Here is a 458046-nt window from a genome sequence, read left to right on the forward strand (position 1 = left end):
ATGTAGGTGCCCGGGGTGGGCTGGATTGGGCCGGAGGCGGCAACATCTCCGCTGGCGCCGACGTCGCCGCTACCGCTTATCGACGACGATGCAGTCACTGCGGATGGTCCATCCACGCCGCCTGGAGTGAGATCCAGTTTCGAGGCATTATCGTCATCTTGGTCGAGCCAATCGGGGCGTTGCCTTCCGCGGCGCTTGTCGTTGTAGCGGCAAAATTGAATCGCTAGTTCAACGAGCAATACCAAACAGCAACCGAGTGCGGTCATCGACATGGGGTCGCCACCGGGGGTCATGAATGCCGCAAAAATAAACAGCAACAAGGTAAAAACTCGGCGCTTATCTTTGATCGATTCATACTCGAGAATTCCGACAATGTTGAGCATTGCGATTAAGAGCGGAACCTCAAAGCTAACTCCAAAAACCAGCAGCAACGAAAGGAAGAAGCTGTAGTATCGTTCGCCGCTCAGCGCGGTGATCTGTGTCTCGCTACCGATGCCGAGAAGGAACTCGAGACCGTAATTCATGATCAAGTACGCGAGTACAGCGCCGAAATTGAAGAGGAAGAAAGCGATGCTGACAAAGATGAATGTCCAGCGCTTCTCCTGCTTCATCAGGCCTGGGGTCACAAAGCCCCAAATTTGAGTCAACCAAATCGGCGAAGACAGAATTAAACCAGCGAGTGCACCGACTTTGAGACGCAGATTGAACATTTCAAAAGGAGAAGTCGCGAGCAGTCGGCAAGAACCATCGTTGGAGAAATCGGCGCGATAAGAGGGATCGAGTTCGCAATAGGGGCCGCGAAGCAGCTCGCCCAGCGGGACGATTCCAAATAAAGAATGCTGATACCAAATAAAGCCGATGACGGCTCCAACCCCAATGGCAAGCAAGGAAATGGTTAGTCGGCGCCGCAGCTCTTGAATATGCTCAACCAGCGTCATCGCGCCGTCGTTGTTCCGCTTCCTTTTACGAGCCTTTCGGGCTTTGGAGGCAGAAACCGGTGTTTCTGGAGTGCTCATTGCCACTTTTCTCTATCTACAAGTAACGCACCGAACTAGAAATGCGAATTCGGTGCGTAAGGACCACGTGTAACTACTGCTGTGGGTACTGCTGACCCTGCTGCGGTGGTTGCGGTTGCTGATAAGGCTGCTGGACTGGCTGTTGCAACGGCTGAGCCTGCGGGGCCTGTGGCTGCTGATAAGGCTGCTGCATTTGCTGTGGCTGCTGGACCGGTGGCTGGACCGGCTGAACCTGGTAAGGCTGCTGCTCAATAGCAGGCTGCTGTGGTTCTGGCTGGCCATCATTCTGCATTTCCTTGACTTCAGACTTGAAAATGCGCATCGAACGACCCAGAGAGCGGGCAGCATCGGGAAGCTTTTTTGCACCGAACAGCAGGATAAGTACTACCGCGATGATGATAAGTTCTTGTGGGCCTGGCATATTTTCCTCTTAAGGCTAGGTGGGAAAGTAGAGAGCTATTTAGTTAAACGTTCGTTTGGCTATCATACGCCTTAAGCGCCAAGCTCGCGCGTAGGTGAACCTCGTCACGAAGGCGCTCCGGGGAGACGATTTTGACCTTTCCTCCGGAGGCTAACACAAAGCGTACAAGCCATTCCTCCGACCCCACCGGCATGGTGGCAGAAATCCATCCGGGCCTACTCGGCGCGCCGAGAGTCACTGGATCATAATCTGCGATCCAGGCGTAGTCAGCTGCCACTTCGAGTGAGGCCACCAGCGCGGTGCTGCGGAAGTCAAAAGGGTCTTCGGAATTGAATCTAATCTTTTCCGCGTATGCAGTGGCAGCTTCGTCTAGCACCTGTAGCGCTGTCATACGATCGGCACGGAATGTGCGGTGCTCCCCCAGCTCATGGTCCCAGGCCGTGGCATAGGTTGCGCCTTCTCGCACAAACATGTGGGCCACGGAGACCCTGCGCTGGGCCACGTCATCCGAGCTAGCGGAGCGATAGTTGAAGCGGACCTGGCGGCGGTGATCCATGCTTTCGCGTAGCAGCGACACCGTGTCTGAATCCGAGTCGGCCGCAGTGGCATCAAAGACTGCCCCGACGTCCTCCCCCATGATGTCGCGCAGCTTGGCCGCAGCACTTGCTACTGCGGACTTGTTGACTAGTCCCGGCGTGCTCTCGAGGTTTTCCAGTGCCAGGAGGAGCGCGGCGGCTTCGGTCGTCGTTAAGCGCAGCGGGCGGTTCATCCCGCGGGAGTTTTCGATGCGCACGCTGCGGTAGTCCGCCTCCATATCGACTAGGTCGCCGGGCATCAACCCGGGCAGCCCGCAGCACCAGAGGCGGTTGAGGTCGTCCATAATGTCGCCCGGCTTGCGGCCCAGGTCCCGGGCAGCCTCCATGACGCTGCGTTCCGGATGCGCCTCAAAATATGGCAGCAAGTTGAGCATCCGGACGAGGTCGCCGAGCCTTTCGCTTCCACGTGCCATCTACATCGCCTCCAATGCTGAGATCAGCTCTTGCCGTACGTCCGCAGGCTCCAGCACCACCGCGTGCGGGGCGTGCGCCAGGCAGGCCCGGAGCAGCCACCGCCTATCGACGTCCACCAGTTCCACCACATCCCCGCAAACATCACCTTGCTCGGCTAATTCCGTGCCCTTACCCGGTGTCACCCGCACCCGGGCGGAGACCAATTCGCGACCGCGGCGCAGCGATTCCTCCACAATGTCTTGGAGGTTTGCGTCCGTGGGCTTCGGATGCTCAGCTGTGCCGGAGGCACCAATCTCGGTGATCTTGGTAATGCGGAAGCTGCGCACTGCATCGCGGCCAACATCGTGTCCTACCAGGTACATCCGGCCACGTAGTGGCACTAAGCCCCAAGGATCCATGCTGCGCTGCTCCATAGGCGCGCTCGCGTGCGGGCGGTAGGAAAAACTTAAGCGGGCACCTTTGTTGCAGGAACGCACGATCAAGTCCAAAGTCTGGGCAGACAGTGTGCTCAAGTCCCCGAGGGTGGCAAAGTTTGCGCCGCCAGCTAGGTCGCGGGAGGCGCCGGCCGCGGCGAGCTTGGTCCACCCGGAACGCGCGAATACTCCCAGCTCGCCGCCAGTGCCGCGTTCACCGGCTAATCCCAGCACAGTGGCTTCTTCCGGGGTGAAGGTCACTTCTGGCAGTGAATAGTCGTCCGTCTGGAGGCGGTAGCCAGTCACACGGACACCGTTTTCGATCGCTGCGTCGGCGATGGCTTCAATGGGAACGCCGACTTTGGTTAGTGTTAGTCGATCGCGTCGAAAAGCCTTGTCAAAAGCCTCATCACTGCGGTTCTGGTAACCGGCTACGTTTCGCCGTACCCACGCTGCGGTGAGGAATTGCCGGCCCAAGGTAGAGGCGTTCAGGAATGCGAAGGTCAGGTTGGTCAGCCGCTCCAGGCCGGGATCTTTCTCCGTCACAGTGTCTCCAAAAGTTCCGCTACGCGGGTGTCAACGTTGGCGAAGGGGTCACTAAGCTCGACGATCTGGGGGTGTGGCCCATTGGTTTTCAGTCGCATCCAGTCCACGGTTACGGAGGCTTCTTGTTCCTTCGCACGTTGCAGTACTGCCCCGCGTAGTGCGGCGCGGGTGGTCTGTGGCGCCGTATCCACCGCAGCGGCGATAGCGGCATCGGTGGTCCAGCGGTTAACCAATCCCTTGTCTTGCAGCACGCCGAAAATCCCGCGACCTGGCCGAATGTCGTGGTACATCAGGTCAATCTGCGCAAGTTTCGGGTGGTCTAGATCCCAGCCTGCTTTGTTGACGTACCTGTCAATGAGCTTCTTCTTAATCACCCAGTCAATGTCTCGGTCGACTGCGGAGAAGTCTTGCGTCTGCAGCGCGGTGAGCATGCGCGACCACAGCTCCACAATCCGCTGGAGTTCGGGCAGCGGGGTGCCCAGCTCAGTTTCGGGGCGTTGTGCAAGCCACGCGCTAGCGGCAGTTAGATACTCCTGCTGCATGCACAGTGCGGTGATAGTCCCGCCATTCTTTAGCTCGATGGGAGTGCTGCCAGTGATATCGCGCGTGATCTGGCGAATGGAGGCGATTTCGTCGGCAAGCTCGAAGTCCGGCAGCGGCCAACCCGCCTCGATCATCTCTAGCACTAGTTCCGTGGCCCCGATTTTGAGAGCGAAGGTGGGTTCAGCCATGGAGGAATCGCCGACGATGACGTGGAGACGCCGGTACTTGCTGGAGTCGGCGTGCGGTTCATCACGGGTGTTGATCATCGGTCGGCTGCGGGTGGTCGCCGAGGACACGCCTTCCCACACGTGGTCGGCTCGCTGAGAAACACACCAGCCGGTGCCGAAATGCGAACTGGCACTTCCCAGGTAAGGCCGGTAGATCAAACCCGCGCCGGTGATCAGTTGGCGGGTAATCAGAAAGGGCAGCAACTTTTTGCCCAGGACCCTGAGCACTGCGCTGCGGGAAACGAGATAATTTTCGTGGCAGCCATAAGAGTTTCCCTGGGTGTCCACGTTGTTCTTGAACAGATACACGTTGGCCTTGATGCCTTGTGCTGCCAGGGCGAATTCGGCTTGCTGAGCAAGGTCGTCGACAATGCGGTCGCCCGCCTTGTCATAGTTGAGCAGCTGCGTGACAGAGTCGCATTCGGCGGTGGCGTACTCAGGGTGCGAGCCGACATCGAGGTACAGGCGTGAGGCATTCGGAATGAAAATATTCGAGCTGGAGTACTGGTCCACGATGGGACGGAACATGTAACGGGCGATCTCATCCGGACCCATCGGCGGGACGTTTCCCGGCAGGGTGGCCATGATGCCGTATTCAGTCTCAATGCCTTTGATACGCCTGGTCAGCGCAGCTGCTGGATCCATGGCGGCAGTCTACTCCCCGCCCTTTTGGACGTAGGAACGCACGAATTCCTCGGCGTTGCTTTCCAGGAGGCCGTCGATCTCATCCAGGAGGTCATCCGTGCCTTGAGTGTTGAGCTGCGCCTGGCCGGCGACGCCAAGCTGGTCCTCGCCGTCGCGAGATGGCCCGGAACCATAGGTCTGTGGATTGGTCATGTCAGTCCTTTCTACCCTGTTAAATCTACGCTGCGCGGATCGTCGGCGGTGTACATATCCACCTCGGGCATTTCGATGCGCTCGGGGCCAGATTCGGTGGCCAACACGATGGCATCCCAGCTAGCCGCGAGCACCCTTTCGGAATGCTTGCTCATCATGGTGCCACGGGTATAAGCGCGGGTGTCGCGCGGCGGAAGGGTTTTAGCCCTGCGAATGTCCTCCTCAGTGACCAAGGTATGCATCCGCCCCTTGCGCACTAGCGCGTGGTAGAGGCTTTTGGCGGGGTCGATGTCGCAATATTGCAGGTCAATGAGCTGCAGCTTCGGGTCGTCCCAGCCCAGGCCTCGCTGCACAAATCCCTGCATCAGCGCGAGCTTGGCTGTCCAGTCCAAGAGATGAGCGGTGCTGAGTGGATCTCGTTCCAGCAGGTCGAGCACCTCACCCCACAGCGCGTGCACCTGCTTATCGACGTCCGTGCTAGGGGTCACTCGCTTGCGGTATTCCCCCATAATCTCTAGTGCAGTGAGCAAGCGCCCATCTCGCAACTTCAGCCGGTGCCGCAGGGTGAGGTCCCGGGAAATGTTTTGCACCTCTGCCACTGGCTCTTGTAGTGCTAAGTCTTTAAAGGACACGCCGGACTCAATGGCTGCTATTACCAGTGCCGTCATTCCCATTTTCAGGAAGTTTGCGGTCTGCGACATGTTTGCATCGCCAATGATCACGTGTAGGCGCCCGAAGCGTTCCTCGTCTGCGTGTGGCTCGTCGCGAGTGTTGATGATCCCGCGGTTGAGCGTGGTCTCTAGGGAGATTTCCGTCTCGATGTAGTCCGCGCGCTGGGAGATCTGGAAACCCGGCTGCTCTCCCCTAGCGCCGATTCCCACGCGGCCGGCACCAATAATTACTTGGCGCGTGACAAAGAACGGGATGAGCGCGGCCGCCAGCTGATCGAAGTCCGTCTCCCGGGAGTACAGGTAGTTCTCGTGGCTGCCGTAGGAGGCGCCTTTGCCGTCGACATTATGCTTGTAGATTTTCAGCTCCGGGCAGGGCGCGTGCCCATCCAGCGCGGACGTGTGCTGGGCGCTGAGCTCCGCCACCGCAGCCACGGCGTCCCGGAGAATGAGGTCACCCGCGGCATCGTAAATAAAGGCATCCCACGCATTCGTCGTTTCCGGTGCAGAGTATTCCGGGTGCGCGTGATCGACGTAGAAGCGCGCGCCGTTGCCCAGCACCATATTGGCCACGCCGACCGCGTTGGGATCGACTACCGGCACGGTGTGGTAGCGCTTGAGATCAAAACCGCGCAGGTCACGCAGCGGGTGCTCCGCCTCGTAGTCCCAGCGTGCTCGCCGTGCGCTTATCGACGCCGCATAAGCCACCACCACGTGCGTAGACGTAATGATGGGGCTCAATAGCGGATCGCTCGGAGTCGCAATACCGTATTCCGTTTCCGTTCCCATGAACATGTTCTAACCTACAATCTGCGCTGCGATGACCTTGCCGCCGTGACGACCCGTGATTCGGGCCCACTCATCGGGTTTGGAGGTATTAGGCAAATCCTCGTTCTCCTTATTCTCCGTGTCGATGGCTTGAGCTAAGTGCTGCGCCGTTACCCCTGTTGTTTTACCGGCAAGCTGATCCTTGATGGCGTTCTTCTTTGCGCGGTCCACGATGTTGGCGATCATCGCGCCGGAGACGAAGTCGCGGTAGTGCAGCACCTCTTTGTCCCCGTTCAGGAGGGTGAGCTCCACGAAGGGTTTCGGCTGGAAGAGGTGGGTGACGGCGGCGTCGATAAGCGTGGCAGCTGGGGCGGCCAGCGGGATCTCATCAGTAACATAGCGGGCGAAAATGTCTCGTGCGCCCTCCTCGTTGGGGCGGCTGACGCGGATCTTCACGTCGAGGCGGCCCGGGCGTAGGATTGCCGGGTCGATGAGCTCCTCGCGGTTGGTGGCTCCGATGACGATGACGTTGGAGAGGGATTCCACGCCGTCGAGTTCCGCGAGCAGCTGCGGTACGACTGTGGTCTCCATATCCGAGCTCACGCCTGAGCCGCGTGTGCGGAAGATCGATTCCATCTCGTCGAAGAAGACTATGACCGGGCGGCCTTCGGCGGCAAGCTCCCGGGCGCGTTCGAATATGAGGCGGATCTGGCGTTCGGTTTCACCGACGAACTTGTTTAGCAGTTCGGGCCCCTTCACGTTCAGGAAGTAGGAGCCGCCTGCGATTCCGAGGCGCTCGGCCAGCGAATGAGCGACAGCCTTGGCGATCATCGTCTTGCCACAGCCGGGAGGACCATAGAGCAACACGCCCTTAGGCGGGCTGAGTTCATACTGTTTGAACAACTCGGGGTGTGCGAAGGGTAGCTCCACGGCATCCTTGATGTGTTCGATCTGCTCATCCAGGCCGCCCACATCGGCGTAGGTCACGTCCGGGACATCCTCCAGCGCGAGACGGTGGATCTCCGACTTCGGGATCACCTCGAAGGCGTAGCCACACTTGAGGTCCACCAGCAGGGTGTCTCCAGAGCGCGGCTTGCGCTCTTGATTCAGTGGGGCTTTGGCCAACCGCACGATCTGTTCATCACCGGCCTGATTCGCGACCAGCGCGCGATCCTCGCCGATGCGCTCGTTCAGCGTTGCCAGGATGCCCTCTTCGGTGTATCCGCAGGCCTCCACCACCACGGCGTTATCCCCCAGACGCACCTTCACGCCTGGCGCGAGCTGGGCTTTATCCATCATTGGATCGACCATGAGGCGCATCTGGCGGTTTCCGGTGAACACCTCAGCGGCACGGCCCTGGTCCGCGAAATCGAGGAACACACCATAGGTCGACGGCGGGGTCTTAAGCCCTTCCATCTCTTCATAAAGGACCTGCAGCTTATCCCGACTCGCCTTGAGCAACTCGGCCAACTTAGTGTTACGGACGCTGAGCTCGCGGAGCTTATATTCCAAGCGCCGCACCTCGTTGGCCTGCTGGGCTTCCTCCGGGGTTGGGATAGTCATGGTTCTACCCTAGTTAATTGTCGAATTTCCACCCTCAAATGGAAGGAAAAGGCCGGAAAACTTCCATACGGAGGTGGAAATTCGACCGTTTACAAGGACTCCAGAATTTAGTAAGTTCTCCCCCAACGGGCAGCCGGTTGACACTGATTGTGGGGAACATCAGGTTCTCGGCATTCCTGATTCCTTGTTGCCTGTCTTGTTCTGAGGAGGAAAAGAGTTTGAGCGAGTTCGCTAGGTTGGAAGCGCGGATAGATTTCTTGTCCACGCAGGTTGAACGTCTCGTAGGCATGTTCCAGTCGCATCCCGCACCGTTGACAGAGTTCCGTCGAGTAGCGATGGTTACGGCGCAGACATATCAGCAAGAAATGCACGCCATTAAAGTGATGGGTGCTATTGAATCCTTTCGCCGAGGCACGGTCGTCGATCTATCGGCAGGACTACTACCTTGCCCTGCGGAGACGGTTGCTCTGATGAACGCATGCGTGGATCGGGGAGAAATTGATGATGACGATGAAGTTAAGCTAATTCAGACCGTCATTTCAGGTGGCCCGACGGTAGCACAACAGCTGCGTGAGGCCTGGGACCGCCGACCTTAGAGCGAAGTTGGCCTCTAAAACTAGCCCGGCGAACTTGTTTGGTGATTCTATTCTTTCAAGTAGCTATAATTCCTGCGTCCGACGAGCCAAATTCGGATAGTCCTGCACCACGCCAAAGTCATCAACACTCAGAGTGACATCGACTTGGCGAGTTCCTGATTCATAGCGCACATGATTTTGGTCAAGTGAGGAATAGTATTGGTCGCTGGAGATAACTCGTAGTGAGGGCATCTCAATCCACGCCATTACTAGTGGGGTGCGCGCCACCTTGTGCTCCAGTAGCCCTAAACGTCGAATAGGCATCACGTTGGTAAGCGGACACTTCCCCAAGTCCACATCTAAGGCTTGGGAAAGATCGACGTCCGAAGCGATTCCTGGCCTTGGTAGATCATTTGGCTGTACCCCCGTCTCACTAATGGAATGGCTCCAAATCCCATTGAAATCGCGTTGCAGTTCTAAGCTGCGAGCCCACCTTGAACCATGAACTGCAACGCGTATCGATTGAGTGATCCAGCTTTCGCTAGCATCTAGTTTCCAATTTGCTTGGTACTTCGACGTGTTCTGCGTACCGACAGCCTTAAGGCCAAGATCTAAGAACTCAACGTCACAAGTGTCTCGTTGACTATCGTCGTTGAGACTCAGCCACTGGTAATGTCGCATGACTTCGACGGTAGCGAAATTTATTGGTATTTGGCTACTGGTTCACAGGTTGGGTTTTAGGCAAGTCAAACGTGCAAGAGCGCTAAGAATCCGTGACAGCAGGTCTGGCAGCGACAGAAGGCAAAAGCAAAATCTTTGCTGCCAATTCAAATGGTGGACTGACGCCTAGGAGCACTACCTAGTTGCAATACTAGGCGGTGTTGTTCGTCGTCCTATCACGCTCCTTCCGAGGCTGGAAGGACATGGTTGGGTCCTAGTTAATTGTCGAATTTCCACCCTCAAATGGAAGGAAAAGGCCGGAAAACTTCCATAAGGAGGTGGATTTTCGACAAAGACGCCCCTAACACCCCAGGAAGCATGCTTTCGAATCGAGCTGTTCCCGGTTAAAGGTCACGTTCCCCTGGGTTCTTCCGGTCTTTTGCCCATTTGCGAGCCCAAATTGTGCCAACAATTGCTAGCACTATCAGGAGGATGACGACGCCAATGTAGATCGCTTCAGAAGGCATATATAAATTCCTTTCTATAGTAATGTCCTATGGCATCGCCAGTATAGCGAAACGCTAGCGGCGCCCGCGGCGCTGTGGGCGTGGTGCTACGGTGCCGTCGGCAAGCCTGCGTGCCCAGATCAGGAACGCGGTGTGGGCGTTCATCCGGTGCTCGGGGCGGGTCGCTAGGCCGTCGACCTTCCACTCACGTACGAGTGATTCCCAGGCCTTTGGCTCGGTGAAGCACTTTTGCTCGCGGATGCCTTCCATTACCTTCATCAGCTGCGGCACGGTAGCGACGTAGGCCATGAACACTCCGCCGGGCATGAGGATCTGGGAGCTGACATCGAGGCATTCCCAGGGCGCGAGCATGTCCAGGATGATGCGGTCGACGGGCTGACCACCGAGGTCATCCAGGGTGACTTCCTGCAGGTCGCCGAGCCGTGGTGACCAATTGTCGGGGCGGCCACCGAACCAGCCGTCAACGTTGGATTCGGCGTACTCGAGGTGGTCCTCGCGGATCTCGTAGGAGATCAACTCCCCTTCTGGGCCAATGGCGCGCAGCAGCGCCATAGAGAGCGCGCCGGAGCCTGCACCAGCCTCGAGAACGCGAGCGCCTGGGAAGATGTCGCCCTCCACGAGGATTTGGGCGGTGTCCTTCGGGTAGATCACGGCCGCGCCGCGCGGCATGGACAAGATATGGTCTACCAGCAGGTGGCGGAAGCACAGGTATTGGGCGCCCTGCGCTGCTTCGACAACGGTGCCTTCGTGGCTGCCGATGATGTCATCGTGTTTGATGATGCCGGCATGCGAGTGCAGAACTCCCCCTTCTTCCAGGATGATCGTGAAGTGGCGTCGTTTAGCATCGGTGAGCTGGACGCGGTCGCCTGCCTGGAATGGGCCGGAGTATGCCATGTGGGGGCCTTTCTGTTGGATGTTTAGATCTTAGCGACTCAAGGTCAGGTAAGACAGTAGCGCCTGCTCGAGCCACGCCATGTCCTGCACATGCGCGAGCTCGCGGGCCGAATGCATGGACAGCAACGGGATGCCCACATCGACGGTGTCGATACCCAGGCGGGTGGCCGTAATCGGCCCGATCGTCGAACCGCACGGGCTGTTGTTATTGCCGGCGAACACCTGGCTCGGGACACTCGCGGCGACGCAGGCTTGTTCCCACAGCGCGTGGGTGAGCGCGTTCGTGGCGTAGCGCTGGTTGGCGTTCACCTTGGCTACCGGGCCCTGGCCCAGCAGCGGGTAGTTCACTGGGTCGTGGCGCGAAACGAAGTTCGGATGCAGCGAATGGGCCGCGTCGGCGGAGACACAGGTGGAGCGCGCGTACATCTGTTTGCTCTCCTCGAACCCTGCGCCCAGTGCAGCGGCGGTGCGGGACAGCACGTCTTCCAAGATCGGTCCCGCGGCCCCGGTGGTAGACGCTGAGCCGATTTCCTCGTGGTCAAAGGCGGCGAGCACCAGCACGTCGCTTGCGGAAGTAGTGGCAGCGAGGAAGGCTTGCAAGGAGGCGTAGACGCTGGATAGGTTATCCATGCGGCCGGCCGCGATGAGCTGCTTATCGACGCCAAACAGCGCGCCGCGTTGCGCATCCACGGTGATCATGTCATGGCTGAGGATGTCATCCTTATCCACGCCTGCAGCCGCCGCAACCACATCCAAAACTGAAGTGTCTGGGTGCCCCACGGCGAAGATTGGCTGCGTATGCGCCTGGCGATCCAGCTTGAGGTCCTCGTTGATGCTGCGGTCCAGGTGGATGGCCAGGTGTGGGATACGGAAGTCGCCCGCGGTGGCTACGTTGCGGGTGCTCCCGTCGCGAAGCACGATGCGGCCGGCGAGCGCTAGTTCTCTATCCAGCCAGGAAGCGATGATAGGCCCGCCGTATACCTCAACTCCCGCTTGTTGGAAGTCTGCGCTGCTCAGGTCCCCGCGCGGCTTGAGTTTGAAGCCCGGCGAGTCAGTGTGCGAGCCGATGATGCGGAAAGCATCCGGTTGAGCATCTGGGACCCACCACGCGAGTACGGCCCCGCCGCGAATCAGGAAATGGCCGCCCGGAGTGGCGGACCACGCCGTGGCCTCGTCCTGCTGCGTGAACCCGGCCGCCCTGAGTCGCCGCCCGACCTCGTGCGCCGCGTGGTAGGAACTGGGGCTAGCTGCAATGAAATCCAGGAATGCTTCAGACATACTTCCCAGCTTGCCACGCCTGATCAAGCTGCACTAACAACTGATCCCGAGCGGGTTAAACTATCCCATTATGGCTTCCGCAAAACCACTCGCTCTCTCCCCTTCCCGCGCGTCTGATTACAAGCAGTGCCCGCTGCTCTACCGGCTCCGGGCCATCGATAGGCTGCCTGAACCCAGCACGGTTGCGCAGGTCAAGGGAACTTTGGTGCATGCTGTGTTAGAGGAAATGCACAAATTGCCGCGGGAGCAACGCACTTATCCAGCCGCGGTGAAGCGACTGAAACCACATTGGGCCCAGCTCACGGCGAAGTCCCCTGACTATCACGAGCTCGTCCCTGAGACGGAACTCTATGACTTCCTCGTCGAGTCCCGTTCTCTGCTGCGCGGTTACTTCGAGATGGAGAACCCCCAGGGCTTTGACGCCCACGAATGCGAGATGTACGTGGACGAGGTGCTGCCGAACGGCGTGCCGGTGCGTGGCTTCATTGACCGGGTGGACATCGCCCCTAGCGGCGAAGTGCGGGTGGTGGACTACAAGACGGGTAAAAAGCCTAAACCGCAGTGGAGCCAGGACGCGCAGTTCCAAATGCGTTTTTATGCCCTGGTGTACTGGCGACTCTTTGACACCATCCCAGCGCAACTGCGGTTGATGTACCTGAAGGTGATGGACTCGATGATCCTCACGCCATCGCGGGAGGAACTCGAGTACTTTGAACGTGACCTAGGCGAACTATGGGCCAAGATCGAAGGCGACGGCAAGGCCGGCAGCTTCCGACCGAAAACCTCCAAGTTGTGTGGGTGGTGTCCACACCAGAACCTTTGTCCCGCGTTCGGCGGAACACCACCTGAATACCCTGGTTGGCCGGGTAGCACCGCCGACTAGAACAGGCCAGTGATGCACCCCGTGGCATCGACGTCGATGCCTTCCGCAGCGGGCCGCTTCGGCAGACCTGGCAAGGTCATCACATCGCCTGTCAGCGCGACCACGAAGCCAGCGCCGATGCGCGGAACAAGTTTGCGGACATGCAGGGTATGCCCATTCGGGGCACCAAGCTGAGTTGGGTCATCGGAGAAGGAGTACGGCGTCTTAGAGATGCACACTGGCAGCCTATCCCACCCGTTTTCCTGGAGGTAGCGCAGATCCGCGGCCGCGGCGGCGCTGAGCTGAACATCTGCGGCGCCGTAGATCTCCCGCGCGATAGTGCGCAGCGAGGCCTCCGTGCCTTCCGCGGGGTCATAGAGCGGCGCACTTCGCTTCTCGACGGCCGACTCCAGCACGATTCGTGCCAGTTCGCTTGCTCCTGCCCCGCCCTCAGCCCACACGGTGGTGAGCACGGCCTGCAGTCCGCGTTCGCTAGCCCAGTCTTGGACCCGCGCGATCTCGGCGGCGGTGTCATTGCTGAAATGGTTGAGCGCAATGACTGGCTGCACCCCGAACTTGGCAACGTTCTCGCAGTGGCGCCCCAAATTGGCCAAGCCACGCTCTAGTGCCACGAGATCTTCGGATGCGAGTTGATCCTTTGCTACCCCGCCGTTGTATTTGAGCGAACGGATCGTTGCGACGACGACTACCGCGTTCACCTGCAGCCCACCGGCGCGCGCCTTGATATCAAAGAACTTTTCCGCGCCCAAGTCGGAGCCGAATCCGGCCTCCGTGAGTACGACATCAGCATGTCGCAAGGCAGTGTCAGTTCCGATGAGTGAGTTGCAACCATGGGCGATGTTGGCGAAGGGGCCACCGTGGACGATAGCCGGGGTGCCTCCGAGCGTCTGGACGAGATTCGGGTTGATGGCGTCGCGAAGCAATGCGGTGAGGGCGCCGGTGGCGCCGAGTTCCGCAGCGGTTATTGGCCTGCGTTCGTACGTCTGCCCGACGACGATGCGAGCGAGCCGCTCTTGGAGATCCTTGAGATCGGTGGCCAGGCACAACACGGCCATGATTTCGGAGGCTGCCGTGATATCGAATCCGGCTTCGCGCGGGGTGCCGTGCGTGGGGCCGCCGAGACCGCTGACGATATTGCGCAGCGAACGGTCATTGACGTCGATACAGCGGCGCCACGTGACGCGTCGCGGGTCAATGCCCAGCTCATTGCCCTGGTGGATGTGGTTGTCCACCATCGCAGCAAGGGTGTTGTTGGCAGCAGCAATGGCGTGCAGATCACCGGTGAAATGCAGGTTGATGTCCTCCATCGGGACGATCTGTGCCTGTCCTCCCCCGGCGGCGCCACCTTTGAGGCCCATGACTGGCCCTTGGGATGGTTCCCGAATCGCGACGATAGTGCTGTGGCCGGCGGCGCGCACGGCGTCGGCTAGCCCGATCAGGACGGTGGATTTGCCTTCGCCGGCTGGGGTGGGCGACATGGCCGTGACCAGAATGAGTGTGCCCTTGCGAGGTGTTGCGGGCATGGCGGCGACGTCGATTTTCGCTTTGCCGCGTCCGTAGCCAACCACGAATCGTGGATCCAATCCAGCGCGGTGCGCGATGGTGTCCATGGGCTCGAGGTGGTGTGCTCGGGCGATGTCGGCATCTGATGGATAAGTCATAAGACCCAATCTAATGAAAATGAGGCCCCACCACTGCAAAAGTGATGAGGCCTCGTATCGAAAAGGAATTTCCTAGAGCATGAAGCTACCGAATAGGAAGCCGAAGGCAACAGCGAGGGAAATCGCCAGAGTGCCTGGGATGATGAAGGAGTGGTTGAAGACGAACTTGCCGATCTTCGTGGATCCGGTGTCATCCATTTCCACAGCTGCAAGCAGCGTTGGGTAGGTAGGCAGGATGAACAGTGCGGAAACTGCGGCGAAGGAAGCAACTGCAACCAATGGGGAGACACCGACGGCGAGCGCTGCTGGGAGCAGAGCCTTGGCGGTAGCAGCCTGGGAGTACAGCAGTGCGGCGGCGAAGAAGAGAACCACAGCCAGCATCCATGGGTAGTCATTCAAGATGTTGCCGGACAGGCGCTTGATGTCCTCGATGTAGTGGTTGATCAGCGTGGTACCGAGCCAAGCAACACCCAGCACACAGATACATGCGGACATACCGGAACGGAACACTGGGGTTTGCAGGATGGTATCTGCCTTGATCTTGCAGACCAGGGTGATTACGGTTGCAGCACCGAGCATGATGGCCATGATGGCCTCGTTACGAGGGATCTTCGGATCGCTGATCAAGCCAACCTGGTCAGAAATAGCGGTTGCGTAGAACATCACCAGGATGATCGCGACGAGGAAGATGAGGACGGAAGCCTTAGCACCCTTGATTGGGGCGTAGTCGTGCTTGCCACTTGGTGGCTTAGAGGTGCCGTTAGCCAAACGCTCTTGGTAGATAGGATCATCTGCCAGGTCCTTGCCCAGGAAGTTGGTAACAAAGGCAGTGATGATGATCGCGATGAACGTGGAGAGCAGGAACACTCCGAGCATGGAGACATAGCCGACTCCGAGTGGTTCCATGATGGATGCCATGAAGACCACAGCAGCGGAGATTGGGGATGCGGTGATGGCCATCTGCGAAGCGACGACGGCGATGGACAGTGGACGGGATGGGCGGACGCCACCTTCCTTAGCCACCTCAGCGATGACTGGAAGAGTAGAGAATGCGGTATGTCCGGTGCCACAGAAGACTGTCATCAGCCAGGTCACGATAGGTGCCCAGATGGTGATTTGCTTTGGATTCTTACGCAGCGCCTTTTCGGCGAGGTAGACGAGGTAGTCGAGGCCACCGGCCTTCTGCATCGCTGCGATTGCTGCGATGACGGCCATGATAATGCCGATGACATCAAAAGGAATGTCCTTGATCGTCACCGGGATACCGGTAAGTCCAAGCAACAGGACGCCAGCGCCACCGGCAAAGCCAATGGCAATGGAGCCCAAGCGCGCGCCAATGAAGATGGCCGCGAGGACAATGATGATTTGAAGTGCGAGCACTGGTCTTTCCCTTGGGTTAGGTGAGTTTCGCACGAATCTGGAATCGCCTTGCACAGCTCAGCGGTGGCATTTTTCGCGTGAAACTCGGTTGAAATGGTTTCACTGAAGATATTCAGTTATGGAAGAATGATGGGGTTTGAGCACGCCTTTCGGTAGGAGACCCAAGCCAATAAATCTCCTACCGATCGGCGTTACCCAAGGCGGGCGTCACTGCCAAACTAGGAACGTGACGCCCTAGTACGAAGCTTTTAGTCCTCGTACAGCTTTCCGCGGTACACAGGGTTCATGAGGTTCTCGGTGGAGAGAACTTCGTTGAGCTGTGCCTCGTCCATCAGTCCCTTTTCGAGGACAAGTTCGCGCACGGAGCGGCCGGTCTGAGCGGCCTCCTTGCCGATCTTGTCACCGTTGAGGTGGCCGATGAATGGGTTCAGGTAAGTAATGATGCCGATGGAGTTGTCGACGAACGCGCGGCAGACATCTTCGTTGGCGGTGATGCCCACGACGCACTTTTCGCGCAGTGCCTTGACAGCGTTGGTGAGCAGCGACAGGGACTCGAAGATTGCCTGTGCCAGTGCTGGCTCCATGACGTTGAGCTGCAGCTGGCCAGCTTCAGCGGACATCAGTACGCACATGTCGTTGCCGAAGACCTTGAAGCACACCTGGTTGACAACCTCTGGGATAACCGGGTTGACCTTTGCTGGCATGATCGAAGAACCAGCCTGGCGTTCTGGCAGGTTGATTTCGTTCAGGCCGGCGCGTGGACCGGAAGACAGCAGGCGCAGATCGTTACAGATCTTGGACAGGTTCATCGCGGACTGCTTCACTGCAGCGTGTGCGTGCATGTAGCAGGAGTTGTCGTAGGTTGCGACGAGCAGGTCTGGTGCGCCCTTGATCTCCAGGCCAGTGACCTCAGCAAGAGCAGCCACGATGGCATCCTGGAAGCCGTCTGGGGTGTTCAGGCCGGTGCCGATTGCGGTTGCGCCGAGGTTGGTGGTCAGCAGGATCTTGATGGCTTCTTCCAGGAAGTCAGCTTCCTCGATGAGGCCATGTCCGAATGCATGGAATTCTCCGCCCAGTGTCATTGGGACGGCGTCCTGCAGCTGAGTTCGGCCCATCTTCAACACGCTCTTGAACTCTTCGCCCTTGGCGTTGAAAGCCTCTGCCAGCTCACGCAGCTCGGCAATGTAGTCGAGTGCGGCGTGGTAGATGCCGAGCTTCAAACCGGTTGGGTACGCGTCATTGGTGGACTGGGCCATGTTGACATCATCGTTAGGGTTCAGATCATGGTAGGAGCCCTTTGGCTTGCCCATGTGCTCCAGAGCGAGGTTTGCAACAACCTCGTTGGTGTTCATATTCATTGAGGTTCCTGCGCCGCCCTGGAAGGAGTCGGTTGGGAACTGATCCATGCAGCGTCCATGCTCCAGAATCTGGTCGCAGGCCCATACGATTGCTTCGTACTTGTCCTTAGGAAGCGTCTTGCACTTGCGGTTGGCCATTGCGGTGGCCTTCTTTACCTGGACCATGCCACGAATGAAGTCTGGAACCTCATTGTGGGTCTTGCCGGAGATGGCGAAGTTATCCACGGCGCGCAGGGTGTGGATGCCGTAGTAGCAGTCGTTTGGAACTTCCATCGTGCCGAGGAGGTCTTCTTCGGTGCGGGTGCCTTGTGAGAAATCTTGTTCAGTCACTGGTTGTGTACTCCTTGTACCAGGTTGGTGCAGATTACATATGGTGGGCAGGTGCCCAAGTGTTTGGTTTTCCGGAACTGCTGTGCGGTTTCGGAAACGTTAAGTGTGAAATCGGAAATTGGGGTAGTTCTTAAGCTGGTTCAATAACTAATAATAGCGATCCTATGTGAATTTCCCAATGCAATTCCAACAGGAAGCGCGTTTCTAATTGTGGCATTATGCACGTTTTAGGTGTGGAACTTTTATGAATGTCGAAGCGATAGTCTTTAACAATCGAACGTTGATGAATACTGCAGGTGACGTGTTTCTTAAGCGGACTTTGGGCGGGGCAAATATCGCTTAACCTTATTTTCCCTTAAGTGCTGCTACCTCAAAGTAGGGGTACTTCCGTTTTGCACTTGAAAGGCACGTAAATCCGGTGGCTGCCACCTTTGATTCCCCCTACTCAACGCGAGAAAAACCGTTAGCAGCACCGCTGACTCGGTGTGTTGCTAACGGCTAAGAAAAAGTTCCTTGCGAACTTACATGCGGGCGATCCGGATCTGCGATGCCAAAATCGCCTTTGCTCCCAAGAGTGAGAGTCGGTCCATGATGGAGTTCGCTTCCTTGAGCGGCACCATCGCGCGTACCGCTACCCAATTCTCGTTCGCCAGTGGTGACACCGTCGGACCGGAGAGACCAGGGGTAATGGTGGTGGCTTCTTCCAGTAGGCTGCGTTCGATGTTGTAGTCAATCATCAGGAAGTTCTGGGCGTGCAGGATGCCCTCCATGCGACGCAGGAACACCCGGTGTGCATCAGTGAGATCGATGCCTGCGCGAGCCACCACGACGGCTTCCGAGTCACAGATGACGGGGCCGAAAGGCTCCAACCCCTGCTTACGCAGCGTGCGGCCGGTGGAGACGACATCAGCAATCGCGTCGGCCACACCCAGCTTGATTGAGATTTCGACGGCACCATCGAGCCGGATCACCTCCGCAGTAATCCCCCGGCTCTTGAGATCCTCTCGTACCAGGTTCGGGTAGGACGTAGCCACCCGCAGACCTTCCAACAACTCAACGGACAGCGCAGCGCCACGTGGGCCGGCATAGCGGAAGGTGGAACCACCGAAGCCTAGTGGCATTACTTCCTGGATCTTTGCCATGGAATCGGCGGCAAGGTCACGTCCAGTGATACCGAGATCCAGGTGCCCTTTCGCTACATAGATAGCGATGTCTTTGGGGCGCAGGAAGAAAAATTCGACATCATTGGCCGTATCCAGGACCGTTAATGCCTTCGGATCACGACGCTCCTCGTAGCCAGCCTCGTGCAGAATCTCAACCGCACGCTCAGACAATGAGCCCTTGTTTGGAACAGCAACTCTCAACATAGGTAGCCAACTCCCCTAGAGGTACTTGTAGACGTCTTCGGGCTTCAGGCCACGCTTGACCATGATCACCTGAGTCCAGTAGATGAGCTGGGACATCTCTTCCGCCAGCTCTTCATCCGACTGGTACTCGGCGGCGATCCATACTTCGCCCGCTTCTTCGATGACCTTCTTGCCCAGATGATGCACACCCTTATCCAGAGCGGCAACGGTGCCGGATCCCTCTGGACGAGAGGTGGATCGTTCGAGCAGTTCAGCGTATAGCGAGTCAAAGTTCTTCACGCAACTATTCTTCCACAGCAACGGGCTCTGGGGTGGCTAAGAGGTCGAACCAACGTGCCAGCTTTTCCGGGGTCACCCCTATAAAGGAGGTGCTTCCGTGCAGATCTCGCATATCGACGACCCCAGCCGGGACTCCCCCGGCCGCCGGCAAGCCGATGACGCGGCAGCCCGCGGTGCTTGCTGCAGTCATACCAGCCCCAGAATCCTCAAACACTAGGCACTGCTGCGGCTTCACGCCGAGCCGCGCAGCTGCCGTGGTGTAGATCTCCGGATCTGGCTTACCGGCGGAAACTTCGTTCCCGCAGATGGTGTCGCTAAAGAAATGACGACCAACGGCGTCGATAGCCGGGTCAGCGAGCACACGATTGGTATTGGTGACCACCATCATGGGTGTACCGGCCGCATGCAACTGCTGTAACAGCTCAGCGATGCCGGGGTTTAGTTCCAAGCGAGAGCGCAGCAACTCATCCATCCTGGTAAACAGCCGGGATCGATAACCCTGGTAGTCCGCCTCGGAGACCGTGATACCAGCGTGCTGGGCGCATATCCGGACTGTGTTGGAGAAAGTGCCGCCTATGGTCTGGGCGCGCAGCTCGGGTGTGAGCCTGCGCCCCATGGCTTCACTCATCTCATAGGTGGCGATCTCCCACAGCGGCTCTGAGTCTACGAGGGTGCCGTCCATGTCCCACAAAATTGCTTGATACATATCAAGCAGCCTATACGTTGAAGTACTTTGCCTCTGGGTGATAGAGCACGAAGGCATCGGTGGACTGCTCCGGATGCAGCTGGAGTTCCTCCGAAAGGGACACCCCGATCCGCTGTGGTTCAAGCAACTCCACTAAAGCGGTGCGCGATTCCAGGTCGGGGCAGGAACCATAGCCGAAGGAATAACGAGCGCCGGAATAGTCTAGGTCGAAGAAGCGTCGTGGGTCGGTGGCATCCTGATCCCCGACGTGCAGGTCACCTGGTAGTGCGAGCTCTGCGCGGATCCGGGAGTGCAGCCATTCCGCCATAGCCTCCGTCAGCTGTACCCCAAGCCCATGGACTTCCAGATAATCCCGATAGTTGTTTTCTGCGAAGAGCTCGTTGGCAAAGTCACCGATGGGCTGGCCCATCGTGACGAGCTGGAACGGCAGCACGTCGACCGCGTCGGAAGCGATGAAGTCGGCGATGCACAGGAAGCGGCCACGCTGCTGGCGCGGGAAGCTAAAGCGGGTGCGTTCGGCAGCGTCCCGCTGCGGTTCAGACAGGATCGCCACGTCCTGGCCCTGGGATATTGCAGGGAAATAGCCATAGACGGCTGCGGCGTGGTCCAAGATTCCGGCCGCTTTCAGCCGGTCCAACCACATGCGCAGCCGGGGGCGTCCCTCGCGCTCGACGAGCTCCTCGTAGGATTCATCGGAATCCTTAGCCGGCTTCAGGCCCCACTGCCCCATGAACAGGGCGCGCTCATCCAGCATCGGGAGGAACTCAGCGAGCGAGATCCCCTTGAGGATGCGGGTTCCCCAGAAAGGTGGCGTAGCGCGAGGCACTGCGGTATCGACGTCGGAACGCTCTGGCACGGCAGCGGGTTCGGCCTGCGCTTTCCGCTGCTCGGCGATACGCAAGGAACGCTCCCTCCGTGCCTTGCGTTCCGCCTTCTTTTGCTCGGCTCGCTCCGCTGCGGCCCTTTGCTCGGGTGAAACAGAGCCGCGCTTGAGCGCCATCACAGAATCCATGAGAGTGAGTCCCTCAAAGGCATCGCGCGCGTAGTAGACATCGCCTTCATAGACCTCGTCGAGGTCATGTTCCACATAGCTGCGGGTGAGCGCGGCTCCGCCCAAGAGGATGGGGTACTTGGCTAGTCCGGCAGAATTGAGCTCCTGCAGGTTCTCCTTCATCACCACGGTGGACTTCACCAACAGCCCGGACATACCAATGACATCGGCATGGTGCTCCTCGGCAGCAGCAGCGATGTCACGGATTGGTTGTTTGATCCCCAGGTTGACTACCTCGTAGCCATTATTGGACAAGATGATGTCCACCAGGTTCTTGCCGATGTCATGCACATCGCCCTTCACCGTCGCGATGACTAGTTTGCCCTTTGCGCCGGTGCTATCGGAGGCCGCCATGAAGTCTTCCAAATAGGCCACTGCCGTCTTCATTGTTTCCGCGGACTGCAGCACAAATGGCAACTGCATTTGTCCTGAACCGAAGAGTTCACCCACGGTCTTCATGCCGGCGAGCAGGTCTTGGTTGATGATCTCGATGGGGTCCTTTTCGAACATGGCGGCATCTAGGTCCGCCTCGAGCCCTTGCTTCTCGCCGTCGATAATGCGCTGTGCGAGGCGTTCGAACAGCGGCAGCGCAGCAAGGGCCTCCGCCCGGGCATCCTTGGCGCTGGTGGCATCGACACCTTCAAAGAGCTCCATAAAGACCTGCAGTGGGTCATAGCCCTCGCGTCGACGGTCATAGATCATGTCCAAGGCCACCTCCCGCTGCCGCTCCTGGATGCGGTTCATCGGAAGAATCTTGGAGGAATGGGCGATGGCGGTGTCTAAGCCCGCCTCGATGCACTCATTGAGGAAGACGGAGTTGAGCACCTGGCGTGCGGCTGGGTTCAGGCCGAAGGAGATGTTCGATAGCCCCAGCGTGGTGTGCACATTCGGATGCAGCGCTTTGAGCTGTTTGATGGCCGCGATCGTTTCGATGCCGTCGCGACGCGTTTCCTCCTGCCCGGTGGAGATTGGAAAGGTGAGGCAATCGACGATGATGTCCTGTTCCGCTAGTCCCCAAGTCTGCGTGATGTCCTGGATGAGCCGCTTGGCCACCGCCACTTTGTGCTCGGCCGTCCGCGCCTGGCCTTGCTCATCAATGGTCAAAGCTACGACGGCAGCGCCGTGATCTCGGGCCAGTCGCATGATCTTTTGGTAGCGAGAATCCGGGCCGTCACCGTCTTCAAAGTTGACGGAGTTCAGCGCGCAGCGTCCGCCCAGCGTCTGCAATCCAGCTTCCAATACGGCAGGCTCAGTGGAGTCCAGCATGATGGGCAAGGTGGTGGCCGTGGCCAGCCGAGATGCCAATTCGACCATGTCTTCACGGCCATCGCGCCCCACGTAATCCACACAGACATCGAGCAGGTGCGCGCCATCGCGAGTCTGCTGCTTGGCGATGTCCACGCATTTCTCCCAATCGCCCGCGAGCATCGCCTCCCGGAACGCCTTAGAGCCGTTGGCGTTGGTGCGCTCCCCGATCATCGTGATGCCGGTGTCCTGCGTGAGCGGCACAGCCTGGTACAGCGAGGACACAGTGTCCTCAGGATGCTGCAGCCGTGGCGGCTGTGGCGTCCGCTTGGCGACGGTGGCAGCCAACTGCCGAATATGCTCAGGCGTCGAGCCACAGCAACCACCCACCATGCTCAAGCCGAACTCATCGATGAAGCCAGTTAGAGCAGTTGCCATTTCCGCGGGTGAGAGTGGATACTCGGCCCCGTTTTTGCCCAACACCGGCAGTCCTGCGTTGGGCATAACGCTAACCGGAATTGAGGAGTGCCGGGACAGGTAGCGTAGATGTTCGCTCATCTCGGCGGGGCCTGTGGCACAGTTCAACCCGATGGCGGAGATTCCTAAGCGTTCCAGCGCCGTTAGCGCCGCGCCGATTTCGGATCCCAGCAGCATCGTGCCAGTGGTTTCCACGGTCACGTGACACAGGATCGGTAGCGCCAGTCCCTCGGTGGCAAAAGCGCGTTTGCAGGCCAATACAGCTGCTTTGACCTGGAGCAGATCTTGAGCGGTCTCAACGAGGATGGCGTCGGCGCCGCCGCGGAGCAGGCCGCGCGCGGCTAGTTCGTAGTGATGGCTCAGCTCGTCGAAACGCGCGTGGCCGAGGGAAGGCAACTTGGTGCCGGGGCCGAGGGCGCCGACGACGAAGCGACCAGGAAACTCTGCGGCCACTTCGCGGGCGATGCTCGCGCCGAGGTACGCCAGCTCTTCGCATCGCTGCGCGATGCCATAGTCGGCAAGGTTTGGCAGGTTGCAGCCGAAGGTGTTGGTTTCTACGAAGTCTGCGCCGGCCGCGAAATAGGCGCGGTGGATGCTGGCGACAACGTCGGGCCGGGTGTAATTGAGGATCTCGTTACAGCCTTCTAGTCCCTGGAAGTCACCTGCCACGGACATGTCGAAGCCCTGCAGCTGGGTGCCCATGGCACCGTCGCCGATGAGAATTTTATCGGACAGGGCGTCGAGAAAAGCTGTACTAGTCTTCATAAACTAGACAGCTTAGACTATTCCAGTTCTGGAAGTGCGGAAATTCCCTCAGTATTTGCCGGCGATGCCGCCACTGCCTTGCGGAAGAAAGCATTCAGTTCCTCGCGTTCTTCTGGTTCGACCACGGCATCGGCGTTCTTGGCATTGAATTCTTCGATCGCAGTCACCGTTGCCCCCACCAGGGTGGGAATGGTCTCTGGGTCTGCATCGGCAGGCAGCTGATCAAGCTCGTCGAGGAAAGACTCCAATATGGTGCGCAACTGCGGCAACTGTGCTGGGTCGAAAGGCTGATCCCAGAACTCGCGTTCCTCTTCACGAAGGTAAGAACCGGTAGCGAACTCTTCTAGGTTGGAAATGAATTCGTCGACGTCCGACTGCAACTGTGCTCGAATGCTCATAGCTTTGTATTCTCCCTTAAAAGTGTGACGGGCGCAGCATTAAAGCTTGACGCCTAACAGCGCGTGCACCATGGTACGGATGATTTTTCCTGCTTCGCTATCTCGCTCTGGGGCGGTGTCTGGGACGCTCAACGCCCAAGAGTCCAAGGCGGCCAACGCACGCGGGGTGTCCAGGTCGTCGGCAAGCGCCGAGCGTACCTCGGCAAGCAACTTCTTGGCCACCTCAGCATCGGAGGCGCGGCGCACCGCACTGCGCCAGTGCTCCAGCCGCATCTCGGCCGTGGTGAGTACCGCATCTGACCAATCCCGATCAGCGCGGTAGTGGCTAGCGTACACACCGAGGCGGATCGCGCTTGGCTCGTGGCCGGCTGCAGTCAGCTTGGACACAAAGACCAAATTGCCGAGTGACTTGGACATTTTCACACCATCCAGCGCGATCATTCCGGTGTGTACGTAGTGGGCCGCCATCCGCGGATTGCCGTGCAGGGCCTCGGCGTGTGCGGCGGAGAATTCGTGGTGCGGGAAGATCAAGTCGCTGCCGCCACCCTGAATGGCAAAGCTCTCCCCTAGCCGATTCGTGGCGATGGCGGAACACTCGATGTGCCAACCGGGACGGCCCGCACCAAAGGGGGCATCCCAGCTGGGTTCGCCGTTCCGTGCTGCGCGCCAAATCAGGGCATCGAGCGGATCGCGCTTGCCTGGACGCTCCGGGTCGCCACCGCGCTCTGCGAAAAATGCCGCCATGGTACTGCGGTCATAGCCCGACTCGTAGCCAAATTGCTCGGTGGCGGTGATGCTGGCGTAGATGTCGGGATGTTCCTCGTCAGCGACGACGTAAGCGGCACCATTATCCAATAGCCCCTGCACCATCGTGATGACCTCCGACACGGCATCGATCACGCCGACGTATTCGTCCGGAGGAAAGACCTCGAGATCAGTCATGTCCGAGCGGTAGAGATCAATTTGGCTGGTGCCTAGTTCGCGCCAATCGACGCCATCGCGCTCCGCGCGCTCAAACAGCGGATCATCCACATCAGTGATGTTTTGGACGTACTTGACGGTGACGCCGTTGTCGCGGAGCTGGCGGTACACCAAATCGAAGGCTAGATAGGTTGCTGCGTGTCCGAGGTGCGTGGAGTCATAGGGCGTAATCCCGCACACGTACATGCCAGCCACCCCGTCCTTGACCTGCACCAGGCTTAGGTCCTGATCGGCGGTATCAAACAACACCAGGGGTACTGGTTTGCCGAGCGAAGGATCGATACTGGGAACTACTGGACGTGGCCACGATTTCATGCTTTTTACTGTAGCGTGAGCGACCCACATTCAGGCGACTAAAGGCCCCTAAGGCTGCAATACCCCCATAGCGAGCAGCCCCATGACCAATAGACCTGCTGGAATACGGTACGCCGCGAACCAAGAGAAGGAATTGTTGGACACGAACTTCAGCAGCCACGCGATAGAGGCGTAGCCAACTACAAAGGCGATACCCGTACCCACCAGCAGCTGCGCGCCGGTAGCCGCCTGTCCTGCCTGAGGTGCGAAGGCATCGGGTAGCGAGAACAGCCCGGAAGCCAACACAGCAGGGATAGCCAGCAGGAAGGAGAATCGGGCGGCGACCTCACGATTGAGTCCGGTGAACAGACCAGCGGAGACGGTACCACCGGAACGGGACACACCTGGAATGAGTGCCAGGCACTGTGCCAAGCCCATAATGATGGCGTCTTTCATGGTCAATTCCTCAAAGGAACGCTTCTTGCTGCCGAACTTCTCCGCCACGATAAATACGAAGGAGAAGAGCACGAGCACGGTAGCGGTGATCCACATATTGCGCAGGTTATCCCGGATAGGATCCTTGGCTAAGTACCCCACGATGGCCACTGGCAGCGTGCCCACGATGACCATCCAACCCATCCGGTAATCAAAGCCGCGCTCCGCCTTATTGAACAGGCCCTTAAGCCAACCCCGGGCGATGTTGAAGATATCGCGGGCGAAGTACACCAACACAGCGGCTTCAGTGCCCAGCTGGATCACGGCGGTAAAGGAGGCTCCGGCATCCTGGCCCCAGAACAAGGAGGAAATGATGCGGAGATGGCCGGAGGAACTCACCGGGAGAAACTCGGTGAGACCTTGCACGACGGACAGGACGATCGTTTGAACCCAGGACATGGGTTCCGTAGCTGCAGCACTATTCACCCCTGATACCCTAGCCGGACTTCGTGGCACTGAGCCGATCGACACCTTGGGAGCTGTATCCTAAGTTGCTGTGAAGCAACGTCAACTCGGCACACACGGCCTGCGCGTATCCAGCATCGGTTTAGGCACCCGTGCCTGGGATGCGAACCTCAGCCCGGAAACTGCGGCGCAGGTGCTGCGGCGCTTCGTTTCCGCAGGCGGCACGCTTATCGACGTCACCCCCGCTACCCACTTCGGTGCCGCGCAGCGACTCCTCGGGACAGTCCTCCCCGACTTCAGCCGCGACGACCTAGTGCTCTCCTTATCTTTGGGAGTCGACCCAGAAGCGCCAGTGGGCAGGCGCGTGGATTGTTCCCGGCGAAACCTATTTCGCCAGTTGGACCGGAGCCTCGCCGAGTTGGGCCTGACCCATGTGGACCTGGTGAGTGCGGAGTATTGGGATGGTGCGACGCCCCCGGCGGAGGTTGCAGACACCTTAGAAGCGATCGTGCGTTCGGGTCGCGCTCGCTATGCCGGGCTGCGGGGCTACGAGGGCTGGCAACTCGCAGTGACTCCGTCTCCAGTTATTGCCGCAGCCGGGGCCGAGTACAGCCTGATTGACCGCAGCGCCGAAAGGGGCATTCTGCCGGCGGCGCAGTTCCTCGGGCTGGGATTCATCGCGAGCTCGCCACTCGGCCAAGGCATCCTGACCGGAAAATACCGTGATGGCGTGCGACCAACCGACGCGGAAGTGCTGGTCAAGCTGGATCAACGTAGCTCCCGCATAGTCGACGCACTGGGCACTGCGGCAACCGGGCTCGGCATCGCACCTGCAACCGCGGCCTTAGCGTGGGCGCTAGGGCGACCAGGAGTCAGCTCGACCCTGGTCAGTGTCAGCTCGCCGGAGCAGCTTGACGACGTCCTGCCCGCCGCAACTGTGACCTTAGCAACAGCGATCGTGTCAGCGCTGGATGAGATCTCCGCAGTCTAAATTGCCTTCCTAAGGCTCTGGTAGCCTTGGAAAGCGTGAAGAAAACCCTGCGTATCCCCCTCGTTGCGCTGCTCGTTAGCGGCGCTTGTGGGCTGACATCCTGTACCCCGCCCAATGTTCCAGACCCGCAAAAGCAGGCCCAGGAACAGGTTGCCGCCGACAAGGTTGTCACCGGCGTACTGGGCAACGCAACTCCCGCGCCCTCTCCCGAGGCTAAGGATCCTGCCGGAACAGTGCTGCAGCTTCCAGCTGCGTTTGCGGCGGCGAAGGACGTCGATAATGCAGGCGATGTCTTTGCAGTGCGCTCGGGGAACAAGCTCGCTATCGGTAGCATCGACAAGCTAAGAACCAACTCCTTCACCACGCTCGACATAATGAGTAGCTGTGGGGACATCACTGTCACCGGCGATACTTTCGTGCTGCCCTGCCCGGTACCTATCGAGGGCGGAGCTGGCGGCGGCGCGATCTACTTGATAGACGCCAAGAACCCGAACCTGGAAGATTCGCGCCGCGCCTCAATGAAGTTCACCTCCGCAGCGATGACGTCCACCGGTGAGGTCATCGGTGGAAGTAGCGAGGAACCTGACGTCTATGTGTTCCGCGGCAAGGATTCCGGCGATTCCAAGAAGATCTCTACCGGACGCAAGGCGGACCAAATGGTCGCCAGCGCCGTCAGCGGTACCCGTGATGGCGTGGTATTCATCGACCGCGCGGAAACCGCTATCCAGGGCGTTGACTACCAAAACAACCGCCCCGGGGCCGCACTAAGAATGGGGGTCGGCGTCGGAAGCATCGCAGCAGGTGAAGAAGGACTGTTCCTGGCATCAGACGCCCTCGGCGACCAGTTCGGCGTGTACACCGACGACGACATCCTGATGCTGCACCAGACGATGCGCACGGATAAGTCCCCGTGGGCGATCGCCTGGGACAAGAAGCACAACCTCGCTTGGGTCTCCTCGACCGCCGACAACACCATCACTGCTTATTCCCTGAAATCCGGCGTGCCGGAAAAGCGCGGCTCCTTCTCCTCCATCGCGGACGTCCACAGCATGAGCGTCGATGCGGATGGAAACATCTACGCGCTCTCCAGCTCCGGAGCCGGACTGCAGGTTATTCCTGCGAAGGATGTTGCTGCCGCCGTCGATAAGCCCGCCCAACCTTAAAGGATTCGCCATCGTGAAAAGCCATCCCCTCCGTACCGCGGCATACGAACTCGCGTTGCAACAGATGTTCCGGATGAAGCCGGAACGTATTCATATTCTGATGGCGCAGGGCCTCGGGGTACTGCACCGCCTGACACCGGTGAACCGAGCGCTCAACAAGGTTCTCCCAGTGCGCGATCCGATTCTGGCGCAGACGGTTTTCGGGGTGGAGTTTCCACGGCCGCTTGGTTTGGCGGCCGGATTTGATAAGAACGCTACCTGCGCGGATGCGTGGGCTCCCCTTGGTTTCGGATATGCGGAACTAGGTACGGTGACGGCACAAGCCCAGCCCGGCAATCCAACTCCCCGACTGTTCCGACTGCCCGCCGATAAAGCCATTTTGAACCGCATGGGTTTTAACAACCGGGGTGCGACGTTTGCTGCGGAACAATTGCGGCGGCGGCGTTCGGGCGACGTGGTGGGCATCAATATCGGTAAGACGAAGGTGGTGCCAGCCGCAGAGGCTGTCGACGACTATCGCGCCTCCGCCTCGCTGCTTGGGGACCTAGCGGACTTCCTCGTGGTCAATGTGTCCTCCCCCAATACGCCGGGATTGCGCGATCTCCAGGCTGTGGAGTCCTTGCGCCCGATCCTCAGCGCAGTGCAAGAATCCACCAGCTCACCGGTGCTGGTGAAGATCGCCCCCGACCTGTCTGACGAGGACGTCGATGCTGTTGCTGATCTCGCAGTTGAGCTGGGACTGGCCGGCATTGTGGCAACCAATACGACGATCTCGCGTGCTGGGCTGACAACGCCGCCAGATCAGGTCGCCGCCATGGGTGCTGGCGGTATCTCTGGCGCCCCGCTTGCAGCTCGTTCGCTCGAGGTACTGCGGCGGCTCTATGCTCGGGTCGGTGATTCGCTGGTACTGATCTCGGTCGGCGGCATCACCTCGCCTGCCGACGCCTGGCAGCGCATCGCCGCCGGTGCCACCTTGCTGCAGGGTTACACCCCATTCATCTATGGCGGGCCGGACTGGATTCGCGATATCCACCTCGGCTTAGCGGAGAAGGTACGCGAACACGGTTTCAGCAATATCTCTGAAGCCGTGGGTTGTGGGCTCGACTAGGTTTAGTGCTCTTTGAGGGTGCGAAAGTCGGATCATAGAAGTCGGATTTCGGCGAAATCTCGCACACATAGCAAGTGTGCAGCAGGGTTTTCTTCCGAAATCCGACTTTCATGATCCGACTTTGACCGTGTACGGGGCGGCTGGCGTCGCAAAGCTAGCGGGCTGGAAGAGCCGCGCGACGAAGCACCAGCCCGCACAACAGTGCAACGATGGCATAAGCGGGCAACCACCACTGCTCCATCACGTGAATCGGATCGTTCGGAATGAACCGGCCGCCCACCACGAGTAGTAACGCCACCGCCAGCGCGAATACGCTCCAGGCGCCGCGAGCTTGGCCGGGAGCTGACATTCCAAAGGCTCCCAGGATCGCTGCGGCCGCCAGGATCAAAAGGAAGCGTGGCGTTACCTGGAACGGCATCAAGAAGCCTTCCGTAACTACCTGCACGAAAGTGAAGATGGCCAGCACAATGGCGATGGCGACAAAGGCACCGCCTGCGCGAATCGCGGCCGGAATGGTCGTGTTAGCAGCATCACTCATAGGCGGTTAGCTTAGTGGTTTTCGTGCCAGCCCCACGTGATTGCGCGCCCAAGGGTGTGGAAGTACAGGTTGAACCCCAGCACTGTGGGGGTAGCATCCGCAGGGATATCGAGTTTCTCCACGTCAAGGGCATGCACTGCGAAAAGGTAGCGGTGCGGAGCATGACCAGCCGGAGGATTCGGGCCATAGTAACCGCGCTTACCGGAGTCGCCCTTCAGCGTGACGACGCCCTCGATGCCACCCAAAGTTTCGTCCCCAGCGCCCGCTGGAAGCTCATTCACAGAAGCCGGGATATTAAACACCGCCCAGTGCCAAAACCCAGATGCGGTAGGTGCATCCGGGTCAAAACACGTGATAGCCAGGGACTTGGTGCCCTCGGGAAGATCGGACCACTGCAATTGCGGGGAAACATCAGAGCCACCGAGTTGCTCCGGCTTAAAGGTGCCACCGTCCGCGAAGTCTGAGGAGCTCAGGGGAAAGGAGGGCTTATCGCCAAGCGCCGCGTATGGATCAGGACCAGGGAAACGATCATCAATGTAAGAAGTCATACTTCCCTTATACCTGGGTTAGCTCGGCCTCGGCTAGGATTCCCACTTTTCGTACAGGCGCGCATAGGTACCTGTCCGTGCGAGCAACTCCACATGCGTGCCGTCCTCAATGACCCGCCCCTCCTCCATCACGATGATGCGGTCTGCGCTGCGCGCCTGGTCGAGTCGGTGCGCCACCACTAAGGCAGTGCGCTGCTTTGCGACGGCCGTAGCTGCCGTCTCCAATGCCCGAGCGCTGTCACTACCCGCCTCCGCGGTCGCCTCATCCATGAGAAGTGCTGGTGGATCGACCAGAATGATCCGTGCGAGGGAAATCTGCTGTTGTACCTCTGGGGCCAATTCCTCGGCTCCGGCACCCACTTTGGTCTCCAGCCCCTCCGGTAGCCAGCGGCGCCAAGAAGTGGTGTCGGGGTGGAGGCCGACCTGTGCCAGGGCGGCAAGTAGTTCGGAATCGGAGGCGTTTGGGGATGCGAGGCGGAGGTCGTCGGCAAGCGTGCCCGCAAAGATATGTACCTCTTGGCTGATTAGGACTACCTGGCGGGAGACCCAGGAATCCGGAACCGTGGCGGTGTCGATGCCGTCGATGAGGATGCGACCTTGGGTGGGGCGTTGTAGCCCTGCGATGAGCCCGGCGAGGGTGGATTTGCCGGCGCCTGAGGCTCCTACCAGGGCCGTGGTAGTGCCAGCATCCAGCGTGAGGTCGAGATCAGAAAGGATCGGTGCGGCTCCGGGGTAGGCAAAGGTCAGGCCCTCGATACGGATCTCTGGGCTGCGCTGCAAATCTGCAGGTTCCGTGGCTGAAGGGGGCGCCAGCTTGGCAAGGGCGACGGCGCGGCCAAGGCAGGTCATCGCGTTCTGGATCTCGCCCGCGAAGTACATCACGTTGAAGACATGGATCTCTATGCGTGAGACCAACAGCATCGCGGTGGAAGCGCCGCCCAGAGAGACTTCTCCTTGGTACACAAGCCACGCTGAGAGTGCAAAGCTGCCGAGGATCAGGATGCCGTAGGCAAAGACCCCGTGTCCGGTCAGTCGGTTGAACAGCGGTTCCCTACTAGCGACGGCCTGGACGCTCGCCCAGGAAGTGCGCGCTAGGCGTCGTGAAGCCCAGCTTTGCAAGCCCAGTGCCCGCAACGTGGGTAAACCGCGGATGGTGTCGAGCAGCTGGTTGTTGCGCTTGGCGTCGGCATCAGCCACGGTGTTCGAAGCGGCGGGCAGCAGGAGTGTATTTGCTCGGGCGAGCGGGAACACCAACACTACGGCGAGCAAGAACACGAGGAAGAAGCTCCAATGCACCAGGGTGATCGATACCAAGGTGAAGGGGAACATCAGCGCGGTCACCACCACACGCACACCCATGGTGGTGACCATGCGGACGGCGGCGTCAATATCTTTGGTCAGTCGCGAGATAACGTTGCCGGTACCCAGCTCCAGCATGTCGGGAACGAGCGCACGCAATGCAGCTGATAAAGCAGCCTCGCGGACATCTACAGACATGCGTCGCGCGCGTGACTGCAAGAGGAACTGCCCGGTCGCCCGGCCAGCGGCTTCGACGGTCATCGCGGTGGCTATTAACACCACCAGCTTCAGATAGGCGGGACTGCCAGAGCCGAAGAATGGTACGGATGCGTGGTTGATGACGTCGACAAGCTGCCCAATCAGCGCGGTGGCGGACATCATGCACAGCAAAGTGGCGAGAAATACTGCGGAGCTAATCACCCACCAGGTGGCGCGAGGACGGGCCGGCAGCGTTTTTAGGTAGCGCCCGATCTCGGTGATGCTGGCTGGATTCATGGTCGGGCCTCCTCGGCATCGAAGTCGCGGACACGATCAGCGACCGCGATCCAACCGCGAGAAGTAGTCAACACCACCGTGAGACAATCGCGTCGCAACTCCCGGGTGTGTTGAGCTACCCGATCTAGGGTCACGGAATCCAAACCGGTAGTTGGGTCATCAAGCACCAAAACTTGCGGGTCCAAGGCCAATGCTCTGGCGAGCGCGACACGCTGCCGCTGACCGCCGGAAAGATTGAGTCCGGCCTCCCCAATCGGCATGGCGGGAAGCTCACCATTATCGCCGAAGCCACCGAGCCGGCGCACGATGTCGCTGCAGGAGGCAGCCCTTAGCGCCTCGAAAACCAGTGGCGCGGTACCCGTTGGATCGATATTGTCCGCCAAACTGCCCTCAAACACGTGGGCTGCATGTGGTGGCCGCAGGCCTCCGAGCCGCGCCAATTCTGCCTCCGCACGCTGTCGGGCGGCAGGAGTCTCCGCAAGCCAGACTTCGAGGCCTATTGTGTCTGAGTGCGCCAATCCCGCTTGCTCCTCTAGGGGGCTAGCTGCGGTGGCGAGATCGATGATGCGGCTAGCGGAAGCATTCGCGCGGGCCCAGTATTCGGTGAAGAATCCGAGGGCATGGCCAGTCACCGTCAACGCAGGTGGCGCCAACAGCGTGACCGTGAAGAATTCACCCGGCGTGATCCGGCCACTTACGGCGTACCAACCGGCGAAGGCTAACACCGCGATGTTGGCAGTAAGGGGTACGAGCTGTCGCAAGAAAGTAGTGATCGCGGTGACCTTCGCATCTTGCACCATGGTATCCAGTGCAGACCGCGCCGCCGTCTGGAACTTGCGCTCGCTCTCGCCGATGGCGCCCAGACCCTTCAAGACTCGGGACCCCTGGGCGAAATCGGTGGCCAATGACACTGAGGCCGATTCTGCAGCACGGCGTTGCGAGGAGACCTGGGAAATTGCTTTGCCGGTGAAATAGGAAGCTACCGCAGTGCCGACCCCGCCCGCCAAAATGATCAGCGCTAGGACCGGCGAAAACAGGCTCACGACGACGATCGCTGAGGCCATGTAGGTGACCATTGCCAAGGGGAAGTTCAACACATACTTGACGTCGCTGAGCTGTTGGACATCCTCATCGGTCGTGTTCAACAACTCGCCCGGGGTCTTAGAGCTCCGGGTTCGAATGAAGCCGCTGATTAGTTCCAAACGCCGATCATGAGCAACCCGGAAGCTGGAGAGCGTGGTGAGTGAGTCAGCCGTCGCGTCGACCAAGAACATAAACAGCAGGGCCGCGGCTACTGTTGCTAACGCGGTACACACCTGGGCGACATCCGGTTGTGGAATCACCCGATCGAGGCCAAAGCCAATAATTCGCGAGATCAGCGCCGAATTCACTGAAGAAACACTCCAGGCAACAACCAACACCCAAAAGGCGGTCCGGTGGCTGGTCAGCGTCTGCCGGACAAGCTTGCTGGAGCTCGGATTGTTGGCAAGGAGGGACGCTGGGGTTTGTCCCGGCTGCTCCGGCACAAACCACGCCCACGTCCGCAGGCGCGGCGGTACTTTCGCAGGATGGGTGAACATGAGAACTGAGGATACCCTAATTACGTCCGTGGAACTTAACCTGACCTGCCGATTTGTGTTGCAATTCAAAATCAGGCTATTGTTTACGAGTGCCCAGCCGCAAGGCTGAAAACAAACACCCTGCCCGGGTGGCGGAATGGCAGACGCGCTAGCTTGAGGTGCTAGTGTCCTACTAATGGACGTGGGGGTTCAAGTCCCCCCTCGGGCACAGAAATAGGCGCCGAATACCCTTGAAAATACAAGGTGATTCGGCGCCTTTCTTATGCGCAGTGCCGGGCGCCCCCCCTGACTCTCCTGTCAAGAAAGCGCAGCCCGCAGTTCGTGCCTACTAGAAGCTCGAGGAGCCACCCGCACCGCTGAAGCCAGAGCTAAAGGTTGTGCTGGTTGCACTGCTATTTGCGGTATTTTGCGTCGCGATGGCGTCGCTATGCCATGTCTGCATCGCCCAGAATGGTACGAAGTTGCTGTAGCCATATCCGGGGCGGTAGTTCTGCTCGTAAATTGTAGGGACGCTCGGCTGGGAGGAAGCATCCTTAACATCGGAGAACTGCTGCTCCTTCAAAGCTGTCAAGGCGCTTTGGTAGTCGTCGAGTAGCATTGCGTAGCGCTCGAGGAAGTCCGGAGCAGTACTGCTTTCGAGTAGCCGCTCGGCATCTGTGTGCGCAGCTGCGAAGCTCTGGTACAACCCGGAAGAGGTGTCGGCGACGCTTCCTTGCGCCGCGAGGATGTCCTTGCGCAGCGCAATGACTTCGCTTTCTCGCGTGGTTTTATCCCCGTGTTCCAGTTTGAACAGAGTGTCAATGTTGTCCTCGGCATAGCTGACCTGCCGAGCGACCGTCGCGGCTGCACCAATCTCGGTAGCGCGTGAAAGAATCTGCTCTGGTTCCGAGCTGGCAGTAAGCCCTCCGAAGCTCTCGACCTGCTCATGCAGGTTCAAGAAACGATCACGCACCTCGGCCCACTCGGAGCGCATCTGCGCATGCGCTAGCGGCGAGGTCAGGGAGTTAGCGCGGATATCAATACCGTCTAGACGGCCCGCTAGCTCGCCATACTCCTTGGAGATGAAATCTAGGTCTTCTCGCGCGGCAGCGAGGATTTGTTCCCGCTTGCGTCGGGTAGTTCCCACAACGGCCGCGCCCGCTGCCGCTATTGCGGCTGCCCCGCCGCCGCCTCCAAGCACCGCAGCCCAGCGGTTCTCCACCGCGTTGTCATAGCGGGTGTCTGCAAGCCCCGCAGTATCGGTCGCCATGCTCGCGCCCGCGAAGAGGCCCGCAGGGATGTTGTTGTCCTTCACCCCTGGTTTGATTGCATCAAGGCTGTCATCCAAGTGGCTGCTTTCGCGCAAATCCAACTGGGCTGCGACGTCCTCGCCAGCGTTGATGAACGCTCCCCGGGGGTCGAGGCCTACTCCGACGATGAGGACGCCGTCTGTGAACTTGTCCTTCCCGATCAAATCGGGTCGGTTATCCCGCAGGTACTCCTCCAGCGTGTCTTTGACGTTGTCCTTGTTCTTGGCAAAAACAATGTAGTGCAGCTGCTGGACGGTGTCCGGGGCTTGGATGCGAGGGGCCTCGTGTAGCATCCGCGCCTCGTCTTCGGCGCTTAAAACGTCCTCAGGGTCGTGGATCTCAGTCTTCTGAATCGCATGCATCGGTGCCGTTATAGCGTAGTCCGCTCGTTCGGGCGCATCGGTAGTAGCAAACAGTGCGCCGCCCACACCTCCACCGACAAGCAGGGCTGACAGCGCGGTGCCGGCCATGATTTTAGAGACAGTTGTTCTGGGCTGAGCGGTCATGAGACCACTGTAACCGGTGTGGTTGACTGGAAGCCATGGCTATCGATCCCGCCGAACTGCGTACGTGTTTGAAAGTCCTGGAGCAGGCCGGCTCTTTGGACGCTACAGATGAGGATTCGCTGACGCTGCAACGGGCGGTGGCGAAGCTGTTTAAGCAGGTGAAGAAGCGGCGTCGTGAAGCAGCGAAGCAAGTCCGGCGGGAGGCAGATGCGGCGGTGCTTTCCACAACCGCAACCGCGAACCCCGCGCGTATCGACGACGAAACCGCCGGCCTGCTCGTCCGCCCCGTGGGCGCAGCACCTGTTGCCTTAGAACGCGGCGCGGTGGCAACACCACAGGGTTGGGCGGGGGCGCTCTACCGTCCGCAGAACTGCTACGTGTGCAAGCAGCCCTACACATTGGTAGATTCCTTCCACCACCAGTTGTGCCCCGAGTGCGCGGCTGATAACCGTGCCCGCCGCGATGCCCGGGTCGACCTGAGGGGGCGACGTGCGCTGCTGACCGGAGGCCGAGCGAAAATCGGCTTATACATCGCTTTGAATCTGCTTCGCGACGGAGCCGACGTCACCATCACGACGCGTTTCCCGCGCGATGCGGTGCGTCGCTTTTCTGCAGTGGGCGACTCGGATGAATGGCTGTCACGTCTGCACGTGGTGGGTATTGATCTTCGTAACCCGGTTGCCGTCGCCGACCTCGCAGATAACGTTGCTGCCGCCGGGCCTTTGGACATTTTGATCAACAACGCAGCCCAAACCGTGCGGCGCTCCCCTGGCGCCTATTCGAGTCTGGTGGACGCGGAAGCCGAGCCGCTAACTGAGGCACAGCGTGGCGTGGACCTGCAGGCCTTAGGCGCCTCCGCGGATCTGCACCCGGCCGCGCTGGTCGGTGGCTCGGAAGGTCCTGGCTTTGCAGGACCTGGCCGTGCAGGACCTGGTTTTGCTGGGCAGCTGGCGGAGTTGGCGATGCTCGGGGGCTCCTCCTCCCCAGCCCGCGTAGCCGACGGCACTGCGGTGGATGCTGGCGGTCTGATCCCCGACTTGGTGTCCCACAATTCCTGGGTAGCCACGGTGGGCGAGGTCGATCCACTGGAGCTGCTAGAGGTGCAGCTGTGCAACCAAACCGCCCCGTTCATTCTGATCAACAGACTACGCCCTGCATTAGAAGCCTCGACTTTTAGACGCAAGTACGTAGTGAACGTTTCCGCCATGGAAGGTGTCTTCGGGCGGGGCTATAAGGGGCCGGGACACCCGCACACCAACATGGCCAAAGCCGCATTGAACATGCTGACGCGGACAGCTGCGGGGGAACTTTTCGAGCATGGCATCCTCATGACTGCCGTCGACACGGGCTGGATTACCGACGAAAGACCGCACTCCACCAAGTCACGGCTGGCGGAGGAAGGATTCCACGCTCCCCTAGACTTAGTCGACGGTGCAGCTCGGGTGTACGATCCGATTGTGCAAGGTGAAAACGGCGTCGACCTCTATGGCTGCTTCTTGAAGGATTACAGGCCACATCAATGGTAACTATTAGACCCGCCACTGCGGCCGATGTTCCGGACGTCGCTGCGCTCATGGCAGCTTCCTTTTCCGCCGACGACGCGATCACCCGGTATTTCAAAGGCCTTCCCGGAATCGGTACCGCGCAGCACGAATCCGCTTTGGCAAAGCTCTTCGCGCAACAGCTGAGCATTGAATACCTCCCCTTAGGGCGCGTGGATCTTGCCTATGAGAATTCCGAGCTGCTCGGCGCTGGCTGCTGGTATCCGCCCGATGCGCCAAGCCCAACTGTGCGGGACTATTTCCGGATGTTTGGTCGGCACGCTCCCCTGATAATGGCCCGGGAGTGCTACGCGGACATGTTCACACCGCGGCAACCGCATTGGTACCTATACACGTTGGCAGTGGCGCCGGCTGCCCAGGGGCGCGGCGTGGGCTCGGCGTTGCTGTCCCACGGCCTCGCGCGTGCCGACGACGCGGACATGCCTTGCTATTTGGAGGCAACAACGCCCGATTCCCAGCGGCTTTATGAGCGTTGGGGGTTTGTAGCGCAAAGAGAAATCCCCACTCCTGGCGCGCAGCCAAATGAAGTGGGGATGTGCCGAAACGCTAGTTAGTGCTGCTCGTTCGGGTCGTTATCGGCGTCTTCTTTAGTCTTATGAACCGTACCTGGCTTGTGATCAGGTGCAGCGTAGATTGAGTACACCTTGAGCTCCTCGGTGCCTTCATTAATCACGTTGTGCCACTTGCCGGCAGGGACAAAAATAGCCCAGTCGTCTTCAACGACCTGGTCAATGTCGAGGCTATCTGCGGAGTCGCCAATCATGACATGGCCCTTACCGGCCTCTACGCGCAGGAACTGGTCATGATCGTCGTGAACCTCTGCCCCGATCTCGCCGCCTGCCGGTATGTTCATCACGGTCATCTGGAGGAACTTGCCGGTCCACAGCGTGTCGCGGAAGTTCTCGTTGTCCGTGGTGGCTTTCTCGATATCTAAGACGTATGGGTGCGGGCCGTGATCCTGCAACAAATCGGACATCTGGTTTCCTCCTGTGTGAGATGGATTCTTTAACTACCAGTGTAGGTAAAACTGCTGAGACTTGTGCTGTTCGAACATATGTCCGTATTGCTTGTGGAATGTGTCTGGTGGTGAATTGACAATTAGAGCCATGAAGAGTTTCGAACAGATTGCCGAGGTGATCGATGCTGGCGTATGCGGCCAGCTCGAGGTCCTCGCGATGCTGGAAACTCATGGTTGCGGACCGGACCACCTGAAGAATCTACTGCTCTCCCTAAGACAGTTGCAGCGACTAACCGAGCTGACCAGCATCAGTTTGCTGCGGGAACTAGAACAACGCTCCGGCTTTCATCCAAATTCCCGAAACAGTCGCAACAAGATGATCTACGCGGGCAGATTCAGCCGTGGCGAGCTGCGGGACCTCACCCGCCTCAGCGCCGAGCTTTTCGACGCCCCGGCCGCCCTCACCCATCCCGACGGCAAACAGGCAACAATGCCGGCAACCCGTTCTGGGATGGCTGCTGGCGCTTTTGGGGTAGCTTCAGCCATGGAGATCGCTCGTGTACTGGACCAAGTACCCGCGAACACGCCAGCCGAAACGCTGGCATGGGTGGAAGGTACCTTGGCGGAGATAGCAACACAGCTAGCCCCGGAAGACCTCCGCAAGGCAGGGCTGAAAATCCTGCAGGGTCTGAACGCCGATGATGAACCAGCCGACGCGGAACGGCAACGGAAACGCGACGCTACTTTGTCCGGCCAAGGTGCAAACCTGATGTCGGGACTCAAAGTGACAGCCACTCCCGAATTGGATGCCCTATTGCGTAGACTGTTCGCAGATTACGGTGGCCCGGGCGATCTTCTGCCCACAGGCGAAAAGGACGCAGATACCCGCACAGCCGGTCAACGCCGACACGATGCACTCGTAGCGGCCTTGGCACATGCACTGCACCGCAATGGCCCGATGCCGCCGACCCGGGGCTGTAGCACAGTGGTTGCGACGATGACTATGGAGCAGCTGCGTGCAGCAGCGGGGATAGTTCCTAGCGACGTGGGAACCATGCTGCCCGTTCGTGATCTCCTGCGCCTCGGCGCAGACAAGAACGCCTTCCTCGCGATCCTGGACGACGACACCGGAAACCTCATCGAACTTGGGCGTAGCAAGCGCGCGGCTGATGTCTATGCCTATCTCGGGCTTGTCGCAGCCCAAGGCGGAGACATGACACCAGGATCGGGACCTACCAGCAGCACTGTGCGAAATGCATCATCTAACAGCGTGGCGCTTCGGAGGCAAAACCAGTGGCGAGAACTTGATGCTGGTAGGCCACCGCACCCACCGCAACATCGACGATGAAAAATCCAACCCCGACAAATGGTGGACCTTCTGTTCGGACAGCGGCCAAATGCTATGGCGCCCGCCGCGCGGACAATCCCCCGGGCGGGAAGCACAAGCGAACTTCAATCCCAGTACCTGGTTCAATCCAGGACAGGCACTAAGATTCGGGCTGCACACCCCTGCTGCGGTTCCGCCATTCCAGCATGCTGCCTAAGCTACTCGGAGGCGTGCTCGTCAAAAGCTCGCAAAATGCGTTCCGCAGCGAGGGTCGGGGTGATCTTGCCCGTGCGCAACTGCTGCTCGACATCAGTGCGTGCTGCCACTACTTCTCTGTTGGTAGTCAGTCTTTGCAACAGCGTCTCATGCACCATCGACCACATCCAACCAACCTGCTGCTCACGCCGCCGCTTCTCGAACTCCCCGGCCTCACGCATCACACGGTTGTGCTCCAGAATGTGCTCCCAGAACTCATCAATGCCACTGTGATCAACCGCGGACATCGTCATTGTCGGCGGGTGCCAAAGCTCCTTCTCACTCCGAACCATCCGCAGCGCTGCCTGCAACTCCCGGGCAGCTCGCTTCGCGTGTTTGACGTTCGGACCATCAGCCTTGTTGATCGCAACGATTTCCGCCATCTCCAACACCCCCTTCTTGATGCCCTGGAGCTGGTCACCAGCCCCAGCAAGCGCCAAGAAGGCAAACACATCCACCATCTGCGACACAGCCACCTCAGACTGTCCCACGCCCACGGTTTCAACGATGATCACGTCATAGCCCGCTGCCTCAAACACCACCATCGATTCCCGCGTCGCCTTAGCCACACCGCCGAGCGTGCCAGCAGAAGGCGAAGGTCGAATAAACGCATTATCCTCCGCAGACAACTTCGACATGCGGGTCTTATCGCCAAGAATCGAGCCGCGTGTCTTAGTAGACGAGGGGTCGATCGCCAGCACCGCCACCTTGTGACCCTTGGCAATCAGCTTCATACCGAGGGCCTCAATGGTGGTCGACTTGCCCACACCCGGCACACCGGTCAGCCCTACCCGCAACGCGTTCCCGGAATACGGCAGCAACCGAACCAGCAGTTCCTGCGCCAACACCCGATGAGCAGGGGCGGTAGATTCCAACAGCGTCACCGCCCGGGCGATCTGCGTGCGGTCGCCAGCGCGGACGGCGTCGTAAAGCTTATCGACGTCGATACGCTGGCGCGCCCGCTTGACCATCTCCGGGGCGACCGCCGTCTGCGAGCCGAGATCAGTACCGGCGGTGGTGGTCAACGAGCCAAGCGAGTGCTCGAGAAAGCCGTTATCCACGGTGAATCCACTCCTAAAGTGCTTGCTAAATAGCGCAGACGGCGTACCAGCCTCACCTGAAGCTCGTACGCCGCCCTTGGGGAAAACTTAAGCGTCGACCTTCAGATCGAAGCCAAGATTCGCTGACAGCTTAGTCAGCATGTCGATCGCAGAGTCCGCGATGACCGTACCCGGAGGGTAGATCGCCGCGGCACCCATGTCATAAAGCTCCTGGAAATCTCCCGGAGGGATAACGCCACCGACAATGATCATGATGTCCTCACGACCCAGCTTTGCCAGCTCCTCCTTCAGCGCAGGCACCAGAGTCAGGTGACCGGCCGCGAGGGAGGATACGCCCACGACGTGAACGTCCGCGTCGACGGCACTGCGTGCCGCTTCCGCAGGGGTCTGGAACAGCGGTCCGACATCCACATCCATGCCGAGGTCGGCGTATGCGGAAGCGATAACCTTCTGACCGCGGTCATGGCCATCCTGGCCCATCTTGGCGATGAAGATACGCGGACGGCGACCTTCCTCAGCCTCAAAGGCATCAGCCATTGCGATCGCCTTGGTGACGTTAGACACCTCGCCTTCCTTTCCGACCTCGTCCTTGTACACGCCGGACAGGGTCTTGATCTCAGCCTCGTGGCGGCCGAAGACCTTCTCCAGCGCCATGGAGATCTCGCCCACAGTCGCCTTCGCACGGGCAGCATCGACCGCGAGCTTGAGCAGGTTGGAATCCAAATCGCCGGCTTCGCGTTCCTCGGTAGCTGCGGCACTAGTGAGAGCCTCCAACGCATGCTGCACATCGGCCTCATTGCGCTCAGCACGCAACCGATCGAGCTTCTCCAGCTGCTCAGTGCGAACCTTGGAGTTCTCGACCTTCAGCACCTCGATCTGCTCGTCTTCCTCGACGATGTACTTGTTCACACCAATCAGCGCCTGACGGCCCGAATCGATGCGAGCCTGGGTGCGCGCAGCAGACTCCTCAATGCGCAGCTTAGGAATTCCCTCGCTGGTCGCCTGGGCCATGCCGCCGGCTTCCTCAACTTCTTCGATGTGCTTACGAGCGCGCTTGACCAGCTCGTTAGTCAACCACTCCACGTAATAAGAGCCAGCCCAAGGGTCAACCGGGCGGACCGTGCCAGACTCCTGCTGCAGCAACAACTGAGTGTTACGAGCGATACGAGCCGAGAAGTCAGTAGGCAGCGCCAGCGCCTCATCCAACGCGTTGGTGTGCAGCGACTGGGTGTGGCCCTGGGTTGCAGCCATGGCCTCGATGCAGGTACGAGAGACGTTATTGAACACGTCCTGCGCCGTCAGCGACCAACCAGAAGTCTGCGAGTGAGTACGCAACGACTGAGACTTAGGGTTCTTCGGGTCGAACTTAGCCACCAGCTCGCTCCACAACAGACGGCCAGCGCGCAGCTTGGCGATCTCCATGAAGGTGTACATCGAAATACCCCAGAAGAAGGACAGTCGTGGCGCGAACTTGTCCACGTCCAATCCGACATCTTTACCGGCGCGAATGTACTCGATGCCGTCGGCAAGCGTGTAGGCGAGCTCGAGGTCGGCGGTCGCGCCCGCTTCCTGGATGTGGTAACCGGAGATGGAGATGGAGTTGAAGCGCGGCATCTTCAGCGAGGTGTACTCGAAAATGTTCGAGATGATGCGCATCGACGGCTTCGGCGGGTAAATGTAGGTGTTACGAACCATGAACTCCTTCAGAATATCGTTCTGAATGGTTCCGGCAAGCTGCTCGGGGGCGACGCCCTGCTCCTCAGCAGCCACAATGTAAAGCGCAAGGATCGGCAGCACAGCGCCGTTCATGGTCATGGACACGGACACGTTTCCGAGGTCAATGCCCTCGAACAGTTGGCGCATGTCCAGGATGGAGTCGATGGCCACGCCAGCCATACCGACGTCGCCAACAACGCGCTCGTTGTCAGAGTCGTAACCGCGGTGGGTTGCCAAGTCGAAAGCGACCGACAGGCCCTTCTGACCAGCAGCCAAGTTACGGCGGTAGAAGGCGTTGGATTCCGCAGCCGTGGAGAAGCCAGCGTACTGACGAATCGTCCAGGGCTGGTTGGTGTACATGGTTGGGTATGGTCCACGCATGAACGGTGCGATACCTGGGAAGGAATCAATCGGGTGCCCCGCGGCGGCGGCATCGTCACGATCGGCGCGGGTATATACCCGCTTGACGTCGATCCCTTCCGGGGTGGCCCACACCTTGTCTGCGGTAGATGCAGCAGGTGCGTCGGTGTTCGGTGCAGCGTCCGAGGTGCGCGGCACCTCAGCAAAATTCGGGATGGTGGTCATGATTCCTCTCACGCTCCCAGCTTGGAAAGCAGGTCGGCCAGTGTCGACGCTGCATCGATCTTCATATTGACGTAGCCATCTGGTTGTACTTCAGCGGCCGCGAAAGACTTCTCTGCGCCGGCGACCAGGATTGTGCCTACGCCAGCTTCGCGCAGCGCCTTAACGACGTCCACGCCCGTGGCTTCATATTCCTGATCGGTGCCACACACCACCACGATGTCGGTGGCCTGCGCGGCGGCCGCGAATTCCTCGGTGCCAGGAGTGAGCTGACCTGGGTTCAACGTCTCTATGCCACCAGAAGCCAACAGGTTCGCGGTGAAACCAGTGCGCACATTGTGCTTGGCCAGCGGGCCAATAGGGATCATCCCGATCAGCGGGCGCTTACCGTTGGCCTCCAAGAAGGCGTCGGAGCGGTTACGCAGCGCCTCAAACTCGGCGGCCCAGCGGCGCACTCCGAGTGGTTCCTTGCGCAATTCGGCGGGTAGTGGCTTCTCGCCGAGGTTCGGGAACTCATTGATGCCGGTGACCTTCTTCACGCGGTGCGCAACATCCTTGCGAACCTGCTCGAATGACGCCAGCAGCTTCGCCTGTACATCGGCCTGCGCGGCCTGATATCCACCAGCAGCTTCAACAGCAGTGAACTCTTCCCAGGCCTTCTCTGCCAATTGCTGGGTCAAAGACTCTACAAAGTAGGAGCCGCCCGCAGGGTCAACCACGTAGCCGAGGTGGGATTCCTCTAGAAGCAACAGGTTCGTGTTGCGTGCGATGCGCGCGGCGAAGACCCGCGAGGTGCCCGGGAAACCACCCGCGATAGCGTGGTCGAAAGGCAATACCTCCACGTCAGCTGCGCCACCGACACCCGCGGCGAACGCAGCGACGGTCACGCGCAGCATGTTCACCCAGGGGTCTCGCTGGGAGAACATCGCCGGTGCGGTCTGGGCATGCTGCGGTGCGAGAGCCGCCCCAGGTGCGCCGAGGACCTCGGCTACTCGCGACCACAAGGTGCGAGCCACGCGGAACTTAGCGATCTGCTCAAACTGGTCGTCGGTTGCAGCGAAGCGGAAGGAGATCTGCGCCAGCGCATCTTCGACCGACAAGCCGGCTGCTGTGAGTGCGCGGACGTATTCGACGCCAACTGCGAGAGCGAATCCGACTTCCTGCGCGTCGGTAGCGCCCTGGTTGCTGAAGGCCACGGCGTCGACAAGCAGCGTGCGCATCGTGCCAGCGTACTGCGCACTATCGACGGCCAGCGCCACTGCCTGATCGAGGCTCAGGGACTCGGCGCCCAGCAGAGGCGCGGTGAGTGGGGCTACGGAAAGCTCGAAACGGGCGTTGTCTGCCAGCTTCTTCAGCTCTGCTGCTGCAGCACCTGCGTCCTTGCCTGCGATGACGCGAACCTCGACGAGATCGAGGAGCACATCCTTAAGCACAGTCTCCAGATCGGAGGGGCGCAGTCCTGCGGTGAGGTCGATGACCAAGTCAGTGGTGCCATTATTTAGCGCGTGCAGGATTGCCTTGTTGGTGGCGGCTGCATCACCGGCGGTACCGGAGGCAATACCACCGAAGGTTTCAGTCACTCCCCACCCGATCCTGTCACCGGAGGTGTTGACGCCACCGCGGGTGTATGGGAACACCCCGGGTGCAGACACCTCGGCCTGCTCATCGGCGCGAGTGTAAAGCGGGTTGACGTCGATACCCTCTGCGGTCGTGTGAACCAGACGGGTCCACACATCCATTGGAACATCTGCGATGTCCTTCTTCTGTACACGTGCAAACACCTTGGCTACTGCCTTGTACCACTCCTGCTGATTCGCTTCGAAATCTGCAGGCAGCGAGGTATTTACCGCGTTCGACTGTACATCAGTCACTACGGACCTTCTCCCCTTGTGCGTCACTTTAAGTTGCATAACTAGTCACCGCGAGCCAAAAACCACACCGTAGTTGCAGCTCACAATTACCCTCAAGTGTACCGAGGAGCGCACCCGTGCGTGCCGCGTTCGGGCAGACACACAACATGGTTAACCCCGCCCGACGGCAAAATCCCAGTTCAAAAGCTATCGCCCGGGAAACAAGTTGGGGCAGGTCACAATACACCCGCGCGCCGATGCTCTCTGACAGCGCTTGCCCAGGATAACCTAGGACTTTGTGCAGACTCCTCGTCCTACTTACTGGCGCTTCGTGGCCTTCGGCGCTTTTCTCATCGTGGGCATCATCCTCGCCCTCACGGTGGAACTGCCCAGCCTGGAGCAGCTCCGCCGGTGGACGTCAGCGATGGGCCCCTGGGCGTTGCTGGGATTCTTCGCGCTATACGTGGTGATCACCCAATTCCCCATACCGCGCACCGCGTTGACTGTGTCAGCTGGAGTATTGTTCGGGCCGGCGTTGGGAATTTGCCTTGCACTGAGCGCTACGACGACAGCAGCGTTCCTCTCCATTACCCTGCTGCGCGCGCTCCTCGGCACTGATACGCGAGCTGGTTCTTGGACCGAAAGGCTTGCTACGAAGCACCGCGGACACAAGGCGATGACGAAGATTAATGCGCGCCTGGCCAGCCGTGGCTGGCTTTCGATCTTCAGTCTGCGGTTGATCCCCGGAATCCCCTTCTCAGTACTCAACTACGCAGCATCATTTACCCCGGTAAAAAGGCGCGACTTCACCATCGCCACTTTGTTTGGCTCTGCCCCTTCGACTGTCATTGGAGTGTTGCTCGGCGACTCGCTCACCAGCGGTTCCAACTCACTGGTCGCAGTGCTGCTAGGTTGCCTGGTGGCCGCCGGGTTCCTGGGGCTCCTGTTGGACATATTGCTGCCAGTCAAGCCGTCAGAGTAGACTTAACTGCATGTACGCCATTCATGCTCGTTATCGAGGACGTGCCGTCCGTAGGGCGGAACTCGTGAGCCGCTCTGCGGAAGCCCTCTCCACCCTAGAAGGTGTCGGGGTCTTTGAGGTCATCGGCGTTGAGGACATCATCGCGATTGTTAACACGCCAGAAGCCGTCGCGGATACCTCGATGGCGCTGCTTTCGGCGGGCGAATGGGCAGTCGGAATCGGGATTGTTCCGGACAGTATGAAGCAGGCTGCGGACGTCGCAAAGCGCATGGCCACCTCAGCGCTCGGCTCGCGGGCACGCAGTGGCGTCGTCAAAGCAAAGTTGCAGGCGCCGCGAGGAGCGAAAGAAGAGGCCACCGCGTGGGCGAACGATATTTCAGCATGCTTCCTGTTGCTAGCAACAGTCCTAGCCAAGCGCAGCACCGAAGGGCGGGAAGCCACCTCGCTCATGCGCCGGGGCTACAACCAAAACGAGGCCGCTGCAAAGCTGGGCATCACCAAACAGGCGATGTCCCAGCGGCTACAAGCGGCCGGGTGGCAAGCCGAAACTGCCGGATGGCAGTTAGCGGTTAACCTCTTGGCTCGTGCTCAGGAGTTCCGCCCTGCTCCGGCCGAATGAACTCGCCGTAAGGCTGCTGAGAGGTAGCTTCCGGGGAGATCATTGGGAACTCTGAGGCTACCGGGGTGGAGTTGGAGGTTTCTGGCACTGGACGCTTTCCAGCCAACTCCGGAACTTCCGGCTCTACCGGCTTATTGGCCACTGCGTTGGCTGCGGCAACAGCAGCTGCAATCTCTGGATCAGACTCGGTATTGAACCACTCTTCAGTGTTGTCTTCGGTAGCCAATTCGCGGGTGGCATCGGTTACTTCAGTCGGCTCGAAGCGGAATACACCGTCATCATCCTTCTTGGACATAGCCCGGGCGAACTGCTCGAGGGAATCTCCGAACTGGCTCGGAACCATCCACACCTTGTTGGCGCTCCCCTGTGCCATCTTCGGCAGCTTCTCCAGGTATTGATATGCCAATACCTCGGGAGTCAGCTGTGCAGACTTGATTGCAGCATTAACCTTTTGGATCGAGCGCGCCTCACCCTGTGCCTTGAGGTACTTGGCTGCGCGTTCACCTTCAGCGCGGAGGATCATCGCTTGACGCTCAGCTTCGGCGGAAAGAATCGCGGCGTGCTTCTCGCCCTCGGCGGCGAGGATCTTGGCTTGCTTCTCACCTTCGGCGGTCTTGATGTCCGCCTCGCGCTGGCCTTCTGCCGTCAGAATCGTAGCGCGCTTCTCACGGTCTGCTTTCATCTGCTTTTCCATCGACTGCTGGATCGATGGTGGCGGATCAATTGCCTTCAGCTCCACGCGGCTAATGCGCAGACCCCATTTCGTGGTCGCAGCATCGAGCTCACCACGTAGGCGACGGTTGATTACTTCACGGGAGGTAAGGGTTTCTTCCAGCGTCATTCCGCCCACGACGTCGCGCAGCGTAGCGGTAGAAATCTGTTCCACACCCACGATGTAGTTGTCCACGCCATAGATAGCACGGGCGGCATCGTTGATCTGGAAGGTCACCACGGTGTCAATCGCAACCGTGAGGTTGTCCTGGGTAATTACGGCCTGCGGTGGGAAGGACACGACGCGCTCACGGGTATCCACCTTCGCGCGCACCCGGTCAATGAACGGCACCAGCAGCGTAATGCCACCGGAAACGGTACGGGTATAGCGGCCAAGTCTTTCAATGACCGCTGCCTCGCCCTGAGGGATCAACGCGATGGATTTAACCAGCACGATGACCACAAAGAGCAGGATGACGGCAAGAGCAATAAGCCCCATATCAAAGCTCCTTAAACACGACGGCCGTTGTGCCATCGATACTGACAACGTGGACGCGTTCGCCGACTGCGAACGTTTCAGTGGGAACGAGGGAGCGGGCTGACCAAATGGATCCATCTAGACGGATCTGCCCCCGACCCGCATCGACGGACTCGAGCACCTCTGCGGTCTGGCCTACCAGCGCTTTAGGAGAAGTATCCAACACGAGATCCCGCCGCATGTGGCGATTCAGGACAGGGCGGACAAAAACCAGCAGAGCCACTGCGCACACCGCGAAGCAGGCTACCTCAGCCCAAACCGGGACGTCGGCAAGCGCGATACCCGCAGTCGCCAACGCGGCACCGGCCAGCATCAGCATGGTGAATTCGCCAGCAAGTAACTCGGCCGTGGCTAGAACCACGGCGACAATAAACCAAATGAGTGTTCCCACACCACCAAACTACCTAAGAGTCCAGCCATATGTGGGAGGCTTAACGAAAGTCAGCCTTAGTAAGTTCCGGGACGGTCACCCAGTCTACGAGCTTCTCGACGGCCCCAATTAGCGTCGGATCGAGGTCTCGAAAGCTCTCAACGGCGTGGAACACCCGATTCCATCCTTCGCGCGGATCGCCCCACCCCACGCGCTGACAGATTCCGGTCTTCCAGTCCTCGCCATAAGGAACCTCCGGCCACGCCCGCAACCCAAGCTTCTGTGGCTTCACAGCCGCCCAGATATCAATGAAGGGATGGCCCGTCACAAGCACATGCTCTCCGACGTCCGCGACCAACCGGGTTTCCTTGGATCCGTGAACCAGGTGGTCTGCTAGCACCCCCACGCGTCGTCCTGGGCCGGGTTGAAACTCCGCTAGGCGCTCGGGCAAGTTGTCTAAGCCCTCGAGATACTCCACGACGACTCCTTCCACCCGCAGGTCATGGCCCCACACCTTTTCCACGATGGCGGCGTCGTGAATGCCCTCGACCCAGATCCGCGAGGGGGCCGCCACTTTCGCTTGCACGCCCGCAACCTTCCTTGAACCAGAATTGGAACGCGACGGGGCCTGCTTCGGCACAAAGCGGGTGAGACTCACCCGCTTACCCTCGACGAGGAATCCGCCCGTAACCAGCTTGAAAAGACGTTCCCGACCTTGTCGGTCCTCCAGCCGGATGAAGTCGCCGTCGTAGGTGCGCTCAAACCCGGTGACGGCGCCAACAAAGCCGTCGCTCAACACCTCCACTACGAGGCCAGGCTGCGCGGGGACCGTGGGATATGTGGGGCGTTGCTTGCGTTTGTGACCGGAGAAAATATCGCCAGAGTAGGGATCAGTCATGGAGAAATATCCTATCGGGTAACTTGATTGAATTATGGATCACCGCGCCAACGTCTACTCGCCGCTACAAAACACTGCTATCTGGGTCGCAGCTTGGCTCTACGGCGAAATTTCTACCGATGAGTGTCTGGATGCCCTGCGTGACCTCGGTGGGCCGCACCTGCTGGCGCAACCGGGTTCGCAGGATATCGGCCAGACCGCAGAGCTCCTGCGGCAATTCCGCGCCGCTGCACTGGAGGAGGGGGTCACCTTGCAATTGGCGTTGTCTGGGCCCGGCGATGCTCCGGGCTTGCGTGCGGGTTCTGCGGCTATGACAGCGGCCGTCGCTAGTGGCATCGGCGCTCTCATCATGCCCGGAGCTTTCCCACACAGCCGCATTTTCGTGCCGGTGGCCAGCGCCGTAGGCACTCAGTGGCGTATTTTCGAGGAATCTGCCCCGCTGCCCGCCCCGGCGTACCTTTCCCCGGGTGATGCCGATTTGTTGCTAGCCGACGCCACCCGCCAGGCGGCCACACTGATCGAGAGCCAGCGTTTTTCGACGCCCGACCTCCCGAATCCCCGGCTGACTATCGGCACCCTGGCAGACTTCTACGACACTCCTGGGCTTCCGCATTGCACGCCGCCGCGGGCCGCCAAACTCTTTGCGCGCGCGGACCAAGTCTCCGCAATCATCGAAGCTGTGACTACCCGCATTGGGGATCATTCCTTGGATCCCTTCCTGCTGCCACTAACCAGGCAAATCCGCCTGGCTCGCATGGCCGGAGTGGACTATGCCGTCCGCGAGCTTGCCCGCCTTTAATTAGCTAGCAGTCGGACGCCGCGCCGGCCGACAACAGTCGGCAGCGCACGGCGCACCGTCGACAGTGCAACCTCGGCCTGCAACCTTGCCCAACTTCCGGAGCTGCGCGAGCCCTGCGTGTTCCGCGAGCAACTCGACGACCAGTTCAGTGAACTCAGGGGTCGGTCCCACGGTGTTCACCCGGATTACTTGTTGGCCATTAGCCTTGGCGGCGTTGATCAACTCGGTGTCTAAATCCCACACCACCTCGATGTGATCGGAAATGAATCCGACCGGACAAACCACCATCGTTGCCACCCCGCGCTCATGCAGCGCCTGCGCATGGTCCACAATGTCTGGTTCCAGCCATGGGATGTGCGCAGCTCCGGAGCGTGACTGCCACACTAAGTCATAGTCAGAGATCCCCACCTCCGCAGCGATCAAGCGCGCTGCTTCAGCCACCTGGCTTGAGTAGAGTGGGCCGTCCGCGGGCGTACCGGAGGAATTGTCCGCGGCCAAAGGGATGGAATGCGCGGTGAACACCAGGCGGAAATCTCCGTCGCCAAGAGCGGCAATGGATTCTTGTACGAGGCGCGCGTTGGCGGAGATAAACAGCGGGTGGTCAAAGAACTGCCGCAGCTTAGTAAACGTCAGTTCCGGCAATTGCTGTGCTGCGAGCTCTGCGCGGATTGCCTCGATGTCCTCGTCATACTGTCGGCAACCGGAGTAGCCACCCCATGCCGAGGTTGCGAGCACAGCGACCTTGCGATGGCCGTCGCGAGCAATGTCAGCTGCCGCTTCGGTTCCGAAGGGATGCCAGTTACGGTTGCCAAAGTAGATGGGCAGCCCCGGTACTGCCTCCTGGAGCTTTGCGATGATCTCGCGGTTCAGCGCATTTAGCGGGCTAACGCCGTCAAAGTAGTAGTAGTGCTCGGAGACTTCATCAAGACGCTCTGGGGGAATTCCGCGGCCCCGCGTGACGTTTTCCATGAAGGGTCGGACGTCCGCCACGCCTTCGGGCCCGCCGAAGGACAACACCAAAAGTGCGTCGAACGGCAGGCCCGATATGAGCTCCTCGTTGTTAATCATGCAGACAAGGATACTGCACCGACGTTAGAGCAGACGCACCGCGTAAGGGCTCATGCCACTCCAGCGAACCGGGTTGATGGACACGGTGGATCCGGATTGTGGTGCTTCGATCATCATGCCGTCGCCAAGGTAGATCGCCACGTGATGTTCGGCGTTCGGTCCATAGAAGATGAGGTCTCCGCGCTGCATCTCGCTCGGACTGACCTTGGTGCCGTGCTCGTACTGGTAGCCGGTGTAGTGCGGTAGTGAGATACCCACGCCGGCGAAAGCATAGAGAGTCAAACCTGAACAGTCGAAACCGATCTTGTTGTAGTCGCCGTAGGAGTCAGCCACGCCACCATCACGGATGCCTTGTGTCGGACCGCTCGCGTCGCCGCCGCCCCAGGCATATGGCAAACCGAGCTGCCCCTTGGCGCGGGCGATTACTGCCTCGACCTTTGCTGCGCGTGTACCAGAGGCTACGGTGCCGGGCGCAGCACTGTCGGATCCTGCGGAACCTGCGCCCGATGAAGGAGTACCAGTGCTTGCGCCGGCGCTTTCCTGTGCCCCGCTGTTCTCCTGTGCAGCTGCACCTGGAGTTGCGCCCTGATCGGCAGCTTCAGCAGCAGCCAGGGCGGCTGCAGCGGCCGCCGCTGCGGCGGCCGCAGCGGTCGAGTCTTGGTTTAGCTGCTGTTCCTGCTCGCGTTGGGTCTGCGCCGCCTGCTCAGCGGCAGCTGCTGCGGCCGCCGCTTCCTGCGCCTGGCGCTCGGCTTCCGCGCGTTCGGCTGCAGCGGCAGCTTCGGCGCGTGCCTTTGCTTCTGCTTCAGCCTGCGCACGAGCACGGGCTTCTGCCTCAGCTTTCGCCTTAGCTGCGGCAGCTTCCGCTGCGGCCTTTTCTGCAGCCTTACGAGCTTCTTCTGCCTTAACGAAGTCGGTGTATTCCTTGCGCTGTTCGTGAAGGGTGCTGCGGTTTGCCTTGGCCGCTTCGAGGCGGGCCTTGGCCACGTTACGTTCTTCGATCAGCTGCTTGTGTTCGGTGGCACGTTGCGCCAACAAGGCGGAGTTGGCATCGAGTGCTTGCTTAGCGGCGATCTCCGCTTGGCTTGCCTCAGCTTCCCGCGCTTCGGCAATACGACGCTTTTCGCGGAGGTCTGATTCCTTGTTCGCGGCTTCAGCGCGCAGGCGATCCAATTCCTCGATTGCAGCACGCTGCTTAGCAGCATTGGAACGAAGGTATGTCTGCCGTGCCAATGCGTCTTCGGTATTTGCCGTGCCGGCGGCACCGGCGACAGCTGGGTTAGCAGCACCACGGCGGTACGCAGTACGCGAGACCTCGTCGAGCACCTGTTGCGCCTGCTCGATCTGCTTTTGGGTCTCGTCGAGGTCCGCACGCGCCGCATCGACGTCATCGCGGGCCTTCTTGGCTTCCGCACGCGCGTTGGCGAGGTCTACGTTCGCCTTGTTTACGGCTTCGCGAAGTCCGCCCATCTCATTTTCGAGGGTTGAGACTTCAGATTCTTTCGCGGAGAGATCAGTGGCCAAGCGCGAGACATCGCCGTTGCCCGCAGACACCGCGCTTTCGGCAGCACCGATCTCTGCGTCGGAGGGATTTGGTGGCGCGACCGGTTCAGCCACAGCGGGCACAGTGCTTAGCGACGCGCAGCAGGCGGCAGCTGCCACCCAGGTGCGCGCCTGCGACATGCGGGCTTGCGACATTAACTTCGTTGCCACGTGAACTCCATTCCACCACCGATGGCTGCAAGCAGCTCATTGAAGGTGTCTGAGACAAGATACGGGTAATACGTGGGCTCACATTCCTACCGCTAAACGACGCTAATCAAGCTTATCCCCTTGACCTTCGCGCAATGCTTCCCCACATCAGCGAATTGGGACGGAGATTAACTTTTGTGAAGCGTGCAGACTCATGAGCCGACATGGACACGATAAGTCACAATTGTGCAAATTCAACACTCGTAACCCAGAAGTCACACTAGTAAAGACCAGTCCCATGACTAACTTAGTGGGACTGGCCTGCAGAAACATCTAAAGTTCAAACAGAAAGTGAAATATGTCACATTGTGTAACATTTGCCGTGTTGCGCGGAATATTTGCCGCTCAAACTGTTATCTAACAGTGACCTCTTTGGTCAAGCGTGAGTGCTTGACCGTGCAAAGTAGGCGCTAACAAGGATAGCGAGTAGTAGTGCTACTGCTATGGCGATGTTGATGTACATCCACGGGTACTGCTGCGTATTGAGCGTGTCCACGAACTCCCGCGCTCCGCTCGCTATCTCCGGGTTCGCAAAGAAGTCATACTGCGCTGCTTCAATCTGAGCGCGAGAATAGTCGTGACTGACGATCGCCCCGGAACCGGGCGTGCGGACGATGATTGTTTCAAAGTCGGTGGTGTTCAGAAGCTCTTGCGCAACGTCGCGCGTTGCCGCTGCCCCATTGGGGGTGTGATCCAAGAGCACGAAGGCGGTCTTGCCAAAGCCGGACTCGCTGGCGTGGCGGCTGACGTCGACAAGCTCAGGCTCCAACGAGGGGTACTCGAGGCCGAGCTTATTAATGGCCACACTGTCAGCCTCGATCTGACTCCGTAGCGAGTTCAGATCCACATCCTCAGGAATCATCCGGTCCGTTTCGTTCGACAATAATGCTGGTGTCCTAGAAGTTTAGTGTGGGATCAAACTCCCTCCTAAGTGACGCGCCCAATCAGCCCCGAATTCCACGTAGGCTCAAAGATGGACGGCAACGGTAACAGCCCAACTACCCATTCAGGGGGCGCGCGGAGGGAAATACTCCCAACAGAACGCCCGTACTGTTAAGCTGTCTGACAGACGAAGGCTACTTTAAGCCTCCCGTTTACTCACCCATAATTAATAGGAAGTGGAGCTGACTGTGACGACAAGCAAGAACTCCTTCAATGCTAAGAGCACCCTCGAGGTTGGCGACAAGTCTTACGACTACTTCGCACTCAACGCTGTGCCAGGCATGGAGAAACTGCCATACTCTCTCAAGGTTCTCGGAGAGAACCTGCTGCGTACCGAAGATGGCGCGAACATCACCGCTGACCACATCAACGCAATCGCCAACTGGGATGCCGCTGCTGAGCCAAGCATCGAGATTCAGTTCACCCCTGCCCGCGTGCTGATGCAGGACTTCACTGGCGTTCCTTGTGTTGTCGACTTGGCAACCATGCGCGAAGCAGTGAAGGTGCTCGGCGGCGACCCAGATCAGGTCAACCCACTGAATCCTGCCGAGATGGTCATCGACCACTCCGTCATTGTTGAGGCCTTCGCCTCCAAGGACGCCCTTAAGACGAACGTTGCCATTGAGTACGAACGCAACGAAGAGCGCTACAAGTTCCTCCGTTGGGGCTCCAAGGCATTCTCCAACTTCCGCGTTGTTCCTCCAGGAACCGGCATCGTCCACCAGGTAAACATCGAGAACCTGGCCCGCGTTGTCTTCGACAACAACGGCCTGGCTTACCCAGATACCTGTATTGGTACGGACTCCCACACCACCATGGAAAACGGCCTGGGCATCCTGGGCTGGGGCGTGGGCGGCATCGAAGCCGAGGCAGCCATGCTCGGCCAGCCAGTCTCCATGCTCATCCCACGTGTCGTCGGCTTCAAGCTGACCGGTGAAATCCCTGTCGGCGTCACCGCTACCGACGTCGTTCTCACCATCACCCAGATGCTCCGCGAGCACGGTGTGGTCCAGAAGTTCGTCGAGTTCTACGGCAACGGCGTCAAGTCCATCCCACTGGCAAACCGCGCCACCATCGGCAACATGTCTCCGGAGTTCGGCTCCACCTGTGCGATCTTCCCGATCGACGAGGAGACCACCAAGTACATGCTGCTCACCGGTCGCCCAGAAGAACAGGTTGCATTGGTCGAGGCTTATGCCAAGGCTCAGGGCATGTGGCTCGAGGAAGACGCTCCAGAAGCTACCTACTCCGAGTACCTCGAGCTGGATCTGTCCACAGTTGTTCCTTCCATCGCTGGCCCGAAGCGTCCACAGGACCGCATCTTGCTCTCCGAGGCCAAGCAGCAGTTCCGCAAGGACCTGGCTAGCTACACCGAGGACGAAGTCTGCACCGACGAGTCTTTGCCTGCAAAGCGCATGGAAGCTGAAGGCGAAGCCAACAGTGATCAGAGCGAGACCAACCAGGTCACCGACCTGAATGTCTCCCAGGCTGGCAACGGTGAATCCGCTGCCATCGGCCGTGCGGGTCGCCAGTCCAACCCAATCACCGTGACCTCCCCTAAGGGCGGCGAGTACACCCTCGACCACGGTATGGTTGCCATCGCCTCCATCACCTCTTGCACCAACACCTCTAACCCTTCTGTGATGATCGGCGCTGGCCTGATCGCACGCAAGGCTGCCGAGAAGGGTCTCAAGTCCAAGCCTTGGGTCAAGACCATCTGTGCCCCTGGTTCCCAGGTCGTCGACGGCTACTACAAGCGCGCTGACCTCTGGAAGGACCTGGAGGCCATGGGCTTCTACCTCTCCGGCTTCGGCTGCACCACCTGTATCGGTAACTCCGGCCCGCTGCCAGACGAGGTTTCCAATGCGATCAACGCGAATGATCTCGCAGCTACCGCAGTGCTTTCCGGTAACCGTAACTTCGAAGGTCGCATCTCCCCTGACGTGAAGATGAACTACTTGGCTTCGCCAATCATGGTCATCGCTTACGCTATCGCCGGCACCATGGACTTCGACTTCGAGACCCAGGCCCTGGGTCAGGACCAGGATGGCAACGACGTCTTCCTGAAGGACATCTGGCCTTCCACCGAAGAGATCGAAGCTACGATCCAGCAGGCTATCTCTCGCGAGCTCTACGAAGCTGACTACGCTGACGTCTTCAAGGGCGATGAGCAGTGGCAGAACCTCCCAACCCCAGAGGGCAAGACCTTCGAATGGGATGAGAACTCCACTTACATCCGCAAGGCTCCTTACTTCGATGGCATGGAGCTCCAGCCAGCTCCGGTCTCTGACATCAAGGGCGCTCGCGTGCTGGCTAAGCTGGGCGATTCGGTCACTACCGACCACATCTCCCCTGCTTCTTCCATCAAGCCGGGTACCCCTGCTGCGCAGTACCTGGACGAGAACGGCGTGGAGCGCAAGGATTACAACTCCCTCGGTTCCCGTCGTGGTAACCACGAGGTCATGATGCGTGGCACCTTTGCCAACATCCGCCTCCAGAACCAGCTGGTTGACATCGCCGGTGGCTACACCCGTGACTTCACCAAGGGTGGCGAGCAGGCCTTCATCTTCGACGCGTGCCAGAACTACAAGGCCGCCGGCATCCCGCTGGTCGTCCTTGCTGGCAAGGAGTACGGCACCGGTTCTTCCCGCGACTGGGCAGCTAAGGGCACCAACCTCCTGGGCGTCAAGGCCGTTATCACCGAGTCCTTCGAGCGTATTCACCGTTCGAACCTCATCGGCATGGGTGTCATCCCACTGCAGTTCCCTGCTGGCGAGTCCCACGCTTCGCTGGGCTTGGACGGCACCGAGACCTTCGACATTGAGGGCATCGAGGAACTGAACAACGGTGTGACCCCTAAGACGGTTAAGGTCACCGCAACCAAGGAGTCCGGCGACAAGGTCGAGTTCGACGCTGTTGTCCGCATCGACACCCCAGGTGAGGCTGACTACTACCGCAATGGTGGCATCCTGCAGTACGTGCTGCGCAACATGATCAAGGGCTAATCTGCCTCGTTGATCTCTAGTTCTGGGGCTGTCCACGGCAGGTCGCGATAGCAATCGTGGCCAGCCTGGGCAGCCCCAGGGCATTTCTTTAGAAACTTTTCCGCGAAGGAGCGTTGATTTAAGCATGCCTAGGGTTAGCAGTGCTGATCTCGAAGAACGCCGCCACGAGATCCTCGAAGGCGCACGCAAGTGTTTCGCGGAGCACGGCTATGAGGGCGCTACCGTGCGCCGCCTCGAAGAGGCCACCGGCAAGTCCCGCGGCGCAATATTCCATCACTTCGCGGACAAGGAAACCCTCTTCCTTGAAATCGGCCGCGAGGATGCCCTGCGTATGGCGGAAACCGTTGCCGAAGAAGGTCTAGTACAGGTTATGCGCGATATGCTGGCCTACCCGGACCGCTACGACTGGCTGTCCACTCGCCTCGAAATCACCCGCCTGCTGCGTACCGACGCCGCCTTCCGCGCACGCTGGCAGGAGCAACAGGCCGTGCTTGACGACGCCGTTCGCCGCCGCCTCCAAGCAAACGCCGATGCCGGAACGATGCGTACCGACGTCGATTCAGAGGTGCTCTACCTTTACCTGGAGACGATGTTCGACGGCCTGACTGCGAAACTCGCATCAGGGATCGAAACCGCCGCCTTCTCCCCCGTTCTAGACCTCGTGGAAGCCTCAGTCCGCCGGGACTAGTGCAGCGAGGTAGCGCCGCGCGATGAGTCGTTGGAGCAGCCTCGCGAGGCTGCCACCCAGCTGAGTCACCCACGATGCTGGACGAGAAAACGCTGCACATTCAGCCCAGACCGTCCCATCTTCCAGCCACACTCGGAAGGATTCCTCCCCGGTCTCGAGGTGCCCTGGCAAAGTTCCATAAGCCACGCAGGCGTGGGTATCGGACTGGGTTGTATGAATAATCCAACAGCGTTGGCGCAGGCAGCCAAGGTGGAGGGTGATGATTTTGCCGTCGATAAGCGGTCGAAGACGCACCGCACGTTGCATTTCCCATGCCAGCAGCCGCCTCCGAGCTTCGCGGAAAGTAGCCTGTCCGTGTCCAATTTTGCGGCGGATCGTGAAGCAATGCCAGCCCTGGCGGGTGAGTTCGGCTTGGTGTGGGTCGAGATCGAGAGACCAGCCAAGAAATTCTGCTGGATATGTCACGGGCGCCATATTCCCCATACTAGACTAAGCGGTATGTCTAAGTTTCTGCTGGTCCAGGCGCGAGAGGGCGCAGAGGTTCTGAGTTCCGAGTATCAGGACTTCCTCAAGTCCACTGGGCTGCGCGCCGAGCAGCTAGACCGCTTCGTCCTTGATTCAGCTACCTCCCGCATTCCTTCTGTTGCGGACTACGCTGGTGTTTTCTTAGGCGGTAGCCCCTTTAACGTCACCGACGCTCAGCAGTCGGAAGTGCAGCTTCATGTGCAGCGCGAAATGTTGGCGCTGGCGCAAAGCCCGATCCCCACCTTCTATGTCTGTTTTGGCTCGAGTTTGCTCACGCAGTTTTGCGGTGGCGAGGTGCGGGCCGAGTTCGCTGAGGACGCCGGTGCCACAAAGGTCGCACTGACCCCAGCCGGACAGTCCGATCCGCTATTGCGCGCCGTGCCACAACAGTTCACGGCGCTGACGGGACATACGGAAAGCGTCCACGAATTGCCGGAGGGATCGATACTACTGGCCACCGGCCCCGCATGTCCGGTCCAGATGTTCCGCCTGCACGATTCGACTTGGGCGTGCCAGTTTCACCCCGAGATGGATGCAGCCGGACTGGCGGCGCGGATGCGCTTCTACCTGAACAACGGCTACTTTGACCCGGAAAAGCTGGAGGAAATCATCACCTCACTTGCAAGCGTCGATACCACGCACGCTCATCAGATCATGCGCAACTTCGTGGCGATGTGCGCTAGCTAGATCTTGTTCGCTGCACAAAAGCGGTAGTAGTCGCTGTTATCTAATAGCGCTGCTGCTGCTTCGTCGACTATCACCGTTGCCTTTGGGTGCAGTTGCAGGATTGAGGCTGGGCAGTGCGCGGAGAGTGGGCCTTCGATCATGTCGCGGACTGCGTGAGCTTTGTTGGCACCGGTAGCGATCAATAGCAGGTGGCCCGCCTTGGAAATGGTGCCGAGTCCCTGTGTAAGCACATGGACCGGTACCTGGCTTTCCTCGCCGTCAAAGAAGCGCGCATTGTCCTTGACCGTCTGTGGATGCAGCGTTTCCACTCGCGTGCCAGAGGTGAGGGAGCTCGCGGGCTCATTGAATCCGATGTGGCCATTGCTGCCGATGCCGAGCAGTTGGATGTCCACGCCACCAGCAGCCGCAATAGCGGCGTCGTAGGCTGGTCCCTCCGCGTGAATGTCTCCGGCGAGGCCGTTGGGGCTGTGCACCTGCGCGTCGTCGATGTCGATGTGGCTGGTGAACTCCTCGCGTATGAATCGGTAGTAACTCTGATCATGCTCACGCGGTAGCCCGATGTATTCGTCCAGCAAGAACGCCTGCGTGCCGGCAAAGCTGATCTGCCCGGATTCGCACCTGGAAATTAGTTCGCGATACATTTGCAGCGGAGTTGATCCGGTTGCTAAGCCGAGGACAGCCCCTGGGGTGACGTAGCTGGCCATGATGTCGGCCGCGTGTATCGCGACCTCTGCAGCGGACTGCTTAATGAGGATTTCCATGTCGGCACTTCCTGACAGTTAATTATTTGCTAAATCCAATTGCGGACTAATTTAATATATTGTCAACTGCCGGAAAGTGCTCGTTAGTAGCCCCGTTAGTGCACTATTTCTTTCGCCCAAATAGCGCATAAGCTGCTGGGCCGAAGAAGTCGATCAAGCTTAAACCGAACCACATCCACTTCGATCCCCGCGTTCGCTCTTTCGGCGTGTGGTAGATGAAGTGCCACACCACGAGTTTCTCCAGGACTTCCCAGGTGACAAGTCCGATGATCAAGCGCTTTGCTGCGGGACTCAGATCCGCCCAGCGCGGTTTCCTATGCTGCTCACTATCTTTACTCATAGCTTTAGTCTTACCACTGCTCGCAGACGCGCTAATGTTGAGAGCATGTATGCAATCATTTCCGTCGCCGGCCCCGACCATTCGGGCATTATCGCCGCCGTTGCCACTGACCTCGCGGCCATGGATGTCAATATCCACAATGTCTCCCAGACGATCATGGAGGGCTATTTCACCATGATCCTGCATGTTGCCTTCGACGAGTCCAAGTTGGATATCGTCACAGTGCAGGAACACATGACGGCCGTCGGCAAGCAACAAAACCTGGCCATCCGGGTACAGTCCGAGGCGCTTTTTAACGCCACCACTGAAATTTAACGGGCGGCCACCATGAACTTTGCACAGCGCAGCCACGCCATTTGGGACACTATTGAGATGATCCAGCAGTACCGGCTGGACATTCGTACCGTGACGATGGGCATTAGCCTCCTTGATTGCATCCGTGGCACCATGGCGGAGACCTGCGACGCCGTCTATGACCGGCTGACCACCCAGGCGCAAGATCTCGTGAGCACTTGCGAAGGCATCGAACGCGAGCTTGGCATTCCCATCGTCAACCGACGCATTTCGGTCACCCCGATCGCACTCCTCGCAGCATCTGTCGAAGGCAGCCCGGTAGAACTCGCGAAGGCGCTGGACCGTGCGGCCAATGAGACTGGCGTCAACTTTGTGGGAGGCTTTTCTGCGCTCGTGGAGAAGGGCGCTACCTCCGGTGATCGCCGCCTCATCGACGCCATCCCAGAGGCACTCACCGTCACCGAACGCGTGTGCTCTTCCGTCAACGTGGGCACCTCCCGCGCAGGACTCAACATGAACGCCGTCAAGCGCATGGGTGAAGTGGTTAAGGAGGCCGCAGAGCTGACCAAAGACCGCAGCGCCATCGCCTGTGCAAAGCTCGTCGTGTTCGCTAATTCTGTGGGCGATAATCCCTTCATGGCGGGGGCTTTCCACGGCATTGAGGAACCTGACTGCGTGGTCAGCGTTGGCGTGTCCGGGCCGGGTGTGGTCGCCCGCGCCCTCGAGCGCATGCCTGCCGACGCCTCCCTGGATCAAGTCGCAGAGGAGATCAAGAAGGCTGCTTTCAAGATCACTCGCGCGGGACAGCTCGTGGGCAACCTCGCTTCCGAGCGCCTCGGCGTCCCATTCGGCATCGTGGATCTCTCGCTGGCCCCGACCGCCGAAGTCGGCGACTCCGTGGCTAACATCCTCGAGGCGATGGGCTTGGACCAGGTAGGCACCCACGGCACCACCGCCGCGCTTGCGCTGCTTAACGACGCCGTCAAAAAAGGCGGCATGATGGCCTGTTCCCGCGTCGGTGGCCTTTCCGGTTCCTTCATCCCGGTCTCAGAGGACAAGGGCATGATCGACGCCGTCCGCGCCGGCTCCATCTCGATCGACAAGTTGGAAGCGATGACCGCGATCTGCTCCGTCGGCCTGGATATGGTCGCTATCCCAGGTGATACGAGCGCTGCACTGATCTCCGGCATGATTGCCGACGAAGCAGCCATCGGCATCATGAACCATAAGACCACCGCCGTGCGCGTCATCCCGGTGCCGGGCACGCAGCCGGGCGACGAGGTCAACTTCGGCGGTCTGCTCGGATATGCACCGGTCATACCGGTGAACACCGTGGGCAACACGCAGTTCATTCACCGTGGTGGCTATATTCCTGCGCCGGTGCACGGGTTTAGGAACTAGCTTGACCGAATTTGTGGATCGAAAACATGATTTTAAGCCCTAAACCAATGTTTTCGATCCAGTAATTCGACATTCCAGGCCAGCCTTCACGGCTGGCCATTCGCTTTTCACCATTGAGTACAACACCTGATCATCCAGTACGCCGTTCCTGAGGCGGGCGCTTGCCCGGATGATGCCATCGAGTTTGAAACCCACCTTCTCGATCGCTCGTTGAGACTGCTGGTTGCTCCACTTGGTGCGGATACCCACCGCCTCACACCCGAGTGTTTCAAAGGCATGCTCTAGGAGCAGCAGCTTCATTGCGGGATTGGTGTCTGTGCCTTGGGCATCGGCGGAGATCCACGTGTACCCGATTTCCAGGCGTGGTACTTCGGGTTGTAGGTCATAGTAGGCGGTCACGCCCAGCGCTTCGCCGGTAAATGCGGAGCGCACGGCAAAGGGGATCATGGCTCCGGTGTCGCGGCGCTGCAACTTGCCCTCGATATCGGCATGCATGCCCTCGGGAGTCGGCGTTGAAGTCCAAAACGCTTCACTGAGGTCCCCCACGGCCCGCTGCAACTCCGGCGTGTGTGCGACGCTCAGCGGCTCGAGACGGACGTGGTCATTAGCAAGGGTGAGGGTTGGGGAAATCCACATAGGTTAAGGATACTTGCCGATTCTCCGGCTCGAAGCCTGCACAAAGTGCGGGCAAAGTGCGGGCAAAGCTGCCAAATTGAGTGCGGCTTAGCGCCGTTTATGCTGGACGCCTTAAGCTAGTTCCACGATTTCCATGTACTCGTCATTCCACAGGTCCTCGGTGCCGTCGGGAAGCACGATGACGCGTTCCGGTTCCAAGGCCTTCACAGCGCCCGGGTCGTGGGTGACCAGCACGACGGCACCGGTGTAGGTGCGCAGCGCGTCAAGAACTTGCTCGCGAGACTGTGGATCGAGGTTGTTGGTCGGCTCGTCCAGCAGCAGCACGTTAGCGCGCGATGACACGAGCGATGCCAATGCAAGGCGGGTCTTCTCACCGCCGGACAGTGTGCCGGCTGGCTGGTCTAGTTGCTCGCCGGAGAACATGAAGGCACCGAGGAGAGAACGCAGGTCCTGCTCCCCCGCCTCCGGGCACGCATCGATGGTGTTTTGCCACACGGATTTCGCGGGATCAATGGTGTCGTGCTCCTGCGCGAAATAGCCGATCTTCAGACCGTGACCAGAAACGATACCGCCTTCGCCGTCAGTGCGTTCCACCCCTGCGAGCAACTTGAGCAACGTGGTCTTACCAGCACCGTTGAAGCCAAGCACGACGACTCGTGAGCCCTTATCGATGGCCAAGTCCACTCCCGCGAACACCTCGAGGGAGCCATACATTTTGGTTAGTCCCGTGGCGTTCAGCGGAGTCTTGCCACACGGCGCTGGCTCTGGGAACTGGATGTGAGCCACGCGATCTGCCTGGCGCAGATCATCGGTGGAAGAAACCATCTTCTCGGCGCGGGCGAGCATCTGTTTAGCAGCTGCGGCCTTGGTAGCCTTAGCTCCCAGCTTTGCCGCCTGAGTTTTAAGCGCAGATGCCTTCTTCTCTGCGTTGGCACGCTCCCGACGTCGTCTAGCTTCGTCGGTGGCGCGGGCATCCAGGTACTTCTTCCAACCCATGTTGTACACGTCCGCTTCACTGCGGACGGCATCGAGGAACCAGACCTTGTTACAGACCGCTTCCAGCAGCTCCACGTCGTGAGAGATCATGATAAGACCGCCCTCGTGCTTGGACAGGAATTCGCGGAGCCAAGTGATGGAGTCTGCATCGAGGTGGTTCGTAGGTTCATCGAGCAGCAGCGTCGTCTGCGAACGACCCGAACCTGCGGTGGCGGCAAACAGGATTTGCGCGAGTTCTACACGGCGACGTTGACCACCGGAAAGTGTCTTGAGCTGCTGGTCGAGGACTCTTTCAGGAAGTCCCAGGGCGTCGCAAATGCGGGCCGCTTCAGCATCCGCCTCATAACCACCGAGGGAATAGTACTGCTCCTCAAGGCGGGAGTACTTATTCACGGCCTTATCGCGCACCGCATCGGTTCCGGTTTCGATGAGCTCCTGCTGTCGCTCCATTGAGGTCTTGAGGCGATCCAAGCCGCGGGCAGATAGCACGCGATCCCGCGCAGTCTGGTCGATATTTCCTTCGCGCGAATCCTGCGGCAGGTAGCCGATCTCCCCGGAACGCACTACTTTGCCGCCATAAGGCTCCCCTTCACCAGCCAGGATGCGCATGGTCGTCGTCTTGCCTGCACCATTACGGCCGACCAAGCCGATCCGGTCGCCGGGTTGCACACGCAGGTGCTGGCCGGGGGCGTTGAGCAGGGTGCGGGCGCCGACGCGCACTTCCAAATCTTCGGTGACAATCACAGCAGGTCAGTATAGCGTGTGAAGTATGAGTTCCTACGACCTGATCATTGTTGGCCTCGGCCCCGCCGGTGCTTACCTCGGCCACCGCGCGCATGCCCGGGGCCTCAAGGTCTTAGGTGTAGACAGGAAAGACGCCTGGGATGCCACTTATGGCGGTTGGGTCGACGAGCTACCGGGCGTGCCGTTGTACAGCCGCACAAAGCCTACGGTGCGCTTCGGCGGCGTCGGTCGTGTTCTCGAGCGCGAGTACGCGATTATTGATGCCGATCGCTGGCGCAGCCAACTCCTCGACTTCCCCATCGTCATCGGCGAGGCGGAGATCAGCAACGCCAACAGCGTGCTTATCGACGGCCAGAAGCATCTCACCGACGTGGTCGTCGATGCTCGGGGCATGTCCTACGTAGCGGGCCAACCACTGCAACAGGCCCTGGGCTGGTTCATTGATTCCGCTCCTGATGCCTGGATGGATTTCCGCGAGTCCACCTTTCTCTATAGCTTCGACACCCCGCGCGGCCGGGTCGTGGAGGAAACTTATCTGGCCATTGCTGACTTCCATTCCTGGGGAGAGTTGGAAGGCGCCCTGAGCCGTCGTTTCCCGGGGAAGAAGCCACGGGAGGTGGAGCGCGTGGTGATCCCGTTGGGGCGGCCACCGGCGTCGAAAAGCGCACTGCCTTTCGGTGCCCGCGCGGGATTCATCAACCCCATCACCGGGTTTAGCCTTGCCACGGCAATCCGCATGGCAGAGCCCACGCTGGACGCGCTGTGGGGCCATGGCACACTGCCCTGGCGCACTCGGGCTTTCCGCGCTGACCGACACCTGGCCGAGCTGCTGCAACGCGCTTTGCTCAACCTCGAGCCACCACGGGTGCAGCACTTGCTGCGCGCCCTGCTGCGCTTGCCGACGCCACTGCACCGCGACTTCCTGCAGCTCGGCAATCTCCGTGGCACCCTGGTTGGCATGGCGCTGGTTTTCGCGCAGGTGCCACTATCCACCAAGCTCGCCATCGTCCGCGCGTTAGTGAAAGGTTAACTTCATGGCCGATATCGGACAGGACTACTACGTTGCGTACACGCTGAACTCGGGACAGCAAGGTCGCATCAATTTAAGGTTTATGCGCGAACCTAGTCAGCGGGATGTGGCCGCCGAGTTGGAAAAATACGGCATCGAACCGAAGGAACTGAAAGCTACTTTCCACGAGCCGGTACACCGGGTGGGCCATGCGCCAACTCCCGCAATGCAGACTGTCCAAGGGCCGATCCAACCCCAACTTGCGCAGCCGAAAAAGCAGCGCGGGTGTCTTTCCACGTTCCTGAAGATCGCCCTCGCACTGTATCTCTTCGGCATTATGGTGGAGATCCCGAATGGCTTTAGCGCCATGGAAGACGGCGAAAAGCTCGCTTCCGCGCCAGACGCACTAATGCTGTGCGGCACGGTAGCGAGCCATCGCTCAGAGGCGGACATCTGGCATCCCGCATACCTAACTCAATACGCAGGATGCATCGCCGGGGTGACCATCGGTCAGGCGAAGCAGAGCTAGACCGAAAATCCTAAGGCCCGTAGCTGATCGCGACCATCTTCGGTGATCATGTGTGGGCCCCATGGCGGCATCCATACCCAGTGCAGGGTCATTTTCTCTGCGACGCCGCCGCCCACGACAGCCTGCTCGGCCTGTTCCTCAATGACATCAGTCAACGGGCATGCCGGGGAGGTCAGCGTCATGTTGACTACTGCATGGGTGCCCTCGACCATGTAAACGTCGTACACCAAGCCGAGGTCAACCACGTTAATGCCCAACTCAGGGTCAATGACGTCGCGCAGGTATTCCTCAACGTCAGCTGCCTTAGCGAGGTCCGCTTCGGACTGCTCGGGCTTCGGTGGTACCGGAGGCTTCGTGTCCTCCGGTGCGGGGGTGTTCTCTTCGCTCACTTACTTCTTTCCTTCCAAAGCTTCAGCGGTGGCCGCTTGGAATGCTTTCCACCCCAGGAGGGCGCATTTCACGCGGGCCGGGTACTTGGACACGCCGGCGAAAGCAATGCCATCACCAATCACCTCGGCATCACCTTCGACTGTGCCGCGTGAAGTCACCATCTCTTCGAACGCGGCCAGGGTTGCCATTGCTTCTTTCACCGGCCGACCGACGATCTCCTCCGCCATCACGGAGGTCGATGCCTGGCTGATGGAGCAGCCCTCGGCCTCGTAGGAGATATCTGCCACGGTCTCCCCGTCTTCAGACAGGTGCACCCGCAGCGTCAGTTCGTCGCCACAGGAGGTGTTGACATGGTGCACCTCGGCACCGAAGGGCTCTCGCAATCCGGCGTGCTGAGGGTGCTTGTAGTGATCCAAGATCACTTCTTGGTACATCTGCTCTAGCTTCATTTACGCTACTCCAAAGAATTCCTGCGCATGCCGGACTGCTGCTACCAGCCGGTCCACCTCTTCCATCGTGTTGTAGAGGTAGAAGCTGGCGCGAGCGCTCGCTTGCACTCCCTTCGCGCGGTGGATAGGCCATGCACAGTGATGACCAACTCGAATGGACACGCCCTGATCGTCTAAGACCTGACCGAGATCGTGCGGGTGAATACCGTCAACGGCAAAGGAAATGGCACCGCCACGACTTTCCGCGGTACGGGGTCCGAAGATGTGCAGTCCATCGATCTGCTGCAGCTGCTCCAACGCATACTCGGTGAGTGCATGCTCGTGTGCTGCGATGTGCTCCATGCCGATTTCGGTCAAGAACTGCACTGCAGCACCGAGACCAACCACCTGAGAGGTCATCTGCGTCCCCGCCTCAAAACGCTGCGGCGGCGGTGCATAGGTAGAACCGTCCATACGCACTAGTTCAATCATCGAACCACCGGTGAGGAAAGGCGGCAGCTGGCGCAGCAATTCTGCGCGACCATATACCGCACCCACACCAGAGGGCCCACACATCTTATGGCCGGAGAAAGCAGCGAAATCGACGCCAAGAGCATGGAAGTCCACCGGCATGTGTGGCACTGATTGGCAGGCATCCAGTACGGTCAACGCGCCGACGGCCTGTGCACGACGCACCATCTCGGGCACGTCAGCAACCGCGCCGGTGACATTGGACTGGTGGGTGAAGGCAACAACCTTCACGGAATCATCCAATTCCAGCGAATCCAGGTCAATCCGGCCGTCGTCAGTGGTGGCGTACCACTTGAGCGTCGCGCCGGTGCGGCGGCACAGTTCCTGCCACGGCACCAGGTTGGCGTGGTGCTCCAGCTCCGTGACGACGACCGTATCACCCTCACTCACAGCCAAGTCGCCCGCCCGCTCATCGCCGAGGACATAGGCCACCAGGTTGAGCGCCTCGGTGGCATTCTTGGTGAAGGCGAGCTCTTCCGGCGCTGCGCCGACGAACGCCGCAATTGCAGCGCGCGCAGACTCATAAGCATCGGTTGCTTCTTCGGCCAGCGAATAGGCTCCCCGGTGCACCGGCGCGTTGGTGTGCAGCACAAACTGCTCTTCCACCCGCCATACCCGCTCCGGGCGCTGTGAAGTTGCACCGGAGTCGAGGTACGTCAGTGGCTGATCACCGCGTACCTTACGGCGCAGGATGGGAAATTCCGCCCGGATCGCCTGAGTGTTCAGCGATCCGTCGGAATGTGTCAGTGTGGCCATTACAGGTACTGGTCGTAGCCGTTTGCCTCAAGCTCATCAGCAAGCTCAGGGCCACCAGTGGTGATGATTTTTCCGTTGGCAAACACGTGCACGTAATCAGGCTTGACGTAGTTCAGGATGCGCTTGTAGTGCGTAATCATCAGCACGCCACCGTTCTCGCGTTCCTGGTACTTGTTGATGCCCTCGGAGACTACGCGCAGTGCGTCGACGTCGAGACCCGAATCGGTCTCATCCAGCACGGCAAACTTCGGCTTAAGCAGACCGAGCTGTAGCACCTCATGGCGCTTCTTCTCGCCACCAGAGAAGCCCTCGTTGACCGAGCGCTCGGAGAACTCCTTGGAGATAGAAAGTTCTTCCTGGGCTTCCTTAACTTCCTTCACCCAGTCGCGCAGCTTAGGGGCTTCACCGCGAACGGCAGTGGCGGCGGTACGCAGGAAGTTCGCCATGGAGACACCCGGTACCTCTACTGGGTACTGCATTGCCAAGAACAGGCCGGCGCGGGCGCGCTCATCAACCTCGAGGTCGAGGATGTTCACGCCGTCGAGTAGCACCTCGCCGCCAGTGACCTCGTAGCGAGGGTGGCCCGCCAGGGTGTAAGCGAGAGTGGACTTGCCGGAGCCGTTAGGGCCCATGATGGCATGGGTCTCACCGGAGTTGATGGTGAGGTTGACGCCGTTCAGGATCTGCTTTGGTTCAGCGTTGTCGTCGGAAGGCAGCACCTGGGCGGTCAGGTTACGGATTTCAAGAGTGCTCATATGTCGTTCCTTGTTTTAAGTTTGATTAAAGTTCGGTGCCGTCAAGTTCTTGCGCGATCTTGGCTTCCAGCAGTTCGCGGGTGGCTTCACCCGGAATGCGACCAATAACCTCGGAGAAGAAGCCGCGGACGATCAAGCGACGGGCATCATCAGCTTCGATGCCGCGAGACAGCAGGTAGAACAGCTGCTCGTCATCGAAACGACCCACGGTGGCAGCGTGACCTGCACCGGCGATTTCACCGGTTTCGATTTCCAGGTTCGGCACTGCATCAGCGCGTGCACCCTCGGTGAGGACAAGGTTACGGTTTGCCTCATAGGTGCTGGTGCCTTGAGCGTTGGCGCGGATGAGCACATCTCCCACCCATGCGGTGCGGGCCTCGGTGCGCTCGGTGCTGGGATCGCCCTGCAGAGCGCCCTTGTACAACACGTTTGACTTGCAGTTCGGGTGTGCGTGATCCACCAATAGACGCTGTTCAAAGAACTGTCCATCATCGGCGAAGTAGACACCGAGGAGTTCGGCGTCGCCACCTGGGCCTGCGAACTTCACCTGTGGCACCAGGCGCACCAAGCTGCCACCGAATACGGCAACGGCGTGACGCAGCACAGCATCCCGCCCGACGAGGGCACGCTCACCTGCGAGGTGCACCGCATCATCAGCCCAGTCTTCGTGGACGACAACGGACAAGCGCGCATTATCGCCAACGATGTACTCGTGGTTATCGGAATGCGTGCCGGAACCAACAAAGTGCAGATTGACCAGTGCTTCCGCGCCTTCTTCCACGATGATCGTAATTGCGCCGAAGGAGGTGACGTCCGCGCCGGAGCCGCTGACGGTGATGTTCACTGCATCCGCGTTCACGCTGTTCTTGGCAAAGGTAACCACGGTTGCTTCGCTCATGGCAGTCCATGCCTGAGCCGCGGTGCGATCCACTGGTGCACCCGCCTGACCGAGGCGAGGATCGTCTTTAGTCACGGTTTCAACACTGATGCCGCTTGCCGATTCCGGCAGTTCGACGGCTACCTTCGAGGCGACTGGCGTCGCGAAGCTGCCGTCGTGCAGGCCACGCAGGCGACGCATTGGGACGAAGCGCCACACTTCGTCGCGGCCGTGCGGAACCTCAAAGTCCGCGACATCAAAGGAGGAAAATAGGTCTCCCTTGGTGTCGTGGTAAGTGGCGTTTTTAACTCGTTCTACAGGGGCGGTCATTGCGCTTAGCCCACCGATCCTTCCATTTGCAGCTCGATGAGTCGGTTGAGCTCAAGGGCGTATTCCATTGGCAGTTCCTTGGCGATAGGCTCCACGAAGCCACGCACAATCATCGCCATTGCTTCATCCTCGGCCAGGCCGCGGGACATGAGGTAAAACAGCTGGTCCTCGGAAACCTGGGAGACCTTTGCCTCGTGACCGAGCGAGACGTGGTCGTTGCGGATGTCATTGTAAGGGTAGGTATCCGAACGCGAGATGTTATCCACCAACAGCGCGTCGCACTCGACGTTAGAAGTCGAATGGTGCGCGTCCTTGTTAATCTGCACCAAGCCACGGTAGGCGGCACGTCCACCGGCGCGGGCCACAGACTTAGAAACAATGTTGGAGGAGGTGTATGGCGCCATGTGCACCATCTTTGCGCCTGTGTCCTGGAACTGGCCTTCGCCAGCAAAGGCGACGGAAAGGACCTCACCCTTAGCGTGTGGGCCGGTCATCCAGACTGCCGGGTACTTCATGGTCACCTTGGAGCCGATGTTGCCGTCGACCCATTCCATGGTGGCGCCTTCTTCACACTTGGTGCGCTTGGTCACCAGGTTGTACACGTTATTCGACCAGTTCTGGATCGTGGTGTAGCGGCAGCGGCCACCCTTCTTCACGATGATTTCCACCACTGCAGAGTGCAGGGAATCAGACTTGTAGATCGGCGCAGTACAGCCCTCAACGTAGTGAACATAAGCGTCCTCGTCCACGACGATAAGGGTGCGCTCGAATTGACCCATGTTCTCGGTGTTGATGCGGAAGTAGGCCTGCAGCGGGATGTCCACGTGAACGCCCTTGGGCACGTAGATGAAGGAGCCACCCGACCACACGGCAGTGTTGAGCGCGGAGAATTTGTTATCGCCGGAAGGGATGACGGTGCCGAAGTACTCGCGGAAGATCTCTTCGTGCTCACGCAAAGCAGTATCGGTATCGACGAAGATGACGCCCTTTTCTTCCAGGTCCTCGCGGATCTGGTGGTAAACCACCTCAGATTCGTACTGCGCGGCAACGCCGGCCACTAGGCGCTGCTTTTCCGCCTCCGGGATGCCCAGCTTGTCATAAGTATTTTTGATGTCCTCGGGCAGATCCTCCCAGCTGGTGGCCTGCTTCTCTGTGGAGCGGACGAAGTATTTAATATTGTCGAAGTCGATGCCGGAAAGATCCGCACCCCACTTCGGCATTGGCTTCTTATCGAAGATCTCGAGCGACTTCAGACGGCGCTCCAGCATCCACTCTGGCTCGTTCTTAAGCCGGGAGATGTCCTTAACTACGGCCTGGTTCAGACCGCGCTTCGCTGCGGCACCAGCGGCATCTGGGTCGTGCCAACCGAATTGGTAGGCACCGATGGAGTCAATGATCTCTTCGTCGGTGAGTTGGGCATTGACATCGCGTTGGTTAATTGCCTGCGTCATCAGCCACTCCCTTCCTGTGCTGGGATGTTTCTTTGGGTGAGTTGTTAATAGGAGTCAGTGGAATGTTGGTGGTACAAATGCCGTGACCATCCACAATGGTGGCCAAGGGCTGGATATGCTGCCCGAGCAGCTCCGCGATCGCACGGTGTTCGGCCTCGCATAACTCCGGAAATTCCGAAGCTACGTGTGAGATCGGACAATGGTGCTGGCAGAGCTGCACGCCACTGCCTGCGTTGCTTGTCGACGCCGCATAACCCGACTTCACGAAGGCATCAACGATGTGCTCGGTGGTTTCCTTCACGGAGTCGGCCGATTCACCGGCCGGAGAAATCCCCGCCACGATGCTTTCGATCCGCTTGCGAGCAAATGCCCGCACTGCCGCTTCCCCACCGGTTTCCCGGAGTGCCTCCAGTGCGGAGGCCGCCAAACCGTCGTAGTCGTGTCCGAATTGGCTACGTCCCTTATCAGTAAGGACGTATTCCTTGGCTGGTCGGCCACGACCCCGAGTGCTGCCACCTCGCGTGGCGGCCACCATTGCTAACCCTTCTGCCTCGAGGTTATCGAGGTGCCGGCGCACGCCAGCAGCGGAGAATCCAAGGTGATCGCCAAGATAAGAGGCACTGCACGGCCCATGCTTGAGCAGGGTGACCAGAATGTCGCTGCGCGTGCGTCCTTCGAGTCCTTCTGTTCGAGCCAAGACCGTCACCTCCTTGTACCACTTTCCATGTCTTTATCTATTAGACAACACAAGTGTTCCGTAATTCGCCGTTAAAGTCCAGCGGTAGGACACAGACACGTCGAAACGGTCGCAGACTCGGCTCGAGTAGAATTTGGCTCCGTGATACTTTCCAGTGAAACTCGCCCCCTCGGGTGGCTCAGGAATGCCCTGCCCCGGCTGGGTAGTCCAGGTTCCCGCTCTGCTGAGCTTCACGACGACCGCGCCCTCGATGCGCGACAGCTGAACTTTACTGAGATCGAAAGATTCGCCACGCTCCGGTGGATCGGCACAGTTGGTTCGCTCATGGTCGGGATGGGCGCTTTGGGCGCTGGCGCCTTCCCGGTAGTTGACAATCCCTATCCACACTTTCCGGGCGGCGAGATCCTCGCCCGAATGCTGACTACCTCATCGATCATCACGTTGATCGGCGTCGGTTTTCTGGTCCTCGCCTGGGCGCTGATGGCTCCTTTCGTCTCCACCACGCTGGCCGCCCCTATCACGGGCACTCGCGAGAATGCTGCCAGAGTGAGCATGAAAATGCTGCGACGCACCTTCATTGCTTGGGTATTGCCAATCTCCTTGACTACCCCACTTTTTACGCAAGACATCTACTCTTATCTGGCACAAGGTGCGATCGTTGCTGCCGGAATGGATCCCTACTCTGGTGGCCCGATTGACCTGCTCAGCCCCGATAATCCCTTGGCACGCAGCGTTCCCTTCATTTGGGCACACTCGCCGTCCCCCTACGGTCCTGTAGCCCTCGCGATCGCTGCTGGAATCAGCATGATTACCAACAACAGCATCGTGCTCGGGGTGTTAGCGCATCGCTTGGTGTCGGTGCTGGGCCTAGTGGCCGCCGCCTGGGGCGTCGTCAAGCTGGCGGGGCGGTGTCGTGTGTCCAAACATGCGGCGCTGTGGCTCGGCATCCTGAACCCACTGTGCCTGTTGCACCTGATTGGCGGGATTCACAACGAGGCCATCCTGATCGGTTTCATGCTGGTCGGCCTGGAGGTCGGTCTCCGGGGCGTGGATCGCGGCCCCCGTAAGGGCGCAGTACTTCTGGTAATTGGTGCCGCTCTGATCACCTGTGCGGGGCTGGTCAAAGTCACAGGTTTCATCGCGCTTGGATTCCTGGGGATGGCCCTAGCGCGCCAACTGTTGCTGCGCGGCTTTAATAAAATTTTCGCGCTAACGGTCGCAGCGGGCAGCATGTTGGCTGTGTTGGTGGCTACCACAGGGCTGGTAACAGCGGTATCCGGGATCGGGTTGGGCTGGATCACCGGGCAAGGCGGCGCCGCCACTATCCGCAGTTGGATGTCCATCAGCACGGATGTCGGCGTCATCGCTGGCGCTTTGGGCAGCTGGCTGCAGCTCGGCGACCACACCGAGCAGATGTTGGTGTTCACCCGGGCGGTTGGCGTTTTCATCGCCGGGCTCTTTATGCTCCGCATGCTGCTGGCCACGCTCTACGGCCGGATTCACCCCGTTGGTGGCCTTGGCGTAGCGATGTTCGTCATGGTTGTCCTCTTCCCCGTCGTACACCCCTGGTACCTGCTGTGGTCGCTGGCGCCACTCGCTGCATGGGCAAACCGACCGCTATTTCGTGTCTTGGCAATGGGATATTCGGTGATTATGAGCTTTTTCGTCTTGCCTCGTGGACTACGGCTACCGCCCGTGACCGTACTCAGCATCTATTTCGGCGCTGCCGTGCTGTTCGCGCTCTTGTTGTGCGCCCTATGGTGGCTGTTAAAGCGTCGCGGCATCGTTGGCCTACACTGATTCCTTGTGAACGCTCCCGATATCGCCTTGTCTTTGCGCAACGTGCGCAAGACTTTCGGCTCTACCGTCGCCGTCGCGGACTTAAGCTTCGATGTCCCCGCTGCGTCTGTGCTGGCTCTCCTCGGCCCCAACGGCGCAGGCAAGACCACCACGATCGAAATGTGCGAGGGTTTCCAAACCCCGTCGAGCGGTGAGATCCGGGTGTTGGGGCTCAACCCAGTCACCCACACCGATGAGGTGCGACGACGCATCGGAATTATGTTGCAAGGTGGCGGAGCCTATCCCGGTATCAGGGTTGCAGAGATGATGCGGCTAGTGGCGTCGTATAGCGCTCGCCCGCTGGACCCGGATTGGTTGCTAGAGCTGGTGGGGCTGGGTGAGCACCGCCGCACCGCTTATCGACGCCTCTCGGGAGGGCAACAGCAGCGCCTGTCCCTTGCACTCGCACTGGTCGGCAGACCCGAGCTAGTTTTTCTTGATGAGCCAACCGCGGGCATGGACGCACAGTCCCGGCTCCTAGTGTGGGACCTCATCGCGCAGCTGCGTGCCGACGGCGTTGCCGTGGTTCTCACCACGCATCTCATGGATGAAGCGGAAGCACTGGCAGACCAAGTGGTGATCGTGGATCGAGGCAGCGTCGTTGCCTCCGGAAGCCCAGCTCAGTTAATGCGGGCGCGCGCCGAACAACTTTCCAGCGTGCACCTAGAGACCATGGCCAGCCTGGATGTACCAGCGATGGAGGCGGCGCTGCGAGTCGCGGGCGCCACGGGTACTCTCACTCCAATTCGTCCGCAGGCTTATCACCTGGAAATCCCTGCCACACCGGAGTTGCTCGCAGTTGTTACTGCCGAGGCGGCGCGCCAAGGAGTCCTGATCCGAAACCTGGGCGTCGATGCAACCTCCCTGGAGGAAGTCTTCCTCGATGTCACCGGCCGAGAGATGCGGAGCTAACACCATGACCCAGCAGTTTAAGTCAGGCAGCTTCACCCCTGATCCCGCGCGGGCGGGAATGGGCGCCATGATCGGCTCACAGGCTCTCATTGAAGCAAAACTCTTCTTGCGCCACGGTGAACAGCAGCTGCTTTCCCTCATCATTCCGCTCGGTCTGCTGATAGCGCTGTCCTTAACCACCCTGTTGCCAGGTGAGAAACCAGTTTTCACAGTCTTTCCCTTTACTCTTGCCGTCGCTGGCATGAGCGCAGGTTTTACCGGCCAGGCAATTGCTGTCGCCTTCGATCGCAGATACGGCGCTTTGAAACGAATCGGGGCTTCCGGAGTTCCAGCGTGGACCATCATCTTTGGCAAGGTGGTCGCGGTCCTCGGCGTGGCACTAGTACAGACGTTGATCCTGGGGAGCGTGGCCTTAGTGCTCGGCTGGCGCATGCCTTTGGGCGGGATTGTCCCCACAGTGCTGGCTATGGTGCTCGGCGTGGGCACCTTTACCGCAATCGGATTGCTGCTCGGCGGCACGCTGAGCTCAGAGGTTGTGCTGGCAGTGGCGAACACCGCGTGGTTCGTGCTTCTCGGTGCTGCGGCCTACTTCGTGCTCCGCGGTGGCGGCACTGTGCCCGGATACTCCCTGGCGATCCCTTCCGTGGCCTTTGCCGACGCCCTTCGGCAAGCCTTCCACGGCACCATCGCCTGGCTGAACTTGCTGAGTCTCGCGGTATGGGCGGCTGTGAGCTCCGCCGCCGCGATCCGGCTATTCCGGTTTAGCTAGCGGGCAGTAGCCCCACCCGACGGTGTGGCAAGACTCTCACCGTCTCCGCCGGCATCAATGCGGGCTTCCAGAGCCAACCAGATAAGATAAACAACCGTGAATACCGCTACCCCACAACGCCGAATCGCCGCACCAAAGGCGCAGCTCGGTTTGGCCCTTGCAGTCCTCATCGGTGAAATCGCCATTACATTTACCGGTGCAGTTGTTCGAGTGACCGGCTCCGGTTTGGGCTGTGATACCTGGCCGAATTGTCACGAAGGATCACTGATCCCTGTCGAAGGCGCGGCGCCCTGGATCCATCAACTGATCGAGTTCGGTAACCGCGGGCTCGCGGTTGTACTTGGCCTAGTCGTTGGTCTTTTGCTGCTCGCCGTGTATCTGGCTGGCCGGCGCAGCGTCGTGAAGGCCCATGCTTGGTACCAGCTCATTGGCGTCATCTTCCAGGCAGTGCTCGGTGGCATTTCGGTGCACCTCGATCTGAAGTGGTGGGCGGTTGCGATCCACTTCCTGCCTTCTATCATCCTCATCTGGCTCGCGGCGCTGCTCTATGAGCATGTCAAAGCCCCAGACGAGGGCCGCGACGAATGGCGCTACCCACGTCCGCTGCGCTACCTGGCCGTCGGTTCTGCTGCGGCCCTTTCTGCTGTCCTGATCACCGGCACCATGGTCACTGGCGCAGGCGTGCACTCCGGCGATTCCACCAAGGGCATGGAAGGCCGCCTTGAAGTCGACATCGCCGGAATGGCCCATGTCCACGCCGGATTCATGTACCTCTACTTGGGGCTGACCATCGGACTGGTGGTTGCACTCATCACGGTTCGTTCCTCTCAGCGCTCCCGTAAGCTCGGCTACTTGCTGATTTTCTTCATCGTGCTACAAGCAGCTGTCGGCATGATCCAATTCTGGTTCGGTGTCCCACGGTGGACAGTGCCGTTCCACGTTGTCCTCTCGGGCGTCGTCACCGCGTACACTGCGCTGCTCTACGCAGCCGGACGCGAGCGCGTCGCTTAGCTAGCCGCGCAGCCGTTCGCGCCAACCGCGCAGCTTCAACAACAGCCATGCGGCCCCACCCAACAGCAGAATCAGCAGCACAAACACCAACGCCGGCGCAAAGAGCGCCGCGCCGGTGAGTGAGGCCGCCGCAACATTTTCAGCAGTGGAGGCTACTGGCGCACCAAAACCTAGCGTCCCCGCATTAATGGCTGGCCGCGAGGTGGACTTCATCAGATGCATAATCAACGCGATCACAAATCCCGCAGCCAAAAGACCCCAGGTCTTAGGGTTCGAGAAGGTCTCCGTGGATGAAACCGTTTGGTCCCCGAATGCGGAAGCGAACATCAAGCCGCCAGAGGTAGGTCGCACCAAAGTCTGGATCACGTCATTAACGGAGTCCACGGCCGGAATCATGTCGGCCACTAATTCGATCAGCAACAAAACGCCCACCACGGCTAACAAGATGGGGTTGCTGAGCCACACCCACCCTTCGGGGAGCGTCACGAGCTCCGTATAGCGCGCCAGAAGCCCGAAGGCCAGCAGCGGGATGTAGGCGTTGAGCCCTGCGGACGTGGCCAAACCAATGGCAGCTGATAAACCCATGTTGATAGTTAAACATAAAAGTGCCCCAGCTGATATCAATCAGCCAGGGCACAATGAGGGTCGGCTAGAACAACACGGTACGCAGCGGTTCTAGAGCCATAATCGCGTCGATAGAAAGTGCAACAAAGAGCACTGCCAAGTAGTTATTGGACAAGATGAACAACGCCAAAGGCTTAGTTTCCTCGCCCTTACACACCTTGCGGTGCAGGGAGGTCGCCATCACGATGAACCAGATGCCAGCGATTACAGCAGTCGCAGCATAGACCCAGCCAGCAGCAGGAACGAGCAACAAGGTGGTAATCACAGTTGCCCAGGTGTACCAGACCATTTGCCGGGTTACCTCGTGCGGCTCCTTAACCACGGGGAGCATGGGCACGCCAGCAGCCTTGTAATCCTCTTTGTACTTCATCGCCAGCGCCCAGGTGTGGGGTGGAGTCCAGAAGAAAATGACCATGAACAACACGACGGCTTGCCACCAGACATAGGGAGAACCAGCCGGTAGGTTGTCTTTAATCACAGCCCAGCCAACGACAACTGGCATGCAGCCAGCTGCGCCGCCCCACACGATATTCATCGGTGTGGAACGCTTCAGCCACTTGGTGTAGACGAAGATATAGAACGCGATGGTCAGCATGACAAACACCGCAGCGAGCAAGGAGTGACACAGCAACCAAAGCCAGAGGAAGCTCACGATGGTGAGCGTCCACGCGAAGATCGTCGCGGCACGATTGGAGACTGTGGCCTTTGCGAGCGGACGCTTCTGGGTGCGTCCCATCACCTTGTCGATATCAGAATCGGCGACCATATTGAAGGTGTTGGCGGCAGCTGCACCCATCCAACCACCAATGACGGTGAGCAAGACTAGACCTGCATGATGTTCGCCACGGTCCGCCTGCAGCATGGCAGGGATTGTTGCCACCAGCAGGAGCTCAATCACCCTTGGCTTCGTCAGCGCAATGTAAGCCTTGATTGTCTCCAAGGATGTCCCTCCAGCACAAATGTCAGTATTTTCGCCGCATTTCGACACCACGAGCCCGTCGTTATTCAAGGCTTCACCAACAGTAGTCGGATCTGGAGCCCAATTAGTTCCCGAGTGTGGAAATGCCAACTGAGCCATGGTATCGCCTAGCACAGCAGAATGCCGAATCGGAACCCCAGTTGGGGCTTTCCACTAAACTGGATCCTGTTTGCACCTCTGGCAAGTTCGGGGTGCCTTATAAGTTGAATACCACCTGGAAAGAAGGAACCTATCGTGGCATTGTCGCCGGATCTTCAAGCTCTTTTTAAGCGCACCTATCCAGCTGACTGGACCGAGCTAGATACTAAGGCGGTGGATACCACACGCGTTCTTGCCATCGATGCAGTCCAGAAAGTGGGCTCCGGCCACCCAGGTACCGCAATGAGTTTGGCACCCCTGGCGTACACCCTCTACCAGCGCGTCCTGCGGCATAACCCCACGGACGACCAATGGTTAGGGCGCGACCGCTTCGTTCTCTCCTGCGGGCACACCTCCCTCACCCAGTACATCCAGCTGTACTTGGCTGGATTCGGATTAGAAATGCCGGACCTACAGGCACTGCGCACCTGGGACGCATTGACCCCTGGACACCCCGAATTCGGCCACACTAAGGGTGTGGAAATTACCACCGGACCACTCGGTCAGGGTCTGGCTTCCGCCGTTGGCATGGCAATGGCTGCCCGCCGCGAGCGGGGCCTGCTCGAGCCAGAGGCGGCTCTAGGTGAGTCCATTTGGGATCACCACATTTACGTCATTGCTTCCGACGGCGACATGCAGGAAGGCGTCACCGCAGAAGCTTCCTCACTCGCCGGTACCCAGCAACTAGGCAATCTCATTGTGTTCTGGGATGACAACCGCATTTCCATCGAAGACAACACCCAGATCGCTTTCACCGAGGATGTCTGCGCCCGCTACCGTGCCTACGGTTGGCAAGTGCTCGAGATCGAAGGTGGCGAAGACGTCGCAGGGATTCTCGCAGCAGTAGCAGAAGCCAAGGCCGACACCCAGCGTCCGACGTTCATCCGGCTGCGGACGATCATTGGCTACCCCGCCCCTACCCTTATGAATACCGGCGGTATTCACGGCGCGGCACTGGGCGAAGAAGAGGTTGCTGCGACCAAGCGCGAGCTCGGTTTTGACGTCGATAAGCACTTCCACATCGACGACGACGTACTTGCCCACACCCGCAAGGCTGCCGAGCGCGGCGAAGCCATGCAGTCCGAGTGGCAGCAGCGTTTCGACGCCTGGGCCGCCCAGTACCCAGAGCGCAAGGCCTACCTCGAACGCACCCAGGCCCGGGAATTGCCTGCCGGTTGGGCCGAGGAATTGCCAACGTGGGATGCCGATCCCAAGGGCGTAGCCACTCGTAAGGCTTCGGAGGCCACCCTGCAGGCGTTGAGCAAGTCCCTGCCTGAGCTGTGGGGCGGCTCTGCCGACCTTGCCGGCTCAAACAACACCGTCATTAAGGGTGAGAAGTCCTTCGGCCCAGAGGAGATCACCACCGAGACGTGGACTACCTCCCCTTATGGCCGCAACTTGCACTTCGGTATCCGTGAGCACGCCATGGGCGCGATCCTCAACGGTATGGCGCTGCACGGCCGCAACCGGCCTTATGGCGGCACCTTCCTCATCTTCTCCGAGTACATGCGTCCGGCCGTGCGTCAGGCCGCGTTGATGGGAATTGATACCTATTACGTCTGGACGCACGATTCCATCGGTCTCGGCGAAGACGGCCCAACCCACCAGCCCATCGAGCAGCTCGCGGCGCTCCGCGCGATGCCGAACCTCAGCATTTTGCGCCCCGCTGATGCTAACGAAACCGCTGCGGCTTGGAAGTGTGCCCTCGAGGCACCTGCCGGCCCAAAGGGCCTGGCGCTCACCCGCCAGAATGTGCCGGTGCTGGAAGGCACCAAGGAGAAGGCCATGGCCGGCGTCGCAAAGGGCGCCTACACCCTGGTGGACACTGCGGGCACCCCTGACATCATCCTCATGGGCTCGGGCTCTGAAGTCCAGATTGCGGTTGAGGCAGCAGCCGAACTGGCCAAGGATGGCATCAAGGCGCGCGTAGTGTCCATGCCGTGCATGGATTGGTTCCTGCAACAAGATCAGTCCTACCGGGAGGAAGTCCTCCCAGCTGCCGTGCCAGCCCGAGTATCCGTGGAAGCCGGGATTGCGATGCCATGGCACCAATTCCTGGGTACCCAAGGTAAGGCAGTTTCCCTCGAGCACTTCGGCGCATCCGCCGATTACCAAACCCTGTACCGCGAGTTCGGTTTGACCACTGAGTCAGTTGTGTCCGCAGCTCGCGAAACGCTCGGCAACTAGCCGATGCAGAAAGAAGATACAACTATGACCCAAGTAGAGCTACTAGCAAAGCTAGGCACATCCGTCTGGCTCGATGATCTCTCCCGGGACAGCCTAGATTCCGGCACCCTCCGCGAAATCATCGACACCACCGGCATCGTGGGCGTGACCACCAATCCTGCTATCTTCGCCAGCGCGATGAGCAAGGGCAACGCCTACGACCAACAGCTTGCCGAATTGAAGGCCCAAGGCATGAACGCTGACGAGGCGGTTTATGAGATGGCCATCCAGGACGTACGCAATGCCTGCGATCAGTTCAGCGATATCTACGAAGCAAGCAACGGCCAGGATGGCCGGGTTTCCATCGAGGTAGATCCCCGCCTGTTCCAGGACAAGGATGCCACCCTCGCGCAGGCCCGCCAGCTCTACGAACGCGTCGGCCGCGAGAACGTCATGATCAAGATCCCGGCCTCATTGGAGTCGCTGCCAGCAGTCACCGAAGCACTTGCAGAGGGGATCAGCGTGAACGTCACCCTGATCTTCTCCGTAGCCCGCTACCGCGAGGTCGTCGGAGCATTTATCGACGGCATCAACCGCGCCCACGAGAAGGGCCTCGACATCTCAAAGATCCACTCCGTGGCGAGCTTCTTCGTCTCCCGCGTGGATACTGAGATTGATAAGCGCCTCGATGCCATCGGAACTCCAGAGGCATTGGATCTCAAGGGCAAAGCCGGACTAGCAAATGCTCACCTGGCATATGCTGCCTTCGAGGATCTGCTCCTCGCTGACAACGTGCTGCCAGCCGGAGCCAATGTCCAGCGTCCACTGTGGGCGTCCACCGGTGTGAAGAACCCGGATTACCCCGCAACGATGTACGTCTCCGAACTGGCAGGCCCACACACCGTGAACACCATGCCAGAGGCAACGCTGCGCGCGCTCCTGGATTCTGATGTCTTGCACGGCGATACCCTTTCCGGCCGCCAGGTAGAGTCCGAGGAGCTTTTTGCCAAGGTTCTCGCCGCCGGGGTGGACACTGAGGACGTGTTCCGAGTACTCGAACAAGAGGGCGTGGACAAGTTCATTGCTAGTTGGAGCGACCTGTTGATTTCGATCGAGGGCAAACTAGCATAAGATTTCTTTCACGTACTGTTTTAGCCGTCGGAAGGAAATCAGCGTGGCAGCAAGCACCGGACAATGGGTGAATCCATTAAAAGATCCCCAAGACAAGCGCTTGCCGCGCATTGCTGGCCCTTCCGGCATGGTCATCTTCGGTGTGACGGGTGACCTTGCCCGCAAGAAGCTGCTGCCCGCGATTTATGATCTCGCCAATCGCGGCCTGCTGCCTGCGGGCTTTTCTCTTGTCGGTTTTGGGCGCCGCGAATGGTCCAAACAAGACTTTGAGAATTATGTCTACGAGGCGGTCATCGCCGGGGCTCGCACTGAGATCCGCCAGAATGTTTGGGAACGGCTTGCGGACGGTATGCACTTTGTTAGTGGTGCCTTCAATGACGACCTCGCCTTCGACAGCCTTGCGGCACTGCTTGCCGACCTCGATTCTTCTCGCGGTACCGCCGGCAACTGGGCCTTCTATCTCTCCGTTCCCCCAGACTTCTTTGACGACGTAGTCAATCAGCTCGATCGCTCCGGAATGGCCCACGGCACTGACTCTTCCTGGCGTCGCGTCATTATTGAGAAGCCTTTCGGCCATGACCAAGACTCCGCTCGGGTCCTCAACCAGGCCGTCAACGCGGTGTTCCCAGAAGACTCGGTGTTCCGTATCGACCACTACCTGGGCAAAGAAACCGTCCAGAACATCATGGCGCTGCGCTTTGCCAACCAGCTTTTCGATCCGCTCTGGAACGCGAACTTTGTGGACCATGTCCAAATCACCATGGCAGAGGACATCGGACTGGGCGGCCGTGCCGGCTATTACGACGGCATTGGCGCTGCCCGAGACGTGATCCAAAACCACCTGCTGCAGCTGCTGGCACTCGTGGCCATGGAAGAGCCGATCACCTTTAACCCTCGTGAATTGCGGGCAGAAAAGATCAAGGTACTGCGTGCAACTGCGCCGGTGTACCCGCTGGCAAAAACTACTGCACGCGGCCAGTACACCGCAGGTTGGCAGGGCTCGGAGCGCGTCGTCGGGCTGCGCGACGAAGAGGGCTTTGACCCCGAGTCCGGCACCGAGACCTTTGCCGCATGTACGTTGCACATCAACTCGCGGCGCTGGGCGGGCGTCCCCTTCTACCTGCGCACCGGTAAGCGGCTCGGCAGGCGCGTGACTGAGATTGCCGTCGTGTTCAAGCAGGCACCACACCTGACTTTCGATGAATCGACCACCGCGTCCCAGGGGCCGAATGCACTGGTCATTCGCGTGCAGCCCGACGAGGGCGTGCTGATGCGCTTTGGCTCCAAGGTTCCCGGCTCGACCATGGAGGTTCGTGACGTCAACATGGATTTCGCCTATTCTGAGGCCTTTACCGAGGAATCTCCCGAGGCCTATGAGCGCCTCATCCTCGACGCGCTGTTGGACGAGAACTCCCTGTTCCCGACCAACGAGGAAGTCGAGTTGAGCTGGGCTATCCTCGATCCGATTCTGGAGTATTGGGCCGGGCGTGGCAAGCCGGAGGACTATCCCGCCGGTACGTGGGGCCCTGAGAGTGCTGACCGAATGATGGCCCGTGAAGGCCGCACGTGGCGACGGCCATAGCAGAAGGATTCTGGACATGATTTTTGAACTTGCAGACACCAGCACCCGGGACATCGCGAAGCAACTCGTCACGATTCGCGAAATGGGCAACCAGGTCACCACTGGCCGCGTCCTGACCCTGATCGTGGTTACAGACACCAGCAGTCCCATCGATGACATCCTGCACTCCATCAATGACTCCTCGGGCGAGCATCCCTCCCGCGTGCTGGTCCTGATCCGCGGCGATGTCACCGCCACCACGCGCCTCGACGCCGAGATCCGCATCGGCGGCGACGCCGGTGCCTCCGAGATCATTATTATGCGGGTGAGTGGCGAGATCACCGAACACTTGGCCGCGATCGTCACTCCCCTGCTGCTTCCCGATACCCCTATCGTCGCGTGGTGGCCCACGAGCGCCCCGAAGCAATTGGCTCATGATCCTATTGGCCAGATCGCCCAGCGGCGCATCACGGATGTGGCCTACGATCCAGACCCCACCGCCGCGCTGTCCCGCCGCAACCACTACACCCCTGGGGATTCGGATCTCTCCTGGTCACGACTAACCCCGTGGCGCGGTGTCTTGGCCTCCGCATTGGATCAGCCACCCCACGAACAGGTAACCTCCGTGGACATTCATGGGCCCAACGACCCGGCCGTTAATGTGGCCGCTGGCTGGCTCGCCGATCGCCTCGCAGTGCCAATCCGACTGCACCGCACTACCCACGATTGCGAGTACCGCGACCAGAGTGGCGAATGCTGCCACCCGATCTCAAAGATCGAACTACACCGCAGCTCCGGCACGGTCATCGTCGCGGTCAGCGACGCCCACACCATGTCTGTCCAGTTGCCGGGTTGTCCACCTTCCCTCGTCGCGGTTGGGCGCCGCGCCAACTCTGACTGCCTGGCTGAGGAATTGCGCCACCTCGATCCCGATAACGCTTACGCCAAGGCGCTGCGTGGTCTCTACCGAGTACAGGAGGTCTAAGAATGGACGTCATTAATGTTTCTGACCTCGATGCCCTCATCCAGCGCGCCGCCAGCGACACCATCGCAAAAATCGCTGCTGTTCAGGCCGGAGGCGGCGTGCATGGCGACGGCATCGCCCGCGTGGTGCTCACCGGCGGCGGTGCTGGCATCGGTGTCCTGCGCACTCTCGCTGAGTTCGACGCCGCAGCCACTGCGCAGGCGGAAACGTTCCCGGCACTGCGTATCGATTGGTCACGGGTGCACGTGTTCTTCGGTGACGAGCGCGCCGTTCCTGTGGCGCACCCTGACTCCAATGAAGGCCAGGCACGGGAAGCGCTACTAAACCACGTTCCCGTCAATCCGGACTGGGTACATTCCTACCGGCTCGGTGAGATGTCCCTAGAGGAATCAACTGCTTGGTACGAACAAGAGCTGGCCACCTGGGCTCCGAAAGGCTTCGACCTGCACTTGCTCGGCATGGGCGGCGAAGGCCACATCAACTCCCTCTTCCCGCATACAGCTGCCGTGCGAGAAGACAGCAAACTCGTGGTGGCGGTGCAGGATTCTCCTAAGCCACCGGCTACCCGCGTGTCGCTCACCTTACCTGCTGTCCGCAGCGCGGATGCGGTGTGGTTGTTGGTCGCGGGTGCAGAGAAAGCTGTGGCTGCCGGTCATGTGATCGCTGGATCGAGCCATGTGGATTGGCCCGCTGCAGGGGCGCAGGGCCGGAAAGACTCTCGCCTATACCTCGCGCAGGATGCTAGTCTTCACTAACCTCGCACAGCGAAGGAGCCCCTCTCCCTTAATGGGATGAGGGGCTCCTTAGTGCTTAAGGGCTTAGCTGTAGGCCTGCAGCAGGTTCAGACCGATGATGCACGCGATCCAAATCACGGCAGTGATGATCGTGAAGCGGTCGAGGTTCTTTTCCACCACGGTAGATCCCGCCAGGTTCGACTGCATGCCACCACCGAACAAGCTCGACAGGCCGCCGCCCTTACCCTTGTGCAGCAGGACCAGAATGGTCATGATGACGCTGGCTGCGACAAGGATGATCTGTAGTGCGAGAGCCATGTTTCAATGATCCTTCATAAGTGAAAAGCGATTAACTTCAGCCATTGTACACGTGGCACATCAGCTGAAGTTAAACGACTCGCATAGCGAATTAGACTGCGGCTGCTGCTGCAGCGCAGAGCTTGGCAAAGTCCTCGCCGTCGAGCGAGGCACCACCGACGAGGCCACCATCAACATCCGGCTGGGAGACGATCTCGCCCACTGAATCCGTCTTCACGGAGCCACCATAGAGGATCCGCATACCGTCTGCGACGGCGTCGCCAGCCAGCTCACGCACGGCAACGCGGATCGCAGCGCACACTTCCTGGGCGTCCGCTGCTGAGGCAACCTTGCCGGTGCCGATCGCCCACACTGGTTCGTAGGCAATGACGGTAGTAGCGAGTTCCTCGGCGCTGAGCCCTGCCAGGGACTGCTTAGTCTGCTCGACGACGAACGCAACGTGCTCCCCTGCTTCGCGTACATCCAGCTTTTCGCCGACGCAGACGATTGGAGAAATTCCGTGTGTCAGCGCGACCTTCGCCTTAGCAGCCACAATCTCGTTAGTTTCAGCGTGGTACTCACGGCGCTCTGAGTGGCCGACGACCACCCAGGTGCAACCAAGTGCCTTGAGCATTTCAGCGGAGACCTCACCGGTGTAGGCGCCGGACTCATGCTGGGAGATGTCCTGCGCACCATAGGTGAACTCTAACTTGTCGCCGTCGACAAGCGTCTGCACGGAGCGGATGTCGGTGAACGGCACCATCAGGGCAACGTCCACCTTCTCGTAGCGGTCCTTAGGCAGGGAGAAGGCCAGCTTCTGTGCGGAACCGACCGCCTGCAGGTGGGTCAGGTTCATTTTCCAGTTGCCGGCAATAAGTGGCTTACGGGTCATGTTTCTACTACCTTTCTATGCCAGCGCTGCGACGCCGGGAAGTTCTTTACCCTCGAGGTATTCGAGGGAAGCGCCACCACCGGTGGAAATGTGAGAGAAGCCGTCTTCATTCAGGCCGAGTACGCGGACGGAAGCAGCGGAATCGCCACCGCCGACCACAGAGAAGGCGCCAGCAGCGGTTGCATCGATGATTGCCTGTGCAACGCCGCGGGTGCCATCGGAGAACTTCTCGAACTCGAAGACGCCCATCGGGCCATTCCAGAAAATGGTCTTGGCGGTGCTGAGCACCGCAGCGAACTTCTTGACGGACTCCGGTCCGATGTCCAAAGAAAGCTGACCTGCTGGGGTGTCTTCCAAGCCGGTAATGGTCTTCTCGGCAGATTCCGCGAACTCTGGTGCCCATGCGAGGTCCACCGGCAGGTTGATCTTGTCGCCGTAGCGCTCGAGCAGGTCCTTACAGGTATCGATCATCTCTTCCTGCAGCATGGACTTTTGTACGTTGTAACCCTGTGCAGCGAGGAAGGTGTAGCACATGCCACCACCGATGATGAGCGCGTCCGTCTTCGGAGCCAGTGCCTCGATCACACCGAGCTTGTCGGAAACCTTTGAACCACCGAGTACGACAACATAAGGCTGTGCAGGCTCATCGGCGATCTTCTTAAGAACCTCAATTTCCTTCTGCACCAGGCCGCCAGCGTAGTGTGGCAGGCGCTGCGCGACGTCATAAACGGAAGCCTGGGCACGGTGGACCACGCCAAAGCCGTCGGATACGAAGGCACCATTGTCGCCGGTCAATGCGACCAGCTGATCCGCGAATGCCCCGCGTTCGGACTCGTCCTTGGAGGTCTCGCGCGCGTCAAAACGGACGTTTTCCAGCAGGAGGACGTCGCCATCGTTCAGGCCGTTGGCCCGCTCATGGGCGTCCTCGCCAACGACGTCAGCAGCCAGCGGAACGTACTGACCGAGTGCCTCAGACAGTGCCTCAGCGACCGGCGCCAGGGAGTACTTAGGATTGACTTCGCCCTTAGGTCGGCCAAGGTGCGCCATGAGGATGACGCGGGCTTCGGCTTCTACCAGTGCTTTAATCGTTGGCAGCGAAGCGTTGATGCGGCCAGCATCGGTGATATCGCCTTCGTCGTTGAGCGGGACGTTAAAGTCCGAACGTACGAGCACGTTGCGGCCTGCGACGCCTTCGGTGAGCAGGTCGTTGAGGTTCTTCATTAGTCACAGTCTCCTGAATTGTTGCTGCGAGTAAAAAATGTGGTCCAGATAGGCAGCTGGCCCGCAGCCTCTTACAGGCGCGGGCCACTGCTTAAAGTCTAGCGAGGATTAGATGCGCTCGCCGACGTATTCGGTCATCTTCACGAGCTGGTTAGTGTAACCCCACTCGTTGTCGTACCAAGAGACAACCTTGACCTGGTTGCCCATAACCTTGGTGAGGCCGGAGTCGAAGATGGAAGCGTGTGGATCGGTGACGATGTCGGAGGAAACCAGTGGGTCCTCGGAGTACATCAGGGTGCCCTTGAGTGGGCCGTTTTCTGCGGCTTCCTTCATGGCAGCGTTGATTTCTTCGACGGTTACTTCACGAGAAGCCTCGAAAGTCAGGTCGGTAGCAGAACCGGTGATCACTGGGACACGCATTGCGAAGCCGTCCAGCTTGCCCTCGAGCTCTGGGAGAACCAGGGAAACTGCCTTAGCTGCACCGGTGGAGGTAGGAACGATGTTCACTGCAGCGGCGCGGGAACGACGCAGATCCTTGTGCGGAGCGTCGTGCAGGCGCTGGTCGCCGGTGTAAGCGTGGATGGTGGTCATCAGGCCCTTGACGATGCCGAACTTGTCGTTGAGCACCTTTGCCATTGGAGCCAGGCAGTTGGTGGTGCACGATGCGTTGGAGATGATGGTCATCGTCTCTGGGTCGTAATCAGTGTGGTTCACACCGACAACGAAGGTGCCGTCAACACCGGAACCGGGTGCGGAAATGACGACCTTCTTGGCACCAGCGTCGATGTGGGCCTGTGCGTCTTCCTTCTTGGTGAAGAAGCCGGTGGACTCGACGACTACGTCTACGCCCCACTCGCCCCACTTCAGGTTCTTTGGATCGCGCTCGGCGGTGACGATGATCTTCTTGCCATCGACGGTGATGGATTCATCATCGAATTCAACGGTCTTGCCCAGGCGACCCAAGATGGAGTCGTACTTCAGCAGGTTTGCCAGGGTCTTGTTGTCGGTCAGATCGTTAACTGCGATGATCTCGATGTCCGAGCCAGTCTCCAGGACAGCGCGGAAGAAGTTACGTCCGATTCGGCCAAAGCCGTTAATTCCCACACGAATGGTCACAATGTTCTCCTTTAGTTAGGGTGCTGTGCCACGAGAATGCCGACCGACTTTCGGGCCGCTGCATCCGCGTCTGCCCCAAGCGTACCTACGCAATCACTGACGTGCAGCGAGAAAAGCCCATTGCAGCCCTGCCCGGTTTGGCCCACCCCCACAAAAGACCACATATTCGGGCATATTCTCACATAACTTAGTTCGGGCTTGTGGTGTGCCCGGAGTCGCCTGCCGTGTGGCCAGGGAAATAAGCCCTTAGCTGCGAAGAACCGCCACCGAAAGGTACCCTAATCTGGACAGTAAGCTATGTATCTTTTGAAATGTTGTGTGACTCTAGACACAGGCTAGAGATCTTCGAGCAACTCTTCCGTAACAGCCGAGTTTGTATCCGGCAGCCCCATCTCCTCGGCACGCTTATCAGCCATCGACAACAGTCGACGGATACGGCCGGCAACAGCGTCTTTGGTCATCTGCGGGTCAGCCAGTCGGCCCAATTCTTCCAGCGAAGCCTGGCGGTGAAGCACCCGCAACTGGCCGGCTTCGGCAAGGTGCTGCGGGATGTCATCGCCCAGAATCTCGAGGGCTCGCTCAACCCGTGCCGCGGCAGCGACAGCGGCCCGCGCGGAACGTCGCAGGTTGGCATCATCAAAGTTTGCCAGGCGATGCCCGCCGCTTTGCTGCTGCTTGCGTTCGCGATGCTTCTCCCACTCCAAACGAGTGCTCATAGCGCCAATACGCGTGAGAAGCGCGCCAATGGCTTCCCCGTCACGGACGAATACTTTCTCACTGCCCCGGGTTTCCTTGGTCTTAGTGCTGATGCCAAGGCGGCGAGCACACCCCACCAACGCCAAGGCTGCTTCCTGCCCTGGGCATTCGATCTCCAAAGAGCAGGTACGCCCCGGTTCCGTCAACGTACCCGCGGCTAGAAAGGCACCCCGCCACGCTGCCTCGGCATCCGAAACGGTGCCGGAAACCACCTGCGGCGGCAATCCGCGCACCGGATGGCCGGATCGAGTAATCAGTCCGAGCCTGCGAATAACCTCATCCACGCCATCGCTTATGCGCAACACATAGCGGGTGGATTTACTCATCCCGCCCGGGCCGATCGTGTGGATCTGCACCTGCTTGTGATACAGCTCGGAAAGGGTTTCCTGCACCCGACGAGCGGCCCCAGAATTGTCGAGCTCAATCTCCAAAATGTTGTGGCCCGCAACCGTCTCCACGGACCCCGCGAAGCGTACTATCGCAGCCACCTCCGCCACTCGTGCGGACGCCCTGCTTACAGATACAACTGCCAACTCGTCTTTGACCTGCGCGGTGAGCGTCACGAAGCTTCTCTCCTGGTTTTCACATAGATGGTTGCGGGATGAATAAACACTCTAGTCTGCAGGCATGAGGCGCAGCAGTGATCGGGCTAGCTTTTCCGGCGCATGACGATCAGTGACCTCGCCGTTGTCCCGGAATTTGCGCACGTCATCAACCTGCACCACTGCGCCCATAGCCGCAGCAGCACGCTCCAGGTGACTTAATGCAGTGGAATCGATCGGCATCGCCCGATCCAGTAGGAAGCGGTCAACTCGCAGTTCCGGCGCGTGCTGGCGAAGCATATGCACATGACGTTCGATGGAGAAGCCGGTAGTTTCCAGCTGCGTGTTGGAGAGATTCAGGATCACCACGCGCAGCGCCTGCGACTCGTTAATGGCCGCCACGATGTCCGGCACCAGGATGTGCGGAATCACGCTGGTGAACCACGACCCCGGACCGATGGTGAGCAAGTCAGCATCCTGAATGGCCGCCAACGCCTCCAGAGAAGCTGGCGGGCGATCCGGCAACAGTCGCACCCGGCGCACCTCGCCGGGGGTGGTTGCCACCGCGACTTGGCCCCGCAGGTTGCGGATTAGCCTCGGGTCGTCGGAAAGCCCAGCGACTTCAGCCTCAATCTCCAGCGGCTGTGCGCACATCGGTAGCACCCGCCCATAAGAGCGCGTGAGCTTTGCGACGACATCCAGCGCCGCTGTCTCATTGCCGAGCACATCTGTCAGGCCTGCGATCAGCAGATTGCCCACGGCATGTCCGGCTAGCGCCCCGGTGCCTGCGAATCGATGCTGCAGCAGCTGCTCCCACATCATCCCTTCCGCGTCGTCCCGGGCGAGCGCGGACAGCGCCATCCGGAGATCTCCGGGCGGGATCTGTCCGAGTTCCCGCCGGATGCGTCCTGATGAGCCACCGTCATCGGCAACCGTGACGATCGCCTGAATATTCGGGACTTGTAGGATCCGCGCTGCTCGCAGGGTCTGGAATAGTCCGTGTCCGCCGCCTAAACACACCATTGAGCGTAAGTGTTCAGGTAAGGAGACGTCCTCGGAAGGCATGATAAACCTCGTTAGTATCAGTGGCTAGTGATGAATAATTAGCTAAGTTTAATGTCGCGATGGATAACAGCCACTTCAAGTTCGTTGTTTTGTGACAAAATTCGCCCGATCTCCTCTGCCATTGCAACGGAGCGGTGGTGTCCGCCGGTGCAGCCGATGCTGACGGTAACAAAGCGCTTCCCCTCCCGGCGGTAGCCGCGCACCATGGTGTTAAACATGCTCACAAAGTTGTCAATGAACTCGCGGGCGCCCTTTTGTGCCAGCACATATTCGGAGACAGGTGCGTCTGTACCGCGGAACTTGCGCAAGTCCCCCACCCAATAGGGATTCGGCAGAAAACGAACATCCAAAATCAAGTCGGTGTCATGCGGGGCACCGCGTTTGAAACCGAAAGACTGCAGAGTCACATGCTCCTTGTTGGAGGTAACACTGTAGAAACTGGATTCAATCGCACGCCGCAAGTCATGAACGGACAAGTCCGAAGTATCGATGACGATGTCCGCAATTTCCTTCACCTCGAACATGGCCTGGCGCTCGCGGGAAATCCCGTGCTGCAAGGTATCTGGACCTTGCATCGGGTGGGTGCGGCGCACGGAGTCGAAGCGGCGCACGAGAATGTCATCGCGGGCTTCCATATACAAAATAATTGGGCGTTGACCCCGGGCGTCTAGCTCGTCGATAACCTGAATGAGGTTGCCGCTGAACGGTCGGGATCGCACATCCGAGACCAGTGCCAGCCGCTCCACCGGCGAGTCCTCGGCCAAGCACATCTGCACCATGTCCAAGATGAGGGCGGACGGTAGGTTCTGCGCAACATACCAGCCCATGTCTTCCAGGACCCGGGCAGCAGAATTCAAGCCAGCGCCAGACATACCGGTGATAAGCACCGGCATTTTAGTACCGTTTTCTTCCTTTTCGGCATGTTTGAGTACCGCGCCACGGGTGCGCTCGTCGTCGGCTTCCGGTGTTACTACGATGTCCGCGGAAGTCGGAAGTCCATTGGTCACAGGTTCCCCACTGCGATCGGCTTGTGTCATGCTCACAGTGTAGCCCGGGAAAATGCATCTGCGTAGCGCTCAGGTAGCGCTCTGTTGTAACTTTTCCACAACCTTCGCCGCTAGGTTCGGCCCGAAGCCCTTGACTTGTTCGATCTCCTCCTGGGTGGCGGAGCGCAGCTTCTTCACCGATCCGAAATGCTTCACCAACTCTGCCTTGCGTTGCTGCCCCAATCCGGGGATGTCGTCCAGCTCGGAAACCCGCAGCCGTTGGGAGCGCTGCTGCCGATGAAATGTGATCGCGAAGCGGTGCGCCTCATCACGAATGTGCTGCAAGAGATACAGCGCCTGAGAGTTTCGTGGCAGGATGAGCGGGTCTTCCTCTCCTGGCAACCACACTTCCTCGAGGCGTTTCGCCAGTCCGATGAGCATGACGTCGTGTACACCAAGCTCCTCAAAGACCTCCTGGGCGGCATTGACTTGCGGCAGGCCGCCGTCAACGATGTAAAGCTGCGGCGGATATGCGAATCTCTTGCCGCTGACGGAATATTCCGTGACCTGTTCGTCGGCAAAGCGTGTGCCGTCAAATTCCTCGGCATCAGGCACCGCAGTTCGGTCCTGGTTGTGGCGCAGGAAGCGGCGCCTAGTCACCTCCGCGATGGAAGCGACATCGTTGGAGTGCCCATCGCCGGCAGCCTCTTTGATCTTGTAGCGCCGGTAATCGGACTTCTTGGGCAAACCGTCCTCAAAGACCACCAGGGATGCGACGACATCGGTGCCCTGAATATGTGAAATATCGGTGCATTCGATACGCAGCGGGGCTTCTGACATCAGCAGAGCTTCTTGCAGTTGCTGCAGCGCAGCTGAGCGGGTAGTTAGGTCACCTTGCCGCTTCAGTTTGTGCTGTTTGAGCGCCTCCACCGCATTCTTTTGCACCGTCTCTATGAGCTCATGCTTATCGCCGCGCTGCGGGACCCGCAGATGCACTGGGCCACCCCGCAGCTCAGCTAACAAGTGTTCCAGTTCTGCGCTATCAGCGGGGGCAGCGTGGGTGTAGATCTCCCGCGGGATCTCTGCGCCGAGGCGCTCGCTGTCAGCCTCCTGCGCCAGTCGATCCGCAATCTCGTTGTAGAACTGCAGCAAGAAGTTGCCCAAGAGTTCTGCGTCGGGGCTATCGCCCGCCTCTGCCACCTGCGCTGGCTTCTCGACGACCCAGCCACGCTGTCCGCGCACGCGACCGCCCCGGATATGGAACACCTGGATGGCTGCCTCTAACTCATCTGACACAGCGGCGATCACGTCAGCGTCGGTGCCGTCGCTCAACACTATGGACTGGCGCTCCATCACCTTGGCGATCGCCCCCAGGTCATCCCGCAGTCGCGCTGCACGTTCAAAGTCGAGCTGCTCTGCGGCAGCCGTCATCTGCTGTTCCAACTGCTTAGTCACGCCCGCAGTATGGCCGGAGAGGAAAGAGATGAGACCCCGCACGATCTCCATGTGCTCCGGAGCAGTGACCTTATCAACGCATGGCCCCGCGCACTTATCGATGTAACCGAGCAAACACGGCCGCCCGAGCTGAGCATGCCGATTAAACACGCCTTTAGAACAGGTGCGCATCGGGAAAACCCGGGTCAGCAGATCGAGAGTTTCTCGGATTGCCCAAGCGTGTGAGTAGGGCCCGAAGTAGCGCACCCCTTTGCGCATGGGACCGCGATAGACATAAGCCCGCGGGAAGGGCTCATTCAGCGTGATCGCCAACATGGGATAGGACTTATCGTCGCGGTACTTAACGTTGAAGCGGGGATCGTACTTCTTGATCCAGGTGTATTCCAGCTGCAGCGCCTCGACTTCACTGCCAACTACCGTCCATTCCACACCAGTGGCGGTCTGCACCATTTGGCGGGTGCGCGGATGCAGTTGAGTGAGGTCTTGGAAATAGTTGGATAGCCGAGCACGTAGGTTCTTGGCCTTACCCACGTACACCACACGGCCAGCGCCGTCCCGGAAGCGATAAACACCCGGCTGCGTGGGGATTGATCCAGCGGCCGGGCGGTAGTCGAGCGGGTCTGCCATAGGCTTAGTCTTCCGGCATGTACTTATCTTCGAGGCCGCGGAAAGCTGCTACGGCCTTCACCACGCGCGCATTATCCCCAGCCTGAAAAGCCCACATCGGGACGTATTCAAATTCGGGCAATTCCAGGCGGGCCATACGGTCGCCCTTCGGGAACGCCAGCCCGTACACCACGGACCATGGATAAAACCGGGTGCCAATGAAGTTACGGACTTCCACCCCATCGGCGTTGGCCCGTACCCGCGGACGACGCAGATGATAGGCGAAGAAGGAAATGACCAGGCCGATACCGACGAAGGCGAACTTGTCCACGAAGGTGACGGCAGCACCGGTGTAATCCATTCCAACCACCACAGCCATGAAAATGTGCACCGCCATGATGATGGCGATGACGATCCACGACATCCGAGCCAAGTACTGTGAGCGCAGCTCAAATTCCCACGGCTTCAGTGTTGTTGTGACCGAGTCGAGCGCTGCCAGCCGCTCGCGCTCCTTTTCCAGTTCCGACACAGGTTCCATCCTTCTAGCCCAGTTGTGTATCAGTCAAGCTTAGCCGTTGGCCTTGCGAATCTGGGAAAGCACCAGTGCGGTATGCAGCGCAGCCACCATAGATTCGCCACCTTTATCCTCCATCGCACCGGCCACGCCGCTCCGATCCACCGCCTGTTCATGCGTCAGCGTAGTCAGCACACCGTTTCCGATCGGCGTCGCAGTGTCCAATGCAATCTGGGTGAGTGCCGCAGTGACGGATTCGCACACGTACTCAAAGTGCGGGGTGCCGCCCTTGATCACGCAACCAAGCGCGACCACGGCGTCATAACGCTGGGCCAGCTCTTGTACTACTACGCCGAGCTCCAGTGCGCCTACAACGCGGTACTCGCTTACCTCCGCGCCGCATTGCATGCCGACGGCCACCGCGCGGGCATGTAGCTGATCGCAGATCTCGGCATTCCAGGAGGCAGATACCACTGCGACGCGCAGGCCGGTGGCGTCGACAAGCTGCAGTTCTGGGCGTCCCTCTCCACTCATGGCTGCTCCTGCAACGCGTCTTCCAGTCCCGGAATGGCGTGCCCCATGCGGTCTCGCTTTGTCTTTAAGTACGTGATGTTGTCCTGGTGAATATCCACCGGGATCTCGGTCCGACCACTAATGCTGATGTCGTGGCCGGTTAGCCCAGCACGCTTGTCTGGGTTGTTCGAGATCAGGTTCATCGTCTTGATGCCCAAATCGTGCAGGATCTGGGCGCCGGTACCAAATTCCCGTGCGTCTGCCGGGAGCCCCAGCTGGAGGTTCGCGTCGATGGTGTCGGCCCCGGAATCTTGCAAGTGATACGCCTGCAGTTTAGCCAGCAGTCCGATACCGCGGCCTTCATGCCCACGCATGTAAAGGATCACGCCGCGCCCGGCATCTTGGATCATCTTCATGGAGGCGTGGAGTTGCTGGCCGCAGTCGCAGCGCCGCGAGCCAAACACGTCACCCGTCAGGCACTCGGAGTGGACACGAACGAGGACGTCCTGTCCCCCGTCGCTTTCTGGATTTCCTACCACCAGCGCCACATGCTCCATCTGGTTAATGGTGCTCTGGTACCCGATGGCGCGGAATTCGCCGAAGTCAGTGGGCAGGCGGGTTTCCACTACGCGCCGAATCTGGACCTCGTTGAGTCGTCGCCACGCAATCAGCTGCTCGATGGAGATCATCTTCAGGCCGTGCTTGTCACAGAACTTTCGCAGTTCTGGCCCACGCGCCATGTCCGTCGGGTCATCCTCGCTGACTACCTCGCACAGCACGCCGGCTGGGCGCAGGCCCGCCATCCGCGCCAGGTCCACTGCGGCTTCAGTGTGTCCGGCTCGGATCAGCACGCCACCTTCGCGGGCGCGGAGCGGCACCACGTGTCCGGGCCGCGTGAAGTCGCTAGGGCCGAAGGCCGGGTCGGCCAGCCGACGCAGCGTCTCGGCCCGCGCGGTAGCGGAAATGCCGGTGCTACCAGTATTGGCATCCACAGTGACGGTGTAGGCCGTACCACGCGCGTCCTGGTTGTGAGCGATCATCGGGGGAAGCTGCAAACGATCCGCGTCCTCTTCCGTAAGGGAGGAGCAAATATACCCGGAGGAGTAGCGCACCATAAACGCCACTAGCTCGGGCGTTGCCTTTTCGGCTGCGAAGATGAGGTCCCCCTCGTTCTCGCGGTCCTCATCATCAACCACCACGACGGCTTTGCCGGCGGCGATGGCGGCGATTGCATCTTCTACGGAGTCCAACTGGACCTGCTTGTTAGTTTCTTCGGTACTTAACGTAGCCACGCTGTCCTAGCCTAATCTCAAGTGAAACCTTAACGGTCAGTTGCCCTTACTTAGCTCTGCTTGGTGCCGAGCATTCTTTCCACGTATTTAGCGATGACGTCTACCTCCAGATTGACCACCGCCCCAATTTCCAGCTTCCCGAATACAGTCTCTGCAAGCGTCACCGGGATGAGGGACACTTCAAAAAAGTCGGCGCCAAGGGTTGAAATAGTCAGTGACGTTCCGTTGATGGCGATGGAGCCTTTTTCCACAACGTAGCGGCTGAGCTGCTCCGGGAGGGCAAAGCGTAGTACATCCCAATGCTCCGAATGCTTGCGACTCAGTAGCGTGGTAGTGGCATCGACATGGCCTTGCACAATGTGGCCGTCGAGACGCGCGTTCACTGACGCTGCACGCTCGAGGTTGACGCGATCTCCCACCCGCAGGGTGCCCAGGCTGGAACGGTTGAGCGTCTCCAGCATGCAGTCCGCGGAAAACTGGGTGTCACTGAGTTCTGCGATGGTCAGACACACGCCGTTCACGGCGATCGAGGCACCCAATTGCGCATCACTAAGTACCGTGCGTGCGCTGAGGGTTAAGCGAATAGAATCACCCAAATCGTTGATCTCGGCTACGGTGCCCAGTTCTTCAATGATGCCCGTGAACATGTCTATTGCCCTCTACTTCCCTGCGACGTCGGCCACAATGAGCACGTCGTTTCCTAATTGTTCAACCTTAGCCAATTTAAGCCGAATCAGGTCTGAAATGCCTGTCTCGCCCGTCAGGCTCAGCACCATCGGCGCGAGTCCCGCCCCCAAAAGTGCTGGGCTGATGTAAGCGTGTAGCTGGTTCACGAGCCCCTGTTGGAGCGCGCCACCAACTAGCGTCGGTCCCCCCTCGATCAAGATGTCACGCGCACCGGCTTCCCAGAGCGCATTCAGCGCCTGCGCCAAAGTGTCAAAGCGCGCTACGTCAGCGGCCACCAAGTGCGCATCGGCAGGCAACGCCCGCTTGCCGACGACCACCCGCCGGGGCTGCTTCGGATAGAGATTCCCGGTTTCCTCCCGCGCGCTCAGTCGCGGATTGTCGGCGAGTACGGTTCCTGTCCCAACGATGATCGCGTCTCTGAGCGAGCGGTCTCGGTGGGCGTGAGCGCGAGCCTGCTCGCCCGTGATCCATTGGGAGCTGCCGTCCTGCGCGGCTGAATAGCCGTCTAGGGTGCTCGCGGTCTTCACCGTCACGTGTGGGCGTCCGGTTCGGACCGAATGCAACCACGGCTGGAGCGCAGCTACCTCGATGTCGAGGAAGGTCGTCGCAACGCCGCAGTTACGCAGGTATTCCGCACCGCCGGCTGCCAGCGGGTTCGGATCTGCTGTGGCGTAGTACACCTCGGAGACACCGGCGGCCACCAACGCATGCGAGCAGGGCCCTGTCCGCCCGGTATGGTTGCAGGGCTCCAGCGTGACCACGGCACTGGCGCCACGCGCACGCGCACCCGCGTTCCGGAGTGCTACAACCTCAGCGTGTTCTCCCCTGCCCTGCCCTGGTGGTTGCGTCGATCCAGTGCCCAGCAGCTCACCCTCGGGGCTGATGATCGCGCAGCCCACCGGCGGGTTTGGCGAGGTTGTGCCCCGCACATGATCCCCCGCCGCCAGCGCCGCGCTGAGGGCTAAATCAACTGCTGTTGCGTCCACGCTATGACGCCAGTGCGCGCAGTTCTTCGATGGCCGCAGCCGGATCGGCAGCGCCATATACTGCAGATCCCGCGACGAAAGCGTCGCAGCCAGCTGCTGCAGCTTGGGCGATGGTGTCCTTGTTGATGCCGCCGTCGATTTCAATCAGGGTGCTCAGGCCCTGGCCGTCGATTAGTTCCCGCAGCGCTCGGACTTTATCCAGTTGCTCCGGCATGAAGCTCTGGCCACCAAAACCGGGTTCAACGCTCATGACCAGCACAAGATCGAACTCGGCGATGATGTCGAAGTAGTCCTCGATGGGAGTTCCCGGACGTAGGGAAAAACCGGCCCGAACCCCTAGCTCCTTCAGTCGGCGCGCGAGTGCAACCGGCTCCGAAGTGGCCTCTACATGGAAGATCACACAGGAGGCTCCCGCGGCGACGTAGTCCGCCACCCACTGCTCTGGATTCTCAATCATCAGGTGCACATCAAGTGGCTTATCGGTGCAGCGGTGTACTGCCTTGGTGACGTCCGCGCCGAAGGAGAGATTCGGCACGAAATGCCCATCCATCACATCCACGTGGATCCAATCCGCGTTGTCGGTGGCGCGGAGCTGCTCACCAAGGGCGGAGAAATCCGCCGCCAGGATGGAGGGAGCGATGATGGGGCGAACGAAGTTATCTACAGGCATGTTCTCCATCATATCTAGCTTGGGCGCTGCAAGATGGCGAAAAACATCGCATCCGTCCCATGACGGTGGGGCCACATCTGCACCGACTTCTCAAATCCCGCATCCGTCATGCCACAGGCAAGCTCGTGAGCATCCAGCTCCACTACCCCTAGTTCAGCAGTTGCCCGCTCCACCACCTCACGCGTCTCCCGAATGTCCGGCGAGCATGTGGAGTACACGACCACGCCGCCTGGCCGAACGAGGTTAATGGCCGAGCTGAGCAATTCGAATTGGAGGGTGCTCAACTCAGCGATATCGCCTGGCTTCTTCCGCCAGCGTGCTTCCGGGCGTCGGCGCAAAGCGCCAAGACCGGAGCAGGGGGCGTCGACAAGCACGCGGTCATAGCCCGGGCTCAAACCCGGGTCACGGCCGTCCGCGACGTGAACCTTGACCGGTAGTTCCCGGACGATGTTCTCTATCAGGCGGGCGCGATGCGGTGCGACTTCCACAGCGTCCACCTGGGCACCGTCAATGCGGGCCAGCGCCCCAATCAGCGCGGCCTTACCGCCCGGCCCGGCACAGAGGTCGAGCCAGCGGCCCTGATCTGGGCCGATCACGGGCGCCTCCGCGAGTGCGCGCGCAATGATCTGACTGCCCTCGTCTTGGACGCCCGCCAGCCCTTGGCGCACCGCTTCTACCTGGCTCGGGTCCCCGCCGTCCAAATACACGGCATAGGGAGAGTATTTTCCCTCGGTTCCGCCCGACATCAGGGCAAGCTCCTCTGCGGAAATCTCGCCCGGGCGCGCCACCAAGTGCACGACGGGACGCTCGGAGTCTCCGACCAAGGCTGATTCGAGCTCTCCTTCGCTAAGCATCTTGGCAAAGCTCTCCACAATCCACTGCGGGTGCGCGGTACGAAACGCAAGTGCCGCGGTCGGATCACTGGGGGTGAGGTCCGCCAGCCACTGCTCCGGAGTTTTGCGGGTGATGCCACGCAGGATCGCGTTGGCAAAGCCTTTGGCGCGCTCATGGCCGGTACCTTCGACCATGCGGACGGTCGTATCTACCGCAGCATGCGGCTCAACCCTGGTGTACAACACCTGGTATGCGCCGAGACGCAGCGCATCCGCGATCTCCGGCTCGATTTCGCGGAGTGGCCGGGAGCTGGCGGCGTCGATTACCGTGTCAAGCACCCCTTGAACGCGCAGGCTGCCGTAGGTAAGTTCGGTGGCAAAAGCAGCATCGCGCCCCGAAAGCTGCTGCCCCCGCAAGGCCTTAGGCAACAACAGGTTGGCGTAGGCTTCGTCGGCACGCACCGCCCGGAGCACCTGGAAGGCCACAGCGCGGGGCTTATCGACGCCGGCAGCAACAAGCCGCGACACCAAATCGTCCTTGTTACGCTGCCGTGTGGTTCCCGTAGCCCGGGACTTAGGGCGCTGCTGAGACTTGTTCGACTTCGACTGCGTGGATTTTGCACTTGCAGGCTGAGGCTGGCCACCTTGCTTTGTGCGGGCTCGGAAACCCCCGGGATTATTAAGACTCATGCGTAAACACCGTATCCTCACCTAGCTGTGCACCGCGTGCCCAATCGGCCGCGCGCATCATCTTCTTTCCTGGCGGCTGGATTGCCTCAATAACCAGGTCATTCGTTCCGGTACCTACGCGTACCTCAGTCTTGGACACCTGTAGCTGCCCTGGCCGGAGCGTGTCTTCCTCGGTGCGCAGGACTGTCCCCACCTTGTAGCGCTGCCCTTCCAGGGCGGTCCACGGGCCGGGTGCGGGCGTAAATGCGCGGATCATTCGATCGATAGCAAAATCTGGGGTGTGCCAATCGATCTGGGCATCGTCCTTGGTGATCTTTGCGGCGTAGCTCGCTTCACCGGCCTGTGGGACGGCGGAGAGCTGGCCGGCCGCTAACCCATCCATGGTCGCCACGAGCAGGTCACCACCGACGTCGGAAAGCCGGGTGAGCAGGTCCTCAGAAGTATCGCTCGGTTTAATGGCCTCAGTGACTGTGCCGAAGACTGGCCCGGTATCCAGGCCTTCCTCGATACGGAAGGTCGAGGCACCGGTGACATCGTCACCGGCTTGAATGGCTGCCTGGACCGGAGCTGCGCCACGCCAGGCCGGCAGCAGGGAGAAGTGCAAGTTCACCCAGCCGTGCGGGGCGATATCAAGCAGATCCTTGGTCACCAAGTTGCCGTAGGCCACCACGGGAATGCAATCGGGTTGCAACTCATGCAAACGGGTACGGATTGCTTGTCCATCCGCAGTATCAGCCTTCAACGAGGTCGGTTTGAGCACCTCGATGCCGTGCTCAGCAGCAAGTTCTGCCACTGGAGAGGGATGAAGCGTGCGTCCCCGCCCCTTCTTCGCATCCGGTCGGGTCAGAACCGCCACTACCTCATGCTCGGAAGCAAGCAGCTTCCGTAGGGCCGCGACCGCGGGTTCTGGTGTGCCAGCAAAAATCAGACGCATATGTTCCTACTTAAACCACTCGGAGTTTCGGATTTCAGCCATTGCTTCTTTACGCAGCTCTGGGGTCAGTCGCTTGAGAAACAGCACCCCATCCAGGTGATCCGTTTCGTGCTGCACGCATCGGGCCAGCAGGCCCTCGGCCTCAAAGCTCACCGCTTCCCCATGCTTATCCACGCCACTAACTGCAACGCGCTCATAGCGCTCCGTATCCTTAGAGATGTCCGGGATGGACAGGCAGCCCTCAATCCCAAGCTGCATCTCCTCGCCAATCGGCTCCCATACTGGATTGACCACATGTCCCCGCGCCCCTGGCGTCTCGTGGGAACAGTCGTAGACAAACACTCGTCGAGTAACCCCGATTTGGTTCGCGGCCAAGCCGACGCCCTGGTAATGATCCATGGTCTCGAGCATGTCCTCGATGAGTGTAGCGAGAGAATCGTCGAACACGGTGACCTCATCGGCCTGCGTGCGCAGCACCGGGTCACCGAACATGCGGATGTCACGGATTGTCATTGGGGGTAGCCATCTCCTTGTCATGAGCCTTTGGTTGTCCGATTCATCTTAACCCGCGCAGGCAGCCACCCCGGCTAACCGATATTGATCGGGTCAACCTGCACCCGCAACGGAGTCTGATCCTTCAGCGCTGCACGCGCCACCAGCCCGGCCCGCAAGGCCTCACCTAACTCGTTGCGGGGCCCGAGCGGTACCCGCACGAGATAACGCTGTGGCGGGCCAAAAGTGTCCTCATCGTAGGTACCCGGCAGCGTGACTCCTACCGGAAGATCGACCGGTCCGAGGACCTCCGCCGCGTCCGGCAACTCCAGCAGTTCAAGATAGGCCTCCACCGAACGAGTAGGGCCGTCCACCACTGCCATATGGACCGTCGGCGGCAGCGAAACCTCCTTGCGCTGATAGAGCTCTCCACGGGCAGCCCACACTGGGTCCCAACGCACCAAGGCCTGAACAACCTGTAAAGCGCTATCGGCAACCACGACGACTTCCCCGCCCTTGGTGTGTGACTGCACCAGTGCCGCAGCACCCAGCCACTTTGCCAAGGCATCTTCATTGGCACGCAAATCTTCCCGCCCCAACAGCGCCCAGGGATCCAGCAACAAGGCCGCCCCATAGCCACCTGGGACGGGCGGCTCCGCGCCGGGCGTAGCGACGACAATGGCAGGCCCCGCGGGTACTTCTTCCAGAATTCGGGAGCCCCCGGAGGCCAACACTTTGACTCCGGAGAATGCGCGACCTAGCTCTTCCGCAGTCCGCTCATTGCCAAGCACTACTGCACGAATTTTCCCAGAACCGCAGTTGCCGCAGCGAAATCTCAGTTCGGGGCGGCCGCACCAGCGGCAGGTGATCACCCCTGGCGAATCGCCCGTTGCTGTTGGTACGCCGATCGGGCCGTTGCAGTGCCGGCAGCGCGCTGGGGCTCGACAAGTGCCGCAGCTCAGCGTGGGCATATACCCCTTCCGCGGAGTTTGCACGAGCGCCGGCAACCCGCGCTCCAGGGCGGCACGTACCGCCTCGTAGCCGATCCGCGGGATACGGGAAGACCTAGCTCTAGGGTCGCGCTCGAGTTCCGCATCGCTATCTCCCACCGCACGGATGCGCGGCATATGCCTGCGTGCCGTATCCCGCGCTGCGACTACGTCGTGTGCCCACCCGGTTTCCACCAGCAGTTGGGTTTCGGCACTGCGGGAATATCCGCCCAACAACAGCGCGCAGGCCGATAGCTGACTCTGCGTAGTCAACACCTCTCGGGCGTGCGGATAGGGAGCACGGGGATCAACCAAGTTCTCATCGTGATCGAACATCAGCGCCGCCAGCCGTAGATTCTGCACCGGGGCAAAGGCAGCACTCCGGGTGCCAATGACGATGCGGGCCTGACCATGCAGAATTGCTAAAAATCTGCGATAGCGGGCCTGCGGGCCCAGCGCCGCAGTCAATACCGTAATCTGCTTGGCACTAACATGCTCACGGAGGGCCTGCTCAAGCCTGTCGACATCACGTTGATCAGGAAGAACAATGAGTACCCCACCGCCGTCGATAGCAGTCTTTGCCGCCAGTGCGGCTAAGGAGCGCTCCCACGGTATCCCCGGGCACACCTGCCAGGCTGCGCGTGCCGTCGCTCCGGCGAGCACTGCATCGACAAAGGAAGGCCCATGGACGTAGCTGGCCCAATCGGACATGTCAGGTTCCTGCGTCGCACCAAGTTCCGGCCAGGGCGCGGTCGTATCTGCGCTTTCTGCGCCCGTGTGGCGGGCAGGTATCGCCGAGCGGATGACATCGGAACGCGTGCCGGCATAGCGCGCACACAACGCCTCTACGAGTGCTGCCGTCTGTGGCGGGTAGACAATGTCCGGGGAGATGACGCGCTCCAACCAAGCCAGTTGTCCCTCATGATCGGACTCTGCGAGTCTTTCGAGCAAGATGGCGTCGACAAGCCTGCCCGCGAAGCGGATCCGCAGTCGGACACCGGGGCGCGCAACTTCATCCAGCTCGGTGTCCACCCGGTAGTCGAAGGTGCGATCTAGATGGGCAAGCCCCAATAACGGCAAAACCCGCGCCACAGGCAAGTGCGCGGCTGCGGTGCGGGTCTTGGGCATAGCCATGGATTTTACATTAGATGCCAGCGGCGGTGCGGAGTTGCTCGACGCGGTTCGTCTGCTCCCACGGTAGGTCGAGGTCGGTGCGACCAAAGTGTCCATAGGCGGCGGTCTGCGCATAGATCGGACGCAACAGATCTAGCTCACGGATGATGGCGGCCGGGCGCAGGTCGAATACCTCGGTGACGGCTGCCTGAATGTTCTCATCACTAAGGCCTGCACATGCGGTGCCGAAGGTCTCCACATACAGTCCGACTGGCTTGGCACGGCCGATAGCATAGGCCACCTGGACTTCTGCGCGCTTGGCGAGCCCTGCTGCAACGATGTTCTTAGCCACCCAACGCATCGCGTAGGCTGCCGAACGATCCACCTTGCTCGGGTCCTTGCCGGAAAAGGCACCGCCACCATGGCGCGCCATGCCTCCGTAGGTATCCACGATGATCTTGCGGCCTGTCAATCCCGCATCGCCCATCGGACCACCGGTAATGAAAGAGCCCGAAGGGTTGACCAGCAAGTTCAGGTCATCGGAAACATAGTCTGCTAGGCCTGCATCCGCAATGACCCAGTCCACCACGTGTTCCTGGAGCTGCTCCCGCAACCACTCTTGGGTGCAATCTGGGTCATGCTGCGTGGAAATGACGACGGTATCCAAATGCCTCGGCTGGTCATCTTGGTCATAAGCGAAGGTGACCTGAGTCTTTCCGTCCGGACGCAGCTTTGGCACGATGCCCGTTTTACGAACCTGCGTCAATCGACGCGCTAGGCGGTGCGCCAGCGCGATCGGCAGCGGCATGTATTCCGGGGTCTCATCAGTGGCGTAGCCGAACATCAAGCCTTGGTCGCCGGCACCGGCACGGTCATCGTCTTCGATGTCGTCGCCGCCATTGCGGGCCTCCTGAGAGTTATCCACGCCAGCGCCAATTTCTTGGGACTGCTCACCAATGGCTACGGTGACACCGCAGGTGGTGCCGTCGAAGCCGACTTCCGAGCTAGTGAAACCGATTTCGCGAAGTTTGGTGCGCACTAGCGTCGGGATCTCTACATAGCCGGAGGTGCGTACCTCGCCCACAATGTGAACCAGGCCCGTGGTGACAACGGTTTCCACTGCAACGCGAGCTTGTGGGTCGACGCTGAGTAGTGCGTCCAGGATCGTGTCCGAGATGGCATCGCAGATCTTGTCCGGGTGGCCTTCGGTGACAGATTCACTGGTGAACAGCCGGACTGCCGAATGTGCGTTAGTCAAGGTGCTTCTTTCAAGAGTAGTGTAATCAACTGCACCCCACAGTAGACCAAGCTGTCTAAGAAGGCAAAATTTTCACTATCTCATCGATGATTGCGTCAGCGACCTCGAACTTCGTCCCATTCGGCACTTCGACCGGGTCCTTCGCGGGTGCCAACAACCATCCTGCATTGTCCAGCTGACCGAACACTTTGCCGAGTCCGACCTGATTGCACATCAGCAAGTCGCAGCCCTTGCGAAGCAGCTTTGCCTGGGCCAACTCCAGTGGCTCATGATCAGCCGAGCCCGTCTCCGCGGCGAAACCGACGATCACGCTCTCCCCCAGCTCCCCGGCCGTGCGCCGACGCACAGTGCTCGCCAAAATATCTGGGTTTTCCACGAGTTCAAGTCGCATAAGGGCATCATCATCCTGCCCCTTCTTCATCTTCGCATCCGCCTCCGCGGCCGGCCGGAAGTCCGCCACCGCCGCCGCCATGATCATGATGTCCGACGTAGCAGCACGCTTCTCGACGGCAGCAGCCATCTCCCGCGCCGACACCACCCGCACTACGTCCACCCCAAGCGGAGTATGCAACTGTTCCGTATGCCCCGCAATGACTGTGACAGCTGCCCCGCGTTGCGCCGCGATCTCGGCCAAAGCGAACCCTTGGCGACCAGAAGATCGATTGCCCAAAAAGCGCACCGGATCCAGGTTCTCCTGGGTACCACCGGCGGTGATTAACACCGAGCGCCCGGCTAGGTCGCGCTGCAGCGGACCCCGTGCGGACACGGTCAGTGCGAGATTGGCTATTTGCTCTGGCGCTGGCAGCCGCCCCGGACCGGAATCCTTACCTGTCAGTCGCCCGTGCGCTGGGTCTAAGACAGTGATGCCACGAGAGCGCAGCACTTCGACGTTATGAACGGTGGCGGGATTGCACCACATCTCGGTGTGCATTGCTGGGGCGATCACCACCGGACAGGTAGCCACTAAGCAGGTGGCGGTGAGCAGATCGTCGGCACGACCAGCAGCCAAACGTGCCATGAGATCAGCGGTCGCCGGGGCAATGACAACAAGGTCCGCTTCCTGGCCTACACGGACATGCTGCACTTCCGAGACGGCATCGAACACGGTTGTCGAGACGCGGTTGCCCGACAGTGCCTCGAACGTGGCCGCGCCGACAAAATTCAGCGCTGCAGGGGTGGGCACCACGGTGACATCGTGGCCCGCTTCCTTAAAAAGGCGCACGAGCACACAGGCCTTGTACGCGGCGATACCGCCGGCTACTCCAACAACGATCTTCATCTGTTTAGACACGACCACTAGCCTACCGGCTCTAGAAACACGAAAGGCGCCCTTTCGGGCGCCTCTTAGGCTTTAGCCTTCTTCGTGGTCCAACATGCCACGGTTAATTTCTCGCAGCGCGATGGACAGCGGCTTCTCCTGTGGTTCTGGAGTAACCAGTGGGCCGACGAATTCAAAGACTCCTTCGTCCGCCTGCTGGTAGTAGCTATTGATCTGGCGAGCGCGCTTGGCGGCGAAAATCACCAGAGCGTACTTGGAAGAAACCTTATCCAGCAGCTCGTCGATCGGTGGATCCGTAATACCCACTGGCTGGTCAAATACTGCAGCAGTGGTGGCGTTTTCGTTGCTCACTTGGGTCACAAACACCTTTTCAAAGGTTGAAAGATATGGGTATAAATAATGCGGGCTTCTATCTTAGTCAGCCCGCATCTCATTTCGCTAATCCTGCTGTTAGCTGGGACTTCCTAGCAAAATGTTGCTTATCGCTGCCACGGCCTCGTCCACGTTGTCATTAACCACAACGTGATCGAATTCTTCTTGAGATGCGAGCTCAAGCCGGGCCGTTTCAAGGCGACGAGCGATAACGTCTTCAGCTTCAGTTCCCCGACCCGTCAAGCGTTCCACCAGCACTTCCCAAGAAGGAGGCGCGAGGAACACAGTCTGAGTCTCGGGCAGTGCCTGCACCACGTTGCGCGCACCTGCAAGGTCTACCTCTACGAGCACGGGACGCCCCGCCTCGAGAGCCTCGAGCACGGGACCCGCTGGGGTACCGGAGCGCTGCAAACCGCCGTGAATATCTGCCCATTCGAGCATTTCACCACGGTCGATGTGTGTCTGAAACTCTGCTGGGGAGACATAGAAGTAGTCCACCCCATGTACTTCTCCGGGCCGTGGCGCACGAGTCGTCATGGATACGGAAAAGTACAGACCGGGAACTTCGTCACGAAGGCGATGAACAACCGTCGACTTTCCGACGGCGGAGGGACCTGCAAGTACTACCAGGTTGCCCCGAGTGTTATCGCCGGTCATGTGGATTAATCGTCCTCGGAGAAGCCGAAACGCTCAAGCAGTGCACGGCGCTGACGGTCACCCAGGCCACGCAGACGGCGGGTCTGAGCGATCTCGAGCTCTTCCATGATCTCCTTAGCCTTGACCTTGCCTACCTTTGGCATAGCCTCGAGCAGTGCGGAAACCTTGGTCTTGCCAATGATCTCGTTGTCCTGAGCCTGGTCAAGAACTTCCTTCAGGTTGGTACCACCGCGCTTGAGCTTTTCTTTCAGCTCAGCACGTGCCTTGCGGGCCTCAGCGGCCTTGGCGAGGGCTTCTTTACGCTGCTCGTCAGTCAACTTTGGAAGGGCCACGGGTTCCTCCGATTCAAATAAATTTACAGTTTCTGGGCACCAGGATGGTGCGGTTTTCTTGCCACTGAAAACCACGGCAAAGATAGTGTTATTGCCAGTTTTCAGATTAGCTTCGATCAGTCTAGCACTACTTGGGCAAAACCCGTGGTGACACGGGAATAACTGCATGTCGTTAAGCGCCAACATAAGAAAATAGACCCGGGATTTTCCCAGGTCAACTATCGGTTTGTTAGTTCGTTATGGCAGGAAAATCCCTGGCGGCGCGCAGCGCAGCCGCACGCAACTTCTCCACATCCGGCCCAGCTTTGAGTACCGCACGCGAGATATTTGGGATCGCCATGGCCTCCACGCCGCGCGCCAGGCGCGCCACGTCCTCTGGGCCACCACCCTGCACGCCTACGCCCGGCATGAGCACAGAGCCACCTAGACGAGACAGGTCGGGGGCCTTCGCCAGCGTTGCACCGACAACGACGCCTACATTTCCCGGGTTGCTGCGGCCACAGTGCAGCGCATTGATCGCGCCTACTTCATCGACGATCTGTTGCGACAGCGTTAATCCAGCTGCATTCCGGTTGTCCTGAACCTGCTTGCCCTCCGGGTTCGAGGTCGCTGCAAGGACATACACGCCCTTTCCATGCGAGTTTGCCAGCTCGAAAGCGGGTTGCAGCGCGCCCACGCCCAGGTAAGGCGATACGGTCACTGCGTCGCAGACCAAGGCAGATTCCGGGTGCAGCCAGGCCATCGCATAGGCGGCCATCGTGGACCCGATATCGCCACGTTTGGCGTCGGCAAGCACCAGCGTGCCCTTTTCGCGCAGCCCAGCGATGGTGTCCTCAAGGATCTCATACCCCTTGGCGCCGTAGGCCTCGTAGAACGCGATCTGTGGCTTCACCATGGTCACGGTGTCTCCGAAGGCCTCCACACAGATCCGGGAAAACCGGGCCACCCCTTCGGCGGATACCGGAAGTTGCCAGGAATCCAAGAGTGAAGGGTGCGGATCAATTCCCACGCAGAGGCGGCCACGCTGGGCAGCTACCTCCAATAGTCTGCTACCAAAGGTTCGTTGCATACTATTTTCCGCCTACCGAATGATCGAGTTCTTGCAAGGCGCGCACACCAAGTTCACCAGCGCGCAGCGCCTCAATTCCCTGCACTGCGGCAGTGACCCCCTGAACGGTGGTGACCAGTGGCACGCCCGCGTTGACCGCGGCCGCACGAATGTCATAGCCATCGTGACGGGCACCAGCGGAGCCTGCCGGGGTGTTCAGGATGAGATTGATCTCACCCGAGTTGATCTTGTCCACGATGGACTTAGCACCCGGGTTCTCCCGCGCCTCACCCTGCTTCAGGACGGTCTCACATGGCACGCCATTGCGACGCAACATCCCGGCGGTACCGGAGGTAGCCAGGATCTGGAAGCCCAAAGACGCCAGGCGCTGAATCGGGAAGATCAAGGTGCGCTTATCGCGGTTAGCTACCGAAACAAAGACAGTGCCCTCGGTGGGCAGCTCGCCGAAAGCTGCAGCCTCGGCCTTGTTGTAGGCCGCACCGAAGTTATCAGCCAGGCCCATGACTTCGCCGGTGGATTTCATCTCAGGGCTGAGCAGAGAGTCAAGCATCGTACCGTCTGGGCGGCGGAAACGATTGAATGGCAGCACAGCTTCCTTGACAGCGATGGGTGCGTCCAGTGGCAAAGAACCACCGTCATGATCGCTTGGAATCATGCCTTCGGCGCGTAGTTCGGCAAGCGTTGCCCCCAGAGAGATCCGGGAGGCTGCCTTAGCTAGTGGCACGCCGGTCGCTTTGGACACGAACGGTACGGTGCGCGAGGCGCGCGGATTCGCCTCGATGACGTAGAGGATGTCGTCCTTGAGGGCGAACTGCACGTTCATTAGGCCCTTCACACCGATGCCGTGCGCGAGCGCCTTAGTGGATTCCCGCACCTTGTTGATGTCCTCGATACCAAGCGTCATCGGAGGCAAGGCGCAGGCCGAGTCACCGGAGTGAATACCGGCTTCCTCGATGTGCTCCATCACGCCAGCAAGGTAGACCTCTTCCCCATCGCACAGTGCGTCAACGTCAATCTCGATCGCATTATCCAGGAAGCGGTCCACGAGGACCGGGTGGTCCGAGGTGATCTCGGTGGCACGCAGAATGTAGTCCTGCAGCGAGGCTTCGTCGTAGACGATCTCCATACCGCGGCCACCCAACACGTAGGAAGGACGGACGAGCACTGGGTAGCCAATCTCGTCAGCCACGTCACGAGCTTGTTCGAAGGAAGTAGCGGTGCCAAACGCAGGAGCAGGCAAGCAGGCCTTGCGCAGTACTTCGCCGAACTCGCCACGATCCTCGGCTAGGTTGATGGACTCCGGGCTAGTGCCGACGACCGGAACCCCAGCGTCACGGAGCTTTTCAGCCAACCCGAGCGGGGTCTGTCCGCCCAGCTGCACAATGACGCCCGCCACAGTGCCGGACTGGCATTCTGCGTGGTAGACCTCCATGACGTCTTCAAAAGTCAGTGGCTCGAAGTAGAGTCGGTCCGCGGTGTCGTAGTCGGTGGAGACGGTCTCTGGGTTGCAGTTGACCATGACGGTCTCGTATCCGACGCGGGAGAGCTCCAGCGCTGCGTGCACACAGGAGTAATCGAACTCGATGCCCTGGCCAATGCGGTTCGGGCCGGAACCCAAGATGATGACCTTTTCCTTCTCCGTCTGTGGCGCAACCTCAGACTCAGCTGCCGGGTCCATCTCATAGGCCGAGTAGTGGTACGGGGTCTTCGCCTCGAACTCGGCGGCGCAGGTGTCCACTGTCTTGTACACCGGCCGAATTCCCAACGACCAGCGCAAGCGGCGAATGCCGTCCTCACCGGCGAACTCGGGGCGTAACGCCGCAATTTGACGGTCGGACAGGCCAAGGAACTTGGCCCGCCGCATCAGCTGCTCGTCGAGCACGGGGGCGTCGATAAGCTGTTGGCGAAAGTCAACCAATGCCTTCAGCTCGCCGAGGAACCATGGGTCGATCCCCGAGGCCTGGTATACCTCGTCGATGCTTGCGCCGAGACGGAGTGCCAGTTCAGCATCGTAAAGTCGGCCTTCGGTCGGACGCTTGAGGTCCTCCAGGATGGCAGCAACGTCAGTGGCGCGCTCACCGGCGAAGCTTTCGTCGGAAACGGTCCAGAAGCCGGCCTGCTTGTTCTCTAGGGAACGCATGACCTTGCCCAGGGCGGCGATGTAGTTGCGCCCCAGCGACATGGCCTCGCCCACGGACTTCATCGTGGTGGTGAGGGTGTCATCGGCGCCGACGAACTTCTCGAAGGCAAAGCGTGGTGCTTTAACGACGACATAGTCTAGGGTCGGCTCAAAAGCCGCTGGCGTGACGCCGGTGATGTCATTGGTGATCTCGTCCAGCGTGTAGCCGATGGCCAGCTTCGCTGCGATCTTTGCGATTGGGAAGCCAGTGGCCTTCGATGCCAGCGCGGAGGAACGAGACACGCGCGGGTTCATCTCGATGGTGATGATGCGACCATCATTCGGGTTGATGGCGAACTGGATGTTGCAGCCGCCAGTGTCCACACCCACTTCCCGGATGATGGCAATGCCCTGGTCACGCATCAGCTGGAACTCGCGGTCGGTCAGCGTCATCGACGGTGCTACGGTGACCGAGTCGCCGGTGTGAACACCAAGCGCATCAACGTTCTCGATGGAACAGACCACAACCACGTTGTCGCTGCCATCGCGCATCAGCTCGAGCTCGAATTCCTTCCAACCGAGGATAGATTCCTCGATGAGGACGTTGGCTTCCGGGGAGGCTGACAACCCGCCACCGGCAATGCGCTCCAAGTCTTCGTCGTTGTACGCAAGACCGGAACCCAGCCCGCCCATGGTGAAGGATGGACGTACCACCACTGGCAGTCCGAGCTCTGCGACAGCCTCGTGTACTTCATCCATGTTGTGGCAGACGCGGGAGCGCGCGGACTCGCCGCCGATTTTGGCCACGATGTCCTTGAACATCTGGCGGTCCTCACCACGTTGAATTGCCGGGATGTCGGCGCCGATGAGTTCTGCGTTGTACTTCTCCAGCGATCCGCGGCGGTCCAGTTGGATCGCGGCGTTCAACGCAGTTTGACCACCCAGGGTCGCCAACACGGCATCGATGGGATGGCCCTGCTCGATTTCCTTCTCAAAGATCTTCTCGATGTACTCCGGCTGAATTGGCTCGACGTAGGTGTGGTCGGCGAATTCCGGGTCCGTCATGATGGTGGCCGGGTTGGAGTTGATCAGTGTTACCCGCAGGCCCTCCGCCTTCAGGACGCGGCAAGCTTGGGTACCGGAGTAGTCGAATTCACAGGCCTGGCCGATGACGATCGGGCCGGAACCGATGACCAGGACGTGCTTAATATCAGTGCGCTTTGGCATGGTTTACCTTTCGTGGTCTATCGGTTTACTTAGAGCCCAGGAGCTCAAGGAACTGGTCAAACAGCGGGTTGGCATCGTGCGGGCCAGCGGCTGATTCTGGGTGGTACTGGACGGAGAATGCGCGGCCGCTCTTGAGCGCGACGCCTTCAACGGTGCCGTCGTTCAGGCAGGTGTGCGTGACGTGGGCCGGGCCGAAAGGCGACTCAAACTCCTGACCTGCCTCCCCCTCCAGCGCGAAACCGTGGTTTTGGGAGGTGATATAGATCTTGTTAGTCAGGTGATCAAGCACCGGAATATTCACACCCCGGTGGCCAAACTTCATCTTGAAGGTGCGCAATCCGAGCGCACGACCCAAGATCTGATTGCCGAAGCAGATACCGAACAGCGGCAGGTCTGCTTTGATGATCTCGGAGACGATAGCAACCATGCTGTCCGCAGTAGCCGGGTCGCCCGGGCCATTGGAGATGAACACGCCATCCGGGTTGTATTGCTTGATGTCCTCGAATGGGGTGTTCGCCGGGACAACGACGGTGCGAATGCCGCGCGCAGCAAAGTTACGCGGAGTCTGGGACTTAATACCCATGTCATACGCGACGACGGTAAACGCGGTCTCCCCGTCGGGTTCTAGTACATATGGCTCTTTGGTGGACACCTCAGCTGCTAAATCAGCACCAGCCATCGAGGGTTGGGACTGCACGATCGCCAGCAGTTCAGTCTCCGGCCGCAACGCGTCATCACCGCTGAAGATGCCGGCCGGGAGGGAGCCATGGTTTCGTAGGTGCCGCACCAGTGCGCGCGTGTCTACGCCAGCAATGCCGATCGTGCCCTGCTTCAGCATCTCCTCCGGCAGGGATCGCTTCGCGCGCCAATTGGACACCTGATGGGCCAAGTCGCGAATTACCAGGCCGGCGACCCAGATCTGGTTGTCATGAGACTCGTTGTCTTCATCGTTCCAGCCGGTGTTGCCGATCTGTGGGGCGGCGGCGACCACAATTTGGCGATGAAACGATGGATCCGTCATGGATTCCTGGTAACCGGTCATCGCCGTGGTAAACACTGCCTCGCCGAGAGTGGTGCCGGTTGCACCGAAGCCGGTGCCGCGGAAAGTACGGCCGTCGGCAAGCACCAAGATTGCAGGAACGTCCGTTGCGGATGCGTTGTGCACTTTTTCGCCTTTCGTGGTTTGGGGAAACCAAAGTGTGAGTGTGTTGCTAAGTGTAAGTCTGCTAGTTAGCCGAGTGCGCGCGGTAGCGTGGTGGCACCCTCGTCACAGGTGACGTGACCTCGAAGTATCGTCGTGGTGACCCTGGTATGAAACTCCATACCCTCATAAGGAGTGTTCTCGCATTTGGAATCCATGTCCGCACCACGAGCAATCCAGGAGGTATCCGGATCAACGAGGGTAAGGTTGGCCGGCTCTCCGACGGCGATTGGGCGGCCATGCCCGGGCAGCCGAACGATCTCTGCCGGACGCTCTGACATGACCTTGGCTACCCAGCGCCAGTCGGCTTGTCCGGTACGGACGAAGGTGTCCGCAATAATAGCAAGCGAGGTTTCCAGCCCCAGCATTCCGGGGCGAGCGTGCTCGAACTCAACACACTTTTCTTCCGAGCCATGCGGAGCGTGGTCCGTGGCAACGCAATCGATGGTGCCGTCGAGCAGCGCTGCTTGCAGTGCCTCGGTGTCGTGTTGCTCGCGCAGCGGCGGGTTCACTCGGTTGACACCGTCATAGGTCTCCAGGCGCGCATCGGTCAACGTCAGGTGGTGCGGGGTCACTTCGGCGGTGATGGGGATCCCCTGCGCTTTTGCCCATTTGACTAGCTCCACAGAGCCCGTGGTGGAGAGGTGACAAATGTGCATCCGCGTGCCGTAGTCGCGGGTAAGCAGCGCATCCCGGGCGACCACGGATTCTTCGGCGGCGCGGGGCCAGCCGCGCAACCCCAGGCGGGCCGCAACTTCGCCCTCGTGGGCTGGCGCGCCGTCCGTGAGGCGAATGTCCTCGCAGTGTTGTGCCAGCAGAACGTCCTGGCCCTTGGCGTACTCAATCGCACGACGCATGATCAAGGGGTTATCCACGCACTTGCCGTCGTCCGAGAACATGCGCACTTTAGCCACGCTACGAGCCATCATGCCGTATTCGGTGAGTTCCTTACCTGCGAGCCCCTTGGTGATGGATCCGATGGGATGCACGTCGCACAGCCCGATGGCCTGGGATTTCAGCCAGACGGACTCAGCGATGGTTGGTTGATCCATTACCGGCATGGTGTTGGCCATGGTGAATACTGCGGTAAAACCGCCCTTCGCTGCAGCCGCGGAGCCGGACGCTAAAGTTTCGGTGTCTTCGCGGCCTGGTTCCCGCAGGTGCACATGGATATCCACCAGCCCGGGCAGCAGCACCTGGCCGTGGCCGTCGATAGTGCGGTCAGCCGCGCAGTCCAGGTGGGCACCGATCTCGGCAATATCGCCACCCTCGATGAACACGTCTACTGGCTCGCCCTCACCGTAAGGGCGCACGTTGCGCAGCAGGAGTGTCTTATCGGTGATGGGGGCAAGTTGGCCGGTGGCTGGAAAATTTGTGTTCGTCATTGCGGGTTAGCCTTCCGTACCGATGAGGGTGGTGAACAGTACGGCCATCCGCACGTGGACACCGTTGGATACCTGTTGGAGCACCGCGGTTTGCGGGGCATCTGCAACGTGGTAGTTCATTTCCATGCCACGCAGCATCGGCCCAGGGTGCATCACGATTGCGTGCTTCGGCATGCTTGCTGCGCGCGCCTTGGACATGCCGTAGAGCGTCGCGTACTCGCGGTGGGAGGGGAAGAAGCCGCCGTGCATGCGTTCCTGTTGCACACGCAGCATCATCACAACGTCCGCGTCTTTGATTTCCTCGTCCATGTCATAGCCGAAGCGCACCGGCCAGGTCTCTACCCCGGTTGGGAGCAGCGTTGGCGGGGCGATCAGGACCACTTCGTTTCCGAGGGCGGCGTGCAGATCCACGTTGGAGCGGACTACTCGCGAATGCAGGCAGTCACCCACGATGACCACTTTGAGGCCGGTAATACGCCCCAGTCGCTGCCGCATTGTCACGGCGTCGAGTAGCGCCTGCGTCGGGTGCTGGTGCGCGCCGTCACCGGCATTGATTATCGACGGCCCTTGCGTCCCCTCCGGGCAGAGCCACTGCGCAACCTGCTGCGCTGCGCCAGAGGCAGGATGACGCATGATGATGGCATCCGCGCCTATCGCCGCAAGGGTGGACGCGGTGTCTTTGAGGGATTCCCCCTTCTTCACGGAGGAACTGGCGGCGGAGACGTTGATAACGTCGGCGCTCATCCACTTGCCAGCAGTCTCGAAAGAGGAGCGGGTGCGGGTGGAATTTTCGTAGAACATGGTGAAGATGGTGCGCCCGCGGAGCGTCGGCAGCTTCTTCACCTCACGCCCTTCGAGTGCTTCCCGGAATTTGTCGGCCTCATCCAGCAGGCCAATGATCTCCTCGTTGCTGAGATCGGAAATGCTCAGGAGGTGCTTCATGCCTTAGCTTTCTCGCGTAATGGTGACCGCGTCGCGGCCGTCGATTTCCTGCAGCCACACAGTGACGTCCTCGCCCTTCGCCGTGGGCAAGTTCTTGCCCACATAGTCGGCGCGGATTGGTAGCTGCCGGTGTCCGCGATCCACCAGGACCGCGAGTTGGATCATGGCCGGGCGGCCTTCATCGCGCAGCGCGTCCAACGCCGCGCGAATGGTACGGCCGGAAAACAATACATCGTCGACCAAGATGACGGTGGCTTCGTCGATGCCGTCTTCCGGCATGAACGTGGGTAGTAATGCGCGATGCGGTGTCGATCGCAAGTCATCACGATACAAGGTGATGTCTAAGGATCCGGTGGCAACGCGGACGCCGGAAAACTCTTCGATCTTTGTGGCCAGGCGCTGTGCTAGCGGCACTCCGCCTGAAGGAATTCCGAGCAGGATCACTCGTGGGCTCCCTGGCGCGTCCAGGGCTGTTTTCTCAATAATCTGGTGCGCGATTCGCGCGACGATTCGGCTGACATCTGCTGCAGACAGCAGTTCAGTTCCATCGTTGTCGCTCATCGTGACCTCCTTCCCCGCCTCTCTGTGCGGACCATTAAAGGATGTCTCTATGCTTAAAGGACAAGGCTCATGGTAGCACCACTATCCGAGCTCCACTACCATTCCTTCGAAAGGCATGAAAGATGAGCTTCACCACCACGCAGTTCGTGCCCTTTGACCGCAGTGAGGTGTGGCAGTGGCACACCCGATCGGGTGCCATTGCCCGTTTGACTCCCCCGTTTTTACCCATGACGCCGATCCGCCAGGCCGCTAGTTTGGCCGATGGCACCACAGTTTTCGCCTTCCCGGCTGGCTTGAAATGGGTCGCCCGCCACGAGGTAAGTTCCTACCGCCGCGAACGGCAATTTGTTGATGAGTGCGTTTCAGCCCCAATCCGCAAGTTCGCTCATTGGCGGCACGAACATATTTTTGCTGATGCGGACGGCGGAATGACGCTGTGCGACCGTGTCGAAACACGAGTGCCTGCCGCTACGCTGCGCGCTGCCTTCGCCTATCGCCAGCACCAGCTCCTCGCCGACCTCACTGCGGGCGCGCGCCTGCGCTCTCTCGGCGACGCCCCCGTCCGCGTAGCGATGACGGGATCCCGTGGCCTCGTGGGCCGAGCCCTCACCGCCTTCTTGACCACCATGGGGATCGAGGTAATCCAATTGGTTCGCTCCGGGGCAAAGGAGGGCCAACGCCTGTGGGATCCGCCCTCCCCTGCGCCGGATCTCTTGACGGGTGCTACCGCAGTGGTCCATCTTGCCGGCGAAGCGATCGGAGGCCGGTTTAGCGACTCTCATAAGCAGAACCTGCGCACGTCCCGTATTGAACCGACTGAAAAACTAGCCCAGCTTGCCTCAGCTACTCCCAGCGTGAATACCTTCGTTTCCGCTTCAGCCATCGGCATTTACGGTCCCAGCTGTGGCGCAGACGGCCCGGTTGACATCACGGACCCGCCCGGGGAAGGCTTTCTTGCGCAGCTATGCACCGACTGGGAGGCCGCCGCAGCAAGCTGCACAAAGAGAACTGTGCTCATGCGCACCGGACTCGTACTTTCGGGTCGCGGCGGCCTGTTACCTGTGTTCAAAGCACTGTTTTCCGCGGGACTTGGGGGTCGACTCGGCGACGGCAACCAGTGGATGTCCTGGATCAGTATTGAGGACTTGGTTTACGCCTACGCCGCCGCAGTATTGGATCCCACCTGCACAGGCGCAATCAATGCGGTATCTCCCCAGCCAGTAACTAATGCTGAGTTCACAGCGCAGCTGGCGACGGCCTTAAAGCGCCCGAAGCTGCTGAGCATGCCGAGCATCGGCCCGAAACTACTCCTGGGCAACGAAGGCGCCATGGAACTGGCACTCGCTGACCAACAGGTGGCATCCTCGTTGGAACACCTCTCCTATCCGACACTGGAACACTGCCTGCGTCACGAGCTAGGCGGAGAAAGGCTCGCTGATGAGCACTAGCGTCACCCTCGAGCGCGTCGCGGCATTCTTCACCGCTGAAGGTTTGGGATACATCCCGGATCCGGAACAGGACGCAGTACTAAGCGGCTTCGATGACGTCGCAATCGCCGTGTATGTCCGGGAGATACTCTTAGTCAGTGCGCAATGGCGCGCACAGGCCACACCGGCGGAGGCTAGCGCACTGTTGGAGGCAGCAAATGAGTGGAACGCCGGGCATCCCGCCCCGATCGTGTTCCTGGCTGAGGAGGACGGGGTACGCGTCCAGTTCAAACGCGGGATTTCTCTCCTCGACTTAGATGAGGAGCAGCTGAGCTATTTTCTTGCCAGCTCCATCAGCGCAATTGCTGCCGCCTGCCAGTGGTTCGCCCAGAAATTCCCCGCACTAGTTACTTGGGAGAGCCATGAATGACGTGACACTGCCCCGCTTGCTCGAGACAATGACCAACCTCAATGTCCAGCTCGCTCCCACAAAAACACCGGGGTTGTGGGCAGCTAATCTCAACGGCCAACTATTCCAGTTTGCGCTCATGCCGTCCCAAGCGATCGTTCGCGCAGATCTGCCCGGTGCCGTGAGTCTCTTGCGTTGCAATGAGATCAACGCCAGTGGTTTGCTGGTCTCCGCGGCGGTAGTAGCGGACATGGTCCGTATCGAGCACACCTTCCCCACCGCGGCCGGGCTAGCCGACGCCCAGCTGAAGACCTTGCTCAGCCAGGCCATCGATCACATATTTGCGGCGATTAGGACGCTGCAACCCTAGCCTTTTCTGTCGCAATATCGAAGTTCGCTGCAGGCCATTCGAGGTTCATGTCTCGCAGCGCACCCAGTAGCAAGAAGCGCACCACCATACGGGCATATGGTTTATTGTCGCTCGGCACCACGTACCACGGGGCAAGCTCAGTGCTGGTGCGCTCAAAAGCGATGCGATATGCCTCCTGGTATTCCTGCCAGTGGCCACGCTCATCAACGTCACCCGGGTTATACTTCCAGTACTTCGCTGGGTTTTCCAGGCGCTCAATCAGGTTCTCTTTTTGGAACTCTGGGGAGATGTGAAGGAACACTTTGATGATGCGAGTGCCCTGCTTGATCAGTGCTTCTTCGAAGTCGTTGATCGCGCCGTAGCGGCGTTCGATTTCCTCGGGGCTCGAGAGTTCGTGCACGCGATGCACGAGGACATCCTCGTAGTGTGAACGATCGAAAATTCCCACCTTTCCCTGGGCTGGCAGCTCCTTTTCGATGCGCCACAGGAAGTCATGCGCCAGCTCCTCCGCGGTGGGCTTGCCAAAGCCGGCAATGTGGACGCCCTGTGGATCGAGCGGATCGAGCACATGCTTGACCACGCCGCCCTTGCCGGAGGTATCCATTCCCTGCAGAACGATCAGAACACTACCGGGGTTGTTCCCCGCCCGAGCGTTCGCGTATAGCTTCTCCTGCAGTTCGCGCAGTTCTGACTCGATCGCCGCAGTCTGCTTCTCGACGTCCTTTTTGTCCCCCTTGAACCCCGGGGTACTCCCTGGTTCAATGCTGATGTCGGTGGCGCGGAGGGCGCGGGCTTCTTCTACCGTGAACTTACTCATGTCACGAGGTTACCGGAATCATCGCAACCCCCGAACCCCTTTTGCCGAGGTTCCCTGGATATCGAAATATTCGGAAAGCTATTACCAGGAAAGTTCGGCAAAAGGGGTTCCCCCAGAACGCGAAAACCCCGCCGTAGCGGGGTCATCATGGAAAGCAGACTAACTTAGTCTTCTGGTTGCCCAGAGTCTGCTACCGGAGCTGTGGCTTCGGCAGTCAACTCCGTGGCGTGGCTGAGGACGTCGTCAAGCACAGCGTTGATGTACGGTGGCGCGACATCAGTGGAGTACTCGGCGGCAAGCTCAATGCCTTCCACCACGGCGGTCTTGCGGGGCACGTCCGGGTTAAAGAGCAATTCCCAGGTGGACATGCGCAGAATCGCGCGGTCGACGGCTGGGATGCGTTCGAGCGTCCAATCCTCGGCGAGGAAGCGGGCGATGGCGGAATCGATCCGGTCGAGTTCTTCCGCTACGCCAACAACGATCTGACGCGTGTAGCTAGCAACTGGCGCAACCGGTGGTTCCGGCAAACGGGCTAGCTCGACGCGATCGTCGACGATGGCCACGGGATCCACGTCGCGGGCTTCCGCCTCGAACAGGATGTCAACTGCGCGGCGACGCGCCTTGTAGCGCGCGCCGTGACGCTTGTAATCGCTCATTAGTTGTTGACGCGGGAGAGGTAAGAACCGTCACGAGTGTCAACCTTGACCACGTTGCCGGTCTCGAGGAACAGCGGCACCTGGATCTCAGCGCCGGTTTCGAGGGTAGCCGGCTTGGTGCCACCAGTGGAGCGGTCGCCCTGCAGGCCTGGATCGGTGTGTTCGATCTTCAGGTCCACGGAAATCGGAAGCTCAGCGAACAGTGCTTCGCCCTCGTGGAAGGACACCTGGACGATCATGTTCTCGAGCAAGAACTTTGCGCCTTCACCCATGAGGTGTGGAGCAAGCTCAATCTGATCGTAGGTCTTGGAGTCCATCAGGACGTAGGAAGAGCCGTCGAAGTACAGGTAGGTCATGTCACGGCGGTCAACGTTTGCGGTCTCTACTTTAACGCCGGCGTTGAAGGTCTTGTCGATGATCTTGCCGGAGACCACGTCCTTGAGCTTAGTGCGCACGAAGGCTGGGCCCTTGCCTGGCTTGACGTGCTGGAACTCGATGATCTGGTTCAGCTTGCCTTCCATCTTGAGCACAAGGCCGTTCTTAAAGTCAGCGGTAGTCGCCACGAATTTCTCCCTCTATAGGTATTAACCCGAACATTCTACAACACAGTGAGTTCTTTAGACATCACGGTGATAATCTCTGGCGCGCCGGAGCTAATGATGAGCGTGTCTTCGATGCGGACACCACCCAGCCCCGGTACATAAATTCCCGGTTCGATGGTCAGCGTCATCCCCGCCTCCAGCACTCCTTCTCCACTCTGCGCGGCATAAGGCGCCTCATGGACATCAAGGCCCACCCCATGGCCCGTCGAATGCACAAAGTACGCGCCGTAGCCGGCCGCAGCGATCACCTCTCGGCAGGCTTTATCGACGTCCACCAATTCCGTACCCGGCGTCGCGGCCGCAATTCCTGCCTCCTGTGCGGCGAGCACCGTCTGATAGATCTTGCGCATTTCAGCGTCCGGCTCGCCCACTACGAAGGTACGGGTCATGTCGGAATTGAATCCGCGGTCGTGCGCGCCGAAGTCAATGGTGAGAAAGTCACCGTCCTGGATGACGCGGTCCTCAGCACCGTGATGCGGCTTTGCGCTATTGCTACCGGAGGCCACGATGGTGTCAAAGCTGGGACGCTCGGCCCCGGCGGCGCGCATCAGATACTCCAACTCTGCGGCAATGTCCCGCTCGCTACGACCACGCAGCTCACCTTCCAGCAGCTTTTCCAAGCTCGCGGTGGCTAGGGCAGCAACTTCCCGCAGCCGGTCCAAGGAAAGTTCGTCCTTGACCAAGCGCAGTTCTTCGATCACCCCGGTAACAGGAACGAGCACAACATCCTCGCCTGCTGCTTCTTTGAGCCGCTCTAGCTCGGCGACGGACACATAGTCCGCTTCGAAACCTACGCGACGTGGCCCCTGTACCTCAGACAACAGCACCTTCGCACTATTACGCTCGATGAGCGCCTCAAGGTCCGGAACCTCCGCGGCGATCTGCAGGGTATAACGGCCGTCGGTGCAGATGCGTGCGGACAAATCCTTGTTGACGAGCAGCGCCGCGTTAGAACCTGAGAAATTGGACAGGAAGCGTACATGGGTCAGGTGGGTTACCAACATGGAGTCGATGCGTTGGCCTGCAAGTTTGGCGGCGAGGGCGCGACGACGGTTGGAAAAACGGGTATCGGCGAAACTCAGCATGTGGTTTATCGTACTTCTTCCGCCATGCCACGTAGGGCTAATTCATAGCCTTTTGTGCCCAGTCCCGCGATAACCCCCTTTGCGATTGGGGAAAGGAAGCTGTGCTGCCGGAAGGGTTCCCGAGCGTGCACGTTGGAAATATGAACCTCGATGAACTCGACTTCCACCAGCGCGTCGCGCAGCGCCACTGAGGTATGGGTGTAACCGCCGGGGTTGATGATCACCTGCCAGCCCTTTTCGGCTGCCTCATGCACCCAGTCGATCAACACGCCTTCGTGATTGGATTGTCGGCACTCTACCTCCAGCGCCAGCTCGGCTGCTACTGCGCTGATGCGCTTTTCGACGTCGATAAGCGTGGTCGCGCCGTAGATCTCCGGCTGCCGCTTGCCCAAGCGGTCCAGGTTCGGCCCATTCAAAACTAGGATCATGCGTTCATCGCCTTAAATGCGTTGCGGAGTTCTTCCTTGCTCACGTCGCTGAGACGGGTGGTTTTGCCAACCTCGGTGATCGCGACGAAACGAATGTTGCCATCACGGTTCTTCTTATCCCGCATCATCGCTGTATACAGTTCCTCGAAGTCGCCGTCGTAGCGCACCGGTAGCCCGGCCGCAGAAATGATATCCAGGTGGCGCTGTAGCAGCTCTGGACCAAACAGTCCCCGTTGCTGCGATAAGTGCGCGATAAAGCTCATACCCACGGCGACCGCGTTCCCGTGCCGCCAGCGGTAGTTTTCCTGCAGTTCCACGGCATGGCCGAAGGTGTGCCCGTAGTTGAGGATTTCGCGCAGCGAGCTCTCCTTCAGGTCGGCCGAGACCACGCGGGCCTTCACTGCGATGGCGCGCTCGATGAGTTCCTGCAGCTGGTTGCTCGCTCCGGCTTCGTAGATCCGCAAGATCTCCTCGTCCGCAATGAAGCCAGTCTTGATGATCTCGGCGGAACCCGAAACGAGCTCTTCCTGCGGCAGCGTGTCCAGGAAATTGAGGTCCACGAACACCGCGCTTGGCTCGTGGAATGCGCCCACGAGGTTCTTCCCTGCCGCCGTGTTGATGCCGGTCTTGCCACCTACGGCTGCGTCCACCATCGCCAGGAGCGTGGTGGGCACCTGGACAACGCGAATGCCTCGCATCCAGGCCGCAGCGATGAATCCTGCGACATCAGTGGTAGCACCGCCGCCAAGCCCGAGAACTAGATCGCTTCTTCCAAAGCCTTTGTCACCGAGAAAATCCCAAGCACGCTCGCACACGGCGAGAGTTTTACCGTCCTCAGCGTCCGGGATTTCAAATAGATGGGCCTCGGCATTCCATGACTGGGCGAGCTGTGTGGCCTGCGCACGCATGACCGGTTGATGCACGATGAGCACCTTGGCCGCCGGCACCTGCGCGACCTGTTCGAGTACGCCACGTCCGATGGTGACGCGATAAGGCGCGGCGCCGTTGACCTCGATGATGCTCATTGATTCTCCAGGTAGGACAGAATTTCAGTGACTATCTTCTGTGGGGTGGAATCGCTGGTGCGCGCCTTGAAGGTTGCAACCTCTTGATAAAGCGGGCGGCGGGAATCCAGGATCTCGCGATAACGAGCCTCCCGGTCCGCGGCATGGAGCACCGGCCGGGTAGCTTCCCCACTCGTGCGTTTGAGGCCTTCGGCTACTGAAACATCCAGCCAAATCACCTCGCATTCGGCCAGCAGGTCCCGCGTCTGTTGGCTCAGCACCGCGCCACCGCCGAGGCTAATCACGGCGTTATGCTGCAGCGCCGCCGCGACGACGCTTTCCTCCACGCGCCGAAATTCCGCTTCGCCGAGCTCGGTGAAGATCTCGCCGCAAGACTTGCCCAGTTGCTGCTCAATGAGCGCATCCGTGTCAACGAGCTCCACATTGAGGGCGCGCGCTAATCGACGCCCAATGGTGGACTTCCCCGCCCCCGGCGGGCCTACAAGCACCAAACTAGTCATGTGCTGCTCCTGTACCGAAAGCCAAACGCTGCGCGAGGTAATCCCGGTAGGAATCAATATTGCGTTTGGTCTCCACCAGGCTGTCTCCACCGAACTTCTCAATCACCGCCCGTGCTAGTACCAAGGCCACCATGGCCTCGGCCACCACGCCGGCTGCCGGGACAGCGCAGACATCGGAGCGTTGATGGATCGCACTGGCGGCGTCACCACTACTCATATCCACCGTCTTCAGCGCGCGGGGCACCGTGGAGATCGGTTTCATCGCTGCACGTACTACCAGGGTTTCCCCGTTGGTCATGCCGCCCTCGAGACCGCCCGCGCGGTTGCTCTCCCGCTGCACTCCGTCTTCGGAACGCACAATTTGGTCGTGGGCTTGGCTCCCGCGGCTGCGGGCTTGCTCAAAACCGTCGCCGATCTCCACGCCCTTGATCGCCTGAATGCTCATGAGGGCAGCCGCAAGCTGCGCGTCGAGACGCGATTCGCCCGAAGTGTGCGACCCAAGTCCGATAGGCAGTCCCTTGACCACCACCTCAACAACACCGCCTAGCGTGTCCCCGGCTTTCTTAGCTGCCTCGATCTCCGCGATCATCTCGGACTCAGCGTCTTTATCTAGCGCACGCACCGGGGATTCGTCTATCAGGCCTTGTTGCTCGACGTCCGGCAGTGCGCCGCTGTAGCGGAATCCGCCGATGCCGACGACATGGGAGATTACCTCCACGCCCAGTGCTTCCCGCAGAAAGTTGCGGGCCACGGTGGCGGCTGCCACGCGGGCCGCGGTTTCACGCGCCGATGCGCGTTCCAGCACGTTTCGGGCATCCGCGAAGTTGTACTTGAGCATCCCGGAGAAGTCCGCGTGTCCAGGACGCGGGCGGGTAAGCTGCGCGCCTCTACCGGAAGCAAAGGCTTCCTGAACTTCTGCGCTGTCCAGGTCCACAGGATCGGCGGACATGATGGTGGTCCACTTTGGCCACTCCGTATTGCCGATCATGATGGCCAGCGGGCTGCCTAGGGTCTGCCCCAGGCGAACGCCGGTCAGTAGCGTGACCTCATCGGCTTCGAACTTCATTCGCGCGCCGCGACCATATCCAAGGCGACGCCGCGCCAGTTGCTGGGAGACCTCTTCTGAGCTCAGTGGAACGCCAGCCGGCATTCCCTCGAGCATCGCGATGAGGGCCTGGCCGTGCGATTCCCCTGCAGTAGTCCATCGAAGCATGCCCATCATTCTTTCACGCTTGTGCATACCTTTCAAATATCCGCCACCAACAAAAAGGTGGCTGCCAGCATAGACGGGCCATGCGGCACTGATCGAGTTCTGAAAACCACACATGCCATCAGACTCAGCACTGAAGCGAGCAGGATCACTAGTAGCAATTGCACTACCCCTTCCCGGGCTGCAACCACGCCAAGGCTAATGGCCAGCTTGGCGTCACCGCCGCCAATGCCACGCCCGAGATACAACAACGCCCAGCTGGCTCCCCACCAACTACCAGGAAAGACCACGAGCGCCACCAGGGCCGCCGGAAGCGTCAGCAGATTAGGCAGCCTACGGAAACAGATGTCCCAGCCACACAATGCGGTGGCCCACAGGAATACCCCCAACCCCATGGGTTTAGCTTAGGCCGAGGTGCCCCTCCAGCGCAGCACGCATACGTTCTTGTGGTGCTGGTTCCCCAGTGAACAGCTCGAACTGTGCATAGGCTTGATAAGCCAACATGACATGCCCGGCGACTGCTGGGAGCTTCTTCTCCCTGGCCTTTTTGATCAGTGGCGGTGGCCAAGGACTGTAGGAGACGTCGAAAAGCGGGGCCGAAACGTCGAGCGCAGCTGCCGCGCTTCCCGGCAGGGTGGAGATCACGATGTCGCTAGCAGGCACCTCGCCTAGCGGGACCCAAGGCACGCCGAGTTCCGCACCGCGGTCGCTCCGGTTCATCAGCGTGATGTCGTCACAACCTAAGCTCCGTAGCGCCCAAAGCACCGCACGAGCGGTACCACCACCGCCGATGAGCACCGCCGTTTTGGGGCTAACACCGAGCTCCGCGATGGCACCGAGCACGCCGTCAACATCCGTGTTGTCCGCGTGCCACCCGTGTCGAGTCCGCACCAAGGTATTGGCGGATCCGATCTCGCGGGCACGATCAGTGGCGGTGTCCGCCACTTCAAGGGCCGCAAACTTGCAGGGCATAGTGACCGAATAGCCCCTAAAATCACGGTCGAGCACAGCGGGCAACTGCTCAGCAGTGCATTCCTTCTTCACGTAGTGCCAGTGCATGCCCAGCGCGGCGTAGCCGGCGTTGTGCAACACCGGAGAAAGCGAATGCTCAATCGGGCTTCCGAGGACCGCAGCGAGTTCCATTAGCGGTGGCTATCCAACACGCCGTTGTCAATGGATTTTTGGGTATCGCGTTGATGGTCTTCGAAGGAGCGGTTGAAAACGGTGGTACCGTCGCGGTTGATCGTGACGAAGAAGAGCCAGTCTCCCTCAGCCGGGTGCTCCATCGCTTCGATGGCTTCCATGGAGGCGGCGGAAATCGGGGTTTCCGGTAGCCCTTCCTTGGCGTAGGTGTTCCACGGGGTCTCCCGCTTACGATCCTCGTCCCTGGTAGCCACTTCGACGTCCTTCAGGCCATAATTGACCGTCGAGTCGAACTCTAGGCGCATAGGCTCCTTGAGGCGGTTCAAAATAACTCGCGCTACCTTGTCAAAATCGCCCTTTGGCGCCTCGCGTTCTACCAAGGAAGCGGCAGTGAGCAACTCGTATGGGGATAGGCCAATCGCCTGGGAGCGGCTCACGATTCCGGAATCCTCGTACTGCTTGGCGGAGCGGGTAATCAGGTCGGTAAGGATCGCAGTGGCATCATGCTCAGGATTGATTACGTACTGGCCAGGAATGATCAGGCCTTCCAGACGCTTGGGGTCCGCGCCACGCTTCTTCACCGGCTCCAACGCCCACTGTGGCACGCCGAGTTGTTCCGGCGCAGTATTGGCGGCAACCTGCTCCAGATCCGCAACCTTGACGCATTTTTCGTGTGCACACGTGACAGATTCAATGCTGGAATAGATGCCCTGGCGTTTCTGGCCGCCTACTACCTGCACGTCGCTCAGGGTTTGGCCACCAGGGATCTGCAACAGCTCTACTTTGTTCTGTGGGTCGACGAGAGCTGCCACCGCGTCTTCGGCGGACATTTGCTTCTGCACCCGGTAGAAACCGGGAGTGACGTTCGCAGCGTCGGAGTTTTTGCTTGCGGCGCCCTGGAAAGCACCATTGGACTTCACCACGCCGAGATTGACGAGCTCCGGACCGAGTTCCGAGATGCTCTTGCCTTCTCCGATTTCTACCAGCACGGTTTCTCCATTTCCGCTGCCCGCAAAATCGCGGGTGCTCGGCGGGTTGGTACGCAGGTAGCCGACGTACACGATGGTGCCGATGAGTAGCAGCAAACAGGCGACGAGTACTGCCAAGCCCCGCTCGCGGCGCTTTCGATACTTCGGTTCCATTCTCATAATCTCTCCAAATATCGATGTCGGGCATCCAACCAGGACTGCAAGATCTCCACCGCTGCGACCTGATCGATCACAGCTCGGGTTTCCTTCTCACTACGACCTGCGGCGTGGATGGCGTTCAGCGCGGCAACGGTGGTGAGCCTTTCGTCCCCGAGTTTGACGGGAATGTCCTTGCGCCGCTTGATGCGGAAGGCGATGTCCTTGGCGTGCCGGACACTCTTCGAACCTTGCCCACTGAGGTTGCGAGGCAACCCCACGACAACCTCGACGATATCGTGCTCGGCGATGATGTCGAGCAAACGATCAATGTCACCGGCGTCGCGATCCTTGAGCCCAGTTTCACGCGGGACTGTCTCCAGCGGCATGGCAAGGGTCGCCTCACGATTGGAGTAGGCGACCCCGATCCGGACGGTACCGACGTCGATGCCTAATCGACGTCCTGCCCCGGGGTCGTTTTCCCCAGGAATATCCGGCTGCACTGTTGACATGAAACTCAACTTATCGTGTTCGGGCGCTCGTGTGGGCGCTAACGAGGCGTGTCTTCCAACTCCTTCTGCACCGCAGCGACGGCGCTCTGGAAGCCAGCCGCCTTGTTACCGGCGCCTTGGGCCATGTCTGGCTTGCCGCCACCGCGACCATCAACATACTGTCCGATGAGTTTCACCAGGTCTCCGCTCTTGATTCCGCGGGCGATGGCGGACTTAGTTGCTGCAACGATGTAAGGCAGCTTCTCCCCTGCTGCGACGCTGAGCACGATCACGGCGTCACGATCAGCAACCCGGTTCTTCAGGTCCGTCGCGATGCCCCGCAGGTCGCCAGCCTCGACACCGGCAGGTAGCTGAGCTGCGACCAGCGCGAAGCCGTTGATATCCTGCGCCTGGTTGGCATATTCGGCAGTCTTAGCCATCAGCTGGGCGCGACGCATCCGCTCGACTTCCTTCTCGGCCGCCTTCAGCTTCTCCGTGAGCTGGGCGATACGCTCTGGAAGCTCCTCGGAAGGCGCCTTGAGCGAACTTGCCAGTCCGGCTGCCAGCGCCCGCTCCTTGGAAAGGTAGCTGAAGCTGTCCAAACCGGAGTAGGCCTCGATACGGCGAACACCAGAGCCGACGGAGCTTTCACCCAGCACCGCTACCGGACCAACCTGCGAAGAGTGCGTGACATGGGTGCCACCGCACAGCTCCATCGAGAATGGCCCACCGATTTCCACCAGGCGTACTTCGCTGCCATAGTTCTCGCCGAACAGCGCCATAGCGCCCATGGCCTTAGCCTCGTCGAGGGAGGTCTCAATGGTGTTAACCTGCCAGTCAGTGTCCACGGCCTGGTTAGTGATCTGTTCGATCTGGTGCAACTGCTCTGGGGTGAGCGCATCGGTGTAGTTGAAGTCGAAGCGCAGGTAACCCGGCTTGTTCATAGAACCTGCCTGAACGGCAGTTGGGCCGAGCACCTGGCGCAATGCGGCGTGAATCAGGTGGGTTGCGGTGTGCGCCTGGCGCGCGGCATGACGCCACTGCTTATCGACGGCGGCGGTAACCCGCTCCAGCCCCAATTCGCCTTCCTCAACCACTGCGCGGTGTACCCACAGCTTCTTGCCGATCTTCTGTACGTCGCCAACCCGCAGCACAGCGCTACCGGCCTTGATCAGGCCGCGGTCTCCCAGCTGGCCACCTGCTTCGGCGTACATCGGGGTGACGTCAAGGATGACTTCAACTTCTTGCCCAGCGCCGGCCGCACTTATCTTCTTGCCGCCAGATATCAGGCCGAGCACCTGGGCCTCGGCTTCGAGATTCTCAAAGCCCACGAATTCCGTTGGGTGCTGATCAACCCACTCGCGGTAAACAGAAAGATCCACGTGACCATGCTTTTTAGCCTGGGAATCTGCCTTCGCGCGGGCCTTCTGCTCAGCCATTAGGCCATGGAAGCCTGCCTCGTCGACGGTGAGGCCAGCCTCGGAAGCCATCTCCAAGGTGAGGTCGATTGGGAATCCATAGGTGTCGTGGAGGGTGAACGCTTCGGCACCGGCGATGGTGTTGTGACCGGAAGCCTTGACCTCGGCTGCCGCCTCTTCAAAGAGCTTGGTGCCGGATTCCAGCGTGTTGAGGAAGGCCTTTTCCTCGTTCACAGCTACCGCGAGGATACGCTCGCGGGAGCCCTCGATCTCCGGGTAGGACGGGGTCATAGTGTCCATGATCGTGTTCATGAACTCTGCCATTGTTGGGCCGGTAGCACCGAGGAGTCGCGCGGAACGGATGATGCGGCGCAACAGGCGACGCAGGATGTAGCCGCGCCCCTCGTTACCTGGGGTGACACCATCGAGGATGAGCATCATGCCCGTGCGGGAGTGGTCCGCGATGACTCGGAAGCGAATGTTGTCCTGGTTGTCCTTGCCGTAGGCCGCTCCGGTGAGCTTCTCGGCGGCGTCGATGACCGGGCGCAGCAGGTCAGTCTCGTAGACATTGTCGACGCCCTGTAGCAGGCAGGCGATGCGTTCTACACCCATGCCGGTATCGATGTTTTTCTTTGGCAGCGGACCAAGGATCTCAAAATTATCCTTGCCGATGCCCTCGCCCCGCTCGTTTTGCATGAAAACGAGGTTCCAGATCTCCAGGTAGCGGGAGTCATCCGCTTCTGGGCCGCCATCCTTGCCGTACTCCGGGCCACGGTCATAGTAGATCTCCGAACACGGGCCACAGGGCCCTGGTACGCCCATGGACCAGTAGTTATCGGCCATTCCTAGGCGCTGGATGCGCTCGGTAGGGATACCTACCTGCTTGTGCCAGATATCGGCGGCTTCGTCATCATCCAGGTACACCGTGACCCAGAGTTTCTCGGGGTCGAAGCCGTACCCACCCTCAGAGACGGGATTCGTCAGCAGCGCCCACGCATGCTTGATGGCGCCTTCTTTGAAGTAGTTGCCGAAGGAAAAGTTGCCGGCCATCTGGAAGAAGGTGTTGTGACGCGTGGTGATACCCACTTCTTCAATGTCCAGCGTGCGCACGCACTTCTGGATGCTGGTGGCGGTTTCAAACGGCGGGGTCTGCTGGCCCAAGAAATAAGGCTTGAAGGGCACCATGCCAGCGTTGACGAAGAGGAGGTTAGGGTCGTCCAGAATCAGGGACGCGCTGGGCACCGCGGTGTGTCCGGCGTTGACAAAATGCTGGGTGAATCGTTCCCGGATTTCGTGGGTCTGCACGACGTATTTCCTCGCTTTGTGGGTCGATAAAGTTACGGGTTACTACATTACCCGCTGTTGCGCTACGCCCTGCAACACCCTTTAGTTCCCGCCGCGCACAATCCGCCGCAATCGGCCGATAAACTCCGAGAGGCGCTTTTCTGCTCCATGCGTGGTGGGCTCGTAGTACACCGCAGCGCGCAGTTCCTCCGGCAGGTACTGCTGGGTGACGATTCCCCGTGGATCATCGTGCGGGTACTGATACCCGACCGCATTGCCGAGCTTTTCCGCGCCCGCGTAGTGTCCATCCCGCAAATGCGGTGGCACCACTCCGACTACGCCCCTGCGGACGTCGCCAAGCGCGCGGTCAATGGCCACATATACCGCGTTGGACTTCGGCGCCGTCGCCAGATGAACCGTGGCGTGGGCAAGGGTGATCCGCGCCTCCGGCATCCCGATGAAGGACACGGCCTGGTATGCGGCGATGGCGGTTTGCAACGCCGTCGGATCGGCCATCCCAATGTCCTCGCTGGCATGAATCACTAGGCGCCGGGCGATAAAGCGTGGGTCCTCTCCAGCATCGATCATGCGGGCCAGGTAGTGCAGCGCCGCATCAACATCTGAACCTCTGATGGACTTGATGAAGGCGGAGGTGATGTCATAGTGCTGGTCGCCGTCACGGTCATAACGAGCCACAGCCCGGTTGATGTTCTCGCCGACAATCTCAGGGGTCAATTCCCCGCCGTCTGGGACAGCTTCCGCTGCTGCTTCCAAATAGGTCAGTGACCTGCGGGCATCGCCGCCAGCCAGCTGTACGAGCATCTCGATCGCGGTGTCAGAGGCGGTGATGCGACCAGCTAGGCCACGGGCGTCGCTCAGCGCGCGACGCAACACCTGCTCAACTGCTTCCGGTGCCAGCGAGTGCAACTGGATCAGCAACGAGCGAGATAGCAACGGAGCCACAATAGAAAAAGACGGGTTTTCCGTGGTGGCGGCAACAAGCAGCACGGTGCGGTTTTCCACGGCAGCGAGCAGCGCGTCCTGTTGGGTCTTGGAGAAGCGGTGGACCTCGTCAATGAACAGGACGGTGCGCTGGCCGTGGATGAGATCGCGGCGCGCCTGGTCGATCACTGCGCGCACTTCCTTTACCCCCGAGTTCAGCGCAGACAGTCCAACGAAATTATCTCCGGTGGCCTCGCTGATAAGGGAAGCAATGGTGGTCTTTCCCGTCCCGGGCGGACCGTAGAGAATCACGGAGGCTTCCCCGGAGCCTTCGATGATTCTTCGCAGTGGGCGACCGGGGCCAAGTACGTGCTCCTGCCCCATCACTTCATCCAGGCTGCGCGGTCGCATCCGGACCGCAAGCGGCGCATCGTGATCAGGATGGAAGTATTGCTCCGCCGCGCGGTTCGGCTCGTCCGGAAACAATGAGGATTGGCTCACGGGGCTACCCGTCGGAATCGCTCAGGCGCTCGGCGATGGTGGCGGCGAAATGCTGAATAGCGGCGAATCGACCGTCTTCCCACCTAGCAGCGAACCTGCTCAACGCCTCAAAGGTCTCAAAAAGGTCCTTGCGGGCCATGCGACCATGGTCAGTGCCTTCGGAAATGAAGTCCGCGGTGAACAAGTTGAACTCAGCGTCAATGTCCGCGGAGATCATCGCCTCAAGCTCCGGCGATACCTCAGCACCTAGTTCGCTGGGCTGGGCAGTGCCTACCAAAGACACCGCCTGGTTCATGGAGCCGTGGTAGAGGTAGGCCACGCTGGCGAGCGCCCAACCCACCATGGCCGTCACGATCCGGGCACCACGCCTATCGACGTCAGCAGCGCTCGGCCACAATTCCCTGGTCTCCCGAGCCCAGGCTTCAACAAAGGCGTCTACTTCCTCATCTGTGATGATCCGCGCGGATACGAACTGTGGGAAGCCTGCGATCACGCAAGCAACGTCGAAAGTGAAGTCCCGGAAGCCGGCCCACTCATAGTCCAGAAAGTAGGTGTGTCCGGATTCGATGATGTTATCCGGGGAAAGATCAAAGGGAGTGAAAGCGCGGTGCTGACCGGACATCAAGCGTCGCTTCGCCTCACGAGCAGCGTTGTGCACCTCGGGGGTCACCTCAACGCCGGACTGTGCGATCAGTTCTAAGCCGTTGTCTATAGAGGCCAACAGCGACATCTCGCGCAGGTTCTGCAGGTAGGACGTGTCCGGATGTGCTTTGAGCATTCGGCCCAACAAGACCTCAAAATCTGCTTCCCGCAGCGCGGTGCCCACCTGCAGTTTGCCCAGGGCACGCCCTAGGTTGCGCAAGGATTGCTTCCGGACCGACGCATCGCCGCTAGAGAGCAAGTCTGCGTAGGTTTCACCGTCGCCGATATCGGTGATCACCAGGATGCGGTGGTCTACGTCGTGTGCAAGCAACAGTGGCCCGGGTCGCACATCCGCACTGAGGGAATTGGTGAATTGGTAGGCAACAATTTCCCGAACCAAGGCGGCATCATCAATGGCGTCTTCCGACGCTGGCACGAACTTGACCACTACGGTGCGCTCTTCGAGGAATGGCGAGGTACCTACGCGTACCCGAATGACGCGCGCGGAACCGGAACCACTCAGCACCTCCGGGTCCGTCAAGACCTGGGTGCCGCCGAATCGACGCGAAAGCAGCTCGGCTGCAAGCTCGATAATCTGCGAATCCGTAGGCATCGCCACGTCCTCCTTGAAGGCCTATAAGAGAATAGCTGTTATTCTCCCTGATTGATTGTGCCCTAGTCTTTAGGCAGAAAGAAAGTGGTATCGCTCATGGCGAACACCACTTTCCCTTGCGGGAACTGTGATTACCAGGCTGGGATACCCGCATTACCCGCCTCGTTGGTGCCGTGACTTTTAGCCTTCGGCAGGCTCTGCAGCCTTCTTCGGCTTGGCGTCAATTCCCGCTTCTTTGCGCTGTTGCGGGGTGATTGGGGCCGGAGCATCGGTCAGTGGGTCCACGCCGCCGCCCGACTTCGGGAAGGCGATGACGTCGCGAATCGAGTCATAGCCACCGAGCAGCGAGACGATACGGTCCCAACCGAAAGCGATGCCGCCGTGTGGTGGAGCGCCGTAGGAGAAGGCCTCCAGCAGGAAGCCGAACTTCTCACTGGCTTCTTCCTCAGTAATTCCCATGACGGCGAAGACACGCTCTTGGATATCCTTGCGGTGAATACGGATCGAGCCGCCGCCGATTTCATTGCCGTTGCAAACGATGTCATAGGCGTAGGCGGTCGCTTCGCCTGGGTTCTCATCAAAGTTATCCAGCCACTCTGGCTTCGGAGAGGTGAAAGCGTGGTGAACCGCGGTCCACTTCGAGTGTCCGAGTGCCACGTCGCCGGAAGCGGTAGCGTCTGCAGATGGTTCGAAGAGCGGCGCATCAACGACCCAGGTGAAGGCCCAGTCGCCGTCCTTGATCAGATCCAGCTTCTTGGCGATCTCACCGCGGGCTGCGCCGAGCAGTGCGCGGGAGCTCTTGGCGTCGCCCGCCGCGAAGAAGATGCAGTCGCCGGGCTGTGCGCCAACGTGAGCTGCGATGCCTGCGCGCTCTTCGTCGGTGATGTTCTTGGCAACTGGGCCGCCCAACTCGCCATCTTCGCCGACCAGGATGTAGGCCAGGCCCTTAGCGCCACGCTGCTTGGCCCACTCCTGCCAAGCGTCGAGCTGACGACGTGGCTGCGAAGCGCCGCCTTGCATAACGACGGCACCAACATAGTCATTCTTGAACACGCGGAAGCTGGTGTTCTCGAAGAACTCGGTGCACTCCACGATTTTGATGTCAAAGCGCAGATCAGGCTTATCTGAGCCGTAGTACTTCATGGCATCTGCGTAGGTCATACGTGGGATCGGTGTGGTGACCTCGTAGCCGATGGTCTTCCAGACTTCGGTGATGACCTGTTCTGCCAACGCAATGACATCGTCCTGGTCGACGAAGGACATCTCAACATCCAACTGGGTGAACTCCGGCTGGCGGTCCGCACGGAAGTCTTCGTCGCGGTAGCAACGAGCGATCTGGTAGTAGCGCTCCATGCCGGCAACCATGAGCAGCTGCTTGAACAGCTGTGGGGACTGTGGCAGGGCGTACCAAGAGCCCGGCTTCAGGCGTGCAGGAACGAGGAAGTCACGCGCACCTTCTGGGGTGGAACGGGTAAGCGTTGGGGTTTCAATCTCAGTAAAGTCATTTGCGTCGAGCACGCGACGAGCCGCCTTATTAACCTCAGAACGCAGGCGCAGCGCACTCCCCTGGGATTCGCGGCGGAGATCCAGGTAGCGGTACTTCAGGCGGGTTTCTTCGCCGACCTCGCCGGAATTGGACTGGTCATCGATCTGGAATGGCAGCGCTGCAGCCTCATTGAGGATCTCCAGCTCGGTGACATTGATTTCAATATCGCCGGAAGCGAGATTTGGATTCTCGGATCCTGCTGGGCGAGCTTCAACAACGCCGGTGACGCGGAGACAGAACTCAGAGCGCAGGTGGTGAGCGCGCTCAGCGACCTCACTCTCACGGAACACGACCTGGGCTAGGCCCGAGCGATCGCGCAGGTCAATGAAGATCACGCCTCCATGATCTCGACGGCGGGCTACCCAACCGGTCAGGGTGACGGTTTGCCCAACAGTATCTTTACGGAGATCCCCCGCGAGGTGCGTACGCAGCACTTAAGATCGTGTCCTTCCAGCGAAAGCTTCAGTCGTTAGTTTTACTCGGGTTAGTCTACCCGCGTCAGTGTAACAATTGAGTGATCGGCCTTGGGTTTTGAAGAATTGTTGCGCCGACTGCACACTCGATATGGAAAGATTGCATTATGACTTTCCGTGAAGACTTCCAAAAGGACGGTAACCGCGCCCGACGCGGCGGTAGCGGAGGCGGACGACTCGCAGCCGGCGGTGGCATCGGCACTTTGCTGATGGTGGGCCTGTTTCTACTCCTCGGTGGCAACCCAGCAGACATCGGCCAGGTCCTAGGCCAAGACCAGCAACAGTTGCCTGCTGGACAAGAGCAGTCCGATGGTTTTGATAACTGCCAGACTGGCAAGGACGCGAATGAGAACGTGGATTGCCGCGTCGAATTAACCGGCCAATCTATCGACAAGGTTTGGGAGCGGGTCTTGCCAGAACAGGCCAACATCCAGTACACCAAGCCGGGACTCGTGAATTTCAGGAACACGACGATGACTGGCTGTGGTCAAGCTAGCGCCAACACCGGCCCGTTTTACTGCCCCGGAGACCAAACTGCATACTTCGATATCTCTTTCTTTGACACGATGACCCAGTTTGGCGGCGAGAACGCCCCATTGGCTCAGGAGTACATTATGGCCCATGAGTTCGGCCATCACATCCAAAATTTGGAAGAGACCCTCGGCCTGTCAAACTACAACGATCCAGGTGCAGACTCTAACGCTGTCAAGATCGAAACACAGGCAGACTGCTACGCAGGAATCTGGGCGCACTACGCTGACGACGATCCTGAGTTCGGACTCGAGACCATCACCGACGCCCAAGTTGAAGATGCAGTTCGCACCGCCGCCGCTGTTGGCGACGACAACATCCAAAAGCGGTCTGGTGGCCAAGTCCGTCCCGACCAGTGGACGCACGGTTCTTCCGAGGAGCGTGCCAACGCCTTCCTTACCGGATACCGGACGGGCTCGATGAAGTCCTGTGACACCTTGGGGCGTGGCGTTTACAAGTAATACTCCAGCCGTTCAACAGCTAAAAAGGGGCGCAACCACGTGTGGTTGCGCCCCTTTTACACTGGAAACACCAGGAGCTTGGAAGGTTAGATGTTGAGCTCTGGGTGCAGCTTTTCTTGACTGATCATCCGATCACGCCACGCCGACAGGCTCGTCAAGGCGAGCGAAACGGCAAAGACGCACAGCAGGATCATGAGCGACTGCTCGAAGCGACCATCCCAGTGTGAATGTCCACCGACGATCATTTGCCGGAATAGGTTCACCGAGTAGGTAATCGGATCATAAGTGTGGAACCAGCGCAGGAATGCCGGCTGGGTCTCAGGTGGGTAGAGACCGCCAGAGGAAACCAGTTGCAGGGCCATCAGCATGATGCAGAGCAAGCGGCCCGCCGAGGTGCCGAGGATCGCATTGATCGCCTGCGTCACGGCCACGAAGGTCATCGATACGCCAACAAGCGCGAGCCAGAATCCGAGGGGGTGAACAGCGTTGATCCCCAGCAACACGTCGAGGACAAACCAGACTGCGCTGGCCTGCAGCGTGCCGACGACCATTCCCGGCAGCCAAGAGGACAGCGCCACTCGGAACGGATGCATCCCAGAATCGATCGCACGCCGCTTCAGCGGACGCAGCACCATGAACATCATCGTGCCACCGAGGAACATCGCCAAGGAGGCGAAGAACGGGACCAGACCGGGGCCGAACTTGGTGAATTCTTGTCCAGCATTATGGGTTTGCACCATTTGTCCGAGAGTCGTTGAGGCCGCGTCGCGCTTTTCTTCCCCGAATTGCGGAACCTGGTCTGCGCCCTCGCGCAGCTTCAGACTGAGGGAGTCAGAACCCTCATCTAGTTGGACCAGCCCGTCTCTTAGCGCTGAGGCGCCCACGGAAAGCTGGGTGGTGCCGTCGACAAGCCGGCTAGTGCCGTCGGATAGTGTTTGCGTGCCGACGAGCAGTGCCCCAGATCCGTCCGAGAGCTTCGCCAACCCGGAGGCCAACTCCTGCGATCCGGATTGCGCGCGCGTCATGCCAGAGCGGTAGTCCGAGTTTGGATCGCCCAGCTGATAGGCCAGCGTCTGCGCGCCACTTTGCAGTCGGTGCAGGTCCGAGGAGATCGGTGATGCGGGTCCCACACCTTGAGCGTTGATCGTGTTGACGGTGGCATCGAATTGATTTGCCAAGTCCATCGCGGCCGGGATACCCAACGCGCGCAATTGCGCGGAAGCGTTGATCAACGGGGCCACAATCTGCTCTTGGGTCGCAGTCGCTGTGTCTGCCTTGGCAACGATTTGGTCTACGCCCGCGGAGATTTGGCTGGCGCCGTCGCCAAGCTGAGTCGTCGCGCCAGACAAGGTGTCCATGCCAGTCGATAGCGTGGTTGCACCTGCTGCGGCCTGCTTGATCCCGCCGTCGAGTTGACCGGCACCATCGACGAGTTTTTTGGCGCCCTCGTCGAGCTGCGCGGATTTGGAGGTCAGTTCGCTAGTGCCATCGGCCAACTTGTCCGAGCCTTCGCGCGCCGATCCGACTCCTTCTGCCAGCTGGGCGGAGCCATCGGCAGCCTGGTTCATGCCGGCACCGATGGTATTGAAGCCAACCAGCAGCTGGTCGGTAGCCTTCTTGCCTAATTCGGCGTCAATGGTAGCGATGACCTGATTGGTGACCTGATTGCCGAGCATGGTGGCGATGAAGCCGTTCGCATTGTTGTACACAGTAGCGATTTGCGCCGCATGCGGTTGGTCGGTATCCACGCTAACTACTGAGGCAGAAAAGTCTTTCGGCAGCTCCAGCGCAAAGTAATAGGTACCGTCAGCAACGCCCTGCGCAGCTTCTTCCGCCGTAGCGGCGGTGAAACCAACTCTGTCATTTTCGATCAGCTTCTGTTGTACTTGTTCACCTGCGTTGATTCGCTGACCGCGCGCCTCGGCGCCCTCGTCGGAGTTCACTACGGCGACCGGGAGATCTTTGAGTCCGGTGATCGGGTCCCAATACGCCCAAGGAAAGAGCCCACCAAAAATCAAGGGTAAGAGGGTGAGTACGACGAACGCCGCCCGGGGCAGCTTACCGGTGGCAAAGCGCCGAATTTCCGATCCAAAATGGAAGAGGTTCATGTCTTAGGCCTCCGTCCCCATCAACGAAATGACAGTGTCGAATTGCGCTTGGTTATCCTGGTTGGTGGATGCCACCAGGACTGGAGCCACCTGCGCCAAGGCGCGGAGTTGCTCGATGAGTTCACTGCGAATCTCCAGGCTGCGAACCTGGTCGATATCGTCGATTACAACTAGCGCGGGTGCCGGACGAGCTAGCACTGCCAATGCAACTCGCAGGACGAAGCGGTGGGTCGGGTTTAGCTTGCCTACGTGCTGCGCCGGGTCGAGGTCTAGGTCGAAGAGTTCACAGATGTGGGCCCATTCAGGAATATTGGCTATGTCGCGCGGCGTGCTGCGGTACCAGGGTTTAGTCCATGCGGAAACTTCACGCACGTAGGAAGCCACGCTGACGTTGCGATCAAGGCCATCGATATCGGTCACACCGGCCAAAGCGGTACGACGCGCGATATCACGCGGGCGAGAGTATTCCTCGCCATCGGCAACCAAACTCACCGTTCCCGCTTTGGGTTTCATGCGGCCAGCAATGGTCAGCATCGTCGTGGTCGCGGAGGCTTCCCTACCCGTGTAGAGCAGGTTGAGGGGTGTAGCGAGGTCAAAGTCAGGTACTGCCATTCCCGTGGAAACGGTCAGCCCGGAAACTCGGAGAAATTCGCTCTGTTCGGAACTGGTCATATACAGCTTTCCAGCAATTTAAGTGGAGGGTGGACTATCAGTTATGCTCGAACCATCTTGCACCTACCCAGGCTGCAAAAGCAAGCCGCGAAAGGATCACCATGCGCTCTGATGCTCTGCGACGTAGAGAAGCCATCGTTGCCGCCGCCCAGACGGTATTCGCTCACGGGGCAAACTCCGGAACTCTCGAGGATGTCGCGAAAGTAGCAAAGGTCGGCATCGCAACGGTCTATCGAAACTTCAAGGACAAAGATTCCCTGCTCATCGCCTCGCTCGGCGAGCTGCTGGGTCGCATTATCGATGTCCAAACTGCTACCCTCGCGTCTTTCCAACAGCACCCCGACACCGCGCTGCGACGCTACGCACATGACCTTTACAACTTAGGCCTAGCGCCACTGATCGTGAATGTATCCGAGGAATCTGTACACGAACTGCTCCCACACTTCGCAGACACTCGCGCCAAGCTGATCAAAAACAACCGCGCCATCGTCGGCCTAGCCCGTGACAAGCAGCTCATCCGGCCTGAGATTTCCTCCCGATTCTTCATTGCGGGCCTCATTCAGGCGGCGCGCCCACCCGCGCAATCGCTCCTGTTTCCTGTTGAAAACCTCGAGCGACAGCTGATCGACACTTTCTTGGCCGGGCTACACCCTGGGACTTGCCATAGCATTGAGGAATGACGTCTCGTGCAACCACATTCCTGGCTTTCTTCAATGACATTGAAGCCCACTTACGCACCACCCTCAAAGCTAAAAACTCAGACGGGTTTGCGTGGATGGTTCGCCTTGCCGCACGCAAACAGCTCGTTACAGAGCAACAATCCAACATCCTGCAAGAGTGTGCCGAGCTCCGCAACGCCATTGTGCACGGCAGTTTCGTCGACGGTGAGCCGATCGCAGATCCCCGCGAGGATGCGATCAGCACCCTGAGCGCCATTAGAGATGCACTCGTCGCACCAGTTACCGCGCTCCAAATCCTCGGCCCCAAGCCAGTGCAACATCTCTCTCCCACTGACAGCATCCTGGAAGCCTTGCGCTTGATTCAGCAGAGCAACATTTCCCAGTTTCCGCTTTACCACGACGGAAAATTCGCAGGGCTGCTCACCACCAATACGATCGCGCGCTGGGTGGCAAATGACCTTGACGACGACAATCGCCTGGATGCAAAAACTGTTGCCGATGCACTGAAATATGCGGAACACAGCGAACACGTGGAGTTCTTCAGCAGGGATACATCCGCGACCAGTGCGGTAGCCAAGCTCATGCACCCGGATAGCGCACAATTTGGACTCATCACCGAAACCGGGCGTCCGCATGAAACTCCGCTGCGCGCCATCGGCCGATCAGATTTATCACTCCTCCACGCGGCGCTGTACAACGAACAACCTGGTGGACAAGATTCCCACTAACACTTATTGTTGACGCTACAACAATAAGTGAAATGAGGAAGCATGCAGTTCGGAATTTTTAGCATCGGTGACGTCACCACCGATCCCACCACCGGGGAAACCCCCACCGAAGCCGAGCGCATTCAAGCGATGACGGCTATCGCACTGAAAGCAGAAGAAGTTGGGCTTGATGTATTCGCCACCGGTGAACACCATAATCCGCCTTTCGTTCCTTCTTCCCCCACCACACATCTCGGGTTTATAGCAGCGAAGACCGAAAATCTGATCCTTTCCACTGCAACCACGCTGATCACTACGAATGATCCGCTGAAAATTGCGGAAGACTTTGCATTCCTGCAGCACCTCGCTGGTGGCAGAGTTGACTTGATGATGGGGCGTGGCAATACTGGTCCGGTCTATCCCTGGTTCGGGAAGGACATCCGCAAGGGCATCCCCCTAGCCATTGAGAACTACCACCTATTGCGCCGTCTGTGGCGCGAAGAAATAGTCAACTGGCAGGGCGAGTTTCGCACCCCGCTACAGGGCTATACCAGCACGCCCGCCCCACTCGACGGCGTTCCGCCTTTTGTCTGGCACGGGTCCATTCGATCTCTTGAAATCGCGGAGCAGGCAGCCTTCTACGGCGACGGCTTCTTCCACAACAACATCTTCTGGAATAAGGAACACACGGCCAAGATGGTGCACTCCTACCGACGTCGCTTTGAAAAGTACGGGCACGGCCGCGCCGACCAGGCAATCGTTGGACTCGGCGGCCAGATCTTTGTCGGCGAGTCCGAAGCTGCCGCAAAGCAGACCTTCCGCCCCTACTTTGATAATGCCCCCGTGTACGGCCACGGCCCATCACTTGAGGAATTCACCGAGGTCACTCCGCTGACCGTCGGCACGGCAGAGCAGGTCATCGAACGCACCATGCAGTTCGCTGATTGGGTTGGGGACTATCAGCGGCAACTTTTCTTGATCGACCACGCGGGGCTGCCACTAGAGACGGTCCTGGAGCAGATCGAAATCCTAGGCCGCGACATCGTTCCGGAACTCCGCCGCCGCATGGAAGCTCGACGGCCCGAGCACGTGCCATCTGATCCGCCGACCCACGCAACACTCCGCGCGCATCCAGATTCCCCGCACTTTAGTGTGATGCCTGGAAAGGAAAACTAATGCACAAATTGGTCGTCTTGAGCGCGGGTCTGTCTTCTCCTTCCGCGACCCGAAACCTTGCCGAGCAAATATCCGGTGCGGTCACCACGGCAATATCCGCCCGCGGCGAAAGCGCAGCACTCCAACACATTGAGCTCCGCGACCTCGCAGTAGAGCTGGCGCAGTCACTGACTTCCCCCGGTTTTACCCCCACTCAGCTCCTTGCCGCCCAGGAAAGCGTCGCGGATTCCGATGCGCTGATAGCAGTCACCCCAATCTTCAGCGCCAGCTATTCCGGGCTATTCAAGACGTTCTTTGACCTCCTAGACAAGGATGCTCTGCAGCACAAACCCGTACTCCTCGCCGCAACAGCTGGCACCCCACGCCATTCGCTAGCGCTCGAGCACGCCATGCGACCACTGTTTAGTTACCTACGCGCCCGCACCATGCCGACGGCAATTTTTGCAGCGACGGAGGATTTCGGCGGTAGTGAACACCTTGGTAGTCGTATCGCTCAAGGAGCCCGGGAACTGGCAGACACCGTGGTGTTAACTAGTGGGTCCGTTGGCGGGCTCGGCGGACCTTCGTCCGTGGCTGGTAATGCCAGCGACATCCCAGCTGGGTCTTTTGCTGATTTCCTCAGCCGCTACAACTAGAATTCCGGCTATGACTATCAGCGCGATTGATTTGTTCAGCGTCGGCATCGGGCCGTCCTCCTCGCACACTGTTGGACCTATGCGGGCAGCAGCCAGGTTTATACAGCTCTTGGAGGATGCTGGGGAACCTGCCACGCACATTGTCGTCGAGCTGCGTGGCTCTCTTGCCGCAACTGGCAAGGGCCATGGCACCGATCGCGCCGTCTTAATGGGGCTGATGGGCTACAGCCCAGAATCAATTCCTGTCGATGCCTCTCCTGCCTATGGCGACATCATCCCCACGACCGGTACTTTACCCAACGGGGCCAGCTACGAAATCAGCTTTGAGATCGAACCACTGGCAGAACACCCCAATGCGCTTGTCTTCCACTGCGGCAACAGCAGCGAGACCTACTTCTCCGTTGGGGGTGGTTTTATCCTGTCCAGTAAGGAGTACCGCGCCCAACACGGACCGGCCGGTCTCGGAGCCGGTGTTGCTACTACCAATCGCGCCTCCACGATTCCCTACTACTTCACTTCCGGGGCGCGCTTGCTCCAACTGTGTCATCGCTCCGGCAAAAGCATCGCCGAGATCATGGCCGCTAACGAGGCAGAACTCCACGGCGCCGAGAAAGTCGCGGAGCACCTCGACCGCGTGTGGGACACCATGCGCGCCTGTGTCAGCGCTGGCATCTCTACCACCGGTATTTTGCCGGGTGGCCTTGAAGTAGAGCGCCGTGCACCTGGCATCTACCAGCATTTGTTGCGCACCAACTCCAATGCCACCCCGGATGCATTCGGGGCAATGGAATGGGTCAATCTCTATGCGCTTGCCGTTAATGAGGAAAATGCTGCCGGGGGACGCGTCGTCACCGCGCCTACCAACGGCGCAGCCGGCATCATCCCGGCAGTGATGCATTATGCGCGGGATTTCCTGCCAGAATTTACCAGGTCCCGGGCCCGAGAATTCCTGCTCACCGCCGGCGCTATCGGCGTCATTATTAAAGAAAACGCCTCTATTTCCGGCGCGGAGGTTGGCTGCCAAGGCGAGGTCGGCTCCGCCGCGGCAATGGCCGCAGCGGCCCTCACAGAGCTCTTGGGTGGCACCCCGGAACAAGCCATCAACGCTGCTGAAATCGCCCTCGAACACAACCTAGGACTGACATGCGATCCCGTCGGTGGACTGGTGCAAATTCCATGCATTGAACGCAACGCCATCGCCGCGGTCCAAGCGATTAACGCAGCACGACTGGCCAACTTGGGCACCGGCGTGCATCACGTCTCCTTGGACGACTGCATCCGAGTCATGGCAGACACAGGTCGAGACATGATGAGCAAGTACAAGGAGACCTCCCTGGGAGGCCTCGCAATCCAGATCGGGATGCCGGTGAACCTGACATCCTGCTAACTAGCCAAGCAGGGCGCGCAGCTTATCGACGACACCGTCCACAGCGATATCCTCTTGGCTGTGCTCGGCCAAATCCTTCAGGGCGATAGTGCCGGCCGCCAGTTCGCGGTCACCGAGCACGAGCGCATAAGCTGCGCCAGCCCGATCCGCGCCCTTCATAGCGCCCTTCAGTCCACGATCGCCGTAGGACATGTCCGCAGAAATACCCGCGACGCGGAGTTCATTGATGAGCTGCACCATGCGTCGCTTGGCATCGGCACCCATGGCGACACCATAAACCGATACCCGGGAACCCGAAGCAGCCTGCTTTTCCTCTGCCTTTAGAGCAAGCAGCGCCCGGTCGACGCCGAGTCCGAAACCGACGCCAGAGAGTTTTTGGCCACCAAGCTGGGCCATCAGGCCGTCGTAACGCCCGCCGCCGCCGATGCCGGACTGGGCGCCGAGGCCATCGTGGACGAACTCGAAGGTGGTCTTGTTGTAGTAGTCCAAACCGCGCACCATGCGTGGATTGATCTGATACGGCACCGCCATGTCATCCAGCATGCCCAGCACGGTTTCGAAGTGTGCCCGCGCATCGGCCGAGAGGTGATCCAGCATCAGCGGTGCCTCGGCCAGCATTTCCTTCATCTCTGGGCGTTTATCATCCAGCACGCGCAAAGGATTAATGTCAGCGCGACGACGAGTTTCCTCATCCAGCGGGAGCCGGAACAGGAATTCCTGGAGCTTCTCACGATATGCGGGACGGCAGGTATCGTCGCCCAGGCTGGTGAGCTCCAGGCGGAAGCCACTGAGACCGATGGAACGGAAACAGCGATCAGCCAAGGCGATTACTTCGGCGTCCAGGGCGGGATCATCCACGCCAATGGCTTCCACACCAACCTGCTGCAGCTGGCGATAGCGTCCGGCCTGCGGGCGCTCATAGCGGAAGAACGGCCCGGCATAAGTCAACTTGACCGGCAGCGCGCCACGATCCAGTCCGTGTTCGATCACTGCGCGCATCACGCCCGCGGTGCCCTCGGGACGCAGCGTTACCGAGCGGTCGCCACGATCGGCAAAGGTGTACATCTCTTTGGACACTACGTCGGTAGATTCACCGACGCCGCGCGCAAACAGACCCGTCTCCTCAAAGATCGGGAGTTCAATGTGCTCGTAACCAGCCAACTGCGCCTGATGGGCGAAACCATTCCGAACGGCTAGGAACTCCGGGGATACCGGTGGCACGTAGTCCGGCACGCCCTTCGGCGCAGAAAATGGTTGGAATTTCTTTGCATCACTCACGAGTGAAAACTTTACCCTGTGCTACCGCAGTTGTAGCAGGAAGGGGTTGTTAGTGCGCTCAGCACGAATTGTGGTGGCTGGGCCATGGCCAGGCAGTACATGCAACTGGTCATCGAGGGTGAGCACTTGCTCCCGCAGGCTGGTGAGCATGTCACTATGCTTTGAAAATTCCAGATCAGTTCTTCCGATTGAGCCCTTAAATAGCACATCTCCGGCAAAACACACATGCGAAGGAGTGTTCACCAGCAACACGCAGCCTGGGGAATGCCCTGGTGCATGGCGGACCTCAAAGTCCACCCCTGCCATCGAAACGGTGTCTGCGTGATTGAGCGACCGCAGGTCGGCGATAGGGGTCATGTTCTCGGCGTCGAAAAGCTGGCGTGTTTCCGCGCTGACTCCGGCCCCCTTGTCCAACATGAATTCATCGTCCGGATGAATATAGACGGGCACGTTGTACCTAGCAGCCAGTGATCCGGCATCACGAGTGTGATCGATATGGCCATGTGTGAGGAGGATGGCTTCGACATCCCACCCGCCTTCGTCGATCGTTTCTACTACGCGCTCATGCGCGTGCATACCTGGATCAACGATCACGCATCGACCTTCGTTCGACCAGATATAACAGTTCGTCTGGAACGGACCAGCGGCAAATCCCATGATTTCCATGCCCCCTACCCTAACCAACTTCACCGCTCCGCATGCTTTTCGACGTCAATCGGCAGCGCGCCTACCCGCAAGCACGGGTATCCAGTGCAGTAGAATCAATACGCATTTGACCGAGTAACCAACGGAAAGCAAAGGCACAAGTGACTTCTAACAAGGAGCGTCGCGTCGAAGCGATGCAGAACCTCGACCGCGAGCTGAAGCGCCGAGAGCGCGCCGAAAAGACCAAACCACTGGGAGTGATTGTGATGGCTGCGGCAGTGATCCTGGCACTGGTCGGCGGTATTTGGTTTGCCGCTACGCGTGGCACGGAGCAGAAAGAAACCAGTGCGCAGGAGTCCACCTCGCAGACACCGGAGGTTAAGCCACTGGCGATGCAGCGTGCCACTGCGCTGCCAGAGACGGTTGATTGCACTTACACGCCACAGGGCACGCCTGCTAAAGAAGTTGCCCTGCCGACGAATACCACTGGGGTCAAAACCACCGGCAAGGTGAACCTCACCCTGGAGACCTCCGCCGGCCCGATCGGCATGGAACTCGATCGCGCTGCTTCTCCTTGTACCGTGAACGCTATCGAACATCTTGCATATAATGGCTTCTACGATGACACCATTTGCCACCGCATCACTACTAGCGGCTTGTTCGTTCTGCAGTGTGGTGATCCTTCCGGAACTGGTGCCGGTGGTCCTGGCTTCCAATTCGCCAATGAATACCCGACTGACGAAATGCCCGAGGCACCACAGGTGCTCTACCCACGCGGCTCCATTGCGATGGCAAACTCTGGCGTTGACACCAATGGCTCCCAGTTCTTCCTCAACTACCAAGATTCCCCGTTGCCTGCCAACTACACCTACTTTGGACAGATCTCGGATGCGGGCCTGAGCACCCTGGATCAGATTGGGGCCAAGGGCACTGCAGATGGTGCTACGGATGGCGCTCCGGCAGCGGAAGTACGCATCACCAAGGCAGCACTCGGGTAACATTAGTCACATGCTTACCAAGGCCTATTAACGACTTGGTAACGATAGCCTGGCTGGGAGGATCCATCTTTCCGGCCACCCGGCTAGGCTCAGCAATATTCTCACAGGTGAGCTGGTCTCCGCCTGTTACAGCACTCCCCTAGCCGCGCTCAACTTGAGAGCTGATGGGGCTGAAAAACTACAGGCAACCTGTTGCGCGAAACCGCAGGCCAGATTACGCTGTTTAAAGGTTCACCGCTTCTTTAGACGTAAAGGAAAACTCATGAAGCTTATCTCCCGCAAGGCCATCACTGCGACGATCGCCGCAGCTGCAATCTCCACCGCTTCCCTCACTGCCCCAGCAATGGCAGAAGAGACCCCAGCTCCAGCCGCTCCTACCGCGGATTCCAGCACCAACTCCGGTTCTTCCGACACCGACTTTGCAGGCCTTTCTTCTGATTTCTTCATCAAGAAGGACGAAGATGGCAAGCCACAGGAGATGACCGGCGCTGAGAAGTTCAAGGAAATCATCACCATCGTCACCGGTGTTGGCGCCCTCTTCGGTGCCCTCGTTACCATCAACAACAACATCGGTCGCCTGATGAAGAGCTTCCAGATGTAAGTTTTCCGCTATTCGGCCCGCAGAGAAGAACATTCTCCGCGGGCCGTTGTGCTGTGTGCCTGCTGTATCTTGCGCAGCTAGCCGCCGGAGGTAAGGCGGTAGACATCGAACACGCCCTCCAGGTTGCGCATTCTTCCCATCACCGAGCCGAGCTGTTTGGTGTCGGAGACCTCAAAAGTGAAGCGTGCGACGGCGACGCGGTCATCGGAAGTGTGAATATTCATTGCCGTGGTGGTGAGGCGTTCTTCGTTAATCACACGGGTAATATCTACGAGCAGTCCGCTCCTATCGAGGGCTTCTAGCTGCAAGTTTGCGGAGAATACGCTCTTGTTTTCCGTGCTCCAGGAAACGCTGACTACGCGCTCCTTTTCCTCGAATAGGTTGGTGGCGTTGGTGCAATCAGTACGGTGCACCGACACTCCGCCGCCGCGGGTGATGAAGCCGAAGATCTCATCACCCGGCACCGGCATGCAACACTTTGCGAGCTTGGCGGCCACGTCCGGGCTACCTTCAACGAGGATGCCGGAACCAACTGCACCGGCGTTATCACGCGCCGCGTTCTTTGCGCCCACCAACTCATTAAAGGGAGTCCGAGCAACGAGGACATCCTCAGCGTCTTCATCATCACCGAAGTAAGCGGTGAGCTGCTCAATGACGCTCTTGGCCGAAACGCGACCATCGCCAATCGCCGTGTAAAGCTCGTCTACATCCTGATAGTTCAGGACAGCGGCGACTTCCTTCATGGAGTGAGCATTAAACAAGCGATGCCGTGGCATTCCGCCCCGCTGGATCTCCACCGCCAAGGCATCCCTACCGGCCTCCAGAGAGACTTCACGACGCTCCTTGGCAAACCACTGCCGAATCTTAGCCTTGGCGCGCGGAGACACCACGAACTTCTGCCAATCCCGGCTCGGCCCGGCCGCAGGGTCCTTGGAAGTGAAAATTTCCACCCTGTCCCCCGATTTGAGGGCGGATTCCAGCGCCACCAGCTTCCCGTTTACCTTGGCGCCGATACAGCGGTGCCCAACCTCGGTGTGTACGGCATAGGCGAAATCCACCGGGGTGGAGTTCACCGGCAGGTTCACCACGTCGCCCTTAGGGGTAAAGGCAAAGATCTGCTTGGTGCTCAGGTCATAACGCAGAGAATCGAGGAACTCGTTAGGATCGGCGGCTTCCTTCTGCCAATCCAGCAACTGGCGCATCCAGGCGATCTGTTCGACCTCGTTTTGTTCCCCGCTGTGGCTGCCCTTAGTTTCCTTGTAGCGCCAGTGGGCCGCAATACCGAACTCGGCGTTGTAGTGCATCTCATGGGTGCGCACCTGCACCTCGAGCGGTTTACCCCCGGGGCCGATCACGGTGGTGTGCAAGGACTGGTAGACCCCGAAACGCGGTGCAGAAATATAGTCCTTAAAACGGCCCGGCATTGCCGAGTAAAGCGCATGAACGGCGCCGATAGCAGCGTAACAATCATGGATATTGTCCACCAGGATACGAATGCCCACGAGATCGAAGATTTCATCAAAATCACGACCCCGCACGATCATCTTCTGGTAGATCGACCAGTAGTGCTTCGGCCGTCCGGCCACCTCCGAGTCGATGTGGTTGTCTTTCAAAGTGCCGGAGACAGAATCGATAATCTCGGAGAGGTAGCGGTCACGTGAGGGCGCTCGATCTGCGACCAAGCGGACAATCTCGTCGTACTTCTTCGGATAGAGGATCGCAAAGGAGAGGTCTTCTAGCTCCCACTTCACTGAGGCCATACCCAAACGGTGTGCTAGCGGCGCAATTACCTCCAGCGTTTGTCGGGCCTTCTTCGCCTGCTTCTCCGGAGGCAGAAAGCGCATTGTGCGCATATTGTGTAGCCGGTCAGCAACCTTGATCACCAAGACACGGGGATCCTGGCTCATGGCCACGATCATCTTCCGGATCGTCTCCGCTTCCGCGGAGGCCCCGAGGGCGACCCGGTCGAGTTTGGTCACGCCGTCGACAAGCCGCGCGACCTCTTCGCCGTACTCAGCGGTGAGGTCTGCAATGGAGTAGTCGGTGTCCTCGACAGTATCGTGCAACAATGCCGCCACCAGCGTCGTGGTGTCCATGCCGATCTCAGCGGCGATTGTCGCCACAGCCAGCGGGTGCGTCACATAAGGGTCGCCAGATTTACGGAACACCCCCTCGTGGAGAAGCTCAGCGGTGTTATAGGCCCGCTGCAATAGCGCCGCATCAGCTTTGGGATGGAACTGCCGGTGAATGCTCAGCAGGGGCTCCAAAATCGGATCAACTTTTGCGCGACCACCCGTGAGACTGCGCGCCAATCGGGCAGACATGCTCCGCATGTTCACTTGCTGCTTTTGTTGCTTACGCTCAGCCATGTCCTGCCCCTTCGTGCTTGTCCTTCTATGCTACCCATCACAACCGGTGGGCTTTGCCAAAAGGGCTATTCTTCACCCAGCACCACGACGGGGGTATCACCAAGGCGTTCCCTTCCGCCCAAACCAGGTACTTCCAGCACGACAACGTATCCGATGACTTCCGCGCCACATTCTTCCAGCAGATCGCGCGCGGCCACCAAGGTACCGCCGGTGGCGAGAACGTCGTCGACAAGCACCACCTTCTTGCCTGCAATTTCGATGCCGCTGGCAGGGATCTCCAGCGCTGCGGTGCCATATTCCAAGCTGTACTCACGGCGGTGTACCGGTGGCGGCAGCTTGCCTTGTTTGCGGATCGCAAGAATGCCCTGCTTGAGCTTATAGGCAACAGCCGAGCCGAGCAGAAAACCGCGAGCATCCAAACCACCAATCAACTCAGCGCCCATGTCTTCCGCTGCCGCAGCTAGCTCGTCGACAATCACGCTGAAGCCCGCTGCACTAGCCAATACGGGCGTCAGGTCCTCAAAGAGCACCCCTTCGGCAGGGAAATCCGGTACCAACCGCACTAGGTCTGCTAAGGCCTCGCGGGCGGAGTTATATTTGGTGGTCATTTCGATTTCCCTTCTACCCAACGCTCCATATTCCAGCCGATGCCGGAGGAAGAGGTATTCGGCACCACATTCGCGATGCGATTGTCATAAACAATAGTGCGTGGCTGCGCGGCCAGCGGAACTGTGTCCGACTCATCCCACAGCTGCTGCTCGGTCGCCCGCAGCTTTTCGACGTCATCAAGCCCGCCATCCACATGGCCGTAGCCTTGGTGCGGGTCTACGGCGTACAGGAAAGCATCCAGCTCGCCGGCGAATTCTCGCTGACCTCCTGGGTAATCTTCCATCCGACCGACATCCCCCAAGGACGCCCCCTCTGAAGACGCATCAACCACGTTGATACCCGCAGGTGCGCAGGAGGAAGCGATCGCGGCCACCATAGCCTGCTTGCGTGGGTCTGGGCCGGTGTAACCAATCCGAATAGTCTGACCACGCAACCTTTCTGCCTGCCCTAGATCAGTATTGTTTTTCTCTTCGATCAAGGATTTCAACTGTGTGTTAACGGGATCAGTAGCCGTGGTCAGCCGGGTGGCTACCGGGGTTACCTCTACCCCTGATTCCGCGGAGGAGATCGCTGCAATATCGCTGCGATTAATGCAGGCGGCGAAGGCACGCCTGCTTTCTGCATCCGCAAAGACACCAACATTGGCCAGGGACAACAACTCAGTCATATGCCCTGCTGCGTACTCGACTTTGAAGCGGTTCCTCGGATCATCCCGGTTAACCCACGGCACGTCCTTTACCCCAACTAGGTCCGCGATCTCCAGACTGCCCGTCTCATTGGCTGCGTTAAGGTCAGCGTTCTGTGGCCACACCATGATTCTTTCGAGGTTGGCGGAATCGCCATGGAAGTTCTCATTGCGTACTAATTGCACCTCGCCGCTTTCCCCCACAGATTCAATACGGTAAGGGCCCGCAGAGACTTGCAGCTCCGGGTCGAATTCTTTCAGGCTGAAACCCTGATTCCACACGGTGGCCACCGGCATCAACGCGGCGGGATTATTGGCTTGCAACAAGGATACGAGCTTCTGTTCGTCCAGCCCCAGACGATGCCCCACAGCATGAGCTGGCACAACGGTGCCTGGGCCGAAGAGCTGTCGCCAACGCGCGCCCATGTTCTCCTTGAAAGTGACGGTGAATTTCTTCGCCCCCGGTTCACAGTCCAATTTCTCTACTTGCGTCATCAGCGGCGCGTTGGAGTCGAACAGGCTCGGATTGGCTCCGGCCTTATAAGCGAGTAGAAAGTCGGTGCAGGTGATTGGCTTCTCGTCGGAGTACTGCGCCTCCGCGTTGATCGTATACACGACCTGGGTGTGTGCACCCGGCAATAATTGCGCAGTTGCTAAATCCCGGTTGGGGATCATTTGGCCGTTGGGACCGGTGATGAATACCGGCGGGAATAGCTTGCCGCCGAGCAGATCGCTATTGGTGGAGGCACCGACGATTGTTTGTGCATTCGTGGTGAGCAGCGGTGATCCGACTGCATAGCCGAAGTGGTCAATAGCGGCGCCTGGAAGCCCTTGTGTACAGCTCGCGAGCGTAGTTGCTGCCACGGTTAAAGCAGCAACCGTGGCGCGACGCCGCGCACGCTGTTGCGTGCCTCGGACAAAAGCTTTCCACCCAAACATGAATTCCTTAGAGTTCGATCGCATCTTGACCGCCTTCAGTATAGTGCTGCCACGTCACAAAACTTCCTCCACCCAGTTCATCGGAGCTTAGCGCGCGGAGGATGAAACGCGAGCGGCGAGTCCACCTCGTGTGAACCCGCCGGCTTGCTGTGTTAGGGGCAGCTATTCCCCCGGGCGCCAGGTGCGACCGTTGCCTTTCTTCTCCCCCACCGGATTAATATCCGAAGCAGGGGCCGCCACGGAAGCCACCTTGTGGGCTGCCACAGGTTGCGCTTCTGGTTCAATGCCATGGTCAGCTTTGCCAGCGCGCAGCTCAAGAACCGACTGCTCGTGCGCCCGCATCTTCTTTTGGCGACGCTTGAGGCTCACCAGGATCGGAGTAGCCAGGAACACGGAGGATAGTGCGCCCTCCACAACGCCGATCAGCTGAACCAAAGCGAGGTCCTTTAGCGTACCTACGCCCATCATCCACACCGCGACGATCATCAACGCGATGATCGGTAGCGCTGAAATAATTGTGGTGGAAATAGAACGCATGACGGTCTGGTTGACGGCCAAGTTTGCTTGTTCGGCGTAGGTTCTGCGCCGCGAGCCCTCGAAACCGGCGGTGTTTTCCTTAACCTTGTCAAAGACCACCACGGTGTCATACAGCGAGAAGGACAGCACCGTGAGCAGGCCGATCACCGTAGCCGGCGTTACCTCGAAGCCAACGAGGGAGTAGATTCCCGAGATCACTACGATGTCCACCAACAGCGCTGCGATGGCAGCGATGGACATGTCGCGTTCAAAGCGGATCATGATGTAGATGAATACCAGCACCAAGAACGCCACCATGGAGATCAGCATGCGGTTAGTGATGGTGGATCCCCAGGATTCGGAGACGGTGGAGTCACCGACCGCGTCCGGTGTTGCGGCGCCCGTCTGATCCTTCGGCTGGAACTTCTCGAAGAGCGCACTGCGCGCCGCGGAGATTTGTTCCTCGGTCAGCCGCTCTGAGTTGATCTCCACCATGCGGGAATCGCCGGCACCGACAACTTGCACGAGCTCCGGGTTAATTCCGGTGGCACCATCAAAGACTTCTTCTACCTGCTCAATGCTGTAGCCAGCGTCTGGCATATTCATCTTCGTGCCACCCTCGAAGTCGATACCGAGGGAGAAACCACGAATAGCGATCAACAGGATGCTGATAGCCAAGGCGGCGGCGGTGATGCTGTACCAGAGCTTGGTTCGGCCAATGAAATCGATGCCGCCTTCGCCGGTGTAGAGGCGGCCGAGTGTTCCCTTGCTCATTAGATCTTCTCCTCTACCTTGTACTGTTCATCCAGTTCGCCTGCTTCTCGACGCCTATCCGCAACCTTCGTGACCGCGCCCAGGCCGTTCACGGAAGGGTTAGCAAACCATCGCTTCCGAGAAGCGAGGATGACTAACGGCCCAGTCAGCAAGAACGTCACAAACAGGTCGAACACCGTGGTGAGGCCTAAGGTGAACGCGAAGCCCTTCACCTCGCCGACAGCCAGGATGTACAAGACAACGGCAGCGATCAATGAGACAAAGTTGCCGGTCAGTACGGTGCGCTTAGCAGAATCCCACGCGCGTGGCACCGAAGAGCGGAAAGTGCGGCCCTCGCGGATCTCGTCCTTGATGCGCTCGTAGAACACCACAAAGGAGTCCGCTGTGGTTCCGATACCAATGATCAACCCAGCCACACCTGAGAGATCCAGCGAGTAGCCGATCCAGCGACCGAGCAGAATCAGGGAACCGTACACCAGGAGGCCAGAGGCAACCAGGGTGAACATGGCCAACACGCCGAATACGCGGTAGTAAGCCAGCGCGTACAGTGCCACGGCGATCAAGCCAACTAATCCGGCGATCAGACCGGCCTTGAGCGAAGCCGTGCCCAATGATGCTGGAATTGTGGTGGTGGTGCCACCACGTTCCCCGTTTTCACCGGCGAAGCTGAGCGGCAGCGCGCCATATTTGAGGTTGTTCGCCAACTCCTGGGCCTCTTGTTCAGAGAAGTCACCAGTGATGGAGGTTGCGGATCCAGCCGGTGTGGGGCTCTGAATCACTGGGGCGGAGATGATGGCGGAGTCGAGAGTGATGGCCACCTGACGCTGCAGGTAGTCCTGGGTCACCCGCGCCCAGGTTGCGGCACCTTGCTCCGCACCTTCGGACTTGAAGGAGAAATTGATTTCCATCTGACTGGTCTGCGGATTCAAACCGCCAGCAATCTGCTTATTGGCATCAATCTCATTGCCCGTCAGGCGCTTGCCGCCTTCCTGCTCCCCGACCAGTAGCGGAGCAGGCTCCAAGATGTACTTCTGGCCCGTTGCGTCACAGGTAACAAAGGGCTTAGCCGGATCATCTGAACCAGCCAAAGGATCGAGCTCCTCGCCGCACTGAATCAGGGAGGCGGCCGCAAACTGCAGATTCGCATCCTCACTCTGGCGATCGCCACGCAGCATCTCCGTGATCTCTTGACGGCGCTTCGTAGCCTCTACCGAGTTCGCGGGCTCTGCTGGAGCAGATGCCGTAACGGTCTTGGCTTCATAGGGCGCTTGCCCTTCCGGCAGGCTCTGATTGAGAGAATCTACCAAGGCCTTGAGCGACTGATTGGCCTGCTCAGGCTTGAGAACGCCTTTTTCTACCCAGCGGTTAGCCATCTGTGCGCCAACATCCAACACCTGTGCCGGGTCAGGAGTGCCGGGCTGGGCTACGGGGCGGAACAACAACTGCGAGGTCTGTCCGAGCGCACGCGCCTGGCTGGTGTCTTCACCGGGTACCGTGATGACCAAAGTATTGCCATCAGTTACCACGTTTGCACCGCTCACACCCATGCCGTTCACACGGTTTTCCAGAATCAACCGCGCCTGGGCGAGCTGTTCTTGGGTGGGTTCTGTTCCTTGGGGAACCAGGGTCACGCGGGTGCCACCCTGTAGATCAATACCCAGCTTTGGATTGAGGGATCGATCGCCTGTGAACATCACCAGCCCGTACACGGCAAGCAGGACCAGTACGAACAAGCCAATTGCTTGCTTCGGCCACGTGCGACTCCGTGCTGGCCGCCCTGAACTGCTAGACACCAAGGTTCTCCTTTTAGTTCGGCCACCACCGCAATCAGCAGTTGTGGCCGGAGATAGAAAATAGTCCGACGCTTCATGCTACGTCATAGCAATAAAAAACCGCTGCGACACCCCTTAGGACATGCTGCGCTTAGCCTAGGGTGCTGTAGCCGCCAATGGCATCTGCCGGCGGTTCCAGATCCAGATGTCGCCAGGCTGTGGCCGTCGCAACGCGACCGCGCCCTGTCCGCGCAATGAGGCCCGCCCGCACCAAGAAGGGCTCGCATACCTCTTCCACGGTGCCGGGTTCCTCTCCCACAGCAACGGCCAACGTATTCAGACCGACGGGGCCGCCACCGTGACCACGCACAAGGGCATCGAGGACGGCCCGGTCAAGACGATCCAGACCCAGCTCGTCAACATCGAACACAATAAGCGCCGCCTTCGCAGCCCCCATGTCGATGTGCCCATCCGAGTGCACCTCAGCAAAATCGCGGACGCGACGGAGCAAACGGTTGGCGATACGCGGAGTGCCACGGGAACGAGAGGCAATCTCACCCGCTGCATCCGCGTCGATGGACACACCCAGGATGCTGGCTGCGCGAGTCACCACCTTCGTAAGATCGGCGTCGTTATAAAACTCCATCTGAGCGACAAAACCGAAACGATCCCGCAGCGGTCCGGTGAGCATGCCCGAACGCGTGGTGGCGGCCACGAGGGTGAACGGTGCGATCTCCAAAGGTATCGATGTCGCGCCCGGCCCTTTGCCCACGATCACGTCGATTCGGAAGTCCTCCATCGCCATGTACAGCATTTCCTCTGCTGGGCGCGCGATGCGGTGGATTTCATCGATGAACAGGACATCGCCTTCGATCAGGTTCGAAAGCATGGCGGCAAGGTCACCTGCCCGCTCCAAGGCGGGGCCCGAGGTCATCCGCAAGCTAGCGCCAAGTTCCTGTGCCACGATCATCGCCATGGTGGTTTTACCCAAGCCGGGTGGTCCAGAAAGCAAAATATGATCCGGTGCTACCCCGCGATTCTTCGCACCGGTAAGCACTAGGTCGAGCTGACTGCGCACTTTCGGCTGGCCGATGAATTCGTTCAGGCTTTTCGGGCGAAGGGTCGTCTCAACATCAAATTCGCCATGCTGTCGCTTCGCATCGATGCTGGATGTCTCCGAACGCCCGGCGGCTTTGGCTGCCACATCGGCTGGCAGGGCAAACTCTGTCTTCTCAATGTCTGACACGGTGGCCTACTTCCGCCCCAGATGTGCCAAGGAAAGACGCAAGGCGGTAGAGCGGTCCGCATCTGGGTGCTCGGAGAGCACGTAATCGACCGCAGCGCTGGCATCCTTTTCACTAAACCCAAGGCCGAGCAACGCGCTAACGATGTCGGCGCTGGCGGTGTGTGTCGGCGCTGGCGCGACGCTCTCGGCGGCTGCGGGCGTCGCAAAGCCGGTGACCTTGTCTTTCAGATCTACGATCATGCGCTCCGCGGTGCGCTTGCCGACGCCCGGGATGCGCTGCAAACCCTTGGCATCACCGCTCGTGATGTAGTTTGCGATCTCTCCTACGGAGTACATCGCCAAGACGGCCAAGGCCAAACGCGGGCCGAGCCCCGAAACACCTTGGAGCGTAGTGAACATCTCGCGCGATTGGCTATTGCTAAAGCCATAGAGGTTCATCGCGTCTTCGCGAACTGTCATCGTGGTCAGCACCCGAGCAGTTTCACCACGCCTGAGTTCCGCGAGGGTCTGCGGGGTGGCCATGAAGTAGTAGCCGACTCCCCCGCACTCAATCACCGCACCACCCAAGTCGATGGCGACAACGGTTCCGTTCAACGATGCGATCAAGAGCTACTCCTTGGATGGGCGGCGGAATGTGAAATAGTTGGGTGCTCGACGCGACGCTGCCTACGTTGTTCGTTGAAGCTGGCCTTAGCTTGGCCCAGCTTGCCGTTCTGAGCGCGACGCTGGCGTGCAATCTGTTCTTCGGTAATCTTCTGCCTTTCCAGCATAGGGGCACGCCAACAGTGACAGACCGCAAGGGCGAGTGCGTCGGCAGCATCCGCGGGCTTTGGCGCCTCCGCGAGCCCTAAAATGCGAGTAATCATGATGGTCATCTGCTTCTTGTCGGCTCGACCGTTGCCGGAAATGGCTTTCTTGACCTCACTGGGGGTGTACATATGCACCGGCAGGCCGCGTTCTGCAGCGGCGAGCACCAACACACCGACGGCGTGGGCGGTGTGCATAACTGTGGAAACATTGCCACGCTCAAAGATGCGCTCAATAGCGATGACGTCCGGCTCATACTCCGTCATCCATTCCCGAACCGCAGTACTAAGTCGAAGCAGACGTTCCGTCAGCTCGGCATCTGCGGGAGTGCGCACCACCCCTACGGAAATTGGGTACACAGCACGGCCAGGGCCGGACTGTACCACCGAAAGGCCACAGCGTGTCAGCCCAGGGTCAATCCCCATTACCCGGATGCCAGCGCTCAACGGTTCTCCCTGCCTCGGCCCTTATTGTTACCCAACCAACTATATAGCACACAATTTCGAAACGTGGACTCGCCACGCATGAAAAAAGAGGGAACCATCCGGTTCCCCCTTCGCTAGCGCCAGGAGCTAGTCTTCTAGCTGCGCCAAGACCTCATCGGACAAGTCCATGTTCGTGTAGACATTCTGCACATCATCGGATTCCTCGAGAGCATCAATGAGCCTGATGATCTTCTTGGCACCCTCTGCGTCCAGCGGGGACAGCACCGAGGCGCGGAAGTCGGAGTCGGAATCGTCGACATCAATACCGGCGTCGACAAGCGCCTCCTTCACTGCGGTCATATCGGAAGCATCGCAGACAACTTCAAACTGGTCGTCGAGGGTGTTGACCTCTTCCGCACCCGCGTCCAGAACCGCCATCAACACGTCGTCCTCGCTGAGCTCATTCTTCTTCACCAACACAATGCCCTTGCGGGTGAACATGTAGGACACGGAACCGGACTCCGCCAGGTTGCCATTGTTCTTGGTGAAGGCAGTACGCACCTCAGTGGCAGCGCGGTTACGGTTATCCGTAAGACACTCAACCAGCATTGCTACGCCGTTCGGCCCATAGCCTTCGTACATGATGGTTTGCCAGTCGGCGCCACCAGCTTCTTCGCCGGAGCCACGCTTGCGGGCGCGCTCGATGTTGTCGTTAGGAACAGAGGCCTTTTTGGCCTTCTTGATCATGTCATCAAGAGTCGGGTTCGCTGACGGATCACCGCCACCAGTACGGGCCGCAACTTCGATGTTCTTGATCAGCTTGGCAAATTCCTTACCGCGCTTGGCATCGTTTGCTGCCTTCTTGTGCTTGGTAGTAGCCCATTTGGAGTGGCCTGACATATACCTACAAACCTTTCGTCGGAACGCACATCACACTGTGCCCGTGCTGGCTGCTAAGTATACGCGCAGGAGCGGGAAGAAAATTAACCGGACTGGCCCGCGGCCGCCACAATCTCTGCGAAATACGCATGCACTCTCGTGTCCCCGGAAACCTCCGGATGGAAGGAGGTGGCAATCACGTTTCCAGAGCGCACCGCTACAATCGCCCCCTCCGCTGGCCCGCTAGGCACCCGGGAGAGTACTTCCACATCTTCCCCGACTCGCTCCACCCACGGGGCGCGAATAAAGACGGCTGGCACGCTGCCCGCAATGCCACGAAAATCTAGGTCCGCCTCGAAGGAATCCACCTGGCGGCCGAATGCATTGCGCCGAACCGTGATGTCCAAGGCGCCCAGGTTATGTGCATCCGCGCGGGTATCCAGGATTTCATTGGACAATAAGATCATGCCAGCGCAGGTCCCGTAGGCGGGCAGCCCATCCCGCAGCGCCTGGCGTAGCGGTTCGAGCATTCCCCCCAGTTCCAGCAACTTAGACATCGTGGTGGATTCGCCACCCGGCAGGATAATGCCATCAAGCCCTGCCAGGTGTTCAGTGCGGCGGACTTGCCGAGATTGGACGCCAAGTTCATCCAGCATGCGCTGATGCTCTGCCACACCGCCTTGTACTGCAAGAACACCAATTAACATTGCGCTATTTTCCTTCATCGTAGTTGAGGGTTTTCATCGGAATCTGCGTCGTTCCTGGCTTGAGCAGGCGGGTCAGTCCCTCCTGCGTTACGACGGCAACCAAATGCCCACTCTGGTCAAAAATACGTCCTTGGGTCAGTGCTCGGCCATCGGAGGCAGAGGGCGAAGTCTGGTCATATAGCAGCCACTCGTCGGCACGGAATGGACGCAGGAACCACATGGCATGATCGAGCGAAGCTTGCATGACCTCCACTCCGGGGTGCGGCACAAGTGCGGACTGCAGCAGCGTCATGTCGGACATATAAGCCAAGGTGCACACATGGAATGTTTCATCATCAGGAAGGGGCGTTTTCGACTTAAACCACACCACCTGCTGGCTGGGGGTGTACTTATTGTGCTCGAAAGCGGTATCCGGCACGACCCGGATGTCCCACTCGCTCCATTCCGTCAACAGCGCCCGAGAGCGTGGATTCATCGCTTCGGGATCCACCACAATGTCTTCTGGATCCGGCACATCGCGCATGCGATCGGTGTGCTCGATACCGACATCGCCTTGACGATGAAAACTCGCCTGCATGATGAAGTTCGGTTCCCCGTCTTGCATGGCCTTCACCTGACGCGAACAAAAGCTCCGGCCATCACGAATGCGGTCAACCAGGTAAGTAGTAGGCTGATCGGATTTACCCGGTGCTACAAAGTACCCATGCAGGGAATGCACTTTGAAATCTGCTTCCACCGTCCTAGTGGCCGCCACTAACGCTTGCGCCGCTACCTGGCCTCCGAAGGTACGGATAAATGCGGTAGGCACTACTGGGCCACGATAAATATCCCGGTCAATTCGCTCGAGATTGAGGACGTCAGCAATCGCCGCCACTTAGCCACTCCTTGTTCATCTGCAAAAACTGCGCTTGTTCAACCAATACACTACGGCTCCAGTACTCTCTAACGCTATGTCCCCTCAAAAGCTCTATGCATCCTTGGCAACGGCCGAAATGCTCACCTGGGCACTGCTCTTAGGAGGCATGGCCCTCAAATACAGTGGTCTCACTGCGTTAGGGGTGCGCATCGCCGGGCCGATTCACGGCTTCACATTCCTCTGCTTTGGCGCAGTGACAATCCTGCTCTGGATCAATAACCGCTGGCCCGCGCGCCGCGGCATCACCGGCTTGCTCAGTACCCTGATTCCGTTTTGCACTGTGCCTTTCGAGCACTCCGTGAAGAAGGCCGGGCTTATCGACGCCCCTTGGCGCTTCCGAGACACGAATGAAAAGCCACAGGGGTTCTTTGAAAAGATCCTCGCGATGATTGTGCGGCGCCCGCTGCTAGCTGCGGTGCTAATCCTGCTCCTGATCGCCATCCTTTTCACGATTTTGCTGGCACTCGGCTCACCGCTAGAAGCACTGCGAAACTAGTGTTCCGCAAGGACAAAGTCCGCCGTACGGACGAGAGCGTTTCAGCTCCGCCCGCACGGCGGACTCTTTGCTAGCGCTGCTAACTACCAGCCACGCTCAGACAGGCGGTGAGGTACTGGTTCATCGTCGACATTGATGCCGACCATGGCTTCACCCAGGCCGCGGGAAACCCGAGCAATGGTGTCTGGGTCGTCAAAATTCTGGGTTGCCTGAACAATGGCCTTAGCGCGGGCCTCCGGGTTGCCAGACTTGAAGATGCCGGAGCCGACGAAGACTCCCTCGGCGCCGAGCTGCATCATCATTGCAGCATCGGCAGGGGTGGCAATGCCACCAGCGGTGAACAATACGACTGGGAGCTTTCCAGACGCAGCGACTTCGCGCACGAGTTCATAAGGTGCCTGCAGCTCCTTGGCTGCCACGTAGAGCTCATCCTCGGCCATAGACTTCAAGCGGTTGAGCTCGGCGCGGATGGTGCGCATGTGAGTGACGGCATTGGACACGTCACCGGTGCCTGCTTCGCCCTTCGAGCGAATCATCGCAGCGCCCTCGTTGATACGACGCAGTGCCTCACCCAGGTTGGTGGCACCACACACGAAAGGCACGGTGAAATCGAACTTGTCGATGTGGTTGCTGTAATCGGCTGGCGAGAGCACCTCGGACTCGTCGATGAAGTCCACACCCAAAGACTCCAGCACCTGCGCTTCCACGAAGTGGCCGATGCGCGCCTTTGCCATCACAGGGATGGATACTGCACTGATAATGCCTTCGATCATGTCCGGGTCAGACATGCGGGAGATGCCGCCTTGGGCACGAATATCGGCTGGTACCCGCTCAAGGGCCATGACAGCCGTTGCGCCGGCGTCTTCGGCGATCTTCGCCTGCTCAGGGGTGACCACATCCATGATCACACCGCCCTTCAGCATTTCCGCTAAGCCGCGCTTCACGCGAGCAGTGCCCTGTGCTGGTTCCTTATTTGTCACGACGGTGCCGCCTCCTGTATTTGCAAGTCAAAATCTTCGACTTACCCCATGTTAAACGCATCTAAATGCCAAGGGGAAGTATCCCCTAGCTTAAGACTTCAATTCGAAGTACACGGGAAGCCGAGCCGTGCCGCCAAGCCGGAGTGCTTGCACCAGCGGTCGAGTTCTCACAGCCCGGGTATCAGTGACGGCTTCATTGTAAAAGCGGTGCGCAAGCTGCACACGCGTGGCCGCGTCCGCGATCGATGGGTGCGTGCTGGTGGTAGCTTCCATGAGGGCGCGTTCGGCGGCGGCACGGTCGTCGAAAAGCGGCGGTTCGAGCCCAATGAGCTGTGCGTTTCGCGCCAAGGGTGCGGCCTGTGGGTCAAGCGCTTCAATGAGGGCAGCGCGTCGATCGAGGGCCGAATGCAAGAAATGCAGCGCGGCATCGACACGAATGTGGAGGCGATTAAGCCGTTGAGCCGTGAAGTACATCCACGCCAGTGCGAAGGTCAGTACGACGGTGACAAGGATGGCGAGTAGCCACATCATGATGCACCTCGCAACCGGACGGGGGTACCATCGGCAACAGTTTCATAGACGCGCAGGATGTCCGCGCCCACCCGAGACCAGTCGTAGCGCTGCGCCCGGATGCTGCCCCGCGCCCGCAGCGTTTGTCGACGCCCCTCCTCCGCCAACACTCGATCCAAAACGCACGCTAAATCACTTGCATCCCCGTTGCGAAAAATCTCCCCGCAGGGTTCAGCGGATTTCGCTTGCAGCACATCTTGGAAAGCTTCAAGATCAGAGGCCACGACAACTGCCCCAGCGGCCATAGCCTCTACGAGGACGATCCCGAAGCTCTCCCCGCCGGTATTCGGGGCCACATAGACATCCGCCCGCCGCAACAGTTCGATCTTCTTTGCTTCGCTGACCTTCCCCACAAAGTCCACGTTCGGAATATCTCGGCTAGCGCCCGCTCCAATCACAGTGAGATGCAGGGGCTGGCTGAGCAGTGGTAGTGCGGCTAACAGCACGTCGAGGCCTTTGCGAGGCTCATCAATCCGGCCCAGGAAAACCACCTCGAGGGGGCTGTTGACCGGTGTGCTATCTGCCGCAAAGTTCCCTACATGCACCCCGTTCGGTATGAGCACGGGGTCTCCCCCCAATTGCTCGACCTGCCAGCGCCGCGCCATTTCTGACACCGCGATACCGCCGCGAATCTTCTCCAGCAACGGGCGTAAGCCAGCAGCCGCCAGCCTAAGCAACAGAGATTCGGCAGCGGAGGCGTGATAGGTAGCAACAATGGGCCCCTGAGCTAGGCTCAACGCCTGCAAAGAATAGCTCGGCGCGTTAGGTTCGTGGATGTGGAGGACATCAAAATTGCCGTTGCTGATGAAGCTCTTGAGTTGTCTGCTAACGCGTGGTCCTAAGGAAAGTCGGGCGACTGAGCCGTTGTAAGGCACGGCTACCGAGGGACCTCCCCGCACCACAAAATCTGGGAGCTCGGTGTCATTCGCGGCAGGTCCGATGACAGATACCTGGTGGCCCTGCTCGATAAAGTAATGGGCTAGGTCAAGGATGTGAGCCTGAACTCCCCCGGGTTCATCGAAGGAATAAGGGCAGACGAGTCCGATGCGCATGCCTCTTCCCTCCTATTTCCGACGCCTATCTTTGAGCCACAACGGCTGCAGCATATGCCAATCCGCCGGATGGGCTTTGATATTACGCTCAAAGTGCGTGGCAATGTCTTGGGTGGTGGAAACAAGGTCGCTGACCTCTAGCGCTGCGGAGATGCCGAGTCCCCAGCCATCGGGTGTGAAGTAGATATCCGCGACATGCAGCGCTGCACCGGTCTGTCGTGCCAACTCTGCGGGACCTGCCGGGAAAGTAGTTTCCTCCCCGAAAAACTGGACAGGAACGCCCGCCTGCTTAAGGTCGCGCTCCCCCAACAAACACACAATGCCACCTCGTTCTAGAGCCGCTTTGAGACGATCGAAAGGTGCGCCATCGCCCTCATGTCCAATTACCTCGAAGCCAAGGGCGGTGCGGTACTCCACAAAAGCGTCAAAAAGCACCTCTGGTTTGAGTCGCTCGGCCACAGTGGTGAACCCGCCGACATGATGGACGAGCCACACGCCGGCCATATCCCAGTTGCCTGAGTGTGTCAGTGCGATGACAGCGCCCCGGCCCGCGCTGAGCGAAGCATCCAGGTGCTGGGCACCGGTGACGCCACGTTCTAGCTGCTGCGAGAGTCCGGCACGTCGGGAAAGCCGCGGTAATTGAAAGGCCTCCGCCCAGTAGCGCGCATATGAACGCATAGCTGCTGCCACGAGCTGCTCCGTGACGGCGGTTTCTCCCACGACGCGTGCTAGGTTCAGCCGCAACTGCGCGACAACCGATTCCCGCCGCGCCAACCGCGATGCGCTGAACTCAAAGGCTTGGCGCACAACCGAGCTCGGGAGTAGTCCTAAAAACTTCCAGGCGGCGATGTACCCAACTGCAGCGGGGTCTTTGGATCGAAGCGCTCCGAGCAGCGTCATGAAGCCGCTTCCTTAGAACCAGCTGGCGGCGCCACAAACTCGGTTGCGATGGGATCACGGGCGGCCATAATTAGACGTTGGACAATAGTGATCAGTGATCCGACTGCCAATAGCCACAGTGCAACAACTAACGCCCATGGCAGGCCGAGCCCGGCCATCCCAAGGCCAAGCAGCCCGAGAATCAGCCGTTCCGGCCGCTCAATGAGCCCGCCAACAATCTTGATCCCGCCTGCCTCAGCGCGAGCCTTCACATAAGAAATCACCTGCGAGGACACCAGCACGATGAAGGCTGCGATAACCACATGCTGCGGGGCCTGATTCTGATAGATGAGCCACCATAGAATCACGCTGAACAACACGCCGTCGGTGATGCGATCGCAGCTGGCATCCAAGGTTGCGCCGAAGGTGGTGCCGCCGCCGCGCAGCCTCGCCATCGTCCCATCGACCATGTCGAAGGCGGTGACGAGACCCGAGAGCAGCGCGGCCAAGAATAGATGCCCAGTTGGCACCAATACGAGGACGATTGCACAGGCGATCAGCGTGCTTCCCACCGTCACTACGTTGGGGCTGAGCCCAGCCTTGAGTAGCGCACGTGCGACGGGCTCAATGATGACTGCAGCTGGTTTTCGACCATGGACGCTAAGCACGGGTTACCTTCAATCTGCGTTAATTCTGCTCGGGAGAATCCGGGGCTGCCACACCGGGAACATCGCTACGAGAAGCCCATTCGCTAGCCAGTATTCGACGGGTATCACTCAGTAGTTGTGGCAGCACCTTAGTTTCACCCAAGACAGTCATGAAGTTAGCATCTCCGGACCACCGTGGCACCACATGCAAATGCAGGTGATCACCGATCGAGCCTCCAGATGCTTTACCCAGGTTGAATCCCACGTTAAAGGCATCCGGATTGGACACCGCCTTCATCACCTTAATCAATGCCTGGCTAAAACTCATGAGCTCCGCAGACTCCGCGGGGCTTAAGTCCTCTAGGTTTGCGACCTTGCGATATGGCACCACCATGCAATGCCCAGAATTGTAGGGAAATAGGTTAAGCAGGCAATATACCTGCTCGCCCCGGGCCACGATGAGACCTTCCGCGTCGGGAAGCTTCGGGATATCCAAGAAGGGATCCGTGGACTGCACCCCACGGGGCTTATTGGTGACGTAATTCATCCGATAAGGCGCCCACAATCGCGACAGGCGGTCCGTGATACCCACGCCCGTATCGACGAACGTGGGCTCTATACCTGAATTATCGACGGGCACCGAGATTTTCCTCGTTAGGTTGCTCGTTCACACGATCGCGCACCCAGTTCGAGATCAACTCGACGGCTTCAGCCACCGGGACACCGTTAATCTGCGTGCCGTCGAGGAATCGGAAGCTCACAGCATCCGCCTCCACGTCCCGTGCACCGGCTAGCAGCATGAATGGGACTCGTCCCTGGGTATGGTTGCGGATCTTCTTCTGCATGCGATCATCGGAGGTATCGACGTCGGCACGCAGTCCTTTGGCACGCAGCTGCTTTGCGACGTCCTCAAGGTGCTCCGAGAAGTCGCCGGCCACCGGAATGCCGACCACCTGCAACGGTGCCAGCCACGCCGGGAACGCACCAGCATAGTGCTCCAGCAGCACGCCAAAGAAGCGTTCGATGGAGCCGAACAATGCCCGGTGAATCATGATCGGGCGCTGTTTGCTGCCATCCGATGCTGTGAATTCAAGGTTGAAGCGCTCCGGCAAGTTGAAGTCCAGCTGCACCGTAGACATCTGCCAGGTACGGCCGATGGCATCGCGTGCCTGCACAGAGATCTTCGGGCCATAGAATGCGGCACCCGCAGGATCCGGCACGAGCTCAAGTCCGGAGTTGGTAGCCACCCGCTGCAGGATGTCCGTGGACTTTTCCCAAATCTCGTCGGAGCCGACGAACTTATTCGGGTCCTTGGTGGACAGCTCTAGGTAGAAATCATCAAGGCCATAGTCCTTCAGCAGGGAGATGATGAAGTCGAGGACACTGGTTAGTTCCTGCTCCAGCTGATCTTCGGTGCAGTAGATATGGGCATCATCTTGGGTGAATCCGCGGGCGCGCGTCAGTCCGTGAATAACGCCGGACTTTTCGTAGCGGTAGACCGTGCCAAACTCAAACAGGCGCAGCGGCAGCTCGCGGTAGGAACGACCGCGAGAGGCGAAAATGAGGTTGTGCATCGGGCAGTTCATTGGCTTGGCGTAGTAGTCCTGGGGCTGCTTAGTGCAGTTGCCCTCTTCGTCATACTCGCCGTCCAGCTGCATGGGCGGGAACATCCCGTCGGCGTAGAAGTCCAAGTGACCCGACTTTTGGAACAGGTCACCCTTGGTGATGTGTGGCGTGTTGACGAAAGAATAGCCGGACTCAATGTGTCGGCGGCGGGAATGCTCTTCCATCTCCAGGCGGATGATGCCGCCCTTAGGGTGAAATACCGGGAATCCGGAGCCAATCTCATCCGGGAAGCTAAACAGATCCAGCTCGGAGCCGAGGCGACGGTGATCGCGCTTTTCTGCCTCCGCCAGCATGGTCTGGTACTCCTCCAGCGCTTCCTTGGATTCCCAGGCGGTGCCGTAGATGCGCTGCAATCCAGCTTTAGACTGGTCGCCGCGCCAATATGCAGCCGAAGAACGCGTGAGAGCGAAGGCCGGAATGTATTTGGTCGTTGGCACGTGTGGGCCGCGGCAGAGGTCGTACCACTCTACTTCTCCGGTACGTGGGTTGACGTTGGAATATGCCGTCAATTCCCCGGAGCCTACTTCCATGGCTTCATCAGAATCTGGGTCGACATTGCCCTTGTCGTCGATAAGCTCCATTTTGAACGGCTCCGCGGCGTATTCAGCCTGGGCTTCTTCGATGGAGGCGTAGGCCTTACGTTCAAACTTCTGGCCGGACTTGATGATCTTCTTCATCGCCTTTTCGATGTTTTTCAGATCTTCCGGCGTGAAGGGCTCTGCGACATCGAAGTCGTAGTAGAAGCCATTGTCGATGGCGGGTCCGATGCCCAGCTTGGTGCCGGGGAAAAGCTGCTGTACCGCCTGCGCGAGCACGTGCGCGGTAGAGTGACGGATCACGCCACGGCCGGCATCAGTGTTCGCTGGGATGGCGGTGAACTGAGTGTCCGTAGCGGGAACGAAGGAAAGATCCTTGATCTCACCGTTAGTGTCCTGGGCTGCGACAATTGCCTCAGGGCCCTTGTTCGGCAAATCCAGTTCGCGCATTGCGGCTCCGACCGCGATACCTGCGGGAACCTGGAATGAAGTCATGGTGGTCACTATGTGGGCGCTCCTTATGCGCTTGAGGATAAACGGCATACCTGGCCGTTATCCAATCGAGTTTTCCCTGCACTTATCGGGCCTACTATCGTCACGAGGTGCACCAACCTAGACTAGGTCGGCGCACCTCGAACGTGCCATTCAAAGCTGCTATTAAGGAATTCTACTCGCTCGACTACTTCTCCAGCAGTCCGGCACCCCAATAACTAGTTTCGGTGACTCCTGGCGGGATGAAGAATACCGCGGAACCGATGTGCTCGATCCACTGATTCAGCCGGTCCTGCTCATCGAGTCGTTCCTGAATCGGCTCAAATTGCTTCCGTGGATCCTTCTGGAAACACACGAAAACTAGTCCTGAGTTCGAAGTTTGCTCGCTGCCAGGTTCGACCGGGATGTCATAGTTATAGGCACGTCGCAACAAACGCTGCTCCGGATGATCCTTGGGTGCAGTCGCCCGCGCAATATGACTTTGCCTGTCAATGACCGGCAATCCGAACTCGTCAGTCTTATCAAAGTCCGGGGTATCAAATTCTTCATTACCGGTCAGTGGTGCGCCGTTATCAAGACGACGTCCCATGGAGACCTCACGAGAAGGTCGGTCCAGGATTTCCCAGGTATCCAGGTTCATGCTGATGCGGCGCACCACCATGACGGAGCCATTGATGGCCCACTCGGGACCATTGTCAATCCAAACCTGCTCGCGTTGCTTCTCCTCAGTGTGGGGATTGATCGTGCCATCCACCTGGCCGAAGAGGTTACGCGGAGTGTCGCTCGTCGTCTTGGCCCCGTAAGCGTGTAGGAAGCCTTGCTGCATCCATCGGGTTGCTACATAGTCGATTCCGGCGCGGATCATATGGCGAGTCGCGTGCGCGAGCGCCATCGGATCGTCGCTGCAGAACTGCAAAACGACGTCTGCTTCGCCCCACTGGGGATTCAGCTTGTCCCGCTTGAAAGCCTTAATAGGCTTGACAAACTCGGGAACGTCTTCCCCGATGATTTCGAAGAGTCGAGCGCCAAAGCCACAGGTTATTGTGAGCTTGGACGGAGCCATGGTGAGTTCGGGTTCGAGGTCACCAAGCGGGGTTTCCCCGGAAGTGAGCCGACGAGCGTCCTCGGTCCACAGTTTCATCAGCTGGATGACGCGCTTGCGATCCACCTCGGGACGCAGGGTGAATGCCACCAGGTTGAGGTGTGCTTGACCTGGCGTCGTTACGCCTGCTTGGTGATCTCCCGCAAAGGGTTCGACCATTGCAGCGAGCTTGATCGGTTGTTGATCACCATTGGCGAGGTTTACGTCAGGCGCAGCACACGACGCGACTACCCCACCAGCCACTGTGGTGGCCGATGCGGTGAGGAAGTCGCGGCGAGTAATGCGAGATTTCGACATATTTCTTAGTGTGCCATCGGTGCGGAAGTCATGCCGCTGTTGCCCTGAACGCCACCGTCTGGAGCGTAGTTTTCGCCACCGGAGGAGATGGTGCGAACCTCAGAGTTGATCTTCTCAGACTTGCCGTTGGAGAAGTTCAGGGTGACTTCGAGAGAGGAACCGGCCTCGATTGGATCGGTGACATCCATGATCATCAGGTGGTCGCCACCTGGCTTGAGGACGTATTCGCCGCCGGCCGGAATGGTGATGCCATCTTCCTTCATCTGCATGACACCGTTGACAACCTCATGGATTTCATGCTTGCCAGCGTTGGTGTTGGTGCTGAAGGACGTCAGCTTGATGTCTTCCTTGGTGTTGTTCTTCAGGGTGCCAAAGATACCGGTCATTTCCTTCTCAGCAGGCTTTGCCTTGACGAAGGTGTTCTCGAAGGTGACGCCCTCAGCTGCAGCAGCCTTGCTCTCGGAAGGAGCCTTGGTTTCAGACTTTGCGCCCTCTGCTGGCTTTGCAGCGGATGTTGCGGTGTCAACCTTGGTTTCCGAATCCTTCTGGGTGTTGGTGCAAGCACCCAAGGACAGCACGGTCAGGCCTGCGACGGCGAGGGCACTGATCTTCTTAATGTTCACGTTCATAGTTTTTTCTTTCTGTGAGAAAGGGCGAGAATCACACCTACTGCAAGCGCGATGAAGGCAATGGTGCCTACAGCCAAGTAGATGTAAGAATTGTTCGATCCAGCAGCTTCCCGCTGAGTTTGATCATCGATGACTGCGGTGGACTGAGCGTTCGATGACGCATCGCCCGCCACCTTGAAGGTGGTCATTCCGCGAGTTGCGTGACCATCCGACGAAGTGATCTGGAAGCCAATTTTGTAGTTGCCAGGCTTTGCCGGAACATCCGCAGGAATCTGAACCCGGACCAACTGGTTCTCCAACTCCGGTGCAGTGGAGAGAAGAACCTCACCAGTATCTTGGTTGCTTAATGCGATGGTGTTGAAAGATTCCTTAGGGATACCCGAAAACTCTAATTCGAGAGTCTTTGGAAACTCCGCAACCGTGGCACCATCACCGGGGGTTGATCGCATCACCACGTCATGGGCTGATGCATGAGGTAGACCGCCTCCGACGATTGGAGCGAGCAGGACGATACCGGATGCAAGCGCGGCTTTGAATGCTTGTTTCACTGCGTTCCTTCCCCCTCCACTGGTCGATACTTCGCCCTAGTTATTTGATAGGGCTCGGCAAACGGTCTGGGTACTAGTCGGAAGGGTGCTGCATTAAGTTCCCAGGCATTTTTACCTTACCCCCAATCCCCCGCCAGACCATACACCCCACCGCACCGCTTATCGACGCCCACAGCCCCTCACCCGCAAGGCGAACCGGCCTACACTAAGACCGTTATCGCAGGTGCGCCAGCTCCCCTGGGGAAGAAGCATGAACATTGGCCTTAGCTACGGGCGCTTGCTATCTCAACTTTCTAGTCCGGCCTGAGTAAACACAGTTCTATCAACTGGCACCCGGTTAGAGGTCGGTGATGCCGCTCAGCGTCCAACCGCAGCAACTGGACTCGCTACGCCTGACCTCGAGTGTTGATCAGTGCGTTGGGTGGACACTGATCGTCTTCGCAGTTACGGCTCCCAGACTTGCTAAACTCAACGAACATTTATCGACAAACATTTCCACAGCCACTAGAAACCCCTCCGCTTCGGACTTCCGGGCGAAGAAGCGAAATCAAGACCGGCTTGTAACCTTGTTGAAATTCCAGATCTTCAGAAAGCCAAAACTTTGAAAAGAACTCTACTTATTTTGTCCGCAGCAGCCCTTTTGTCAGGCTGCAGCTCGATCACAAACGCACAGGCTCCGGAGACTGCTTCCCCGACGGCCGTATCGCCGTCGACAAGCACGCCCACCCCTGAAGCCCCAGCAGTAGGCGAACAGCCGCAGCCAGCCGAGGATGCCCCTTGCCATTAAGCAGCAAGATCTGCTGACTGCACCCTCCTAGGGGGTAGAAAACAAAGAATCCCCACACCAGGACGGGTGTGGGGATGTTCGAATTTGTGGTCCCAGCTGGGATCGAACCAGCGACCTTTCCGGTGTGAACGGAACGCTCTTCCACTGAGCCATGGGACCTTGTTTAGCGTCGCTCATCAGCGGTGTTAAACAACTAAGAAGACAATGTAGCACCACAGCGCAGAGATTTAATAATCGCCCCCTAGAGCAGCGAATTACCTGACATTGCGCTTGAGTTACATCGCCGTAACTTAGATTTTTACCCGCTGTACAGGCGATTTGTGCTGGATAGCGAAGTAGCGCTAATGTTTGTGTTCGCACCAAACAACGTTTCTTTGTTAGGTGTATGCGGATGTAGCGCAGTTGGTAGCGCATCACCTTGCCAAGGTGAGGGTCGCGAGTTCGAGTCTCGTCATCCGCTCTGGTATTTTTCTACTAATACCTAAAGGCGGGAATTTCCTGCCACGGTGGAATGGCCGAGTGGTGAGGCAACGGTCTGCAAAACCGTGCACACGGGTTCGATTCCCGTTTCCACCTCGCAATTTAGGCGCGTTTAGCTCAGCGGGAGAGCGCTTCCCTGACACGGAAGAGGTCACTGGTTCAATCCCAGTATCGCGCACAGAATTCTTCGGAGTTCAATGCGGATGTAGCGCAGTTGGTAGCGCATCACCTTGCCAAGGTGAGGGTCGCGAGTTCGAGTCTCGTCATCCGCTCAGGTTATAGCAGGCCGGTTCAATAAGGTGGATCGGCCTGTTTCGTTATTCTTGGTTCTTATGATCACTTCACTCATTGGCCCTACCCTCCCCGTCGGTGAACCCGAAGTACGGGCGATCGCAGTGATAACCGCAGACGGCCAGGCAAGCATGTCCGGGACGTCGCAAAGCATGGGCAGCCCGTTGGACGCACAGCTATTGCAGGAACTGCGGCAGTGGGCAGACGTGGTGCTCGTCGGCGCGCAGACCGCACGTGCCGAAAACTACGGGGGTGTGGTGAGCACTCCGGAGCAGCGCACCCGTCGACAGCAGCGGGGACAAAAGCCCGTACCACCCATCGCGGTTATCACCCGCAGCCTGGATGTCCCGCCCCAACTGCTTGCGGGTTCTGGCACTCCACCTCTGCTACTGAGTCCACACGCAGCAACGCACCCCACCGCGACCGTGGTGCAAGTGCCGGAGGAAGACTACATTCAGGCGCTGCACCGGCTGGGTTTCGCAAGGATCGTGGTCGAGGGCGGGCCGAGTATCTACGCAGCGGCACTAGCAGGACGGGAAGTGGACCTGCTGCATCTGAGCATCGACCCGACGCTGGCGCTGACTACCCACACGCCGCTGCTGACTGTCGACGGCGATACTCACCCCCAACGCCTCCAACTCGAATCATGCATGAGCGATCCGGATGGTTGCGTATTCCTGCGATACCGCTGCCGATAAAGTGTGTTGCGCACTCAACAGCGAAGTCCGGTTGATACGGTTATCAAGTGACCGCAGCATTATCGAGAAAGCTTGACCGACTCTGGGTTTCTGGCGACCCCACAGCCCCCCAAGAGCGACCCGCCAAGCCTCGCCGTACCCCTGTTGACCTGTGGGGCAACTATGCACTGTGGCCGATCGCAGTCTTTCTAGTATTCCACCGCGTCTTTGTCCTCGCCGTCAACGGGAGCGTCACGGATGACTTTTCCACCGTCTACTACGCCCTCAGGCGTTTCCACGAAGGCGTGCCCGTCTATAACGAGACCTACCATTTCGTGGATCCGCACTACCTGTACTCCCCTGGCGCCACGTTGTTCCTTTCTCCGCTGGGCTTGCAAACAGATTTCACGGTGGCCCGCACGATCTTCATCGTGCTCAACGCCCTCGCTATAATCTGTGCCCTCGGGCTGTTGACCCGGCTTTTCGGCTACAGCTTGCGTAGCCTGATTTTCCCGGGAGCCATCGTGGGGGCCTTCCTTACGGAGGCGGTGCGCAATACGCTGGTGTTTTCCAATATCAACGGCTTGTTGCTCCTTGCGCTGGTTGGCTATCTTTCCTTGCTCTACCGGGATCGACGTTGGGCCGCGGGAGTGGTGCTCGGCGTTGCAATCCTCATCAAGCCGATCTTTGCGCCGCTACTCTTTCTGCCTTTTGTGAAAGCTAATTGGCAGACAATTGTTTCAGCCCTCGCTATCCCGGTGTTCTTTAACGTTTTGGCGTGGCAGTTCGTCCCCCAGGCCGGCGACTACGTCACGCGCACGATGCCTTACCTCGGTGAGGTTCGCGACTTCGCCAATTCTTCCCTGCCGGGCATTGCCACCTACTTTGGCATGCCGAACTGGCAGGAGAAGTTCTGGTTCTTGGTCTTCGCATTCATCGTCATCATTGGCCTCTTGGCGCTGCTACGTTATCGCAACAGCCAGCCGTTATTGTGGCTCGTATGCACCTCCAGCCTGCTGTTCGCCGGGGTGTTCTTCCTGTCCTCACTCGGCCAGATGTACTACTCGATGCTCCTCTTCCCGCTCATCTTCACCGTCCTGCTTCCCCGCTCACCGATGCGCAACCCGATAGCCTGGATCGCCGCTTATGGCTTCTTGACCGCCGACAACTGGAACTCGGTGGAGTGGATCGACACTGGCCGCTGGTTCACCTTCCTGCTGCCTACCGTTGGCTGGGCCCTGATCCTGGTGGTCATCTCCGTCACCGCGGTAATGTGGGTGCTTTCCGAAGTCCCAGTAAGGAAGGCGAAGGCACATGACCGACTTCAAACTGCTTAACGACGTCGACTGGCGCGAACGCCTCAGCGCCGAGGAATACCATGTCCTACGCGAGGCCGGAACCGAGCCACCCCATGTAGGCGAATACACCAACACTACCGCCGCCGGGATCTACAGCTGTAAAGCCTGCGGCTGCGAACTCTTTCGTTCCGATACCAAGTTTCAAGCGCACTGCGGTTGGCCCGCATTCTTCAGCCCTTTGGCTGGCGACCGCATCATCGAACGCAGCGACGACTCCCTCGGCATGCGACGCGTGGAAGTTCTCTGCGCGAATTGCGAGTCCCACCTCGGCCATGTCTTCGAGGGCGAGGGGTATCCCACCCCGACGGATCTGCGCTACTGCATCAATTCGATCTGTTTGAATTTCGAGCCCGCGGAATAAGTTTCGGCACAAGTATGATTTCACGATCATGATTAGCAGAGTAGAAAACCCGCTAACTATTCGTTGGCGGGCTCATTACTTTGTAAATCATGATCGTGAAATCATGATCGCGGAGCCGCTTAAGGCATTACCTCGATGATCTCCGCGATATCCGCTACACGACGCCCCGAGAAGAACGGCACCTCTTCGCGAACATGCAAGCGCGCCTCGGTGTAGCGCATCTGGTGCATGAGGTCGACGATGCGGTGCATTTCCGGTGCCTCGAAAGCCAGCAGCCACTCATAATCGCCGAGCGCGAATGCCGGGACGGTGTTGGCGCGTACGTCTGGGAATTCACGCGCGGATTGGCCGTGTTCGGCCAGGATACGACGACGCTCCTTGGCATCCATTAGGTACCAATCGTAGGAACGGACGAACGGGTAGACGCAGATCCAGTCGCAAGGAGCTTCACCCATGATGAAGGATGGCAGGTGGGAGCGGTTGAACTCGGCTGGACGGTGCAGTGAAGTACCGGTCCAGAACACCTCGGATACCTGGCCGAGAACAGTCGTACGACGGAAATCGTTGTACGCCTTCTGGATGTCCTGGATTTCCTCGGCGATGAACCAGATCATGAAGTCAGCCTCGGCGCGAATGGCACTGATGTCATAGATGCCGCGGACGGTGACTACCCCGGCTGTTTCGAGCCCCTCGAAGAAAGAGCGCGCTTCAGCGATGATGTCCGCACGCTCATTGCCCAACGCCCCGGTCAGCACCTTGAATGTTGCGAACTGGGAATAGCGCTGCATGCTGTTGAGCTTTTCGAAATCCAACTTTTCAGCCATCGAAAAGGGTGTCCTTTCTCCTGTGAGTATTTCTCCCGACTATATCAACCTTTAGTTGGACACTTCTCGCGCAGCACCGGGGCGTCGATAAGCAAGCCTCAATCGGCGCGCCTTCACCACTGTGCGGGGCCGGATAGATAGCTTAAGAACCTGTGAGTGACACCGAAATTCGAACCCTAGCTTCGGCCTCGTCCAAGCAACCGGCAACTACTCCCGAGGCATTCTCGGCGGCAGTTGAATCGATGCACCGCGCGAACCTTCGGCCCGAGATCTCCCTAGGGACGATCCGGCCACCACAGCGCCTCGCACCGTTCAGTCACGCCATCGGCCTGGAGGTAGTTCACGCCGACACTGACATGGTTGCTGCCGAAAGTGAAGGCGACGCATTCGGGCGTCTCATCCTACTCCATGATCCGAGCGCCGAAGACTCTTGGGACGGCGACATGCGCCTGGTGGCCTATATCCAGGCCGACATGGATGATGCGGTTGCCGGGGACCCATTACTGCCCGACGTAGCGTGGGAGTGGCTCACGGAAGGCCTCGAGGAATCCGTAGCTACCTTCAGCAATCTCGGCGGCACCGTCACTTCTACGGCCTCTGTCCGCTTCGGCGATATCGGCGGCCCCCCACGCGCTTTCCAACTTGAGCTGCGCGCCTCGTGGACCGCTAAGGCTCATGACCTGGCGCCCCACGTGGAGGCTTTTGCCCACGTGCTCGCCAACGTTGCGGGTCTGCCGCCGGAGGGTGTTGCCGATCTCGGCGCACCAAGCTAGTGGATCTCATTCCTCTCCTGCATCCCAGGGACGGACTACCAGCGGTAGCTCACTCCCCTGCTGAGTTTCAAACGGCTGCGGCTCAACTGGCCCAGGGGCGTGGCCCCATCGCGATAGATACCGAGCGTGCCTCGGACTTCCGCTTCGATGACCGAGCGTTCCTGGTGCAACTGCGTCGCCAAGATGCCGGCACCATTCTGGTGGCCCCAGAACCGGACCGCAGTGCCTTCAGCGCCGCCTTCGCTCCGGTTCTCAACGGCCGAGAATGGGTGCTCCACGCCGCTAGCAGTGACCTGCCCGCCTTGAAGCTGCTTGGGCTCACCCCAGGAGTAGTCTTTGACACCGAGCTCAGCGGCAGGCTGCTGGGTTTCCCGAAAGTCAACCTGGGCGCGCTCATAGCCGAAGTCCTCGGTTTTGAGCTCGAAAAGAGCCACGGTAATGAAGACTGGTCTACCTGGCCACTCCCTGAGTCCTGGCTGAACTACGCGGCCTTGGATGTGGAGCTCTTGCTGGAGCTTGCCGACGCCCTCACCGAGCTGCTCGATGCCGAGGGCAAGCTGGGCTGGCTGGAACAAGAGTGCGCTTATACTGTCGCCAACACCAAGGTTCCCCACCCGACGTGGACGGATCTTAAGGGCATCGGGCGGTTGAAGAAGCCCGAACAGCTGCTCATCGCGCGTTCGCTCTGGGAGCGTCGACAGGCGGTGGCCGGGGAAAAAGATCGCGCCCCACACCGCATCCTGGCCAACAAAGCCTTGGTAGAGCTCGCCTATTCGCTACCGACCTCCACGAGCGCGATCCGGGCCGCACTGGGACGGCGTGGCTCCAACCCTGAGTTCGTGGCGCGGCTCGCACAGACGATGCGTCAAGCCCGCCGGAGTCCCAAAGCCACCTGGCCCAAGGCACACAAGCGAGACTTCAACATCACCCCTGCACCTCGCACACTGTGGAGCAGTTCTTTCCCAGAGGCTCAAGAAGCGCTTGCGCACGCACGGGAATTGCTCGCGGAGCTGGCAGCAGAGACGAATACCCCGGTCGAAAACCTATTGCAGCCGGCTATGCTCCGCGAAGTTGTCTGGCACAGCGTGATCACTCGGCGCATCAAAACGAGCGCCGAGCTGGACGCTTACTTAGCCCAGATCGGCGCTCGGCCTTGGCAACGCGAACTCTGCAGCTCGCTGCTTGCCGAGGCGCTTGTCTAACCGTCCTCTGACGTTGCCGTCAGCTCTTCAATCCATTCGGTTGCAGCTGCCACAATGCCCGGAGCATCCATGCCCAGCTCTTCCAACAATTGGCCACGCGAAGCGTGCTCTAGGAACTTCTCCGGTACCGCGATGTGGCGCACTGGGGTGTCGATGCTAGCAGAGCTGAGAGCCTCGCTGATCAGGGTGCCGATACCGCCGTGCATTACGCCGTCTTCGATGGTGATGACTATGTCATGGTCGTCGGCAAGCGCAACCAGCGACGGCGCCACCGGGACCACCCAGCGCGGATCCACGACGGTGACATTGCAGCCAAGTTCGGAAATGGCTTCGCATGCGGTGAGCGCATCAAGAGCGGTGCTGCCGGTGGCGATGATCAACACACTCGGCGTATCGTCTGCGGCATCGACTTCGGCGTAGCGCAGCACGTCCACACCATCGGCGAGCTGTTCCACAGCCACTACATCCTCAGGCAGGTTGCCTTTAGGGAAACGCACCACAGTCGGGCCGGTGCTGATGCCCAGGGCTTCCTGGAATAGCTCCTTCAGCTGCGCACCGTCGCGCGGAGCTGCGATACGAATGCCAGGAACGATGCTGAGCAGAGACAAGTCCCACACGCCGTTATGGCTGGCGCCGTCGGAACCAGTAATGCCAGAGCGATCTAATACGAAGGTCACCGGCAATTTCGTCAGCGCCACGTCCATGAGCACCTGGTCGAAGGCGCGGTTCATGAAGGTGGCGTAGATGGCCACCACCGGGTGCATCCCGCCGAGCGCTAGGCCGGCTGCCGAAGCGACGGCGTGCTGCTCCGCTATACCCACGTCATAGAAACGATCTGGGAACTTCTCCCCGAACGCCGCAAGGCCCGTCGGGCCCGCCATGGCGGCGGTGATAGCCACGATGTCCTCGCGCTCTTCAGCTGCCTCGATCAGTGTCCGGGAAAACACACCCGTCCATGACGGCCCGGACTTAGAGATAGGGTCACCAGTCTTCGGGTCGATGACGCCGGTAGAGTGCATCAGGTCTGCGGTATTCGCCTCCGCCGGAGCATAGCCGCGCCCCTTTTCCGTCACCACATGGACGATCAACGGGCCTTCGTATTCCTTCGCATACTCGAAAGCGTGCTCCAGAGCCTTCAGATTATGCCCATCAACCGGGCCAACATATTTCATGCCCAGCTCGGGGAACATCTCCGTGGTAATCACGGTGTTCTTCACGCCTTCCTTGAAGGCATGCATGACGTCGAAAGTTTTGCGCCCCACCCATCCCATGGAGTTCAGCGTGGATTTGCCCTGCTCCATGACGCGGTCATAGAAGGGCTGCATTCGAAGCTCTGCAAGATTCTCTGCGAAGCCGCCGATGGTTGGCGAGTAGCTGCGGCCATTGTCATTGACCACAATCACCACGTTGCTCTTCTTGTCCGCGGCGATGTTGTTCAGCGCTTCCCAGCACATGCCACCCGTGAGGGCGCCATCGCCAACGACGGCAATGGTCTTGTTCTGTTCGACGCGCTTATGAGCGGCCGCCTTAGAAATGCCATCGGCGATAGATAGCGAAGCCGAAGCGTGGCTGGACTCAGTCCAGTCATGCTCACTTTCGGAGCGGCTGGTGTAACCAGACAGCCCGCCGCGCTGACGCAGGGTATCAAATTGATCCCAACGGCCCGTGAGGATCTTGTGCACGTAGCTTTGATGCGAGGTGTCGAACACGAACGGGTCGCGTGGTGAGTCGAAGATCCGGTGCAGCGCAATCGTCAGCTCCACCACACCCAGGTTGGGGCCCAAATGACCTCCAGTAGCGGAGACCTTCTCCACGAGGAAGTCCCGGATTTCACCCGCCAGGACGGGAAGATCATCTGGATCAAGCGCCTTAAGATCTGCAGGCGATGAAATCCCTGCGAGAATACTCATTTCTTTCATCAAGACACCTTCTACCTAAACGACTTCTTTGGCTTCGGCAAGCTCCGCACTACAAGTGCGACCGAGCCGTGCTGCGGCTTCCTACTAAGTCACGGCAGCAAAGTATTTCCCGCAATGATACGCGCATAACCCAGGGATCAGCCATAGGCTAGGCCTTAACGAGCAAACTAAACGTCTCGCTATGGTGCGTTCCTGGGAAAGCATTAAACTGTGTGAGCTTTTCCAACGTGTACCCCGCCTGCGCCCACACCGCCAGATCGCGCGCAAAGGTCGCAGGATCGCAACCAATGTGTAAAACTGCTTCCGGCTGACGCGCTGCGATCGCGGAAATAACGTCGGGGCCGGCACCCTTACGTGGCGGATCGAGGATCACAACCTGCGGGTCCGTCAAGTGATAGATCTGCTTCGCCACGTCACCGGTAACAAAATCGACCTTTCTCCCTGGCAGCGCCTGGCGCCCAATCTTGGCGGCCTGGGCGGAAATCTCTACGGAGATCACCTTCGCGTTCGGGATAGCCCGCAACACGGCAGGCACGAACAGTCCGACACCGCCATAAAGATCCCAGACCACGGGTTGTTTAGCTTCAAACTCAAACTCGGCTAGCCACGCTGCGGCAATATCAGCGTATGCCTGCGGCGCCGCCACATGGGCTTGCCAGAAGCTCAATGGGGACAGGTTAAATGTCACATCATCCACCTGCTGTTGCAGCACATGTTCCCCGTCGACGTGCTTGGACACGTTGCCAACGCTACGCCCACGGGCTGCTTTCGGCGCCTCCACCACTGTCCGGTTGCCTGCAGAATCGACGGCGACAATCAGTTCAGAACGCGGGCTAAACCGTGCTGCTGGCGCGAGGAGATCATCGAGCACACCGGGGGCAGCCTGCGCGCAAAGCTTGCCGACGACCACGTCATTCGAAGCGCTAGCCCGGAAACCTGCCCTGCCTTGCTCATCCACGCCGAGACGAAAACGAGTGCGCCAACCCTGAGTTGGACTCAGGTCAATCGATTCAATTTCTGGGTACTGCGCAAACCCACCGATTCGCTCGAGTTGATCCCGCAGCACGCCCGCCTTTAGCTCCAATTCCAGCTGTGGCGAGACTTCGCTGTAGTCACAACAACCGGCACCGGCTGCTGCCGCTGGACAACGGTGCGAGACGCGGCCTGGTGCAGCTTGCACGACTTCGAGGATGCGGCCGCGAGCGAAGCGCTTCTTGACGTCGAGAAGCTCGACTAGTGCGGTGTCACCCGGGACGCCGCCACGGACGAAGATGACCATGCCCTCGGCGCGCGCGACGCCCTCCCCACCATGCGCAGCGGAATCGATGTGGACGGTGAGCTGTGCGCCGGAGGCAAGAGCAGGCATGGTGCGTGTTACTACTTTTCTGTGGAAGTGGGATGAGCGGCTTCAACCGCTTTGTTAGCTCGCCGTACTGCCCACACCGTGATCAGTGTGACTAGACCGGTAAGTGGCCATCCCATGATGAGTTTGACGACGGCCAAGGTGTTAGTCGCGTCTTGGTTATAAAGATTGTTCTGCACAAAAAACCGCGCAAAGAACACTAGGGACCACGCTACCGTGGCGAGGTCATATAAGAAAAGCGCCGGTCGCACTTTGCGCCAGGACATGTCCTCGCCGTTGATGCCCTTCCAGATCACACCGACGGCCGGCCAGCGCAGGGCTATCGAAAGCAGGAAGATGATCCCGAAGGCGAGGGACACCCAAATGCCGTACAGGAAATATCCCTTTGCATCGCCGGTGAACCAGGCAATAGCCGCGCCGATCGCCACGCCAAACAAACCCGAAATCGCAGGTTGCAGATTCTCTTTGCGCACTATGCGCCACACGAAAATCGCTGCGGCAACCGCCAACGCCGCGCCCAACGCCGGAAGCAAGCCAAAGCGGTTGTTCACCGGCACCAACACCAGAATGGGCAAGGTCGAAGACACCAGACCACCTAAGCCACCCATTTGCTCGAGCAGCGTTGGCTCTGCCTTCTCCGCTGGAGTAACTACTGTTTCGGCGCTCATTCGGCCTCCGGCTTTCTTGCGGCTTCGGCACGCATTTGTTCAAGAGCGCTTCCGGAATCTAAGTGCGCATCCTTGAGATGCTCATCATGACGTGGCGGTGCTATTGGCTCCGTCTCCGGCTCGGCAGGGGCAGTCTCGCTGGGCTGTTGCCCGGCTGTGGCTTGCGTGGCTTCTGCTGCTGCGCGCTCCTGCATCGCCTGTTGCACTTGCGCAACCAAGGCCGCTGGCATCACCACTGGCAGCACTGTACCGGCAAGCATCGGCTGCTCACCACGGTAAACAAAGGTGCGGGCGATTACTTCCCGGCCAAGTTCGGCAAGGTCCGCCGCTGACTCATTCGGTGCCGCCAGCGTAATGCGCAGTGTCCACCGGGAGCCTTCCACCCCGATCATCCGGATGGTGGCGTGTTCGCTCAACCCGACAATCTCCTGGCCCCAGGGGCCGTCCTCCAGGCTCGTCTGAAGTCCATCTCGGTTCATCCCAGCGACGATCTCAGGAATCGACTCCTCCCAGAGACCGCCTGATGCGGTCGAGGCGAAGGCCACTGGTGTGATGCGGCCCGGACGAGTCACAATGTGCATCATCCGCGGCCCCTCGGGTCCCATCTCCACCTGTACTTCGGAAGGATCCGGCATCGGGATCTTGATGGATCCGAGATCCAAGGTGCCATGGGAAAAGTCGCTGAAATCATAGGACTGGATGTCCACGCTATCGCCGTCGAAAGGCCCGTATTCCGGCACGGTTACCTGAGCAGTTGCGGGCTTGTCGACGTCCGCTGCTGACGGTTCTGATTGAACCTCCGGGTCCTCCGCAGCGGCGTCCTTCTTAGAAAATGGCCACATGGTCGTTTCTTCCCTTCCTAAACGCCGGTCGAACCATATCCGCCTGCGCCACGGACGGTGTCATCTAGTTCGTCCACTTCTTCAAAATCAACGAGCTCGACGCGCTGGACAACTAACTGCGCAATCCGATCGCCACGTTCGATAACGACCGGAGTACTTGGGTCAAGATTGATCAAGCACACCTTGATTTCTCCACGATAGTCGGCATCAACGGTGCCTGGCGTGTTGACGATCGAAAGCCCCTGCTTAGCGGCGAGGCCGGAACGTGGATGAATCAACCCGACCGTGCCGAGTGGCAAAGCTATGGCAATGCCGGTTCCGATGAGGACTCGTTCCCCCGGCGCGATGGTTGCTCCACTTGCTGCATGCAAATCGGCACCGGCGTCGCCACGATGGGCGCGCTTAGGAAGGGGTACGCCGGGATCGAGGCGCTTGATCTGGATGGATTGTGGGTACGTAGCTTCAGTCACGACTCCTACAGTAGCCACTGCTCGTGGACTAGTTGGCTAAGCAGGGCGCTCTAGTAGAGTGGTTATCCGTGAACACAACTGCCAACTCAAACTCATCCAGCAGCGAAGTGCTGTATCAGGAACAGCAATGGGTCCCGTGGTACTGGTGGCTCGCCGCAGTTGGTATAGCTGCGCTCACCGCTGCAACCATTGCCCGCAACCGCTCTGACGTATGGTTTTGGGTGCCCTTCCTGCTTTTCTCGGCCTTGGGCTGCTGGGCGCTGTGGCAACTATCAAGCACCAGGCTGAAAGTCGAGGAAGACCCAGACGGTCTGCGATGGTTAAGCATCAAGGGTGCCAACCTGCCGGCTACCGTAGTTTCCCGTTTCCTGGCTGTGCCGGCGACCGCCAAGCGCAATGCGATGGGCCGTCAGCTTGACCCATCCGCATTCGTGGTTTCCAAGAGCTGGATACCGGAAATGGTCATGCTGGTGTTGGATGATCCGGAGGACTCCACCCCCTATTGGCTGATCACCACCAAGAACCCTGAGGCAGTACTGACTGCCTTCCAGCAGTAGCGCACATACAGGCACGCAAGCGGTGGGCGACTCGGATAACTTTCGAGTCGCCCACCGCTTGTTTTTAAAGCAATTATGCGCAGTCTTGGCAGATCAGGGTGCCATCCGGCTCTTCATGGGAGATGCGGTTGCGTCGCTGTACCAAGAAGCAGCTGCCGCAGGTGAATTCGTCCTCGCGGCGTGGCACCACTGTCACGTTGAGCTCTTCGCCGGACAGGTCCAACGCTGGAAGGTCGAAGGGTTCGACGGTGTCACCATCGTCATCCATGTCATTGACAGTGTTCTCGGCGGCCTTCAATCCTTCGAGGGAATCGGTCTCCAGTTCGTCGTCGATGCGGCGACGGGGTGCGTCGTAATCGGTAGCCATGCCAGTTAAGGTCCTCTTAAAGTCAGTAGGTCACAGTCAACCCAGGGAAACTGTCGTTCGGTATATCGACGCGGATATTAAAACAGTTTTGCGCAATTGTCATCTTTCGCCACGCCGCAAGCGCCCTGTTAGACATCTCCTACTACTTTAGACCGTGGGTTTCGCCACCCCACCGGCGTACCTCAACTGCCGATCGACTGGGCTCCACCTGCGCCTTCTAGGCATTGCCAGAGCTCGTCGAAGATTCCGGGCGCTGCCACAAACGTCAGTTCCCCACTCTCGCCGACACTCGACAGTGGGGGGATGTGAACTACCGCCCCCGCTTCCTCTGCTATCAAACTGCCTGCGGCATAATCCCACGCATTGAGACCATGCTCCAGGTGCGCATCAACTTGCCCGCTGGCGACGGCGCACAAATCCAAGGCGGCACTGCCCATGCGGCGGATATCGCGGACTTGTGGCAGCAGCTTCGCGACGAGCGCTGCCTGGCGTTCCCGTCGAGCAGCGGAATACCCAAATCCGGTAGCTAGCAGGCTCTGAGACACCTGCTGCACCTCAGTACAGCGCAGCGAGCGGATCTCACCACCAGCGCTTAGTCTTGCCCCGTGTCCACTTGCCGCACTGTAAAGCTCATCTGTGCTGACATTGATCACAGCACCCGCCACAACTTTTCCGTCCTGCGCTGCGCCGAGCGATACTGCGAACTGCGGGATGCCATAGAGGAAGTTCACGGTGCCGTCGATCGGATCAATGATCCAGGTGACTCCGGTAATGGAGGCATTTTCGCTCCCCTCCTCCCCAACGACGCCATCACCGGGTCGGAGCTCTGCCAGTTTCGCCACGATCAGCTCTTCAGCGAAAGTATCCACGATGGTGACTGGGTCAACTGCGGATGATTTGGTCTGGGTGTATTCGGCAACATTGCCCAACTCGGCACGTTTGGTGGCGATCGCGGCAGCCGCCTGCTGCGCTACCTGCTCAGCAACGCGCTGCAATTCCAGAAAGTCAGTCATGCCCCCATTGTGTCTTGTTTTCTTCCCCCGCGCCGGAGCATGAAAACTTGCCTACAATAATCCCCATGACACAGCTTGGATTTGGCGTAGACGTGGGCGGCTCCGGGATCAAGGGCGGGGTTGTCAACCTGGAAACCGGCGAGCTAGCAGGAGAACGGATAAAGATCCTCACCCCTAAGCCTGCAACCCCGGAGGCGGTAGCTGACACCGTTGCGCAGATCGTGAGCCAAGCGGGATGGGACGGACCAGTCGGAATCGCACTGCCCTCCGTGATCAAGAAGCAACACGCCCTAACCGCCGCAAATATCGACCCGAGCTGGGTGAACACGGACGTCCACGAACTCTTCGGCCGCTACCTGGCTGCCCGAGAGATTTCTGTGCTTAACGACGCCGACGCGGCGGGACTAGCGGAGGCAACATTCGGAGCCCCGGAAGCTGCCACTGGGGCCGCAATTCTGCTGACCTTCGGCACTGGCATCGGATCCGCATTCCTCTTGGACGGCGAGCTATTTCCCAATACGGAACTTGGGCACATGATCGTCGACGGCAAAGAAGCGGAAAAATACGCCTCCTCCGCAGCCAAGGAGCGCGAGGAGCTCAGCTATTCCAAGTGGGCCAAGCGGGTGGATATAGTGCTGCACGAATATGAGAAGCTCTTCCAGCCCGCAGCATTCATTGTTGGTGGGGGAATTTCCCGTAAGCACGAAAAGTGGGTGCCACGGCTCAGCGTCGAAACGCCCGTCATCCCAGCGCAGCTACGCAACCAGGCGGGCATCGTGGGCGCGGCTATGGCCGTCGAGAAGCACCTAGCTCCCTAGGCGCTATGGCGGGGTCAAAGCACACCTATGCCGGAACTTGCTCTATACTGGCGTGTTGACCGTTGACTTCAGGTATGCATCGTTTAGTCCTTAGTTGTTTTCGCAGCTTATTGCGACAAAATGACCACAATCACTAGATGACATTCGATGCGCTTGATTTCTGCACAACGCTGGGTGCACTTAAGCCGCGAGTGGACTAATTGCTCGCACGGACCCAGCACTGGACGAATCATCAAGGCGAAAGGGCGTACGTGTCAGCCACTGAATCTCCTGATTTGGCGCAACCTGAAGGTACCGCTGAGAAGAAGACCGTTAAGAAGACCGCACGAAAGAAGGTCGCTAAGAAGACTGCCCGCAAGGCCAGCCCACGTGTGGCCAAAGCCGTAACGGAGCCGACATCGGTCGCCGAAACGGCTACCGCGGCGAGGGTCGATGCTTCCACGGACACCGTTGCAGACACCCCAATCAAGACGGCTGCCAAAAAGACCGCCAAGAAGGCCACTAAGAAAACGGCCAAGAAGACGGCTAAAAAGGCAGCTAAGAAGACTGCGAAGAAGGCGACGAGAAAGACTGCCACTCCAACGCAGCCAGCGGCTCCCGCCGATCCTACTGAGGAAGATCAGCTTGCCGGCGACCAGCTAGCCACGGACGAAGACAACGATGATTTTGTTGCCGAACCCGAAGAAGTACTCGCTGACCTCGTAGATGACGAGGAAGAAGAGACCGCCGTCGACAGTGACGATGAAGAGGAAGATGGTTCCTCTGTCTGGGATGAGGACGAATCCGCCGCGCTGCGACAGGCCCGCAAAGATGCCGAGCTCACCGCCTCCGCCGACTCGGTGCGCGCTTACCTGAAGCAAATCGGTAAGGTCGCGCTGCTGAATGCGGAACAGGAAGTATCCCTAGCCAAGCGCATCGAAGCTGGCCTCTACGCCACTTACAAGATGGAGCAGCTTGAGGAAGCTTTTGCTGCCGGAGATAAGGACGCCAAGCTCACTCCCGCTGTCAAGCGTGACCTTCGGGCCATCGCTCGCGACGGCCGGAAGGCTAAGAATCACTTGCTCGAAGCCAACCTGCGTCTTGTTGTCTCGCTGGCTAAGCGCTACACCGGTCGCGGTATGGCTTTCTTGGATCTGATCCAAGAAGGCAACCTCGGTTTGATCCGCGCCGTGGAGAAGTTCGACTACACCAAGGGCTACAAGTTCTCTACTTATGCCACCTGGTGGATCCGACAGGCAATCACCCGCGCGATGGCTGACCAAGCCCGCACCATTCGTATTCCGGTGCACATGGTGGAAGTCATTAACAAGCTCGGGCGTATCCAACGCGAGTTGCTGCAGGATCTCGGCCGCGAGCCGACCCCACAAGAGCTGGCTAAGGAAATGGACATCACCGAGGAGAAGGTACTGGAGATCCAGCAGTACGCTCGTGAACCTATTTCCCTGGACCAGACCATCGGCGATGAGGGCGATTCCCAGCTGGGTGACTTCATCGAGGACTCCGAAGCTGTCGTGGCTGTCGATGCCGTCTCCTTCACCCTGTTGCAGGACCAGCTCCAAGATGTGCTGCAGACGCTCTCGGAGCGCGAGGCCGGCGTGGTCAAGTTGCGCTTCGGCCTCACTGACGGCATGCCACGTACCTTGGATGAGATCGGCCAAGTCTATGGCGTGACGCGCGAGCGTATTCGCCAGATCGAGTCTAAGACGATGTCGAAGCTACGCCACCCATCTCGTTCCCAGGTGCTGCGCGACTACCTAGACTAGGTACACCTAAAACGCCCAGAACCGGCCACAACCAATCAGTAATACTGATGTTGTGGCCGGTTCTGCTATCCAGAGCGGCTAGCCAAAGGTGAGTTACTGCCCTAACTCTTTTTCTAGTACCCCGTTCATGCACTCCTCCTGCTGGTCCTGTGGCAGCGTGGAGCACTCCATGAGAGCTGGCATATCTACTTGGTTTCCTGCCCACAATGTGAAGCCGATAGCACCGGCAATGAACAAAGTCGACAAGATTGAGATAATCAGCGCGGCAATAGACATCCCCTTCCGGGAGTACATAGGCGATGCTTTCTTGGACTTAGCCAATGCGATGACAGACAGCACCAAGCCGACGAGTACGAATACCCAGGAAACCAAAATGCCCAGGAGTGTTAGCGTGAGCAGCAACCCCACTATTGATATCCCGAGTGCCCAGGGAGCCACACCGTTTTTTGTTTCGGGCTGCGAGTGCTGCTCGTAGCCGCCCGGTGCCACATAGTTCGGGGTTACCCCGTAGGTTTGTGGCTCAGCCATTGGATTCGAGGAGTATGGGGAACCCAGATTTCCATCTGACTGCGGGGTCGTACCATTGTCGTACGGGTTGGTCATGAAATGACAACCTTTCACAAGCTAATCGGGATCAATTCCTAGCGCTTTACTTTAGTGCGTTGGCGGCTGCTGCGGTAGCTGCTTCGGATACGATAGTGCATCAATTTGATCAGCCGAGTATTGCGCGGGAAGCCCTTTAGCCCCGTAGGACAGCCTGCGATGTAACCACTCAAATGGCCCCGGGACACCAAGCTTCTCCAACACGTAGGCCAACACCACAGTGATCAACCAAATCAGCGCGCCGATAGCAGTCGCCTGCGCAGCTCCCTGCCCCTGGCTGATGCCCAGGGTGTAGGGCACCACCAGAATGAGACCGAGGATCGATTGCATCACATAACCGGACATCGAGCGTTGCCCGAGCGCCTTGATCGCGAGCAACGGCTCCGGCAGCTTCTTGCCGTCGTTGAGCGCCCGCTGCAAAGGTGCGGATGCCAGCGCGATCATAGCTACGATCCCTGGACCGGTGAACGGACCGAAAGCATTGTTAACAATAGACAGCGGAATCTCCCAGCTGGTTGGCAAAACACCGATCCCCGCTAAGCCCAATGGCAAACCTACGATCACCATGATTGCCACTGCCACCGCCGCGGCTTTCACTAGCAGCCCGCGATGCTGCTGCACGTCCGTCAGCCAGCCCCGGCGCGCCGCTACAAAGCCGACCAGCATTAGTGGGCCGAGCATCGGAATAAGAGCTGCGAGCATCAACGGTGTCAAGACGGCTGCCAACGTGCCCGAGCCTAGCTGCGAGAGATAGGAGCTGCCCCCAAGGAGCCCAGTGCCGCCGGTGTTCGCGCCACTGGCGACGAACTGGTCCATAGGAAAGAGATTTCCCAAAACCACGACCAGCGCTGTGAGCGCTAGATAATACAGACAGTTCAATCCAGCGAGGACTCCGGCGATGATCAATAAGGTCTTGTCCTTTACGGCAATCAAAGTGGAGAGCAGCATCCCCATCAGGCCATATGCCAGCATGATGTCCCCCCAGAACAGGAAGATGCAATGGATGACACCGAACAGAGCCAAGAATCCGTAGCGGCGCACGATCACTCTTTTCGCCTTCGCCAGTGGGAAGCCACGACGATACAGACTGAGAGAGATCAGCCCTACTCCGAAGCCGAGCAGCGTCGAAAACATCGGTAAGCCTCGGACATGGAAGAACATCGCCCCGAAAACGACAGCAATTTTGTCCCAGAGTTCACCATCCACGACGCCACCCAGGGTGGAAGCCGATTCCGGATTCTCCACACCAGACCAGGCCATGGTGAAGTTGGCGCCGGCAATGCCGAGCAGTGTGAGCCCTCTGGCCATATCTGGCGCGAGGATTCTGGGCCTGGTTTGCGCCGTCAATTGTCCCGGCGGCTGGCTGACCGGTGGCATTGGCGATGCCGCACCCGATAGGCCTTGATTCATAACATGTACCCTTCGAATTGAAATTGGCTCTCAATTGTTTCAGGTTAACAGAAGTTTTGCACTACCACTTGCGCAAATAGGCAATCCGATCCTTTAGTTGCTCAGCGGTACACAGCGCGGTGGGAGGACCACCGCAAGCATTACGCGCCTCGGTATGAATAGCGCCGTGTGGGCGTCCGGTGCGCGAAGAGGTGATGGACACCAATGCGTTGAGTTCCTTGCGCAGTTGCGGGATCTCTTGGCTAGCAATGTGACTGCCGGACGTTGCCTGTCGTCCCGGGGATTCTTCCGCCCGCTGCTTTTGTTCCGCAGCGCGGGCTTCCACTTGTTCTGCTTGCCGCTGACGGAGTAGAGCGCGCATTTGTTCGGCGTCGAGAAGCCCGGGCAGCCCCAGGTAATCAGCCTCTTCTGCTGAGCCGGAGAAGGCGCCGGTACCGTAGGTGGAGCCGTCGTAGATGAGCGAATCTAGCTCGGCTTCCGCCCCGAGCGCCTCATAGGATGGGAGGTCATCCTTTTCGTTCTGTTGCTTGTTCGCCTCCGCGAGCAGCTCGTCATCCCAGCCCTCCTTCGGACGATCTGGTTTACCTAATACGTGATCCCGCGAAGTCTCCAGTTTGGCGGCCAAGTCCAAGAGCACGGGTACCGACGGCAGGAACACCGATGCAGTCTCCCCCGCCTTACGCTTACGAACGAAGCGTCCGATCGCCTGGGCAAAAAACAACGGCGTTGAGGCAGAGGTGGCATAAACACCCACCGCGAGCCGTGGCACGTCGACGCCTTCGGAGACCATGCGGACCGCAACCATCCACTCGCTAGTGCCTGCGGAGAATTCCGCGATGCGATCTGAGGCTCCTACCTCGTCGGACAAAATCACCGCTACCGGGGTATCTGAGAGTTTCTCGAGGATGCGCGCATAGGCGCGTGCGGTGGTTTTATCGGTGGCAATCACCAAACCGCCAGCATCAGGAATATTCGCCCGCAGCTGTCGGAGCCGAATGTGGGCTGCCTGCAGTACCGCAGGGATCCACTCGCCCCGCGGGTCCAGTGCAGTTTTCCAGGCTCGTGCCGTTTGCTCCGCGTTGAGTGGTTCACCGAGGCGGGCAGCGTACTCATCTCCGGCGGAATCTCGCCAGCGCGCCTCACCCGAGTAGGCCAAGAACACTACGGGTCTTACGACGCCGTCACGGAGCGCATCCGAATAGCCGTAGGTGTGGTCGGATTGTGAAACCAGGTGCCCTTCCCCGTCCTCGACGTATCGCACGAACGGGATTGCGGAGTCATCGGAGCGAAAAGGGGTACCGGTGAGCGAGAGGCGTCGCTCTACGTCCTCGTAAGCCACTCTGATTCCGTCACCCCAACTGCGGGCATCACCACCGTGGTGAATCTCGTCCAGAATCACCAGCGTGCGCCGCGCCGTTGAGATGGCGTGATGCTTGTAGGGGTGCATCGCCACCTGCGCATAGGTGACCACGATCCCCTGATACTGCGGGTTCACCACGCCTGAGCTGTTGGAAAAGTGGGGATCGAGTGAGATACCGACCCGCGCCGCCGCTTCGGACCATTGAATCTTCAGGTGCTCTGTGGGTACCACTACGATTACTCGATCAACTGTCCGGTTACTGAGCAGCTCGGTGGCTACCCGCAGCGCGAAAGTTGTCTTTCCGGCACCCGGGGTTGCCACTGCAAGGAAGTCTTGTGGCTTCTGCTCGAGATACTTGGTGAGTGCCGCTTGCTGCCACTGGCGTAGGTTACTGCTCACTTCTTACGTAGACCTCGGTAAATCCGCTCACAATCAGGGCAGACGGGGCTGCCGGGCTTGGCTTGCTTGGTCACTGGGAAGGTCTCGCCACACAGTGCCACCACCATCTTTCCGTTGACTGCGGAGTCGATGATCTGGTCTTTCTTGACGTAGTGGAAGAACTTCGGGGTGTCGTCGCTAGTCCCGGTATCTTCCCGGACGTCGGTCTTTTCGATGGTCTTCGTTAACGTGCTCACGCTACCTATCATGCCCCATGGTGGTTGCGAGGGTGGCAACGGGATTAGGCTTAAGAACCATGAGCAAGGATAACGACGGCAAGAAGCGCGCTTTCGCTTTTCGACGTCCAAAACCAGAACTCATCACCGACGCACGCCTCTCCCCGCTGGAAAACTGGGAGCACCGTAAACGTGTCTATGCATGGTTGCAGTTTTCCCGGATCCCGTTTTTGCTGGCTGCGGGAGCAACCTACATGTGGCTCCATAATTGGATCCTCGCCACCATTTTGTTCGCCATCTCCATACCGCTTCCGGGCATTGCCGTCGTGATTGCCAATGGCGCTGGCGAGCCCAAGGACGGACGCCAACAGCAGGTGTATAAACCGCAGGTTGCGCGGGCACAGCGACAAGCAGAAAATCAAGCACTATCCGGGCCAGTTCACCGCGAGCTCTCCGCTGGGGAATCGGCCGCCAATGATGAGAAGCCACCGACCATTATTGAACACGAATAGCCAACTCAACTGAACTAGAAGGAGTCGCCTCGGTGACCTCTCCCTCGGCGCTGAGCGCCATCGCACCAGCTCTGTTCTCGGCATTGCGCCAGCACAACTACACTGTTTCCGGAATCTCTGATCTGCTCGGCGAGGCTGGCACCGCAGCCTGGCACCGGGGTGAACCTGCTGCCGTGCGCCGACATTGCCCGGAGCATTCCAACCTCGGGCTGTTGATTCGGGCTTTTCTCCTCAAAGATGTTGTTCCCACAGCTCGTCTCAACGAACTCATTGGCGCGCCAACTGTAGCCGCGCTGTGTGACGCTGAGGGCCGCATCGCTTACGACGTAATCCCGCACGTGATCAATGACGTAGACCGTTGGGTATTTTCCGACATCGATGCTTCTCTCACCCAGCGAATCCCCGGCCCCGATCATGTCCTCGGTGTCGGTGCGGCTTCGCTTTCCCTGCTCAACACGGTTCCGTTGACTCCCGTGGAGACTCTGTTGGACCTGGGCACCGGTTCCGGCGTTCAGCTCCTGGGGCAACTGGGCGTCGCAAAGCACCTCAGCGGTACTGATGTTCATAACCGCGCCCTAGACTTCGCGCGGGCTACGCTGGCTGACCAGGACAGCATCGAGCTGCTGCAGGGTTCGTGGTTCGCGCCAGTTGCCGGACGTCGCTTCGACCGCATCGTAGCCAATCCCCCGTTTGTTGTGGGGCTGCCAGAGGTGGGACACGTCTATCGCGATTCGGGCTTGAACTTAGATGGAGCTAGTGAGCTGGTCGTGTCTAATCTGGTCGATCACTTGAATGTGGGCGGCACCGCGCATGTACTCGCAGCATGGGTGCACAAGGACACTGAGCGCTGGCAGCAACGCGTCGCAGCGTGGTTGCCAGATACGGGTGTCTGTGCCTGGCTTATTCAGCGGGATGTTGTAGCTCCAGAGATGTATGTGGGCACCTGGTTGCGCGACGAATCCATCGATCCACGCAGTCCGGAGGGCCAAGAACGCACTGCAGCGTGGCTCGATCATTTCGTGCGCCACAATGTCACCGGTATTGGATTTGGATACGTCGCACTGCAGCGCATCGACGCAGACTCCCCCGCGGACATCCTGGCCGAGGAACTGCACCAAGACTTCAGCGATCCGCTGCGCGAAGAAGTCAGCGAGTTTTTCACCCGTTCCGCCTGGTTGCGCACGGTCGATGCCGATGACATCCTCACCTCGCGCTACATGCTGCGCCCCACCGTGGCCAGCGAAGAGGTCCGTGTACCCGATGCTGACTCCGGCATGGGTCTTACTACCGCAGTGCGCCGCCTCACGCGTCTCGACGGCCCGAGGTGGAGCCACGAAGTGGATGAGCATCTGGTGTCAATCATCTCGGGAGTACATCCACAGGGCCTTTCCTTGGGAGAGATCGTGGAGCTATACGCCATGGCTAATGGGCTCGACGTTACTGTGCTGGCCCCAGCTGTGGTCGGAGCGGTTATCGATCTTGTCCGCCACGGTTTTCTGATTCCGGCCGAATTGTTAGGAGAGTAGTCATGCGGGCCGTGTTAACGAGAGTTTCTTCCGCCAGTGTCTCCGTGTCCGGTGAAGTTGTCGGAGCGATCGAATGCTCGGACACGGGCGGCATACTCGCCTTAGTCGGAGTGGGGCGCGCGGACTCCACTGAGGCTTGGCAGACGGTAGCCCGCAAGATTGCAGAACTGCGCATCCTCGCTGGTGAGGTTTCCGTAGTAGATGCCGGCGCCCCAGTGCTCGTAGTCAGTCAGTTCACTTTGCATGGCCAGACTGCCAAAGGCCGCCGCCCATCGTGGAGCGATGCCGCACCGGGTGAGATCGCGCAGCCGGTCATCGCCAAGATCGTAGCTTATCTGCGCGAGCGTGGCATCGAGGTGGCTGAGGGACAATTCGGCGCAAAAATGCAGGTATCTAGCGTGAACGAGGGGCCCTTCACCGTCATTGTGGAGGCCTAATCCGAGCACGATCGGAAAAATTTCAGTCCCGGGAACTTATTTCTGTGGCCACGCGTTAGGCAGGGTAGAACCTACGACGAGCAGGAGGCACTTATGACTCAACCGTCCACGCAGGAAAATGCCGATGTGGAAGTTGATCGCGGCAGTCGTCGTGGTCACTCCAACGACAATCCTTCCGCCGACCTCGTCCGCGTCTACCTCAATGGTATCGGCAAAACTGCTCTGCTCAGCGCAGAAGAAGAAGTGCAGTTAGCGCAGGACATCGAGGTCGGCTTATACGCGGAACACCTCCTCAAGAATGAGGCAGATTCCCTTACTCGCGCCAAGAAGCGCGACCTCAAAGTATTGGCAAAGGAAGGCAAGAAGGCTCGTGCTCACCTGCTCGAAGCGAACCTCCGCCTAGTGGTCTCCCTGGCCAAGCGCTACACCGGCCGTGGCATGCCACTGCTGGATTTGATCCAAGAGGGCAACCTTGGTCTGATCCGTGCCATGGAGAAGTTTGATTATTCTAAGGGCTTTAAATTCTCCACTTATGCCACCTGGTGGATCCGGCAAGCTATTACCCGTGGCATGGCCGATCAGTCCCGTACTATCCGGCTCCCGGTACACCTGGTTGAGCAGGTTAACAAGCTCTCACGGATTAAGCGCGAGCTGTACCAGAACCTCGGCCGTGAAGCCACCAATGAGGAACTCGCTGCGGAATCCGGCATTGACGAGTCAAAGATTGAAATGCTGCTGCGCCAGTCCCGCGATCCAGTAAGCCTGGATATGCCAGTAGGCGCGGACGAGGAAGCTCCGCTGGGCGACTTCATCGAGGATTCCGAAGCCACCGACGCCGAGACTGCCGTCGTCGCTTCCCTACGCCATTCGGACATCCGCACCGTCTTGGACACCTTAGAGCAGCGTGAACAAGATGTGATCTGCTTGCGTTACGGTCTTGATGATGGTGTGCCTCGTACGCTGGATCAGATTGGGCGAAAGTTCGGATTGTCCCGGGAACGGGTCCGCCAGATTGAGCGGGAAGTAATGGCAAAGCTTCGCGACGGCGAACGCGCCGACAAGCTCCGCGAGTACTCCCTCTAATAACCACTTGGCTTGGGGCCCTGCCTTTCCGCTTGAGAAGTTTTCTCCGGAAGGCAGGGCCCCAAGCTTTTGTCATCTTTTTCTTTTGTTCGCCTTGAGTCGTGTGCGGTACGCCGCTCAACAGCAGCAAATGAGCTAGAATTAGGCGAATCCTTAACCGGTTGAATTGGCGCACCAGCGCCAGGCCGTAGCCAGCAGCACTAAATTTGCTTGCTTTGAAGTCTCGTGAAAGGTCGATGTTCTTGAAGGACTTGGTCGATACCACCGAAATGTATTTGCGGACCATTTACGAGCTCGAGGAAGAGGGGGTTATCCCGCTGCGCGCCCGCATCGCGGAGCGACTAGAGCAGTCCGGACCTACCGTCAGCCAAACTGTTGCGCGCATGGAGCGCGACGGGCTCGTCCAAGTCGCTTCCGACCGCAGCTTGAAGATGACCGCTGCTGGCCGGGATCTAGCGATCGCAGTCATGCGCAAACACCGCTTGGCAGAGCGGCTGCTGACCAACATCATCGGCCTCGACATCGAAAAGGTTCACGATGAAGCCTGCCGGTGGGAACACGTAATGAGCGACGAGGTCGAGGTTAAGCTCGTCGAAGTGCTTGATAACTATGCCACCTCTCCTTTCGGCAACCCCATTCCGGGTTTGGAACAGCTGGGGGTCAAAGACCCAGGGGAAACACTCGGTCAGCGCATCATTGATCTGCCTTTGAACAAAGAGCTGGCGGCCAAAATTACTCAGATCAATGAGATCGTCCAGGTGGCGGAAGAGCAGCTCAATGCACTGTGCGAAGCTGGCATCAAGCTTGGCTCCGCAGTCACGGTGACGAATCTCAGCGAGGGCGCCCGCATCGACATCGACGGCAAACACGTAGTCATCCCTGAGGACCTCTGCCACGCCATCCGAGTCAACCTTTCCTAGGAGAGTTTCGCCCCATGAATGTTTTGGTCACCGGCGGCGCCGGATATGTCGGTAGCGTCTGCGCACATGTACTTGTCGAACAAGGACACAACGTCACCATTTTGGACAATTTGGCTACAGGAAATCGTGCAGCCATCCCCACCACCGCTACCTTCATCGAAGGCAATGTCTACGACAAAATCGATGAGGTTTTGGCAGCAGACAACTTCGATGCAGTACTACATTTTGCTGCCAGGTCTTTGGTCGGCGAGTCAGTGGAAAAGCCAGACGAGTATTGGCAAGACAACTTTGTCACCTCACTGCGCCTCTTAGACGCGATGCGAACCCACGGCGTGTCCAACCTGGTATTTTCCTCCACTGCAGCAACTTATGGCGAACCAGAAGTGGTTCCCATTACCGAGGATATGCCTACCGCACCGACCAATCCTTATGGCGCAACCAAACTCGCGATTGACTATGCCATCACTTCCTATGCGCATGCTTTCGGCCTAGCAGCTACCAGCCTGCGTTATTTCAATGTCGCGGGAGCCTATGGCACAGTCGGCGAGAACCGTGAGGTGGAAACCCACCTGATCCCGCTGGTCCTCCAGGTTGCGTTGGGGCACCGGGATAAGATCATGATTTTCGGCGATGATTGGCCAACCCCAGATGGCACTCCGGTACGCGATTACATTCATATCCGCGATCTCGCAGACGCCCATCTCCTGGCCATGGAATCCAATGCCACCGGGCAGCACCGAATCTTCAATCTAGGCTCCGGCGACGGCTACTCCGTCCGTCAGGTGATCGACGTATGCCGCGAAGTAACTGGACATCCGATCCCGGCTGAAATTGCACCGCGCCGTGCGGGCGACCCAGCCACGCTCATTGCCTCATCCCAGCGCGCAAAGGCCGAGTTAGGTTGGCGACCAACCCGCACTGATCTGCGGACTATCGTGGCCGACGCATGGGCATTTACATCCCAGCTAGGCGAACGCGCGCACAGCGCGCGACGCTAACTCTCCACCACGCTGCCCCGCAGCGAGGCTTCTGCCAAGAGTGAACCCTCGTGGCAAGCCTCGTGCAGCATCGGCATAGCACCGTAGTACAGCGCTTGCGTCATGAGGGCCGCTAGCCGATGCTCGTCGTCAGCAGCATAGGCCAGCTGGAGGGCCTGCGATACCCGGTAATGCAGACCTAGGTAGGAGGCGGAAAGAGCAGCTGCGCATAGCGCATTTGCCTGCAACGTTCCTGTACCTGTGCGTGCCAACGCCACTGTCAAAGTGAACAAGGCTTCCGCGTAGGGCGACACCGCCCATTTCAACGTGCAGTCACGCAGCTTGGTGTTGCCAAAGTACACAGCCAAAGTTTCCAACAGCTCAATGTCCTCCAGCAGATCCGCTACGCTGAGCTGCTCGTGGATAATCGCGTCGATGTGCTCTTGGAAGTCATCCAGAATTGAGTCCACCATCAGCTCGGCCTCCCGCGGTTCGCTACTTTCGACGGCGCTAATGAGGCTCTCGCCTTGGCGCACCGCAAATTCACTAAACATGCGACGGCCCGCATCGCTCAGTTCTGGGTGTGGCGCTGTGAGGAAGGCATAGCTCGCAGTCCGATCGATTTCCGGCAGCTCGCCCCTGCGTACGAAGTCCACCATGGCGGGAGCAGCAACAATTTCCGCGACATATCCCCGATCCCAGCAGTCTTTAGCGCTTGTGTTGGGGCCCAAGGATACGGTGCTCTCCCCCGCTACCCGTTGATACCGCGCTCCAGAGAGAAGTTCGACAACATGCCACACTGCGGCAAGAGGAATGTCCTCTATAGCGCAACGCTCTGCAAGCATGACTCCAGCATCCGCGGCCCGGGGTGACCCAATGACTGCAGCGAACAATAGATCTGCGCCCAGTTCATCTAGGAAGGTCAGGAAGTTGTGGGTCAGCAGGTCAGGCAGGTCCACTCGCAACATTGGCCCCAGTTCATAACGGCATTGGCCATGCTCGGGGCCGGATCGCTCAAAGGCAAAGATGACTGCGCACTCCTGCGGGATGTAGCCAAGCGCCCCAGGAATATTAGATAGAAGGAAACCGGGTGTGTTTTCTGCATTGTGTGTCATGACTACGCAGTCTCCGCTGTGTTCCCGACACTTGCTTGTTCCTTGCTCGGGCTAACACCCAGATCTGTGGAATTGCTGGGTTCTCCACACCCTCCGTTTCGTGTCGAGTCCCATTTTTTGCCCGTAGTCTGGAATAATTCGTGGATTACAACGGTTACATCAGTTACAGCAATTCGACCAAGAAACTAAGTATGGTCGAAGTATCACTGATTGAAGGAGGACTCACATGACCGAGCGCGAATATCCGCGTCGCTCAGCCCGAATGTACGAGCTTGAGTATCCGGCACCTGAGGTCTCCAGCGAGGGCTCACACGGCCCTACGCTTGTCGTCGCGCTGCAGGGCTATGCAGATGCTGGTCAGGCTGTGGAATCAAGCGCACAGCACCTGCTCGATGCCCTCGACCACCGACTCCTGGCCACGTTCAATTCGGATGAGCTGATCGATTATCGTTCGCGGCGCCCTCCGGTGACCATCGAACGCAATGAGGTGGTTGAGTCCGAGGATCCAGAGCTGAACCTGCACGTCGTGCGCGACAACGCTGGCGCCCCGTTTTTGCTGCTATCCGGTCCGGAACCGGACCTGCGCTGGGATTCTTTCACCAACTCGGTCGCTGACCTGGTAGATCGTTTTGGTGTCCAGCAGACGATCTGCTTGTACGCTGCTCCCATGGCGGTGCCGCACACTAGGCCCCTGGTGGTATCGGCGCACGGCAACGCAAAGGAGCTACTCGAGCGGCTCTACGCCATCGACTCCCGTATCACTGTGCCGGGTTCTGCTTCGCTGCACTTAGAACGCAAGCTCCACAAGCGCGGCAGGACAGTCGCAGGCTTCACTGCGCACGTGCCGCACTATCTTTCTGCCTCAGACTATCCGGAGGCCACCGTGCGGCTTCTCGACGCCCTCGCCACCGCTGCGAATCTCAAGTTCCCTCTTGCTGCCTTGGAAGGCGATGCCGAGCGCGTCCGTGTGCAGGTTGAGGAACAGGTCCAAGATTCCGGCGAAATCCAAGCGGTAGTACATGCGCTGGAACGTCAGTTTGACGAGGAAATGGAGCGCTACCGTTCCCGGCATCTTAACGAGATCTTGCCCGGAGAGTCCTCGATTCCCTCCGGCGAGGAAATCGGTGCCGAGTTCGAACGTTTCCTCGCGGATTTAGAGGATGATGATGAGGACGAAAGCGGTCAGCCCCATGGCTAGCTAGCCTCCTAGTACGCTGGGTCAGGTGAACTTAAGCCAGATGTTGCCTGACCTCAGTGAAGTACCCGAGTCGCTTTTTGATGAATCCATTTTCGATTCTTTCCTTTCTTGGACGAAGCAGAAGAACATCACCCTCTACCCTGCTCAAGAAGAAGCATCCCTCGGGGTACTCGCAGGTGACAACGTCATCTTGGCAACGCCCACTGGCTCCGGCAAGTCCATGGTCGCCATTGCGGCGCATTTTATTGCCATGGCTCGTGGCCAGCGGAGCTTCTATACCGCCCCCATCAAGGCACTGGTGAGCGAGAAGTTCTTCAGTCTGTGCGATATCTTCGGCCCCGAAAATGTGGGAATGATGACAGGAGACGCAACCGTTAACGGCCGCGCCCCAATCATCTGCGCTACGGCAGAAATCGTGGCAAACATCGCTTTGCGCGACGGGGTGAACGCTGACATCGATCAAGTGGTGATGGACGAGTTCCACTACTACTCGGAACCCGATCGGGGTTGGGCATGGCAAGTCCCGCTTCTGGAGCTACCTAAGGCACAGTTCCTGCTTATGTCGGCCACACTCGGAGACACCAGCTTCTTGGAGCGCGATCTGCAACAGCGAACCGGACGCACCACTAACGTCGTCTCCGGTGTACAGCGCCCAGTCCCCCTAGAGTTTTCCTATGTGTACTCCCCCGTCCACGAGACGATCGAGGAACTGCTCAGCAGCGGGAAGTCACCCATTTACGTGGTGCACTTTACACAGCGGGAGGCCACCGAGCGGGCGCAGTCTATGACCTCCATGAAGGTGATCACTGCGGAGGAAAAAGAGCAGATCGTGGCCGAGATCGGTGACTTCCGCTTCACCACTACCTTTGGAAAGACTCTGTCTGGCTTATTGCGTAAAGGCATTGGTGTGCATCATGCGGGCATGCTGCCGAAGTATCGACGCCTCGTCGAGAAGCTGGCACAGACCGGCCTACTTAAGGTCATCTGCGGTACCGACACGCTGGGGGTCGGTATTAACGTGCCGATCCGCACCGTGTTGTTTACTGGGCTCACCAAGTTCGATGGCAGCAAGATGCGTATGCTCAAATCCCGGGAATTTCACCAGATTTCAGGTCGTGCTGGTAGGGCCGGCTTTGACACGATCGGCACCGTAGTCATCGAGGCTCCGGAGCATGAGATTGAGAATTACCGACTCCGGCAAAAGGCCGGTACCGATCCGGCAAAGCTGAAGAAGATCAAGAAGAAGGTCGCTCGAAAAGGCGAGGTCACGTGGACCGCCAGTACTTACGAACGGCTTATCTCAGCAGATCCGGAGCCGATGAGCAGTCAGTTCCGCGTGTCCACGTCGATGCTGCTCAACGTGGTTGCCCGGCCTGGGGACGGCTACCAGCACATGCGGCAGCTGCTCAGGGGCAACCACGATACCCGGACGAAGCAGAACAAGGACATCCTCACTGCGATCGAATTGTTCCGCGGACTGCTCAATGCTGGCATCGTGGAAAAGGTTAGTGAGGGCACGGATTCCGAGGGGCGCACTTACCACCTGACTGCGGACTTGCAACGGGATTTTGCCTTGAACCAGCCACTGGCGCCCTTTGCACTCGCAACCCTGGAGCTGCTTGACAAGGAGTCCGAGACCTATGCTCTCGATGTGATCAGCGTGTTTGAAGCGATTCTTGATGATCCCCGCCAGATCTTGATCGCACAGCAGAAGGCAGCGCGCGGCGAGGAAATCGCCGCCCTGAAGTCGGAGGGCGTCGACTATACCGAGCGGATGTCCATCGTGGAAGACATCACGTGGCCGAAGCCGCTAGAGGACCTCCTGGAGGGCGCCTACGAAGCCTATTCCAAGGGCCACCCGTGGATTCGGGAGTTCGATATTTCCCCTAAGTCCGTTGTACGAGACATGATCGAACATGCCATGACCTTCTCGGATGTCGTTGCCACCTACGGTGTTGGCCGTAGTGAGGGCGTGGTACTGCGCTACTTGACTGACGCCTGGCGAACATTGCAGCACTCAGTACCTCAGGAATATCTCACGGAAGAGCTTGAAGATGTTGTCGTCTGGCTTGGCGAAATGGTCCGCCAGGTTGACTCCTCGTTGGTTGACGAGTGGGCACTGCTGGCAGACCCAGACGCACCAGTGTCTGCTGATACCGTGGCTAGAGAGTTGGCTTTCGGTGTGGAAGATCCAACGGCGCTGTCTGCTAATCCGCGGGCGCTGAAGATCATGATCCGCAATCAAATGTTCCGCTTGGTCGAGCTTTTCGCGTTTGAGCGTGAGGAAGAATTGGCCGCTGCCACCGCCTATCTGGATGAAGCACCGGATTTCGGTGCTGCAATGGACGCTTATTTTGAGGAGTATGCCGATCTGGATGTTGGACCTGCAGCGCGTGGGCCACAGTATTTCTCCCTCGCGACGACAGGGCGACTGTGGCGCGCCGAGCAAATTATGAAAGATCCTGCCGGTGATAACGCTTTCGCATTCATAGCAACAGTGGACCTTGATGCCACGGATAACGCAGGTGAGGTGCGGCTCAGTAGCTTGGAACTGAGATTTAGCTAAGTTAAAACCGCAGTTTAATTCACTATATTCAGACTGCTACAACCGCCGAATCTGGCATCATAACGGCAGGTCACCAACCAATGCTCTTTTGTTGATAACCTCTTTTATGAGGAGTGATTAAAAACAAGTTCTCAGCCGTAACTCAATTGTTACCGAATGTTGATACAGTTTGTCCATTGATTCGATATAAGTTGTGATGTTTCGCAACCTCAACGCGCCAGTCCAGACTGACCGCCGCGTCCCTCCTGCCCTTGGGGTAGAGCAGATCGAATCCGATATTTAAGCACCGTTAAGGATAAGTACATGGCATCTAGAGGCTACCGCCCCACTTTGGCCCAATTGCGCACCTTTGTGACAATTGCGGAAACTAAGCATTTTGGCACTGCGGCAGCGAAGCTGAGCATTTCACAGCCTTCACTGTCTCAGGCCTTGGTGGCTCTTGAGACGGGGCTTGACGTCCAGCTGATTGAGCGTTCTACCCGCCGGGTGATCGTCACCCCTGTTGGCCAGTCGCTCTTGGCTGAAGCGAAGGCTACCTTGGATGCGGCAGACAAGTTCCTCGCCCACGCGCAGGGAGCGGACGGTTCTTTGGCCGGCCCACTCACCGTGGGAATGATCCCCACGATCGCCCCATATTTGCTGCCGAACTTCTTAAAGCTCCTGAGCAAGGAGTTTAAAGATCTGCAACCAAAAATCGTCGAGGCCCAAACCGAGCAGCTCATCAGCCAGCTCCGCGACGGCCACACCGATGTCATCGTCATTGCTGTTCCGTCTAACAAGCAGGGCATCGTAGAGATTCCGCTCTACACTGAACGCTTTGTCATCGCATTGCCAGCTGGCCACGAGTTGGCAGGCCAGACTGGTCTCACCCTGGATGCGCTGAAGGACCTCAATCTGCTGCTGCTTGACGACGGCCATTGCCTGCGCGACCAGGTGGTTGATCTCTGCCGGCTCGTCGATGTCCATCCCACCACCACTCGCTCCGCTGTGGCTCAGGCCTCCAGCTTGGCAACCGTCTTGCAGTGTGTCGCTGGTGGCCTCGGTGCAACTCTGATTCCACAGTCTGCGCTGTCTTGGGAAGGTAACCGCCCGGGCATCGCTATCGCTCACTTCGCCGATGATGTGCAGGCCGAACGCACCATCGGATTGGCGTTCCGATCCTCCTCGCACCGCGCTGAAGAGTTCAACCAGTTTGGTGAGATTGTGGCACAGGCTTTCGCAAGCACTATTTAGCAGCTATCATGCGCCTTCGGGCTAAGATTGTGCGTAGTTATGAGTACCCCAGAAACTTCGCCCGCGGCGCCTAGCAAGCGCGAGCTGTATCAGCGGCTCGACTCCCTCAGCATCAAAGACAGCGCAGCGTTCCGACGTCGACTAGCAAAGGCCCGCTCCCCTAAGGCCCTCACCGCAATCGGCGCAGATATTGCAGCTGCTGCGGTGCGTCTGGCGGCACGGCGCGCCACCATTCCCGAGGTTTCCTATCCGGAAGCCTTGCCGGTAAGCGCACGAAAGGGCGATATTGCGGAACTCATTGCGCAACATCAGGTCGTCATCATCGCCGGTGAGACGGGGTCGGGTAAAACCACCCAGATTCCAAAAATCTGCTTGGAGCTCGGCAGAGGCGTGCGCGGTCTCATTGGACACACCCAACCGCGTCGTTTAGCGGCTCGCACAGTCGCGGAGCGCATCGCCAGCGAGCTGGGTCAAGACATCGGCGAATCCGTCGGCTACGCGATTCGTTTCGACGATCGGGTGGGTGACCAGACGGCCGTCAAATTGATGACTGATGGCATTTTGCTCGCGGAAATGCAGCGCGACCGCAAGCTACTCGCCTACGACACGATCATCATCGACGAAGCTCATGAACGCTCGCTCAACATTGACTTCCTGCTCGGCTATCTTAAGACTTTGCTGCCGCAGCGCCCTGATCTAAAAGTCATTATCACCTCTGCCACCATCGATCCAGAGCGCTTTGCCGAGCACTTCTGCGACGCTGCCGGGGATCCGGCCCCCATCATTGAGGTTTCCGGACGCACTTATCCCGTCGAGGTGCGCTATCGCCCGCTTATTGCCGAGGTATCCGACAAAACAGTGGATATAGATCCCCTAGACGGCCTCCTTTTTGCCATTGAGGAGCTAATGGCCGAAGGTTCCGGCGACATCTTGTGCTTCTTCTCGGGCGAGCGAGACATTCGCGATGCGATGGAAGTGATCGATAAGCGTCGCTTCAAGGGCGTCGATGTGGTGCCACTTTTTGGTCGCCTATCCAACGAAGAGCAACATCGCGTCTTTGCACCGCATTCTCGGCGTCGCATTGTCCTTGCGACGAACATCGCAGAAACCTCGCTGACTGTTCCCGGTATCCATTACGTCATCGATACTGGCCTGGCGCGCATTTCCCGTTACTCCACCAGAACCAAGGTGCAGCGGCTGCCCATTGAACCCATCTCACAGGCCAGCGCCAACCAGCGTTCCGGCCGTTGTGGGCGTGTAGCTGATGGCATCGCGATCCGCCTGTATTCGGAGGAAGACTTCCTCTCCCGCCCCGAATTTACGGATCCCGAGATCCTGCGCACTAACCTTGCTAGCGTCATCTTGCGTATGGCCGCACTGCGCTTGGGTGACATAGCAGACTTCCCCTTCGTACAGCATCCCGACCACAAGGCGATTCGCGATGGGCTGATGCTACTCCATGAGCTGGGTGCTATCAGTCAAGGTGAAGAAAATGGGGCACCCCAGCTCAGCGACATCGGCAAGCAAATCGCCCAAATCCCGGTTGATCCGCGTATGGCCCGCATGCTGGTGGAGGCACACCGCAACGGTTGCCTCGACGCTGCCATCATCGTGGTTGCAGCGCTGACCATTCAAGATGTGCGCGAACGCCCGCTAGACCACCAAGCACAGGCTGACCAGCAACATGCCCGATTCAAAGACACCGATAGCGATTTCCTGAGCTACCTCAAGCTCTGGGACTACCTCCAGGAACTCAGCCAAGAGCTATCAGGGAACCAATTCAGGAAACGTGTCCAGAAGGAATTCCTCCACTACCTGCGTATCCGGGAGTGGCAGGATCTGGTCCGCCAACTACGTGGCATTAGCAAGGACATCGGATTCAAAAGCGCAGGCCTGGCGACCACAGAGGTCACCGCCCGCAACGACGATGCCTTGCACCAATCGCTATTGGCAGGGTTGCTTTCCCACATAGGTCAGCGCGAGGGCGATACCAGGGAGTTCTTTGGGGCCCGCGGCGCCAAGTTCATGGTGTTTCCCGGATCAGCACTTGCGAAGAAGCCGCCTGAGTTTGTCATGGCTGCTGAACTTGTGGACACTTCGCGACTGTGGGCGCGAGACGTGGCGAAGATCGACCCACGCTGGGTGGAAACCCTGGCGGCGGACTTGCTCAAGCACCAGTATTCGGAGCCACATTGGTCCACCAAACGCGGCGCAGCAATGGTGTACCAAAAGTCCACACTGTTCGGTGTGACGATCGTCGTCGATAAACTGGTGCCCTATCACCGCGTCGACGCCGTCGCTGCCCGCGAAATGTTCATTCGCAATGCCCTGGTGGAGGGCAATTGGTCCACCCACCATAAGTTCTTCCACGACAACTCGGCAAAACTCTCCGAGGCTGCCCGTCTAGAAGAAAAAACGCGGCGCCGTGACCTCTTAGTCGACGAGGAGGCACTCTTCGGCTTCTACGACTCCCGACTACCAGAATCAATCACTACCGCCCGCCACTTCGATTCCTGGTGGAAGAAGGCGCGCCAGCAGGATCCTACGCTCCTCGACTTTGACCCGGAGAAGCTCTTAGCCGCGGGTGCTGCTGAAGTGCAGGAAGAGCAGTTCCCGGACACGTGGCAACAGGGCTCACTTGCCTTCGATCTGGAATACCACTTTGAACCCGGCCATCCCTTCGACGGCGTCACAGTGAAGATCCCGGTGCCACTGCTCGCCGGTGTCAGCCCGGAGGGTTTTGACTGGCTAGTCCCCGGACTGCGCCTAGAGCTGCTCACAGAACTCATTCGTTCCCTGCCGAAGCCGCTGCGCCGCACTGTGATCCCGGCACCAGACTTCGCGGCTAGGGCGCTGCCTGAACTCAAACCCTATTTTGGAAGAATTGCGACGCAGCTCGCGGAGATTCTCCGTGGCTTCGGCGCGGTGGGTATCAACCCGGGAGATTTCAGCGAATCGAAATTGCCTGCGCATCTGCGGATGACGTTCGCTGCCGTCGATAAGCGCGGCACGATCATTGATTCAGACAAGAATCTTTCCGAGCTCAAACAGCGATGCGCTGGCAAAATCCGCAATTCTGTCAGTAAAGCAGCGCGTCGGGGCCAGCAAGTCGCACCACCAGCGGCGAAGTGGAGCACCACCGAACACGGCACAATCGCCGACCAAGTAGTGACGCGTATCGATGGCCAGAACGTCGTCGCTTACCCGGCACTAGTGGTAACTAAGCAGGGCGTAGCTATCGAAGCGATGCCAACCGAGGCAGACGCACAACGGGCAATGATTACCTCCACGCTTACTCTCCTACTGCGCGAAATTCCGGTACCAGGCAAGAACATGGCGAACGGACTGCCGCTCAAACAACGCGTGGCTGTAGACAACTATCCGCACGGGCAACTTCCCGGGCTGATTGATGATGCGCGCGTAGCCGCGGTACGCGATTTGATGTTTGAGCACGGGGGCCCAGTGCGCTCTCCAGAAGAGTTCGAGCAACTGGTTGCTACGATCAAGCCTGAGGTTCCGGGCCGGGTACGACAACAGATCGTCGCACTAGCGCCTGCACTCGTGGATTTCATCAGCGTCGATGAGGAAATCGCAGGATGGACTGGCGAAGCGATCGATGACATGCGGGCCCAGCTTGCTTTCCTCTTGCCACAGAACGCACTGAGCGTTCATGGTGTTGCCAGGCTCAAGCATCTGCCACGCTATATGAAGGCGATGCTTCAGCGACTCGATGACATGGATCGGGACCCGGATCGGGATGCCATGCTGCAGGAACAAGTCGCGCAGTGCGAAGCCCAGCTTGCCAAGAAGCTGGCGGCTCTTCCTATTGGTCGCGATAAAACTAAAGAGGCCAAGGATATCTCTTGGATGCTGCAGGAGTTGCGGGTGAGCCTCTTCGCTCAACAACTGGGAACCGCTCATCCCGTATCCGCAAGACGCATCGAGAAGGCCATCATGAAGTTGCGCTGAGCAGCGCTGGTGCGACTGTGCTTCGCTAGTCTTCCTGCCGCGCTCTACGGCGCATCAACCGGATCTCGGATTCGAAATCGTCAGCGCTATCAAAGGATTTGTACACCGAGGCAAAGCGCAAATAGGCCACCTCGTCGAGTTCACGCAGTGGTTCCAGGATCGCCAATCCGATATCGTTTGCGTTGATTTGGCTGCTGCCATGGCTACGTACTGATTCTTCGACTTCTTGGGCGAGTCGCTTCAGCGCGTCATCGGAGACGTCGCGCCCCTGGCAGGCACGTCGAACACCGAGGATAACTTTTTCGCGGCTGAAGGGTTCTGTGACGCCATTCCTTTTGATCACCAGAAGGACGGCCTTTTCCACTGTAGTGAAGCGTCCCTCGCAATTGGCGCACTCGCGCCGTCTCCGAATAGCAGCCCCGGCGTCAATCACACGCGAATCAATCACGCGCGAGTTGTTGTTGTGGCAAAACGGACAATACACAGTGCACTCCAGCCCAGATAGGTGATCATTTTGCTTCACACGCCAGTAAGCCGGAAGCGTGCGTCAACAATCCTAGCCAGCACTTCTTCGGAATTCGAACTTAGAGGCGCTACTTGGCCTGGACAGTTGCCAACTGGGTAGCAACAGTAGTTTCCGTATAGGGCTGCTCCACGGCCGGTTCCGCCATAACCATGCCGATCACCGCGGCCAACCCTAAGATTCCCCCCAAAGCAATCTGCGCAAGAGACTCCTGTCTCTTTGCTCGTCGCATATCCCGAGGTGACGTCCGCGGATGGTCAGCATGTGAAGCGCAGGTCGCCCGGTGTTGGACGGTGTAGCGAGTACGAACCTGGACGCCGGGGCGAGAATACTCTCCGTTCCATGTTGCTGCTGGCGGTACTACCCCACCACCCAAAGAGCGCTGCGGTGAGTAATTTGCTGTGCGTGCTGAGATCATGGTCATAGCGGTTCCTTTTAAAAAGTTGAGGTGTTGTGGTCTAAAAGCTAGTGAAGGGTTCGGACAGCAACTCTTAGACCTCGTTCACATGTTCGAATTTAGTTGCTATGTTCGATTTTTAGCACGGTTATGTTCGAATGTCTAGCTTTGGCCCATATTTTCGAAATTGTTCAGTATTTCCCGCCAGGAAAGCTGTGCTACCCGGACTTTTCTTGTTATGATCGAACTAGCTCTAGAACACTGGGGCTGCATGCAATTTCGCACGTTTTCGAACACGTTCGTCTATTCGCCCCAAAGATTCGCAGGAGATTAAACAGACATGGCCCCCACTAAGCGCAACTCCCCGCAACCCAAGCTCACAGACCGGCAACGCCGCATCCTTGAAGTAATCCGCGATGCAGTGGTGTTGCGCGGCTATCCACCAAGCATCCGCGAGATTGGCGATGCCGTCGACTTGCAGTCGACTTCTTCCGTGGCTTATCAGTTGCGTCAACTCGAGGAAAAGGGCTACTTGCGGCGCGACCCCAACAAGCCCCGCGCAGTGGATGTCCGCATCATGCCGGGCATGGATAAGCCAAAGGCGGGGCCAAAGCCTGGCCCCAAGTCAGCTAAGGCCGGCAAGCCAGAGTCTGCTTCCCCCGCCCATTTCATTCCTGTCGTAGGGAGCATCGCCGCCGGTAACCCGATTTTGGCGGAGCAAAACGTCGAGGATTACTTCCCCCTTCCTGCAGAAATCGTCGGGGACGGCGAGCTTTTCATGTTGCAGGTAGTGGGACTATCCATGAAGGATGCAGGCATCCTAGACGGCGACTGGGTGGTCATCCGTTCCCAGCCCGTTGCCGAAGAGGGTGAATTCGTCGCTGCGATGCTCGATGGAGAAGCAACGGTTAAAGAGTTCCATCGAGACTCCACCGGCATCTGGCTGCTACCTCACAACGATGCGTTCGCGCCTATCCCCGGCGAAACCGCGCAGATCATGGGCAAGGTCGTCTCCGTGCTACGAAAGCTGTAATATGCAGGCATTACACCCCTTAAGCAAGCCTTAATGCGGTTAACCCCACCAACATGACCGGTTTTTAACCACGTTTAGGGGGTCAGACGGAGCTCTTCACTGTGGGATATGTCCGGTACGCCCGATCGGACATTGGTTTTGTGGGACACTATATGGAGTTTGCAACGTGTTTCGTCACACCCCAGACGAAGCCGCGGGACACGTGATATCCCGCTTCACGTGTTCACCCCCCAACCAAGGAGTCCCATTTTGTATGCAGAAGAGCGCCGACGCCAGATAGCCTCGCTGACTGCTATCGAGGGCCGCGTCAACGTGACCGAGTTAGCACAACGGTTTGATGTCACTGCGGAAACTGTGCGTCGCGATCTCGCCGTACTGGCTCAAGACGGCATTATTCACCGCGTGCACGGTGGCGCTGTAGCTACACAGAGCTTTCTAACTACAGAGTTCAGCCTGGACACTCGCTACAAGTCTGCCTCTAGCGCCAAAACCGCCATTTCCCGCACCGCGCTCGATTTCCTCCCCTCCCGCAACGGGGGAATTTTTCTTGATGCCGGTACGACGGTATCCGCGCTCGCTGAACTCATTGTGGATCATCCCAGTGCGCGCCATTGGTCAATCGTTACCAACTGCCTCTCCATTGCGCTGAATCTAGCTAATTCAGGCATCGATGAAGTTCAACTTCTCGGCGGCACAGTACGTGCGATCACCCAGGCAGTCGTCGGCGATACTGCGCTACGCACCCTCGCTCTCATGCGCGCCGATGTCGCTTTCATCGGCACAAACGCACTCACCCTCGATCACGGACTGTCTACTGCAGACTCCCAAGAAGCCGCGGTCAAGCGGGCAATGATCACCAACGCGCAGCAAGTAGTTGTGCTGTGTGACTCCACCAAGTTGGGTAATGATTATTTGGTCAGTTTCGCGGGAATCGACGACATCGACGTTGTGATTACGGATTCCGGGGCCCCACAATCTTTCGTCGATGCCTTGCGTGAACGCGAAATTCAGGTAATCATCGCATCATGATCCTTACCGTTGCCACGACCCCCGAATTGTTCCGGACCTCCCACCTGCAATCTGAGCTGTCGTGGACAGAGGTCAACAAGCTGACCGAGGTTGCGATCGTACCCGCCGGCGGTGGCGTCAACGTTGCTCAGGCCCTGTATTGTGCCGGCGCGGAAACCTCCGTGATCGCCCCCGCCCCGGAAGTGAGCCAATTCAGCCGAATGCTGCAGCTGTTTGGCCTACCGTTCGACCTAGTGGATGTCCCAGGCCCCGTGCCAGTGCGCTACCTGATCGATGCGCCGGATGGACAACTACTGCAGTTCGTCGATCCCCCGATGCACCTCAACGTTGCCCAGCTGGCCATGCTGCGCGACTTGTGCGTGACGCAGGCAGAAACAGCCGAATGGGTTGTCCTAGCGGGCGTGCTACCGGACATTGCCGATGCCACCTGGTACGTAGATATTATTCGCGCCTTGCGCCTGTACCATCGCAACACCAAAATTGCCGTCTCCACCTCGAATCAGGCTTTACATGCGGTATTGCGGCAGGTATACACCACCAAGCCAGACTTCCTGGTCATTGATGGCACCAGCGTGACTGAGCGCTCCAGCGTCGATGAATGGTTCACCACGCTTCTCGACGCCGAAGTCCCCCACATCCTCATGTGCTGGGATCGGGGCGACTTTGAATTGTTTTCCCGTGGGCGTCGATACGCAGGCGCCTACAGTGGCACACCCGGTAAGCAGTGGCTGCCTTGGATAGACGCCGCCCTTGCGGGCGCGCTGCTCAAAGACGTGGAGAAGGACCCCGTCGCCGCCCTGACCTCGGCGCTGGCCTACGCAAACGCACCGATAGGCGACGCCCAACGCGCTGTCCCGACCCCAGATGTCCTAGCGCCGGAACACGTCAGCGTGCGCGAGCTTTAACCTGCGAGGAGCTCCGCAACCGCTGCTCTGGCCTCTTGGGCACCCGAAGCATCAAGCGCAATTTTCGCCGCTGCTTCACATACCTCCAAGTCGGTTTCCGCCAGCTGCGCACCAACGCCAGCGACAGAAGTAGCTGCGGCAGACAGCGAAGAGACACCCAAACCGGTGAGCACGCAGGCAAGGTGCGGATCAGCCGCTGCTTCACCACAAACACCAACCGGAGTCTGCGTCACCTTCGCCACCTCACAGGTATGTTGGATCAACCGCAGCACTGCCGGCTGCCATGGGTCGGTGAGGTAGGCCAGTTCTGGGGAGAGTCGATCCGCTGCCATTGTGTACTGGGTGAGATCGTTGGTGCCGATAGAAACGAAGTCAAGATGCGGCAACAGCTTATCTGCCATCAGTGCGGCAGCTGGGACTTCGATCATCGCCCCCGCAGTCAGACCACGCTCCCGACACAGGCCAGCGAACCATTTCGCTTCGTAGGCAGTGGCAACCATAGGGGCCATCACCCAGGTAGGAGCATCGGCGGAGCGGCCGGCCTGCTGCGAGGCAAGCGCAATCGCATCCAGCTGACGATTCAACATTTCCTCGTTCTTGCGGGCGATGCGCAAACCGCGAACGCCCAGTGCTGGATTGTCCTCATGCATCATAGAGGCGAAAGGAACTGGCTTATCGGAACCAGCGTCGAGGGTGCGGACCACGACTTTCGACGTCGGGAAAGCTTCGAAAACGCGCTGATATACCTCAGCCTGGTTAGCAACAGAAGGCTCAGAGGTCGCCGAAAGGAAGCACAATTCGGTGCGGAAAAGCCCAATTCCTTCTGCTTGGGAGTCAGCTGCGATGCGGGCGGCGTTGCCATCCTGAACGTTTGCCAACAGCTGCACGCGGTGCCCGTCCTTGGTCTGAGCGGGACCGCGCCACTGAGCTACCTTCGCTGCCCGCTCTTGGGACTCCGCCACTTGTTGGCGGGCTTCTTCCTCCGCAACCCCGGTAACCACGGTGCCGAGGGTGCCGTCAACAAGCACGGCCACGCCTGATTCAATGTCCTGCAGACCATCGCCAGCGGCGACAATACACGGCACACCCAGCTGGCGCGCAATGATCGCGGTATGGCTGGTCGGGCCGCCCAGGCGCGTCACCAACGCAATGAATTTGTCCGTATCCAGCACTGCGGTATCCGCAGGCGAAAGATCGTCAGCAAAAAGCACCACCTCCCCGTCAACCTGTGGTAGCCCGGGCTCCTGCTCGCCCTTGAGTTCAGCAATGACGCGGTCCCGGATGTCGCGCAGGTCGGTGACGCGTTCTGCCATCAGACCGCCGGCTTTCTCGAACATTTCAATAAACTTGCCCGTTGCTTCCACCACGGCGAATTCTGCTGACTGGCCAGCGACAGTCGACTTACGAACCGCCTTGCGCCAGCCGCGGTCACGAACCATACCGGCAGTAGCCTTGAGTACTTCCGCAGCATTACCCGAGACACGGGAAGCGCGTTCTTCTAAGCGACCTGCAACGATGTCCGCTGCGGCGGTAAAGCGATCTAATTCCGCAGCGCGGCTGTCCTCAGCAATTGGCTGCCCTGGGGTCGGCAGCTCTGGGCGTGGTGCAATCCACACTGCTGGAGCGAATCGCACGCCTCCAACTACCGCTGTGCCTTGAACTGTCAAATTATCTTGCTGCTCGGTCACGTATATCACCCGTCTACGAGGTAGGAAGTAGCTTTGATTAATCCTAACACCCGCATGTGGTTTTATGTTTGAAACACATGTCACATCTGTTGACATTCCAACACTGTTCGTAGATATGCTGGTACTGAACAACACAAAGAAATCCGCGAGCTAGTCCAGATCACATTTTGTTGGCCCGAGTTCTTTCCGCTCGAGTTCTTGCAAAAGAATGAGGCAACCATGCTGTCAGCACCAGAGCGCCAAGCTGAAATATCCCATACGACTAAAACCACCGGCCACGTCAGCGTGTCCCAGTTGGCCACTCACTTTGGCGTCACCCCGGAAACCATCCGGCGTGATCTCAAATCTCTGGAGAGCCGTGGTCGCCTGGTCCGCGTCCATGGTGGTGCAGTGTCAACCACCGCAAGCTCTGGTGTGGAAGTTGAGTATGGTTCCAATGCACTCGTGAACATGGAGCAAAAGCGCCGCATCGCGTTGGCAGCGTGGAACCGCATTTCAGCTGAAACCAGCATTTCTAGCCTCAGCATCGATGCCGGTACTACCACCCTTGAATTCGCCCGTGAAATGGCTTCAGCAAGTCAGCTTCACGGCATTGCCCCGTTAACGGCGATCACCAACTCTATTCCGGTGGCTAACCTTACTGCCGAATTTGGCCTGACAAATGTGCACGTGGTGGGCGGTCGTATTCGCCCGATCACGCGGGCGATAGTGGGCGACCACACGGTGCTGGAAATCGAGCGCCTCCGGACCGACTTCGCAGTGATGGGAACTAACGGACTTTCTTCCGACCACGGTTGTTCAACCCCAGACCCTTCCGAGGCCGCAGTGAAGTCGGCGATGATCAAAGGCGCACGCAACGTCATGGTTCTCTGTGACTCAACCAAACTCCAGAAGGACTACCTCGTCACTTTTGGCACCTTAGAAGACATCAACATCGTGGTCACAGATTCGGGCATTGATCCGGATCACCGTGACCGCCTCGAATCGATTGGAATTGAGGTAGTCGTTTCATGATCCTTACTTTCACCGCTAACCCCAGTATCGACTGCACACTCGAACTCGATACCGAACTCAAGCGCGGCACAGTGCATCGCCTTCACAGCGTGAGCAATGTAGCGGGCGGTAAGGGCATCAATGTCAGTGTTGCCGCCCACCGCGCCGGAAAGGCCACCCTGGCGGTCTTCCCCGCTCCAGCGGATGACCCCTTCATCCGTCTCTTGCTAAAGACGGGCGTTAACTACCAATTCGTCACCAGCGAAAGCGGAGTAAGAACTAACACCACCGTCACGGAGCCCGGCGGCGCAACCACCAAACTTAACGGTCCGGGCCCAGCGCTGCCTGAAGCGGTTGTTGCGCACTGTGAGGAAACCCTAGCCCTCAAAGCTGAAGCCGCCCACTGGTTGGTGCTCGCCGGCTCCTTGCCACCGGGTGCCCCCAAGAATTGGTATGCGCAGCTTGCCGACGCCATCCGTACCGTCAACCCAGAAACCAAGATTGCCATCGATACCTCTGATGCCGCCCTTAAGGCGTTGATGGAAAATCTAGAGTTTGCTCGCCCCAACGTGATCAAGCCCAATGGCGAAGAGCTCGGCCAGGCGGTAGGCGTCGACGGCGAAGACCTGGAGGCACAGGCCGCTGCAGGCAATTTCATCCCCGTCGTCACCGCTGCCCGGAAACTCAACCAACGTGGCGTGGAATTTGTATTGGTAACCCTCGGTGCGGCGGGCGCTGTGCTGGTTTCCGAGAATGGTGCCTGGGCTGCGACTCCGCCCCCGACCGAGGCGGTGTCCACTGTAGGTGCCGGCGATAGCTCCCTAGCGGGATTCGTCATGGCGCATGGTGATGGACTTCCGCCCCAGGATTGCCTGGCCACTGCCGTGGCGTATGGCTCAGCAGCCGCCTCCCTGCCTGGAACCCAAATTCCTGCGCCGGAAGACCTCCGACTGAACCAAGTAACCGTCTTTCCCCTCGACCTTCCGTCAACCTAACTCAGAAGGACCCAACTAATGACTGCTCAAGTAATCTCCACGGAGCTCGTCAGCCTCGATCAAGACTTCGGCACTACCGCCGGCGACGTGATCAAGAACATCGTAGCTACCGTCGCCACCGCTGGCAGGACTACAGCGCCCGAGGTATTGCAGGCTGATGCCGAAGCCCGCGAGTCAAAATCCCCGACTGGCTTCCGGGGTCGCATTGCTATCCCCCACTGCCGCACCTCAGCGGTTTCTGAACCGACGTTGGCCTTCGCGCGTCTTCAACCAGCTGCTGATTTCGGTGGCCCAGACGGCGACGCTGACCTCATTTTTCTCATCGCTGCACCTGAAGGCAGCGGGAAAGCACACCTGAAGATCCTTTCCACCCTCGCACGTGCATTGGTCAAAGATGAGTTCGCCGCCACCTTGCGCTCCGCTCAGACTGAAGCTGAGATCGTGGATCTGGTAAATGAGGTGCTGCACCCACAGCAGCAGGAAACGAAAGCTGCCCCTGCCGCTGGCGTCGACAAGCAGGTCACTCGCCTCGTCGCCATCACTGCTTGCCCCACTGGCATCGCTCACACTTATATGGCCGCGGATTCACTCACCCAGGCGGCCGGAAAGCGTGAAGATGTTGAGATCAACGTAGAAACCCAAGGTTCCTCCGCTGTCACCCCGCTGCCTGCCGACGTCATTGAAAGCGCCGACGCCGTCATCTTCGCCACCGACGTGGGAGTGAAAGACCGCGAACGCTTCGCCGGTAAGCCTGTCATCGAATCCGGTGTCAAGCGCGCCATCAATGAACCAGAGAAGATGCTGGATGAGGCCGTGGCCGCCGCTCAGAATCCGAACGCCCACCGCGTCAGTGGCACCACTGCTACAACAGACAGCAGCGAATCCGCCAGCAAGCTCGGCTGGGGCAAGCGAATCCAGCAGGCTGTGATGACTGGTGTGTCCTACATGGTGCCCTTTGTCGCCGCCGGCGGCCTGCTATTGGCCCTTGGCTTCCTCATCGGCGACTATGACATGGCCTCGGGGTGGAAGGAAATTGCCACCGGTTATTCCTTCAATAACCTGCCGGGCCATACCGTAGCTATCGACGGCGTCGACACCGAATTCCGCCGCGCCGGCCTCGCCCTCTACTTAGGCGCAGTATTGTTTGCCACCGGCCAGGCGGCCATGGGGTTCATCGTCGCTGCGCTATCTGGCTACACCGCATACGCACTTGCTGGCCGTCCTGGAATCGCACCGGGCTTTGTCGGCGGCGCCATCTCCGTCACGCTGGGCGCAGGATTCATCGGCGGTTTGATCACCGGTATCATGGCGGGCCTGATCGCGTACTGGATCGAGAACTGGAAGGTGCCACGCATCATCCAATCGCTGATGCCGGTGGTGATCATCCCGTTGCTCACCTCCCTGGCCGTCGGCCTGGTCATGTTCCTCTTCCTGGGCCGCCCATTGGCCGCCATCATGGAAGGACTGCAGACCTGGCTTGGTGGCATGGCAGGCAGCTCCGCCGTCGTCCTCGGTATCGTTCTCGGTTTGATGATGTGCTTCGACCTGGGTGGCCCTGTGAACAAGGCTGCCTACCTCTTCGCCACCGCCGGACTTTCCACCGGCGATCAAGCCTCACTGGAGATCATGGCCGCTGTCATGGCTGCCGGCATGGTGCCACCGATCGCGCTATCCCTGGCCACCTTCGTTCGGAAACAACTGTTCACCCCAGCCGAGCAGGAGAACGGCAAGTCCGCGTGGCTCTTGGGCCTGTCCTTCATCTCCGAAGGAGCCATCCCATTTGCGGCGGCGGACCCCTTGCGGGTAATCCCATCTATGATGCTCGGTGGCGCAGTCACCGGTGCCATCTCCATGGGGCTCAGCGCAGGATCTCATGCGCCACACGGCGGATTGTTCGTCTTGTTCGCCATCAACCCGGCATGGGCATGGCTACTTGCGATCGTCGTTGGCTCCTTGGTCTCAGCTGTCGCAGTTGTGGCAATGAAGCAATTCTGGCCCAATAAAGCAGTTGCCGCCGCTAACGCTTAACCTTAAGTTTTTCACTACACTTGCGGACAAACGCCCGCAATAGAAAGGACCGTGCACATGCACTCCACCACCGTAACCGTTGGATCCGCCGTTGGACTCCACGCTCGCCCGGCTACCATCATCGCTGAAGCTGCTGGCGAGTACGACGAGGATATCTATCTCGCGCTCGTCGGTGAGGATGACGAAGAGCCAACAGATGCTGCTTCTTCTCTGATGATCATGGCTATGGGCGCTGAGAAGGATGACCAGGTAGTGGTCTCCTCCGAAAACGCCGAAGCTGTAGAGAAGATCGCAGCTTTGATCGCCAAGGACCTCGACGCTGAGTAGTCCCACAGCATAAAAGAAATCCTAGGAACCGCATCGTTCCTAGGATTTCTTTTATGTAGCAACTATTAGCTGAAGCGTCCGGCGAGCCGGCCTTCCCCGATATGCAGATACAGCCAGCGCAGTATCGGATAGATCACGATGATGCCTGCTGATCCCCAGGCGATGCCTTCCAACTCGATGCCAAACACAGTGAGGGTGAGATTGCCGATGCCCGCGACTAAAGCCACAGCGGCGGCAGTGAGGTTAACCGGATCATTGAAGTTCACTTGGTTGTCCTGCCAGATGCGCACGCCGAGCATGCCAATCAAACCGTATAGAACGATGGTGGCGCCGCCCAGCACCCCAATGGGGATGGTGAAGATCAACGCACCGAACTTTGGGACGAACGCCAACATGATAGCGGTGAGCGCAGCGACCCAGTAGGCTGCCGTCGAATAGACCTTGGTTGCAGCCATCACCCCGACGTTCTCTGCATACGTGGTGGTACCAGAACCGCCGAAGCCACCGGCCAGAGTTGTAGCCAACCCGTCGGCGATCAGAGCATCGCCAGCGAGATCGTCTAAGTCGCGGCCGGTCATAGCAGACACTGCCTTCACGTGACCCACGTTTTCCGCCACCAGCACGATGATCACCGGCAGGGTGACCAAAATGGCTGAGATCTTGAACTCGGGGCTATGGAAAGTCGGCAGGCCGAACCACGCCGCCTGCCGGATGGTCTCAGCAGTGCCCTCAGCAAGGTTACCGGTCACCGCTGCGAACACCCAGCCAGTGATGACACCGATGAGAATTCCGAGCCGAGCGATCATGCCACGGCCAGCGACCGTTGCAACGAGGATCGCACACAGAGTAACCGCAGCAACCAAGGGCTGATCCCCAAAGTTCTTGGCAGCGGTTGGTGCCAGATTGAGTCCAATCAATGCCACGATTGCGCCGGTAACCGTGGGTGGCATAACTGCATCGATGACCCGCTTGCCGGCCACCTTTACCACCACGCCGATAGCAGAGAGTGTCAGGCCAGCGACCAAAACTCCGCCGATCTGAACACTGATCCCCTCAGCCTGCGTTGCCATGAGCGGCGCGATGAAGGCGAAAGAACTACCGAGATAAGACGGCAAGCGGTTGCGGGTGATCAGGAGGAAAAGTATGGTGCCCAGCCCTGAGAACAACAACGTAGTGTTGACCGGGAATCCGGTGAGAGTTGGGACCAGCAGCGTTGCCCCAAACATGGCGATAACATGCTGCATGCCGATGCCAATGGTGCGGCCCCAGCTGAGGCGTTCTTCGGGCGCAACTACTGCCCCGGGGTTGATAGTTTTCCCGTCACCATGGACGGTCCAGCGCATTAGTGTGCTCACGTCTAAACATTATGGGTGCTGCGTGGGCAATCAACCAAACGAGAGCTAGCTACAGGTCCGGTTCCACCACGAACTCGGAAAGCTCTGCGGCCAGGGATTGCGGGAGCCGGACGTCGAGAAGCGTGCCCGACTCGGTGTAGGTTTCCGACAGCACAGTGGCTTGAGTATGCAGCCGAGCGACAACATCTCCGCGAGTAAACGGCAACTGCAGATGCACATGTGCATCCAGTGAGTTTAGGAAAAGCTCGATGCGTGCCTGCAGCTCCGGGATCCCCTCACCGCTTTGAGCAGAGACAAAGACTGCCTGGTCAAGGGAGTGACGCAGCTCTGCCAAGGTCAGCGGATCCGCCTTATCGATCTTGTTGACCACAATGATCTCAGGTGGGGCTTCTACGCCAGACTCACGAACAATGTCAGTAATGACGACGTTCACAGCTTCGATCTGCTTCAACGGGAAAGGATCGCTGCCATCGACTACGTGCAACACGAGGTCCGCGTCCACTACCTCCTCGAGCGTGGAACGGAAGGCTTCCACAAAGGATGTCGGAAGATGGCGCACGAAGCCGACCGTGTCGGTGAAAGTAACGGTGCGGCCGTCGGCAAGCTCAGCGCGACGGGTGGTGGGGTCAAGGGTGGCAAACAGTGCGTTCTCCACCAACACGCCCGCGCCTGTCATTGCGTTAATTAGGGAGGACTTGCCCGCGTTGGTATACCCAGCGATAGCAATCTGGGGTGTGGTGCTAGAACGACGGCGTGAACGCTTTGTCTCACGCGTCGTCTTCATGGAGACGATCTCCTTACGCAGCCGTGACATGTCAGCGCGCAATCTACGGCGGTCAGCCTCAATTTTGGTTTCACCCGGACCGCGCAAACCAACGCCTCCATTGGAACCAGCACGACCACCAGCCTGGCGGGACAAATTGCCACCCCAACCTCGCACCCGGTTAATCAGGTATTCCATCTGGGCCAGCGCGACTTGCGCCTTGCCTTCTTTGGAGGTGGCGTGCTGCGCGAAGATATCCAGAATCAGCATCGTGCGGTCGATGACCTTAACGTTCAGCGCCTCTTCGAGCGCGATCAACTGACTCGGGCTCAGCTCGCCATCACAAATCACGGTGTCCGAATCGGTGGCAACGATGATGTCCTTCAGCTCGCGCACCTTACCCGAGCCGATGTATGTGCCGGAATCGGGCTTATCGCGCTTCTGGTACAGCACATCGGTGACCTCGGAACCGGCGGTTTCCGCGAGAGCGCGAAGTTCGGCCATGTTGGCCTCAATCTCCGCCGTCGTACCTTCTGTCCATACGCCGACGAGGACAACGCGTTCCAGGCGCAGCTTACGGTACTCAACGTCGTAGCCTTCGCGGTGCTCCGTGTCTCGGACCTGGCCGCCACGTGTGAGCTTACGACGCGCGTCACGAGCTTCTAGGTCTAGATCGCCCACAGTGGGAACGTCTTCCGCTACCGGAATCAGCTCGGTGAGATCCACGCCTTCGTCCACCGCGGCAACAGGTTCCCGGTGATCTTTAAAGGCGGCACTGAGTAGGTCTTCGTGATTGTTATTCGTCATTGCGTTCCATTGTGTCATGTCAACGGTTGTTGCAGCTAATACGCATCCGGCGGGGTATGTCCTTATCTCTTTGGCTAGCGGTTTAGACTTAAGGTCATGACACGTGATCTTTTGAGTATCGGCATGAAATTCGATCGTTGGCAAGATGCCGTAGAAGCGGCCATCGCATCTAAGAAACTCGAGGTTATCGGCGAAGTCCGCGACGGCCAGCTCATTGAGTTCACGGATGCTTCCGGGGCCCAGATGTTCATTTTGGCCGCCGAGCCCTTCACCACCTTCGCCGGCTTCAAGGCTGATTCAGTACACGATGCACACGTCAGCATGATCAATGACGTGCTGGCACTGTGTGACATTGTTAACGACGAGGGCTACCACCAGGTCTCCGTCGCCGCTAACCTCGCCCAGGGGCCACTGCTCGTAGAGGAGCCGACCCAGGAGTGGCAGCGGCTGCAGCTCTCCGCATTAGCAGTGGATGCCACTGTCTACTCTTCCGCAGCCGAAGCTTCGGCAGCAGGTGTCACCCCGGGCGAGATCCGGAGCAAGGGCGCGGAGATCATCAATTCGGGTTCTGCTGACCTACCTGATGCCTCCGCTATCCTCGCCGTGGAGATCTTTGGCGCCGCCCTGCGCACCAATGAGCTCACTGGTGAGCAGTTCCTGCATGCTGTGGCCACCTCACCATTCCATATCGACGTATGCCTGCCAGCCGGCGAGGTTCCCGCCGATGGCAGCGTGGTTGCTGGCACTTTCTTGCTCTCCGGGCAGATCAAGGCGCCCGCTGGCTGCGGTGGCGACGGCGGTTGCGGTTCCGGTGGTTGCGGCGGTGGTTGCGGCGGCCACTAGCGTGCCGACGCCCATGGCTAGCAACCTGGGCACATTCTGATACAGAAGGAGGTTGAGTGCTGTGCCAGTCTGGCTATTACTGCCGGTCTTAGCCGTCTGCCTCCTTCTGATTTGGCTGCTCAAGGTTCCGGGCCTCGTTCTATCCTTGGTTATCCTCGGCTTGTTTGCTAATGCTTATTCACGTCGAGCTGGGGCCGGGGAGCTCTCCGCAACACTGGCTGCAATTGAACTCAGTGCTCGCGACATTTCCGATGTCCTGGATGAATTTGATGAATTCTGCACCGGTGCCGACGCAGAGCAACTCGCAGATCGCACCCTACTGCGGCCCGCGCTGGCGGATAAAGACTGCACCGTACCCGCGATCGCAAGCTTTCACGAGGACTACGCCAACGCGCAGCGATACCTCCACCGCTTACCTGCCCGGCTGGCCGCACCGATGTCGCAGCACCAGGCGGCGCACCTGCTAGAAATCACTGACGAGCGCGCCGCAGTGCTACGACAAAGTTGGGTCGCAGCGCGCCGTGCGGCCCGCGAACTCGGCACGAATTAGTCGCGGTCTGAGTCAATCGCAGCGGGCGCGTTCTCCAGCACTTGCAGCGCCTGGCTGAGGGTATCCCCGGCAGCATCTAACCAGTGAGTCCTTTTGTCTCGGTTGAACCATGCCCGTTGGCGTCGTACATAGCGGCGGGTGCCGGTGATGGTCCGCTCAACGGCCTCTTCCCAAGACAATTCCCCCTCTTGCGCTGCCAGCACCTGCGCGTATCCAATCGCGCGGCCTGCTGTGGAATCCGAGACCAGCCCCTGGGAACGCAATGCGTCCACCTCTGCAACCAAACCGCGCTCGAACATCATGGTGGTTCGCCGCTCGATGCGCGGATTGAGCCATTGGCTTTCAGTGCGCAGTCCTAGCAAGGTAAGCCCCCAGCGCGGTGGCTTGTTGATCGGTGGCTGGCTGGCAGCGAAAGGCTGCCCGGTAAGCTCGATAACCTCTAGCGCGCGGACGGTGCGGCGCGGATCATTGTCCTCGATGATTGCTGCGGCGGCGGGGTCCACTGCTGCTAGTTCTGCGTGAAGGGCCGCTAGCCCAATTTCCGCCAGTTGTTTTTCATACTTGTCACGCACACTCGGGTCGGTCGGCGGGAACTGCCAGTCATCTACGAGCGACTGCAAATAGAGCATCGACCCGCCCACGAGAATTGGTGTTTTACCCCGGGCGATGATGTCCTCCGCGCAGACCAGGGCGTCATGTTGGTAACGAGCCACAGAAGCGGTCTCGGTCACGTCCCACACATCAAGCATGTGATGCGGGATGCCCTCTCGCTCTGCGACCGTCAGCTTGGCAGTACCGATATCCATGCCGCGGTACAGCTGCATGGAATCGACATTGATGATCTCCCCAGCGAAGCGATGCGCTAACGCAACCCCTAGGGCTGATTTTCCGGAGGCGGTAGGCCCCACCACTGCAATTGGCTTCATCGTCATTCCTTCCACCAGGCTACGTACCGGCCCACACCGTGAGCTTGGGAGCTTGCCACTACCTCGGCGTGTGCCGGTTTCAATTCACGCAAAGCGAGCCAGGTTGCTGGCTCTACTATTCCATCTGCCCGCAGCTCGGCAGAACTCGGCCACGCTACTGCGCCTCCACGCAGCACCTTTAGACACCATTCGTGACGCTGCTGCGCGCCTGGCAGCAGTGCCAGCGGCGCGGCTGCGCTCAATCCGGCCGGGCCATCGAGTGCGTACAGCACCAGTGTGTCAGTGGTGATAGCAACCGACTCGCCGACGGTAATCGGCAGCTCGCACCCTTTGAGCACATACCGCTGCACAAGTTCCGCCAGATGATTACCCGCACCGACATTGCACTGCGGGGCACCCCAGGCTCGAAAGCGCCCGGTGTGGGCGGTGTAGGAGCGCGGGTCCCTGCTACCAACCAGGCTTATCGACGTCACCGGGTACGCAGCACTGGTGGCGTCGATAAGCTCGCGGATGCTGCGCAGTAGGCGGGCGCTATCTGCGTCCCCGATCCCCAACTCGGGCACAAGCGCTGGTGAAGAGGGCATAAATATGACGGGCACCTCATCACTCTAGCGCGCGGAGTCGTTTTGTTAGTGGAGTATGCGCGGGCCCGGTACTAACCGGCTAAACTGAAAACCTAAGTTTCTATTGGCAGCCGTGTCGCGCGGCAAGACACCGAAGGACGTTCCCATGACAACTCCAACTCCAAAGCCTGGCCCACGCCCTGGGCCTCGACCTGGGCCACGCCCGGGTGCTCGCCCAGGAACACAGGCTGCGAAAGGTGGAACACCACCTGTGGTGCCAGTTGTTGCGACTTCGGTGACCACCAATGATCCAGCTAAGTGGGGTCGGATTGCGGACAACGGTGATGTTTTTGTCAAGACTTCTGCCGGCGAGCGGCTGATCGGTTCTTGGCAGGCCGGCACCCCTGCGGAGGGTCTTGCTCACTACGGCACGCGTTTTGATGACTTGGCAACCGAGGTTGAGCTTCTGGAAGCTCGCCTGATTGCTCATCCCGACGATGCCACGAACATCCGTCAGGCCGCCACTGACTTGAAGAAGACCTTGCCGGAGGCCGCTGTCATTGGAGACATCGCTGCCCTTGACGAGCGCCTAGACGCAATCGTCGCTTCTTCGGAGCAGGCCGGTGAAGCTGCCAAGGAAGCCAAGGCAAAAGCTCGCGAGCACGCCATTGCTCGCAAGGAGGCCCTCGCCACCGAAGCCGAAACCATTGGGGACAGCTCCACTGAGTGGAAGGTTGCTGGCGACCGACTCCGGGAGATCCTGGAGGAATGGAAGAGTATCCGCGGCATTGATCGCAAGACTGATGATGCCTTGTGGAAGCGCTACTCCCGCGCCCGTGACTCTTTCAACCGGCGACGTGGCTCCCATTTCGCCGAGTTGGATCGGGGTCGCGCCGCCGCTCGCAAGGCCAAGGAGGCCCTCGTTGCGCGGGCTGAAGAACTCAAGGACTCCACGGACTGGGCGGAAACCGCCCGTTCCTTCCGTGACCTGATGACGGAGTGGAAGGCTGCCGGCCGTGCACCGCGAGAGATCGACGACAAACTGTGGAATGCTTTCAAAGCCGCACAGGACTTCTTCTTCGATGCGCGTTCCGCAGTCAATGATGAACGCGATCGCGAGTTCCAGGACAACGCAGCAGCGAAAGACGCGCTGATCGCCGAGTACACCCCGCTCATAGCCCCTGACAAGGACCTTGAAGGTGCCCGTCGCAAGCTGCACGAGTTGCAGGAGAAGTGGGAAGGCATCGGTTTTGTTCCCAAGAATCGCATTCGCGAATTCGAAGAAAAGATCGGCACCTTGGAAAAGCTAGTGGCAGAGGCAGCAGATGCTCAGTGGCGTCGCACAGATCCAGCCGCACAGGCCCGCGCTGCCCAGTTCATCGAGCGTGTCAATGACTTCACCGCGCAGGCAGACGCAGCTGCAGCTGCCGGCAAGACCAAGAAAGCGGAAGAACTGCGTGCCCAAGCTGCCCAGTGGCAGGAGTGGGCCGACGCAGCCGTCAACGCGGTGGAAGACCTCTAAATGTTCTTAGCCCAACTAGCGGAGCCCAATCCCAGCGAAGAGCCGGCGGATATGCTCCGCTCTTTGGCATTAATGGCCAACTTCGCAGCGCAAGAAATCACAGGCCACACCGATGCCTCACGCGGTGTCAACGAGCTCTTCGACGCGCTCGCCAACCCTTCGCCGCATGCCCGCACAGTAGTCCTTGCCATGCTGCCGGAATCCGCACGCCCGCTGTGCCAAGCAGCAGCCGACAGCAACTCAATCCCGCTCCTGCCCTGCACCGGAACAACGCCGGACCCGGAGGCCCTTGGTTGGCTGATTATCAACCTCCCGCTCGCCGACAACACCCACACCATGGAATTGTCCATCGTCCTCGACGTGGAGCTACAACCGCTCCCGGGAGACTTAGCAGGTGCGGAAGCAGCGGAGGTCGTGCGCGCCCTACTGGAGGCAGCTGCCTCGCTTGCCCCGCGCTATGGGCGCACGGTGCTCCAGCTGTGGCAACAACACAGCCTGACTACTAATGATGCGCTGGCACCGCTCTTCCAGGACTGCGGCTTCGAACAAGCACTCACCCAAGTAGAAAGTGTGCTCAGTCTCCCCCTCCCCGGGAAAACGACGGACACAAAAACCTTAGGCTTTGCCAACGAGGACTTTCCGGAAGAGCTACTGCCGAGTGTGGCTGCGCTGTATCAGCAGGCCTCTGCCGATCAACCCTTCGGAATGCTGCTCGTCGAAGAAGCCCCGTGGGATGAGTCACGACTGCAGGAAGCGACCTCGCACTTTCGCTCCTTGGGCACCAGAAACTACCATGCCCTAGCATTGTCCCCAGCGGGGCAGGTCTGTGCGTTGTCCGAGGTCTGGATCCACGAGGGATTCTCCGCAGAGGTTGCAGTGCAGGGCTTGACGTATGTGCTTCCCGAGTATCGCGGTCAGGGCCTCGGCGAAGCGCTAAAGCGCCGCGCCCTAGCCATCCTGCAGGAATCCTGCCCCAGCGTGCAGCGAGTGTATACCGCTGTGGCAACAGAAAACGCTGCCATGCTTGCGCTCAATCGCAAACTCGGCAGCGTTCCGGTGGGCTATGCCAGCGCGTGGCAGCGCAAGCTTGAAAACTCTTAGTCAGTAGGCTGCTGATCCTGTCCGGCAGCCCCAGCGCGACGTTCCGCGCTGCGTGCCCGGCGGTCGTCGATAGGCGCGCCGGTGGCGTTCTTGTTCTCCGCCATCTTCGAAAGCTGCACCTTAGCCACGGGATCGAGCTCGACTTGCTTACGCCGCTGCGCTGCGATCTCTTCCTGTTCATCGCTGACCAGGGTGACTACGTTGTAGAGGCCATAGACCACCAACAACACGGCGAGAGCCGCCACAATCAACCCGGGTCCCGGACCGTATCCTTGATCGCGGGTCTGTCGCATCCAGATTGCGAAGATGGAATAGAACATCGAAATTCCGGAGAAGAACCACGCTACCTGCGCAATCCGGGTGGACTTCAGAAAGTATGCTGCCCAGGTCAGCGCCGCTGGCCCCAGCGCACAGAGCAACACAAAGGCGCGTTCTGGCACTGCGATGCCATAGTCAACAGAGCGCTGTGAAAATAGTGCGATATCTAGGCCAGTGATGTTACCGGTGTAAGGCAGAAACCAGCTGACCACGATGATGAGTGATCCGGCGAACAAGGGCACTCGGTACCCAGACATGTCCAGCCGCCGGGCAGCTTGGCGCTCCTGCTCCGCCAATTCTTGCGCACTATTTTCCGCTGAATCACTCACTGCTTTGCTCTTCCTGACTTCTTGGAGATATTGCTTTAGGCTCGTCTATCCAACTTAGTGGCTGGAGCAGCATCCTTGGGTGGCCGGGGTTGGCTCGATACCCACGCCAATCTTCGGCAGCCCTAAGGTTACGCCGATGGGGGCAGTAGTCGGGACCCGGCCCGCCGCCGACATATCCCCTGCTTTAGTACGCCGGTGTGTGAGAACCCCATCATCGGCGATCAGGAAGTACGGGGCCGCGCCGGTCAGTTGTACGGTCACCACATCGCCCGGTCGAATCTCGCTCTCAACATTGCCCTGGGGCGCGAAGTGCACTAGGCGGCCATCTCGGGCCCGGCCAGTGAGGCGATTCGTCTGATCATTCTTACGGCCACCGTCCGCCTGTACCAGGAGTTCTACTTCCGTCCCCACCAGGTTTTCGTTTTCTTCCCGGCAGATCCGTTCTTGGAGTTCAAGGAGGCGTTCATAGCGTTCCTGCACCACTTCCTTCGGAACCTGACGTTCATACTCCGCCGCTGGGGTACCCGGACGCGGGCTGTACTGGAAGGTATAGGCACTGGTGAAACGCGCCTTTTCGACGACATCGAGGGTGGCCTGGAAGTCTTCCTCGGTTTCCCCTGGGAAGCCGACGATGATGTCTGTGGTGATCGCGGCATGCGGAATTTTCGCGCGCACCTCATCAAGGATTCTCAAGAATTTTGCGGAACGATAGGAGCGCTTCATTTCCTTGAGTACTTTGTCCGAACCGGACTGCAGCGGCATGTGCAGCTGCGGACAGACGTTAGGTGTCTCTGCCATTGCGTCAATGACATCCGAGGTGAATTCCGCTGGGTGCGGGCTGGTGAAGCGCACGCGCTCCAGGCCCTCGATGTCCCCGCAGGCGCGTAGCAGCTTAGAAAAGGCAGAGCGATCTCGCTCCAATTCGGGGTCAGCAAAATTGACACCGTAGGCGTTGACGTTTTGCCCGAGCAGCGTCACTTCGGACACCCCCTGGTCCACTAGCGCTTGCACCTCGGCGAGGATTTCCCCCGGCCTGCGATCTACTTCCTTACCGCGCAGGGAAGGCACGATGCAGAAGGTGCAGGTGTTGTTGCAGCCGACGGAGACGCTGACCCAGCCTGCGTAGGCGGACTCGCGCTTCGCAGGTAATACGGAGGGAAATTGCTCGAGAGAGTCGACGATTTCTACCTGCGCTTTGTCATTGTGAGCGGCTCGCTCCAACAGCACGGGCAGGGACCCGATGTTGTGCGTGCCAAAGACAACGTCCACCCACGGCGCTTTGCTCACCACGGTTTCTTTGTCCTTCTGCGCGAGACAACCGCCTACGGCGATCTGCATCCCCGGGTGGTTGTCCTTGACGCCTTTAAGCGTGCCGAGGGTGCCATAAAGCCGCTTATCAGCGTTCTCTCGTACCGCACAGGTATTAAACACCACTAGATCTGGTTCATTGCCGTCGGGGACCGGAGCATATCCTGCTTCCTCGAGCAGGCCGGACAGCCGTTCGGAATCGTGCACATTCATTTGGCACCCGAAGGTCCGGACCTCGTACGTTTTAGTATTTTGTTGCTCCAACACGGTAGCTCAGTCTAGTGCGGCGCGGGTGGGATCCTAAATCGGGTATGGCCAGCTCCCGAGCGGGGTTACTTTCCACTTTGAATGTGACGAACACTACTCTATAGTTGTGCCATGACTAGTGACCTACAACACCCAATGATCTCCATGAAGGGCGTCAATAAGTACTTCGACGACTTCCACGCTTTGAAAGACATCAACCTGGAAATACCCAAAGGCCAGGTTGTCGTCGTCCTCGGCCCCTCCGGTTCCGGCAAGTCCACGCTGTGCCGCACTATCAACCGGCTCGAGACCATTGATGAAGGCACGATTCACATCGACGGCACGCTGCTGCCTGAAGAAGGCAAAGACCTCGCCAAGCTGCGTGCCGACGTCGGCATGTGTTTCCAGTCCTTCAACCTCTTTCCACACCTCACCATCAAGGAAAACGTCTCCCTTGCGCCTCGCAAGGTTCGCAAGATGAGCAAGGTGGAAGCGGACAAGCAGGCCCTCAAACTCCTGGAACGAGTTGGGATTGCGGCACAGGCTGAGAAATACCCGGCGCAGCTTTCCGGTGGCCAGCAACAGCGCGTTGCCATCGCCCGCGCCCTGGCCATGCACCCACACATCATGCTTTTCGACGAGCCAACCTCGGCCCTCGACCCGGAAATGGTCAACGAGGTTCTCGAAGTCATGACCGACCTGGCCAAGGAAGGCATGACCATGGTCTGTGTAACTCACGAAATGGGCTTCGCGCGCAAGGCCGCACATCGGATTCTCTTTATGGCCGATGGTGCCATCGTGGAAGACAGTGACCCAGAGTCCTTCTTCAACAACCCACAGTCTGATCGCGCCCAGGACTTCCTCGGCAAGATCCTCGGACACTAGGGGCCCGCTATGAAACTATTTCGATCTTGCGCGGCAGCCATAAGCGCCGCAGCATCGCTGTTCGCATTGGCTGCCTGTGGCAGCTCAGAGCCACGCAGCGTCTTAGACAGCATTCAGTCCGGCGAAGTGATCCTGGGTACCAAATATGATCAGCCGGGCCTCGGTCTGCGGCACCCCGACAAATCCATGTCCGGCCTCGACGTCGATGTGGCCACCTACGTGGTCAACTCGATCGCAGCGGAAAATGGTTGGCAGCAGCCACACATCACGTGGCGCGAGACGCCATCGGCACAGCGCGAGACGCTGATCAAGAACGGCGAGGTAGACATGATTACCGCGACGTACTCAATCAACGCTAACCGCGCTAAAGCCGTCGATTTTGGCGGACCTTACCTCACCACACATCAGGCCTTACTTGTCCGTGAAGAGGATGATTCCCTCAACCAACTCACTGACCTTGCCAACGGCCGCAAGCTCTGCTCCGTGACCGGCTCTACCCCAGCGCAAAAGATCAAGGCCGAGTTGCCGGGTGTCCAGTTGCAGGAATATGACTCCTACTCTTCTTGTGTGGAAGCTCTCCACCAGAAGAAGGTAGACGCCCTGACCACGGATGCCACCATCCTCTACGGCTTCGCCGCGCAATACGACGGCGAGTTTAAGGTCGTCGAAATGAATAAGGCCGACGGTAAACCGTTTACCAACGAGCGTTACGGCATTGGTCACGCTAAGGGAGACAAAGCCTCCACCGAAGCCATCAACAAGGCCTTGGAGAAGATGTACAGCGACGGCTCCTTTGACCGTTTTCTGAAGGAAAACTTGGGCGATGACGCTCAGGTTGTCGAGCAGGGTAAGCCAGGCGACCTGTCGTTCCTGGACGCCAAGTAGTTAAGGGGAACACATGGACACCTTATGGACCGATCTGGAGCCCAAACTCATCTTGGCGTTTTGGGTCACTATCAAACTGACCTTCTTTTCTGCCATCGGCTCAATGCTGCTTGGCACGATCTTGACCGCGATGCGCGTCTCGCCTGTCGCCTTCTTACGCTCTATCTCCACCGCCTACATCAATATCGTTCGCAACACCCCACTGACACTGATCATCCTGTTCTGCTCCGTGGGCTTGTACCAGAACCTAGGCCTGACTTTGGCGCCGGAGAACGACAACTTCATTAAGAACAACAACTTCTGGCTCGCTGTATTGGGATTTGTGTTGTACACCTCGACATTTGTGGCTGAGTCCCTGCGTTCGGGCATCAACACAGTCCACTTCGGTCAAGCAGAGGCAGCTCGTTCCCTGGGATTGACCTTTCCGCAGATCTTCAGTTCCGTGATCTTTCCCCAGGCACTGCGCGCAGCTATCGTGCCCCTGGGCAACACACTGATCGCGCTAACGAAGAATACGACCATCGCCTCAGTCATCGGTGTTGCGGAAGCCTCGCTGCTGATGAAGTCCACGATTGAGAACCACGCAAACCAGCTGTTCTTGGTATTTGGAATCTTTGCGCTGGGATTCATCATTCTCACCCTCCCGATGGGTCTTGCCGTCGGCTCGCTCTCTAACCGATTGGCGGTGAAGAAGTAAATGTCTTCTGTACGCGCAACAGTCCTTTATGATGCCCCCGGCCCCAAAGGTCGTCGATTCAACATCATCATCACCATCGCTACTTTGCTGGCGGCCTTGGCCGTCGCAGCTTGGGTGATCAACATTTTGCACGTCAACGGCCAGTTGGCCGCTGATAAGTGGACCCCGTTCCTGAAGTCCACTACTTGGACGACGTATCTGCTGCCAGGCCTGTTTGGCACACTAAAGGCCGCCGTGGTTTCCATCATCCTCGCCTTGGCTATGGGCGTGGCACTCGGACTTGGTCGACTTTCGGAGAGCGCCATCGTGCGGGGCTTCTGCGGAATAGTCGTAGAGTTCTTCCGCGCCATCCCAGTGCTCTTGTTGATGATTTTTGCTTACCAGCTCTTTGCCAAGTACGCCGTCTTCCCATCCTCCCAGCTGGCGTTCGCGGCAGTTGTCTTCGGCTTGACCATGTACAACGGTTCCGTGATTGCAGAGATTCTGCGTTCCGGCATCAAGTCGCTGCCGAAGGGGCAGGTGGAGGCCGCCCGTGCCCTGGGCATGTCCCATCGCCAAACCATGTGGTCCATCCTGTTGCCACAGTCGGTTGCAGCAATGCTGCCGGCAATTATCTCCCAGATGGTCATCGCGCTGAAGGACTCTGCCCTTGGGTACCAGCTCGGCTACATCGAAGTGGTCCGCAGTGGCATGCAGTCTGCGTCTTACTACCGCAACTTCCTTGCCGCGCTGGCAATCACGGCCATCGTGATGATCATCATCAACTATGCGCTCACCACGCTGGCAGAGCGCATCGAACGCCAGCTCCGCGCTGGTCGTGCCCGTAAGAACATTCTGGCCAAGGTTCCGGAGCACCCATCGCAGGGTCTGGAAACCAAGGACAACGTGAATGTGGACTGGCACGACCCAGCGCACAAGGACCTCCGGCCGATCACCGAATAGTCCTTTTAAGTGCCGATGCCCCACCGCAGGAATTGCGGTGGGGCATCTTCAATTTTTAGCGTAGTTCTTGAACGCGCTCGTCGAGCACCTGCTTAGCGATGCTGAAGCTCATAGATTCGCCATAGCCACGCCTGGCCAGCTGTCCTACTACCCTACGGAGCAGCTTGTCGTATTCTTTGCGGTCATTCGGCGCTGTCCGGATGGTGCGAACTTTCTTCAGCGCTAGGTCGCGCGCCATGCGGGATTCGTCTTCGTGGTCGATGCCTTCCAGTGCCTGTTCGCGAAGTTCCGGCGCAATCCCTTTGGCGATGAGTTCTAGCTCGAGAGCGCGCCGGGATTTCCCGCGTGCATGATGCCGTTGACGCACCCATTCTGCAGCAAAGACTTCATCGTTGAGCAGGTCGCAGCGCACGAGGTCTGCCACAACGTCGGAGACCAAGGCTGGTTCAAACTCCGCGGCAAGCAGGCGCTGCCTAAGTTCATGGATCGACCTGGCCCGCTGATCTAGCAAGAGCAAGGCACGATTGCGCACCCGCGCCTTGTTCTTTTCGTATTCTGCGTCGAATAAGGGCTCTGCACCAAGGTCTGCCATGCTCTCGCGCAGAGCCGCGATCTTCTTCGCGTTGCTGTCATGCTGGTTCACTGTGCGAAAGGCGGCTATTTCTCCGCTGCAACATCGTCTTCGATGTCAAGGTCATCGAAGTCAACGTTCGGGATTACATCGATAGGCTCATCTGAGAGCTGATCTTGTTTATCAGCGTATTTGCCGAAGCCGATCTTCTGGTAGATCTTATCCTCCAGTTCGTCGGCAAGATCGGGATTTTCCTTGAGGTTGATGCGCACTTTTTCCTTGCCCTGCCCGAGTTGTTCCCCTTCGTAGGTGAACCAAGAACCGGACTTCTTAATCACGCCGTTTTCCACTGCGAGGTCAATGATGGAGGATTCCCGGGAAATGCCCTCGCCGTACATGATGTCAAACTCGGCAATCTTGAATGGTGGTGACACCTTGTTCTTCACCACTTTGAGGCGGGTCCGGTTACCGATTGCGTCCTGCCCGTCTTTGAGGGTTTGGATACGACGGACGTCGCAACGCACGGAGGCGTAAAACTTTAGCGCCTTACCGCCGGTGGTGGTCTCGGGAGACCCAAACATCACGCCGATCTTCTCACGCAGCTGGTTGATAAAGATGGCGGTGGTGCCGGAATTATAGAGCGCACCAGTCATTTTGCGCAGCGCCTGCGACATCAAACGTGCCTGAAGACCGACGTGAGAATCACCCATCTCACCTTCAATTTCCGCCTTTGGAGTCAATGCGGCAACAGAGTCAATAACGATGATGTCGATGGCACCGGAGCGCACCAGCATGTCCGCAATCTCCAGCGCCTGCTCACCGGTGTCCGGCTGGGAGACGAGTAGCTGGTCCGTATCGACGCCCAACTTTCGGGCATAGTCGGGATCGAGCGCATGCTCAGCGTCAATGAAGGCGGCAATTCCGCCCGCGCGCTGCGCCTGCGCCACTGCGTGCAAAGCCACAGTGGTCTTACCGGAGGATTCTGGGCCATAGATTTCCACCACACGGCCTCGGGGAAAGCCACCAATGCCCAGCGCAATATCGATCGAGGTATTTCCAGAAGAAATCACCTGGATAGGCGGGCGGGAGTCGTCGCCGAGCCGCATAACAGCGCCTTTGCCAAAGTCCTTCTCGATCATTGCCATCGCGGCATCGAGGGCCTTTTGCTTATCGCCGCCGGCACTAGGGCTTACTTTAGACTTCTTGGTTGCCATGTTGAAATTCCTTCTAATGAGCTAGAAAATATTTATCCGTCTATATAATTAGACTGCTTTACCCCGCCAAAAGGTTGCATTGGCTTTTCGGAAACCATCTTGTCAGCGGCTAAGCATTGAACAGGTCTGAGCATAACCATCCCGGCGGACACGTTCCCATAGTACACAAACGGGTGTTCGATTGCAGTTCAACATGTGGCGTGCCGTCACCCACTCAGTAATCCTCGCCCAGCCAGCGACTTTGTGGAACTTCGAAGTCTCGACAGAGGGCCCACCAAATCCTTCGCATATCAACGCCTTGTTCGAGAAGTTGTGCAGGAGTTGCGCCGTATTCGGCCAGCACATGAGATGACACATGCTGCCTGCCAAGGACAGGTCCAAACTCATCCGCCACGAGTTGGTGAAACTGGGCTAATCGCATGCGTCAAACGATAGCGCAGGCGGAAAAGATCTAGGCACTGTACGCGCAAAAATCGCTGAGCAATATCGATAGCTAACCCACCCTGTTGCTACAGTAACTAACTGTATCCGATCACTGAACGGCGTTTAACGCACTAAAGATCGCGACAGCCCTATTTCCATTGGCCCAACTCCCGAAGGAGGAGCCCCGTGAGCGGTGCTTCATCATCAAATTCCAGCATGCGCGACCTTGCCTACATCGCGGTATTCGCCGCCTTGATCATCGTCTTCGCATTCGTTTCCATCCCCGGTGCAGCGGGCGTGCCGATCGTGCTTCAAAACGCGATCATCATCCTCACCGGCCTAGTGCTCGGCCCTAAACGCGGCGTTGCGACGGCGCTACTGTTCCTCCTTCTTGGCCTCATCGGATTGCCTGTCCTTGCCGGCGGCCGTTCCCTACTTCCCGCCCTTGCTGGTCCGACCGTAGGCTACATCGTCGGCTACGTCATTAGCCCCTTCGTTGCCGGTCTGATTGCCTACCGCCCAGCAGCCTCCAAAGCCGCCCGCACCGTGATACTCAGCATCGCAGGTTTTGTGGCATTGCTCGTCCAGTACGCCTGTGGTGTCGTTGGCCTGATGATCGTGGCGCACATGACGGTGAGTGCCGCACTCACTGCGCAGCTCCCCTTCATCCTCCCCGACGCAATCAAGGTGGCAGTAATGGTGGCGGTAGCTTCCGGTGTCCACGCAGCCTTCCCAGATCTCATCCGCCGCAAGTAGATGTCACACATCCACTTCGATCAGGTCAGCGTCAACTTTGATGAGCGTCACGTTCTCCAAAACATCAACCTAGAGCTTCCCGAACGCCGTATCGGCATCATCGGCGCCAACGGAGGTGGCAAGTCCACTCTCATCCGGTTAATCAACGGGCTGGGGGAACCGAGCAATGGCCGCGTGCTTGTCGACGACATGGAAGTTTCAACCAATGCCCGCGCGATTCGGCGCAAGGTTGGCTTCGTCTTCTCGGACGCAGAGAACCAAATCATCATGCCAACGGTCGCGGAGGACATCGATTTCTCCCTCCGGCGACTAAAGCTATCCAAGCCGGAGCGCCAAGCCCGCGTCGATGACATCCTCGAGCGTTTCGGACTCTCCAGTCACCGAAATGCCTCGCCACACACGCTCTCAGGTGGACAAAAGCAGCTCCTAGCCTTGGCAGCCGTGCTCGTGATGGAACCCGAAGTGATCATCGCCGACGAACCGACTACCCTGTTGGATCTGCGCAATCGAAATAAGATTGGCGCGGTATTGGCAAAGCTGCCGCAGCAACTGATTGTGGTTACGCATGACCTGGAATTCCTCCGCGGCTTTGATCGGGTGCTGTGCCTCGACGGCGGCGCGGTGGTAGCTGACGGCACACCCGAACTGGCGATCAGCCACTATGTCGACCTAATGACTAAGGCCCACTAATGCCCACCGTGCCCCTCGGCGTATACGTGCCCGGCGACTCGCTCATTCACCGCGCCCGACCCGGCTGCAAGTTCGGTGCTCTCATGGCGTTCATCCTCTGTACGTCTATCTTCATCAAGAGTCTCTCCTGGGCGCTAGCCGCTTTGCTTTTGCCTTTGCTTGGTTACGTCCTCGCAAAGATTCCAGTTCGAGTTGCTTGGCAACAGCTGTGGCCAGCGGCGCCGATCTTGCTGATGCTTTTTGGGTTTCAGTGGTGGCAGCTTGGATTCGCTGCGGCCGCAGTAATCGTCCTGGTCATTTACGCAGCAATTGCAGCAGCTACCCTGCTCACACTGACTACTAAAATCAGTGCGATGATGGATGCCATCGCTGCAGCGCTGGAGCCGTTGCGCCGCTTCGGAGTCCCAGTGGACAGCATTGTGCTTGCCGTGAGCCTCACCATCAGGCTGATCCCGCTCCAGCTCGCCACGGTTTTGGCGGTACTCGATGCCCGCAAAGCGCGGGGCGCAGACTTCTCATTGCGGGCCCTCGGCACTCCGGTGCTGATTCGCTCGATCAAGCGTGCCCGCGACATCGGCGATGCCCTTATTGCTCGTGGCGCCGGGGACTAACGCAAAAATCCCGGTTCCACAGAACCGGGATTACTTGCTGTGTGGTGCGGATTACTCGCCGCGAAGCTCGCGCATCTTCTGAGCAACAGCGTCGTCAGCGGCGGAGTTGCCACCCGTAATGGACTGCTGTGGCTGACCGGAGGTCAGTTCACCGGACATTTGGGCGCGAATCTGCTCAAGGCGGGAGTGTCCAGCCATCTGGACGCCTGCCTGCTCAACTTCAGCCATGCGACCCTCGACGGAGTTCTGTGCCAGCTCAGCCTGGCCAAGGGCATTTGCGTAGCGACGCTCAATCTTCTCTCGCACCTGATCCAGATTCGGGGTGTTACCGGAGGCAGTCAACGAGTTCATGGACTTGATGGAATCCGAGACCTTCTCCTGCATCTTGGCCTGTTCCAACTGGGACAGCAGCTTGGTGCGCTCGGCAACCTTCTGCTGCAGCTGCATTGCATTGCGCTCCACAGCCTGCTTGGCTGCTGCAGCCTGCTGCAAGGCCTGATCGTGCAGCTGCTTGGTATCTTCCACAGACTGCTCCGCGGTAACCAGCTGCGCAGCAAAAGCTTCGGCGGCATTTTCGTACTCGGTTGCTTTAGCTGTGTCGCCGGCTTCTCGAGCCTTATCGGCGAGCTGGAGGGCCTGACGGGTGTTGCCCTGGAGCTTTTCAATGTCCGCCAAGCGACGGTTGAGCTGCATCTCCAGCTGACGCTGGTTGCCGATCACTGCGGCGGCTTGCTGAGACAGGTCTTGGTGCTGACGCTGCGCATCCTCAATCGCCTGCTGGATCTGAACCTTAGGGTCAGCGTTCTCCTCAATCTTGGAGTCGAACAGCGCCATCAAGTATTTCCATGCCTTGACGAATGGATTTGCCATGAGAGTAAACCTTCCAAAGTTGTGATCAGGCACTTAAGCCCAATTATTTTCAATGCCACAAGTGTACCCGCTGTCTGTCAGGACGGCGCGGGATAAGGTGCTGAAACTATATCGTGGCGAAATCCGGCTCCGCGGACCTAATAGCCATAGATCCGGCAGCCTCGATCAAGATGTCAGACACGCTCGCTCCCAGTGCATGGCAAACGGCCGCGAGCAACTCAGAGGACACTTCTTTGCGCCCGCGCTCCAACTCGGAAAGATACCCCGGGGACACGCTGGACATTTCGGCCAGCTCGCGGAGAGTGATACCCCGGTCGGCTCGGAAGGCGCGGAGAGCCGCGCCCAAGGCTTCGCGCAGCAACGGCTCGGCAACGGGCTTTTCTAGAACTGCAGTGTAGGTAACCATCGTTTAATACAACGCCCGCGGGTGTTGTTTAGTTCCCTCCCAATTGCTGAACTAGATACTCGACCGCAAATTCCGCCGCTCGCAGGCGGATTTCATTTCTGTCTCCGTCGAGTACGGGCTCTGGCTTACTGGCGCCGGGACGCAGCGCCCAACGGATATGCTCCGCCGGCAACACCTGGATGCTCTCCTCGAATTCCGGTCCGGCAACCCCCAGCCATACGACGCCTGCAGGGTGTCCTTCTTGGCTAGCGGGTCCCGCCACCCCAGTCAGGGCCAATGCCCAATCGGAGCCCAAGCGATCCCGGGTCCCAGCAGCCATCGCCGCGGCACACTCTGCGGAGACGGCGCCATGGTCGTCGATAAGCGATGCGGGCACCCCGGCTAGCGCCGTTTTTAAATCGTTGGAATAAGTGATGAGTCCACCCACGAGTACATCGCTAGCGCCTGGAACATCGGCAATGCTGCTGGCAAGCAAGCCAGCTGTGAGGGATTCGCAGGTAGCGACGGTAAGAGAACGCTCTTTGAGCGCACGAACCAGGGCTGCCTTAGACACGGTTTTCCTTTCGAGAATCGAGGATGTATTGAATACCGGTGACCACTGTGACGATCACAGCAGCACCCATAACCAGCTGCGCGAGCAGCCATGCCCAACCTGGCAGTGGCATTAGGTAGAGCGCTACTGCCAAGCTCTGCAGCGTCGTCTTAATCTTGCCGCCCTTCGACGCTGGCACCACCTTGCCCTGTCGAAGCTGGAACATCCGCCAGAGGGTGATGCCAAGCTCGCGGATCACTATCACCACAGTCACCCACACGGGCAAGACACCAACGATGTTGAGCGAAACAAAGGCGGAGATCATCAGCGCCTTGTCAGCTATGGGGTCCGCGATTTTCCCGAAGTCCGTGATGAGGTTGTGCTTACGGGCAATGTCGCCGTCTAGCTTGTCCGTGATCATCAGCGCGACGAAGCACAGAAACGACCACCACATCCAAGTGGTATCGCTATGGTCGGCCTTGAGCACCAGCCAAACGAAGAGCGGAACTGCGATAATGCGCAGGCTCGTGAGGACATTTGGCAGATTCCAGTTGGAAGTCTTCTGATCACCGTTCACAAGGCACCACCCTACCCGCTCAGCGTTACAGAACTACTGTTGAGCATGGCGGGTTTAAGCCTAAACTTGGGAGCCATGACTTACTTCGCAGTTAACTACCAGTACCCCGCAGATTCCGAAGCCATAGCAAGCACCCGCCCGGTGCACCGCGAATTCCTCGGCACCCTCTTGCAGGAAGGCAAGCTCGTAGGCTCTGGCCCATTCCTGGATTCAGACGGCGGCGCTTTGATCATCATCAAGCTCGCCGAAGGCGCAACCGTCAGTGATGCCACAGAGCTAATGGACAAGGACCCCTTCACCACCGCAGGGCTGCTGGATTCCCGGAGCATTCGCCCCTGGAACCCAGTGCTGAACATCTTTAGCTAGTCACCGACTTCTTACAGCAAAGTCGCCCGCATCCGAAAGCAAACTCAGTTGCTAAAGGGGCGGGCGGGCTTTGGGGTTGGGGTCTAGACAGTGTCGTCCTGAATGTCCTTCGCGGTATTCCACTTCGGCGGGATCGCACCTTGTGCTTCATCGCGCTTCGTCTTGATCACGGAGGCGATGGTGGTCAGCGCCAACACACCGACGATCACGAAGAGCGAGACGAGAGTCGGGATCTCCACAACATGCAGGTTTTCACCACCGTTAATAAACGGCAAGTTGTTCTCGTGCAAAGCATGCAAGATCAGCTTGACACCGATGAAGCCCAGAATGATGGCCAAGCCGTATGGCAGGTAGACCAGGCGGTCAATGAGGCCATCGAGCAGGAAGTACATCTGACGCAATCCGAGCAATGCAAAGGCGTTGGCCGTGAAAACGATATACGGCTCTTGGGTAATGCCGTAAATTGCGGGGATTGAATCTAGCGCGAACATCACATCAATCATGCCGATGGCCACGAGGCAGACAAAGAGCGGTGTCAGCGCGCGCTTACCCATGTGACGGATCCACAGCTTGTCACCTTCATAGGTCGGGGTGACGTGAATGACCTTTCGCAGCGTCTTGATGATCCACATATCCGAAGGATCGGTCTCCGGCTGGTCCGAGACTTCATCGATGATCAGCTTGATTGCCGTGTACAAGATGAAAAGTCCGAATAGGTAGAAAACATCGGACCACGCGTTGATCACGGCAGCGCCCAGCAGGATAAAGACCAGGCGGAACACCAACGCCAGCACAATGCCGATCAGCAACACCTTTTGCTGATACTTGCGCGGAACCTTGAACGAGCCCATGATCAACGCGAACATGAACAGGTTGTCCACGCTGAGCGCTAGCTCGGTGACATAGCCGGTGAAGAACTCCATGCCGTGCTGGTGGGGGTTCCCCGGCTCACCCCAGGTAAACCAAAGGAATACACCAAAGCCGCAGGACAGCGCCATGTAGAACAGCATCCAATAGGCGGATTCCTTCATCGACGGCTCGTGCGGCTGCCGCACGTGGGTGAGAAAGTCGAAAACGAACAGGCCTAGCACCACAATTCCTGTGATGCCCCATGTCATCGCGTTTACTTCCACTATAAAGACCTCCGGTCTGATCGGTTGACGAAACTGACCGGAGGTCTCCCCCGCCCACACTGCTGAATGCTGCTGGGTGGCATGACCGGGAGCCCGTTTCTGGGGCAGCCGTGCTGACGATCAATGCCGGGAATTGGGGTACTCCCCTCCAAGACGAAACACCACTTTAGCCGATGGCAGCTGATGTGTCACAAACCACGCTGGGTTGTCCGCAACTTAGTGAGCACGAAAGGTCCCCTATGGACGCCGATAACCCCGGTAGCTTCTTGGGAAAGCTATCGGGGTTATCGGGTAGGGAGAACACTAGAACATGCCAGTTCCCGGATTTGCTTGGACAACGCGGGTGGCGGAAGTGTCGGCTGGGCTATCGACGTCGTTAAGCTCGGGATCGATATCCACATCGTCCTCCCAACCATCTTCCTTTGGCGCTTCGGCAGGGTCTGCCCCCTTCAGCATCCACAGGATGGTGTCCAGCTCGTCCGGCTTTACCAGCACCTCCCGGGCCTTGGACCCCTCGGAAGGGCCCACCACGCCGCGGGTTTCCATCAGGTCCATGAGGCGTCCGGCCTTAGCGAAACCGATTCGAAGCTTGCGCTGCAGCATAGAAGTAGAGCCGTGCTGGGAGGTCACCACGATCTCGACGGCAGCCAGCAAGTCCTCCAAATCACCTCCGATGTCGTCGTCGATCTCCCGCGCAGACTCCGAGGCCTTTTCTTCAGTAACACCCTCGGCGTAGTTTGGCTCTGCCTGATCCTTGGCAGCATCCACCACTGCCTGGACTTCTTCGTCCGTCACATAGGCGCCCTGCATACGGATTGGCTTACCAGCTCCCTGCGGGATGAACAGCCCGTCGCCCATACCGATGAGCTTCTCGGCGCCGCCCTGGTCCAGGATGACGCGTGAGTCGGTAAGGGAGGAGGTAGCAAAGGCCAGCCGTGATGGGACGTTGGTCTTGATAAGACCGGTGACTACATCGACGGAAGGACGCTGCGTAGCGAGCACCAAGTGGATACCGGCCGCGCGAGCCTTCTGAGTAATGCGGACGATAGACTCCTCGATTTCCTTCGGAGCAGTCATCATGAGGTCCGCGAGCTCGTCGACGACACACACGATGTAAGGGTACGGGCGGTATTCTCGCTCAGATCCTGGTGGCGCCGTGATCTCGCCAGACTCGACCTTCCGGTTGTAGTCCTTAATGTGTCGCACACGCGTGGACTTCATATCCATGTAGCGCTGCTCCATCTCCTCCACCAGCCAGTTCAGTGCTGCTGCAGCCTTCTTCGGCTGGGTGATGATCGGGGTGATCAGATGCGGGATCCCCTCATAAGGTGTTAGTTCCACCATCTTCGGGTCAACCAGAATGAGCCGTACTTCTTCCGGAGTCGCACGCGTCAGCAGTGATACCAACAAAGAGTTCACGAACGCGGATTTACCGGAACCAGTTGAGCCTGCGACGAGCAGGTGTGGCATCTTCTGGATGGAGTGGGAGATGAAGTCGCCTTCAATGTCCTTGCCCAGTCCGATGAGCATCGGATCATGGTTACCCACCGTCGCTGGTGCGTTAAGGACGTCGGCAAGCCGCACCATCTCACGGTCCGCGTTGGGCACTTCAATTCCGACTGCCGACTTGCCAGGGATCGGAGCCAATAGGCGCACGTTGTCGGTCGCGGCAGCATAGGCGAGATTCGACTGCAGATTGGTGATCTTAGAGACCTTAACGCCTGGGCCGAGTTCAACCTCGTACCTCGTTACTGTCGGACCACGGGAGAATCCGGTTACCACGGCGTCCACATTGAATTCGCGGAAGACGTCGGTGATTGCCTCGATCATGCGGTCGTTGGCAGCCGAGCGGGTTTTTGGTGGTTCGCCCGGAATCAATAGGTCAGCGCTCGGGAGTACATAATTGCTATCCACCTGACGCGGTACTGGTGGCGGGGTGTCTTTGGATAGTTCACTCTTCGGGGTCGTGGCTTTGACCTTGGCCGGATCAATTCCGGAACGGGCGATAATCGCGTCACGGATTGCTTCCCGGCTCGCGGCCACCGCATCTGGCGCTTCCTCGACAGCCTCGGAACGTGGCAGGACGGTGGTCGGCTCGGTGGTTACTGCGGGGAATTCGTCCGTGTCAGGCTGCGGCGCAGGAACCTTCCGTGCGGTTGCTGCGTTGCGACGCGGCGCTGGAGGCGCTTCCTCTTCTTCATAGAGATCGACGGGCGCAGCCACAGGCTTCTGCTTACCCATACGACTAAATAGTGAAGGCTGAGGATCCTCGTCAGCGTCTTCCTCTACTGGGTAATTGTCGATCGGACGTGAGCTGCGGCCGGAGCGCACCCGCGGGGCGCGGGCAAGCTGTTCGATCTCATCATCAGCGCTACCGTATCGGTCATCTTCATCCTCAGCATCCGATGCCGCGCTGGCGTCATGGAACCCGAGAGCCTCAACCAAGTAGTCTACGAACTCACGCACTGCCACCCCAGTAGCGCGCAGGGCACCGTAGATGATGACCAAGACGAGGATCGGGATAGCTAGGTAAGCACTAAATCCTGCCGCCAAGGGTCCGCCAACGATGTATCCCAGCGCGCCTCCGGCCGCTTTCCGTGCACCCCAGTCAGCCGGGTTACCAGCAAAGATGTGCACTAGCCCCAACATACTGAGGACAATGAGGACTGTGCCTAACACCACTCCAGTGTTATTGCCTGCTCGCGGCGAATGCCCCAGCATCAGTGCCACTGCGAGGGCAACTAGAGCAACGGGAAGCACGAGGGCACCGGCGCCAACGGCGAGATGTGCAATTTCCGCAATCCATGCGCCGATTGGACCCGCGACGTTGAACCATACTGTGGCACCGAGGACCACTGCCAGACCGATGAGGGAGAGGCCAATGCCGTCGGCATGCTCGCCCACATTGAAGCTGCGGCCACCTGGCTGCTCTTCGCCTTCATGCTTATTATCTGCCACGTCTGCGTCCTCCCCATGGTTCCGCTTTGTCAACATACGGGCAGTGCCGCCCATCCCCCGAGCGGTTGCCCCAAAGATCGTTCCCAGCCCCGAGCCTACAGCTCGGAAAGCGCTGCCAGTGCGTTCATGCGACGTTTCGGCAGCACGTGACGCGGTTGTGGTGCGTAGTGCGACTGCGGAGGCGCCGCGACGCGAACTGGCAGCCGGGCCAGTTTTACGCCGTGAACCTTTCGACGACTTGGGGCTTGTTGAGACAGACATAGCCCAAACTCTAGTCGCTCACAGCACTCTAGTCACACGCGCCACACCGCTATCTGGCAGGTTTTATAGCGAGGAACGCACCACTTTGGTTGCATCTCCCACAAAATCAAGCCCTTCGGCTGGACGTTGGTAGGTATAGAGCAGTAGTTCGCCCACCGCTCCTCGGATCTGCACTTTGTCTTCGGCTGAGACGGAGCCGGTGGAAATAGGAACGAATCCAGTCGGACACAGCTCAACGCGACACGAAGAAGCACGATACATCAGCTTTAGTGTGCGCAGGGCGGCATAGAGTTCGCGTTGATCGGCCGTCGACAAGCGGCGCGACATAAGCCCGTTTGCCCGCCGCAGATCTTCATGATGGATGAAGTGCTCGGCAACATTTGCTCGACCGTCGAGCAGCCGCCACACGCCGACCGGTCCCCTCCCCCACTGCTTAACGACGTCCATAAAGGGGCGCTCCAGTTGCCGCTGCATCGCGCGTTCGGTTAGTCCCGCCAGTGCTGGAATGAACATTCCGGCCGCTGCGAGCGGGGAACGCTCTCTAATTAACAGGTGCGCGGCAAGGTGATCAGCGGTCCACCCCTCGCATAGCGTAGGTGCTTGTGGACCGAGCTGAACAAAAGTATCGACGAGTTCCTGACGTTCCCGTGCTGCAAATGACATGCGCCCCAGTCTAAGGAAAACTCCTAGGACTGGGGCGCCTGCAGACAAGCTTGAAGAATTACAAGCTTGGTCTAGCGTGCTCGAGGTCAGTATCGTCAACCACGTCAGTTTCAGCGGTCATCGGCACAACGGTCGGCATGATGAGTGGCTTACGACGCCACTTCTGCTCCACAAAGCGGGATACCTTCCGACGGACCTGCTGGGCGATGCGGTACGGATCGTTCTCGCCTTCGCCGGCCTGCTCCATCATGATGTTTTCTACCAGCTCTGCGATTTCCGGCATCATTGCCACTGCATCCTCGGAGAAGCCGAAGGCGCGAGCGGTAGGGCGCTCCAGCAGTCGGCCAGTGCGGTTGTCAATGACAGCAGTGATGTCGATGACGCCACCTTCGCCCATGGACGTACGATCCTCCAGGACCTTCGCATCAATGTCACCCATGGTGACGCCGTCGACGTACAGGTTACCGACTGGGATCTGGCCGACAACGGATGCGCGACCGTTAACCAGGTCTACTACCACACCGTTTTGGGCGAGGACGACGCGATCGCGTGCCACGCCCGTGGAAATAGCAAGTTCCTTGTTAGCACGCAGGTGACGCCACTCGCCGTGCACCGGCATCGCATTCTTCGGACGCACAGCGTTGTACAGGAAGAGCAACTCTCCGGAATAACCGTGGCCCGAGGTGTGCACCTTGGCATCACGACCGGTGATCACAGTAGCGCCGATCTGCGCCAACATGTTGATGACGCCGAATACGGCTTCCTCGTTACCAGGAACCAGGGAGGAAGACAGAATGATCAAGTCGCCATCGCGAACCGTAATCTGGCGGTGCTCGCGACGCGCCATGCGGGACAGCGCTGCCATTGGCTCGCCCTGGGTACCGGTGGTAACCAGCAGCACCTTGTGCGGTGCCATTTTGGCTGCTTCATCCATCTGGATGATGGTGCCACGAGGGGCCTTGAGCAAGCCCATCTTCTCCGCGATTTCCATATTGCGGATCATCGAGCGGCCATTAAAGGCCACCTTACGACCCGAAGCAACAGCGGCATCGATTGCGGACTGCACGCGGTACACGTTAGACGCGAAGCAGGCGATAATCACGCGCTGCTTGGCTGTAACCACCAAGCGCTTGAGGGTTGGACCGATTTCCGACTCAGAACCAGAGACACCCGGAGTGGTGGCGTTGGTGGAGTCACAAAGGAATAGGTCAACTCCTTCATCGCCGAGGCGAGACATCGCTGGAAGATCGGTCGGACGGCCGTCGGTTGGGGTTTGGTCCAGCTTGATATCGCCGGTGTGAACCACCATGCCGGCGCCGGTCTTGATCGCGATGCCGAGGCACTCTGGAATGGAGTGATTCACAGCGAAGAAGCGCAGGTTGAATGGCCCGCGGTTCACGTTGGACTCTTCATTAACCTCGATAAGCTTCGGACGCTGGCGGTGTTCCTTCGTCTTGGCAGCGATCAAGGCCAAGGTAAAGCGAGAAGCAAGGATTGGCAGGTCGTGGCGCTGCTTAAGCAGCCACGGGATCGCACCAATGTGGTCCTCGTGGCCGTGTGTGACCACAAGTGCTTCCACCTTGTCCCACTTGCCCTCCATGTAGGAGAAGTCCGGGAGAATCAGGTCCACGCCTGGCTCGCCAGAAGATGGGAACAACACGCCACAGTCGACGATGAGCAGCTTGCCTTTGTACTCAAAGACGGTCATGTTACGACCGATTTCGGAAATACCGCCGAGCGCAACAATGCGCAGGCCGTCCTTCGGTGCCTGTGGTGGCTCTGGCAAACGTTCGGTGAGGTCTGCGCCTTGCATGGACTTCACAACATTGCGACGTCCGCCGCGGTTGTTGTTCCCGCTGTTGCTATTGTTCCCGTTTGAGCCGTTGCCATTTGAGCCGTTGTTGTTAGCGCCGTTGCCACGGCCACGACCACGGCTGCTGCGACGATTGTTCGAACGGGAGCGATTACGACCGCCCTCTCCGTTCGAGCCGTTATTCTCATCAGTCTGCTCTGGCTGGTTGGCCGGCGCGGAATCGCTAGCAACCGGGACCTCTGGCGCCTGGAACTTGACGGCCTCTACGGCCTCTGGTGGGCCAGCTTTGCGGGTCACCTTGCGAGAGCGATTTCGTGGTTCGGTCATATTTATAGGACTCCAGCCTCTTCTAAATCTTTATGGAGTGCCTCGATCTCAGCATCGTTTGCAGCGACCTGAGGAAGTCGAGGATCTCCGACGTCAATGCCCTGCAGTCGCAGAGCAGCTTTACTCATACTGACTCCACCCAATCGAGCTTGCGCACCAAAAAGTGGAAACAGCGTGGCGTTGATTTCCCGCGCACGGGCGAGGTCGCCGTCCTCGAAGCTTGTGTACAGCTCACGCAACAAGCGCGGAGCCGCATGTCCAACCACAGAGATGAAACCTGATGCCCCAAGGCTCAACCATGGCAGGTTAAGTGGGTCATCTCCTGAGTACCACGCAAGACCAGTTTGAGCGATCAAATCAGTCGCGGCGCAAAGGTTACCCTTCGCATCCTTCATCGCCGTAATATTCTCATGGTCAGCCAGACGCTTAATGGTATCAGAAGTTATCTCAATTGCTGACCTGCCGGGGATATCGTACAAACAAATTTGTAGATCGGTTGCATCCGCGATGGCGATAAAGTGCTGATATACGCCATCTTGAGAGGGCTTTGAATAATACGGTGTCACTGCGAGCAGCGCGTCTGCCCCCGCGGCGGCGCTTGCCTTCGCCAAGTCAACCGAGCCCTTGGTGCAATTCGTACCGACACCGGCCACGATCTTAGCTCGGTCCCCGATTTCTGCACGCACTGCTTTAATCAGCGCGATCTTCTCGGTAGCAGTCGTCGTGGGCGATTCCCCAGTGGTGCCCGAGATAATCAGGCTATCGATGCCGCTATCAACCAGGTGGGCGGCGAGTTGCGCCGCTTTGTCTAGGTCCACCTCGTGGTTCTCATCAAAGGGCGTGACCATGGCGACGCCGACGGTACCGAATGTTTCCGTGCCTGTCTTTGCTGCGAGACCGGTATGTGTAGGCATGGTTTCTACCTGTACTTTCTTGTTTCTGTTGTCGTTTACTAAAAGTCAGTTACGTATGGGCTCGTCGCCATTTCCGAACCATCATGCAGCTTTGCGATGTCAAAGTCTCCGAACACCACTGGCGCCTCTTGCTGTAAAACTTTGAGACATTCCACTGCAACTTTACGGATCTCAACGTCCGCATGTTCGGTGGCACGCATACCGATGAAGTGACGCCAACTGCGGAAGTTTCCGGTCACCACGATGCGCGATTCAGAGGCATTCGGCAAAACGGCGCGCGCAGCCTGGCGAGCTTGCTTCTTTCGCAGCAGCGCGTTGGGTTCCTCGGCGAGCTTCTCATCCAATGCGTCGAGTAGCTCGTCGAAGGCAAAGCGAGCTTCATCGACAGCCCGGTTGAACAGGCGCATCAGGTCCTCGTCCGCGGCAATGAGCGGTGGGACCACGACGTTGGTCTCCTCCGGATGAACAAAGCGCTGGGAAAGCTGGGAGAAGGAGAAGTGACGATGCCGCACCAATTCGTGCGTCGCACTGCGCGAAATACCGCGAAGATACAGTGTTGCAGTCGCGTGTTCTAGGAGCGCGGTGTGCCCGACCTCCATGATGTGTCGCAGATAGGACGCGTTCTCGGCAGTGCGCGGGTTCGGCTTATCAAAGCTCTCATAGCAGGCCCGCCCGGCGAACTCGACGAGCGCTTCACCGCCGGAGGCATCGGTGTCCCACTTGATGTCTGCTGGCGCAGTGAAGTTCGAGCACGCGATCAATTCCACGCTTAAAGGTACGGCCTTCGCCATGTCAGTAACTCCTCCTTCCGCTCAGATGTCCAGGTAGTGCTCAAGGCCAACGGTCAGCCCCGGATTCTTGCCCACTTCACGACAACCGAGGAGCACACCCGGCACAAAAGAGGTGCGGTCATATGAGTCCTGACGAATGGAAAGTGACTGGCCTTGCGTACCAAAAATGACTACCTCATGCGCGACGGTGCCTTGCATACGAACCGCATGCACTGGGATTCCATCGATGTCAGTGCCCCGCGCGCCGTCGAGCGACTGGTTGGTGGCGTCAGGCTGCGGCCCCATGCCCGCTTCTCGACGAGCATCAGCAATGCCCTGCGCAGTGTGAATGGCGGTCCCTGAAGGAGCATCCAGTTTGTTCGGATGGTGCATCTCTATTACTTCGGCAGACTCGAAGAATCGCGCAGCCTGCTTGGCAAACTCCATGGTCAGGACAGCGGAGATGGCGAAATTCGGGGCGATCAATACGCCAACCCCTGGGTTTTTGTCCAGCCAGCCCTGGACGGTAGCGAGGCGTTCCTCGTTGAAACCGGTGGTACCAACTACACAAGAAATTCCGTGGTTAATGCAGAATTCCAGGTTTTCCATCACGACCTGGGGCGCGGTGAAGTCTACGATGACCTGAGCGTCGGCGTCGACAAGCTGTTGCAGACTGTCATCGCGATCAATCTCTGCCACCAAGGACAGCCCCTCAGCTGCGGTTACTCCCTCAACCACGGCCTGTCCGACTCGCCCTTTTGCGCCGAGAACGCCGACTTTAATGTCACTCATCTATGCTTCGCCTTCCTGTGCGGTCTATGCTTTCACAGTCTAGTCCTCCACTATAGACGCCATTTATTAAGACACTCTAAACCCTGTTAATTAGAAGTGATTTAGATCTTGGCTAAGCTCATTCAAATGAGATCTAGCATCCTGTCAAGAAGGCTCGCTGGCTTTGCCGGAGTGATCCTCCTACTGCTCATCGTGGGATACGCTACTGGCCACTTCACATGGGCCGTCCAAGCCAGCATCTTTTCGGTGGTCTTTTGGGTTTTCGCGTTGGCGATCAAAAAGGTGATCTTCTTCGGGGAAGAATAAGGCACCGTTGCCAAGTCCAGGGCCGGAAGCCTAAACCATATTTAGAAAAACGGCGGCCTCCCCAAGCATGTGCTTAGCGAGGCCGCCGATGCAGCGAAAACGTCTAGGAGATTAGTCCTCAGACTCCGCAGCGTCATCAGAAACTGGAACCAACGAGATCTTACCGCGGTTATCAATGTCCGCGATCTCAACTTGGATCTTCTCGCCCACGTTAACTACATCCTCAACCTTCTCGACGCGCTTATCGCCACCGAGCTTGGAGATGTGAACGAGACCGTCGCGACCTGGCATCAGGGACACGAAGGCACCGAAGGCAGTGGTCTTCACCACGGTGCCCAAGTAGCGCTCGCCTACCTTAGGAAGCTGTGGGTTAGCGATGGCGTTGATCTTCTCCATCGCAGCCTCAGCGGCCTCGCCGGAGGTAGCGGAAACGTAAACCGTGCCGTCTTCCTCAATGGAAATATCTGCGCCGGTCTCTTCCGTGATCGAGTTGATGGTCTTGCCCTTAGGCCCGATCAGCTCGCCGATCTTGGATTGTGGGACCTTCACCGAGGTGATGCGTGGTGCGAGTGCATTCATCTCGTCCGGAGCATCGATGACCTCAGCCATGGTCTCAAGAATCGTGATGCGGGCATCGCGTGCCTGAGACAACGCAGCGGCGAGCACCTCAGAAGGAATGCCATCCAGCTTGGTGTCCAGCTGGAGAGCAGTCACCAAGTCGCGGGTGCCTGCGACCTTGAAGTCCATGTCGCCGAAAGCGTCTTCGGCACCGAGAATATCGGTGAGCGCGACGTAACGGGTCTCGCCGTCGACTTCGTCGGACACCAGGCCCATGGCAATACCAGCAACTGGAGCCTTCAGTGGCACGCCGGCGTTGTATAGCGACAGCGTTGAGGCGCAGACCGAGCCCATGGAAGTGGAGCCGTTCGAGCCGAGAGCTTCGGACACCTGGCGGATCGCGTACGGGAACTCTTCGCGAGACGGGATCACTGGGATCAACGCACGCTCAGCAAGCGCACCGTGACCGATCTCGCGGCGCTTAGGAGAGCCGACGCGCCCGGTCTCACCAGTGGAGTATGGCGGGAAGTTGTAGTGATGGATGTAGCGCTTGGACCTTTCAGGAGTCAGCGAATCAATCTGCTGTTCCATCTTGAGCATGTCTAGCGTTGTCACACCCATGATCTGGGTTTCGCCGCGCTCGAACAAGGAAGAACCATGCGCGCGAGGGATGAGGTCTACCTCGACCCCCAAGTCACGGATATCGGTGATGCCACGGCCGTCGATGCGGAAGTGATCAGTGAGGATGCGACGACGTACAACTGCCTTCATGACAGCGTTGTAGGCAGCACGAACTTCCTTCACTTCTTCTTCGTCAAACTTCGCGACGATCTCTTCCATGTATTCATTAGTGGCTTCGTCGCGCTCCTGCTTACCCTTGAGGGTCAGCAGCTTCTCGAGCTTCTTAGCAGCCAGCTTTTCCACTGCCGAGTAAATCTCGGAGGTGTACTGCGGGAAGAGTGGGAACTCTTGGGTTTCCTTCGCGGCGGCGTCGGCAAGCTTAGCCTGAGCGCGGCAGAGGATGTCGATGAACGGTTTTGCAGCCTCGAGGCCCTCGGCAACTACCTCTTCGGTAGGAGCTGGTGCGCCAGCCTTAACGCGCTCAATGACAGACTCGGTAGCGCCCGCCTCCACCATCATGATGGCGACATCATCGACCTGCTTCTTGCCCACCTTCTTGGAGACAATGCGGCCAGCTACCACGATTTCGAACAGCGACTGCGCATGCTGCTCGTGGGTTGGGAACGCAACCCACTGCCCCTTCGGATGCTCCTCATCAGCGATCAGCGCCATGCGCACGCCGCCGACTGCACCGGAAACCGGAAGGCCGGACAACTGGGTTGCAGCGGAAGCGCCATTGATAGCGAGCACATCGTACATGTCCTTGGGATCCATGGACAGAACAGTGATGACCACCTGTACTTCATTGCGCAAGCCCTTAACAAAGGTCGGACGCAGCGGACGGTCGATCAGACGACACGCCAAAATTGCCTCAGTAGATGGCCGACCTTCACGACGGAAGAAAGACCCCGGGATGCGGCCAGCGGCGTACATCCTTTCCTCAACGTCAACGGTCAGTGGGAAGAAGTCAAAGCCTTCGCGCGGTTGGTTGGATGCGGTGGTAGTAGCCAACAGCATCGTTTCTTCATCCAGGTACGCAGTTACTGCGCCGCCAGCCTGTCGAGCCAGCTGCCCGGTTTCGAGGCGAATAGTGCGGGTTCCGAAGTCACCGTTGTCGATAGTTGCGGTGACACCGTAGGTGCCAAACTCAGGGTCTTGATAGAAAGCGACATCGCTCATGTAGGCGAGTACTCCTCTTTACGTTCGTCTTGCGTGGCGGTCATCGGTGCCGCCAATTTTGTGTCCAGGTTTATAGACTGCCCGTTATCCTACCATTTGGGACGACAAATCCGGGTGTGCTCCCCGCCACTGCTTTTCGACGCCACCAACCAACGCATCCCGATGGCCGAGCGAACCCCGCTCACCGGGGACTAGCCGCGCGTCGCGATTGCCCGCAGAACCCCTTTTGCCGATCTTCCCTGGATGCCACCGATTACCAATAACGCCGACCTGCAAAGTTCGGCAACAAGGGTTCGCACAACCCATCGGCACGCCCCACCCCGCACACCCATACAACACAAAACGCCCCCACCGTAAAAACGGCGGAGGCGTGAAGCTTTAAGAAAATTATCGACGCAGACCCAGGCGACCGATGAGGTCACGGTAGCGCTCGACATTGTTGGCAGCCAGGTACTTCAGCAGGCCCTTGCGACGACCAACGAGCAGCAGCAGACCACGACGAGAGTGGTGATCGTGCTTGTGGAACTTCAGGTGCTCGGTCAGGATCTGAATGCGCTTGGTGAGCATTGCGATCTGAGCCTCTGGAGAACCGGTGTCGGTCTCGTGCAGGCCGTACTCGGCCAGGATTTCCTTCTTCTGCTCAGTAGTAAGAGCCATGGAGTTTTCTCCTTGTAGTTATTTCAGTCCGCATGAAAGAATCCGCTTGCAGGGCACGCGGGGCCAAACTGCTGCGAACCGCAGTAAAGACCATCGACCAACTTAGCACGCGGCGGGGTTAGGAGCGAAATCCTCCCAGCCGGGTCATGAACTCATGATGGAAACGTTCTTTCTCCACCGCCACCGCAACTCGCGTGACCGCTCCCTCGGGTCCGCGTTTAGTGGCGTCGCCAATGGTGCGCCCGCGGGTTGGGCCCGTGGTGTCCACGGTCAGATGGATCGGTAGGAAAAGTGCCAGCGTAGGATCCACCGCTACTGCCACTGCGAGCGGATCGTGCAGGCCACAGCCACCGAGTTGTGGCGAGGTCGTGGCATAGGCATCGATGTAGTAATCAGTAATATCGGCGAGGAACTCGGCACGCTCCCCTGCCCCACGCCATTGCGCGGTGTCGGACTTGCTCAGCAAAGTTTGCAGGGTGACATCAAGCCCGATCATGGTGACATCCATGCCAGATCTGAAGACCGCATCTGCGGCGTCGGGGTCCTGCGCAATATTGGCTTCACTCCACGCGGTGACGTTTCCCGGGACCGTGAGTGCACCGCCCATGATCACCACTTGGGTCTTGGCAAACGCTGGATCACGTTGCAAGGCCAGCGCGAGATTGGTGAGTGGGCCCGTGGCAACGATGATGAGGTCATCATGAGTGGCAGCTGCTTCAACGAGAAATTCGATGGCATCCGGCGCTTCACCGCTCAGGACAGGTACTGCGACGTTAGCGATGCCGTTTTCGCCATGAATGAAGCGGGAAATGTCCAGTACTTCGAAGGAGTCCGCAGCAATAGCGTGTACGGCCCCGGCATAGACGGGAATGTCGGATCGTCCGAAGAGCTGCAAAATCGCGCGGGTATTGGCCACCCCTTGCGCTGTGGTGACATTACCGAAGGTGCCGGTGATCCCGATCAGTTCGATCTCTGGGGATGCCAGTGCGTAGGCTAGCGCCAGCGCATCGTCGATTCCCGTATCGAGGTCAAGAATTACTTTCACGCCAGGATCTCGCGAATCTGCGCAATATCGCGCTCCATTGCTTCCAGCAGTTCGGCCACCGATTCGAACTTCAGCATGCCACGCACGTGCTGTATGAACTCCACGGTGCAATCATGCCCATAGAGGTCCGCATGGCGATCCAGCACGAAGGTTTCCACGCTGCGGCGGGCATCACCGAAGGTTGGATTCGTTCCTACCGAGATCGCCGCTGGGTAGCGCACGCCGCGTTCCATATCGCCGTCGATTGGCGCTTCGGAGTCGATGAGGAACCAGCCGGCGTACACGCCGTCCTGTGGCAGGGCTGCCGATTCCGGAAAGTACATATTGGCCGTCGGGAAGCCTAGCTCAGCCCCGCCGCGACCTGCACCCCGGGCCACCATGGCGGAAACGGAAAACGGCCTTCCCAGCACTACCGCTGCGGAAGCGACATCGCCGCCGGCTAGGAACTTGCGCACATTCGTGGAAGAACAGCGGATGCCATCTACCTCCAGCAAGGGCTGCACAATCACCTCGATGCCATGCGCGCGTCCCAGCTCAATGAGAGTTTCGGTATTGCCTGCTGCTTTATGGCCGAAGCGGAAGTTCTCCCCCACAACAACGCACCGTGCGCGAAGCTTGTCTCGCAGGATAGTCGTGAAAAATTCTTCCGGTTCGAGTGCAGCCAAGTCACGCGTAAATTTCAGCGCAAGCATGTGCTCTAAGCCCTGGGCCGAGATTAGTTCTGCGCGATTTTCCAGGGTCCCGAGCAGGGGCGGCATGGAATCAGGGCGAATCACCGCAGTGGGGTGCGGATCGAAGGTCATCACCACAGCGGGCAGACCGCGCTGCGTCGCCTGCTCCCGGGCGGCAGCTATCAGGCTTTGATGCCCCCGATGCACGCCGTCAAAAACTCCGATGGTGACCACAGACCCACTCAGGGTGTCCGGGATTTCTTGAAGACCATGCCAAATATCCACGGCTAAAGATTACGTCATAGACTAAAGCGCATGTGTGATCCCTTGGCTAATTCTGGAATCGTGGTCGTCGATAAGCCTGCCGGCATGACGAGCCATGACGTCGTGGCGCAGCTAAGGAGGGCTTTCGGTACGCGGAAGGTGGGGCATGCGGGCACGCTCGACCCGATGGCTACTGGAGTGCTCGTTGCGGGGATCGAGCGTGGCACGAAATTCCTCGCGCACATGGTGGCGGAGACCAAAACCTACGAAGCCACCATCCGCTTAGGCAGGTCCACCACCACTGATGACCGCGAGGGCGAAGAGCTGCAGCTCTCAGATGCCTCCGCAGTTGAGGACACCACCATAGCTGAGCATATTGCCGCGCTCACTGGTGAGATCATGCAACGCCCCAGCTCCGTGAGCGCCATTAAGATCGATGGTAAGCGCGCCCATGAACGGGTCCGCGCTGGCGAAGATGTTGTCCTGCCAGAACGACCAGTCACCGTGTTTAGCTTTGAGGTCTTGGATCGGCGTCGCGAAGGCGCTTTCTACGACCTCGATGTCAGCGTCCATTGTTCCTCCGGCACTTACATCCGTTCCCTTGCGCGCGATCTGGGCGAGAGGTGCGGGGTGGGCGGACACCTCACTGCCCTGCGTCGCAGCTCAGTCGGACCCTTCACCTTGGAGCACGCCCGCACACTCGCAGACATCAAGGAAGACCCGCGTCTGTCGCTTTCCCTGGACCAGGTGTTGGCGCTGTCCTACCCCATCCTTGAAGTCACCGCGCAGGAAAGCGCCGACCTTGCGATGGGAAAGTGGCTGGAACCGCGTGGGCTGGCAGGCGTCCACGCCGCTGTCGGGCCGGATGGCAGGGCCGTCGCCCTGGTGAAAGAGCAAGGCAAGCGCTTATCGACGGTCTTCGTCGCGCGCCCCTCAACGCTCTAGCGCGCTCGCTTAGGACACCGCGGTAGTGGCCACCACATAGCCATCCTGAACGACCCAGCGTCCCGAAATGAACGGCACTGGGGTCGGTCGCACGAGCAGATAGGACACGAAGGTCCCGTCATCACGCAGGTCAATCTCGGCCTGGTCAAATCCCAACCAGCGGTGAGTGAGCGGGAACCAGGCCTTGTAGGTGGCTTCCTTGGCGCAGAAAAGCAGGCGATCCGCGCATTCGATGCCGTTGTCTCGCAGCCGGTCGAGCTGTTCCAATTCTCCGTCACGGGCGATGGAACCGATCACTCCCGGTGGCAGTGGCTCTGCCGGCTCCGCATCCAGCCCCATGGAGCGCACCAGCAACCGCGGTGCTACTACCGCTGCCCGGAAGCCTTCGGTATGGGTCAGGGATCCGCTCACTGAGGCCGGCCACAGTGGCATCCCGCGCTCACCGCGCAGGATCGGAGCCCCAGTATCTCGACCAAGCTCTTTCAGTGCCTGGTGAGCGCACCACCGAGCATCGCCGAATTCTGCCTTACGTACATCCACGGAGTGGGCAACAAGTGCGCGTTCCAGCGGATGCAACGCGTAGAAATGGTCCAAGACAGTCGACTGTGGGCCCGTGGTGTGGGTCGCGAAACGGGCGGAGGCTGGGAACAGGGATTTATCCAGCAATGTCCACCTCCATGACCGGGAATGGCCACGGCCGGTCCGGTGGCAGCAATTCCCACTCCCGGGGATAGCCCAGCGAAACCTCAATGTGCGGTATGCCAGCTACTTCAACGATGCCTGGCATGTGTAGATGCCCGTAGATCACCGACTTCGCTTCGTAGCGTTGCGCCCACGTCCTGGTATGTCTGGTGCCGCACCACAACCCGATCTCCGGGTAAGCCATCATGTTCACTGGTTCCTGAACTAGTGGCCAGTGATTCACCAGAATCGTCGGACCGCTGACTCGGCCCAGACGCTTAATCGAATAGGCCAGGCGATCCCAACACCAGGCGCGGACATCCACGAACGGGGCGATGGCAAACTCATCGGTCATCACCACTTGTACATCGTGTGCCGCTTGCACCGCCTGTTCTACGGTCACCCCCTGTTTGCGGAAGGAGTAATCATAGAGCGTGAACAGCGGAACGATGGTGACACCGCCAAATACGGGAAAAGGATCCTCGGGGGTTAACACATCGATAAGCCGACAGCCTTCAACGAGTTCATCGTATTTGTCTCTGCCTTTGGCCCGATCCCCACTGCGGGAAAACAGCTCGTGGTTTCCCGGTACCCAGATCACGCAAGCAAATTTTTGGCGTAGCTTGCCCAGGACCTGCAGCACCAACTCCGTTCTTTCGGCGACATCACCCGCTACGATGAGCCAGTCCGAAGGATGGCGCGGGTTTATCGAGGCGATCGGGTTCGCGTTCGCTTTCACCGCCGCATGCAGGTCAGAGACGGCCCATAGCGTTTGTACTTCTGCCATTGCGTCTCTCCCTCCCAAGCTATCCTTTTGATTATGCCTCAACATTGTGCTTCGTGAACTTTAGCCCACTTCATACTCCGGAATCGCCAGATTACGGCAATTGCGCGGAGCACAATGAAGCTCGCCAGCCCACACCACACTCCTAGGATGCCCCATCCGAACGCGAGTGACAGCCAAACTGCTGGGAGAAATCCGCACAGCGCGGCCGCCATGGTTGCGTTGCGCAAAAACGCCGCGTCAGAGGCACCGAGCAACACACCATCCAGGGCGAACAACACTCCGCCGATCACGACCATGCCACACATGAGCAACCATGGACCACGCATCGTGGCCAACACGTCTTGATCCTGAGTGAAGATGCGGGGTATCACCCACGTTCCGGCGAGCAGCGCGGCACCGAGTCCGGCGGCCAGGAGCGTCGAGAAGCGCACGATCTTTTCGCCGATGGCGCGAGCAGTGCTTATCGACGCCGCCCCCAACGCCGACCCAATCAGCGCCTGCGCCGCAATGGCCAAGGAATCCAACACCAGGGTCAGGAAGGACCACAATTGCAGGAGAATCTGGTGCGAGGCCAGCGACACCGCCCCGAACCGACCTGCCACTGCTGCTGCAGACACAAAGGACACCTGCATCAGCAACGAACGCAAAATCAAGTCCTTGCCCATCGCCAACTGCTTGCTGATGATGGACCAGCGTGGCAACCAACTGCCCTTATGCGCCTTGAGCAGCGCAGCAAAGAACCCGAGGAAGGTGATGGTCTCCCCCACCAGATTCGCCCAAGCCGAACCCACGATGCCATAGTGCTGCACCAGGATCGGAACGAGCGCAGCACTGGGGATCACACCTGCGAGAGTAAACAACAAGGGCAGCCGGGTGTTTTGAATGCCGCGCAGCCAGCCGTTACCAGCCATAGTGGCCAGAATCATTGGGATGCCCAGCGAGGCCACCCGCAACCACTGGGTAGCTTCACTAGCCACTACGCTGTCCCCGGCCAACCAGAGTGAGAGTGTTGGCGCGGTGAACCATACGAGCAGTGACAATAGCGCCCCAACAACCCCCGCTACCCAGGTCGCCTGCACTCCCTCCAGCACGGCAGCGCTCTGTTTCCCCGCACCAAACAGGCGTGCGGCCCGCGCAGTAGTGCCATAGGACAGGAATGTCAGCTGCGTGGTCACCTGTGCCTGAATCGTTGTTGCGGCCCCCAGCGCAGCGAGGTCCGTCGAACCCAGCCTGCCGACGACGGCAGTATCAAGCAGCAGGTAGATCGGCGTCGCTGCCAGCACGCCTAGTGCGGGCAGTGCTAGGCCCAAAATTTGCCTAGCGGTTACTTCTTTAGGATCACGTTTGGCCATTTAAGCAAGCGTGACCTTTGTAGCCTCACGCAGGAGCGCGCCTAACACTTCCTCCACTGTCCCTTCTTGGGTATATCCGGCGGCACGCAGGTGTCCGCCACCGCCAAGGGCACCGGCGATCAGGGAAACATCAAGATCACGCGTGGTGCGTAGTGATACTGCGAACCAACCAGGGTGATATTCCTTGAGCACGGCGCCAAGATCCGCGTTATCCAGGCCCCGTACATACTCCACGAGGCTTTCCACCTCGGAGGTAGAGCGCCCGGCGATTAGATCGTGAGAAGCAATCAACACCGCCACCTTTAAATCCCCGGCCTGGTGGACAGCGATTCCACCAAGGACGCTGCCGATCATTTTCAGGCCGGCGATGCTGATGCCGTCGATAAGCTCGCCGGCAATCTCACGAGTGTCCAAGCCGCAGGCGACCAACTCGCCCGCCAGCGTGTGCATACTTGGTCTGCCCCAGCGAAAGCTGCCAGTGTCCGTGACCAGGCCGGCATACAGGGCATGCGCGATGTCCTTGGTCAGTGCAACGCCAAGGTCAGCAAGCCATTCCCGCAAAATAGTAGTGGTGGATTCCGCCGCAGAATCCAGCAGATTCACTGTGCCAAAGCCCGCGTTGGAGGCGTGGTGATCCACCATGACAACCGGTAGCGCTGCTTCCTGCAGCTGCTGGCAAAAGGCACCCGTGCGATCGATGGAACCACAGTCAACCACAATGACGAGGTCTGCTGTCGGCAGGTCCTGGGCGCAAGTGATGTCATGTGCACCAGGAATGCTCAGCAGATCCTCCCCAAAAGGGCAGGACTGTCCGATCCAACCACTGGTTTCCTTGCCCAAGCCCCGCAATGCCAGCGTCAAAGCGCACACGCTGCCGATAGCATCAGCATCGGGACGGATGTGCCCGATGACGGCTATTTTTTCGGCGGAGCGCACCAAAGAACTAGCGGCGTGGAACTGCGCCTGGGTAGTCATAGGTTATTCATCCTTATATGGCTGCGGATCGCCAGCTGGCCGGGCACCCTCGGCGAGTTTACGCAGCTCTTCATCACGCTGGCGCGCTTTTTCGAGCAGGGCCTCCATGTGCGCCGAAGCTTCCGGAACGGTATCGAGCTTAAAGCTCAAGGTCGGGGTAAACCGCACTCCTAGCTGATCGCCTACGGTCTTTCGGAGCTGGCCACGCGCACGGTGCAGTGCCTCGGCGGCAGCCTCAGTATCAGGGGCTTCGTCCACCGTGGTGCCCCGGACAGTGTAATAGATCACGGCATCGTGGAGGTCTCCGCTGACGGTGCAGTCGGTGATGGTGACAAATTCGAGCCGACGGTCCTTAATATGCAATTCCACCGTTGATGCAACGATCTGCAGGATCCGCTTGGCAAGTCGAGCTGCGCGAGCATTATCAGCCACGTCAGTCATCCCCCTTCATTTGTTCTGATTGACCTTGTTAAGTCTACTTAATTAGCGTGCTAGGAAGCTAAACAGGCACCCGGCCCAACTGGGCTAGGTGCCTGCTTGGCATGTGAGTATCCGGTGGCGAACTAGTCGCGCGGAACCTCAACCATTTCATAGACCTCGATGGTGTCCCCGACCTGAATGTCTGGGTAGGACAGCACCATACCGCACTCGTAACCGGCGGTTACCTCGGTAGAATCGTCCTTTTCACGACGCAGCGAGTCGATGTTGGTCTTTTCCACGATGACGTTGCCGTCGCGGATGAGGCGGGCCTGAGCGTTACGACGCACCTTGCCCGACTCGACCATACAACCTGCGATGAGGCCGACAGAGGAAGCCTTGAAGATGGCACGGATTTCAGCCTTGCCAACTTCGCGCTCTTCGTAGATTGGCTTGAGCATGCCGCGCAGGGCCTGCTCGATCTCCTCGATAACGCGGTAGATAATCGAGTAGTAGCGGATCTCCACGCCTTCGGCATTGGCTTCTTCCGTCGCCTTGCCTTCGGCACGCACGTTGAAGCCGATGATGACGGCATCAGATGCGGCTGCCAGCGAAACGTTGGTTTGGGTAACTGCGCCAACACCGCGGTCGATGATGTTCAACTGAACTTCGTCATCGATCTCGATCTTGAGCAGTGCTTCTTCCAGTGCTTCTACAGAACCGGCATTGTCGCCCTTGAGGATCAGGTTCAAGGTAGAAGTTTCCTTGAGCACCGCATCCAGGTCTTCCAGGGAGACGCGCTTACGGGACCTAGCAGCCAAGGCGTTGCGCTTACGGGCGCTACGCTGGTTGGCGATCTGACGTGCCACGCGGTCATCTTCAACCACGAGGATGTTGTCACCAGCACCTGGGACTGAATTCAGACCCTGTACCTGTACCGGACGGGATGGGCCCGCCTCGACAACGTCCTCACCATATTCGTCAACCATGCGACGAACACGACCGAAGGCATCGCCGACGACGATGGAATCACCGACGTGCAAAGTGCCGCGCTGGACGAGGATCGTTGCCACTGGGCCACGACCGCGGTCCAGGTGAGCTTCAATAGCAACACCCTGTGCATCCATTTCCGGATTCGCACGCAGATCAAGGGAAGCGTCTGCTGTCAGCAGCACGGCTTCCAGCAGCGTTTCAATGTTCGTGCCCTGCTTAGCAGAGATGTCCACGAACATGGTTTCGCCGCCGTACTCTTCTGGAACGAGTCCGTATTCGGTCAGCTGGCCACGGATCTTCTCCGGGGTGGCGCCTTCCTTATCGATCTTGTTCACTGCCACCACGATTGGGACATCTGCTGCCTGAGCGTGGTTGATTGCTTCCACAGTCTGTGGCATGACGCCGTCGTCTGCAGCAACAACCAGAATCGCGATATCCGTAGACTTCGCGCCACGGGCACGCATCGCGGTAAAGGCCTCGTGGCCTGGAGTATCCAGGAAGGTGATCGTACGGGACTGATTCTCGAGGTGAACCTCTACCTGGTATGCACCGATGCCCTGGGTAATGCCACCGGCTTCACCCTTACCGACGTTCTCCTTACGGATCGTGTCGAGCAGGCGGGTCTTACCGTGGTCGACGTGACCCATGACGGTGACCACTGGTGGACGCTGCGCGAGGTCATCCTCATCGCCTTCGTCTTCACCGAACTGCAGATCGAAGCTCTCCAAGAGTTCGCGGTCCTCATCCTCTGGGGAGACGACCTGAACCTTGTAGTTCATTTCTTCACCGAGCAGCATCAAAGTCTCTTCAGACACGGATGCGGTAGCAGTGACCATTTCGCCGAGGTTGAACAGCGCCTGTACGAGAGCTGCAGCGTCTGCGCCGATCTTCTCTGCGAAGTCAGCCAAGGAAGCACCGCGTGCCAGTCGCAAGGACTGGCCCTTGCCGTCCGGCAAGCGCACGCCACCGATGACGTTTGGTGCCTGCATTGCTTCATATTCGCTACGCTTCTGACGCTTCGACTTACGACCCCTGCGAGGTGCGCCACCTGGACGACCGAAAGCACCAGCGGTACCACCGCGACGTCCGCCGCGAGCGCCGCCTCCGCCGCCACCAGGACGGTTGAAGCCACCTGGGCCGTTGTTGCCACCCTGGCCGCCGGAGCCGCCACGGCCACGTCCGCCGCCAGCTGCGCGCGATGGCATCTGGCCTGGAGTAGGCGCGTTATTAGGCATCATTGCTGGCGATGGACGACGTCCGCCGCCCTGACGTTCTTCAGAACCGCCCTGCGGACGGTTGCCGCCCGGACGTCCCTGGTTGCTACCTGGACGTGGACCGCCCTGACCTGGTCGGCCTTGGCCTGCTCCGCCACGGCCGCCTGGACGAGGTGCTCCGCCGCCTGGGCGTGGGCCACCCTGACCTGGGCGTGGTGAGTTGGCGCCTGGACGAGGCGCAGGTCGCTCGGATCCGCCACCGGTAGAGAATGGATTGTTTGCTACGCGAGGTGCGCGGCCACCGGGCTTCGGCCCTGGCTTTGCCATTGGACGAGGCATAGCGCCGTCCTGTGCTGGCTTCGCTGCGGCCGGCTTTGGAGCTCCTGGCTTAGCGCCGGCAGCTGGTTTTGGCGCGCCAGGCTTGGTCGCAGCAGGTTTCGCAGCGCCAGGGGTTGGTGCCTGGAATGCTGGCTGCTGCGCATTGCTTGCAGCTGGCTTCGACGCACTGGCAGCAGGCTTTTGTTCGGCCTGTGGGGCAGCTTGTGGTGCTGGCTTGGCCGCGCCAGGTTTTGGAGCTCCTGGCTTAGCGCCGGCAGCTGGTTTTGGCGCGCCAGGCTTAGCCGCAGCTGACTTAGCAGCGGCAGGCTTACCGGCAGCAGCCTTTGGAGCTTCTGCAGCACTGACACCTTTCTTTTCGTAGTACTGCGCCATCTTCTTCACCACGGGTGGTTCGATGGTGGAAGACGCAGTTTTTACGAACTCGCCCTGATCTTTCAGGGTTCCGAGCAGTTCCTTGCTGGTAATACCGAGCTGTTTCGCCAACTCATGTACACGTAGCTTTCCGGGCACTTTTCTCCTCTATGTTTTCTAGAAGTCTCCAAGGCCCTGGAAAGGGTGTTTGGAAAGACTTCTAGGTGTCTACCTTGACGTTCATCGCTGATGCTTCATCGTGTGCTCATCAGTGCTGTAGTCTTCCTTCTTCGATGTCGGGTCCAGCAACAATAGCTGTGATGTACTCGCGTACAGGACCTGTGTCTGGGTTTCCAGACACCCTTAACGCCCGCCCGAAAGCGCGACGCTGTTCAGCAATTTCCAACGCGTTAAGCGTCGGAGTAATCCATGCGCCCCGGCCGGGAAGTTTTCTTTCCGGATCGGGCACCACTGTGTTCGGCTCTGCCGCGCTAGAAACAACGCGCAGCAGGTGTACATCGGGAAGAACTTGCTTTGTGGCAATGCAGGTACGCATCCGCAAACTCTGCACTAATGGCTGAGTTTGGACTTGTCTCATGCACTACCCTTTCTTCACGCATCGAACATGTAGCTGAAAATGGCAACAAGAAATCGCCAGCCCGCGCACGGGCCATCCACTACTCTACGCCACAACAGCCAAAAAGTTAACCCACGGTTCACCCGACACGCTGGTGGCTGTCACACTATTCCGCGTCAGAACGGATATCGATCTTCCAACCAGTCAGGCGAGCGGCGAGGCGAGCGTTCTGCCCTTCTTTACCGATGGCCAAGGAAAGCTGATAGTCCGGCACCGTGACCTGCGCATGCTGTGCCTCTAGGTCGATTACTTCGACGCTTACCACCTTGGATGGCGCGAGTGCATTGCCCACATATTTTGCTGGCTCATCGTCAAAGTCGATGATGTCAATCTTTTCGCCACCGAGCTCGGACATGATGTTGTTCACGCGCTGCCCCCGTGGGCCGATGCAGGCGCCCTTGGCGTTCAGGCCCTTGACCATCGCACGGACCGCAATCTTGGTGCGGTGGCCAGCTTCACGGGCAATGCCCATGATTTCCACTGCTCCATCGGCAACCTCAGGGATCTCCAGCTCAAACAGCCGGCGCACTAGTTCGGGGTGGGTGCGGGACAGGCTGATCTGTACGTTGCGCGGCTGCCGGTTGACCTCAACAATGTAGGTCTTCACTCGATCACCGTGGGCCAGCTTCTCACCAGGAATTTGCTCACCAGGAAGCAGCAAACCGTCCTGACCATCCAGTTCGGTGCCGAGGTTGACGACGACGATGCCGCGTTCGTTGGCAATGGCATCTGCCTCTACGCGACCGGAAACGACGGTGCCTTCCAGGCCTGAATATTGGTCAAAAGTCTGAGCAGCTTCCGCTTCGCGCAGCTTTCGGATGATCGCGTCTCGCACCGACAACGCGCCAACACGACCGAAGTCCTGTGGGGTGTCATCAAATTCGGAGACAACGTTTCCCTCTTCGTCACGCTCGGTGACGATCACGGAAACATCACCGCTGACCTGGTCAATATCGATGCGGGCATTCACATCTTCATTGCCAGCAGACGCCTTGTAGGTCTCGAGCAGCGATTGCCCAATCGTCCAGATGAGCTCTCGAACTGGGACACCTTTGTCCTTCTCGATGGCCTCAAGAGCCTTGACGTCAATATTCACTTGTTTTCCTCTCGCCACGCAGTGGCTTTGTCGTACGTCTTGCCGACGATTTCTGCTTCGTCAGCGGGAACATTTGAGAATTCAATTTCTACCACTGCTGGCGGCTGTGATGCCAATTCGAGCTCGCGGACACTGAGATTTTTTCCCTCGCGAGCGATGAGGACGACGTGGGTTTCGGCGTCGTTAAGCGCGCCGATGCGGGCAAACTCTTTCTGATCGTCCTGGGTGAGGACGACCTTGCGGCCCCGATTGCGGCGCCAATGCCGCGGCGCAGTCAACGGCGTATCGACGCCCGGAGTAGACACCTCAAGGTTGTAACCAGGCCCAAATGACACCTCACCGCGCTCCTCGGCGGCATCCAAAGCTTCCGAGACTTCATTCGAAATGACCTCAAGCAAATCAAGATCCGGACGAGAGTCACTGTCTACCGCAATAGCGACGACCGATTTCGCACCAGCCTTCGTGATCTTGATCCCCTCTAAATCCACGCCATGCGAAGCAAGGAACGGGCTGATAATTTCTGTAATTTTCTCTGCGGTAGGAAAAGCCATGGCTACCACCATAGCGCGTACTCCCAGGTAGACTGAACCGCTGTGAAACTACGCCTGCTTGCCCTCACCACAGCCTGCGCGCTCGGACTCAGCGGCTGCGCCATTATCGCGCCACCAAAACCGAACAAACCATTGCAAGCGGTAGCGGAAAGCGCGCTGAACGACTCCGCAGGCCTCGCCGAGACCGACGCCTCACTATCAGCCCTGCGCAGCGAACAAGCACAAGCTCTGTTCGCAGAAATCGCACGCCTATGTGGACGCAACAAAGAAGGCGCTACACCACCCGAATGCGTCCTCCCCACCGCTGACGCCACGCCTTCCACCGGCGATGCAACATCCTTAGCCACCGCCGCGCAGGAGCAAATACTCGCACAACTCGACGACTTCCCCAAGGAATCTCTCCCCCGCGTCTTCGAGGTTTACACCCAGCTCGCTCCCTACACCGCCGAGCGCAACCCCGGAGATGTCCCCACCAAGGACACCAAATCCGTGGATGCCATGCGGGCATGGGAAAACTCGGTCATCTTTGGGCTGGATGTAGCTTTGGCGTTTGCAGGTAACGCCACGACAGACATCGAAGCAGCGGTCGAAGTACACAAAGAGATCGCGAATGCCCTCCCTGCGGGCGAAACCCCCGCACCGACTTCGTATGATCTCAGCGGATACCCACACGTCAGCGACACCGACTCCGCCCGCGAATTCATGCAGGCAGTGCAAGCCGACAGCGTAAAACGTTGGAGCATTTCCGCAGCCGAAACCAAGGACCCCAGCTGGCGGAAATACGCGTTAATTCAGGCCGGAAACGTGGCTCGATTGGGCTAAGGCTTGGTTTTGGCGCCGCGCGCGCCGAACCTACTTAAGCAGTTCGGCTACCTTTGCCAAGGCATCGTCATAAGCGATTTCTAAGGTCTCGCCGCCTCGGATACGCACCTCGACGTTGCCATCAGCGAAGGATCGTCCCAGGATTACGGCGACCGGCATTCCGAGTAACTCGGCATCCTTGAATTTTACGCCTGGGGATACTTTTGGACGGTCGTCGATAAGCACTTCGATGCCGGCTTCGGACAGTGCTTCAGCCAAGGACTCGGCGGCCTCCGTAGCTGCGGCATCCTTGTTTGCCACTGCCACGTGCACCTGGAATGGCGCGACTTCGGCCGGCCAGACCAGTCCCTTTTCATCATGCATCTGCTCGGCGAGCACTGCGATGAGCCTGGAGACGCCGATACCGTAGGAGCCCATGGTCGGGATCGCGGTCTTGCCGTTTTGATCCAGGATCTGGACGTCGAACGCCGAGGTGTACTTGCGGCCAAGCTGGAAGATGTGGCCGATCTCGATGCCGCGCTGCAGGGTCAGGGTGCCCATGCCGGCCGGCGCTGGGTCGCCTTCGCGGATTTCCGCAGCTTCGATGAAGCCGTCCGGAGTGAAGTCGCGGCCGCACACCATGCCCACGACGTGGTGGTTAGCCTGGTCTGCGCCGGTGATCCAAGAAGTACCTTCCACCACACGCGGGTCGGCGAGGACACGGACACCGTTGTCGGCCAGAGCCTTCGGGCCGATGTAGCCCTTAACCAGGAATGGGTTCTTGGCAAAGTCTGCTTCTTCAGCGAGTGCCACTTCAGCAGGCTCGAAGGCCGCTTCGAGGCGCTTCATGTCTGCTTCACGGTCGCCTGGCAACAGGACTCCGGTGAGCTCCCATTCTTCGCCCGGCTGCCGGACCTTCACCACGAGGCACTTCAAAGTGTCCTTCGCTTCAGCCTCAATGCCGGCAGATTTAGCCCACTCGACCAGCGCGTCAATGGTGACAGCGTCCGGGGTTTCATGAATGACGGCCTCCGGCTGGCCCTCGATTGGTCGTTTTTCGCCAGGCTGCGTCACGACGGCCTCAACATTGGCCGCGTAGTCGCCATCGGTGGCGGAAACGAAGGTGTCTTCGCCGTTCTCGGAAATCGCCAGGAACTCTTCAGATGCGGAACCGCCCATGGCACCGGAGGTGGCGGCACAGATGGCGTACTTCACGCCGAGGCGGTCGAAAATACGCTGGTAGGCCACGCGGTGCTGCTGGTAGGACTCCTCCAGGCCTTCGTCGCTCATGTCGAAGGAGTAGGAGTCCTTCATCACGAACTCGCGGCCGCGCAGGATGCCGGCGCGAGGGCGTTCTTCATCGCGGTACTTGGTCTGGATCTGGTACAGAGTGACCGGGAAATCCTTGTAAGAGCTATAGAGATCTTTCACCGTGGCGGTGAACATTTCCTCATGGGTCGGGCCGAGCAACATGTCGGCGCCCTTGCGGTCCTTGAGCCGGAACAGACTGTCGCCGTATTCGGTCCAGCGGTTAGTCACCTCGTAAGGTTCGCGTGGCAGCAGTGCCGGGAAGGACAGCTCCTGCGCGCCAATAGCGTTCATCTCCTCGCGGACAACCGTTTCAATGTTGCGGAGGACTCGCAGGCCCAGCGGCAACCACGAGTAGACTCCCGGGGCGACGCGGCGGATGTATCCGGCGCGGACGAGGAGCTTGTGGCTAGGGACTTCAGCATCTGCTGGATCCTCACGCAAGGTGCGCAGGAAGAGCGTGGACATACGAGTGATCATGGTTGATAAATATACCGCGCTAGTCAAAGGGAACGAACACGAGATACCAAGAATCTCCCAGGTCGCGTCGTAACTCCATATGCTGCGGCACCTCAAGCCCGCCTGGTGCGTGTACGACGTAGTAGGAGTCTATGAATCCGCCCCCTAAATCGAAGGCCGGGTTACCTGCCACATCTGTGCAATAGATATCTCTGGTTAGGCCGGCGGTACTGGGGCATTGGCCTGCGGCTATAGCGTGTTCCAAGTCGGCCTGGATGACAGGCCAGTGGATCCTCTCCGAGATGCCGAGGCCTAGCACGAGCGCAGCAAAAGCTAGCACGAGCAAGGGCCATATCAGTGATCGATAGATTCGCTTCCCCGCAATCGAAACCACGATCACGGTTAGATAGAGCACTCCGAAAACCGGGAAAGCCAACATGAGGCCAATGAACCAAAACGCATGCGCGCCTCCTGGGACACTTGCTTCATAGAACAGGAACACCAGGCAGATTGTTAAAGCCACAGCCATAACAATCTCCACAACCACCGGGATTTGCTCCCGCGGGCCTGAAGCCTTCAAGCAGCCCACCTCCTACTACAGTATGACCCATGTTGATCGTGTTGCCTCCTTCGGAGACGAAAGCCTGGGGCGGGGATGGCCCGGCGTTGGACGTCGATAAGCTCAGCTTCCCCGAACTGAACACCGTGCGTCGAGACTTGCTGCGGATCCTCTCGCACATGACGGATGCGCAGGCTATGAAGAATCTTGGCCTGTCAGAAAAGCAGCTGGCCGAGGCCGTCGCGAATCGCGAGCTACTCTCCTCTCCCACGATGCCGGCGATCCTGCGCTACACCGGCGTGCTTTACGACGCCCTGTGCGCCGAATCCCTCCCGCCAAGTGCCCTCGACAAGCTCGCCGTCGGTTCTGCACTCTTCGGCCTCGTGCGCGCCAACGACATGATCCCCCACTATCGTCTTTCTGGCGGTAGCAAACTCCCCCGCTCCACCAAAACAATGAAAGCGCGCTGGGGGACCCGCATCACAACGGCGCTGTCCGCAGAAAAGGGACTGATCGTCGATCTGCGCAGTGGCACATACCAGCAGCTCGGCCCCGTAAAGGACGCAGTCACTGTGCGCGTGGAAAAGGACGGCAAGGTAGTCAGCCACTTTAATAAGCACTACCGCGGGCTAGTGGCGCGGGAGTTGGTTTTGGCAGAGCCTTCTCATTCCGTGGAGCAGGTTATAGCGGTTCTAGAAGCTGCTGGTATGAGTGTTGAACGCCGCTCTCACTGGGAGTTATGTTTGATTGTGTAGATGTCACAATTAAACTACTGCACTATGACTGCAACTTCATCGCACCGATTTCGGTTATGGTTCCTCATCACGCTTTTGATCGGCATTGCCGGAATCGGTTTCGGAGCGAATGAATCCACCTCTAGTTCAGTAGATCGTTTGCCAGAGGGATTCGACTCAACCTTCGTTGCCCGTGAAATGGCCAAAATTCCAGGTGACGAGACCTCTGCCGCTATTGCAGTTCTCAGCTTTGAGGACCCCGCAACACTTGCCAGCCTTCAACCCTTGGCGAATGAACTCGGCGGCCCGGTGATCCCGGCGCAAGACGGCACCGCCGCCATGATTCCTTTCGAAGTCCCAGACGGTACGAACGCGGCAGATAAGCAAACCATCGAGGAACTCCGCGCCAACCTCACTAGCAAGCTGCCTGAGGGAGTGAGTTCCCAGGTCACCGGGCCGGTTGCTATCAGCGCGGATCTGGCCAATGTGTTTTCTGGCGCGAACTTCATGCTACTGGCGGTGACGGCCACGATTGTGGCGGTGTTGTTGATCGTCACTTACCGTTCCCCATTCCTGTGGTTGTTGCCTCTCCTCATCATCGGTATTGCAGACCGCTTTGCCACTGTGACCTCTACGCATCTGTTGCATGCGAGCGGCGCAATTGCCGACGAATCCACCTCAGGAATTTTGTCGGTGCTTGTGTTTGGCGCGGGCACTGACTACGCACTGCTGCTGATTTCTCGTTATCGCGATGAACTGCACAATCACGCAAACCGATTCGCCGCCATGCAGGCATCCTGGTGGCCGACCACCAAGTCGATTGTTGCCAGCGCGTCGACAGTGATGTTGGGGATGCTTTGCCTGTTGCTTTCGTTGGTACCAGCAACTCGTGGCCTTGGCCTCGCCTGCGCATACGGCATCGTCGTAGCTGCCTTGTTTGCGATTTTCGCATTGCCAGGCATGCTCGTCCTCTTCGATCGCTGGATCTTTTGGCCTAGAGTGCCTCGCAACGGCACCGAGGTTCAACACGGCGCCGTCTGGGACAAGGTTGGTGGCTTAGTGCGCAAGCGCGCTTACGCGGTCATGAGCATCGCGATCCTACTGTTAGTTGCCGCTGGCACCTTGCTGATCGGTGCCCGCGTCGGTCTCTCCACGACCGAGCAGTTCCTGGATACTCCAGAATCTATACAGGCCTCCGCTACTTTGGAAACAAAATTCGGTGCCGATGCCACACCGGCAAATGTCTGGACCCAGGATCCGGAAAGAACCACAAAGGAAATTGAAGGTCTCGGTGGTCGAGTGATGAGCACCAGGTCCGGTGATGGCTACGAAATCCTTATGGTTTCTGGTCCCGGACCTGCAGAGCTACGCAGCACGCTAAGCAACGCCAAAGTTGGAGGCCCCGAGGCGGAAAACATCGATAGCATTGCCAGCGCCAAACGTGATCAACGGGTAGTGTTCCCGCTTCTTGCTTTGCTGGTGACCCTTGCGCTCGGCGTCCTCATCCGTTCAATCACAGCGCCGATCATCATGGTTGCCACCGTGATATTGACGTATTTCTCCGCAATGGGCATATCGTGGGTGCTGTTCACCCAGGTCTTTGGTTTCAGCGCCATCGCGGAAACTACCCCGCTGTATGCTTTCGTCTTCCTTGTCGCTTTGGGCGTGGATTACAACATCTTCTTGATCACCCGTGCCCGCGAGGAAGCCGATCGCATTGGTACCCAAGAAGGTGTATTGAAAGCTTTGTCTGCAACAGGCGGTGTGATCACCTCCGCTGGCATTTTGTTGGCTGCAGTATTCGCAGCGCTTGGGGTGCTGCCACTAATCGCACTCGCCCAGATGGGCGTGGTGATCTTCATAGGCGTGCTCATTGATACGCTGCTCGTTCGTACCGTGGTTATGCCGGCGATCGTTACCAAGATGGGTGATAAGTTCTGGTGGCCAGCCAAGGTGAATCGCGCTCAATCACCAGCCATTGCCTGAAAAAGGACTACTCCCCTAGTCCTACGACTTCACCAATGACGATCACAGCGGGCGGCTTCACGCCGTTGTCGACCAACGCAGCTCCCAATGACCCCAGGGTGGTCCGGAACCCGGTCTCAGCAGCAGTGGTGCCTTCCTGAATCACCGCGACAGCAGTGCTGGCAGCGCGACCGGCGTCGATAAGCGCGGCAGCGATCGCCCCACCGTTCTTGACCCCCATGATCACCACGAGCGTGCCCCCCGTCTGGGCGAGCGCTGGCCAGTTGTTCAGTGAGCTCGGGTGGCCAGGCGGAACGTGGCCGGATACAACGGTGAAGGAATGCACCATGCCACGTTGCGTGACGGGGATGCCAAATACTGCGGGTACAGAAATCGCGGATGTCACGCCCGGAACAACCTCGCAGGTAAGGCCGGCCTCGGCGCAGGCTTGGACTTCTTCAAATCCGCGGCCGAATACAAAGGAATCGCCGCCCTTGAGCCGAACAACCCGACGCCCAGCAGCAGCATAAGAGACAATTAGCTCATTGATCTTTTCCTGCGCCATCTGTCGCCCATAAGGCAGCTTGGAACAATCAACTACCTCTTTAGTGGAGATGTCACACAGCTGCTTCAGCTCGGAGGTAGGCCCAAGATGGTCCGCGAGGATCACGTCGGCTGCCTGCAGCCGGTGCATCCCGCGCACGGTAATCAAATCCCACGCACCTGGGCCGCCACCAACCAGAGAAACTAAGGGCGAATCAGTCATGGACAACTACTTTAGTAGGTTCGCTACACGCAGCTAGGAAACGCTCCACCGCTTGTGGCACAGCTGCCGGGTGAACATGCAGGTAAGAAGCGTGAACGTTGCCTTGCACGAATCCTTCCCGCCGCAGCGACCCATCCCATGCTTTCCACCCCCACGCCTGTGAAAACCCTTCGGCCAAAGCGGAGACCAGCGCCGTGTGGTGAAACTCGTGACCAATGATCCGCTCCCCTGCCCGGTACAGCACGCTGTCCGCCAACACCACTGCCTCGCGATATCCGAGCACTAGCCTCCTGCGCATCGCAGCATGGACAGGAATTACGCCGAGCATCGGGTGTGCATCTAGCGAATCTGCCAGCCACAACAGCCCGGCGCACTCGGCGTGGACGGGTTTGCCGGCCGCGACGTGGGCACGCACCGCGGCGCGCAGTTCGCTTCTCGACGCCAACAGCTCCACATGCTCTTCCGGGAAACCCCCCGGAATGACTAGTCCTTCGCATTCTGGCAGGGGATCTTGCAATGGATCGAAATCGACGACCGTGGCTCCTGCGGCCGCCAGCAACTCACGATGCTCGGCATAGGCGAAAGTGAACGCGGGTCCGCCTGCCAGTGCCACGCGGACCGGAGTTTGCGGGGCCACTGCCGATTCCGGCGACCATGCCTCGCCGTCATAACTGCAACGCGCCAATTCAATCAGAGCGTCCAAGTCACAATGCTGCTCTACCAGCTCCGCCATCCGCTCGACAGCATCCCGAGCTGCTTGTCCGTGTTCTGTGGCAGTAACCAGGCCCAGATGCCGGGATGGCACCTCGATCTTCTCAAAGCGAGGCAAGGCTCCGAGTACCTGTAGACCTCGAGCCTCGATAGCCTCGCGGCACACCGCCTCGTGGCGCTCGCTGCCTACTTGGTTCAGAATCACGCCAGCAACCCGCACCCTGTCGGAGAAGCTAGCAAAACCATGCACCAGTGCGCCTACGGATTGGCTCATTCCACGCACGTCCACGATCAGTACCACGGGCAGCCCTAATTCGGAGGCGATTTCTGCCGTGGAACCAGCTGGGATGTCCGAGTGGGAGTCGGTGATGCGGCCGTCGAAAAGCCCCATGACGCCTTCGACCACGGCGATGTCAGCCCCCGATGCGCCATGCGCGTACAGCGGACCAATGAGTCCTGGGCACATGACGGAATCCAAATTGCGGCCTGGCAAGCCGGTGGCCAAGCCGTGATAACCAGGGTCGATATAGTCCGGGCCGACTTTGAAGGGGGCGACTTTCATGCGTCGAGCCAGCGCCGCCATGAGCCCCGTGGCGATCGTCGTCTTCCCGGTCCCCGAAGCTGAAGCCGCGATGACCAGGCCAGGAGTTACCACTCGATGCCCTTTTGTCCCTTGCGTCCCGCATCCATCGGGTGCTTGATCTTGCTCATCTCGGTGACCAAGTCAGCGGCCTCGATGAGCTTAGGATCCGCATCGCGCCCAGTAATCACCACGTGCTGTTTTCCTGGCCGGTTGGCCAGGGTTTCCACCACGTCGTCTACATCAACCCATCCCCATTTGATCGGGTAGGTGAACTCGTCGAGCACATAGAAGTCATGTTCTTCGGCTTGTATGCGGCGCTTGACTTCCTCCCAGCCCTCGCGGGCATCGCGCGCATGATCCTCGTCGGTCCCCTGTTTCTTGGACCAGGACCAGCCCTCGCCCATCTTGTGCCACTGGACGCTACCTGGCTCCAATTCGCCGAGTCGCTTAAACACCGATTCTTCGCCAACTTTCCACTTCGCGGACTTCACGAACTGGAACACGCCCACTTTCATGCCTTGGTTCCATGCGCGCAGCGCCATGCCGAAAGCTGCCGTGGACTTGCCCTTTCCCGGGCCGGTATGCACCGCGGTGACAGGCAGGTTTCGACGCTGGCGGGTGGTCAAGCCGTCATCAGGAATGTTTGCGGGGTCAACTTTTCCTTGGGGCATGGGGTCCTCTCTGGTTTTCCAAGTTAGAACGTGAAGATGCAGGCTAAGGCGCTAGCTCGGCCCCGTGCGGCCACCGAACTCGGCGACTATTATCTTGGTCATCCTCATCATGGTCTCATAGGCATTCGGGGCACTCATCAGCTCCCCGAAGTTCGCCGGGATAACCTGCCACACCAGACCAAAACGATCCACGCACCAACCGCACGGTTGTTCTTGCGCGGCGAGGCCGTCCCACAGCTGATCAATCTCCGTTTGATCCTTGGCCTGGATAAGGAAGGAGATGCCACCATCAAAAGTGAAATCCTGCGGGACGCCGGAATCCATGGCGGTGAACCACTGCCCTGCCAGCTGAAACTCGGAAAACATGACCTGGTGCGGGTCGTCTGGGTAGCTGACACGACGTCCTACTGCGGAATCAGCAATGAGCTCGCAGTAGTAATCGACGGCCTCTGCACAGTGCCCTTGGGCGGCACCACAGAACATCAGCGCGGGGATGATATGTGGCCGGGGCTCGTTCTCTGGACGGGTGAGGATGAGCTGCCAATTTAGGCCGTATTTGTCCTCAACCCAGCCATAACGCTGGCTGAAGGGGTACTCGCCGATATCCATGAGGATCCGGCCTTCCCGCGCCAAGGCAGACCACAATTGGTCGTTGTACTGCTCGGCATCCGTGAACTCAGCCGGGTCGACGTTGACCATGAAATTCACTGCCGGGTTCGGGCGGTAGTGATCATCCGCATTGATCAGCGATAGCTGCAGGCCAGCGATCTCCATATCCACCATGAGGTCCTGCCCCGCAAGGTGTTGCTGAAAATCGGGTAGGCCTTCCGTGGGGTAGCTTTGCGAACCGCAGATTCTGGCCGAGCGGAAAACACCGGTGTAGAACTCCGCCATCTCCCGGGCATTGCCGTCACACCAAATGTTGGGGATGATCTTCTGCATAGTACTGAGGCTACCGACTAAATGGCATCGATGATGCCGGCGACGGAGTCCGCATTGAGTTCATCGAGGGTGATGCACACCGCGCCCAAATCCTGCGCCAAAGTCTGAGCGAGGCCCAGCCGAATGCGACCGCCCTGCTCGCAGTCAACGACCACGGACGCTGCAATACCGCGCTGTGCGATGATGCCCGCAGCCTGGCGCATGCCGCTGTCTCCGGAAGCGCCGGTCGCTCGGCCGTCGGAGAGCACGACCAGAATAGGCTCCTTGCCGGGATCCCTGCGGTACTCCCGCTCGATGAGGTCATGCGCCATGAGCAGTCCCTCTCCCAATGGGGTGCGGCCGCCAGTAGCAACATCGCTCAATCTGCGGACAGCAACATCAATCGAGCTGGTCGGAGGCAGAATCAGCTCCGGGGTGTTGCCGCGCACGCTGATGACTGCCACTTTATCGCGACGCTGGTATGCATCCGAGAGCAGCGAGAGGACCGCTCCTGTCACCGCAGAGAGGCGATCTCGGCCCGCCATGGACCCAGAGGCATCCACGAGGAAGACGATAAGATTCGAACGTTTGCCGCGCCGGAGCTGTCCACGCAGGTCTCCCGGGCGAAAATCGATTATCTCGCCGTGAATCCGGGCGCCCCGTTCGGCGGCGGCGAAGACGCTGCCGATGAGGTGTAACCCATGGCCGTCGCGACGCGCGCGCACGCTGGAGCCCACGGTCGACCACGCCGCTGATCGACGCCCCGGCGCACCTATCTCACTGAGCGAACGACGCCGCAGTACTTTTGGAGCGAAACTGGGCGCCGGTGTCGGCGCTACCTGCCTTTCCATCCGCATCCGGCGTCTCTGGCACGTTTCCTTCAGTGGGCTCTGCAGGCTCACTTGGGTCATCCGGCAGCTCTTCATTGAGCGCATCGTTTAATGCATCGTCGAGCTGCTGTTCGTCTACACCCGGCTCGTCAAAAGGATTGCGACGCTTCCGGTGTGGCAACGCCAGCTGGGCCGCCACCCGAATATCTTCCTCGCTCACGCTCACAGCATTGCGCCAAGCTGCATGAGCGACGGCCGCGCGCGCAATCACCAGGTCAGCGCGCATGCCATCGACGTCGAAGCTCGCGCACACACTAGCAATCGCGCGCAGTGCCTCGATGTCCAATTCGATCTCGCCGACCCGATCCCGTGCAGTCTGGATCCGGGCACTGATCTCGGCTGTGTGCTCCGCCCATTGCTGCGAGAAACCGGCTGGGTCCTCTTCGAAAGCCAAGCGACGGCGCATGATTTCCGTGCGCGTGTCCACCTCACGGCTGGCCGCAACTTCCACTGCGAAGCCGAAGCGGTCCAACAACTGTGGCCGAAGCTCCCCCTCCTCCGGGTTCATCGTCCCTACCAGGACAAAGGATGCCGGAGAAGAATAGGAGATACCGTCGCGCTCGATACTGACGTGGCCGGTGGCCGCGGAATCAAGCAAGGCGTCGATCAGGTGGTCTGCCAGCAGGTTGACCTCGTCGACGTACAACACGCCACCGTGTGCCTGTGCGAGCAGACCCGGCTGGTACTCGGCTTTGCCGGTGGTGAGCACCTTTTCGACGTCAATGGAGCCAATCACACGGTCCTCGGTAGCACCCAAGGGCAGGTTGATCAGTGGTGCGTCACCGAGAAGCGCTGCGAAGGCACGAACGGTGGTGGTTTTGGCGGTTCCCTTTTCGCCACGCACGACGACGCCCCCAATCCGGGGCGAAATCGCGTTGAGGATGAGAGCGAGTTTGAGTTGCTCTTGTCCTACTACCGCAGCGAACGGAAAGCCCGGATTGGGGGCGACAGTCAAGGTATTTAGTCCTCCAGCTTGAGAGTCTTCTGCGTGCGCTGCCAGACTTCCTGGAAGAGCTGCTTATCGCCGGAAAGCGATACGCCATAGGTCGGGACCATTTCCTTGAGCTTTGGTCCCCACTCGATCATGCGGTTGCCGAAGCATCGCTCTAGGACCTCGATCATCGCGGATGGTGCGATGGAAGCTCCTGGAGATGCGCCGAGCAGGCCAGCAATAGTGCCGTCGGAGTTGTTGATCAGGGCGGTGCCGAACTCGAGGGAGCCGAACTTAGGGAAGCCAGCTGGCTTGATGATCTGGACGCGCTGACCAGCGATGACCAACTCCCAATCCTCGGCCTTAGCGGTTGGCATGTACTCGCGGAGGGACTCCAGGCGAGCTGCCTCGTCCTTCATGACCTCGGTGACGAGGTACTTGGTCAAGCCCATTTCCTGCACGCCGACGCCCATGTAGGAAGGCAGGTTGCCCGGACGCATCGACTTAAACAGATCCAAGTAGGAACCCGCCTTGAGGAACTTAGGGGTCCACCCGGCATATGGTCCGAAGAGCAAGCCCTTCTTGCCGTCGATAACGCGGGTGTCCAAGTGTGGGACAGACATTGGTGGGGTGCCAACGGATGCCTGACCGTAGACCTTGGCGGCGTGCTGCTCGATGAGTTCCTCGTTGGTACAGCGCAGCCAAGCGCCGGAAACTGGGAAGCCACCGTAGCCCTTGATTTCCTTGATGCCGGACTTCTGCAGCAGTGGCAGCGCCATTCCGCCAGCGCCGACGAAGACGAAGTTCGCCTTCACCGTCTGCAGGTCACCGGTGTGGACATTCTTGACGGTGACGAGCCACTTGGCGCCGTCTGCCTTGATGTCCTTCACCTCGTGCCCGTAGCGGATTTCGGTGCCGCCCTTTTCAGCGGCGGCGAGGAACTGCTTGGCCTGTGCACCATAGTTGATGTCGGTGCCGTTGTTGAACCAAGAGATGTTGACCTTTTCGGCCTCGAAGTCGCGGCCCTTTGCCATCAATGGCAGGAACTCAGCGAACTTAGCATCGTCCTCGGAGTATTCCATCCCCTCGAACAAAGTGTGCTTGGAGAGCTTCTCGTAGCGCATCTTGATGTACTTAACTTGGTCATCGCCACGGCCGAAGGAAACGTGAGGAACCGGGTTGATGAACTCGCGGGGCTCGGTGAGAATGTCGTTTTCCACCTGGTGCGACCAGAACTGACGCGAAACCTGGAACTTCTCATTGATGTTCACAGCCTTGGAGATGTTCACTTCGCCGTGCTGCAGTGGGGTGTAATTCAGCTCGCAGAGTGCCGAGTGGCCGGTACCTGCGTTGTTCCACGGCGAGGAAGACTCTTCCGCTGGCTGATCCAAGCGCTCAAAGATTACCTGAGACCAAGTTGGCTCGAGCTGCTTAAGCATCGCCCCTAGCGTGGCGCTCATGATACCTGCGCCAATAAGGACTACATCTGCCTCGTCAGTTACCTTTGCGCTTACTTTTGCTTCGGACACTGTAGCTCAACTTCTTTCATCAACTATGCAATTCATTTAGAACCTGGAACACCGAAAATCCGCCTAAGCTTCTACTTGCCGCGGACCCGGTATGCCAAGGTGGACTTCCATTCCCGTTGCCGATTCCCTGTGACCGACAACTCGTCCGTTAACCCTCAACCTTACGCCGAAAGAATGCGTCATTGGGAAAAGACCGGGATAAAACCTAAGTTTTTAGGCGCCATTTCTCCCCCATTCGCCGTTTCTAGCTCACATTTTGAGCTGGTTCTTTGCTCAGGTTTGCTGCTATTCGCGGCGAATTTCACCCCCAAAAGTCGCCAGCGCCATTCCGGAAAAGCGCCCCCTGAAACCGCGGAAAACTCTTCTGTTAGCAGCGTTCTACATCTGATTCACGGGAAAGTTTTCCCTCTTCGCCGGAGGTCTTGGCCAGATGCCAGACGGGTCGCATAACCTTGGGTCAAGACAATCCCATGAAACTAGCCGTCGATACGCGTGGCGCTAGCGTTCTAGACAAGGAGCTTCCGTGAGCAAGCATTACGACATCATCATTATCGGAACTGGTTCCGGCAACTCCATCCCCGGCCCGGAGTTTGATGACAAGTCCATCGCGATTATTGAAAAAGGCACTTTCGGTGGCACTTGCCTCAACGTCGGCTGCATCCCTACGAAGATGTTCGTCTACGCAGCAGATATCGCTCGCGCCATCGACCATGCTGACCGCTATGGCATCGCGGCGCACCGCACGGCAGTGGATTGGCCATCGATCGTAGAGCGGGTTTTCACTCAACGCGTGGATCTCATCGCAGCAGGTGGTGAACAGTACCGTCGGGGCCCGGAAACCCCGAATGTTGATGTGTACGATCGACACGCATCCTTCACCAGCCCCAACACATTGAAGACGGGCCAAGGCGAAATGGAATGCGAGATCAGCGGCGACACCATCATCATCGCAGCCGGCTCTCGCCCGCATATCCCGGCCGCAATCGCGAACTCCGGAGTGCGCTTTTACACCAACGAAGACATCATGCGCATGCCTTCGCTGCCACGTCGAATGACCATTGTTGGTGCAGGCTTCATTGCCTGCGAGTTCGCGCACGTCTTTTCCGCGCTCGGCGTCGAGGTCACCCAATTGGTGCGCTCCCACCGCATGCTACGCAGCATGGATGAAGACATCGCCACAGCCTTTTCCCGCGCCGCCGAATCTCAATGGGAAGTCCGCTATGACTGCGAGATCACCGGCGCACGCGGCCAGGAAGGCGACCTGACGCTGCAGCTTAACGACGGTAATAGCCTAGAAACTGATGTCCTCTTGGTAGCTACCGGGCGCACGCCAAACGGTGACCAAATGAACCTCAGCGCCGCTGGGATCGAAATGAACGGTACCGCCATCAAGGTCGATACCTTCGGACGCACGAGTGCCCCAGGGGTGTGGGCGCTTGGCGACGTGTCCTCTCCTTACCAGCTCAAGCACGTTGCCAATGCAGAGATGCGCGCAGTACGCCACAACGTGTTACACCCCGACGACTTGCGGGAAATGCCCCACGACTACGTCCCTTCTGCGGTATTTAGCAACCCGCAGATCGCAACTGTTGGGCTCACTGAGGCGCAGGCCCGCGAGCGCTACGACAACATCACCGTCAAAATCCAGAAGTACGGAGACGTTGCCTACGGTTGGGCGATGGAGGATACGGATAGCTTCGCCAAGCTGATTGCCGACCGAACCACCGGACGCTTACTGGGCGCACACATCATCGGCCCGCAGGCATCCACCCTGATCCAGCAGCTCATTACCGTGATGGCTTTCGATCTTGACTGCCGAGACGTAGCCACCAAGCAGTATTGGATCCACCCTGCCCTGCCGGAACTGATTGAAAATGCGCTGCTCGGATTGGAATTCGAGTAAAGAAGCGGTGGCGCTTTGCTTTCAGCCGTTGCCGTAGTGGGTTGGTACGTTGAGGGGAACTTAGCAAGAATTCTTGTATCTCGTATACAACACTTGGTAGGCCAAGTGCATGATGGCGTTCTCCTCCTAGTTGGGTAGTGAACGCAAGCTTTGGGTGTGCCGGAGGTCGAGTTGTAGGTGTTCTTAACTCCCAGTTAATGAGATTGAAATTTGCCGTAGCAGTTCTGAGCGCAGTTTATAGATTGAGGCACATTGAGTAACTTTTGGTTTCCACTTTTAATCCTGGTGGGTGCAGCAGTAGTATCCATCAGTGCTGCTGCAGCTACCAAGACGCAAAAGCCGAAGCATCCATTGGTGGAGCGATCATCAATATTGGGCTTTTGGTCATTCCTAGTTGCGACTGCATTTTACATTGCTGCAGCTGTTACCCTTTTTCAGGAGCGAACCATCCTTGCAGCAAGTTTAGCGCTGGTAGGGCTTCTTGGCTGCGCCATAGGATGTGGCACCACACGGAAAAGTGCATAACCACTGCGATCCGAAATCGACTCGTAAGCTAGGCAACGTTCCCGATATCACGGATGAGCCCCTGCCCTGATAGCTCAATAGCCTTTCCCGCACTCGCGGGGGTTTTCATGTACGTTCTAGGCCGCTGGCTAGCCATTTCCGTAGTGTAAGCAGCGTGTCCTTCGTACTTGTAGCTAGCATCGATGCCCTTCATGAAACTTGCGCGTTCAAGTGCTTGTTCTGATAGGGCCCCTGCAACAGCGCCTTAATTTCCATGTCTTTGACGGGGCTTCGCTCCATTGCCAGTAGATAGTCCTCTTTTGAGTTTTTCGTCCGATCGAGGCTTCCCCACCGGTATCAAAGCGCAACTTGCACTTTGAGTATCCTAGAATTCTGCCGCTCTGGTGGGTTTGCTTCTCAAATCCACCGGTGACTTCCTCAAAGCTTTCTTCTCTGTGTCATGCGCAGGCAGCCGTACGGTGTTCCCTGCTAGTCCTTGTGTTTGTTTCCGGCACGGTTGTTGTCCTTCAAGAGCTTCTAACTCACCGCTAAAAGTCGCAGGTAGGCCTCTTCCCGACCTGACTTTGCCCACAGCGAATTCTCTTGCTCGCTGCGCGCACTTCGCCACACATCGGCGCATTCAACGATGCCCATCGTTTGCCTTCCCTGCCAGTGACTTAGATATCATCTCAGCGTATTCCGAAGCCGGTCCCGCTGCAGTATCAACTGTGTTTAGCTTTTAGCCCCAGCCACTTTCAGCAGCTCATCCAAATCCCACGCCGCCTCAAGAGCATCCGCGATCAGATCCAGCTGCCGTAGCCGCTCGGCTTGGAAGGACACGTCTGGGGCAACCTGGAACCCGGGTTTGGCGGCTGCAGCGGCCACCCATTCCAAGAATTCCCGTCGGAAGGCATCGTTTTCCAGCTGGCCATGGCGGTGGGTTCCGCGCAGCGACCCCCGGGCGGCGCCTTCTGAACCAATCCATGGTTTCTCTGTAGAGCGTGCTACTTGCCCATGATGTACCTCGTAGGCGCCTCCATCGTGCTTGATCAGTGTCTTTTCGGGAGCAAAGGCAATATCGATATCAAACAGACCGAGGCCTGCGGTGGTGGAGGAAGATTCTACTGGGTCGTCGATAAGCGTGCACATCATTTGGAACCCGCCGCAGATGCCGAGGGTCGGGAGGGTACGGCTGGTCACGGCCTCCGCAATCCCTGTCGAGCGCAACCACTGTAGGTCAGAGACGGTGGCTTTGGAGCCTGGTAGGACGACGAGATCGGCATCCGCGATGAAGTCCGGATCCGCAGACCAGGTGACGCTGACGCCCGGTTCGCAGGCCAATGCCTCAATGTCCGTGGCATTGGATACCCGCGGCAGCCGGACCGCTGCTACACGCAGGTGTTGGCTGCCCAGTGCACGGGTCTGGGGACCGACGCTGGTGCCGACGACCGATTGCAGGGAATCCTCGGCATCGATCCACAGGCCTTCGATAAAAGGCAGCACCGCGACGGTCGGCACGCTGGTCAGGTCTTCCAGCTGCACCAGCCCTGGGTCGAGGATGCTTTGATCGCCACGGAATTTGTTGATCACAAAGCCTTTGATGCGTTCTCGATCCCGGGGCGCGGAAATGAAGTAAGTGCCGTAGAGGTGCGCGAGTACTCCCCCGCGATCGATATCGCCAACGATATAAACCGGCAAGTTAGCGGCTTCAGCGAGCCCGAAGTTAGCTACGTCAGTCTCACGCAGATTGATTTCCGCAGGGGATCCCGCCCCCTCACAGATCACTAGTTCAAAGCGTCGTTCCAAATCCGCGAGACAATCCGCCGAGACTTTGCGTAGGTGGGCACGGTGTTCGATGTAGTTTCGTGCGCTCACGCTGCCGCGCGCTTGTCCGCGCACCACCAGTTGCGACGTCCGATCCGAACCCGGTTTGAGCAGCACCGGGTTGAAATCTACGGAGGGCTCTAATCCGCAGGCCAGCGCCTGCAGTCCTTGGGCACGGCCGATTTCTCCCCCATCAGGGCACACCACCGAGTTGTTGGACATGTTCTGCGCCTTGAATGGCGCGACTCGGATTCCACGTCGGGCAAGGGCGCGGCACAAACCAGCCACGACTACCGATTTACCCGCGTCGGAGGTGGTACCGGCGATGAGGAGCGCAGACACTTAGATGTCTTCGTCTGGGAGGGTCAGAATTTCGTTGCCCTCGTCGGTAATGACGATGGTGTGCTCGAACTGCGCGGTGAACTTGCCATCGCGGTTCTGCACCGTCCAGTCATCATCCCAGATGTCGTAGTCCAGGGAGCCCAGGTTGATCATCGGTTCGATGGTAAGTGTCATTCCTGGTTCAAGGAGATCGGTGTAGACGTCGGAGTCGTAGTGCAGCACCACCAGCCCGTTGTGGAACGTTGGGCCGACACCGTGACCGGTGAAGTCACGCACTACGTTGTAGCCGAAGCGCTTGGCATAGGACTCGATGACTCGTCCGATCACGTTGACCTGCCGGCCTGGTTTCGCCGCTTTAATGCCGCGCATTGTGGCTTCCTTGGTGCGTTCGACCAACAGCCGATGCTCCTCCGAAACCTCGCCGGCCAGGAAGGTGGCGTTGGTATCTCCGTGGACACCATTTTTGAAAGCGGTGACATCGATGTTGACGATGTCCCCCTCTTGAATCACCGTGGTATCGGGAATTCCATGGCAAACAATCTCGTTGAGGGAAACACAGCAAGACTTGGTGTATCCCCGGTAGCCCAAGGTTGATGGGTAAGCACCGTGGTCGCACATGTACTCGTGCGCTACGCGGTCGACTTCGTCGGTAGTGACCCCTGGCTGCACTGCCCGCCCTGCAAGCACTAGCGCATTCGCAGCGATCTTGGAGGCTTCCCGCATGGCCTCGATTACCTCTGGGGTCTGGATGAGAGGCTCCCCCATTGCCTCTTGGACTTCGGACTTCCAAGCATATTCCGGTCGTGCGATGTGGTTCGGAACGGTCCGGATGGGGGTTGATTGTCCTGGGGTTAATTTTCCGCGCGTACTCATGTAATACATGCTAGCGCGATCCCAGTTATGGCTTGTCACCGCCGTCGACGGTTTTGAAGAAGTGGTCGGTCAACGCCACCGCGGACTCAGATCCGCCGCCGTTAACGATGAGGGTGGCAAAGGCAACATCATCTTCGCGATAGCCGGCGAACCACGCATGCGATCCTCCGCTGAACTCCGCTTCACCGGTCTTGGCATAAATATTGCCACCCGTTTGGCCCATGCCGCGAGCGGTACCAGAGGTAACCACGGAACGCATCATAGACCTTAGGTTGTCCAGCACTCCGGGGTCCGGTGGTGAAACTTGCTCGTCCACGGTCGTCTCATGTCCAGAGATCAGCTGTGGCAGTGGCGTCTTTCCTGCAGCTGCGGTCGCGGCGACGAGCGCCATGCCGAAGGGGCTCGCCAGGTCTTTGCCCTGGCCGTAGCCTTCGTCAACGCGCTCCATGAACTCATCACCACGCGGCACGCTACCTGTCATGGTGTCCAAACCCGAGATGTGGTAATCCAAGCCGAGCCCGAAGCTCTTGGCCATATTCTCAAGTTCTCCCGGCGCAAGACGGGAAGACATGTCAGCAAAGGTGGTGTTGCAAGACTGCGCGAATGCGTCCTCAAGCGAAGTATTGCCGCGAGAGAAACTGTTGTAGTTGGTCACGATGCGCGGCCCGACTTCCATGCTGCCCGGACAGGGCACCGTCGTACCCGGGGTGGCCCCTTGGTGCGCCATGCCTGCCGACGCCGTGATGATCTTAAACGTCGAGCCGGGCGGATACTGGCCCATCAGTGCAGGGTCACCGTCCTCATCAGCGGCACGGGTTTGCGCCACCGCGAGGATCTCGCCTGTCGACGGCCGGATGGCCACCATCATCGCCTTCATCCCTTGGCGGAGGTCAACCGATTCCTGCGCTGCTTGTTGCATGCGATGATCCAGGCTGATCTTCACGGCGGGGGCGAGCTGTGGCTCGTGGCGTTCAAGCGACTCAATGGCGGCGCCGTTTTGGTTCACCACTGCGATCTGCCAGCCGTTGGCGCCTTGTAAATCATCGGACACGATTTTCTCCACGCGGGACATGATTTCCGGCGCAAAGGTGGGGTCGGTGCGCACCATCGCGGCCTCTTCGTTCACAATCACCCCGGGGATACCACGGAGGTCGTCTGCGACAGCTTTGCCCTCCGGCCCGCCAATGACGGCAACGGAATACCTACCCTTGTGATCTGCAAGGTTCTTGGACAGTTCTTGCTGGTCAATCTTCGGCACCGCCTTGTTTTGTGCGTGTGCATTATTGATTGCAGTGGCCACACGAGCGGCAGCGCCGGTAAGGTTCCCGGCTTCATCAGTGTTGATCAGGATGCGCTGGACGCTCCCAGGCTTGAGAACGTCGGCTCCGTCTGCACTGACCACGCGGGATTTCTCCGCTTCGAGGGCTCGCAGCTCGAGGTGCTGGTTGTTGCCTAGCTTCGGATGGATCACCGTGGGGAGGAATCGAACTTTCCATTCCTCTTTGACCTTGGTGAGGGTCATCGGGGCATCATAAGTGAAGTTTCTTTCGCGCGGGAGCCGCCAGTCCATGTGGATATTCGCGTTCGCGATGGTGTCTTGATTCGTTACCGACGTCACAGCAGCATCGAGGCCTTCCGCCTGCATGCCGTCGATAGTGGCTTTGAGCAGCTGTCGTGTTTGTTCGGGGTTATCTGTCAGCGCCGCCGCCGACTCAACGTCGCCACGCTCGACGGCAGCCACGAAGTCTTCCGCAACGGGGTCGGCAACATTCGGTTTTGGGGTGCACGAAGACATCGACGCAGCCACCAAAGCCCCAACCACCAGTACGGAAAGCTTCTTCATAAAAACGAATCTAACAGGCTCTTTTAGGTTGTTTGGGTACCTCTACGGCGTGTATCGGAAGATCCCCCGCTTTCGTAGCATGACACAGAAAAACTCGGCCGACGGATTTCATCCACTTCGGCCGAGTACACAGAGTCTGTTACTTGGTGATGCTCACCGTAGGAGCGCCAGTCACCGTGGTGTCTTCCATGGTTTCTGCAATCTTCATTGCCTCTTCAATCAGGGTTTCCACGATCTGGGACTCAGGGACGGTCTTAATAACCTCGCCCTTAACAAAGATCTGGCCCTTGCCGTTGCCGGAAGCAACACCCAAGTCAGCATCGCGAGCCTCACCTGGACCGTTAACTACGCACCCCATCACAGCAACACGCAGTGGAACTTCCATCCCCTCGAGGCCAGCGGAGACTTCTTCAGCCAGCTTGTACACGTCCACCTGGGCACGACCACAGGACGGGCAAGAGACGATTTCTAATTTGCGAGGACGTAGGTTCAGCGACTGCAGGATCTGGTCGCCTACCTTGATTTCTTCCTTCGGATCCGCAGACAGCGAGACGCGGATGGTATCGCCGATACCTTCTGCGAGCAGCGCACCAAAGGCCACTGAGGACTTGATGGTGCCCTGGAAAGCAGGACCTGCTTCGGTAACGCCCAAGTGCAACGGGTAATCAGACTTCGCCGCAAGTTGCCGGTAAGCCTCGACCATGATCACCGGATCATTGTGCTTAACCGAAATCGCGATGTCTCCGTAGCCATGCTCTTCGAAAAGCCCGGCTTCCCATAGTGCGGATTCGACAAGCGCCTCTGGGGTAGCCTTCCCGTACTTGTCCATGATGCGCTTATCCAGCGAACCAGCGTTGACGCCAATGCGAATGGGGATGCCCGCATCGCCGGCGGCCTTGGCTACTTCCTGCACTCGGCCATCAAACTCCTTGATGTTGCCCGGGTTAACACGCACTGCGGCGCATCCGGCATCAATCGCGGCGAAGATGTACTTCGGCTGGAAGTGGATATCTGCGATCACTGGGATCGGAGACTTCTTAGCAATGATCGGCAACGCCTCAGCATCCACCGTCTTCGGGCATGCAACACGCACGATGTCACAACCCGAGGCCGTCAGCTGAGCGATCTGCTGCAGGGTGGCATTGATATCGTGCGTTTTCGTGGTGGTCATGGACTGCACCGAGATCGGGTGATCGGATCCGACACCCACCTTGCCGACCATCAACTGGCGCGTCTTGCGGCGCGGTGCGAGGGTTGGCAGCGGTGCATCTGGAATTCCGAGGCCGATTGGGGTTGACACGTGAGGTGCTCCTTTGAAAAACACAAGAATTAAGTGGTCACTACTCTACCACCGGGCCATCAGACATCCGCGACGCAACTAGCCAAATAAGCGAACCGGATTGACGATATCCGCCACGATCACCACTACGCCTAATACCAACAAGGTGCCCGTCATGACGACTGTCAAAGGCATGAGCTTGGTGTAGTCCGCAGGGCCCGCTGGAGCCAGGCCCCGCAGTCCGCGCACCCAGTCCCGGAGCTTCTCCCACAACACGACGGCAATATGTCCGCCGTCGAGAGGCGGCAGTGGAATCAGATTGAACAGAGCCAAGAAGAAGTTCAGGCTGGCCAGCATCAACAGGAATGTCGCCCACTGGGCACGCTCTGCCATTTCGCCGCCGACGCGGGAGGCACCGACCACGCTCATCGGGCTGGTGTCCGCGCGCTCAGCGCCGAAAATCGATGCGAGCACTCCGGGGATTTGTGCTGGCATGGCAGCTAATCCATGCACGGTTGCGGAGATCATTTCACCGGTGAATGCAAAAGTCGCTGGAACCGCAGCTAGTGGGTCGTATTTTTTGATGGCGTCTTTGATAGGAGCCGCGGTCACTCCCATGACACCGACAGTGATTTTCTGGCCGTCCTGGGTTTCCCGCTCCACAGCCGGCACCACGACCGTGATGTGCTGGCGTCCTCCGGCGCGCTCAATATCAACCGCAACGCTTTGCCCCGGCTTGTCCATCACGATCTTGCGTACGTCCATGAAGGTCGGTACTGACTGGCCGTCGACAGCCAAGATCTTATCCCCCACCTTGATGCCGGCAGCCGCAGCGGGACCTGCATCCGTGCACTCCGGTGTGACGCAGGTAGTCTCCCCCACAACCGGGCTGAAATCAGCCTTCGGGTTGGGCAGCCCAGAGCCGACCGCCACGGCGTACAGCACCACTAGCCCGATGAGCATGTTCATTGCCACACCACCAAGCAGCGTCGCGATGCGCGCCCACCAGGGCTTATCAACCATTGCGTAAGGCTTTTCTTCCGGGGTGACCTCATCAATGGCAGTCATTCCCGCAATGTCGCAGAAACCGCCTAGCGGAACTGCTTTCAGGCCATAACTAGTGTGGCCTTTAGTGAATTGGAAGACAGTAGGGCCGAACCCGATGAAGTAACGACGCACTCGCATCCCACAAGCCCGCGCAACCCCCAGGTGGCCGAGCTCGTGCAGGGCAATGGTCACGGCAATACCAAGAGCAAACAGGAATACTCCCGCAAAATAGCTCACTTAAGTGTTCTCCCTAATTATGTGTCCAAGCTGTCCACGACCTCGTTTGCCCTTCGCCGGGCTTCGGTTTCCGTCGCGATGACATCGTCGACGTTTGACGGTACACCAGCGAACTGATCGGCAGCTGAAAGTACCGCAGCAACAGTGTCCACGATGTGTGGGAACTTAATTCGCCCAGCAAGGAAGGCCGCCGCTGCCTCTTCATTCGCCGCGTTGTATACGGCTGGGAATGTGCCGCCCGCGCCGACGGCCTCCCTAGCCAGTTGGACCGCCGGAAAAGCCGCATCGTCGACGGGCTCGAAGGTCCAATTCATTGCATCCGTGAAATCAAGCGCGGGTTGCGCCCCTGCTACCCGGTTTGGCCAATCCAATGCCATGGAAATTGGGAGTTTCATGGAGGGGGGCGAGGCTTGCGCGATGGTGGCACCATCATGGAAGGTCACCATCGAATGGATAATGGACTGCGGATGCACCGTGACGTCAATGAGCGCTGGATCCACCCCGAACAACAGGCTGGCCTCAATCAGTTCCAGACCTTTATTAATCAGTGTCGCCGAATTCAACGTGTTCATCTGCCCCATCGACCAGGTCGGATGCTGCGCAGCCTGTTCCGGAGTAATCTCCCACATTTCTTCGCGATTCCATCCGCGAAACGGGCCTCCGGAGGCGGTAAGTACAAAACGCGCCACCTCGTCCCGGCGCCCACTCATCAAGCACTGCGCCATCGCCGAGTGCTCGGAGTCCACTGGTACTAACTGCCCAGGCTGCGCACGCTCCAGCACAATGTGTCCACCGGCGACCAAAGACTCTTTGTTTGCCAACGCCAGGGTGGCACCCCGATCCAGGGCCGCCAAGGTCGAACGCAGTCCCATCGAACCGACGAGTGCGTTCAGGACGGTATCGCAATCGATGGCGTCGACAAGCTCATGGGCATGCTCCAGCACCCGGCCGCCGAGTGCCTCAGACACCTGTGCTGCAGCTTCGGGACGCGCAACACAGACCTGCGATGCGCTCAGCCCCAACTCTCGCGCCTGCTTAACGACGCCCTCGGGATGCGCACCTCCCGCAGCGATGCCGACGATCTCGAATTTATCCGGATTCTCCGCCACCACCTCCAGGGCCTGCGTGCCGATTGATCCGGTGCTCCCCAAAACCACGATGCGCTTTTTCACGCCCTCCATTGTTGCACCCGGATGAACAGCTCAAACATGAAGTTGACCACTTTTGGGTGTAGCGTCGCTGCGATAGGACAGGGTCGTTGTCGAGTTTATGGGCTGCGGGCCCTACAATATGCGAAGATATTAAAAACGTTTTCTCACTGAAGGAGCTATGAGCGTGGCTGGTTCTCACAAGATTGAGCCTGAGGTTCACAATGGCGTGTCTACCCTAGACGAGCCATCGGCAGCGTGGGGCTGGCACAACATCGGACGTCGCCCAATCCAAATCGCTGGTTGGATCTCCGTGGCATTCCTGCTCGGCATGAACTTTGGTAACCACCGTGGCCACGTGGAGACTATCTGGTTGATCGCAATTGCTGCACTGATCGCCATTGGACTGCTCCTCCAGCTTTTCCAGCCAAAGCTCTCTCAGGTGCGCACCGTTACCGCACACAACAAGCCACAGGATCACGTAGAGCCACACTGGACCTACGATCAGCACGCCATGACCGGCACTTACGCTGGCCTTTCTGAATCTCAGATGCGTGCGCTCAACGTGGATCCTGTGAGCGTTAAGGGCGAGCTTCGGGCCTAATTCTTCAGCTAAATCCCCACTCCCCGTTTCCGGTGAAGTGGGGATTTTTTTCTGCCCAGTATCAGTTCACCCAGGCCTTAACCTTCTGGAAAATCTCTGGATAGCTGTTTGCTAGCTTGCGCGAAGTCAGGTGGATAGTGACTAGGTAGAACACCACCGCGAGCGCCAGCATCAGAACTAGACCGACGACTTTCAGCAGCATATTCTCCATGACAAAGCCCGCGATCAACAAGCCGGCACCAGGGACTAGCGGTATCCATCCGAGCAACAATGCACCAAAGCTGGATGCGAAAGCAGCGCTGGAGTATCCGGACTTATCCTGCCAAGGATTAGTGCCTGGTTTCGCAGTGGCGAAAGGATTATGCACACTGAAAATCAGGCCAAAGGCTGCGCCATTCAATGCAGCAGCTACAGCAGCACCAGAGACCCACCAGGCGATGCTGTCCCCCTTGGCGATGACTAACATGATGGCGCAATAGACTGCCACCGCTACCCAGACGATTCCAGCCATCGCAAGATGCCTGCTGACAAGCAGCGTCTTCGCCGGCAGCCCAGTAACGATATGCACCCAGTTAGCGGGGCCGTCATAACCAAAATCATTTGAACTCACCGCAGCGCCGAAATAGGCCATGAGAAAAGCCCCGACATAGAGCTGGGACGGACCGATCGTCACCCCCTGGATCAGGAAGACTGCGGCGAAAAGCGGGAAGATCGCCAAAGAAGCGGTCAGCTTCGCGTCTCTGCGCACATAGCGGAAGGCGCGGGAGTAGATCATGCCACCCTGCGTGCGCGGCGCCCAAGGCATCAACAAGGTCTCGGAAGGCTTGAAGTCCGCCGCTCCCTGTTCCGCAACGATCGGTGCTGCTAATCGACGGGCGATGGTGCGCTGCCACGCCCACCAAATCCCTACCAGGCTGAGCACTGCAATCAATAGCTGCATCCCGGCGGCGCCATATTTGCCCGCTGCCATCGAAGAAACCACGGCTGGCGCTGCCGCGATGGGGGTCCACTGCGCTATTTCACCGAAGGGACCAAGCGGGAACACACCATCCTCCGGCAACATCTGCATAACAAGGCTATAGCCGATGATAAAGACAAAGCCGAGCACTGCTGAGATCATCCCTGAGCGTTCCTGGCTCCGGCGTCCGCCACCTGCCGAAAGCAACCCCGTCACCAGCTGCCCTGCAAAGAGCGTGATCGCAAGCTGCAGCACGAGCATTGGCACCACTACCCAGCCAAAACCCAACATCGCTGCCCCAAACACCATCGAAATGATGGTGAATGACAAAGCAAGTACCCCGCGACTTTGCATCAGGGTGGCTATGGCACAGGCTTGGATCAGATCCTTTGCCGGCAGTGGCAGCACGGAAAAGCTCTCTGGGATGAGATTATCCTCCGCGCTCGGCATGGCGAAGCCCGCCAGCAGATATGACAGACAGCCGATTCCTAAGAGAGCGGGAAACGCGGTCACCACGCCCTCGTGTAGGTTAGCGGCCGTCGCCAGATAGATCCCGATGGCCCCGCCCACGGCGTAGACCGTGACCAGGATGATCATGAAAGCCTGGCGTGGGTTGTGTTTGAGGTTGCGTCGCCACAGGGTTGATTGGAGTTTCAATAGGGTCTTAGTCATCGCTCTTCAACCACCCCAAGGCCTCCGCAGCGAGGTCACCTCCGCCGACGAGCTGGACAAAGACTTGTGTGAGGGTGGAATCTCCCCGCACTTCCGCAACGTGTCCTTGCCGCAGTACTTGACCATCCTTGATGATGGCGACGTGATCGCACAGTCCTTCCACGAGCTCCATCACGTGGGAAGACAACAACACCGTTCCGCCAGCGGCAACATAGCGTCGCAGAATCTGCTGGATCACTTGTGCAGAAGCCGGGTCCACCGCCTCCAATGGCTCATCAAGGATGAGCAGCGGCGGGTTGTGCAGCAGTGCCGACGCCAGCAGGATTTTCTTAGTCATGCCCGCGGAATAGTCCACGATTTGTTTGTCTGCCGCCGGGGTGAGCCCGAGCGCGGCCAACAACTCGGTGGCGCGTTGCTGGGTAACTTCTGGCGGCATACGCCGGAGACTGCCCAAGTACTCCAAGAATTCGCGTCCTGTGAGCCGATCGAACACGGGCATTCCGTCCGCAAGCAACCCAAACCGTTGCTTGGCTTCCATACCCTGTTCCCAGATGTCGAAGCCACAGATACTGGCGGTACCAGCATCTGGACGTAGCAATCCGGTGGCCATGGAAATCATTGTGGTCTTTCCGGAGCCGTTAGGCCCAACTAGGCCGTAAATGCTGCCCCGGGGAACTTTGAGGCTCAGGTCATTTACCGCGACCTGGGTGCCAAAGCTCTTTCTTAAATTGCGAACTTCAAATGTAGCCTCAGTCATAGGCTACAGCCTAATGAAATTATCGTTCTTCAGCTGCCAACTGGCCACAGGCCGCAGCGATCTCCTGGCCGCGGGTGTTGCGCACGGTACACGGCACACCTTGTTCACTGACCCGCCGAACGAATTCGTCCTGGCGGTCCCTCGGCGAGGCATCCCATTTAGAACCAGGGGTTGGGTTCAACGGAATCAGGTTGACATGGACGAGGGGGCCGAGCGCCTTGTGGAGCTTCTTCCCCAGCATGTCTGCGCGCCAGCCCTGGTCGTTGATGTCTCGGATCAGCGCATACTCGATGGAGACGCGGCGTCCCGACTTGTCCGCATAATAGCGGGCAGCGTCCAACACCTCAGTGACAGTCCAACGATTATTCACCGGCACGAGGGTATCGCGCAGCTCATCATCAGGGGTGTGAAGAGAAACAGCGAGGGTGACGGAGAGCTCTTCATCAGCAAGTTTGCGAATCGCTGGCGCGAGTCCGACTGTGGATACGGTGACATTGCGCTGGGAAATACCAAAGCCCTGTGGGGCAGGCGAGGTAATCTGACGTACCGCAGAAACCACGCGCTTATAGTTGGCCAGCGGCTCCCCCATCCCCATGAACACGATGTTGGAAAGTCGACTCCCTTCGGCCTGCATCGTCGCCGCAGCGGCGCGCACCTGGTCGACGATCTCCGCGCAAGATAGGTTTCGATCCAAGCCCCCTTGGCCGGTAGCACAAAATGGACACGCCATACCGCAACCTGCTTGGGAGGAGATGCACAAGGTAGCGCGGTCCTTGTAGCGCATCAGCACAGATTCTAGAAGTGTGCCGTCATGCAACTTCCACAGGGTTTTGGTGGTCTCACCATTGTCAGTGGAGATCTCTCGAACCGATGTCATCAGTGTTGGGAAGAGTGCTTCCTTCACCTTGGCGCGAGCTGCTTCCGGGAGATCTGTCATCGTCATTGGATCGGCTTCTAGCCGCCCATAGTAGTGACGTGCAATTTGATCAACACGGAACTTCGGAAGTCCAAGTTCCTGCACCGCCGCAATGCGCTCCTCAGCAGTGAGGTCAGCGAAGTGTTTCGGCGGCATGCCACGCTTTGGGGCGTTAAATACGAGAGGGATTTCAGCCATAGTAGCCCCCATCTTTCCACGTATCCCGCTGAGCGCCAATTGGCGATTTTCCGCCACACCGCGTTCAATATAAGGCATGACTACTCCGAACAACGATGACTTAACTCAGTATGACGCTCAACCGGACGACGCTTCGCAGCCACAGAGTGCGCCCGCAACGGACGTCGAAAAGCGCGTAGAACCAAAGCAGACTAAACCAACCAAGGTCAACAGCTCGCTCGCAGGAGGCACGTGGGTCGCGTTAATCTTCGGTGCGCTGCTACTTATCCTGCTGCTGGTTTTCATCATGCAGAATCAGCAGAAAGTTGATCTGAACCTGTTTATGTGGACCTTCCAGTTCCCGGCTGGTATCGGGTTCCTGCTCTCCGCGATTTCCGGTGCCCTGATCATGGCGCTGGTCGGCGGTGTGCGCATGCTTGAGCTGCGTCGCCAGGTTAAGAAGGCTTATAAGTCCTAAAGTCCTAGGTCAGGCTGAGAATCAGCCATGTGACCATTGCGGATGGCAACATGCCGTCCAATCGATCCATTAGTCCGCCGTGCCCTGGAAGCATGGCGGACATGTCTTTAATCCCTAGCTCTCGTTTAAACTGACTTTCCACCAAGTCTCCAAGCGTCGCGCATACCACGAGGCCAATGCCAAGCAGCAACCCGAGCCACGCTTGCGCGCCCAGCAGAAAATGCACCGATAGTACCCCCGCGATGCTGCCTAGAATGATGGATCCGGCGAAGCCTTCCCAGGACTTCTTGGGGCTCACTGCCGGAGCCATTGGGTGCGTGCCAAACATCACGCCTGCAATGTAGCCGCCAACGTCCGAGGCGATGACGCACAGCATAAAAGTGATGATGACCATGCCATAAGGCACGCCGGGCCGCTCGATGAGGGAGAGCATCGCGGCGAAGGAGCCGAAGAACGGGATCCACGTCAGCACGAAGATTCCCAGCGACATATCGCGCAAGTAGTTTTGGGGGGCGGTGTTATGACCGTGATGAAACAGTCGACCGAACATCAGCGCCAACACACTAGTAACAAAACCGGCCACTAATCCGGTGGTACCGAAGGGCCAGGAAAGCCACACCATTGCTTGTCCCCCGATGAGGAGCACAGCGCGCTGCAGGACATAGCCGTGTTCTTTAAGTCGCGCATGAACTTCCCAGGTAGCCACGAACACAGCCGCAGCCACGAGCGGGTACCACGCGAACGTGCTGACAAATATCGACAGCAAAACGAGGGTTGCCAAACCCACGCCTACCCCGATGGCCTGTTTTAAGTCTCGACCAGCCGAGTTTTTGGGTCGAATATGCTCCACGTTCGCTCCTACATAAGAAAAGCGCTGCATGATTAACAGCGCAATGGTTCATGGCAGGTAGGACTAAACCTCCATGAGCTCCTTTTCCTTGGCGGCTACCAGATCGTCCATTTGTGCGACGTACTTCTGGGTTACCTTATCCAGTTCCTTTTCGGCTGCGACAACTTCGTCCTCGCCTGCGTCGCCGTCCTTTTGCAGCTTCTTGAGCTGCTCCATGCCCTTACGGCGAATGTTGCGGATGGCGATCTTACCGTCTTCACCCTTGCTCTTAGCCAGCTTCACCATGTCTTTACGACGCTCCTCAGTGAGCTGCGGGATAGTGACGCGCAGTACCTGACCATCATTGGTTGGGTTGACGCCGAGATCCGAGTTACGAATCGCATTCTCAATCTCGTTCATCACAGACATCTCATATGGCTTAATCAGCAGCATGCGTGGCTCTGGTACTGCGATAGTGGCCATCTGAGTGATCGGGGTCAAGGTGCCGTAGTACTCCGCCATGATGCCATTAAACATTGCAGGATTTGCACGACCGGTGCGGATGGTGGTCAGATCCTCACGGGTGTGCTCGACCGAAACGTTCATGCGTTCTTCGGATTCAAAAAGGATTTCGTCAATCATGCTGTTCCTCAAGTCTCGTCGTTAGTTAGCGCTAGTGTTTTAAGATATCAGGAACGAACCAAGGTTCCGATACTCTCGCCGCGTACCGCCCGGGCGATGTTGCCGTCAGTGAGCAGGTTGAACACCAGAATCGGCATCTTGTTATCCATGCACAAGCTGAAAGCGGTGGAATCAGCCACCTTCAAGCCCTTTTCAATGACTTCCTGTGGCGTGATTTCGGTGTACATGGTGGCCTCAGGGTTGGTGCGAGGATCATCGGAGTAGACGCCATCCACGCCTTTCGCCATGAGCAGCACCTCACAGTCGATTTCGAGGGCGCGCTGCGCAGCGGTGGTATCCGTAGAAAAGTATGGCATGCCCATGCCCGCACCGAAGATGACTACTCGGCCCTTTTCAAGGTGACGCTTTGCCCGCAGTGGTAAATAAGGTTCGGAAACTTGGGCCATGTTGATGGCAGTCTGCACGCGCGTCTCTACGCCCTGCTTTTCCAGGAAGTCCTGCAGAGCGAGACAGTTCATGACGGTACCGAGCATGCCCATGTAGTCCGAGCGCGCGCGATCCATGCCACGCTGCTGTAGCTGCGCGCCACGGAAGAAGTTTCCGCCGCCGATGACTACACACACTTCGGTGCCTGCTTGCGCGATCTCAGCGATCTGCCGCGCGACGTTTTGCACCACGTCTGGATCAATACCAACGTTTCCGCCGCCGAACATTTCACCGCCAAGTTTCAGCATCACTCGCTTGTATCCTTGGCGCTTGGTTGCGGAATCCTCCGACATGAATGTTCTACCTTCCTTTTGGGCGTTTAACTAGGAACAGTTTACATGGTTTACACACGAAAAAAGCGCCCCGCACGCTTGGTACGGAACGCTTTGATTGAGCACTGGATTAGTGCTGGCCAACCTCGAAGCGGGCGAAGGAAGTCAAAGTAACTCCGGCTTCGTCCATGAGCTGCTTCACGGTCTTCTTGTTGTCAGAAACAGAAGCCTGCTCGAGCAGGGTGACATCCTTGTAGAAGCCGTTCATGCGGCCTTCCACGATCTTTGCGACGGCTGCCTCTGGCTTGCCTTCTTCGCGGGTGATCTTCTCCTGAGTTGCGCGCTCCTTCTCAACAACGTCAGCCGGGACGTCTTCACGAGAAAGGTACTGTGCCTTCATCGCAGCAACCTGCATGGCAGCAGCCTTAGCAGCGGCCTCATCATCACCGGTGTAAGCAACCATGACACCAACTGCTGGTGGCAGGTCAGATGCACGGTGGTGCAGGTAGACGGCGATCTTCTCACCCTCGAGGGTAACGGCGCGGCGCAGCTCGAGCTTCTCGCCGATCTTTGCGGACAGCTGCTGGATAGCCTCTGCAGCGGTCATGCCGTCAACCTCAGCGGCTGCAAGTTCTTCAGCGGAGTTTGCCTTTACTGCAGCAGCAGCGTCAGCGATCTTGGCGCAGAAGTCCTTGAACTCAGCGTTCTTAGCAACGAAGTCGGTCTCAGAGTTGATCTCGACCATGGTGTTGCCGGAAACAGCGACCAGGCCCTCAGCAGCAGTGCGCTCTGCACGCTTGCCGACGTCCTTAGCGCCCTTGATACGGAGCAGCTCGACAGCCTTCTCGAAGTCACCAGCGGTTTCTTCGAGAGCCTTCTTGCTGTCCATCATGCCAGCGCCGGTCATTTCGCGCAGCTTCTTGACATCTGCAGCAGTGTAGTTCGCCATGTTGGGGCGATCCTCCTTGATTTTAGAAGAAATTTTCCTTGTTGAAGTCTAGCTTAGAGTTCGAAAAAGTGCGCGCAGCGGGTGGTCAAAAACGAGCCAGAACTACTGAACAAAAGCACGTCTTGTATAACCAACTATCTTCGAAGCAGCCTTGTGAAGCTACTTCCTCAAAATAATACGTCACCCTGCGTCCACGATCGTCGGAGTTGTTATCACATTGAAATGAATTTCACTTGGCTTCCGCGCATAGTCTGACGACTGTCAACCCAAGACAGTACTGGTGTTTCCATTGTGGTTGCTACGCCGGTGGCAACCGCTCTCGCTGCAGAGGCTTCCCTAGTAGGCATTTGTGGCGCTTGGGGCAATGGAATTCGGCTGTTCCCCACTGGAATGTGCTGGTCTCAGTAACCAAGTGAGAGGATGAAAGGGATTGAAAAAGAAGCTCTTAGTTCTTTGGGGGCTAGTTTCTGTCGGATTCTGCGTCTACGCAGTCTTTCATCCAGAAACCATCCTAAGCCGCATAGCAAGTATCATCGCTGCCATGTTTATCATTGGGACTACAGCTTACTTGGTAACGCACAGCAGTGAGTTCAAATAGGAAAATTCATACCACGTCTCGAAAGAGATCTACCCCCACCCCATAGAATACAGGGTCAATGATAACACCCATGGTTTTCGTCACCCTCTAGGTACATTTTGACAAGTAAAGCATGGGGCGGGGTAATCTCCAGGTGCACCAACTAGCCGTCCAGCAAATGATCGCCGGCTAGTTTTTCTCGCTATGCGGCAATTGCCTGTGGCTGGATTCTCAGAAAGTTCTGGGTTTTTAAATCGCAGAAACAACGTTTTTACTTCCGTCGCGCTTGACAGAGGGTCAAGTCCGGTGGAGTGGTGTACGAACCCTTTCGGTCTAACAGGGATTACGGTCTGAGTTCGGGCCCGGCACAGTCCTTTGCACAAATCTCATTTGGGCCTGGCGAACGTCTTTGTCGGATTATGGAAGTCGGAATTAGGGCGCAGATCTGTCAACCTGATTGTTTTATTCACTTTTCGCCCCGAAATCCGACTTCCCTAATCCGATTTACAGCGCAGAACGCGAAAAATCCCCTTGCGCCCGTAAGCACAAGGGGATTTGAAAGTACTGTTTTACTCAGCAGCCTTTTCTTCAGCTACTTCTTCGGTTGCCTCAACCTTAGCGGCGACCTCTACCTTTGCAGCAGGCTCTTCCTTTGCTGCAGGCTCTTCCTTCTCGCCTGCGGCATCCTTGGCTGCGGCGAGCTGACGCTCTTCGCGAGCCTTCTTGCCCTCTTCCACAGCGGTGGAGATGACGCGGGAAAGCAGTGCGGTGGCGCGGATAGCGTCGTCGTTGCCTGGGATTGGGAAGTCAACTACGTCTGGGTCACAGTTGGTGTCCAGGATAGCTACCACAGGGATGGACAGCTTGTGAGCTTCGCTGATGGCGATGTGCTCTTTGTTGGTGTCGATAACCCACATTGCGGAAGGAAGCTTGCTCATTTCCGCGATGCCACCGAGTACACGCTCCAGCTTGGTGCGCTCACGGGTGAGCATGAGGATTTCCTTCTTGGTGCGACCCTCGTAGCCGTTCTCGGCTGCGTCCATGGCCTGCAGTTCCTTCATGCGGTGCAGACGCTTGGAGACGGTCTGGAAGTTGGTCAGCATACCGCCGAGCCAACGGTGGTTCACGTATGGCATACCGACGCGATCAGCCTCGGTAGAAACAGCTTCCTGAGCCTGCTTCTTGGTGCCAACGAAAAGGATGGTGCCACCGTGTGCAACGGTTTCCTTGACAAACTCGAAGGCCTGATCGATGTAGGTCAGCGTCTGCTGGAGATCGATGATGTAGATACCGTTACGATCGGTGAAGATGAAACGGCGCATTTTTGGGTTCCAACGACGGGTCTGGTGTCCGAAGTGGACGCCAGCGTCGAGAAGCTCGCGCATGGTTACAACTGCCATGGGTGCTTCCTTTCAAGTAGAAGTTTCGGTTTTAAAAGTTGTGCAGGTTTTTCTCCTGCTCCTAGCGACCAAGCCGCAGCACAACACCCGGTGAAAATCCACAGGGACCTCGTTGCGCAAGACTGTGTTTGGACGCGCGTAGTCAATGTGCGGACACACTGCTAGGGATCACTTTAGCGGTTGGCACCGGCTTTTCCAAATGAACACGACCGATTCTCCACAGGTCAGGCGACTTTAGCCCCAAACGCACCATCTTCCACAGCTTTGGCGCCACAACGCTTGTCGACGCCCACTCAACGCATCACCCTAGTAGCCATGAGACTCTCCTGGTTCCTGGTAGGACTGCTGCTAGTTTTCGCGTTGCCAGATCCTGCCCATGCTTATGTTTCCCCCACCACCGGCGCTGCATTTGTCCAAGGGATCCAGCGCCCTTTTGACAAACCGGAACGCAATTGGTTGCCAGGGCATCGAGGAGTAGACCTCGCCGCTCCGCCTGGCAGCCCAATCCGAGCCGCGGAAACAGGGGAAGTCGTGTTTGCGGGAAGCATCGCCGGCAAACCCACCATATCCATTCAGCATGGGGACGGCATCCGAACTACATATCAGCCTGTACACCCACATGTTGCGGCAGGAATGTCGGTGGGCAGCGGCCAAGTCATCGGCACACTAGCAGGCTCAGAGGGGCTGCATTGGGGCGCGCTGCAGGCGAAGGATGACTACATCAATCCGCTCTCGCTACTTGATGCCCCAACGATCCGGCTCAAGCCCGTGGATGCGCCTGATCAAAAGCCGCTTTGAGCCGATCGGCGCTGACGTGGGTGTAAATCTGGGTGGTTTGCAAAGAGGAATGTCCCAACATTTCCTGAACTACACGCAGGTCGGCTCCTCCGTCCAACAAGTGAGTCGCGGAGGAATGTCGCAGTCCGTGCGGGGTGAGTCCAGAAATCCCGGATACTGCAGCAGCCTGTTCTACTACTCTTCGCACCTGACGTGGGTCAATCCGTTTTCCCCGCACCCCGACAAAGAGAGCAGCTTCCCCGGCAGCCGCTAACTCTTTCCTGCCCGATCCCAACCATTGCCCCAGGGCATCAGCAGCCGCAGCACCAAAGGGCACGACGCGCTGCTTGTTCCCCTTACCTGTTACCCGTGCGGTTTTTGAGCTCAGGCTCAAGTCATCCACATCGAGGCCCACAAGTTCTCCAACGCGGATGCCTGCGGCATACATGAGTTCCAAAATGGCAGAATCGCGCAGGAATTCAGCCTCTGAGTGCGAGGCCGCATTCCCCATCAGCTCCCCTGCTTCCTTGGCAGCCAAGACCCGCGGAAGATGACGACCCGGCTTCGGACTCACGAGGCGAGCTGCAACGTCAGTTTCAATCTCTCCATGTTTGACCAGCCAGGAAGAAAACCCCTTCACTGCAGCTGTCCGACGGGCAAGAGTAGATCTGGCTTTCCCTTCGGCCACGGCTTGTCCAAGCCAGGCACGCAAAGCAACGAGCTGAAATTCTGCGGTTGAGGGCACAACCTCTGCCAGGAGTGTCAGATCGCTACGGTAACCCTTGACTGTGGCCGGGGATTTTCCTGCGACCAAGTGGAGCGCTTCGCAATAGTCGTCGATAAGCGGTATTAATGCAGCCATGACACTCCAAAAGCAAGTGGCGGCACGACTTTTTGTCGTACCGCCACTACCTTGAACTCACCCATAATGCATAACCTTAGCGCGCGTCGCGTGCAGGTGGTTGGAGGTGCCACACTGCCCACAACTAGTAGGAATGGTCGGAGTTGCAGAACCAGCCCGAACTACAACTCCTTCACTTAGGCTTGCCTAACCTATGTTAGGTTGCCGTTTCTAATTACGCAAGGTTTTTGTTGTGTTATTTTTCTGCGAGATTATTCCGCGCGCCTCCACTGGCTCCCCTCCCGCTCTACTACCCCACGTTTAGCCAGGTCAACGAGCAAATGGACGGTAAGTTGAATACTCAATCCCGCATTCACAGCTATGTCCTCTGCCTTGAGCGCAGTTTCAGACATCGCGTCAAACACACGCATTTCATTCCTTGACAGGGTTTGAATCTTGTCAGCTGCAAACTGAATTTCATACTGTGCTTCAACGTCTAGCTTCCCCACCGCCGATAGCAGCTGCCGGATTTCATCCGCACTGACCACCAACTGCGCGCGACCATTGCGGATTCGATCATGACACCCTAGCGAGCCAGCGGTGGTGATCGGTCCTGGAACGGCCATTGTTACCCGACCAAAACCTTCCGCCCAGGTCAACGTATTCAACGCTCCCGAACGCCACGCGGCCTCTACCACTACAGTCCCCGCAGTCATCGCTGCGACCAAACGATTTCGCGTAAGGAAGCGGTGTCGCGCCGGCGGAGTACCAGGCGGATACTCACTAATAATCGCACCGTCGCCTGCTACACGATCGAACATCGCAGAGTTCGCCTGCGGATAGTTTCGATCCAACCCGCAAGCCGCAACCACTACGGTTTTTCCTCCTGCGGAAAGAGCAGCGTTGTGCGCCAACGCATCGATGCCCAAAGCGCCGCCCGAAACAATCGTCCACTGATGAGACGACAACCCCGAAACCAACTGGCGAGTAGCCTCCGCTCCATAACGCGAGTGCGCGCGGGTGCCCACCACAGCTACAGACTGCGCAAGCAATTCACTCACATTGCTTCCCCGCACCCACAGGGCATGCGGCGGAACCGCGTCCTCCTGCACCGAGCGCGCACAGTCACTCCTACCGGAGGCAGCGAAACCGAAAGACTGCGCAAATTCTGTGGACGGCCATTCCTGACATTCCGGAGTGAGCAGACGCCCACCTAGTTGCTGGATATGCGCCAAGTCCTGGGCTGATTGATCCAAAGCGTATCGTGCCTGTGTTTGTCCCAACAGGTCCCCAATCCATGACTCTCGACGCTTTATCGCCTGTGCAATGGCCTCCACATCCCGGCCTTGAGCAAGAAGTCTCTGGAGTGTCCGGTTAGGACCTTCCAAACACCGTGACAGATAGGCCCATGCCTGCGCCCGCGTCGTCATGCTGCCTCCAATCCACCGGAATGCAATTCAATAGCACGTGTCACTTCATCTAGTCCGGGACAAGGCGTACCCGCGAGATCGGCCAACGTCCACGCCACTTTGAGGGATCTGTCTACTCCGCGCTGGCTGATGCTGCCGTCGGCAAGCAGCGCAGACAGATACGCCATGGCGACGTCATCGGCCACAAAATCCCGTCGCAGCCGGCGCGGATCAATGCGCGCATTCAACACACCCCACCGATGCTGCGCCCGCTCCCGTGCCGCCTGCACCCGTTCCGCGATGCAGGCCGTTGGTTCTGCCTCCCCGCCCAACACTGACCCCTGCGAATAGGTACGAACGCATAAATCAATGCGATCACGCAGCGGGCCGGAAACGTTGCTCAAATAGCGACGACGCGTACTAGCGCTACAAGTACAGGCGGGTGCCTCTTCTGCCCCACACCGACAGGGATTAGCTGCAAGGACTAGTTGCAATTGCGCTGGAAACACCACCTCGCGATGCTGGCGCAACAATCGGACTTGGCCGGCTTCTAGTGGGACGCGCAAGCTATCAAGCACCTGCGCGGGAATCTCGCTGACTTCGTCCAGAAACAACACCCCATGATGTGCCAAGCTGACAGCGCCCGGCACAGGGTGTCCGGAACCACCACCGAGCAACGCTGACTGCGACACACTGTGATGTGGTGCCACGAAGGGAGCTGCTGTAACCGGCCCGTTGAAACTCAAACCGGACACCGAATGCACGGCTGTGGCCTCAATAACCTGTTCTGGACCCAACGGCGGCAGGAGCCCCGGCAGACGAGCAGCGATCATCGATTTTCCCGATCCTGGAGGGCCCACCAAGAACAAATGATGCCCGCCTGCCGCTGCGATTTCAGCACCGAGCCTGGCGTCGGGCTGCCCCACCACATCCACCATGTCCGGCTGTTCAGGAGCTGTTTCGTTTAACAGCTGCGGCCGCTGCAGGGCCGGCATCCCCATCATCCATTCGGCTAGCTCTTGCAGATGCGAAACCAAGAGGATATTTAGTCCCGCTAGCAACGCTGCCTCAGCCTCATTACCTGCCGGTACCATGGCAAGAGACATCCCGCTTTCTCGAGCGGCGATCAACGCTGGAAGAACTCCGGGCACAGGCTTTACCGAGCCATCTAGCCCCACCTCACCCAGGATCATGATCTCTGAAAGGTCGATCTGAGTGGTTGCGGAGAGCACCGCCGCGCATATGGCCAGATCGAAATGGCTCCCCGACTTTCTAATATCTGCGGGAGACAAATTGACCACGAGTTTGGTTTTGGGCCATGGAAGTCCAACGTTAAGCATCGCAGTCTTAAGGCGATCCTTGGATTCCGCCAGCGCCGCCCCCGCAAGACCGACGATGAACATCCCGGGGAGCCCAGGGCCGATATTGGCCTCAACTCCAACGGGCACCGCGCTGACTCCTACAATCGTCGCGGAGTTGGTTTTAGCAAGCGCCACAGTCAATCCCCTCAAAGTGTTGCACGGTGCCTTCATCGAGGAGGAACACTAGGACGTCGAAGCGCACTTCCCGGTAGGGCTGCCCCTCCAACCATCGTGCGGCGGCGCGCTTGAGCCGCGAGAATTTTCGAGGTGTCACTGCTTCTGCTGCCCCGAAGTCAGCTGTAGACCGAGTCTTGACTTCAACAAACACCACCTGCCCGTTCAATTGAAGGATAAGGTCAATTTCACCGCAGGTGTAGCGCACGTTGCGCCCGAGAATAATTCCACCTCGGTCAAGAAAGTAGTCAGCTGCCTGTGCTTCCCCAAAACTGCCGAGCTTTGTTGTCACTGTGTCCCCCAAGTACGTGATCGTGCAATATCACCTGGGACGATTCCATAGGAAGTAACAAGGGACGGCTGCGAGCAGTGCCTAACTGTGGATGACCCCCGCTATCCACAGCTGCGCAGTGTCAGGGCATACTCCCGCTTGACGCTGACTAATTCATCGTCCCCATCATCGGCTCATAGACTTCGGTGGCTTCGCACTAACCGAAGCCCAGGTGTTCGGCTGTACACACCGATTCCACAATCTTGCTCAGGGCGCAGCGTGCTTTCCGCCACGGCATGAGATCATCACCGGAGAGCTCCCCAGTAATGTAGCGACATGCAAGATCGACGGCGTACGGATCAAGGGACTTGAAAACTGGGATCGTATCCCCTGCCCCTAGTTCTAGTCTGGGATGATCATTTCTGGCTTGTCGAGTTCCTCGATGTTGACATCCTTAAAGGTGATCACGCGGACGAAACGCACGAAACGGGCTGCGCGGTACATATCCCACACCCAGCAGTCAGACATGCGCACTTCGTAGTACACATCGCCACCAGTAGTGTGCGGGATAAGCTCCACTGCATTCGCCAGGTAGAACCGGCGCTCCGTCTCGACGACATAAGAGAACTGGCTCACCACATCGCGGTACTCGCGGTACAGCGACAGCTCAACTTCGGCCTCGTAGTTTTCCAGCTCTTCAGCGCTCACCGTGTCTCCTTTTCACCTAGCCAATGTGCATGTGCTGCAGCAACGTTGGCATAACTATAGCGGTGAATGGGGCTTGCACCTTGGCGGCGCACCGCGTCCATGTGCACCTTCGTCCCGTAGCCCTTGTGAGCCTCAAATCCATAGCCCGGAAACTGCTGCGCGTACTCCGCCATCAGGACATCGCGGGAGTGCTTAGCTAGGATGCTGGCCGCGGAAATGCACGGCGCGTAAGCGTCTCCCCCGATAATCGGTAGTGAAGGCTGAGTGAGGCCGGGTACGCCAAAGCCGTCGATAAGCGCATAGGCGGGCCGCAGCTCCAACCTGGCTACTGCGCGCCGCATGCCGGAGATGTTTGCGTGCTGGATGCCCCATTCGTCCACAAATGTGGCGGGAAGATGCACGATGCTCCAGCTAAGCGCCAAGTTCTGGATAAGCGGAAACAACCGGGCGCGACGCACCGGGCTGAGCTTTTTGGAATCGTCTAGCCCAGCCAGTTCCTCCGGCAATGTCGTCGGCAAGATGCAGGCCGCGATAGTGATTGGTCCGGCACACGAACCGCGACCAGCTTCATCAACCCCAGCAACGGGGCCAAAACCGGCCGCTATGAGCGTTTGCTCGATCATGAGCTAGTGCGGATCGCTATTGAATATCCAAATCCTCGACCGCGCCGATGCGGTCAAACGGCAACACGATCGCCTGTACTTTGCCCACAATATTGTCGCGCGGAACGGTACCCTGCAGCTCGTCAGCGAGGTGGAAGCGGGAGTCGGCCGAATTAGTGCGATTGTCTCCCATGACAAAGTAATTGCCTTCCGGGACTTTCACAGGGCCAAAGTAATCGCCACTGCATGCCTCGGAGCCACGCTGCGGATTCGCCGGGTAGGTCGGCGGCTGGAGCTGGTAGGAAGAATCGACAAGCTGACCGTTGACCTTAATGCCCTCGTCACCTGCGAGGCACTGAACTTCCTGACCGCCGGTGGCGATAATACGCTTGACCATATCGTTTTCATCGGGCGAGGTCAGCCCCACGTAGGAACCTAGGTTCTGCAGGCCGCGCAACAAACCGCCTGTGTCCTGCTGACGGAAAGAACTATTCCACGAATCAGGGGCTTTGAAAACCACCACATCGCCTGGCTCCGGCTCGCTCATGCGATAGGCGATTTTGTCCACATAAATGCGGTCACCGGTACACCCGGGGCAACCGTGCAGCGTAGGTTCCATCGACTGGCTGGGGATCACATAGAGGCGTCCGATGAATGTCTGCACGAGCGCAATGAGGATAAAAGTCATGACGACAACGAGCGGGATCTCGATGTACCACGGGGTTTCTTTCTTTTGCTTGCGTGCAGCTGGTTCAGTCATAGTCGGAAACTTTACCAGCAGAGTGCGGAGTTTCTTTGCAGCACGGCATGCGTTGGCGCCGGGACTAGCGAACCATTGTTGCCGAACTCCCCTGGATGTCATGCGTTTTCAATAACAGGGACCTGGGAAGCTCGGCAAAAGGGGTTCGCGCAAGCTCAGTGCGCAACAAAAGAACCCCAAGCCACCACCTGGGTGGACTTGGGGCCCTGAGGAAAACGCTGGTAACTAGCGCTTTTCCTTGATTTTCGCTGCCTTGCCGCGCAGGTCGCGCAGGTAGTACAGCTTCGCACGGCGAACGTCACCGCGAGAAACAACCTCGATCTTCTCAAGGTTTGGAGAGTGAACCGGGAAGGTACGCTCTACACCGATGCCGAAAGAGATCTTGCGAACGGTGAAGGTTTCGCGGATGCCGCCACCCTGGCGACGAATGACGACGCCTTTGAAGAGCTGGGTACGGGTCTTGTTACCTTCGATGACCTTTACGTGGACATCGAGGGTGTCGCCGGCGCGGAATGCTGGAACATCCTCGCGCAGGGATGCTGCGTCAAGCTTGTCAATGAGGTTCATTGATTTCCTTTTACTTTGATGAACAGAGGAACCTAGCGGCATTTTCCCTACTGGGACGCTCGTGCTGGTTCGTGCCCGAAACATAGAACTGGACTAGTATGCCACCTGCTGCGACTATCGACCAAATCCTGCTTTCTTCAAAGCCTCAGCCATCGTTCCGCCAGCGGGTGCTTGTCGACGCCCATTGCCACGTTGCTTCCCGCCTTGCGCCTTGTGCTGGCGTGGTCCGGCTGCCCGTGGTGCAGCCTTCTGAGACTCTGCTTTCCGCTCGGGTTCATCATTGAGCCGCAGGGAAAGCGAAATTCGCTTCCGCGCTTCATCCACCTCAAGGACGCGGACCTTGACTACCTGGCCGCTGCGCACCACCTTGTGCGGATCATCAACATAGCTATCGGACATGGCGGAAACGTGCACGAGGCCATCTTGATGCACTCCGACGTCCACAAAGGCGCCAAAGGCGGCGACATTTGTGACGGTACCTTCCAGAATCATTCCGGGTTTGAGGTCAGAGATCTTTTCCACGCCTTCCTTGAAGGTGGCGGTTTTGAACTCGGGGCGCGGATCTCGGCCGGGCTTTTCCAGCTCGGCGATGATGTCGGTGACCGTGGGGATGCCAAACTGCTCGTCGGCAAAATCTCGCGGATTCAGCGACCCCAACACCCGTGAATTGCCTATGAGTTCAGCGACCCCAAGCCCGGTTGCCGCTGCGATCTTCTTCACCACTGGATACGCCTCCGGGTGTACGGCAGAAGCATCGAGCGGATTCTTAGCGCCAGTGATGCGCAGGAAGCCCGCACACTGCTGGAATGCCTTCGGCCCGAGGCGTGGCACCTTTTTCAGTGCTGTGCGAGCAGCAAAAACGCCATTTTCATCGCGGTAGGTCACAATGTTCTCGGCCAAGGCCGGGGTGATCCCTGCTACGCGTGTGAGCAACGGCGCCGAAGCGGAGTTGAGATCCACTCCCACGGCGTTCACCGCGTCCTCCACCACGTTGTCCAAGGCGCGCGCCAACGCAGTCTGGTTCACATCGTGTTGGTATTGTCCCACGCCGATGGCCTTTGGATCAATTTTGACCAACTCTGCCAGCGGGTCTTGGAGCCTGCGGGCAATAGACACCGCTCCACGCAAGGAGACATCCATGTCTGGGAATTCCGCAGCAGCCAGCGCGGAGGCGGAGTAGACCGAGGCTCCTGATTCGGACACTACGACCGGGGTGGGCTTCTTGCCACCAGCCTGCTCGATCAGCCCGGCGATCTCTCCAGCCAGCTTCTCCGTTTCCCGCGAAGCCGTACCATTGCCTACTGCAAGCAGATCTACCCCGTGTTCGGCAACCAATGCCGCCAGGTTTTGCACCGCCTGCGACCACTGATTCTGTGGCTGGTGCGGATACACGATGGAGGTCGCCAAGACCTTTCCGGTCTTGTCCACCACTGCGCATTTCACGCCATTGCGGAATCCAGGATCGAGGCCCAGGGTGGCGCGCTGGCCTGCGGGAGCGGCGAGGAGCACATCGCGCAAGTTCTTCTTGAACACTTCAAGCGCGCCCTCCTCCGCTTTCTCCTTTAACCGCATCCTGGTGTCTAGGCCAGCAGAGATATAGAGCTTGGTCTTCCAGCCCCAGTGGACTGCGTCATTAATCCACCGCGTATCGCCAAGCCCGAAACGTCGCTTGATCAGGCCCTCGAAGTAGTCATCATCCGCGTCCAGGTTCAGGTGGAGTACTCCCTCTGCTTCGCCCCGCAGCAATGCGAGAATTCGGTGCGAGGGCAGCGTGTGAAATGGCTCGGTGAACTCGAAGTAGTCCTTGAACTTTGCCCCTTCGATTTCTTTACCTGCAATAACGCTCGCCTGCATCGCTCCTCGGCTGTACATCTCATCCCGCAGCTCACCAACGAGGTCCGCATCCATGGCAAAACGATCGATGAGGATCGCCCGGGCACCTTCCAGGACTGCCTTGTCATCTGCGAATCCCTCGCTGTGGAAGGCAGAAAGATCGGGAGTGCCCTCAGCAATTAGCTCATCTACCAGTGGTTCCAACCCAGCCTCGCGGGCACTGTCTGCCTTGGTCTTACGACGCTTCTTAAACGGCAGGTAGAGGTCTTCCAAGCGCGCTTTGCTACTCACGCCGTCGATAAGCGCGCGGAGATCATCGGTGAGCTTGCCCTGCTCCGCAATGGCCTTCAACACGGCGGCCTTGCGTTCTTCAAGTTCGCGCAGGTACGTCAGGCGTTCTTCAATAGTGCGTAGCTGCGTGTCATCAAGGCCACCGGTGACCTCTTTGCGATAGCGGGCGATGAAAGGCACGGTGTTGCCTTCATCGAGCAGTGTGACAGTGGCTTCGACTTGTGAGCGATCGATTCCGAGTTCTTGGGCGATGAGGGAAAGCATTTGTTCATGGTAGCGCCTCCCCTATCTAGCTAAGTCGGCACCCCCGAATGCCACTTAAGTGCCTGCAAAACGGTTCCCAAACATGAACTTTGTCTCAACTGCTACCCATCTTCGCAGGCCGCAGATTAAATCAAAGTTAAGCACTAATGAAAGGAAGTACAGATGGATTCTCAGGGAATCTCTCGGCGCCGGTTCTTAGCAGGCAGCGCCCTAGCCACCACCGCAGGACTGCTCGCAGCGTGCAGCTCCGGCACTTCAGAAACGAAGGCCGAGGCCAAATCAAGCGAGACCGCGGGTGCGGGGTCCAAGACGGACTACAAATCAATCTCCGGCAAGCTCGTCATGCTAGCAACTGGCGGCACCATCGCCAGCCAGAAGGATGCCTCCGGCGCGCTCGTCCCTACCGTTTCCGGTGAGGAACTCCTGAAGAAGGTGTACGAGAAGTTCGACAAGAGCAAGCTGAGCATCGAGGTCCGCCAGGTAAGCCAGCTGGATTCCAGCGCGATGACTTTGAAGGACACCGACAACATCCTCAAGATGGTGCACGAGACCCTGAAAGAAGATGGTGTCACTGGCATCATCGTCTCCCACGGCACAGATTCCATGGAAGAATCTGCCATCGCCATCGACACGTTCTTGGACACCGAGCAACCAGTGGTGCTCACCGGTTCGATGTTCCCGTTCGATGATCCAGATACCGACGGTCCAGACAACCTCACTCTCGCAGTGACCGCCGCGACAGATCCAAAGAACAAGGGCAAGGGCGCCTTCATCGCTTTCGGCGGGAAGATCCTGCATGCGCGTGGCGCCTTCAAGATGGATGCCTCCAGCAAGGATGGCTTCGACACCAACGCCAAGGGTGACGTCAAGCGACCAAAGGCATTGGAACTCAAGCCACTGGATGGCACCCGCGTCGACATCATCGCCGCCTACCCAGGTGCACCGGGTGAGCTAGTCAAAGCCGCAGTAGACTCCGGCGCAAAGGGCCTAGTCATCGAGGGCATGGGCTCCGGCAACGTCGGTGGCGCGATCGCTGACGCGATTGTCGACGCCGCCGGCAAGGGAATCCCAGTCGTGATGTCCACCCGCGTGGACAAGGGCCTAGTTGAGGGCACCTACGGCGGCGCCGGTGGCGGCGCTACCTTGGCTGAAAAGGGCGTGATTGGTTCTGGCATCCTCCGCCCGGGACAATCCCGCATCCTCGTTGTTGCTGCGCTTGCTACCGGTACTGATGTGAAGGAACTGTTCCCACAGGACAAGTAGTACTAGTTTTTCCAAGGCCCCCTTGTTGCGCTCGCTTTCCGTTCTGATACGCGCAGCAAGGGGGTCTTGCGCATGCATTGCTCTGGAAAATACGCCCCGCGAAACCGCGAAAAGCCAGCCCAAACTAAAGGATGGATATCCATTTCGCGGGGAGGATTTCCCGTGGTGGACAGCGGTTCACAACAAGGCCCTGGTTACCGGTGGCTCGGGCGGAAACGGAAAAAGATCGTTCAGAGACCGGCGCTAGGCTACCTGGCGTTGCTGGCTATTGTGTGGCTTTCCCACTGCCGCACCGTCAATGCACGTCGCCCAAAACCTACGGACACCCCGGGACATCGCAAAGCCGAAGATCTGCGAACGCTGGGCCGATACAGCGAGCCCGCAGCAGGTCAACCTCAACTACAAGGGATCATTGTGGCTCGTCCAAAAGGTCTGGTCGACGCTCTCGTGTCCGCGCCAGCGACTGTTCGTGGCGCCACTGCTCCACCAGTTTGTGATTCCCCGAGAACAAGACATCCGGCACCTTAAGCCCGCGCCATTCACGCGGCTTGGTATAAGACGGGCCTTCGAGGAGGCCATCGGAGAACGAATCTTCTTCATGCGAGGATGCGTTCCCCAACACGCCAGGGATCAGACGGACGATCGCCTCGGTGATCACCAAAACTGCTACTTCCCCACCGATGAGGACGTAGTCGCCGATGGAGACTTCTTCGACCCGGTAGCGGTGCGCAGCATCATCAACCACGCGCTGGTCAATACCCTCGTAGCGGCCGCAGGCAAACACGATATGTTCTTCACTCGACCAGCGGCGCGCTAAATCTTGTGTGAACGGCTTACCTGCGGGAGTCGGGACGATGAGCAGAGGTTTGTCTGACTCGGGAATATCCGTACCGTAGCCAGCAAATTCCCGACCACTTAAGTCATCATGCCGAGGTTTATCGGCATGCGGCGTGGCGGAATCCAATTGCCATCCGGCAGCGCGCCCCTGGCTGACGTCGTCAAGCGCCGGCCCCCATACCGTCGGTTTCATGACCATGCCCGGGCCACCACCATAGGGGGTGTCATCCACGGATTTGTGCGCGTCGGTCGCCCAATCGCGCAGGTTGTGGACGCCTACGGAAAGGATGCCTTTTTCGATTGCCTTGCCAAGCAATGCATGACGCAATGGCCCGAGATATTCCGGAAATATGGTGATGACGTCGAGGCGCATTAGAGATCCAGCAGTCCTTCGGGTGGTGTGATGGTGGCTGTACCCGCTTCGAGATCAACTTCCGGCACGATTTCAGCCACAAAGGGGATCAGGACTTCTCGGCCTGCGATTTCTACTTCCAGCAAGGACTGCGCTGGACCGTGGCTGATTCCGGTAACGGTACCGATCTGTTTGCCGTCTAGGATCACGTGCAAGCCCTCGAGCTCATGGTCGTAGAAGCCGTCATCTTCATCGTAGATTGGGTCTGCGAAAAACTTCGTTCCGCGCAGCGAATCCGCAGCGGTGCGGTCTGGGATCTCCTCGAACTTGATGAGCAGTCGGCCCTGATGCTCCCGAATACTGGCGATGGTTAGTTCGTGTTCTTTCTTACCCTGCGTACCATGCAGTACTTCGCCGACAATATAACGCAGGTCAGGGTCATCGGTGGTTGCGTCCACCACTACTTCGCCACGGATCCCATGCGATTTCACCACTCGACCAATCATCAATTCCATGCTGTTTACTCTAGCGCAGCACCAAAAACTGAGTAGACTGAGTAGCATCCCGAAAACTGATAAAACTGAGTCAGATCTCGAAACCTGAGTAATCTGAGCAGCGGAGGAGAACTGTGCACAACCCGTTTACCCCTACTTTTGGGACCTCGCCTTCACATCCGGTAGGACGCCAAGAAGTGCTCGTTGCTTTCCAGTCTGCGCTGGATCAGGGGCCAGGCGCCCCCAGTCGCGCGCTATTGTTGATCGGCACCCGTGGAGTTGGCAAGACGGTACTCCTGAATGAGCTCGAGGACACTGCCCGCAGCAACGGCATGCACGTTATCAGCGAAACTGCCCTACCCGGCCTACTTTCTCGGTTCACCGACGACCACCTGCCTGCGCTACTCCGCGACATCGACCCCCGCGCGACCGGCACGAGGCTCACCGGTTTTAGCGCGCCAGCAGGGCTGGGCGGGGTGCGCACCGAACGCGTCGAGAAGCATGAGCCCGATCCAGGGCTGCGCAGCTTGCTTAACGACGTCCTGAGCCACGCCACCAATGGCCTCTTCCTCACCGTTGACGAGGTCGGGCGCGCAACGGTGGACGAATTGGCTGAACTGATGGCAGCCATCCAGCATCTCTTTCGAGAAAACAAGAATATCACCTTCGCAATCGCCGGACTGCCCGAGGAAGTCAACGCCCTCTTAGATCACCCCGGAATCACGTTCTTGCGCCGTGCTGACCGTCATCTTTTAGGCGCGGTTACCCCGGAGGATGCGCTCCGAGGGCTGCAAGATCCTGTGCGAGAAGCAGGCGGATCCTGGGATGCAGCAGCGCTGCAGACAGCCATGCAGGCCACTCACGGCTACCCGTTTCTCATCCAGTTGATTGGCTATCATTCCTGGAATCGAGCTACTGACGGAAAGCTTGACCTTGCCGCCGCACAGCGCGGCATCGAGCTCGCGCACGCTGAACTGGGCAAGCTGGTCCTCGAGCCGGTGCTCTCCCGTTGCACAGAACTCGAGTTGGCCTTTTTAACGGCCATGGCTGAAGACGATGGTGATTCAAAGCTGGCGGATATCATCGAGCGTATTGACCGCAGCGCAGACACCGCGAGCCAGTACCGTCGCCGATTGATCGACCGTTTCATCATTGTCCCGTCCGGTCACGGCCTGCTCCGCTTTGCCATTCCCGGGCTACGAGATTTCCTGAGGAGGAAGCAGGACGCAGCGCCTATCCCCTTTTGGTGAGTACACACACAGCGATACCTGCTCATACAAAACGCCCCCTACCCAAACAATTAAATGTTTGCGGTAGAGGGCGGATGCCTAGCAGGAATTACTCTGCAGCAGCTTCTTCAGCGGCCTCTTCTGCAGGAGCTTCTTCGGTAGCCTCTTCAGCAGCGGCTTCCTTTGCAGCTTCCTCAGCGGCAGCCTTTTCAGCGGCTTCCTTTTCAGCAGCAGCCTTGGCGTCTGCTGCTTCCTTAGCCTTGCGCTTCTTCTCGGTGATTGCCTCAGCGGTAGGAGCGTCGGCAGCCTCTGCGAGAGCCTGGTTGAACAGGTCAATCTTAGCTGGCTTAGGCTCGGCAACCTTCAGAGTGCCTTCTGCACCCTCGATGCCCTTGTACTTCTGCCAGTCACCGGTGATCTTCAGCAGAGCCAGCACAGCCTCGGTTGGCTGTGCGCCAACGGAGAGCCAGTACTGAGCGCGCTCAGAATCGATCTTGATGACGGATGGCTCAGCCTTTGGCTCGTAGATACCGATGTTCTCGATAACCTTGCCGGAGCGCTTGGTGCGGGAGTCAGCGATGACAACGCGGTAGTGCGGGGTACGGATCTTGCCCATACGCTGCAGCTTGAACTTAACAGCCATGTGTATTCCTTCTAGTCACTGGGCAGTACAGACACTGTGTTCTTTTAACACAGCCGGTTCAACCCTTCATTTGGTCTGCGTGTGACGTCTTCGTTCGGCCGGAGCCGGAGGCGAAAATTACGCAGGACTCGACTAGTTTAGACCAGCTGGCCATTCAGCTCCAAACTGCCGTGCGCCGTGAGCGCCCGAGTAGCTGTCATCCGGCGATGGAGCTGCAATAACACGATCGTCGCGACGCTGACAAAGATCACATCGGCTACGGAAACCAGTATCCCCATCTCAGTCTGGTTCAAATCCTGCAATCCCAACACCCCAAAGGTGACAAAGCCGAGGTTATTACCTATGTGAAGTGCCATTGGAGCCGCCAAACTTTCGGTCCGATGTGCTAGGAACCCGGCGCACAATGCAAACCAAGCAATAGCTACCAAACCAAGTGGGCTGTAGTCATGACCGAAAACAAAGAGTGGCATCGGTATGAGGATCGCAGCTATTGGCGACCGCGTCCACGCCCCGATAGCCTGCCCTAGAATACCCCGGAATACCAGTTCCTCGGCCACCGATTGCAGGGGAACCAACAAGAAACAAGCGAGGAGCAAACCAACATCGAGGTGAACCTCCCCCGCAGGTTCTACCGCAGCAACCACGATGGAGACCAACACCGCCAAAGCCAGCACCACTATGCTGCCAAAACCAAGGTAGCGCCAGGAAAAACTACCAGTAACTGAAAGTAACGTCCGCCACCGGTGTCGCCGTACAATTCGAGCGCTCAGGAGCGCTGCTGGTGCGAGTACTGCGAGAAACAGCATGCCGCAAACGAATACTTCCAGCTGATACATATCCATCGATTCTGCAAAGCCGCGTCCAACAAAGCCTGAATCGCCTAAAAGTGCGCTGATGCCAGCGAGCGCACCGAGGCTTAATCCCAGGAATACGGCGCTGAATAGCAAGAGGAGAACAAATTCTAGAATCGGGTGCCACCACCGACGGCGGCTACAAATAAAGAACGTCATAGCAGCCAACTTTCCCCGAAGTTGATATCACTACGCATCAGTCATTTGGCCACTGTTTTTCATACTTTCGGCCGACACTAGCTCAGCCGCACCGGCGTTATAGTTAGGCCTTATGGTCATAGAAGCACCCCGCCCCCGCTGGAAAGTTGCCACAGCTATCAGCTGGGGACTCGGCCTGTTGCTGTACCTGTTCATGCTGCCGGTGATATTCAATTTTCAAGATATTGCTGCGCTCCCACCGGAGTACGTAACACCCCGGATTATCTTCTGGTTAGCACAATTGCCTACCGGCATTTTCAGCTTGGTGTGCCTTCCGTTCCTGCTACGGAGCAAGGGCGAACAACAGGGGGGCTACCTACTCGGCGCCGCCACCGTGTTCTGCGGCTGGTTCAGTGCGCTTGGGGTCATCGCAGGGCTTTATGCTCTCGTGCAGTTGGCGTCGAAGCGCACGGTCCGATCGATGACTATCGGAGCGATAGCTGCGCAGTTGGGGGCAGCGGCCAACTTGGCCGTGGACCCTGACAAGTCCGATATCGTGCCGGTGCTCTGGACCACCTTCTTGCTGATACTTGCGTGCATAATTGCAGGTACTGCCAAAGGAAAGCGGCGTGAAGCGGCGGAACTGCTCTGGCAAAAGGTCCAGCTTAACGAAGCAATCTTGCGTGAACATGAGGCCATGGCACGCTACGATGAGCGCCTCAACATCGCCCGGGATATGCATGACAGCCTGGCGCATCGCCTCAGTTTGATCACACTTCATGCCGGGGTGTTGGAGTTCCGAAACGACTTGCAAGCAGCGGAGTTGCAGCACCAAGCCAGCACCATTAGCGAACAAGCGAGAGCGGCAGTGACTGATCTCCAAGAAGTGCTGTCCGTGCTGCGGACCGAACCGGACCTCGTTGATCCGCGAGTCACCATAGCTGAGCTCGTCGAACAAGCACGCAGCGCAGGGACTCACATCGACCTCAGCATCAGCCCTAATGCTTCCCGAGCGCTGGAGAATCTTTCTACTGCCGCCAAGCACACCGCGCACCGCATGGTGCAAGAAGCACTAACTAATGCCCGAAAGCATGCCCCGCAGGCGCCCGTCTCCGTCGATGTTGTGGCTGACGATGCGCTGCGGATTGCAGTTAGTAATCCTTCGTCCGCACCGGATACCCCTATGGGGAAAGGCCTCATTGGCCTGCATGAACGCGCGACCTTATGCGGCGGTAAGCTGAGCGTAATTCACCACCCTTTCACCGTCACCTTGGAGTTGCCATGCCAGCAATCCGCGTTGGAATAGCTGATGATGAAGCTCTCATGCGCCACGGTCTCCGCATGCTTATCGACGGCGACCCCCACGTCACCTGCACAGGAGAAGCCACGAATGGCAAAGAAGCCCTCTCGCTCGCCCCGCACTGCGACGTTTTGCTCCTTGACTTGCGCATGCCTGTGCTCGACGGCTTAGAGGCGCTGGAATTCATCGTCCACCAGCCGAATGCTCCAAAGGTCTTGGTTTTAACTGCCTTCGACACCGAGCACAATGTTCTCACTGCCCTGCGGCGTGGAGCTACGGGATTTCTCCTCAAAACGACTCCCCCAGCCCAGCTCATTGGAGCTATCCACGCGGCAGCAACTGGTCAACCGCTTGTGTCACAGCAAGTCCTCCAGTCTCTACTCAACAAAGCCACCCCAACACCGCAGGACCCGCGGCTAAATAAGTTGAGTGGCCGCGAAAGGGACGTCGCAAAGCTCATTGCGCAGGGAAAGAGTAATGACGAAATAGCGCGTGAACTCTTTGTTTCCTTATCCACAGTAAAAACGCACATCACACGCATCATGGAGAAACTCGAGTGCAATAATCGCGTATCAATCGCCATCGCCGAGCTCGGGTCCAGCAGGTAGCCGGACATCAGATTTTCCACTACAGCGATTTAGGTCAGTAGAGTTTTAGCCTATCCCTGTCCATTGCTTTGAATTAGGCGCTGATGTCACAGAAGAAGCAGTCCAAAGACTATTCAGAAATCCTGTCGCATATTCCCCATCCGCGATCCCGCGTGCTCGTCATTGGCAGCCACTGCGGTGAGCTGGTGGAAAGCCTGGCAAGCCAATGCGGAGAACTCACCTGTGTTGACACTGATGGAGCCGCGCTAGCTGCTGTTCGAGCACACGCCACACTCATTCATGGAGATTTTCGCAGCCTTGAGTTGCCAGAATTCGACTACATCGTTGCAGTCAATTCTCTGAACCAGTACGGAGAAGACCACGCATTCCCGCGCATTGAAGCACTGCTTTCAGACCGCGGCCGAATTCACTTGATCGGGCAAACCAGCGATTCGGGTTTCTTCGGCCGCAAGGGCAAGCAACCGGTGAATCCAGCATTCCCTCCTCGGTTTAAGTTCCGCGAGGTACGCGCATTCGCACGGAAAAACTTCCATCAGTCCATTAACTGTCAAGCCCGCCTGGGCGGATATTGCATCCAATGGCGCCGATCCGGCGAAAGCCGCGGATACCAATCTGGGACTACACGGTCTACGTTGTGGGACTGGATCAAAGCAATCGGCACGATATTCAACGCGCTGCCCTGACGGTAGCGGCAGAGGTGGCGATACACCCCTACCGCATCATCACTTATCGAACTTGAGCTTGTTCAAGTCAATGTTCTCCATGCCTTTAGGCATCTTTGGCATGCCCGGGATACCCGGCATACCTGGCATCCCCGCGCCACCCATCTGCTCCTGCATTTTCTGCAGTTCTTCCATGGAAGGCATGCCGCCAGGCATTCCTGGCATGCCGCCACCTGGCATCTTTGGTCCGCGATTCTTGATCGGCTTCTTCTTGCCGCCCTTGCCCTTGCGGGTGGTGCGCTTCTTCTTAGTGGCAGAGCCGCCGCCCATGGCGCGCATGCCCATCTGCCCGGCCATCTTGCCCATCATCTTCTTGGCCTCGAAGAACCGCTCGACCAGATTGTTCACATCGGACACAGCCACGCCAGAGCCCACAGCAATGCGCTTACGGCGAGAGGCATTCAGAATGTTCGGGTTCGCCCGCTCAGCTGGCGTCATACCTCGAATGATGGCTTGGATGCGATCGAGCTGTTTTTCATCCACCATGTCCGCCATATCAGACATTTGCTTACCACCAGGCAGCATCTTCAAAATGTTGCCAATCGGACCGAGCTTACGAACCATCAGCATCTGATTGAGGAAGTCCTCAAGAGTGAGCTCCCCCGTGCCCATCTTCTGGGCGGTGGCCATGGCCTGCTCGTGATCCAGCGTCGCCTCGGCTTGCTCGATCAGGGTGAGCATGTCGCCCATGCCCAGAATTCGGCTTGCCATGCGCTCGGGGTGGAAAACATCAAAATCCTCGAGCTTTTCGCCGGTGGAGGCGAACATGATGGGCTTGCCGGTGACTTCACGGATGGACAGCGCGGCGCCACCACGGGCGTCGCCATCCAGCTTGGTCAGCACCACGCCGGTGAAATCGACACCGTCACGGAAAGCCTCTGCGGTTTGGACCGCGTCCTGGCCGATCATGGCGTCGATGACGAAGAGGACCTCATCGGGGTTCACCGCGTCGCGGATGTTACGGGCCTGCGTCATCAAGGTTTCGTCGATACCAAGGCGGCCGGCGGTATCCACGATGACGAAGTCACGCTGCTGACGCTTCGCTTCCTCAATACCCTGGCGCGCCACCTCAACCGGATCCCCATGCGAGGTACCCATCTCGTGATCAAGGGTGTCCATAGCCGTGCCCGGATCGGGTGCAAAGGTCGGTACCCCAGCCCGCTCACCGACAATCTGAAGCTGCTGCACCGCACCCGGACGTTGTAGGTCGCAGGCAACCAGCATCGGGGTGTGCCCCTGCTTGGTCAGGTGCTTGGCCAACTTGCCGGCAAGGGTGGTCTTGCCCGCACCCTGCAAACCAGCAAGCATAACGACGGTCGGTGGATTCTTCGCCAGGGTGATGCGGCGCGTCTCACCGCCGAGAATCTCAACCAGCTCTTCATTAACAATCTTAATGACCTGCTGAGCTGGGTTTAGCGCTTCAGAAACCTCTGCCCCGGCAGCACGTTCCTTAATGCGCTTGATAAAACCGCGCACAACCGTTAGCGAAACGTCAGCCTCTAGGAGAGCAAGACGGATCTCACGCGCGGTGGCGTTGATGTCCGCTTCGGACAGCTTGCCCTTGCCTCGAAGACCCGTGAGGGCTGTTTGCAGGCGGTCGGACAAAGATTCAAACACGTCTATGGCTCCCTAGTGGTCAGCTACTACAACTTTCCGTTCAACTCTAGTCGCCGATTCTTTCAGCGCGAAGTTTGGACATTCTAAGGCTTCCGAAGTCGGCTACCTTGCTTGCTACTTGCGTTCCCCCAAAGGACCCAGGTTAAACGTCATCCCTCAACTTCTTCATTATCTCGAGAGAAGGGCCGTTTGATGAGCCTCCATAGAAAATTGATGCCCCTCCTGGTCGCCGGACCACTTTTCACGCACTGATTTGCAGGCCACGACAGCAGAAGCTCCTCAAGAGCAGTTCGCAGTTGTGGCTATGGACAACGCACCAACTAGCGCCACAGACAATCCGCCCTTCGTCCCGGTCCGCCAAGCACAACAAGACCCGAGAACTAATGGCGGAGCCCTATCGGCCTGAAGAGATGCGATCAAAACAACAGAACGATTGCCGTAGCTCTCGATGATGTTGATTCGCATGACTACTCCACGCCCACTGACTTCCTGCCTCTCGACGATAAATCTCGGGCTCGCCTAGAATCACTAGCGCACCGACAAGGATTGAAAAACAAGCTCAACGGCTTATTATGGACAGGTCAATCAGGATGGCGCACACCTCAATATGAAACTTAAGCTTAGCTAGTTCCATAAACTCAACCCGTGTGATCTATCAAATTTGATTCGTATCCCCTTTAAAAGAAGCAGTTACAAATAGATCACGCTCCGGCCACAATACAATGTCAAACATTGCTAGATCCCCCCCCAGCACAGTCGCCAGCTAGCATCAGAAGTGGATCTGATTTTCATGAATCATATTTCTTTCAACGCTCTCAAGAAGAGTGTGAAAACAGCAGGCGAAGACTGTCGCGCAGCTGCCAGGTTCGCTGGCGCTGTGGCGGCAATTGCAACTGCTCACGGGATTTATCCGAATGCTCGCACGGTGCGGGTCAACATTAGTGGAGGAGCAGCTCATTGTCTGTAAAACCGCGGCGCGAAGCGCCATTTTGGGTTCTTTCAGTTGTAGTTCTAATAATTGGCATCTGCCTGCGGATCTACAGTGGTGAACCATTCGATCTTGGATTCATCATCTTCATGGCGGTGTTGTGCATAATGCCACTAGTTGGCGCCCACTTGGGCTTGCAGATAAAGAAAGAGCGAAAACAGCAGCATTAATGCAAAAGTGGAGTTGCCAGCTGCAACCCCGCACCTCTTCGTCTGCGGAATAACACCCGAAGGGCGCATCCTTAGAGCGCTCCGTCGCCACGCTCCCCTGTCCGCACTCGGATTACGTCTTCAACATGGGTGACCCAGATCTTGCCGTCGCCCACCTTGCCTGTGCGGGCAGATTCCAGTATCGCCGCCACCACTTGGTCTACGTACTCGTCATGAACGAGTACTTCGATCTTGGACTTTGCCACATATTCCGGGTTGTAGTTCGCGCCGCGATAAACCTCCTTGTGGCTCTTTTGATTTCCGAAGCCCTGGACATCGGTGACCGTCATGCCATGGCAGCCAAGACTGCTCAGTGACGCGCGGACGTCGTCAAGCATAAAGGGCTGAATTACTGCACTGATGAGTTTCATTTGCTATTTACCTTCCATTCCGAGGGCATCGTATGCGGTTTCACCGTGGACGTGGGCGTCGATGCCGCCGTGCTCCACATCGCGGTCGACGCGCCACCCCATAGTCTTTTCCAAGATCCAGCCGATGACTGCGGTGACGAGACCCGCGTACAGCATCGTCAGAGCCGCCACCACGATTTGCACGATGAGCAGTTTGAATCCATAACTCGGGTTTCCGGTGAAGATACCTTTGCCATCGGCAAAGAAGGCCAGCCCGATTGTTCCCCAAATACCCGCGACGAGGTGAACACCGACAACGTCGAGGGAATCGTCAAATTTGAAACGGAACTTGAGCGCCACACCAAAGGCAGCCAGCATGCCACCAATGAAGCCTAAAATTATCGAGGTTAACGGGGTAAGCACACCAGCAGCAGGGGTAATCGTCACCAGTCCAGCCACGACTCCGGAAGCCGCGCCGAGAGAGGTTGCGTGGCCGTCGCGAAGCTTTTCCGCTAACAACCACCCCAAAATGCCGGCGGCCGCCGAAGCCGTCGTGTTGAGCGTCGCTAGGCCAGTGAGCCAACTGGCACCGTGCGCCGAGCCGCCATTGAAACCGAACCAACCAAACCACAACAGCGAGGCACCTAACATGACGATCGGGAGATTGTGTGGACGGTGAGCTGAGCGCATAAAGCTGTGGCGCTTGCCGACGCAAATCGCTAACAACAACGCGGCTGTGCCTGCCGAAATGTGAATTGCTGTGCCACCCGCGAAATCAACTGGTGGCACTGCCGCTTCGTCACCATGCGCACCAAACATCCAGGCAGCAACCGAATGCGCGTGCTCAGAGAGCAATCCACCGCCCCACACCATGTGTGCGAGTGGGAAATAGACGAAGGTGGACCAGGCACCAGTGAACACCAACCAGGTACCGAACTTCACACGATCTGCAAGCGCTCCCGAAATCAAGGCACAAGCAATCACAGCGAATGTGAGCTGGTATCCGATCTCGATAACCGTTGGATACCCAAACTTGGAAATCAGCGGCATCCCGTTGACGGAAATCGCATCGTGTAAGCCAAAGAACTGAAAAGGATTGGCAAAGATGCCGCCAATGTCTTGGGAGCCGTAGGAAATCGACCAACCCCACAGGATGTACACAACGGTCACTACACCGAGTGAGCCGAAGGACATCATCATCATGTTCAGCACCGACTTTTGGCGGGACATGCCGCCGTAAAACAGCGCAAGCGCAGGTGTCATGAGGAGCACCATCGCGGTGGACACCAACATCCACGAGGTATTGGCAAAGACTTCCGTGTTCATGACGGGCCTTCTTTCTCTGATCTTGGGGCCCATCATTGACCCAATGCAGAAATCCTAAACCTGCAGTAACCGAGCTGAAGTTCTTTTATTCACGAGTCCGCAACATGCAAAAGCCCACGATCTGGACGATGTAAAAGTTCATCCATATCGCGGGCTGAAAAACGTGGGCGATGGCTGCTAAGCCAGCAAGGCGTCCACGAAGCTCTCCACCTCGAAGGGCGCGAGGTGATCTGCGCCCTCACCGAGTCCAACGAGTTTGACGGGCACTCCCAGCTCCTCCTGGACCTGGAATACAATGCCGCCCTTAGCAGTGCCATCGAGTTTGGTGAGCACAACACCGGTGATATCTACTACGTCCCGGAAGGTACGCGCCTGCATCAAGCCGTTCTGGCCAACGGTAGCGTCTAGCACCAACAGCACCTCGTCTACCTTTGCCTTCTTCTCCACCACGCGCTTGACCTTGCCGAGCTGGTCCATCAGACCGACAGAAGTGTGGAGGCGACCTGCGGTATCGATGAGCACAACATCCGCTTGAGTTTCTACGCCCTTAGCCACTGCATCAAAAGCCACCGAGGCAGGGTCTGCGCCTTCTGCGCCTCGCACAGTTTCAGCGCCCACACGGCGTCCCCAGGTCTCCAGCTGGTCCGCGGCCGCGGCACGGAAAGTATCGGCTGCGCCGAGCAACACTTTGTGCCCCATCGACACCAAAACGCGGGCAAGCTTGCCGGTAGTAGTGGTCTTGCCGGTGCCGTTGACGCCGACGACCAGCACAACTGCTGGTTTACCCTCATAAGGCATCGCTTTGATGGAGCGATCCAGCTCTGGCTTTCCCACCTCGATGAGGGTTTCGCGCAGCATGGCTTTGGCCTGTTCTTCGGTTTCCACACCCCGAGCCGCGATCTTTTCACGCAGGCTTTCCACAACCTTAACTGTGGTTGCTGTACCGAGATCAGCCATGATCAGCTGATCCTCGATTTCCTCCCAGGAGTCCTCATCCAGGTCACCAGCAGTGAGCATGCCGAGCACAGACTGGCCAAGGAAATTATTGGACTTTGCCAGTTTTCCGCGCAGCTTGCCCAAGCGTCCGACAGCAGGTTCGATCTCATCGAGTGGTTGCGGTGCCGGAGCCGGAGCAGTGTCCGGCACGGGGGTCTGTTCGAGTGCTGCTTCTGCGGCATCGACGGTTACTGCAGCGGCCTCGGCAGCTTCTTCGGCTTCCTCAGCAATCTCTGGTTCCGCCGGCGTTTCGACGTCCTTAACATCCTTAATTTCTTCTGCTACCTCTCGAGCAAGCGGGGTGGTCGCGGCAGTAGCAGCTGCAGCAGCAGGTACCTCAGCACCGGTTTCTTCTTCCCTGACCTGATGCGTTTGCTCCGCAGTGGCCTGCTCAGAAACTTCAGCTTCCGGCTTTGGAGCCGGCACCTTTTTCAGCACCATGTCCGTGGCCGTTTTAGGCTCCGGTTGTGCTGCTGGAACTGGTGGCATGACTGATGCTGCGGCCTGCTGCTCTTGCGGCTGTACTGCGTCTAAGCGTTGGCCGTCCAGGAGCTCAGGTTCTTTATCCTTGGCGGGCGCAAAGTTGAAACCGCCAGCGGCCTGATAGTTGCCACTCTTTTCCTCACGCGTCAGCTCTTTCGGCTGCTCTTCCTTGGTGAAGGTAACGGTTTTGTCCTTTTTGCGCTTGTTTCCCAGCACGATCATGATGATGACAGCTAGCAGTAGCGCAAGGACAACAAGGCCGAGGATCAGGTAAGTGGTATTCATCATGGTTTCCATAGTGTCAGCAAACCTCGGCCCGCTGCCACTTATCCCGAGGCGGGTGGGGTAACCGGCTGGCAATTCAAGGAAAAGCTTTCCAACCGTGGCAGTCGGCTTTTGAGATGCTCGCCCACGTGATGACGCAGGTGCGCCATGTCGGCCACGGTGGCGTCGGGCCGCATATCGACGTCCGCTTCTACCCACAGTTGGTGGCCCAGCCAGCGCGCTCGGATGTGCTGCACCCCGCTCAACTCTGGGTGTTCTGCCAGCTCTTCCTGGACGGTATCCACGATTGCGGGGTCGCTGCCGTCGAGAAGCCGCTGCAGTACGGACCGCATGGAGCTGAGTAAGACCCCGAGAACCATCACCCCAATGAACAGTCCGATGGCCGCGTCGAGCTGCGAAAAACCGAGCCAGGTTCCTACTACACCGAAGATGACCGCAACTGAGGTCAGGGCATCGGTGCGCGCATGCTGGCCTTCCGCAATTAGTGCGGCCGAGCCCACACGCCGCCCCGATCGGATTCGGAACTGCGCCACTGCTTCATTGCCCAGGGCTCCGATGATGGCGGCGGCGAGAACCCATCCGGAGTTTGCCATGTCGCGTGGGTGCCGGAGGGCATCAAATGCGTCGATAAAGATCAACACCACCGAAACCGCAATCACCAGCCCGATAAATAATCCCACTAGGTCCTCGGCACGCTTGAAGCCGAAGGTGTAGCGCTTGGTGGCCGGACGCGTGGAAATCCGGAGTGCAATGATGAGCGGGATGGTGGTCACGAGGTGGCCAATATTGTGAATTGTGTCTGCGAGCAACCCGACCGAACCACTGATCGCGACTATGACCACCTGCAGCAACGCGGTTGCGGCCATTCCAGCCAAGCTGAGCCACGCGGCGCGGATTGCCACTTTAGTAGCCTCTGTCGAATCGCTGATCATGTCGGCATGATCATGAGAGTGCGGCAGGATAGCGTGCCGGAAACGCTGCCATAAGCCGTGCTCATCACCGTGCGCGTGCGCATGTGTGTGCCCATGCTCATGGTCGTGCGTTGCTGGTTGCGTCAACATAATTTAAGTATCTGCATACATGTGCAGATACGCAAGTAGTTATAGTAAATATATGCACAAGCACGACACTGTCCACACTCCAGACATGATGCATGCCAACCTGGCGGCCGAGTCCTTTCGCATCCTCAGCGACCCAACTCGGATCCGACTGATTTGGTTGCTGCTTCAAGGCGAGTTCAGCGTCGGACAACTGGCCGAACTACTCGAGGTCTCCCCTTCTGTAGTCAGCCAGCACCTTGCGAAACTCAAGACAGCCCGACTGGTGAACTTCCGACGCCAAGGCACCTTCATGTTCTATTCCGCCGATGACGAACACCTGGAGCTTCTGCTCAGCGAAGGGCTTTCCCACGCCGAGCACGTCGCTGGCGACGTCCACGGCAGTGAGCCCCACGCATATCGGCACATGCTGCACAACCGCCGTCGACACGAGGCCCACGACGGCTAATGCAGCAGCTATAGCACTTACATCCCCGGGTACTTTAGGGCCAGGACCATGGCTTCCGCTGAAATCAGGTCACCGGTCACTAGATCCGGAATGACCTCCGCGAGTGCAGCCCACGCTGGGGCAGCCTTCAATAGGAGCTTTGGTTTACCGATCAGCCCATGCGCATGCATACGCGCCGCGAGAGCAAAGACAAGCGAGGCTACCGGCGCAAGCGCCCAGTGGTTTTCCCGCGAATTCGTATCAACACCGTCCAGCTTGTCAAAACGCACCCGCGCAGAAGCGTACAACGCACGATTGGTGCCTTTGAGCGCCCGCAGCGTACTCACCATCGTCTGAATAACCGTTTCATCAGACAAGATCGCGGTGAGCTCCGTGCGGCGATGGAATGCCTCCATGACCGCAAGTAGACGTGCCGAATCTTCCATGATGGCGCCCGGCACAATGTCGCCTTGACCAAACAGGACACCAAGAAGCGCCTGCTGTTGGGCCGCATCCATGGCCGCTAGCTGTACCGTGCCGCGATCAATACAAGCAGTATCCAAAGTGGTGTCCCTGCCAGTAGTCAGTGCCTCTACCAGGCGTTTACCTGCGATCTCTTCCAATTCTTGTAATACAGGACGAGTTGATTCTTCTGACTCGAGCAAAGCTGGCAGCTTGCCCATCAGCTCCAGCGCTCCGATCCATGGCGTGCGGTGGCGATCCACGGAACTAGCTGCAGTAAATGCCCCCAAAATCAAACCAGAAGAGATAATCCGGCCCGGCTGTTTTTCGGCTGGCACCAAGGAGGCCGAAAGGGCCTCCAACGCAGCACCAGGGTTCGCGGACAAGGCAGAGACCACCGACGCCCGGTTCTGGTGATCGCTGTTCCAGCTGCTCAGATAGTCCCACAGCACTGGCAACACCTGCGGGTCACTCGGCGCCGTTTCCTGTTCCCCCGCTAGGAACGCAGAAAGCTGCGCGAAGGACTCAGTCTGTTGGGAGAAGAAGCCTGGTTGTGCCACGCGGACCGCGGAGGCGGTTGGCGCATAAGGCGCCCGCAGAGTGTTGAAGGGGTCGTTGGAATGGATGTCTAGGAGCACTGGACCGGCGTCGATAAGCGCGGCAGGCAGTGTGGTGCGTGCACCTGTCAGTGGCAAGGACAAAGCAGGCACCCATGGCGCAGTTTCCAGCCATACCCAAGCCTCGAGGTCACGACCTGCAATAAAGCCTTCCAACACCAGCTCACCGCCGTCGAGACTGACATCGGTGTAGTGCGGGGTGCTGTCAATATCGGCCAGGTTTACCGACGCCCGCTTCTTGCTACGTGCATCAGTCCATTCCAATTCGAGGCGTCCGGTGAGCATCGTGGTGGCCGGAATCATGCAGGTGTAAGTCACACCGTCCTCGGAAGCGAGCTTGACGGTACGAACCGGCGCGCCGTGGTGGTTACGCAGTGTGACTGTCGGCCGCCCGAGGTCACGCCCCGCACGAATGCGCAGCTCCCGGGTTGGGTCAAGGTCTGCCGCGCGGCAGGTAATGCGAGTGGTGCGCCACAGCGCAGGCTTGCCGACGAGCGGTAGATCAAACTGCAGTCGTGGCGGCGTGAAACGCAAGGGAAGCTGATCGCCTACCTCAGTGGTCACCGCAAAGGTTGCCTCAGCGGCGTTGGGAGCGACCTCAATCTCAGCGGGGCTGACCTCAAAAGGCTTAAACGTCGGCTTAACCAGCAGTACGGCGGTGCTGAGGCCACCCGTGGCGGGAATACGAACAGAACGGACCAGGCCAGCGAAATCGGTGGAGGCGGCCATCCCCTCGACGATGGCATATTCATGGCGGAATGACTCGTTACGCGGGCCGCGCAACCGAACCAAGTACTCGCCTACCCAAGGATCCTCATAGGCCTCAGGATCGAAGATCTCGAAGCTGCCGCCCTCAGCTGGTACCTCGAGCGGTTCTTCTTGCATGACTTCCTCGCCGGCTGCGCCGACACCGCCGAATGAAGAAATCGAGAGATACCAGATCTCATCTGAACCAGACAACGTAGGTGGGAAATCCACCAACAAACTTTCGTTGTGAACCGGCAGCCCTGCTGCAGTGCTGATATTTTCAATAGCTGGCGCTGGGTCTCGGAAGGTCACACGCTGTCGCGGATTGATGGAGCGAACCGGACGCACTGGAGAGACTTGTTGGCCAGGCCGAAGGAGCTGCAAAGAATCAGCTTTGGAGGTGTCCAGAACATGACACGTCCAAGACTCCCAGCCTTCGATCTGGAAGGACTCCACCTCAGGAAGTTGCTTAGAGGTCACCACATCCACGAGTTCGGCATCCGCCGGGGCGAGGACCTGCAATGCCGCATAATGCAACGAAGCCTTAGCCGTAATGTTGTGCCCCTTGGGGGTAAACACCAAAACGGGGTCTTCGGAGTTGATCACTGGGACGTGCCAGGTGATGCCGTTGGTGGAATCATGCACCGTCAGCTCACGAATCGGATTATCCAGGGTGATATCAAGTGACTCTGTGTAGGGAGAAGTATCGCCCCAAGGCCGCCCAGTGCGGAAGATTCGGGTCGTGCCTTCCACGCTGACACGCCAGAGGATCTCATCACCGTCTGGCACTTGCTGCTCCGGCAACCGGAGACACACCTTACGCCGCACTGCATCCAAAATGACGCGGGGGCGCAGTTCACGGGTAGCAACTCCGACCGCGGTGCGACGTCCTTCAGTTCCAGCGGGGCGCTCTTTGAGCTCCTCCACCACCGAATCATTCACCAGTGGCGCCAACGTCAAATGCGAGCGGTCGCGGTCCAGCCAAGAAGTGGGATGTTCCACGGAGAAATCACGGACGGCAGCGATATCAGCAAACAGTTTTTGGTGATGCTCGCACTGCGGTATATCCAGCTTCGCAGGATCCTCGCCGTTATCCAGGGCCTCCAGAACATCAGGAATTTTCGCGCTGGTCACGCCGGTATGAAGTTCCAAGGCCGCTACGGGGTCTGTCCCGACCACGAGCAGGCCGACCTGTTCAATCAGTTGAAGTGCACAGCTTGCCACCACTTTCGAGTGGTGGGCGGGGATTTCCAGCCCCGCACAGTACTCCTCAAAGAGGTGATCTCGTTCCACCATGCGCGACGCGCGCTTGATCAAAGTGGTGGTGGTGAGCGCGGGCATCACTGATAACAGAGCAGCAAAGTCCGCCCCAGCGGACAGCTGGCGTCGGACGAATGTGCCGAAGAATCGCTCGATGCGCTGCAGCTCATCCCGGGAAAGGCTCGAATTTGGGAAAAATTCGATGTCGGCTAGCGTTTGTGCTAATTCCAGTTCAGTTTGGGATGCCCACCCGAGGAGAGAATCCTGTAAATCAGCAATAGGCCTAGCGCCGCTCAATGTTGTTCCTTTCGTAGCCTGCCACTTAAGTTGTAGCAGGACTCATGCGCTGGCTAATCACGCGGGTTACACCATCGCCCTGCATCGTCACCCCGTAGAGGACGTTAGCCACGTCCATCGTCGGCTTTTGGTGAGTAATCACGATGAGCTGTGAGGTTTCTCGGAGCTGTTCAAAGAGGTTGATCAGGCGACGCAGATTGGTATCATCCAGTGCCGCTTCCACCTCATCCATAACATAAAACGGGCTTGGGCGCGCCTTGAAAATTGCTACCAGCATGGCCAACGCCGTGAGAGATTTTTCGCCACCAGAAAGCAACGTGAGCCGCTTGACCCGCTTTCCTGGCGGGCGGGCCTCCACCTCGATGCCAGTAGCGAGCATATCTTCTGGGTCGGTAAGCACCAAGCGTCCCTCGCCGCCGGGGAATAGCGTGGAAAAGACTGCCGGAAATTCTCTTTCGACGTCGTGCCACGCATCGGCGAACAGCTGCAGGATCTTGGCATCCACGTCCTCGATCACGTCAGAGAGGTCTTTGCGAGCTTTCTGGACATCCGCCAATTGCCCTGCCAAGTATTCATAGCGCTCTTCCAACGCCTTGAATTCCTCGAGCGCCAACGGGTTCACTTTGCCTAAGGAAGCGAGCGCTTTCTCCGCCTTCTTCAAGCGTGCATGCTCTGCAGCCTTGTCAAAGTCCGCATCCGGCGCATACTCGCGGAGCAGCACCTCCACTGGCACTCCCAGCTGATTTTCGGCCTGGGACTGTGCTTCCTCAATGCGAACTTGTGCCTGTGAACGAGCAATATCGGAGGCATGCTTTGAATCGCTGAGCTTGTTCAACTCCAATTGGGCGGCATGGGCGGCATCTTTAGCCGCTGCCAACTTGGCGGAAAAAGCGGCCTTCACCTCGGCCGTTTGCGTGCGCTGTTGTTCTGACCTGCTCAGCGCCTCCTGCACGCGGTCCTGGATCAAGCTGGCATTGCGTTCCACCGCTTGAGCTAATGCAGCGGCGGATCGACGCGACGCCATGGCCGCCTCGTGCCGCGCCTTAGCCTGTCTTTCATGCTGGGCCTGTCTGCGGAGCTGATCGCCACGCCCACGGGACTGCCCGGCGCGCTCTTCGGCGGTGCGCAGTGCCAGGCGGGCTTCCATATCCATCGCTTTGACTTGTGCGAGCGCGGTTTGGGCTGCGTCGCGCTCCGCGGTGGATGGTTCTTCCTCCTCGTGTTCCTCCACTCGGGCTAGCCGATCCAGGGTTTCGTCGAGTTGCTGTTGTGCCTCAACTGCGCGCAGTTCGGATTGTTGGACTCGCGCGGCCATCCGTTGGTGTTCATTGCGGCTAGCCTCGGCTTGTTTGTGCAGGCGTTGTGCGTCGCGCTGCATTGAGTCAACGAAGGTGTCATGCTCGCGCAGTGCCGACTTTGCACCCGCGGCCTGAATACGAGCTTCCTCTGCTGCTTGCACGGCGCCTTCGAAGGTCCCGGCGATGTGGTTGAGTTCTTCCCGCGCTTGTGCCAATTCAGCACTGGCCTCCGCAATGTGGGCAGCTGTTTCCACGCTTGTGGATCCACTACCGAGCGCCACCCAACCCTCACCGCGTAGGGTCCCGGCTGGGGTCACCGCACGCAGGCGAGGGTCCTGCTCAACTACTTGCAGCGCAGTGCTTGCGTCGGGGGTTAGCACGACGTCGGCGAGTAGGCGCGTGAGGGCTCGGGCATAGCGCTTATCGACGTCCACATGATCCAGCAGCCAGCTAGTCCCCTTCGGCAGCGTTGCTTCCATCCGCCATTGCTTTTGCTGGGATGCCTCGATGAGCACGGTTCGGGAGATTTTGTCCGGGCTGAGCTGCGCTAGGGCTTCCTGCAGGCTCTCACCACTGAGTGCTTCACCTGCTGCGCCCAGCGCGGCCGAGAGAGCCTTCTCTATGCCTCGATGCGGAGTGATGAAGTCAGCGATTGGGCCCCAATTGTCTAGCTGCACGGCTTGTTTTGGCACAGTCTGCTTGAGCGTGTCGATGCGGGATTCCCACTTCGATACTGCGCGTTCCAGGTCCCGCTGTTTGCTGCGCAGCTGCTCTAATCGAGACTCGGCGGCACCGGCTTCGGCAGCGGCCCGGGTGTGGGCTTCCTCGAGTGGTTGACGTCGAGTAGCCAGCTGCTCCAACTCCTCCGCGACAGCTCGCTCTTCAGTGCTCGCCTGCTGCGCACGGGCGAGGGCTTCTTCCAGCTGTTCGGTCAGCCTTTCAGCTTCGCTTTCGCTACTTGCTACTTGGGCACGGTGGCTTTCCTCGGCTGCTAACAGCCTGACGACGCCTTCACGCCGATCCGCAATCGCCCGTACCCGTGCCAGGTGTTCTTTATCGGCGCGCTGCAACGCGTCCTCATGATCTTCAACCTGCTCGCGGATTGATTCCAAACGTTCACGTGCGATAGCAACTGCTTGATCCAGTTCAGCCTGCTGCTGGTCAGCCTGTTCTGCGCGGCCCTCTAAGTCCTCTGGGTCGGGTCCGTTGTAGGGTACCTCTGGTTGGGTGCGAGCGCGGTCGGCCGCGATACGCACGGTTGCAGAAACCCGCTCTGCCAACGCTGATAGTTGGAACCAGAGTTGTTGGGCGGCATCGGCTTCTTCCGTCGCCCGCTGTAGCAGAGCTTCGGTTTCTAGTTGCTCCCCGGTTGCTTCCTCAAGACGCTCTGTGACCTCTGCGACCTGCTCCGCCAGAATCTTGGTCTGGTTGTGGGCATCACTGAGCTTGGCTTCTAGCTCGCTCAAGTTCGCGGCCGCCAGCCGCAGCTTCGCGTCGCGCAGATCCGCTTGTACAGTGGCAGCGCGCTGCGCGGTTTCTGCCTGGCGAGCAAGTGGTTTGAGCTGGCGTTTGAGCTCCTCAGTAAGGTCGCTGAGTCGGTCAAGGTTTGCTTGCATGCCGAGGAGCTTGCGCTGCGCCTTCTCCTTGCGACGGCGGTGCTTGAGCACACCCGCTGCTTCTTCGATAAAGGCGCGGCGTTCCTCGGGGCGGGACTCCAAGATCTGGGCGAGGCGCCCCTGTCCCACGATGACGTGCATTTCCCGGCCGATACCGGAGTCGGAGAGCAGCTCCTGCACGTCCATCAACCGAGCCTTGGCCCCGTTGATTTCGTATTCGCTGGCGCCGTCGCGGAACATGCGTCTGGTAACCGATACCTCGGAGTACTCGATCGGGAGGGCCCCATCCGAGTTATCGATGGTCAAGGTCACCTCGGCGCGGCCCAGCGCCTTGCGCTCCCCCGCGCCGGCGAAGATGACGTCCTCCATTTTGCCGCCGCGCAGGGTCTTAGCTGAGTGCTCCCCCATGACCCAAGCCAGCGCGTCTACAACGTTGGACTTGCCAGAGCCGTTCGGCCCCACCACCGCGCAGATCCCGGGCTCGAACTTCAGGGTCGTTGACGAGGCAAAAGACTTGAATCCTTTGAGGGTCAGCGATTTTAGATGCACCGCTTGATACTAACAAGCAGGGTTCTAGTATTCACGCAGGCTGCCGCGCTAACCCTGGAATTCGGCGTTGTACTTCGATGTGTTCCCCGCAGCGCTCCCGGGAGGAGGCCGTGTCCGATTCCGGCACATACGGCGAATCTCCCTGCCGCTGCGCCCCCATCCGATCCTGCAACTTGAGGATTTCTGCGAGGAGCTGCTTCGAGGCAGGGAGATTTGAGGAATTTTGATCAGCAAGCTGATTGCGCAGCCGGCGTTTAACGCATATCGAACCCGGTAGCTCCACGTGGCTGCGACCACTGCTCGATCACGGCTTCTACGATTCCAGGCGCCTGGGTGCTTCTCAACCACGCCAGGAGATCTTCGCACTTTTTGCGATGACCTTCCGCCACCACGCACACTCGACCATCGCTGAGGTTAGTGGCGCTTCCAGCCAAACCTAGTTCGAGGGCGCGGGAGCGAGTGTGCCAGCGAAAGCCAACGCCTTGGACGTGTCCCAGCACAAACACAGTCAGTCGGATCACCGGTGGGTCAGTGGGTCAGAACCGTCCCAGCACTCCATGCCTTCCCAGCCACGGATGCCCTTGACATCGTCGCGGTGGAAGACGGGATTGAGTCCTTGTTTGCGCTGTTCTGCGAAGTTCTTGAGCAGTGCCACCGCAATTCCGCCCATGGGCAAGATAGCGATGAGGTTGACTGTTGCCATCAGACCGGAGAAGGTATCAGCCAGCGCCCACACGAGTGGCACGGAGCCCATCGCGCCGCCGAAGACGCACAATGCCACCAGCGCGCGGAATCCGTTCAAGACCAGCTTGGATTTAGTGAGGAACTCGATATTGCTCTGGCCATAGTAGTAGTTGCCAATCACCGAGGAGAAGGCCAAGAAGATGATGACTACGGTGAGGAAGTGGATGCCCCACTCGCCCACGTTAGATGCCAGAGCGTTCTGAGTCATCTGCATGCCGGTGAGTTCTTCATCGATGTCACCGCGTGCCAAAAGAATGATGAACGCAGTAATCGAGCACACGATCACGGTGTCAAAATACACACCGAGAGTCTGAATTAGGCCCTGCTTAACCGGGTGAGACACAGATGCGGTTGCGGCGGCGTTCGGAACAGAGCCCATACCAGCCTCATTGGAGAACAATCCGCGCTGTACGCCCTTCATGATCACGGTGCCCAGGGTGGCGCCTGCGAATTCGCGGATTCCGAAAGCGTGGGTCCAGATGGACCAGATCATGCCCGGGATTTTGTCTGCGTTGATACCGAGAACGAGCACACCGATAACGATGTACATAACGGCCATAAACGGCACTACTACCTGTGTGAAGCTCGCGATGCGCTGCACACCGCCAAAGATAATTACTGCGGTTAGCAGTGCCAGCACGATGCCCACGGTGACCTTTGTCGTAGCGGGGTCAGCGTCGATCGATGCCACCATCGCCTCGGAGATGGAGTTCGACTGAACTGCGTTGAATACGAAACCATAGGTCACGGTGATGAGCACGACGAACAGCACGGCTGCCCACTTCTGCTTCCAAACCTTGGTGATGTAGTACGCGGGGCCACCACGGTAAGAAGAGTGATCCCGCACCTTGAAGGCCTGCGCCAGGGTGGATTCTACGAATGAGGTTGCGCCGCCGATCGTGGCGAGCATCCACATCCAAAACACTGCGCCCGGACCGCCGGTCGCGATGGCGATGGCGACGCCTGCTACGTTGCCGGTACCTACTCGGGAGGCAGCGGAAATGGTAAATGCTTTGAACGCCGAGATACCTTTTTGGCCCTCGGAGATTTCTGACGGTTTCTCAACAACCGCCTTAAACATGTCCGGAATGTAACGAATCTGCACTAGAGCCGTGGTGATACAGAACCACACGCCAGCACCAACAAGGAGCACGAGGACGAATTTCCAGTAATGCTCGTTAAATGTATCTACGTAGGTTTGGATGTTTTCCATATACGTAGCGTAATGGCAAAGTTGTTCTGCGTTTAATCGTTCCGCAAATTTTTATTCAGGCGCTGTTTAGGGTCTGCAATCAGCGCTACCACTTTGCTGCAAACTATTGATCAGACGCTAGTAGCGCAGCGTCTATCCGCTCCCCGTACCCCCCTGCTGAACGAAGACCTCCAAATGCCGTGTTGCCCACCGTATTGAGTTGAAATTCTTGCTAAGCCGATGCGGGCCAGCTGGCTCCAGGTTCCCAACTCCAAATCTCGGCAGCTCCTCGAACAGGGCATCTATTTCGGCCATCGCTCATGTGCCACAGCAGTCCTACGAGTGACTTTGCTGGCGCCGTCGCAACGCTTGCCGACGGGTGTTCGGCTCCTCCTGGTAGCGCACCGAGCCGCGCGACAGCAGGTTTTGTTGCAAGAATTGTGGAACCCAATAGTGCGGGCAGCTGGAGCAAGCCCCGCTGAGGCTCTACTACCTAGCACTACCATCGCATGGTTCGAGCTAGTGGCAAACCGGCTCAACGCTATCCATCCACCCGCTGGCACTGCGGGCAAAGGTGTGATCCCCGACCCGCAAATTGTTCGCGCACCATAAGCGTCCCGCAGCGTTTACATGGCTTCCCTTGCTGCCCGTATGCATTGAGCGACCTGGAGAAGTACCCCGACTCTCCGTTGACATTGACGTACAAGGAATCGAAAGAGGTCCCGCCTTCTGACAAAGCACGCTGCATCACATCAATGCCCGCCCGCAGCAAAGCGGTGATCTCCGCGAGAGACAATGAAGAAGCAGCCTGCTCGCCATGGATGCCCGCCTGCCACAGCATCTCGTCTGCGTAGATATTGCCAATTCCGGATACCACGGTTTGGTCGAGCAGCACTCGCTTAATAGCAGAGCGTCGAGCATTAATCCGCGCTGATATGGCAGAAAGGTCCAGCGCCGCATCTAGAAGGTCAGGCGCGATATGAGACACCAACTCCGGCACACCATCCACTAACTCACTAAAGTGCCAGTATCCGAAGGTGCGCTGATCTACGAACCACAGCTCTTGGCCGTCATCAAGCGCAGCGCTGGCGCGCAGATGCTTGTGTGGCGCGGTGCCAGCGGTCTTGACCAGCATCTGGCCACTCATGCCCAGGTGAATGAGTAGTGCCTCATCCGCGGCGCTCAGCCAGAGGTATTTGCCCCGCCTATCGACGCCCGTAATTTGCACTCCCCCAAGCCGCGCAGCGAGTTCGACTGCCCCACCAATCTGCCGTCGCGCTGCCCGCGGATGCATAACGGACGCAGACACGATCTTTCGACCGACGACGTGCGGAACAAGCCCACGCCGAACGACTTCGACTTCGGGAAGCTCAGGCATTTAGCGGATTGCGAGGTAGGCCATGTGGGCGGCCTGCTGCTCGGCAAGCTTCTTGTTCGGCCCAGTGCCAGTGCCCTTGCGCTCACCGTTGATCACCACGTGTGAGGTGAAGGTCTGCTCGTGGTCTGGGCCGGTGAACTCAGATTCGTAGACAGGCGCCGGTAGCTTCTTCTCAGCCACCTTTTCCTGCAAAGTAGTCTTCCAGTCCTGGTGCAAGCCCTTTGCGGAGGCAGTATCAATTTTGTGTTTGAACAGCCGCAATACCACTTCCCGGGCGACTGCAAACTCATGCTGGATATAGATGGTACCGAGAATGGCTTCCATCGTGTCCGCGAGGATCGAGTCCTTTTCGCGCCCATCAGTGGAATCCTCGCCCTTGCCAAGCAGGATATGTTGGCCCAAATTAATCTCACGCGCGATGTCGGCCAGGCCGTAACGGCTAACGATGCTGGCTCGCATCTTGGAGATGTCAGACTCCGCGCGGTCTGGGTACTGGTGGTACAGCTGCGTTGCCACGGACAGTCCGAGCACGGCGTCACCCAAGAACTCTAGGCGCTCATTGTTCGGCAGCATGCCGTTTTCATTGGCAAAACTGCGGTGTGTCAATGCCAGACGCAGGTTCGTCTCAGTCAATTCCACCCCGAGCGCTGCTAGCAGCGGCGTGTGATCGACGGCAGTAAAGGCCGCGTCGAGGGCTTCTTGGCCGGTGACGCGGCCTTTCTTACGACTCACTTAAACTTCTCCAGTCCAGCCCAGCGTGGATCTGGGCGTTCGTCTTCTTCGCCGGAAACTCCATCCGGCGCGGGGACCTCAGCGTCACCGCATTCGAGACCAAAATAATCGCACACTGGATTAAATGGCAGGTCCAAGCCAACGGCGTCGATGAGGCTTTGGGTTAGGTCGATAGTGTCGCCAGCTACCTGTGGGACATCATCGTCATCTTCGGCGTCTTCGCCTTGGATGAAGGTGTCCGTAGCCGCAAAGACCTCGTTCACGGACACTTCATAGTCCGGATGCAGCGTGGTTAAGCAGCGGGAGCACTGTCCGGTGAGCGTCGCAGTGACCGTGGCATCGACCATGATGCCCTCGCCCAGCGGGGTGAGTGTTGCATCGACAGTGACCGGAGTGCCTGGTTCAATCGCGATCATTTGCACGCCGATACGCTCATCCGCCTGCCCTGACTGGGTGCGCTGCTCCGGCATTCCGCTACCTCGCAGCAGCTTCACGACGTTAAATACTAATGGTGAGGACACTTAGATACTGTCCTCTCGGGGCTGCGCACCAACGGCACCTGCACCACGACGCAATGCTGCGCGGTCACGAGAAACTGCCCGCAAGGTTCCGGAAAGGGAATCCTCGAATTCAGCGAGCTTGTTGTCCACAAAGGCATCGCACTCTTGGCGCAGGCGGTTGGAATCGGTATGCGCCGCGTCAACTACGCGATGCGCCTCCTCGTTTGCACGACGAACCACTTCCGATTCGGAAATCAGACGCTGTTGCTCAGCGAGGCCTTCTTCAACGGCTCGATCGTAGGAATCACGGGCCTGAATCTCTAGGCGCTCTGCTTCCGCGGTGGCGCGATCGACCAAGTCATCAGACTTGCGGCGTGCTTCCTCAACGAGTCGGTCTGCTTCATCTTGTGCCTTAGCCACCATGGCGTGGGCACGATTCTCGGCATCGCCGAGCATCATTTCAGAGTCCTGCCGGGCACGGGATACCAGGTCGGTGGCCTGCGCATCCGCATCATCCACAATGTCCGCCGCACGATCCTCGGCGCCACGGATAATTTCATCACGTTGATCGAGGACGTCTTGTGCGTCATCGATTTCCACGGGTAGTGCGTTGCGGAGGTCGTCGAGAAGCGCCAGCATGTCGTTGCGGGGCACCATGCAGTTTGCGGTCATCGGCACGCCATAGGCCTGCTCGACGGTCTGAACCATTTCATCCAAGGCTTCGAATACGCGGTACATGGTTCCTCAGCTTACCTACCCGATCACACAATCCCGGGGCACACGCGTCAAGCGTGGGAGTTCTTTTCACATATCGCCCCTCCATAACAGCGGATAGCCATGGCTTCTCGCACAACCCCTTCCCTGCTGTGTCACACCTCACTTGACAGTCCAACTTGAGGAACAGTAGGTTTAGCAATATTACGCAAACGTTTGCATAGTCTATTACCTGCACAAAGGAGGAAAGCTAGTGAGCTCGCCCTCCAACCTCAAGGACGTTGCAGCTGCTGCCGGAGTTTCTATCTCCACTGCATCCCGCGCGCTAGCAGATAAACCCTCCATTTCTGTGACCACCCGAAATCGTGTGCGTGAAGTAGCTAAAGAGCTCAATTACCAGCCCAACGTTCAAGCCCGCGGACTACGCAACTCGCGCACCAAACTCATCGGGCTCGCTATCCCCACGCTGAACAACCCTTATTTCGCCACCATGGCCGCCACCATTCAAAAGTGCGCCACCCAGCATGGCCAAACCACCCTCATCACCACCAGCGACGAAGATCCTGTCCAGTTCGAAACTGCAATCCACTCACTGTCACAGATGCGGGTTGACGGCATGATCGTTGTCCCCAGCGAGGACTGTGCGGAACTACTACGGGACACCCGAGATGCCGGCACTCCCATCGTCCTGATTGACCGCACCGTCCCCGAAACCAACCTCGATGCCTATGTCTCGGATCCACTGCCGGGTCTTCGTGCCGCGTTGCGGACGCTGCAAGAACTCGGACACACGCACATCGGTTTCCTCTCCGGGCCGCAATCGACATCAACAGGAGTGGCCAGATTGGCGGCGTTTAACGCGGTGTGTCAAGAACTCGGCTTGGGCGACACCGAGGTATATCCCGGTGGTTACGAGGTCACCCAGGGAATCGAAGGGGCGCGCGAGCTGCTCAGCCGGGGCGTCACCGCGCTGATCGCAGGAGATTCGATGATGACCTTCGGCGCGCTGGACTACTGCTATTCCACGTCCATCGCGGTTGGTACTGCTCTTGCTTTCGTGGGCTTTGATGACCTGTTCTACATGTCGCTACAGCCCACGCCGATTTCGGTAATCGACCAAGACGTGGTGGCGATGAGCACACGGGCCCATGCTGGCCTCTGCGAGCTTATCGACGCCAAGAGACCGCAGCCGCCTCCTGGCGACCTTGCAACCACGTTCATCCCCCGGGCGACTACTTGCTGCGGGCCCCACGAAACCTCAAGGAGGTGAGCCAACCAGATGTCGAACACAACACCAATCCTCAGGCTAGAGGAAGTGACAAAATCCTTCGGCCCCGTAACCGTCATCGACGGTGTCAGCATTGACGTCCGGCCGGGCCAAGTCCAAGCGCTGCTCGGTGAAAATGGCGCTGGAAAGTCAACGCTGATCAAGATGATGGCTGGTGTCTACCAACCAGACTCCGGGCGCATCATCGTTGACGGCAAGGAAGTACACCTGCCTAACTCTAAGGCTTCCGAAGCTCTCGGTATTGCGACCATCCACCAAGAATTGAACTTGGTCCCCACGATGACCGTCGCCGAGAACATCATGCTCGGTCGTACGCCATCACGCTTTGGCTTGGTCAATTTCTCTCAATTGCGTCGCCAAGCACAGGCCGCGTTGCGCCTCATCGGGCTCGACGTCGATTTGGACACACCAGTTGCTGAGCTCGGCATCGCGCGGCAACAGCTGGTGGAAATCGCCAAGGCACTGTCGATGAACGCCCGAATGCTGATCCTCGACGAACCGACTGCCGCGCTCACCGGCAAGGAAGTCGATCAGCTCTTCTCCGTGATCGCGGATTTGCGGGCAAAGGGCGTGGGTATGGTCTTCATCTCGCACCACCTCGATGAGCTCGCACGGATCGCAGACACGATTTCCGTACTACGCGACGGCGCTTTCGTCGCTGAAGTACCGGCGCACACACCCGAGGATGAGCTCGTTCGGCTGATGGTCGGCCGTGACATCGCGGACCAGTACCCACACGTTTCTCATCAACCTGGCGCGCCGCTGTTGGAGGTTCGCGAACTGAGTTCACAGGGGGCGTTCAAAGACGTCAGCTTCACTGTGCATGCTGGTGAAGTAGTCGGCTTGGCAGGACTCGTCGGGGCCGGCCGCACAGAAGTCGTGCGCGCCATCGCGGGCGTAGACAAGGTCGATTCCGGCACAGTGATCGTCGACGGACAGCGTCTAGCTTCCGGCAGCATTTCCAAGGCAATCGCACAGGGCATCGGGCACGTCCCCGAGGATCGCAAGGGCCAAGGCCTAGTTTTAGATGCCACCGTCGGTGAGAACCTTGGCTTTGCCACACTACGGTCCACCAGTACCTTCGGGCTGGCTGACCGCCGCGGACAAACCAGTCGCGCCACCGAGGTCGCAGACAAGCTCCGCATCCGGATGGCCAGCATCCACCAGCCGATCCGGGACCTGTCCGGTGGCAACCAACAAAAGGCCGTGTTTGGCCGTTGGGTGCTCGCGGGGTCGAAAGTGCTGCTGCTCGACGAACCAACCCGTGGCGTCGACGTCGGCGCAAAGGTAGAAATCTACAACATCATCAACGAGGTCACAGCCGCCGGCGGTGCCGTACTCATGGTCTCCTCGGACTTGCCAGAAGTCCTCGGCATGTCCGATCGCGTCCTCGTGATGTCTGGCGGCGAGGTCGCCGGGGAACTACCACCGACCGCCACTCAAGATGAGGTCATGACCCTTGCTGTCGCCAACCTCACCAGTGCTGTTAACACCAATTCAGACTCAGACCAGGAGCTCTCCTCATGACCACCACGAAGACGCCTTCGCACCGCGTACTCAACTGGATGATGAACAACGGTGCGCTCGTTGGCCTCATTGTTTTGTGCGTAGCGTTGTTCATCGCCACCCCGCACTTCCTCACGGTGAACAACTTCGTCAACATCGGTATCCAAGCAGCCACAGTTGCGATCTTGGCATTCGGCATGACCTTCGTCATCATCACCGCTGGCATCGACCTCTCTGTTGGCTCCGTCGCCGCACTGGGAGCTATGGTCTCCGCCTCCTTCTTTGGCAGTACTTCGCTTCCTGGCTGGGTCACTTTGCTTATCGGCCTGATCATCGGCGCGCTGGCCGGCATGATCTGCGGTATGGCCACCGCCTTCGGCAAGATCCCCTCCTTTATTGCCACTCTTGCCATGATGTCCGTCGCCCGCGGCGCAACCTTGGTTATTTCCCAAGGCTCACCGATGCCGACAGCTGATTCCGTGAACTTCCTCGGCTCCACCGTTGGCGGGGTGCCCATTCCGATTGTGATGATGGTGCTGGCGGGCCTGATCTGCTGGTTCATCTTGGAGCGCACCGTCCTCGGCCGCTCCATGTATGCGATTGGCGGCAACCTCGAAGCAGCGCGGTTGTCTGGTCTGCCGGTAAAGAAGATTCAGATCACGGTGTTCGCGCTTTCCGGCCTGTTTGCCAGCCTCGCTGGTCTGGTGATGGCCGGCCGTCTTTCCTCGGCGCAGCCACAAGCTGGCGTGGGCTATGAGCTAGATGCCATTGCGGCCGTCGTCATTGGCGGTGCTTCCCTAGCCGGTGGTTCCGGAAAGGCAACTGGCACCCTGGTGGGCGCGATGCTCCTCGCTGTCATCCGCAACGGACTCAACCTTCTGAATGTCTCATCCTTCTGGCAGCAGATTGTCATTGGTTTGGTGATCGCACTCGCCGTTGGATTCGACGTAATCCGAAATAAGACTGCCAACTAATCCCCCTGTCTTCCCACACAGTTCTCGAAAGGAACCTCATGTCCATCGCACGCAAGTCCCTCGCTATTGCCTCCATTTTCGCCCTGTCTTTCAGCATGACAGCCTGCAACCGCGGTGAGGCCGGCCAGGATTCCGTCACACTGGCACTGTCCACCCAATCCAACCCATTTTTCGTAGAACTGCGCGACGGCGCACAAAAGAAGGCCGATGAGCTGGGCGTGAAGCTCAGCATCCAGGATGCGTCCGATGACGCCTCCACCCAGGCAGACCAGCTCAAGAATGCAGAGACCTCCGGCTCGGGCGTGGTCATTGTCAACCCAACCGACTCCGACGCTGTTGTCCCATCCGTGAAGTCCCTCAACAACGCCAAGATCCCAGTGATCGCCGTTGACCGCTCCGCAAGCGAGGGCGAGATCGCATCCTTCATTGCTTCTGACAACGTCGCTGGCGGCAAGCAAGCTGCCGAAGCACTGGCGAAGTCAATCGGCGAAGAAGGCGAAGTACTGATTCTGCAGGGCATTGCCGGATCCTCCGCTTCCCGTGACCGTGGCAAGGGCTTCGAAGAAGGTATCTCCGCCTTCCCGAACATCAAGGTTGCGGCGAAGCAGACCGCCAACTTCGACCGCACCGAAGGCCTGAACGTCACCACTAACCTGCTGCAGGCACACCCCAACGTCAAGGCAGTCTTTGCTGAGAACGACGAAATGGCACTCGGCGCTATTGAGGCTCTGGGAGCGAAGGCAGGCAAGGAAGTAAAGGTATTTGGTTTCGACGGCACCGCTGACGGTATTGCAGCCGTCGAAAAGGGCTCGCTTGCAGGAACCATCGCACAGCAGCCAGCTGAGCTGGGTGCACAGGCCGTGGAGCAGGCCAAGGCACTTCTCGACGGCAAGGACGCTAAGAAGGAAATCCCGGTTGAGGTCGTGACCGTAGATTCCTCCAACGTTGCTGAGTTCAAATAATGAAGACGCTCTGCGTAGTTGGTTCCATCAACGCTGACCTATTCGTCCAGGTACACCGCCACCCACAGCCAGGCGAAACTCTGCTTGGCTCCGGCGGGGACATTTTGCCTGGCGGTAAGGGAGCAAACCAAGCAGTAGCCGCAGCGCTGCAGGGAGCCCGCGTTCGTTTCATCGGCGCGGTTGGTGACGATGCGTACGCAGAGTCTGCGCTCTCCCTCATGCGTTCTTCCGGTGTGGACTGCTCCCACATCTCGCAGCTAGCGCAGACAACCACCGGACTTGCGATCATCACTGTGGCTGAAGACGGCGAAAACACGATCATCGTCGTGCCAGGTGCAAACGCAGCAGTAGACGGCGATTTCCTGGCATCCCACTCAGTGTCGGATGCAGAAATCCTGCTCCTACAAGGCGAGATTCCGGCCGAGGGCTTCGCCGCTGCGGTGGCGCAAGCGAGCGGACGAGTCATTATCAACTTGGCGCCTGTCATCGACGTTGATCGCGCAGCGCTTCTCCGCGCTGACCCCCTGGTTGTCAACGAACACGAAGCCGGCCTCGTTATGACTCAGCTCGGCATTACTGCGCCGCAGTCTGAGCCCGCAAACATGGTGAGTGCGCTGCTCGATGCCGGTTTTGCTTCCGTTGTTCTCACTCTGGGCGCCAAGGGTGCCCTGCTCGGCGATAGTGCCGGGCTCACCGCCATCCCGTCGCCATCGATCACGGCGGTAGACACTACCGGGGCTGGTGATGCCTTCACTGGGGCGCTGGCAGCCCAATTGCTGGCTGGCCATTCGCTCCGTACTGCGGCCCAACATGCCGCTCGTGTCGGTGCTTATGCTGCCACCAAGCACGGCGCTCAGCCGTCATACCCTTCCCTATCCGATCCACTACCGGAGGTCCACTGATGCGCAAGTTGGGCATTTTGAACGCGGAGCTAGCCGCTGCAATCAACCAGCTCGGGCACACAGACACCTTTGCGGTGGCTGACTGCGGGTTACCTATCCCCAGCCATGTACCAGTAATCGATTTGGCGCTGGTCTTTGGCATCCCGAGGTTCAGTGAGGTGCTGGCAGCGCTACGGGAAGAGGTAGTGATTCAAGAATCGCTTGTCGCTGAAGAGTCGCCTGAAGAAGTAGTGGCGCTCTTCAACGGGCTGCCCCTCCGGAAGGAAAGCCATGAAGAGCTCAAGGCGCTGCTCAGCGACGTCAAGTTTGTGGTTCGCACCGGAGAGACCACAGCCTATGCCAATGTCATCCTCACTTCAGGAGTGGCATTCTAGCGTGGCCGTTCAGGTCCCATGAGCACACTAATGGCCCGCTTCCGATCACTGCAGCTAAGCAGGGGACAGGAAGCGGGCCGATTTTTTGTCGGTGTTAGATAACGCCCTGTGCGAGCATTGCGTCAGCAACCTTCTTGAAGCCTGCAATGTTGGCGCCGATTACGTAGTCGCCTTCGTGACCGTATTCTTTGGCCGTCTTGGCAACGTTCTGGAAGATGCCCGACATGATCTTGTGCAGCCGCTCGTCGGTGTACTCGAAGCTCCAGGAGTCACGGGAAGCGTTCTGCTGCATCTCCAATGCGGAGGTAGCAACGCCACCGGCGTTGGCAGCCTTACCTGGACCAAAGTGGATGCCTCGCTCGCGGTAAACCTCGATCGCCTCCGCGGTGGATGGCATGTTTGCGCCTTCTGCGACGAACTTACAACCGTTGTCTGCCAGCGCCTTGGCGTGGGAGCCACCGAGCTCATTCTGAGTGGCACATGGCAATGCAACATCACAAGGTAGATCCCAGATGGATCCTTCTGTGTGCAGCACGGCGCCTTCAGTCTCGTTAACGTAAGCGGTGACACGCTCGCGGCGTACTTCCTTGATTTCCTTGAGCTTGGCAACGTCAACGCCGTTAGGCGTCTCTACCCATGCCGTGGAATCGGAGAACGCGATGACAGTGCCGCCCAGCTCCTGTACCTTTTCGATGGCGTAGATGGCCACGTTTCCGGAGCCGGAGACAATAACCTTCTTGCCTTCGAAGGAGGAGCCATGTGCCTCGAGCATTTCCTTGGTGAAGTACACCAGGCCATAGCCGGTGGCTTCGGTGCGCACCAAGGAACCACCCCAGGCGAGGCCCTTACCGGTGAGAACACCGGATTCATGCTGGTTTGCCAGGCGGCGGTACTGCCCGAACAGGTAGCCGATCTCACGTCCGCCGACTCCGATATCGCCTGCTGGCACGTCACGGTATTCGCCGATGTGGCGATGCAATTCGGTCATAAAGGACTGGCAGAATCGCATGATCTCGGCGTCGGACTTGCCCTTGGGGTCGAAGTCGGAACCGCCCTTGCCGCCGCCGATTGGCAGACCGGTCAGGGAGTTCTTGAAGATCTGCTCGAAGCCGAGGAACTTGATGATGCCAAGGTTGACAGATGGGTGGAAGCGCAGGCCGCCTTTGTAAGGTCCGATTGCAGAGTTGAACTGAACACGGAAACCACGGTTGACCTGGACTTCACCCTTGTCATCAACCCAAGGAACACGGAACATCAGCTGGCGCTCTGGCTCGCAGAGGCGCTGGATGAGTCCGTAGTCGGCGTAGTGTGGATCCTTTTCAAGCACGATCTTGAGGGAGTCGAGTACTTCGGCAACAGCCTGGTGGAATTCTGGCTCGCCGGCATTGCGCAGCAGAAGCTTGTTGTAATAGTCAGAGACTTGGGCCTCGATAGAAGACATGCTGCATTCCTTTCGGTATTCGCGCAGCCTCACAACCCTTGTTCTTCCGGGGTGCAATAATGGCTTCTACCCCGGGCAAGAATTGCGATTGCCGCGGATGTTGATAAAACGACCACCTGCAAGTGAATTACTTCAGCTAACAACGTGACGGTGAAAACTTTATCAGAATATTCGTGGCGGCTTTTCCCAGAAATGAGCCACAGGCCAGAATTCGGCCGTTTTTGAGATGTGGATCACAACTGGAAATTGCCTGGCAAAACGTCAAAAAGCACACTGACCATCTCATATGGCGGATGCTTTTGTTGAACAAAGTTCCATAACGTGAGAATAAAACTCCAACCGCAAATATACAACAGATTGGATATTATGCATACGCTTCGCGTGTTGATCGCCCCAGATTCTTTCAAAGGAACAGCAACCGCTCCCCAGGCCGCCGAGCTCATCGCTATGGGAATCCAGCGCGTGCTCCCCGACGCCACAGTCACCCTACTGCCGCTTGCCGACGGCGGTGAAGGCACCGCCGCCTGCTTTGAGGGAAGCACCATCACCCTCCCCACCACCGATGCCGCAGGCCGCCTCACCGAAGCGAGTTACGTCTTTAACGATGCCTACCCAGAGGCTTTCATTGACGTTGCCGCCGCCTCTGGGCTTCCAGCTGTCGCCGACTGCCCAGTCCCAACCACCGGCGACACCTATGGCACCGGAGTGCTGATTGCTGACGCTGTTTCTCGCGGCGCCCGCAGAATTACGCTGGGCCTGGGAGGCAGCGCCACCGTCGACGGCGGTTCGGGAATCCTTGTTGCTCTCGGCGCTAGCGCAATGGATGCCGCTGGGAACCCACTACGGCAGGGTGGCGCAGCACTGAAAGACTTCGACCATTTCGATACTGCCCAGCTCAACATCCCCGCCGCCAGTGTGGAATGGGTACTGCTCACAGACGTAACCTCCCCTGCTATCGGCCCCAACGGGGCCGCAGCAGTTTTCGGCCCCCAAAAGGGTGCCTCCCCGGAAGATGTTGCTGTTCTGGATAAAGCGCTGGCCACGCTGTGTGAAAAATGCGGAATCGACCCCACCCGACCCGGTTTTGGCGCTGCAGGGGGCCTACCTATCGCACTCACGTGGCTGTCCGCCATCATGCATGGCACAGAATCCGCCATCAAGGTGCTCCCCGGCGCACAGGTGGTCGCCGAATCCATGGGCCTGGTAGAACACTTGCACGAGGCTGACGTTGTGATCACGGGCGAGGGTTCGTTTGACGAGCAATCATCTCGCGGCAAAGTTACGGGCATGGTCTTGGAACTCGCGGCGAAACAAGGCACGCAAGCTGCCATCGTCGCCGGCCGGTTCAAGGACTCCCCCGCCACTGACGTCCTCACGGCCGAGCTCATCGATGCCGACATCAACACCCAGCTCATCGATGCTGGAGAACGCATCGCCCGGCAGCTTAATACTTAAGTCAGTGACGGATTTCCACAACCCAGGGATAGTCAGCTGCGATCTCAAACTCCTGCTCGTTTTCCAACAACGCCGGTTCTGCAGGCAGGTCGGCGTGTGGGGTAAGGAGCCGGGCAAAAGTCATCGCGGTGTGGTTCAGATTGTTGGGAGCCTGCACCACGTATCGAGCCATTCGATAGTCGTCGACATTGCCCTCGACTTGGGCGCGTAGCTGCTCTGCAACTTCAGCAGCTACGACGGCCTCGCCGTCGAGTAGCGCGGTGAGCTTCATGGTGCTGGCAAGTTTCTCAAAGCGTGCTAGCAGGGAGGTAATCTCAGACTCGGGAACGAGGACATCGAAAATAATCTCAGGCATAAACTCAGCGTAGCTAATAAGGTCGATAAGTATGAGCACACCTTTTCTCAACCGCCCTACCCCGCTAATCACAATGGCCGATGGCACATTGAAGCAGGTCAACCCTCTCACGGGAACCGAGGTGTGGACGGTGCCCGGTCGTGGCAATCGCCCCCTCTCCACACCTGCAACCGACCCGCGGGAACTCAGCGAAGAGGATCATCGCGCGGCGTGCGCCTTCTGCTCCGAACGACTCCTGCAAACTCCACCAGAAAAGGCGCGGGTGGTGCTGGAAGAGGGAAATTGGGTCACCCGGCCGGGCTTGCTTCCAGGACAGCTTGCTAGCAGCACCGCAGAGTTTCGCCGCGTCCCCAACCTTTTCGAAATTGTCTCCTACGACTACTGGCAGGAGAACTACGGCTATGAGATGGACGCAGAAACTGCCCTGAGGATGCACGAATACCTTGCTGATCCGGAAGGCCGGGAGCACGTTTTTAACATCGTCAAGACACGTTTGCGGGCTGCCGGCAAAAGCGAAGCAGAGCTGGAGGCCCTCACCGAAGAAGAACTGGTAGATCGCGCTGACAGCTACTTCGGTGGCGGGCACGATCTGATTATTGGGCGCCGCCACTTTATCGACGGCGCAACACACGACTCACAGTTGGCGTCTTCAGGCACCCTTAGCGTCGCGGAACACCGCGCGATGATTCGCTTCACCACAGAAGCCATCGCCGACCTCTACTCCCGCAACCGCTACGCGCCTTATGTCGCGGTTTTCCAGAACTGGCTCAAGCCCGCCGGAGCTTCCTTTGACCATCTGCACAAACAGCTGGTTGCCATTGATGAGCGGGGAGTTCATGCAGAGGCGGAGATTTCACGGCTGCGGGCAAACCCGAATATGTACAACGAGTGGGCGGTAGACTACGCGAACTACCACAACCTCATCCTTGCTGAGAATGATCACGCGGTGGCTTTCGCCGGCTTCGGGCACCGTTACCCAACGCTAGAGGTCTACTCGAAATCAGCAACCCCGGAGCCCTGGCTGCAGACCACAGCGGAGATCAACGCTATGAGTGATCTCATCCACGCCTGCCACGCCGCCACCGGCGCCAACGTGCCTTGCAACGAGGAATGGCACCATAAGCCAATCGACCTAGATATTCCTATGCCATGGCGCGTGATGATCAAGTGGCGTGTCTCCAACCTCGCAGGATTTGAAGGCGGCACCAAGATTTACCTCAACACGCTTTCACCGCAGAACATTCGGGATCGCGTAGTACCGGAACTGTTCCGACTCCGCGAAGAGAACCGAATCGCCCCGACCGTCCGCATTGCCACTGAGGCGAACGTGGAACGAAACTCCCTCAAGTACAACCCCATACTGCGGGGTTAGAGGTCTAAAGTTAAGGGTATGTCCGAAATCACTTCCATCCTCGCCCAGTCCACAGTCGATCTAGGGTGGCAGCGCGAATTCTATCGTGATCTGCACACCCACCCTGAGCTATCCATGCAGGAAAAGCGCACAGCGCAACAAATTCTGCGGAAGCTAGCAGACTTCGATTGCGAAGTGATCTCCGGTATCGGCGGCTATGGCATTATCGCAATTTTCCGAAACGGCGCCGGACCTACCGCGGTCATGCGCGCCGACTTTGATGCCCTTCCTGTAGAAGAAAAGACCGGTATCGACTTCGCCTCCGTTGCGGAAGGTGTCACCCCACAGGGAGTGCGCACAAAGCTGATGCATGCCTGTGGCCACGACATGCACACCACTGCCTTGCTTGGCTGCTGTGCGCTTCTTGACGACCTGCGCGAGCATTGGTCTGGCACCTTTGTCGCCCTATTCCAGCCTTCTGAGGAAAATGGCGCCGGCGCGCTCCGCATGGTCCAGGACAATCTCAAAGAGGTCATGCCACGACCAGATGTGGTATTTGGCCAGCATATTGGCCCTGGCGCCGCCGGCACCATCAGGTCTATGCCAGGTCCAGCGCTCGCCGCTGCAGATTCCATTCGAATCAAGATCTTCGGCAAGTCCTCTCACGGATCAATGCCGCACCTTTCCATCGACCCCACTTTTGTGGCGGCCATGGTGGTTGTGCGTTTGCAAGGAATCGTCGGGCGAGAAATCCCTCCATCGGAATTCGCCGTCATCACCGTAGGTACCTTGTCCTCCGGAAACTCGAACAACACTATCCCTGAATCGGCATATCTGGTACTGAATTGCCGCACCTACAATGACGAGATCAAGAAAGATCTCTACGCCGCCATTGAGCGCGTGGTCCGCGGCGAATGTGCGGCCTCGGGCTGCCCACAGCCCCCGACTTTTGAGTACACCAACCATGCCCCACTGACAGACAATGACCCTGAGGTCTTCGCACGCGTCCGCAGCAACTTTGATGCAGTCTTTGGGGAAGACTCCGTAGACGGCGCCCCCTGGACCGCCTCCGAGGACTTTTCCCAGATTCCGCGGGCGTATGACGCCCCATATTTGTACTGGATGCTGGGTGCCACACCGCGGGAGCAATGGGAGAAAGCGGTAGCTACTGACCGAATCGCGGAGGATGTCCCCTCGAACCACATGAGTACGTTCCTGCCAGATTTTGAGCCCACAGTCACCACCGCGAATAAGGCAGCGGCAACCGCTATCCTGACGTACTTGGCCATCTAGGGGGCTACTCACTCGGTAACGGGAGGGTGCGCAGTACCGCGAGTGTCCGCAGCAGGTGCTGCGTTTGTAGTTCTACGCATTGGTCCACGTCTGCTTCTTCAAAGGCTTCAATCAAAGCAGCGTGGTCCTTGGCACCTGAGCTGAACAACTCCGGCTTCGATTGGAGGGCGACGCACACGTAGGGAGCAGCTGCGAGGGAGAGGTTGAGTACGATTCGGGAAGTCCATGAATCGTCGATGCACATCAGCGCGCAGTGGAATTCCCGATCAAGGTCGGCGTAGAGCACCGGATCCGATTCCGCATTAAGACGGTGCATCATATCTTTGGCACCGGAAAGATCTTGGGCAGGTCCCTCAAAGTATTTGCGGATGAGGATCGGGTCCAGAATCGAGCGGAGGTGATACACCTCTTCCGCTCGTTCCAGACTGAACCCCGTGACCGTCGTGCCTTTATGAGCTTCGGACTGGGCTAAGCCGTCTTGTTCCAAACGGCGTATTGCTTCTCGAATCGGGGTCACTGAAACCCCCAATTTCTCAGCCCAGTCTGATTGGACAATATGAGAACCTCCGGGGAGTTCCCCGGAGGTGATAGCGCGACGCAGCTCCGTGTAAGAAAACTCGGCCTGCGTCATAGGGGTGCGTCCCCGCTCGAAGGTCACCGAACTCATACGGTTTACCCTACTCCGCGGGGTTCATTAATAGAACTTCACCAATTCCAGCTCAGCCGGGTTGGGTAAGAGCTGATGCCGTGGCACAACGCGGACGGTGTACCCAAGCTGACCTGGCTCGTGAATCAGCAGCTCAGCCCAATAACGCCCTTCCCCATTGTCCTGCATCGAGACGACGGTGGTGTCCACTAGATTGCCCTCGTGATCCAGCGCGCCGAAGACCGCTTGGACGTCAACATCGCGTCCGGTCAGCATGCCCAGCTCCACGTCCACAGAGATACTCGCTGTTTCTCCGGCGGTAACAGCGCGGTTGGTATCGGAAGCGTTCCGCAGCTGCAGATCAGCCAGACGGAGGTTTGGCCAGGACTGATACACCCGTTCTTTCCAGTTCACGAACTGCTCTGCGGCATCCGGATCGCGCATCACCAGTCGCGCAGCGTGATTTGCAGGACGGTAGTACTGCTCGGTGTAATCACGCACCATGCGGGTGCAGCTGACCAGTGGCGAAAGCTCCGTCATGGAACGGCGAACTATGTCGAGCCACTCACGAGGTACCCCGGCTTCGTCCCGTTCGTAGAACTTCGGCACGATCTCATACTCGAGGAGATCATAAAGTGCTTCTGCTTCTAGCTGATCACGGAACATCTGATCATCTGTCTCCACCGTCGGAATGGTCCAGCCATAGCCCTCTTGTGGCATTTCGTCCCACCAGCCATCGGAGATAGACAAGGTCAAGCAGCCATTCATCACGGCTTTCATGCCAGAGGTTCCGGAGGCCTCCTGCGGCCGCACCGGGTTATTGAGCCAGATATCTGATCCGGAAACCAGGTAGCTTGCGAGCCCGATGTCATAGTCCGGTAGGAAGAGGAAGCGATCGCGCACGCCGGCTTCGTCTGCGAAACGAACGATTTCCTGCATCAACTTCTTGCCACCCATGTCATTGGGGTGTGCCTTGCCCGCGATGACGAACTGCACGGGACGCTGCTCGTTGAGCAGAATCTTGCGGAGTCGCTCCGGGTTTTTCAGCATCAGCGTCAGACGCTTATAAGTGGACACACGGCGCGCAAAGCCGACGGTGAGAATATTCGGATCCAACACACGGTCGGTCCAGCTCAGCTGGGCTGCGAACTGGCCACGTCGTATTCCGGATTGTTTGATCGCTTTGCGTGCGACGCGGACGAGATCCCCACGCAATTTGTTGCGTACGCCCCACAGCTCTTCATCCTCAACCGCGTCCGGGTTGCTCCACTCGTCGGCAACTGCCAGATCCTGGCCTTCGGAAAAGCGTTCGATGATCGCGCGCATTTCGGGTTTAGTCCAGGTAGGCAAATGTACGCCGTTGGTGACCGAGCCGATTGGGACCTCTTCCGGTTCAAAACCGTTGTAGAGGGCAGCGAACATGTGGCGGGAGACCTCACCGTGCAGCTTTGCGACGCCATTGGCGTGCTGCGATAGCCGCAGGCCCATATGCGCCATGTTGAATCGGTGCGGGTCTGCCTCAGCGCCCAGGGAAAGACAACGATCCAGCGGTACGCCTGGGACGAGGTGGCGTTCCTCCGGCAGTCCTTCACCCAGGTACCGTCGGACCAAGTTCATGTCAAAGCGGTCGATGCCTGCTGGCACTGGGGTGTGGGTGGTAAAGATGCTGGCTGCGCGCACCTGGGCTAATGCAGCATCGAATGTGGCCCCTTCGACCATGCGCTCGCGAATCCGCTCGAGGCCTAAGAAGCCGGCATGCCCTTCATTGAGGTGGGCAACTCGTGGGCGGGCCAAGCCACGGGAATCACAGAATGCATTGACAGCACGCACGCCGCCGACGCCAAGGACTAGTTCTTGGCGGACTCGGTGTTCACTGTCGCCGCCATAAAGCCGGTCAGTGACATCCTGCATGTCCGGCGGGTTGTCTGGGATGTTGGTATCGAGCAGCAACAGTGGGACGCGCCCTACTGCAGCCACCCACAGGGCGATAACAATGTCGCGTCCCTCTGGGAAAGCGACGGTGACTTTAAGCTGCTGGCCCTTCTCATCAAGGACTTGTTCCACCGGAAGCAGATTCGGGTCGTGGTACTCGTAGTGCTCCTCCTGCCAGCCATCGCCGGACAGGGACTGAGTGAAGTAGCCGTAGGAGTACAACAGTCCGACGCCGATAAGCGGGACACCAAGATCGGAGGCTGACTTCATGTGGTCGCCGGACAAAACTCCCAAGCCACCGGAGTAGATCGGGAGGGAGGGGTGAATACCGAACTCCATTGAGAAGTATGCAGCAATCGGATCTGCCGGACCGAGGTCGCTTTCGCCTACGGTCGCTTGGTCCTCAATCTGATGCGTCGCATGGCTGTTTTGGTACCAGAAGGAGGATTGCAGGTAGGAATTAAGATCAGCTTCTTCAGCATTGACACGCTCGACATAATCCCGATCTGCAGCGAGTTCGCGCAAGCGCTCCGAGGAGGCCTCCATGAGCATCCGGCGGGGATTCTCATCGAAGTCGCTCCATCGGGTCGGATCGATTTCACTGAAAAGGTCGCGGGTTTCTTGGCGCCAAGACCAACGCAAATTCATGGCGAGGTGCCACAACGGTGCGAGGGCCGGCGGGACGCTTTGAACAACGTTGATGGTGTTTGAAGGTTTCACGCCCTTCACTTTGCCACAGAACGAGGAAACCGCGACCGGAACAGAAAAACTAGTACTTCACTTCGCTCACGTCTTCGCCAAGCATGTGGACGTGAATCATGTTGGTATTGCCTGGTTCTCCAGGAGGAGTACCTGCCACGACAACCATCACATCGCCGACTTGGTAGTCGTCCATAGCCAACAGCGCTTTGTCTACTTCCACCATCATGTCGTCGGTGGTGCGCACCGTTGAACACAAGAAGGTCTGCGCGCCCCACGTGAGAGCAAGCTGGGAACGAACTTCTACCTGCGGGGTGAACACCAGCAGTGGCAGCGAGCTGTGCAAACGTGCAAGTCGCTTAGCGGTATCGCCGGAGGTGGTGAAAGCAACCAGTGCCTTCGCATTCAGACGCTCTGCGATGTCACGCGCCGAGTAGGACAACACGCCCCGCTTGGTGCGCGGAATGTGGCTGAGTGGTGGCGTGGAACCGTTGGATTCCGCAGCTGCCACGATGCGAGCCATCGTGCGAACCACGTTCTTAGGGTCCTTTCCCACGGAGGTTTCGCCGGAAAGCATCACGGCATCTGCGCCGTCGAGCACAGCGTTGGCAACGTCCGAAGCTTCCGCGCGAGTCGGGCGGGAGTTTTCGATCATGGAGTCCAACATCTGGGTCGCCACGATCACTGGCTTAGCATTCTCTCGGGCAATTTGAACCGCCCGCTTCTGCACGCCGGGGACATCTTCCAACGGCACTTCCACGCCGAGGTCACCACGGGCCACCATGACAGCGTCGAAAGCCAGGATGATGGATTCGAGTGCTTCAACTGCTTCTGGCTTCTCCAGCTTTGCGATCACCGGCACGCGACGATTCTCTTCGTCCATGACCTGGTGGACTAGCTCGATGTCCGCTGGGGAACGGACGAAGGACAGTGCGATGAAGTCCACGCCGAGCTGCAGGGCGAAGCGGAGGTCGCGGATGTCCTTCTCGGATAGCGCAGGCACCGAGATGTTCATGCCAGGCAGGGAAACACCCTTGTTGTTGGAGACTGGGCCGCCCTCAGTGACCTCACAGATGACGTCATCGCCTTCCACAGCGATGCAGACGAGGCCAACCTTGCCGTCGTCGACAAGCAAGCGATCACCAGGCTTGGCGTCCTTAGCGAGCTCCTTGTAGGTAGTGGAGACGCGGTCATGCGTACCTGCTACGTCTTCAACGGTGATGCGGACCGTCTCGCCGGTTTCCCACACAGTGGCACCGTCCACGAAACGACCGAGTCGGATCTTAGGGCCCTGGAGATCGGCCAGCACGCCGATGGCGCGACCAGTCTCGTCGTTTGCTTCCCGTACCCAGCGGTAGTTCTGTTCATGGTCGGCATGATCGCCGTGCGAGAAGTTCAATCGCGCGACATCCATTCCAGCCTTTGCTAAACCAAGGATGCCTTCTTTAGAGGCGACTGCCGGACCGAGCGTACATACAATCTTTGTTCGTCTATTCACGCCCCCCACCCTAGTCCTAATGGGGGTACACGGCTACAAGTGTGACCCAGGGCGGTCGGATCCGCTGGTTGCTTGTCGACGTCCCAACCAAAAGAACATCACAATTGCGACCAAGAAGAGAATTCCTGAGGTGAAAGTATTCACGCGTTGGCCAAGGATGAGCGTCGCCGGATCACTGCGCATGAGCTCGATCCAGAAGCGGCCCGCGGTATAGCCCGCAACGTAGAGCCAGAAGACTCGGCCACGATCCAGATCGAATTGCTTGTCAGCCCAAAGCAACAAGAGGCAAATCAGTACGTTCCAGATCAGCTCATACAGAAAAGTCGGGTGCACCACATCGATCACTTCACCGGTAGAACGGCCGGTCAGCGGCGCCAGCGCACCGTTAGCATCCACGCGGTAGTAGATCTCTAAGCCCCACGGCAAGGTGGTCGGGCCACCGTAGAGCTCTTGGTTGAAGTAGTTCCCCAACCGTCCAATGGCTTGGGCCAAGATGATCCCGGGGGCGGCGGCGTCGAGAAGCGGTGCGAAGGGCAGTTTCCGGACGCGCATCATCACCCACACGCACAGCACACCGAGAGCTACTGCTCCCCAAATTCCCAGGCCACCGTTCGTCACCTTGAGCGCATCGACTGGGTTGCACGTGTCACAAAAATATTGATCATTATCAGTGATCACATGGTAGATTCGGCCACCGATAATTCCGGCCGGGACAGCAATGAGTGCCGCGTCCAACACGACATCTGGATTACCGCCACGGGCTAGGTAGCGTCGCTTCGTCAGCCAGATTGCCACGAGGATTCCGGCAACAATGCAGAGCGCATAGGCGCGGATCGGAATGCCACCGAGGTGCCACACCCCTTGCGGCGGCGAAGGTAGGTACGCGAGATTCATCACGCAACTAGTGTGCCCTAAAGATGGGATACGCGCTGCCACTACCCCAGGATTAGCGCGTGGTCGGAGTGGCGGGATGCTGGCCGACGGCAACCATCGTGCGCACCAGCCGGAGTGGCTCTGGAGCTGTCACCAGGCTTTCCCCGATCACCACAGCATCAGCACCAGCACTGGAATACCAACGCAAGTCCTTGGGGGTGCGTACCCCGGATAAGGCCACACGAATCGTCTCTCTCGGAAGCCCAGGAGCGATCTCACCAAATGCTTTGGGGTTCATCGTCATGGAATGAAGGTTGCGGGCGTTCACGCCTACAACCGAGGCTCCGGCCTGGATGGCCCGCGAGGCGTCGTCCGGGGTTTGCACCTCTACAAGCGCCGTCATCCCTAGAGACTCAATGCGATCCAGCAATGACTCGAGTCGAGGCTGGTCGAGCGCGGAAACGATGAGGGGAACCATGTCGGCCCCGTAGTAGCGTGCCTCATGGATCTGGTAAGGATCGACGATGAAGTCTTTGCTCATCACCGGTACGGACACCGCTGCACGCACGGCAGCGAGATCTTCGAGCGAACCCATGAATCGTCGACGCTCAGTCTGGCAGCCGATCATGCGCGCGCCGCCGGCTTCGAATTGCATAGCGAGTTCAGCGGGGCGTTCAATCTGAGCGATTACACCATGGCAGGGGGTGGCACGCTTGATTTCGGCGATGACGCCACAGCCTTGTTGCAGGAGGGCGCCGCGAGCGTCACGGGGCGGATCAACCGCCTTGGACATCGCCTTGATTTCCTTGAATGGAACCAACGACTCCCGGTAGGCGACATCTTCCACTACGCCCTGAATGATCTGCTCAAAGATGGACACGAGTATCTGTCCTCTCGCTTGCAAACCCAGGGAAAAGTTGGTGCACAAAACTAAGGCTAGTCGCTAGCCCTACCGGTTTAAAAATCGTGGCGTGCGGTAGTCGGGTCTACATCAGCGTCTAGGGCATCCCACATCAGCCGGGGCGAATCGGGGTCTTCGGCTAGGTCTGCCTCCAGTCGTTCCTCGCGAGCTCTCTTGGTTTCATAGGCATTGCGACGCACTCCGTCTTCCCCAGGCTTCATCACCAGCAGTACTGCAGCGACCAGCGCCAATGCGCATCCCAGCAAAGCCAAAGCTGGCCCGAGATGCTGCACCTGAATGTTGGTGAGCTCAGCCCAATCTGTGATGATGATCGGTTTATTCTGCTGTTGGGAAGCCGCCCCGGAAGTAAGCAGATCCTTCACCCGCTGCGGGTCCGGTTCAGTGGTCAGCAATTGCAGCGGGTGCCAGCTCGCGCCTATAGCTGCGAGCCCCGCAATGGCGGCGACGATTCTGCGAGCGATACGACGCAGCACTAGCGTTGCGACGACAGCAGCTACCAGCACCAAGGCAACGGCCGTCATTTCGGTAGACCACACCGCCCCCGGCAGATTATGCACAGCTTCCCCGGACTTATCGTCAAAAGCAGCGACGCTGAGCCACGTCAGTCGCGAACTCGCCCACACCACGGCTGCGCCAAGGGCAAGCAGAAGAGTAGCTAATTTGCGCATGGTAGTTCCCGATCATCAAAGCACGTGCGGGATCCAGTGTGGCAGGCGGCGCCAGTTTGCCGGACAACCATCAACAACGTATCTCCATCGCAATCTGCAGCTATGCTTACTACCTCTTGCACATGACCAGAGGTCATACCCTTGATCCAGTATTCGTTGCGGGATCGGGAGAAATAGGTTCCTTGGCGCGTTGCCAAGGAATACGCCAGGGCATGCGCATCCATCCACGCAAGCATCAACACCTCTAGGGTGCCCGCAGCCTGGACGACGACCGGGATCAGGCCGGCATCATTGAATCTTAGTTTTGCGGCAAGCTCGGGGGCGAGCTCGAAAGTAGCCGGATCACTCATCGACGCACCTCATATCCGGCGTCGGCAAGCTGGTCTTTTACTTCGGACACTGTCACGGTGCCAAAGTGGAAGATCGTAGCAGCGAGTACTGCATCTGCCCCGGCGGCCACCGCAGGTGGGAAGTGTTCAGCTTTACCGGCACCGCCGGAGGCGATCACCGGGACAGACACCACTGCCCGCACCTTGTGAATCAGCTCGACATCAAACCCATCTTGGGTGCCGTCACCATCCATGGAGTTGAGCAGGATCTCCCCTGCCCCCAAATCCGCCCCACGACGTGCCCACTCGACGGCATCGAGCCCTGCGGACACTGTGCCACCGTGCGTGGTGACCTCGAAGCCGCTGGGCATCTGCGCTGCCCGGCGTGCATCTACGCTCAGCACGATGCACTGGGCGCCGAAGCGCTGGGAGAGCTCTGAAATGAGCTCAGGGCGACTGATAGCAGAAGTGTTAATGCTCACCTTGTCCGCACCAGCACGTAGTAACTCATCCACATCCGCTGCACTGCGCACTCCGCCGCCTACAGTCAACGGAATAAATACCTGTTCCGCGGTGCGACGCACTACGTCGAGCATTGTGCCCCGGCCTTGTTTGGAAGCGCTGACATCGAGGAACGTGAGCTCGTCTACGCCCTCTTGGCCGTATCTGGACGCAAGCTCCACTGGATCGCCGGCATCGCGCAGGTTGTCAAAGTTAACTCCTTTGACAACTCGGCCACCGTCGACATCCAAACATGCGATTACGCGTACTGCTACCGTCACACCTTCTCCTCTTTCCGGATCTCGTCGATGGTACTCAAGATCTCATTGTGTTTGGCAGCTACCCCGGCGATAACACCGGTGGCCCCTATCCGCCAGGGGTGTCCGTCCAGCCCTGTGGCCACGCCGCCGGCTGCTTGGACCAAGAGGACCCCAGCAGCGTTGTCCCAAACAAAGGGGCTAAACGTCACCGCTGCGGTGAAAATGCCGAGCGCGACGAAGGCAAGATCCACCCCGACTGAGCCTGTGACGCGCAGGCGGGTGTCTTCATCGGCGAGTTTGGCCAACAACTCGTGGCGTAGCGCTGAAGACATATCGTGTCTCCTGTCGGCCACGATGGAACCATAACCGATCTGCACTTCCCGCCGATGCGGGTGTGCAATTGGCGGCTGTGGTTTTCCGTTCAATAGCAGCGGAGAACCGGCAAAGGCGGTGAGTCTTTTGTCTAAAGCAGGGATCGAGCAGAGCGCTACCACGGGGGCACCGCGGTACAGCAGGCTGACCAGAATGGCACACATCGGATTGCCCGCTACATAGTTCGCGGTGCCGTCGATGGGGTCCACCACCCATACTGCTTCGTCCTCGAGGCTGCCACCGCCCTCCTCGCCGTATACGGGGATTCCGGTGATTGCGGTGAGTTCTCGGCGCAGCAGCGCCTCAATACTGAGATCTGAGGTAGTGGCAAAATCCCCACCGGATTTGTCTACGCGCTCCGCAGTGCCCATACCGGCTAAGAAGATTCGTTCGGCATCATCGACCACCGCTTCTGCGATGGCGAGCAGCATGCGTGCGTCCATGAGCGTTGTACTCCTATTGGCCGGCCACCGCGGCTAAGGCTTGCTGCAACGTGAAGCGTCCCTCGTACAAGGCCTTGCCGATGATGGCGGAATCGATTCCTTCTGCGCGATACTGCGCCAGTGCGGTGACATCTTCAAGCTTAGAAATGCCGCCGGAGGCGACGACAGGGGCATCGGTAGCAGCCGCGACGTCACGCAGGAGGTCAATGTTAGGGCCACTCAGGGTGCCGTCCTTGGAGACGTCCGTGACCACGAAGCGGGAACAGCCTTGGCAAGTCAGGCGCTCGAGAACTTCCCAGAGATCGCCGCCGTCAGATACCCAACCGTTGCCACGGGTACGCCACTCCCCGTCAACTTCTCGCACATCCAACCCGATGGCTACGCGGTCACCGTACTTTTCGATCACTCCACGACACCATTCGGGATTCTCCAACGCAGCAGTGCCGATGTTCACCCGGCGCGCACCGGTTCCTAGCGCGCGTTCCAGCGAAGCATCATCGCGGATGCCACCGGTGAGCTCGACATTGATGTCAAGCTTGCCGACGACCTCAGCCATCAATTCATGATTCGACCCGCGTCCGAACGCCGCATCTAGGTCCACAAAATGGAGCCACTGAGCGCCCTGTTCCTGCCAGTTCAACGCGGCCTCCAGCGGGGTGCCATACACGGTTTCGCTGCCTGCCTCGCCTTGGTGCAGCCGCACGGCTTGGCCATCAACTACGTCAACTGCCGGAAGAAGAGTGAAAGTCATGGTTAGCAGTCTATCCCGATTGCTACGCCTGCCGCCCTATAGTTGTCCTACCCAATTTCGAAGCAACTGCAACCCAACATCTCCGGACTTCTCCGGGTGGAACTGTGTGGCCCACAGCGCGCCATTATCGACGGCCGCAACAAAGCGATCCGATTCGTGCGTAGCCCACGCTACCTGTGGCGCAGTGGTCAAACCATCGCCCTCGAACTCCCAGGTACGCACACCATAGGAGTGCACGAAATAGAATCGATCTTCCGGCGCAATCTGCGCAAACATTGGTGAACCGGCAGGCGCCTCCACGGTATTCCACCCCATGTGTGGGAGCACCTGTGCCTGTAGTTTTTCTACGGTCCCGGGCCATTCGCCACAACCGCTTGCCTTCACACCGTGTTCTACACCGGTGTCAAACAGGATTTGCATACCTACGCAGATGCCCAGCACTGGGCGTCCCCCGGCCAGCCGCTCGCCAATCAAACGAGGCCCCTGCACTGCTTGCAATCCCCGCATGCACGCATCAAATGCACCGACACCGGGCACCAGCAGGCCGTCGGCAGCGAGGACGACGTGTGGATCTTTGGTCAGGGAGACTTCAGCCCCGACATGTTCCAGAGCACGCTGTGCCGAGCGAATGTTTCCAGAGCCATAATCCAGCAGGGCGATCTTCTTCATGCTGGATATCTTAGCTACTTCCGCTTCGTCCGTGGTCGTGCGATCCGCCGGGCGGCGCTGACCTGACGCAGGCGCGCCCGAATATTGCCCGATTCCGTAATGCGATGGCGTCCCAAGAAGCTATCGAGCACGGTGGCCACGAGCCCCAGCAGCATTAGTCCCGCAGCAGTGGCAAAGGCACCCGAATAGGCAAATGCGGTAGCCACCAAGCCCAGAGCAAAAGATCCGATTCCCGTTCCGGAGTCAAAGGCAATGTTCCACAGCGCAGAAGCTTCAGATACTCGGTTACGAGGCAGCCGGGTGAACATCATCAGTAGCGCTTCGTTCTGCACCGCGCCAAAACCGCCGCCGTACAAGATTGCGGCGACAAACAGCCACCACACCGGCCAGTCATTGAGGACCGTGGCGGACATCAACGCTAGGCCTGCGGCTCCAGCAAAGAGCGCTGGTGCCATGACTCGCCCCGCTTCACCACGCCGGTCTGCCACTACCCCGGCCAAATAGCGGAAGACCATTTGCGCCGCGCCCACGATGGAGAGCACAATTCCGGCGAAAAGGGCCCCGTTGAGTGCATCAGCCTCCCGGACTGCGGCCGGCAAAAACGAGGAAACCACACCGAAGCCCATTGAGGTCACGCAAATTCCGATCGCAGGGACGGTGACCAGTTTCCAAGTGGCAACCCGTGGCGCCGGGCTAGCCCCTGCAGTTTCTTCCAAAGCATGAGCAGGAACGGTGGGTTCGGGCTTGATGCGCGGGATAGATAGACACATGAGCGCTGCCACTAGGGCGACTACTGCCCCGAGGACATACACCACGGTGAAGCTGACATTTTCTGCCAGGTACAAACCCAAAGGCAGAAAAATTAGCTCGGAAAAACCCACTGCTAGCCCCAACATGCCGGACGCTTTGCCGAGGAATTTAAGAGGCACGAGCTCCGCGATCAGCGCGGACTCTGCCACCGTGAGCGCGCCAAAGCCAACACCGCGAATCGCGGAGATAAGCAGGACCGGCAGCATACTGACGCCGAGCGCGTAACCAACAGCTGGCACTCCGAGTAGGAAGGCCGCCACGCTCATCACGGGCACATAACCGAATTTCCGGCACAGCCCGGGAGTGAAAGTTTGGGTGATCACAGTCGCGGCCATGAAAACACCGGTGGTAGCCCCGGCGAGTGCATTCGATCCACCTGACTGAATAACTGCCAGGGGCACAATGGGAAGCAGCAAAGACCAGCTGCCAAAGGCCGCGCCGACGGCGATGATAGTGGCTAGGAACCCCGGGCTCTTCCACATGCTGGACAGGTTGTCCAATTCCGCTCGAGTCAGAGTCGGGTTCTTCGCCTGCTTCACCACTTAAGTCATTTCCCCTATCAGCCACAACACTGCGGCGGTCACCGCGATGGCAGCTGCTAGCCCCATCACGTACGTCATTTTCTTGTTTTCAGCCTTGTATGCCGACCATGCCCCACCGACAAGCAGACCTGCAACGATGAACAGCAGATAGACAATCGCATAGTTGGGCTGACCGGCACTAGCAGCCACTGTAACAACTTCTTGCATCGCTTACAGGGCACCCTTGGTGGACGGGATGCCACTCTGTCGTGGATCCAGCTCAGTGGCTACGCGCAAGGCTCGCGCGACGGCCTTAAACTCGGCCTCCGTAATGTGATGCGGATCGCGTCCGTAGTGGCAGCGAACATGCAGCGTAATACGGGAATTGAGCGCCAGGGTTTCAAAGAAGTGCTCATTGATGACGGTCGCGTAGTGGCCGCCGATCACCTGATGCACCATATGCTCTGGTTCGCCGGTCATGACAAAGTAAGGGCGGCCGGAAATATCGATGATCGCTTCGCACAGCGTCTCATCCATCGGCAGCTGTGCGGATCCGAAACGGCGAATCCCCTTCTTGTCTCCCACAGCCTGCAACAATGCCTGGCCGAGCACAATGGCGGTGTCTTCAACAGTGTGGTGGGCATCGATGTGGGTATCGCCCTGTGCACGGACCTTTAGGTCGAAGGAGCCGTGCACGCCAAAAGCGGTGAGCATGTGATCGAAGAACGGCACACCGGTGTCAATGCTGACCTGGCCAGTGCCGTCGAGGTTGATCTCCACAGTGATATCCGATTCACTCGTGGTCCGTGTCGCAGTGCCAATGCGCATGTTAAATTCCCTTCGCTGCGGCCCGGAGCAGGGCATCGTTTTCTGCTGGTAATCCGATCGTAGCGCGCAAGTGCCCAGCCACACCCACGTCGCGAATCAGAACACCCTCAGCTAAGAACTGCTCCCATGCTGCTTTCTGGTCGTCGAATGGTCCGAAAAACACAAAATTGGATTCGCTGGGGACAACTGTGTAGCCCAGCTCTTGCAGCGCAGCAACGACGCGCTCGCGTTCAGCAGCGAGCTTAGCTACGGTCGCCAGCGTGTCGTTCCGGTGGCGCAGCGCCACGATGGCCGCTGCTTGAGACAAGGTGGATAGGTGGTACGGCAAGCGCACCAGCATCACAGCTTCGATGAAGGCAGGGTCGGCAACGAAGTAGCCAAGCCGACCCCCCGCAAAGTCGAATGCCTTGCTCATGGTGCGTGAAACCACCAGCTTATTAGGATATTTTGCCAGTAAGGTAGTTGCCGATGGGGATGGCGAGAACTCTGCATAGGCTTCATCGATAATCACAATGCCCGGCGCTGCGCTGAGGATGCGCTCAATATCCGCTATGGAGGTCACGTCTCCGGTGGGATTATTCGGCGTTGTCACGAAAATAACGTCCGGCTGATCCGCTGCAATTCGTGCTAAAGCCGCATCCATATCAATGCGGAAGTCCTCCCCGCGCGGCACCCCGATGAACTCGGTGTAGGTTCCTTGGGTAAGGATCGGGTGCATCGAGTAACTAGGAACGAATCCCATCGCAGTGCGACCAGGCCCTCCGAAGGCTTGCAGGAGCTGCTGCAATACCTCGTTGGAGCCGTTGGCGGCCCACAGGTTCTCTCGGGTCACTTCCACGCCCGTTTGCTGCGAAACATAATCAGCTAACGCGTCACGGAGCGCTACTGCATCCCGCTCGGGATAGCGGTTGAGGTCGGCTGCGGTCTTCGCAACTTCCGCGACGAGGTCGTCGATAAGCGCCTGGGACGGCGGGTACGGATTCTCGTTGGTGTTGAGCCGAACATCGACATCCAATTGCGGCGCGCCATAAGCCGACTGACCACGAAGTTCCTCGCGCAGCGGAAGATCATTGAGGGAAGTCATCTTTAAGGCTCCTGAATGCGGGCCTTGATGGCCTCGCCGTGTGCTGGCAATTGTTCTGCGTCAGCCAACGTGATGATGGTTGGGCCAATGTCTCTAAGGGCAGCTTCGCTGTACTCCACAAAGTGCATCGGCTTGAGGAAGGTATGCGTGGACAAGCCTGCAGCATAGGCCGCGGACCCCGAAGTTGGCAGCACATGGTTGGATCCAGCTGCGTAATCTCCGAGGGGCACCGGGGCGTACTCGCCAATGAATACGGCACCTGCGTTGCGGATGTTGGCGGCTACATAAGCATCGTCCGCGGTGTGGATCTCCAGGTGCTCGGCAGCATAGGCATTGGCGACGGCGATGGCGTGGTCAAGGTCGTCGACAAGCACAATTCCGGATTGCTCCCCTTTCAGCGCCTGGGCGACGCGGTCGGAGTTGCGAGTGACGCCATAGCGCTGTTCGATCTCGCGGTCCACGGCGCGCGCAAATTCTTCGGAGGGCGTAATGAGCACGGATGCAGCCATGACATCGTGCTCGGCCTGGGAAATCAGGTCGTAAGCCACATAGACGGGATTGGCGGTGTCATCGGCGACGATCGCAATTTCAGTCGGTCCAGCCTCCGAATCGATTCCCACTACACCGCGCACGCATCGCTTGGCGGCGGTGACGAAGATGTTTCCCGGTCCGGTAATCATATCCACGGGGTCGAGGGCTGCGTCACCGTAGGCAAGCAGCGCTACCGCTTGTGCTCCACCGACGGCCCAGATCTCCTCGACGCCTAGGAGCGCACAGGCGGCAAGAATAGTCGGGTGCGGCCAGCCACCACAGTCTTGTTGCGGCGGCGAGGCGACGACGAGCGATTCCACGCCAGCTTCCTGCGCCGGAACTACATTCATGATCACTGAGGACGGGTACACTGCGTTGCCACCAGGAACATACAGCCCTACGCGCTGCACCGGCACAAATTCCTCGCGGACGACGGCGCCGTCCCCGAGCGTGACCGTTCCTCCCGCGGGCTTCTGCGCTGCATGCACTGTGCGCACCCGATCAATGGCGGTTTGCAAAGCTCGCTTGATTGCAGGGTCCAGGGTGGACAGCGCTTGCTTGACGACGTCCGCCGGTACTAACACGGACTGTGGCGTCACCCCATCAAATTTCTGACCATATTCCAGAGCCGCAGCGGCGCCACGCTGTTTGATATCGTCAACGATCGGCCGCACCGTGTCGTGCACAGCATCGACATCCATTTGGGCGCGTGGCAGGGTGCGTCGCAACACACTCAAGCTGGCCTGCTGTCCCCGCACATCAATGGTGCTTAGCATCAGGTTTAGCCTCCTAGTTTCAAGGGCTGGTCGTTGGACTGGCATACTGGTAGATCTAGTTCATTCTAGGTGTTGGCGGGGCTCATACCTTAAACTCGTGGTGACTTAATCGGCTGGTTGGCCCATTTCAGGGGCACAGCAGGCCGAGTACCGCCAAAGTCAGTATAGTTTCCAACTTGCTGCAAACTATACAGCCGGCGTGGAGAGGAGGAACGATCATGGCCGACCTCAGTGCAGACGACGGATCCGAGTTCATATTTGATCCAGGCGGACAATACAGCGAGGACCCTGGGGATATAGTCATGTTCCCCACCATTGACACCCTGGTAGCTGCGGCAGCGCACATCGGAATCAACATCATTGAAGGCGCTGACCGTATTCTCGCGCCCTGGGAATTTCACCGGCAGCTCTTTGCCATCGTCACCCACCCTAGGCCAGCAATTCTGTGCATTTCCGAGCTCCGGTGCCCTATCAACATGGCCCTCATGGATCAGGTTGTCACATTCGTGGAAACCTGGAATTCCGAACGGATCAACCCTTCGGCCGCCATGTATATGACGGATGACGGTGACTTGACCCTCAAATTCAGTACCTACTTCCCTTTGGCCGCCGGGGCATCCTTTGCCCAGGTAAGCGACTTCATGCTCCGCAGCTGCGAAGTTACCGAGATGGCGATGACTCAGCTCATCGAGCAACTCGGAGATAACATCTTCTCCTTCGACGACCTCATCGCAGCCCGCGACGACGACAAAGCGCTGCGCCAACCGCTGCTGCATCCGCGCAACATCGACGGCGATCCCGACACGCATTTCGAAGATCCCACCACGATGGAACTATTCCTGGATTCCGCAGAACCACCAGCGGTATTCAGCGAGGAGCTGGAAGAAGTTTCCATCGATCTCATCGCCTCCGCGTGGGCAAAACGCGGCATTGACAACGTGGAAAAGCACGAGGACTTCATCATCACGGGGATCAACAACATCCTGATGGCGGCCTTCATTGACAACGGGCCGTCGATTTTGTTGCGCGGACACTGGGACTGCAGCTTTCCCGCCGAGCAACATTTAAAGGCGTTCCTGATCAGCAATGACTGGAACCGTACCTCAACGTGGACGCGTGCCCTGTGGGTAGAGGAAGAAGAAGGATTGCAGCTTCGGGTGGAATGTGCCCTGCCCACCTCCTATGGTCTTACCGCGGATCAGCTGGCTGAAGTCGTGAACGACTCCACCCAAGCGATCCTGAAGGCCATTGACCTACTCAGTGTGGAGATCAGCGGCTCCTCGGCAGTGCACTGGCCCGAACAATAGGCAGCAGAGGGCTTATTCGAAGTCGAGCCCTAAATCTAGCGCCCGAACTGAATGCGTCAGCGACCCAACCGCGAGATAGTCCACCCCGCATCGGGCGACATCGGCCGCGCGATCAAGGGTGAGACCTCCGGAAACTTCGAGCAAGGTGTCCGGAGAGAGCGCGTTCCGACGCTGTACCGCGACTTGGACCTCCCAAAGATCGAAATTGTCCAGCAGGATCTCATCGGGGTTGACGGTGAGCAACTCGTCCAACTGCGCCAAGGTATCCACCTCCACCTCACACCACGTGTCAGGATAATCGTGCCGGACTCGACGCAACGCCTCCGAGACAGATCCGGCGGCAGCAACATGATTGTCCTTGATCATTGCGCAATCACCCAAGCCCATGCGGTGGTTTTCACCGCCTCCGGCCCGCACCGCATATTTTTGCAACTCTCGCATACCTGGAAGAGTTTTGCGGGAATCGCGGATCTTAGTCTTGGTTCCGCTGACTGCGCCGACCCAGGCTGCCGTTCCGGTAGCCACCCCACTGAGATGAGTTATGAGGTTCAGCAGCGTACGTTCTGCGGTGAGCAACTGCGCTGTGGGGCATTCGATGGTGGCAACCCGCTCGTCAGCGGCGACCTTTTCACCGTCGGACACGTGCACCCTAAGGTCAAAGGACATGTCTGGATCCACCAGCTCCAAGGTGGCAGCAATAAGCGCAGTTCCAGCTATTACACCTGGCTCGCGGCTCACTATGTGGGCGACGCTGCGCTGTGTCTCACCAACGGTAGCCATCGTGGTGATATCCGGGCCATGAGCGAGGTCTTCTGCCAGCGCGACTGCAATTACCCGGCGTGCGTTTTCCATATCGAGTACTAGTTCTGGCATTATTCGCCACCGCCTGGCTTTCCGATCGCAATCATTCTGGTCACGCTGGCCCGCGCCAGTGTGGCCAACTTCTCTGGAACATCCACTTCATCAGTGCCGTCGGCCAAGCACTTCAGCAGTGCAGCCGGGGTGATCATCTTCATGAAGCCGCATTCGGCTCGATGATTGACCGGCTGAAAGTCTACGTTTGGCGCTGCCTTTTTGAGTTGATGCAGCATGCCGAGTTCTGTTGCTACGAGGACAGTGCCGCCACTTGCCACCGTCGGGGCCGAGGCCAGCATATCTCCGGTAGACAACATGTGTACTCGCTTAGAGTCGATGTCTCCTGCTCCGGCGAGATATATCGCGGAGTTAGCACAGCCGCACTCGGGGTGGATGAACAATTCGGAATGTGGATAGGCGTGCACGGCATCTTCGAGTTGGCGGGCACTGATGCCCGCATGAACATGGCATTCACCGGCCCAAGTCCGCACGTTCTTTCGTCCGGTCTCTCTGATGACATGCGCACCGAGGAATTGATCCGGACAAAACAAGATTTCAGTTTCGGGATCGATGGCAGCCACCACATCGACGGCATTTGATGAGGTGCAGCAGACATCCGTCAGCGCCTTCACCGCGGCAGTGGTGTTGACATAAGACACGACCACCGCCCCCGGGTGTTCCGATTTCCACTCCTGCAGCTGCTCTGCGGTGATGGAATCTGCCAGGGAACATCCGGCTGCCGCATCCGGAATCAGGACGGTCTTTTCAGGCGATAAGATTTTTGCGGTTTCTGCCATGAAGTGCACGCCACAAAAGACGATGAGATCCGCATCCGTGTCAGCGGCGATACGAGAAAGCGCAAGCGAATCACCGGTGTAATCTGCAATGTCTTGGATCTCGGGTAACTGATAATTGTGAGCCAAGATGACGGCGCCGCGCAGCTCTTTGAGTCGCTGGATTTCTTGGCGCCAAGCCTCGTCTGCGACGACTCCCGTGTACCCATTATCAGTGCTGGTCACTGCGCCACGAAGTGGCGAATCGATTCGTTTGAGCCGACTGTGGCGTGAAGTAGGTGCTGACATGTCCGCACTGCCCCTTCGTCGCTAAACAGTAAAAATACAATCAATGTGAAACGTTAGCATGCGGTTCTTCGGCTGCCAGCTGGGTGTGCGATCCCGTCTCTGTCAGTGCAAAAGCTGCCGACGCCCAAAAGCCAAACATCGCAGTATATGGCGCTAACAGCAGCCCGATTCCGGGCCTAATGGCGGGCAGGTAGGTAATAACGGAGCCGATCTGCAGGGTATCTAGGTCTGGTGTTCCTACCAGGTGCTGTGCCAGCTGCGTCCCAAGGAAGTAGCACACGAGCGCGCCGAGCCACGCCACGCAGCTGGTCCACAGCATGGTCATAACCCCAAGATTTTGCCTCGCGCGCTTGGCGGCGAAGATGCCGACGATCAAACCGAGGCCAGCGCAGAGCATGGCAAGCACAGCGAAGGTGCTGAACTCGGGATTAGTGGCGCTTTGAGCGGGGTCTGTGAGTTCAACGCTGCCGCCGTCGCTTACCGTTCCGCTAATCGACGGCCGCCACAACCCCCACCCCACGCCACCGAGGCCAAACATCACCATGGTGACGAGGAAAACTTGAGCATAGAAACCGATGATCGGCGGTACTCGAAGTCGGGAGTCTGAGGTGGCGGTGGCGTTCATAGTGCCACCGAGTTTAGCGCTCGAGAAATTTGGAATCGACTGCGCCGTGCCGCGAGCAGCTAGCATCCCACCCATCAGGCCGCACCTGCACCACTATTCGACGGCCACAGATTTGGCAGTAACGCGGAGCTTCCAGTCCGGCACGTGCGCTAGGGGAAAGCTGGATCTTCAACTCTCCTGCTGCAGGGATCTGCTCGCCGGTGTTCGGGTGAAACTTCGGCGCAGCACCGGTGAGCAGGGCTTCTAACAACTCGGTATTGTTCGGAGTTCTCACACGAACACCCTAGACCGTTGCGTTGAGGGCTTTGATAGGCAGACGCAGCTTGCCCATCATATCTAGGTCTTGTTCGAGTGGTCGTCCGAGCGTGGTGAGGTAGTTGCCCACGATGATGGCGTTGATACCGCCAAGCAGCCCCTGCTCTACCCCTAGGTCGCCGAGAGTGAGCTCTCGCCCGCCTGCGAAACGAAGGATCGTTTTTGGCAGCGCGAGTCGGAAGGCACCGATTGCACGCAGTGCGTCCGGTGCAGGCATCACTTCCCGGTCAGCGAAGGGGGTGCCCGGGCGTGGGTCAAGGAAGTTCATTGGGACTTCTGTGGGCTGGAGCTCTGCGAGATCTTGGGCGAACTCCGCACGCTGCTCCAGGGTCTCTCCCATCCCTAGGATGCCACCGGAGCAGACTTCCATCCCGGCATCGGCAACCATTGCAAGGGTGGCGCGTCGAGATTCCCAGGAATGAGTGGTCACTACGTTTGGAAAGAAGGAGCGCGCAGTTTCCAGGTTGTGGTTATAGCGGTGCACCCCGGCCTTGGCCAGCCGGTCGACCTGTTCTTGGGTGAGGATACCGATGGAGGCAGCCACCTCGATGTCTACCTCGGACTTGATTGCGGCGACTGCTTGTTCCAGTTGTTGAATGAGCTTCTCGTCGGGCCCCTTAACCGCAGCGACAATGCAGAACTCCGTGGCGCCAGTCTTGGCGGTTTGCTTGGCAGCGTCTACGAGAGCAGGAATATCCAGCCATGCTGAGCGCACTGGGGAATCAAAGAGCCCGGATTGCGAACAGAAGTGGCAGTCTTCCGGACAGCCGCCGGTCTTGAGGGAAATGATTCCCTCCATCTCAACTTCTTCGCCACACCAGTTCAGGCGGACCTCGTGAGCCAGCTCGAGCAGTTCGGGGATTTTTTCCTCGTCGAGCTGCAGTACGGCAAGGGTTTCTTCCTTGTTCAGTCCTTCGCCGCGTTCCAGTACTTTGGTTCGGGCCAGTTGAAGAATGTCGGTGCGGGTGGCGTCAACGGTCGCGGTGGTCATGGGCTGCTTGATCCTTAGGTGCGTGGGGATGGCAGCGCTGAACTAGGCAGCGCGCAAATTGTGTACACGCTCACACTACACCGCAACTTGAACTGTGTTCAAGATTGGGTGGTTCTCACAATCTCCCCTAACGGCACAACTTCCATTGCCCCTGCTCGGAGCGGAATCGCATTGTGTTCGTCGCGGATTCTCCAGCACCGGTGACGGTAGTAACCGCCGCGGATGCCGAATCCCCGTCAACGATCATGTTGTTCACGCCAGTTACCTTCGTCGCGTCCTGCTGGTAGCCCGGAATCTGCGCCAACGGCGCATCTGGAACGCCTTGCAGACTGAAGGCCTCAGGCCCTCCCTTTTCATTAATGAGCTCAGAACACATACTGTCCACGAAGGTGTTCATGTAGCCGTGCAGGGTGGTTTGTTCCTCTTGGCGCTTGAGCATCGCGGTAAGGTCCGCAACTTCTTCGTCGCTCGCTGGCCGACCACCTGCCAGCGGCTCCACCTGTACCGAATCAGCAGGCTGTTGCGGCAGACCACCATCTGCATTCGGCCCTTGCTCCGCAGTTTCAACTGGAGTTACCTCAGCAGTAGGCTCCGCCGTATTCACGGGTGCCGTCGTCGTAGCAGCTGCCACAGCAGCGCTTGAGCTGCTTGCACTAGCCGCTGCAGTGCTCTGCGCAACTGCGTCCACGTCCTTTTCATCGCCACAGGCGGTGAGCGCAAAAGCGGTGACCGCGCACACGCCCATCAGAATGGCCGTGGACTTTTGTGTCTTAAGCGCTGCATTCACGATCGCGGAAACTCCTTGAAATAGATCTAACCTGAGATGAAAGTCATTCCAGTGTAAAGGCACAACTCAACTTCAGCCACCGGCACCAATCTAAGTGTGACCGGCCTCCACACCACAATGTCTGCGCACCATCTATTCTGGAAGCCGTGCAATTAACCCGCGAGAGCATAATTACGGCAGCGATCGAGATTCTTGACGAGTATGGCTTGGGCGATATGACCATGCGTCGGCTAGCGAAACATCTCAAGGTGGTGCCCGGCGCCCTCTACTGGCATATCCCCAACAAGCAGTCCCTGATCGAAGCGATCGCAGCGCAGATCTTGGCACCGGTTTTGGATACTGCGGGCGTCGAAAAGCAGTCGGCGCTGGAGTTATGTGCACGCCTGCGGGCCACAATGATCGCCCATCGTGACGGCGCCGAAGTTGTCAGTGCTGCGCTGCCCGTCGGCACCATGGCACAGCAGCTTATCGACGCCCTGAATGCCACCGATACTTTGAGCAAAATGCCTCCTGACACGTCACAAACCGTCGCCATTACCTTGTTGAACTTCATAATGGGAGCGACGATGCACGAGCAATCAACGAAGCAATTGCAGGCAGCGATTGGCGCCCAAGCTGCAGCTGAAAGCAGTTACGAGAAACAATTCCATGCTGGTCTTGAACTAATCCTGGCGGGTGTTTCTGTCCTTGGCTAGGTAAGGTATTTCACATGACTGAACCTCAGACAACCACCCGACAAATCTGGCCCGGAGACGCATACCCACTCGGTTCCACCTATGACGGGGCGGGAACAAACTTCGCGCTGTTCTCGGATGTTGCCGAGAAGGTTGAGCTGTGTCTCATCGACCGCGATCAAAACGAAGAGCGCATCGATCTTGAAGAAGTAGATGCCCACATTTGGCATTGTTATCTTCCTGGCGTACAGCCTGGACAACGCTATGGCTACCGCGTTTACGGTCCTTATGATCCTGCCAATGGTCACCGCTGCGATCCCAATAAGCTCCTCGTAGATCCTTATGCCAAGGCTTTCGACGGCGAGTTTGACGGCCACCAGTCTTTGTTCTCCTACGACATCAACAACCCTGATGATCCCAACGCGCGCAACACTGAAGACTCCTTGCTCCACACCATGCGCTCCGTGGTTATCAACCCGTTCTTCGATTGGGCCAACGATCGCGCCCCGAAGACCCCGTACCACGAGACCGTGATCTACGAGGCTCATGTCAAGGGCATGACGATGACGCACCCTGATGTCCCGGCAGAACTGCGTGGCACCTACGCCGGTCTCGCACACCCGGCCATCATTAACTATCTAAAAGACCTCGGTATCACCGCCATCGAGCTCATGCCGGTCCATCAATTCCTGCAGGATGACCGTCTGCGCGACCTCGGACTGCGTAACTACTGGGGTTACAACACTTTCGGTTTCTTCGCACCACACCAGGACTACGCCGCCGCTACCAAGCCCGGAGGCGCGGTCTCGGAATTCAAGGGAATGGTGCGCGCTTTCCACGAGGCAGGCATCGAAGTCATCCTCGACGTGGTGTACAACCACACCGCCGAAGGCAACCACATGGGCCCGACCATCGCTTTCCGCGGCATTGACAATGAGGCCTACTATCGCTTGGTTGACGGCGACCGCCAGCACTACATGGACTACACCGGCACCGGTAACTCTCTGAATGTGCGTCACCCACACTCGCTGCAGCTGATCATGGACTCCCTGCGGTACTGGGTCTCCGAGATGCATGTCGACGGCTTCCGCTTCGACCTCGCATCCACCCTCGCCCGCGAGTTACACGACGTCGATCGCCTCTCGGCATTCTTCGACCTCGTCCAACAGGACCCCATCGTCTCCCAGGTCAAACTCATCGCAGAGCCCTGGGACATCGGCGAAGGCGGTTACCAAGTCGGCAACTTCCCGCCGCTGTGGACCGAATGGAACGGCAAATACCGCGACACCATGCGCGACTTCTGGCGTGGCGAGCCAGCTACCCTCGGAGAATTCGCATCCCGACTCACCGGCTCTTCCGATTTGTACGCCAACAACGGCCGTCGCCCTACCGCATCCATCAACTTTGTGACCGCGCATGACGGTTTCACCCTGAATGACCTGGTCAGCTACAACGAAAAGCACAACGACGCCAACGGTGAGGGTGGCCGCGACGGAGAATCCCACAACCGCTCGTGGAACTGCGGCACCGAGGGACCCACTGAGGATCCAGAAATCCTCAAACTACGCCGCCAGCAACGCCGTAACTTCCTGACCACTCTCCTGCTCTCTCAAGGCACCCCGATGATCGCACACGGCGATGAAATGGGACGCACACAACAGGGCAATAACAACGTCTACTGCCAAGACTCCGAACTGTCTTGGATCGACTGGACTCAGGTCGAAGACAACCACGACCTCATCTCCTTTACCCAGCGACTCCTCGAGATCCGCCGCGACCACCCTGTGTTCCGACGTCGCCGCTTCCTCGCGGGCGGTCCACTCGGCGATGACATGCCCGAGCGCGATATCGCGTGGCTGAACCCAGAAGGACGCCTCATGACTCATGAGGACTGGGGTTTTACCTCCGGCAAGTCGATCATGGTCTACCTCAACGGTAACGCCATTGCTGAGCCAGATGACCGTGGGCAGCGCGTGGTCGACGATTCCTACCTGCTTTGCTTCAACGCCTACCATGAGGACATCGACTTCACCCTGCCGGACGCTCGTCTCGGCGGAAGCTGGAAGCTCCAGATCGACACGACGGAGCAAACCGGAATCCCACTGAGTGACGAGGTTTTCGAAGCTACGGGCCATCTGGTCGTCCCTGGTCGCAGCGCCATGTTGCTGAAGCAGATGACACCGCCAGTTCCAGCAAGAGACAGCGCAACAGCAGCGGAAGAAGCTCCGGCCACTCCCGTTGCTGAGAGCACTCCGGATAGCCAGTAGACTCGAAAGCTAAGTTCGGCTCCCCGCGCACAGCAGCAATGGTACTGCCCGGCGTAGGGAGTTTTCCGGTAACCCACAGAAGAGGATTTTTGTGATTGCAGCGCACGGTGCCCGCGTTCAAGTAACTGCAACCAGCGTGGAAATTAATTACTCCCCGCTGATGGAGGCGCTGCAGTATCACTCCGCATCCGTGCCGTTGCACACCATCACTGATGTTTCTGTACAAGAGCCCTCCGATCTACTCAGCGGATGGGTCCACCTTGCAGGTGCTGATGTGAGCGTCACTTTCAGCCCGCGACAGCGCGAGCAGGTCAGTGCCCTGATAGCTGACATCTCCGCAGCGCGCGAAGGTAAAGCACCTACCTCGCAGGGCGCAGTACGCGGGATGAACTTTGTCGCTTTCGACGTGGAAACCGCAAACGCAGATTGGGGATCCATCTGCCAAATCGGAGCCGTAAAGTTTATTGACGGCCAGCCCACCGATTCAGTCTCCTGGTTGCTCACCCCACCCCCTGGGCTCGAACACTTCGGTGAGGACAACATCGCGATTCACGGGATTACTCCAGATCAGGTCGCTGGCCAGCCAGACTTCCCTACTCGCCTGTCACAACTCACCGAATTCGTTGGTGACCTACCGCTGGTCGCTCACAATGCCCAGTTTGATTTCACAGCACTCTCCCGAGCCAGCCTTGCTTGCGAGATAACTCCCCCAACGATGATTTTTGGGTGCACCCTATTGCTAGCTCGTGCCGCCAAACTCGGACTAGCCAATAATCGCCTACCCACGGTGGCTGCCGGCTTAGACGTTGACCTCACCAAACACCACGATGCCACGGCGGACGCTGCCGCCTGCGGCGGGATCTTCGTCGCACTCGCCCGGCGCGCCGGTTTTGCCGGCAGCTGCCAAGAATTTATGTATTCCAACGGGTTCACTATGGGAATCCTGGAGCCGCATCGTGTTTACCCAGTCTTGCGCGATCGCAGTGGTGCTGGAATCGCATTACAGCGCAAAAAGCTCGGCGCAGATCCGACCCCAGATGACACAGCTGCAGCGATTGCTTCGCCTGAAAGCTCCACACCAAAACGCCAACCTGCGCCCTGGTCACGAGTGTCCACCCCGGAGGTTATTCCCGAGCCAAACACCGACGCGGACCCCTCCGGTGTGTTGTTCGGCCAGTGTGTCACTCTCACTGGTGATTTCGAGCCTTATGAGAAGGGTGACTTGTGGAAGCGAATCGCCCAGTCTGGTGGCAGCGTGGGGAAGAACGTCACCAAGAAAACTACCATCCTGGTGTGTGGCCCCTGGGCTACCAAAACTTCTAAGCAGAAGCGCGCCGAAGAACTTCAGGAAAAGGGCCAAGACATCGCCATTTGGACCGACAAGGAACTGTTCACAGCGCTGGGTCTAAACGAGCAACCGCCGTTCTAGCAGAAATAATCCGCTCCCCGATGGAACCTTTTGCAGTGCTGGCTCAGTCTATATAAGTAGAACCGTTTTCTCGCTAATTGGGGGTTAGTGAAAATGTCTACCGCAGTACTGCATAAATCCAACACCACGATCGACACCAACCACTTAAGTTTTGCCCTTTGCAGAACCGAGGAGGTGGACGCCGCGCTCAGCGACTCCGCCTTCGCGGAATCACCCGCAACGGTGGCATTGTCTGCCGAGATCAGAGTGGGATTTCGGGATCCGCACGCCAACTCGGAGACACTGCTAAGCCACCGTGCGTTATCTGACCTTGGGTTTACCGCCTTGAAAGCCTGGGATTGCGTGGCAAAAGGCGTGATTCACCGAGCAACGGAATTGGGGGCCGCACGCTTCTTTGTCCGCAGCATCAACGCCACTGGAACCGCGATACAAATCCGTCCCAGTGTTGGAGACGACTCGACCTGGTTAGCACACCCCGAGTTGTTCTCCCGGTTGCTTGGTTGTGCTCGTCAGTATCTCAACACTACGTGCATTCACTTTTATTATTGCGGTCCTCATTTCCTCATAGCCGTCAATTCCGCGCTATCTGATGCTGACCTACCGGCACTACCTGGGGCAGTCGGACCACTGATGTACCACGAGGGGTTTCCAGAGCTCATTTCCACCCGCTAACCACGCCCTTTGATTCCACTAGGGGGCACTGCCGGTTAGTTGCTGACAGCAAAGCCGGCCAAACCTACCTAAACTTGTAGCGGTATTCACGTGCGTGCCCCTGACAACGGAGGAATTTGATTCATCATGCGTCGCCCGATCACCGCTACTTACCGCCTGCAGCTGCGCGGACCAAAAGCCGAAGAATCTGGTCGCGCATTCGGGTTCGCTGAGGCCGCAAACCAGCTCGAGTATCTTTCCGCGCTAGGTGTTTCCCACGTCTATCTGTCCCCTATTTTGACCGCGGTTCCAGATTCGAACCACTCTTATGACGTTACCGATCCAACGACGATCAACCCTGAGTTCGGTGGCATGGCGGGGTTTCAGGACTTCGCGGCACAGGCCCAAGCGGCCGGAATCGGGATCATCATCGACATCGTGCCGAACCATGTGGGCATCGCACAGCCGGAGCTGAACACATGGTGGTGGGACGTACTTAAGAATGGTCAAGACTCGCAGTATGAGCACTTCTTTGATATCGACTGGCACGAGGACAATGGCGCTGACGGGAAACTAGGACTGCCAGTGCTGGGCGCGCATGGCGACGAAGAGAAATTGGTGCTGGATATTTACGAGGACGAGACGGTCCTGCGCTACTTTGATCACATTTTCCCGGTGGCACCAGGCACTGAAGGCGATGACCCCATCGCGGTGTATCAGCAGCAGTCTTACCGCCTGATGTACTGGCGTGACGGCGTGATCGGGTACCGACGCTTCTTTTCGGTCAACGGGCTAGCTGGCCTCCGCCAGGAAGACCCACTTGTGTTTGAACACACGCACCAGGTGCTGCGCGAACTGGTTGCCCTGGATTTGATTGACGGCGTGCGCGTGGATCACCCAGACGGATTGGCCAATCCTTTCGGCTACATCAAGCGCCTACGTGACGTTGTTGGCCCAGATCGCTGGTTGATCATTGAAAAGATCCTTGGGGTGGAGGAGCCACTTGACCCCCGTCTTCCCGTAGACGGTACGACCGGTTATGACGCTCTCCGCGAGTTCGATGGGGTCTTCATCGCCCGTGAAGGCGTAGACACGCTGTCCATGCTAGCTATGCAGCACACCGGTTCCCCTTGGGACGCGGCTTCGCTGGAAGCTAACGAGCATGCGTTGAAGAGTGAGGTAGCACAGAGTGAGCTGGGCACCGAGGTCCGGCGCCTCGCCCGCGCGATCCGCCGTGACAATTTTTCCACAGCAGGGCCGCACGTCAGCGAAGAACAACTCATCGCGTCCTTGGTCGAGTTGGTTGCATTCATGCCGGTCTATCGCGCCGACTATATTTCCTTGTCCCGTACCACTGCCACTGTGATCGCCGAAATGGTGCAGCGCTACCCTTCACACCGCGATGCGCTCGATATCATCGCCGCAGCGCTGCTTGCCGACGGCGAGGCGGCGACCCGCTTCGCGCAAGTCTGTGGTGCGGTGATGGCTAAGGGCGTGGAAGACAAGATGTTCTATCGCGCCTCACGGCTGGTAGCCCTCCAGGAAGTCGGAGGCGCGCCCGGAAGGTTTGGCGTCTCAGCGGCTGAATTCCACATGCTCCAACACGAGCGGGCTCTCCTGTGGCCTGCCTCCATGACTACGCTTTCCACCCACGACACCAAACGTGGCGAGGATGTTCGCGCCCGAATCATCGAAATCTCCGAAGTACCGAGCGAGTTCGCTGAGTTCATCACCAAAGTCACCGCGATTACCCCGCCCCCAGACGGCGCAACGGGTCACTTCCTGCTGCAAAACTTGGTGGGCATTTGGCCGGCTGATGGCGAGCCAAGCGATACCCTTCGCAAGCGATTCCAAGCTTATGCGCTCAAGGCTGTGCGCGAGGCTGGCGTCCACACCGCGTGGACGGAGCCGAATGATTCTTTCGAATCTGATGTTGCCCATTGGGTCGACGCGCTTTTCGACGGTCCTGCCACTGCGCAGCTCAACGAGTTCGTTTCCCTGCTCGCCCCAGCTGCCACGACGATCTCCTTGGGACGCAAGATGCTACAACTCATCGGACCCGGAATTCCCGACATTTACCAAGGCAACGAGTTTTTCACCGACTCTTTGGTAGATCCCGACAATCGCGCTTTTGTCGACTACACCGCTCGGAGCCAAAAGCTGGGCATATTGCAGGAGAACGGGGCCCTTGATGCTGAACTAGCTGCTGATGCCGACATGGCCAAGCTTGCCGTGGTCAATGCTGCATTGCACACCCGACTGGAACACCCAGAATCCTTCGAAGGCGCCGACTACCAAGCTGTGTACGCCGTTGGCCCAAATGAGACTCACCTGGTCGGCATGGCTCGTGGAAAATCTCAGCGTGACTTGCAGGTCATCGCAGTCGCAACCCGCAAGCCTATCCAGTTGGAGCGCGCCGGTGGCTGGGGAGATACCACCGTGACCCTGCCAGCAGGAACCTGGTGCGACAAACTATCGGGGCGCGAGTTCAGTGGTGACGTTTTAGTAAGTCAGCTGCTGGAAACCTTACCCACCGCGTTGCTTGTGCTGGTGAAACACTAAATCATGAGCCAGAAACGTATCTCCCAGCTCGGATCGGTTTACCACGAGTGGGTGCGCCATCACCCCAACGCTGCCAGCGATTTCCGCGAGGTGATTGAGGAACTACTCGTGGATGCCGGTGTGTCCTTTGACCGAGTTGCTGCCCGGATCAAGACGTGGCGGTCGCTAAAGACCAAAGCCATGCAACGCCACGTCAACGGAGCCTTCGAGTATCCAGATCCCTGGCGCGATGTGAAAGACATCATCGGTATTCGCATCACCACTTACTTCTCTGCCGATATCCCTGTTGTTCTTGATGTGCTGAGCCAGGCCTTCACGGTGATCAAGAGCGTCGATAAGGCGGCGGAGACTCGTATCGCGGGCGATTTTGGATACGGTTCTTACCACCTGATCGTCCAAGTACCGGAAGATGCAGAAGACCTCGCTGAGTACCGTGGCATGACTTTTGAGGTACAGGTCCGTACCGTCCTGCAGCACGCCTGGGCAGAATTTGAACATGACATTCGTTACAAAGGTGCCCAGACCCTAGACCCGCGAGTGGATCGTGCATTTACCCTCGCCGCCGGATTGATTGAGCTTGCTGACCAGCAGTTTGACCAAATCGCCCGGATTCAAGGCGAAGCTCCTGCTCCGGCGGATGAAGTAGAACTCACCGCAGAGACCTTGCCAGGAGTACTTGCGATGCTCGTCGGCAACCGCTTCCCGCGCTCACGCTCCGAGTACTACTCTTGGCTCGAAGAAATCCTGGCAGCAAACGGCATTACAACCGTTAGCGAGTTGCGCACTTTGCTCTCTGACCTCGACATTAAGGTCGTGGAGACTGCGATGAAGTACCAGTTTGTTCCAGGCCAAATCCGCATCATCGATGACTTGCTACTGCGTCGTTTCGGCCAATTGCACATCGATCGCACGAAGGATTCTGGACGGCATGCATCCCAACGCACTAATCGCTTGAAAAATCGCTTGAATACTATGGTCGCCGCCGGGATTGCTGAAGAAAACGAGTAGGTTTATAGTCAACACATAAGCCGCATAGATACATAGGAGTCAAACCTGATGGTTTCCACGTTGCATGATTTCCCTCAGCTCGCCGATGCGCTGCATGTTTGGGCGCTGACCGTTGCTGATTTCTTCCGCGAGCGTGGCATTGATTTCCCACCAGCGGACTGGGGACTGAACATGTAAGTTCAGCCTCGCCCCATGAGGCGGTCGATCTCCCGGCGTTCCCGCTTAGTAGGTCGGCCCGCGCCTCGTTCCCGTTTCGGGATCGAGGCAATTATTTCTTTCGGCGGTGCCGGTGGCGAGTGATCCACGTAGCAGGTACGTGCGATTGCTGCCCCTACCCGCTTCTTAATGGTCTGCACCACCTCAACGTCGTGTTCCCTATGGTCCACCCATACTCGAACTCGATCCCCCGGCACTACTAGCTGAGACGGTTTTACTGCGGTGCCGTTAAGTTTGATGTGTCCAGCTTTGCAGGCCTCGGCCGCTGCCGAACGGGTCTTCATGAGCCGTACCGCCCACACCCACGCATCGATGCGTGCTGATTCCACTGTTAGAGCTCTTCTAGTACTCGTCGCGGTAGTTAACTATTTTCTGTACACGTCGGTAGTTAATGAAGCCACCAATGACGGCCAGCACCAGCCCCACCACCAGGAAGGCGGCCTGATCCGCCATCAACCACAGCGCGACGCCACCGCCGAGGCCCGTAGCGACTGCCAGGACACCATTGCGGGAGTATTTTCGCACTGCGGCCTTGCGTTGTTCGATTGGGTTGCGTGGGTACTGTTGCATCGTCATGGCATCAACTTTAGCAGCGTAAATCAATCCATTCTGAGCCAATGAGCTTGGTGTCAGCCCGCCCCTGGGTACTTTCGGCGAGCATGGCATCTAGCTCTGGCCGTTGCCCGGGTGACACGCCAATAGACAGCACCACCTTCGCGCCGTATTCAGCATCGACGACGGCAAAGTCATGTCGGCGTAACTCCGCTTCAAGTTTGCCGGCTACATCGTGCCCGACCTCCAAGCGATACAATTCCCGCAATCCGCGGCTTTCGCTGCGTACTTGCTCCAGCGTCAACTGCGTAGATTCAGAGTAGGCGCGGACCAACCCGCCGGTACCCAGCTTGATGCCCCCGAAGTAGCGCACACTGACCGCGACCACATCCAGCAACCCACTTCCCCGCAGCACATCGAGCATCGGTAGCCCTGCGGTACCTGATGGCTCACCATCGTCGCTCGAGCGCTCGACAGGATTGGCATGAGCAACGTGATACCGGAACGCGCTGCAATGATGTCTCGCATCTGGGAATTGCGATTTGATCTCCGCGATAAAAGCCCGCGCTTCTCCTTCGCACGTAGCCTGGGCGATGAACCCGAGAAATTTGGAACGCTTGATTTCGAATTCGCTGCGGAATACCTCGCCCTGCGCTGGGCGTCGATAGATAGTTGGCTGCATCTTAGGGCCTAGAGCTGTCCACGATGAACGAGGCAACACAGGTCTGTGCGCAGTGTAGTTGGATCGATGTCCTTCGTCGGCTGCGTAACGTAACTTTCCCAACAGGGGCCGGCGACTTCCCAGCCCGCCGCATGTAATTCACTAACAAACTGCATCCACTCCACGGCCAGACCTTGGTAGGAGCCGAGATAAGTGTGGCAAGCTACGAGTCCGCCCGGCAGCACCGATCGGACGAAACTGGGGTGCGCCCCGTGCAAGGTGCCCGGAAATCCCAATTCCACATCTACGGTTTCTGCCATTCGAAGGTACACAGCGGTAGCGGGTCCGGTGGGACTTACCTCGCCGGCAGCGATGGCGGTACGAAAAGCAGCGAAGGCCGAATCATAAAGTTCAGCGATACCTTCGGGAGGAACGCCGTTACGTGTGAGCACCACGGTTGGCACTTGTTGTTCCTCGCACACGTCAAATTCGGCCACAGTATCGCTCATGGAGACAAGGCTACCAACCTGGTGCATCAACGAACCTCACTGCAGTCGCACTGGTTCAGGTTTCCCAAGTTTCCCCTTAGTGCCATGCCAGGTGATGGTTTAGCCTATGAAGTATGTCTGTTTTTGAAGTGTGGGCCCCAAACGCTACCGATGCTGCTGTGGAGGTGGATGGAACAAGCTACCCGATGCGCGCTAGCGAACACGGGTGGTGGACCAGTGACGTCGAAAAGCACCCCGGTCAGCGCTACGGTTTCTCGCTTTTCGACGGCACTAGCTGGTCTCCCCTGCTTCCTGACCCACGCTCCACCGCACAGCCCGATGGCGTGCATGGCCTGTCACTGGTCAGCGAGCAAGGATTCGATTGGAGCGACCAGAACTGGACGGGCCGCATCCTTCCTGGACAAGTGATCTATGAGCTGCACGTTGGCACATTCACTTCCGAGGGCACCTTCGATGCCTTGATAGACAAGCTGGACTACCTGCGTGAACTAGGTGTCACTACGATCGAGCTCATGCCAGTGCAGCCCTTTGCTGGTGACCGCAACTGGGGTTACGACGGCGTCCTCTGGCACGCCGTTCACGAAGGTTACGGTGGCCGCCTTGGCTTTAAGCGTTTTATCAACGCAGCGCACAACGCCGGCTTTGCAGTGATGATGGATTGCGTCTTCAATCATTTCGGCCCTGAAGGCAACTACAACGGGATGTTCGGCCCGTACACCCAGCCGAGCAACACCGGCTGGGGAGACACCATCAACCTGATGGGCTTCGGGTCCGATGCTGTCCGTGCGTACATTCAAGACGCGGTCCGGATGTGGTTCGAGGAATTCCATGTGGACGGCATTCGGCTTGATGCTGTTCATGCCCTTTATGATCCTGGCGCGATCCACCTGCTGGAGCAGCTGACTTACCTCAAGAATGACGTCGAGGCCACGACGGGGATCCCCCGCGTTCTGATCGCAGAATCAGACCAAAACGATCCCCGCCTGGTTTCCGCCCAGCAAGCGGGTGGCTATGGCCTTGATGGGCAGTGGATAGACGATGTTCACCACGCACTCCATGCGCTGGTGTCCGGGGAACAACACGCCTACTACGCGGATTTCGGCACTACCGAGGTGCTGGCAGAAACTCTAAAGAACGTATTCCTACATGCGGAAACGTTTTCTACCTTCCGTGGCCGCACCCACGGACGTCGGATCGATACCACTATCGTCCCAGCCTCCAAGTTCGTCACCTACACCACCACTCATGACCAAGTAGGTAACCGCGCAGCTGGTGACCGGCCATCTATGAATCTGACGCCGGAGCAACAAGTGTTGAAAGCTGCGTTTGTGCTCTGTGCTCCGTTTACCCCAATGTTGTTTATGGGTGAGGAGTTTGGCGCGAAGACACCCTTTTGTTTCTTCGTATCCCACTCTGATCCCAAGTTGTGCCGCTTGACCCGGGAAGGCCGCATGAACGAGTTCAAGCGCAATGGTTGGGATGAGGGGCTGGTCCCTGATCCAGCCGACCCCGACACCTTTGAACGCTCCCGACTCGTCTGGGATTTTGATGCGGAACAAGCCGGGATTTTGGAGGCCTACCGCACGTTGCTTTCACTGCGGCAGGAACTGCGCCTTGCTCGCCCATATTTGGAGCATTTGGACGTGCAATACGGCGAGAGCTGGTTAGCGTTCGGGCACGAGGACGTGCGCATCGTGGCGAACTTCTCCGCCGCGCAGGTGCGCGTACCTTTCGGTGGTGAGCTGCGCTATACCTTCACCGCGCCCCAGGTAGGACAGTTCGAGACTGTTCTCGACCCGTGGGGATTCGCGATCCTCACCTAGGTCAGAAATTCATATTCCGATGTTCCGGGCTCAAGCTGCTGGCAGTAGATCTTGGAGGCTGTCATGCGTTCCAACAGCGCGGCAAGGTCGCTTGCTTTTCCTAGCTGAATGCCCACCAGCGCTGCCCCAGTGTCCCTGTTGTTGCGCTTGAGGTACTCGAAGCGGGTGATGTCATCCTCAGGGCCGAGGACGTCGTTGAGGAAGTGGCGCAGCTGGCCGGGCTCCTGCGGGAAGTTCACCAAGAAGTAGTGCTTCAGTCCCTGGTGAACGAGGGAGCGTTCTACGATTTCGTTGTAGCGCAGGACGTCATTGTTGCCCCCGGAAATGATACATACGATCACTTCGCCCGGTTTGATCGCGAGCGATTTCAGGGCAGCTACTGACAGTGCTCCCGCCGGCTCCGCGACGATGCCCTCGTTTTGATATAGGTCGAGCATCTCAGTGCACACTGCCCCCTCGGAGACCGAGACCATGTGCAATCGTGAACGCTGCTTATCCACCACCTGGTAGTTCAAGTCTCCGACGCGTTTTACTGCCGCACCATCTACGAAGGGGTCTATGTCTTCTAGGGTGATCGGCCCGTTGTTCTGCAATGCCGCTTGCATGGATGCTGCGGTGAGCGGCTCTGCGCCAATAACTGCCGTGAGTGGGGCCATGTCTCGCAGGTAGGACAATACTCCTGCAAGCAGGCCACCACCGCCGACTGGTACGACTACGGAATCCGCGTGTTTGCCCAAAGCCGTGAGCTGGGAGAGGATCTCGGCTGCGACAGTGCCCTGCCCGATGATGGTGTCACGAGCATCAAAAGGCTCCACCAAAGTCGCCCCGGTCTCGGCGGCGTAGGCACGCGCGGCGGCGGCCGCCTCATCAAAGCTTGCGCCCCTCAACTCGAGTTCCACTGCGCCCTTGCCGTGCACCAAGATGCGACTGAGCTTTTGCTTCGGGGTGGATTCTGGCACGAAGATGCGGCCCGTTATGCCCAAGGACCGGCAGGCATAGGCGACGCCTTGAGCATGATTTCCGGCAGAGGCCGCTACGATTCCAGCGGCGCGCTCTGCTTCGTCCAACTGCACGATGTTGTTGTAGGCTCCGCGGATCTTGTAAGAGCGCACATCCTGCAAGTCCTCCCGCTTCAGGTAGACCTGCGCCCCGGTTGCTTCGGAAAGTCGGGGGCAGTATTGCAGGGGGGTGGGTGCGATCACTGCGGAAATTCGTGCCTGCGCCAGTTGAATATCTGCCGCGCGGATGGCGGCGTTTTCTCCAGCGAGGGACGTATTTTCCTGAGTTAAGTGATCGGTCATGATCACATCCTACCCTCCCCACCGCCCGCCTAGTGGGATAGGTATCCCACAAATGGATTATGGGGTCTGTATTCTTCACAGGGAACAGCGCGGTATCGAATGCAGTCATTCCACGCTGGGCGCTCCTAACCCAGGATTCCCGGCCCCATCGTCGCCTTGAGATCGCCCATGAGATTGCCCGAGCGGTTTACGCGCAGATGATCACCGAGGACCAGCATCGTCGAATTATTGCCGTCGACAAGCTTGAGGTAAACGTCGGACTCGCCAGCGTTGGACAGCAGCACCTCTTTCAGACGGGCGATATTCTCCATCGTGCACTGATCGGTACGCATCACCAGTTTGAGAGGCAAACCCGAACCGTTTCCGGCACCGAGCTCCGGTGTTTTCAAGTCATCACAAAACAGGCTCATGCGATCATCGCGAATGGAGATGTGGGCCTTAGCCAGGATGATGTTGTCCTCAACCAGTTGCGTTGCCACAAGGTTATAGATCTTGTTGAACACCAGGAGCTCCACGGAGGCACCATTGTGATCCTCCACTGTGACGATCGCCCACGGTGAACCGTCCTTCTTGCTAAAACGCCTATCGACGGCCGAAATAATGCCACCGATAGTCACCTCCGCCCCGTGCCGCAGCTCCCCACCCAAAATCGTGGTGAGCGCCGTATCGGTTTGCGCCGCGAGGGCCTCCTCGAAGCCATCCAGCGGGTGGCCGGAGACGTACAGGCCGAGCATCTCCCGCTCCAGTGCTAGCTCATGCTTGCGCTCCCAAGTATCTTCTGGGACCTGCACTGCGAAGAAGTTCTCCGCCTCCCCGTCTTCGGAGCCACCGAAGCCAGCAAAAAGATCGAATTGCCCCTTGTCGGCCGCCTTCTTGGTGGCGGTTACGGAATCCACCGCGTCCTCATGCACCAGCATCAGCCCCTTGCGGCTGTGCCCCAGAGAATCAAAGGCTCCGGCCTTAATAAGTGATTCGGTGACACGCTTGTTGCACGGCACGGTGTCGATCTTGTCTAGATAGTCTGAGAAGTCCTTGAAGTGCCCCTTTTCCGCACGCGAGGCAACGATGGACTCCACCACATCTTCGCCAACGTTGCGGACAGCACCGAGGCCAAAGCGAATGTCCTCGCCAACAGCCACGAAGTCCAGCACGGACTCGTTTACGTCTGGTGGCATCACCTTAATGCCCAAGTGCCGGCAGTCTGCGAGATAGATAGCCGACTTGTCCTTCTTGTCAGACACCGAAGTAAGCAGCGCCGCCATATATTCTGCGGTGTAGTTGGCCTTGAGATACCCCGTCCAAAAAGACACCAAACCATAGCCTGCAGCATGGGACTTATTGAAGGCGTAGGCAGCAAAAGGCTCGATGGTGTCCCACAGGGCCTTGATCGCTTCCTTGGAGAAGCCATTGGACAACATGCCAGCCTCAAATGCGACGAATTCCTTCGCCAACACTTCAGGTTTCTTCTTACCCATGGCCTTACGGAAGCCATCTGCTTGGCCCGCTGTGTAATTGGCAACCTTCTGGGAAATACGCATGATCTGCTCCTGATACACGATCAGGCCGTAGGTATCCCCCAAGATTTCTTTGAGCGGCTCCTCCAATTCCGGATGGATCGGTTTGATCTCTTGACGGCTATTCTTACGATCGGCGTAGTCCAGGTGAGCGTTCACACCCATCGGCCCGGGACGGTACAGCGCAAGTGCCGCAACGATGTCATCGAAGCCGGTGGGCTCCATACGCTTGAGCAGTTCCCGCATGCCACCGCCATCGAGCTGGAACACACCCAGGGTGTCGCCACGAGCAAGCAGTTCATAGGTTGCGGGGTCATCCGTGGTCAGGTTTTCCAGGTCGAGTTCAATGCCACGGTTGCGCTTAATGTTCTCGAGCGCGTCACCAATCACGGTCAGGTTTCGCAGACCCAAAAAGTCCATTTTCAGCAGGCCGATTGCCTCGCAGGCCGGATACGGCCAACCGGTAATGAGCGCTCCGTCCTGCTGCCGCTTCCACATCGGGATGCAGTCTAGGAGCGGGACGGACGCCATGATCACGGCACAAGCATGGACACCAGCCTGACGCACCACGCCTTCGAGGCCACGAGCCGTCTCATAAATCTTGCGAACATCCGGATCAGTCTCAATCAGGTTTCGCACCTCGCCAGCCTCGCCATAGCGCGGATGCTCCGGATCTGTAATTCCGGACAATGGGATGTCTTTAGCCATGATCGCCGGCGGCAGCACTTTGGTAATACGGTCTGCCATCTGATAGCCAGCCTGGCCGAACTGTACGCGAGCTGAGTCTTTCAGTGCCTGCTTGGTCTTCACCGTTCCGAAGGTAATCACCTGGGCGATCTTGTCCTCGCCCCAGCGCTCAGAGGCATAACGAATCATTTCGCCGCGACGACGGTCGTCAAAGTCGATATCAATATCGGGAGCGGAAGGTCGTTCCGGGTTGAGGAAGCGCTCGAACAGCAGGTCGTGCTCGATCGGGTCAATGTTGGTGATCGTCAGCGCATAGGCCACCAGTGCGCCTGCCGCCGAGCCACGCCCGGGGCCCACGCGAATACCGATGGATCGGGCGTGCTTGATCAGCTCCGCCACGATGAGGAAGTAAGAAGGATACCCCTTCATATCAATGACTTTGATCTCGTACTCAGCACGATCGATGTATTCCTGTGGAACTTCTTTACCCGGGAAACGATCCTGCAGGCCCGCCATCACTTCATGATGCAACCACGTGGTCGGGGTTTCACCTTCCGGAACATCAGCGACCGGCATCCGGTCGTGTGGGTGAGCTTCCCAGATCTCGCTGTAATCCTCCACACGCTCCGCGATGAGCAGGGTGTTATCGCAGGCCCCAGGGACAGTGTGGTCCCAGCCGGCCCGCATCTCTGCGGCGGTTTTAATGTAGTAGCCAGTACCATCAAACTTGAAACGATCCTCGTCATGCAGGGTCTTGCCGGTTTGCACACACAGCATCGCCTCGTGAGCCTGGGCCTGGGATTCGAGCACATAGTGGCAGTCATTGGTCACCAGTGGCGGCAAATCCAGCTTCCGGCCGATCTCGAGCAATTCCGCGCGCACCCGGTTTTCGATGTCCAGGCCATGGTCCATCAGCTCAAGGAAGTAATTTTCTTTGCCGTAAATGTCCTGCCACATCGCGGCAGCCTCGAGAGCTTCATTGAACTGTCCCAGGCGGAGCCGAGTCTGAACATCGCCCGATGGACATCCAGTGGTGGCGATGATGCCAGAGGCGCGCTCCGCGATAATCTCCGCATCCATACGTGGCCACTTGCCCAGCTGGCCTTCGTAAGAGGCCATCGAGGAAAGGTAAAACAGGTTCCGTAGCCCCTCAACGTTTTCTGCCCACATCGTCTGATGGAGATAGGCGCCCGAGGCGGAAACGTCATCGGATTTTTGGTGCGGTTCTCCCCAGCGGATGCGTTGCTTGTTCAGGCGTGACTCGGGCGCAAGATAGGCTTCGATTCCAATGATGGGCTTGATGCCGGAGGCGGTCATCTTCTGATAGAAAGCATCGGAGCCATACATATTGCCGTGATCTGAAATACCAACGGCAGACATACCTTGGCGATTCACCTCATCAGCCAACATATCGATCTTGGCCATACCATCGAGCATGGAATACTCAGTGTGATTATGCAGGTGAACGAAGGAAGAGTTGCCCATAAAGGGTGAGTCTACTTAATCAGGGGCGTCGATAAGCAACCGGCTTCGGCTATCCTCATTGACCTGCCTACACACCGGGCATCCCGCCACCGCCAGCAGTGCTGTGCCCCAGTCGAAAGCACCAGTAAAGCCGCAAATCAGCGATCGAACCGGGGTAAGGTCTGTGCTCATGTGGTACGCGGTCTTGGCTTATCTAATGTGGGGCGGTTTCGCCGCCTACTTCCCACTCCTCGAGCCTGCGGCTCCCGTGGAGATTCTGGCGCACCGCATTGTGTGGACCGCCGTGGTGATGGTTGCCCTGATCTTTGTCACCAAAGCAGCGCAAGAACTGCGACGCGCTGACCGAGCTACCTGGCTCCTAGTGGTACTTGCTGCAGTGTTCATCGCGGTGAATTGGCTGACCTATGTCATCGCTGTGAACTCCGGGCATGTTGCCGAGGCCGCATTGGGATACTTCATTAACCCCTTGGTCAATGTCGTGCTAGGCATGCTGGTGCTCCGGGAGCGGCTGCGTCAACTGCAGCAGCTCAGTGTGGCTATTGCGGCGATTGCCGTCATTGTGCTGGCTGCGTTGTCCGGGCAACCGCCGCTTATGGGACTCACACTCGCGTTCTCCTTTGGCATCTATGGCTTGATCAAGAAGCGGATTCAGCTCCCCCCGGAGGCCTCGCTGGCAGCGGAGACTGTGGTGTTGTTTCCGGTGGCGCTGGGCTATCTCGGTTACCTCACGCTGCAGGGCACGTCAACGTTTACGGGGCACGGCGCGGGACATGTCGCGCTCCTGATCTCCTCTGGCATCATCACCGCGCTTCCACTATTGCTCTTCAATAAGGCCGCGCAACTCATCCCACTGTCGACCATCGGAATGCTCCAATACATGACGCCAACCATGCAAATGCTGTGGGCAGTGTGCATCATGCACGAGCAGTTGGAGACGGTGCGCTGGCTTGGCTTCGGAATCATTTGGGTCTCGGTGGGTATTTTCCTCACCGACATTTGGCTACAGCGCCGAGCAACGCGCGCTAATCGACGGCAACCGGCCTGACACCAAAGCGCCCCCAAGCTGCCCCTTGCGGCAATACCTCGATTGCGCCAAGCTGCGGGTTGTCAGCCAATCCGCGGAAGAGTTCCGCATCGTCATAAGCGATCACCCCGACGATGTTCTTCGCAGGCGGGGTCCAGCGCTCGAATACCTCGATTCGGGTTTCCGGGGCAACGGGTTCCGGAAGTGCTTGCGGCTTTTCGTCTGCAAAGACCGCCCCACCCACGCGTTTTAAGTGGAGCTGCTCAACAAGCGCCCCGGCGCGCTCAGCTGACAACGGCTCTGCGAAAGTAATCATCGCCCAGGAGGTTCCGGAGGCTCCGACTAGGCTGTGGTCAGCGCGCTGCTGATACTGGCTGTAGCTCTCGCCAGTATCTTGACCGAGCACGTCGCCGTTTTTCAGCATCGGTTTGGAGGTGCGATCATCAAAGCTGGCCATTATCACAGCGCCGATGATTAACAAGGTGCAGAGCAGTGCCAGCACCTTTCGCACTCTGGCCGCTGTCATGAGCGCAGCTCATCCAAGGCATGCTGGAGATCTGGTGGATACGGCGATTCAACTTCCATGTAGCGGCCGTCGGCGGGATGGTGGAACCCGAGTTTCACCGCATGGAGCCACTGTCGCGATAGTCCCAAGCGCTTGCTGAGCTTAGGGTCAGAACCATACATCGGGTCGCCACAGCACGGATGGTGGAGGGAAGAAAAGTGAACGCGGATCTGGTGAGTGCGCCCGGTTTCTAGGTGCACCTCAAGCAAGGTTGCTTCCCGAAATGCCTCGATGGTTTCGTAGTGCGTCACTGAGGGCTTACCGCCGGTGGTGACGGCGAATCTCCAACCAGCTGAAGGATGCCGACCGATCGGGGCATCGATGGTGCCCGTGAGCGGATCCGGGTGGCCTTGCACCAAAGCATGGTACGTCTTCGACACGGTGCGATCGCGGAAAGCACGCTTGAGAACGGTATAGCCACGCTCCGAGGCGGCCACCACCATCACTCCCGAGGTACCGACATCAAGTCGCTGCACAATCCCCTTGCGTTCCGGCGGGCCCGAAGTGGAAATTCGGAAACCCGCGGCGGCCAGTCCACCTACTACGGTCGGGCCTTCCCAACCGACAGTGGGATGCGCAGCCACACCGACGGGCTTGTTCACCGCAATGAGATCCTGATCTGAGTAGAGGATATCCATCCCCTCGACCAATTCTGCCTTTGGGAGTAGGGGTTGTTCCGGTTCCGGAAGCGTGACATCGAGCCACGCGTCGGCGCTGAGGCGGTCGGATTTTCCGACGCTACGGCCGTCGACAAGCACATCGCCGGACTCGGCCAGCTCTGCAGCTATCGTGCGGGACAGGCCCAGGAGCTTAGCCAATGCCGCATCCACGCGCATCCCTACGAGGCCTTCTGGCACTGGTAACTGACGGTTCTCACGCATGCTGCTCCTCTCTAAAAGCGCTGATGATGAAGCAGAGCACACCAACAGTGATACAGGAATCTGCAATATTGAACACCGCGAAGCTACCCACCGAAATGAAATCAACCACGTGGCCAAAGTAGAAGCCAGGCTCCCGGAAGAGCCGGTCGATGAGATTTCCCAGGGCGCCACCTGCGATGAGGGCGAGTCCTGTGGCCTGCCACGGCTGGCGTACTCGGCGGGCAAACACTGCGATCCCCAAAACGAACACCAGCTGGATGGTGGTAAATAGCCAGGTCGAGTTCTCCCCCATCGAGAACGCCGCACCGGGGTTGAACAGCAGGTAGAAGCGGAACCAATCGCCAAGGATTGGCATAGCAACCCCGGGGTCCAGAAGGTTCAGCATGATGGCTTTGGTGCCTTGATCCACCGCTGCCGCCACGATGGCTATCGCCGCCATCGGAATAACATAGCTCCTACCTGTAGCACTCACGCGTTCCATCATTCCCTATCTCGGGGTGGATTTTCTATTCGGTCCTCACCAGCAGTCCTGCCCGAACCTAGTACCGTAGTCACTTATGAAGAAGTCGCTCGCGTCCTGTCTCGCCGTCACCCTGTCCGTTTTTGCGCTCACTGCGTGCGGTAATGATGCCCCACAGCCAAGCGAAGAAAAGGCGGTGTCGTTGCCGGTCGACGCCCCCAAGGTGGCGCTTATCGACGCCGGTGTAGGCGACGCACAGGTCCTGGCCTTTCACGATTCCGGCGCAACCCAACAATCCGCGATTGAGATCTCGGATGGTTTTGAACAGGGCACGGGTACCGCGGCGGATATTGCTGCCGAACCTGCCACTGATGCCAACGTGGATACGCTGAAAGCCACGCTCGATGCCGCTGTCTCTGCGCAGTCTCCCCGAGATGTCACACTCAAGTTGCTCAGCCCAACCCACTCTAAACCCGAGTTTGCGTCGGATATCCAGTCGACAGAGGGTTTCGAACTCGCCTGGACCGGCCAACCAACAGGACGCGCTGAGACGGTCAGGCTGTCTGCCCCAACTGCAGCCACTGATCAGGGCCGTGCGATCGCCGAGCTCTATTTGATGAAGCTGTTGGCGCAGCCGGTGATTTTCCCCAGCGAACCCATTGCTCCAGGCGCAAAATGGACGGTGGAAAACCGGGTCACTGGTGATTCCACGATGCTACGCAGCACTACGTACACGTTGAACTCCCGCGAGGGAGATGTCGCAGATATCGCCGTGGAAGTCTCCGAACGCCCGGCAGTAGCTGCCTTGAGCCTGGCTGATCAAGGCCTCAATTCTGAACTTAAGGTTGTGGGTACCCACTCCACAGGTTCTGGCTCATTACAGGTAGACCTGCGGAAACCGCTGCCGGTAGCTGGCTCCGTTGACCTTGCTACCCGAGTGCTTTATGGCGAGGATGACAAACCCGCGCGTGTTTTCCAGGATTTCATTTCCAAAATTGACTACTCCTAGCTAGAATTTAAGTCATGGCATTTTCCTAATACCCCGAGCAACCATCCGCTTCGACCTTAGGAAACTCAGTTATGCCTTCTTTCATTAAATCCGACCGCGTCAGCTTCTCTTATCCTGACCGCCGCGTCCTCACTGACATTTCTTTCACCGTCAATGCTGGCGAGATCGCAGGCCTTATCGGAGAAAATGGTGCCGGGAAATCCACCCTGCTTTCGTTGCTTGCAGGCGGAAAACCGGATGCTGGCACCTTCGCTGTCCCCGATAGGCTCGGCTTCATCACACAGGAAACCACCTTGGCGTTTGATTCGCCGGTCGGGGCGCTTATCGACGAAGCCGTCGCGGAGATCCGGCAGTTGGAAACGGAGATTGAAGAGCTCAGCGCCGCGATGTCCACTCGTGATGTCACCGAGGAATTCGATCGCGCGCTTTCTCGGGCTGAGCAGTCTCAGCTATGGTCACTGGATTCCCGAATCGAGCAGGTACGCGCGGGCCTCGGCCTCAGTGATATCGATCCTGCGACTCCGATCCATCAGCTTTCCGGTGGTCAACGACGTCGTTATGCACTGGCGGCGCTCCTCCTGCGTCCCGTAGACGCCATGCTGCTCGACGAACCAACTAACCACCTCGACGATGCCGCCGTGGACTTCCTGATGGCCGAGCTCGCCAGCTTCCCGGGCCCCATCATTGCGGCTAGCCATGATCGCTGGTTTCTCGATCACTGTGCCACAGACATCATTGATCTCGACCCCGCGCTCGGTGCCGAGGGCGGCTACGGGGAAGATTCCCGGCAAGGTGCGTTGTTCCACGGTTCATTCAGCGAGTATCTTGCCTGGCGAGCTGCTGCCCGCACCCGCTGGGAACATGACTATTCCATTCAGGAGCAAAATCGCTCTGAGCTGGAAGGAAAGCTCGGCATTAGCGAAGGCGACATCTTTCACTCCACAGAGGCCAAGTCTGAAACGCGGGTGTCCCAGAAGTTCTTTGCAGACCGCGCCGCTAAGACTGTCGGCAACCGGCTCAAAGCCACCCGGAATCGCCTCGAGGAGTTGGAGCGCTTCGAAATTCCGCCACCACCGCCTAAGTTGTCCTTCACCGGAGCGTTGTCTGTGGCTTTCAAACCCCGCCCAGAGGCCCTGCTCCGCCTAGATTCGGTAGCCGTTACTGGGCGGTTGCGGACGGTGAAGCTGGAGATGTTTGCGGGCGATACTCGGCTCGTCATCGGCCCCAATGGTGCGGGTAAATCGACGTTGCTGGCAATTGCTGCGGGGCTGCTCTCCCCGGACTCTGGCGAGCGAGTGCTAGCGGAGGGGGTGCGGATCGGATACCTGACACAGGACTCTGAATGGGAATCGCTGGAGGCGACTCCACGCGAACTTTGCCCAGAACTGGTCGAGCTTGGGCTGCTGGATGAGGATCGCATGCACAAGCCACTGCGGGAGCTATCTCTGGGACAGCAGCGTCGCGTAGCGATCGGCATGGTGTTAGTTGACCCACCAGAAGTCCTGCTTCTCGACGAGCCCACCAACCACATCGCCTTGGCTCTAGCGGAAGACCTGGAACACGCACTCGTCAACTACCCGGGCGTGTGTCTGATTGCTAGCCATGACCGCTGGCTGCGTAACCGCTGGCCGGCAGGCATAGTTGAGATTTCACCGCTGTCTGCTGACAACGAGATTTCTTGAAGATTCCTCCCCACAAACAACAGATCCCGCCTTCGGCCACATTGTGGACCGGGCGGGATCTCGAAGTTAGGGGTTTAATTCTTTAACGGGCAGGTAGACATCCCGAGGGCTCGATATAGCGGACAAAACCCTGCTGCTGCAGTAACTGCCATAAGTACTGCCAGCGCCCAGAGGATCACCTGCAGGGGGCCGGTAGCAACGGTTGCTGCACAAATACCAGCAACGATAGCGAGCACACCGCGAAGAGTGCGGTCAATGGTTCCTTCGTTTTTAGTCATGCAGAAATCTTAGAACGCTTTGACCAACTTCTAACTACATAGAGATAGATGTCACGTCCTCATCAGTGTCCTCGTGATCACACTTAAGGAGTTGGGGTAGCGGCCTGATCCTTACACATTGCCGGAACCTGTTCGGGAGCAACCGTGTTGGTGATCAAAGTACAAGCCCAGCTCTGGGAGAGCTTCCAGGTGCCACCATCGTAAATAAACTCCACATTGTCGGCGGCCTGTGGCTCACGGTCTGGAAGGCTGAAGTTCACCGTCGCAAGAACAGAATCTGGGGTGTAGCCAGGCAGGATCGGATCTACTACCTGGAAGTCTGCGCCGGACTCGGCCTTAGACTTGGTCATGGTTTCAAAAAGCTCTGGCGCGGTATCGCCACCTTGAACGGTTACGATCTTCTCTTCCACACTTGCGCTCGGATCAGTTGCCTTAGCCAGCACAGCGTTGAGGTCCGCAGCGCTTGGCTGAGCCGGAGCTGCCCCCTTAGCGGAGGTCGACTTAGCAGCGGAGGAAGTCGATGTTTTGCTTCCTGAGGCATCGTCGCCGGAACAAGCGGTGAGGGAAAGCGCAGCGGCGAGGACGGCTGCAGCAGCTGCTGTGGTGGAAAACTTCAACGAAATCTCCTTGTAAGTAATGGGCGGTGAGCGATTCTCGGGCTATGGGTCTATACAAAACTCACCGCAGGCGTGTCGACGATAATAACACGTGTAACTTAAGTGTCCCTAGGTAAAACCTGTGCCCGCAAGTGTGGCACCCTAGTGGTATGTCTGCTGAGAACGCGCCTTTAAAAGTAGTTGTGCTCACCACAGGTGGCACAATCGCCTGCACAACGGACGAGCACGGTGTGCTCAACGCCACTGTATCTGGGGAGGATTTGCTCCGGCCAGTTGCACGTCGATTCGCGCCTGGCACCATCGCGGTGGAGGTACGTGAATTGGAGTGCATCGATTCTTCCACCATGACGTTTGCAGATATCGACGCCATAGTGAACGCTGTCGGCGATGCACTCCGCGATCCGAGCGTTTCCGGTGTTGTGGTCACCCACGGCACCGACTCTATGGAAGAAACCGCCGTAGCCGTTGATACCTTCCATAATGACTCTCGGCCAGTGGTATTCACCGGAGCGCAAAAGCCCTTCGATCACCCAGAAGCCGACGGCCCGAACAACCTGTTCGAAGCGCTCATCGTGGCAAGTGATGCCTCCGCACGAGACATCGGCTGTCTTATCGTATTCGGACGCGCCGTCCTCCCGGTTCGGGGCGCCACCAAGTGGCACACCACTGATGAACTAGCATTCGCCACGAATGGGCCGGAAGAGCCCACTCGGCCGGATCCAGTACCGGCCACTGCGCTAGCCAAAGTCAATGTTCCAATCGTCACCGCCTATCCCGGTGCAGGACGAGAAGTTCTGGATCTTTATCGCGAGCAGGGCGTAGACGGCATCGTCGTCGAAGCCATGGGATCCGGCAATGTTGGGTCCGTGTTTTCTCAAGGGCTGACCGAGGTGCTCGCTGCCGGCGTCCCCGTTCTGATTAGCACCCGCGTTCCACGTGGCGAAGTGGCTTCCACATACAGTGGCGCCGCAGAGTTGGCTCAAAAGGGCGCCTTGTGGAGCAGCTACTTCCGGGCGCCGCAAGCTCGAGTCTTGCTCGCCATTTCAGTTGCTAGTGGCCGTCACCTGGCGACTCTTGTGTAGCAAACCAATCTTCCCAATCCAAGCTATCTAGCGGATCGGCTGCCACCAGGTCGGGGTCATCGATGGCGAAGCTGCGCGTCTTCCCCCGGTCGGTGCTTCTGGTTTCAAAACGCACGGATACCACGCCGTGTCCTGCCCCTTGTACCCAGCCGTGCCCGAATTCGGGATGGTACACATCTTGCGTGCTGTGCCACACCGCGTCCCCGGCCGGGCTGGCGGAGGTACTACTAGTTACCGACACCACTCCTCCCGCATTGGTGTCTCTCACCCCAGCCTCATATTCCTGCGACTCCACTACCACGACATTCTGATCCAATTCAGGAAACAGCACGTCTTGACGCTCGGACTCCAACCCAGAGAAGGACACTCCGATGAGCCGGATCGGACCTACTTCCTCTGCGTATCGAGTTAGCTTGCGCGCGCTTGCATGCAAGGTGCTCAGGTCGTCTGTGGCATAAGGCAGCGTAAGTGAGCGGGATTCGCTCGCGAAGGTAGCCAGTTTTGTCTTCACTGTTACCGTCCGGGCGCCACGGCCGTCGCGAAGCAACCTCCGGTGCGCTGATCGAGCCGAACGTTCTACGGCGGCATCGACTTGCGCACGCGTGGTGAGGTCCTCTGGATAGGTGTGTTCCGCCGATACTTGTTTCGCCTCGGCACGTGGCGCCACGGGTCGGTCATCGTTTCCGCGGGCAAGATGCCACAATGCCACACCGACATTCTTGCCCAGCGAAATCTCCACGTCCCTGCGGCTCATGGCCGCAAAGTCCGCAATCGTCGCCACGCCTTGTTGTTTGAGCTTCGCCTCCGCAACGGGGCCGATCCCCCATAATTTGCGCACTGGCAGGGGATCAAGCAGCTCATGCTGCCGATCCACTGGCACTACAAACACCCCGTCTGGTTTCGCCTCGCCGGAGCCGATCTTGGCAAATTGTTTGCCGGAGCCCGCGCCTATCGACGCCGGTAGCCCTGTTTCCGCTTTGATCAACGCACGCAGCTCCTCGGACCACTCGCGTACCTCTTCTGGGCTCGCCCCGACCAGCTCCGCTGGCTCCATAAATCCCTCATCAATGGAGAGTTGCTCGACGATCCCTGCCCGCGCCCGAATGATCTCAAATACCCGGCGCGAAGCTGTTGCATATACCGCGTGGCGTGGCTGGACTGTGACTACCCCAAAACCGACCAATGCCCGTGCTTGGTACATGGGCATCGCACTCTTGGCACCGAATGCCCTTGCCTCATAGGAAGCGCCCGCCACTACCCCACGGCCGGACAGTCCGCCGACGAGCACAGGTCGGCCACGCAGCGTAGGGCGAGTCAATTGTTCGACGGAGGCGAAAAACGCGTCCATATCGATATGTAGCACCCAGCGTTGCATGCTTTTCAGCATAACTGGGCTTAGATTGCTGGCAATCGCCGCGGGTTTAACCACTTATGAGCAAGCTCAGGCCCATGGCTGCTACAGATGGCTCTCCCCAGCCAAGCGCCCGCGCACTTATGGGTCTGGACTTGTGATTCTGGAGTTAAAAATCAAGCTTGGAGAGCAGCTTCTGCGCCCGCTCCTTCGTAGCATCGTCATCACGCGGCCCTGCAAACAGCTCATCAAGGTCTTTGGTGGTGATACCACCGGAGATCTGATTGAGTGTGAGTCGATCCCGACGTTGCAGCGCAGTCTCCCGAAATACTGGCACAACATTCTGCGGCAACTCTGGGCCATCGTAGCCATTGCAACCAGTGGCGTTCGAAGGGTCGGTAGCCATCATCGTGTTAGGTAGTGACCCGACCATCGCCTGGTAGACCTTATCGCGCCACGTGCCATCGTTGGGATCAAGTCCCTTTTCCTTATCGCGCTGATACTGCGCTGACAGCTCCTGCGCCAGTGCGGGATCGAGGTAGAACAGCAGCTCCCCAGTGCAGCCGAGCACTAGGTCGGCATCTCCGCTTTGGAGACGCTCGAGGCGCGGTTTTCTATCAGAAGCGGTTTCTGATTCCAGGTATGCTTCCTTGCCACTGCGCACAAAGGCCCCGGTAACTACCTCCCCCAAGGCCTTTTGTTGGTATCGGTCACCGTTGATGGAAACAGTGATCGAATCTGTTTCTGCTTCGCGTGGCCTAGCGGAAGGCTGGGGCGTGCCCCCAGTCACAGTACTCCCCAGCAGCACCAACGCTGCTAATCCGAATGTCAGCCATTGACGCAGCGGCATGATGCCACTTAAGGAGGTGCTGCTCGGCTGTTGCATTGTTTGTTCACTCCGAAGGGTGGGAAGATTGACTAGGTCTACATCTTACGAGAATCAGTTGCTTTCACAATTCTTTCGGCAATTGCGCGCTGCTGTCACTTGACCACTTGGTGGCCTAGAGTTGTAAAGTCTTCTTGTTTTTAGTCGCAGTTTCACATCGCGCTTGACCCACTGGGTCAGGGGAAAGGGAATTTTATGGCGAATAATTTCCCGCTGTCCAAACGGCCACGCTCACTAGCGGTGCCGCTATCGGAGTCCCCCGAAGCACTGAGCAGGTTGCGGATACCGGCAGAAAGAGCGATCGAACGCTGTGTGGTCTATCGCGATGGCAAGCCCGTACGCGGCGCGTTCAACTACCGCGAAGCGTTGGAGGAGGTTCGCCGTACTGGTGAGGGCTACGTGTGGCTGGGACTCTACGAGCCGGACCAACACCAGATGGTGTCAATCTCTCAAGCCTACGATGTCCACGATTTGATAGTTGAGGATGCCGTCGGCGCTCGGCAGCGCCCTAAGGTGGAACGCTACGGTGACCAGTTCTTCTTTGTCATCCGCAACGTGAAGTACACCGATGACGCGATGGTTAATAACGCCAAAGAGATTATCGAAACTGGCGAGGTCCAGATGATTGTGGGCCCTGATTTCATTATCACTGTTCGCCACGGTGAACAGTCCACAATCACTGGACTCAAGAAACGCCTGGAGCGCGACCCTGAACAGTGTGCGCTGGGACCCTCTGCCGTGGCTTGGCTGATTGCGGACGTGCTTGTCGACGACTACATCCGCATCGCCCGACTGCTTTCCAACGACGTCGACGAGTTGGAGAACGAGGTCTTCTCCCCCGACTCCAGTTTCGACATTGAACAGATCTACCGTCTCAAGCGAGAGATCCTAGAGATGCGTCATGCCATCGACCCCCTGGCACCAGCACTACGTACGTTGACCGCAAACCAACACGGGTTGCTTTCCGAACAGATCAGTAGCTACTTCGTGGACGTGCTGGACCATGAAATTGCTGCCATGGATCACATCGCCTCGCACGACGAGCGGCTGTCTTCGCTGATTAACGCGGGTGTGGCAAAGGTATCTATTCAGCAAAACGCAGATATGCGTCGCCTGTCCGCCATAGTTGGTATGGCCGCGGTCCCGACGATGATCGCCGGCATTTATGGCATGAATTTTGAGAACATGCCAGAACTGAAGACCCAGTACGGATACTTCATCGTCCTGGGTTTGATGTTGCTGTCTGTTTTATTCATGTGGGCGTTCTTCAAGAAGAACAAGTGGCTCTAGTTACTCGGCTAGCTTTCCACCTAGGTTCGCGCGGGCGATGACATCTCGCGCGACGCGGGCGTGTTCAGGGGAACACAGGACGTCATAACGCCCCGCCACAATTTGGGTTCGGGAACTAAAGTCTCGTTTTCCCTGAGTGCTGGCATAACTAACGGCAGCAGAGACTACGCCAAAGACCACGCCCATGATGATGCCAACAATCAGCGGTGCGAGCCATGCGTCGTTGAACAAGCCGATGAGTAGACCGAAGAACACGCCCATCCACGCGCCCGAAGCTGCGCCTCCGGCAAGAACTCGGCTCCATGTCAACCGCCCGACTACGCGCTCTACTTCCATGAGGTTGACGCCTACGATAGTGAGCTCACTAACCGGAAAATCACCCTTATCTGAAAGCATGTCCACGGCCGCTTGGGCTTCCACGTAGGAAGTGAAGCTGCCGACGGGCCAGCCGGTCGGCAACGGGCGGGGATCGAGTGGTGTGGGGCCAGCGGTAGTCATCGTTTATTCCTTCAGGGGTTTATTGTGCTTCATCGGAACAACGCCTAATGCCTGGCTTTGGTTCCACTTCTTAAGAAGCAACCCCAGTGCCGCACTGAAGTAGAATGGCACGTTATGAGCACTACTACCCGCGTGTACGCTGGCCGCCTGAATGGAATGATCGTCCGTGGCCCCGATGCCGAAGCGATCGGCAGGGTACGCGACGTGGTGGTCAGCATCCGGCCCACCTCACATCTCTCCCGCGCCCTCGGCTTGGTGGTGGAGATGACCAACAAAAGGCGCATCTTCGTGCCATTGTTGCGGGTGGCCGATATTGCCCCAGCGGACATCACCTTGGCCACCGGTTCGGTATCCATGCGCCAGTTCAAGCCGCGCTCCGGTGAATCCACCGTTTTGAACGACCTCATCGGGGCAAAAGTTCATATTGATGATCCAGAGCTTCCACAACTGCATGGCAAGCCGGTGGAAATCGCGGACGTGGAGTTGGAGCGCACGCGCACGCGGGACTGGGTCATCTCTAGACTCGCAGTCTTTGGCGAGCGTCCAAAGTTTGGCCGTCGAGCCGACCTGCATGTAGTTCCGTGGTCTCATGTGTTGGGAGTGACTGCGGGTGGCCTAGGTTCCACCGATGCTACCGCGCAGATTATCGCCTCTTTCGACGACATGCGCCCAGCGGACATCGCTACGGTCATGCATGAGATGCCTACGCTGCAGCGGCATCAAGTGGCTGAGGAACTCGATGACGAACGCCTCGCCGACATCATCCAAGAGATGCCGGACGATCACCAAGCAGAGATCATTGAGTCCTTGGACATTGAGCGCGCAGCAGACATTTTGGAAGAGATGGACCCGGATGATGCTGCCGACCTGCTCGGCGAGCTGCCAGATGCTAAAGCAGATGTCCTGCTGGAGTTGATGGATCCTGAGGAGTCGGCTCCTGTTCGTAGGCTGATGACTTTCTCCCCCGACACCGTAGGCGCCCTGATGACACCAGAGCCGCTAATCCTCACCCCACAAACGACGGTGGCGGAGGCCCTGGCTATGGCTCGGCACCCGGATTTGCCCACCAGCCTCAGCTCATTGATTTTCGTCTGCCGGCCGCCAACAGCCACCCCAACCGGCAAGTACCTGGGCTGCGTCCACCTGCAGAAACTACTAAGAGAACCCCCCAGTTCACTCATCGGTGGCATTCTAGATCCGGACCTGCCTCCGCTTTATGCCAACGACACCCAGGAAACTGCGGCGCGCTACTTTGCGATGTATAACCTTGTCTGTGGCCCCGTGCTTGACGACGACAAACACTTGCTCGGCGCAGTCGCCGTGGACGACCTCCTCGACCACCTTCTGCCCGAAGACTGGCGCGAAGTAGGTTTGCGACCAGACCCACATTCTTCCGAATCGACCACCGCTGTACAGCAGTAAAGGAGGCCTCCCGTGGCTGATAAGCGCGCGACACTAGACACCCCAGCCGTCGGCCAGCGCCGGAGTCTCCTGCGCGTTGATGCGGACGCTGTGGGCGCCTTCGCCGAAAAAGTCGCTCGACTTTTCGGCACCGGTGAGTATCTGTTCTGGCAAACGATTTTTGTCATTATCTGGATCGCACTCAACATTGGTGGTTGGGCATGGAGTTGGGATCCCTACCCGTTTATTCTGCTCAACCTAGCTTTTTCCACCCAAGCTGCCTATGCAGCACCGTTGATTCTGCTGGCGCAGAACCGCCAAGAAGACCGCGACCGCTTAGTTCTTGCGGAAGATCGGCGACGTGCAGAAGAAACGAAAGCTGATACTGAGTTCCTCACGCGTGAACTCGCAAGCGTTCGCATCGCGATTGGTGACAATGTCACACGCGACTACTTAAGACGAGAGTTGGAGGAACTCGGCAGCGTGCTCGAGCGCATTGAAGCCAAACTTGATGATGAGTCTGCAGCTCGAATCGCGCGTGACCACGATGCCGCACTTACCGATGGTTCCGAACTCTCCGAGCCCCGCCATGGCGATGTGGCAGAAAAGTCCTCAGACGCAAGTTCGGACGAGTAACCGCGCGCGGTACGATGGGCTCCGTGAGTACAACGATTGCTGAATCTAAAGTCCGCGAGGCCCTCGCCCGCGTCGACGATCCCGAAATCGGGAAACCAATTACTGAGCTCGGCATGGTGAAATCAATCACTGTCGATGGCAACGATGTTGCAGTGGAAATCTATCTCACCATCGCTGGCTGTCCTATGAAGACGACGATTGTGAACAACGCAGAAGCCGCTATCAAGGACATCGAAGGGATCGGTGCCGTACGCGTCAGCACTGACGTGATGAGTGATGAACAACGGCGTGAGCTGCGCACTTCACTACGCGGGCACGCTGACACCCCAGAAATTCCATTCGCAAAGCCTACGTCCACGACGCGGGTGTTCGCCGTTGCCTCCGGCAAGGGCGGCGTGGGCAAGTCCTCAATGACGGCGAATCTCGCGGTCGCATTGGCGCAGCGCGGCCTGCAGGTAGGTGTGCTGGATGCCGACATCTACGGGCACTCGATCCCTGGCCTTTTTGGCACGACTGAGCGCCCCACCGCTGTCGACGACATGATCATGCCGGTCCAGGCACACGGCGTAAAGATGATCTCCATCGCGCACTTCACCGAAGGCAACGCCCCTGTGATGTGGCGTGGCCCTATGCTACAACGGGCCATCCAGCAGTTCCTCGCCGACGTCTTCTGGGGCGATCTTGATATCTTGCTGCTCGACTTGCCGCCAGGTACAGGCGACGTCGCTATCGCCGTAGGCCAGCTCCTACCATCAGCTGAGTTGCTCGTAGTAACTACTCCGCAGGTCGCAGCCGCCGAAGTAGCCGAACGGGCAGGCACAGCCTCCCTGCAGACTCACCAGAAGGTGGCAGGCGTCATCGAAAATATGGGGGCTATGGTGCTCCCCGACGGATCCACCATGGATGTGTTCGGCAGTGGCGGAGGCGAACAGGTGGCAGAACGGTTGTCCACTTTGACCGGCTCGGATGTCCCTTTGCTTGGTCAGGTTCCGCTAGATCCCGCGCTACGCGTGGGCGGCGATAGCGGAGACCCAGTAGTAGTCTCTGCACCAGACTCCCCTACCGCGAAAGCCATCTTCGCGATTGCGGAGGCGCTACAGGTACGTCGCGAATCCCTCGCAGGCAAACCCCTCGGCCTGGGGGTCACCGCCGAGTAGCGGCGCAACTTAAAAGCAAATTCGCCTGCATTGTGGATCCCATGCAGGCGAATTTGCTTTCAGTGCAGTTTGAGCACCCAACTCAAACGACGTAATTTTTGTGGTTAGGTGATGTCTGCCCAGGAAAATCCGGCGCTAGCTGGCGGATCTTTCCGGTCGTCCTTCGGAGTGTCTGGGCGTTCTACCTTATTGGTTTCCGGCGACGTCGTGGTGGCAGGGTCAGTGTCATACAACTCAGCTCGAGCGCGTTCAGTGCGTCCGGCCGTATCCTCTTCAGACATGATCTTCTTGGGGTCGAAGGCGTCGAAAATGGAGTCATCGCCGTCGAGAAGCGTCTTGGTCAGCGCAGCTCGCGGCCCCAATTTGGTCAAGGTGGCTAGCTCCGCAACGGGTTTCCGGAAGTCATCAAACTCCGATCCAAACTCATCGCTGAGGTCAGCTTTCGCATTATTAATGGCGGCCCGGGCAGCATTCAGCGCAGCTCGGACATCCGTAATGACCTTCGGGAGTCGCTCGGGACCAATGATGATAAGCCCGACCACAAAAATGACGAAGATTTCGCCCCAACCTACATCGCTAAACACTGTTCCTACTCTAGTCTGCTTTGCGGAGGTTGTCGTGCACGCCCAGCGGCTGCGCGCTATTTACCTTGATTTCGACGCACGGCACGGTAGAACACCTCAACACGATCAATCAGTGTTTCCCCTTTAGGGTGCGCTACTTCTTGTGCATCGGGCCCCTCTGGGCAAGACTGCGCAATTGATGTCAGCTTAGCCATCAGCGTCGAAGGTACAGAGATATCTTCCTCGGCAGCCTTGCGTAGCTGTTCGGATGCGCGTCGTTGCTGGTTGACCTCGGCGCGACACTCTACACAGTGCACCAAATGAATGCGGGCACGGTTCATCGCTGTGGAGCTCAACTCATTGTCCACAAAGCCAGCTACTGCTTCAGAACTGAGGTGTTCGACCGAGGCGAATTCGCGATGCCCGCGCTTACTCCTTTTGGGAAGTCCATGGGGAATGGAAATCATGCTGCGTTGTCGCCTCCTTCCTCACTCTGAATGGTCTACTGGCAAGTACTTCCCAGCCTAACCTCTTGTGGGGAGAAGGAGCTGCGCTGCTTCATTCGTCTTAGCCGCGGCTTCCAAATATGTCCTGATCTGAGAACGTCCACGGTGAATCCGGGAGCGAACTGTTCCCAATTTCACACCCAGCGTATCGGCGATTTCGTCATAAGACAGCCCCAATACGTCACAGAGCACCACGGCTACGCGAAACTCTGGGCTGAGTAGATCGAGGGCTTCCTGCAATACTGGGTCCAAGTTAGACACCGAGTATGCCTGCTCTGGGGTGAGATCGGTTCCCGGAACGCGGTCATAGTCCTCTGGCAAAGCTTCCATTCGAATCTTGCTGCGATGGCGCACCATGTCCAAGAAAAGATTGGTAGTGATGCGGTGCAGCCAGCCTTCAAAAGTGCCCGGCTGGTAGTTCTTCAAGGAACGAAACACCCGCATAAAGGTTTCTTGCGTGAGGTCCTCAGCATCGTGCTGGTTTCCTGAAAGACGATACGCCAGGCGGTACACACTGTCTGCGTGCTCCGCCACGAGTTCCGCCCACGTCGGCATATCCGCGTGGCCAGCGTCGAAGGCTGCAGTCCCCGTCAGGGGTGCTGTCTCCTCGCCCAAAACTGCATCTTCAGGGCCAACAGCTGCTGGCTCGAGCGCATATGTGGACTCAAATGGACTCATAAGGGTATTGTGCCTGATCTTTCTGTCTCAGCACCACTTTTACTTTCGCTAGCCTTCTGTAGCTAGCTCACCGCGGTGCGCTCAACACTATGTATAACTGTAGCGGGTGAGACTTTGTTCCACTTTGCCCTAAAACTAGCTGAGTAACTAGTTACTTCTTGATAACGTTCCCTCATTGATCTCAACTTGCCCACCAGTCACAACTTGCGACGATACGGCACGCAAATCAACCACCTTGGCTAGGAAGCGACCTAAACTGAGCTTTGTGACTGATACTGCCCTGGAAGCCCTACGTTCCTACATCATCGACACCACTGAGACTTCTCCTGCCTTGGAGACTGCGTTGCAGCACGCGGAGGAGTTTCATTTGCGCATTCCAGATGCGATTACGGGTTCCCTCCTATCCACCTTGGCAGCGGGCGCCAGCACCCCTGCAGCCGCTGGCGCTATCGCCGTTACCCCTGCCGCTGGAGTTGTTGGCCTATACCTGCTCAAAGGCCTTGGCGAAAAGGGACACTTGACGTGTATCGACCCCGAGTCTGAGCATCAACGCCAGGCGAAGGCGTGTTTCCAGGAAGCAGGCTACCGTCCCGCAAAGTATCGCTTCCTCCCCTCTCGTCCACTCGAGGTTATGGGCCGCCTGGCCAACGATTCCTATCAGCTGGTGTACGGCGACGTTGCACCAGTTGATCAGCGGGCATTCTTCGATTCTGCCTGGCCGCTGCTCTCTGCGGGAGGGGTATTGGTGCTGGCTGATTCGCTTCTCGACGGCACGGTATCTGACACCAGCCGGACCGACCGGGATACAGCAGCAGCCCGCGACATGGATGCTTATCTACGGGATCTCCCCGAGACACTGGTAACTCGGCTACCACTTGGCGCCGGAATAACTATCGTCCACAAAGCTGAATAGCTTACTGCCACAGGTAGATTGACTGCGACATAACAAAAGCCGCGACCATTCAGGTCGCGGCTTTTACGTTACTATCCTAGCTTTATACGCGCTGATTCTTCCCTACGCATACCACGCCGCCAGCGGAGATGGTGAAGCGGGAGGCATCGCGCTCGTGGTCCACGCCGATGAATTCTCCTTCGGAGACCACCACGTTCTTATCGAGGATTGCATGGCGCACTACGGCCCCCTTGCTCACCCGGACACCTGGCATGAGAACTGCGCCTTCAACGGTTGCGCCTTCTTCTACCACCACGTTGTTGGACAACACAGAGTTGCGTACAGTGCCACCGGAAATGATGCAGCCGGATGCCACCATCGAGGATTGAGCTATGCCGCCTTGCACAAACTTTGCTGGCGGGAAATTTCCATCCTCTGTGGAATGGATCGGCCAACGTCGGTTGTACAGGTTGAACACTGGTAGCACGGAAATGAGATCCATGTGGGCTTCATAGAAGGCATCGATGGTACCGACGTCACGCCAGTAGCCGTTGTCCCGCTCCGTACTTCCGGGAACGTCATTGGCAGAGAAGTCATAGACGTGCGCTTCCCCCTTGTCCACGAAGTAAGGGATGATATCCCCGCCCATGTCATGATCGGAGTCATCGTTGAGCTCATCGGCAGTCAATGCCGCGATCAGTGCATCCGTGGTGAAGATGTAATTGCCCATCGAGGCATAGGTCACCGCAGGGTCATCGGGCGTGCCCGGCGGGTCTGCCGGCTTTTCCAAGAACTCAGTGATGTTGCCGTCTGCATCGGATTGGATACATCCAAAGGCCGTTGCTTCCTCACGCGGAACGCGAATGCCCGCAACCGTCACCGACTTACCGGACTTAATGTGATCATCCAGCATCTGGCGGGGATCCATGCGGTAAACGTGGTCTGCGCCAAAAACGATCACGTAGTCAGGGTTCTCATCGTAGATGAGGTTGAGGGACTGCAGGATGGCATCGGCAGAACCGGTGTACCACCGCTTGCCCAGGCGCTGCTGAGCAGGAACCGGAGTGATGTACTGCCCAGTGAGGCCGGATAGCTGCCACGACTGGGAAATGTGCCGGTCCAGGGAATGCGACTTGTACTGGGTCAGCACGCAGATCTGCATGAATCCGGCGTTGACCAAGTTGGACAGCACAAAGTCAATTAGGCGGTATGTGCCGCCGAATGGCACCGCCGGCTTAGCGCGGTCTGCCGTCAGCGGAAATAGACGTTTGCCCTCGCCACCAGCGAGAACGATTGCTAGGACATGTGGTTGAGTTCTCACATCTTCCAACGTAATCGGAAATGAGTCGCTGCGCAGAGCCACGTGAATGTTTTTATCCCGCTTTACTGTCATCCCCACAACTGCCTGCGGTTTTCCAATAAACAGCAAGCAATTCTTAACTTCCAATGACTGTTTTCCGCCCCCGTTTGGCACCACCCGCTCGTCGTTTTCCCACATGGTCTGCGCCCACGCACGGGAATGGCTACATTCGGAAGTATGCGAGTTGGAATGATGACCAAGGAATACCCGCCCGAGATCTATGGTGGCGCTGGTGTGCACATTGCGGAGCTCACCCGCTACATGCGCGAAATCACTGACGTTGATGTGCACTGCATGGGTGCACCGCGTGAAGAAGCCAACGTTTACGTTCATGGCGTGGATCCTGAGCTGCAGGACGCTAATCCTTCGATCCAGACTCTTTCGACTGGACTGCGGATGGCTCATGCGGCAAACAATGTGGACGTGGTGCACTCGCATACGTGGTACGCAGGCCTCGGCGGCCACCTGGCTGCCCGCTTGTATGACATTCCGCATGTAGCAACTGCGCATTCCCTAGAACCCCACCGACCATGGAAGCGGGAGCAGCTCGGTGGCGGCTACGAGGTGTCTTCTTGGTCTGAGAAGAATGCAATGGAGTACGCAGATGCGGTTATTGCCGTGTCAGCGCGTATGAAAGATTCAATTCTCGATGCTTATCCGCGTATTGAGCCAGATAAGGTCCGCATCGTTCTCAACGGCATTGACACCGAACTGTGGCAGCCTCGCGCTACTTTTGCTGAGAATCCGGCTTCCGTGCTTAGCGAGCTAGGCGTCGATCCTTCGCGGCCTATCGTGGCATTCGTTGGGCGCATTACTCGCCAGAAGGGCGTGGGCCACCTAGTCAAGGCCGCCAAGCTTTTCGACGACGGTGTGCAGCTCGTCTTGTGCGCCGGAGCTCCGGATACCCCAGAGATTGCTGCGGAAACCAAGGCGCTGGTGGAGGAACTCCAAGCACAGCGCGACGGCGTTTTCTGGGTGCAGGACTTCCTGCCCAAGGACAAGATCCAGGAGATTCTCACCGCTGCAGATACCTTCGTGTGCCCGTCGATCTACGAGCCACTGGGCATCGTAAACCTTGAGGCCATGGCGTGTGGCACTGCCGTTGTTGCCTCTGATGTCGGCGGCATTCCGGAGGTAGTAGTCGATGGCACTACCGGCACCTTGGTGCATTATGACGAAAACGACGCGGCGGGTTTCGAGCGTGGCATCGCCGAAGGCGTCAACAAGATGGTTGCTGACCGCGAACATGCCAAGAAGATGGGTGAGGCTGGTCGCCAGCGTGCGGTCCAAGACTTCTCTTGGGCAACTATCGCCCAGCAAACCGTTGACGTGTACCAGTCGTTGATGTAGCCAGGTCGCCTTAAATCGCAGCGCGCCCGGGGGATTCCCGGGCGCGCTTGCGCTTTCAGCAGCACCGGCATCCCTGCCGCGGGTTATGAAGTGACAGCCCCAGCGGTGGTATCAAACTGGAACACGTTCGCGGAGGTAGTTCCTCCACCCACCTCACGGCAAGATGTTTCTTGTGGTGAATCCGCTGCTCAGGCGATTCCAGTCGCGGAGGGCACCACCCCGGCATAGGGAAAATCGGTACTCTGGAAGTGTCCATATGCCCGACCTCGCTAGCGCAGCGTGCCCGGCTCATTTGAGCTAACGGCATGCTGCTTGGCAGAAGGAAAGTCTATGAATTACTTCACCCATCGTCCGGAACTTCACATCACTCCCGAGCAGGGAGTTCTTAACGCTCCCGCAGGAGTTTTGCGCAGCCACGGCACTTGGCATGTATTCCACCAGTACCAGCCAACCTTAGACTCCCCTGCGCGATGGGCACACCAATATTCAGATCAACAGCCTTTTGATTGGGATATCTGCGATGATGTCATCGCGCCGGTAGCTGGTGAAGTAAAGGTTCGCGCGGGGGCAGTGATCGGTACCCGTAGTGGTGCTGTCGAGCTCTATTTCACCTCGATTACTCCCGAGGGCACGTCGATCCATGTCGCCACGATTGATGACATCGATGAAACCCTGGCCGATATTTCTGACGACGCGCTCTCCGTGGACAAAAATGTGCGTCGCATCGGACAGGTCGTGGGTGACCAAGGTGAATACGTAGATTTCCGTTCCCCTAGTGTGGTGGCACGTTGGGACCACGACGCCGTCAGCGGTGAGCCGCTTAAAGGTTGGTTCATGCTCGCCGTATGTGGCGACCAAGATCATCCACGATTGATGGTGCTTGATTCTTATGATCGCCGTGAATGGAATCTTCGCGGTCCTCTTAGTTTCGACGGCACGTCTGGTCTCGAAGCTGTACAGCGGCTGGTTAGTCCCCGCATCATCCGCCTCCAGGACGAGGTGGATAGCGTGGTGTATGACATCCTCTTGGTCACTATTGAGCATGAAGGCATCGATATCTCGGGTTACTTGGTAGGACAGCTCACCGGCACCACGTTCAAGGTGACGACTTCCTTCACACGACTTGACTTCGGCCACGATTTCACTCGCCCGCGTAATACCAATATTGCACTGCCTGACACTTCGGATTCGCCGGACTTCACCACCGCAAATATCTTCGGCTTGATGAATGGCATCGGCCGCTTTGATGACCCGAGTGCGCACTTGAGCCTTAAGGAAGAAGGCTGGGTGAATTGCCTTTCCCTCCCCCGAGAAACCACGCTACAAAACGGCCTGATCTACCAAACGCCGGCAGCAGGGCTTTCGGCTGCCATCCGATCGTCTGACCGGGCGTGCATGTTCACCGCGCTCATTGATGCCTCTGAAATAGATGCTGAGGTCCGCGTCGAGCTTATCGACGACCAAGGTCGTGTCGCTGCGCTCGTAACTCATCAGGGCGATATTTTGACTCTGGATCGCTCGATGAACCCGAACCACACCGGCGATCACGTTGCTGAAGGCCCCCTGATCGCCTCAGACACGGACGCGATTACCGTGATCGTGGACGGCTCGACTGTGGAAGTTTTCGCCGACGGTGGAGCAATGACCATGGCAAGCCGCGTCTACACCGAGTCCCGAATCGTGGAGTTCCGGGCAACGGCCTACGGAAGTGCTGTCATCGAGCAACAGTCCTCCATTTTCCCGATCGATTAGTCAGTTGATGGAGCGCTACGGCGAAGTCGCGTAATCCGGGCTTTCGCCGTGACGGTCATCTTCTCAGGTAGCGCCGCAATCCGTTCTGCTAGGACTTCTGCGGGAATGTGGCGGGCAGACGGACTCATCCCGATTTGGGCGGCGATCGAATCCCGATCCAGTTCCATCGGGAACTCGATTTCCTCGTCGTTCCCGATTCGCTCGAGGTACCCCTCTGCTTTTTCTAAGAGGTGCTCTACTTTGCCATCTGCTACCCCAATAATGCCGAGCGGTGCTCGAAGTTCATCCAAGTGACCTGGGTGCGCTGTGAGCACAACAACTTGCCCATCCTTCTTCAAGACTCGGGCGAACTCCGCCGGATTACGCGGGGCGAAAATCACGGTCACAATGTCAACGGACTCGTCTCTGATGGGTAACCGCTGCCAAGCATCGGCAACCACTGCCCCAACCCGAGGGTGGCACTTTGCCAGCATTTTTGCCGCTGGTACGGAGATATCAATGCCGACACCACGTGCATCCGCAACATCATCCAAGGCATGCGCTAGGTAGTAGCCCGTACCCGCACCGATTTCCACAATTACTGGATGCTGCTCTTCGCTCACACCACTTTGCTCTAAGGCGTGGTTAACGTGTTCGGAAACCGCCTCCACGAAGGGGGCAAAGTGTCCTTGGCCGAGGAAAGTTTCTCGGGCAGCCACCATTGCGACGTCATCGCCCTCGTGTTTGAGCCCACCGCCACCGACAAGGGTGACATAGCCTTGGCGTGCGACATCATAGCTGTGTCCAGAGGCTGCGGTGATGCGGTGTCCGTCGTCGACAAGCTCGAGCGGAGTTCCATCAACTGGGTCTGCGAGGACATCGATAACGTGTTGCAGCATGGGCGATTCTCCTTGTGCTTAAAACGAAAACGAACGCCACAATCTGGTGATTGCAGCGCCGCTAGTAGGTGGTTAGTTAGCTAGACACGTCGACAAGCAAGGCGCCGAGTTCTGCGGCTTCTTCCTTATTGAGTTCCACGACGAGTCGTCCGCCACCGTCCGTGGGGATGCGCATAACAATCTTGCGGCCTTCTTCGACTGCTTCCATCGGACCGTTACCTGTCCTTGGCTTCATAGCTGCCACGATGCGTCAGCTCCCTTTCTTATGCTGTTGTTCTTAACCAACCAGTCTAGGCCAAAACTGCGCCGACCGAAAGGAAAATGCAGCAAAATGGCAGGTCATCACTGTGCCTCGGGTACTCAGGTAACAGGATCAGACAGTTGGGGTTGGCGAATTCTTCGCGCCTGGCTGCAGCTACAGTGCGGAGCGTGCTTCCTCGAGCTCTGCAACAAGCTGAGTGATGACGGCATCGACCTGATCTTGGCGATAGCCGCGAATGACAGTGTCAAAGCGCACAGCTGCGAAATTGTGATGGGAAATAGCATCACGATTCAGCTCTTGCAGTGGCAATGTATCCACCAACGGTGGCATGACTTCGCCGCGCCCCAGTAGCTTGCCAAAAACAATGGAGAGCAGGGCAACTACGATCACCAACCCAATGATGTACAACAGCCAGGTCACAGCCAGAACCCCCTATAGATGCGAAAAAGGTACGCGCTTTTCTTAAGAAAGCGTAGCAAGTGGCGGACGATCCTGAGCGCGCGCCACCGTCGAGATGCCCGGGACTCGGTCAAGGACGGTGCGCGTAACCACCTCCGCCATCGGCGCGAGTTCAGCTAATGGCCGATTCCGATGCCGGCGTACTCCGAGATCCACCTGCGCAATCGCAGCAACACCAAAGGCGAGATAGACATCAATGAGTAGTCCGATCTCCACGCCATAACCAGCGGCAAAGTAGCAAGTACGTGCCACCGATGTGCGCAATGCATACTCACCCGATAGTGGTTGCCTGATCTGCGCCAACTCTGGAAACAACGCACGCAGGAGTGGCTTCGCGGTCAGCTCAGTTACGCGACCGCCACCGGTGGGGCTGCTGTGGAGGGGGCGTCGATAATGCGCTTTAACCAGGTGCACCCCAGGGTTCCGAAACGGTTGGATTAAGTCGCGCACGATATGTGGCCGCGGTTCAATCAGGTCAGCATCGATGAATACTACGAAGTCTCCGCGCGCTACATGCACGCCCCGCCATAGCGCCTCGCCTTTGCCCGGACGAGTCGAGTGGATTGGCATCGCTTCCCGCCAATCCACTACACGGGCTCCTGCTTCACGAGCCCGGCGCGCAGTGTCATCCGTCGACTCAGAATCGATGACGATAACCTCGAGTGGGTTGTCTGCGAGCGCCAGCGTTACCACGCGGGCTACTGTGTCTTCTTCATTGAGCGCCGGGATAATCACGCTCGTCCGACTCAGCGTCACACCAAACCTCTCACGCATTGCACCGGTGCCGCAGCTCCGCTGATCGCCCCGGTCATGCGAATCACGTCGACGGTTTCTGCGACGTGATGCGCACGAAAGGCCGCCACTCCGCGGGCTGCAGCCCAGGCAGTAGCGGCGAGAGTTCCAGCGACGCGCTGCTCGACGCTCCTTCCCACTGCTTCACCGACAAAGTCTTTATTCGACAGCGCCATTAAAACTGGCCACCCGGTCGCAACAATTTCATCCACGCGGCGCAAGAGTTCGAGGCCATGGAAGGTGTTTTTCCCGAAGTCATGCGTTGGGTCAATCAGAATTGAATTCTCCGGCACCCCAGCAGCTACGGCGCGTTCAGCTAGTGCAGTGGTTTCCGCTATGACTGCTGCTACCACATCGTCATAATGCACCCGATACGGGCGCGTGCGCGGGATTGCGCCACCGGTGTGGGAACAGACGTAGCCCACTCGGTGTTGGCCAGCGACGTGGAGTAGCTCGGGGTCGTGACCGGCCCAGGTGTCATTGATGAGGGTGGCTCCGGCAGCGATAGCCTGTTCGGCAACGTCGCTGCGCCAGGTATCCACCGAAAGGGTCACATTCGGAAAATGCTGGTGTGCCTGTGCGATGAGCGGCACCACCCTATCGATTTCGGCAGCAGCATCGACGTGCTCCCCTGGGCCGGCCTTGACCCCGCCGATATCAATGATTTGTGCCCCAGCCGCCACCGCATCTGCAACTGCTGCAAGCGCAGCTTCCTCGGCAAAGGTGGCCCCCTTGTCATAAAAGGAATCCGGGGTGCGATTCACAATAGCCATCACCACGGCGAGCTCGGGGTATTCGGTGTGCGCGAAGTTGGAAGGAAGTGCTGGCATTGGGCTAGACGTCGCTACGCCCCGCGGCTACCTCGGACGGGTCCAGCCGGTCACCGGTTGCCAGGCGCCCCTCGCTACGGATCTGCTTGTGGCTAGCCACGATGTACTCGATTGCTTCGTCGACAGAGTCTGTGACCATGAAGAGCTTCGTATCCTTCGCCGCGATCATCCCCTCGGCAACCAAGCGATCTTGCAACCAATCGATGAGGCCGGACCAGAACTGCGTGCCAAGCAACACGATTGGGTAATTCGTGATTTTTCCGGTCTGCACCATGCACAGTGCTTCAAAAAGCTCATCCAGGGTGCCAAAGCCACCTGGTAGGCACACGAAGCCCTGGGAGTACTTCAGGAACATCGTCTTCCGGACAAAGAAGTACCGGAAGTTCAGCCCTAGATCGACCCAGTCGTTGAGTTGCTGCTCGTGAGGTAACTCGATGCCGAGCCCGACTGACAGGCCGCCCGCCTCCGAGGCGCCGCGATTGGGGGCTTCCATCAGTCCGGGGCCACCGCCGGTGATCACTGCGTACCCCGCCTGGACTAACTCCTGGCCTATTTTGAGCCCCTGTTCATAATAGGGATGGCCTTCATGTATCCGGGCAGAACCGAACACTGTCACGGCCAAAGGCAACTCCGCTAGCGCGCCGAAGCCATCAACAAACTCACTTTGGATGCGCAGCACACGCCAGGGATCAGTGTGCAACCAGTCAAGATTGTGCTGGTGGTCCAACAGACGCTGGTCGGTTGTGCTCTCTTGAGGACCGGAATTGCGTAGAAGGACTGGGCCGCGAAGCATGCGCTGTTTGTCCTCCGTTGGGGTTCTGCTTGGAGCCACGATAAACCTTCCTGGACTGGCCGACTATGAAAGTACTGCTCTATCGACGCTAGTCGGTTTCTTGCTGATTCGCCCTTCGAATAGCTCCTGCGAAGTTCTCGGCGTAGGAATTTGTCGGTGAGACAGATGCGAAAGCGAGATATCCGCAGCCAAGCCTTAGACTGGGCTATATGACAATCTTGGGTGCTCAAGCCGACGGAATCGCTAATATCGCCGGGGACGGCACCGTATTGGATACGTGGTACCCGGAACCTGCTTTAGTTGAGCGCACAGCCGAGACGCTGCCGCCAACCGGAACCGTACGCTTGGGCGCGCAAGATCTGAGCCCGCAGATGCTTTCTCTGGTGGGGTTGGACGAAGACCGCATGGTAGAGCAGGTGGCAGTTCGAACCACAATCGCTGATCTTTCGGAGCCTCCCGTAGATGCTCACGATGTCTATCTCCGGCTTCACTTGCTCTCCCATCGCAAGGTAACGCCAGGCATGATGAACATGAACAATATCCTGTCTTTGCTTTCCACCGTGGTGTGGACGAATAAGGGACCGTGCTTGCCGACGAACTTCGAATATGTTCGCCAGGCGCTGCGCTCGCGCGGCCTCATCCACGTCTATGCCGTAGACAGACTCCCCCGCATGGTCGATTACGTTGTGCCATCTGGCATCCGTATTGCCGAGGCAGAACGTGTCCGCCTCGGCGCTTACCTTGCACCTGGTACCTCTGTCCTACGGGAGGGTTTTGTCTCTTTCAACGCGGGCTGCCTCGGACCGTCAAAAATCGAGGGCCGCTTGTCATCCTCCGTGGTTATGGGAAAAGACTGCAAGATTGGCTTGAGCGCCGTGCTGATGGGATTGCAAGACCCACATGGTCTCCGGCTCCCCCTCCGCATCGGCGATAGCTGCTCTTTCGGCGTCTCCTCCGGAGTTATCGGAGTAGACTTGGGAGACTACTGCCATATCGGCACGAACCTCGTGTTGGAGCCCGACACTCTGCTCTACTTCCCAGACACAGACTCCTTGGCTCCTGCAAAGACGATCGCGGGCCAGGATCGCTGGGCGGTCACCAAGGAAGCGGGCCATCCGGAACCGGTAGCCCGCCGGGTCAGCATTGATCCCGCTGCATAAAATCGCCGTCACCTCACCCCCACTTTGGGGCAAATGGGACGCGTCGTCCCATTTTCTGGACCAGATTTTCGCATTGACTTGGTGAATGTTATGCATGCACGGAATAGTTGAGCCATGACATCCGTGGATAGCACACAATCAAGCTTGGGTCAGGGCCTGAAAACTCGGCACCTGACGATGATGGGTCTCGGCTCCGCCATCGGCGCCGGCCTATTTCTAGGAACGGGCGTCGGCATCCAGCTCGCTGGCCCTGCCATTCTTCTCGCCTATATCATCGCTGGCATCATCGTCATCTTCGTCATGCAAATGCTCGGAGAGATGGCGGCAGCCCGCCCCGCCTCTGGTTCTTTTGCCACCTACGCTCAAATGGCGTTCGGCCACTGGGCCGGATTCACACTGGGCTGGTTGTACTGGTTCATGCTGATCATGGTCATGGGCGCAGAGATGACCGGCGCTGCCGCAATCATGGGCAGCTGGTTTGGCGTGGATCCCTGGATCCCCGCCCTTGCGTGCGTGGTGTTATTCGCTTTCGTCAACCTGGTGAACGTCCGCGGCTTTGGTGAATTTGAGTTCTGGTTCGCGTTCATCAAGGTCTTCGTCATCATCGCATTCTTGATCATTTCTTTCCTCATGGTCTTCGGCTTGCTGCCAGGAACTGACTTTGTGGGCACCAAGAACTTCATCGGAGATCACGGCTTCATGCCTAATGGCATTGCCGGTGTCGCGGCAGGCCTCCTCGCCGTCGCTTTCGCGTTCGGCGGTATTGAAATCGTCACCATCGCCGCCGCCGAGTCTGAAAAGCCTTCGGAGGCCATCGCAACTGCGGTACGTTCGGTGATTTGGCGCATCTCCATGTTCTACCTGGGCTCTGTTTTGGCTATCACTTTCCTCTTGCCTTTTGATCGGATTGGTGGCGCCGAGTCTGCAGCCGAGTCTCCGTTCACGTTGATCCTTTCTGATGCCGGCATTCCGGCAGTCGCCACCATCATGGAGATAGTGATCGTGCTCGCCCTACTGTCGGCTTTCAACGCCCAGATTTATGGCACCTCGCGTTTCGTCTATTCATTGGCCACCAAGGGCGATGCTCCCGCTTTCTTTGCTCGCCTAAACTCCGCCAGAGTGCCCAACAACTCGGTCCTCCTCTCAATGGTCTTCGCTTTCCTCTCCGTGGCACTGAATTACTGGAACCCAGCCGGCCTGCTGGAATTCCTCCTCAATGCCGTGGGCGGCTGCCTGATCGTGATTTGGGTGATGATTTCACTGAGCCACATCAAGTTGCACCGCGAGATGGATGCCAATGGTGAACTTTCAGTTCGCATGTGGGGCTTTCCATTCTTGCCTTGGCTCACCGTGGTGCTGCTCCTCGGGCTTACTGCGTTGATGCTTTTCGATGCATCGGCCCGTGCCCAGATCACCTCAGTCTCCGTGATTACCCTCGCATTGGTAGCCCTCAGCTTCACCACCAAGAACAAGGGAAAGATCTAGCTTCTCAGTTCCCAGTTGAAAGGGTCGGCGCCAGCATCTTTGGCGGCCGACCCTTTCGCACTTAGCACCTGACCACACTAGGCTTTGTGTGTTATCTCTAACGCAAGAAAGCGAAGGCAACTTATGTCCCAAGAGGCCACCCACTTAGGATCCGGCTTGAAAGTCCGCCACCTAACCATGATGGGACTCGGCTCCACCATTGGCGCAGGGCTGTTCCTCGGCACCGGCGTCGGAGTTAAGGCAGCGGGGCCTGCAGTGCTCGTAGCGTATCTTTTTGCCGGCACGATCGCGGTATTGATCATGCGGATGCTCGGCGAGATTGGCTCCGTGGTACCGGCTTCAGGCAGTTTCTCCGAGTATGCGGAAATGGGCATCGGACGTTGGGCTGGATTCGTTCAAGGCTGGTTGTATTGGCTGGCCACCGTAGCGGTGCTCGGTGCAGAACTTACCGGCGCTGCGACATTTGTCGGTGGCTGGTTTGATGTCGCCCCTTGGCTGCCAGCGCTGCTTTTCGTTGTGTTTTTCGCTGCGGTCAATCTGCTGCGGGTAGGAACCTTTGGCGAATTCGAGTTTTGGTTTGCATTCATCAAGGTTTTTGTCATTCTCGCCTTCCTTGTTATCGGCGCACTGCTCATCTTTGGGCTGTTGCCGGGTCATGCCGCGCTGGGCACGAGCGTTTTCCTGCAGGACGGCTTCATGCCGAACGGCATCGGCGGCGTAGCGACGGCCATCCTCGCCGTCGCTTTCGCCTTTGGCGGCATCGAGGTCGTGGCCATCGCAGCCGCGGAGTCTGAAGATCCTGAACGTTCTCTCATCGGTGCAGTACGAAGCACAATCATGCGCATTTCAGCGTTTTATCTCGGTTCCGTTCTGGTGATCACTTTTGTGCTACCTTGGGCATCCTTGGGCAAAGCTAAAGGTGCCGCAGACAGTCCGTTCACCCGCGTGCTGGAGACCGCCGGCTTGCCGGGCGTGGCGACGGCCATGGAAGTGGTGATCGTCCTCGCATTGTTATCTGCCTTTAACGCCCAGATCTTCGCTAGTTCCCGAATGCTCTTCTCTTTGGCGCGCCGCGGCGAGGCCCCTAAGGTGTTTGCTCGCGCTTCAGTCCAAGGCGTCCCACTGCCCGCTATCATCCTCTCTATCGTCCTGAGCGTGGTGATGGTCGCGTTGAACTTCGTGGACACTGGCTGGTTGCTGACCTTTATGCTGAACTCTGCTGGCGCTTCCCTACTGATCGTGTGGGCGTTCATCGCTGTCTCCCAACTTTGTTTACGCCCGCGACTCGAGCGCTGCTACCAGCTGTCTGTTCGGATGTGGGCTTACCCAGTGCTCACCTGGGTAACTATTCTCGCACTCGCTGTTCTGGCGGCCCTGATGTTGAGCAATGCCGATGCACGCGCCCAGCTCGCCTCCGTTGCGATCATGGTGACGGGGTTGTTCATTGCAAGTCTGATCAACGCAAAGGTGGCGGGAGCATCGCCCTGGCAGAAGCGGGCCTTACCCGCTGAATAGTTCCCCGCTAATCGCCGCTGGTTCCACAGTAAAACTGGAACCGGCGGCCTTTTTAGTAGACATATTGCAAACTATCCTTTACACTATGACTACAAAATTAATTACATAGTAAGGAGTTGGTTACATAATGGTGGAAGAACTTACCGCCAATATGGTGCGCAAACTAAGGCGCTGGAATGAGCTCTCCCAGAGCGACCTGGCTGACAAAATCGGGGTTTCCAGACAGACAATCGCCAACATCGAAAAGGGGAACTACTCCCCTTCCGTCCATCTCGCCTTAGACATCTGCCACGTATTGAACGAAACAGTCGAGCGCGTCTTCGGCCGCGAACAAGAAGGGAACTAACACAATGGGTCTCAACGATCGCATCATCGAGCGTTCAGAGAAGTACTACGCCGATGAGTTTGAAAAGCTCCAAGCCCATAAGTCAGCCACCGTGGGCAGCTTCTGGAGCTCAATGTCCTGCATAATTGTCGCCCCGATCCTGGCATGGAGCCTTCCGGATGAGCTAGTAAACCTGTCATTCCTAGCGCTTTTACCTAGCTACGTGGGGATCTTCACCAGCAACAGTTGGCTCAAGCGCAGTGTGGTACGCCCGAAAATCCAGGGCTTTAAGGACCTGTGGCGCTGGGAATGGGCGCTCATGGTTGGCGCACTCACCGCGTGGCTCGCAGCACTGTTTTCTAACCACGAAGGCGATGCCGCTTACGCCGTCGGTGGCATCGTCGGAGCAGTGTCCACGGCACTGGCGTTGGCGTTCCTGATTCCAATCATCACTCAGAAACTCCACGATAGGGACCAGATCCGCCTGGATGCAGAGCTGGAGGATTAACTAGGGGTTTCAGACAGCACAATGTGTGTGGGCTTCCGGGTGCGGAATGCCCACAGCTTGTTCACGATGAAATTCACCGGCATAGCAACCAGAATCGAAATCGCCTGCGCCCAGTAGAAGCGGTTCTTCAGCCCAGAGGAATCGTCCAGAAACTCCGGCAGCGCCAACGGCGAGGTCGGATTGAGCATCAGAGTAGTAACAAACATCTGCACCAAGAAGGCCAGTAAACCTGTGGCTAAAAACGGGAAGAATCCCCGCAGCCAACTACGCTTCTCCAGATTGCCAAAGGTCCACGACCTGTTGAGCTGATAGTTCCAGAGATTGGCCACCAAGAATGCGATGGCCTGGAACACGTGATAACCGCGAATATTGAAGGGCGTGCCCACTATGTCAATGACAGCATCGTGGTATGCGGGCCCGCCCGTCCACAGCGAGATCTTCATAGCAAGCGCTGCTACCAACAGGTTCACGGGAACGCCGGAGCCGCCCACGATGCCAAACTTAATGAATTGGCTGGTGTTCGTCTTAAGACGATCGCGAAACACTGGAACGCTATTACTCAACAGTCACTCTTCTTACACGGCGGACAGGACATATCCGTTAGATCCTACTACCCGACCTGCCAAAACCCGGGATCGGCAAGCTGTGGCATAGTCCACACCTTAGGCTCGTAATTGGGATAAATCCCCAGTTCAAGCTGAGAAGCGCACAGTTTGAGTTGCTCAGAATAGTTATAGAGTTGCAGCTTTCCCGCAATCGGATAGGTATCATCGCCTTCAATCGGCGCCCCAAGAAATGCACACAGCGCCCGCAATTGATGCGTGAACCCGGTCTGTGGCTCCAATTCCACCAACCGTCCACCCACTGTGCGCACCCGAGTCACCGTCATAGTGCCAGACCCCACCTCGACTGCCCTTTTACCAGGCTGCTTCCGCATCGGCACCGACACCGTCTGCCACTCCGCGAAGCCCGCCAGTGGCCTGGTAAGCAGCGCATGATAGCGCTTGCGCACTGTTCTTTGCGCAAATTGTTGCTGGTAAAAGCCCCTGGTCGCCGGATCGCTCGAACATGCCAGCAACCCACTAGTCATGCGATCAAGACGATGCAGTGGCACTATTGCGTCGTTGCGCAGCCGGATACGCAGGCGGGTCTGCACCGTTTCACGCTGGATCCGCCCATTGCTAGTCGACGGCACAAACCCAGGTTTCGCTACCACGACCAGCCCAGGAAGCTCGTCCACAATCACTTCCTGAAATGGGATTGTGGGCTCGGGTGGAACAACCGGATGAAACCACGCCAGTACGGGACGTTCCAAAACCGTACCAGCAGGGATAGCCTCGCCGAAGGCAAAGGGACTATCTCCCGCGCGACCAGCCACATATTCAGGACAGTCAGGCACTACTCCGCTGAGCATGACCCGCTGCGGGGAGATTCCCTCGCGCGCAGGGAGCGGACAGTCACGCATGAAGCTAAGTCAGGATACGCTCGACAGCTGCTGCGATGTCCTCGTCCGTCGCAGACAGGGCGATTCGAACGTGCCGTTTGCCCTTGGGGCCGTAGAAGGAACCGGGCGCTACCAGAATTCCGCGCTCAGCGAACCACGCCACCGTCTCCTGGCAATCCTCTCCCCGAGTTGCCCACAGGTAGAGGCCGGCTTCCGAGTCATCAATGTCAAACCCAGCGGCAATGAGCGCCTTAAATAGTGCCAGTCGGCGCCGAGAGTAGCGAAGCTGCTGGAGTTGTTCTTGTTCGTCGTCGCAAAGCGCTGCGATCGCCGCTCGTTGCACCGGCCCTGGCACCATAAAGCCAAGATGTTTTCGCGCCAGCCCGAGCTCCGCAATCAAGGCGGGATCGCCGGCGAAGAATCCGAAACGATAGGACGCCAGGTTGGAGGACTTAGACAAGGAATGCAGCGCCAACAGACCAGTGAGATCGCCGCCATTGACCCGGGGATCCAGAATTGAGATCGGCGGATTCGTATCAGACCAGCCCAGACCGATGTAGCACTCATCGGAGCAAACAATCACACCGCGCTGCTGTGCCCAGGAGACCACCTTCTTCAGGTGTTCTAGGCCAAGCACCTTTCCGGTGGGGTTTGACGGAGTGTTGAGGAACAGCAGCGCTGGGGTTGCCGGTCCGAGCTGGGTCAACGAGTCCGCCCGAATCACGCGACACCCGGCAGTCAACGCGGCAACTTCATAAGTCGGATAAGCCACTTCAGGGATGACCACCGTGTGCTGAGCACCGAGGCCCAACATCAATGGCAATAATGCCACTGCTTCTTTAGTCCCGACCACGGGAAAAAGATATTCGGGTTCCATTCCCGGAACATTGTGGCGACGTGCCAGCCAGTCGACTGCAGCTTCACGGAGACCGGGGATGCCTTGGGTAGGCGGATACCCCGGGGCGGCTGCCGCATTGCTGAGTTCCAGCTGAATGCCCGGCGCGATGGCGTCGACAGGCGTGCCGATCGAAAGGTCGACCAAGCCACCGTCGAACTGGGCTGCCTTTTCCTTCGCTGGGGCAAGAGTGTCCCAGGGAAATTCCGGCAGCCTGTTGCCAAGAGGAACGCGCGGGCTAGCAGGCATTATTCAGCAGCCTGCGGTGGAAGCTTGGCGACGAGTTCTGGGTCGAAATCTTGTGGGCCGAGCTTGGCGGCACCACCTGGTGAGCCAAGGTCATCAAAGAATGCAGCATTGGCATCGTTGTACTCGACCCACTCATCAGGGACATCATCTTCATAGAAGATAGCTTCAACTGGGCACACTGGTTCACAGGCACCACAGTCTACGCATTCGTCCGGATGGATGTACAAGGAACGCTTGCCCTCATAGATGCAGTCAACAGGGCATTCTTCGACGCAGGCCTTGTCCATTACGTCGACGCAAGGTTGTGCGATGGTGTAAGTCATTTGTTTCTTTCGAAAATCGGTACCCAGGAGTGGGAGATGGATTCTATTGTGCCACTTGCGGCTTGAACGTCGGCCACAGACCCCCGGCGATTCCGGCGGCCAGTAGCGCTAAGCTGCGTGGGTTTGACCCCACTAGGATATCCCCTGAAAAGCTCACCCAGAAAGTCAGTGTGAGAAAGCCCAGGATCCATGCAACTAGTGGGATGAAAAACACGCTGAAGTTTGTAGACCATAGGCGAGCCGTCTTGGTGAGCACCATGTTGAAGAGGAAGGCGATGAGGATCGGATACGGCAGTGGCACATGCTGCCCGCTAGGCAGAGCGATCCAGGTACCTAGGTAGACAACTTCTAGCAGCACACTCATCAACGCGCCCAGCGTGAGCCACAACATGCCAAAGACGACTTCACCGCGCGAGTGATCGGAGTAAACGAAGGGCTTCTGATCTACCACGACACTCCCCCAGCTAGCTCGGAAAGTACGGTCCCCTTAGCGACGGGTGTTCCGGCGCCGATTTGGTAGTACTCGCAGCGCAAGAGGGGCTGTGCGATGAGGTTACTCAGTGCAAATACCGCGAGCGCATTGTTGGTCTGACGCAAAGTGGCGGTAGCGGCGAGCGGGTTTACCGCGTTCATATCACCGTCGGCGATCCACAGCTGAGTCGGGTGAGCTTTCATCGCGCGGAGTTTCGCGGCAACAGCAACATCGCTGAGCTCCAGCCGCACATCGTGCCTATCGACGGCCGCAAGTTCCCCCGCAGCAGCGTGCCGCCACCCTGTGGGGATCTCGCTAATGTCTGCAAGCCCAGCTTCAAGAGCGTGGCGATCCGTCACTGCCCAGTAAATCCGCTGGGTTTCATGGTGCTCAGCCGCAGCGTGCGTAATCTCGTGCGCCCGAATATGGTCAGGATGACCATAGCCGCCGTCTGGCCCATAGGTGATCGCGATGTGGGGCTTGAGGGCGTCGAAAAGCTCGCTGAGCTGCTGCACCGCGACATCGCCGGAATGGATAAACGCACGGGGTGAATCATTGGCGGGGTCACCGATCATTCCGGAATCACGCCACCGACCAGCACCGCCGAGGAAAACACCCCGGACATCTAGGTGCCGCAGGGATGCCTGCAGTTCTCCGATGCGAAACCCACCTAGTTGGTCGGCTTGATCGGCAACGAGCTGCTGGAAGGGCTCACCAATAACTTCGCCCTGTTCACCAAGGGTGCACGTGACCACCGTGACATCGGCGCCACGATGTGCGAGATCGGCCAATGCACCGCCGGTCCAAATGGCCTCGTCATCTGGGTGTGCATGCACCGCAACGACGCGAAGCCCCGTCAAATCCCGCATCATTTCTCTTTCCATTTATGCGCGGTGGACAACACTGAGGAGTCCGCCACCACGGGCCACTGGTCCAATTGAGGAGCAGGACCTACAATACCCGAGCTCAACACGTCTACTCGCTTATCTCGCATGATCGGAAGCGAGAGCATTTCGGCACTGTTCAGCTCTGTCACATACGCATGGATTTCTTCCTTCGACGCATTGCGGGCTAGTGCCTCAGCGAAGTATTGTTCGGTGTTCTTGTCGCACCACATTGACAGGTTGTCCGCGACGATACCCTCAGTCGCGCAAGAATATCGGCCCGCAGCTGTGAGCGCATCATCGGGTTGACGTTGCCACCCTACAACTAAGTCCACTTCCCCCTTGGAAATCCGCTGCGCAGTAATATCTTTAAAGTCCGTTTGGATGATCTCTACGCTGAAGCCAGCCCGGCGCAGCATGTCTGCGATAGCGATCGCACCATCCCGGGAACTGTCCTCTGCAGGATCCACCGCAATTTTCAAAGGGCGACCCAAGAGCTGCTGCGCGCTTGCAATTGCGGCCTCATCCCGCGGGAGTGGTCCCGCTTGGTATGAATCTGCCAGTGCCAAATCGGAGGATCGGCCGGCGGCGAGCCGGGCCGCCAGCGGCACGTCGATCGCGGACGCGATGGTCTTGCGCAGACTTGCATCGTGCAGAGTCGCAGTATTAAAACTCAAACCAAGTACTGAATCCCGATCCACCGTTCTTACCTGCAGCCCCTGGGCTAGTCGCAACGAATCCAAAGTAGTCTCAGCCGGGGTCAGATGCGCAAAACTCAACTGGCCGGTGCGCAGCATCTCAGCAGCCTGACTGACATTGGTGGTTTCTCGGAAGGTCAACAGTTCCACGTCGGCGGTATCTTTACCCCAAAAACGGTCATTTCTCGCAAGTTCGATCACACCACGACGCCGATCAATGGTGCGCACCATATAGCGACCCGCAGAAGCTGGCACTTGCGTTGCCATCACTCTGTCAAAGGACTCCGTGCCGATGGACAGTAGGTGGCTAGGCAGAAGATTTTGAAAAAGCTGTTGCCAAGCATCGATGCGCCGACTGAAGTCAACGGTCACGAGCTTGCCGCCTTCGGAGGTGCGCACGTCTTTCATTGCCTGGTAACCCGCCGGATCGATCACGCCGGGTTGAGACCTGAGGTTGCTCCACAGGTAGTGAAAATCCGCTCCGGTGACGGGCGAGCCATCGGACCACTGTGCTTCGTTCTTGATCCGGTACTGCACTGTTTGCACAGCGCCCGGACTCGGCTCGATTTCCGCAGCCGAAACCAACAGATCGGAATTCATATCACCGTCATAAAAAGCGCTCGGTAGCACGAGTTGCGCAAGCGATTGCACGAAAGCCGAATCATCTGCAAGCAGGTGCGGGTTGAAACCATTGGTCACCGTATCAATACCGATCACCAGCTCTTCCCGATTCTTCTTATCCGCTGGCACCTCTGGAGTCACCGTCACCTGCGCAGTGGTCGGCGCGTCCTCTTGCTGGATGGGGGCGGGGCCAGGCTGCGCGGCGCAGCCAGCAGCAAGCGTAGCGACGGCAACAGCAGCGCCAACTCGAATCGAAGGAAGCTTCATTTCTCTATTGTTACCACGCTGCGTGGGTTGAGCTTGTGACCAAGTAACACAATTGTCACACCGCCTAAGACTAGGAGGCTTAGGGCGACCCGGAGTGAGCTGACCGAAGCGATTGCGCCGATGATGGGGCTCGCCGTCAAGAAGCTAATCCGCATCAGCCAGGAAACGAGTGTCAGACCGGCGCCAGCTGAGACTCCCGGGAGCGCTGCACCAGCAGCGAAAGCACTGGGCACGATGGTCGCACACCCAAAACCCGCAAGACCTAAGCCTAGGTACAACAGGGCTGTCCCTTGGCTGAATATGGCAAGCACCGCGCCTACCGTGATCAATGCACCACCGAACTGCGCGATTCTGACTCTCCCCCAGCGGTTAATCATTGGGTCTCCGGCAAAGCGGCCGATGCACTGCGCGCTCAGCATCAAAGTCAAGGCAATACCTGCGTCAGCTACTGGCACCCCAGCCAGTTGGTGCGCGATCAGTGGTGCCCAGCTGTTCGCGACTTCCTCCACAATGGTGCCACTCATAGCTACCACCACGATGGGCAACACTAGCCAGAGCGTTTGTAGGTTTCTGGGTTTGCCCGCTTTTTCCTCCGCGACGTCGGCAGGCAGCGCGCCCGTCATGCGCGCCCCCACTGTGGCCATGACGACCGCAACCACAGCTGCTAGCAACAAGTGATGCGTCATGGCGACTTCGCCCACAGCAAGGGTGGCCGCCGCCCCGCCGAGAGCGGCGCCCAGACTCCACATGGCGTGGACACTAGACATGATCGAAAATCCGACTTTGTCCTGTACCTTCACCGCTGCCACGTTCTGTGCTACATCCACGATTGGATCCACAAACCCCAGGGCGAGCAATAACACTGCCAGCATCAGCCCACTGCTCAGTGTGCCACCCAAGCTCAGTAGAGCGGCCATGACAGCCGTTGCACCGATAACCGTGTTCTGCGGCCCAAACCTCTTTACCACCGGAGCTGGGACAGTGGAAGACAGGATCGAACCAAGCGCAAAGCAGGCAACGGTGAGGCCGAAGGTGGCCTCGGAGAGCCCCCATTCCCGCATCAGGGTCGGGTACCAGGGCAACAAGCTCGCAAAAAGTGCGCCGTTGCTTGCAAACATCAGCCCAACGCCGATGACAGGGGTGAGTTTTAAGGAATCCATTAGCAGCCAGTGTATGAAAAAATTCCCCCGCCGGAAACGGCGGGGGAAAGAAAAGCAAACTACTTATTCAGCTGCTTTTGACGGGACCGGGCGCGGTTACGCTCGGTCGCGTTGAGGATCACCTTTCGGACGCGAATGACGTCAGGGGCAACCTCGACGCACTCGTCACCGCCACAGAACTCCATGGCTTCTTCCAGGGAGAGGTTGCGCGCTTTAGCCAGCGTCACCGTAGCGTCCGCGTTTGCGGAACGCATGTTGGTCAGCTTCTTTTCACGCGCGATGTTGATGTCCATGTCTTCATCGCGGTTATTAGCGCCGACAACCATGCCCTCATAAGCTTCGGTGCCTGGCTCAACAAAGAACTGGCCGCGGTCAGCAAGCTGGGTCAGCGCGTATGCGGTGATCTGGCCGGTACGGTCAGCAACGAGAGAGCCGGTTGCGCGTCCCTTGATTTCGCCAGCCCATGGCTCGTAGCCCTCGGAGTAGTGGTTAGCGATGCCGGTGCCACGGGTTTCCGTCATGAAGGTGGTACGGAAGCCAATGAGGCCACGGGCAGGAATCTTATATTCCATGCGTACCCAGTCGGAGCTGGTGTTATCCATGGACAACATCTGCCCCTTACGAGCAGCCATGAGCTGCGTAATCGCACCCTGGTACTCGGATGAGGTATCGATGACCATGTGCTCGTATGGCTCGTAGGTCTTGCCATCGATGATCTTTGGCACAACCTGTGGCTTACCTACCGTAAGTTCAAATCCCTCACGACGCATGGTTTCCACCAGGATGGACAGGGCCATTTCGCCACGCCCCTGAACTTCCCAGGCGTCCGGACGCTCAGTCGGAAGAACGCGCAGCGACACGTTACCGATCAGTTCCTGGTCCAGGCGAGCCTTGACGACACGGGCGGTGAGCTTATCGCCACCACCGCGGCCAGCCATCGGGGAGGTGTTGACGCCGATGGTCATGGAAATTGCGGGCTCATCGACGGTGATTCGCGGCAGCGCCACTGGGTTGTCAATGTCGGCGAGGGTATCGCCGATCATGATCTCGTCAATACCGGAAATGGCAGCGATGTCGCCTGCGATAACTTCATCAGCTGGCACACGAGTCACGCCGACAGTACGCATAAGTTCGGCGATTTTAGCCGTCTTGATGTGCTGATTGCCCTCGGAATCGTAATGGATCCAAGAAACCTGCTGCCCCTTCTTCATCTTGCCCTTGAAGATACGGATCAGACCGATGCGCCCTAAGAAGGTAGAAGAGTCAAGGTTGGTTACGTGTGCCTGCAGCGGTGCATCCAGCTCTGCAGAAGGCTCTGGGAGGACATTATAGATGACGTCGACAAGCGCGTCCATGTTCTCGGCCTCAGGAGCGTTGCCATTGCCGGGGTTCTCGGTGGAGCATTTGCCCTCTCGGCCAGAGGCGAAGAGTACTGGGAGGTCAAGGAGCTGTTCAGCTGCTTCGGCGGCCTCTGGGTCTTCGATGGTTGCCGCGAGCTCGAGGAGCAGGTCCTGGGACTCTTCGACGACCTCGTCGATACGTGCGTCGGGGCGGTCCGTCTTGTTCACACAAATGATCACTGGCATCTTGGCAGCAAGTGCCTTGCCGAGCACGAAACGGGTCTGCGGCAGTGGGCCTTCAGAGGCGTCGACAAGCAGCACCACGCCGTCCACCATGGACAGTGCGCGCTCCACCTCGCCGCCGAAGTCGGCGTGGCCAGGGGTGTCGATGACGTTGATGATCAGGTCATGACCATCTTTGCCGGCCCCCTTGCGGCGGATGGCGGTGTTCTTGGCCAAAATGGTAATGCCTTTTTCGCGCTCCAGATCACCGGAGTCCATGACACGGTCGGTAACTTCGCCGTGGTCGCCGAATACGCCGGACTGCTCCAGCAATGCGTTGACAAGTGTGGTCTTGCCGTGGTCAACGTGAGCGACGATGGCTACGTTACGGAACTCTGTTTGTGTCACTAGCGAAAATCTCCATCAAACTTCGGGCGTGACCTGTCTATTTACAGGGCACATACAACGGGACTCAAGCGTACTCCTCACCTACCCTTCAGCGCACCTTTTAGGTTCAGGCGTAACGGCGCCGTGACTTTTCCCGACACCTTAGTTAGAGGGACCACCCGGAAGTTTGAAACTGAAGGGGCAAAAGTAGCGTTTTGTTGCTAGAGTGCAAACTGTGACTTTTGAGGTCGCTACCCCCTATGAGCGAAAGAGAGACTATTTGCCGTGCGTGCACTGACCCGCAGACTCGCCCCAGCGATGTTCGCACTACTGCTGAGTGCAGCCGTAGTGCCGCCTGCGCACGCCACGCCGCTTACCTCTTCCCCAGTTGACCACCTCGGTCGCCCAGCGCCACACATCCTCCAACAAATGGAGAACTTTGCAGGTCAGCCTTGGGTGCCTGAGGATGTACGCAACGCACTGCTCGCAGCAGTCGGTTTCTATCGAGACGGCGGCGAAGGCGGGGTGCCTTTGCCCGAAGGCGGACCGAATATCAACCAGTTCATCTGGCCCACCGTCTCAGCTAGCTGCATCAACGGTAATCTTTCCGCCACTGGCACGGCCATCGCAGTGCCAGGACCAGCAGAACTGCCCCTTCCCGGAGCCAAAGCCGGAGAAACCGCTTTTGTCTTCACCGCGCTAGGAACTCCGGCGGCTGCGAAAGAGCAAAGTGGCATGTTTGTCCACTGGGTCAATCTCAACACTTTCCGTGTTGGGGTCACTCCGCTCACTAACACCGGCCTTAACCCGGAAGGGCCAGCCACTCTGACCGGTGTTGCAGGGACCGGATCCGGCCAGGTATTGGCATGGCTCGACGGTGGCGTAACACTCACCGACGACGCCGGTGCACCCACCAACACCTGCAATTTCGCCCCAACCGCTACCTCATTCTTCGTTAGCTAGCCTAAGGAATCGATCACAATGACTGAACTCCACCCAGTGAAGCAAGAGACCTTTGACGTCCCCGCTAACACCAACATCGACCCAAAGGGCTTCCTACGCGAGGTGGACACCTACTTAGAGACCGAATTCGGGCTCTACATGGCCCGCGGTGCCAATCATCCAGAATTCGGCTACTTGGAGAGTTGGCTCCTTCCTTCCCTGAGTGTGCGAGTGAATAAATTCCACTACCGCCCCGGCTACGAGCGCAACCAAGACTTCTATATTGATGTTGCAGCTATCACCGTGTCAGACGAAAAGTGGCACACCCGCGATTACTACGTGGATCTCATCTCCGTGACCGGCGAGCCGGTGGAGGTAGTGGATATCGACGAACTCGCGGCGGCAACCTCAGCAGGCATTATCACCGCCGATGAGGCAGAAAAAGCCATCGAAACGACCCTATCCGCCGTTGATGGCATTACCCGCGCTGGCGACGACGCCATGGGCTGGCTCACCGCCCGCGGCATCGAACTGAGCTGGGCACCAAGCGTCACTCTGCTGCCAGCATCATGAGCGTCACCGTCTATCACAATCCACGCTGCTCCAAGTCTCGCGCAGCACTGACATATCTGGAAGATCACGGAATCGTCCCCACGGTAGTCCACTACCTCAAGGAACCGCTAAGCACGGCAGAGCTGGCCGAATTGTTCAAAGAAGCGGGCATCAGCCCACATGACGCCATTCGTCGCGGCGAGCCCGTATACCAGGAACTAGGCCTTTCCACCGAAACCTCGAACGAGGATGTCCTCGCCGCAATGGCAGCACACCCAATCCTGATTGAACGCCCGATTGTGCGCACCCTGAAGGGCGTCCGCATTGCCCGGCCCACAGCGCTGATAGCCGAGATCATCTAGTCTGCCCGGGGATCAGCAGACCTCAAAGTCCGCGATACTCCGACAATCAAGCACCACGTCCGGGGTCGGCAGCTGCGCGAAGTGCGCCTGCTCTTGTCGCGCCCACATCTCCCACCACTGCGCAAACTCCGGATCCCGCGCCAGCGCCCGTTGCCTTCTTATCGATGCTGGGCAACGCAACACAATGCTGAGTACCGCGCCCCGGAGATTGGCAGCGCGGAGAGTGTCTGTTGTCAACGCCCCCACGCCTTCCAGCACTATTGGCTCATCGACATCCACAGGCGCCCAATCCCCGCGACTTCCTGCCACCCAATCCCACCTAAAGAACCCAGGATTCTCCGTCCGCAACACATCGCTGGCAGCAAGACGAGAACCTGCAGCCAAACCATTCCAGCCCGGATACAGGTCATCCATGTGGACCAATTGCCACCCCAATTGGCCTGCTACCCGCTGCGCAAAGGTTGTTTTTCCAGACCCGGAGCGTCCGTCGATCAAGATAGTGCGAGTACCTGGCGGCAGTTTCATCTCAGGCTCCTAGGAAGCGGAACTCGCCCGCATACACTGATACAACAATCGCGATGATGCCGCAGCACAAGGCTCCGCTGAGTACTAAGGCATCGCGCGGACCCGCCGTCGATAAGCGAGCCCAGGAGCGCTGCGTCGGCCCGCCGAAACCACGCGCCTCCATTGCGGTAGCCAGTTTGGTGCCGCGCCGAATCGCGAGCACCAACAACGCAAAGGCCATGCCGAAGGCCCCTTTGATGCGGCCCTGATCCGCTACCCCCCGGGCGCGACGAGCACGAGCAAGCGCAGACCAATCGCGCTGGAACAGGGTCATCAGGCGCACCCCAGCCACGCTGGCCACCACAAAGCGCTGCGGTAGCTTCAGCACCTGAGCTAATCCATCCCCCAATTCTGTGGGGTCGATCCCGCGGCTCAGTACGATCACCGGCAACGCTACCGCCAACACGCGCAACATGATTGCCAGTGCCAGCTCAAGCGAATTATCTGTCACGTGGGCGAACCAGAACGCGAAATACTCATGTCCTTCCGGCCGCCCGTACAGTGCCATCGACAACCCAGCGATGGGGGTGGCAAGGAGTATTGGCCAGGCTTTTCTCAGCAAGGAGAGCCACCCCAAGCCACACAGTGGTGCAAACACAAAGATGATTCCCAGCGCTACTGCAGCCGAGACCCAATCCACGCTGAGCAGCAGCGGAGTTGTAAATAGCACCAGCGCGCCAATTCTAGTCACTGGATTAGTGCCACTTAGGATATTCAAGACACCCCCACCTCAATTCGGTGGTCTCCGAGCAGAGAAATGAACAGCTCATCATGGGTGATGGCGGCAACACTCACTCCGGTATCGGTCAGTTCACGCAGTAGGGTGACTACGTCTAGGAAAGTGCGCCGGTCCTGCCCGAACGTGGGCTCATCCAGAATCACGATGCCTGGCGAGGAAATCAGGGCTGTGGCCACGGAAAGGCGGCGCTTCTGCCCACCGGATAGCGTGAATGGGTTCGCCGCCGCCAAGTGCTCGAGTCGCAGCCGTTCGAGCAGCTCCATTGCACGCTGCTTATCGACGTCCGCTGCATCCGGGGCCGGTTGCCACGGCCATCGCCGGCGGCTTTGAGCCGCCAGAACTCGGGGTGCTACCAGCAGTTCATCCAGAACGGAGGTGCTGAGAAATTGATGCTCTGGGTCCTGAAACACGAAGCCGATCTGGGTAGCCAGCTTCGCGGATCGCCACGTGTGGGGCAACCCGGATTGCCCAGCTGCTCGAATCGTCCCCCCGAGCGGAGGCAGCAAGCCTGCCAAGGTCAAGGCCAAGGTACTCTTTCCGCTGCCATTCGGGCCTGTGATCACGGTGGAATTGCCGGCGGGCAGCCGCAGCGTGTGCGGTTGCCCTATTGGCCGAGCCCACCCCGTGCTGAGGTTCTCTGCGCTCAATGCAGACTCGGTAGCTACTGGTCTGCGCCCAGAAAGTTCGATCCTTTGCTCGGGAGCCACGAATTCTTCCGGCACCCAGATCCCGTGGGCGGCCAAATGCTTCCCCTGCTCCGGCAGCACCTGCGCTAACGGTCCATCTGCGAGCAGACCACCGGAGCTGGAGAGCACGATGGCACGATCGGTGATCCCTTGCCACGTTTCTACTCTGTGTTCCACCACGATCAGAGTCGCACCCGTTTCCGCGGTGATACGGGCTATCGCCGCACGAACCTCTTGAACGCCGATTGGATCCAGGTTGGCAGTTGGCTCGTCGAGCACGATGATCTGCGCTCCCATAGCGATAATTCCTGCCAAGGCCAAGCGCTGCTTCTGCCCACCGGAAAGCTCGGCCGTGGGATGGTCGAGTGGCAGCTGGAGGCCAACGAGGGCCAAAGCCTCCGGCACTCGGCGCCAGATTTCCTCGCGGTCTACCCCTAGGTTCTCGCATCCAAAGGCAACGTCATCCCCGACTCGCGAGGCGATGACCTGCGCATCGGGGTCTTGGAGCAGCATGCCTACCTTCCCGCGGGTGGCAGCGACATCGCGGGCATCGCTACCTGCAACCTTTAGGCTTCCAAACCAATCGCCTTCGTCCTCGCCGCCGAGCACTCCTGCTATTGCGGCCAATAGCGTCGATTTGCCGGCTCCGGATTCTCCCAGCAGCAGAACTCTTTCGCCAGGGTTAATCCGGAAATCTACGTCGCTCAGCGCGGGCTTCTTGCGCCCTGCATGCCGCCAGCCAAAACCGCGGGCCGTGACACCAGCGCCCTCGTGTGGACTCATCTAGACCAGCGCGCGGTTTTCCCGGCCTGCGGCAAAACGATCAAGTGCGCCGGTTGCTGCAAGCGCCCGCATCAGCAACCAGCCAAGAAGTCCAGCGAGTATTGCACCGCTGATAGTCAAAGAGCCAAGGTAAAACAGGTTGTACGATGCACCCTTGGCCAAGTTGCCGAATGCTACTAGCTCGAGGAGAAATGCTCCCCATCCAGCTCCGATTCCGGCTGAAACTGCGTTGATGAGTCCGAAACGCCGGTAGAGGAAGATCGCGAATATCAACTCCGAGCCCAGCCCCTGCGCCAAACCTGAGTAGAGCGTTTCAATTCCCCACTGGTTGCCCATAACTGCGGATACGATGGCAGCAAGCACCTCGACGAAAAGCGCGGCACCCGGCTTGCGGATAATCACGCCACCGAGCACCCCGCCCAGCAGCCAAATGCCCGCAACGAGTCCACCGAAACCCGGGGTGAGGGCGTTGAGGGCCTCGTACCAGGCGTATCCCACCGAGTTCCACACCCAAAAGATCAGGCCACACGCAACACCCAGTACTACTGCCACGAGGATGTCGACGACACGCCAAGACTTTGATTGATTCATTGAGCTACTCCCTTTCGCCGGAATTACCCGGATCAGGTTCATACGGTTCGCGCACAATCTCGCGCATCTCAGCCCGGTTCAGTCTCCGAGCACCCGTGTTGGTGAATGTTTTCTCTTGCTACTCTAACAGCCGCTATTGGCTGGTCCCAGCTTCGCCATTGGATCGGCGCCATTGCACGTGCAGTCCATCCTTGGCCCCAAAGCGAACGAGGTGCTTGCCGACCACCTGTTCAAAGCGTTCGATGAGTCGTTCTGGCCCTTCAATGTGGATGAGCAGTGTTTGTTCTGCCGCAACAAAAGAGACGTGTACTTTGCCTTCGAAGGCTTTCTTCGGGTTTTCCGAGGCTTCGCCCTCGCCTACGAAGCTGAGATCTCCGCGGGCATCATCGTCACTCCAATGACCATCGTTGTGATTGCCGAAGTGCGACACTAGCTGCTTTGCGTACCGCGCGGGGCGGTCGGTGGCGACCCGAGCGGTCGACGTTCCATGAAGTTCACCGTACATGCGCACCGAGTGTACTTAAGCTGGGTTAATCCCGCCTAATTGTTGTACAACTTTGTATGTTGTAAACATGACTGCACATGAATTGCACTACCCCAACGTTGCCTTGGTCATTGAAGGGGGCGGCACCCGCAATTCATATACTGCCGCAGTGATTGACCGTTTCCTTGCTGAGAACATCCGTTTTGGGTGGGTCGGCGGAATTTCCGCAGGTACTTCGCACACGGTTAACTACCTATCTGGTTCTCGCCAGCGCACCCGCGAGGCCTTCACTGACATGCCAGCCTCTGCGCAGGCAGGTGGCTGGGGATCCTTCTTGCGAGGCCGCGGCTATTTCAACTCGGAGTACATCTACGAGACCTCTACGGCCCCAGACCAGAGGTTTGCCATTGATTTCCCCGCGTTTCAGGCCAACCCGACCCCATTTCGCATTGGTTCGGTACGTGCAGATACTGGAGAGATGGTCTATTGGGGCCGCGAGGATATCTCAACACAACAAGATCTGGCGCAACGGGTGCGGGCTTCCTCTACGATGCCGCTCATCATGCCCATGCCGATCATCGCCGGAATCCCCTATGTCGACGGCGCTCTTGGCCCAACTGGCGGAATCCCCCTCGACGCTGCCCAAGCGGACGGCTTCAGCACCTTCCTTGTGCTGCGCTCGCAGCCACGCGAGTACATTAAGCCGACCATCACCCGGCCTCAGCTGATCCGCCGCGCTTTTCGACGCTATCCAGCAATCGCCGAGGCCCTAATTGCTCGCCCGGCACGCTACAACCGCACCCAACAGGAACTACTATCCCTCGAGGCATCTGGTGACGCCTACATGTTCTCCCCTAAGAACATGCTCGTAGGCAACAAGGAACGCAATTTGGCAAAGCTCCAAGCCTCATTCGCTGCGGGTGAAACTCAAACTGAAGAAGAATGGGATGCGATTCTTAATTTCTTGAAAGCCAGCAATCGCTGAAAATGCAGATAGAATGTCCCCTTGTTCGTTATTTTCCATCTTGATGAAAAGGAACTGATATGGCTGGTGGACTTGCTGCCCTACTCGACGATGTTGCAGCTATTGCCAAAGTCGCCGCGGCTAACGCCGACGATGTAGCCGCAGCCGCCGCCAAAACCAGCGCAAAAGCAGCAGGCGTCGTGGTCGACGACGCCGCTGTCACCCCACAGTATGTCGATGGCATCTCCCCAGCCCGCGAGCTGCCCATGATCTGGCGCATCGCCAAGGGATCACTAGTAAACAAGCTGGTGATCATCCTGCCGATCGCCCTTGCACTCTCAGTGTGGGCTCCTTGGCTCCTCACCCCAATCCTCATGTTGGGTGGCTCCTTCCTGTGTTTCGAGGGAATGGAGAAAGTGATCGAGAAGTTCTCCGGAGAGCACGTTGACCCAGAAGAAGCAGTTGAGAAAGAACCTGCAGATGAGGACAAACTGGTGCGCAGCGCCATCACTACTGATCTCATCCTGTCTGCGGAAATCATGGTTATTTCCCTCAATGCGGTAACCCATTACGGGTTCTGGATGCGCACAGCGGTCCTAGCTTTAGTCGCTATCGGTATCACGCTCCTGGTCTACGGCGCCGTCGGACTCCTCGTGAAGATGGACGACGTCGGGTTAAAAATGGCATCTCGTAAGAACCCGGGATCCCAGAAGTTTGGTCGCGGTTTAGTAGCGGCAATGCCAAAGGTTCTCGCAGTCATCGCAGTAATCGGCACCTTTGCCATGCTGTGGGTCGGTGGCCACATCATCTTGGTCGGTCTCCACGAACTTGGCTGGTCCGTGCCCTATGATTTCGTTCACCACATGGAGACCTTGGTTCCTGCTGGTTTCCTGCAGTGGTGCGTCAACACCTTCTGTTCGCTCATCATCGGTGGAATCTGGGGTGCGATCATCGCACTCATCATTCATGTGACACCGTTGAAGCGTTCCCACTGACCGGGGGCTGCTAAGCCACCAGCAACAAACTCAACGCCATCACTGCCATCCCGATGATCAGGCCGTAAACGGCAGCGTGGTGCTTTCCGGTGGCCACGGCAGTGGGCAGCAGCTCGTCCAACGAAATAAAGACCATGATGCCGGATATTGCCCCAAACGCGATTCCCATTGTTGCTGGCCCCAGGAACGGCAACAGGACGAGGAAACCAACGAGTGCGCCAATTGGTTCCGCGAGGCCAGTGAGCATCGCCCACATGAAACCTTTGCGACGAGAGCCTGTGGCTTGCCAAATGGGAATTGCCACCGAAATACCTTCCGGTATGTTGTGAATCGCAATCGCGAAAGCTACCGGGAGCGCAATGCTTAGGGATTCAGTTCCGGAGAGGAAGGTAGCGAAGCCCTCGGGAAAATTGTGGATGCCGATAGCCAAAGCCATCAGCACTCCCATTTTCCGAAGCTTCGCAGATTCTACAGCCGCCTCATCATGGGGTTCGTGAGGGTTGACGGCTTCTGGCACCAATCGGTCGATGATGGTGATGAGCAGCACTCCGCCGAAGAAAGCCGCGACTACTGCCCAATTGCCGGCCTTGTCCCCCACGGCCGTAACGAGATAGTCCTTCGCCGTCGGCATCAGCTCCCAGAAAGACACCCACAGCATCACGCCAGCAGAAAATCCTAGTGCCGAAGCAAGGAATAACGCGGAAGGCTCCTTCTTCTTGAGCACGACGAGCCCACCAATGGCCGTCGATAAGCCGGCAGCTAGGGTGAGCGCGAAAGCGAAAAGGATCTGGCTAGTCATGATGAAATCTAATAGAAGCAGGCGCAGATATCCGCGGGCAACTCGACAGCTTCACGAGGTCGCAGCTTCGGCGGCCGGGCTCAATGTGTCTTCCAAGCCACGGTGCTGGGAAGACGGGAGCAGTTAGCCACCAATCTTGAAATCGCAAACATCGCCATCCTGCATGACGTAGTCTTTGCCTTCCATACGCATCTTGCCCTGAGCCTTAGCTTCAGCGATGGATCCTAGCTCATCAAGATCGGCGAAAGAGACAATCTCGGCCTTGATGAACTTCTTCTCAAAGTCGGTGTGAATTACCCCGGCAGCCTGTGGCGCAAGAGAACCCTGTTTGATCGTCCAAGCGCGAGATTCCTTGGGGCCAGCAGTGAGGTAGGTCTGCAGCCCGAGGGTGGCAAAGCCCGCTTTGGCAAGCGAGTGCAGCCCTGGTTCGTGCTGACCAACGGACTCAAGCAGCTCAGCAGCTTCTTCTTCGTCTAGTTCAAGTAGCTCGGTTTCAGTCTTCGCATCAAGGAAAACACAGTCCGCCGGAGCAACCATGGCCCGCAACTCGGCTTTGCGCTCCTCATCAGTGAGGACCGCTTCATCAGAGTTGAACACGTACAGGAATGGCTTCGCCGTCATCAAGTGCAACTCGCGGACGAGGGCTAGGTCAATCTCCCCAGTCTTGGCAGCAGAGAACAACGTGCGGTCATCCTCAAGAATCTCCTGCGCCTTTTTGGTAGCTGCAACAGCATCGGCGAGGGTCTTATCCTTTTTGGCTTCCTTCTCGAGGCGCGGCAAGGCCTTTTCAATGGTCTGCAAGTCAGCAAGAATCAGCTCGGTATTAATCACCGAAATGTCAGTAGAAGGATCAACACGGCCGTCGACATGGATGACATCATCGTCGGCAAACGCGCGCACCACCTGACAAATGGCATCAGCCTCGCGAATGTTGGCAAGGAAGGCATTGCCCATTCCTTCGCCTTGGGAAGCTCCCTTCACAATTCCCGCAATATCCACGAAGGATACGGTCGCAGGCAGAATCCGCTCAGAGCCGAAGATCTCAGCGAGACGCTTCAGACGAACGTCTGGCAGTTCCACCAGACCGACATTTGGCTCAATGGTCGCGAAGGGGTAGTTCGCCGCCAAAACGTCATTACGGGTCAGGGCATTAAAGAGGGTTGACTTACCGACGTTCGGCAGACCGACAATTCCAAGGGTTAGGCTCACGAGGAACTATCCTAGCAACTGGATGATTCCCGGCGGTCGCACGTGGCCGTCTATAGGACTAGAATCCGCTAGAGTTTCGGGTACAGCCCCTGCGCCATGCAAAGGAGAAGCACGTGAGTGAATCGGAGCCGACTCAGGTTTCAGGCTTCAGCTCTGTGGGCGACGCTCCGTGGACTTTCGAGGAATTGGAACGTGGACCGCATGTTGATCGCTCGATCATCATTGCGGAAGGTCTGAAAGAGTTCGCGAGCTGGTGCCTGCGACTACTCATCATCGCTGCAGCGACATACATGGTGTGGTTCGTGGGCAAGCAAGTATGGCAAGGAATCCTTCCGGTGGTTTTTGCCATCATCGTTTCTTCTGTCCTGTGGACGCCCACCAAGTGGCTCCGCGACCGCGGACTCCCCGCTGGTTTGGCTGCACTGATATCAATTGTCTCCACGCTGGGAATTTTCGGCGCAGTCATTGCCGCCATGGCCCCGAGCATCGGTAGGCAATCACAGACGCTTTATTTGCAAACCTATGAGATGCTGCTCCAAGCACAGCTCACACTGCAGGAACCACCGTTCAACTTGGATTCTGAGGACCTCAATGACCTCTTTTCCAACTCCATCTCCTGGCTCCAGAATCAGTCCGGGCAGATTGCCACCGAGGTATTTTCCGGCTTAGGCACGATGTCCATAGTCGTCGTCACGCTCGGTGTGGTGTTGGTGCTTACCTTCTTCTTCCTCAAAGACGGCGACCGTTTCCTACCTTGGCTCCGCGGGATCACGGGAGAACGGGCGGGTTTGCACCTGACGGAGCTCCTTTCCCGCATGTGGAAGACCCTCTCCGGCTTCATCCGTGCCCAAGCCGTCGTTTCGCTTGTCGACGCCATTTGTATCGGCACCGGCCTGGTTCTGATCGGCGTTCCTATGGCGCTCGCACTAGCAACCCTGACCTTTTTCGCCGGATTTATCCCGATTGTGGGAGCGTTCGTCGCCGGCGCACTGGCGGTGCTCATCGCGCTAGTCTCCCTCGGGGTGACCAAGGCTCTACTGGTACTAATTTTGGTCGTCGCAGTACAGCAGCTCGAGGGCAACATCCTCTCCCCGATGCTTCAATCCAAGGCCATGAATCTGCACCCGGTTATCGTTCTGCTCTCAGTAACCCTGGGCGGCAGCCTATTCGGCATCATCGGGGCCTTCTTGGCAGTTCCAGTCGCAGCGATGATCGCAGTATTCTTCCGCTACCTCAACGACATCATTGCGCTTAAAGTCGGCGAAAAGACCACGGAAGAGATTCAGTTCGCCACCCAAGACTCCGAGATGCAAATCAAATGGGTCGCGGAGTTTGGCAAATTATTCCGCGACGGCGGGCTGCAAAAACTGCTGCCACAACGCCAACCTGCGGCGGCAGCCACGATAGCAGCCGAGGAAGATGATGCCAAGGATCTGGTCGGCAGCATGCTGAATCGAGCAGGGAAAACAACCAAGAAACTAGCACAAACGTTCCCCAAAATAAGGCGAAAATAGTCTTGGTGTCCGGAGCGTGTGCCACAGTGGAGCCATGAACTCCACCGTGGCATTGTTTCTTTTCCTCGTCCTCGGCCTAGCACTAGGATTCCTGCTGGGTTGGTCTAGCCGAGGCAACCGCACCACAGATTCCCAGGCTGATCGCCTTCGAGAGCTACTCAGTGCGACATTGAGCCAAGAAAACGCGCAGCACGCGCTCCAATCGGGTGAGCTGGTGCGCAATCAGGTCAGCCAAACCCTCACTCCGCTAGAAAAGGCCGTAACCGAGTTGAGCGGACAGGTGCACCAATTCGAGGTGGAGCGGGCAGAGACATATTCGCACCTGGCGTCTCAAGTCCAAGCCATGAGTCGAACGTCCATGATGCTCTCTGATCGAACCGAGAAACTAGTCACCGCACTGCGCGTCCCGCAGGTTCGAGGCAGGTGGGGCGAAATGCAGCTGGAACGCGTGGTCGAGCTCTCCGGAATGGTGCGCCACTGCGACTTTGACACACAAGTGTCCGACGGCAACGTACGTCCCGACATGGTCGTGCGGCTCAGCGACGGCCGCAACATCATCGTCGACGCCAAAGCTCCCTTCGTCGCCTACCTGGATGCCCTGGAGACAACAGATCCAGAGGAGCATCAAGCGCACCTGCGCCGGCACGCACACCACCTCCGCACACATGTAAATCAGCTTTCCGCGAAAGACTATGTGCGTAGCTTTCAACCGACCCCAGAGTTTGTTGTCCTATTTGTTCCGGCGGATCCTTTCCTTGATGCAGCGTTGAACGTGGACAATGAGTTGTTGGAATATGCGTTTTCCAAGAATGTGGTGATTGCCACCCCAACGACGCTGGTGGCATTACTTCGCACTGTCGGGCTCGGCTGGCAACACAGTTCGCTCAGCGACAAAGCCGCCGAAATTCAACAGTTAGGAAGCGAGTTGTTCCAGCGCCTAGGCACGTTGGGCGATCACATTTCTCGGGTGGGAAATTCGCTGGACAAGGCGGTAGTTTCTTATAACTCAGCTATCGCTTCTCTGGAAAGCAGGGTATTTGTCACGGCCCGTAAACTCCACGAGATGGAGGTGCTGCCGCACCAGACTGCAGAGCCTGAGCCGTTGCCAACTGTGGATTCTCGGACTCGGGAAACCCGGAATTAGGTACCGTCTCTCAGGCGGGGTGTTACCTACATAAGGGTCAAAATCGGTAACATGTCTGATCGTGCCCCAACCAACCGCAACCGCCGCTCCAGCGAATCGCCATCAAGCCCCGGCGAGGGTCTCTGGGCTACCCATTTGGACCGCGCTGTCCATTTGCGTTGCAGCTTGTTTGACTGGCCTTCTGCTTAGCATCAGTGCGGGCGAGCTCGCCTGGCCGTTCATCCTCTGTTTTGGACTGGCAGCGATTGCAACCGCAGTGTTCGTCCGACTAGATAATGTCTTCAATATTGTGGCAGTTCAGCCACTACTTTTCGGGATATTCACCCCAATCACAGCTTGGATAGTAGCCAAGGGCAATATCTCCGGCGACTCGGACCCGTGGTCAAAGACCATGATCCTGTCGGCTGTGTATCCCTTAGCCATGTTTTTCCCAGCACTAGCGGGAATCAGTCTCGCGTGCATTGCCGTCGCATGGTGGCGAATCAATCGCGCGAAACTTAAGTACAAGCAGGATGTTGCGCGGCTTGAGCGACAGCGCAAATCGGCAGCGCGTCGCGAACAACGCAATCGACAGACCGTCACAAGGGTGCGCGAAATGAATCGCCGGCCGCGCCGGAGCGAGGATTCAGGCACTCAACGTGTGCCATTTTCGCAGTTAATCAAGGACGTAGATACCCGTGCCGAGCGGCAACGCTTTGCACGCGAGGCCCGGGACGCCCAACGAGAGCGTTCCTACCGCGCATCAGCAGCGCGCTCTAAATCCGGCAGCGCTAACCCGGAACGTAGCCAGCTTCCTCGGATCGACCGCGCTCAGCGGCCGCAACAAAAATCGGCTCCTCGCCGAAACGAGAAGCCGACCGGCAGGCCGTCGCTCAGCGACGACCTCTACAGCTAACGCTGCGCTCGGTTCGCTGGGCGCAGGTCCCGTGGCAACGAAAACACGATCTTCTCAGCTGCAGTGACAACCTCTTCTACGTCGTGATAGCCGTATCCTTCGAGCTTCTCTAGTACGTCTCGCACCAAAATTTCCGGCACAGAGGCGCCCGAAGTAATCCCGATCGTTTTCACGCCTTCCAGCCACTCTTCTTGCACCTGTGACGCGAAGTCAACTAAGTAGGATGCCGATGCACCATTTTGCAACGCGACCTCTACCAGACGCTTGGAATTCGAAGAGTTCTGCGAGCCCACCACGATGACGAGATCGCACTTAGGCGAGATCGCCTTCACGGCTACTTGTCGGTTCTGGGTGGCGTAGCAAATGTCGTCGCTTGGAGGATCGATGAGGTTGGGGAATTTGGCCTTGAGCAGCGTGACGATCTCCATTGTCTCGTCTACCGACAGTGTCGTCTGAGACAGCCACACCAGCTTCTCATCGGGACCGAATGATAGCTTCTCAACACCTTCTACGCCGTCGACAAGATGCACGACGGCTGGTGCTTCGCCAGCGGTTCCTTCTACTTCTTCGTGGCCTTCGTGACCGATGAGGAGGATCTGGAAGCCGTCTCGAGCAAAGCGTTTGACCTCATTATGAACCTTCGTGACCAGCGGGCAGGTAGCGTCGAGAGTATTGAGGCTCAGTTGACGCGCTTCAGCATGCACCGCCGGGCTTACGCCGTGCGCGGAGAAAACCAAATGCGCTCCCTCTGGAACTTCGGTGGTCTCTTCGACGAAAATCGCACCTCGGTCGGCCAAAGTATCCACAACGTAGCGGTTATGCACAATTTCCTTGCGCACGTAAACCGGTGCACCGTATTTGTCCAGCGCACGCTCAACTGTTTCCACTGCGCGGTCCACTCCAGCACAGTAGCCACGGGGGGCTGCGAGCAATACTTTCTTAGCTTTCGTTTCCGTCATGGTGCCTAGCGTACCCAGAGCACCCTATAAACGCCTAGAATCGCGGTTAGCCATGTCTTAAATGTTGAGCAACTTCTAAGTGAAGGAGGAGAATGAGCGAGGCATCCACCGCCGATAGTCCGTGGCCGGTGCGCGAAGTCAACGCCAAGGTAAAGGCGTGGATCGAGCGACTGGGCCACATTTGGGTAGAAGGACAGCTCACCCAGGTCAACGTAAAACCAACCTGGAAGCTCTCCTACCTGACGCTGCGGGACCCAGAAGCCGAGGCGAGTGTGCAGGTAACTTGCCCTACTTCGCTGATCCAAAACTTCCCCACCCCGCTCAAAGACGGCGACCGTGTGGTCGTCTACGGAAAGCCAGCATTCTATGCAGGGCGTGGTTCCTTCTCACTCTGGGTGACGGATATCCGCACGGTGGGCGTCGGAGAGTTGTTGGCCCGCATCGAGCGGCTGCGTTCCCAGCTCGCACAGGAGGGGCTTTTCAACGCCGATCGGAAGCAGCCCCTGCCCTTCTTGCCGAACAAGGTTGGCCTCATCACCGGCCGTGGATCCGCGGCAGAACGAGATGTCCTTGCAGTTTCTCAATCTCGTTGGCCTGCGGTGCAATTTGAAGTCATCAATACTGCAGTTCAAGGCGCAAGCGCAGTGACCGAGATTATTGCGGCGTTGGAGAAGCTCGATAAAAACCCCGACGTGGATGTCATCATCATCGCTCGCGGTGGTGGCTCTGTGGAGGACCTGTTGCCTTTTTCGGAGGAAGCGCTACAAAGGGCTGTTGCGTCCGCTCAGACGCCAGTAGTTTCCGCGATCGGCCACGAGCCTGACAATCCGGTGCTGGATAACGTGGCCGATCTTAGAGCAGCGACGCCGACAGATGCTGCGAAACGCGTAGTGCCCGATGTTGCCGCCGAACGGCAACTCATAGTCGAGCTCCGATCCCGTTCCCAAGCTGCCTTGCGTGGCTGGGTCGAGCGGGAGTTGCGCGGCCTGCAACAAATGCGCAGCCGGCCAGTGCTCGCAAATCCCTACACTCAGATCACTCAGCGACGAGATGACGTGGAACGGGCACGTACTCTGATTCGGCGTGATATCGCAACACTGCTGCGTACCGCCGAGGCCGAAACGGCCTCGTTGCGGGCACGAGTAGCTACCCTCGGCCCAGCGGCGACTCTGGCCCGCGGATATGCGGTAGTACAGGTCGTGCCGCGCGATGGATCAGCCCCCGAAGTAGTGACGACTATCGAGCAGTCTCCACCGGGTAGTCAACTAAGAATCCGCGTGGGTGATGGCTCCATCACCGCAGCCGCAATGAGCACGAATCCAGCCGTTTAGGAAAGGTTTATCACCATGAACACAGATGTCATCGGCTCCGGTACCGCCGGCGAAAACGCGTTTCCAGCTGTCGAAACGCTCAGCTATGAAGCTGCACGAGAGGAACTTGTGGAAACTGTCAAGATCCTCGAGCTCGGCCAAATGGGGCTCGAGGAGTCCTTGAAGTACTGGGAACGCGGCGAGGCCCTTGCCAAACGCTGCGAAGAGCACCTTGCGGGTGCTGCGCAGCGGGTGGAAGCTGTAATCAACCGTAAAGACGACTAGTGCTTCAACGGCTGGGCCCGCAGGCTGGCGCGAGCTAGCTCCGCGAACTCGGCCTCACTAGCCGTTCCGGAGAGGATAAGACGAACATCTCCCAAGTCGGCAGCCCAAGCATCCCGTACGTTGCGTTCGGCTGAGGTATAGACCTCAAATCGCTGACCATCAATGTCCTTGAATTCTTGCTGGGTACGCCCGTGCTCGTCAATATCCTTGACGGCTTTATCCAACGGCTGATCAGTTTGCAGCAGCTGTAGGTATGCCCCCTGCGTTGTTACCCAGCCAACCACCGGAGCTGGCGAACGATTCACCGTAGTACGGCGGGCTGAGTTGCTCACCCAACCATCTGGAGTTTCCGGCAGCCGAACAGGAAAGTTCATCGCACGTGCTTCCATGCCTAGGACTTGCGCTGCATCGACCTTTTGCACCGGCCCGTTTTCTGGAGCGCCACGATCAAAGCTACACATGCCCGTGAAAGCGACGGTGGGAACCATAAGGCCCACCACTACAAGCAACGACAACACAATGTCGCTGGTGTTTTGAAAAAGACGAGGTTTCGAGTCAGCCACCAAGACAGTATGGCAGATCAGCCAAAGGGGTGGTTAGCTGTGTCCGTCGATAGGCATAACTGCCAACTCCCCTAATCCGGTGGTGCAATCCGGACACAAACCGAGGATTGTTTGGAACAATAGAGACATAGCCATTTGTTATGACATCTTTGTTCCACTGGTGCTTAGCAAAAGGCAGTACATCATCATTCCTTAGCCACGTGGAGGCTCGCAAGTATGAACACCCCTGAAATCCCAGATCGTAACCTAGCAATGGAGCTTGTCCGCGTAACTGAGGCTGCCGCATTGGCTTCAGGACGCTGGGTTGGTCGCGGCATGAAGAACGAGGGTGACGGCGCAGCTGTCGACGCCATGCGTAAGCTCATCAATTCCGTGACCATGAACGGTGTCGTCGTCATTGGTGAGGGCGAAAAGGACGAGGCTCCGATGCTGTACAACGGCGAGAGCGTTGGCACCGGCGAAGGCGCAGAAATTGACATCGCGGTCGACCCAGTCGACGGCACCACCCTCATGGCAGAAGGTCGCCCAAATGCGATTTCCGTCCTTGCGGCCGCAGAGCGTGGTTCTATGTATGACCCGTCTGCTGTTTTCTACATGAAGAAGCTGGCTGTTGGCCCCGAAGCTGCGGGCAAAATTGATATTCAGGCACCTGCTGCCCACAACATCCAAGTGGTTGCTAAAGCTAAGGGCATCGCTTCCTCCGATGTGACTGTCGTGGTGCTTGATCGCCCGCGCCACCTGGACCTCATCAAAGAAATCCGTGAAGCCGGCGCCAAGGTCCGCCTGATTTCTGATGGTGACGTTGCCGGTGCTGTTGCAGCCGCCCAGAACTCGAACTCCGTGGACATCATGATGGGCACCGGTGGCACCCCAGAGGGCATCATCACTGCTTGTGCAATGAAGTGCATGGGTGGCGAGATCCAAGGTATGCTCGCGCCGAAGGATGACGCTGAGCGTCAGAAGGCGATTGATGCTGGCCATGATCTGAGTCGTGTGCTCTTGACTAATGATTTAGTCTCCTCCGATAACTGCTACTTCGTAGCAACCGGTGTCACCAATGGCGATATGCTGCGTGGCGTTTCCTACCGAGCCAACGGAGCAACCACCCGTTCCTTGGTCATGCGTTCAAAGTCCGGCACCATCCGATACATTGAGTCCGTCCACCAGCTGCAGAAGCTGCAGGAATACTCCGTCGTGGATTACACTCCTTAAACCCTCGCGTCCCCCAAGCCCGTCTACCAGCACTCGCTGTAGACGGGCTTCGTGGTGTTGTATGTCGCCCCGAATCCACACGCTACGGGCGACGGCTGAACGCTGTTGAGATGCACAGCATAAAAGATGGCAGTCCGCCACACTGGATGACAGTTTTAAGCCATACTGGAAGAAGTGGCTGTGGCGCTGCCAATGGCCAACCAGATTGTTTTACCCATCGACAAAAGGTGAAAATATGACTGAGCAGGAATTCCGTATCGAACACGACACAATGGGCGAGGTCAAGGTACCTGTCAACGCTCTGTGGCGTGCTCAAACCCAGCGAGCCGTTGAGAACTTCCCGATCTCCGGCCGCGGCTTGGAAGCCCAGCAAATCCGCGCCATGGGCCTGCTCAAGGCAGCATGTGCCCAGGTCAACAAGGACAAGGGGCTGCTGGCACCTGAGTTCGCCGATGCGATCATCGCTGCAGGCAAGGAAATCGCCGAGGGCAAGCATGACGCAGAGTTCCCTATCGACGTCTTCCAGACCGGCTCTGGCACTTCCTCCAACATGAACGCAAACGAAGTGATCGCGTCCATCGCGAAGGCCAACGGTGTGGATATCCACCCTAATGACCATGTCAACATGGGCCAGTCCTCCAATGACACCTTCCCTACCGCGACGCACGTCGCAGCCACCGAAGCAGCCGTCAACGATCTCATCCCTGGTTTGAAGGTGCTGCACGCATCCCTAGCCAAGAAGGCTACCGAGTGGAAGTCCGTAGTTAAGTCCGGCCGCACCCACCTGATGGACGCTGTCCCAGTAACCCTGGGCCAGGAGTTTGCAGGCTACGCTCGCCAGATCGAAGCTGGTATCGAGCGCGTGGAGGCTACGCTGCCACGCCTGGGTGAGCTGCCTATTGGTGGCACCGCAGTCGGCACCGGGCTCAACACCACCGCCGATTTCGGTGAACTTGTTACCGCAGAACTTAAGAAGCTGACCGGGGTGGCAGAACTACGGGAAGCCAAGAACCACTTCGAGGCGCAGGCTAACCGCGACGCCCTTGTTGAGTTCTCGGGCGCAATGCGTACCATCGCAGTTTCCCTGAATAAGATCGCCAACGATATTCGCTGGATGGGATCCGGCCCGCTGACCGGACTGGGCGAGATCCACCTCCCAGATCTGCAGCCTGGTTCTTCGATCATGCCAGGCAAGGTCAATCCAGTGCTCTGTGAGACTGCGACCCAGGTCGCCGCTCAGGTCGTCGGTAATGATGCTGCAGTCGTTTTCGGTGGTTCTCAGGGGGCTTTCGAGCTCAACGTGTTCATCCCGATGATGGCTCGTAACGTCCTCGAGTCCGCACGTCTGCTGGCTAACACTTCTCGTGTCTTCGCCGAGCGTCTTGTTGACGGCATCGAGCCAAATATCGAGCGTATGCGCACCTTGGCCGAGTCTTCTCCTTCGATCGTGACCCCACTGAACTCTGCAATCGGCTACGAAGCTGCTGCAAAGGTCGCGAAGACCGCGCTGAAGGAAGGCAAGACCATCCGCCAGACCGTCATCGACCTCGGCCTTGTCGACGGCGAGAAGCTCACCGAGGAAGAAATGGACAAGCGCCTGGACGTCCTCGCAATGGCTAACACTGATCGCGACACCTTCTAACCAGCACGCATCACCGGCCCGCACTTTCTGTGTTGGGCCGGTTTTATTTTTCTTTAGCGCTTATCGGCTGAGACCCCGAAGGTCATTTCTGCGAGAATTTTCGCTTCGGATTCTTTGAGGTAGCGGGTTAACACAGTTGTGGCTTTATCCACGTCGCCTTTGATCAGTGCTGTCAAAATCTCTCGGTTTCGCTCGACGAATGGCCGGTGCATTTCTTCGACACTGGCTACTGCGAGAAAGGCCAGCCGGGCGTGGGCCATCACTAGGGTGAGGTTTTCATTCAGTCGCGGGATCCCGGCTAGTGAAACCAGATGATGATGAAAGCTGTTGTTTTGCGTTCCGACTTCGGACCACTTGCTGTGGTTGGCAGCTCGTTCTGCTTCAGTGACTGCCTGGTTCATCCCACGAAGCGCTGTCTCGGTGCGCGCAACGTCAAGACCGAAGTATTGCAAGGCCCCTAGTTCGATGAATCGCCGGTAGGCGAATAGTTCGACGATATCCCGCGCGTCCAGTGACCGCACGAAGACGCCGCGGTGCGGGATTTGTTCGATGAGACCGTCTCGTGCAAGAAGGCGGAATGCTTCCCGCAGTGTGTTACGGGAAACGCCTAGTTCTGCGGCCAAAGGGATCTCCAGGATCTTTCCACCCGGCGCAAATTGACCCGAGAGGATCTTCTCTGTGATCTGCCGGGCTAATTGGATTGGGGTCGCGGTCATAATTTAATGTTAACGGTTTTGTTGGCAGTGTCACCCTTTTCCGCAGAAAAGCTCACCTCATTATTTGATTGTGTCCCATGCCACTATTGACTAGTATTGGGGCAAGAATTGTTGAACAACGAATGTGATGATTGGAAGTGAGCTCCGATGTCCTCCCCCACCCTGAGCGCTGCAGCGTCTGGCGCAGCAAAACGCAGTGCAATTGTCGGCGCTATCTTCCTAATGGCTACCAGTGCCATCGGCCCCGGCTTTTTGACCCAAACCGCAAAGTTCACCGGCCAGCTTGGCGCGGCTTTCGCCTTTGCCATTCTCGTCTCCATCGTCATTGATATTGCCGTCCAAATGAACGTATGGCGGGTCATCGGCATTAGCGGGTTAAGAGCCCAAGACCTGGGCAATCGAGTAATCCCTGGCCTTGGCTGGGTGCTAGCTTTTCTCATTGCTACCGGCGGCATTGTGTTCAATATCGGCAATATCGCTGGAGCAGGTTTGGGCACTGATGCTTTGCTCGGGGTGAACGTCAAGATCGGCGGCACAGTCACCGCAGCGCTGGCAATTGCCATCTTCCTATTCCAGCGCCTCGGCGGTGCCTTGGATAGGTTCTTGGCTCTGCTTGGCATTTTGATGCTCGTATTGACGCTCTACGTAGCCATCGTGTCTCATCCCCCAGTGGGGCTAGCACTGAAGAATTCGGTGCTTCCAGAAAAGGTTGACTTCGTCACCATCACCACCCTAGTTGGGGGTACTGTGGGCGGCTATATCACCTATGCTGGAGCTCATCGAATGCTCGATTCGGGCGTTTCCGGCCCGGAAGGGGTGGCCGAGGTTTCTCGTTCATCTGTCACGGGAATCTTGCTAACCGGCGTCATGCGAGTCCTCCTTTTCTTAGCTGTACTCGGCGTTGTCTCGGCTGGAATTGACATTGTCGGTGCAAAGAATCCTGCCGGAGCAGCATTTGAAGCAGCAGCGGGCGAGGTCGGCATCAGGATTTTCGGTATGGTGCTGTGGGCGGCTGCGCTTTCTTCGATCATCGGCGCTTCTTACACTTCGGCGACCTTCCTGGTTCCTAACAAGCCGGAAAGCAAACGCCTGCAAAACCTGCTGACTATTATCTTCATTTTGATCAGTACCGGTCTGTTCTTAGTGCTGGGCACTGCACCAGCCACCTTGCTGGTGTTCGCCGGGGCCTTCAATGGCCTCGTATTGCCCATTGGTTTCACCATGATCATGTTCGTCGCGGTCTTCCGCCAACGAGATTTGCTCCAAGGTTATGCATACCCAACGTGGCTCATCGTGCTCGGCGTCCTCGGAGTCGCTGTTGCCTGGTGGTTAGCCTGGGTATCTTTCGGTGGCGTCTTCGCCCTGCTCAAGTAGCATTGTAATTAAGGAGCTTGTTGTGATTGATCTCAATAGTGACCTCGGCGAAAGCTTCGGCGCTTACTCTATCGGCAATGATGTTGCGGTACTCGAGCTAGTGTCCAGCGCCAACATTGCAACTGGTTTCCATGCGGGCGATCCGCTAGTAATGACGCGGACGGTGAAGAGCGCCGTCGATAATGGCGTCCGCATCGGCGCCCATGTTGGATACCGTGATCTGGCAGGGTTTGGCCGGCGCAATATTGACTACGATCCGGCACTGTTGCAGGCAGAGACGACGTATCAAATCGGGGCGCTACAAGCGATCGCACGGCAGTTTGGCGCCGAGGTAGCATACGTCAAACCTCATGGCGCCCTCTACAACTGCATCGCCCACGATGAAGTGCAGGCGCGAGCAGTCATCAGCGGCATCGCAGCAGCTGATCCGCAGCTTTCCCTCATGGGCCTTGCTGGCTCCCGTGTCCTGGATTGGGCCAGAGAGCACTCCTTAGGAACGATTGCGGAAGGCTTCATTGACCGGGCGTATACCGCTGATGGCACACTGGTTTCGCGTAGTGAGCCCGGCGCGATCCTGTCGCCGGAGTTGGCAATCGCACAGGCCCTTCGTCTCGCCCAAGGCGAGGAGATCACTGCGATTACGGGAGAAGCAATCTCGGTCCCTGCGGATTCTCTCTGCGTGCATGGTGATAATCCGGCTGCGCTCGAGCTGGTTCGTCGCATTCGCCAAGAGCTCAAGGCTGCAGACATCGAGGTCGGGCATGCGCGTTAATCCCTGCGGTGAGAGCGCACTGCTTGTCGACGTCGATAGCGCAGATGCGGAGCGAGCGGGCCTCGATATCCTGCATACCGTCCTTCGCCTGCAGTCGATTGTAAAGTCTTGGGACCTCCCCGGAATCGTGGATGTCATTCCAGCCGCACAGACCCTATTGCTTGAGCTCAATATCGCCCTCAACTCCCCCAAAGACGTCGCGTCGAGGCTGATCCAATGCGACCTTTCTTGTGAAACTTCCCTCGCCAGTACCAGCACGAGTATCGAGGTCCCCGTGCGCTATGATGGCCCAGACCTAGCCTCACTAGCCGAGCGATTCGGCATGAGCACAACAGCGCTAGTCCGACGCCACTGCGACACCATTTGGACGGCTGCCTTTGGCGGCTTCGCACCCGGTTTCTGCTACCTGATCGCAGATCACCCCTTGCCCAATGCACCCCGGCTGGAAACGCCCCGTCCCGCGATTCCGGCTGGCTCCGTCGGGCTAGCAGGCAGCTTTTCCGGCATATATCCACAGGCTTCCCCAGGGGGTTGGCAGCTCATCGGCTCCACGCCGCTCACCCTGTGGGATCCATCCAATCAGGATCGCCCGGCGCTCATCCGGCCTGGTGACCGTGTCACGTTTGTTGAGGTGCCTTAAGGATGTTGCGTGTTCTCGAAACCGGGCCACAGTTGCTCTTCCAAGATCGCGGCCGCTCCGGGGTCGGTAGTCTTGGGGTGGCTACCTCTGGGGCTTTTGACCGAATGAGTGCTGCCCGCGCCAACCACGCGATGGGGAATCAGCCTGACGCAACCGTCTTGGAGGTACTTTTCGGCGGAACCGAGCTATTGGCGCTCCGGGATGTCCAGGTGATTATGACTGGTATGAAAAGCCGCATGCTCGTCACTAACGAGGCTGGGGCGCAACGGGCGCACTACTCCAATTCCATCATCGATCTCGGCGCGGGTGAGCGACTTAGTATTCTGCCCGCAGATGTTGGCATGCGCGGCTACCTTGCAGTCCGAGGCGGTTTTCAAGCTAAACAAGTGCTCGGATCCGCCTCGCACGACGTGATGTCTCACCTTGGCCCGGCACCCATTAGCAAAGGCGAAGATTTGCCGATCGGCGATGCGATCGCGGATCCAGCTTGGTGGCCCCTACTTCGCGATCTTCCATCGCTATGGCCTCCGACACGCGTCCACGACCTCACTGTTGTCCTCGGCCCCCGCGCCGATTGGTTCACTGCGGAATCGATTCAGTCGTTCTTCAGTCAAACTTACGAGGTAGCAGCCAATTCAAACCGGATCGGGATCAGGTTCGGGGGCGATAGCCCACTCCAACGGCAGCAAACGGGCGAGTTAGCAAGTGAGGGGATGACGCGCGGAGCAATCCAGGTTCCGCCAGAGGGCTTCCCCATTGCGTTCGGACCCGATTATCCGGTTACCGGCGGTTACCCAGTCATCGGTGTCCTTACCATGCGTTCTTCTGACTATTCCGCACAGCTCAGCCCAGGCGATCACGTGCGCTTCCATCCCCTAAAGGTTAGGTAAATCACAACCAAACCCACATAATCACACATTTCACTGAATGCAATATTGCACCCAGTGCATGCAGGGCGTAAGTTTGTAGCCATGACACCAAACTTACGTGAGCAAAAGCGCCGGGCCACTCGCTCGGCGATTGAAGATCACGCCACGCGACTCGTGGCTGAAAACGGCTTCGAGTGTGTCACCGTCGAAGATATCTGCGCAGCTGCGCAGATATCCCGGCGAACCTTCTTCAACTACATGGAGTCCAAGGAAGCAGCTGTACTCGGCTCCCCGCCGCGCGAACTAGCAGAGCGCGACATCACTGCTTTTCTGGCACAACGACATCCGGACCTCACCTCCGCGATACTGAATCTGGGCTTTGACCTGTTGCTCGGCACAGCGCTGGACAGCGACAACGCGGGAGTTTTACTGCGGCGTCGAAAAGCGATCCGCCGCGACAACCCCCAGCTATCTTTCACGCAACTTAGCTCCTTTGTTAGCCGTCAAGAAGCGCTCGCACGAACTACGGCGTTGTACCTAGAAAAATACGATGCAGACCGCATTCTTCCCAGCCAAACGCTTGCATACGAAGCTCGATCGCACGTCGCAGTCATCACCGCGGCGATTCAACTGGGCGCCAAGCATTGGATGGACTCCCCTTCTTCGCAATTGACAGAACTCAAGGCGATGTGCGACCAAGCACTCGCCGACATCCGCACTCTCACCTCAGAAAGGAGGCCGCAGTGAACGAGCAAGCCACAGCAGAACACAAAGTGGGCTTGATCATTGGCGCGCTGATGATCGCGATGCTAATGAGCTCACTTGGGCAAATGATCTTTTCTACCGCGCTGCCTACCATCGTCGGCGAACTTGGTGGAGTTAACCATATGTCGTGGGTCATCACGGCATTCCTCCTGGGACAAACCATCGCACTGCCAATCTTCGGCAAACTCGGCGACCAGATGGGGCGCAAAGGCCTCTTCTTGTTTGTAGTCATCCTATTTATGCTCGGCTCCTTGGCTGGTGGCCTGGCAACATCCATGAGCCTGCTCATCGCAGCTCGCGCTGTGCAAGGCATCGCCGGTGGTGGACTCATGATCCTTTCGCAGTCCATCACCGCAGAAGTCGTCAGCGCACGCGAGCGCGGCAAGTACATGGGACTGATGGGTTCCGTGTTTGGTGTCTCCTCCGTGCTCGGCCCCGTACTCGGCGGCTGGTTCACGGACGGCCCCGGATGGCGCTGGGGGCTATGGCTCAACATTCCGCTCGGACTAGCAGCCTTGGTGGGCGCAATGCTCTTTCTCAAGCTTCCCCATCGCAAACGCGTCGGGCGATTCGACTTCCTCGGGACCATTTTCATGGCTTTGGCAACGACCTGCCTGATCCTCTTCGTCACGTGGGGAGGACACGAATACGACTGGGATTCGCCAACGATTCTCGGTCTCATCGCTGGCACCCTCTTGTTCGGTGCGGTTTTCATCATCGTGGAATTGCGTGTGCCCCAGCCGATTGTGCCGATGGTCTTATTCAAGAACCGCAACTTCGTCCTCACCACAATCGCTGGACTGTGCATCGGCATCTTCATGTTTGGTGCCCTAGGTTACCTGCCGACTTATCTACAAATGGTGCACTCGCTGACCCCCACCGCAGCCGGGCTCATGATGACTCCAATGATGGTAGGGCTCATGGGTACCTCTATCCTCACCGGAAACTTGGTTACTCGGACCGGCAAATACAAATACTTCCCCATCGTTGGTTTGCTGATTGTTGCCGTTGGAATGTTCCTACTCTCGCAGCTCACCGTCACCGACTCCTTGATTCAGGTCGGCTTTGACTTCTTCATCTTTGGCGTTGGGCTTGGATCTGCGATGCAGATCATCGTGCTCATCGTGCAAAACTCGTTCCCAATTACGCTCGTGGGCACAGCAACGGGCGCTAATAACTTCTTCCGCCAGATCGGTGGCTCTCTCGGAGCCGCTCTCGTAGGCGGGCTATTTGTGGGTAGGCTGTCGGACGGTCTGCACGAAAAGGTGCCTGCTGCTTTGCAATCGATGGGAGCAGCTGCAGCACCATTCGCCGAGCAGTTTGCAGGGGGCGCGGGTAATCAGAAGCTGACTCCAGCTCTTGTCACCGGGTTCCCGGAACCACTGCAATTGGCCATCCAAACCGCCTATAACGATGCTCTCACCCCAATCTTCCTTGTCCTGCTGCCATTGGCAGTGTTCTCCGCCGCGGTCTTAGTCGCAGTAAGAGAAGAAAAGCTGAAAGAAACTATCTCGTGAAAACAAAGCGCGAAAAGGTGCCATCCACGATGACACCAGAGCAACAAAAGACTGCTCGCTGGGTAATGACGGCCCTCATGGTATCGATGCTGCTCGCCTCCCTCGACCAAATGATTTTCTCCACCGCTTTGCCCACGATTGTCGGCGAGCTCGGCGGAGTTGACCACATGATGTGGGTCATCACCGCCTATTTGTTGGCAGAAACCATCATGCTGCCGATCTACGGCAAGCTCGGCGATCTTATCGGGCGCAAAGGCCTCATGATCGCAGCGCTTTCCATCTTCTTATTGGGCTCTGTACTGGGCGGTCTCGCTCATTCTATGCTGCTGCTCATCATCGGTCGCGCGGTTCAAGGCATTGGTGGTGGCGGCCTCATGATCCTCTCGCAGGCCATCATTGCCGACGTCATTCCCGCGCGCGAGCGTGGCCGCTACATGGGTGTCATGGGCGGTGTGTTCGGACTTTCCGCAGTCCTCGGACCGCTGCTCGGAGGCTGGTTCACCGAGGGGCCAGGTTGGCGTTGGGCATTTTGGATGAACCTGCCACTTGGCGTAATCGCGATCGGCATTACCATGTGGATGCTGCGCATCCCGGCCAAGAAGGTGCCTTTCAAGTGGGACTACCTCGGCACTGTTCTCGCAATCATCGCCACGACCGCGCTCGTACTGTTTACCACGTGGGGTGGCTCGCGCTACGAGTGGAGCGATCCGGTCATTCTTGGACTTATCGCTATCACCGTCGTAGGCGGACTATTGCTCGTCGTTGTCGAATTGCGTGCAAAGGATCCGCTTATCCCGCTGAACTTCTTTGCTAATCGCAACTTTGCTTTGACGACGGCCGTCGGCATGGTTCTCGGAGTGACCATGTTCGGTGTGCTCGGTTACCTGCCGACGTACCTGCAGATGGTGCACAATATCAATGCTACCGAGGCAGGCTACATGATGATCCCCATGATGGTAGGCATGATGGGCTTTTCTATCTGGTCCGGTGCTCGCATCTCCGCTACTGGCAGCTACAAGATGTATCCCCTGGCCGGTATGGTGATCACCTTGGTCTCGCTAGTGTTGTTCCACGGTCTCTCTCTGGAAACAACGCTCTGGGAAATCGGCCTCTATCTCTTCCTCCTTGGAACCGGATTGGGCCTGGCGATGCAGGTGCTCATTTTGATCGTTCAGAACACGCTGCCGTTGAATGTGGTGGGGTCAGCCACTGCCGTCAATAATTACTTCCGCCAGATCGGCGCATCGCTGGGCTCTGCCCTGGTGGGTGGCGTTTTTGTGGGCAACTTGGAGGAGCTCATGGCAAGTCGGATTCCGCCAGCTGTGGCCACATTACCGCCTGAGGCAGCGGCAGCGGCGCAGCTAGATTCCAACTCCATCACGCCAGCGCTGATTCACCAGCTCCCCGGCCCACTTCGCGATGCCTTCATGGGCGCATACAACGATGCCCTGACCCCGGTCTTCGTCTACGTGATGCCACTGATCGTGTTGAGCTTCGTGCTGTTGCTCTTTATCAAGCACGAAACGCTCCGCACTACGACGAGCGACTAACCTATACCAAATTCCCATATCCTCATGCAGAATTCCCCGCATGTAGATATGGGAATTCGATGGATTTAGTTGGTCTCCAGCAGGTTGGTCACCAGCTCCGCAATCTTGGAACGCTCAGAACGCTGGAGGGTGACATGCGCGAAGAGTTCGTTGCCCTTCAGTTTCTCGATGACTGCCTGCACCCCGTCGTGGCGCCCCACTCTCAGGTTGTCACGCTGCGCGACATCGTGGGTCAATATGACGCGGGAGTTCTTTCCCAGACGTGACAGAACCGTGAGCAACACATTGCGTTCGAGGGACTGCGCTTCATCGACGATGACGAAGGAATCATGCAGCGAACGGCCACGAATGTGCGTGAGCGGCAGCACCTCGATCAGATCACGCGCCAGGATTTCCTCCATCACGTTGTCGCTGACCAGGCCCTCGAGAGTATCGAAGACGGCCTGCGCCCAGGGGTTCATTTTCTCCGATTCAGAGCCGGGCAAGTATCCAAGATCCTGACCTCCAACGGCATACAACGGTCGGAATACCACGATTCGCTTGTGTTCACCGCGCTCCAGGACCGCTTCCAGGCCAGCACACAATGCCAGCGCTGATTTTCCGGTACCTGCGCGACCACCGATGGACACGATACCGACCTCTGAATCAAGCAACAGATCCAGTGCCACGCGCTGTTCAGCCGAGCGACCATGCACTCCGAAGGCCTGCAGGTCCCCGCGGATGAGAGAGACTTCGCCGTCGTCACGCACTCTTGCCAGTGCGGACTGGGAAGGTGACGCCAAGGTGAGTCCGCAGTGCACAGGCAGGTCTTCGACTGCGACACCACGACGGGTGACTTCTCCGGACAGGTCGGCGTAGCCGGTGCGATATAGCTCGTCGATGGTCGTGGAATCAATGTCCACAAAATCCATACCGGTATAGCCCGTGAGAACCACGTCTTGGGCATGGTATTCGTCTGCAGGCAGACCGACGGAACCTGCCTTCACTCGCAGCGGAATATCCTTAGTGACCAGGACTGTATCCTGTCCTTCCTTGCGGAAGTTCAATGCGCAGGCAAGGATACGGTGATCGCTGACAGAGTCCTGGAATGCTACTGGCAGAATAGTCATGTCCGAATGATTCAGCTCGATTTGGACTGTGCCGCCATCGGTATTGACTGGCACTGGCTTGTCCAAGCGACCATATGTCTGACGGAGATCCTCCAAGTTGCGCAGCGCCTCGCGAGCAAACCAGCCCAACTCGGGATGGAAACGCTTACCTTCCAACTCGCTGATGACCACCAGTGGCAGCACAACATGATGCTCTGCGAATTTCCGCAACGCCCAGGGATCAGAAAGCAACACGGACGTATCAATAACGTACGTCCGTGTTGGGGTGGGCTGATGTCCGTCGAGGGCTCGGTCAATGGTCGGTGCTGCAACGATATCCCGCATAACTCATGGGCTCCCTTCACCTCCCACTGGGCACCCAGCGGGCGTGACGTGCGTATCATGGCACCCTCTGCCGGTGTTGCCGGTACCAGCTACCGGAAGGTGGTGGCCAGTCAGCTTCCCCACTGACCGGTCCCCCTCAGGCTAACGAGTGAAGGTTTAACTTACATGGTTGTGAGATGAATCCTCGGTAAACGTTCACCTCTCCTGCCCCACACGCTTATCGACGCCCTTTCCGTACCTTTCGTTTCCCGAGAGGCTGCTTCTTCAGGGTTTTTCCCGCAGCCTTCTTCGGCTTCTTCGCAGGCTTCTTCGCAGGCTTCTTCGCAGGTTCTTTCACCGCAGCAGCCTGCCGGGATGAGCTTGCTTTCCGCCCTTTAGTGATCCCTACGAAGTCCTGGATCATGTCGCCATCGTCACTCTTGCGCCAGACCAATGCGATCTGAGTCGGCTTGCCATCACTAAACTCGCGATGCTCCGTTTGCTTGGAATTAATGCTGCGCAACAACGGGCGCGGGGCGATGACCACGCCTACGTTGGCGGCCACCACCTGAACCGCCTCGCGCACGGCTTGGATGCTTACTACATCCACCGGTTCGTAATTTACGATCTCTTCTGCAATGTCGCGCCGGGAAATCTTTTCCAGCAGCGTCAGTTCGCTGTCCTTCGGTACAGTGATTCCGGGCTGCTCCTGGTAGAGATCCACCTTATGGAATTCTGCCGACAGCCGATCCTCCGGGAGACGAATGAGAGCTGCGGTGGCGCGGCCGTCGAGAAGCGCTTGCATCGCATCATCAGACTCTAAGGTGATTAGGTCCGGGTAGTCAGTGCGCTCATTAAAACGCTCGAACCATTTGCCGGGCGCCGTTCCTTTGACAAAGGCAATGGACAGCGGCTGTGCGTAGTTCATGAACTAGATGCTACCGTGATCAGTGTGAATGACATGAACCGCGAACCCTCCGCCACTGCGATGAAGCCCGCCACAGCGGCAAAGAAGCTCGGAATTTTCCTGCCGGCTACCCCGGAAGAATTCCAGCACAACGCGCTTACGCACGAGGAGTTCATCGCGCTGCAAACTAACCCACCAGAATGGCTGACAGAGCTGCGCCGCAATGGCCCACACCCACGCCCTGAGGTTGCCCGCAAGCTTGGCATCACTATTACTGCGCTCAAGAAGAATGACATGGACAAGCCACTCACCACGGCGGAGATCAAAGAGCTCTTGGCTCAGCAGCCTGAGTGGCTCAGCAAGGCCCGCACCACCCTGGCTGAAATGCGCGCCGCAGGCGAGTCAGAAGACTAACAGCCCTCGGCCAGAAGTTTCTTCAACGCAGCGACATGTTCTTGGTAGCTGCGAGCACCCGCTTCAGTGAGCGACACCCACACGGTGTCCTTGGCGCGGGTGCTGCCATATTCACGGAATCTGGAAATGTAGCCAGCTTTTTCCAACTCGCCCAGATTCTTACTCAACGTGGCATCGCTGACATCCAAGAGCTCACGCAGACGTGCGAACTTCATCTCATTGTGTTTGGGTACTGCTCCCACTGCGTGCAAAGTCGCCATGATCTTGGTGCGCGCTAGAGGTTGAATGATCGGGTCTAGCTCAGGCATCAGGGACTTCCCATTGCAGCGTCGCCTTCAGTGCAGGATAGCTCAGGATGGCACACAGCAGCCACAAAAGAATGCCCAGCGGGATAGAAATGTTCCGTGCGAACATCAGTACTGACGGGGACAAGACGATCAGCATATATGCCCAAACCTGATACTTCGGCCTGTCCTGCCACCACGCACCGGTTTCCAGGCTACGCATCGCTTGGCGCACACCACGGGGCCGCAGCGCGTTTCTTAATAACCAGTAGCTGCCAAAGCATGCAGCCATACCACCAAGCATCAGCCACAGATTTTCTACAACGAGGCCGAACATCGTTAAAGAAGTCAACGCGGCGAGAATGGCCACCGCCCACGGCTTCGGGCTGAATTTTGCCTTCGCCTCAGTCGTCTCTACGGCAGCCAACTGCTCTTGAATATCAAGCAATCCACTCTGCCTTTCACCCTTATTGCTAGTCACCTGCCAGACACTCCTCTCGCCGCTTCGATCCTTAATTTCCTAACTTAGTTTCCATAGCGGAAAATGTAAACACTTTCCTAGAAGGAAAGTAATGGATTCCGCTGAACTCGCAGCATTAACACGCGCCTTAACCGCACCTAGAAAGCCAGAAAGCCCGGCCATCACGGCCGGGCCAAACAAGGCAGGAAGGGCTAAGCCAGCTTCCAGTCTTCCAAACCTTCGTACAGTGGGAATTCTTCGGTGAGCTTAGCTACGCGGGCACGCAGGGCTGCAACGTCTGCAGCCTCACCAGCAGCAAGCGCAGTTCCGATAATATCCGCTACCTCTGCAAACCCAGCGGCATCCAAACCGCGGGTGGCAAGAGCTGGAGTACCAATGCGCAAACCGGAGGTCACCATTGGCGGACGTGGATCATTAGGAACCGCATTGCGGTTCACGGTGATACCCACCTCGTGCAGCAAATCCTCGGCTTGCTGGCCATCCATTGCAGAGTTGCGCAGGTCAACGAGGACCAAGTGCACATCGGTGCCACCAGTGAGGACATCAACGCCAGCAGCCTTGCAATCTTCACCCATGAGGCGCTCCGCGATGATTGCGGCGCCTTCTAGGGTGCGCTGCTGACGATCCTTGAACATCTCGGAGCCGGCAATCTTCATGGAGATTGCCTTTGCAGCGATAGCATGCATCAATGGGCCACCCTGCTGACCTGGGAAGACAGCAGAGTTAATCTTCTTTGCGTATTCTTCCTTTGCCAGAATCATGCCGGAACGTGGACCACCTAGGGTCTTGTGAACCGTCGTGGAAACGACATCGGAGTGCGGAACTGGAGATGGGTGCAGACCCGTAGCAACGAGACCAGCGAAGTGAGCCATATCAACCCAGAGCTTGGCGCCAACCTCATCCGCGATAGAACGGAAAGCCGCAAAGTCGAGGTGACGAGGGTAAGCAGACCACCCAGCGATGATGACCTGTGGCTTCTCGGCGATCGCCATTTCACGGACACGGTCCATGTCAATGCGCATGGTGTCATCTTCAACGCCGTAAGCAGCAACTTCATAGAGCTTGCCCGAGAAGTTCAGCTTCATGCCGTGAGTCAGGTGTCCACCATGAGCCAAGGACAGGCCCATGATCTTGTCACCAGGGTTAGCCAGCGCCATAAGAACGGCGGCGTTTGCCTGGGCCCCGGAGTGTGGTTGGACATTCGCAAACTCGGCACCGAACACTGCCTTGGCGCGGTCACGAGCGAGATCTTCGATGACGTCGACATGCTCACAGCCGCCGTAGTAGCGGCGACCTGGGTAGCCTTCGGCGTACTTGTTGGTCAGCACCGAGCCTTGAGCTTGCAGCACTGCACGTGGCACGAAGTTTTCAGAGGCGATCATTTCCAAGGTGCCGCGCTGGCGGCCCAGTTCAGCAGAGATCTGTTCCGCGACCTCAGGGTCGAGCTCGTTGATCGGCTGATACATCATATTGTCAGAGGTCATAGTGGCGCCAGGCAACCTTTCACGCGTTGGTAATTTCGGTTACCCGCTAGTGTAGTAGCTGACAACTGAAGTGTAGAAATGCTCGGCTCACATTTGTGTTTCAATCGCCGTCTCACCCCAGTTTGAGCGTGTCTGTTTTCACCGGAGTAGGCCTGCGGTGCACAATGGACGCTATGGCTAAGTCGCAGGCGTCGCATGACAACAGCCCTTTTCTCGAGTTTGATCGCACCGAGTGGCGCAGTTTGCGTAACAATATGCCCCAGGTGCTGAGCTCCGAGGAAGTCATTAAGCTCCGGGGCATCGGTGAAAGCGTGGATCTCAAAGAGGTCGAAGAAGTCTACCTCCCGCTTTCCCGCTTAATTTACTTGCAGGTAAAGGCGCGAAAAGGTCTGATGACTGCAACCGAGACGTTTCTCCACGCCCCAGCAGAGAACGTGCCGTTCATCATTGGCATCGCGGGTTCCGTGGCAGTGGGAAAATCCACCTCCGCCCGCTTGCTCCAGGTTTTGCTACAACGCTGGGAGTCCAGCCCGCGAGTCGACCTCGTTACCACGGACGGTTTCCTCCACCCGGCAGCAGAGCTCAACAAGCGACGCATAATGAACCGGAAAGGCTACCCAGAAAGCTACGACCAACGGGCATTGATGAGATTCGTCACTGACGTGAAATCCGGCAAGCGCGAGGTTAAAGCGCCTGTCTATTCTCATACCCTTTATGACAGGGTCCCGGATGAGTTCGTTGTCGTCGACAAGCCTGACATCCTCATTGTGGAGGGGCTGAACGTCCTACAAACCGGGCCAACCCTGATGGTTTCCGACTTGTTCGACTTCAGTGTTTACGTGCACGCTCGCACGGAGCACATAGAAAAGTGGTACATCGAGCGCTTCCTCGAGCTGCGCAAAACCGCGTTCAGCAAGCCTGGGGCGCACTTTTCTCACTACGCCACGCTTAACGACGACTTGGCGCGCGCCGAAGCGCGCGAAATCTGGCAATCCGTCAACTTGCCCAACCTAGTGGAGAACATCTTGCCAACCCGCGTGCGAGCTTCACTGCAGCTCTTCAAAGATGCGAACCATGAAGTGGAGCGAGTCCGGATGCGAAAAATCTAGCCGTTCAGCCACGCATCCAGCGCGTCTAGTTCGTGGAAATCAACCCGATCCTCGTCAGTGTTGTAGCCCCGAAGCATCGCTTCCTCGTTTTCACTCCGGTTCTTTTTTGCGGCGAGCATTTTGTTCATTGTCCACATCGTCGCTTTGTGCACCCTGTTCAAACCGGAATATGAAAGTCGCCCCGGCAAATAGAAGCGGGCGATACTGTCAGCACGATCCCCCAACGCACCTGCCATCGGATCCTTGGCGCGAACCTCCTCTGACAAGGTCATTCCGACCACAGCCAGAGCGGCCTGCATCCCAGAAAGATCCTGGTTGAGCAGCCACTTCGCGCCAGCACATTGACCGGCATAGTTTGGTGAAAACACCACTGTATGATCCGCGACTGTTGCCTGATCTAGGGGGACGGCAATTGTTTGATGCCGACGCGCGAATTCCTCCGCGTATTGCTTGGTGGAACCATAGTGAGTGTTATAGGCAACAACCAAGGCCATGAAAGATACAACCCTTCTATTTTCCGAAGCGCCTGCTTCGCGACGAATAGTCACGGAGTGCGCGTAAAAAATCAATGCGGCGAAACGCCGGCCAGTAAGTATCAGTGAACCAAATTTCTGAGTAGGCCGCTTGCCAAAGCAAAAAGCCCGAAAGTCGCTGTTCCCCGGATGTGCGAATGACCAGGTCCGGATCTGGTTGGCCCGAAGTATAGAGGTGCTCGGAAATAGCTTCCACGCTGATTCGGTCAACCAGTTCCGTAGCGGTCACCCCAGCGGCAGCCTCTTCCCGCACGAACGCTTGAACGGCGTCCGCGATTTCCTGGCGGCCACCATAGCCCACCGCCACGTTTACTTCGATGCCGCTGTTCTCCTCGGTGCCTTCGGCTCCGCGGCGCAGGCGCTGCGCGACGTCCTCCGGCAACAGATCCAAATGCCCGACGAGCCGCACTCTGCAATTTAGTCCCGGTGCTGCGAGCTCTTTGACGACATCGATAATGATGTCAAAGAGCAACTGCAATTCAGCGCTTTCACGGCCAAGATTCTCAGTAGAAAGCAAATAAACTGTAACGAGCTTCACTTCGGTGTCTTGGCACCAGCCGACCAGCTCGCCGATCTTTTTCGCGCCAACACGGTGACCATGGCTGACATCCGTAAAGCCGGCTTCCCGCGCCCAACGGCGGTTCCCGTCGCACATGATCGCAACATGGTGGGGCTGTTTGCGACCACGCAGCTCCCGACGGAGGTGGTTCTCGTACATCGGGTACAGCAAGCTCGGCAAGATCTTCACGCCACTAGTTTAGCTTTTGTGACTCGCGTCGGGTACGAACAGCGCCCGCCAATTCCTCCAATAATTCAATAGTGTCTGCAATATTGATGCATTTGTCGGTGACTGACTGCCCGTATACCAGCCCTTCCCCTCCGTTACGACGCAACTTCTCAGGATCTAGTTTCTGTGCCCCAGACACCAAGAAGGATTCGATCATGATTCCAGAAACCGCGTTGGCAACTGTCTCATCTGAGCTGGCGATAAGGTTGGAGATCTCTCGAATCACCTCCAGCTGTCGCACATCATCCTTGTTCGAATTTGCATGTGAAGCATCGATCATGAGCCGAGCCCCACCGTTGCGCTGGAGCGCTTTAGTGACATGGCCAGCACCGTAGTTAGGTCCCCCGCTACCGCCACGTAAAATTACGTGACAATTGTCATTCCCGGCCGTCTCCACTACTGCAGGTTGCCCCTCATCGGAGGTCCCGAAGAAGAAGTGCGGGTGAGCAGCAGCCTCGACTGCATCGACTGCAATTTGGACACTGCCATCGGTGCCATTCTTGAATCCAATGGGCATCGACAGCCCCGAGGCGAGCTGACGATGCACTTGAGACTCCGTCGTGCGAGCACCAATGGCGCCCCATGCGACCGCATCTGCGTAGTACTGCGGACTGTTCGGCTCAAGGAATTCACACCCAACGGGTAGCCCAGTTTCCAGTACCTCCAACAGCACGGTGCGCGCCATCTTGAGGCCTGCTGCAATGTCGTAGGAG

The 458046-nt window shown here is 58.4% G+C and carries 440 protein-coding genes, 6 tRNA genes, 1 pseudogene and 1 riboswitch (2 of these 448 running past the window's edge); of the genes and pseudogenes, 152 read left to right on the top strand and 295 right to left on the bottom strand.

Going from position 1 to position 458046, the window contains the following annotated elements:
- The 8 genes from tatC to arc form a co-directional block, all read right to left on the bottom strand.
- A protein-coding gene (gene tatC / locus WG936_RS00260) for a twin-arginine translocase subunit TatC (protein ID WP_445227914.1) crosses the window boundary here: on the bottom strand, positions 1 to 1016 show its 5' portion. It extends 67 nt beyond the left edge of the window; only the first 1016 of its 1083 coding nucleotides appear in the window; it begins with the start codon at positions 1014 to 1016; its stop codon lies beyond the left edge, outside the window.
- Between the two features lie 73 nt (positions 1017 to 1089).
- On the bottom strand, positions 1090 to 1437 hold the full coding sequence (tatA, locus tag WG936_RS00265) for a Sec-independent protein translocase subunit TatA (RefSeq protein WP_339571788.1): 348 nt from the start codon (positions 1435 to 1437) through the stop codon (positions 1090 to 1092).
- Between the two features lie 43 nt (positions 1438 to 1480).
- Entirely contained in the window at positions 1481 to 2446 is a 966-nt protein-coding gene (locus WG936_RS00270; RefSeq protein WP_339571789.1) for a helix-turn-helix transcriptional regulator, read from the bottom strand.
- Positions 2447 to 3406 (bottom strand): helix-turn-helix transcriptional regulator, encoded by a 960-nt coding sequence (locus WG936_RS00275; RefSeq protein ID WP_339571790.1) that lies wholly within the window; start codon positions 3404 to 3406, stop codon positions 2447 to 2449.
- Positions 3403 to 4821: a Pup--protein ligase gene (gene pafA / locus WG936_RS00280; RefSeq protein ID WP_339571791.1), complete on the bottom strand. Its 1419-nt coding sequence runs from the start codon at positions 4819 to 4821 to the stop codon at positions 3403 to 3405. The genes WG936_RS00275 and pafA overlap by 4 nt, the downstream gene beginning before the upstream one ends.
- A 9-nt stretch (positions 4822 to 4830) precedes the next feature.
- Positions 4831 to 5013 (bottom strand): ubiquitin-like protein Pup, encoded by a 183-nt coding sequence (locus WG936_RS00285; RefSeq protein WP_339563583.1) that lies wholly within the window; start codon positions 5011 to 5013, stop codon positions 4831 to 4833.
- Positions 5014 to 5024: 11 nt separating this feature from the next.
- Positions 5025 to 6476: a depupylase/deamidase Dop gene (gene dop / locus WG936_RS00290; protein WP_445227755.1), complete on the bottom strand. Its 1452-nt coding sequence runs from the start codon at positions 6474 to 6476 to the stop codon at positions 5025 to 5027.
- 3 nt (positions 6477 to 6479) lie between these two features.
- Positions 6480 to 8012, bottom strand: coding sequence for a proteasome ATPase (gene arc, locus WG936_RS00295; protein WP_339571792.1), 1533 nt, complete (start codon positions 8010 to 8012; stop codon positions 6480 to 6482).
- 218 nt (positions 8013 to 8230) lie between these two features.
- Here arc and WG936_RS00300 point away from each other — a divergent pair, with 218 nt between their 5' ends.
- The gene (locus WG936_RS00300) at positions 8231 to 8608 is read left to right on the top strand and encodes a hypothetical protein (RefSeq protein WP_339571793.1); all 378 of its coding nucleotides are present in this window, start codon (positions 8231 to 8233) and stop codon (positions 8606 to 8608) included.
- A gap of 63 nt (positions 8609 to 8671) precedes the next feature.
- Here the strand turns inward: WG936_RS00300 and WG936_RS00305 are convergent, their stop codons facing one another.
- From WG936_RS00305 to WG936_RS00320, 4 genes are all read right to left on the bottom strand, one after another.
- Complete coding sequence (locus WG936_RS00305; protein ID WP_339571794.1) at positions 8672 to 9268, bottom strand: putative glycolipid-binding domain-containing protein; 597 nt, start codon at positions 9266 to 9268, stop codon at positions 8672 to 8674.
- A 383-nt stretch (positions 9269 to 9651) separates the two neighbouring features.
- A complete protein-coding gene (locus tag WG936_RS00310; RefSeq protein ID WP_339563580.1) occupies positions 9652 to 9774 on the bottom strand; it encodes a hypothetical protein in 123 nt (40 codons plus the stop codon).
- Between the two features lie 54 nt (positions 9775 to 9828).
- The gene (locus tag WG936_RS00315; protein ID WP_339571795.1) at positions 9829 to 10668 is read right to left on the bottom strand and encodes a tRNA (adenine-N1)-methyltransferase; all 840 of its coding nucleotides are present in this window, start codon (positions 10666 to 10668) and stop codon (positions 9829 to 9831) included.
- A gap of 30 nt (positions 10669 to 10698) precedes the next feature.
- A complete protein-coding gene (locus WG936_RS00320) occupies positions 10699 to 11946 on the bottom strand; it encodes a M18 family aminopeptidase (protein WP_339571796.1) in 1248 nt (415 codons plus the stop codon).
- A gap of 70 nt (positions 11947 to 12016) precedes the next feature.
- On the opposite strand from WG936_RS00320, the gene WG936_RS00325 reads away from it, so the two are divergent.
- Entirely contained in the window at positions 12017 to 12829 is an 813-nt protein-coding gene (locus WG936_RS00325; protein WP_339563577.1) for a RecB family exonuclease, read from the top strand.
- Here the strand turns inward: WG936_RS00325 and WG936_RS00330 are convergent.
- From WG936_RS00330 to WG936_RS00375, 10 genes are all read right to left on the bottom strand, one after another.
- Positions 12826 to 14490, bottom strand: coding sequence for a formate--tetrahydrofolate ligase (locus WG936_RS00330; RefSeq protein ID WP_339571797.1), 1665 nt, complete (start codon positions 14488 to 14490; stop codon positions 12826 to 12828). The genes WG936_RS00325 and WG936_RS00330 overlap by 4 nt on opposite strands.
- A gap of 72 nt (positions 14491 to 14562) precedes the next feature.
- Complete coding sequence (locus WG936_RS00335; RefSeq protein ID WP_339563575.1) at positions 14563 to 15870, bottom strand: anaerobic C4-dicarboxylate transporter; 1308 nt, start codon at positions 15868 to 15870, stop codon at positions 14563 to 14565.
- Between the two features lie 248 nt (positions 15871 to 16118).
- A complete protein-coding gene (gene aspA / locus WG936_RS00340) occupies positions 16119 to 17558 on the bottom strand; it encodes an aspartate ammonia-lyase (protein ID WP_339571798.1) in 1440 nt (479 codons plus the stop codon).
- A gap of 521 nt (positions 17559 to 18079) precedes the next feature.
- Positions 18080 to 18925 (bottom strand): ATP phosphoribosyltransferase, encoded by an 846-nt coding sequence (hisG, locus tag WG936_RS00345; protein WP_339571799.1) that lies wholly within the window; start codon positions 18923 to 18925, stop codon positions 18080 to 18082.
- 15 nt (positions 18926 to 18940) lie between these two features.
- Entirely contained in the window at positions 18941 to 19204 is a 264-nt protein-coding gene (locus tag WG936_RS00350) for a phosphoribosyl-ATP diphosphatase (RefSeq protein ID WP_339563572.1), read from the bottom strand.
- A gap of 4 nt (positions 19205 to 19208) precedes the next feature.
- Positions 19209 to 19910 (bottom strand): HAD family hydrolase, encoded by a 702-nt coding sequence (locus tag WG936_RS00355; protein WP_339571800.1) that lies wholly within the window; start codon positions 19908 to 19910, stop codon positions 19209 to 19211.
- A 10-nt stretch (positions 19911 to 19920) separates the two neighbouring features.
- Positions 19921 to 23448 carry a methionine synthase gene (gene metH / locus WG936_RS00360; protein WP_339571801.1) on the bottom strand — a complete coding sequence of 1176 codons (3528 nt, stop codon included), beginning with the start codon at positions 23446 to 23448 and terminating at the stop codon, positions 19921 to 19923.
- Positions 23449 to 23465: 17 nt separating this feature from the next.
- The gene (locus WG936_RS00365; protein WP_339571802.1) at positions 23466 to 23846 is read right to left on the bottom strand and encodes a hypothetical protein; all 381 of its coding nucleotides are present in this window, start codon (positions 23844 to 23846) and stop codon (positions 23466 to 23468) included.
- Between the two features lie 39 nt (positions 23847 to 23885).
- The gene (gene mshC, locus WG936_RS00370) at positions 23886 to 25142 is read right to left on the bottom strand and encodes a cysteine--1-D-myo-inosityl 2-amino-2-deoxy-alpha-D-glucopyranoside ligase (protein WP_339571803.1); all 1257 of its coding nucleotides are present in this window, start codon (positions 25140 to 25142) and stop codon (positions 23886 to 23888) included.
- 48 nt (positions 25143 to 25190) lie between these two features.
- Positions 25191 to 26015, bottom strand: coding sequence for an undecaprenyl-diphosphate phosphatase (locus tag WG936_RS00375; RefSeq protein ID WP_339572020.1), 825 nt, complete (start codon positions 26013 to 26015; stop codon positions 25191 to 25193).
- Between the two features lie 97 nt (positions 26016 to 26112).
- Between WG936_RS00375 and WG936_RS00380 the strand changes: the two genes are divergently transcribed.
- From WG936_RS00380 to WG936_RS00390, 3 genes are read left to right on the top strand one after another with little or no spacing between them, the layout of a single operon-like run.
- Positions 26113 to 27012: an aldo/keto reductase gene (locus tag WG936_RS00380; protein ID WP_339563567.1), complete on the top strand. Its 900-nt coding sequence runs from the start codon at positions 26113 to 26115 to the stop codon at positions 27010 to 27012.
- 35 nt (positions 27013 to 27047) lie between these two features.
- The gene (locus WG936_RS00385; RefSeq protein WP_339571804.1) at positions 27048 to 28175 is read left to right on the top strand and encodes a WD40 repeat domain-containing protein; all 1128 of its coding nucleotides are present in this window, start codon (positions 27048 to 27050) and stop codon (positions 28173 to 28175) included.
- A gap of 13 nt (positions 28176 to 28188) precedes the next feature.
- The gene (locus WG936_RS00390; RefSeq protein ID WP_339571805.1) at positions 28189 to 29283 is read left to right on the top strand and encodes a quinone-dependent dihydroorotate dehydrogenase; all 1095 of its coding nucleotides are present in this window, start codon (positions 28189 to 28191) and stop codon (positions 29281 to 29283) included.
- A 154-nt stretch (positions 29284 to 29437) separates the two neighbouring features.
- Here the strand turns inward: WG936_RS00390 and WG936_RS00395 are convergent, their stop codons facing one another.
- From WG936_RS00395 to WG936_RS00410, 4 genes are read right to left on the bottom strand one after another with little or no spacing between them, the layout of a single operon-like run.
- A complete protein-coding gene (locus WG936_RS00395; protein ID WP_339571806.1) occupies positions 29438 to 29821 on the bottom strand; it encodes a hypothetical protein in 384 nt (127 codons plus the stop codon).
- 11 nt (positions 29822 to 29832) lie between these two features.
- Positions 29833 to 30369: a YbhB/YbcL family Raf kinase inhibitor-like protein gene (locus WG936_RS00400; RefSeq protein ID WP_339571807.1), complete on the bottom strand. Its 537-nt coding sequence runs from the start codon at positions 30367 to 30369 to the stop codon at positions 29833 to 29835.
- 33 nt (positions 30370 to 30402) lie between these two features.
- A complete protein-coding gene (locus tag WG936_RS00405) occupies positions 30403 to 32163 on the bottom strand; it encodes an ABC transporter ATP-binding protein (protein WP_339571808.1) in 1761 nt (586 codons plus the stop codon).
- The gene (locus tag WG936_RS00410) at positions 32160 to 33743 is read right to left on the bottom strand and encodes an ABC transporter ATP-binding protein (protein WP_339571809.1); all 1584 of its coding nucleotides are present in this window, start codon (positions 33741 to 33743) and stop codon (positions 32160 to 32162) included. Before WG936_RS00410 ends, WG936_RS00405 begins: the two co-directional genes overlap by 4 nt.
- 122 nt (positions 33744 to 33865) lie before the next feature.
- Between WG936_RS00410 and WG936_RS00415 the strand changes: the two genes are divergently transcribed.
- A tRNA-Leu gene (locus WG936_RS00415) sits at positions 33866 to 33951 on the top strand.
- Positions 33952 to 34071: 120 nt separating this feature from the next.
- On the opposite strand, the gene WG936_RS00420 is transcribed toward WG936_RS00415, so the two are convergent.
- Entirely contained in the window at positions 34072 to 35538 is a 1467-nt protein-coding gene (locus WG936_RS00420) for a DUF5129 domain-containing protein (RefSeq protein ID WP_339571810.1), read from the bottom strand.
- A 35-nt stretch (positions 35539 to 35573) separates the two neighbouring features.
- Between WG936_RS00420 and WG936_RS00425 the strand changes: the two genes are divergently transcribed.
- Together WG936_RS00425 and WG936_RS00430 are read left to right on the top strand one after the other, a co-directional pair.
- Positions 35574 to 37064 (top strand): SDR family NAD(P)-dependent oxidoreductase, encoded by a 1491-nt coding sequence (locus WG936_RS00425; RefSeq protein ID WP_339571811.1) that lies wholly within the window; start codon positions 35574 to 35576, stop codon positions 37062 to 37064.
- Positions 37058 to 37654 carry a GNAT family N-acetyltransferase gene (locus WG936_RS00430; RefSeq protein WP_339563558.1) on the top strand — a complete coding sequence of 199 codons (597 nt, stop codon included), beginning with the start codon at positions 37058 to 37060 and terminating at the stop codon, positions 37652 to 37654. The genes WG936_RS00425 and WG936_RS00430 overlap by 7 nt, the downstream gene beginning before the upstream one ends.
- On the opposite strand, the gene WG936_RS00435 is transcribed toward WG936_RS00430, so the two are convergent.
- Positions 37651 to 38076: a cupin domain-containing protein gene (locus WG936_RS00435; protein WP_339571812.1), complete on the bottom strand. Its 426-nt coding sequence runs from the start codon at positions 38074 to 38076 to the stop codon at positions 37651 to 37653. The two genes, WG936_RS00430 and WG936_RS00435, sit on opposite strands and share 4 nt — an antisense overlap.
- Before the next feature lie 130 nt (positions 38077 to 38206).
- Here WG936_RS00435 and WG936_RS00440 point away from each other — a divergent pair, with 130 nt between their 5' ends.
- Positions 38207 to 39406, top strand: coding sequence for a DUF222 domain-containing protein (locus WG936_RS00440; RefSeq protein WP_339571813.1), 1200 nt, complete (start codon positions 38207 to 38209; stop codon positions 39404 to 39406).
- Positions 39407 to 39603: 197 nt separating this feature from the next.
- Here WG936_RS00440 and meaB read toward each other — a convergent pair whose 3' ends face one another.
- The 3 genes from meaB to WG936_RS00455 all read right to left on the bottom strand — a co-directional run bounded on the left by meaB (position 39604) and on the right by WG936_RS00455 (position 44909).
- Positions 39604 to 40701 (bottom strand): methylmalonyl Co-A mutase-associated GTPase MeaB, encoded by a 1098-nt coding sequence (gene meaB, locus WG936_RS00445; RefSeq protein ID WP_339571814.1) that lies wholly within the window; start codon positions 40699 to 40701, stop codon positions 39604 to 39606.
- Between the two features lie 87 nt (positions 40702 to 40788).
- Positions 40789 to 43002: a methylmalonyl-CoA mutase gene (gene scpA, locus WG936_RS00450; RefSeq protein WP_339563554.1), complete on the bottom strand. Its 2214-nt coding sequence runs from the start codon at positions 43000 to 43002 to the stop codon at positions 40789 to 40791.
- An 8-nt stretch (positions 43003 to 43010) separates the two neighbouring features.
- Complete coding sequence (locus WG936_RS00455; RefSeq protein ID WP_445227915.1) at positions 43011 to 44909, bottom strand: methylmalonyl-CoA mutase family protein; 1899 nt, start codon at positions 44907 to 44909, stop codon at positions 43011 to 43013.
- A gap of 238 nt (positions 44910 to 45147) precedes the next feature.
- Here WG936_RS00455 and WG936_RS00460 point away from each other — a divergent pair, with 238 nt between their 5' ends.
- Both WG936_RS00460 and WG936_RS00465 read left to right on the top strand, forming a co-directional pair.
- A complete protein-coding gene (locus WG936_RS00460) occupies positions 45148 to 45831 on the top strand; it encodes a TVP38/TMEM64 family protein (RefSeq protein ID WP_339563552.1) in 684 nt (227 codons plus the stop codon).
- Between the two features lie 10 nt (positions 45832 to 45841).
- Entirely contained in the window at positions 45842 to 46450 is a 609-nt protein-coding gene (locus WG936_RS00465; protein ID WP_339571816.1) for a MarR family transcriptional regulator, read from the top strand.
- Here WG936_RS00465 and WG936_RS00470 read toward each other — a convergent pair.
- From WG936_RS00470 to WG936_RS00480, 3 genes are read right to left on the bottom strand one after another with little or no spacing between them, the layout of a single operon-like run.
- Complete coding sequence (locus WG936_RS00470; RefSeq protein WP_339563550.1) at positions 46401 to 47660, bottom strand: SPFH domain-containing protein; 1260 nt, start codon at positions 47658 to 47660, stop codon at positions 46401 to 46403. The genes WG936_RS00465 and WG936_RS00470 overlap by 50 nt on opposite strands.
- 1 nt (position 47661) lies before the next feature.
- The gene (locus WG936_RS00475; protein ID WP_339563549.1) at positions 47662 to 48090 is read right to left on the bottom strand and encodes an NfeD family protein; all 429 of its coding nucleotides are present in this window, start codon (positions 48088 to 48090) and stop codon (positions 47662 to 47664) included.
- A gap of 40 nt (positions 48091 to 48130) precedes the next feature.
- Positions 48131 to 48967: a DUF3097 domain-containing protein gene (locus WG936_RS00480; RefSeq protein WP_339571817.1), complete on the bottom strand. Its 837-nt coding sequence runs from the start codon at positions 48965 to 48967 to the stop codon at positions 48131 to 48133.
- Between the two features lie 34 nt (positions 48968 to 49001).
- On the opposite strand from WG936_RS00480, the gene WG936_RS00485 reads away from it, so the two are divergent.
- On the top strand, positions 49002 to 49766 hold the full coding sequence (locus tag WG936_RS00485; protein ID WP_339571818.1) for a hypothetical protein: 765 nt from the start codon (positions 49002 to 49004) through the stop codon (positions 49764 to 49766).
- On the opposite strand, the gene WG936_RS00490 is transcribed toward WG936_RS00485, so the two are convergent.
- The 3 genes from WG936_RS00490 to WG936_RS00500 form a co-directional block, all read right to left on the bottom strand.
- Entirely contained in the window at positions 49767 to 50834 is a 1068-nt protein-coding gene (locus WG936_RS00490) for a ferrochelatase (RefSeq protein WP_339571819.1), read from the bottom strand.
- Between the two features lie 24 nt (positions 50835 to 50858).
- Entirely contained in the window at positions 50859 to 52529 is a 1671-nt protein-coding gene (locus tag WG936_RS00495) for a DIP1281 family NlpC/P60 protein (protein ID WP_445227922.1), read from the bottom strand.
- Between the two features lie 430 nt (positions 52530 to 52959).
- On the bottom strand, positions 52960 to 53466 hold the full coding sequence (locus tag WG936_RS00500; RefSeq protein ID WP_339571821.1) for an Rv1476 family membrane protein: 507 nt from the start codon (positions 53464 to 53466) through the stop codon (positions 52960 to 52962).
- 247 nt (positions 53467 to 53713) lie between these two features.
- Between WG936_RS00500 and can the strand changes: the two genes are divergently transcribed.
- The gene (can, locus tag WG936_RS00505) at positions 53714 to 56530 is read left to right on the top strand and encodes an aconitate hydratase (protein ID WP_339563543.1); all 2817 of its coding nucleotides are present in this window, start codon (positions 53714 to 53716) and stop codon (positions 56528 to 56530) included.
- Between the two features lie 124 nt (positions 56531 to 56654).
- A complete protein-coding gene (locus WG936_RS00510) occupies positions 56655 to 57218 on the top strand; it encodes a TetR/AcrR family transcriptional regulator (RefSeq protein WP_339563542.1) in 564 nt (187 codons plus the stop codon).
- On the opposite strand, the gene WG936_RS00515 is transcribed toward WG936_RS00510, so the two are convergent.
- On the bottom strand, positions 57201 to 57692 hold the full coding sequence (locus tag WG936_RS00515; protein ID WP_339571822.1) for a DUF1990 family protein: 492 nt from the start codon (positions 57690 to 57692) through the stop codon (positions 57201 to 57203). The genes WG936_RS00510 and WG936_RS00515 overlap by 18 nt on opposite strands.
- A 24-nt stretch (positions 57693 to 57716) precedes the next feature.
- Here WG936_RS00515 and WG936_RS00520 point away from each other — a divergent pair, with 24 nt between their 5' ends.
- A complete protein-coding gene (locus WG936_RS00520) occupies positions 57717 to 58430 on the top strand; it encodes a glutamine amidotransferase (protein WP_339571823.1) in 714 nt (237 codons plus the stop codon).
- On the opposite strand, the gene nagB is transcribed toward WG936_RS00520, so the two are convergent.
- Positions 58427 to 59191, bottom strand: a complete 765-nt coding sequence (nagB, locus tag WG936_RS00525) for a glucosamine-6-phosphate deaminase (RefSeq protein ID WP_339571824.1) — start codon at positions 59189 to 59191, stop codon at positions 58427 to 58429. The two genes, WG936_RS00520 and nagB, sit on opposite strands and share 4 nt — an antisense overlap.
- A gap of 103 nt (positions 59192 to 59294) precedes the next feature.
- A complete protein-coding gene (locus tag WG936_RS00530; RefSeq protein WP_339571825.1) occupies positions 59295 to 59531 on the bottom strand; it encodes a PLDc N-terminal domain-containing protein in 237 nt (78 codons plus the stop codon).
- 45 nt (positions 59532 to 59576) lie between these two features.
- Between WG936_RS00530 and WG936_RS00535 the strand changes: the two genes are divergently transcribed.
- Positions 59577 to 59846, top strand: a complete 270-nt coding sequence (locus WG936_RS00535) for an ACT domain-containing protein (RefSeq protein ID WP_339563537.1) — start codon at positions 59577 to 59579, stop codon at positions 59844 to 59846.
- Between the two features lie 12 nt (positions 59847 to 59858).
- Complete coding sequence (locus WG936_RS00540) at positions 59859 to 61226, top strand: PFL family protein (RefSeq protein WP_339571826.1); 1368 nt, start codon at positions 59859 to 59861, stop codon at positions 61224 to 61226.
- Positions 61227 to 61265: 39 nt separating this feature from the next.
- Here WG936_RS00540 and WG936_RS00545 read toward each other — a convergent pair whose 3' ends face one another.
- Together WG936_RS00545 and WG936_RS00550 are read right to left on the bottom strand one after the other, a co-directional pair.
- Positions 61266 to 61862, bottom strand: coding sequence for a GNAT family N-acetyltransferase (locus WG936_RS00545; RefSeq protein ID WP_339571827.1), 597 nt, complete (start codon positions 61860 to 61862; stop codon positions 61266 to 61268).
- Positions 61863 to 61973: 111 nt separating this feature from the next.
- Positions 61974 to 63602: an ABC-F family ATP-binding cassette domain-containing protein gene (locus WG936_RS00550; RefSeq protein ID WP_339563534.1), complete on the bottom strand. Its 1629-nt coding sequence runs from the start codon at positions 63600 to 63602 to the stop codon at positions 61974 to 61976.
- Positions 63603 to 63627: 25 nt separating this feature from the next.
- On the opposite strand from WG936_RS00550, the gene WG936_RS00555 reads away from it, so the two are divergent.
- Both WG936_RS00555 and WG936_RS00560 read left to right on the top strand, forming a co-directional pair.
- A complete protein-coding gene (locus WG936_RS00555; protein WP_339571828.1) occupies positions 63628 to 64632 on the top strand; it encodes a lycopene cyclase family protein in 1005 nt (334 codons plus the stop codon).
- 4 nt (positions 64633 to 64636) lie between these two features.
- Complete coding sequence (locus WG936_RS00560; RefSeq protein ID WP_339571829.1) at positions 64637 to 65140, top strand: hypothetical protein; 504 nt, start codon at positions 64637 to 64639, stop codon at positions 65138 to 65140.
- On the opposite strand, the gene WG936_RS00565 is transcribed toward WG936_RS00560, so the two are convergent.
- From WG936_RS00565 to WG936_RS00595, 7 genes are read right to left on the bottom strand one after another with little or no spacing between them, the layout of a single operon-like run.
- On the bottom strand, positions 65137 to 65529 hold the full coding sequence (locus WG936_RS00565) for a metal-sulfur cluster assembly factor (protein ID WP_339571830.1): 393 nt from the start codon (positions 65527 to 65529) through the stop codon (positions 65137 to 65139). The two genes, WG936_RS00560 and WG936_RS00565, sit on opposite strands and share 4 nt — an antisense overlap.
- Positions 65530 to 65979 carry a Fe-S cluster assembly sulfur transfer protein SufU gene (gene sufU / locus WG936_RS00570; RefSeq protein WP_339563530.1) on the bottom strand — a complete coding sequence of 150 codons (450 nt, stop codon included), beginning with the start codon at positions 65977 to 65979 and terminating at the stop codon, positions 65530 to 65532.
- Positions 65980 to 67245, bottom strand: coding sequence for a SufS family cysteine desulfurase (locus tag WG936_RS00575; RefSeq protein WP_339571831.1), 1266 nt, complete (start codon positions 67243 to 67245; stop codon positions 65980 to 65982).
- Complete coding sequence (sufC, locus tag WG936_RS00580; RefSeq protein WP_339563528.1) at positions 67245 to 68000, bottom strand: Fe-S cluster assembly ATPase SufC; 756 nt, start codon at positions 67998 to 68000, stop codon at positions 67245 to 67247. The genes WG936_RS00575 and sufC overlap by 1 nt, the downstream gene beginning before the upstream one ends.
- Before the next feature lie 25 nt (positions 68001 to 68025).
- On the bottom strand, positions 68026 to 69207 hold the full coding sequence (gene sufD, locus WG936_RS00585) for a Fe-S cluster assembly protein SufD (RefSeq protein WP_339571832.1): 1182 nt from the start codon (positions 69205 to 69207) through the stop codon (positions 68026 to 68028).
- Positions 69208 to 69212: 5 nt separating this feature from the next.
- Positions 69213 to 70658: a Fe-S cluster assembly protein SufB gene (gene sufB, locus WG936_RS00590; RefSeq protein WP_339563526.1), complete on the bottom strand. Its 1446-nt coding sequence runs from the start codon at positions 70656 to 70658 to the stop codon at positions 69213 to 69215.
- On the bottom strand, positions 70642 to 71364 hold the full coding sequence (locus WG936_RS00595) for a helix-turn-helix transcriptional regulator (protein WP_445227916.1): 723 nt from the start codon (positions 71362 to 71364) through the stop codon (positions 70642 to 70644). Before WG936_RS00595 ends, sufB begins: the two co-directional genes overlap by 17 nt.
- 132 nt (positions 71365 to 71496) lie before the next feature.
- On the opposite strand from WG936_RS00595, the gene mptB reads away from it, so the two are divergent.
- The 4 genes from mptB to WG936_RS00615 all read left to right on the top strand — a co-directional run bounded on the left by mptB (position 71497) and on the right by WG936_RS00615 (position 75886).
- Positions 71497 to 73155 (top strand): polyprenol phosphomannose-dependent alpha 1,6 mannosyltransferase MptB, encoded by a 1659-nt coding sequence (gene mptB / locus WG936_RS00600; RefSeq protein ID WP_339571834.1) that lies wholly within the window; start codon positions 71497 to 71499, stop codon positions 73153 to 73155.
- A 6-nt stretch (positions 73156 to 73161) separates the two neighbouring features.
- Positions 73162 to 74106, top strand: a complete 945-nt coding sequence (locus tag WG936_RS00605) for an ABC transporter ATP-binding protein (RefSeq protein WP_339571835.1) — start codon at positions 73162 to 73164, stop codon at positions 74104 to 74106.
- A 4-nt stretch (positions 74107 to 74110) separates the two neighbouring features.
- Positions 74111 to 74875: an ABC transporter permease gene (locus tag WG936_RS00610; RefSeq protein WP_339571836.1), complete on the top strand. Its 765-nt coding sequence runs from the start codon at positions 74111 to 74113 to the stop codon at positions 74873 to 74875.
- Positions 74876 to 74971: 96 nt separating this feature from the next.
- Complete coding sequence (locus tag WG936_RS00615; protein ID WP_339571837.1) at positions 74972 to 75886, top strand: COX15/CtaA family protein; 915 nt, start codon at positions 74972 to 74974, stop codon at positions 75884 to 75886.
- On the opposite strand, the gene WG936_RS00620 is transcribed toward WG936_RS00615, so the two are convergent.
- Both WG936_RS00620 and WG936_RS00625 read right to left on the bottom strand, forming a co-directional pair.
- Positions 75887 to 76471, bottom strand: a complete 585-nt coding sequence (locus WG936_RS00620; protein ID WP_339563520.1) for a DUF4126 domain-containing protein — start codon at positions 76469 to 76471, stop codon at positions 75887 to 75889.
- 64 nt (positions 76472 to 76535) lie between these two features.
- Entirely contained in the window at positions 76536 to 77450 is a 915-nt protein-coding gene (locus tag WG936_RS00625) for a heme o synthase (protein ID WP_339563664.1), read from the bottom strand.
- Positions 77451 to 77723: 273 nt separating this feature from the next.
- Here WG936_RS00625 and tkt point away from each other — a divergent pair, with 273 nt between their 5' ends.
- Genes tkt through pgl form a run of 5 tightly spaced genes read left to right on the top strand, consistent with a single transcriptional unit; the run spans position 77724 to position 84225 of the window.
- The gene (tkt, locus tag WG936_RS00630; RefSeq protein WP_339571838.1) at positions 77724 to 79814 is read left to right on the top strand and encodes a transketolase; all 2091 of its coding nucleotides are present in this window, start codon (positions 77724 to 77726) and stop codon (positions 79812 to 79814) included.
- Between the two features lie 24 nt (positions 79815 to 79838).
- The gene (tal, locus tag WG936_RS00635; protein ID WP_339571839.1) at positions 79839 to 80924 is read left to right on the top strand and encodes a transaldolase; all 1086 of its coding nucleotides are present in this window, start codon (positions 79839 to 79841) and stop codon (positions 80922 to 80924) included.
- A 43-nt stretch (positions 80925 to 80967) separates the two neighbouring features.
- Complete coding sequence (zwf, locus tag WG936_RS00640; protein WP_339563517.1) at positions 80968 to 82506, top strand: glucose-6-phosphate dehydrogenase; 1539 nt, start codon at positions 80968 to 80970, stop codon at positions 82504 to 82506.
- Between the two features lie 16 nt (positions 82507 to 82522).
- Positions 82523 to 83470: a glucose-6-phosphate dehydrogenase assembly protein OpcA gene (locus WG936_RS00645; protein WP_339563516.1), complete on the top strand. Its 948-nt coding sequence runs from the start codon at positions 82523 to 82525 to the stop codon at positions 83468 to 83470.
- Positions 83471 to 83472: 2 nt separating this feature from the next.
- Positions 83473 to 84225: a 6-phosphogluconolactonase gene (gene pgl, locus WG936_RS00650; RefSeq protein ID WP_339563515.1), complete on the top strand. Its 753-nt coding sequence runs from the start codon at positions 83473 to 83475 to the stop codon at positions 84223 to 84225.
- 63 nt (positions 84226 to 84288) lie between these two features.
- Here the strand turns inward: pgl and secG are convergent, their stop codons facing one another.
- The 29 genes from secG to pyrR form a co-directional block, all read right to left on the bottom strand.
- Positions 84289 to 84522 carry a preprotein translocase subunit SecG gene (gene secG / locus WG936_RS00655; protein ID WP_339563514.1) on the bottom strand — a complete coding sequence of 78 codons (234 nt, stop codon included), beginning with the start codon at positions 84520 to 84522 and terminating at the stop codon, positions 84289 to 84291.
- A 91-nt stretch (positions 84523 to 84613) separates the two neighbouring features.
- Positions 84614 to 85393: a triose-phosphate isomerase gene (tpiA, locus tag WG936_RS00660; RefSeq protein WP_339571840.1), complete on the bottom strand. Its 780-nt coding sequence runs from the start codon at positions 85391 to 85393 to the stop codon at positions 84614 to 84616.
- A gap of 15 nt (positions 85394 to 85408) precedes the next feature.
- Complete coding sequence (locus WG936_RS00665; RefSeq protein ID WP_339563512.1) at positions 85409 to 86614, bottom strand: phosphoglycerate kinase; 1206 nt, start codon at positions 86612 to 86614, stop codon at positions 85409 to 85411.
- A 108-nt stretch (positions 86615 to 86722) separates the two neighbouring features.
- Positions 86723 to 87730: a type I glyceraldehyde-3-phosphate dehydrogenase gene (gap, locus tag WG936_RS00670; RefSeq protein ID WP_339563511.1), complete on the bottom strand. Its 1008-nt coding sequence runs from the start codon at positions 87728 to 87730 to the stop codon at positions 86723 to 86725.
- Positions 87731 to 88065: 335 nt separating this feature from the next.
- A complete protein-coding gene (gene whiA, locus WG936_RS00675; protein WP_339563510.1) occupies positions 88066 to 89049 on the bottom strand; it encodes a DNA-binding protein WhiA in 984 nt (327 codons plus the stop codon).
- Positions 89050 to 89100: 51 nt separating this feature from the next.
- Entirely contained in the window at positions 89101 to 90093 is a 993-nt protein-coding gene (locus tag WG936_RS00680) for a gluconeogenesis factor YvcK family protein (protein ID WP_339563509.1), read from the bottom strand.
- A gap of 38 nt (positions 90094 to 90131) precedes the next feature.
- Positions 90132 to 91130 carry an RNase adapter RapZ gene (gene rapZ, locus WG936_RS00685; RefSeq protein WP_445227917.1) on the bottom strand — a complete coding sequence of 333 codons (999 nt, stop codon included), beginning with the start codon at positions 91128 to 91130 and terminating at the stop codon, positions 90132 to 90134.
- A 39-nt stretch (positions 91131 to 91169) separates the two neighbouring features.
- Positions 91170 to 93161 carry an excinuclease ABC subunit UvrC gene (uvrC, locus tag WG936_RS00690; protein WP_339563508.1) on the bottom strand — a complete coding sequence of 664 codons (1992 nt, stop codon included), beginning with the start codon at positions 93159 to 93161 and terminating at the stop codon, positions 91170 to 91172.
- A 4-nt stretch (positions 93162 to 93165) separates the two neighbouring features.
- Positions 93166 to 93678, bottom strand: a complete 513-nt coding sequence (locus WG936_RS00695; RefSeq protein ID WP_339563507.1) for a PH domain-containing protein — start codon at positions 93676 to 93678, stop codon at positions 93166 to 93168.
- A gap of 30 nt (positions 93679 to 93708) precedes the next feature.
- Positions 93709 to 94188, bottom strand: a complete 480-nt coding sequence (ribH, locus tag WG936_RS00700; protein WP_339571841.1) for a 6,7-dimethyl-8-ribityllumazine synthase — start codon at positions 94186 to 94188, stop codon at positions 93709 to 93711.
- The gene (locus WG936_RS00705) at positions 94185 to 95459 is read right to left on the bottom strand and encodes a bifunctional 3,4-dihydroxy-2-butanone-4-phosphate synthase/GTP cyclohydrolase II (RefSeq protein WP_339563505.1); all 1275 of its coding nucleotides are present in this window, start codon (positions 95457 to 95459) and stop codon (positions 94185 to 94187) included. The genes ribH and WG936_RS00705 overlap by 4 nt, the downstream gene beginning before the upstream one ends.
- A gap of 50 nt (positions 95460 to 95509) precedes the next feature.
- Positions 95510 to 96106, bottom strand: a complete 597-nt coding sequence (locus WG936_RS00710) for a riboflavin synthase (RefSeq protein ID WP_339563504.1) — start codon at positions 96104 to 96106, stop codon at positions 95510 to 95512.
- Between the two features lie 12 nt (positions 96107 to 96118).
- A complete protein-coding gene (ribD, locus tag WG936_RS00715) occupies positions 96119 to 97132 on the bottom strand; it encodes a bifunctional diaminohydroxyphosphoribosylaminopyrimidine deaminase/5-amino-6-(5-phosphoribosylamino)uracil reductase RibD (protein WP_339571842.1) in 1014 nt (337 codons plus the stop codon).
- Position 97133: 1 nt separating this feature from the next.
- Entirely contained in the window at positions 97134 to 97802 is a 669-nt protein-coding gene (gene rpe / locus WG936_RS00720) for a ribulose-phosphate 3-epimerase (protein ID WP_339571843.1), read from the bottom strand.
- 14 nt (positions 97803 to 97816) lie between these two features.
- Positions 97817 to 99325: an RsmB/NOP family class I SAM-dependent RNA methyltransferase gene (locus tag WG936_RS00725; RefSeq protein WP_339571844.1), complete on the bottom strand. Its 1509-nt coding sequence runs from the start codon at positions 99323 to 99325 to the stop codon at positions 97817 to 97819.
- Positions 99315 to 100259 (bottom strand): methionyl-tRNA formyltransferase, encoded by a 945-nt coding sequence (gene fmt / locus WG936_RS00730; RefSeq protein WP_339571845.1) that lies wholly within the window; start codon positions 100257 to 100259, stop codon positions 99315 to 99317. Before fmt ends, WG936_RS00725 begins: the two co-directional genes overlap by 11 nt.
- A 6-nt stretch (positions 100260 to 100265) precedes the next feature.
- Complete coding sequence (gene def, locus WG936_RS00735) at positions 100266 to 100772, bottom strand: peptide deformylase (protein WP_339563499.1); 507 nt, start codon at positions 100770 to 100772, stop codon at positions 100266 to 100268.
- A gap of 74 nt (positions 100773 to 100846) precedes the next feature.
- Positions 100847 to 102868 carry a primosomal protein N' gene (locus tag WG936_RS00740; RefSeq protein ID WP_339563498.1) on the bottom strand — a complete coding sequence of 674 codons (2022 nt, stop codon included), beginning with the start codon at positions 102866 to 102868 and terminating at the stop codon, positions 100847 to 100849.
- A gap of 16 nt (positions 102869 to 102884) precedes the next feature.
- The gene (metK, locus tag WG936_RS00745) at positions 102885 to 104111 is read right to left on the bottom strand and encodes a methionine adenosyltransferase (RefSeq protein WP_339563497.1); all 1227 of its coding nucleotides are present in this window, start codon (positions 104109 to 104111) and stop codon (positions 102885 to 102887) included.
- A 55-nt stretch (positions 104112 to 104166) separates the two neighbouring features.
- Positions 104167 to 105390: a bifunctional phosphopantothenoylcysteine decarboxylase/phosphopantothenate--cysteine ligase CoaBC gene (gene coaBC, locus WG936_RS00750; protein ID WP_339572022.1), complete on the bottom strand. Its 1224-nt coding sequence runs from the start codon at positions 105388 to 105390 to the stop codon at positions 104167 to 104169.
- A 72-nt stretch (positions 105391 to 105462) separates the two neighbouring features.
- The gene (rpoZ, locus tag WG936_RS00755; RefSeq protein WP_339563495.1) at positions 105463 to 105750 is read right to left on the bottom strand and encodes a DNA-directed RNA polymerase subunit omega; all 288 of its coding nucleotides are present in this window, start codon (positions 105748 to 105750) and stop codon (positions 105463 to 105465) included.
- A gap of 90 nt (positions 105751 to 105840) precedes the next feature.
- The gene (gmk, locus tag WG936_RS00760) at positions 105841 to 106419 is read right to left on the bottom strand and encodes a guanylate kinase (protein WP_339563494.1); all 579 of its coding nucleotides are present in this window, start codon (positions 106417 to 106419) and stop codon (positions 105841 to 105843) included.
- 5 nt (positions 106420 to 106424) lie between these two features.
- Entirely contained in the window at positions 106425 to 106751 is a 327-nt protein-coding gene (gene mihF / locus WG936_RS00765; RefSeq protein ID WP_339563493.1) for an integration host factor, actinobacterial type, read from the bottom strand.
- 229 nt (positions 106752 to 106980) lie between these two features.
- Positions 106981 to 107820 carry an orotidine-5'-phosphate decarboxylase gene (gene pyrF / locus WG936_RS00770; RefSeq protein WP_339571846.1) on the bottom strand — a complete coding sequence of 280 codons (840 nt, stop codon included), beginning with the start codon at positions 107818 to 107820 and terminating at the stop codon, positions 106981 to 106983.
- 1 nt (position 107821) lies between these two features.
- Positions 107822 to 111166, bottom strand: a complete 3345-nt coding sequence (gene carB, locus WG936_RS00775; RefSeq protein ID WP_339571847.1) for a carbamoyl-phosphate synthase large subunit — start codon at positions 111164 to 111166, stop codon at positions 107822 to 107824.
- A gap of 25 nt (positions 111167 to 111191) precedes the next feature.
- Positions 111192 to 112331 (bottom strand): glutamine-hydrolyzing carbamoyl-phosphate synthase small subunit, encoded by a 1140-nt coding sequence (gene carA, locus WG936_RS00780; RefSeq protein ID WP_339563490.1) that lies wholly within the window; start codon positions 112329 to 112331, stop codon positions 111192 to 111194.
- A gap of 65 nt (positions 112332 to 112396) precedes the next feature.
- Positions 112397 to 113752 carry a dihydroorotase gene (locus WG936_RS00785; protein WP_339571848.1) on the bottom strand — a complete coding sequence of 452 codons (1356 nt, stop codon included), beginning with the start codon at positions 113750 to 113752 and terminating at the stop codon, positions 112397 to 112399.
- A gap of 6 nt (positions 113753 to 113758) precedes the next feature.
- Positions 113759 to 114694, bottom strand: coding sequence for an aspartate carbamoyltransferase catalytic subunit (locus WG936_RS00790; RefSeq protein WP_339563488.1), 936 nt, complete (start codon positions 114692 to 114694; stop codon positions 113759 to 113761).
- Positions 114695 to 114697: 3 nt separating this feature from the next.
- On the bottom strand, positions 114698 to 115255 hold the full coding sequence (pyrR, locus tag WG936_RS00795; protein ID WP_339571849.1) for a bifunctional pyr operon transcriptional regulator/uracil phosphoribosyltransferase PyrR: 558 nt from the start codon (positions 115253 to 115255) through the stop codon (positions 114698 to 114700).
- Between the two features lie 122 nt (positions 115256 to 115377).
- On the opposite strand from pyrR, the gene WG936_RS00800 reads away from it, so the two are divergent.
- Genes WG936_RS00800 through WG936_RS00810 form a run of 3 tightly spaced genes read left to right on the top strand, consistent with a single transcriptional unit; the run spans position 115378 to position 117461 of the window.
- Entirely contained in the window at positions 115378 to 116703 is a 1326-nt protein-coding gene (locus WG936_RS00800; RefSeq protein WP_339571850.1) for a TIGR01777 family oxidoreductase, read from the top strand.
- Positions 116693 to 117112, top strand: coding sequence for a YbjN domain-containing protein (locus tag WG936_RS00805; protein ID WP_339571851.1), 420 nt, complete (start codon positions 116693 to 116695; stop codon positions 117110 to 117112). Before WG936_RS00800 ends, WG936_RS00805 begins: the two co-directional genes overlap by 11 nt.
- The gene (locus tag WG936_RS00810) at positions 117105 to 117461 is read left to right on the top strand and encodes a YbjN domain-containing protein (RefSeq protein WP_339571852.1); all 357 of its coding nucleotides are present in this window, start codon (positions 117105 to 117107) and stop codon (positions 117459 to 117461) included. Before WG936_RS00805 ends, WG936_RS00810 begins: the two co-directional genes overlap by 8 nt.
- Here WG936_RS00810 and WG936_RS00815 read toward each other — a convergent pair.
- The 16 genes from WG936_RS00815 to aspS form a co-directional block, all read right to left on the bottom strand.
- Positions 117442 to 118278: a PPK2 family polyphosphate kinase gene (locus WG936_RS00815; RefSeq protein ID WP_339571853.1), complete on the bottom strand. Its 837-nt coding sequence runs from the start codon at positions 118276 to 118278 to the stop codon at positions 117442 to 117444. The genes WG936_RS00810 and WG936_RS00815 overlap by 20 nt on opposite strands.
- A gap of 164 nt (positions 118279 to 118442) precedes the next feature.
- Complete coding sequence (nusB, locus tag WG936_RS00820) at positions 118443 to 118934, bottom strand: transcription antitermination factor NusB (protein ID WP_339563482.1); 492 nt, start codon at positions 118932 to 118934, stop codon at positions 118443 to 118445.
- The gene (gene efp, locus WG936_RS00825) at positions 118934 to 119497 is read right to left on the bottom strand and encodes an elongation factor P (protein WP_339563481.1); all 564 of its coding nucleotides are present in this window, start codon (positions 119495 to 119497) and stop codon (positions 118934 to 118936) included. The genes nusB and efp overlap by 1 nt, the downstream gene beginning before the upstream one ends.
- Before the next feature lie 35 nt (positions 119498 to 119532).
- Entirely contained in the window at positions 119533 to 120618 is a 1086-nt protein-coding gene (locus WG936_RS00830; protein WP_339572023.1) for an aminopeptidase P family protein, read from the bottom strand.
- 8 nt (positions 120619 to 120626) lie between these two features.
- Positions 120627 to 121049 (bottom strand): type II 3-dehydroquinate dehydratase, encoded by a 423-nt coding sequence (aroQ, locus tag WG936_RS00835; protein WP_339563480.1) that lies wholly within the window; start codon positions 121047 to 121049, stop codon positions 120627 to 120629.
- Entirely contained in the window at positions 121046 to 122074 is a 1029-nt protein-coding gene (gene aroB / locus WG936_RS00840) for a 3-dehydroquinate synthase (protein ID WP_339571854.1), read from the bottom strand. The genes aroQ and aroB overlap by 4 nt, the downstream gene beginning before the upstream one ends.
- Positions 122071 to 122574 carry a shikimate kinase gene (locus WG936_RS00845; RefSeq protein ID WP_339563478.1) on the bottom strand — a complete coding sequence of 168 codons (504 nt, stop codon included), beginning with the start codon at positions 122572 to 122574 and terminating at the stop codon, positions 122071 to 122073. The genes aroB and WG936_RS00845 overlap by 4 nt, the downstream gene beginning before the upstream one ends.
- Positions 122567 to 123787: a chorismate synthase gene (gene aroC, locus WG936_RS00850; protein ID WP_339563477.1), complete on the bottom strand. Its 1221-nt coding sequence runs from the start codon at positions 123785 to 123787 to the stop codon at positions 122567 to 122569. The genes WG936_RS00845 and aroC overlap by 8 nt, the downstream gene beginning before the upstream one ends.
- A 32-nt stretch (positions 123788 to 123819) precedes the next feature.
- Positions 123820 to 124179 carry a prepilin peptidase gene (locus WG936_RS00855; protein ID WP_339571855.1) on the bottom strand — a complete coding sequence of 120 codons (360 nt, stop codon included), beginning with the start codon at positions 124177 to 124179 and terminating at the stop codon, positions 123820 to 123822.
- Positions 124180 to 124183: 4 nt separating this feature from the next.
- Positions 124184 to 124927: a shikimate dehydrogenase gene (locus WG936_RS00860; protein WP_339563475.1), complete on the bottom strand. Its 744-nt coding sequence runs from the start codon at positions 124925 to 124927 to the stop codon at positions 124184 to 124186.
- Complete coding sequence (gene mltG, locus WG936_RS00865; RefSeq protein WP_339563474.1) at positions 124927 to 126075, bottom strand: endolytic transglycosylase MltG; 1149 nt, start codon at positions 126073 to 126075, stop codon at positions 124927 to 124929. Before mltG ends, WG936_RS00860 begins: the two co-directional genes overlap by 1 nt.
- Entirely contained in the window at positions 126072 to 126563 is a 492-nt protein-coding gene (gene ruvX / locus WG936_RS00870) for a Holliday junction resolvase RuvX (RefSeq protein WP_339563473.1), read from the bottom strand. The genes mltG and ruvX overlap by 4 nt, the downstream gene beginning before the upstream one ends.
- A gap of 38 nt (positions 126564 to 126601) precedes the next feature.
- On the bottom strand, positions 126602 to 129265 hold the full coding sequence (gene alaS, locus WG936_RS00875) for an alanine--tRNA ligase (protein ID WP_339571856.1): 2664 nt from the start codon (positions 129263 to 129265) through the stop codon (positions 126602 to 126604).
- 81 nt (positions 129266 to 129346) lie between these two features.
- Positions 129347 to 130672, bottom strand: a complete 1326-nt coding sequence (locus tag WG936_RS00880) for a replication-associated recombination protein A (RefSeq protein ID WP_339572024.1) — start codon at positions 130670 to 130672, stop codon at positions 129347 to 129349.
- Positions 130673 to 130691: 19 nt separating this feature from the next.
- Positions 130692 to 131942 carry a phosphotransferase gene (locus WG936_RS00885; RefSeq protein WP_339563471.1) on the bottom strand — a complete coding sequence of 417 codons (1251 nt, stop codon included), beginning with the start codon at positions 131940 to 131942 and terminating at the stop codon, positions 130692 to 130694.
- Positions 131943 to 132122: 180 nt separating this feature from the next.
- Positions 132123 to 133922 carry an aspartate--tRNA ligase gene (aspS, locus tag WG936_RS00890; RefSeq protein ID WP_339571857.1) on the bottom strand — a complete coding sequence of 600 codons (1800 nt, stop codon included), beginning with the start codon at positions 133920 to 133922 and terminating at the stop codon, positions 132123 to 132125.
- A 146-nt stretch (positions 133923 to 134068) separates the two neighbouring features.
- Here aspS and ypfJ point away from each other — a divergent pair, with 146 nt between their 5' ends.
- Positions 134069 to 134953, top strand: coding sequence for a KPN_02809 family neutral zinc metallopeptidase (gene ypfJ, locus WG936_RS00895; protein WP_339571858.1), 885 nt, complete (start codon positions 134069 to 134071; stop codon positions 134951 to 134953).
- A gap of 86 nt (positions 134954 to 135039) precedes the next feature.
- Here ypfJ and WG936_RS00900 read toward each other — a convergent pair whose 3' ends face one another.
- Together WG936_RS00900 and WG936_RS00905 are read right to left on the bottom strand one after the other, a co-directional pair.
- Positions 135040 to 137061, bottom strand: a complete 2022-nt coding sequence (locus WG936_RS00900) for a YhgE/Pip domain-containing protein (RefSeq protein WP_339563468.1) — start codon at positions 137059 to 137061, stop codon at positions 135040 to 135042.
- 3 nt (positions 137062 to 137064) lie between these two features.
- Positions 137065 to 137733 carry a hypothetical protein gene (locus tag WG936_RS00905; RefSeq protein ID WP_339563467.1) on the bottom strand — a complete coding sequence of 223 codons (669 nt, stop codon included), beginning with the start codon at positions 137731 to 137733 and terminating at the stop codon, positions 137065 to 137067.
- Positions 137734 to 137834: 101 nt separating this feature from the next.
- On the opposite strand from WG936_RS00905, the gene WG936_RS00910 reads away from it, so the two are divergent.
- Genes WG936_RS00910 through WG936_RS00930 form a run of 5 tightly spaced genes read left to right on the top strand, consistent with a single transcriptional unit; the run spans position 137835 to position 142318 of the window.
- Positions 137835 to 138413 carry a TetR/AcrR family transcriptional regulator gene (locus WG936_RS00910; protein ID WP_339563466.1) on the top strand — a complete coding sequence of 193 codons (579 nt, stop codon included), beginning with the start codon at positions 137835 to 137837 and terminating at the stop codon, positions 138411 to 138413.
- Positions 138410 to 139141, top strand: a complete 732-nt coding sequence (locus WG936_RS00915; protein ID WP_339563465.1) for a CBS domain-containing protein — start codon at positions 138410 to 138412, stop codon at positions 139139 to 139141. Before WG936_RS00910 ends, WG936_RS00915 begins: the two co-directional genes overlap by 4 nt.
- A gap of 42 nt (positions 139142 to 139183) precedes the next feature.
- Positions 139184 to 140296: an LLM class flavin-dependent oxidoreductase gene (locus tag WG936_RS00920; RefSeq protein WP_339571859.1), complete on the top strand. Its 1113-nt coding sequence runs from the start codon at positions 139184 to 139186 to the stop codon at positions 140294 to 140296.
- The gene (locus WG936_RS00925) at positions 140296 to 140931 is read left to right on the top strand and encodes a CE1759 family FMN reductase (RefSeq protein ID WP_339571860.1); all 636 of its coding nucleotides are present in this window, start codon (positions 140296 to 140298) and stop codon (positions 140929 to 140931) included. The genes WG936_RS00920 and WG936_RS00925 overlap by 1 nt, the downstream gene beginning before the upstream one ends.
- Before the next feature lie 10 nt (positions 140932 to 140941).
- Complete coding sequence (locus tag WG936_RS00930) at positions 140942 to 142318, top strand: L-serine ammonia-lyase (RefSeq protein ID WP_339571861.1); 1377 nt, start codon at positions 140942 to 140944, stop codon at positions 142316 to 142318.
- Here the strand turns inward: WG936_RS00930 and hisS are convergent, their stop codons facing one another.
- Together hisS and WG936_RS00940 are read right to left on the bottom strand one after the other, a co-directional pair.
- Positions 142319 to 143596, bottom strand: coding sequence for a histidine--tRNA ligase (gene hisS / locus WG936_RS00935; protein WP_339571862.1), 1278 nt, complete (start codon positions 143594 to 143596; stop codon positions 142319 to 142321).
- Between the two features lie 21 nt (positions 143597 to 143617).
- A complete protein-coding gene (locus tag WG936_RS00940) occupies positions 143618 to 144262 on the bottom strand; it encodes an MBL fold metallo-hydrolase (protein ID WP_339571863.1) in 645 nt (214 codons plus the stop codon).
- A gap of 140 nt (positions 144263 to 144402) precedes the next feature.
- On the opposite strand from WG936_RS00940, the gene WG936_RS00945 reads away from it, so the two are divergent.
- Together WG936_RS00945 and WG936_RS00950 are read left to right on the top strand one after the other, a co-directional pair.
- A complete protein-coding gene (locus WG936_RS00945) occupies positions 144403 to 145239 on the top strand; it encodes a peptidylprolyl isomerase (RefSeq protein ID WP_339563459.1) in 837 nt (278 codons plus the stop codon).
- 262 nt (positions 145240 to 145501) lie between these two features.
- Complete coding sequence (locus WG936_RS00950) at positions 145502 to 145840, top strand: hypothetical protein (protein ID WP_339563458.1); 339 nt, start codon at positions 145502 to 145504, stop codon at positions 145838 to 145840.
- A 77-nt stretch (positions 145841 to 145917) separates the two neighbouring features.
- On the opposite strand, the gene WG936_RS00955 is transcribed toward WG936_RS00950, so the two are convergent.
- From WG936_RS00955 to WG936_RS01005, 11 genes are all read right to left on the bottom strand, one after another.
- Positions 145918 to 148209 carry a RelA/SpoT family protein gene (locus tag WG936_RS00955; RefSeq protein WP_339571864.1) on the bottom strand — a complete coding sequence of 764 codons (2292 nt, stop codon included), beginning with the start codon at positions 148207 to 148209 and terminating at the stop codon, positions 145918 to 145920.
- A gap of 65 nt (positions 148210 to 148274) precedes the next feature.
- A complete protein-coding gene (locus WG936_RS00960; protein WP_339563456.1) occupies positions 148275 to 148817 on the bottom strand; it encodes an adenine phosphoribosyltransferase in 543 nt (180 codons plus the stop codon).
- Positions 148814 to 150466 carry an ABC transporter substrate-binding protein gene (locus WG936_RS00965; protein WP_339563455.1) on the bottom strand — a complete coding sequence of 551 codons (1653 nt, stop codon included), beginning with the start codon at positions 150464 to 150466 and terminating at the stop codon, positions 148814 to 148816. The genes WG936_RS00960 and WG936_RS00965 overlap by 4 nt, the downstream gene beginning before the upstream one ends.
- Positions 150467 to 150604: 138 nt before the next feature.
- Entirely contained in the window at positions 150605 to 151732 is a 1128-nt protein-coding gene (secF, locus tag WG936_RS00970) for a protein translocase subunit SecF (protein WP_339563454.1), read from the bottom strand.
- The gene (gene secD, locus WG936_RS00975; protein WP_339571865.1) at positions 151732 to 153525 is read right to left on the bottom strand and encodes a protein translocase subunit SecD; all 1794 of its coding nucleotides are present in this window, start codon (positions 153523 to 153525) and stop codon (positions 151732 to 151734) included. The genes secF and secD overlap by 1 nt, the downstream gene beginning before the upstream one ends.
- A 130-nt stretch (positions 153526 to 153655) precedes the next feature.
- Entirely contained in the window at positions 153656 to 154750 is a 1095-nt protein-coding gene (ruvB, locus tag WG936_RS00980; protein WP_339571866.1) for a Holliday junction branch migration DNA helicase RuvB, read from the bottom strand.
- 6 nt (positions 154751 to 154756) lie between these two features.
- Entirely contained in the window at positions 154757 to 155356 is a 600-nt protein-coding gene (gene ruvA / locus WG936_RS00985; RefSeq protein WP_339571867.1) for a Holliday junction branch migration protein RuvA, read from the bottom strand.
- Positions 155353 to 155982, bottom strand: a complete 630-nt coding sequence (gene ruvC / locus WG936_RS00990) for a crossover junction endodeoxyribonuclease RuvC (protein WP_339563659.1) — start codon at positions 155980 to 155982, stop codon at positions 155353 to 155355. The genes ruvA and ruvC overlap by 4 nt, the downstream gene beginning before the upstream one ends.
- Positions 155983 to 156129: 147 nt before the next feature.
- Entirely contained in the window at positions 156130 to 156882 is a 753-nt protein-coding gene (locus WG936_RS00995; protein WP_339563451.1) for a YebC/PmpR family DNA-binding transcriptional regulator, read from the bottom strand.
- 83 nt (positions 156883 to 156965) lie between these two features.
- The gene (gene pdxT, locus WG936_RS01000) at positions 156966 to 157568 is read right to left on the bottom strand and encodes a pyridoxal 5'-phosphate synthase glutaminase subunit PdxT (RefSeq protein ID WP_339571868.1); all 603 of its coding nucleotides are present in this window, start codon (positions 157566 to 157568) and stop codon (positions 156966 to 156968) included.
- A gap of 4 nt (positions 157569 to 157572) precedes the next feature.
- On the bottom strand, positions 157573 to 158442 hold the full coding sequence (locus WG936_RS01005) for an acyl-CoA thioesterase (protein WP_339563449.1): 870 nt from the start codon (positions 158440 to 158442) through the stop codon (positions 157573 to 157575).
- Positions 158443 to 158518: 76 nt separating this feature from the next.
- On the opposite strand from WG936_RS01005, the gene WG936_RS01010 reads away from it, so the two are divergent.
- Positions 158519 to 158980 (top strand): DUF3817 domain-containing protein, encoded by a 462-nt coding sequence (locus tag WG936_RS01010; RefSeq protein WP_339563448.1) that lies wholly within the window; start codon positions 158519 to 158521, stop codon positions 158978 to 158980.
- Between the two features lie 83 nt (positions 158981 to 159063).
- Here the strand turns inward: WG936_RS01010 and pdxS are convergent, their stop codons facing one another.
- The 11 genes from pdxS to WG936_RS01065 all read right to left on the bottom strand — a co-directional run bounded on the left by pdxS (position 159064) and on the right by WG936_RS01065 (position 169284).
- Positions 159064 to 159960, bottom strand: coding sequence for a pyridoxal 5'-phosphate synthase lyase subunit PdxS (gene pdxS, locus WG936_RS01015; RefSeq protein WP_339563447.1), 897 nt, complete (start codon positions 159958 to 159960; stop codon positions 159064 to 159066).
- Between the two features lie 90 nt (positions 159961 to 160050).
- Complete coding sequence (locus tag WG936_RS01020; RefSeq protein ID WP_339571869.1) at positions 160051 to 160491, bottom strand: hypothetical protein; 441 nt, start codon at positions 160489 to 160491, stop codon at positions 160051 to 160053.
- A complete protein-coding gene (locus WG936_RS01025; RefSeq protein ID WP_339563445.1) occupies positions 160488 to 161582 on the bottom strand; it encodes a glycosyltransferase family 4 protein in 1095 nt (364 codons plus the stop codon). Before WG936_RS01025 ends, WG936_RS01020 begins: the two co-directional genes overlap by 4 nt.
- 12 nt (positions 161583 to 161594) lie before the next feature.
- Entirely contained in the window at positions 161595 to 162482 is an 888-nt protein-coding gene (locus tag WG936_RS01030; protein WP_339563444.1) for a phosphatidylinositol mannoside acyltransferase, read from the bottom strand.
- Positions 162479 to 163129 (bottom strand): phosphatidylinositol phosphate synthase, encoded by a 651-nt coding sequence (gene pgsA / locus WG936_RS01035; RefSeq protein ID WP_339563443.1) that lies wholly within the window; start codon positions 163127 to 163129, stop codon positions 162479 to 162481. Before pgsA (WG936_RS01035) ends, WG936_RS01030 begins: the two co-directional genes overlap by 4 nt.
- 19 nt (positions 163130 to 163148) lie before the next feature.
- On the bottom strand, positions 163149 to 163748 hold the full coding sequence (locus tag WG936_RS01040) for an HIT family protein (RefSeq protein WP_339571870.1): 600 nt from the start codon (positions 163746 to 163748) through the stop codon (positions 163149 to 163151).
- Positions 163735 to 165765, bottom strand: a complete 2031-nt coding sequence (thrS, locus tag WG936_RS01045; RefSeq protein ID WP_339563658.1) for a threonine--tRNA ligase — start codon at positions 165763 to 165765, stop codon at positions 163735 to 163737. The genes WG936_RS01040 and thrS overlap by 14 nt, the downstream gene beginning before the upstream one ends.
- A gap of 184 nt (positions 165766 to 165949) precedes the next feature.
- Positions 165950 to 167161, bottom strand: a complete 1212-nt coding sequence (locus tag WG936_RS01050; RefSeq protein WP_339571871.1) for a Dyp-type peroxidase — start codon at positions 167159 to 167161, stop codon at positions 165950 to 165952.
- Between the two features lie 5 nt (positions 167162 to 167166).
- Positions 167167 to 167790 (bottom strand): copper chaperone PCu(A)C, encoded by a 624-nt coding sequence (locus WG936_RS01055; protein ID WP_339563440.1) that lies wholly within the window; start codon positions 167788 to 167790, stop codon positions 167167 to 167169.
- Positions 167787 to 168338, bottom strand: a complete 552-nt coding sequence (locus tag WG936_RS01060; RefSeq protein WP_339563439.1) for a copper resistance CopC family protein — start codon at positions 168336 to 168338, stop codon at positions 167787 to 167789. The genes WG936_RS01055 and WG936_RS01060 overlap by 4 nt, the downstream gene beginning before the upstream one ends.
- An 874-nt stretch (positions 168339 to 169212) precedes the next feature.
- Positions 169213 to 169284: transfer RNA gene (locus tag WG936_RS01065), tRNA-Val, on the bottom strand.
- 228 nt (positions 169285 to 169512) lie between these two features.
- On the opposite strand from WG936_RS01065, the gene WG936_RS01070 reads away from it, so the two are divergent.
- The 7 genes from WG936_RS01070 to msrB all read left to right on the top strand — a co-directional run bounded on the left by WG936_RS01070 (position 169513) and on the right by msrB (position 172292).
- Positions 169513 to 169585: transfer RNA gene (locus WG936_RS01070), tRNA-Gly, on the top strand.
- A 45-nt stretch (positions 169586 to 169630) separates the two neighbouring features.
- Positions 169631 to 169701 (top strand) — tRNA-Cys (locus WG936_RS01075).
- Between the two features lie 10 nt (positions 169702 to 169711).
- Positions 169712 to 169783: transfer RNA gene (locus WG936_RS01080), tRNA-Val, on the top strand.
- Between the two features lie 21 nt (positions 169784 to 169804).
- Positions 169805 to 169877: transfer RNA gene (locus WG936_RS01085), tRNA-Gly, on the top strand.
- A 60-nt stretch (positions 169878 to 169937) separates the two neighbouring features.
- Positions 169938 to 170594: a pyrimidine reductase family protein gene (locus WG936_RS01090; protein ID WP_339571872.1), complete on the top strand. Its 657-nt coding sequence runs from the start codon at positions 169938 to 169940 to the stop codon at positions 170592 to 170594.
- Between the two features lie 47 nt (positions 170595 to 170641).
- Positions 170642 to 171910, top strand: a complete 1269-nt coding sequence (locus tag WG936_RS01095; protein WP_339571873.1) for a glycosyltransferase family 87 protein — start codon at positions 170642 to 170644, stop codon at positions 171908 to 171910.
- Positions 171888 to 172292 (top strand): peptide-methionine (R)-S-oxide reductase MsrB, encoded by a 405-nt coding sequence (gene msrB, locus WG936_RS01100; RefSeq protein ID WP_339571874.1) that lies wholly within the window; start codon positions 171888 to 171890, stop codon positions 172290 to 172292. Before WG936_RS01095 ends, msrB begins: the two co-directional genes overlap by 23 nt.
- 119 nt (positions 172293 to 172411) lie before the next feature.
- Here the strand turns inward: msrB and hemQ are convergent, their stop codons facing one another.
- Complete coding sequence (gene hemQ / locus WG936_RS01105) at positions 172412 to 173116, bottom strand: hydrogen peroxide-dependent heme synthase (protein WP_339571875.1); 705 nt, start codon at positions 173114 to 173116, stop codon at positions 172412 to 172414.
- 152 nt (positions 173117 to 173268) lie between these two features.
- Here hemQ and WG936_RS01110 point away from each other — a divergent pair, with 152 nt between their 5' ends.
- On the top strand, positions 173269 to 173889 hold the full coding sequence (locus WG936_RS01110) for a DUF3000 domain-containing protein (RefSeq protein WP_339563434.1): 621 nt from the start codon (positions 173269 to 173271) through the stop codon (positions 173887 to 173889).
- The gene (locus tag WG936_RS01115; RefSeq protein ID WP_339571876.1) at positions 173889 to 175091 is read left to right on the top strand and encodes an HRDC domain-containing protein; all 1203 of its coding nucleotides are present in this window, start codon (positions 173889 to 173891) and stop codon (positions 175089 to 175091) included. Before WG936_RS01110 ends, WG936_RS01115 begins: the two co-directional genes overlap by 1 nt.
- Here the strand turns inward: WG936_RS01115 and dxs are convergent.
- The 5 genes from dxs to dut all read right to left on the bottom strand — a co-directional run bounded on the left by dxs (position 175088) and on the right by dut (position 180353).
- Positions 175088 to 177001, bottom strand: a complete 1914-nt coding sequence (gene dxs, locus WG936_RS01120) for a 1-deoxy-D-xylulose-5-phosphate synthase (RefSeq protein WP_445227918.1) — start codon at positions 176999 to 177001, stop codon at positions 175088 to 175090. The two genes, WG936_RS01115 and dxs, sit on opposite strands and share 4 nt — an antisense overlap.
- A gap of 157 nt (positions 177002 to 177158) precedes the next feature.
- Positions 177159 to 178376, bottom strand: a complete 1218-nt coding sequence (locus tag WG936_RS01125) for a class I SAM-dependent RNA methyltransferase (protein WP_339571878.1) — start codon at positions 178374 to 178376, stop codon at positions 177159 to 177161.
- A gap of 11 nt (positions 178377 to 178387) precedes the next feature.
- On the bottom strand, positions 178388 to 179041 hold the full coding sequence (locus WG936_RS01130; protein ID WP_339571879.1) for a DUF3159 domain-containing protein: 654 nt from the start codon (positions 179039 to 179041) through the stop codon (positions 178388 to 178390).
- Positions 179038 to 179883, bottom strand: coding sequence for a DUF3710 domain-containing protein (locus tag WG936_RS01135; RefSeq protein ID WP_339571880.1), 846 nt, complete (start codon positions 179881 to 179883; stop codon positions 179038 to 179040). The genes WG936_RS01130 and WG936_RS01135 overlap by 4 nt, the downstream gene beginning before the upstream one ends.
- Before the next feature lie 17 nt (positions 179884 to 179900).
- The gene (gene dut / locus WG936_RS01140; RefSeq protein ID WP_339571881.1) at positions 179901 to 180353 is read right to left on the bottom strand and encodes a dUTP diphosphatase; all 453 of its coding nucleotides are present in this window, start codon (positions 180351 to 180353) and stop codon (positions 179901 to 179903) included.
- Between the two features lie 68 nt (positions 180354 to 180421).
- On the opposite strand from dut, the gene WG936_RS01145 reads away from it, so the two are divergent.
- Positions 180422 to 180910, top strand: coding sequence for a DUF3093 domain-containing protein (locus tag WG936_RS01145; RefSeq protein WP_339571882.1), 489 nt, complete (start codon positions 180422 to 180424; stop codon positions 180908 to 180910).
- Positions 180911 to 180983: 73 nt separating this feature from the next.
- Here WG936_RS01145 and WG936_RS01150 read toward each other — a convergent pair whose 3' ends face one another.
- Together WG936_RS01150 and WG936_RS01155 are read right to left on the bottom strand one after the other, a co-directional pair.
- Positions 180984 to 181277, bottom strand: a complete 294-nt coding sequence (locus tag WG936_RS01150) for a DUF4193 domain-containing protein (RefSeq protein WP_339563426.1) — start codon at positions 181275 to 181277, stop codon at positions 180984 to 180986.
- Positions 181278 to 181459: 182 nt separating this feature from the next.
- Positions 181460 to 182290: an inositol monophosphatase family protein gene (locus WG936_RS01155; RefSeq protein WP_339571883.1), complete on the bottom strand. Its 831-nt coding sequence runs from the start codon at positions 182288 to 182290 to the stop codon at positions 181460 to 181462.
- Positions 182291 to 182355: 65 nt separating this feature from the next.
- Here WG936_RS01155 and ppgK point away from each other — a divergent pair, with 65 nt between their 5' ends.
- Together ppgK and WG936_RS01165 are read left to right on the top strand one after the other, a co-directional pair.
- The gene (gene ppgK / locus WG936_RS01160; RefSeq protein WP_339571884.1) at positions 182356 to 183108 is read left to right on the top strand and encodes a polyphosphate--glucose phosphotransferase; all 753 of its coding nucleotides are present in this window, start codon (positions 182356 to 182358) and stop codon (positions 183106 to 183108) included.
- Between the two features lie 200 nt (positions 183109 to 183308).
- Complete coding sequence (locus WG936_RS01165; RefSeq protein ID WP_339571885.1) at positions 183309 to 184871, top strand: RNA polymerase sigma factor; 1563 nt, start codon at positions 183309 to 183311, stop codon at positions 184869 to 184871.
- Positions 184872 to 184964: 93 nt separating this feature from the next.
- Here the strand turns inward: WG936_RS01165 and WG936_RS01170 are convergent, their stop codons facing one another.
- The 4 genes from WG936_RS01170 to WG936_RS01185 form a co-directional block, all read right to left on the bottom strand.
- On the bottom strand, positions 184965 to 185474 hold the full coding sequence (locus tag WG936_RS01170) for a hypothetical protein (protein WP_339571886.1): 510 nt from the start codon (positions 185472 to 185474) through the stop codon (positions 184965 to 184967).
- A 51-nt stretch (positions 185475 to 185525) separates the two neighbouring features.
- Complete coding sequence (locus WG936_RS01175) at positions 185526 to 186884, bottom strand: DUF418 domain-containing protein (protein WP_339571887.1); 1359 nt, start codon at positions 186882 to 186884, stop codon at positions 185526 to 185528.
- Between the two features lie 61 nt (positions 186885 to 186945).
- Positions 186946 to 188643, bottom strand: a complete 1698-nt coding sequence (locus WG936_RS01180; protein WP_339571888.1) for a DEAD/DEAH box helicase — start codon at positions 188641 to 188643, stop codon at positions 186946 to 186948.
- Entirely contained in the window at positions 188640 to 188879 is a 240-nt protein-coding gene (locus WG936_RS01185) for a DUF3039 domain-containing protein (RefSeq protein WP_339563419.1), read from the bottom strand. The genes WG936_RS01180 and WG936_RS01185 overlap by 4 nt, the downstream gene beginning before the upstream one ends.
- Positions 188880 to 188938: 59 nt before the next feature.
- Here WG936_RS01185 and WG936_RS01190 point away from each other — a divergent pair, with 59 nt between their 5' ends.
- The 6 genes from WG936_RS01190 (at position 188939) to galE (ending at position 194334) form a co-directional block, all read left to right on the top strand.
- A complete protein-coding gene (locus tag WG936_RS01190; RefSeq protein ID WP_339571889.1) occupies positions 188939 to 189370 on the top strand; it encodes a DUF3099 domain-containing protein in 432 nt (143 codons plus the stop codon).
- Positions 189371 to 189402: 32 nt separating this feature from the next.
- The gene (locus WG936_RS01195) at positions 189403 to 190896 is read left to right on the top strand and encodes a DUF7782 domain-containing protein (protein ID WP_339571890.1); all 1494 of its coding nucleotides are present in this window, start codon (positions 189403 to 189405) and stop codon (positions 190894 to 190896) included.
- 2 nt (positions 190897 to 190898) lie between these two features.
- Complete coding sequence (gene dtd / locus WG936_RS01200) at positions 190899 to 191333, top strand: D-aminoacyl-tRNA deacylase (RefSeq protein WP_339571891.1); 435 nt, start codon at positions 190899 to 190901, stop codon at positions 191331 to 191333.
- A 93-nt stretch (positions 191334 to 191426) separates the two neighbouring features.
- Positions 191427 to 192416 (top strand): sigma-70 family RNA polymerase sigma factor, encoded by a 990-nt coding sequence (locus tag WG936_RS01205; protein WP_339563415.1) that lies wholly within the window; start codon positions 191427 to 191429, stop codon positions 192414 to 192416.
- Between the two features lie 242 nt (positions 192417 to 192658).
- The gene (locus tag WG936_RS01210; RefSeq protein WP_339563657.1) at positions 192659 to 193336 is read left to right on the top strand and encodes a metal-dependent transcriptional regulator; all 678 of its coding nucleotides are present in this window, start codon (positions 192659 to 192661) and stop codon (positions 193334 to 193336) included.
- Positions 193337 to 193350: 14 nt separating this feature from the next.
- Complete coding sequence (gene galE / locus WG936_RS01215) at positions 193351 to 194334, top strand: UDP-glucose 4-epimerase GalE (protein ID WP_339571892.1); 984 nt, start codon at positions 193351 to 193353, stop codon at positions 194332 to 194334.
- Here the strand turns inward: galE and WG936_RS01220 are convergent.
- The gene (locus WG936_RS01220; RefSeq protein ID WP_339571893.1) at positions 194331 to 195428 is read right to left on the bottom strand and encodes a DUF4192 domain-containing protein; all 1098 of its coding nucleotides are present in this window, start codon (positions 195426 to 195428) and stop codon (positions 194331 to 194333) included. The two genes, galE and WG936_RS01220, sit on opposite strands and share 4 nt — an antisense overlap.
- A 226-nt stretch (positions 195429 to 195654) precedes the next feature.
- Here WG936_RS01220 and WG936_RS01225 point away from each other — a divergent pair, with 226 nt between their 5' ends.
- From WG936_RS01225 to hrpA, 4 genes are all read left to right on the top strand, one after another.
- Positions 195655 to 196626 (top strand): PAC2 family protein, encoded by a 972-nt coding sequence (locus tag WG936_RS01225; RefSeq protein WP_339563412.1) that lies wholly within the window; start codon positions 195655 to 195657, stop codon positions 196624 to 196626.
- A gap of 25 nt (positions 196627 to 196651) precedes the next feature.
- A complete protein-coding gene (locus tag WG936_RS01230) occupies positions 196652 to 199192 on the top strand; it encodes a DEAD/DEAH box helicase (protein WP_339563411.1) in 2541 nt (846 codons plus the stop codon).
- A gap of 303 nt (positions 199193 to 199495) precedes the next feature.
- Positions 199496 to 200425 carry a hydrogen peroxide-inducible genes activator gene (locus tag WG936_RS01235; protein ID WP_339563410.1) on the top strand — a complete coding sequence of 310 codons (930 nt, stop codon included), beginning with the start codon at positions 199496 to 199498 and terminating at the stop codon, positions 200423 to 200425.
- 39 nt (positions 200426 to 200464) lie between these two features.
- Positions 200465 to 204394 carry an ATP-dependent RNA helicase HrpA gene (gene hrpA, locus WG936_RS01240; protein WP_339571894.1) on the top strand — a complete coding sequence of 1310 codons (3930 nt, stop codon included), beginning with the start codon at positions 200465 to 200467 and terminating at the stop codon, positions 204392 to 204394.
- 25 nt (positions 204395 to 204419) lie between these two features.
- Here hrpA and nrdR read toward each other — a convergent pair whose 3' ends face one another.
- Positions 204420 to 204878 carry a transcriptional regulator NrdR gene (gene nrdR, locus WG936_RS01245; RefSeq protein WP_339563408.1) on the bottom strand — a complete coding sequence of 153 codons (459 nt, stop codon included), beginning with the start codon at positions 204876 to 204878 and terminating at the stop codon, positions 204420 to 204422.
- Between the two features lie 109 nt (positions 204879 to 204987).
- Positions 204988 to 205341, bottom strand: a complete 354-nt coding sequence (locus tag WG936_RS01250) for a hypothetical protein (RefSeq protein ID WP_339563407.1) — start codon at positions 205339 to 205341, stop codon at positions 204988 to 204990.
- A gap of 313 nt (positions 205342 to 205654) precedes the next feature.
- Between WG936_RS01250 and lexA the strand changes: the two genes are divergently transcribed.
- The 3 genes from lexA (at position 205655) to WG936_RS01265 (ending at position 208281) form a co-directional block, all read left to right on the top strand.
- Positions 205655 to 206347, top strand: coding sequence for a transcriptional repressor LexA (lexA, locus tag WG936_RS01255; protein WP_339571895.1), 693 nt, complete (start codon positions 205655 to 205657; stop codon positions 206345 to 206347).
- A 249-nt stretch (positions 206348 to 206596) separates the two neighbouring features.
- Positions 206597 to 207376, top strand: coding sequence for a DeoR/GlpR family DNA-binding transcription regulator (locus tag WG936_RS01260; RefSeq protein ID WP_339563405.1), 780 nt, complete (start codon positions 206597 to 206599; stop codon positions 207374 to 207376).
- Positions 207373 to 208281, top strand: a complete 909-nt coding sequence (locus tag WG936_RS01265) for a hypothetical protein (RefSeq protein ID WP_339571896.1) — start codon at positions 207373 to 207375, stop codon at positions 208279 to 208281. Before WG936_RS01260 ends, WG936_RS01265 begins: the two co-directional genes overlap by 4 nt.
- On the opposite strand, the gene ptsP is transcribed toward WG936_RS01265, so the two are convergent.
- A complete protein-coding gene (gene ptsP / locus WG936_RS01270) occupies positions 208278 to 209969 on the bottom strand; it encodes a phosphoenolpyruvate--protein phosphotransferase (RefSeq protein WP_339571897.1) in 1692 nt (563 codons plus the stop codon). The two genes, WG936_RS01265 and ptsP, sit on opposite strands and share 4 nt — an antisense overlap.
- 198 nt (positions 209970 to 210167) lie before the next feature.
- Here ptsP and WG936_RS01275 point away from each other — a divergent pair, with 198 nt between their 5' ends.
- Genes WG936_RS01275 through WG936_RS01290 form a run of 4 tightly spaced genes read left to right on the top strand, consistent with a single transcriptional unit; the run spans position 210168 to position 214312 of the window.
- Complete coding sequence (locus WG936_RS01275) at positions 210168 to 210983, top strand: DeoR/GlpR family DNA-binding transcription regulator (RefSeq protein WP_339571898.1); 816 nt, start codon at positions 210168 to 210170, stop codon at positions 210981 to 210983.
- Positions 210980 to 211957: a 1-phosphofructokinase family hexose kinase gene (locus WG936_RS01280; RefSeq protein ID WP_339563401.1), complete on the top strand. Its 978-nt coding sequence runs from the start codon at positions 210980 to 210982 to the stop codon at positions 211955 to 211957. The genes WG936_RS01275 and WG936_RS01280 overlap by 4 nt, the downstream gene beginning before the upstream one ends.
- A gap of 18 nt (positions 211958 to 211975) precedes the next feature.
- Positions 211976 to 213985: a PTS fructose transporter subunit IIABC gene (locus WG936_RS01285; protein ID WP_339571899.1), complete on the top strand. Its 2010-nt coding sequence runs from the start codon at positions 211976 to 211978 to the stop codon at positions 213983 to 213985.
- Positions 213986 to 214042: 57 nt separating this feature from the next.
- Complete coding sequence (locus tag WG936_RS01290) at positions 214043 to 214312, top strand: HPr family phosphocarrier protein (protein ID WP_339563399.1); 270 nt, start codon at positions 214043 to 214045, stop codon at positions 214310 to 214312.
- A 65-nt stretch (positions 214313 to 214377) separates the two neighbouring features.
- On the opposite strand, the gene WG936_RS01295 is transcribed toward WG936_RS01290, so the two are convergent.
- Together WG936_RS01295 and hflX are read right to left on the bottom strand one after the other, a co-directional pair.
- Entirely contained in the window at positions 214378 to 215655 is a 1278-nt protein-coding gene (locus tag WG936_RS01295) for a uracil-xanthine permease family protein (RefSeq protein ID WP_339572025.1), read from the bottom strand.
- Between the two features lie 61 nt (positions 215656 to 215716).
- Entirely contained in the window at positions 215717 to 217237 is a 1521-nt protein-coding gene (gene hflX, locus WG936_RS01300) for a GTPase HflX (RefSeq protein WP_445227748.1), read from the bottom strand.
- Between the two features lie 96 nt (positions 217238 to 217333).
- Here hflX and WG936_RS01305 point away from each other — a divergent pair, with 96 nt between their 5' ends.
- A complete protein-coding gene (locus WG936_RS01305) occupies positions 217334 to 218080 on the top strand; it encodes a hypothetical protein (RefSeq protein WP_339563397.1) in 747 nt (248 codons plus the stop codon).
- A 61-nt stretch (positions 218081 to 218141) separates the two neighbouring features.
- The gene (locus tag WG936_RS01310) at positions 218142 to 218630 is read left to right on the top strand and encodes a hypothetical protein (protein WP_339563396.1); all 489 of its coding nucleotides are present in this window, start codon (positions 218142 to 218144) and stop codon (positions 218628 to 218630) included.
- Here WG936_RS01310 and miaA read toward each other — a convergent pair.
- The gene (miaA, locus tag WG936_RS01315) at positions 218627 to 219556 is read right to left on the bottom strand and encodes a tRNA (adenosine(37)-N6)-dimethylallyltransferase MiaA (RefSeq protein WP_339571900.1); all 930 of its coding nucleotides are present in this window, start codon (positions 219554 to 219556) and stop codon (positions 218627 to 218629) included. The two genes, WG936_RS01310 and miaA, sit on opposite strands and share 4 nt — an antisense overlap.
- Positions 219557 to 219558: 2 nt before the next feature.
- Positions 219559 to 220140, bottom strand: a complete 582-nt coding sequence (locus WG936_RS01320; RefSeq protein WP_339571901.1) for a hypothetical protein — start codon at positions 220138 to 220140, stop codon at positions 219559 to 219561.
- Positions 220141 to 220285: 145 nt separating this feature from the next.
- On the opposite strand from WG936_RS01320, the gene WG936_RS01325 reads away from it, so the two are divergent.
- Together WG936_RS01325 and WG936_RS01330 are read left to right on the top strand one after the other, a co-directional pair.
- Entirely contained in the window at positions 220286 to 221641 is a 1356-nt protein-coding gene (locus tag WG936_RS01325) for a DUF349 domain-containing protein (RefSeq protein WP_339571902.1), read from the top strand.
- Positions 221642 to 222742, top strand: coding sequence for a GNAT family N-acetyltransferase (locus WG936_RS01330; protein ID WP_339571903.1), 1101 nt, complete (start codon positions 221642 to 221644; stop codon positions 222740 to 222742). It begins immediately after the preceding gene.
- On the opposite strand, the gene WG936_RS01335 is transcribed toward WG936_RS01330, so the two are convergent.
- Together WG936_RS01335 and miaB are read right to left on the bottom strand one after the other, a co-directional pair.
- Positions 222739 to 223389 (bottom strand): Rv2732c family membrane protein, encoded by a 651-nt coding sequence (locus WG936_RS01335; protein WP_339571904.1) that lies wholly within the window; start codon positions 223387 to 223389, stop codon positions 222739 to 222741. The two genes, WG936_RS01330 and WG936_RS01335, sit on opposite strands and share 4 nt — an antisense overlap.
- Before the next feature lie 54 nt (positions 223390 to 223443).
- On the bottom strand, positions 223444 to 224964 hold the full coding sequence (miaB, locus tag WG936_RS01340) for a tRNA (N6-isopentenyl adenosine(37)-C2)-methylthiotransferase MiaB (RefSeq protein ID WP_339571905.1): 1521 nt from the start codon (positions 224962 to 224964) through the stop codon (positions 223444 to 223446).
- Positions 224965 to 225099: 135 nt separating this feature from the next.
- On the opposite strand from miaB, the gene gluA reads away from it, so the two are divergent.
- The 4 genes from gluA to WG936_RS01360 are packed head-to-tail and all read left to right on the top strand — an operon-like array spanning position 225100 to position 228352.
- Positions 225100 to 225828: a glutamate ABC transporter ATP-binding protein GluA gene (gene gluA / locus WG936_RS01345; RefSeq protein ID WP_339563655.1), complete on the top strand. Its 729-nt coding sequence runs from the start codon at positions 225100 to 225102 to the stop codon at positions 225826 to 225828.
- A 9-nt stretch (positions 225829 to 225837) separates the two neighbouring features.
- Positions 225838 to 226713: a glutamate ABC transporter substrate-binding protein gene (locus WG936_RS01350; RefSeq protein ID WP_339571906.1), complete on the top strand. Its 876-nt coding sequence runs from the start codon at positions 225838 to 225840 to the stop codon at positions 226711 to 226713.
- A 13-nt stretch (positions 226714 to 226726) separates the two neighbouring features.
- Positions 226727 to 227410, top strand: a complete 684-nt coding sequence (locus tag WG936_RS01355) for an amino acid ABC transporter permease (protein WP_339563388.1) — start codon at positions 226727 to 226729, stop codon at positions 227408 to 227410.
- A complete protein-coding gene (locus WG936_RS01360; protein WP_339563387.1) occupies positions 227411 to 228352 on the top strand; it encodes an amino acid ABC transporter permease in 942 nt (313 codons plus the stop codon).
- 55 nt (positions 228353 to 228407) lie between these two features.
- Here WG936_RS01360 and WG936_RS01365 read toward each other — a convergent pair whose 3' ends face one another.
- From WG936_RS01365 to WG936_RS01375, 3 genes are all read right to left on the bottom strand, one after another.
- Positions 228408 to 228944: a regulatory protein RecX gene (locus tag WG936_RS01365; RefSeq protein ID WP_339572026.1), complete on the bottom strand. Its 537-nt coding sequence runs from the start codon at positions 228942 to 228944 to the stop codon at positions 228408 to 228410.
- Between the two features lie 65 nt (positions 228945 to 229009).
- Positions 229010 to 230137: a recombinase RecA gene (gene recA, locus WG936_RS01370; protein ID WP_339563386.1), complete on the bottom strand. Its 1128-nt coding sequence runs from the start codon at positions 230135 to 230137 to the stop codon at positions 229010 to 229012.
- A 214-nt stretch (positions 230138 to 230351) separates the two neighbouring features.
- Positions 230352 to 230558 carry a DUF3046 domain-containing protein gene (locus WG936_RS01375; RefSeq protein ID WP_339563385.1) on the bottom strand — a complete coding sequence of 69 codons (207 nt, stop codon included), beginning with the start codon at positions 230556 to 230558 and terminating at the stop codon, positions 230352 to 230354.
- A gap of 218 nt (positions 230559 to 230776) precedes the next feature.
- Here WG936_RS01375 and WG936_RS01380 point away from each other — a divergent pair, with 218 nt between their 5' ends.
- From WG936_RS01380 to WG936_RS01390, 3 genes are read left to right on the top strand one after another with little or no spacing between them, the layout of a single operon-like run.
- Positions 230777 to 231316 (top strand): biotin transporter BioY, encoded by a 540-nt coding sequence (locus WG936_RS01380; protein WP_339563384.1) that lies wholly within the window; start codon positions 230777 to 230779, stop codon positions 231314 to 231316.
- On the top strand, positions 231317 to 232006 hold the full coding sequence (locus tag WG936_RS01385; protein WP_339571907.1) for an energy-coupling factor ABC transporter ATP-binding protein: 690 nt from the start codon (positions 231317 to 231319) through the stop codon (positions 232004 to 232006). It begins immediately after the preceding gene.
- A complete protein-coding gene (locus WG936_RS01390) occupies positions 232006 to 232617 on the top strand; it encodes an energy-coupling factor transporter transmembrane component T family protein (protein WP_339571908.1) in 612 nt (203 codons plus the stop codon). Before WG936_RS01385 ends, WG936_RS01390 begins: the two co-directional genes overlap by 1 nt.
- 51 nt (positions 232618 to 232668) lie before the next feature.
- Here WG936_RS01390 and WG936_RS01395 read toward each other — a convergent pair whose 3' ends face one another.
- The 4 genes from WG936_RS01395 to pgsA (WG936_RS01410) form a co-directional block, all read right to left on the bottom strand.
- Positions 232669 to 233487 carry a PspA/IM30 family protein gene (locus WG936_RS01395; protein WP_339563381.1) on the bottom strand — a complete coding sequence of 273 codons (819 nt, stop codon included), beginning with the start codon at positions 233485 to 233487 and terminating at the stop codon, positions 232669 to 232671.
- A 106-nt stretch (positions 233488 to 233593) separates the two neighbouring features.
- The gene (locus tag WG936_RS01400) at positions 233594 to 233893 is read right to left on the bottom strand and encodes a helix-turn-helix domain-containing protein (protein ID WP_339563380.1); all 300 of its coding nucleotides are present in this window, start codon (positions 233891 to 233893) and stop codon (positions 233594 to 233596) included.
- Between the two features lie 28 nt (positions 233894 to 233921).
- Entirely contained in the window at positions 233922 to 234446 is a 525-nt protein-coding gene (locus WG936_RS01405; RefSeq protein WP_339571909.1) for a CinA family protein, read from the bottom strand.
- Positions 234439 to 235002, bottom strand: coding sequence for a CDP-diacylglycerol--glycerol-3-phosphate 3-phosphatidyltransferase (pgsA, locus tag WG936_RS01410; RefSeq protein ID WP_339571910.1), 564 nt, complete (start codon positions 235000 to 235002; stop codon positions 234439 to 234441). The genes WG936_RS01405 and pgsA (WG936_RS01410) overlap by 8 nt, the downstream gene beginning before the upstream one ends.
- Before the next feature lie 75 nt (positions 235003 to 235077).
- Here pgsA (WG936_RS01410) and WG936_RS01415 point away from each other — a divergent pair, with 75 nt between their 5' ends.
- A complete protein-coding gene (locus WG936_RS01415; RefSeq protein WP_339563377.1) occupies positions 235078 to 235368 on the top strand; it encodes a YciI family protein in 291 nt (96 codons plus the stop codon).
- Positions 235369 to 235451: 83 nt separating this feature from the next.
- On the opposite strand, the gene WG936_RS01420 is transcribed toward WG936_RS01415, so the two are convergent.
- The 7 genes and pseudogenes from WG936_RS01420 to dapB all read right to left on the bottom strand — a co-directional run bounded on the left by WG936_RS01420 (position 235452) and on the right by dapB (position 244999).
- Complete coding sequence (locus WG936_RS01420; RefSeq protein ID WP_339563376.1) at positions 235452 to 236501, bottom strand: TerC family protein; 1050 nt, start codon at positions 236499 to 236501, stop codon at positions 235452 to 235454.
- A 303-nt stretch (positions 236502 to 236804) separates the two neighbouring features.
- A complete protein-coding gene (locus WG936_RS01425; RefSeq protein WP_339571911.1) occupies positions 236805 to 239720 on the bottom strand; it encodes an FtsK/SpoIIIE family DNA translocase in 2916 nt (971 codons plus the stop codon).
- A 63-nt stretch (positions 239721 to 239783) separates the two neighbouring features.
- On the bottom strand, positions 239784 to 240383 hold the full coding sequence (locus WG936_RS01430) for a TIGR03085 family metal-binding protein (protein ID WP_339571912.1): 600 nt from the start codon (positions 240381 to 240383) through the stop codon (positions 239784 to 239786).
- A gap of 58 nt (positions 240384 to 240441) precedes the next feature.
- Positions 240442 to 242334, bottom strand: a pseudogene (locus tag WG936_RS01435) (ribonuclease J); the annotation flags it as partial.
- 191 nt (positions 242335 to 242525) lie between these two features.
- Positions 242526 to 243437 carry a 4-hydroxy-tetrahydrodipicolinate synthase gene (dapA, locus tag WG936_RS01440; RefSeq protein ID WP_339571914.1) on the bottom strand — a complete coding sequence of 304 codons (912 nt, stop codon included), beginning with the start codon at positions 243435 to 243437 and terminating at the stop codon, positions 242526 to 242528.
- Positions 243438 to 243475: 38 nt separating this feature from the next.
- On the bottom strand, positions 243476 to 244228 hold the full coding sequence (gene thyX / locus WG936_RS01445; RefSeq protein WP_339571915.1) for an FAD-dependent thymidylate synthase: 753 nt from the start codon (positions 244226 to 244228) through the stop codon (positions 243476 to 243478).
- A 21-nt stretch (positions 244229 to 244249) separates the two neighbouring features.
- Positions 244250 to 244999 (bottom strand): 4-hydroxy-tetrahydrodipicolinate reductase, encoded by a 750-nt coding sequence (gene dapB, locus WG936_RS01450; protein ID WP_339571916.1) that lies wholly within the window; start codon positions 244997 to 244999, stop codon positions 244250 to 244252.
- Between the two features lie 126 nt (positions 245000 to 245125).
- On the opposite strand from dapB, the gene WG936_RS01455 reads away from it, so the two are divergent.
- Entirely contained in the window at positions 245126 to 245305 is a 180-nt protein-coding gene (locus WG936_RS01455; RefSeq protein ID WP_339571917.1) for a hypothetical protein, read from the top strand.
- 111 nt (positions 245306 to 245416) lie between these two features.
- Here WG936_RS01455 and WG936_RS01460 read toward each other — a convergent pair whose 3' ends face one another.
- The 4 genes from WG936_RS01460 to WG936_RS01475 form a co-directional block, all read right to left on the bottom strand.
- Complete coding sequence (locus tag WG936_RS01460; RefSeq protein ID WP_339571918.1) at positions 245417 to 247663, bottom strand: polyribonucleotide nucleotidyltransferase; 2247 nt, start codon at positions 247661 to 247663, stop codon at positions 245417 to 245419.
- Positions 247664 to 248050: 387 nt separating this feature from the next.
- Positions 248051 to 248320: a 30S ribosomal protein S15 gene (rpsO, locus tag WG936_RS01465; RefSeq protein ID WP_339563367.1), complete on the bottom strand. Its 270-nt coding sequence runs from the start codon at positions 248318 to 248320 to the stop codon at positions 248051 to 248053.
- Positions 248321 to 248438: 118 nt separating this feature from the next.
- The gene (locus WG936_RS01470) at positions 248439 to 249365 is read right to left on the bottom strand and encodes a nucleoside hydrolase (RefSeq protein ID WP_339563366.1); all 927 of its coding nucleotides are present in this window, start codon (positions 249363 to 249365) and stop codon (positions 248439 to 248441) included.
- Positions 249362 to 250321 (bottom strand): bifunctional riboflavin kinase/FAD synthetase, encoded by a 960-nt coding sequence (locus WG936_RS01475; protein WP_339571919.1) that lies wholly within the window; start codon positions 250319 to 250321, stop codon positions 249362 to 249364. The genes WG936_RS01470 and WG936_RS01475 overlap by 4 nt, the downstream gene beginning before the upstream one ends.
- A 30-nt stretch (positions 250322 to 250351) precedes the next feature.
- Between WG936_RS01475 and truB the strand changes: the two genes are divergently transcribed.
- A complete protein-coding gene (truB, locus tag WG936_RS01480) occupies positions 250352 to 251245 on the top strand; it encodes a tRNA pseudouridine(55) synthase TruB (protein ID WP_339571920.1) in 894 nt (297 codons plus the stop codon).
- 9 nt (positions 251246 to 251254) lie between these two features.
- Here truB and WG936_RS01485 read toward each other — a convergent pair whose 3' ends face one another.
- The 9 genes from WG936_RS01485 to rimP all read right to left on the bottom strand — a co-directional run bounded on the left by WG936_RS01485 (position 251255) and on the right by rimP (position 260638).
- A complete protein-coding gene (locus WG936_RS01485) occupies positions 251255 to 251911 on the bottom strand; it encodes a 4'-phosphopantetheinyl transferase family protein (protein WP_339563363.1) in 657 nt (218 codons plus the stop codon).
- On the bottom strand, positions 251901 to 252713 hold the full coding sequence (locus tag WG936_RS01490) for a metallophosphoesterase family protein (RefSeq protein WP_339563362.1): 813 nt from the start codon (positions 252711 to 252713) through the stop codon (positions 251901 to 251903). Before WG936_RS01490 ends, WG936_RS01485 begins: the two co-directional genes overlap by 11 nt.
- A 38-nt stretch (positions 252714 to 252751) precedes the next feature.
- A complete protein-coding gene (locus WG936_RS01495; RefSeq protein ID WP_339571921.1) occupies positions 252752 to 254065 on the bottom strand; it encodes an MATE family efflux transporter in 1314 nt (437 codons plus the stop codon).
- The gene (locus WG936_RS01500) at positions 254066 to 255040 is read right to left on the bottom strand and encodes a DHH family phosphoesterase (protein WP_339571922.1); all 975 of its coding nucleotides are present in this window, start codon (positions 255038 to 255040) and stop codon (positions 254066 to 254068) included.
- A gap of 3 nt (positions 255041 to 255043) precedes the next feature.
- Positions 255044 to 255472 carry a 30S ribosome-binding factor RbfA gene (rbfA, locus tag WG936_RS01505; RefSeq protein ID WP_339563359.1) on the bottom strand — a complete coding sequence of 143 codons (429 nt, stop codon included), beginning with the start codon at positions 255470 to 255472 and terminating at the stop codon, positions 255044 to 255046.
- Between the two features lie 131 nt (positions 255473 to 255603).
- Positions 255604 to 258513: a translation initiation factor IF-2 gene (gene infB, locus WG936_RS01510; protein WP_339571923.1), complete on the bottom strand. Its 2910-nt coding sequence runs from the start codon at positions 258511 to 258513 to the stop codon at positions 255604 to 255606.
- A gap of 109 nt (positions 258514 to 258622) precedes the next feature.
- Positions 258623 to 258952, bottom strand: a complete 330-nt coding sequence (locus WG936_RS01515; RefSeq protein WP_339563357.1) for a YlxR family protein — start codon at positions 258950 to 258952, stop codon at positions 258623 to 258625.
- A 145-nt stretch (positions 258953 to 259097) separates the two neighbouring features.
- Positions 259098 to 260087 (bottom strand): transcription termination factor NusA, encoded by a 990-nt coding sequence (nusA, locus tag WG936_RS01520; RefSeq protein WP_339571924.1) that lies wholly within the window; start codon positions 260085 to 260087, stop codon positions 259098 to 259100.
- Complete coding sequence (rimP, locus tag WG936_RS01525; RefSeq protein ID WP_339571925.1) at positions 260084 to 260638, bottom strand: ribosome maturation factor RimP; 555 nt, start codon at positions 260636 to 260638, stop codon at positions 260084 to 260086. Before rimP ends, nusA begins: the two co-directional genes overlap by 4 nt.
- A 42-nt stretch (positions 260639 to 260680) precedes the next feature.
- Here rimP and WG936_RS01530 point away from each other — a divergent pair, with 42 nt between their 5' ends.
- Entirely contained in the window at positions 260681 to 261460 is a 780-nt protein-coding gene (locus WG936_RS01530) for a hypothetical protein (protein WP_339571926.1), read from the top strand.
- Between the two features lie 30 nt (positions 261461 to 261490).
- Here WG936_RS01530 and WG936_RS01535 read toward each other — a convergent pair whose 3' ends face one another.
- Together WG936_RS01535 and WG936_RS01540 are read right to left on the bottom strand one after the other, a co-directional pair.
- Positions 261491 to 263227 carry a proline--tRNA ligase gene (locus WG936_RS01535; RefSeq protein ID WP_339571927.1) on the bottom strand — a complete coding sequence of 579 codons (1737 nt, stop codon included), beginning with the start codon at positions 263225 to 263227 and terminating at the stop codon, positions 261491 to 261493.
- Positions 263228 to 263246: 19 nt separating this feature from the next.
- A complete protein-coding gene (locus tag WG936_RS01540; protein WP_339571928.1) occupies positions 263247 to 263786 on the bottom strand; it encodes a hypothetical protein in 540 nt (179 codons plus the stop codon).
- Between the two features lie 29 nt (positions 263787 to 263815).
- Here WG936_RS01540 and yaaA point away from each other — a divergent pair, with 29 nt between their 5' ends.
- Entirely contained in the window at positions 263816 to 264520 is a 705-nt protein-coding gene (yaaA, locus tag WG936_RS01545; protein WP_339563351.1) for a peroxide stress protein YaaA, read from the top strand.
- Positions 264521 to 264544: 24 nt separating this feature from the next.
- A complete protein-coding gene (locus WG936_RS01550) occupies positions 264545 to 266485 on the top strand; it encodes an MMPL family transporter (RefSeq protein ID WP_339571929.1) in 1941 nt (646 codons plus the stop codon).
- Between the two features lie 7 nt (positions 266486 to 266492).
- Here the strand turns inward: WG936_RS01550 and cobA are convergent, their stop codons facing one another.
- The 7 genes from cobA to mqo are packed head-to-tail and all read right to left on the bottom strand — an operon-like array spanning position 266493 to position 273466.
- Positions 266493 to 267230, bottom strand: a complete 738-nt coding sequence (gene cobA / locus WG936_RS01555; protein WP_339571930.1) for a uroporphyrinogen-III C-methyltransferase — start codon at positions 267228 to 267230, stop codon at positions 266493 to 266495.
- Entirely contained in the window at positions 267223 to 268596 is a 1374-nt protein-coding gene (locus tag WG936_RS01560) for a cobyrinate a,c-diamide synthase (protein ID WP_339571931.1), read from the bottom strand. Before WG936_RS01560 ends, cobA begins: the two co-directional genes overlap by 8 nt.
- Positions 268590 to 269195 carry a cob(I)yrinic acid a,c-diamide adenosyltransferase gene (gene cobO / locus WG936_RS01565; protein ID WP_339563347.1) on the bottom strand — a complete coding sequence of 202 codons (606 nt, stop codon included), beginning with the start codon at positions 269193 to 269195 and terminating at the stop codon, positions 268590 to 268592. The genes WG936_RS01560 and cobO overlap by 7 nt, the downstream gene beginning before the upstream one ends.
- A 51-nt stretch (positions 269196 to 269246) precedes the next feature.
- Entirely contained in the window at positions 269247 to 270137 is an 891-nt protein-coding gene (locus WG936_RS01570) for a VOC family protein (protein ID WP_339571932.1), read from the bottom strand.
- A gap of 17 nt (positions 270138 to 270154) precedes the next feature.
- Positions 270155 to 270967, bottom strand: coding sequence for a vWA domain-containing protein (locus WG936_RS01575; RefSeq protein WP_339571933.1), 813 nt, complete (start codon positions 270965 to 270967; stop codon positions 270155 to 270157).
- Positions 270894 to 271961: an ATP-binding protein gene (locus WG936_RS01580; protein WP_339571934.1), complete on the bottom strand. Its 1068-nt coding sequence runs from the start codon at positions 271959 to 271961 to the stop codon at positions 270894 to 270896. Before WG936_RS01580 ends, WG936_RS01575 begins: the two co-directional genes overlap by 74 nt.
- A gap of 5 nt (positions 271962 to 271966) precedes the next feature.
- Complete coding sequence (gene mqo / locus WG936_RS01585; RefSeq protein WP_339563343.1) at positions 271967 to 273466, bottom strand: malate dehydrogenase (quinone); 1500 nt, start codon at positions 273464 to 273466, stop codon at positions 271967 to 271969.
- 523 nt (positions 273467 to 273989) lie between these two features.
- On the opposite strand from mqo, the gene mtr reads away from it, so the two are divergent.
- Positions 273990 to 275369, top strand: coding sequence for a mycothione reductase (gene mtr / locus WG936_RS01590; protein ID WP_339571935.1), 1380 nt, complete (start codon positions 273990 to 273992; stop codon positions 275367 to 275369).
- A 252-nt stretch (positions 275370 to 275621) separates the two neighbouring features.
- A complete protein-coding gene (locus WG936_RS01595) occupies positions 275622 to 275894 on the top strand; it encodes a hypothetical protein (protein WP_339571936.1) in 273 nt (90 codons plus the stop codon).
- Positions 275895 to 276605: 711 nt separating this feature from the next.
- Here the strand turns inward: WG936_RS01595 and WG936_RS01600 are convergent.
- The 6 genes from WG936_RS01600 to dxr form a co-directional block, all read right to left on the bottom strand.
- Entirely contained in the window at positions 276606 to 278039 is a 1434-nt protein-coding gene (locus WG936_RS01600) for a cobyric acid synthase (protein WP_339571937.1), read from the bottom strand.
- Entirely contained in the window at positions 278040 to 278912 is an 873-nt protein-coding gene (gene map / locus WG936_RS01605; RefSeq protein ID WP_339563331.1) for a type I methionyl aminopeptidase, read from the bottom strand.
- A gap of 25 nt (positions 278913 to 278937) precedes the next feature.
- A complete protein-coding gene (locus tag WG936_RS01610; RefSeq protein WP_339571938.1) occupies positions 278938 to 280755 on the bottom strand; it encodes a penicillin-binding transpeptidase domain-containing protein in 1818 nt (605 codons plus the stop codon).
- 139 nt (positions 280756 to 280894) lie between these two features.
- Positions 280895 to 282055, bottom strand: a complete 1161-nt coding sequence (ispG, locus tag WG936_RS01615) for a flavodoxin-dependent (E)-4-hydroxy-3-methylbut-2-enyl-diphosphate synthase (protein ID WP_339563329.1) — start codon at positions 282053 to 282055, stop codon at positions 280895 to 280897.
- Between the two features lie 78 nt (positions 282056 to 282133).
- Complete coding sequence (locus tag WG936_RS01620) at positions 282134 to 283318, bottom strand: M50 family metallopeptidase (RefSeq protein WP_339571939.1); 1185 nt, start codon at positions 283316 to 283318, stop codon at positions 282134 to 282136.
- 17 nt (positions 283319 to 283335) lie between these two features.
- Entirely contained in the window at positions 283336 to 284499 is a 1164-nt protein-coding gene (gene dxr, locus WG936_RS01625; RefSeq protein ID WP_339563327.1) for a 1-deoxy-D-xylulose-5-phosphate reductoisomerase, read from the bottom strand.
- Positions 284500 to 284653: 154 nt separating this feature from the next.
- On the opposite strand from dxr, the gene WG936_RS01630 reads away from it, so the two are divergent.
- Positions 284654 to 285070, top strand: coding sequence for a DUF2631 domain-containing protein (locus WG936_RS01630; RefSeq protein WP_339563326.1), 417 nt, complete (start codon positions 284654 to 284656; stop codon positions 285068 to 285070).
- Positions 285071 to 285131: 61 nt separating this feature from the next.
- Here WG936_RS01630 and WG936_RS01635 read toward each other — a convergent pair whose 3' ends face one another.
- Genes WG936_RS01635 through rlmN form a run of 3 tightly spaced genes read right to left on the bottom strand, consistent with a single transcriptional unit; the run spans position 285132 to position 288571 of the window.
- Positions 285132 to 286700, bottom strand: coding sequence for a hypothetical protein (locus WG936_RS01635; protein ID WP_339571940.1), 1569 nt, complete (start codon positions 286698 to 286700; stop codon positions 285132 to 285134).
- A complete protein-coding gene (locus tag WG936_RS01640; RefSeq protein ID WP_339563324.1) occupies positions 286693 to 287457 on the bottom strand; it encodes an ABC transporter ATP-binding protein in 765 nt (254 codons plus the stop codon). Before WG936_RS01640 ends, WG936_RS01635 begins: the two co-directional genes overlap by 8 nt.
- A 19-nt stretch (positions 287458 to 287476) precedes the next feature.
- Positions 287477 to 288571 carry a 23S rRNA (adenine(2503)-C(2))-methyltransferase RlmN gene (rlmN, locus tag WG936_RS01645; protein WP_339563653.1) on the bottom strand — a complete coding sequence of 365 codons (1095 nt, stop codon included), beginning with the start codon at positions 288569 to 288571 and terminating at the stop codon, positions 287477 to 287479.
- Between the two features lie 76 nt (positions 288572 to 288647).
- Here rlmN and WG936_RS01650 point away from each other — a divergent pair, with 76 nt between their 5' ends.
- The gene (locus WG936_RS01650) at positions 288648 to 289028 is read left to right on the top strand and encodes a LapA family protein (protein ID WP_339563323.1); all 381 of its coding nucleotides are present in this window, start codon (positions 288648 to 288650) and stop codon (positions 289026 to 289028) included.
- A gap of 4 nt (positions 289029 to 289032) precedes the next feature.
- On the opposite strand, the gene WG936_RS01655 is transcribed toward WG936_RS01650, so the two are convergent.
- The 5 genes from WG936_RS01655 to rpsB all read right to left on the bottom strand — a co-directional run bounded on the left by WG936_RS01655 (position 289033) and on the right by rpsB (position 294183).
- Complete coding sequence (locus WG936_RS01655) at positions 289033 to 289878, bottom strand: phosphatidate cytidylyltransferase (RefSeq protein WP_339563322.1); 846 nt, start codon at positions 289876 to 289878, stop codon at positions 289033 to 289035.
- Between the two features lie 63 nt (positions 289879 to 289941).
- Positions 289942 to 290499, bottom strand: coding sequence for a ribosome recycling factor (frr, locus tag WG936_RS01660; protein ID WP_339571941.1), 558 nt, complete (start codon positions 290497 to 290499; stop codon positions 289942 to 289944).
- A 47-nt stretch (positions 290500 to 290546) separates the two neighbouring features.
- Positions 290547 to 291278, bottom strand: a complete 732-nt coding sequence (gene pyrH / locus WG936_RS01665) for a UMP kinase (RefSeq protein WP_339563320.1) — start codon at positions 291276 to 291278, stop codon at positions 290547 to 290549.
- A gap of 109 nt (positions 291279 to 291387) precedes the next feature.
- Positions 291388 to 292206 carry a translation elongation factor Ts gene (gene tsf, locus WG936_RS01670; protein WP_339563319.1) on the bottom strand — a complete coding sequence of 273 codons (819 nt, stop codon included), beginning with the start codon at positions 292204 to 292206 and terminating at the stop codon, positions 291388 to 291390.
- Between the two features lie 1146 nt (positions 292207 to 293352).
- Complete coding sequence (gene rpsB, locus WG936_RS01675; RefSeq protein WP_339571942.1) at positions 293353 to 294183, bottom strand: 30S ribosomal protein S2; 831 nt, start codon at positions 294181 to 294183, stop codon at positions 293353 to 293355.
- A gap of 315 nt (positions 294184 to 294498) precedes the next feature.
- Between rpsB and WG936_RS01680 the strand changes: the two genes are divergently transcribed.
- Positions 294499 to 294981, top strand: coding sequence for a M23 family metallopeptidase (locus WG936_RS01680; RefSeq protein ID WP_339571943.1), 483 nt, complete (start codon positions 294499 to 294501; stop codon positions 294979 to 294981).
- Here WG936_RS01680 and WG936_RS01685 read toward each other — a convergent pair.
- From WG936_RS01685 to WG936_RS01725, 9 genes are all read right to left on the bottom strand, one after another.
- Entirely contained in the window at positions 294944 to 295822 is an 879-nt protein-coding gene (locus WG936_RS01685; protein ID WP_339571944.1) for a tyrosine recombinase XerC, read from the bottom strand. The genes WG936_RS01680 and WG936_RS01685 overlap by 38 nt on opposite strands.
- 251 nt (positions 295823 to 296073) lie before the next feature.
- The gene (gene dprA, locus WG936_RS01690; protein WP_339571945.1) at positions 296074 to 297231 is read right to left on the bottom strand and encodes a DNA-processing protein DprA; all 1158 of its coding nucleotides are present in this window, start codon (positions 297229 to 297231) and stop codon (positions 296074 to 296076) included.
- Positions 297228 to 298706: a YifB family Mg chelatase-like AAA ATPase gene (locus WG936_RS01695; RefSeq protein WP_339563314.1), complete on the bottom strand. Its 1479-nt coding sequence runs from the start codon at positions 298704 to 298706 to the stop codon at positions 297228 to 297230. Before WG936_RS01695 ends, dprA begins: the two co-directional genes overlap by 4 nt.
- The gene (locus WG936_RS01700; protein ID WP_339571946.1) at positions 298693 to 299037 is read right to left on the bottom strand and encodes a YraN family protein; all 345 of its coding nucleotides are present in this window, start codon (positions 299035 to 299037) and stop codon (positions 298693 to 298695) included. Before WG936_RS01700 ends, WG936_RS01695 begins: the two co-directional genes overlap by 14 nt.
- A 381-nt stretch (positions 299038 to 299418) precedes the next feature.
- Positions 299419 to 299724: a DUF2469 domain-containing protein gene (locus WG936_RS01705; protein ID WP_339563312.1), complete on the bottom strand. Its 306-nt coding sequence runs from the start codon at positions 299722 to 299724 to the stop codon at positions 299419 to 299421.
- On the bottom strand, positions 299721 to 300347 hold the full coding sequence (locus WG936_RS01710) for a ribonuclease HII (protein ID WP_339563311.1): 627 nt from the start codon (positions 300345 to 300347) through the stop codon (positions 299721 to 299723). Before WG936_RS01710 ends, WG936_RS01705 begins: the two co-directional genes overlap by 4 nt.
- Before the next feature lie 16 nt (positions 300348 to 300363).
- Positions 300364 to 301086 carry a signal peptidase I gene (lepB, locus tag WG936_RS01715; protein WP_339563310.1) on the bottom strand — a complete coding sequence of 241 codons (723 nt, stop codon included), beginning with the start codon at positions 301084 to 301086 and terminating at the stop codon, positions 300364 to 300366.
- Positions 301087 to 301311: 225 nt separating this feature from the next.
- A complete protein-coding gene (gene rplS, locus WG936_RS01720) occupies positions 301312 to 301653 on the bottom strand; it encodes a 50S ribosomal protein L19 (protein ID WP_339563672.1) in 342 nt (113 codons plus the stop codon).
- A 114-nt stretch (positions 301654 to 301767) separates the two neighbouring features.
- The gene (locus WG936_RS01725) at positions 301768 to 304041 is read right to left on the bottom strand and encodes a Tex family protein (RefSeq protein WP_339571947.1); all 2274 of its coding nucleotides are present in this window, start codon (positions 304039 to 304041) and stop codon (positions 301768 to 301770) included.
- Positions 304042 to 304203: 162 nt separating this feature from the next.
- Between WG936_RS01725 and WG936_RS01730 the strand changes: the two genes are divergently transcribed.
- Entirely contained in the window at positions 304204 to 305304 is a 1101-nt protein-coding gene (locus WG936_RS01730) for an asparaginase (RefSeq protein ID WP_339563674.1), read from the top strand.
- Between the two features lie 409 nt (positions 305305 to 305713).
- Here WG936_RS01730 and trmD read toward each other — a convergent pair whose 3' ends face one another.
- Positions 305714 to 306514, bottom strand: a complete 801-nt coding sequence (gene trmD / locus WG936_RS01735) for a tRNA (guanosine(37)-N1)-methyltransferase TrmD (protein ID WP_339563675.1) — start codon at positions 306512 to 306514, stop codon at positions 305714 to 305716.
- Complete coding sequence (gene rimM, locus WG936_RS01740; RefSeq protein ID WP_339563676.1) at positions 306514 to 307008, bottom strand: ribosome maturation factor RimM; 495 nt, start codon at positions 307006 to 307008, stop codon at positions 306514 to 306516. Before rimM ends, trmD begins: the two co-directional genes overlap by 1 nt.
- 113 nt (positions 307009 to 307121) lie before the next feature.
- Here rimM and WG936_RS01745 point away from each other — a divergent pair, with 113 nt between their 5' ends.
- Entirely contained in the window at positions 307122 to 308237 is a 1116-nt protein-coding gene (locus tag WG936_RS01745; RefSeq protein WP_339571948.1) for an ATP-binding protein, read from the top strand.
- Positions 308238 to 308325: 88 nt separating this feature from the next.
- Here the strand turns inward: WG936_RS01745 and rpsP are convergent, their stop codons facing one another.
- Both rpsP and WG936_RS01755 read right to left on the bottom strand, forming a co-directional pair.
- The gene (gene rpsP / locus WG936_RS01750; protein WP_339563678.1) at positions 308326 to 308859 is read right to left on the bottom strand and encodes a 30S ribosomal protein S16; all 534 of its coding nucleotides are present in this window, start codon (positions 308857 to 308859) and stop codon (positions 308326 to 308328) included.
- Positions 308860 to 308996: 137 nt separating this feature from the next.
- On the bottom strand, positions 308997 to 309869 hold the full coding sequence (locus WG936_RS01755; RefSeq protein ID WP_339571949.1) for a CPBP family intramembrane glutamic endopeptidase: 873 nt from the start codon (positions 309867 to 309869) through the stop codon (positions 308997 to 308999).
- Positions 309870 to 309981: 112 nt separating this feature from the next.
- On the opposite strand from WG936_RS01755, the gene WG936_RS01760 reads away from it, so the two are divergent.
- From WG936_RS01760 to WG936_RS01770, 3 genes are all read left to right on the top strand, one after another.
- Positions 309982 to 311154 (top strand): sensor histidine kinase, encoded by a 1173-nt coding sequence (locus WG936_RS01760; protein ID WP_339563680.1) that lies wholly within the window; start codon positions 309982 to 309984, stop codon positions 311152 to 311154.
- The gene (locus WG936_RS01765; RefSeq protein ID WP_339563681.1) at positions 311130 to 311756 is read left to right on the top strand and encodes a response regulator transcription factor; all 627 of its coding nucleotides are present in this window, start codon (positions 311130 to 311132) and stop codon (positions 311754 to 311756) included. The genes WG936_RS01760 and WG936_RS01765 overlap by 25 nt, the downstream gene beginning before the upstream one ends.
- Before the next feature lie 83 nt (positions 311757 to 311839).
- Complete coding sequence (locus tag WG936_RS01770; protein WP_339563682.1) at positions 311840 to 312439, top strand: class I SAM-dependent methyltransferase; 600 nt, start codon at positions 311840 to 311842, stop codon at positions 312437 to 312439.
- Between the two features lie 39 nt (positions 312440 to 312478).
- Here the strand turns inward: WG936_RS01770 and ffh are convergent, their stop codons facing one another.
- The 5 genes from ffh to WG936_RS01795 form a co-directional block, all read right to left on the bottom strand.
- The gene (ffh, locus tag WG936_RS01775; RefSeq protein WP_339571950.1) at positions 312479 to 314095 is read right to left on the bottom strand and encodes a signal recognition particle protein; all 1617 of its coding nucleotides are present in this window, start codon (positions 314093 to 314095) and stop codon (positions 312479 to 312481) included.
- A gap of 1229 nt (positions 314096 to 315324) precedes the next feature.
- Entirely contained in the window at positions 315325 to 315663 is a 339-nt protein-coding gene (locus tag WG936_RS01780) for a P-II family nitrogen regulator (protein ID WP_339571951.1), read from the bottom strand.
- 3 nt (positions 315664 to 315666) lie between these two features.
- Entirely contained in the window at positions 315667 to 316968 is a 1302-nt protein-coding gene (locus WG936_RS01785; protein ID WP_339571952.1) for an ammonium transporter, read from the bottom strand.
- 177 nt (positions 316969 to 317145) lie between these two features.
- Positions 317146 to 318732, bottom strand: coding sequence for a signal recognition particle-docking protein FtsY (gene ftsY / locus WG936_RS01790; RefSeq protein ID WP_339572027.1), 1587 nt, complete (start codon positions 318730 to 318732; stop codon positions 317146 to 317148).
- Positions 318733 to 318773: 41 nt separating this feature from the next.
- A complete protein-coding gene (locus WG936_RS01795) occupies positions 318774 to 319793 on the bottom strand; it encodes a cation diffusion facilitator family transporter (protein ID WP_339571953.1) in 1020 nt (339 codons plus the stop codon).
- Positions 319794 to 319845: 52 nt separating this feature from the next.
- Here WG936_RS01795 and WG936_RS01800 point away from each other — a divergent pair, with 52 nt between their 5' ends.
- Positions 319846 to 320238, top strand: coding sequence for an ArsR/SmtB family transcription factor (locus tag WG936_RS01800; protein WP_339563687.1), 393 nt, complete (start codon positions 319846 to 319848; stop codon positions 320236 to 320238).
- A 17-nt stretch (positions 320239 to 320255) separates the two neighbouring features.
- On the opposite strand, the gene WG936_RS01805 is transcribed toward WG936_RS01800, so the two are convergent.
- The 8 genes from WG936_RS01805 to WG936_RS01840 all read right to left on the bottom strand — a co-directional run bounded on the left by WG936_RS01805 (position 320256) and on the right by WG936_RS01840 (position 332347).
- Complete coding sequence (locus WG936_RS01805) at positions 320256 to 323600, bottom strand: hypothetical protein (RefSeq protein WP_339571954.1); 3345 nt, start codon at positions 323598 to 323600, stop codon at positions 320256 to 320258.
- A gap of 25 nt (positions 323601 to 323625) precedes the next feature.
- Positions 323626 to 327063, bottom strand: coding sequence for a chromosome segregation protein SMC (gene smc / locus WG936_RS01810; RefSeq protein ID WP_339571955.1), 3438 nt, complete (start codon positions 327061 to 327063; stop codon positions 323626 to 323628).
- 254 nt (positions 327064 to 327317) lie between these two features.
- Positions 327318 to 327584 carry an acylphosphatase gene (locus WG936_RS01815; protein ID WP_339563690.1) on the bottom strand — a complete coding sequence of 89 codons (267 nt, stop codon included), beginning with the start codon at positions 327582 to 327584 and terminating at the stop codon, positions 327318 to 327320.
- The gene (locus WG936_RS01820; protein ID WP_339571956.1) at positions 327581 to 329020 is read right to left on the bottom strand and encodes an alanine/glycine:cation symporter family protein; all 1440 of its coding nucleotides are present in this window, start codon (positions 329018 to 329020) and stop codon (positions 327581 to 327583) included. The genes WG936_RS01815 and WG936_RS01820 overlap by 4 nt, the downstream gene beginning before the upstream one ends.
- Positions 329021 to 329540: 520 nt before the next feature.
- On the bottom strand, positions 329541 to 330377 hold the full coding sequence (mutM, locus tag WG936_RS01825) for a bifunctional DNA-formamidopyrimidine glycosylase/DNA-(apurinic or apyrimidinic site) lyase (protein ID WP_339563692.1): 837 nt from the start codon (positions 330375 to 330377) through the stop codon (positions 329541 to 329543).
- On the bottom strand, positions 330378 to 331109 hold the full coding sequence (gene rnc, locus WG936_RS01830; protein WP_339563693.1) for a ribonuclease III: 732 nt from the start codon (positions 331107 to 331109) through the stop codon (positions 330378 to 330380).
- Entirely contained in the window at positions 331106 to 331579 is a 474-nt protein-coding gene (locus tag WG936_RS01835) for a YceD family protein (protein WP_445227769.1), read from the bottom strand. Before WG936_RS01835 ends, rnc begins: the two co-directional genes overlap by 4 nt.
- A 51-nt stretch (positions 331580 to 331630) precedes the next feature.
- Complete coding sequence (locus tag WG936_RS01840) at positions 331631 to 332347, bottom strand: DivIVA domain-containing protein (RefSeq protein WP_339563695.1); 717 nt, start codon at positions 332345 to 332347, stop codon at positions 331631 to 331633.
- A gap of 229 nt (positions 332348 to 332576) precedes the next feature.
- Here WG936_RS01840 and WG936_RS01845 point away from each other — a divergent pair, with 229 nt between their 5' ends.
- Genes WG936_RS01845 through rbsD form a run of 6 tightly spaced genes read left to right on the top strand, consistent with a single transcriptional unit; the run spans position 332577 to position 338329 of the window.
- Complete coding sequence (locus tag WG936_RS01845; protein WP_339563696.1) at positions 332577 to 333593, top strand: LacI family DNA-binding transcriptional regulator; 1017 nt, start codon at positions 332577 to 332579, stop codon at positions 333591 to 333593.
- Between the two features lie 9 nt (positions 333594 to 333602).
- Positions 333603 to 335138: a sugar ABC transporter ATP-binding protein gene (locus WG936_RS01850; protein ID WP_339571957.1), complete on the top strand. Its 1536-nt coding sequence runs from the start codon at positions 333603 to 333605 to the stop codon at positions 335136 to 335138.
- Positions 335135 to 336091 (top strand): ABC transporter permease, encoded by a 957-nt coding sequence (locus WG936_RS01855; protein ID WP_339571958.1) that lies wholly within the window; start codon positions 335135 to 335137, stop codon positions 336089 to 336091. The genes WG936_RS01850 and WG936_RS01855 overlap by 4 nt, the downstream gene beginning before the upstream one ends.
- 38 nt (positions 336092 to 336129) lie before the next feature.
- Positions 336130 to 337053, top strand: coding sequence for a D-ribose ABC transporter substrate-binding protein (locus WG936_RS01860; protein ID WP_339563699.1), 924 nt, complete (start codon positions 336130 to 336132; stop codon positions 337051 to 337053).
- The gene (locus WG936_RS01865; RefSeq protein ID WP_339563951.1) at positions 337050 to 337955 is read left to right on the top strand and encodes a ribokinase; all 906 of its coding nucleotides are present in this window, start codon (positions 337050 to 337052) and stop codon (positions 337953 to 337955) included. Before WG936_RS01860 ends, WG936_RS01865 begins: the two co-directional genes overlap by 4 nt.
- The gene (gene rbsD / locus WG936_RS01870; protein WP_339563700.1) at positions 337955 to 338329 is read left to right on the top strand and encodes a D-ribose pyranase; all 375 of its coding nucleotides are present in this window, start codon (positions 337955 to 337957) and stop codon (positions 338327 to 338329) included. The genes WG936_RS01865 and rbsD overlap by 1 nt, the downstream gene beginning before the upstream one ends.
- A 94-nt stretch (positions 338330 to 338423) precedes the next feature.
- Here rbsD and gdhA read toward each other — a convergent pair whose 3' ends face one another.
- Positions 338424 to 339770, bottom strand: coding sequence for an NADP-specific glutamate dehydrogenase (gdhA, locus tag WG936_RS01875; RefSeq protein ID WP_339563701.1), 1347 nt, complete (start codon positions 339768 to 339770; stop codon positions 338424 to 338426).
- Positions 339771 to 340136: 366 nt separating this feature from the next.
- Here gdhA and WG936_RS01880 point away from each other — a divergent pair, with 366 nt between their 5' ends.
- Positions 340137 to 341225, top strand: a complete 1089-nt coding sequence (locus WG936_RS01880; protein ID WP_339571959.1) for a glycerate kinase — start codon at positions 340137 to 340139, stop codon at positions 341223 to 341225.
- 1 nt (position 341226) lies between these two features.
- Here WG936_RS01880 and WG936_RS01885 read toward each other — a convergent pair whose 3' ends face one another.
- Positions 341227 to 341580: a hypothetical protein gene (locus WG936_RS01885; protein ID WP_339571960.1), complete on the bottom strand. Its 354-nt coding sequence runs from the start codon at positions 341578 to 341580 to the stop codon at positions 341227 to 341229.
- A 31-nt stretch (positions 341581 to 341611) separates the two neighbouring features.
- Here WG936_RS01885 and WG936_RS01890 point away from each other — a divergent pair, with 31 nt between their 5' ends.
- Positions 341612 to 342952: a DUF4921 family protein gene (locus WG936_RS01890; RefSeq protein WP_339571961.1), complete on the top strand. Its 1341-nt coding sequence runs from the start codon at positions 341612 to 341614 to the stop codon at positions 342950 to 342952.
- Between the two features lie 18 nt (positions 342953 to 342970).
- The gene (locus WG936_RS01895) at positions 342971 to 344224 is read left to right on the top strand and encodes an amidohydrolase (RefSeq protein WP_339571962.1); all 1254 of its coding nucleotides are present in this window, start codon (positions 342971 to 342973) and stop codon (positions 344222 to 344224) included.
- A 4-nt stretch (positions 344225 to 344228) separates the two neighbouring features.
- Here WG936_RS01895 and WG936_RS01900 read toward each other — a convergent pair whose 3' ends face one another.
- The 16 genes from WG936_RS01900 to hisD all read right to left on the bottom strand — a co-directional run bounded on the left by WG936_RS01900 (position 344229) and on the right by hisD (position 359337).
- Complete coding sequence (locus WG936_RS01900; RefSeq protein ID WP_339571963.1) at positions 344229 to 344891, bottom strand: GntR family transcriptional regulator; 663 nt, start codon at positions 344889 to 344891, stop codon at positions 344229 to 344231.
- Between the two features lie 27 nt (positions 344892 to 344918).
- Entirely contained in the window at positions 344919 to 347522 is a 2604-nt protein-coding gene (gene glgP, locus WG936_RS01905) for an alpha-glucan family phosphorylase (protein WP_339571964.1), read from the bottom strand.
- 49 nt (positions 347523 to 347571) lie between these two features.
- Positions 347572 to 348999 (bottom strand): pyruvate kinase, encoded by a 1428-nt coding sequence (gene pyk / locus WG936_RS01910; protein ID WP_339571965.1) that lies wholly within the window; start codon positions 348997 to 348999, stop codon positions 347572 to 347574.
- 33 nt (positions 349000 to 349032) lie between these two features.
- Positions 349033 to 349893, bottom strand: a complete 861-nt coding sequence (gene lgt, locus WG936_RS01915; RefSeq protein WP_339563952.1) for a prolipoprotein diacylglyceryl transferase — start codon at positions 349891 to 349893, stop codon at positions 349033 to 349035.
- A gap of 52 nt (positions 349894 to 349945) precedes the next feature.
- Positions 349946 to 350758: an indole-3-glycerol phosphate synthase TrpC gene (gene trpC / locus WG936_RS01920; RefSeq protein WP_339563953.1), complete on the bottom strand. Its 813-nt coding sequence runs from the start codon at positions 350756 to 350758 to the stop codon at positions 349946 to 349948.
- Between the two features lie 71 nt (positions 350759 to 350829).
- Entirely contained in the window at positions 350830 to 351462 is a 633-nt protein-coding gene (locus WG936_RS01925; RefSeq protein WP_339563709.1) for a TIGR02234 family membrane protein, read from the bottom strand.
- Positions 351450 to 351812, bottom strand: a complete 363-nt coding sequence (gene hisI, locus WG936_RS01930) for a phosphoribosyl-AMP cyclohydrolase (protein WP_339563710.1) — start codon at positions 351810 to 351812, stop codon at positions 351450 to 351452. The genes WG936_RS01925 and hisI overlap by 13 nt, the downstream gene beginning before the upstream one ends.
- A complete protein-coding gene (gene hisF, locus WG936_RS01935) occupies positions 351809 to 352573 on the bottom strand; it encodes an imidazole glycerol phosphate synthase subunit HisF (RefSeq protein WP_339563711.1) in 765 nt (254 codons plus the stop codon). The genes hisI and hisF overlap by 4 nt, the downstream gene beginning before the upstream one ends.
- Positions 352570 to 353367 carry an inositol monophosphatase family protein gene (locus WG936_RS01940; protein ID WP_339571966.1) on the bottom strand — a complete coding sequence of 266 codons (798 nt, stop codon included), beginning with the start codon at positions 353365 to 353367 and terminating at the stop codon, positions 352570 to 352572. The genes hisF and WG936_RS01940 overlap by 4 nt, the downstream gene beginning before the upstream one ends.
- Positions 353368 to 353380: 13 nt before the next feature.
- Positions 353381 to 354118, bottom strand: coding sequence for a bifunctional 1-(5-phosphoribosyl)-5-((5-phosphoribosylamino)methylideneamino)imidazole-4-carboxamide isomerase/phosphoribosylanthranilate isomerase PriA (gene priA / locus WG936_RS01945; protein WP_339563713.1), 738 nt, complete (start codon positions 354116 to 354118; stop codon positions 353381 to 353383).
- A 36-nt stretch (positions 354119 to 354154) separates the two neighbouring features.
- Entirely contained in the window at positions 354155 to 354787 is a 633-nt protein-coding gene (gene hisH, locus WG936_RS01950; RefSeq protein ID WP_339563714.1) for an imidazole glycerol phosphate synthase subunit HisH, read from the bottom strand.
- Between the two features lie 14 nt (positions 354788 to 354801).
- Positions 354802 to 356079, bottom strand: coding sequence for an MFS transporter (locus WG936_RS01955; RefSeq protein WP_339572028.1), 1278 nt, complete (start codon positions 356077 to 356079; stop codon positions 354802 to 354804).
- Positions 356080 to 356139: 60 nt separating this feature from the next.
- The gene (locus WG936_RS01960; RefSeq protein WP_339571967.1) at positions 356140 to 356346 is read right to left on the bottom strand and encodes a hypothetical protein; all 207 of its coding nucleotides are present in this window, start codon (positions 356344 to 356346) and stop codon (positions 356140 to 356142) included.
- Between the two features lie 3 nt (positions 356347 to 356349).
- Entirely contained in the window at positions 356350 to 356946 is a 597-nt protein-coding gene (gene hisB, locus WG936_RS01965) for an imidazoleglycerol-phosphate dehydratase HisB (RefSeq protein ID WP_339563716.1), read from the bottom strand.
- Position 356947: 1 nt separating this feature from the next.
- Complete coding sequence (locus WG936_RS01970) at positions 356948 to 358030, bottom strand: histidinol-phosphate transaminase (protein WP_339571968.1); 1083 nt, start codon at positions 358028 to 358030, stop codon at positions 356948 to 356950.
- Between the two features lie 2 nt (positions 358031 to 358032).
- A complete protein-coding gene (gene hisD, locus WG936_RS01975; protein ID WP_339571969.1) occupies positions 358033 to 359337 on the bottom strand; it encodes a histidinol dehydrogenase in 1305 nt (434 codons plus the stop codon).
- A gap of 218 nt (positions 359338 to 359555) precedes the next feature.
- On the opposite strand from hisD, the gene WG936_RS01980 reads away from it, so the two are divergent.
- Positions 359556 to 360644 (top strand): YbjN domain-containing protein, encoded by a 1089-nt coding sequence (locus WG936_RS01980; RefSeq protein WP_339563719.1) that lies wholly within the window; start codon positions 359556 to 359558, stop codon positions 360642 to 360644.
- A 12-nt stretch (positions 360645 to 360656) separates the two neighbouring features.
- On the opposite strand, the gene nadC is transcribed toward WG936_RS01980, so the two are convergent.
- The 6 genes from nadC to WG936_RS02010 all read right to left on the bottom strand — a co-directional run bounded on the left by nadC (position 360657) and on the right by WG936_RS02010 (position 365299).
- Complete coding sequence (gene nadC, locus WG936_RS01985; protein ID WP_339571970.1) at positions 360657 to 361517, bottom strand: carboxylating nicotinate-nucleotide diphosphorylase; 861 nt, start codon at positions 361515 to 361517, stop codon at positions 360657 to 360659.
- Positions 361517 to 362581, bottom strand: coding sequence for a quinolinate synthase NadA (nadA, locus tag WG936_RS01990; RefSeq protein ID WP_339563721.1), 1065 nt, complete (start codon positions 362579 to 362581; stop codon positions 361517 to 361519). The genes nadC and nadA overlap by 1 nt, the downstream gene beginning before the upstream one ends.
- A gap of 40 nt (positions 362582 to 362621) precedes the next feature.
- Positions 362622 to 363206, bottom strand: coding sequence for a hypothetical protein (locus tag WG936_RS01995; protein WP_339563722.1), 585 nt, complete (start codon positions 363204 to 363206; stop codon positions 362622 to 362624).
- 13 nt (positions 363207 to 363219) lie between these two features.
- On the bottom strand, positions 363220 to 363480 hold the full coding sequence (gene bsaP / locus WG936_RS02000) for a biotin synthase auxiliary protein BsaP (RefSeq protein WP_339563723.1): 261 nt from the start codon (positions 363478 to 363480) through the stop codon (positions 363220 to 363222).
- A 9-nt stretch (positions 363481 to 363489) separates the two neighbouring features.
- On the bottom strand, positions 363490 to 364512 hold the full coding sequence (bioB, locus tag WG936_RS02005) for a biotin synthase BioB (RefSeq protein WP_339571971.1): 1023 nt from the start codon (positions 364510 to 364512) through the stop codon (positions 363490 to 363492).
- A 127-nt stretch (positions 364513 to 364639) separates the two neighbouring features.
- The gene (locus tag WG936_RS02010) at positions 364640 to 365299 is read right to left on the bottom strand and encodes a hypothetical protein (protein WP_339571972.1); all 660 of its coding nucleotides are present in this window, start codon (positions 365297 to 365299) and stop codon (positions 364640 to 364642) included.
- Between the two features lie 146 nt (positions 365300 to 365445).
- On the opposite strand from WG936_RS02010, the gene WG936_RS02015 reads away from it, so the two are divergent.
- The 7 genes from WG936_RS02015 to WG936_RS02045 all read left to right on the top strand — a co-directional run bounded on the left by WG936_RS02015 (position 365446) and on the right by WG936_RS02045 (position 374067).
- A complete protein-coding gene (locus WG936_RS02015; protein WP_339563726.1) occupies positions 365446 to 365994 on the top strand; it encodes a TetR family transcriptional regulator in 549 nt (182 codons plus the stop codon).
- A gap of 14 nt (positions 365995 to 366008) precedes the next feature.
- On the top strand, positions 366009 to 368240 hold the full coding sequence (gene glgX, locus WG936_RS02020) for a glycogen debranching protein GlgX (protein ID WP_339563727.1): 2232 nt from the start codon (positions 366009 to 366011) through the stop codon (positions 368238 to 368240).
- A gap of 91 nt (positions 368241 to 368331) precedes the next feature.
- Complete coding sequence (locus tag WG936_RS02025) at positions 368332 to 369669, top strand: exonuclease domain-containing protein (RefSeq protein WP_339571973.1); 1338 nt, start codon at positions 368332 to 368334, stop codon at positions 369667 to 369669.
- 93 nt (positions 369670 to 369762) lie between these two features.
- Positions 369763 to 370341: a hypothetical protein gene (locus WG936_RS02030; protein ID WP_339563729.1), complete on the top strand. Its 579-nt coding sequence runs from the start codon at positions 369763 to 369765 to the stop codon at positions 370339 to 370341.
- Between the two features lie 126 nt (positions 370342 to 370467).
- Entirely contained in the window at positions 370468 to 372882 is a 2415-nt protein-coding gene (treY, locus tag WG936_RS02035) for a malto-oligosyltrehalose synthase (protein ID WP_339571974.1), read from the top strand.
- Positions 372883 to 372885: 3 nt separating this feature from the next.
- Complete coding sequence (locus tag WG936_RS02040) at positions 372886 to 373890, top strand: GTP pyrophosphokinase (RefSeq protein WP_339563731.1); 1005 nt, start codon at positions 372886 to 372888, stop codon at positions 373888 to 373890.
- Positions 373891 to 373938: 48 nt separating this feature from the next.
- Positions 373939 to 374067, top strand: coding sequence for a hypothetical protein (locus WG936_RS02045; protein WP_339563732.1), 129 nt, complete (start codon positions 373939 to 373941; stop codon positions 374065 to 374067).
- 2 nt (positions 374068 to 374069) lie between these two features.
- On the opposite strand, the gene WG936_RS02050 is transcribed toward WG936_RS02045, so the two are convergent.
- From WG936_RS02050 to WG936_RS02065, 4 genes are read right to left on the bottom strand one after another with little or no spacing between them, the layout of a single operon-like run.
- Positions 374070 to 374435 (bottom strand): RNA-binding S4 domain-containing protein, encoded by a 366-nt coding sequence (locus tag WG936_RS02050; RefSeq protein ID WP_339571975.1) that lies wholly within the window; start codon positions 374433 to 374435, stop codon positions 374070 to 374072.
- Between the two features lie 13 nt (positions 374436 to 374448).
- Complete coding sequence (locus tag WG936_RS02055) at positions 374449 to 374682, bottom strand: hypothetical protein (RefSeq protein ID WP_339563734.1); 234 nt, start codon at positions 374680 to 374682, stop codon at positions 374449 to 374451.
- A gap of 10 nt (positions 374683 to 374692) precedes the next feature.
- Positions 374693 to 375340 carry a YigZ family protein gene (locus WG936_RS02060; protein ID WP_339571976.1) on the bottom strand — a complete coding sequence of 216 codons (648 nt, stop codon included), beginning with the start codon at positions 375338 to 375340 and terminating at the stop codon, positions 374693 to 374695.
- 8 nt (positions 375341 to 375348) lie between these two features.
- Positions 375349 to 375828, bottom strand: coding sequence for a GyrI-like domain-containing protein (locus WG936_RS02065; RefSeq protein WP_339571977.1), 480 nt, complete (start codon positions 375826 to 375828; stop codon positions 375349 to 375351).
- Positions 375829 to 375941: 113 nt separating this feature from the next.
- On the opposite strand from WG936_RS02065, the gene treZ reads away from it, so the two are divergent.
- Complete coding sequence (treZ, locus tag WG936_RS02070; protein WP_339571978.1) at positions 375942 to 377651, top strand: malto-oligosyltrehalose trehalohydrolase; 1710 nt, start codon at positions 375942 to 375944, stop codon at positions 377649 to 377651.
- Here treZ and ilvA read toward each other — a convergent pair.
- Positions 377648 to 378952, bottom strand: coding sequence for a threonine ammonia-lyase IlvA (gene ilvA / locus WG936_RS02075; protein WP_339571979.1), 1305 nt, complete (start codon positions 378950 to 378952; stop codon positions 377648 to 377650). The two genes, treZ and ilvA, sit on opposite strands and share 4 nt — an antisense overlap.
- Before the next feature lie 125 nt (positions 378953 to 379077).
- Positions 379078 to 382638 carry a DNA polymerase III subunit alpha gene (gene dnaE / locus WG936_RS02080; protein ID WP_339571980.1) on the bottom strand — a complete coding sequence of 1187 codons (3561 nt, stop codon included), beginning with the start codon at positions 382636 to 382638 and terminating at the stop codon, positions 379078 to 379080.
- A 169-nt stretch (positions 382639 to 382807) separates the two neighbouring features.
- On the opposite strand from dnaE, the gene rarD reads away from it, so the two are divergent.
- Positions 382808 to 383683, top strand: a complete 876-nt coding sequence (rarD, locus tag WG936_RS02085; protein ID WP_339571981.1) for an EamA family transporter RarD — start codon at positions 382808 to 382810, stop codon at positions 383681 to 383683.
- Here rarD and WG936_RS02090 read toward each other — a convergent pair.
- Genes WG936_RS02090 through lspA form a run of 3 tightly spaced genes read right to left on the bottom strand, consistent with a single transcriptional unit; the run spans position 383661 to position 385589 of the window.
- On the bottom strand, positions 383661 to 384188 hold the full coding sequence (locus tag WG936_RS02090; protein WP_339571982.1) for a hypothetical protein: 528 nt from the start codon (positions 384186 to 384188) through the stop codon (positions 383661 to 383663). The two genes, rarD and WG936_RS02090, sit on opposite strands and share 23 nt — an antisense overlap.
- Positions 384185 to 385108 carry an RluA family pseudouridine synthase gene (locus WG936_RS02095; RefSeq protein ID WP_339571983.1) on the bottom strand — a complete coding sequence of 308 codons (924 nt, stop codon included), beginning with the start codon at positions 385106 to 385108 and terminating at the stop codon, positions 384185 to 384187. Before WG936_RS02095 ends, WG936_RS02090 begins: the two co-directional genes overlap by 4 nt.
- Entirely contained in the window at positions 385101 to 385589 is a 489-nt protein-coding gene (lspA, locus tag WG936_RS02100; RefSeq protein ID WP_445227770.1) for a signal peptidase II, read from the bottom strand. The genes WG936_RS02095 and lspA overlap by 8 nt, the downstream gene beginning before the upstream one ends.
- Positions 385590 to 385665: 76 nt before the next feature.
- Here lspA and WG936_RS02105 point away from each other — a divergent pair, with 76 nt between their 5' ends.
- Positions 385666 to 386577: a DUF6263 family protein gene (locus tag WG936_RS02105; protein ID WP_339571984.1), complete on the top strand. Its 912-nt coding sequence runs from the start codon at positions 385666 to 385668 to the stop codon at positions 386575 to 386577.
- A gap of 71 nt (positions 386578 to 386648) precedes the next feature.
- Complete coding sequence (locus WG936_RS02110; protein WP_339571985.1) at positions 386649 to 388259, top strand: ABC-F family ATP-binding cassette domain-containing protein; 1611 nt, start codon at positions 386649 to 386651, stop codon at positions 388257 to 388259.
- 74 nt (positions 388260 to 388333) lie between these two features.
- On the opposite strand, the gene WG936_RS02115 is transcribed toward WG936_RS02110, so the two are convergent.
- Both WG936_RS02115 and WG936_RS02120 read right to left on the bottom strand, forming a co-directional pair.
- A complete protein-coding gene (locus WG936_RS02115; protein WP_339563746.1) occupies positions 388334 to 388537 on the bottom strand; it encodes a YgaP family membrane protein in 204 nt (67 codons plus the stop codon).
- 83 nt (positions 388538 to 388620) lie between these two features.
- Positions 388621 to 389154, bottom strand: a complete 534-nt coding sequence (locus WG936_RS02120; RefSeq protein ID WP_339563747.1) for a hypothetical protein — start codon at positions 389152 to 389154, stop codon at positions 388621 to 388623.
- Between the two features lie 149 nt (positions 389155 to 389303).
- On the opposite strand from WG936_RS02120, the gene WG936_RS02125 reads away from it, so the two are divergent.
- Positions 389304 to 390236: an asparaginase gene (locus tag WG936_RS02125; RefSeq protein WP_339571986.1), complete on the top strand. Its 933-nt coding sequence runs from the start codon at positions 389304 to 389306 to the stop codon at positions 390234 to 390236.
- On the opposite strand, the gene WG936_RS02130 is transcribed toward WG936_RS02125, so the two are convergent.
- Positions 390205 to 391611, bottom strand: coding sequence for a DNA polymerase IV (locus WG936_RS02130; protein WP_339563749.1), 1407 nt, complete (start codon positions 391609 to 391611; stop codon positions 390205 to 390207). The genes WG936_RS02125 and WG936_RS02130 overlap by 32 nt on opposite strands.
- Positions 391612 to 391756: 145 nt before the next feature.
- Positions 391757 to 392473 carry a hypothetical protein gene (locus WG936_RS02135; RefSeq protein WP_339563750.1) on the bottom strand — a complete coding sequence of 239 codons (717 nt, stop codon included), beginning with the start codon at positions 392471 to 392473 and terminating at the stop codon, positions 391757 to 391759.
- A gap of 195 nt (positions 392474 to 392668) precedes the next feature.
- Here WG936_RS02135 and corA point away from each other — a divergent pair, with 195 nt between their 5' ends.
- Positions 392669 to 393763 carry a magnesium/cobalt transporter CorA gene (corA, locus tag WG936_RS02140; protein ID WP_339563751.1) on the top strand — a complete coding sequence of 365 codons (1095 nt, stop codon included), beginning with the start codon at positions 392669 to 392671 and terminating at the stop codon, positions 393761 to 393763.
- Here the strand turns inward: corA and WG936_RS02145 are convergent, their stop codons facing one another.
- Positions 393764 to 394261, bottom strand: coding sequence for a general stress protein (locus tag WG936_RS02145; RefSeq protein WP_339563752.1), 498 nt, complete (start codon positions 394259 to 394261; stop codon positions 393764 to 393766).
- A gap of 114 nt (positions 394262 to 394375) precedes the next feature.
- Here WG936_RS02145 and WG936_RS02150 point away from each other — a divergent pair, with 114 nt between their 5' ends.
- The 3 genes from WG936_RS02150 to WG936_RS02160 are packed head-to-tail and all read left to right on the top strand — an operon-like array spanning position 394376 to position 397455.
- Positions 394376 to 395683 (top strand): magnesium transporter MgtE N-terminal domain-containing protein, encoded by a 1308-nt coding sequence (locus WG936_RS02150; protein ID WP_339571987.1) that lies wholly within the window; start codon positions 394376 to 394378, stop codon positions 395681 to 395683.
- Between the two features lie 12 nt (positions 395684 to 395695).
- A complete protein-coding gene (locus tag WG936_RS02155) occupies positions 395696 to 396298 on the top strand; it encodes a DUF1003 domain-containing protein (protein ID WP_339563754.1) in 603 nt (200 codons plus the stop codon).
- A 23-nt stretch (positions 396299 to 396321) separates the two neighbouring features.
- On the top strand, positions 396322 to 397455 hold the full coding sequence (locus WG936_RS02160; RefSeq protein ID WP_339571988.1) for an Mrp/NBP35 family ATP-binding protein: 1134 nt from the start codon (positions 396322 to 396324) through the stop codon (positions 397453 to 397455).
- A gap of 104 nt (positions 397456 to 397559) precedes the next feature.
- Here WG936_RS02160 and tatB read toward each other — a convergent pair whose 3' ends face one another.
- Genes tatB through sigE form a run of 3 tightly spaced genes read right to left on the bottom strand, consistent with a single transcriptional unit; the run spans position 397560 to position 399202 of the window.
- Positions 397560 to 398039: a Sec-independent protein translocase protein TatB gene (gene tatB, locus WG936_RS02165; protein ID WP_339563756.1), complete on the bottom strand. Its 480-nt coding sequence runs from the start codon at positions 398037 to 398039 to the stop codon at positions 397560 to 397562.
- A gap of 56 nt (positions 398040 to 398095) precedes the next feature.
- On the bottom strand, positions 398096 to 398485 hold the full coding sequence (locus tag WG936_RS02170; RefSeq protein ID WP_339563757.1) for an anti-sigma factor family protein: 390 nt from the start codon (positions 398483 to 398485) through the stop codon (positions 398096 to 398098).
- A 57-nt stretch (positions 398486 to 398542) separates the two neighbouring features.
- On the bottom strand, positions 398543 to 399202 hold the full coding sequence (gene sigE, locus WG936_RS02175) for an RNA polymerase sigma factor SigE (protein ID WP_339571989.1): 660 nt from the start codon (positions 399200 to 399202) through the stop codon (positions 398543 to 398545).
- 265 nt (positions 399203 to 399467) lie between these two features.
- Here sigE and WG936_RS02180 point away from each other — a divergent pair, with 265 nt between their 5' ends.
- Positions 399468 to 400115, top strand: a complete 648-nt coding sequence (locus WG936_RS02180; RefSeq protein ID WP_445227919.1) for an O-methyltransferase — start codon at positions 399468 to 399470, stop codon at positions 400113 to 400115.
- Between the two features lie 82 nt (positions 400116 to 400197).
- Here WG936_RS02180 and glgC read toward each other — a convergent pair whose 3' ends face one another.
- The gene (gene glgC, locus WG936_RS02185; protein WP_339563759.1) at positions 400198 to 401415 is read right to left on the bottom strand and encodes a glucose-1-phosphate adenylyltransferase; all 1218 of its coding nucleotides are present in this window, start codon (positions 401413 to 401415) and stop codon (positions 400198 to 400200) included.
- A gap of 216 nt (positions 401416 to 401631) precedes the next feature.
- On the opposite strand from glgC, the gene glgA reads away from it, so the two are divergent.
- Complete coding sequence (gene glgA / locus WG936_RS02190) at positions 401632 to 402804, top strand: glycogen synthase (RefSeq protein ID WP_339571990.1); 1173 nt, start codon at positions 401632 to 401634, stop codon at positions 402802 to 402804.
- Positions 402805 to 403134: 330 nt separating this feature from the next.
- Complete coding sequence (locus tag WG936_RS02195) at positions 403135 to 404556, top strand: GH32 C-terminal domain-containing protein (protein WP_339571991.1); 1422 nt, start codon at positions 403135 to 403137, stop codon at positions 404554 to 404556.
- Here the strand turns inward: WG936_RS02195 and WG936_RS02200 are convergent.
- From WG936_RS02200 to WG936_RS02225, 6 genes are all read right to left on the bottom strand, one after another.
- Entirely contained in the window at positions 404553 to 405434 is an 882-nt protein-coding gene (locus tag WG936_RS02200) for a methyltransferase domain-containing protein (protein ID WP_339563762.1), read from the bottom strand. The two genes, WG936_RS02195 and WG936_RS02200, sit on opposite strands and share 4 nt — an antisense overlap.
- A gap of 76 nt (positions 405435 to 405510) precedes the next feature.
- Positions 405511 to 405678, bottom strand: a complete 168-nt coding sequence (locus WG936_RS02205; RefSeq protein ID WP_339563763.1) for a DUF3117 domain-containing protein — start codon at positions 405676 to 405678, stop codon at positions 405511 to 405513.
- A 171-nt stretch (positions 405679 to 405849) separates the two neighbouring features.
- Positions 405850 to 406116 carry a DivIVA domain-containing protein gene (locus WG936_RS02210; RefSeq protein ID WP_339571992.1) on the bottom strand — a complete coding sequence of 89 codons (267 nt, stop codon included), beginning with the start codon at positions 406114 to 406116 and terminating at the stop codon, positions 405850 to 405852.
- Positions 406117 to 406158: 42 nt separating this feature from the next.
- Positions 406159 to 406929: a glucosyl-3-phosphoglycerate synthase gene (locus WG936_RS02215; RefSeq protein WP_339571993.1), complete on the bottom strand. Its 771-nt coding sequence runs from the start codon at positions 406927 to 406929 to the stop codon at positions 406159 to 406161.
- Positions 406908 to 407777, bottom strand: a complete 870-nt coding sequence (gene folP / locus WG936_RS02220; protein WP_339563766.1) for a dihydropteroate synthase — start codon at positions 407775 to 407777, stop codon at positions 406908 to 406910. Before folP ends, WG936_RS02215 begins: the two co-directional genes overlap by 22 nt.
- A gap of 4 nt (positions 407778 to 407781) precedes the next feature.
- Positions 407782 to 408609: an LOG family protein gene (locus WG936_RS02225; protein ID WP_339563767.1), complete on the bottom strand. Its 828-nt coding sequence runs from the start codon at positions 408607 to 408609 to the stop codon at positions 407782 to 407784.
- A gap of 170 nt (positions 408610 to 408779) precedes the next feature.
- Here WG936_RS02225 and WG936_RS02230 point away from each other — a divergent pair, with 170 nt between their 5' ends.
- The 5 genes from WG936_RS02230 (at position 408780) to WG936_RS02250 (ending at position 413563) form a co-directional block, all read left to right on the top strand.
- Entirely contained in the window at positions 408780 to 409730 is a 951-nt protein-coding gene (locus WG936_RS02230) for a DapH/DapD/GlmU-related protein (RefSeq protein ID WP_339571994.1), read from the top strand.
- A 123-nt stretch (positions 409731 to 409853) separates the two neighbouring features.
- Positions 409854 to 411215: an amino acid permease gene (locus WG936_RS02235; RefSeq protein ID WP_445227771.1), complete on the top strand. Its 1362-nt coding sequence runs from the start codon at positions 409854 to 409856 to the stop codon at positions 411213 to 411215.
- A 123-nt stretch (positions 411216 to 411338) separates the two neighbouring features.
- Complete coding sequence (locus tag WG936_RS02240) at positions 411339 to 412730, top strand: amino acid permease (protein WP_339563770.1); 1392 nt, start codon at positions 411339 to 411341, stop codon at positions 412728 to 412730.
- A 127-nt stretch (positions 412731 to 412857) separates the two neighbouring features.
- Positions 412858 to 413076 (top strand): helix-turn-helix transcriptional regulator, encoded by a 219-nt coding sequence (locus tag WG936_RS02245; protein WP_339571995.1) that lies wholly within the window; start codon positions 412858 to 412860, stop codon positions 413074 to 413076.
- Between the two features lie 4 nt (positions 413077 to 413080).
- Positions 413081 to 413563, top strand: a complete 483-nt coding sequence (locus WG936_RS02250) for a hypothetical protein (protein WP_339571996.1) — start codon at positions 413081 to 413083, stop codon at positions 413561 to 413563.
- Here the strand turns inward: WG936_RS02250 and WG936_RS02255 are convergent.
- Genes WG936_RS02255 through typA form a run of 9 tightly spaced genes read right to left on the bottom strand, consistent with a single transcriptional unit; the run spans position 413560 to position 422546 of the window.
- Positions 413560 to 414129, bottom strand: coding sequence for a GtrA family protein (locus WG936_RS02255; protein ID WP_445227923.1), 570 nt, complete (start codon positions 414127 to 414129; stop codon positions 413560 to 413562). The two genes, WG936_RS02250 and WG936_RS02255, sit on opposite strands and share 4 nt — an antisense overlap.
- Positions 414130 to 414173: 44 nt before the next feature.
- On the bottom strand, positions 414174 to 415028 hold the full coding sequence (locus tag WG936_RS02260; RefSeq protein ID WP_339563774.1) for a pseudouridine synthase: 855 nt from the start codon (positions 415026 to 415028) through the stop codon (positions 414174 to 414176).
- Between the two features lie 4 nt (positions 415029 to 415032).
- Positions 415033 to 416151 carry a succinyldiaminopimelate transaminase gene (dapC, locus tag WG936_RS02265; RefSeq protein WP_339571998.1) on the bottom strand — a complete coding sequence of 373 codons (1119 nt, stop codon included), beginning with the start codon at positions 416149 to 416151 and terminating at the stop codon, positions 415033 to 415035.
- Positions 416151 to 416474: a ferredoxin gene (gene fdxA, locus WG936_RS02270; protein ID WP_339563776.1), complete on the bottom strand. Its 324-nt coding sequence runs from the start codon at positions 416472 to 416474 to the stop codon at positions 416151 to 416153. Before fdxA ends, dapC begins: the two co-directional genes overlap by 1 nt.
- Before the next feature lie 43 nt (positions 416475 to 416517).
- Complete coding sequence (locus tag WG936_RS02275) at positions 416518 to 416865, bottom strand: hypothetical protein (RefSeq protein WP_339563956.1); 348 nt, start codon at positions 416863 to 416865, stop codon at positions 416518 to 416520.
- Positions 416866 to 416918: 53 nt separating this feature from the next.
- The gene (gene mshB, locus WG936_RS02280; protein ID WP_339572030.1) at positions 416919 to 417815 is read right to left on the bottom strand and encodes an N-acetyl-1-D-myo-inositol-2-amino-2-deoxy-alpha-D-glucopyranoside deacetylase; all 897 of its coding nucleotides are present in this window, start codon (positions 417813 to 417815) and stop codon (positions 416919 to 416921) included.
- On the bottom strand, positions 417815 to 419416 hold the full coding sequence (locus WG936_RS02285; protein ID WP_339571999.1) for an ABC transporter family substrate-binding protein: 1602 nt from the start codon (positions 419414 to 419416) through the stop codon (positions 417815 to 417817). The genes mshB and WG936_RS02285 overlap by 1 nt, the downstream gene beginning before the upstream one ends.
- Positions 419413 to 420576 (bottom strand): MFS transporter, encoded by a 1164-nt coding sequence (locus WG936_RS02290; RefSeq protein WP_339572000.1) that lies wholly within the window; start codon positions 420574 to 420576, stop codon positions 419413 to 419415. Before WG936_RS02290 ends, WG936_RS02285 begins: the two co-directional genes overlap by 4 nt.
- Before the next feature lie 59 nt (positions 420577 to 420635).
- Positions 420636 to 422546: a translational GTPase TypA gene (gene typA / locus WG936_RS02295; protein ID WP_339572001.1), complete on the bottom strand. Its 1911-nt coding sequence runs from the start codon at positions 422544 to 422546 to the stop codon at positions 420636 to 420638.
- Between the two features lie 264 nt (positions 422547 to 422810).
- Here typA and WG936_RS02300 point away from each other — a divergent pair, with 264 nt between their 5' ends.
- Genes WG936_RS02300 through arsC form a run of 3 tightly spaced genes read left to right on the top strand, consistent with a single transcriptional unit; the run spans position 422811 to position 424381 of the window.
- A complete protein-coding gene (locus WG936_RS02300; RefSeq protein WP_339563780.1) occupies positions 422811 to 423488 on the top strand; it encodes an Rv1157c family protein in 678 nt (225 codons plus the stop codon).
- 18 nt (positions 423489 to 423506) lie between these two features.
- The gene (locus tag WG936_RS02305; protein WP_339563781.1) at positions 423507 to 424040 is read left to right on the top strand and encodes a DUF402 domain-containing protein; all 534 of its coding nucleotides are present in this window, start codon (positions 423507 to 423509) and stop codon (positions 424038 to 424040) included.
- A complete protein-coding gene (gene arsC / locus WG936_RS02310) occupies positions 424037 to 424381 on the top strand; it encodes an arsenate reductase (glutaredoxin) (RefSeq protein WP_339563782.1) in 345 nt (114 codons plus the stop codon). Before WG936_RS02305 ends, arsC begins: the two co-directional genes overlap by 4 nt.
- 12 nt (positions 424382 to 424393) lie before the next feature.
- Here arsC and WG936_RS02315 read toward each other — a convergent pair whose 3' ends face one another.
- From WG936_RS02315 to WG936_RS02335, 5 genes are all read right to left on the bottom strand, one after another.
- Positions 424394 to 424906 carry a hypothetical protein gene (locus WG936_RS02315; RefSeq protein WP_339572002.1) on the bottom strand — a complete coding sequence of 171 codons (513 nt, stop codon included), beginning with the start codon at positions 424904 to 424906 and terminating at the stop codon, positions 424394 to 424396.
- Between the two features lies 1 nt (position 424907).
- A complete protein-coding gene (locus tag WG936_RS02320; RefSeq protein ID WP_339563784.1) occupies positions 424908 to 425663 on the bottom strand; it encodes an energy-coupling factor transporter transmembrane component T family protein in 756 nt (251 codons plus the stop codon).
- Positions 425660 to 427153 (bottom strand): ABC transporter ATP-binding protein, encoded by a 1494-nt coding sequence (locus WG936_RS02325; RefSeq protein WP_339572003.1) that lies wholly within the window; start codon positions 427151 to 427153, stop codon positions 425660 to 425662. Before WG936_RS02325 ends, WG936_RS02320 begins: the two co-directional genes overlap by 4 nt.
- Positions 427154 to 427744 (bottom strand): ECF transporter S component, encoded by a 591-nt coding sequence (locus tag WG936_RS02330; RefSeq protein ID WP_339563786.1) that lies wholly within the window; start codon positions 427742 to 427744, stop codon positions 427154 to 427156. It lies immediately after the preceding gene.
- Positions 427736 to 427851: riboswitch (TPP riboswitch) on the bottom strand. (Overlaps the previous gene by 9 nt.)
- 26 nt (positions 427852 to 427877) lie before the next feature.
- Complete coding sequence (locus tag WG936_RS02335) at positions 427878 to 428249, bottom strand: DUF2218 domain-containing protein (RefSeq protein ID WP_339563787.1); 372 nt, start codon at positions 428247 to 428249, stop codon at positions 427878 to 427880.
- A 67-nt stretch (positions 428250 to 428316) separates the two neighbouring features.
- Here WG936_RS02335 and WG936_RS02340 point away from each other — a divergent pair, with 67 nt between their 5' ends.
- Both WG936_RS02340 and WG936_RS02345 read left to right on the top strand, forming a co-directional pair.
- Positions 428317 to 429213 carry a patatin-like phospholipase family protein gene (locus tag WG936_RS02340; RefSeq protein WP_339563788.1) on the top strand — a complete coding sequence of 299 codons (897 nt, stop codon included), beginning with the start codon at positions 428317 to 428319 and terminating at the stop codon, positions 429211 to 429213.
- Positions 429214 to 429272: 59 nt separating this feature from the next.
- Positions 429273 to 430187 carry a DUF808 domain-containing protein gene (locus WG936_RS02345; RefSeq protein WP_339563789.1) on the top strand — a complete coding sequence of 305 codons (915 nt, stop codon included), beginning with the start codon at positions 429273 to 429275 and terminating at the stop codon, positions 430185 to 430187.
- Positions 430188 to 430197: 10 nt separating this feature from the next.
- On the opposite strand, the gene zupT is transcribed toward WG936_RS02345, so the two are convergent.
- Together zupT and ychF are read right to left on the bottom strand one after the other, a co-directional pair.
- On the bottom strand, positions 430198 to 430986 hold the full coding sequence (zupT, locus tag WG936_RS02350; protein WP_445227765.1) for a zinc transporter ZupT: 789 nt from the start codon (positions 430984 to 430986) through the stop codon (positions 430198 to 430200).
- A 123-nt stretch (positions 430987 to 431109) separates the two neighbouring features.
- Complete coding sequence (ychF, locus tag WG936_RS02355) at positions 431110 to 432195, bottom strand: redox-regulated ATPase YchF (RefSeq protein ID WP_339572004.1); 1086 nt, start codon at positions 432193 to 432195, stop codon at positions 431110 to 431112.
- A 113-nt stretch (positions 432196 to 432308) separates the two neighbouring features.
- Between ychF and WG936_RS02360 the strand changes: the two genes are divergently transcribed.
- The 3 genes from WG936_RS02360 to WG936_RS02370 all read left to right on the top strand — a co-directional run bounded on the left by WG936_RS02360 (position 432309) and on the right by WG936_RS02370 (position 435748).
- Complete coding sequence (locus WG936_RS02360) at positions 432309 to 433709, top strand: AI-2E family transporter (RefSeq protein WP_445227920.1); 1401 nt, start codon at positions 432309 to 432311, stop codon at positions 433707 to 433709.
- A 34-nt stretch (positions 433710 to 433743) separates the two neighbouring features.
- A complete protein-coding gene (locus tag WG936_RS02365; protein WP_339572005.1) occupies positions 433744 to 434853 on the top strand; it encodes a DNA recombination protein RmuC in 1110 nt (369 codons plus the stop codon).
- A 61-nt stretch (positions 434854 to 434914) separates the two neighbouring features.
- The gene (locus tag WG936_RS02370; protein ID WP_339572006.1) at positions 434915 to 435748 is read left to right on the top strand and encodes a DUF6542 domain-containing protein; all 834 of its coding nucleotides are present in this window, start codon (positions 434915 to 434917) and stop codon (positions 435746 to 435748) included.
- Here the strand turns inward: WG936_RS02370 and WG936_RS02375 are convergent.
- Positions 435745 to 436707, bottom strand: coding sequence for a 4-hydroxy-3-methylbut-2-enyl diphosphate reductase (locus tag WG936_RS02375; protein WP_339563793.1), 963 nt, complete (start codon positions 436705 to 436707; stop codon positions 435745 to 435747). The genes WG936_RS02370 and WG936_RS02375 overlap by 4 nt on opposite strands.
- A 92-nt stretch (positions 436708 to 436799) precedes the next feature.
- Here WG936_RS02375 and xseA point away from each other — a divergent pair, with 92 nt between their 5' ends.
- On the top strand, positions 436800 to 438038 hold the full coding sequence (gene xseA, locus WG936_RS02380) for an exodeoxyribonuclease VII large subunit (protein WP_339572007.1): 1239 nt from the start codon (positions 436800 to 436802) through the stop codon (positions 438036 to 438038).
- A 15-nt stretch (positions 438039 to 438053) separates the two neighbouring features.
- Positions 438054 to 438302 carry an exodeoxyribonuclease VII small subunit gene (locus tag WG936_RS02385; RefSeq protein ID WP_339563795.1) on the top strand — a complete coding sequence of 83 codons (249 nt, stop codon included), beginning with the start codon at positions 438054 to 438056 and terminating at the stop codon, positions 438300 to 438302.
- Here WG936_RS02385 and WG936_RS02390 read toward each other — a convergent pair.
- Positions 438299 to 438865: a DUF4245 domain-containing protein gene (locus tag WG936_RS02390; RefSeq protein WP_339563796.1), complete on the bottom strand. Its 567-nt coding sequence runs from the start codon at positions 438863 to 438865 to the stop codon at positions 438299 to 438301. The two genes, WG936_RS02385 and WG936_RS02390, sit on opposite strands and share 4 nt — an antisense overlap.
- 216 nt (positions 438866 to 439081) lie before the next feature.
- On the opposite strand from WG936_RS02390, the gene glpX reads away from it, so the two are divergent.
- Together glpX and WG936_RS02400 are read left to right on the top strand one after the other, a co-directional pair.
- A complete protein-coding gene (glpX, locus tag WG936_RS02395; RefSeq protein WP_339563797.1) occupies positions 439082 to 440077 on the top strand; it encodes a class II fructose-bisphosphatase in 996 nt (331 codons plus the stop codon).
- Positions 440078 to 440312: 235 nt separating this feature from the next.
- The gene (locus tag WG936_RS02400; RefSeq protein ID WP_339563798.1) at positions 440313 to 441719 is read left to right on the top strand and encodes a class II fumarate hydratase; all 1407 of its coding nucleotides are present in this window, start codon (positions 440313 to 440315) and stop codon (positions 441717 to 441719) included.
- A gap of 53 nt (positions 441720 to 441772) precedes the next feature.
- Here WG936_RS02400 and WG936_RS02405 read toward each other — a convergent pair whose 3' ends face one another.
- Positions 441773 to 442435 (bottom strand): GntR family transcriptional regulator, encoded by a 663-nt coding sequence (locus WG936_RS02405; protein WP_339563799.1) that lies wholly within the window; start codon positions 442433 to 442435, stop codon positions 441773 to 441775.
- 147 nt (positions 442436 to 442582) lie between these two features.
- On the opposite strand from WG936_RS02405, the gene WG936_RS02410 reads away from it, so the two are divergent.
- From WG936_RS02410 to WG936_RS02440, 7 genes are all read left to right on the top strand, one after another.
- On the top strand, positions 442583 to 443809 hold the full coding sequence (locus WG936_RS02410) for an NRAMP family divalent metal transporter (RefSeq protein ID WP_339572008.1): 1227 nt from the start codon (positions 442583 to 442585) through the stop codon (positions 443807 to 443809).
- A gap of 7 nt (positions 443810 to 443816) precedes the next feature.
- Positions 443817 to 444581: a LamB/YcsF family protein gene (locus WG936_RS02415; protein WP_339572032.1), complete on the top strand. Its 765-nt coding sequence runs from the start codon at positions 443817 to 443819 to the stop codon at positions 444579 to 444581.
- The gene (locus tag WG936_RS02420; protein WP_339563801.1) at positions 444571 to 445221 is read left to right on the top strand and encodes a 5-oxoprolinase subunit B family protein; all 651 of its coding nucleotides are present in this window, start codon (positions 444571 to 444573) and stop codon (positions 445219 to 445221) included. The genes WG936_RS02415 and WG936_RS02420 overlap by 11 nt, the downstream gene beginning before the upstream one ends.
- A gap of 2 nt (positions 445222 to 445223) precedes the next feature.
- The gene (locus WG936_RS02425) at positions 445224 to 446111 is read left to right on the top strand and encodes a 5-oxoprolinase subunit C family protein (RefSeq protein WP_339572009.1); all 888 of its coding nucleotides are present in this window, start codon (positions 445224 to 445226) and stop codon (positions 446109 to 446111) included.
- Positions 446112 to 446192: 81 nt separating this feature from the next.
- Positions 446193 to 446837 carry a TetR/AcrR family transcriptional regulator gene (locus WG936_RS02430; protein WP_339563803.1) on the top strand — a complete coding sequence of 215 codons (645 nt, stop codon included), beginning with the start codon at positions 446193 to 446195 and terminating at the stop codon, positions 446835 to 446837.
- Entirely contained in the window at positions 446834 to 448372 is a 1539-nt protein-coding gene (locus WG936_RS02435; RefSeq protein ID WP_339563804.1) for an MDR family MFS transporter, read from the top strand. Before WG936_RS02430 ends, WG936_RS02435 begins: the two co-directional genes overlap by 4 nt.
- Positions 448373 to 448401: 29 nt before the next feature.
- Positions 448402 to 449922: a DHA2 family efflux MFS transporter permease subunit gene (locus WG936_RS02440; protein WP_339563961.1), complete on the top strand. Its 1521-nt coding sequence runs from the start codon at positions 448402 to 448404 to the stop codon at positions 449920 to 449922.
- A gap of 65 nt (positions 449923 to 449987) precedes the next feature.
- Here WG936_RS02440 and WG936_RS02445 read toward each other — a convergent pair whose 3' ends face one another.
- Both WG936_RS02445 and WG936_RS02450 read right to left on the bottom strand, forming a co-directional pair.
- Positions 449988 to 451355 (bottom strand): PhoH family protein, encoded by a 1368-nt coding sequence (locus WG936_RS02445; RefSeq protein WP_339563805.1) that lies wholly within the window; start codon positions 451353 to 451355, stop codon positions 449988 to 449990.
- A 217-nt stretch (positions 451356 to 451572) separates the two neighbouring features.
- Positions 451573 to 452262, bottom strand: coding sequence for a LysR family transcriptional regulator (locus WG936_RS02450; protein ID WP_339572010.1), 690 nt, complete (start codon positions 452260 to 452262; stop codon positions 451573 to 451575).
- A gap of 60 nt (positions 452263 to 452322) precedes the next feature.
- Here WG936_RS02450 and WG936_RS02455 point away from each other — a divergent pair, with 60 nt between their 5' ends.
- Positions 452323 to 452655 carry a DUF5997 family protein gene (locus tag WG936_RS02455; RefSeq protein WP_339563962.1) on the top strand — a complete coding sequence of 111 codons (333 nt, stop codon included), beginning with the start codon at positions 452323 to 452325 and terminating at the stop codon, positions 452653 to 452655.
- Here WG936_RS02455 and WG936_RS02460 read toward each other — a convergent pair.
- From WG936_RS02460 to glyA, 3 genes are all read right to left on the bottom strand, one after another.
- Entirely contained in the window at positions 452652 to 452963 is a 312-nt protein-coding gene (locus WG936_RS02460; RefSeq protein WP_339563807.1) for a transcriptional regulator, read from the bottom strand. The genes WG936_RS02455 and WG936_RS02460 overlap by 4 nt on opposite strands.
- Complete coding sequence (locus tag WG936_RS02465; RefSeq protein ID WP_339563808.1) at positions 452956 to 453420, bottom strand: hypothetical protein; 465 nt, start codon at positions 453418 to 453420, stop codon at positions 452956 to 452958. The genes WG936_RS02460 and WG936_RS02465 overlap by 8 nt, the downstream gene beginning before the upstream one ends.
- Positions 453421 to 453611: 191 nt before the next feature.
- Positions 453612 to 454904, bottom strand: a complete 1293-nt coding sequence (gene glyA / locus WG936_RS02470; protein ID WP_339563809.1) for a serine hydroxymethyltransferase — start codon at positions 454902 to 454904, stop codon at positions 453612 to 453614.
- A 164-nt stretch (positions 454905 to 455068) separates the two neighbouring features.
- Here glyA and coaA point away from each other — a divergent pair, with 164 nt between their 5' ends.
- Positions 455069 to 456013, top strand: coding sequence for a type I pantothenate kinase (gene coaA / locus WG936_RS02475; RefSeq protein ID WP_445227772.1), 945 nt, complete (start codon positions 455069 to 455071; stop codon positions 456011 to 456013).
- Here the strand turns inward: coaA and WG936_RS02480 are convergent.
- The 3 genes in view from WG936_RS02480 to WG936_RS02490 are tightly spaced (at most 16 nt apart) and all read right to left on the bottom strand, a layout consistent with a single transcriptional unit that may run on beyond the window.
- Positions 456010 to 456507: a flavodoxin domain-containing protein gene (locus WG936_RS02480; protein ID WP_339572011.1), complete on the bottom strand. Its 498-nt coding sequence runs from the start codon at positions 456505 to 456507 to the stop codon at positions 456010 to 456012. The genes coaA and WG936_RS02480 overlap by 4 nt on opposite strands.
- A 16-nt stretch (positions 456508 to 456523) precedes the next feature.
- Positions 456524 to 457294: an isoprenyl transferase gene (locus WG936_RS02485; protein WP_339572012.1), complete on the bottom strand. Its 771-nt coding sequence runs from the start codon at positions 457292 to 457294 to the stop codon at positions 456524 to 456526.
- Between the two features lie 4 nt (positions 457295 to 457298).
- Positions 457299 to 458046: the 3' portion of a 3-deoxy-7-phosphoheptulonate synthase gene (locus WG936_RS02490; RefSeq protein ID WP_339563813.1), read on the bottom strand. Its footprint extends 368 nt past the window's final position; the window shows 748 of its 1116 coding nt (coding positions 369-1116); its start codon lies beyond the right edge, outside the window; its stop codon occupies positions 457299 to 457301.

Source organism: Corynebacterium sp. H127 (genome assembly GCF_037482665.1).
Taxonomy (GTDB): domain Bacteria; phylum Actinomycetota; class Actinomycetes; order Mycobacteriales; family Mycobacteriaceae; genus Corynebacterium.

What these genes read in the sequence shown, in the direction of transcription:
- WG936_RS00400 (WP_339571807.1), bottom strand. Translation starts at nt 30,369, where the DNA reads ATGACTTCTTACATTGATGATCGTTTCCCTGGTCCTGATCCATACGCG.
- WG936_RS01390 (WP_339571908.1), top strand. Translation starts at nt 232,006, where the DNA reads ATGCCCACCGTGCCCCTCGGCGTATACGTGCCCGGCGACTCGCTCATT.
- WG936_RS02200 (WP_339563762.1), bottom strand. Translation starts at nt 405,434, where the DNA reads ATGCTGCAACACGTTATCGATGTCCTCGCAGACCCAGTTGATGGAACT.
- rimM (WP_339563676.1), bottom strand. Translation starts at nt 307,008, where the DNA reads ATGGAATTGATGATTGGTCGAGTGGTGAAATCGCATGGGATCCGTGGC.
- WG936_RS01320 (WP_339571901.1), bottom strand. Translation starts at nt 220,140, where the DNA reads ATGCCCTCTTCACCAGCGCTTGTGCCCGAGTTGGGGATCGGGGACGCA.
- gdhA (WP_339563701.1), bottom strand. Translation starts at nt 339,770, where the DNA reads ATGTCTTCTATCGAGGCCCAAGTCTCTGACTATTACAACAAGCTTCTG.
- mshB (WP_339572030.1), bottom strand. Translation starts at nt 417,815, where the DNA reads ATGCGGGATTTGACGGGGCTTCGCGTCGTTGCGGTGCATGCACACCCA.
- WG936_RS00425 (WP_339571811.1), top strand. Translation starts at nt 35,574, where the DNA reads ATGGCTATCGATCCCGCCGAACTGCGTACGTGTTTGAAAGTCCTGGAG.
- thrS (WP_339563658.1), bottom strand. Translation starts at nt 165,765, where the DNA reads ATGACTTCATTCCAGGTTCCCGCAGGTATCGCGGTCGGAGCCGCAATG.
- WG936_RS01455 (WP_339571917.1), top strand. Translation starts at nt 245,126, where the DNA reads ATGAGATCTAGCATCCTGTCAAGAAGGCTCGCTGGCTTTGCCGGAGTG.
- WG936_RS02045 (WP_339563732.1), top strand. Translation starts at nt 373,939, where the DNA reads ATGGTTTCCACGTTGCATGATTTCCCTCAGCTCGCCGATGCGCTGCAT.
- WG936_RS01820 (WP_339571956.1), bottom strand. Translation starts at nt 329,020, where the DNA reads ATGGAAAACATCCAAACCTACGTAGATACATTTAACGAGCATTACTGG.
- WG936_RS00285 (WP_339563583.1), bottom strand. Translation starts at nt 5,013, where the DNA reads ATGACCAATCCACAGACCTATGGTTCCGGGCCATCTCGCGACGGCGAG.
- hisD (WP_339571969.1), bottom strand. Translation starts at nt 359,337, where the DNA reads ATGCTAAGCACCATTGATGTGCGGGGACAGCAGGCCAGCTTGAGTGTG.
- WG936_RS00790 (WP_339563488.1), bottom strand. Translation starts at nt 114,694, where the DNA reads ATGAAGCACCTCCTGAGCATTTCCGATCTCAGCAACGAGGAGATCATT.
- rpsB (WP_339571942.1), bottom strand. Translation starts at nt 294,183, where the DNA reads ATGGCAGTTGTAACCATGCGCGAGCTTCTCGACGCTGGCGTCCACTTC.
- mshC (WP_339571803.1), bottom strand. Translation starts at nt 25,142, where the DNA reads ATGAAATCGTGGCCACGTCCAGTAGTTCCCAGTATCGATCCTTCGCTC.
- mltG (WP_339563474.1), bottom strand. Translation starts at nt 126,075, where the DNA reads ATGAGAATGGAACCGAAGTATCGAAAGCGCCGCGAGCGGGGCTTGGCA.
- WG936_RS02345 (WP_339563789.1), top strand. Translation starts at nt 429,273, where the DNA reads ATGGCTGGTGGACTTGCTGCCCTACTCGACGATGTTGCAGCTATTGCC.
- msrB (WP_339571874.1), top strand. Translation starts at nt 171,888, where the DNA reads ATGACCGACTTCAAACTGCTTAACGACGTCGACTGGCGCGAACGCCTC.
- metH (WP_339571801.1), bottom strand. Translation starts at nt 23,448, where the DNA reads ATGAAGACTAGTACAGCTTTTCTCGACGCCCTGTCCGATAAAATTCTC.
- WG936_RS00470 (WP_339563550.1), bottom strand. Translation starts at nt 47,660, where the DNA reads ATGGGGCTTATTGCTCTTGCCGTCATCCTGCTCTTTGTGGTCATCGTG.
- cobA (WP_339571930.1), bottom strand. Translation starts at nt 267,230, where the DNA reads ATGACTGATTCGCCCTTAGTTTCTCTGGTTGGTGGCGGCCCAGGTGCG.
- WG936_RS00375 (WP_339572020.1), bottom strand. Translation starts at nt 26,015, where the DNA reads ATGTCCTGGGTTCAAACGATCGTCCTGTCCGTCGTGCAAGGTCTCACC.
- WG936_RS02195 (WP_339571991.1), top strand. Translation starts at nt 403,135, where the DNA reads ATGAATTACTTCACCCATCGTCCGGAACTTCACATCACTCCCGAGCAG.
- WG936_RS01840 (WP_339563695.1), bottom strand. Translation starts at nt 332,347, where the DNA reads ATGTACCGCGTATTCGAAGCCTTGGATGAAATGGTTCAGACCGTCGAG.
- WG936_RS02400 (WP_339563798.1), top strand. Translation starts at nt 440,313, where the DNA reads ATGACTGAGCAGGAATTCCGTATCGAACACGACACAATGGGCGAGGTC.
- WG936_RS02365 (WP_339572005.1), top strand. Translation starts at nt 433,744, where the DNA reads ATGAACTCCACCGTGGCATTGTTTCTTTTCCTCGTCCTCGGCCTAGCA.
- WG936_RS02095 (WP_339571983.1), bottom strand. Translation starts at nt 385,108, where the DNA reads ATGCGTGAGAACCGTCAGTTACCAGTGCCAGAAGGCCTCGTAGGGATG.
- fdxA (WP_339563776.1), bottom strand. Translation starts at nt 416,474, where the DNA reads ATGACTTACACCATCGCACAACCTTGCGTCGACGTAATGGACAAGGCC.
- WG936_RS01150 (WP_339563426.1), bottom strand. Translation starts at nt 181,277, where the DNA reads ATGGCTACCGATTACGACGCACCCCGTCGCCGCATCGACGACGAACTG.
- dprA (WP_339571945.1), bottom strand. Translation starts at nt 297,231, where the DNA reads ATGACGACGCGGGCGCAGGCATGGGCCTATCTGTCACGGTGTTTGGAA.
- WG936_RS01290 (WP_339563399.1), top strand. Translation starts at nt 214,043, where the DNA reads ATGCACTCCACCACCGTAACCGTTGGATCCGCCGTTGGACTCCACGCT.
- WG936_RS02030 (WP_339563729.1), top strand. Translation starts at nt 369,763, where the DNA reads ATGTCTACCGCAGTACTGCATAAATCCAACACCACGATCGACACCAAC.
- WG936_RS01380 (WP_339563384.1), top strand. Translation starts at nt 230,777, where the DNA reads ATGCGCGACCTTGCCTACATCGCGGTATTCGCCGCCTTGATCATCGTC.
- WG936_RS00610 (WP_339571836.1), top strand. Translation starts at nt 74,111, where the DNA reads ATGACCCAGCAGTTTAAGTCAGGCAGCTTCACCCCTGATCCCGCGCGG.
- WG936_RS02335 (WP_339563787.1), bottom strand. Translation starts at nt 428,249, where the DNA reads ATGTACGGTGAACTTCATGGAACGTCGACCGCTCGGGTCGCCACCGAC.
- WG936_RS01025 (WP_339563445.1), bottom strand. Translation starts at nt 161,582, where the DNA reads ATGCGCATCGGACTCGTCTGCCCTTATTCCTTCGATGAACCCGGGGGA.
- hemQ (WP_339571875.1), bottom strand. Translation starts at nt 173,116, where the DNA reads ATGGCTGAAAAGTTGGATTTCGAAAAGCTCAACAGCATGCAGCGCTAT.
- WG936_RS00940 (WP_339571863.1), bottom strand. Translation starts at nt 144,262, where the DNA reads ATGGAAATCATGGGATTTGCCGCTGGTCCGTTCCAGACGAACTGTTAT.
- WG936_RS01895 (WP_339571962.1), top strand. Translation starts at nt 342,971, where the DNA reads ATGTCCGAAATCACTTCCATCCTCGCCCAGTCCACAGTCGATCTAGGG.
- rimP (WP_339571925.1), bottom strand. Translation starts at nt 260,638, where the DNA reads ATGGCTTTTCCTACCGCAGAGAAAATTACAGAAATTATCAGCCCGTTC.
- WG936_RS01295 (WP_339572025.1), bottom strand. Translation starts at nt 215,655, where the DNA reads ATGCGCTGGACCGTCCATGGTGACGGGAAAACTATCAACCCCGGGGCA.
- WG936_RS00925 (WP_339571860.1), top strand. Translation starts at nt 140,296, where the DNA reads ATGCACAAATTGGTCGTCTTGAGCGCGGGTCTGTCTTCTCCTTCCGCG.
- gmk (WP_339563494.1), bottom strand. Translation starts at nt 106,419, where the DNA reads ATGACCGGCGATAACACTCGGGGCAACCTGGTAGTACTTGCAGGTCCC.
- WG936_RS00520 (WP_339571823.1), top strand. Translation starts at nt 57,717, where the DNA reads ATGTCTAAGTTTCTGCTGGTCCAGGCGCGAGAGGGCGCAGAGGTTCTG.
- WG936_RS00900 (WP_339563468.1), bottom strand. Translation starts at nt 137,061, where the DNA reads ATGAACCTCTTCCATTTTGGATCGGAAATTCGGCGCTTTGCCACCGGT.
- ruvC (WP_339563659.1), bottom strand. Translation starts at nt 155,982, where the DNA reads ATGGGGATTGACCCTGGGCTGACACGCTGTGGCCTTTCGGTGGTACAG.
- WG936_RS00515 (WP_339571822.1), bottom strand. Translation starts at nt 57,692, where the DNA reads ATGGCGCCCGTGACATATCCAGCAGAATTTCTTGGCTGGTCTCTCGAT.
- WG936_RS01635 (WP_339571940.1), bottom strand. Translation starts at nt 286,700, where the DNA reads ATGACTAAGACCCTATTGAAACTCCAATCAACCCTGTGGCGACGCAAC.
- WG936_RS00310 (WP_339563580.1), bottom strand. Translation starts at nt 9,774, where the DNA reads ATGCCTTCTGAAGCGATCTACATTGGCGTCGTCATCCTCCTGATAGTG.
- WG936_RS00535 (WP_339563537.1), top strand. Translation starts at nt 59,577, where the DNA reads ATGTATGCAATCATTTCCGTCGCCGGCCCCGACCATTCGGGCATTATC.
- nagB (WP_339571824.1), bottom strand. Translation starts at nt 59,191, where the DNA reads ATGGAAATCCTCATTAAGCAGTCCGCTGCAGAGGTCGCGATACACGCG.
- WG936_RS00540 (WP_339571826.1), top strand. Translation starts at nt 59,859, where the DNA reads ATGAACTTTGCACAGCGCAGCCACGCCATTTGGGACACTATTGAGATG.
- WG936_RS02240 (WP_339563770.1), top strand. Translation starts at nt 411,339, where the DNA reads ATGTCCCAAGAGGCCACCCACTTAGGATCCGGCTTGAAAGTCCGCCAC.
- WG936_RS00490 (WP_339571819.1), bottom strand. Translation starts at nt 50,834, where the DNA reads ATGATTAACAACGAGGAGCTCATATCGGGCCTGCCGTTCGACGCACTT.
- secG (WP_339563514.1), bottom strand. Translation starts at nt 84,522, where the DNA reads ATGGCTCTCGCACTACAGATCATCCTTGTCGCAGCCAGCGTCATCATG.
- WG936_RS02090 (WP_339571982.1), bottom strand. Translation starts at nt 384,188, where the DNA reads ATGACAGCGGCCAGAGTGCGAAAGGTGCTGGCACTGCTCTGCACCTTG.
- sufD (WP_339571832.1), bottom strand. Translation starts at nt 69,207, where the DNA reads ATGACCGCCCCTGTAGAACGAGTTAAAAACGCCACTTACCACGACACC.
- WG936_RS01650 (WP_339563323.1), top strand. Translation starts at nt 288,648, where the DNA reads ATGACTACTCCGAACAACGATGACTTAACTCAGTATGACGCTCAACCG.
- WG936_RS01130 (WP_339571879.1), bottom strand. Translation starts at nt 179,041, where the DNA reads ATGAGCGCCGAAACAGTAGTTACTCCAGCGGAGAAGGCAGAGCCAACG.
- WG936_RS00325 (WP_339563577.1), top strand. Translation starts at nt 12,017, where the DNA reads ATGGCTTCCGCAAAACCACTCGCTCTCTCCCCTTCCCGCGCGTCTGAT.
- WG936_RS02375 (WP_339563793.1), bottom strand. Translation starts at nt 436,707, where the DNA reads ATGACGGAAACGAAAGCTAAGAAAGTATTGCTCGCAGCCCCCCGTGGC.
- WG936_RS00920 (WP_339571859.1), top strand. Translation starts at nt 139,184, where the DNA reads ATGCAGTTCGGAATTTTTAGCATCGGTGACGTCACCACCGATCCCACC.
- WG936_RS00555 (WP_339571828.1), top strand. Translation starts at nt 63,628, where the DNA reads ATGAGTTCCTACGACCTGATCATTGTTGGCCTCGGCCCCGCCGGTGCT.
- WG936_RS02060 (WP_339571976.1), bottom strand. Translation starts at nt 375,340, where the DNA reads ATGCAGCCAACTATCTATCGACGCCCAGCGCAGGGCGAGGTATTCCGC.
- WG936_RS01725 (WP_339571947.1), bottom strand. Translation starts at nt 304,041, where the DNA reads ATGCTTTCCCTCATCGCCCAAGAACTCGGAATCGATCGCTCACAAGTC.
- WG936_RS01755 (WP_339571949.1), bottom strand. Translation starts at nt 309,869, where the DNA reads ATGACGTTCTTTATTTGTAGCCGCCGTCGGTGGTGGCACCCGATTCTA.
- bioB (WP_339571971.1), bottom strand. Translation starts at nt 364,512, where the DNA reads ATGACCACCGCGACCGTTGACGCCACCCGCACCGACATTCTTCAACTG.
- WG936_RS01765 (WP_339563681.1), top strand. Translation starts at nt 311,130, where the DNA reads ATGCCAGCAATCCGCGTTGGAATAGCTGATGATGAAGCTCTCATGCGC.
- cobO (WP_339563347.1), bottom strand. Translation starts at nt 269,195, where the DNA reads ATGCCCCAAGGAAAAGTTGACCCCGCAAACATTCCTGATGACGGCTTG.
- WG936_RS00305 (WP_339571794.1), bottom strand. Translation starts at nt 9,268, where the DNA reads ATGCGACATTACCAGTGGCTGAGTCTCAACGACGATAGTCAACGAGAC.
- WG936_RS01400 (WP_339563380.1), bottom strand. Translation starts at nt 233,893, where the DNA reads ATGGTTACCTACACTGCAGTTCTAGAAAAGCCCGTTGCCGAGCCGTTG.
- WG936_RS01325 (WP_339571902.1), top strand. Translation starts at nt 220,286, where the DNA reads ATGACAACTCCAACTCCAAAGCCTGGCCCACGCCCTGGGCCTCGACCT.
- WG936_RS01425 (WP_339571911.1), bottom strand. Translation starts at nt 239,720, where the DNA reads ATGTCTGTCTCAACAAGCCCCAAGTCGTCGAAAGGTTCACGGCGTAAA.
- WG936_RS01970 (WP_339571968.1), bottom strand. Translation starts at nt 358,030, where the DNA reads ATGACTTCCCTCAATGATCTTCCGCTGCGCGAGGAACTTCGTGGTCAG.
- WG936_RS02125 (WP_339571986.1), top strand. Translation starts at nt 389,304, where the DNA reads ATGTCTGCTGAGAACGCGCCTTTAAAAGTAGTTGTGCTCACCACAGGT.
- WG936_RS01535 (WP_339571927.1), bottom strand. Translation starts at nt 263,227, where the DNA reads ATGATCACTCGTATGTCCACGCTCTTCCTGCGCACCTTGCGTGAGGAT.
- WG936_RS00800 (WP_339571850.1), top strand. Translation starts at nt 115,378, where the DNA reads ATGAGCTTCACCACCACGCAGTTCGTGCCCTTTGACCGCAGTGAGGTG.
- WG936_RS00530 (WP_339571825.1), bottom strand. Translation starts at nt 59,531, where the DNA reads ATGAGTAAAGATAGTGAGCAGCATAGGAAACCGCGCTGGGCGGATCTG.
- hisG (WP_339571799.1), bottom strand. Translation starts at nt 18,925, where the DNA reads ATGTTGAGAGTTGCTGTTCCAAACAAGGGCTCATTGTCTGAGCGTGCG.
- rpsO (WP_339563367.1), bottom strand. Translation starts at nt 248,320, where the DNA reads ATGGCTCTTACTACTGAGCAGAAGAAGGAAATCCTGGCCGAGTACGGC.
- WG936_RS00665 (WP_339563512.1), bottom strand. Translation starts at nt 86,614, where the DNA reads ATGAAGAACCTCAACGACCTGCTCACCGAAGGCGTCGCAGGCCGCAAC.
- WG936_RS01785 (WP_339571952.1), bottom strand. Translation starts at nt 316,968, where the DNA reads ATGAACACGGAAGTCTTTGCCAATACCTCGTGGATGTTGGTGTCCACC.
- tpiA (WP_339571840.1), bottom strand. Translation starts at nt 85,393, where the DNA reads ATGACCCGTAAGCCACTTATTGCCGGCAACTGGAAAATGAACCTGACC.
- WG936_RS00950 (WP_339563458.1), top strand. Translation starts at nt 145,502, where the DNA reads ATGAAGCTTATCTCCCGCAAGGCCATCACTGCGACGATCGCCGCAGCT.
- WG936_RS01760 (WP_339563680.1), top strand. Translation starts at nt 309,982, where the DNA reads ATGGTCATAGAAGCACCCCGCCCCCGCTGGAAAGTTGCCACAGCTATC.
- coaBC (WP_339572022.1), bottom strand. Translation starts at nt 105,390, where the DNA reads ATGAAGATCGTTGTTGGAGTAGCCGGCGGTATCGCCGCGTACAAGGCC.
- rplS (WP_339563672.1), bottom strand. Translation starts at nt 301,653, where the DNA reads ATGAACCTCATTGACAAGCTTGACGCAGCATCCCTGCGCGAGGATGTT.
- WG936_RS01030 (WP_339563444.1), bottom strand. Translation starts at nt 162,482, where the DNA reads ATGACGCTGCTCGGAGCGCTTCGATCCAAAGACCCCGCTGCAGTTGGG.
- WG936_RS02150 (WP_339571987.1), top strand. Translation starts at nt 394,376, where the DNA reads ATGAGCACTACTACCCGCGTGTACGCTGGCCGCCTGAATGGAATGATC.
- WG936_RS01350 (WP_339571906.1), top strand. Translation starts at nt 225,838, where the DNA reads ATGAAACTATTTCGATCTTGCGCGGCAGCCATAAGCGCCGCAGCATCG.
- WG936_RS00545 (WP_339571827.1), bottom strand. Translation starts at nt 61,862, where the DNA reads ATGTGGATTTCCCCAACCCTCACCCTTGCTAATGACCACGTCCGTCTC.
- WG936_RS01730 (WP_339563674.1), top strand. Translation starts at nt 304,204, where the DNA reads ATGGATTCTCAGGGAATCTCTCGGCGCCGGTTCTTAGCAGGCAGCGCC.
- WG936_RS01190 (WP_339571889.1), top strand. Translation starts at nt 188,939, where the DNA reads ATGAGCAAGGATAACGACGGCAAGAAGCGCGCTTTCGCTTTTCGACGT.
- WG936_RS00645 (WP_339563516.1), top strand. Translation starts at nt 82,523, where the DNA reads ATGATTTTTGAACTTGCAGACACCAGCACCCGGGACATCGCGAAGCAA.
- priA (WP_339563713.1), bottom strand. Translation starts at nt 354,118, where the DNA reads ATGACTTTCACTCTTCTTCCGGCAGTTGACGTAGTTGATGGCCAAGCC.
- WG936_RS02440 (WP_339563961.1), top strand. Translation starts at nt 448,402, where the DNA reads ATGACACCAGAGCAACAAAAGACTGCTCGCTGGGTAATGACGGCCCTC.
- hrpA (WP_339571894.1), top strand. Translation starts at nt 200,465, where the DNA reads ATGAGTACCCCAGAAACTTCGCCCGCGGCGCCTAGCAAGCGCGAGCTG.
- WG936_RS01175 (WP_339571887.1), bottom strand. Translation starts at nt 186,884, where the DNA reads ATGAATCAAGGCCTATCGGGTGCGGCATCGCCAATGCCACCGGTCAGC.
- WG936_RS01220 (WP_339571893.1), bottom strand. Translation starts at nt 195,428, where the DNA reads ATGACACACAATGCAGAAAACACACCCGGTTTCCTTCTATCTAATATT.
- WG936_RS02425 (WP_339572009.1), top strand. Translation starts at nt 445,224, where the DNA reads ATGTTGCGTGTTCTCGAAACCGGGCCACAGTTGCTCTTCCAAGATCGC.
- tatA (WP_339571788.1), bottom strand. Translation starts at nt 1,437, where the DNA reads ATGCCAGGCCCACAAGAACTTATCATCATCGCGGTAGTACTTATCCTG.
- WG936_RS01880 (WP_339571959.1), top strand. Translation starts at nt 340,137, where the DNA reads ATGCATACGCTTCGCGTGTTGATCGCCCCAGATTCTTTCAAAGGAACA.
- WG936_RS02260 (WP_339563774.1), bottom strand. Translation starts at nt 415,028, where the DNA reads ATGCGTGACTGTCCGCTCCCTGCGCGCGAGGGAATCTCCCCGCAGCGG.
- dapC (WP_339571998.1), bottom strand. Translation starts at nt 416,151, where the DNA reads ATGCCTGCTAGCCCGCGCGTTCCTCTTGGCAACAGGCTGCCGGAATTT.
- WG936_RS00680 (WP_339563509.1), bottom strand. Translation starts at nt 90,093, where the DNA reads ATGCCTTCCGAGGACGTCTCCTTACCTGAACACTTACGCTCAATGGTG.
- WG936_RS01250 (WP_339563407.1), bottom strand. Translation starts at nt 205,341, where the DNA reads ATGACCATGATCTCAGCACGCACAGCAAATTACTCACCGCAGCGCTCT.
- WG936_RS01710 (WP_339563311.1), bottom strand. Translation starts at nt 300,347, where the DNA reads ATGATCGAGCAAACGCTCATAGCGGCCGGTTTTGGCCCCGTTGCTGGG.
- WG936_RS02285 (WP_339571999.1), bottom strand. Translation starts at nt 419,416, where the DNA reads ATGAAGCTTCCTTCGATTCGAGTTGGCGCTGCTGTTGCCGTCGCTACG.
- lexA (WP_339571895.1), top strand. Translation starts at nt 205,655, where the DNA reads ATGGCCCCCACTAAGCGCAACTCCCCGCAACCCAAGCTCACAGACCGG.
- WG936_RS00915 (WP_339563465.1), top strand. Translation starts at nt 138,410, where the DNA reads ATGACGTCTCGTGCAACCACATTCCTGGCTTTCTTCAATGACATTGAA.
- WG936_RS01090 (WP_339571872.1), top strand. Translation starts at nt 169,938, where the DNA reads ATGATCACTTCACTCATTGGCCCTACCCTCCCCGTCGGTGAACCCGAA.
- WG936_RS00320 (WP_339571796.1), bottom strand. Translation starts at nt 11,946, where the DNA reads ATGTCTGAAGCATTCCTGGATTTCATTGCAGCTAGCCCCAGTTCCTAC.
- WG936_RS02290 (WP_339572000.1), bottom strand. Translation starts at nt 420,576, where the DNA reads ATGGATTCCTTAAAACTCACCCCTGTCATCGGCGTTGGGCTGATGTTT.
- WG936_RS00885 (WP_339563471.1), bottom strand. Translation starts at nt 131,942, where the DNA reads ATGCCTACGGATTCGCAGATTATCGAGCTTGCAGCCGAGCTGCTTTCG.
- sufB (WP_339563526.1), bottom strand. Translation starts at nt 70,658, where the DNA reads ATGACGCAGGCAATTAACCAACGCGATGTCAATGCCCAACTCACCGAC.
- hisH (WP_339563714.1), bottom strand. Translation starts at nt 354,787, where the DNA reads ATGAAGAAGATCGCCCTGCTGGATTATGGCTCTGGAAACATTCGCTCG.
- WG936_RS02340 (WP_339563788.1), top strand. Translation starts at nt 428,317, where the DNA reads ATGACTGCACATGAATTGCACTACCCCAACGTTGCCTTGGTCATTGAA.
- gluA (WP_339563655.1), top strand. Translation starts at nt 225,100, where the DNA reads ATGATCTCCATGAAGGGCGTCAATAAGTACTTCGACGACTTCCACGCT.
- WG936_RS00355 (WP_339571800.1), bottom strand. Translation starts at nt 19,910, where the DNA reads ATGTATCAAGCAATTTTGTGGGACATGGACGGCACCCTCGTAGACTCA.
- tal (WP_339571839.1), top strand. Translation starts at nt 79,839, where the DNA reads ATGACCCAAGTAGAGCTACTAGCAAAGCTAGGCACATCCGTCTGGCTC.
- WG936_RS00315 (WP_339571795.1), bottom strand. Translation starts at nt 10,668, where the DNA reads ATGGCATACTCCGGCCCATTCCAGGCAGGCGACCGCGTCCAGCTCACC.
- WG936_RS02455 (WP_339563962.1), top strand. Translation starts at nt 452,323, where the DNA reads ATGAAGCCCGCCACAGCGGCAAAGAAGCTCGGAATTTTCCTGCCGGCT.
- mutM (WP_339563692.1), bottom strand. Translation starts at nt 330,377, where the DNA reads ATGCCTGAGCTTCCCGAAGTCGAAGTCGTTCGGCGTGGGCTTGTTCCG.
- dnaE (WP_339571980.1), bottom strand. Translation starts at nt 382,638, where the DNA reads ATGGGCAACTCTTCCTTCGTTCACCTGCATAATCACACTGAGTATTCC.
- WG936_RS00560 (WP_339571829.1), top strand. Translation starts at nt 64,637, where the DNA reads ATGGCCGATATCGGACAGGACTACTACGTTGCGTACACGCTGAACTCG.
- WG936_RS01925 (WP_339563709.1), bottom strand. Translation starts at nt 351,462, where the DNA reads ATGCGCAAATTAGCTACTCTTCTGCTTGCCCTTGGCGCAGCCGTGGTG.
- WG936_RS01235 (WP_339563410.1), top strand. Translation starts at nt 199,496, where the DNA reads ATGGCATCTAGAGGCTACCGCCCCACTTTGGCCCAATTGCGCACCTTT.
- dapB (WP_339571916.1), bottom strand. Translation starts at nt 244,999, where the DNA reads ATGAGTGACATTAAAGTCGGCGTTCTCGGCGCAAAAGGGCGAGTCGGA.
- WG936_RS01050 (WP_339571871.1), bottom strand. Translation starts at nt 167,161, where the DNA reads ATGTCGAAATCTCGCATTACTCGCCGCGACTTCCTCACCGCATCGGCC.
- WG936_RS00930 (WP_339571861.1), top strand. Translation starts at nt 140,942, where the DNA reads ATGACTATCAGCGCGATTGATTTGTTCAGCGTCGGCATCGGGCCGTCC.
- WG936_RS00815 (WP_339571853.1), bottom strand. Translation starts at nt 118,278, where the DNA reads ATGAGTAAGTTCACGGTAGAAGAAGCCCGCGCCCTCCGCGCCACCGAC.
- WG936_RS00620 (WP_339563520.1), bottom strand. Translation starts at nt 76,471, where the DNA reads ATGGGTTTATCAGCTGCCATTGGTTTGGCCACGTCCGCAGGGCTCAAC.
- WG936_RS02040 (WP_339563731.1), top strand. Translation starts at nt 372,886, where the DNA reads ATGAGCCAGAAACGTATCTCCCAGCTCGGATCGGTTTACCACGAGTGG.
- WG936_RS00810 (WP_339571852.1), top strand. Translation starts at nt 117,105, where the DNA reads ATGAATGACGTGACACTGCCCCGCTTGCTCGAGACAATGACCAACCTC.
- WG936_RS00270 (WP_339571789.1), bottom strand. Translation starts at nt 2,446, where the DNA reads ATGGCACGTGGAAGCGAAAGGCTCGGCGACCTCGTCCGGATGCTCAAC.
- pdxT (WP_339571868.1), bottom strand. Translation starts at nt 157,568, where the DNA reads ATGTTAATTGGTGTTCTTGCAGTACAAGGCGGTGTGGCAGAGCATCAG.
- rbsD (WP_339563700.1), top strand. Translation starts at nt 337,955, where the DNA reads ATGCGCAAGTTGGGCATTTTGAACGCGGAGCTAGCCGCTGCAATCAAC.
- secF (WP_339563454.1), bottom strand. Translation starts at nt 151,732, where the DNA reads ATGAGCAAGGGAACACTCGGCCGCCTCTACACCGGCGAAGGCGGCATC.
- zupT (WP_445227765.1), bottom strand. Translation starts at nt 430,986, where the DNA reads ATGACTAGCCAGATCCTTTTCGCTTTCGCGCTCACCCTAGCTGCCGGC.
- WG936_RS02105 (WP_339571984.1), top strand. Translation starts at nt 385,666, where the DNA reads ATGAAGAAGTCGCTCGCGTCCTGTCTCGCCGTCACCCTGTCCGTTTTT.
- dtd (WP_339571891.1), top strand. Translation starts at nt 190,899, where the DNA reads ATGCGGGCCGTGTTAACGAGAGTTTCTTCCGCCAGTGTCTCCGTGTCC.
- thyX (WP_339571915.1), bottom strand. Translation starts at nt 244,228, where the DNA reads ATGGCGAAGGCCGTACCTTTAAGCGTGGAATTGATCGCGTGCTCGAAC.
- WG936_RS01940 (WP_339571966.1), bottom strand. Translation starts at nt 353,367, where the DNA reads ATGGACGCACGCATGCTGCTCGCCATCGCAGAAGCGGTGGTCGATGAT.
- WG936_RS02110 (WP_339571985.1), top strand. Translation starts at nt 386,649, where the DNA reads ATGCCTTCTTTCATTAAATCCGACCGCGTCAGCTTCTCTTATCCTGAC.
- WG936_RS01885 (WP_339571960.1), bottom strand. Translation starts at nt 341,580, where the DNA reads ATGCCTGAGATTATTTTCGATGTCCTCGTTCCCGAGTCTGAGATTACC.
- glgA (WP_339571990.1), top strand. Translation starts at nt 401,632, where the DNA reads ATGCGAGTTGGAATGATGACCAAGGAATACCCGCCCGAGATCTATGGT.
- scpA (WP_339563554.1), bottom strand. Translation starts at nt 43,002, where the DNA reads ATGACCACCATCCCGAATTTTGCTGAGGTGCCGCGCACCTCGGACGCT.
- WG936_RS01395 (WP_339563381.1), bottom strand. Translation starts at nt 233,487, where the DNA reads ATGGCAAATCCATTCGTCAAGGCATGGAAATACTTGATGGCGCTGTTC.
- WG936_RS00430 (WP_339563558.1), top strand. Translation starts at nt 37,058, where the DNA reads ATGGTAACTATTAGACCCGCCACTGCGGCCGATGTTCCGGACGTCGCT.
- WG936_RS00440 (WP_339571813.1), top strand. Translation starts at nt 38,207, where the DNA reads ATGAAGAGTTTCGAACAGATTGCCGAGGTGATCGATGCTGGCGTATGC.
- WG936_RS01855 (WP_339571958.1), top strand. Translation starts at nt 335,135, where the DNA reads ATGACCACCACGAAGACGCCTTCGCACCGCGTACTCAACTGGATGATG.
- WG936_RS01170 (WP_339571886.1), bottom strand. Translation starts at nt 185,474, where the DNA reads ATGACCAACCCGTACGACAATGGTACGACCCCGCAGTCAGATGGAAAT.
- pafA (WP_339571791.1), bottom strand. Translation starts at nt 4,821, where the DNA reads ATGGATCCAGCAGCTGCGCTGACCAGGCGTATCAAAGGCATTGAGACT.
- corA (WP_339563751.1), top strand. Translation starts at nt 392,669, where the DNA reads ATGGCGAATAATTTCCCGCTGTCCAAACGGCCACGCTCACTAGCGGTG.
- WG936_RS00435 (WP_339571812.1), bottom strand. Translation starts at nt 38,076, where the DNA reads ATGTCCGATTTGTTGCAGGATCACGGCCCGCACCCATACGTCTTAGAT.
- WG936_RS01890 (WP_339571961.1), top strand. Translation starts at nt 341,612, where the DNA reads ATGAGCACACCTTTTCTCAACCGCCCTACCCCGCTAATCACAATGGCC.
- WG936_RS01330 (WP_339571903.1), top strand. Translation starts at nt 221,642, where the DNA reads ATGTTCTTAGCCCAACTAGCGGAGCCCAATCCCAGCGAAGAGCCGGCG.
- WG936_RS02130 (WP_339563749.1), bottom strand. Translation starts at nt 391,611, where the DNA reads ATGCAACGCTGGGTGCTACATATCGATATGGACGCGTTTTTCGCCTCC.
- WG936_RS02445 (WP_339563805.1), bottom strand. Translation starts at nt 451,355, where the DNA reads ATGCGGGATATCGTTGCAGCACCGACCATTGACCGAGCCCTCGACGGA.
- WG936_RS01280 (WP_339563401.1), top strand. Translation starts at nt 210,980, where the DNA reads ATGATCCTTACTTTCACCGCTAACCCCAGTATCGACTGCACACTCGAA.
- hisB (WP_339563716.1), bottom strand. Translation starts at nt 356,946, where the DNA reads ATGCGCATTGGCACTGCGACACGGACCACGAGTGAATCGGATATCACT.
- arsC (WP_339563782.1), top strand. Translation starts at nt 424,037, where the DNA reads ATGAGCGTCACCGTCTATCACAATCCACGCTGCTCCAAGTCTCGCGCA.
- WG936_RS02405 (WP_339563799.1), bottom strand. Translation starts at nt 442,435, where the DNA reads ATGACCGCGACCCCAATCCAATTAGCCCGGCAGATCACAGAGAAGATC.
- WG936_RS01570 (WP_339571932.1), bottom strand. Translation starts at nt 270,137, where the DNA reads ATGCAGAAGATCATCCCCAACATTTGGTGTGACGGCAATGCCCGGGAG.
- WG936_RS00805 (WP_339571851.1), top strand. Translation starts at nt 116,693, where the DNA reads ATGAGCACTAGCGTCACCCTCGAGCGCGTCGCGGCATTCTTCACCGCT.
- WG936_RS00995 (WP_339563451.1), bottom strand. Translation starts at nt 156,882, where the DNA reads ATGTCAGGCCACTCCAAATGGGCTACTACCAAGCACAAGAAGGCAGCA.
- WG936_RS01305 (WP_339563397.1), top strand. Translation starts at nt 217,334, where the DNA reads ATGACACGTGATCTTTTGAGTATCGGCATGAAATTCGATCGTTGGCAA.
- WG936_RS01225 (WP_339563412.1), top strand. Translation starts at nt 195,655, where the DNA reads ATGACCGAGCGCGAATATCCGCGTCGCTCAGCCCGAATGTACGAGCTT.
- dapA (WP_339571914.1), bottom strand. Translation starts at nt 243,437, where the DNA reads ATGCCTACACATACCGGTCTCGCAGCAAAGACAGGCACGGAAACATTC.
- WG936_RS00455 (WP_445227915.1), bottom strand. Translation starts at nt 44,909, where the DNA reads ATGCAACTTAAAGTGACGCACAAGGGGAGAAGGTCCGTAGTGACTGAT.
- treY (WP_339571974.1), top strand. Translation starts at nt 370,468, where the DNA reads ATGCGTCGCCCGATCACCGCTACTTACCGCCTGCAGCTGCGCGGACCA.
- frr (WP_339571941.1), bottom strand. Translation starts at nt 290,499, where the DNA reads ATGATTGACGAAATCCTTTTTGAATCCGAAGAACGCATGAACGTTTCG.
- WG936_RS01360 (WP_339563387.1), top strand. Translation starts at nt 227,411, where the DNA reads ATGTCTTCTGTACGCGCAACAGTCCTTTATGATGCCCCCGGCCCCAAA.
- WG936_RS00845 (WP_339563478.1), bottom strand. Translation starts at nt 122,574, where the DNA reads ATGACTAGTTTGGTGCTTGTAGGCCCGCCGGGGGCGGGGAAGTCCACC.
- WG936_RS01020 (WP_339571869.1), bottom strand. Translation starts at nt 160,491, where the DNA reads ATGATGTGGCTACTCGCCATCCTTGTCACCGTCGTACTGACCTTCGCA.
- WG936_RS00955 (WP_339571864.1), bottom strand. Translation starts at nt 148,209, where the DNA reads ATGGCTGAGCGTAAGCAACAAAAGCAGCAAGTGAACATGCGGAGCATG.
- WG936_RS00420 (WP_339571810.1), bottom strand. Translation starts at nt 35,538, where the DNA reads ATGACCGCTCAGCCCAGAACAACTGTCTCTAAAATCATGGCCGGCACC.
- WG936_RS02480 (WP_339572011.1), bottom strand. Translation starts at nt 456,507, where the DNA reads ATGGCCTTGGTTGTTGCCTATAACACTCACTATGGTTCCACCAAGCAA.
- WG936_RS02170 (WP_339563757.1), bottom strand. Translation starts at nt 398,485, where the DNA reads ATGATTTCCATTCCCCATGGACTTCCCAAAAGGAGTAAGCGCGGGCAT.
- glyA (WP_339563809.1), bottom strand. Translation starts at nt 454,904, where the DNA reads ATGACCTCTGACAATATGATGTATCAGCCGATCAACGAGCTCGACCCT.
- WG936_RS01770 (WP_339563682.1), top strand. Translation starts at nt 311,840, where the DNA reads ATGTCACAGAAGAAGCAGTCCAAAGACTATTCAGAAATCCTGTCGCAT.
- WG936_RS02325 (WP_339572003.1), bottom strand. Translation starts at nt 427,153, where the DNA reads ATGAGTCCACACGAGGGCGCTGGTGTCACGGCCCGCGGTTTTGGCTGG.
- WG936_RS01515 (WP_339563357.1), bottom strand. Translation starts at nt 258,952, where the DNA reads ATGAGACAAGTCCAAACTCAGCCATTAGTGCAGAGTTTGCGGATGCGT.
- WG936_RS00710 (WP_339563504.1), bottom strand. Translation starts at nt 96,106, where the DNA reads ATGTTCACGGGCATCATTGAAGAACTGGGCACCGTAGCCGAGATCAAC.
- WG936_RS00365 (WP_339571802.1), bottom strand. Translation starts at nt 23,846, where the DNA reads ATGAGCATTCGAGCACAGTTGCAGTCGGACGTCGACGAATTCATTTCC.
- dxs (WP_445227918.1), bottom strand. Translation starts at nt 177,001, where the DNA reads ATGAGTATTCTCGCAGGGATTTCATCGCCTGCAGATCTTAAGGCGCTT.
- WG936_RS00480 (WP_339571817.1), bottom strand. Translation starts at nt 48,967, where the DNA reads ATGACTGATCCCTACTCTGGCGATATTTTCTCCGGTCACAAACGCAAG.
- carB (WP_339571847.1), bottom strand. Translation starts at nt 111,166, where the DNA reads ATGCCAAAGCGCACTGATATTAAGCACGTCCTGGTCATCGGTTCCGGC.
- WG936_RS00785 (WP_339571848.1), bottom strand. Translation starts at nt 113,752, where the DNA reads ATGACGAACACAAATTTTCCAGCCACCGGCCAACTTGCCCCCATCACC.
- WG936_RS00575 (WP_339571831.1), bottom strand. Translation starts at nt 67,245, where the DNA reads ATGGCCACACTGACACATTCCGACGGATCGCTGAACACTCAGGCGATC.
- WG936_RS01960 (WP_339571967.1), bottom strand. Translation starts at nt 356,346, where the DNA reads ATGCAAGAAGTTGTTACAGTGGCTGCTAGTGCCGGTCAGCCCAACTAT.
- WG936_RS01125 (WP_339571878.1), bottom strand. Translation starts at nt 178,376, where the DNA reads ATGCCTGCTCTTGCCTCCGGCGCACAGCTCACCGTCCACATCGATTCC.
- WG936_RS01955 (WP_339572028.1), bottom strand. Translation starts at nt 356,079, where the DNA reads ATGTGGAAGAGCCCGGGGTTCCTAGCCACTATCATCGCCGTCGGCGCG.
- WG936_RS01980 (WP_339563719.1), top strand. Translation starts at nt 359,556, where the DNA reads ATGGCCGACCTCAGTGCAGACGACGGATCCGAGTTCATATTTGATCCA.
- glgX (WP_339563727.1), top strand. Translation starts at nt 366,009, where the DNA reads ATGACTGAACCTCAGACAACCACCCGACAAATCTGGCCCGGAGACGCA.
- aroC (WP_339563477.1), bottom strand. Translation starts at nt 123,787, where the DNA reads ATGCTTCGATGGACTACTGCAGGGGAATCGCACGGCCAGGCCCTCATC.
- pgl (WP_339563515.1), top strand. Translation starts at nt 83,473, where the DNA reads ATGGACGTCATTAATGTTTCTGACCTCGATGCCCTCATCCAGCGCGCC.
- ruvX (WP_339563473.1), bottom strand. Translation starts at nt 126,563, where the DNA reads ATGTCAACAGTGCAGCCGGATATTCCTGGGGAAAACGACCCCGGGGCA.
- ilvA (WP_339571979.1), bottom strand. Translation starts at nt 378,952, where the DNA reads ATGACCGATCACTTAACTCAGGAAAATACGTCCCTCGCTGGAGAAAAC.
- coaA (WP_445227772.1), top strand. Translation starts at nt 455,069, where the DNA reads ATGGACGCTATGGCTAAGTCGCAGGCGTCGCATGACAACAGCCCTTTT.
- pyrH (WP_339563320.1), bottom strand. Translation starts at nt 291,278, where the DNA reads ATGTCGGAGGATTCCGCAACCAAGCGCCAAGGATACAAGCGAGTGATG.
- miaA (WP_339571900.1), bottom strand. Translation starts at nt 219,556, where the DNA reads ATGAAGCCAATTGCAGTGGTGGGGCCTACCGCCTCCGGAAAATCAGCC.
- WG936_RS01835 (WP_445227769.1), bottom strand. Translation starts at nt 331,579, where the DNA reads ATGCCGGAGCAGCGCACCCAGTCAGGGCAGGCGGATGAGCGTATCGGC.
- WG936_RS01780 (WP_339571951.1), bottom strand. Translation starts at nt 315,663, where the DNA reads ATGAAACTCATCAGTGCAGTAATTCAGCCCTTTATGCTTGACGACGTC.
- WG936_RS00465 (WP_339571816.1), top strand. Translation starts at nt 45,842, where the DNA reads ATGTACGCCATTCATGCTCGTTATCGAGGACGTGCCGTCCGTAGGGCG.
- rpsP (WP_339563678.1), bottom strand. Translation starts at nt 308,859, where the DNA reads ATGGCTGTTAAGTTCAAGCTGCAGCGTATGGGCAAGATCCGTACCCCG.
- trmD (WP_339563675.1), bottom strand. Translation starts at nt 306,514, where the DNA reads ATGCGCCTCGACGTCATCACCATATTTCCGGAATATCTCGGGCCATTG.
- WG936_RS02385 (WP_339563795.1), top strand. Translation starts at nt 438,054, where the DNA reads ATGAACACAGATGTCATCGGCTCCGGTACCGCCGGCGAAAACGCGTTT.
- nusB (WP_339563482.1), bottom strand. Translation starts at nt 118,934, where the DNA reads ATGAGCGATTACAAGCGTCACGGCGCGCGCTACAAGGCGCGTCGCCGC.
- aroB (WP_339571854.1), bottom strand. Translation starts at nt 122,074, where the DNA reads ATGAGCATCATCGAGGTCAACGGCGCCGCGCCTTATCGCGTCACCATC.
- WG936_RS01575 (WP_339571933.1), bottom strand. Translation starts at nt 270,967, where the DNA reads ATGGAAAGGCAGGTAGCGCCGACACCGGCGCCCAGTTTCGCTCCAAAA.
- WG936_RS02135 (WP_339563750.1), bottom strand. Translation starts at nt 392,473, where the DNA reads ATGCAACAGCCGAGCAGCACCTCCTTAAGTGGCATCATGCCGCTGCGT.
- WG936_RS00855 (WP_339571855.1), bottom strand. Translation starts at nt 124,179, where the DNA reads ATGGGGTTGGGGGTATTCCTGTGGGCCACCGCATTGTGTGGCTGGGAC.
- WG936_RS02305 (WP_339563781.1), top strand. Translation starts at nt 423,507, where the DNA reads ATGACTGAACTCCACCCAGTGAAGCAAGAGACCTTTGACGTCCCCGCT.
- lepB (WP_339563310.1), bottom strand. Translation starts at nt 301,086, where the DNA reads ATGACTGAACCAGCTGCACGCAAGCAAAAGAAAGAAACCCCGTGGTAC.
- WG936_RS01460 (WP_339571918.1), bottom strand. Translation starts at nt 247,663, where the DNA reads ATGAGCGATGTCGCTTTCTATCAAGACCCTGAGTTTGGCACCTACGGT.
- WG936_RS00395 (WP_339571806.1), bottom strand. Translation starts at nt 29,821, where the DNA reads ATGAGTGATGCTGCTAACACGACCATTCCGGCCGCGATTCGCGCAGGC.
- WG936_RS00905 (WP_339563467.1), bottom strand. Translation starts at nt 137,733, where the DNA reads ATGACCAGTTCCGAACAGAGCGAATTTCTCCGAGTTTCCGGGCTGACC.
- dxr (WP_339563327.1), bottom strand. Translation starts at nt 284,499, where the DNA reads ATGGAGGGCGTGAAAAAGCGCATCGTGGTTTTGGGGAGCACCGGATCA.
- WG936_RS01205 (WP_339563415.1), top strand. Translation starts at nt 191,427, where the DNA reads ATGACTCAACCGTCCACGCAGGAAAATGCCGATGTGGAAGTTGATCGC.
- lspA (WP_445227770.1), bottom strand. Translation starts at nt 385,589, where the DNA reads ATGGAACGCGTGAGTGCTACAGGTAGGAGCTATGTTATTCCGATGGCG.
- fmt (WP_339571845.1), bottom strand. Translation starts at nt 100,259, where the DNA reads ATGCGTCTGATTTTTGCTGGCACACCAGAACCCGCGGTCGCGGCCCTA.
- pyrR (WP_339571849.1), bottom strand. Translation starts at nt 115,255, where the DNA reads ATGAGCGACAACGATGGAACTGAACTGCTGTCTGCAGCAGATGTCAGC.
- WG936_RS00510 (WP_339563542.1), top strand. Translation starts at nt 56,655, where the DNA reads ATGCCTAGGGTTAGCAGTGCTGATCTCGAAGAACGCCGCCACGAGATC.
- WG936_RS00740 (WP_339563498.1), bottom strand. Translation starts at nt 102,868, where the DNA reads ATGCCCAAGACCCGCACCGCAGCCGCGCACTTGCCTGTGGCGCGGGTT.
- WG936_RS02065 (WP_339571977.1), bottom strand. Translation starts at nt 375,828, where the DNA reads ATGAGCGATACTGTGGCCGAATTTGACGTGTGCGAGGAACAACAAGTG.
- yaaA (WP_339563351.1), top strand. Translation starts at nt 263,816, where the DNA reads ATGTTGATCGTGTTGCCTCCTTCGGAGACGAAAGCCTGGGGCGGGGAT.
- WG936_RS01860 (WP_339563699.1), top strand. Translation starts at nt 336,130, where the DNA reads ATGTCCATCGCACGCAAGTCCCTCGCTATTGCCTCCATTTTCGCCCTG.
- WG936_RS00910 (WP_339563466.1), top strand. Translation starts at nt 137,835, where the DNA reads ATGCGCTCTGATGCTCTGCGACGTAGAGAAGCCATCGTTGCCGCCGCC.
- WG936_RS01850 (WP_339571957.1), top strand. Translation starts at nt 333,603, where the DNA reads ATGTCGAACACAACACCAATCCTCAGGCTAGAGGAAGTGACAAAATCC.
- WG936_RS01055 (WP_339563440.1), bottom strand. Translation starts at nt 167,790, where the DNA reads ATGAACGTGAACATTAAGAAGATCAGTGCCCTCGCCGTCGCAGGCCTG.
- uvrC (WP_339563508.1), bottom strand. Translation starts at nt 93,161, where the DNA reads ATGGCAGACCCGCTCGACTACCGCCCGGCCGCTGGATCAATCCCCACG.
- WG936_RS01010 (WP_339563448.1), top strand. Translation starts at nt 158,519, where the DNA reads ATGTCCCCTCAAAAGCTCTATGCATCCTTGGCAACGGCCGAAATGCTC.
- WG936_RS01640 (WP_339563324.1), bottom strand. Translation starts at nt 287,457, where the DNA reads ATGACTGAGGCTACATTTGAAGTTCGCAATTTAAGAAAGAGCTTTGGC.
- WG936_RS02460 (WP_339563807.1), bottom strand. Translation starts at nt 452,963, where the DNA reads ATGCCTGAGCTAGACCCGATCATTCAACCTCTAGCGCGCACCAAGATC.
- ribH (WP_339571841.1), bottom strand. Translation starts at nt 94,188, where the DNA reads ATGAGTGGAGAGGGACGCCCAGAACTGCAGCTTGTCGACGCCACCGGC.
- WG936_RS02115 (WP_339563746.1), bottom strand. Translation starts at nt 388,537, where the DNA reads ATGACTAAAAACGAAGGAACCATTGACCGCACTCTTCGCGGTGTGCTC.
- hflX (WP_445227748.1), bottom strand. Translation starts at nt 217,237, where the DNA reads ATGACGAATAACAATCACGAAGACCTACTCAGTGCCGCCTTTAAAGAT.
- xseA (WP_339572007.1), top strand. Translation starts at nt 436,800, where the DNA reads ATGAGCGAGGCATCCACCGCCGATAGTCCGTGGCCGGTGCGCGAAGTC.
- rpe (WP_339571843.1), bottom strand. Translation starts at nt 97,802, where the DNA reads ATGCCTGTAGATAACTTCGTTCGCCCCATCATCGCTCCCTCCATCCTG.
- WG936_RS02450 (WP_339572010.1), bottom strand. Translation starts at nt 452,262, where the DNA reads ATGAACTACGCACAGCCGCTGTCCATTGCCTTTGTCAAAGGAACGGCG.
- glpX (WP_339563797.1), top strand. Translation starts at nt 439,082, where the DNA reads ATGAACACCCCTGAAATCCCAGATCGTAACCTAGCAATGGAGCTTGTC.
- WG936_RS00695 (WP_339563507.1), bottom strand. Translation starts at nt 93,678, where the DNA reads ATGGAACCTGTGTCGGAACTGGAAAAGGAGCGCGAGCGGCTGGCAGCG.
- dop (WP_445227755.1), bottom strand. Translation starts at nt 6,476, where the DNA reads ATGTTCATGGGAACGGAAACGGAATACGGTATTGCGACTCCGAGCGAT.
- WG936_RS00495 (WP_445227922.1), bottom strand. Translation starts at nt 52,529, where the DNA reads ATGTCGCAAGCCCGCATGTCGCAGGCGCGCACCTGGGTGGCAGCTGCC.
- WG936_RS00860 (WP_339563475.1), bottom strand. Translation starts at nt 124,927, where the DNA reads ATGGAACTCGCTGCGGTCCTCGGAAGCCCGATTGAGCATTCGCTTTCT.
- WG936_RS02410 (WP_339572008.1), top strand. Translation starts at nt 442,583, where the DNA reads ATGTCCTCCCCCACCCTGAGCGCTGCAGCGTCTGGCGCAGCAAAACGC.
- map (WP_339563331.1), bottom strand. Translation starts at nt 278,912, where the DNA reads ATGAGTACGCGCGGAAAATTAACCCCAGGACAATCAACCCCCATCCGG.
- WG936_RS01610 (WP_339571938.1), bottom strand. Translation starts at nt 280,755, where the DNA reads ATGAAGAAGCTTTCCGTACTGGTGGTTGGGGCTTTGGTGGCTGCGTCG.
- pyrF (WP_339571846.1), bottom strand. Translation starts at nt 107,820, where the DNA reads ATGCAACGAACCTTTGGTAGCAGACTATTGGAGGTAGCTGCCCAGCGT.
- truB (WP_339571920.1), top strand. Translation starts at nt 250,352, where the DNA reads ATGTGTGATCCCTTGGCTAATTCTGGAATCGTGGTCGTCGATAAGCCT.
- WG936_RS02430 (WP_339563803.1), top strand. Translation starts at nt 446,193, where the DNA reads ATGACACCAAACTTACGTGAGCAAAAGCGCCGGGCCACTCGCTCGGCG.
- WG936_RS02215 (WP_339571993.1), bottom strand. Translation starts at nt 406,929, where the DNA reads ATGCGTGAGAGGTTTGGTGTGACGCTGAGTCGGACGAGCGTGATTATC.
- WG936_RS01550 (WP_339571929.1), top strand. Translation starts at nt 264,545, where the DNA reads ATGACTGCAACTTCATCGCACCGATTTCGGTTATGGTTCCTCATCACG.
- WG936_RS02230 (WP_339571994.1), top strand. Translation starts at nt 408,780, where the DNA reads ATGACAATCTTGGGTGCTCAAGCCGACGGAATCGCTAATATCGCCGGG.
- lgt (WP_339563952.1), bottom strand. Translation starts at nt 349,893, where the DNA reads ATGAATCTCGCGTACCTACCTTCGCCGCCGCAAGGGGTGTGGCACCTC.
- rlmN (WP_339563653.1), bottom strand. Translation starts at nt 288,571, where the DNA reads ATGGCTGAAATCCCTCTCGTATTTAACGCCCCAAAGCGTGGCATGCCG.
- folP (WP_339563766.1), bottom strand. Translation starts at nt 407,777, where the DNA reads ATGCCAGCACTTCCTTCCAACTTCGCGCACACCGAATACCCCGAGCTC.
- WG936_RS00330 (WP_339571797.1), bottom strand. Translation starts at nt 14,490, where the DNA reads ATGACTTATCCATCAGATGCCGACATCGCCCGAGCACACCACCTCGAG.
- WG936_RS01415 (WP_339563377.1), top strand. Translation starts at nt 235,078, where the DNA reads ATGACTTACTTCGCAGTTAACTACCAGTACCCCGCAGATTCCGAAGCC.
- WG936_RS01995 (WP_339563722.1), bottom strand. Translation starts at nt 363,206, where the DNA reads ATGAACGCCACCGCCACCTCAGACTCCCGACTTCGAGTACCGCCGATC.
- WG936_RS01680 (WP_339571943.1), top strand. Translation starts at nt 294,499, where the DNA reads ATGAGACTCTCCTGGTTCCTGGTAGGACTGCTGCTAGTTTTCGCGTTG.
- treZ (WP_339571978.1), top strand. Translation starts at nt 375,942, where the DNA reads ATGTCTGTTTTTGAAGTGTGGGCCCCAAACGCTACCGATGCTGCTGTG.
- WG936_RS01385 (WP_339571907.1), top strand. Translation starts at nt 231,317, where the DNA reads ATGTCACACATCCACTTCGATCAGGTCAGCGTCAACTTTGATGAGCGT.
- WG936_RS01490 (WP_339563362.1), bottom strand. Translation starts at nt 252,713, where the DNA reads ATGGCAGAAGTACAAACGCTATGGGCCGTCTCTGACCTGCATGCGGCG.
- galE (WP_339571892.1), top strand. Translation starts at nt 193,351, where the DNA reads ATGAATGTTTTGGTCACCGGCGGCGCCGGATATGTCGGTAGCGTCTGC.
- WG936_RS01265 (WP_339571896.1), top strand. Translation starts at nt 207,373, where the DNA reads ATGATCCTTACCGTTGCCACGACCCCCGAATTGTTCCGGACCTCCCAC.
- WG936_RS02245 (WP_339571995.1), top strand. Translation starts at nt 412,858, where the DNA reads ATGGTGGAAGAACTTACCGCCAATATGGTGCGCAAACTAAGGCGCTGG.
- WG936_RS01495 (WP_339571921.1), bottom strand. Translation starts at nt 254,065, where the DNA reads ATGGCCAAACGTGATCCTAAAGAAGTAACCGCTAGGCAAATTTTGGGC.
- WG936_RS00960 (WP_339563456.1), bottom strand. Translation starts at nt 148,817, where the DNA reads ATGACCACCAAATATAACTCCGCCCGCGAGGCCTTAGCAGACCTAGTG.
- WG936_RS02250 (WP_339571996.1), top strand. Translation starts at nt 413,081, where the DNA reads ATGGGTCTCAACGATCGCATCATCGAGCGTTCAGAGAAGTACTACGCC.
- WG936_RS01155 (WP_339571883.1), bottom strand. Translation starts at nt 182,290, where the DNA reads ATGACTGACTTTCTGGAATTGCAGCGCGTTGCTGAGCAGGTAGCGCAG.
- hisI (WP_339563710.1), bottom strand. Translation starts at nt 351,812, where the DNA reads ATGAGTGATCCGGCTACTTTCGAGCTCGCCCCCGAGCTTGCCGCAAAA.
- WG936_RS00410 (WP_339571809.1), bottom strand. Translation starts at nt 33,743, where the DNA reads ATGTTCACCCATCCTGCGAAAGTACCGCCGCGCCTGCGGACGTGGGCG.
- WG936_RS02420 (WP_339563801.1), top strand. Translation starts at nt 444,571, where the DNA reads ATGCGCGTTAATCCCTGCGGTGAGAGCGCACTGCTTGTCGACGTCGAT.
- WG936_RS01355 (WP_339563388.1), top strand. Translation starts at nt 226,727, where the DNA reads ATGGACACCTTATGGACCGATCTGGAGCCCAAACTCATCTTGGCGTTT.
- WG936_RS01375 (WP_339563385.1), bottom strand. Translation starts at nt 230,558, where the DNA reads ATGCGATTAGCCCAGTTTCACCAACTCGTGGCGGATGAGTTTGGACCT.
- ppgK (WP_339571884.1), top strand. Translation starts at nt 182,356, where the DNA reads ATGACACAGCTTGGATTTGGCGTAGACGTGGGCGGCTCCGGGATCAAG.
- WG936_RS02055 (WP_339563734.1), bottom strand. Translation starts at nt 374,682, where the DNA reads ATGACGATGCAACAGTACCCACGCAACCCAATCGAACAACGCAAGGCC.
- tsf (WP_339563319.1), bottom strand. Translation starts at nt 292,206, where the DNA reads ATGGCGAACTACACTGCTGCAGATGTCAAGAAGCTGCGCGAAATGACC.
- def (WP_339563499.1), bottom strand. Translation starts at nt 100,772, where the DNA reads ATGACAATCCGTGACATCCGCATGTTCGGTGACCCGGTGCTGCGCACG.
- WG936_RS01285 (WP_339571899.1), top strand. Translation starts at nt 211,976, where the DNA reads ATGACTGCTCAAGTAATCTCCACGGAGCTCGTCAGCCTCGATCAAGAC.
- WG936_RS00965 (WP_339563455.1), bottom strand. Translation starts at nt 150,466, where the DNA reads ATGCGATCGAACTCTAAGGAATTCATGTTTGGGTGGAAAGCTTTTGTC.
- nadC (WP_339571970.1), bottom strand. Translation starts at nt 361,517, where the DNA reads ATGCCAGAACTAGTACTCGATATGGAAAACGCACGCCGGGTAATTGCA.
- WG936_RS00405 (WP_339571808.1), bottom strand. Translation starts at nt 32,163, where the DNA reads ATGAATCCAGCCAGCATCACCGAGATCGGGCGCTACCTAAAAACGCTG.
- ftsY (WP_339572027.1), bottom strand. Translation starts at nt 318,732, where the DNA reads ATGAATACCACTTACCTGATCCTCGGCCTTGTTGTCCTTGCGCTACTG.
- WG936_RS01135 (WP_339571880.1), bottom strand. Translation starts at nt 179,883, where the DNA reads ATGTGGCCATTTTCTAAGAAGGACGCCGCTGCGGAGGACCCGGAGGTT.
- WG936_RS02315 (WP_339572002.1), bottom strand. Translation starts at nt 424,906, where the DNA reads ATGAAACTGCCGCCAGGTACTCGCACTATCTTGATCGACGGACGCTCC.
- WG936_RS02145 (WP_339563752.1), bottom strand. Translation starts at nt 394,261, where the DNA reads ATGACTACCGCTGGCCCCACACCACTCGATCCCCGCCCGTTGCCGACC.
- WG936_RS01795 (WP_339571953.1), bottom strand. Translation starts at nt 319,793, where the DNA reads ATGTTGACGCAACCAGCAACGCACGACCATGAGCATGGGCACACACAT.
- recA (WP_339563386.1), bottom strand. Translation starts at nt 230,137, where the DNA reads ATGGCAACCAAGAAGTCTAAAGTAAGCCCTAGTGCCGGCGGCGATAAG.
- sufU (WP_339563530.1), bottom strand. Translation starts at nt 65,979, where the DNA reads ATGAAGCTAGAGCAGATGTACCAAGAAGTGATCTTGGATCACTACAAG.
- aroQ (WP_339563480.1), bottom strand. Translation starts at nt 121,049, where the DNA reads ATGATCCTAGTTTTGAATGGGCCGAACCTGGACCGCTTGGGCAAGCGG.
- nadA (WP_339563721.1), bottom strand. Translation starts at nt 362,581, where the DNA reads ATGTCAGCACCTACTTCACGCCACAGTCGGCTCAAACGAATCGATTCG.
- WG936_RS01685 (WP_339571944.1), bottom strand. Translation starts at nt 295,822, where the DNA reads ATGGCTGCATTAATACCGCTTATCGACGACTATTGCGAAGCGCTCCAC.
- WG936_RS01365 (WP_339572026.1), bottom strand. Translation starts at nt 228,944, where the DNA reads ATGGCAGACCTTGGTGCAGAGCCCTTATTCGACGCAGAATACGAAAAG.
- ypfJ (WP_339571858.1), top strand. Translation starts at nt 134,069, where the DNA reads ATGACTTTCCGTGAAGACTTCCAAAAGGACGGTAACCGCGCCCGACGC.
- arc (WP_339571792.1), bottom strand. Translation starts at nt 8,012, where the DNA reads ATGACTATCCCAACCCCGGAGGAAGCCCAGCAGGCCAACGAGGTGCGG.
- WG936_RS00485 (WP_339571818.1), top strand. Translation starts at nt 49,002, where the DNA reads ATGGATCACCGCGCCAACGTCTACTCGCCGCTACAAAACACTGCTATC.
- sufC (WP_339563528.1), bottom strand. Translation starts at nt 68,000, where the DNA reads ATGAGCACTCTTGAAATCCGTAACCTGACCGCCCAGGTGCTGCCTTCC.
- rarD (WP_339571981.1), top strand. Translation starts at nt 382,808, where the DNA reads ATGTGGTACGCGGTCTTGGCTTATCTAATGTGGGGCGGTTTCGCCGCC.
- rapZ (WP_445227917.1), bottom strand. Translation starts at nt 91,130, where the DNA reads ATGACACAAGCCGATCGCAGTGGGGAACCTGTGACCAATGGACTTCCG.
- WG936_RS01800 (WP_339563687.1), top strand. Translation starts at nt 319,846, where the DNA reads ATGCACAAGCACGACACTGTCCACACTCCAGACATGATGCATGCCAAC.
- WG936_RS01430 (WP_339571912.1), bottom strand. Translation starts at nt 240,383, where the DNA reads ATGTCATTTGCAGCACGGGAACGTCAGGAACTCGTCGATACTTTTGTT.
- WG936_RS02275 (WP_339563956.1), bottom strand. Translation starts at nt 416,865, where the DNA reads ATGTTGTGGCTCACGCTGGGCGCGTTGATGAGTGTGCTGCTAGAAGTT.
- WG936_RS01500 (WP_339571922.1), bottom strand. Translation starts at nt 255,040, where the DNA reads ATGACTACCCAGGCGCAGTTCCACGCCGCTAGTTCTTTGGTGCGCTCC.
- WG936_RS00725 (WP_339571844.1), bottom strand. Translation starts at nt 99,325, where the DNA reads ATGAGTCTTAATAATCCCGGGGGTTTCCGAGCCCGCACAAAGCAAGGT.
- WG936_RS02330 (WP_339563786.1), bottom strand. Translation starts at nt 427,744, where the DNA reads ATGAATCAATCAAAGTCTTGGCGTGTCGTCGACATCCTCGTGGCAGTA.
- sigE (WP_339571989.1), bottom strand. Translation starts at nt 399,202, where the DNA reads ATGAGTCCATTTGAGTCCACATATGCGCTCGAGCCAGCAGCTGTTGGC.
- WG936_RS01900 (WP_339571963.1), bottom strand. Translation starts at nt 344,891, where the DNA reads ATGAGTTCGGTGACCTTCGAGCGGGGACGCACCCCTATGACGCAGGCC.